We start from the raw sequence: 461373 nt of genomic DNA, 5'->3' as shown, positions 1-461373 counted from the left end.
CGGGGCCGGCTGGGCCGGGGCACCCGCGGTGGGCGCCTCCAGCGGGGGCGGCGGCGTCTGTGCGGGCGCGGGCGCGGCGGCGCGCGTGGTGATGTCGGCGGCGACGGCGGTGGGCAGCCATTCCTCGGGGCGGCGCAGCTGCGTCTGCCCGGAGGCGGCGCCGCACAGCTCGATCACCTCGGCGACGGACGGCCGGTCCGACGCCTCCTTGGACAGGCAGCGGGTCACCAACTCCCGCAGCTCGTCGGGGAGTCCGGTCAGGTCCGGCTCTTCGTGGACGATGCGGTAGAGCACACCGTGCGAGGTGCCCTCACCGAACGCGGGGGTGCCGATGGCCGCGTAGGCGGCGACCTGGCCGAGCGCGAAGACATCGGTGGCGGGGCTGATGGTGCTGCCCGCGGCCTGCTCGGGCGCCATGAAGGTGGGGGTGCCGACGGTGACGCCGCTGCTGGTCAGGGACGTGGCGTCGGCGGCGCGGGCGATACCGAAGTCGATGACACGCGGGCCGTCGGCGGCCAGCAGCACATTGGACGGCTTCAGATCGCGGTGCACGATGCCCGCGCCGTGGATGACCTGAAGCGCCTCGGCGATCCCGGCGACCAGCAGCAGCACGGTCGGCACGGGCAGCTTGCCGTGTTCGGCGACCGCCGCGGCGAGCGAGGGGCCGGGGACGTACGCGGTGGCGAGCCAGGGGCTGTGGCCTTCGGCGTCGCTGTCGATGACGGGCGCGGTGTACAGGCCCTGGACGCGCTGCGCTGACTGCACCTCCTGCTTGAAGCGGCGGCGGAACTCCGCGTCCTCGCTGAACTCGGGGCGGATCACCTTGATGGCCACCGGCCGCCCGCCGGGGGTGTAGGAGAGATAGACCTTGCCCATACCGCCGGAGCCGAGCCTGGCCGTGAGGCGATAGCCCGCGATCACCCGCGGATCGTCACCTTCCAGCGGATGGAAGATTCCGGACACGCCTGAACTGTTCACCACTACTACCGTCCCCCGGCTCAGAAATAGGCCCGCCACGTCGGCACGACGACCACAACATCCGCAACGGGGCAGAACCTTATCCGGCCAGGCGCCGCACCCTCACATCGCCGGTCGGCGAACGGCCGCCTTGTCCGAAGAGCCGCTTTCGCGACGGCTTTTGGCGTTCGAGGCGGCCCGGACTCGGCCCTGGCGCACGATGCCCAAAAATGGCCTGATGATGCGTCGGCACATACGTTCCCCCGGCCCCCCTTTGGTGTGGGCACGCAGGATCTGATGCGTATGGCGCGGCACGATGGAGCATTCTCCCTTTCAAGGAAATATCCGGCATATCACTGGATCGGAGATTGCCATGGAGCCCCACTCCGGCCCCGACACCGGCTCGAACCCCCGTCGGGTCAGCGTCGTCCAACTCATCTGCCGCGCGTACGGCCTGTCGGACGCCTCGGAAATCACGATGGAGCACATAGACCGCTATGTCGCCGAACGCCGGCAGGCCGAGGAACGGACGCACCAGCTGCGGGACCGGCTCCGGCCGCACATCCCCCGGCCACGGGCCGCCGGTGACGCGGCCTGACCCGGTCGGCCGCGCCCCAACGGGGCGCGGAGCGGGGTGCCATGAGGTAAGCAGTCCCCATGGCACCGACAACACCGGAAGACCCGCGAGAACTGCCGCACCACGCCCGGCCGGACGCCCCTGAGGGGACGCGGAGCGCCGGGCGGCCCGAGGGGAGGGTGGCCGGTCTGCTGCTCGCCGCGGGCGGCGGGCGGCGACTGGGGGGACGGCCCAAGGCGCTGCTCGACCACCGGGGACGGCCGCTGGTCGAGCACGCCGCGCGGGCCCTGCGGGACGGCGGCTGCCACCCGGTACACATCGTGCTGGGCGCGGCCGCCGCTTCCGTGCGTGAACGGGCCGAGCTGGCGGCGTACGAGCACTCGGAGAACCCGGACTGGGCCCGGGGGATGGGCACTTCGCTGCGGGCGGGACTGGCCGCACTGGCGGAGTCCGGGGCGGACGCGGTGGTGGTGTCCCTGGTGGATCAGCCGGGCATCGGCGCCGCGGCGGTGGCGCGGGTGGTGGCGGCGTACCGCGGGCGCGGCTCGCTCGTCTCCGCGGCGTACGGCGGCCGGCGGGGGCACCCGGTGCTCTTCGGCGCCGACCGCTGGGCGGACATCGCGGCGACCGCGGAGGGCGACCGCGGTGCGCGGGCCTATCTCCAGCGGCATGCGGACGTCCTCACCCTCGTCGAGTGCTCCGATGTCGCGGAGCCGTACGACATCGACACGCCGGAGGACCTTCACCGTCTGGAGTGAGAGCGGGCGCCGGCGGGCACTCGGCGGGCCGGGAGCGGGAGTAATGGAGAGTGACCGGTGTGGCACCGAGAGCCATTCGATCACCACTTCTGTCGAGCCGGAGAATCTCGACATCAACAAACCATTGAAGTTCCGCGATAAGGAAACTAGTCTCCACTGGTCAGAAGCGCCCTGAACCCCAGTCGGCGCCCGCGACCGTATCCGGGAGCCCGCGGCACCCCGTGCCGCCCGGCGTTCCTGCGGCCGCCGGGCACCGCCGCTGAATGGAGTGACAGCTCATGTCCGCACCAGCGCCGTCCCCGCTGGCCATCGCCGACGTCGATCCCGCGCACACCCCCGATCGCCAGGGAGAGGTCCTCACCGACGCCGCGCTCACCTTCGTCGCCGAGCTTCACCGCCGGTTCACCCCGCGCCGCGACGAGCTGCTGGCCCGCCGTGCCGAGCGCCGCGCCGAGATCGCCCGGACCAGCACGCTGGACTTCCTCCCGGAGACCGCGGCCGTCCGCGCCGACGACAGCTGGAAGGTCGCCGAGGCGCCCGCGGCGCTCAATGACCGCCGGGTGGAGATCACCGGTCCCACCGACCGCAAGATGACCATCAACGCGCTCAACTCGGGCGCCAAGGTCTGGCTCGCCGACTTCGAGGACGCCTCGGCGCCGACCTGGGAGAACGTCATCTCCGGGCAGCTCAACCTGATCGACGCCTACGAGCGCCGGATCGACTTCACCGATGCCGCGTCCGGCAAGTCGTACGCCCTCAAGGCCGCCGAGGAGCTCGCCACCGTCGTCATGCGGCCGCGCGGCTGGCACCTGGACGAGCGTCACCTTCAGTTCGAGGGGCGGCCGGTGCCCGGCGCCCTGGTGGACTTCGGGCTGTACTTCTTCCACAACGCCCGGCGCCTCCTGGACCTCGGCAAGGGCCCGTACTTCTACCTGCCGAAGACCGAGTCGTACCTGGAGGCCCGCCTCTGGAACGAGATCTTCGTCTTCGCCCAGGACTATGTCGGCATCCCCCAGGGCACGGTGCGCGCCACCGTCCTGATCGAGACCATCACGGCCGCGTACGAGATGGAGGAGATCCTCTACGAGCTGCGCGACCACGCCTCGGGCCTGAACGCCGGCCGCTGGGACTACCTCTTCTCCATCGTCAAGAACTTCCGTGACGGCGGCGCCAAGTTCGTCCTCCCGGACCGCAACGCGGTCACGATGACGGCGCCGTTCATGCGCGCCTACACCGAACTCCTCGTCCGCACCTGCCACAAGCGCGGGGCGCACGCGATCGGCGGGATGGCGGCCTTCATCCCCAACCGCCGCGACCCGGAGGCCAACGAGCAGGCCCTCACCAAGGTCAGGAACGACAAGGACCGGGAGGCCGGCGACGGCTTCGACGGCTCCTGGGTCGCCCACCCCGACCTGGTCCCGGTCGCCCGTGCCTCCTTCGACGCGGTACTCGGCGACCGGCCGAACCAGAAGGACCGCCTGCGCGAGGACGTCTCGGTCTCGGCCGCCGACCTCATCGCCATCGACTCCCTCGACGCCAAGCCCACCTACCAGGGCCTGATCGACGCGGTCCAGGTCGGCACCCGTTACATCGAGGCCTGGCTGCGCGGCCTGGGTGCCGTCGCCATCTTCGGCCTCATGGAGGACGCCGCGACCGCCGAGATCTCCCGCTCCCAGATCTGGCAGTGGGTCGACGCCGGGGTCGTCTTCGAGAACGGCGAGAAGGCCACCGCGGACCTGGTGCGCACGATCGCGGCGGAGCAACTGGCCGCCATCCGTGCCGAGATCGGCGCGGACGCCTTCGCCTCGGGCAAGTGGCAGCAGGCCCATGACCTGCTGCTGAAGGTGGCGCTGGACGCGGACTACGCGGAGTTCCTGACGCTGCCCGCGTACGAGCTGCTGGGCTGATCCGGCTCGGCGCACGTCCCGGCTGTGCCGCGGTTCCCCTCCGGAACCGCGGCACAGCGGCGTTTTCGCCGCCACCCCGCGGCACTGTGGGTGCCCCGGCCCGGTGTGGTGTCATGTGATCACCAAGTGGAGAGGCAGTCGGATGGATCGTCGGCCAGGAGATCAGGGTGCGCCGTCGGGCGGGCGCGGGGACGCGGGCGCGGGCCAGGAGTCGGGGACGACGGTGGCCGAGCGGCTGCGGCGGGTCCAGGGCTCCCTGTCGCCCGCGGAGCTCAAGATCGCCCGGGCGCTGATGGCGCACTACCCCGCGGCGGGCCTGGAGTCGACGTCCGGGCTGGCCGCGCGGGCGGGGGTGAGCCCGCCGACCGTGGTCCGCTTCGTCGCCCGGCTCGACTTCGACGGCTACCGGCAGTTCCAGCAGTCGCTGCGGGACGAGGTGCAGGCGCGCCGTGCCTCGCCGCTGACCCTGCGGCCGGTGGTCAGCGAGAGCTCGCCGACCTCGGAGCTGATCGAGGCGGCGGAGGAGGTCGGCCGGGGGGCGCTGGGCCAGACCTTCGCCGCGCTGCCGGAGCAGGAGTTCGACCGGGCGGTGGAGCTGATCTGTGACCCGGCGAAGCGGATCGTGAGCTTCGGCGGGCGGTTCTCCCGGCTGCTGGCCGAGTACCTGGATCTGCATCTGCGCCTGCTGCGGCCGGGCACCCAGGTGCACATACCGGCCCCCGGCCAGGACGGCGGCTTCCGGGTGGATCTCGGGCGGCGGGAGGTGTGTGTGGTCTTCGACTTCCGGCGCTATCAGCGCGACACGGTGGAGCTCGCCCGTTTGGCGCATGAGCGCGGCGCGCGGGTGGTGCTGTTCACCGATCCGTGGCTGTCGCCCGTGGCCGAGTTCGCGGATGTGGTGCTGCCGGTGCGGGTCGAGGCGCCCAGTCCGTTCGACAGCATCGTGGCGCCGGTGGCGGTGGTGGAGACGCTGGTGGCCGCGGTGCATGTGCGCCTGGGCGCGGCGGCGGAGGAGCGGATGCGGGCCGCGGAGGAGGCGTCGGGCGACCGCACCATGGAGTGAGGCCGTGAAATGAATATTTCATGCACAGCCATTGACGCGCGCCCTGGAACGTATGTTTCATGACGGGACTCGGGCTGCTGCGGACGCAGCCCCGTCTCCTCCTCGGAGCGCCCTGTGTCGAATCCCCCTCGAACACGCAAGCTGCGCTTGTGGGAAGCGCTGACCCTCTCCGTCGGTCTGATGGGGCCTACGCTCGCCATGGGCCTCAACGGGGCCGGAGTGGCAGCCACGGTCGGCAAGGCCGTCCCGCTCGTCTTCCTTCTCGGTCTCCTCGGTGTCGGCCTGGTCGCCTACGGCTTCTGGCGGCTGACCCAGCACTTCCACCAGGCCGGTTCCGTCTACGCCCTGGCCGGGGCCACCATCGGCCCGCGCGCCGGTTTCTTCGGCGGCTTCGCCCTGCTGGGCACCTATCTCGCCTTTCTCGTCTGCACCCTCGCCGCGACCGGTGTCTTCGCGCAGGCCTTCCTGCACGCGCTGGGCATCCGCTCCACCGGCCCCTGGGTGGCCGTCGCGCTCCTCGCGGCCGTCGGCGTCACCGCGCTCAACTCCCGCGACGGCCGCACCACCGCCCGCACCCTGCTGATCGTGGAAGGCATCGGCATCCTCGCCATGCTGGTGCTCGCCGCCGTCGTCATGGGGCGGGCCGCCACGGGGTCGGCGCCCCGGCACCAGAGCCTGGACCTGTCGGTGTTCACCGCCGGCGGCACCACGTACGGCGCGGTCATGACGGCCACCGTCTTCGCCTTCCTGTCCTGGGCCGGGTTCGAGGCCTGCGCGTCGCTGGGTGAGGAGACCGACGACCCCAAGCGCAACATCCCCCGCGCGCTGGCCGGCAGCGTGCTGCTGACCGGTGGCCTCTACGTCCTGATGATGTTCGCCCAGACCATCGGCTTCGGCACCGACGCCCGGGGCGTGCGCGAGTTCGGTGCGGCGGAGTCGGCCCTGTCGTCGCTCTCCGGGCAGTACATCGGCACCTGGTTCGCGCTCGTCATCGCCTTCACCGCGGTCGCCTCCGCCTTCGCCGCTGCGCTGTCCTCCTCGGCGGCGGCCGCCCGTATGGTCCAGGCACTGGCCCGGGACGGCTTCGGGCCGCGCGCCCTCGCCCGCACCCACCCCGTCACCGGTGCCCCGACCACGGCGCTGCGGGTGTGCGGCGCCGTCGCGGCGGCGCTGGCCGCGGTGATGTACGGGACCGGGGCCGGCGCCTTCGACACGTACTACTGGTACGCCACCCTCGGCGTGCTGTGCGTCCTGGTGGTGTACGCGGTCGCCGGCGTCGGGGTGATCGTCTTCACCGTCTCCGGCCGGGGCCGTATCCCCCGCTGGGAACTGGTGGTGCCGGTCGCGGGGCTGGGCTATCTGGGCTTCGTCTTCCTCCAGCAGTCGACCGGCCAGCGCGCCCCCTACACCTACTTCCCCTGGATCGCCGCAGCCTGGTGCCTGGCCGGTGTCGCGGTCGTCCTGTTCGCCCCCTCTCTCACCCGGCGCATCGGCGCCCGGCTGGCCGGCGAGCTGGTCGCCGACGCGCAGCTGCCCGCCCCGAACCGAAAGGTGCCCTCATGACCCTGGTGCGCACGAAGGGGACGGGGCCGGGACTCCTCGGTCCCGCCGCCCCTTGTCCCTCCCCCGCTCTCCGCACCGCACCCGAGGACTCCCCGATGACCGACGCCGCCACCGTCTTCGTCGCCACCTGCGATCTGGCCGGGCAGGTACGGGGGCGTGCGGTGCCCGCCGCGGACCAGGCCTCCGCACTGCGCTCCGGCACCGGATGGGTCCCGGCCGATCTCGCGATCTCCGCGTTCGGCCCGATCGCGCCCGACAACGTCTTCGGTTCACGGGGCGACCTGCGGCTGATCCCGGACCCGGCCACCGGCGTCGACATCCCGGCGGACGGGGACGCGCCCGCGCAACGGCTCTACCTCGCCGACCAGACCCTGCCCGACGGGGAACCCTGGCCCTGCTGCCCGCGCACCTTCCTCCGCAACGCGGTCGAGGAGCTGCGCGAGCGCACCGGGATCGAGGTGGTCGCCGCCATCGAGCACGAATTCGTGCTCGGCGGACTGCCGGCGAGCCCGCCGTTCTCGCTCCAGCGCTTCCGCCAGGCGGAGCCCTTCGGCTCGGACCTCGTACGGCTCCTGGAGCAGGCCGGGCTCCAGCCGGAGAACTGGCTCCCGGAATACGGGGACGGCCAGTTCGAGATCACCCTGCGCCCCGGTACCGCGATGGCCGCCGCCGACCGCGCCGTCCTCCTCAAGGAGCTGGTGCGCGACCTCGCCCGCCGTCGTGGCCTGCCGGTCAGCTTCGCGCCCCTCCTCGCACCCGACGGAGTGGGCAACGGGGTCCACCTCCATCTGAGCCTGCGGGACGCCGAGGGCCGTCCGGTCCTCTTCGACGCCGCGCGGCCGGGCCGTCTTTCGGCGCTCGGCGCCCGGTTCTCCGCCGGCATCCTGCGCCACACCCCGGCGCTGACCGCCTGGACGGCGCCGAGCCCGGTCTCCTTCCTCCGGCTCACTCCGCACCGCTGGAGCGCCGGCGGGATCTTCCTGGCCGAGCACAACCGCGAGTCGCTGCTGCGGATCTGCCCCACGACCCAGCTCGCCGGGTCCGATCCCGCCGCCCAGTTCAACCTGGAGTACCGCGCGGCGGACGCCACCGCCAATCCCTGGCTCGCCCTGGGGGTCCTGCTCCGCGCCGGGCTGGAAGGGCTGGTCCGCGACTACGACGAGCCCACGGTGTGGCCGGAGGACACCGACGCCGCGGTGCTCGACGGGGTCCCCGCCCTCCCCTCCTCCCTCGAAGAGGCCCTGCACGCACTCGAAGCGGACGAGGTCGTGCGGTCGTGGTTCGACCCGCGGCTGCTCGCCACTCATCTGTCGGTCAAGCGGTCCGAGCTCGCGCAGCTGGCCGGGCTGGACGAGGCCGCACGTATCCGGAAGGTTGCCGATGTCTACTGATGCCCTGGCGGCGGCGCTCGCGGAACTTCCCCTCGTGGACCACCATGTCCACGGCGCGCTCCGCGACGACGTCGACCGCGCCGGACTGGAGCTGATGCTCACCGAGTCCGACCGCCCGGTCCCGCCGTGGATGACCCAGTTCGACTCGCAGATCGGGTTCGCGGTGCGCCGCTGGTGCGCCCCGGTCCTCGGCCTCCCCGCGCACCCCGCGCCGGAGGCCTATCTCTCCCGGCGCCGCGAACTGGGCGCGGCCGAGGTCAACCGCCGGCTGCTCGCGGCCTCGGGCATCGACCACTACCTGCTGGAGACCGGGTACGGCGGCGCGGAGATCCTCGGCACCGACGAGATGGCCCGGGCCTCCGGACGCCCCGTCGACGAGATCGTACGGCTGGAGTCGGTGCTGGAGGACGTGGCCCGCAGCGGTGTGGCCGCGGCCGACCTGCCCGAGCGGTTCCGCGAGACCCTCGCCGCACGGACCGTGGACGCGGTCGGCCTCAAGAGCATCGTCGCCTACCGGTTCGGCTTCGACTTCGACCCCGCGCGGCCGTCCGACGACGAGGTGACCGCCGCGGCCGGGGCCTGGCTGGCCGATAGCGCGCGCACCGGAACCGTCCGGGTCAGCGACCCCGTGCTGCTGCGCTTCGTGCTGTGGTCCGGCGTCGACCGGGGGCTGCCCATCCAACTGCACGCCGGATACGGCGATCCGGACGTGGAACTGCACCGCTGCGACCCGCTGCTGCTCACCCGGTTCATCAGGAATGTGCAGCCGCACGGCGTCGACCTGATGCTGCTGCACTGCTACCCCTTCCACCGCAACGCCGGGTATCTGGCGCAGGTCTTCCCGCATGTCTTCTTCGACGTCGGGCTCGGGGTGAACTACACCGGGGTGCGCTCCGACGCCGTGGTCGCCGAATCGCTGGAGCTGGCTCCGTTCGCCAAGATCCTCTTCTCCAGCGACGCCTGGGGACCGCCCGAACTGCACCATCTGGGCGCGCTGTTGTGGCGGCGCGGCATGCTGCGGGCGATGGCGCCGTGGGTCGGCAGCGGCGAATGGGACCTCGATGAGGCGGTCCGGGTGGCCCGCATGATCGGACACGACAACGCCCGCCGGGTCTACGGTCTGGAGGGCGGCGCATGAGCAGCGATACCACCCTCACCGCCCTCGCGGCGCAGCTCGAACTGGAGCTGGACGGCGCCGTCGAGCTGCGCCATCAACTCCATGCCCGGCCCGGGCTGTCCGGCGACGAGGCCGCCACCCGCGAGCTGGTGCTCGCCGCGCTGCCCGGCGGGCACGCGGCCACGGAGGTCGCCGGCACCGGAGCCGTGGTCCGCGTGGGCGGCGGCGGTCCGGCCATCGCCGTGCGCGGGGAACTCGACGCCCTGGCGGTGCACGAGGAGACCGGGGTGCCCTGGGAGTCCCGGCACCCGGGGGTGATGCACGCCTGCGGTCATGATGTGCACCTGGCCGCGCTGGTCGCCCTCGCGCGGGCGGTGGACCGGATCGGCGGCCCGGCCCCGCTGCTCGCCGTATTGCAGCCCCGCGAGGAGACCTATCCTTCCGGCGCGCAGGACGTCACCGAGGACGGGATCCTCGACCGGGAGCAGTGCCGGGCGGCCGTCGGGGCGCATGTCCAGCCGCTGCTCGCGGCGGGCACCGTCGCCTGCACCCCCGGTGGCGTCAACGCCTCGGCGGACGAGTTCACCGTGACCGTCCGGGGCGACGGCGGCCACGCGGCCTACCCGCACCTCACCCGCGACCCGGTCGTCACCCTCGCCCATGTCGTGGTCGCCCTCCAGAGCCTGGTGAGCCGTGAGACCGATCCGATGTCCTCCGTGGTGCTGAGCGTCACCACACTCGCCGCCGGAACCGCGGCGAATGTCGTCCCCGGCTCCGCCGAGGCGGGCGGCACCCTGCGCGCGATGCGGACCGCCGACCGCGAGTTCCTCCATCAACGGCTGGTGGAGACCGCCGAGTTGGTGGCCAAGGCGTACGGCTGCACCGCGGATGTCCGGATCACCCGGGGCGAGCCGGTGCTCGACAACGACGCGGCACTGACCGCCGCGACCCAGCCGCTGCTCGCGTCCCTCGGACTGAAGGTCGCCACCGATCTGCGGTCCGCGGGCGCGGACGACTTCTCGTACTTCTCCGCGCGGATGCCCGCGCTGATGCTGTTCGTGGGGACGCACGGCGGCACCGAACAGCTGCACTCCCCGACGTTCCTGCCGCCCGACGAACGAGTGCGGGACGTCGCCCACGCCCTGCTCGCCGGCTATGTGGCCGCCGCGGAGCAGTTCATCCCACGGCCCTGACACCCGCCACGAGCGCGGCACCGCCCGCACCTTCCACATCCCCTCCCGCACCCGCACCACTCAGGAACGAGGCACCACCCATGACCACCACCGGCACCACCGGCGACCTCCCGCTCGCACCCGACGCCCGGCAGCACCTCGACCTCGCCGAGACCGCCACCGCCCGCAACTACCAGCCGCTGCCGGTGGTTCTCACCTCCGGCCAGGGCGCATGGGTGACCGATGTCGGCGGCCGCCGCTACCTGGACTGCCTGGCCGGCTACTCGGCGCTCAACTTCGGCCACGGCCACCCCCGGCTGCTGGCCGCGGCCCGGGAACAGCTCGAACGGCTCACTCTCACCAGCCGCGCCTTCCACAACGACCGGCTCGGCCCGTTCTGCCGGGACCTCGCCGAACTCGCCGGGATGGACCTGGTCCTGCCGATGAACACCGGCGCCGAGGCCGTGGAGACCGCCCTGAAGGTGGCCAGGAAGTGGGGCTACGAGGTCAAGGGCGTGCCCGCGGACCGCGCCAACATCATCGTCGCCGACGGCAACTTCCACGGGCGTACCACCACGATCGTGAGCTTCTCCTCGGACCCCGTCGCGCGGGACGGCTTCGGCCCGTTCACGCCCGGCTTCCGCTCCGTGCCCTACGGGGACGCCGACGCGCTGGCGGCCGCGGTCGACGAGCACACCGTGGCGGTGCTGCTCGAACCGATCCAGGGCGAGGCGGGCGTGGTGATCCCGCCGCAGGGGTACCTGCCGGCCGTGCGCGAGCTGTGCACCCGGGAGAACGTCCTCTTCGTGGCCGACGAGATCCAGTCCGGTCTCGGCCGCACCGGCACCACCTTCGCCTGCGAAGCGGAAGGCGTCACCCCGGATCTGTACATCCTGGGCAAGGCCCTCGGCGGTGGCATCGTGCCCGTCTCTGCCGTGGTCGGCCGTCGCGAGACCCTCGGTGTCATCCGGCCCGGCAACCACGGCTCGACCTTCGGCGGCAATCCGCTGGCCGCCGCCGTCGGACACGCCGTCGTCGAGCTGCTGCGGACCGGCGAATACCAGGCGCGGGCCACCCGGCTCGGCGAACAGCACCGCAAGCGGCTCGAAGGACTCATAGGCCACGGTGTCCGCGCTGTCCGCAGCCGCGGGCTCTGGAGCGGGATCGACATCGACCCGCAGCTGATGTCCGGGCGCGAGGCCTGCGAACGGCTCCTGGCCAGGGGCATCCTCGCCAAGGACACCCATGGCTCCACGATCCGCCTCGCCCCGCCCCTGGTCATCGCGGCCGACGAACTCGACTGGATGGCGGAGCAGCTCGCGGAGGTGCTCGCCGCGCCCAGCGCCTGAGGCGATCCGCCCGGCGGCGCTCAGCCCAGCCGACCGCCCACCGTCACCGCGGTCCGCAGCGCGGCGTTCCGCAGGCCGGGCAGCCGCCGGGCGCGGGCGCGGGCCGGACAGCGCCGTACGGCGGTGTCCGAGTCATGGCGGCACGGTACTGTGTCCGTAGTAGATTGGCACTACAAACATAGTAAAAGCGCACGATGAAGGGCGTTCGGGTGGCACGACGGCGGGATCAGGTGCTGGACGCGGGGATCCAGGTACTGGGGAGCGAGGGGGCGCGGCGGCTGACGTACCAGGCCGTCGATGCCGCGGCAGGCGTCCCGTCCGGCACCACCTCCAACTACTTCCGCAACCGGGCGGCCCTGATCGACGGCATAGTCGACCACCTCCAGGTCCTGGAGCGCCGCGACTGGGAGGACTTCGCCGCGGCCGCCCGCCCGGCCGACGCCGGCGAACTCGCCGACACCGTCACCCGGTTCCTCCAGTACGCGACCGGACCCGAGCGGGCCAGGACCGCCGCCCGCTTCGCGCTCTACCTGGAGGCCACCGCCCGGCCCGAACTCCGCCCGGCGCTCACCCGCGGCCGGGAGACCGTCATCGGCTGGGGAGCGGAGTGGCTACAGCACTTCGGCTCGCCGGACCCGCACCGGCACTGCGAGATCCTCTTCGACTACATGGACGGCGCCGCCTTCCACCAACTCGCCTTCCCCGCCGAGGACTTCGACCCGGGGCCAGGCATCCGCGAACTGCTGCGCGGGCTGCTGGACTGAACCCGCACCGCCCGCTCCGACCGGAGGACGCCATGCGCACCCGACTGAAAGGCCGGGCCGTGCCCGGAGCCACCACCGCCCGCCTCGCCCTGGGCCTCGTTCTGCTCACCGTGGCCACCGCCGGCGCCTGCACGGTCCCGCCGGATGCCCCGCCCCGTACGGCCCCGGGCCACCACGTCCGGCACACGGCGCGCGCGGCGACGGGCCTGGACGACCCGGCGAAGAAGGAGATCGCCATGCAGCTGGTCTCCAGTGCGGAGAACTCCTCCCTGGACTGGCGGGCCCAGTATCAGTACATCGAGGACATCGGTGACGGCCGGGGCTACACCGGCGGCATCATCGGCTTCACGTCCGGGACGCACGACATGCTCGAACTCGTCGAGCTCTACACCCACCGCAAGCCGGACAACGTCCTGGCCGGGTACCTCCCCGCCCTGCGTGCGGTGGACGGCGGCGACTCGCACGAGGGCCTGGACCCCGGCTTCCCCAAGGCGTGGAAGAAGGCCGCCCGGGACCCCGCGTTCCGGAAGGCCCAGAACGATGAGCGGGACCGGCTGTACTTCCGTCCCGCGGTCGAGCGGGGCAAGGCGGACGGCATCGGGGCACTGGGCCAGTTCGCGTACTACGACGCGCTCGTGGTGCACGGCGAGGGCGACGACCCGACCGGCTTCCCCGCCATCCGCAAGCGGGCCCTGGCCAAGGCCGAGCCGCCGTCCCGGGGCGGCGACGAGAAGACCTACCTCAACGCCTTCCTCGACGCCCGGGTGTGGGCGATGCGGCAGGAGGAGGCGCACAGTGACACCAGCCGGATCGACACCGCGCAGCGGGTGTTCCTGAAGGACGGCAACCTGGATCTGCACACCCCGCTGAACTGGAAGGTCTACGGGGAGCGTTACCACCTCGGCTGACCTCCCGGGCCGCCCGCACCGCCACCGGGACCGCCACATGCACCGGGCCCTCCACGTGCACCGCGCCCGACGGCCCGTAGGGAAGCGCCGGATGCCGCTCCCCTACGGGCCGTCGGGCCGCCCGGCGTCAGTGGGCGGGCGCCGCCGCGGGCGCCGGGTCGCCATGCCCCACCGCCACCGGACCGTCCGCCGTGGTCGCGTCCCCGGCATCCCCGTCCGCCGTCTTCCGGCCGAAGTGGTTGAAGGCGAGGTTGAGGGCGATGGCGACCAGACAGCCGGTGCTGATGCCGGAGTCCAGGACGACCAGCAGGTCCTTGGGGAGGTGGTGGTAGAAGTCCGGGGCGGCGATCGGGATCAGGCCGATGCCGACGGCCGCCGCGACGATCAGGGCGTTGTCCCCCTTCTCCATCGCGGCGGAGGCCAGCGTCTGGATGCCGCTGGCGGCCACCGAGCCGAAGAGCACGATGCCGGCGCCACCGAGGACCGGCAGCGGAACCAGCGAGATGACCGAGGCGGCCACCGGGCACAGGCCGAGCACGATCAGGATCAGACCGCCGGTCGCCACGACGAAGCGGCTGCGCACCTTGGTCATCGCGACCAGGCCGATGTTCTGGGCGAAGGCGCTGTTGGCGAAGCCGTTGAACAGCGGGCTGAGGGCGGTGCCGAGGGTGTCGGCCCGCAGTCCGCCCTCGATGGTGCGCTCGTCCGCCGGGCGGCCGACGATCCTGCCCAGGGCGAGCATGTCGGCGGTCGACTCGGTCATACAGACCAGCATCACGATGCACATACTGACGATCGCGGCGATGTCGAACTGCGGAGCACCGAAGTGGAACGGCGTCGGGAAGCCGACCAGTGACGCCTGGGAGAGCGCGGAGAAGTGGGTGATGCCGACGGGTATCGCGATCAGGGTGCCGGCGATCAGCCCGAGCAGGATCGCGATCTGCTGGAGGAAGCCGCGCAGCACCCGGCGCAGCACCAGCACGATCACGAAGGTCAGCGCGGCCATCCCGATATTCGTCAGCGAACCGTAGTCCGGGGCCCGGTCGTTGCCGCCCTGGGACCAGTTGAAGGCCACCGGCAGCAGCGAGACGCCGATCAGGGTGATGACGGTGCCGGTGACCACCGGCGGGAAGAACCGCACGAGCTTGGAGAAGTAGGGCGCGACGAGGAACCCCAGTACACCGGCGACGATCACCGCGCCGAAGATGACCGGGAGGGCGTCGCCGGGGCTCTGGGCCTTGCCGATGGCGACCATCGGTGTGACACCGGCGAACGAGACACCGTTGACGAACGGGAGCTTGGCGCCGACCTTCCAGAAGCCCAGGGTCTGGAGGAGGGTGGCGATCCCCGCGGTGAAGAGGCTGGCGCCCATCAGGAAGGCGGTCTCGGTGGCGCTCAGCCCGCAGGCCGGGCCCACGATCATCGGTGGGGCCACCACACCCGCGTACATCGCGGCCACATGCTGGAGGCCGCTGGTGAACATCTTGAAGGGCGGGAGGGTCTCATCGACCGGATGTTTCCGGTCCCCCTCCGACTGCTGCCCGGTCATTGCGGCCACTGCGGGCCTCCTTCGTTTTCTGCGTCGCCGGGGGCCGGCGAGGCGAGGCTGTCACGGAGGGCGTGCGATGTGGTGCGTACTGCGGGAAGTCGCCTGGTGAGCGTGGTGGGCCGGGCGCGCTTGTGACGCGTGGACGGTGGTGGCCGGGCCAACCGGCCCCGGGGGTACGGGAGTTCCCGTACCCCCGGGGGCCGGCGCTTGTGGATCCCGCTCGGATCCACAAGCCCGGCCGGGAGCCGTCCCTCCCGGCCGAGTCAGGGGTGTGCGCCGGTCGTGTGACCGCGCCGTGGGGGTCAGCCCTCGGCGGCGATCCGGGCCAGACGCTGGGCCTCCGCCCGCGCGGTGCGGGCGATGGCGTCCTCGTCGACGTTGCTGAGGTGGTTGTCCTCGACGACCGGCCGGCCGCCGACGAGGGAGAGGGTGACCGGCGCTGCGGCGCCGAAGACCAGCGCGGTGACCGGGTCGGCGATGGAGGAGTGGCCGAGGCCGTCCAGCTTCCAGAGCACCAGGTCGGCGAGCTTGCCGGCTTCCAGTGAGCCGATCTCGGCGGTCCGGCCGAGGACCTGCGCACCGCCGTAGGTGCCGAGCCGCAGCGCCTTGCGGGCGTTGAGGGCGGCCTCCTTGTGGGCGCCGAGGCGGTTGATCAGCAGCGCGTTGCGCAGCTCGGTGTGGAGTTCGCCGGACTCGTTGGAGGCGGTGCCGTCGACGCCGAGGCCGACCGGGACACCGGCCGCGAGCAGGTCCGGGACGCGGGCGATACCGGCCGCGAGGCGGGCGTTGGAGGACGGACAGTGCGCGACGCCGGTGCCGGTGCGGGCGAAGGCGGCGATGTCGGAGTCGTTCATGTGGACGCAGTGCGCCATCCACACGTCGTCACCGAGCCAGCCGGTCGACTCGAAGTAGTCGGTCGGGCCCATACCGAACAGCTCGTGGCAGAACTTCTCCTCCTCCACGGTCTCCGAGCCGTGGGTGTGCATCCGTACGCCCTTACGGCGGGCCAGCTCGGCGCCCTGCCGCATGAGTTCGGTGGAGACGGAGAACGGCGAGCAGGGCGCGGCGGCGATCTGCACCATCGAGCCGAAGGAGGCGTCGTGGTGGGTGTCGATGGCCTCCTCGGTCGCCAGCAGGGCACCCTCGGTGGTCTCGACGGCGAAGTCCGGGGGCAGCCCGCCGTCCTTCTCGCTGCGGTCCATGGAGCCGCGGGCCAGGGTGATCCGGGCGCCGATCTCCGCGGCGGCGGCGAGCTCCGCGCCGACGAGGTCGCCGGAGCCCCGGGGGAAGACATAGTGGTGGTCGGAGGCGGTGGTGACACCGCCCCTGACCATCATGCCGAGCGAGCCCTGGGTGGCCGCGGCGAGCATCGGGGCGTCGATCCGGGCCCAGGTGGGGTAGAGCGCGACCAGCCAGTTGAACAGGTTGTGGTCGGTGGCCAGGCCCCGGGTGAGCCACTGGTAGAAGTGGTGATGGGTGTTGATCAGGCCAGGGGTGACCAGATGTCCGGTGCCGTCGATCCGGCGGACCACGTTCGCCAGCCCCTCGGGGGCCTTGCCCGCGCCCAGCGACTCGATGACCTGGTCCGCGACGACCACATGGCCGGTGGCGTACTCGGTGTCGTGGGCGTCGACGGTCGCGATGGCGCAGTTCTCGATGACGAGGCGCTGCGTCGCCGCGCTGTCAGGGGATGCCGGTGCAGCCATGGTGCGGTTCCTTCTTTCGGTACTGGCGGTGGGCACGGCATGGCCCTAGGGGATTTGAGTGCCGGAGCCGGACGAGGCGGCTGACAGGACCGCTGCCCGTGGGCTGCTCCGGGTGCCGAGAGGGTGGAAGAACAGATTGCGCACGACCGCGGTCAGGGCTCCGGCGCTGATCAGAACGGGGTGGGCAGCGCGACGACGGGGGCCGGGCGCAGCCCCACCGGCGTACATGGCCGCGATGTGCTGGAGCGCGGTCGGGACGAGCCGTCTGACCACCGGCTTCTCGTCCACCGGAGGGACCGGGGACGGGGGGTGGTACGGGTCGTGCGAGTGCTGTGCCATGGGTCGTCCCCCTCAGGATGTGCGTTCCCCTCCCCGCTGCGGGGTGGGGAGGGGAACGCACGGCACGGCGTTGCGTCGGAGCCGCTCAGAGGTTCGTCAGATCCACCGGGATCTTGGGCTCGACACCGTCGCGCAGAACAGTGGCTTCGATCAGGCCGTACGGGCGGTCCGCCGCGTAGTAGACCTCATTGTCGTTCTTGAGCCCGAACGGCTCCAGATCCACCAGGAAGTGGTGCTTGTTCGGGAGCGAGAAGCGGATCTCGTCGATCTCGGAACGGTGATTGATGACGCGCGACCCCATTTGGTACAGGGTCTGCTGGAGCGAGAGGCTGTAGGTCTCCGCGAAGGCCTCCAGCATGTGCTTCCTGACCTGCTCGTACGAACGCTCCCAGTTCGGCATCCGCTGCTCGTCGTCGGTCCAGTTGAACCGCCAGCGGCCGGACACCTCGGTGGCGAGGATGCGGTCGTAGGCCTCCTTGAGGGTCGTGTACTTGTCCTTGATGTAGCCCCAGAACTCCGAGTTGGTGGAGTTCATCACCACCAGGTCCTTGAGCCCGGAGATGACCTGCCACTGCTCACCGTCGTAGGTGATCTCGGTCAGCCGGGTCTCCTGGCCCTTGCGGACGAAGGAGTGCCGGACCTCGTCGGCGCCGATGAAGCGGGAGTTGGCGTCGGAGCCGGCGATCCGCTCCCAGGCGTACTCCTCGATCCGGATGCGGGCCCGGTGGATCGGCTCCTGGCTGGTGACGAAGTGCCGGGCCAGGTGGATGCCGAACTGCTCGGCGGACTCGATCCCGTGCTCCTTGGCGAAGGCGTACACGGTGTTCTTGGTCGTGTCCGTCGGCAGGCAGTGGGCGTTGGAGCCGGAGAGGTGGACCTCTTCCAGGTCGCCGGAGAGCGACACGGAGACGTTCAGGTCCTTGATGTGGTGGGTGTCGCCGTCCCGGGTGATCTTGACGACGCGGTTTTCTGCTTTGCCGTACTGGTTCTGGCCGAGCATCACAGGGCGGGCCGGGCGGGAATCGGCAGCGCGGGCCGGGCGGGAATGGGCAGTCATGTCGGTGCTAGCTCCCTCGGTATACGGAGTAGCCGAACGGGTTGAGCAGCAGCGGTACGTGATAGTGCTCGCCCGGCTGGACGGCAAAGGTGATTGCCACCTCCGGGAAGAACGCGCCGCTGTCCCTTACGCGGGGGGCGTCCTGCTGTTCCTCGGCTTGCTGGTCTGAAGCGCGGTGCTGGTCTGAAGCGCGGTGCTGGTCTGAAGCGCGGTGCTGGTTCGAAACGAAGTACTCCTCGACGGCGAAGTCGAGGCGTACATGGGTGGTGCCGGCCGGCAGGTCCGGCAGGTCCTTGCAGCGTCCGTCCGCGTCGGTGGTGGACGCGCCGTGGGCGGTCCAGGCGCCGTCGCTGCCGGAGCGCACCGAGAGTGTGAGGGCGACGCCCTCCGCGGGGCGGCCCACGCTGGTGTCCAGGATGTGGGTGGACACCGACGTCGGTGCGGCCGTCTCGCTGCTCATGCTGCGTCTCCTTCTGCGTGCTCCGCGATACGGGTCAGACGAATGCGGTTGATCTTGCCGAGTTCGGCACGAACGATCTCTCGTTCCCGTTCCGGCGTGTTGCCGATCCGGTGCCGGACCGCGTCCCGCATCTGCTCTCCGGTGCGGCCGGAGGCGCAGATCAGGAAGACATGCCCGAACTTCTCCTGGTAGGCCAGGTTGAGTTCGAGCAGCTCCGCCTTGAGCGCGTCGGAGGCGCCCGCCATACCGCTCTGCTCGCGGTGTGAGGTCGGGTCGCCGGGCTTCGGCCGGCCGATGGGCGGGTGCCCGGCCATCGCCTCGGCCAGATCCGCCGCGGTCAGATCAGCCATGGCGGCGTCGTTCGCGGCGAACAGGGCGTCGGTGGTGGCGTAGGGGCGCCGGGCGAGTATCCGCTCGCCCCATGCCCGGCTCGCGCACACCTCGTGCAGCGTGGTACGCGCCGTGGCGTCATCCGCGGCGTTGAATCGGGTGAGCCCCGCCGGGGGCACGGGGGTGTCCCCCGTCGAGCGTGGTGAACTCGAAGACACGGGAAGCCTCCGTGGCCTGGTGGTGCTGGACAGCTCTGCTTGGCTGGAAACAGCTAAGACCCCCGGCAACAACACGTCAACACTTTGTTGAAAACTTGGCGCACAAAAGCCGCCGTCCGGTGCTGCGGGACGGCGGCTGCGGCGGCCGGGCGGGGCCGTGACCGGCTACCCTCAGTCGGCGCCCTTCGCGGCATTCTCCCTGTTCAGGTAGTTGTACACGGTGAAGCGACTCACCCCGAGCGCGCTGGCGACCGTCTCCACGCCGTGCCGGACCGAGAAGGCACCGCGGGACTCCAGAATGCGCACGACGGACTGCTTGGTCTTGCGGTCCAGCTCCGCCAGCGGCACCCCGTGCCGACGCTGGAGCTCGGCGAGGATGTGGTCGAGCGAGTCCGACAGATGCGGGAGCCGTACGGCCACCCGGTCCTGCCCCTCCCAGGTCAGGACGACGTCGTCACCCTCGGCCAGGTCCGGCGCGACCATCTGGCCACCCATCGCGTCGATCAGCGGCTTGACCGCCTGGACGAAGGGGTGGTCGGCGGGATCGGTCATGTCGCGTCCCCCTCGCCCGGGCCGGTCTCGCCGATGACATTGACCTGCAGGGACACCCGGGTGGCACCCGCTTGCAGGGATTCGCGCAGCAGCGCGGCCACCGCACCGAGCACCTGCTCGGCGCCCCCCTCGGCCGTATTGCCGAACGGCCCGACGTCCACGGCGTCCAGCTCGGCACCCGTGACGACATCCCGCGCCACCACCGCATGCGCCGGCGCCTCGTCCAGGTCGAACGGCTCCGTTGTGAACTCCACTCTCAATCGCACGCCGCTCAACCTACGCGCGGTTCGGCCCGGCCACCAGAAATTGCCGCGGGGCCCCCTTGACAGCCTCCGAGCCCGCCAGGCAGTGTTCCATTAAGTAGAAAAACAGTTCCACTATCCGGAAGGGCGCCGCCGTTATGGGTTTCCCGGACACGCGCTTCAACGTCAATCTGTCGATCCTGTTCACCGAGCTTCCGCTGCTGGAGCGGCCGGCGGCCGCGCGGGCGGCAGGCTTCACCGCCGTGGAGCTGTGGTGGCCGTGGGTGGACGCCCCGGTACCGGAGCGGGCGGAGCTGGACGCACTGCGCGACGCGCTCAACGACGCGGGGACCCGGCTCGTGGGGCTGAACTTCTACGCCGGACAGCTGCCGGGCCCGGACCGCGGCGCGCTGTCCGTTCCCGGTGAGGAGTCGGCGAGGTTCCGGGCGAATGTGCCGGTGGCGGTGGAGTTCGCCCGCTCGCTGGGCTGCACCACGTTCAACGCCCTGTACGGCAACCGCGTCGAGGGTGTGGACGCGGCCGAGCAGGACCGGCTGGCGCTGGAGAACCTCACGTACGCCGCGCGGGCCGTGGCGGAGGTGAACGGGACACTGCTGATCGAGGCGCTCAACGCGCCCGAGTCGCCGAACTGCCCGATCGTCTCGGCGCCGAAGGCGATCGAGGTCGTGGACGCGGTGAACGCGGCGACGGGCCTGGACAACGCCCGTTTCCTGATGGACCTCTACCACCTGTCGATGAACGGTGAGGACCTGGACGAGGTCATCGACCGCTACACCGCCCGGACCGCGCATGTGCAGATCGCCGACAACCCCGGCCGCGGCGCGCCCGGCACCGGTGACCTCGACCTCGCCGGCCTGCTCGACCGCCTCCTCAAGGCCGGTTACGACGGCTGGGTCGGCCTGGAGTACAAGCCCGGCGACGGCCCGAGCGCCGAGGCCTTCGGCTGGCTCCCGGCCGACCGGCGCGCGGCGCACTCCTGACACCTCGCAAGCGCTCCGAAAGAGGCACCGCATGAGCAATCTTCCCAAGGTCGCGTGGATCGGTCTGGGCATCATGGGCTCGCCCATGGCCGAGAACCTGATCAAGGCCGGTTACCCGGTGACCGGCTACACCCTGGAGGCCGACAAGCTGGAGCGGCTGGCCAAGAACGGCGGAAGCGTGGCCGGCTCGATCGCCGAGGCGGTCGCCGACGCCGACGTCATCATCACCATGGTCCCCGCCTCCCCCCAGGTCGAGGCCATCGCCTACGGACCCGACGGCATCCTGGCCCACGCCCGGCGCGGGGCCCTGCTGATCGACATGTCCTCGATCACCCCGCAGACCTCCATCGACCTCGCCCACGCCGCCGCCGACAAGGGCATCCGGGTCCTGGACGCCCCCGTCTCCGGCGGCGAAGCCGGCGCCATCGAAGCGGTCCTGTCCATCATGGCCGGCGGCGACCAGACCGACTTCGACGCCGCCCGCCCCCTCCTGGAAGCCCTCGGCAACACCATCGTGCGCTGCGGCCCGCACGGCTCCGGACAGACCGTCAAGGCCGCCAACCAGCTCATCGTCGCCGTCAACATCCAGGCCTGCGCCGAAGCCGTCGTCTTCCTGGAGAAGTCCGGCGTCGACCTGAGCGCCGCCCTCGACGTCCTGGGCGGCGGACTGGCCGGCTCCACCGTCCTGGCCCGCAAGAAGGACAACTTCACCACCCGCGACTTCCGCCCCGGCTTCCGCATCGACCTCCACCACAAGGACATGGGCATCGTCACCGACGCCGCCCGCACGGTCGGCGCCGCCCTCCCCGTCGGCAGCGTCGTCGCCCAACTCATCGCCTCCCTCCGCGCCCAGGGCGACGGCGGCCTCGACCACTCCGCCCTCCTGCGCGGCGTCGAACGCCTCTCCGGACACACCACCGGCAACTGAGTCCACGGCGGCGCAGCGGGCCCCCGCCTCGGGGGCCCTGCCCGCCGGCCCATAAGGAAGCCGTCCCCGCGCGGCTACCCGGCCCCTGGAGGCCCGGGTCTCCCTGACGCTTCCCCTCCGCTTCCGGGCGGCGGCCGCGCCGACACTTGTCCTGTCGCGCCCAGGCGTGGCCGCCGTCCGGAACACCCCTGGGCACTTCCAGGTTGTTTCAACAAACTGTTGACGTTTGGTCGGAGCGCTTCTTACGCTCCGACATGCGGAAGCCAAACTCCGCGCTCTCGTACGGAAGGTCACCATGTCGAAGCCCACGCTGACGGCGCGCTTTCTCACTACGGAGGCTGGCGCCCCCGTCGCCGACAACCAGAACTCCGCCACCGCCGGCGTCGGCGGCCCGATCGTCCTCCAGGACCAGCATCTGCTGGAGAAGCTCGCCCGCTTCAACCGCGAGCGCATCCCGGAGCGTGTGGTGCACGCCCGTGGCTCCGGGGCGTACGGCTACTTCGAGGTGACCGACGACGTCACCGGCTTCACCCACGCCGGCTTCCTCGACACCGTCGGCAAGCGGACCGAGACGTTCATCCGCTTCTCGACCGTCGCCGACAGCCTCGGCGGCCCGGACGCGGCCCGTGACCCGCGCGGCTTCGCCCTGAAGTTCTACACCGAGGAGGGCAACTACGACCTCGTCGGCAACAACACCCCGGTATTCTTCATCAAGGACCCGATCAAGTTCCCCGACTTCATCCACTCCCAGAAGCGCGACCCCTTCACGGGCAAGCAGGAGCCGGACAACGTCTGGGACTTCTGGGCGCACTCCCCCGAGGCGACCCACCAGATCACCTGGCTCATGGGCGACCGCGGCATCCCGGCCTCCTACCGCCACATGAACGGCTACGGCTCGCACACCTACCAGTGGACGAACGCCGAGGGTGAGGCCTTCTTCGTCAAGTACCACTTCAAGACCAACCAGGGCATCCGCTGCCTGGACGCCGAACAGGGCGCCGAGCTGTCCGGCACCGACCCCAACAGCCACCAGACCGATCTGCTCCAGTCCATCGAGCGCGGCGTGTACCCCTCCTGGACGCTGTATGTGCAGATCATGCCGGCGGCCGAGGCGGCCGACTACCGCTTCAACCCGTTCGACCTGACCAAGGTGTGGCCGCACAGCGACTACCCGCTTCAGCGCGTGGGCCGCCTGGTCCTGGACCGCAACCCCGACAACGTCTTCGCCGAGGTCGAGCAGTCCGCGTTCTCCCCGAACAACTTCGTGCCGGGCATCGGCCCGTCCCCGGACAAGATGCTCCAGGGCCGACTGTTCGCCTACGCCGACGCCCACCGCTACCGCCTGGGCGTCAACCACACCCAGCTGCCGGTGAACGCCCCCAAGGCGACCGAGGCCGCCAACTACGGCCGGGACGGCCTCATGGCGACCAACGGCTACGACCGGTACGCCAAGAACTACGAGCCCAACTCCTACAGCGGGCCGGTGCAGACCGGCCGGCCGCTCTCCGCCCCGCTCGCCGTCGCCGGCCACGTCGGCACCCACGAGGCGCCCGCGCACACCAAGGACGACGACTTCTTCCAGGCCGGTGAGCTCTACCGGCTGATGTCGGAGGACGAGAAGAAGCGCCTGGTGGACAACATCGCCGGCGGTCTCTCCCAGGTCAGCCGCGACGATGTGATCGAGAAGAACCTCGCCCACTTCCACGCCGCCGACCCGGACTACGGCAAGCGCGTCGAGGCCAGGGTCAACGAGCTGCGCGAGGACTGACGGGAGGTCAGTTCCTCGTGCATCCGTACCAGCGGCCCGTTGAGGGGTGGTCGCCGGTACGGAGAAGGGGAGCGAGCTCCGCGGCATACGGGAGCACGCAGTGCGGTGGCAGCGCTCGCCCGACAGGAAGGGCGAGCCCGCTCCCCCGCCGCGGAGCCCGCCTCCTCCACCCCCGGACTCCGTCCGGCGGTGCGATGTCCCGTCGCGCCCGATGGCCCGCGCTGCCGGACGGAAACCACCACAGGGCCCGGCCTCCGTACGGTCACGGACGCCGGGCCCTGTCGCGCGGCGGCGAGCCATGCACGCCGCGCCGCGCTCCCTCCGTGCGCCCTGACTCCCCGGCGTTCTCCCCCACTCCGCACTCACCGCCGCAATTCGGCCCCCGGCACCCGGCTTTGGAGGGACCATGGGGGGCAGCAGCAGATCCGACCTGTCTGCCGCCCGACCTGCCAGGAGCCGACCATGGCCGACAGCGTGCCGGTGCGGTGCCCCACGTGCCGCCGCGAGAACGCCTTCACCCCGCCCACCTTCCCGTGCGCCTGCGGGGCCCCGCTCACCATGCCCGTACTGCGCGGCGGGATTCCCGTCGAGATACTCCACCGCACCTGGCAGGCCTCCTGGGTGGAGGTGCGCTGCGAGGTCTGCGGCCGACAGGACGAGTGGCCGGCCCCGGAGTCCGGCTGCGCCTGCGGCACGGTCGTCCGGGTCCCGGTCGTCCCCGCGCCGGTCCCACCACCGCCGAATTTCCCCTCCCCCGGCCCACCGCCACCGAGGCGCGGACCGGCCCCCGCTCCTGATCCCGCTGCTGCCCCCTCTCCCCCTTCTGCTTCCGCTTCCGGGACGCCGCGCCCCGCCCTGCGCCCGGCGTTCCGCCCGGTCACCATCCGCACGGCCCGCGACTGTGTCACCGCCGCCCAGCAGTATCTGAAGTGGCTGGGTTACGCCGATGCCGCCCGGACCCAGGAGCGCACCGCCTCCGGCGTGGACCTCCGCGGTACGGGCGTGGTCGCCCAGGTCGACCCGACCACCCGCGCCACCCAGCTGCGCGAGATCGAATGCGTCTGGCTCAACGGCCTCAACGCCTCGGCCATCGCGGTCTTCTTCTCCCTCGCCGGCTATGCCCGCGACGCCCGCTCCCGCGCCGACGACCTGCACATCCCGCTGTTCGTCATGGACCTCACCGGCACCCCGCAGCCGGTCAACGACCCGGCCGACGAACTGATCAAGTACGGGGCGGCGGGGCGGTGATGCTGTCGCGCGGTGGCGCCGGGTGGCCCGGGACTCACCACCGCCGACTGAGCGGCCGGACAGGTGAGGGCCGACGGCTGGGCAGTTGGGCAGGCAAGGACCGAGGCGGCTGGGCGGCTGGGACCGATGACTGGGCGGCTCACAGCAAGCAGTACGGAAATTCGCTCGCCTCCCCCGCCCGGACCGGCGACACTGACCCCGTGCTGCTCATCCATGCCCCCTCCCTCGCCGAGCTGCCCACCCTGCGCAGCATCGAGCTCGCGTCCGGTACGGCATTCCGCGGGCTCGGCATGGCGGCGATCGCGGACGCCGAACCACCGTCCCTCGCACAGCTGACGGCGTTCCAGCGCGCGGGCCGGGCACTGGTGGCGTACGAGGAACCAGGCGAGGCGGCGGCCCCCCACTCCACCGGACAGCCACTCGGCTTTCTGCTCTGGGAGCCGGTCGACGGCTGCACCCACATCGAGCAGGTCTCGGTCCACCCGCAGCACGCCCACCGCCGCATCGGCCGGGCGCTGATCGACCGGGCGGAACGCGCGGGCGGCCCGGCCCCGCTCACCCTGACCACCTTCGCCGAGGTTCCCTGGAACGCGCCGTACTACGCCCGGCTCGGATTCCGGACCCTCACCGATACCGAACTCACCCCGGGCCTGCGGGCAATCCGCGCCCACGAGGCGGCACTGGGACTCGACCACTGGCCGAGGGTGTGCATGAGGCGAGAGGCCGGCGGGGCGGGCAGCGGAACGTGAGCGCTGCGACTGCCCGCCCCCGGGCAACGTCGCCGCTCAGGCGACCCTCCCGGACGCCGTGACCACGCGGCTCCGCATCCACGGGCCACCCCACCACATGCGCCAGCCCAGCGAGCGGACACCGAGCCCACTGACCGGCAGCTCTCCCAGGACGTCCCGGTAAAGGACCACGGAGCGCCCGATGTCCACGATCACCAGCCGTCCCCCGGGGCGCAGTACGCGTACCGCCTCGGCGAGGGCCCGGCGCCGCCCTCCCGCATCCTTGATGTTGTGGATGGCCAGGCTGGAGAGCACGACATCGAACTCGCCGTCACCGAAGGGCAGGTCCCGCAGGTCACCGGTGTGCAGCTCCACCCGGTCGTGGACCCCCTCAGCCTCCGCATTGCGCGAGGTGACGCTCCGGGCGTTGCCCGACTGGTCAACCCCACGCCACAAGTCCACGCCCACGGCCCGGCCCTCCGGAAGCCGCCGTGCGCCGGCCAGCAACACGGCCCCACGCCCGCACCCGAGATCCAGCAGCCGCTCATCGCCCCGCAGCTCCAACTCGTCCAGCAGCCCCTCCCACACCGTGAACTTTCCGCGCCGCGTGGCATGCGCGTACAGCACGAAGGCGACGGCCATCACCAGCGCGCACAGAAACGGCACCCAGGCCCACCCCATCCCAGGCCCCAAAAGCGTGCCGATCACCGCCAGGGACGACCCCACGGCTCCGCAGGCAAGGCCGAACAAGGCGTACGGGGCGTCGACGCCATATGCCCCTCGCCGTCGCTCCTGCCCTCCGTCAACTCCACTCAGCACAATGAGTCCCCCCTCAAGGATCACGACGAAATGCCAAAGTATTCCGGCGAGTTGACATCCTGCGCGATTGGCGCGCCCAATCGGCCATTCCGGTCACTGTTCCCCACAGGCCGCAGGCCGAGACCGCTCGCCGCAGGTATTGCGAACGCCCCCTCAGCCATGACAGCCCCACCGGCCATACTGGCGGAATGATCGACGCGAATGCTCTGCGGGCCGCCTGCCTGGACTTCAATGGCGCGGTCGAGGAGTTCCCCTTCCCCCGGCACCCGGACGTGTCCACCTTCAAGGTCGGCGGAAAGATCTTCGCACTCACGACCCTCACGGATGCGCCGCTCACCGTGAGCCTCAAATGCGACCCCGAACTGGCAGAACGACTGCGCGCCACACACCCCGAGGTGGTCCCCGGCTACCACCTCAACAAGCGCCACTGGAACACCGTTTCGCTGACCGGCGCCCTCCCCGACCAACTCATCCTCGACATGATCGAGGACTCCTACGACCTCGTGGTCGCTTCGCTTCCCCGCGCTCAGCGCTTGCTGCTCGACTGGCCGGGCGAGCGGCGGCCCTGACAGCCAACGCCGACGCGCACGGGCACCGTGGGGCCTCCGCTCATCAGGACTTCCAAGCTCCGTCAACAGAGAACGAGACCATCGTCCCGCCATAGCGACTGGGCCCGGCACTCCAGCAGTCAGCCAACGCATCGACAAGATGCAGGCCCCTGCCATGCGCTTCATCGGCGGCAGCCTCGCGCATGCGGACCTTCGCGGGAAACCCGGGATTGTGCACATCTACCCGCAGTGCTTCACCGACACGCCACCACTCCACGCGCACCCGCCAGGAGTCCTCCGCCTCTCCGTAGAGAACAGCGTTGGTCACCAGCTCGGAGATCATCAATACGCATTCGTCCACCGAGCAGGCCAGCTCATGCGGATCTGTGAACTTTCTGAACCAACGCCGAGCCCGCGCCACGGACTCGGGCACCGGGTACAAGGTCATGGCGCCGATGTACACGGACTCAACCCCCGACCCCTCAGGGCCTCCGATGACGTCGCTCATTCCATCCTACTCCCTACCGGTGCCGCCGCAGTCCAGACAGCGCCGCTTGGACGTAGCACGGGCGCGAGCGTCAGCCGCGGCGGCCGCCAAGGCTGAGCGGGAGCCGACCCGCTTTGGTGATTGTGGATCAGGCAACTCGGAGCAATTGGCAATATCTGTGGACCGGTTGGCTTTGCGGACGCCGTGTGCGGCCACCGCGTAGTAACGCGGTGGCCGCATGGTTCCCGCAGCCGGCCGGTTACCTCCGCTCGGGCCGCAGCAGAACCTCGCTGCCGACGGGCGTGAATCCGCAGGCGAGGAAGGCGCGCAGGGAGCGGGCGTTGCCCGGGGAAACGGCGGCGAAGACCGGTTCGCCTTCCGGGAGCAGGGAGAGGGCATCGGCGAGGAGCGACCGCCCATGCCCTCGGCCGCTGTCCTGGGTGCGGTCGAGTTCGATACTCAGCTCACGCCGCCCAGCAAGGCCGTCGGCCAGGGTGATGAGGCCACGTTCGTCACCGTAGACCTGGACGTTTGTCCGCAGCCACCGGGCATGGCGGACACGTGGATGGTCGTCTGCGTCGGTCAGCTCCGCCAGGCGCGGGCGGCCGCCGGTGCCGCGGACCGTGAGGATGGCGTCGGTGACGCCGATCCAGCCCTTGGGCCCGGCGAGGTGGCGCAGGAAGTCCGCAGAGAGCGACTCGCCGAAACCGTCTGGGCCCTGGGCGTATACGGCTTGCTCGGTCATGGCGGTGGCCACGACGGCGTGTCCGGTAAAGGCGACCGAGCATTCGAGCGCCCCGGGCAGGGGCGGCAGCACCGTCACCCGGCCGTCGACCGGCGGGAAGCGATTGTCGGCGGCGTCCATGAAGAAGGTCAGGAGCGGGTGTGATCCACGCACGGTTGGCCATCTCCGTGTTGAGGAAGTCCAGTAGCGGGTAATTGTCGCGTTCTATGGCCATCACGGGATCATTCGGGAAGGTACGCCCTTCGTGCGTCTCCCCGACACCGATCCGCAGGTCTTGAGCATTGCTCCGGTTGTTGAGGAGCCCGTCAAACCTGGGGGGTGGAGAGTGTGGTTCCACCCGTGGGTGGTGGTGCGCCCGTGGGCGCGCGGAGGAGGCTCGGCGTATGGGCTTTCTGCATTCGGCGGCCGTTGCCGTCACTGACGTCTGCGTCGTGGTCTTTCTCGTGGCCTGGCTCGTGGGGGCGGTCTACTTCGGTGCGAAGGGCGGAAGGGGCCGGCCGGGTGGGTGCGTGGGCTGCCGGGCACGCTGCCCGGACGGGTTCCGGTGATGGTGGGCGCGGGTGCGTTCTGGGTGCGGGTCGGCTGCGCTCCGCCGTCGTTCTGGCGCCATCTCCAGTACTGGCAGCCCGAGCTCGCGGTCCTGGGGGCACTGCTCGCCGTCGCCTCCACGGCGTTGTTGCTGCGGGCCCGTTGGACTCTGGGGGTGATGTGGGCCAGCGTTCCGCTGGTGCAGGAGCGGCATGAGCTGCGTACCGACGGTCCCTACGGGCTGGTTCGCCACCCCATCTACACCGGTCTCCTCGGCCTGATCGTCGGTGGCATGCTGGCGTGCGGCTTCGGTGTCTGGATCGCCTATCTGGCGGTTGCCGTCCCGTGGCTGTTGCGCCGGGTGCGGGTCGAAGACGGTCTGATGGCTGGGAAGTTCGGCGCTTCGTACGCTGCCTACGGCGCTTGCGTCCCGGCGCTGATCCCGTGGACGCGTCCCGCCCGGGTAGGTCTCCGCCGCGCCAGCGGGGAGTGTCGGTAGTGCGGGGTGGCCACGCGCGGCGGGGCGGAGGGGAGCCGGGCGGGACGCGGATACCCGGCCCCTTACGCTCGCCGACGGGCGCGCCGCCCTCGCCCGGTCGCCGGGCGCGGATTCATATCCGTACGTGCCCAAGCGTCATCACCGTACCCGCCCCAGCTCCCCCGCCAGCCGCTCGCGCAGCTCCACCTTGCGGACCTTGCCGCTGACGGTCATCGGGAAGGTGTCCAGGATCTCCAGGTAGCGGGGCACCTTGTAGTGGGCGAGGTGGGATCGGCAATAGGCGGCCAGCTCGTCGAGGGTGAGCGGGTCTTCGGGGTCGCGGAGGATGACGCAGGCGGCGATCTCCTCGCCGTACTTCTCGTCGGGGACGCCGACGACCTGGACGTCGGCGATCTTGGGGTGGGAGTAGAGGAACTCCTCGATCTCGCGCGGGTAGACGTTCTCACCGCCCCTGATGATCATGTCCTTGATGCGGCCGACGATCCGGACGTAGCCGTCGTCGTTCATCACCGCGAGATCGCCGGTGTGCATCCACCGGGCCGGGTCGATGACCTCGGCGGTGCGCTCGGGTTCCGCCCAGTAGCCGGGCATCACGCTGTAGCCGCGGGTGCGCAGTTCGCCGGGGGTGCCGCGGGGCACGGTCACCCCGCTCGCCGGATCGGCGACCTTCACTTCGATGTGCGGCAGCACCCGGCCGACGGTCGCGGTGCGGTGGGCGAGGTCGTCGTCGCGGCGGGTCTGGGTGGAGACCGGTGAGGTCTCGGTCATGCCGTAGCAGATGGAGACCTCGGTCATATGCATCTCGGCGACCACCCGCTTCATCACCTCCTCGGGGCACGGGGAGCCCGCCATGATGCCCGTACGGAGGGAGCTGAGGTCGTAGGAGGCGAAGTCGGGGTGGTTGAGCTCGGCGATGAACATGGTGGGGACGCCGTAGAGGGAGGTGCAGCGTTCGTCCTGCACGGCCTGGAGGGTGGCGGCGGCGTCGAAGGCGGGGGCCGGGATGACGATGCAGGCGCCGTGCGAGGTGGCGCCGAGGTTGCCCATGACCATGCCGAAGCAGTGGTAGAAGGGCACCGGCAGACACACCCGGTCGTGTTCGGTGTAGGCGAGGGTCTCGCCGACCCAGTAGCCGTTGTTGAGGATGTTGTGGTGGGAGAGGGTGGCGCCCTTGGGGAAGCCGGTGGTGCCCGAGGTGTACTGGATGTTGACCGGATCGTCGGCGGTCAGCTCCGCTTCGCAGGCGGTGAGCCGCTGCGGCGGGACGCCGGCACCGGCGGCCAGCAGTTCGCCCCAGGTGTCGTCGCCCAGGTAGATCACCTCGCGCAGCGCCGGGCTCTCGGCGCGTACCTGCTCGATCATCCCGCGGTAGTCGCTGGTCTTGTGGTGGGTCGCGGACACCAGGACGCCGATACCGGCCTGCCGCAGGACGTAGCCCAACTCATGGACGCGGTAGGCGGGGTTGACATTGACGAGGATCGCGCCGATCCGGGCGGTGGCGAACTGGACGAGGACCCACTCGGCGCAGTTGGGCGCCCAGATGCCGACCCGGTCGCCCTTGGTGACGCCCTTGGCGAGCAGCCCGAGCGCCACCTCGTCGACCGCGCGGCCCAGTTCGGCGTAGGTCCAGCGGCGGCCGCTCGCCACCTCGACCAGCGCCTCGCGGTCGCCGAACCGGGCGATGGTGCGGGCCAGATCGGTGCCGATGGTGTGGCCGAGCAGCGGCCGGTCGGCGGTCCCGCAGGCGTACGACAGCTCCTGCTGCTGGCTCATCGGTGGTTCTCCTCCCAGTACTCGGCGCCGCCGTCGCCCTGCGCGGTGCGCTCACGCAGCTCGATACGGCGGATCTTGCCGGAGACGGTCTTCGGCAGGTCGGCGAACTCCAGCCGCCGGATGCGCTTGTAGGGGGCCAGCACCTCGCGGGAGTGCTCGAAGATCAGCCTCGCGGTCTCCGGGCCGGGCGACCACCCGGCCGCCAGCACCACATACGCCTTGGGGACCGCCAGCCGCAGCGGGTCGGGGGCCGGCACCACGGCGGCCTCGGCGACCGCCTCGTGCTCCAGCAGGGCGCTCTCCAGCTCGAACGGGGAGATCTTGTAGTCGGACGCCTTGAAGACGTCGTCGGCGCGTCCGATGTAGGTGATCCAGCCGTCGCGGTCACGGCTGCCGATGTCGCCGGTGCGGTAGTAGCCGTCGGCCATCGCCTCCGCGGTGCGTGCCGGGTCCCCGTGATAGCCGGTCATCAGGCCGACCGGCCGGGTGGACAGGTCGAGGGCGATCTCCCCCTCGTCGCCCGGTGCGCCGCTGACCGGGTCGAGGAGGACGACGTCGAAGCCGGGGGTGGGGCGGCCCATGGAGCCCGGCTTGACGGTCTGACCAGGGGTGTTGGCCACCTGGACGGCGGTCTCGGTCTGTCCGAAGCCGTCCCGGATGGTGACGCCCCAGGACTGCCGCACCTGCTCGATGATCTCCGGGTTGAGCGGTTCACCGGCCGCGACGATCTCCCGCGGCGGCCGGCGGAGCGCGGACAGATCGGCCTGGATGAGCATCCGCCAGACGGTCGGCGGGGCGCAGAAGCTGGTGACGCGGGCCCGGTCCATCTCCGCCATCAGCCGGGCCGCGTCGAAGCGGGTGTAGTTGTGGATGAAGACGGTGGCCTCGGCGTTCCACGGCGCGAAGAGATTGGACCAGGCGTGCTTGGCCCATCCGGGCGAGGAGATGTTGAGATGCACATCGCCGGGCCGCAGACCGATCCAGTACATCGTCGCGAGATGCCCGACGGGGTACGAGGCGTGGGTGTGCTCGACGAGCTTGGGGCGGGCGGTGGTGCCGGAGGTGAAGTAGAGCATCAGGGCGTCGTCCGCCCGGGTGGGCCCGCCCGGCTCGAAGGTCTCGGGGCTGTCGTACGCCTCCTCGTACGCCAGCCAGCCGTCCGGCGCACCGCCGACCGCGATCCGGGTGTAGTCGCCCGCCACGTCGGCGAACTTCCCGGTGTCCGCGGCCCGTACGAGTACATGCCGGGCCCGGCCGCGGTCGATCCGGTCCGCGAGGTCGGCGCGGCCCAGCAGCGGGGTCGCGGGGATCACGACGGCACGCAGCTTCATCGCGGCCAGTGCGGTCTCCCACAGCTCCGCCTGGTTGCCCAGCATCACCACGATGCGGTCGCCGGCCCGTACCCCGTGGGCGGACAGCCAGTTCGCTGCCTGGTCGGAGCGGCGGCGCAGGGCGTCGAAGCTCAGCCGGGTCTCGCTGCCGTCCTCCTCGACGATGTGCAGCGCGGTGCGGTCATTGCCGTGGGCGATGGTGTCGAACCAGTCCAGCGCCCAGTTGAAGTGCTCCGGGCGGGGCCAGTGGAACGCCGCGCGGGCCGCGGCATAGTCCTCCCGGTGCCGCAGCAGCAGATCCCGTGCCGCCCGGAACTCCTCGGTGGCGGCCGGTGCGCGACCCGTCGCACCGGATTCCGTGTCCGTCATATGTCCTCCTCATTGCCGCACCGCTAGCTGCCATCGTGTAATCAGGGGCCCAGGTCTCACCACCCCCGAATGGGGGGAAGCGGAGGTTTCGGCGTGCGGCGCGAGCCGGGGGCGAACGAGACGGTGGACGTACGGGCGGCGCTGTCGCGGCTGCGGCGGGACAGCGGGCTGCCGGTGGCGTTCGGCGGTCTGCGGGCCGGTGCGGGGTGCTATCGCATCAATGAGCTGGCCGGTACGGAGACCGCGGTGCTGCGCGGCCTGGACATCGTGCGGGGCAACGGGCTGGGCGGGAAGGCCGTGGCACTGTCCCGCCCGCTCGCGGTGACCGACTACAGCGCCTCATCGGTGATCAGCCATGAGTACGACGCGGCGGTGGCCGCCGAGGGGCTGCGCTCGGTGCTCGCCGTACCGGTGATCGTCCGGCGCCGGGTGCGCGGCGTGCTGTACGGGGCGCTGCGCCGCCCGGTACGGCTCGGCGACCGCCCGCTCTCGGCGGCCATGGAGGTGGCACGGGAACTGGAGCAGGCCCTACTGCTCCAGGACGAGGCCGCACGGCTGCTGTCCGTGTCACGCCAACCCACCGCCGACGACCCGGCCCGCTGGGAAGAGGTCCGCGAGGCACACGGCGAGCTGCGCGGCCTGGCCCAGCAGGTCGGCGACCCCCTGCTGCGACAGCAGCTCCTGGCGGCATGCGGACGCCTCGTGACGGCCTCCTCCCCTCGCCCCGGCACGGACGGCCCGGCCCCCGCCCTCGCACCACGCGAACTGGACGTACTGGCCTGCGTCGCGTCCGGCGCCACCAACGCGGAGGTGGCGGAGCGCCTGGGCCTCCGCCCGGAAACCGTGAAGAGCTATCTCCGCTCCGTCATGCGGAAGCTGGGCGCCCACACCCGCCTCCAGGCGGTAATCGCGGCGCGGCGGGTGGGGGTGCTGCCGTAGGGCGGGCGGGGGGTACGTGATGGGCAGGCGCGGGCGGATCACATTATGGTCGGGCGGCCGGCAGCAACTTGCCAAGGTTCATGTCCGGCGTCACGCCACGATCAACCGGTGGACGACCGCACAACCGGCCACCATCAGAACGGCCATCACCCAGGCAGCACTGGTCCACGCCACCCCTCTTCTAACGGCGCCTACGCACTCGACCAGAGCGATCACGGAAGCCAGCAGGCCGATGCCGCCGACCACTGCCGCGGTCACATACGCCCACGTCCGGTCCCCCAGGGTGTGCAACAGCAGCAGGGCGACAGCGAGCGGGACCACCGGCCAGGCTTCGCCTCGGACGGAGTCTTTGGTCTCGGGCCGTGCGAGAGGAGAACTGTCGCTCATGTCTTCCTTGGGGCTTTGAAGGTGCGATGTCGACGAGGCAGTCTCATACGGAAGAGCGGCCGGCGGAACAGTGAATCCCGCCAGCCGCTCCTCACCTTCGGTGGTCCCGCAGCGTCCAGGCGGTCCGGCCCTCCCCCGTGAAGGCCGGCCCGCCCACCCAGCGGCTACTTGTCGGCGGTCAGGGTGCCCGCCGCGCCCCAGCTGTCGGTGGGGACTTCCTGGATCCAGACCGTCACGGTCTCGGCGGGGATGCGGTACGCGTCCACGAACGCGTCGGTGATCTGCTTGACGAGCTCCCGCTTCAGCTCGACGCTGCGCGGGCCCTGCTGCACGGTGACTGTGGGCATGGTGGAACTCCCTTGCGGAGAAAGGCCGTTGGGTAGGCGAGAACGCAGAGGTTCACGGCGCTACCCGGCCTGGGGTTCCCGGGTTTTCCCCGGGTTTCCGGTGGTTGACCGGCGTGACCTCAGTCCATCGCGAACGGCCCGTGCGACCAAGAAGCGGATCGTGCACACAGCGATCACCGATCGAGATCGAGCGCCTCGCTCCCGTCCGGCGCCGCACAGGCCCGCAGCAGCGGATCCACCCCGGCGGGCGGGTCGGTCCACCGCACCGCGAGGGAGGTGGTGAGCTCCATGCCCGGGTCGCGGAACGGGCGGAAGGCGACCCGGGGAGTGCTCAGCCGGCGGGCGTGCGAGGCATAGACGACGGTCCACAGTCCGTCCGCCGGGCCGCGGGCGCCGATCGCGGTCAGGGTGTCGTCCAACGAGCCATAGGCGGGGCCCGGTACGGGGACGAAGCCGGCGTCGTGGCAAGCGTTGACGACCAGGTCGACCAGGGCCCGGTTGTTGCGGCGCGCGGTCAGCACCAGCGGGAGGGGCCCGAGGTCGGCGAGCGCGACCGGGCCGGGTGCGGCCGCCATGGGATGCCGGGCCGGGACGACCGCCACCAGCGGGTCCTGCCACAGCGGGACGAAGCGCAGCCCGTCCCGGCCGGTGTCATCCGGCTCACCACGGAGGAACGCGGCGTCCAGCTCCCCGGCCACCACCCGGTCGAGCCGGTCCCGGGCCCGTACGGCCACCAGCTCCACCCGGGTCTCCGGGGCGAGCCGGGCCAGTGTGTCCAGCACCCGGTCCAGGTGGGCGCCCAGACCCGTGCTCGTCCCCAGGCGCAGGGTGGCACCCCGTCCGCCGGTCAGCTCGGCGACGGCGGCACGGGCCCGCTCCTCGGCGGCGAGCAGCGCCCGCGCCTCCGGCAGGAACCGCTCGCCGACAGCCGTCAGCCGCACCTGGCGGGCCGACCGGTCGAACAGCTCGGCCTTCAACTCCCGCTCCAGCCGCCGGATCTGCTGGCTCACCGCCGACTGGACGATATGCAGCCGCTCCGCCGCCCGCCCGAAATGCAGCTCCTGCGCCACCGTGACGAAGTACCGCACCTGCCGCAGCTCCACACCTCTCCCCTCACGGCCGGCCCACTCCCCCCGGGCCCGGCCGTTCCCCTCACTCCGGGCGGCACACCCCGGCCGCACAATTGCCTTGCAGCGGTACCGCCGCCCGGACATCATCCCCCCATGATCGATGCCACCGCACTCTCCGAGAAGCCGGTGCTCACCGGCCCCCGGGTCCGTCTCGCCCCGCTGTCCATACGGCATGCGGCCGCCTTCCACACCTCCTGCCAGGACCCGGAGACGCGCCGGCTGACCGGCAGCCACCATGACTTCACGCTGGAGGAGTTGCAGAGGTGGTGCGCCGGCAGCGCCGACCGCGCGGACCGTCTGGACCTCGCCATCGAGGACCGCGAGACCGGTGACTTCCTCGGCGAACTCGCCCTGAACGAGATCGATCCGCCGAACGCCCACGGCAGCTTCCGGATCGCCCTGGTCCCGGACGCCACCGACCGCGGCATCGGCAGCGAGGCGATCCGCCTGCTGCTCGACTACGCCTTCGACCGGGTGGGCCTGCACCGGGTACAGCTGGAGGTCTTCGACTACAACCCGCGCGCTCGGCGCGCCTACGAAAAGTGCGGCTTCGAGGTGGAGGGCCGCCTGCGCGAGGCCCTCTACTGGGACGGCGCATGGCACGACGTACTGGTGATGGCGGCGCTTCGGTCGCGGCGGGGCGGGGGCGCGGACATGGGCACGGACGTGGACATGGACTCGGGCACCGACACGAGGTCGGGCACGATACGGCCGTGACCAGCGAATTCTTACTTGCCCGGGCCCGGGAGCCGTGGACCGAACTGGCGGCAGAACCAGTGGAATTCCCCTCCTCTGAGGGGGCGAACGTGGTGGTCTCTCCCGGCTCGCGACTGTGTCCGCCGTGGTGGACCGGGATCGTGGTCCTCGGACGAGCCGGCGTCGTCACCGTGCCGAGCAGGCGGGCTGCCGAACTGATGGCGGGCGCCAGCACGCTGTCCCCTGAGGAGCTCGTCGACCCGGATCGCCTGCGTGCAGTGCTGCCCGTCCTCGACGTACTCGGTCCTGCGTCCCTCTGCTATCTCGACCGCGCCGACTTCCTTCCTGTGCGAGGGGGCGTCGTTGTGGAGGAGGCGGTGCACGACCACGATGGGTTGTCCGCGCTCCTGGCCGGTGCTGGTGAAGAGGACACCGACGAAAGTGGCTTGGTGGACATCACCTCTCCCGCATTCGTCCTCAGCGAGTCTGACGACGTGGTGGCCGCCGCCGGGTATCAGACGTGGCCGCGGTCGGTGGCTCACCTGAGTGTGCTGGTTGCGCCGGGGCAGCGAGGGCGGGGGCTGGCGCGGGTCGTGGCGTCTGCGGCGGTGGCGCATGCGCTTGCTGCGGGGCTGCTCCCGCAATGGCGAGCGCGGGCGAATGCGTCGAAGTGTGTGGCGCTTGCCCTGGGCTTTCAGGAGTTGGGGGCTCAGCTCAGCGTCCGCCTCGGTGAGACGGTCTCACCGGTCCTGGCCGGTGAGACCGCTGTCTGAAGTCGGCCGGCGGCGGTCACACCGCCGCCCGCAGGCCGCCCGGCCCCGCCGTGCCCTTGCTACCGCTAGCGTGCGCCGCCCGAGTGCGCTACTGCCCGACCCGGCCGTCCACGCATTCCCGCAGCAGGTCGGCGTGACCGCAGTGGCGGGCGTACTCCTCGATCCGGTGGACCCACAGCGCGCGGACAGGGTTGTTGTCGTGCCCCACCCGCGCGCCCAGATCCCGATGCTCGGCGAACGCCGCATCGGTGGCCGCCTGTTCGCGTTCGAGGTCGGCGAAGGCGCCCTCGACCACCTCCTGCTCCGCTACGGCTCCCTCGAAGTCGCCGTCGTCCGCGCCGTACAGCTTCGGTGCCGGGTCTCCCGGCACGATCCAGTTGCGCCAGTCCCGCTCCACCTCGGCGAGGTGGCGGACCAGCCCCAGCAAGGACATGGTCGACGGCGGCACCGAGCGGCGCGCCAGTTGCTCCGGGTCCAACCCGTCGCACTTCATCCGCAGGGTCAGTCGATAGCCCGACAGGTAGTCCTGCAAGGTCGCCAGCTCACCTTCCGGACTGGCGCCATCTTTCTCGCGAGGGTCCTCATCGGGGTCCGCCCACATGTCGGGGTAGACGCCGGCCTTGCTCCACCGCTCAGGTATGTCGCTCACCGTGGTCATGATTCTGAGCGGTGGTCCGACCGGCAAGCGATTTGTTGCGTCGGGCCGGTCCCCCGGCCCGCGCGCCCTGGTGCAACGACGAGCTCAGTAGTTCTCCCCGGTGAACGGCAGCCACTCGGTCGCCAACGCGGCGTCCAGGTGGCGGGCCGCGTCCGGGGTGTGTTCGGTGGCGAGGCCGGCGTGGACGAAGTGGCGCAGGGGGGTGGCGCCGAGGTAGCAGGAGGCCAACTCCCTTACGTCCAGGGAGAGGTCGGGGGCGTCGGTGGTGGGGTGCCAGGTGGCGCCGTCGGGGCCGGCGGTCAGGCGGAAGCGGCCCGCGTTGGCCGGGAGGGCGGGGTCGCACAGGTCGAGGACGAGGTCGACGGGGGCCGCCCAGGAACGGGCGGTCAGCGCGGCGCGGACGTCGACGAGCCGGAGCCACAGGGAGGGTTCCTGGCCGGTGACGCGTACCTGGTCGCGGTCGGCGGCGAGGTGCAGGAGCGGGTCATCGGCGGGGCGGGCCGGGATGCGTACCGTCGAGGTGAGGTCGATCGAGGCGAGGTACGACCACAGGGCGGCGGCCACGGGGGCGGACTCCGCTTCCAGTTCGTCGACGAGGACCGCTCCGGGGCGGTTCTCGCCCGGGCCGCGGGTGCGGTAGACGGCATAGCCGGCGGGTGTCTCGCCCGGGTCGCCCAGCGCCACCACCCGCGCCGCGCCGAAGCCGTCCCGGTCGTCGCCGCCGCGCGACCCGTCCAGGTCCAGCACATGCTCGCGCCACCACGCCGCGTCGCGGAGGAAGCGGCCGGCGCGCTGCGGCAGGGTCGCGTCGTAGCGCGGGGCGAGCACGGTGGGCGCGTCGGCCGGGTCGAGCAGCCGCAGCGGGCGGCTGTCGGGGGTGATCCGGACCGCGAGCGGGCGCGAGGAGTCGATCTCGATGCGGTACGACTCGGTGGCGGCGCCGTAGCCGAAGCGGCCGTAGATGGCGCTCTCGGACGCCCAGAGGCAGGACACCGGCCGCTCCTCGGCGGCGCAGCGGCGCCAGAGCTCGTCCAGCATCCCGGTGAGGATTCCGCGGCGCCGGTGCGTGGGCGCGACGGAGACGAAGTCCAGTGCAGCGCAGGGGAGTTGGCCGCCGGGCACGGTGAGGGTGACGCGGTGCGCGCCGGCCACCCCGCTCAGCCGTCCGTCGTCGTAGGCACCGATACGGGTGCAGGCGCGCAGGGTCCTGCGGTAGTACTCGCGGGTCTTCTCGGCGGACTTGAGATGGAAGGCGAGGTGGACCAGGTCCAGGGCCTGGTCGAGGTCGGCCTCGGGGATGTCCCGGATGGCCGTGGTCGCGCGCGCGTCGTCGTCACTGGTCACCCGGGGACGCTAACCCGGCACCCGGGGAGCTTCACCTTGTTTTTGCGGCGGGGGCGGGGCCGCCCCCAGCAGCACGCGCTCAAGTCCCCGCCGCCTCAAGCCACCGACCCGATCCGGCCCAGCGTCCGCCCCGTGTCGTGATGGATGGGCGTATGCGCGCCGGTCAGCGGGATGCCGGTGCCGCCGCGGCGGTTGGCGACGATTTCGGCGGCGATGGAGAGGGCGGTTTCCTCCGGCGTGCGGGCGCCGAGGTCGAGGCCGATGGGTGAGCGCAGGCGGTTCAGTTCGAGTTCGGTCAGGCCGACGTCCCGCAGCCGCTGCTGGCGGTCCAGGTGGGTGCGGCGCGAGCCCATCGCGCCGACGTAGGCGACCGGGAGCCGGAGCGCCCGCTCCAGCAGCGGTACGTCGAACTTGGCGTCGTGGGTCAGCACGCACAGCACCGTGCGGGAGTCGAGCTGCTGGGCGTCCAGGTAGCGGTGCGGCCAGTCGACGACGATCTCGTCGGCGTCCGGGAAGCGCGCCCTGGTGGCGAAGACGGGGCGGGCGTCGCACACCGTGACGTGGTAGTTGAGGAACTTGCCGACCCTGACCAGCGCGGCGGCGAAGTCGATGGCACCGAAGACGATCATGCGGGGCGCCGGGACCGAGGACTCGACGAGCAGGACCACGGGCTGGCCGCAGCGCGATCCGCTCCGTTGCGCGCCGTCCTCGCTCTCCGCTTCCTCGCCGGGCGCGAAGCCCGTGCCGATCTCCAGGCTGGTGGTGCGCCCGGCGTCCAGCAGGGCGCGGGTCTCCTCGATGGCGGTGTGGTCGAGGGCGGGGTGGCCGCCGAGGGTGCCGGTGTGGCTGCCGTCGGCGCGCACCAGCAGGGCGCGGCCGAGGAGTCCGGCGGGGCCCTGGACGACCCGGGCGAGCGCCGCCGCCTCTCCGGACGCGGCGGCGGCCAGCCCGGCGGCGAGCGTGGCGGCGGTGCGGTCCGCCCGCTCCCCCGCGAAGCCGCCGTCACCGGTGGTCGCGGGGGCGCTCGTGCGTATCGGCTGGACGAGGATGTCGATGATGCCGCCGCAGGTCAGGCCCACGGCGAAGGCGTCCTCGTCGCTGTAGCCGAAGCGCTCCAGGACCGGCTCACCGGTCTCCAGCGCCTGTCGGCACAGTTCGTACACCGCCCCCTCCACACATCCGCCGGAGACCGACCCGATCGCCGTGCCGTCACTGTCGACGGCCAGCGCGGCCCCGGGCTGGCGGGGCGCGCTGCCGTTGGTGGCCACCACGGTGGCCACCGCGAACTCACGGCCCTGCTCGACCCACCGGTGCAGCTCTTCGGCGATGTCCAGCATGTCGGTCTCCTAACGGACGGGGGGCAGCAGGCGGGCGGTTACTTGACGCCCAGCCACTGCTCGATCGGATGGAGCGAGAAGTAGACGGTGAAGACGGCGGTCAGCACCCACATGAAGCCGCCGACCTCGCGCCACTTGCCCTGCGCCGCCTTGATGGCGGCGTAGGAGATGACACCGGCGCCGACGCCCGCGGTGATGCTGTAGGTGAACGGCATCAGGGCCACGGTCAGGAAGACCGGGATGGACACCGAGCGGTCGCGCCAGTCCACCTGACCGGCGGCGCTCATCATCATCGAGCCGATGACGACGAGGGCGGCCGAGGCCACCTGGGCCGGGACGAGCTGGGTGAGCGGCGTGAAGAACAGGCAGGCCGCGAAGAACAGGCCGGTGATGACGGACGACAGGCCGGTCCGGGCCCCCTCGCCGACACCGCTCGCCGACTCGATGAACACGGTCTGACCGGACGAGCCGGTGATACCGCCGATGGCACCGCCCGCGCCGTCCACGAACAGCGCCTTGGACAGGCCCGGCATCCGGCCCTTGTCGTCGGCGAGCTTGGCCTCGGTGCCGACGCCGATGATGGTGGCCATGGCGTCGAAGAAGCCGGCCAGCACCAGGGTGAAGACGATCATGCCGACGCTGAGTGCGCCGATGGAGCCCCAGCCGCCGAACTCCACATGGCCGAAGAGGCCGAAGTCGGGCATCGCGACGGCACTGCCGGTCAGGTCCGGGGGCGTGCCGCCCCAGTCCTTGGCCGTCAGCCCGCCGATCCTGGTGGCGGCGATGGACAGCACGCTGCCGACGACGATGCCGATGAGGATGGCGCCGGGCACCTTGCGGGCCTGGAGCATGAAGATCAGCAGCAGCGTCACACAGAAGAACAGGACCGGCCAGCCGGCCAGCTGCCCGTTGAGGCCGAGGGTGACCGGGCCGCCCTCCCCCTTGCCCACGAAACCGGCCTTCACCAGCCCCAGCAGCGCGACGAACATCCCGATGCCCATGGTGATCGCGTGCTTGAGCGCGAGCGGGATGGCGTTCATGATCATTTCGCGCAGCCCGGTCACCACCAGCAGGCAGATGACCACGCCGTAGACCACACACATCCCCATGGCCTGCGGCCAGGTCATGTTCGGGACGACCTGGGCGGTCAGCGCGGCGGAGACGTTCAGACCGGCCGCGAGCGCCAGCGGCACCTTGCCGATGAAGCCCATCAGCAGCGTGGAGACCGCCGCGGCGAGCGCGGTCGCGGTGACCACGCCGGCATGCGCGAGGGTGTGCTTCTCCACGTCCGGTGTCGAGAGGATCAGCGGGTTGAGCAGGAGGATGTAGCACATCGCCATGAAGGTGGTGATGCCTCCGCGCACCTCTTGCGCGACCGTCGATCCTCTGTCGGATATGTGGAAGTACCGGTCGAGCCAGGAGCGGCCGGCGGGCTGACGTGAGCCGGCGCCCGCGTCTTCCGCCGTCGTCCTCGGCTCGGTGGACTGCTGGGTCATGGTGCCTTACTCCCAAGGTTCACAGGGGCACTCGCACGGGTGCGAGATTTGGGATGGATCTTCGGCTGCACGACCCGGGGGACGGCCCGAGACGAATCAGGGGTGCTGCACCGGCGGACCGGAGCAGCGACTGCGTACTGCTTCACTTCGTTACTGCGTTACTGCGTTACTGCGAGGGTCCGGTCTCCGGGCGGTGCGCGGAGGAGGACGGACAGGGACACCCCTGACACGCACCGCCCGGAGGCCGGTGTCCGGGGTCGCCCCCGGACGGCTCTCTATGTGCCGGTGAGGTGCTCGGGCCGCACCGGCGTCTTGTTGAGCTCCAGCCCGGTCGCGTTCCGGATCGCCGCGAGGACGGCCGGGGTGGACGACAGGGTGGGGGCCTCGCCGATACCGCGCAGCCCGTAGGGGGCGTGCTCGTCGGCGAGTTCGAGCACATCGACCGGGATGGTCGGCGTGTCGAGAATCGTGGGGATGAGGTAGTCCGTGAAGGACGGGTTGCGCACCTTCGCGGTCTTGGGGTCGACGATGATCTCCTCCATCACCGCCACGCCCAGGCCCTGGGTGGTACCGCCCTGGATCTGGCCGACCACGGACAGCGGGTTGAGCGCCTTGCCGACGTCCTGGGCGCAGGCCAGCTCGATGACCTTGACCAGGCCGAGTTCGGTGTCCACCTCGACGACCGCGCGGTGGGCGGCGAAGGAGTACTGGACATGGCCGTTGCCCTGGCCGGTCCGCAGGTCGAAGGGCTCGGTCGGGCGGTGCCGCCACTCCAGCTCCAGATCGACCGCCGCGTCCTCCAGGACGTCCGCCAGGGTGGCCAGCACCTCACCGCCGTCGGTGACGACCTTGCCGCCCTCCAGCAGGAGTTCGGCGGTGGCCCACGCCGGGTGGTACGTACCGAACTTGCGCCGCCCGAGTTCGAGCACCTGCTCGCGGACGTGCTCACAGGTGTTCTTGACCGCGCCGCCGGTGACGTACGTCTGACGGGAGGCGGAGGTCGAACCCGCCGAGCCCACCTGGGTGTCGGCCGGCTGGATGGTGACCTGCTGGACCCCAAGCTCCGTACGGGCGATCTGGGCGTGGACGGTGACGCCGCCCTGGCCGACCTCCGCCATCGCGGTGTGGACCGTGGCGACCGGCTCGCCGCCGACGACCTCCATCCGCACCCGGGCGGTGGAGTAGTCGTCGAAGCCCTCGGAGAAGCCGACGTTCTTGATGCCGACGGCGTAGCCGACACCGCGGACCACGCCCTCGCCATGGGTGGTGTTGGACAGGCCGCCGGGCAGTGCCCGGACATCGGCGCCCGCACCGGCCGTCAGCCACTGCTGCTCCGGCGGGAGCGGCATCGCCTTGACGCGGCGGAGGAGTTCGGCGACCGGGGCCGGGGAGTCGACCGGCTGGCCCGTGGGCATGAGCGTGCCCTGCTCCATGGCGTTGAGCTGCCGGAACTCGACCGGGTCCATGCCCAGCTTCTTGGCGACCTTGTCCATCTGCGCCTCGTAGGCGAAGCACGCCTGGACCGCGCCGAAGCCGCGCATCGCGCCGCAGGGCGGGTTGTTGGAGTAGAGCGCGATGGCCTCGATATCGACGTCCTCGACGGCATACGGGCCGACGGCGAGCGAGGAGGCGTTGCCGACCACGGCCGGGGAGGCGGACGCGTAGGCGCCGCCGTCCAGCACGATGCGGCACTTGAGGTGGGTGAGCTTGCCGTCCTTGGTGGCGCCGTGCTCGTACCAGAGCTTCGCCGGGTGCCGGTGGACATGTCCGAAGAAGGACTCGAACCGGTTGTAGACGATCTTGACGGGCTTGCCGGTGCGCAGCGCCAGCAGGCAGGCGTGGATCTGCATCGACAGGTCCTCGCGGCCGCCGAACGCGCCGCCGACGCCGGACAGCGTCATCCGCACCTTCTCCTCGGGCAGGCCGAGGACCGGGGCGATCTGGCGGAGGTCGGAGTGCAGCCACTGGGTGGCGACGTAGAGATCGACACCGCCGTCCTCGCCGGGCACCGCGAGCCCGGACTCCGGGCCGAGGAAGGCCTGGTCCTGCATGCCGAAGACATACTCGCCGGAGACGATGACATCGGCCTTCTTGGCGGCCTCGTCGGCGTCGCCGCGGATGATCGGCTGACGGTGGACGATGTTCGGGTGCGGTACGTGCCCGATGTGGTGGTCGGTGCGGTTCTCGTGGATCAGCGGGGCGCCCTCGGCGGTGGCGGAGGCCTCGTCGGTGACGACCGGCAGCTCGGCGTAGTCGATCTTGATCTTGGCAGCCGCGCGGCGCGCGGTCTCCGGGTGGTCGGCGGCGACCAGCGCCACCGGCTCCCCGTGGTGGCGCACCTTGCCGTGCGCGAGAACCGGGGTGTCCTGGATCTCCAGGCCGTAGTTCTTCACGTCGGTGGGCAGGTCGTCGTAGGTCAGAACGGAGTAGACGCCCGGGGTCGCGAGGGCCTCGGCGGTGTCGATCGACCTGATCTCGGCATGCGCGACGGTGGAGCGCAGGGTGAAACCCCAGAGCATGTCCTCGTGCCACATGTCCGAGGAGTAGGCGAATTCGCCGGTCACCTTGAGGGTGCCGTCGGGCCGCAGCGTGGACTCGCCGATACCGGCCTTGGTCTGGCCGCCCTGGGTGAGGTTGGTGGGGGTACGGCCCGGAGCGGTAGCGGCTCGTGGCGGTGTGCCGGTCATGATGCTCAGGCCCCCTGTCCGGCGGTGCGGTTTTCGCCGCGGGCGGCCGCCAGCCGGACCGCGTCGAGGATCTTCTCGTAGCCCGTGCAGCGGCACAGGTTGCCCGACAGCGCCTCCCGGATATCGGCGTCCGACGGGGAGTCGTTGCGCTCCAGCAGCTCGTCCGCGGCGACCAGCAGGCCCGGGGTGCAGAAGCCGCACTGGACCGCGCCGGCGTCGATGAACGCCTGCTGGATCGGAGCGAGTTCGGCCTGCTCGCCGGTACGGGACCCGGCGGGCCGGGCCTGCCACTGCTGGGCCTCGTCGAGGCCGGTGCCGCAGACACCGGAGGCACAGCCGCCCTCGGCGCGCTGCTTGGCGAAGTCCGCCAGACCCTCGACGGTCACCACGTCACGGCCCTCCACCTGGCCCGCGGCGACCAGACAGGAGCACACCGGCACACCGTCCAGCCGGACCGTGCAGGAACCGCACTCGCCCTGCTCACAGGCGTTCTTGGAGCCCGGCAGGCCCATCCGCTCCCGGAGGACGTACAGCAGGCTCTCGCCTTCCCAGACGTCGTCGGCCTCCTGGCGGCGGCCGTTGACGGTGAATGTCACGCGCACTGTGCGCTCCTCTCCTTGCCGCGGTAGGACTCCCAGGTCCAGCCGAGGGTGCGGCGGGCCATGATGCCGACCGCGTGCCGGCGGTACGCGGCGCTGCCGCGCACATCGTCGATCGGGTTGCAGGCGCCGGCGGCGAGCTGCGCGAACTGCTTGGCGACGGACGGCGGAATGGGGTTGCCGGACTCCCAGAAACCGCCCTCCTCCAGCGCCGCGGTGAGGAACTCCTCGGCCTCGCGGGCCCGTACGGGGGTGGGCGCGGCGGAACCGATACCGGTGCGGACCGTGCGGGTCTGCGGGTGCAGCGCGATACCGAAGGCGCACACCGCGATCACCATGGCGTTTCGGGTGCCGACCTTGGAGAACTGCTGCGGCCCGTCGGCCTTCGGCAGATGCACCGACCGGATCAGCTCGTCGGGCTCCATGGCGTTGCGCTTGACGCCCACGTAGAAGTCGTCGATCGGGATCATCCGGCGGCCGCGTACCGACTCGACCTCGACCGCACCGCCCGAGGCGAGCAGCGCGGGGTGCGCGTCGCCGGCCGGGGAGGCGGTGCCGAGGTTGCCGCCGACGCCGCCGCGGTTGCGGATCTGCGGGGAGGCGACGGTGTGCGAGGCCAGTGCCAGGCCCGGGAGTTCGGCCCGCAGGTTCTCCATGATCCGGGTGTAGGAAACGGAGGCGCCCAGTCGCACGGTCTTGTCGCCGACCTCCCACTCGCTCAGGTCACCGATGCGGTTCAGGTCGAGCAGGTACTCGGGGCGGCGATGGTCGAAGTTGATCTCGACCATCACGTCCGTGCCGCCCGCGATGGGCACAGCGGTAGGGTGCTCGGCCTTGGCGGCGAGCGCCTCCTCCCAGCTGGCGGGGCGAAGGAAGTCCATGGTTGGCCTCTTCTACGAAATCGGTCGTTCGTTACTCATGGTGAGGACGCTGCGCTCACATCGCCATGGAGCCGTTCATGTCTCGTTAACGGTTGAGCCTTAGTGAACGCGCCCCGGACCCGCCGGGTGCAGTCACCGAAACCATGAAGCGGTTGGCTGGCCACGGCACCTGTCTTGTAGATTCGAACGAAAGACGAGGCTCTGAAACCTCGCGGCATTCCACCGGCAACACCAGACAGCAAAGAACGGCGGGCGAGGTCATGCGGCTCCGCGCACTCCTGGACACCCCCTCCCTGGGCCTGCGGCTGCTGGGGGGCGAGGACGAGCTGGACCGCACCGTACGCGGCGTGATGACCACCGACCTGCGCGACCCCAGCCGCTACCTCTCCGGCGGCGAACTGGTGCTGACGGGCCTGGCCTGGCGCCGCGCCCCCGAGGACTCCGAGCGGTTCGTCCGCATCCTGGCCGCCGCCGGGGTCGCCGGGCTCGCCGCGGGCGAGGCGGAGCTGGGCTCGGTCCCGGACGACCTGGTGGCGGCCTGTGTCCAGCACCGGCTGCCGCTGTTCTCGGTCGTCGAGGACGTCTCCTTCGCCTCCATCACCGAACATGTGGTCCGCCAGGTCTCCAGCGAACGGGCCGGGGACCTCGCGGCCGTGGTGGACCGTCACCGGCGGCTGATGACGTCGGGCCCCACCGGTGGCGGCCCGGAGGTGGTCCTGGACCTGCTCGGCTCCGACCTGGATCTGCGGGCCTGGGTGCTCTCCCCCACCGGACGGCAGATCGCCGGGTCGACGCTGGCCGGCGCCGGGCCCGAGCTGTCCACCGAACTGGCCGCCCGGCTCGCGGGGGAGCATCTGGCGGCCGCCCGCAGCGGCCGCCGCGGCCCGCACCGCGTCACCCTGGAGGGCGCGGGCGGCACGTTCTCGCTGTTCCCGATCCGCCACGACGGCCGTGACCTGCGCCAGACCCTGCTCAGCGACTGGCTGCTGGCCGTCGAGGCGGACGCCGGTGACTGGCCCGAGGAGCGCCTCGACCTGCTGCACGGCGTCACCCAGCTGATCGCCGTGGAACGCGACCGGCGCGACGCGGCCCGTACGGTCCGCCGCCGGCTCGCCCAGGAAGTGCTGGAGCTCGTCCAGACCGGCGCACCGCCCGCCGAGATCGCGGCCCGGCTGCGGGTGGCGGCCCCGGTGCTGCTGCCCGGACTGGGCACCGCGCCGCACTGGCAGATCGTGGTGGCCAGGGTCGAGTGGGAGGACGGCGACGTCCCCGGCGGCCCGGTGGCCCAGAGCCTGCTGGAGGAGGTGCTGGTCGATCCGGGCACCTTCGGTCCGGAGCCCTCCGACCGGATCGCGGTGGCCCACACCGGCGACGAGGCGGTGGCACTGGTGCCGCTGCCCGTCCCGGACGAGCCCGGGGACTCCTCGGCGGCCGGTCTGCACGCCGCGGAGCTGCTCTCCGTCGTCCAGGCGCCGCTGGGCCGCGGTCTGGCGGACGACGGGCGGCTGACCGTCGGCGTGAGCGCCTCGGTGCACTCGGCCGAGGGGCTGCGCGGTGCGCTGGAGGAGGCCCGGCACGCCCGCCGGGTCGCCGCCGCCCGTCCGGGCCGGGTCTGCGCCGCCGGGCACGAGGAGCTGGCCTCGCATGTGCTGCTGCTGCCGTTCGTGCCGGACGACGTCCGCCGGGCCTTCACCGCCCGTCTCCTGGACCCGCTGCGCGACTACGACCGCAGGCACCGCGCCGAGCTGATCCCCACCCTGGAGGCGTTCCTGGACTGCGACGGCTCCTGGACCCGCTGCGCCGGCCGCCTCCACCTGCACGTCAACACGCTCCGCTACCGGGTGGGCCGGATCGAGCAGCTGACCGGCCGCGATCTGTCCCGCCTGGAGGACAAGCTCGACTTCTTCCTCGCACTGCGGATGAGCTGACGGCGGGAAGGCACTGAACGCGCCCCGGCCCCGCCCGGCCGGGGCCGGTTCACGGGCCCGACCCCGTGGGCCCCGGCTACGCCGTTCGGGGTCATCCGATCGGGCGGCATCCCGTCCGCGGCGGACGGGCGCGGGCCGGCGCAGCGCCGCAGGGCGCGCCCGATCAGCGCCGCGCCCCCTGCCGGGATCGTGCACCCAGTGATTGTGAAAACATTCACTCACCCCCTTGGCCCCACGACGGAATCCGTGCTGAGATTCGCCCACGGTCTTGCAACTTCCAGCTCAATGGCGCGCTAGGGGAGGGCAATGTGGCGGATACCGCCATGTCAGGATCCGCGGATCCCGTGGATCCCGTCAGTTCTGCGGAGCCGGTACCGCTCGCGGTACCAGGACCCGCATCCGCACCGGAGGAAGCAGCACACGGCACGGTCGAGGGGGACAGCCCCCTCGACCGTGCCGTTTGGCGACTGCGCTCCCGCGGCTGCTGGGACGACGCGGCCGCGCTGCTGGAACCACACTCCGTTCATCACGCCCCGTCGGCGCTCCGTCGCGCCGCGCTCCTGGTGGAGCGCTGCATGTTCACGGCCACCGGCTGGGCCGCGGCGGAAGACGCGCTGCGCAGCGCCGAGGCCCTGGCGAGCAGCGACGACGAGCGCGGCGGCGCGGCCTGCGAGCGGGGCCATCTCGCCTACGCCGCCACGGTCCTGGGCGTCCGCGACCGGGCCGACGAGGCGCGTTCGGCGCTCGGCCGGGCCGCCGCCCTGCTGGCGCCCGCCGCGCCCGGCCGCCCGCAGCTGGACTTCCGCCGCGGGCTGATGGCCGAGCACATCGCCGACAGCCCGGACGCGGCACGCGCCGCCTACCGCCGCGCGCACGCCGGCGCCACCGCGCACGGCGACACCCTGCTGCTGTCCTTCACCTGGCGCCACCTGGCCGGACTGGCGCTGCGTGAGGGCGAAGTGGCGGAGGCCCGGCACGGTTTCGCCGAGTCGCTGCGGATCCGCGAGGAGCTGGGCTTCCTCATCGGCACGGCACCGGCCCTGGCGGCGCTGGCCGACGCCGTCCCGGACACCGACGCACCGCGGCTGCGCGCCGAGGCCGCCCGGCTGTTCCGTCTCATGGGCGGCGTCCCCACCTGGCTCGCCGACCATCTGTCCACCGCCGCTGTCACGGCGACCTAGGGAAGCGCGGACGACGGCCGACCACACGCCGACGGCAAGTGGTTGGCCGTCGTCCGTTTGTCGCCGCCCTGCGTCTTCTCCCCGTGCCGTCAACCCCCCTTCGTCGGCCATGCGCCCTCGCGTTGCGAATGGCCGGATCTGGACGGTCCTCGCGGCGGATCGGCCGGGTCGCGGTGGTTGCCAGACGCCCCCGCGGTCGACGAGCCGGGGGAACCATGAGGTGGGACCATGGGCGGAAGCCGGGGGCAGGGGTGTTCCATCAGGCCCCACAGGCCCCGAGAATGGCCGCAAGTCGCACTGTGAGGCGGCGGCAGGGACTTGGATGCTGGTCCGGGACCAGCTGAGTCCCCACCCACTGGCACAGCCTTGACAGGAGGCCATAGATGACAGCAGGAGTGACGAATACGACCGCTGGAACGGACTGGGGCAAGGCAGATTTCGAGGCGATTTACAACTGCCCGGATCCCCGTCGGTACTTCACCACACTGAACCCCCTGGACTACCAGATTCCGCACCACGGCCAAGCGGTCTTCCGCGCCGTGGCCGAGACCCTCCAGCGGCACCGGAGCGACCGCCCACCACTGAACGTCGTCGACCTCTGCTGCTCGTACGGGGTCAACGCCGCACTGCTCAACCACCGGCTGTCCCTGTCGGACCTCTACGGCCACTACGCCGCACCCGGTGCGGGCAGGCCGACCACCCGCCAACTCCTCGAAGAAGACCGCACGTTCTTCGCCACCCGGCGGAACGACGCACCCTTCCGGATCACTGGCATCGACGCGGCGGACCGCGCGGTCGCCTATGCCCGGGCGGTCGGTCTGCTCGACCACGGATTCGCGGAGAACCTGGAACTCGACGAGCCGAGCCCGGAGCTGCGGCGGGTCCTGGCCGGCACCGACCTGATCACCGTCACCGGCGGCGTCGGCTACATCACCGCGCGCACCTTCGGTCATCTCTTCGACCATGTCTCCACGCCGCCATGGGTCGCCGCGTTCGTCCTGCGCACGGTGTCCTACCAGCCCGTCTCCGCACTGCTGGCCCGGGCCGGCCTGGTGACGGAGAAGCTCACCACCCGTACCTTCCGGCAGCGCCGGTTCGCCGACGGCGGCGAGCGGAAGGCGACGTTCGACGCGCTGGCCGACCTCGGCCTGTCCACCGCGGGCAAGGAGAGCGACGGCTTCTACCACGCCGAGCTCTATCTCTCCCGGCCCGCCGCCGATGTCGCGGCGCTGCCCATGGAGGAGCTGCTCCCCGACTGAGCGGCTCGGGAACGACACTCCCTAGTGCGGGTGCCGGGCCACCGAGACATGCTCGCGGGCGATCCGCTCGACGACCGCGTACTCCTGGGCCACCAGGGCGTCGAGCAGCGCCGTGTGCTCGGAGGCGTCGGCCAGCAGCTCGGCCGTACGCAGCCGGTAGCCGCCGGCTGGACACTGGGCGCGGCGCAGCAGATCGCCGGCGACCTCGGTGAGCCGGCGGTTGCCGGTGAGCGACATCAGGGCCACGTGGAAGGCGTGGTCGGCCTCGGCATAGCCGGCCCGGTCCCCGCTGGCGGCGGCGGCCACGCCCGCCACGGCGAGCGGGCGCAGCTCCTCCCAGCGCTCCGGGGCCAGCGCCCGCGCCAGCCGGATGATCGCGGGCACCTCCAGCATCCTGCGGACCTCGGCCAGCTCGGCGAGGTCGCGGGAGCTGCACTCGGCGACCCGGAACCCGCGGTTGGGCACGACCTCGACGGCACCTTCGGACGCGAGCTGCTGCATGGCCTCGCGGACCGGGGTCGCGGAGACGCCGTAGCGCTCGGCCAGCGCCGGAGCGGAGTAGACCTCGCCCGGGGTCAGTTCCCCGCCGGCCAGCGCATGGCGCAGTGCGGCCAGCACCTGGCCGCGGACGGAGTGCCGCCGGGGCGCGGCGGGACCGGGCTGCGCGGGCACCCACGCCCGCACGACCGAGTCCTGTTCCACTGTGCCCTGCTCCATGACGGATCCTCCTGACGTATCCCAGCACCATAGGCGGCGCGGGCCACAGTACAAATCCGTGCGCCGGTCCCGGAACCTCACCGGACTGCCGGGACTGGCGCCGATCGAACGCGGGTAGAGCTTCGGGTAAGGTAAGCCTTACCTGTCAACGATCGCGATTCGGTGGTCTCCCCCATGACTTCTGTTCTCGCCGCCCCGGCCACGGCCCCCCCCGTCGCCGAGGCCTACGCCCGGCTCACCGAGGTATTTCCCGGGCTTCGGGTGACCACCTGGCACACGGCACCGCCCAGCGGCGACGGCTGGGTCTGCGCGGCCGGACTGGCGGCCGGCGGCGAGACCCTCGATACCTTTCTCGCCTGGGACGACGCACAGATCATCCGGGACCACGGCCGCCCGGCCCGGCCGGACGTGGTCGCGAGCGTCGCGCTGCACCGCTACGCCTGGCCGGCCTGTCTGCTGATCACCGTCCCCTGGTTCCTCCACCGCCGGGTCCCGCGGCTGCCCGTCCAGGACGTCTCGATGCAGCGCGAGCCGGTCCGGATGGCGGTGCGCATCAGCGCGTTCGCCTGCCTCCCGGACGATCCGGCGGCGGCGCTGCCCGGCGCCCGGGTGGTACCGGACGAGGAGGCACTGCGCGCGGAGGTCCGGGCCGCGGTGGCCGGACATCTCGGCCCCGTCCTGGAGGGCTTCCGCACCCGGATGCGGCGCGGGTCGCGGGCGCTGTGGGGCATGGCATCCGACGAGATCGTCGAGGGCCTCTGGCACGTGGCACAGCTCCTGGGCGAGGAACCGCGAGCGGTGGCCGCACTGGAACGCCTGCTGCCCGGCGCCACCGCCCCCTACGTGGGCAGCGCGGGATTCCGCACACTGACCGGCCCCCGAGGCGAACCCCTGGCAACCCGGGACCGCGCCAGCTGCTGCATGTACTACACCCTCCGCCCCGACGACACCTGCCTCACCTGCCCGCGCACCCGCGACGAGGTCCGGGTCCAGCGCCTCACCGCTACCGCCTGACGGCCACGCACGCCGCGGTCGGATCACCCGTGCTCAGGTCGCCCCGCCGAGGGCCGCCGGCGAATCGGCGTCGTGCAGCAGCATCCGCGGCGTGCCCGAGCCGTCGGCCGGTACCCGCCAGACGTCGGCGCGGGCGCGCCCGCTGGGCAGGGCGTAGGCCACGGTGTGCCCGTCGAGCCAGGCCGCCTGGTCGTCCACGGACCGCGTCTCGGCCAGGGGCGTGACCCGGTTCGTGGCCACATCGAGGACGGAGAGCCGCCAGCCGTGGGAGGGCTGGTCGTCACGGGCCGATTTGAAGGCGATACGGGTCCCGTCGGGGGACAGCGAGGGGCACTCGACGTTCGCCCGGAGCGCGCGCAGGGTGCGGTGTGCGAGGTCGCCGCGGACCAGATAACGGTGCCCCTTGGTGGACAGGGTCGCGTAGAAGTGCCGGTCATCAGGGGCGAAGGTGACGCCCCAGATGTTGAGGTCGACGGCGGTGTAGGGCTTGCCGTGCAGGGTGACGTGCCAGTCCTCCAGCGTCGGGACGAGCCGCTGCGTACGGGTGTCGAGGATGCCGGCCCGGGTGGAGAAGCGGCCGCCGTTGTAGGAGTCACCGGCGACGAAGACCGTCCAGGCGACCATACGGCCACTGGGTGACACCCGGGCCCGGTTGGGCACCCCGACCAGCGGAAGGGTCCGCCGGACCTTCAAGTGGCGGTCCATAACGGCGAGTTGGTAGGTCTTCAGACCGCCTTCCAGGCGCAGGCACAGGGCGGTGCCGCCGGACGCGTAAACGCGGGTGCAGGAGACCGGTGAGGTGAGGCGCCGTCCCCCGGGCCGGTCGGCGCTGACGGAGATCAGATGGTCGCGGGTGCCGGGAGCCGTGCTGCGGGCGATGAGCCGCGGACCGGGGGCGACGGACACCGAGGAGGCCGCACCGGCGGCCGCGGTGGGCCGGGCGGCATGGCGGATCGCCAGCGTCGCCAGGACGGCGAGGACGACGGTGGCCACGGATACCAGGAGCACGGGGTGACGCCGGGTCATACGGTGACCTCCTCGACACGGGGACGGGCCAGGACCCCCGCGGTGAGCGCGACGGCGAGCAGTACGGCGCAGGCAGCCGCAGCGGTGGCGGGGCCGGCGCTCCACTGCGACCAGGCAGCCCCGAACGCGACGGACGAGCCGAAATAGGCCAGCGCCTGCACGGTCTGCACCAACGCCATCCCGGTGGTGCGCAGTTCGGGCGGCAGGACGGGGCCGGCGAGTGCCATGAGGACACCGTCGGTGGCGGCGTAGAAGGTGCCGTAGCAGCAGAGGGTGAGGACGGTGGCGGCCGTGCCGGACAGCGGAGAGCACAACAGCACGTAGACGGCGAAGAGCATGCCGTAGCCGCACATCAGCATGGACTTGCGGCCGATGCGGTCGGCGAGGGCCCCCAGAGGGGCGGCGAGCAGGAGGTAGACGAGATTGGTACCGACGGCGAAGAGCGGGAACCAGCCCGCGGGCACGCTCTGCCGGTGCATCAGCTGGAGGTAGACGAACCCGTCGCCGATGGTGGCGAGTCCCAGCAGGCCGGCCGCGTACACCAGCCGGCGGACGCCGCGACGGCGCAGCAGGTCACCGACGGCGCGGGGGCTGACGGTACGGGTGGTGGGCCGCGCCGCACGGTGGTCGCGGGCGAATGCCAGCAGGACGACGACGCCCAGGGCGGCGATACAGAAGCTGGTGATGAAGATCGCGTCGAAGGCGCGGGGCGAGGCCGCCCCGATGAGCGAGAGCAGGCCCAGGGCGACGAGCGGGCCGGCGAACGCGCCCGCGCTGTCCATGGCCCGGTGCAGGCCGAAGGCGCGGCCCAGCACCGTCTCGGGCACCGAGAGGGAGATCAGCGCGTCGCGCGGCGCGCTCCGCAGCCCCTTCCCGGTCCGGTCGCCGACGATGACCGCGCCGAGCGCTCCCACCGAGGACCCGGCTGCCACCAGCCCGAGTTTGGCGAGCGCCGAGATGCCGTATCCCGCGGCGGCGACCGCCTTGCGGCGCAGGGTGCGGTCGGCGACATAGCCGCCCACCAGGCGCAGCAGAGCGGTGGCGCCCGTGTAGAGCCCGTCCATCAGACCGTAGGCGGCCGGGCTCATCTGGAGGGTGAGGACGAAGTAGAGGGGTAGTACGGCGGTGACCATCTCCGCGGAGATGTCGGTGATCAGGCTGACGGCGCCCAGCGCCAGAACGTTGCGCCCGACGGCCGCGAAGGTGGGACGCGGTGCGGTGCCCGCCCCGTCCTTCGGTGCTCGGTCGATGCTGGACAGGTACACGGTCGAGGTCGCCGCCTTTCGTGCTGCTCGGTCTGCTGCAACTGGTCCCACTGGTCCATCAGGTCCATCTGTCCGTCCGGCCCGCCCGGCCCGGGGCCGCCGCCGGGTGACGACGGCGGCCCCGGGCCGGCATCAGGTCACTCCGCGGTCCAGATGTCGCTGAGAGGCGCCTTGTCCGCCGCGCCGCCGAGCGCCGGCAGCCCGTACATGTCCTCCAGCGTGCGCAGGACGCTGTAGTGGTTGATCTGCTGCTTCGACTCGTAGCCGGCCTTCACGTGCGCGCCCACGAACGAGGTGTAGATCTGGTTGACCGAGGTGAAGTTGTCCTCGTCGAAGGTCACCACCAGCAGGCTGTTGTGGGTCTTGGCCCACTGCGCGTAGCCGTCGAGGTGGTCCTTGAGCCAGGAGTCCCCGGTCCCCACCGAGCAGTCGTGCATGTCGTGGCACATGTCGGGCACCACGAACGACACCGTCGGCAGCTTGCTGTAATCCGAGGGGAAGCTGGAGTACGGCAGGTGGTGAGCGGAGTCGCGGACCGTGGGGAAGTCTGCCCAGGGGGCGTGCTTACGGCGGTAGTTGCCGCTCTTGCAGCCGGTGTAGCCGGCTTCGGGCAGGCCCTCCGAGTACGCCTTGAAGGTCTTGCCCGCGCCGATGAGCTGCTGACCGAGATTGCCCTTGGAGAAGTCGTTCGGGCAGCTGTCGTCGTCGACGCCCTGCATCGAGCCGGAGAACAGACCGATGTAGTTGGGCTGGCTGGGGTGGGTCAGGCCGAACGAGTTGGCGGACAGGGCGCCCTGCTGGGCGAGCGAGTTGAGGTAGGGCGCCGAGGAACTGCCCTTGATGGACGCGTAGTTCTTGTTCTCGAACGGCACGACCACGATGTGGTCGTACCGCGGCAGCGAGGCGTCCGCCGCCGTGGCGGAGGCGGCTGTCGTCGTGCGGCTGCCGCTGTGCTCGTCCGGTTCGGACGCGAAGGCGCTGGCGGCCACCAGTGTCAGGGCCACCGCGGCGGCCGTGGTGGCGAGGTGGGCGAAACGCATGAGGTACCTCCTGAGAGCGGGACGGAATGTGCGGTGGAGCCGTGGGGGGTGAGGGAGTGACGTATGAGCGGGGCGGTGGCCCCAGAGGGACGGCAGGCGTTACCGCACGCCCAGGCCGCCGGTGAAGAGCAGCCGGTTGGGGCTCCCGCCGCCGGCGTCGGAGACCTTGCCTTCCGTGGCGTTGTCGAGGAGTGCCTGGTGGACCTCCGCCGGGGAGGCGTCCGGGTGCGCGGAGAGGTAGAGGGCGGCGGCGCCGGTCACATGCGGTGCGGCCATCGAGGTGCCGGTAAGGCTGTGGGTGTCCGTGTCCCCTGTGTTCCAGGCCGAGACGATGCCCGTTCCCGGGGCGAAGAGGTCGGTGCAGGAGCCGTAGTTGGAGTCGGATCGGCGCCGGTCGTCGGACATGGCGTTGTTGACGACGAGGGCGGCGGCGATGTCGCCGGGAGAGTTGTTGCAGGCGTCGGCACCGTCGTTGCCCGAGGAGACGACCCAGGTGACCCCGGAGGCGATGGACTTCTTGATCGCGCTGTCCTCGCTGCTGTTCTTGCTGCCGTTGATGCTCATATTGACCACGGCGGGCCTGTGGGCGTGGGCGGTGATCCAGTCGGCGGCCGCGATGATCGACGACGACGAGCCCTTGCCGCTGCAGTTCAGCGCGCGCACGGACACCAGCTTGACCCCCTTGGCCACGCCGTAGTCCTTACCGCCGACGGTGCCGGCGACATGGGTGCCGTGACCGGCGCAGTCCTGACCGTTCTGGCCGTCGCCCACCTCATCGGCCCCGACGGACGCCCGGCCCTGGAACTGGCTGTGGGAGGTGCGGATACCGGTGTCGACGACATACGCCGTGACGTCGCTCGCCGTCGTGGCGTACGAGTAGCTCCTGTCCAGCGGCAGGGACTCCTGGTCCACCCGGTCGAGCCCCCACGACGGCGGGTTGCTCTGGACGGCGGAGGCACGGACCTCGACGTCCTGCTCCACGTAGGCGACACCGGGATCGGCCGCCACCCGGCGCGCCTGATCGGCGCTCATCGCGGCCGCATAGCCCTTGAGCACCGTCCCGTAGGTCTGCCGGACGGCGCCGCCGTGCGCCTTCACGAGGCGGTCGCTCTCGTCCTTCACCGAACGGGGGGACAGCGTATGGTCCTTGAGCACGACGATGTACCGGCCGGGGAGGGCATGGCCGGAGGTGCGGACGGTGGCAACGGGCGACGCGTCCTCCGCATAGGACACGTACCCGGCGAGCAGGGGGACCGCTGTCGAGAGGGCGACGACCGTGGCGAGCCTCGATATGCGCAGGGGCACAGCTACTCCAAGGGGGATGCGGGAGCCCGGAAATCGCGGGCACCCCTTGGTGTACCGGCTGCTCAAGGGCAGTGGTGACACAGCTGTGTCAGTGGCACAGATGCGCAACCCGCACCCGCGCCCGCTTCCCCCCGCTTCTCCCTGACTTCTCCCTGACGGGCCGGGATTCCGTCAGATCCACTCCTTACGAGCGGCGTGCAGGGCGAGTTGGAACCGGCTGGTCGCGCCGGCCAGCTGGTAGAGCCGCTCCGTGTGACGGGAGAGGGTGCGGCGGCTGATGCCCAGCAGCTGCGCGATGGTGTCGTCGGTAACTCCCGTCCCCATCAGCTCCAGGATGCGGCGCTGGACGGGACGCAGCGCGCGCGGCACCTGTGCGCTGAGGTGCATGGGGTGGCCGGACCGCCATGCCGTCTCGAACAGCCCCAGGAGCGCGGTCAGCAGGCTCGACGGTCGCACCAGAAGCAGCGCCTCATTGGATTCCGCCTCGACGGACGACATCGATACGATCGCCAGCCGCCGGTCGAAGACGGTGAGTTTGACCGGAACCGCCGACAGCACCCGGGCCTGTTCCCCCGCGGCAATACACGGCTCGATATTAACCGCATAGTAAGTACAGTTCTGCACCGCGGAGCTGGAATACACCACGCGGTACTCCACGCCCCGTTCGAGGTTTTCCACCTCTACGTCATTCGCCCCGCCGTCCGTGTGATACGGCGGGGAATCGAAGCGGACCACTTCGGACTCAACCGCTTTCTCGAACTGCCAGATACGATCCACGATCTGCGGTCCCGTCACCACTTCCACGAGATCATCGGTGGTCTGCGCACCGGTGCAGCGCCGATAGTCACGGTAGGCGTGCAGCGCGGCCAGCTGGGCCTCCCGGACCTCGGCCGACCGGATGTGCACGAGGCGGTCGAGCGCGATGCTGGGCTCCGTGGGCGACAGCGGGGCGTCGCTGTCGGCCCCACCGGCGACCACCAGCCCCAGGTCAATCAGCCGCCCGACGGCTTCCTCCACCTCCGCCAGGTCCCACCCCAGCAGCTCCCCGAGATTCCCCGCACTGCTCCGCCCGGCCTGTAACAGCGCCGAGAACACCTCGGCTTCCCGGCGGGCCACGCCGAGATCCCTGAGATATGCCGCCAAATCCCTGTCATTCACATGAACCCCCGGTGAAGTGGCTGGAATTGCTTCGGTTGACGAAGAGCCAGCACTGATGGCCATCGTGCCAGGCGGAGATCAACTGTCAAGTTTGAATGCGCAATTAATTCCAAAAACGCGCAGAAAGGATTACCTCGGCGCAGAGCGACACCGACGGAGATCCCCGAGTGCTCCAAAGCCCCTTGAACGCAACATCTTCAACGAATACCGGGGTTACGTTCGCGGTGCCGTTCCTGCTCCGTCGATGCCGGCGGGGTGCCTGTACTGTCCGGCTCACCGGCCAGAAGCTCCGGCACGCCGTCAGGGCCGCTCACCCCCCTGTGCGCCGGCATGAGCAGGCGCCACGAGCGCAGTATGCCCAGAGCCAGTCACCCATCGGACGCACGTCATGCTCGGCGAGACCACCCCACAGCACGGTACGCAGCCACGAATCAATGCTCCGCCTCGTACGCACGTCACCTGACAGAGCGGCTTCGCTCGAACACAACCGCCCTTCATCGAAGAGTAGTTCGATGTCGAGGTGGCCTCATCGCACCCCTTGGCGTCTTCTTGTTCCGAATGCCTCGGTTACCGGGGTGGGGTCCGTCAGGATGTCGCGCGAATCGCGTACCCGAGGCAAAGGGATCCCAGAATGAGAATGACCGATATATCGCTGGACTGGCTGGTTCCTGGCGCCCTGCTGCTCGTCGGTGTGTTCGCGGCCGCGGCGCTGGTGGTGCGGGGGAAGCGGGCGGCGGCGCGGTCCGGCGGTGAGGACTCCTGGGAGCGCAGCGAGGAGCGACGCCGCCGTAAGGAGACCGTCTTCGCGTCGGCCTCCTATCTGCTGCTGTTCTGCTGTGCGGCGGTCGCCGCGGCGCTGTCCTTCCACGGGCTGGTCGGCTTCGGCGTGCAGAACCTCAACCTCTCCGGGGGCTGGGAGTATCTGGTGCCGTTCGGGCTCGACGGTGCGGCGATGTTCTGTTCCGTGCTCGCCGTACGGGAGGCCAGCCACGGCGATGCGGCGCTCGGCTCCCGGATGCTGGTGTGGACGTTCGCGGGCGCCGCGGCGTGGTTCAACTGGGTGCATGCGCCGCGCGGCCTGGGGCACGCGGGCGCACCGCAGTTCTTCGCCGGGATGTCGCTGTCGGCCGCGGTGCTCTTCGACCGGGCCCTCAAGCAGACCCGCCGGGCGGCGCTGCGCGAGCAGGGCCTGGTGCCGCGGCCGCTGCCGCAGATCCGGATCGTGCGCTGGCTGCGGGCTCCTCGCGAGACCTTCGCGGCCTGGTCGCTGATGCTGCTGGAGGGCGTACGGACGCTGGACGAGGCGGTCGAGGAGGTCCGCGAGGACCGGCGGGAGAAGGAGCAGAACCGGCACCGCCGGCGCGAGCAGGGCAAGCTCGACCGGGCCCGCATCAAGGCCATCAACCGGCAGCACCGCAGCTGGGGCCTCGGCCGGGCCGGCGGCCGGCAACTGGCGGTGCCCCAGGCGGCGGCCGCGGAGGTGGCCGGCCCGGACCCCGCCATAGCCGGTACCCCGCAGCCGCTGCTCACCGGAGAGTCGCCGGTGCGCTCCCGCCCGGCTCTCAAGGCCGTGGCGGGCGCTGAGGCCGAGGGTGCCGGGGCTCCGGCCGGGGCCCCGCGGACCGTGGATCTCACTGCCGAGGACGACACCCAGACGATTCCCCGTCTGGACTCCCTCGAGGAGAAACTCGCCGAGATCGAACGGCAATTCGGCTGACCGGTGGCGGACCGCGCCGACCGACGCCCCCGCCCATGGGTCAGGCCGGTCCGCCGCCCAGCTCGAACCACACGCTCTTCCCGAGGCTCTCGGTGCGTATCCCCCATGCGTCGGCTAAGGAACGCACCAGCATCAGCCCCCTGCCGGAGGTCCCGTCGGTGGTCGGTGGGCGGGGCTCGGGGCGTCCGGGGACGAAGTCCCGGACCTCCACCCGCAGCCGGTCGCTGACCCGGGCGGTGACGACCGCGCCGCCCTCGGCATGCACCAGGGCATTGGTGACCAGCTCGCTGGTGAGCAGCGTCGCGACCTCCGCGAGCTCGCCGCCCCCCGGCACCGTCCAGCGGCTCAGCAGCTGGCGCAGCTCCCGGCGCACCTCGCCGACCGCCTTCAGATCCGCATGCCGCACCTTCCGCTCCAGCACTCGTGGCGCTCGCGCGGTGGTCCCCCCGTTCCGGCCCCCCTCGGCCGTTTCCTGCCTTCTGTCCCGTTCCTCGCGCCGCACAGGCTGACGCATTTTCTCCCCCGCCCCCAACGAACCTCGGCGCTCTGCCTCGAACAGCCTCACGGTCAGCATGCCCATCCGATCTGCCGCCATGCTTCCGCGCGCCACGTCGCAGGGGCGCCGCCCGCGCGCCGGGTGGGCCGGGCCGGGCCCCAGTGGGTATGCCTGACCCCGAGCCTGTCGCGAAACCCCGGCCGCACCCGGACACGAGGGAGCACTCCCCCGGTTGCCGCCGGGGGCAGCCCGCCCGCGCCCCGGTGCGTGGGCCGTACGAGCGTGAGGAGCCGCCGTGCACGACGACCGACTGCTGGTGGAGGGGCGCCTGGAGCGGGCGCTGGGGCAGTTCATCAGGCCCGCGCAGTACGCGGCGCGGGTGCCCCTGCGGCTGGCCGTCTGGCACGCGCCCGGAGAACCGGTGCCGGTGGACGAGGCGCTGCGGGCCACGTACGAGCCGTTCACGGTGGGCGAGCCCTGGGGGCCGCCGTGGTCCACCAGCTGGTTCCGGCTGGCGGGTGAGGTGCCGCAGGAGTGGGCGGGGCGGCGGGTGGAGGCCGTCATCGATCCCGGTTTCAGCGGCGACGGGCCCGGGTTCCAGGCCGAGGGGCTGCTCTACGACGGCGACGGGGTGCCGCTCAAGGGCATCCATCCGCGCAACCGGCACTTTCCCGTCGGCGCGCCGGTCAGCGGCGGCGAGGAGGTGCGGCTGCTGCTGGAGGCCGCCGCGAATCCGGCGGTGCTGCGGGACTTCCGCCCCACCGACCTCGGCGATGTGCGGACCGCTCCGCACCGGCCGCTGTACCGCTTCGCCTCGGCGGACCTCGCGGTGCTCGACGAGACCGTCTGGCAGCTGATCCTGGACATCGAGGTGCTGTCGGAGCTGATGTACGAACTGCCCGCCGACGGCCCGCGCCGGCACGAGATCCTGCGGGCCCTGGAGGACATGCTGGACGCGCTGGATCTGCACGACGTCGGGGGCACGGCGGCCGCGGGGCGGGCCGCGCTGGCGGACGTCCTGAGCCGTCCGGCCACCGCGAGCGCCCATCGCGTCTCGGCCACCGGGCATGCCCATATCGACTCCGCCTGGCTGTGGCCGCTGCGCGAGACCGTGCGCAAGGCGTCCCGCACCTTCGCCAACGTCACCCAACTCGCCGAAGAATACCCGGAGTTGGTGTTCGCCTGCTCGCAGGCGCAGCAGTACGCCTGGGTCAAGGAGCACCAGCCGCACATCTGGGAACGCATCAAGGAGGCCGTACGGGAGGGCAACTGGGCGCCGGTCGGCTCGATGTGGGTGGAGTCCGACGCCAATATGCCCGGCGGTGAGGCGCTGGCCCGGCAGCTGGTGCACGGCAAGCGCTTCTTCCTGGAGGAGCTGGGGGTGGAGACCGAGGAGATCTGGCTGCCGGACTCGTTCGGCTACACCGCCGCCTTCCCGCAGCTGGCCCGGCTGGCCGGGGCGAAGTGGTTTCTGACGCAGAAGCTGTCGTGGAACCAGACCGACAAGATGCCGCACCACACCTTCTGGTGGGAGGGCATCGACGGCACCCGTGTCTTCACCCACTTCCCGCCGGTCGACACCTACAACTCCCGCTTCCACGCCCGTGAACTCGCGCACGCCGCCCGCAACTTCGCCGAGAAGGGCCGCGCCACCCGCTCACTGGTCCCCTTCGGCTGGGGTGACGGCGGCGGCGGACCGACCCGCGAGATGCTGGAGCGGGCCCGCCGGCTGCGGTCCCTGGAGGGTTCACCCCGGGTCGAGATCGAGCCGCCGGCCCGGTTCTTCGAGGCCGCCCATGAGGAGTACGGGGCGGCGGCGCCGGTCTGGTCGGGTGAGCTGTACCTGGAGTTCCACCGCGGTACGTACACCTCGCAGGCGAAGACCAAACAGGGCAACCGGCGCAGTGAACATCTGCTGCGCGAGGCGGAGTTGTGGGCGGCGACGGCGGCGGTACGGGCGGGCGCCGACGCGTCGTACGCCTACCCGTACGACGCCCTCGACCGCCTCTGGAAGACCGTACTGCTGCACCAGTTCCACGACATCCTGCCGGGCTCGTCCATCGCCTGGGTCCATCGCGAGGCCCGGGCCACGTATGCGGCGGTCGAGGCGGAGCTGACCGGAATCATCGAGACGGCGCTCGGGGCGCTGGAGGGTTCCGGGCCCGTGGCGGCCGACGTGCCGACGGTGTTCAACGCCTCGCCGTACGCCCGGGACGAGATCGTCGCCCTGCCGGCGTCGGGCCCGGAATCGGGCGGGCCGGCCGCCGTCGCGGTCCATGTACCCGCGCTGGGCTCGGCGCCCGTCCGCCCGCCCGGCCCGGACTCCCCCACACCACCGCCGCCGGCCGTACGGGCGGAGACCGGCGCCGAAGGCACCCTCACCCTCGACAACGGCCTGCTGCGGGTACGCGTCGATGCCGACGGCCTGCTGACCTCCGTACGCGATCTGCACGCCGGACGGGAGGTGCTGGCACCGGGCGCCCGCGGCAATCTGCTCCAGCTGCACCCCGATCACCCCACCCAGTACGACGCCTGGGACCTCGACCGGCATTACCGCCGCCGGCACACCGATCTGACCGACGCCGAGGCCGTGGAGCTGGCCACGGCCGGGCCGCTGTCCGCGACGGTCCGGGTGACCAGGGCGTTCGGTGCGTCCCGGATCACCCAGGAGCTGACGCTGCGCGCCGGCTCACACCGTCTCGACATCACCACCGACATCGACTGGCACGAATCGGAAAAGGTCCTCAAGGCCGCCTTCCCCCTGGATGTACACGCCGAACGGTCCACCTCGGAGATCCAGTTCGGCCACGTACACCGCCCCACCCACACCAACACCAGCTGGGACGCGGCCCGTTTCGAGATCTGTGCGCACCGCTGGCTGCGGGTCGCCGAGCCGGGCTACGGCGTCGCGCTGCTCAACGACTCGACCTACGGCCATGACGTGACCCGCACCCCGCACCCCGAGGGCCTGGGCACGACGGTACGGCTGACCCTGCTGCGCGCCCCGCACAGCCCCGACCCGGAGACCGATCAGGGCCCCCACCGCTTCACCTACGCATTGCTGCCGGGCGCCGGGGTCGGGGACACGGTCGCGGAGGGCCTGGCCCTCAACCTGCCCCTCAGGACGGCCGACGCGCCGCCCGTCCCCCCGCTGATCCGCGTCGACCACCCGGCCGTCACCGTCGAGTCGGTCAAGCTCGCCGAGGACCGCAGCGGCGATGTGGTGGTGCGGTTGTACGAGTCCCACGGCGGCCGTGCCACCGGCACCGTCTCCCCCGGTTTCCCCGTGGCACACGCCACCGTGACGGACCTGTTGGAGCGTCCGCTGCACGAGGAGGAGGAAGGCCCGACGTCCGATGTGACGGTCGAGCTGCGCCCGTTCCAGATCCTGACGCTCCGGCTCCGGCCGCAGCATCCGCCTGCCGGGTGAGCCCGGGCGTTCGGTCCGGCGGCGGACCGGACATGCGGGAAGGCGCCGGACAACGCGCCGGCCGGGGCCCCGTGGAACGGGACCCCGGCCGTGTGCCGGTGAGCATGCGTGAGCGTGGAGTGCCTCCACACCGCGCGGTTCGGACCCCTATCGGCGTCAGCCGGGTCCGCGGCGCGGTGCACGCACGCTTGCAACGATCAGACGATCCAAGCGAGCGGCCTAGCGCTCGACGTCGACCAGGCCGCCACCGCCGGTGTGCACGCCACCCGACGGGCGGTGGTGCTTCTTGTTGTGGTGCTTCTTGACGTGGTGCTTCTTCTTGGCGTGCTTGATGTGGTGGTGGTGCGTGACGTGGTGGTGACGGTGCACCTCCACCCGGCGCTCGATGTGACCGTTGAGGCAGGTGTTACCGAAGGCCGGGTTCAGCAGCCCCCCGATGTTGATGGTGTTGCCGCACACATTGACCGGAATGTGGATCGGGACCTGAATCGCGTTGCCCGACACCACTCCCGGCGAATTGGCTGCGCCGCCGGCCGCGTCACTGTCTGCGAACGCTGCCGACATGCCACCCAGGCAAGTACTTGCCGCGAGAGCGGCAATAGCTGTCACCCGCGTGATCCGTGACATAACAATCTCCCGATCGCTCCAAGCGGCTCACTGCCGCTTCCTGTTACTTCCCTTCGGCGCGTACGGCCCCATCCTTAGAGAGTTTGCTAACATTTCACTCTTTTCGGGGATAAGTGTGGTTTAGAGACCGCGCAATGAGGCCAAGGACGTCGGCTGAACCCTGGGCCAGATGCGAGGAGGGGGCAGCTGAGCCCGTTCCGGCACGGCGTTCGACGTACCCTTGCGGCGTGACGCCGCACAGGACCGTCGACGCAGACATCGACGCGATGATCGAGGACCTCAGGACGCTCGTCGAGGTCGAATCCCCCTCCCGCGATCTGGACGCCTTGAGGGCGTCGGCCAAGGCTGTTGCCGCTGTCATCGAGCGCCGGCTCGGCGGGCAGGCCGTCCTCGTCGAGAGCGAAGCCGGGCCGCATGTCCACTGGTCCGGCGGCGGCGATCCGACCGTCCTGATCCTCGGTCACCACGACACGGTGTTCCCGCTCGGCACGCTGGCGCGCCGGCCGTTCACGGTCGCGGACGGGCGGGCGACCGGGCCCGGCGTCTTCGACATGCTCGGCGGGCTGGTGCAGGCGATCCATGGCGTGGCGATGATCGAGGACCGGTCGGGCGTCGAGATCCTGGTGACCGCCGACGAAGAGGTCGGCTCCCACTCCTCCCGGGCTCTCATCGAGGAGCGCGCCCTCGCCTGCGGCGCCGTACTGGTGGGTGAAGGTGCCGCGGACGGCGGGGCCCTCAAGACCGGCCGTAAGGGCTGCGGCACGTTCCATGTCGCCATCACGGGCCGGGCGTCGCACGCGGGCCTGGAACCGGCGGCCGGGGTCAATGCCCTGATCGAGGCGGCACACCAGGTGCTGGATATCGCGGCGCTCGGCCGGCCCGACATCGGCACCACCGTGACCCCGACGGTCGCCGCCGCGGGAACCCTGGACAACGTCGTGCCCGCGGAGGCGGCCGTCACCGTCGATGTCCGGGTCGAATCGGCCGGGGAGAAGGAGCGAATCGAGGCCGCCTTCGCGGCACTTGCTCCGCATCTCGACGAGGCCGAGATCGCGGTGACGGGCGCCGTCGGCCGGCCGCCGATGCCCGAGTCGGCGGCGGCCGGACTTTTCGCGGTGGCGCAGCAGCTGCTCCCCGGGATCGAAGCCGTGGCCGTCGGCGGCGGAAGCGATGGCAACTTCACGGCCGCGCTGGGGGTGCCCACCCTCGATGGCCTGGGGGCGGTCGGGGGCGGTGCCCACGCCGATCACGAGTATGTGGTGATCGACGCCATGGCCGAGCGGGCGCAGCTGATCGCCGGGCTGGTGAACGCCCTTCAGCACCCGGAGCGGAACGAGACCGTCCGCGCGCGGTGAGGGAGCGGGCGAGGCCGCGGCACCGATCGCGGGCCGGAGCTCAGCGCGCGCTGCCCATATTGCGGTCGGTGTCGGCGCCCTGGAGCATCAGGGTGGTCTCCTCGATGCGGCGGAAGCGGCCGTCGGGCGCGAAGTCGGCGAACACATAGACCTCCATGCGCACGGTCGAGTCATCCTTCTTCGTGATGTGGACGGTGTGCCGGTCGGCGTACTTGCTGCCGTCGTACAGCTCCTCGTGGACCTGGACCTGGCCCCCGGCGACGAGGGTGCGCAGGTGGGTGATGTGCTCGACGAACCCGGCGCGGTCGATCCACTCGCCGTCCGTGCGCTGGCGGTACTCGGGGGCGAAGTGGCGGTCGGCGGCCTCCTGCACGGTGATGTCGCGGGCGAAGAGCAGGTCGTTCAGGGCGGCTTCGATAAAACCGGTGCGCGTCATGGGAGTCCCCTCAATCACGGAAGAAGTGCGTGCGTTACGCACGCATCTCCTGCACTGTAGCAGCAGACGCGTGCGTTGTGCACGCTATTCTGGTGAGGTGGAGAACGAGGTAGGACATGAGATCGCAGCGGCGCTGGGCATCCTGCTCAGGCGCACCACCCGCACGCAGCTGCACCAGCAGCTCACCGAGGGCATGGGCGAGGCGGTGGACGAACTGACGTACCCGGTCCTCAGCGCACTCGCCCGGACCGGGCCTCGCAGCGCGGCCGACCTGGCGCCCGACGTCGGGGTCGACCGCTCCGGCGTCACCCGGCGTGCCTCACGACTGGAGGCCGCCGGCCTCGTCCGCCGCGAGGCCGATCCCGCCGACCGGCGCGCGCAGTTGCTCGTCCTCACCACGCAGGGCCAACGCGCGGTGGCCGAGCTGCGGGAGCGGCTGGCCGCGCACATCATGGCGAGCCTGTCCTCGTGGCCGCCGGGCGAGGCCGAGGCGTTCGCCCGTCAGCTGCGCCGTTTCACCGTGGACGGCCCGTTCGGTTAGGGCTGCGGGTCCCTGCCCCGCAAACCTTGAGGGCTGTCCTGTAGTCCGTGCGCGCACCAGGAATTACCGGACGTCCCTCAAGGCCGGGGAATGTTGCGCAAGTTGGAGCGGGCCATTTGCAGCATGCGGCCGACTCCGCCGTCCAGCACCATCTTTCCGGCCGACAGGGCGAAGCCGGAGACCATCTCGGCGCTGATCTTCGGCGGCATGGAGAGGGCGTTGGGGTCGGTGACGATGTCGACCAGGGCCGGGCCCTTGTGGCGGAAGGCGTCGCGCAGGGCGCCGCGCAGCTGCTTGGGCTTCTCGACCCGGACGCCGTGCGCCCCGGCCGCGCGGGCGATGGCCGCGAAGTCCGGGTTCTGGTTGGTGGTGCCGTACGACGGCAGACCGGAGACCAGCATCTCCAGCTCCACCATGCCCAGCGACGAGTTGTTGAACAGCACCACCTTCACCGGCAGGTCGTATTGGACCAGGGTGAGGAAGTCGCCCATCAGCATCGAGAATCCGCCGTCGCCCGACATGGAGACGACCTGCCGCCGCCGGTCGATGAACTGGGCGCCGATCGCCTGCGGGAGCGCATTGGCCATCGAGCCGTGGCTGAACGAACCGATCACCCGGCGGCGGCCGTTGGGGGTGAGGTAGCGGGCGGCCCAGACGTTGCACATACCGGTGTCGACGGTGAAGACGGCGTCGTCGGCGGCCTCTTCGTCCAGGACCGAGGCGACGTACTCGGGGTGGATCGGGGTGTGCTTCTCGACCTTGCGGGTGTAGGCCTTGACCACACCTTCGAGTGCCTCGGCGTGCTTCTTCAGCATCCGGTCGAGAAACTTGCGGTTCTCCTTCGGCCGGACCTTGGGGATCAGACCGCGCAGCGTCTCGCGGACGTCGCCCCAGACGGCCAGGTCGAGCGTGGTGCGGCGGCCCAGGTGTTCGGGCCGGACATCGACCTGGACGATCTTGACGTCATCGGGCAGGAACGCGTTGTACGGGAAGTCCGTGCCGAGCAGGATCAGCAGATCGCATTCATGGGTGGCCTCGTAGGCCGCGCCGTAGCCGAGCAGGCCGCTCATGCCCACGTCGTAGGGGTTGTCGTACTGGATCCACTCCTTGCCGCGCAGCGCATGTCCGACCGGGGACTTCACCCGCTCGGCGAACTCCATCACCTCGGCGTGCGCGCCCGCCGTGCCGCTGCCGCAGAACAGCGTGACCTTGTCGGCCTCGTCGATCATCGCGGCCAGTGCGTCGAGTTCGGTGTCTCCCGGGCGGACGGACGGGCGCGCGGTGACCAGGGCGTGTTCGATGGCGCGCTCGGGGGCCTGTTCGGCGGCGACATCGCCGGGGAGGGAGACGACCGCGACGCCGCTCTGCCCGATGGCGTGCTGGATCGCGGTCTGGAGCACCCTCGGCATCTGCTGGGTGCTGGAGATCAGCTCGCTGTAGTGGCTGCACTCGACGAACAGCCGGTCGGGGTGGGTCTCCTGAAAGAAGGTGGTGCCGATCTCGCTGGAGGGGATGTGCGAGGCCAGGGCGAGGACCGGGGCCATCGAACGGTGGGCGTCGAACAGGCCGTTGATGAGGTGCAGATTGCCGGGGCCGCAGGACCCGGCGCAGGCCGCGAGGGAGCCGGTGAGCTGCGCTTCCGCCCCGGCGGCGAAGGCGGCGGTCTCCTCGTGCCGGACCTGGATCCAGTCGATCGCGGAGTTCCGGCGGATGGCGTCCACCACCGGGTTCAGGCTGTCGCCGACGACGCCGTAGAGCCGTCGCACCCCTGCCCGCACCAGGATGTCCACGAACTGCTCGGCCACGGTCTGCTTCGCCATGTCGCTGTCGCTCCTTCGACGGGTGTGCGGCGGGTGGGTGACGGCCCGCTGACGCGGTGGGCCCCGTCCCGGGAACCTCCAGGGCCTTGTCCCATGTACCCATGGGGTGCCCGGGGCCGCCTCCGCTGCGCCGCTCCTTACCCGCCCGCGCTCCGGCTCCGCGTCTGCCCGCCGCTACGCCTCCCACACCCCGACGGCCGTACGGTCCTTCGAGTGGCCCGCCACCCGAAGTTGCGCGGCGGCCAGGAAGGCCACCAGTCCCGGAGGCTCGGCGGCGGACCACTGTCCGGCCAGCCGGGCGGCGAACGCGGGCTCCTGCTGGAGCGGCTCGGCGAGGCCGGCGCTGCACAGCAGCAGAGTGTCGCCCGGACGGGCGAAGGCCGTCCGGAAGAGGAACGGTTCGGGCCGGTCCGGGCCGTCGGCCGGTGACCGGCCGGCGGCGGAACGCGGCCGTCCGCCGGTGCCGTCCGGTCCCCCGTTCACGGTCAGGTCCGGCACCGCGGGCTCCAAGTCCTCCCAGTCGCCGTCGCGGAGCCGGAAGAGGCCGCCCGCGCCGATGCCGAAGAAGACCCGGGTACGGCAGTCCGGGTCGGCGGGCAGCAGCAGACAGCGCAGCGCGGGCGGGTACCGCTCCGCTGCGGCGTCCGGCTCGCGGGGCCGGCCGCGCAGCCTGCCGTAACTGCGGTCGGTGAGCCGCTGAAGCCCGGATTTGAGGGCGCTGCGGTGGTCCGTACGGATGTCCTCCGCCAGTCGGGTGTAACTGCGGCCGACCGCGCTGCCGATCCGGGCACAGGCCTCGTGGGCGGCGCGATGGGCGCCCTCGCCGGCGGGCCGGCCGGTGGCGACGGCGACCAGGATCAGGGCGTGCCGGCCGGCCCCGAAGCGGGCGGTGAGCAGTGCGTCGCGGCGTACGTCACCGCGGTGGCGGGCGAGGTCGCCGCGCCGGGACGCGGCGAGCAGGGTCAGCGAGCCGTACCGGGCGCCGTCCAGAGCGGTGTCCGGCACCAGTTCGTCGAGGGCGGCCGGGTCGGCTGCGGGCAGGGTGCCCAGCTCGGGTTCGGACGGCGGCGGGCGGTCGGCCGGGAGCCCGGTGGGGGCTGGTGCGGGGGTGTCGCCGGGTGTCTGAGGCGCAGATGGGGCGGCCGGGCGGGCGGGGGATGCCGGGCGGGGGCCCGTGGCCTGGAGCGGGATCGGCGCCGGCGGGGAGGGCGCGGGGCGGGCCGGGGGCGGCTGGGGTGCCGGCGCCGGGCGCCGTGGTGTGGCGACCGCCCGGAGCGCCGAGGCGACCCGGTCATCGAGGGTGTCCGGGGCGTCGGACGGCCCGGCATCGCGCACCGCGGCGCGTCCCGGTGCGTCGTCGCCGCCTCCCTCGCCGTACAACTGCCGCCACCAGTCGTCCTCCTGGCCGCACCCGGCCCCCTGCTGGTTCATGCGCCGTATTGTCCCTGCGCGGCCGCCCCCTCAACAGGGCGCGAAAGAGCGTCCACCGGGCGGTCGGGCCCTGAAGGGTGACCGGTCGGGGGGCGGTGATCAGCTCATGTCATCGGAGGGGGGTGGCTGGGGCCCGGGGGTGGGCAGGGTTGCTGGGTTGCCGGGGGCCGGCCGGGTGGTGGGGGCGACGGCCGGTGCGGCTTCGGTGCGGCGGGGACGTCCCTCGCGCTCCCCGGGCCCCGTGCCCCGGCTCCCGTACTCCGCCCGCCCGCCGGGAAGCGCTTCCGGGCCGCTTCCGGCACGCTGGGCCCATGAGAGTGTGCAGCGTACGAGCCGTCACGGGGCGTGCGCCCGCCGGGAGTGAGGCCGGCGCGTGAGTGTGTGGCAGCTGGTCGCGGCCGGTCTGGTGATGCTGCTCGGGCTGCTCGGGGTGCTGGTGCCCGGCATTCCTGGGCCGCTGATCGTCTGGGCGGGCGTCATGTGGTGGACGCTGTCCGAGAAGTCCGGGCTCGCCTGGGTGGTGCTGATGTCCGCCACCGCCGTGCTGCTGCTCAATCAGGTGGTCAAGTGGCTGCTGCCGGCCCGCGATCTGCGGGCCGTGGGCACCCCGTACCGGGCGCTGTTCCTGGCGGGGGTGGCCGGCATCGTGGGCTTCTTCGTGATCCCGGTCATCGGGGGCCTGCTGGGCTCGGTCGGCGGTCTCTACCTGCTGGAACGCATCCGGCTCGGCAGCCATGGCGACGCCTGGGCCTCGACCCGTACGGCCCTGCGCGCCATCGGGCTGAGCGTGCTGGTCGAGCTGTTCGCCTGTCTGCTGGTCGTCGGCGCCTGGACCGGGGCCGTGGTGGCGGGCTGACGCGTCACCCGGCGCGGCCGGCCAGGGCGTACGGGGGTGACTCGGGCGCCGACGGCGACTCCCCCGGCCCGGACGTCTCGCGGGGCGTGGGCATCTGGCCCGGGCCCGGCCCAGGGATCTCACCCGGCCCGGCGGCCTCGCCCGGTCCAGGAACCTCACCCGGCCACGGCATCACGCCCGTCGGCAGCAGCCCCGCGCGCCAGAGATGGTGCACGGCGTAGGCACCCCAGGGCCGCCAAGCGGCCGGGCCCGCCGAACCCGGGCCCGCCGTCCCGCCGCGCTCCGTATCCGCCTCCGCCGGCCTCCCCACGTCGGGGTCGCCCAGCGCCCGCATCCTGAGGTACGCGGCGGTGCGCGGGCCGACGCCGGGCAGGGCGGCCAGGGCGCGTTCGGCGGCGCCGCGGTCCGCGCCCGCGTCCAGCGTGAGGGTGCCGTCGGCGAGTGCGGTGCACAGGGTGCGCAGCGGCTCCGCGACCTCCGCGCCGGTCAGTTCCCCGGGTGCCGGGAAGAGATGGGTGAGCCCGCCGTCCGGCACGTCCAGCGGTGTGCCGTACGTCCGCACCAGCGCGGCGGCGCGTTCCGGTGGGCCGCCCAGCACGGTCCGGACCGCCAGTTCCCCGGGGTCGGCGGCCCCGGGTGACCGCAGGCCCGGCCGCTCGGCCACCAGCGGGCCGAGCAGCGGATCGGCGCCGAGCCGTTCGGCGACCGCGTACGGGTCGGCATCCAGGTCGAACAGCCGGCGGAGGCGCTGGACGGCCGTCGACAGATCCCGCAGGTCGGTCAGCCGCAGCCGGCACTCCAGCCAGCCGCCGCCCGTACCGCGAGCCGCCGGGCACACCAGCCCCGCCGGTGGCCGACGCCGCCGGCGCGGCCCGGCGGGCTCGTCGACCTCGGCGATACCGCTGCCATGGGTGAGCCGCAGCGTACGGCGGTAGGTGCGCCCGCCGCGGGGGCCGCGGGTCTCCTCGACCCCCGGTACCGCCCGTACCTGGAGAAAGTCGAAGATCTCGGCGGCCGCGTACGGTCCGCGGTAGGCGAGCCGGAGCGGAATGCCGGTGGGTGCGGAGCGGCTTGCGGAGCCGGATTCCGGGCCGGTCGCGGCTCCGGGACCGGCCGCGGCGGTGTGGCGGGCGGCGGCACCCCCGTTCCCGGCCGCCGCCCGCAGTTCACTGGGCGTGCCCGCGTAGATCTCCCGGATCGTGTCGTTGAACTGCCGGATGCTGGCGAAACCGGCCGCGAACGCCAGCTCGGTGACCGGCAGCGCGGTGGTCTGGAGCAGCACCCGCGCGGTGTGCGCCCGGCGGGCCCGCGCCAGCGCCACCGGGCCCGCGCCCAGCTCCGCCGTCAGCTGCCGCTGCACCTGGCGCGGGCTGTAGCCCAGCCGCCGCGCCAGCCCGCCGACGCCCTCTCGGTCGACCACGCCGTCCCCGATCAGCCGCATGGCCCGGCCGACCAGGTCGGCGCGCACATTCCACTCGGCGGACCCCGGTACGGCGTCCGGCCGGCAGCGGCGGCAGGCCCGGAACCCGGCCGCCTGCGCGGCGGCGGCCGACGGGAAGAACCGCACATTCACCCGCTTGGGAGTGACCGCGGGGCAGCTCGGCCGGCAGTAGATACCGGTCGTCACCACGGCGAAGAAGAATTCCCCGTCGAACCGCGCGTCCCGGCTGGTCACCGCTTCGTACCTGGCCTCGTCGTCCCTCACGCCCCCAGTCTGCGCCGGGCCCGAGGCGCCGGGCCGGCGGAAATCGGACGTGGCGTTGGAGGTGGGGAGGGCACCCCCGGGCGGCCCCGGCCCCGGGCGGCCCTCCCCGCCTGTCATCTCAGCGCTGCGGCCCCCGCTTCCGTTCCATCAGATGCCGGCCCAGGGCCTGCTTCTGCTTCCAGTCGCGGCGGATCTCGGCGCGCAGCCGGGCGTCCGTCTTGGCCACGATGCGCTGGTTCTCGCGCTGTAGCTTCCGGTAGCTCTCCAGCCGCCGGGCGGACAACTCACCGCATTCCACGGCCTCTTGGACGGCACAGCCCGGCTCCGACCGGTGTGCGCAGTCGTGGAAGCGGCACTCCTCGGCCAGCGCCTCGACCTCCGAGAACGTCCGGGCGAGCCCGGACTCGGCATCCCACATCCCGACGCCACGGAGCCCGGGGGTGTCGATCAGTACCCCGCCGCCGGGCAGCGCCCGCAGGTCCCGGGTGGTCGTGGTGTGCCGGCCCTTGCCGTCCCGGTCCCGGATGGCCCGGACCCGTTGCAGGCGCTCCCCGAGCAGGGCGTTGGCCAGCGTGGACTTGCCCGCACCGGACTGTCCGAGCAGTACGGACGTCCTGCCCGCGAGCACGGCGGCGAGCACATCGATCCCGTCGCCGGTCTCCGAACTGACCGCCAGCACCGGCACCCCGGGCGCGGTGGCCTCGGCGTCCTCGAGGAGATGCGCCAGAGCGGCCGGGTCCCCGGCCAGGTCGGCCTTGGTCAGCACGACCACCGGCTGCGCGCCGTCCTCATCGGTCACTGCGGAGTCGTGCAACGGCCCCGTATCCCCCGCGCCGGACATCGCCAGCGCGAGGAACCGCTCGATCCGCCCGAGGTCCAACTGGTCCGCGAGCGAGACACAGATGACGATGTGGTCGATGTTGGTGGCCAGCACCTGGCCCTCGGACCGCTTCGACGAGGTCGACCGCACGAACGCCGTCCGGCGCGGCAGCAACGCCCGTACGACGCCGTCGACATGGTCGCCGCTGCGTCCGTTCTCCAGGTCGAGCACGGCCCAGTCGCCGGTGCACGGCACCCGCATCGGGTCACGGGTCGCCACCAGCGCGGTGTCGGCCAGAACGGTCCGGATGCCGTCGCCGTCCGCCACGACGGCGTCCACCCGCCCGCGGTCCACGCGGACGATACGGCCGGGCACGAGCCCCTGCCCGGCAAAGGGGGTGAAGCTCCGCGCGAATCCGTCGTCCCAGCCATAGGGGGTCAGCGGGTGCGCAGCGGAGAATTCGAGGTCGAACAACGGGATGGCCCTTCGAGAAGGAGCGGTCCCGGCTGTGCGCGCGAGAGGCGCGCGAAGAAGTGAGGTCGAGTCAGCCGGAGACCACAGGGAGGAAGTTGATGATCTTCTGGATGCGGGCAGCGCCCTGCGCAACGACAGTCATCAGTACTCACCTCCGCGTATCTCAACAGGCCACGAGGACAGCCTCGGGCCGTCCGCTCGAACGCTGCGACTGTAGACCGGCCCCGCGCGTCGGCGCCAACCATTTTTCCGGCCCGGTTTTCTGCGGTGCGCCACGGCCGCCCGGCCGGCGCGCCCGGGTAGCCATGGCAGTCATCGCACAGCGGGATCCGGCGGCCCCTCCCCCCTCGAAGCCCGCCGTCCTCAGGCGCCCGCGACGCCGTCGATGCGCTCCCGGAGCAGATCCGCATGCCCGTTGTGGCGTGCGTACTCCTCGATCATGTGGACCAGGATCCAGCGCAGGGAAACCCTCTGGTCGCCGACGAAACCGGCCTCCCGCTCCGAGAGCGTGCCCGAATCGTCGAGCGAAGCGGTGGCGATCAGCTCACGGCTCCGGGCGACCTCCGCGCGCCAGTCGGCCAGCGCCTCGTCGATGCCGCGGTCCGGGGCGAGGGTGAACCCGTCGCCCTTCTCCGCCTCGTACACCGGCGGTATGTCCTGGCCGGCGAACACCCGCTGGAACCAGTTGCGTTCGACCTCCGCCAGATGCTGGACCAGGCCCAGCAGCGTCATGGTGGACGGGGCCACCGAGGTCAGGCGGACCTGCTGGTCGTCCAGTCCCGCGCACTTCAGCGGGAGCGTGGCACGGTGAAACTCCAACCAGCTCTCCAGCATGGCGCGTTCATCGGCGTGCGGGGGCGGAACGAGCCGCCCGTCCGGTGTCATTCCCATGCTCCACAGCCTCGCACGGACCACTGACAATCGGCGTGGAGCGGCGGCACGGACGAGCGGCCCGGCGCGACGGCGGGGGCTCCTCCGGGGGTACGGCCCGGCGGCCGCCCGGGTCACCCGGCACGCAGGGCCTTCTTGAGGATCTTGCCGGTGGGACCCTTGGGCAGTTCGGCGACGATGCGGATCTCGCGGGGATATTTGTAGGCGGCCAGCCGTTCCTTGCAGTGGGCGGTGAGGTCCTCGGCGGTGGCGGTCGTGCCCCGCTTGAGGCTGACCACGGCGACGACCTCCTCGCCGAGCCGGTCGTCGGGGCGGCCGATGACCGCGGCCTCGGCGACGGCGGGGTGGGTGTGCAGGACCTCTTCGACCTCGCGCGGATAGACGTTGTAGCCGCCCCGTATGACGAGGTCCTTCTTGCGGTCGACGATGAAGAAGTAGCCGTCCTCGTCGCGGTGTCCGAGGTCTCCGGTGTGCAGCCAGCCATCGCGCAGCGTTTCGGCGGTCTCCTCGGGGCGGCGGTAGTAGCCCTTCATGACGTTGTGGCCGCGGACGAGGATCTCGCCCACATGCTCGGGTCCCGGCGGCAGTTCGTTGCCCGATGCGTCGACGACCCGGACCTCGACGCCCCAGATCGGCTTGCCGATCGAGAGCACCTTGCGCTGCTCCGCGCTGATGTTGAAGGTCGCCGTGCTGGCCGTCTCGGAAAGCCCGTAGCCCTCCAGGATCACCACACCGGGGAACTTCTCCTCGAAGGCGCGGATCACCTCGCCGGGCATCGCCGCACCGCCGGAGACCCCGACCCGCAGGGCGCCGAGGTCCCGGGTGCCGGTGTCGGCCTGCAAGAGGGCCGCATACATGGTGGGGACGCCGGCGAAGACCGTGCAGCGGTGCCGTTCGAGGGCGTCGAGGACCGCGCCGGTCTCGAACCGCGGCACCAGGGCGAGGGTGCCGCCGTGGCGTACGGCCATATTGAGGACGCTGGAGAGGCCGAAGACATGGAAGAGCGGCAGCACGGCGAGGCTGATGTCGTCGGGACGGAACCCGAACAGCTCACCGGAGACGGTGCAGTTCATATGGAGCTGGAAGTGGGTGAGCTCGGCGCCCTTGGGGCGGCCGGTGGTGCCGCTGGTGTAGAGGAGAACGGCGGTGTCGTCGGCGCTGGTGGGCGCCATCTCGCCGGTGTCGTCGGCGGCGTACAGCTCGTCGTACGGACGGGTTCCGGCGATCCGCCGGTCGCTGCCGGGCGGGTGGACGACATAGGTCCCGACGCCGCCGGCCAGCTCCGCCCCCTTGACCGCTTCGGCCGCGAAGTCCTCGTAGGCGATGAGGAGTTCGGCTTCGGAGTCCTGGAGGTGGTAAGCGATCTCGGGGGCCTTCAGGAGAGGGTTGAGCGGGACCATGACCAGTCCCGCCTTGAGGATTCCGTAGTACGTGAAGAGGAACTGCGGCACGTTGGGCAGCTGGACGGCGACCTTGGCGCCCCGCCGGAGGCCGAGCCCCCGCAGGGTGGCCGCGACCCTGCCGGACGCCTCGTCGACCCGGTCGTAGGTGACAGTCAGGTCACCTATGTGGCACAGGGGTTTGCCGGGGTGGGAAAGACGGGACTCCCGAAGGGCGGTCGCGAGATTGAAGGTCATCCGGGCTCCTGGCGTGCGGCGGCTCGTACCACGGACTGCATCGGACGCGCCGAGCATAGAGAGCGGCTGAGCATTGCTCAATAGCGCGTACGCAGAATGCCGCGGCAGCGCCACGGGCCGATCGGCCGAGCACCTGGCGCCGCACGGCCGGGCACCTCACGGTGGAGCACAATGCTAAATATGGGTCATGACGGAAATTTTCGGGCGAGAAGGTGACGATGCACCGGCGTCACCACGCTCCCCGGGAACGCGCCCGCGCTCGCCGCTGAACGGTCCTCGCCTCGCGGGCCGGGTGTCCGTACGGCAGCTCGCCCGCGCGGTGCTGCTGGGGATCGTGGCCGTCCTGGCGCTCGCCTTCCAGGCCCCCGACGCGAGCGCCCGGCAGGGCCGTCAGCTCGCGGCCGCCGCGGCCCAGCCCGCCACCCAGGCGCCGGACACCCGTACCGCCGTACGCGCCGCCCACCCCCCGCCGCCCCGGGAAGCGGCGGCCCCGGAGCAAACGGGCGCACAGGGGGAGGACCAGTTTCCGGTGCTGCTCGGCTCCGCCGCCGGGGTGCTGCTGCTGGTGGCCGGCGGGGCGGCCCTGGTGGGGTGGCGGCTGCGGCGGCAGACCGGCGGGGTGCGTCCGGCCGAGATGCGGCAGCGGTACGACCACCATGACGCGGTGCTGCACGCCGTACGGGAGGGCGTCCTGATCCTCGGCAGTGACGGACGGCTGCTGCTGGCCAACGACGAGGCCCGGCGGCTGCTCGAACTGCCTGCGGACGCGGAACGGCGCCCGGTCGCGGACCTCGGGCTGGAACCGCAGCTGAGCGCGCTGCTCGCGTCGGGGCGGGCGGCGACCGACGAGGTGCTGCTGGCGGGCGACCGGCTGCTCGCGGTGAACGTCCGGCCGACCGCCCCGAGCGGCCGTCCCGCCGGGACCGTGGTGACGCTGCGGGACACCAGAGAGCTGCGGGCGCTGGCCGGCCGGGCGAGCGTGGCCCAGGAACGGCTGAAGCTGATCTACGACGCGGGGCTGCGGATCGGCGCCACGCTGGATGTGGGGCGGACCGCCGAGGAGCTGGCCGAGGTCGCGGTGCCCCGGTTCGCCGATGTGGTCACCGTCGAGCTGCTGGAGCCCGTGCTGCGCGGCGACGAACCGACGGTCGGGGCGAACGCCGAACTCCAGCGGATGGCGGTCAAGGGGGTCCCCGAGGAAACGGCGATCTACCGGGTCGGCGAGGTGATGCGCTATGTGTCCGGTACGCCGATGGCGACGGGCCTGGCGAGCGGCCGGCCGGTCCTCGTCGGCGACCTGTCCGCCTCGGACGCCTGGCGGCAGCAGGACCCGGACGGCACCCAGCGGGTCCTGGACTCCGGTATCCGCTCGCTGATCACCACACCGCTTCAGGCGCGCGGCGTGGTGCTGGGGCTGGCCAATTACTGGCGGTCCGGCGCCTCCGGCACCTTCGAGGAGGAGGATCTGGCCTTCGCCGAGGAGCTGACCGCACGGGCCGCGGTCGCGGTCGACAACGCCCGCCGCTACACCCGCGAGCACACCACCGCCGTCACCCTCCAGCGCAGCCTGCTGCCGCAGACCCTGCCCGAGCAGTCCGCGCTGGCCGTCGCCCACCGCTATCTGCCCGCGCACGCCGGGGTCGGCGGCGACTGGTTCGATGTGATCCCGCTGCCCGGCGCCCGGGTCGCGCTGGTCGTCGGCGATGTCGTGGGACACGGTCTGCACGCCGCCGCCACCATGGGCCGGCTGCGGACCGCGGTCCACAACTTCTCCGCCCTCGACCTGCCGCCCGACGAGCTGCTGAACCACCTGGACGAACTGGTCACGCATATCGACACGGATGAGGCGCGGGCAGCCGGCCTCGGGGCAGACACAGGCACCGGCACCGGCACCGACCCCGGCACCGGCGGCAGGGGACTCGACGGCGCGGGGACGTGGTCCGTCGGCAGTGAGGGCGACCCCGAAGGCGTGCCGGGGCGCACCGGCATCACCGGCGCGACCTGCCTGTACGCCATCTACGATCCGGTCACCGGCCGGGTCACGCTGGCCACCGCAGGGCACCCCGCCCCGGCCGTGATCGGCCCCGCCGGCTCCGTCTCGTTCCCCGAGGTGCCCGTCTCCCCGCCCCTGGGCCTGGGCAGCAGCGTGCCGGTGGAGACCGCGGAGCTGACGCTGAGCGAGGGCTCCCGGCTGGTGCTCTACACCGACGGGCTGGTCGAGAACCGGGACCGCGATATCGCCACCGGTCTGGAGCTGCTCCGTACGGCCCTGGCGGCCGGGGCGGACCGCACCCCCGAGGAGACCTGTACTGCGGTCCTCGACGCGATGCTGCCCGCCCACCCCAGCGACGACATCGCCCTCCTGGTGGCCCGCACCCAGCTGCTGGACCCCACACGGGTCGCCGAATGGGAGGTGCCCTCCGACCCGGCGGCCGTCGCCCCCGTACGGGCGGCCTGTCTGCGCATGCTGGAGTCCTGGGGCCTGGCGGCGATCGACTTCACCACCGAGCTGATCCTCAGCGAACTGATCACCAACGCCATCCGCTACGGCGCCCAGCCGATCCGGGTCCGGCTGCTGTACGACCGCGCCCTGATCTGCGAGGTCTCCGACGGCACCAGCGCCTCCCCGCATCTGCGCCGCGCCGCGACCACGGACGAGGGCGGCCGCGGCCTCTTCCTCGTCGCCCAGTTCGCGCACCGCTGGGGCACCCGCTACACACCGGGCGGCAAGGTCATCTGGACCGAACAGTCCCTCGACGGCGACCGCCCGGAGCCCGGCCCGGACGCGACCGAGGACGTCCTCGACCAGTGGGACGACGTGCCGGCGCTGTGAGGGGGAGGAGGTCCTCTGGCGGGGGTCCTGCCGGATGCAGCCCCCTCACCCCCTGGCTAAGCTCGTTGAAGGGGCCGACGACTGATCTTGGAGGCTCCCATGGTGCAGTTGCCCGAAGCGCGTGATCTGGCTCCGCGGCTGGCCGTTGGTGCGTTCATCCTGGATTCCGGGCTGACGCTGCTGCGGGCCGACCCGGCGACCGCCGAGGGCGTGCACGGGATGGCGCGGGTGGCCTATCCATTCCTGGACAAGATGCCCGCCGAGCAGTTCACCCGGCTGCTGGCGTGCTCCGAAGTCGCGGTCGGCGGTGCGCTGCTGGCACCGTTCGTCCCCACCCGGCTGGCCGGACTCGCGCTGACCGGGTTCTCCGGCGGACTGGTCGGGATGTATCTGCGAACTCCCGGGATGCGGAAGCCGGGGAGCCTGCGGCCGACCCAGAACGGCACCCCCTTGGCCAAGGACGTCTGGATGCTGGGCATCGGCCTCGGATTCCTGGGCGCGGCGAGCCGCCGACGCCGGGCCGCGGCCCGCCGATACCGTCGCGCGACCCTCTCCCGGCGCCGCAGGTGCTGGTGCCGCGGCTGAACCTTCCCGGCACGAGGCCCCGTACGAGCCCCTCGACCGTCCGGGCCGCCGGCCAGTCGCCGGTGCGCCGCCCGGTCCGCTCTCCCCCCAAACGCGGCCCGCTACTGGCGCACCAGCCACGTCGCCCGATCCACTTCCCGGTCGAGGTCCCGCAGCAGGAAGCCGAGGAGTCGTCGGCCGCCGGCGCCGATCAGGGGACGGGCGCCTGACCCGGCCGGCCCGTCAGCCGACCGACCGCCGTCGTACGGCCCGTACGGCGGTCGCGCAGCCCGCGCCCGTGGCGGCGGCGAGGAGGAGGACGAGCAGGCTCGTCCGGTCCGGGGCGTGGAAGGCCAGTTCGGAGTGCTGGTGGAGGACGAAGCCGTCGTAGAACATCCAGGACGCCAGGGCCGCGACGGGGGCCAGGGCCGGGCGGGTGCGGAGTGCCACGGCCAGCGTCAGCAGGGCGAAGAGGGCCAGTACGGCGGATGGGTGGGCGGTCGCGCCGGTCAGCAGCAGGGCGGTCACCAGCAGCGCCGCCCCGACGGCGCCGAGCGGCAGCGCGAGGTCACGGGCGAGGGTGCGGTCCGGCGGCACCCGGTGGGCCGGCTGCGGTGCCGACGGCCTGACCTGGGGGAACTGCGTGGTGCGGGGGCGGTATGGGCGGAGCGGGGGCGCCGGGCGGTGAAGGGTGGTCATGGGGAGCACCTCCTGCTGCGGCCTCGTGCGGCGGACCGGTGATGTGGTCCGGTGGATCCGCGGTGGACCCTTGCCGCCAGATTGCGCCCCCGGGACGGTCCGGGAGCGCCGTGGCGCAGTCTTTAACGCGCTGCGTACGGGCGGTGGACGCTTTCTGACACCGTCTTGACGTCAGGGGGTGAACCGGCCGATGTCGCCGGATGCGGGGTGGGCCGGGGCGACGCTCACACGGTGATGCATACTCGCTCCTCGTTGCCCGAACCGACGACCGATGATCGGCAGGACGTACCCGCATGACCAGTGTCCAGGCGGACCCCGCGCCTCCCGCCGCCCCCACCTCCCGACGGTGGCGCGGCTGGCTGCTGGACGGGCTGAGCAGTCAGGCCGCCCGCCACCCCGGGCCGCACGGCACCCCGCCGGCCGAGCACAAGGGGCACTCCTGGTGGCGGGTGATGTGCCTGACCGGTGTCGACTACTTCTCGACCCTGGGCTACCAGCCGGGCATCGCCGCGCTGGCGGCCGGGCTGCTGTCGCCGTTCGCCACGCTCGTGCTGATCGCGCTGACGCTGCTCGGCGCGCTGCCGGTGTACCGCCGGGTCGCCAAGGAGAGCCCGAACGGCGAGGGTTCGATCGCCATGCTGGAGCGGCTGCTGCCCTGGTGGGCGGGGAAGCTGCTGGTGCTGGTGCTGCTGGGGTTCGCCGCCACCGACTTCATCATCACGATGACGCTGTCGGCCGCGGACGCCTCGGCGCACGTCGTGGAGAACCCGTTCGCCCCTCCGCTGCTGCACGGCGCGAACCTGTGGATCACCCTGGTGCTGCTGGCCGCCCTGGGCGCGGTGTTCCTCAAGGGCTTCCGTGAGGCGATCGGCATAGCCGTCGGCCTGGTCGGCACCTATCTGGCGCTGAACGTCGTCGTCCTGGCCACCTCGGCCTGGCAGGTGCTGTCGCACCCGGTGGTGATCGACAACTGGTGGGGCGCCATGACCGCCGCGCACTCCTCGCCGCTGGCGATCGTCGGGGTGGCGCTGCTGGTCTTCCCCAAGCTGGCGCTGGGCATGTCCGGCTTCGAGACGGGCGTCGCCGTGATGCCGCAGGTCCAGGGCGATGCCGCGGACACCGCGGCGCACCCGGCCGGCCGGATCCGCGGCACCCGCCGGCTGCTGACCACCGCGGCGCTGGTGATGAGCGGTTTCCTGCTGCTGTCGAGCCTGGCCACCACCCTGCTCATCCCGCAGCACGAGTTCGAGGCCGGCGGCTCCGCCAACGGGCGGGCGCTGGCCTACCTGGCGCATCAGCACCTCGGCGAGGCCTTCGGCACCGTCTACGACCTCTCCACCATCGCCATCCTCTGGTTCGCCGGTGCCTCGGCGATGGCCGGACTGCTCAACCTCGTCCCGCGCTATCTGCCGCGCTACGGCATGGCCCCGGAGTGGGCGCGGGCGGTGCGCCCGCTGGTGCTGATCTTCCTGGCCATCGCCTTCGGCATCACCGTCCTGTTCAACGCCAGCGTCGATGAGCAGAGCGGTGCGTATGCGACCGGTGTGCTGGTGCTGATGCTCTCGGCGTCCTTCGCCTCCACCGTCGCCGCCCGCCACCGCCGCCACCGGGCGTCCGCCGTCGGCTTCGGCGCCATCACCGTCGTCTTCGGCTACACCCTGATCACCAATGTCATCGAGCGGCCGGACGGCCTGAAGATCGCCCTGCTGTTCATCCTGGGCATCCTGCTGACCTCGTTCGCCTCACGGGTGCACCGGGCCTTCGAACTGCGCGCCGTACAGGTCGGCTTCGACGGGACCGCGCAGCGGCTGATCGACGCCGCGCTGGCGGCCGGGCCGCTGCGGGTCATCGCCAACGAGCCCGACGAGCGGGACGAGGCGGAGTACCGGGAGAAGGAGTACAGCCAGCGCGAGGAGACCCATATCCCCGACGGGCGGCCGGTGTTGTTCCTGGAGGTCACCGTCCGGGACTCCTCGGACTTCACCACGGACCTGCACGTCCAGGGCGAGGAGCGGTACGGGGCGCAGATCCTGCGGGTGGAGGGCGCCGGTGTGGCGAACACCATCGCCGCCGTCCTGATGCAGCTGCGCGAGCACACCGGCCAGGTGCCGCACGTCTACTTCAACTGGACCGAGGGCCATCCGCTCAGCCATCTGCTGCGCTTCCTGGTCTTCGGCGACGGCGAGGTCGCGCCGGTCACCCGGGAGGTGCTCCGCCGCGCCGAGCCCGACCCGGCCCGGCGGCCCCGGGTCCACGTGGGCTGACGCCCCCGGCCGGTGCCCGGCGACGCGGGTAGGGCCCCGGCTCCGGCGCCCGCCGGCTGTGGCAGGCTGCGCACAGATGCCCGGCCGTACCGGTCGCCGGGCCGGAGAGATCGGGAACCACCGGCCATGCACACCTCTCACCCCGGGGGCCGGGCCGTCGGTCCCGCCGAGCACCGCGCCGCCGTCGCGACCGAGACCGCCGCATTCGTGGCGGCGCTGGACGGCGCGGACCTGACGGCCCCGGTGCCCGGCTGCCCGGATTGGGCGCTCCGTGACCTGGTCAAGCACACCGGGAGCGTGCAGCGCATGTTCTCCGTGCTGCTGCGCCGACTGGTCCAGGAACCGCCGCGAAGCCGGGAGGTGGAGCTGCATCTGCCGACCGCGGAGGACGGCTGGGCCGACTGGCTGTCGGCGAGCGCCGCGGAGGCCGCGGACGCCTTCGCCGGCACCGATGCGGACGCCCCGATGTGGGCGTGGGGCGCCGATCAGCACGCCCGGTTCTGGATGCGGCGGATGCTGTTCGAGACGCTGGTGCACCGCACGGACGCGGAGCGCGCGCTCGGCCGCCGGCCGGTGATCGACCCCGCGCTCGCGACGGACGGCGTGGACGAGTTCCTGACGAACCTGCCGTACGCCACGTTCTTCGCGCCCCATGTGGCCCGGCTGCGCGGCGAGGGCGAAACCCTCCGCTTCCGGTGCACCGACACGGACGGCGACTGGCTGATCCGACTGCGGCCCGACAACTTCGGAGTCGAGCCCAGGGCCGGGGAGGACACGACAGCCGCCTCCGCCGACGCCGGTGTCCAGGGCACGGCGGCGGATCTGCTGCTGCTCCTGTACGGGCGCCTGGACCGCGGCTCGGACGCCGTCGAGACCATGGGCAATGAGGAGCTACTGACGCGCTGGTTCAGCAACTCCGCGTTCTGAGGCGGGAGTTGCCGGTGCGTAGATCTCTGCGGGCCCGCAACTCCTCGCGGCGGGCCGACTGTTCTTCCCGGCCCCTCGACCGAAGCTCTCCCACAGAATGCCGGACGGTCAGTTCCGCCGGCCGAGCGCCTTCGCCCGGGTGTGGGCCCAGCCCGTCAGCAGCACTCCGACGGCGACCAGCGCCATGTGTACGGCCAGCGTGACGGTGAAACCACCACCGAGCCAGCCGAGGAATCCGGTGTCGGTGTGGTCGAAGAGCAGCCGGATCGCGCCCTGCGCGAAGGCCACCATCACGATGGCGCCGGCGATCTGAAAAATGTCGTACTTCATCGGTCCCCCAAAAAGTGCTGCCTGTACGCGCTGTCGACAGGCCCTCTGTTGCCCCTGTTCCCCTGCCCCCCTGTTCCCCGAGGGCGTTACGAACGTATCATTCGGAAAACCGTAATTGGCCGCTGAATTACTGCGTAATTCGACTTACGTCACACAATTCAGGGAATCGGGAGGGGAATCGTGCGTGCGGAAAAGGGGCGCTCGGGAGGGCCGGTGTGCCGGATGTGCCGTACGGCCCTCCCGCCGGTGGGGCGGGGCCGGCCGGCGCTCTACTGCTCGCGCAGCTGCCAGGCCAAGGCGTACCGGCGGCGCAAGCAGACGCCGGTCCCGGCGCCCGAGCGGCCGGTGGCGGAGGCACCGTCGGGCAAGCGGCTGCGGATCGCCGAGGCGCTCTGGCGGATCGCCGCCGAGCGGGGGCTGCACGCGGCGAGCCTGCGGGAGGTCGCGGCCGAGGCGGGGGTGTCGTTGCGCGCGGTCCAGTACCACTTCGGGAGCAAGCACCGGCTCCTGGTCGACGGGCTGCATCTGCTGCACGCGGAGAACGAGCGCATCGCCCGTTCCCGCATCCCGTTCGATGCCACGGAACCCCGGGGTCTGCTGCGGGCGGTGCTGGACGAATTCCTGCCCGTCGACGCTCAGCGTGCCACCGCGCTGCGGGTGTTCGCCGCGTACTACGCGCGCAGCCTGACCGACCCCGACCTCGCCAAGGTCTTTCTTCCTGCCGAGCAGCCGCTGGAGCGGCTGGTGGCGGAGCTGATCTCGGTGGCGCGGGCCGACGGGCGGACCGCGCCCGGTCTCGATCCGTGGCGCGAGGCCGATCTGCTGGTCTCCGGTGCGGTGGGGCTGGGCAGTGATGTGCTCCACGGGCGCCGCACGCTGGACGAGGTGCGCCGCACCCTGGACTATCACCTCGATCGGATCTTCGCCGGAGACCGGCGCGCGGGGCGCTGATCTCCGGCGAAGGTGACGGGCCGCCGGCCGCCGTCAGCGGGTGGCCGGCTCCGGATAGAACTCCCGTGGCCGGCCGCGGTGGTCCTTGAGCCGGCTGAGCAGGCTCGCCGGATATTCGATGAGCCAGTAACTCGCCGCCGCCACGGGCACCGCCACCAGGAACACGATGAGCAGGGCCGGCAGGAAGCCCGACTGCCCGGTGGGCAGCAGGCCGGCGTTGTGGAGCTGGAGCATGACCGGCTCGTGCCAGATGAACAGGCTGTAGCTGACGAGTCCGGCGGCGGTCAGCCAGCGGGCCGTCAACAGGCCGTGCCAGAAGGTCTGTTGACGTACGTGGAGGGTACTGAAGAGCAGCACCACCCACAGGGCCGAGGCGATCGGGTGGTAGAAGGTGAAGGTGAAGTTCTCCGGGCCGGAGTCCAGGGAGAGCGCGAACAGTCCGGCCGGCGCGAGCGCGGCCAACGGCAGTGCGGTGCGCGGCCCGAGGCGGCCCCGGTCACCGAGGGCGGCGGTCAGCACGGCCAGCCCCATCCCGGCCGCGAACCCGCCGAAGCGGGCCTGCGGGCCGAAGTACACCACCCAGTCGGTGTGCGGCACCCCGAACCGGTAGTGGGCGACGGCGATCCAGGCGAGCGGCGCGGCGTACAGGAACAGGCACCCCGCCGCGCACACCGCCACCCTGGTACGGCGCCGGCGCAGCGGACGGCAGGCACGGACCGCCAGCGGCCCGAGCGCCACCAGGACGAGGTAGAAGAGCACCTCCAGCGACAGCGACCAGGTGGGACCCAGGGTGTAGAAGATCCGCTGCCGGTCGAAGACATGGGTGAAGGTGAGGTGCTCGACCAGGTCCCGCCAGTTGCCGGGCAGGGTCGGATTGCGAGTCGCCCAGACGACCAGCACCGCCAGGAAGTACAGCGGCAGGATCCGGATCGCCCGCCGGAAGAGGAACAGCCGGGCGGGCCGGGTCGAGCCCCCGTCGAGGGCGGCCCGTGCGTACGACAGCGTCAGCAGATACGCCGACAGCACGAAGAAGAGGTCGATGACTTCGAGGGAGAGGACGGCGCCGAGGACCGGGTTGTCGACCGGCGGGTGGCTGCCCTGTGCGTCATAGCGGAAGTACTGCTGCCAGACGTGGAAGGCGACGGTGCTGAGCGCGGCGAGCCCGCGAAAGCCGTCGATGGCACTGGCCCGGCCGCGGGCCGGAGCGGTGTCCGTACGGCTCATCGGCGGGCCACCGCCTTCGCCCCGGCGGCCCGCGGGGTGACCCGCCACTGCCGGTCCCCCAGCGCCTCCTTCAGATGCGCCTGCCGGGCCACCATGTTCTTGAAGTGGCTGTAGAAGAAGGTCGAGACGAGGAGATAGGACCAGAACCAGCGGCCGCGGGAGCGGAGTTCGGGTACCGCCAGCCGCCAGGCGAAGAGTGCCTGCACCGGGCCGGCCGCCATGGTGAACAGCACCGCCAGTACGCACACCGGCACCGCCCAGTCGAGCCGGTGCAGCCCGCCGGCCTTCCAGGCCGAGTACAGCAGGATGGGCAGGATCTGGAGCGTCAGCCACGGCTGCACCTCGCGCCAGCCCAACAGGACACAGAGGCCCAGTTTCTGACGGGCCGTGAAAGCAGGCGAGCGCAGGCTGCGCCACAGATGCCGGAGCGAAACCTGGAGCCAGCCCTGTGCCCAGCGGGAGCGCTGGTTCCACAGCGCCTTCAGGGTGGTGGGCGCCAGTTCGCGGGAGATGAGGGTGCGGTCGACGGCGAACCGGGCGCCCTCGCCCAGGGCGCGCAGGGTCGAGTCGATGTCCTCGGTCAGCATCGAGCCGTGCATCCGGATCCGGGCGAGCAGATCCGTCCGCCAGAAGCCGTTCGAGCCGCCGAACACGCCGAAGCCGTACAGCCGGGTGCGGCCCGGGTGGCTGACCGCGTAGATCGCCTCGAACTCCACCGCCACCAGCTCGGCGATCCGGGAGCTCTCGCCGTTGCGGATCACGCAGTGCCCCTGGACGACGTCATGGCCGTGGGACAGCCAGTGCCAGGCGTCCCGGAACGCGTCCCGGGCCGGGTGGTGGTCGGCGTCGAAGATGCCGACGAACTCGCCACGGACCCGGGTGACCGCGGCGTTGATGTTCTGCGCCTTGGAGGTGCTGCCCGCGACCGGCAGCAGCACCAGCCGGGGGTCGCGGGCCGCGATCTCGCGGAGGGTGTCCTCGACGGGCAGCGGATGCGGCGTGTTGTACGCCAGCAGGATCTCCAGCTCGCCGGGGTAGTCGAGGCGGAGGAACGACTCGACGGTCTCGACGATGGTCGCGGCCTCGTTGGGCAGATACGCGGCGATGACGGCGCTGGCGGGCGGGTACGGCGCGCCGGGTGTCTCGGGCCGGGCGGCCGCGTCGAGGGAGAAGAGGCACTCCAGGACGATCAGCAGCGCGGACAGCACCAGTCCGGCCACCACCACCCAGTACATGGCGGAGCCGAGGTCCCAGCCCAGTGCGTACGTCTGGAGGTAGAGCACGAACGGCACCGCGACGCCGAGCAGCAGGGCCAGGACCGGGGAGAGCGCCGAAAGGGCGGGCCGGACCAGCGCGCTGAAGGACGGGCGGCGGTGGCGGTGCGGGGTGCCGCGCATCCAGGGCGCGTACCGCACCGGGCGCAGATCCCGGTGGCGGAGCGCCTCTTGGACCGCGTCCCGGGCCTGGCCGGCGGCCCGGCCGCCGTCCGCGCAGCCGGCCAGCGGCAGCCAGCCGATCGCCGGGGTGAGCCGCACGTTCTCGTCCGCGACGATGAACCGGGTACCGGCCACGGTCGCGGCGAATTTCTCCAGCCCGCGGCGGGCCGTCTCCCCGTCGACCCCGGGCAGCAGCATCAGCAGCTGGCCGTCGTCGTCCCAGCCGAGCCGGTCGCAGAAGCTGCCGAGCCGCTCCGCGACACCCGCCAGCCGCTCGGCGACCTCACGGCGTATTCGCGGTCCGAGGCGGGCCTCCAGGGCGGCCATCTCGGCCACGCCGACCACGGCGAGCACCCCGCCGTTGCGGGCGGCCTCGGGGCGCCGCAGTTCACGGTCGAGCTCGTCCAGGAAGTGCGCGTGGGAGTACAGGCCGGTGCGCGGGTCCCGCGGCAGGTTCTCGACCGGTACGGGGACGCGGCGGAGCTTGGCCTCGATACGGGCGGAGAGTTCGTCCGGGTCGGAGGCCTCCGGAACGCAGTCGTCGGCGCCGTGGCGCAGCAGGTCCGCCGCTCCGGCGGGTTCCGGGCCGGCGGTGACCATGAGCAGCGGCAGCGCCCGGCCGGCGGGGACGGTGCGGACCTCGCGGATCACGTCGAGGCCGCTGTCGCCGTCGGCGCCGGGTGCGCCCCGGTCGTCGAGGGCCACGATGGCGTCCGGGTGTGCCTGCCCCATCCGCCGGTCGACCTCGCCGGGCGGGGCGTGGCTGACCTCGTGGCCGGTGGCGCGCAGGGTCCGGGTGAGGCGCTCCAGGCGGGGCCCGGGGGCGCCGACCACCAGCACATGCCCGCCGCCGCGGGAGCGGTCGGCGGGGGTGGTGGGGGCGGCGGGGTCCGCGGCGTCGAGCAGGGCCATGGGGGAGCCCTGGGAGGTGGTGCGGTGCGAAGTGAGCACCTGGGGATGTCCTTTCGTGCAAGAAGGCATGCGAAAGCGGGCCCGGGCCGCGCCGCGTCGGCGGCAGCGGTCCGGACCTCTAGCCGACTGTCAGATGCATGACAGGTACACAGATCGCGGTCGCTCTTCGGGTCCGTCTCCCGGGGGGACGGACACGGGCGCGCGGGCGCACGGCTGCTAAGGCAGGCTCCAAGCCTCGGAACGCATGGGCGCGTTCCAGCACTGATCGCATATGTGGGGTCCCATCCTGATCGGATTGTGGGGGAGGACCGGATGTCGGGTGTGCCGTCAACGAGCCCGCGCGGCGGTGCCCGTCGACCACTTCAGCCTCGACGCAGACGGTGACACCACTCCTGCTTCTGCGTAACGCTCTGATTACGTCCCGCCGTCCGCACGGTCTCAACGCATCGCTACCGCCCGGTAAGCACCGGGGCTTCGGCTATACCCAGTAAGCGAGTTGCGTCGCGAAATCGGACAGATAGCGCACATCTCCCACCGGCGCAGGCGAGCGGCCTCGCTCGCCTTCGAGTCGCAGGGGAACTGTAGATTCGTACCTATCGACCATCTGTTAATCTGCCCGCTCCTGGATGTTCCTCCATGCCCTCTCCCCCCAAGCACCCCTCGTTCGCCGGGTGCAGCGAGGTGTCCCGTACGTGTACAGCACTCCCTTCTCCCCCGCCGAGGCCAGATCCGCGCGGGCCCGGGTGGGCCTGAGTACGGCTCAGGTCGCCCAGTCCATGACGGCATGCGGTACGCCGGTCCGCCCCGAGCTGGTCGAGGCCTGGGAGTACGGATCCCAGATGCCGACCGAGGCGCAGCTGTTCGTCCTGGCCGATGTGCTGTGGTGCCCGCCGACGACGCTGATGGGCGCCGAGCCGCGGACCCTGGCCGAGCACCGGATGGCCCGCCAGCTGAGCGTGGAGCGGCTGTCGCAGCTGATCGGGATGGACCCGGCCCTCTACTGGGCGGCCGAGTCGGCACGGCAGTGGAACGGCGACTACCGGCAGACCAAGGCGCTGGTGGAGGCGCTGGGGCTGTCGCTGCGGAAGCTGATCGGGGTGATGGGCCGGGACGAGGAGTTGTCCGGGCATCTGCGGACGGCCATCGACGGGCGCTGGAAGTCGCATGTCGGGCCGGTCGCCAAGATCACCACATTGAACAAGACGCGGGTGAGCGACGCACTGCGCACGATGCACGGGGAGTTCGCGGAGTTCTCCGAGCGCTACATGGGGCATGTGGTGGCGCGCAACGACGACTCCCGGCTCAAGGAGGTCGCGGCCGAGCGCTCGGCGTATCTGCGCCGGCTGGTGGACCACTTCTGGGAGCTGATCGGGGATGCGGGCGAGGCACCGCCGTTCAACACGGTGCCGACGTACTGAGGTAGGCCGGCGCGGGCACCGGCGAAAAGGCGGGCGGGGAGGGAACCGGACATCCGGTTCCCTCCCCGCCCGTGGCCGTTGACGGACTCAGCGGCCGGGTATCCCCCAGTCCGGTCCGCCCTGCGGGTGCTGCGGCCCCGGAGCGTGCGGCGGGCCCGGGTGGTGGTGTGCCTGCGGGGTGTACGGGGCCGCCGGAGCGGGCGCGCCGAACGGCTCGTGCGCTTCCGCCGGTTCGTCGCCCTCGATCTCGTCCCAGTCGATCTCCATGGTCTTCCGGCGGGTGAAGACGTTGAAGAAGAGGTTCAGCAGGACGGCGGTCAGGCTGCCCAGCGTGATACCGCTGTTGAGGACCGCGCGGACGTCCTCCGGCATCCGCGTGAAGAACGGCTCGACCGCGTTCGGCAGGAGCGCGGCGGCGAGACTGACCGCGAGAATCAGGGCGTTGCGCTCCTCACGCAGATCCACCTTGCCGAGGATCTGGATGCCGACCGCCGCGACCATGCCGAACATCGCGACCGCGGCACCGCCGAGCACCGGATGCGGAATGGCGGCCACCGCACTGCCCGCCTTCGGCAGCAAGCCCATGACAATCATGAAGCCGCCGGCCGCGACCACCACGAACCGGCTCATGACCTTCGACATCCGCACCAGGCCGATGTTCTCGGCAAAAGCCACGTAGGGGAAGGAGTTGAAAACTCCGCCGAGGACAGTGGCGACACCGTCGGCGCGCAGCGCATTGGCGACGGTGGCGTTGTCGACCTTTTTACCGGTGATCTCCCCGATGGCGTAGACGTCTCCGGTGGTCTCCACCATGGTGATCAGCATGACGACGACCATGGCGATGATCGGGAACAGCTCGAACTTCGGCATTCCGTAGTGAAAGGGCGTGCTGACGCCGAACCAGGCGGCATTCTTCACGCCACCGAAATCCACATCGCCGAGGAGCCAGGCGACGCCGGTGCCGGCGACCAGGCCGAGCAGTACGGCGAGACTGCTCAGGTACGACTTCCCGAACCGGACCACGAGCAGGATGAAGAGCAGGGTGCCCAGCGCGTAGGCGAGGTTCTTGGGGTCGCCGTAGCCGGGGTGGCCGATCAACTGCGCACCGCCGGCCGCGTCCTGCAGCCCCTGCGGGATCAGGGTGAGGCCGATGATGGTGAGGATCGTGCCGATGACGATCGGCGGGAAGTACTTCACCAGCTTGCTGAAGAAGGGCGCGAAGAGGAAGGTCGCTATGCCCGCGGTGATCACCGCGCCGTAGACGACGAGCAGACCGGCGGTGCCGCCGCCCGCGCCCAGCCCGATGGCGATCATCGGGGAGACCGCGGTGAAGGTGACGCCCTGGACCAGCGGCAGTCTGGCACCGATCTTCCAGACGCCGAGGGCCTGGATGATCGAGGCGACACCGCAGGTCAGCAGGTCCGCGTTGATCAGATAGACGAGCTCCGCGCGGGACAGCCCCAGGGCATTTCCGAGAATGACCGGGACGATCACCGCTCCCGCGTAGAACGCGAGGACGTGCTGGAAACCGAAGAGGGCGAGTTTGCCGACGGGGAGTACCTCGTCGACGGGATGAGCCCGCTGCTGGGAGAACTGCTCGGGGTCTTGTCGGGAGACTCGTGCCATCTCTGCCTTGCCTTCAGGAGGTAGGTGAATAAGAAGGGACCGGCCCGTCGTGTCCCGGAGGACGGACGGGCCGGCTGGGTCTTACAAAGCCGACGTTCAGCGGTGTTACCGACACCACGTAGCCCTGCACCGCACTGTGCGTCCCGGGTTCCGCAGGACTTCTTTCGACCAGCGCGGCAAATTCCGGCATTTCCATGGAATTTGCAGGTGGGACCAATCGGAGCGTTCACCCTAGTTGACCTGTGCCGTTTCTCGCGAGTAACCGGCCGTATTCGCTCGCATAAAGGGTGATCGCGCCCCGAAATACCGTTTTAGGAAGGGGACTTTGTCTGCCGCGGGCGCTCCCGCGCCGACAGGCGGAGCCCGGCGCGCGGCCGTAGCATTTTGGTATGGCTGAGCGGCAGGATGCGCCCACCGCGCCGGAACTCGTCATCGAGTCCGACGGCAGCACCCAGGTGATGAGCCCCAGCCGCGTCTACCACGTCGGACGGGACCCCGCTTGCGAACTCGTGCTGCACGACGCCCGGGTTTCCTGGCATCACGCGGTGCTGCGGACCAAGTCGGGCCACTGGACGGTGGAGGACGAGGACAGCACCAACGGCACGTTCACCGACGGCCGGCGGGTGCACGAGACCGGCGTCGGGCCGGGCACGGTGATCCGGTTCGGCAACCCCGCGGACGGTCCGTGTGCGGTGCTCTCCAAGGCGTCACCACCACCGCCGCCGCCCACCCCGTCGGCGCCCGCGGCACCGGCGCCGCCGGCGACCCGCGTCGAGCGGCCCTCCGCCGTCTCGCACCCGGCCGGCACCCGTACCTTCCGCCAACCCAGCTCCGTACGCCCGCTGCCCGCCGCCCGGACCACCCGGATCGGCCGCGCCCCCGAAAACGACCTGGTCGTCGACGACCTCTCGGTCTCCCGCCGGCACGCGGAGCTGCGGGCCGGTGCCCAGGGCTTCGAGATCGTCGACCTGGGCAGCCACAACGGCACCTACCTCAACGGCCAGCCGGTGGACCGGGCACCGATGATCCCCGGCGATATCGTCGGCATCGGCCACTCCGCGTTCGCCCTGGTCGGCGACGAACTCCAGGAGTTCATCGACACCGGTGAGGTGTCGCTGGACGTACAGGATCTCGCCGTCCGGGTCGACAACGGCCGAAAGACGCTGATGGAGCAGGTGTCCTTCCCGGTGGGCGAGAAGACGCTGCTCGCCGTGGTCGGACCCAGCGGCGCCGGCAAGTCGACGCTGCTCAACGCGCTGACCGGGCTGCGCCCCGCGGACGACGGCACGGTGCTCTACGACGGTCGTGACCTCTACCGCGACTACGCCGAGCTGCGCCAGCGCATCGGGCTCGTCCCGCAGGACGACATCCTGCATCTCCAGCTGACCGTGCGCCGGGCCCTGAGCTACGCCGCGGAGCTGCGCTTCCCCGAGGACACCGCGAAGGCCGAGCGGCAGGCGCGGGTCGACGAGGTGATGCATGAACTGGGCCTCGACCAGCGGGCGAATCAGCCGATCCACAGCCTCTCCGGCGGCCAGCGCAAGCGCGTCAGCGTGGCCCTGGAGCTGCTGACCAAGCCGTCGCTGCTCTTCCTCGACGAGCCGACCTCCGGTCTCGACCCCGGGATGGACCGCTCCGTGATGCATATGCTGCGCGGGCTGGCGGACGACGGCCGTACGGTCATCGTCGTCACCCACAGCGTGCTGAGCCTGGACGTCTGTGACCGGCTGCTGGTCCTGGCGCCGGGCGGCACCATCGCCTACTACGGACCGCCGGAGGAGGCGCTGGCCTACTTCGGGTTCCAGCAGTGGCCGGAGGCGTTCGAGGCCTTCGAGAACGACAGGGAGCGTGACTGGGCAGGGCGATTCCGCGCCTCGCCCGAGCACCGGCGCTATGTCGCCGCGGACTCCCATCAGCCCGCGCGCGCCCCCGAGGCCCCGGCGGGCCCGGTGGCCGCACCGAAGGCGCAGAGCTGGGGCAAGCAGCTGCACACGCTGGTCCGGCGCTATGCGGCGGCGCTGACCGCCGACCGGACCTTCCTGATCATCATGGTCGCGCTGCCGTTCGTGATGGGAGCGATGGCGCACGCCCTGGCCGGGTCCGCGCTCACCCAGGACTCGGCGGTCAACGCGCTGCTGATCCTGTGCGTCGGCGCGGTGCTGACCGGTGCCGCCAACGCGGTGCGGGAGCTGGTCAAGGAGCGGACCATCTATCAGCGGGAGAGAGCCGTCGGCCTGTCCCGCTCGGCGTATCTGATGTCCAAGGTGCTGGTGCTGGGCGCGATCACCATCGTCCAGGCCGTCGTGCTGACCCTGGTGGCGCTGATCGGCGTCAAGCTGAACGCACCGGGCGGCAAAGGGGTGTTGATGCCGCCGCTGATCGAAATCACCCTCGCGGTGGCGCTGTTGGCGTTCACCGCCATGATGCTCGGCCTGTTCGTTTCCGCGCTGGTGCGGAAGGAAGAGGTCACCATGCCCCTGCTGGTGCTGCTCGCGATCGTTCAGGTCGTGTTCTGCGGCGCGCTGCTGAAACTGAACGGGGTGCCGGTGCTGGAGCAGCTGGCGTGGCTGGTGCCCTCCCGGTGGGCGCTCGGGGCCATGGCGGGCACCATCGATCTGCACCACATCATGCCGCAGGGGACCGCCGACCCGCTGTTCCAGCACAAGCCGGGCACCTGGCTGCTGAACATGGGCATGATGATCGTGCTCTCCCTGCTCCTGGGATTCGTGGTCACCAAGCTGCTGCGGCGGCACGAGCCCGAGATCATGCGCAAGTAGTGCCGAGGAGCCGCCTGTGACCTCGCCGGAATTCCTCCCCAGCCATGTCGTTCCTCCGGAAGGTATGGCGAGCTGGTCGGCCCCGGACACCACCCGGCCGTCCGCACCGCTCGATCCGCTGCTGCCGGTCCAGATCATCGACCGCCGCGGCGACTGGGCGCTGGCACTGTGCTCCAACGGCTGGTCGACCTGGGTCGACGGCCGGCTGCTGCTGGCCGTCCCGCGCGAACCGCCGGCCGCCGAGCAGGGCGCCGCCCGGACCGCGGACCCCCGCCCGCTGCTGGGCGCCGCGGAGGGCGAACTGAGCCGGTACCGGAAGCTGATCGAGGAGCTGGCCGCCGGGCAGCTGGACGGCGAGTCGTTCGCCCGGCGCACCCGCGGCACCCGGCTGGGGGTCGTGGTGGACGGCGATGCGATCTGGCTCTACGACGCCCGGCACGAGCGGTGGTGCTACTGCGACGGGGTGTCGCTGGAGACGTACGCGGTGACGGCGGGGCCGTCGTCCCGGTCCGGGGAGCGGCCCGGGTCCACGCCGGGCCCGGAGACACCGGACGAGCCGGGTCCGGTGGCGGATCCGCCGGCCCCCACGGCCGCCGCCCCCGGACCGGCGCCGGACCCCGGGGCGTCGGGCCCACCGGAGGGGCCGCCCCAGGACCCCGCCGCGACCCGTGCCCTGCACCCCGGTGAGCGGCCGCCCCCGCCGCCGAACCCCGTGGGTGAGATCCGGTGAACGGCGCGGCCCCCGGCCGGCCTCATGACCGCTCCACCGCTCCCGACTCCTCCGGGCTGCGCGGGCGGCAGATCGCCGAGTATCTGCTCCAGGACGAGATCGGCCGGGGCGGGATGGCGGTGGTCTACCGCGCGGAGGACCTGCGGCTCGGCCGTACGGTGGCGGTGAAGGTGCTGGCGCCCGAGCTCGCCCGGAACGACACCTTCCGGCAGCGCTTCGCCCATGAGTCGCGGGTCGCCGCGGCGATCGACCACCCGCACATCGTGCCGGTCTTCGAGGCCGGGGAGACCGAGGGCGTGCTCTACATCGCGATGCGCTACGTCCAGGGCCGGGATCTGCGGGCGCTGCTCGACCGCGACGGGCCGCTGTCGCTGGAGACCGCCTGCCGGATCGCCCTCCAGGTGGCGTCCGCGCTGGACGCCGCCCATGCGCACGACCTCGTGCACCGGGACGTCAAACCGGGCAACATCCTCATCGCCGAGGGCACCGACAGCGACCGCCCCGAGCACGCCTATCTCACCGACTTCGGGCTGACGAAGAAGTCGCTGTCGCTGACCGGGTTCACCAGCGTCGGCCAGTTCGTCGGCACGCTGGACTATGTGGCGCCCGAGCAGATCTCCGGCCGCCCGGTGGACGGCCGCTGCGATGTCTACAGCCTGGCCTGCGTGCTGTTCGAGATGCTGACGGGGGCGCCGCCGTTCCGCCGCGACGACGACATGGCGCTGCTGTGGGCGCATCAGTACGATCCGCCGCCGGCCATGACGGAGCTGCGGCCGGATCTGCCGGAGACCGTCGACGCGGTGTTCGCGCAGTCGCTGGCCAAGGCACCGGAGAACCGCTACGAGACCTGCCGGGGTTTCGTGGCGGCACTGCGCGCGGCCGGCCGGGCCACCGTCCCCCCGACACCGGCCGGCACCCCGCAGGCGCACCCCATGACCCAGGTCGACGTCCCGGCGGACCCGGGCGGCCGGCGCAGCGCGGCACCCCCGCCACCGCCGCGCTGGGCGACACCGATGTTCCCGGGGCGGACGGGGCCCTAGGCGATGTCGCCTTGCTCCTGACGCGGGCGTGACATCTGACGACAGAAACTAGGAACGGGTGGCGGTCGCGCAGCCGTTGTCCGGGGCCGTCGTGCCGTTGCTCGTGTCGATCGGCTTGCTGCGGTCGTATGGATCGACGCGGTGGGCGTCGGCGGGCTGCTCGTCGGCTGTGCCGAAGGGCGGCACGAAGTAGCCGGTCGGGGCGGAGCAGCCGCCGTTGGTCATGTCGAGCGCGTACGAGACGAGGGACATCGTGCCCGGTTCGGTGATCACCTTGGCCGGGTCGTCCCAGTTCATCACCACCTTGCGCCGCACGATCGTACGGATGACCTCGCCGTCCCGCCCGCTGTCGGCTGCCGGGGTGACCGGGTACACGAAGGTGACGTCCGCCGTCACCTCGACCGCCCCCCGTTTCCCCTTCCGGTACGCGAGTCGACCGCGCGTCTTGACCACATCACCGACCAGCCGGGCCTGCTCCGTCCGGAAGCGGCTGAACAACAGCAGCGGGTTCGTCTCGGGCGAGGGCGCCGTCGACGACAGGGCGGTACGGAGATACTCCTGGACGTCCTTCTGGTGCGGGTTCAACAGCGCGATCGCCTTCGCGGGCCGCTCGCCGCGCAGCACGCCGGAGTCGAGCCCCGCGGCCACCAGGAAGTCCCGGCTCTGCCGCAGTGCCCGCTCGACCTGGGCGGCGTCCATCCAGCCGGTCGCCTCGGCCGGTGGCACCGTGATCCCTGCCGCTCCGTCAGCCCAGCGGACGGCAGGCGAACCCCGGAAGGGTTCAGCGAGGGTAGGGCGCAGATTCGGCTCAGCGCCGGGCGCCTCCCGCGGGGCTTGCGACTCGGCGGCCAACGACGCCCCGTCCCGCCCACCGTCGGAGCCACCGAACCAGCCGACCACCCGCTCCGGGAAGAGGCCCACGACCAGGAGGACCACGGCCGCCACCAGCCCGGTGACATACCAGCCTGTCCTGCGCCGGGGCCGGGCCGGTGTGTACGTACGCCAGCCCGCCGGCTGCCCAGAGCTCTCCCGCAGCCGCCGCTCCACCTCACGGGCGCGCGCCGACGGCTCCACGGGAGCCTCGGCCGCACCCGCCACCGATTCGCGGAGGAACCGCTCCCACTCCTCTTCCGACACGGACGACCCGTCCCGCCCCCCAGCCCCGCTCACACCGCACTCCCGTTCTCGCTCGAAGGCTCGATGCCCGATGGCTCGATGCCCGATCGCTCGATCGCCGCATGATCGCATGGACATGCCACCGGCCTGCCGGGGCGGTGGGTGAAGTGCCGGGCCACCGCGTGGTTCCGCTGCCACCGGCGCGGGCGTGACATGTGACGGCGGAACCTAGCGCCCGTCCGGCTCCCGTCCCCCGTCCGGCTCCCGCCCGCCACGCGGCTCCCGTACCTCACCCGGATGCCGTACGCCCCGCGCCAGCAGGCTGCCGAGGAAGCCGGTGACCAGCCCCCAGACGAGGCCCACACCCACCAGCCGGAGCAGCTGGGGTTCCAGGGTGACCTCGCCGCCCAGGTCGCCGCCGAGGTCGCCGACGCCGATCACGGAGAGCCCGTAGTGGGCTGAGATCCGGGTGAGCAGTCCGACGACGAACAGGGTGAGCGCCAGCGCCACGGCCATCTCGACGGCGTGCCGCCAGGCCGGCAGCCGGGCCGGGGAGCGGACCGCCGCGGTGAAGGCGGCGGCGAGCAGCACCACGGCCGCCACCGCCACCAGCAGCCAGGCCCGGCGGTCCTGTTCGGCGAGCGAGCCGAGGTCGAGGGTCCGCTGTCCGTGGGTGCGGAGCACCTGGTCGAGGGCGTGCGGCAGGGGCAGCCCCAGGGCCTTGTCGACATGCCCCACCCAGGCGCCGCCGGTGCCGATGCCCAGCGCCATCCAGGCCACGTTCGGCAGCCCGAGGAAGATGACGGCGAGGGTCTCGGACGGGCGGTCCTTGGTGATGAGCTCGACGATGCCGACGATCAGCCCGATCACGGCGTAGGCGAGCAGCGTCAGCACCATCGCGTGGGCGGGGGGCCGTACGGAGTCCTGGTAGTGCAGCAGCCGGGGCGAGAGCGGGGCGCGCCGGGAGACGAGGAAGGTCAGCGCGAGCACCGCCAGCACCCACAGCAGCCCGACGCCGAGCGTCGCGGGCACATCGGCGCGGAAGCCGACGGTGGGGGTGGCGCCCAGCTCGGATCCGATCTGCTCGGCGAGGTCGTTGCCCACCGAGATCCGGAAACTGTGCCGGGCGGCGAGCGACAGCAGCAGCAGAAGGACCAGCCAGCACACCGCCGTCCGGGCGATCCGGGCGAGCAGCTCGCGGGTGCCGGCCACCGCGCGGTGCCGCAGCGGCAGCAGGAAGACGAAGGCCAGCACCAGCGCTCCGGCGAGGGTCACCGACAGCGGGACGACGTCCAGCGCGGCATTGGCCTCGGCGATGACCCCGGCGTCGCCGGACAGCCCCACCGAGCCGCCGGCCGCGACGAGCACGGTGGCCGCGACCACGGACGGGAAGGCCCCGCCGGGGAGGTCGGTGGCGCCCGCGGCCCACAGGCCGATGGCGGCGACCACGATCATGGTGACGAGGGCCGCCACGGCCGCGCCGAGCGCTTGCGCCCAGGCCCGGACGGCGGGCGGTGCGCCATGGGCACGCACCGGGCCCGGGGAACCGGCTGACGCGGGGCCTCGCATCTGGCTCAACCTCTCTTCTGCCGGGCACGGACCGCGCTACCCACGGTCCGCCCGGGGTGGGCGCATGCGCCGACGGGCGACGGGCGAGGCGACGGAAGGTGCTTCCCGGTGCCGTGGAACACGCAATTCCGTGCATTTACCGCAGGGACGGCATGCACGCACCACCGTAAGCACCGACGTGCCGCCCCGCTTGCGGACGGCGCGACTCCCGGACACACAATGTCCTTGACCTAGACAAACCGGGCGAAATTCGCATAGCCGGATGGCCCACACGCGTCGGAAGAGGCACCCGTGACATCTCCACCGCCGCCTGACAGCCACCCGACAGGACCGCCGTCGGGTCCGCTCTCCGGTACGCCGTCCAGCCCCGGGCACGAGCCGACACAGGTGGGCTCATGGCCCGGGCAGACACCGCCGGAGGAGCCCACCCAGCCCGGCTACCGCCCGCCGCCGGGCGGCCCCGGCAAGGGTGGCGGAGGCGGCGGGGGTGGCGGAGGCGGCCGCGGCGGCGGTGCCGGCGCCGGCGGGCCCTGGTGGCGGTCCGCGCCGCGGGTCGCGATCATCGCCACCGCCGCGGTCGTGGCGGTGGTTCTGATCGTCATCTTCACCCGTCCGGGGGGCGGCACCAGTGAGGTGTTCGCCGAACCGGCCGCCTCGACCGGACAGGACCCGGTCACCAAGTCGTCGGCGAAGGAGTCCTCCCCCACCCCCTCCGCCACGCCCAAGCCGGCCGGCGGCGGCAACAGCACGTTCTCGGGTGCGACGCCCGGCCTCTACGGCGGGACCGAGAACAGCGCGAGCTGCGATGTCGAGAAGCAGATCAGCTTTCTGACCAGCGCCCCCGCGAGGAACCAGGCGTTCGCCGGCGTCCTGGGCAAACAGCCGGGGGACGTCCCGTCCTATCTGCGTACCCTGACGCCCGTTCAGCTGACCTATGACACCCGGGTCACCAACCACGGCTTCAAGGACGGCAAGGCCACCACCTTCCAGTCGGTGCTCCAGTCCGGCACCGCGGTGATGGTCGACTCGTACGGGGTGCCACGGGTGCGCTGCAAGTGCGGCAACCCGCTGACGCCGCCGGTCGAGCTCAAGGGTGATGTGAAGACGGTCGGCACCAAGTGGCCCGGATACCAGCCCTCGCACGCGGTGGTCGTCAAGCCCGCGAAGTCCAAGATCAAGGAATTCACCCTGCGCGACCCGCAGACGGGCAAGTGGTTCAAGCGCCCCGAGGGCACCACCGGCGCCGAGGACCGCACGACGTCCGCGCCGGCCGAGACCCCCAGCGGTCCCGCCTCGTCCCAGCCCCCGCCGGGCCAGTCACCGCCGCCCACACCCGGGTCCACCGAACAGCCCACCGGCGGCACCGGCAACTCTCCGACGGAGACCGGCGGCGGGACGGGGACCCCTGGCGGCCCGACCGACACGTCGAACGGCGGGACGACCACGGGGGAAACCTCCACCGGGACCGGTGAGACCACCACCGGCACCACCAACGGGGAAACGACCACCGGCACCACCAACGGGGAAACCACTACGGGCAACACCAACGGGGAAACCACCACCGGCAACACCACCGGCAACAACACCACCGGCAACAACACCACCGGTCAGTCGACCCAGGGCGGTGGCTCACCACCGTCCACCTGACACCCGGGCGGTACCGGAAAACAGACGAAGCGGCGGGCAACCGGAAGGTCGTCCGCCGCTTTTTCACGTTTCCGATATCGAACTGTGTCCTGGAAATCCGGTGCACCGAACAACCACCCGAGCAGACAGACCCTCTGCATAGACGGCGGGTCCCCAAGCAGCCTTTGACGGTCACCCCGTGACGGGGCCGGGATCCGCCGCTGCCAGCTGTTCTGCTTCGGAAGGATCCCCGTGCTCGCCGGACCACGTCGCCACTCTGCCCGGTTGATACCCGCCCTGACCGCGGCTGCCGCGCTGCTGACCGCGTGCGGCGGCGGCGCCGATGCGTCGAAGGCCGACCAGCCGGCCACCAAGGTGACCGTCACCCCGGCCACCGGAAAGACCCCGGCCAAGCTCGGCTCCCAGATATCCGTACGGGCCGACGGGGGCAAGCTCACCTCGGTCGAGGTCGAGAACGACAAGGGCGGCAAGGTCTCCGGAGAGCTCTCCGGCAACGGCGCGGCATGGAAGTCGGACGGCAAGGTCATGCCGGACACCACGTACACCGTGCGGACGAAGGCCAAGTCCGACGGGGGCAAGGAGTCCTCGGCCACCTCGAAGTTCACCACGGAGAAGGCCGGCAAGGTCAACAAGCTCACCAACACCCCGTCCGGCGGGCAGACCGTGGGCACCGGAATGCCGGTGTCGATCCTCTTCGACAACCCGATAGCCAAGGACCGGCAGGCCGAGATAGAGAAGGCGCTGAAGGTCACCACCCAGCCGAAGGTCGAGGGCTCCTGGGGCTGGGTCAAGGACTACTCCGGCAAGGACCGGATCGACTGGCGGCCCAAGGACTACTGGCCGTCCGGCACCAAGGTCTCCGTGAAGGGCGCACTGTCCGGCCTCAACTCCGGTGACGGCGGCTGGTTCGCCCGGGACTACAACTTCGGCTTCACCATCGGCGCCGACCACAAGGCCGTCATCGACGTCCCCTCGCACACCCTGACGATGTACGAGAACGGCAAGAACGTCGGCAGCATCACCGGCTCCGCGGGCTCCCCGCAGGACCCGACCCGCGGCGGGGTGCACACCGTACGCAGCAAGAACGCGGCCGAGACGATGGACTCCGCCACCATCGGCCACGGCAGCGAGTGGATGCTGGACTCCAAGTGGGTCACCCACCTCACCGCGTCCGGGACGTTCCTGCACTCCGCCCCGTGGAACAAGCAGCTCGGCCAGGTCAACAACAGCCACGGCTGCTTCGGCATGAGCACCTCGGACGCCAAGAGGGCCTATGACTTCCTGACGATCGGCTCCACGGTCGAGGTGAAGGGCACCACCAACACCAACAAGACCGATGTCGGCAACGGCCTGGAGGTCTGGCAGGAGAGCTGGCAGCAGTGGCAGCAGCGCAGCGCGCTGAACTGACCCGGCCGGCACCCCCGCGCTGAACGAAACGGACGCCGCCGCCTGACTGTTCAGGCGGCGGCGTCCGTCATAGGGGCGTCGGGTCAGCGGATCTCGCTCGCCGTACGGCGGTAGGTGGAGCGCCGGTCCTCGATCTCGGCCCAGCGGTCGCCGTAGACGTTCTCGATGATGCCCGGCTGCCGCAGGAAGTCGTGCGGGAAGCCCAGCGGCACCGCGCTGGTCCGGTCGAGCCGGTCCAGCGCGTCGGCGTCCAGGGTGACATCGACGGCGCCGAGATTGTCGCGCAGCTGGCTCTCCTTGGTGGCGGCGACGATCGGAATGATGTTGCCGGGCCGGCTGCGCAGCCATGCCAGGGCCACCTGCGCGGGGCTCCAGCCGCCCTGCTCGGCGACCTCCAGCACCGCGGTGAGGGTCTCCTCCTCGCGGTGGTCCGGGGTGCCGCCGTCGTCCACGGCGGCCAGCCGGCCGGTCTCCCCGCGGCGGTACTTGCCGGTGAGCTTGCCGGCCGCGAGCGGCGCCCAGGCCAGCACGGCCAGATCGAAGGCACGGGCCTGCGGCAGCAGTTCCCGCTCCGGCGTCCGCTCCAGCAGGTTGTAGCGCAGCTGTGAGCCCGCGAACGCGGTCCAGCCGCGCAGCTCGGCAAGGGTGTTGGCCTGCGCGATCTCCCAGGCGGGCCAGTCGGACACGCCGATGTAGAGGACCTTGCCCGAGCGCACCAGGTCATCGAGCGCCCGCATGACCTCCTCCACCGGCGTGAAGTTGTCCCGGGCGTGCACCCACAGCACATCGAGATGGTCGGTCCGCAGCCGGTCCAGGCTCGCCTCCACCGACCGGACCAGGTTCTTACGGTGGTTGCCCGCCGCGTTCACATCGCCCTTGTGGGTCGCACAGGTGTATTTGCTCGCCAGAACGAAGCGGTCCCGGCGGCCTTCCAGCAGCTCACCGAGGATCCGCTCGGAGGTGCCGCCGGTGTAGTTGTTCGCGGTGTCGATGAAGTTGCCGCCCGCGTCCGCGTAGGCGTCCAGGATCCGGCCGCTGGTGTCCTTGGCGCCGCCCGGGCCCCCGTCGTCGCCCATGGTCATGGCGCCCAGACTCAGCTCACTCACCCGCAGACCGGTCCTGCCGAACAGTGTGTAGCGCACGAGGTTCCCTTCGTTCAGCGACAGCCGTTCAGCGACAGCTGTAGGTCGTACGCCCACGCTAGGAGCTGGAGTGCACTCCAGGGCAAGCCACGGCACCGCGGGCGGGGGCGCGTGGTGGCCCCGGCGGTGGCCCATGTCACCTGCGGGAGGTCCGGTCGCGGTGTCCGATCCGGGCGGCAGCGCCTAGGGTGGCCGGTGCAACTGGTTCGCCCTGCCCGCCAGGCAGGCGCGTCGCAAGAGGGAACCCGGTGGAATTCCGGGACTGCCCCGCAGCGGTGAGTGGGAACGACCGCCGTCATACGCACTGGGCCCGGCCGGGTCTGGGAAGCGACGGCCAGTAGATGTCCGCCTTCGGCGGATGTGCCCGCGAGTCCGAAGACCTGCCAGTGCCCCCGCGCGACCGGTGCGCGGGGTGATCTCGGTGACCTCGAGGGCGGGTCGGCGGACACTCAGGCGGGCACGGCCGGCGGCAGAGCGCCGGGCCCCGCCGGGTTTGCCGTCCCTTCGCGCCCTCGACCCGTCCCGTGGTCCATGGAGACAGACTCGCGAAGGAGAGTTCCGTGACCAGCAGGTCCGCAGCCGCGGCAGCACGAGCGACCGTGCACGGCTACCCCCGTCAGGGGCCGAACCGTGAACTGAAGAAGGCCATCGAGGGCTACTGGAAGGGCCGCGTCGACGCCGACGCGCTCCGCGCCACCGCCGCCGATCTCCGCCGCGGCAATTGGCAGCAGCTCGCCGCGGCCGGCGTCCATGAGGTGCCGACCGGCGACTTCTCGTACTACGACCACGTCCTGGACACCAGCGTGATGGTCGGCGCGATCCCGGCGCGGCACCGCGCCGCGGTGGCTGTCGACGGGCTGGACGGCTATTTCGCCATGGCCCGCGGCACCCAGGACGTGGCGCCACTGGAAATGACCAAGTGGTTTGACACCAACTACCACTATCTCGTACCGGAGTTGGGGCCGGACACGGTCTTCGCCGCGGACTCCTCCGAGCAGGTCGCCCAGCTGACGGAGGCACGGGGCCTCGGGCTCGCCGCCCGGCCGGTCCTCGTCGGGCCGGTCACCTACCTCCTGCTGGCCAAGCCCGCACCCGGCGTCGCGGCCGGCTTCGATCCGCTGACACTGCTCGACCGGCTGCTGCCCGTCTACGCCGAGGTGCTCGCCGATCTGCGGGCGGCCGGCGCCCGCTGGGTGCAGCTGGACGAGCCGGCACTGGTCCAGGACCGCTCCCCCGCCGCGCTGAACGCCGCGGCCCGCGCCTACCGGGACCTCGGTACGCTCACCGACCGCCCGCAACTGCTGGTCGCCTCGTACTTCGACCGGCTGGGCGAGGCACTGCCGGTGCTGGCCAAGGCACCCGTCGAGGGCCTGGCCCTGGACTTCACCGGGCCCGCGGCCGGCAACCTCCAGGATCTCGCGGCGGTCGGCGGGCTGCCCGGCAAGCGGCTGGTCGCCGGTGTCGTCAACGGCCGCAATGTGTGGATCAACCACTACGAGCAGTCGCTGGCGACCCTGGGCACACTGCTCGGGCTGGCCGAGCAGGTCGATGTGTCGTCCTCCTGCTCGCTGCTGCACGTCCCACTGGACACCGGGGCCGAGCGGGACATCGACCCGCAGATCGTCCGCTGGCTGGCCTTCGCCCGGCAGAAGACCACGGAGATCGTGACACTGGCGCGCGGTCTGGCCCGGGGCACCGGCGCCATCGCGGCCGAACTCGCCGCCAACCGCGCGGACCTGGCCTCCCGGGCGGGCTCGACGCTCACCCATGACCCGGCGGTGCGCGCCCGCGCCGCGGCCGTCACCGACGCCGACGGCCGCCGTTCCCAGCCGTACGCCGAGCGGTCCGCCGCCCAGCGTGCGCACCTCCGGCTGCCGCTGCTGCCGACCACCACGATCGGCTCGTTCCCGCAGACCGCCGGACTGCGCACGGCGCGGGCCGATCTGCGGGCCGGACGGCTGGACACCGAGGGGTACGAGGAGCGGATCTCGGCGGAGATCCGTGAGGTGCTCGCCTTCCAGGAGAAGGCCGGGATCGACGTCCTGGTGCACGGCGAACCGGAACGCAACGACATGGTCCAGTACTTCGCCGAGCAGCTGACCGGCTACCTCGCCACCCAGCACGGCTGGGTGCAGTCCTATGGGACCCGCTATGTCCGGCCGCCGATCCTGGCCGGGGACATCTCCCGTCCCGAGCCGATGACGGTGCGCTGGACCCGCTATGCCCAGTCGCTGACCGAGCGGCCGGTCAAGGGCATGCTCACCGGCCCGGTCACCATGCTCGCCTGGTCCTTCGTCCGCGACGACCAGCCGCTGGGCGACACCGCCCGCCAGGTGGCGCTCGCGCTGCGCGACGAGGTGAACGCCCTGGAGGCGGCGGGCACCTCGGTCATCCAGGTCGATGAGCCCGCCCTGCGCGAGACGCTGCCGCTGCGCGCGGCCGGCCACGCCGCGTACCTGGCCTGGGCCACCGAGGCGTTCCGCCTCACCACCGGCGGGGTCCGTCCGGACACCCAGATCCACACCCATATGTGCTACGCGGAGTTCGGTGACATCCTCCGGGCCATCGAGGACCTCGACGCCGATGTCATCAGCCTGGAGGCGGCCCGCTCCCATATGCAGGTCGCCTCGGAGCTCGCCACGGCCGGCTATCCGCGCGAGGTGGGACCCGGGGTCTATGACATCCACTCGCCGCGCGTCCCGGACGTGACCGCGGCAACGGCCTTGCTGCGCAAGGGACTTGCCGCGATTCCCGCCGAACGGCTGTGGGTCAACCCGGACTGCGGTCTGAAGACCCGCGGCTGGCCCGAGGTGCGGGAGGCCGTGGAGAACCTGGTCACCGCGGCCCGGGAGATCCGCGGCGGTCTGCCCGGCGGAGCTTCCTGAGAGCGTGCGGGCCGAGGCCGGCACCCGTGGGGGTGCCGGTCCCGGCCCGTCGTGGGCGGCTCAGCCCGTGATGATCGCCGGGTCGCTCACGCCCGGCTCGCCGGTCTCCACATGGCCGGCGAACCGGCGCAGGAAGGCGGGGTCGGTGTCGGAGGTGACCGACAGGTCGTACCAGCGCTTGCTGGCCCGCAGGTCGATCGACTTCTTGACGGTGGCGCCCGCCCGGACCGGGTAGGTCTCGGCGGGGCCGCCGTAGGCCTGGGTGACGGTGAGATGGCAGTCGGTCTTGCCGGGGTTGGTCAGGGTCAGTTCGACGCGGCCGGCCGTCTTGTCATGGCGGGCGGTCACCTCGGGCCCGGTCTTCTTGCCGTTGCCCTTGAAGGTGCGCAGGAAGCCGTTCGGGCCGTAGACGGACAGGTCGTAGACGTCCTTGGAGTAGGACGTGTTCCAGGTGTCGGAGATCTTCTTGCCGGCCTCCGTGGTGTATGTCCAGGGGCCGTCGGTGCGGTTGCCCGCGGTGACGGTGAAGCAGGCGCCGGCCTTGTCGCCGCTCTTGAAGGTGAGGGTGAAGCGGCCGGTGGAGGGGGTCGCGGACCCGTCGACGAGCGGCTCGTACGGCAGCGGGCGGGCGGGGCGGGAGCCCGGCTCCTGCTTGGGCAGCACGGGGTTGGCCGGCGGCTTCGGCACATAGCTGTCGTGCCGCTCCTTGTCCGGCGGCTGGAAGCCGTCGGTGGCGGGCAGCGCGGCCGGCTTGGTGTTCTCCAGCCCGAAGTCGAAGGCAGAGGTCAGGTCGCCGCAGATGGCGCGCCGCCAGGGCGAGATGTTGGGCTCGTGGACGCCGAAGCGACGCTCCATGAAGCGGATGATGGAGGTGTGGTCGAAGACCTCGGAGCAGACGAAGCCGCCGGTGCTCCAGGGAGAGACGACGAGCATCGGGACGCGCTGGCCGAGGCCGTAGGGACCCGCGGAGTACTTGGCGTTGCCGCCGAAGCTGTCCAGCGCGGTGTCCACGGTCGACAGACCCTGGTCGGCGGAGGCCGGCGGGAAGGGCGGCAGGACGTGGTCGAAGTAGCCGTCGTTCTCGTCGTAGGTGATGAACAGCGCGGTCTTGCTCCACACCTCGGGGTTGGAGGTGAGCGCGTCCAGCACCTGGGAGACGTACCAGGCGCCGTAGTTCGAGGGCCAGTTGGGGTGCTCGGAGAAGGCCTCGGGGGCGGCGACCCAGGAGATCTGAGGCAGCTTGTCGGCCTTCACATCGGCCTTGAGCCGGTCGAAGTAGCCGTCGCCCTCCTTGGCGTTGGTGCCGGTGCGGGCCTTGTCGAAGAGCGGGTCGCCGGGCTTGGCGTTACGGTACTGATTGAAGAAGAGCAGTGAGTTGTCGCCGTAGTTGCCGCGGTAGGCGTCGTCGATCCAGCCCCACTTGCCGTCCGCGTCCAGGCCGTCACCGATGTCCTGGTAGAACTTCCAGGAGATCCCGGCCTTCTCCAGCCGCTCCGGGTACGTCGTCCAGTCGTACCCCTCCTCCTCGTTGCCGAGGACCGGGCCGCCACCCTTGCCGTCGTTGCCGACATGACCCGTGTACATGTAATAGCGGTTGGGGTCGGTCGCCCCGATGAACGAGCAGTGGTAAGAGTCGCAGACGGTGAAGGCATCGGCGAGCGCGTAGTGGAACGGGATGTCCTTACGCGTCAGATGGGCCATCGTCCCGGCGGTCTTCGCCGATATCCAGTTGTCGTACTTGCCGTTGTTCCAGGCCTTGTGGCCGCCCGCCCAGTCGTGGTCGAGGCCCGCGATGAACTGCATGCCGAGGTTCTCGGCGTCCGGGTGGTAGGGCAGCACCTCCTTGTCGCCGTCCGGCTGGTGCCAGACGGACTTGCCGCTCTCCAGGACGAGCGGACGCGGGTCACCGAAGCCGCGTACGCCCTTCAGCGCGCCGAAGTAGTGGTCGAAGGAACGGTTCTCCTGCATCAGGACGACAACATGCTCGATGTCGTTGATGGATCCGGAGCTCCGCTTGGCGGGGATGGCTGCGGCGCGGGCGATGCTGCTCGACAGGGCCGACGCGCCGGCGGTGGCACCGGCGATCTGGAGGAAACGCCGCCGATTCAATTCAGGCATGGTCTGGGAACCTCTTCGCGTGTGGGGGAGTTGGCGAAATGACGGGTGCTGATGTGCGGTTGTGTGAGGAGTGGTGCGAAACCACGGTCAGCAGAGTGTTCCAAGAGGAACGAGCGCCAGGGAAGGGGGGGTGTCGCAGGTGTGACACACCGCCGTACGCACGACGAACTCCCTGGTCGCGGATGTCGCACGGTCGATAGTTGAGCATTTCGGGCAAGGAGGACGTGATGGACCGGAGCAGCGAGCGGCACACGGACGGGGACCGGGCGGCCCGGCTGCCGGAGGAGGTCGCGGCCGGCAACACCGCCCAGGCCGAGGCCTGGAACGGGGACGACGGGGAGTACTGGGTCCGGCAGCGCGCGCATCAGGAGGCCCGGTACCGCCGGCTCACCCCGCGGCTGATGGCGGCGGCCGGGATCCGGGCGGACAGCCGGGTGCTGGACATCGGATGCGGCAGCGGCGGGACGAGCCTGGAGGCGGCGCGGGCCGCTGCCGAGGGAGCGGTGCTCGGGGTCGATCTGTCGGGGCCGATGCTGGCCGAGGCCCGGAAGCAGGCCGCGACGGCCGGACTCCCGCAGGCCACCTTCGCGCAAGGAGACGCTCAGGTCCACGACTTCGGGGCCGCCGCGTTCGATGCCGTGCTCAGCCGCTTCGGGGTGATGTTCTTCGCCGATCCGGAGGCCGCCTTCCGCAACATCGCCCATGCCCTGCGCCCCGGCGGCCGGCTGGCCTTCCTCTGCTGGCGGGACCTGGCGCAGAACGCCTACCTGACCGTGCCGTTCGAGGCCCTCGCCCCGTATGTGCAGCCGCCGGACTTCGGTGCCCCGGGGGAACCGGGCCCGTTCTCGCTCGCCGACACCGCCCGGATCAGGACGCTGCTGGAGGGTGCCGGATTCGACGGGATCTCGGTCGACGCGGTCGACGAGCCGATGTGGATGGGCACCGACGAGGACGATGCGGTCGCGTCGCTGACCGATACGCCGATGGTCCGCAAGATGCTGGCCGCGGCCGACGAGGAGGCGAGGGCCGGGGCGCTCGCCGCCCTCCGGCACACCATGGCCGCCCACCGGGGCCCGGACGGGGTCACGCTCGGCAGCGCCTCGTGGCTGGTGACGGCCCGGCGGCGGTGAGAACCGCGGCGCGGCCCTGAGACCGCGCGGACGGCGGTGGCCACCCCGGCTCCTCGCGGACGGGGTGGCCACCGCTGTGTTCAGCCCATCGCCGGAGCCGGCGCGGCGGCCGGGGCCAGCCGGCCCGTGCGGTGCAGTCCGTAGAGGGCGGCACTACAGGCCAGGCCCAGGACCGGGAGGGCGATCCAGGGCAGGGCGGGCAGTCCGGCGGACCGGGAGGCGTCCAGTGCGGCGCCGGTGAGCAGATTCCCGAGAGTGATGCCGATACCGCAGATGGTGTTGTAGAGCCCGTAGTGGGTCGCGACCAGGCGGTTACCGGACAGCCGGACGATGGTGTCCATCTCGAACGGGTAGGTGATCATCGTGCCGAGGGCGAGCAGCAGCGCACAGAGCGCGGGCGGGACGGCTGCGAGGGCCCAGCGGCCGGGGCCTTCGGCCGGCACCGGCAGCGCCGTGGCCGCCAGCAGCGGGACGAACGCCAGGCCCATGGTCAGCAGCCCCCGGGCGAGAGCGCGGCCCGCGGTCATCCGGGCCTTGCACCAGCGGGTCACCCTGGTCTGGCCCAGGATGGTGCTCAGCCCGGACACCGCGAACAGCCCGGCCACCGCCGCGGCGGCGAACTCCCCGTCGCCGCCCAGCCGTCGTACCTCCAGCGGCAGCGCCAGATAGACCTGGAACGACAGCACATAGGAGCCGATCATGGCTCCGGAGAACAGCAGGAACGGGCGGTTGGCCAGCACACCCCGCCACGGGGACGGCAGACCGGCCTCCCGGCGGCCGCCCCCGTCGGGTGCGGACTCGTCCCCGCGGGCCGGCAGCGCACGGATCTGCACCAGGCTCAGCAGCGCGAAGATCCCGGCCGCGACCAGGCAGGTGACCCGGAAGTTGACGCCGGTGAGCACCATCCCCACCAGCGGGCCGAGCAGGATGCCCGCCTGGTAGAAGACGTTGAACAGCGCGAACGCCTCCAGCCTCCGGTCGCCCGCCGCGGCGGCCAGATAGGCCCGGACCGCCGGGTTGAACAGCGCGCCGGCCAGTCCGGTGGCCGCGGACGCCGCCAGCAGCGCGGACAGCGAGTCCACCAGCCCGAGCGTCACGAAACCGAGCGTCCGCAGCACACAGCCGGCCACGATCAGCGGCTTGTAGCCGAACCGGTCGGCCAGTGCGCCGCCGACCAGGAACATCCCCTGCTGGCTGAAGTTACGGACCCCCAGCACCAGTCCGACCAGCCAGCTCGCCAGGCCGAGCGTCCCGGACAGATGCGCGGCCAGATACGGCATCAGCATGTAGAAGCCGAGGTTGATGGTGAACTGATTGACCATCAGCAGCCGGGCACTGCGCTCGTAGGAACGGAACTGGGTGAGCATGCCGGTCACCGGGCCTCCCCCGCACCCTGGGCGGACGCCTCCCCGAAGTGATCCGCCGCGGCCTCGCCGGGGCGGTCCGCAGCGCCGGACGGGCCGAGCGGATCGACGACCCGGGCGCACCGGCTCCAGACGGTGACCTCCCGCTCCCACAGCCGGCTCAGGGTCTGCGGCCCGTCGGCCGGCGGGGCGTCGAGCAAGTGGTGTTCGGCGCAGTACTGGTCGTCGTACACCGTGCTCAGATAGCGCTGCGGTCCGTCGGGGAAGACGGCCGCGATACGGGTGCCGGCCGGCTCGGTCCGGCTCAGCCAGCCGGCGACCAGCGCGACCGCACCGACGCTCCAGCCGCCGGTGGCGTAGTGCGAGGACGCCAGCGTGCGGCAGGCCCAGACCGCTTCGGCGGGGGCGACCCAGTGCACCTCGCTGAACTGGTCGTAGGCGACATTGCGCGGATAGATGCTCGATCCGAGCCCGCGCATCAGCCGGGGGCGGGCGGGCTGTCCGAAGATGGTCGAGCCGATGGTGTCGACGCCGACGAGCCGCAGCTGCGGGTAGAGCTGGCGCAGCACCCGGGACACCCCCGCGGAGTGGCCGCCGGTGCCCACGCTGCACACCAGGACATCGATATGGCCCAGCTGGGAAGCGAGTTCGAGGGCCAGCGGCAGATAGGCGGTGGTGTTGTCGGGGTTGTTGTACTGGTCCGGGCACCACGCGCCGGGGTGCGCCGCGAGCAGTGCGCGCACCCGGTCGCGGCGGGCCTGCTGCCAGCCGCCGGTGGGATGCGGCTCGGCGACGATCTCGACCTGGGCACCGTACGCGGTCAGCAGCCGGGTCATCGAGGATTCCAGGCCGGGGTCGGTGACCAGGCTGACGGGGTGGCCGTGGACCATGCCGGCGAGTGCCAGGCCGAGGCCGAGCGTGCCACTGGTGGATTCGATGATCCGGGCGCCCGGCCGCAATTCGCCGCGGGCACGGGCGCGTTCGACCATGTGGAGTCCGGGCCGGTCCTTGATGCCGCCCGGGTTGCGGCCTTCGAGCTTGGCCCAGAAGCCGCGGCCGGGCGGGGTGAGCGGCTCGGAGATGTGCAGGACGGGGGTGTTGCCGACCAGGCCGGGGATGCCGGAGGCAGGGGCCGGGCCGGGCGTCGGGGAGGCGGGGGCAGCGGGAGAGACGGAGCGGGCCGCCGTGGGGAGAGAGTGCATGATTCGCTCTCGTTCGGTGGTGGGGTATACGGGCGCTCATCTCGCGCCGGCCGGGGTGGCCGGACGCGACGGCGGGCTCCTATATCCGGCACCGGCAGAGGGCGGCGAGGGTGGCCCGGCCGCCGCGGGCCGGTCTGAACCGCCCGGTCCCGCGCCCCGCGGCCGGAGTCCGTCCCGCCGCGAGGCGCACGGCCCCCGCGAGGACGGCGGGCACCGCGGCGCCCCCCGCCCCGGCGGCCGGGCGGCCCTGCGGGAGATGGCCGGACGGGCCGGGCACACAGGTGGAGTCGTGGTGCCCGGCGTCCGCCCCGGCGCTCACGTGGGCGGGCACGGCGGCCACGGGGGCGGACCGGCCCGACGAGACCGCCACCGGGGCGGGCGCACGGTGATGCCCCTTGGCGCCGTCGGCACACGGGAGCACCACGGCCAGCAGCCCGGCTACCAGGAGCAGGACGGCGGGTCGGCGCCGGCATGAACGGGCGTCCCCCGGGAGGCGGGCACCGCCACGAGAGCGGGCGCCACTACGGGAGAGAGAACGGAACAGAAGGCACAACGGGACGCGGAACGGCACAGGGCCTCCGGGAGACTGCCGCCGCGCCGGAGCGGAACACGCGGGCGGGCAGGCGGCATCGGCAGGGGAGCGATCCGGAAACGGCCGGAATCTAGACCTGCTGCACCACGGAAGCCGTTGCGCTGCGCAAGGGTGGAAGGGCGGCACGGGCGCCCGCGGACGCCCCGGACCGGCCTGGTGCCGACGGCTGCCAGGCGCAGCCCGCCGAGGGAGTGGGGCACGGCAGCGCCGGGGCGGCGCCCTGCTGCGGCAGGCCCGACACACACAGCTCGTCGGAGTGGTGCTCGGGGTGCCCGGGGTGCTCCGGCTGCTCACAGTGACCGCTGTGTTCGGGGGCGAGCCAGGCACCGGAGTCCGCGGTGGCGGCTGCCGCCACCGGCACGGCGTTCACCAGATGGCCCTCGGCGCTCTCCGCGCGCGCCCCGTGGGCGACCAGCACACTGATCAGCACGGCGGCCAGCCACAGCACACGAAACGGAACCGCTGAACCGCGGTTCCGCATCCCGCTGTTGGCCGGCCCGCGGGCCGTCCTGACCGTTGCCATACCGCGATCGTAACCGTGGTGGCCGGCCGTTGCCGGTAACCCCGCGCCCTCAGGCACATATCAGTCACCGGGCGAGGCGCGACAGCGTGGGCGTCAGCACCTCGCCATGTCGTTGACCGTGCTTCGTTGACCGTGCTTCGTTGACGGTGCCTCGTTGGCGGTGTGTCAGACCAGCGACGCCTCGGACGAGACCGCCGGGGTCTCCGCGGCGGTCTCGGCGACGGCTTGCCGGACGGGCTCGACGAGCGGCTCGACCGGTACGGGCGGCGGCACCGCCGGCTGGCCCTTCGCGTCGGGCACGCTGCGCAGCGGGGTGCGGCTGGTCAGCGGCGTCTTGCGGGCCGCCTCGACCCGGCGGGTGAACCAGATGACCTTGCCGTCCGGGGTGCCGCAGGTGCCCCAACTGTCGCTCAGTGCCGCCACTCTGGAGAGCAGGCCGCCGCCCGCGCTGAGCAGTTTCGGCAGGCGCGGCCCCTGGTCGGCGACGGAGGCCGTGAGGTGCCGGCCGGTCCAGCGGAGTTCGACGACGCACGGCGCGTCCGGGCCGATATGGCGATGGACGTTGGTCAGGAGTTCCGCCACTCCCCGGCATACGGGCGGGATATGCAGCTCCAGATCCCAGTACCGCAGGTGCGCGGCCAGAATCCGCTGGATCTGCGGCACACGCTCCGCCGAAGCATGCAGTTCGACCGTGTAGTGCCGGTCGCTGGGAAGTGTCATGTCGTGGCTCCTCACCGCGAGGCTCACGCCCTTCACCTCGTTGGACCAACGAACCCCGAAACACGAAGAGTGAGCATTAATCACGTATGGGTCATTTGCCATGGTGACCCCGCATGGCGGGTTCCGCAACTGATCTTGGTTTAGCGAAGTCCGCCGGCCCGGCCCTCACCCGGCCGGTCCAACAGCCGCGGCAGAACCTTGTCCGGGGTGAGCGGGAGGTCGCGGAACCGGACTCCGGTGGCGTGCCGGACGGCGTTGGCGAGGGCCGCCGCGGTACCGACGATGCCGATCTCCCCGATGCCCTTGCTGCCCATGGGGTTGAGGTGGGGGTCCTCCTCCTCCAGCCAGTGCGCCTCGATCAGCGGCACGTCGGCGCAGGCCGGAACGTGGTACGAGGCCAGATCGCACTCGGCGAAGTCACCGAACGCGGGATCCAGCACGCTGCCCTCCATGAGCGCCATCCCCAGCCCCATGGTCATACCGCCGATGAACTGGGAGCGCGCCGTACGGGAGTTGAGGATGCGGCCGGCCGCGTAGACACCCAGCAGCCGCCGCGTCCGGACCTCTCCCGTGACGGTGTCGACCTGGACCTCGGCAAAGGTGGCGCCGAAGGCGTGCCGCGCGTACGGGGAGCCCTCGGCCGTCTCCCGGCGGGTGTCGGCGGCGGCCGTCAGCCCGTCGGCCGGGAGCGGTCCGACGTGGTCCCGCAGCCGGTGCCGCAGCGCCGTACAGGCCTTGTGGACGGCCCAGCCCCAGGACGCGGTGCCCGCGGAACCGCCGGCCAGCATCGCGGGCGGCAGATCGCTGCTGCCGATCTCGATCCGGATCCGCTCCTCGGGCACCGCCAGTACACCGGCGGCGAGCTGCGCGAGCACGGTGCGGGCGCCGGTGCCGATGTCGGTGGCGTTCACCCGGATGCGGTAACTGCCGTCGGTGGCGGCGTGCGCCTCGGCGGAGGAGGCGGCGATGTAGACCGGGTAGGTGGCGGACGCGACGCCGGTGCCCACCAGCAGATCGCCCTCGCGGCGGACTCCGGGCCGGCGGTCCCGGGGCAGCCAGCCGAAGCGCTCCGCGCCCTCCCGCAGACAGCCGACCAGATGGCGGCTGCTGAAGGCGCGGTCGCTGTCCGGCTCGGTGTCCGGCTCGTTGCGCATCCGCAGGTCGACGGGGTCGATGTCCAGGAGGACGGCGAGTTCGTCGACGGCCGACTCCAGGGCGTACATCCCGGGGGCCTCGCCCGGTGCGCGCATCCAGGAGGGCGTCGGTACGTCGAGCGGGACGACACGGTGCACGGTGCGGCTGTTCGGCGAGGTGTACATGACGCGCCCCGGGACCGCGGCCTGCTCGACGAACTCCGTGACGGTGGAGGTGTGCGTGGCGGCCTCATGGGCGAGGGCGGTGAGGACGCCGTCGTCGCCCGCGCCGAGGCGCAGCCGCTGAACGGTGGGTGCGCGGTGGCCGACGACCGCCGGCAGCTGCCGGCGCGGCAGGGACAGTTTGACCGGGTGCCCGGTGTGGCGGGCGGCCATCGCGGCCAGGACGACCTGGGGGCGGGGCGTCCCCTTGGCGCCGAAGCCGCCGCCGACGTGCTCGGAGACCACGGTGACCTCGCTCCGGTCCAGCCGGAACAGCGCGGCGAGGTCCTCGCAGACCCTGGTGGCGCCCTGGCTGGAGTCGTGGACGGTCAGATGGCCGTCGCTCCACCAGGCGGTGGAGGCGTGCGGCTCCATGGGGTGATTGTGCAGCGGCGGCACGGTGTACGTGGCGTCGAGGGTGACGGGGGCGGCAGCGAACGCCCCCTCGAAGTCGCCGCGTTCACGGGTTCCCGGATAGCCGCCGTTGGCGGTCTCCGCGTCGTACATCCGGGGGTGACCGGCGGTCAGCAGGACGTCATGCGCGGCGGTTTCGTAGCGGACACGGACGGCCCCGGCGGCGGCGCGGGCGGTTTCGAGACTGTCGGCGACGGCGAGGGCGACATACCAGCCGCGGTGCGGGACCCGGTCGTCCTGGAGGACCCACAGCGTCGGATCGGCGGCAGCCGCGAGGCGGGGCGCGTTCTCGTGCGTCAGCACCGTGTACACCCCCGGCAGGGCGAGCGCCGCCGCGGTGTCCACGGCGATCACCCGGCCGCGGGCGACGGTTGCGGGCACCGGCCAGGCGTAGGCGCAGCCCGGCGGGGTGTGTTCGGCCGCGTACCGGGCGGTGCCGGTGACCTTCTCCCGGCCTTCCCGGCGGACGAGCGGGGCGCCCAGGGGGTACGGGAGAGGGCCGAGCGGGAACGAGTCGGGGCTCATGGCGCGCGTCCTTGGATCGGGGGCTGGGGCGGAGGAGGCAGGGGCGTCCTGGTGGTCGTGGTGTGGTCAGTGGTCGTCGTCGGGGGCGGCCAGTCCGGCCAGTACGCCGACGGCCAGATTGCGGGCGAGCGTGACCTTGAAGCCGTTGTCGCGCAGCGGCCGGGCGGCGCCGAGTTCGGCGTCGGCGGCACGGGCGAAGGTGTCCTCGGTGGCGGGCGCGCCGTGCAGCACCTCTTCGGCGGCGCGGGCGCGCCACGGCCGGTGCGCGAGCCCGCCGAACGCGAGGGCGGCGTGCCGTACGGTGCCGTCCCGCACCTCCAGTACGGCGGCGACGGAGGCCAGGGCGAAGGCGTACGAGGCGCGGTCGCGGGCCTTGCGGTAGCGCGAGCGGGTACCGGGGGCGGCCGGCGGGAGCCGGACGGCGGTGATCAGTTCGCCGGGCCGGATCTCGGTGTCCCGCTCCGGGCTGTCACCGGGCAGCCGGTGGAAGTCGGTCACCGGCACGGTGCGCTCCCCGTCGGGGCCGTGCAGCAGCACCTCGGCGTCGAGGGCGGCCAGCGCCACCGCCATGTCCGACGGCTGGGTGGCGACGCAGTGGTCGGAGTGGCCCAGTACGGCGAGATCGCGGTGCACCCCCTCGCGGGCCGGGCAGCCGGTGCCGGGGGCGCGCTTGTTACAGGGCTTGGAGATGTCCTGGAAGTACAGGCACCGGGTGCGCTGCAGCAGATTGCCGCCGGTGGTCGCGATGTTCCGCAGCTGCCCCGAGGCGCCGGCCAGCAGCGCCTGCGACAGGGCCGGGTAGCGGACGCGGACGGCGGCCGCCGCGGCGAGATCGCTGTTGCGCACCAGCGCGCCGATCCGCAGTCCGCCGTCCGGCAGCTCCTCGATCCGGTCGAGCGGCAGCCGGGTGACGTCGATGAGCAGCTGCGGCGTCTCCACCCCCAGCTTCATCAGGTCGACGAGGTTGGTACCGCCGCCGAGAAAACGGGCGCCGGGCTGCCCGGCCGCGGCCCGTACGGCCTCCTCGACGCTGGTCGCCCGCAGATACCCGAACGGTTTCACTGCGCCGCCTCCCGGACCGCTTCGACGATCCGCGGATAGGCGCCGCAGCGGCACAGGTTGCCGCTCATCCGCTCGCGGATCTCGTCGTCGGTGAGCTCGACCGGGGTGGCGGGGTCCGCGGTGGGCGGGGTGACGTGGGACGGAAAGCCGGCCGCCACCTCGGCCAGCACCCCGACGGCCGAACAGATCTGGCCGGGGGTGCAGTAGCCGCACTGGAGGGCGTCCCGTTCCAGGAAGGCCTGCTGAAGAGGGTGCAGCCGCTCCCCTTCGGCGAGGCCCTCGACCGTGGTGATCTGCCGCCCGTCCTGGGCCACGGCCGGCAGCAGACAGCTGTTGGCGCGCCGCCCGTCGACGAGCACGGTGCACGCGCCGCACTGGCCGTGATCGCAGCCCTTCTTGGCACCGGTCAGACCGAGGCGTTCGCGGAGCAGGTCCAGAAGCGTGGTGCGGTGGTCCACGGTCAGCGTCTGCGTCACTCCGTTGATGTGCAGCACCAGCGAGGACTGGTGACCGTCCGCCGACGGCGCTCCGCCGGGCTCCGGCGGATGATGGTTGGGCTCCACTCGCTCATGCCTTCCGATCCGGGCCGCGGGGGCGGCTGTCGTGCACCTGGGCCATGTCCTGCGCCGTGACCGTGGTGGCCTCGTCGCCTCAGAAGCGCCTGCGACCGCTAACGGGTCTCCAGCCGCAACTCGACTTCCTTCTCCTGGTCACCGGCGGCCGTCCCGAGGACATGGACGGCGAACGCGGACTCCAGGCCCTTGCACAGCTGGTCGACCGCCCAGTAGCCGCCCTGGAGGCTGACCATGACGGGCGCGGTCAGCCGGCGCGGCTCGGCCGCGGCCTTGCGCTCACTCACGTCGAAGGTCGAGGTCCACACGGTCGAACCGGCCCCGGCCACCTCCTCGGGCACATCGTCCGCCGCCCGGTCGGAGCTGAAGGTGGTGCGCAGCGCGCTGAAGACGGCGTGCGCGTCCTGCGTCGCGCAGCTCTCCAGCTCCACCATCACCTCGGCCGATACATGTTTCGCGTGTGACGCCTGATCCGCGCTGTTCACTGTGGGGCCTTCCGTTGTGGGCCTTCCTCCGGGGGCTGAACGCTTCCAGGCTCGCCCGGCGGCCCGGTGTGTGCGACCGGAGGCACGAACGAGTGGTTTGAACGGGCGGCACCCGCATGCCACCCGATCGGGAGATTACGCTGCGTAGTCAGCGCGTGCGTTCTGTGATCGGAGCGGTCTCAGGCGCAGCGCTCGGCCCTCGCAGCAGCCATCGTCGACCCCAGCCAGAGGAGCCCTCGTTGACCAGTGCCACGATCGACCAGAAAGCCACCGGCTACACCGTCCGCCATGCGCTCTGTATGGCGCGCGCCTCCGAGCTCGCCTACAAGGACGAGCAGACCATCGAAGCCACCGCCCGGGAATGGGGCTTCGACCGGGTGCGCCACCACCACACCACGTTCCGCCCACCGTTCCCGCTGGAGGACACCCAGGCGTACACCCTCGGCGGGCACAGCATGATCATCACCAGCTTCCGGGGCACCGAGCCGGTGAAACTGCGCGACTGGCTGTCCGACGCCACCACGCCGCCGTGGCCCGGTCCCGGCGGCAGGGGCTATGTCCACTACGGCTTCGGGGAGGCGCTGGAGTCCGTCTGGCCGCAGGTCCGCGCCGCCATCGACGCCTTCCGCGACAACCGCCAGACGGTGTGGTTCACCGGCCACAGCCTCGGCGGGGCGCTGGCGATGCTGGCCGGCGCGCGGCTGCATTTCGAGGAGCCGCATGTGACGGCCAACGGTGTCTACACCTTCGGCCAGCCGCGCACCTGCGACCGGCAGCTGTCCAAGGAGTTCAACACGGCCTTCTCCGACCGCATGTACCGCTTCGTCAACAACAACGACATCGTGCCGCAGCTCCCCCCGGAGCCCGCCTTCCACCATGTCTCCGCACTGCGCTACATCGACGCAAAGGGCGCCCTCCACCACACCATGCCGCTGCTCAGCGGCCTGGTCGACCGCGCCCGGGGCCTCACCGCCGACCTGCTCGCACCCGCCTCCGACGGTGTCCGGGACCACTTCATGGCCGCGTACGTCAACGCCTTGGAGAAGAACCAGAACTGACCGGTCGGGGTGGCACGGCGGGCCCCGACGGGTGGGCAGCGGGCCGGGCGGGACCGGCCACCGCGTCCCGTCAGGACCGGCCGCCTCCCGTCCTGGCCTGCCGCCGGCCTGGCTGGACCGGCCCTCTCCCGTCCTGGGTGGCCGCCACCCCGGTCAGACCGGCTGGGTGAGGTTGACCGCGTTGCCGTCCGGTCCTGGATATGGGCGACCCGCTGCCCCCAAGGCATGTCGTTGGCCGGGCCCCGCACCGTTCCGCCGAGCGGCCCGACCCGGTCCAGAAGCGCATCGACGTCCTGGACGGCGATGCTGAGCAGGATCCGGGTCGGGGTGCCGGTCTCGACGCTTTGGTCCGTCACGATGCCCAGCTCCGAGCCGCCGACCCGCAGCCCGACGAAGAAGGCCGGGCCCTCCTCGGGCACCCGGGTGACAAAAGGTCATCCGCCGCCCTCCCCCGCCGTCAGGATGGCCATGGCGCGAGCCCGAGCCAGGCGGCCGACGGCTCTCGCCCACGGCGGAATCCAGCCACGCGCCTCCCCTCCCCGGACCGCTCGTCCCGCCCCTCCCCCGCCATCGCCGGGCCCGGCCCCACCGGTTGCCGGTCGCCCACGTATCGCCGCTGAGCTGCCGAAACGACCCCGGCGCCGCGTCCGCCGCGCCGCGCGTGCCCCCGGCCGACGGCTCGCCAGCCCTCCTCACGCCCCCGGACACGCGCCGCTGAGCCGTCCGGCCGCACATCGTTGCCACGGGCATCGACCTGGACGGATCATCCGTACGGAACGCCGTACGCACGTACGGAGGCACGGGATGACCGCACCGGGACGACGCGAGGAGACCACCGTGGAGCCAGCCACCGTCAGCGGCCACTGCGCACCGGAATTCGCCGGCGTACGGGACGCGTTCGAGCGGAACTTCAGCGAGCACGGTGATGTCGGCGCGGCGGTCGCGGTGACGGTGGACGGCGAGGCGGTGGTGGACCTGTGGGGCGGCCACGCGGACGCGGCCGGGACCCGCCCCTGGGAGCGCGACACACTGGTCAATGTCTACTCGACGTCCAAGGGAATGACCGCGCTGTGTGCCCATCTCCTCGTGGACCGGGGCGAGTTGAACCTCGATGCGCCGGTGAGCCGCTACTGGCCCGAGTTCGGGCAGGCCGGCAAGGAGGACATACCCGTGCTCTGGCTGCTCAGCCACCGGGCCGGTCTGATCGCGCCCCGCGAGCCGCTGCCCGCCGGGCACGCGTACGACTGGGACCGGGTGTGCGCCATCCTTGCGGCCACCCCGCCGTGGTGGGAGCCGGGCACCGCGCAGGGCTATCACGCGGTGACCTTCGGATATCTCGTGGGCGAGGTCGTACGGCGGATCACCGGGCAGTCCCTCGGCGCGTTCCTGCGCAGCGAGATCACCGGGCCGCTGGGGGCGCGGGTATTCATCGGCACCCCTGCCGAGGAGCATGCCCGCTGCGCCGACATGGTCGGGCAGCTGGACGAGGCGCGTCTCGCCGAGCAGTTCCCCGGTGCGCCGAAGCCGCCGTTCCGGTCGCTCGCCGACCATCCGCTGGCCATCGTGATGCTGGCACTGACCTACATCCCCACCGGCGATGTCAACAGCGCCGCCTACCGGTCGGCCGAGATCCCGGCGGGCAACGCCCATGCCGGTGCGCACGGGCTGGCCACGGTCTACGGCGCGCTGGCGGCCGGCACGCTCGTGCGGCGCGGCACCCTGGAGGCGATGCGCCGGTCGCAGAGCCGGCCGGGTGAGCGTGATCTGACGATCGATGCGCTCGCGCCGGCGGGGTACGAACACCGGTGGGGGCTGGGCTACATGCTCAACCACCAGGGCCAGGCGGGTCCCAATCCACGGGCGTTCGGACACGGTGGCGCGGGCGGCTCCTTCGCCTTCGCCGATCCGGAGAACCGGCTGTCGTACGCGTACACCATGAACAAGTACGGCGGTGGCACGACGGGCCAGGACCCGCGCAACGCCGGGCTGGTCAGGGCGGTGTACCAGGCGCTGGGACAGAACCGGAGCTGAGACCGGGCCGGGGTTTCGGGCCGGGGTTCTGTCTCTCCGCTCACGACCGGAGGGACAGACCCCAGTGGTACGAGGCCCCGGCGTCGGCAGGGTTGCTCATCGGGCCGTCGCGAGGCCGTTGAGCAGATGGCCGAGCTCTGCCGGGGCCTGGAGGTGGGCCATGTGCCCCTGACCGGGGAGTACGTGGACTTCGGTACGGGTGGCACGGGCGACGCGCTGCCGGACGTCATCGAACGACGTGCCGTAGGGGGCCGTCCCGTGGTTGCACTGGCCGACGATCAGGTCGGCACGGTCCGCCCGGCGTGCCAACTCGTGCGGTGGCGGCGCCGCGTTGAGCGCGGCGAGCTCGGCGTGCGCCGGCCTGCTCAGACGCTGCAAGTCCGCCCATCCTTGACGGTCGGCCCGCAGAGTCTCGACCTGCGCCGCGTCGAGGCCGGCGATCCGCCGGTTCACGATCTCGGCGGTGGCCTCCCAGTCCGCCTTCTCCTCGGCGGCCTTCAGGTCCGGCAGCACGTGACTGCCGAACGGCCGTATCACCGGCTCGTAGGCGATCACCTGGCGCAGTGAGCTGTCGTTGGCGGCCAACAGCGCGATCAGGCCGCCGTAGCTCCAGCCGAAGAGCGCCTGTGTGCCCGCGCACTCGTCGAGGATCAGGCCGAGGTCCTCGACCTCCGTGCGCAGCGAGTAGCCGTCGGTCAGCGGCCCCGAGGGGGTACGGCCCCGGCGGTTGACGACCGTCACCGAGGGCCAGGCGTCGACGGCGGTCGCGACATGACGCCACGCGTGTGCGTCGCTCATCGCGCCCGGGACGACGACGAGACCGGGAGCGTCCGGCTCCCCGTACACATCGGCCGTGACCCAACTGCCTCCGCCGACCGACCACTTCTTCTGATTCTGAATCGTTTGCTCCATAAAGTGATTATGGAGCAAGCGCTCTACAATGCAAGGGTGTCCCAACCAACCCGTGGACGACCACGAGCCTTCGACCGCGACCGCGCGATCCTCGACGCCGCCCGCCTCTTCTGGCGGCGCGGCTACTCCGGGACGTCGACCCGCGACCTCACCGCGGCCCTCGGACTCTCGACCTCCAGCCTCTACGCCGCCTTCGGCAGCAAGGCCGGGCTGTTCGAGGAAACGGTGCGGACCTACGCCGAGCGCTACCGGGAGATCTACCGGCAGGCCGTCACCGAGAAGGATCTCCGGACCGTCATCGACCGCCTCCTCACCGACTCGGTCGACGAGTTCACCCGGCCAAGTGACGCCCATCCAGGCTGCCTGCTCAGCAGCGCCGCGATGACCGACAGCACGCGCACACTCGACATCAGCGCCTACTACGCAGAACTGCACGGCTGGAACGAGCGGGCCCTCCTCACGCGCATCGAGCGAGCGGGGAGGGACGGGCAACTCGTCGCCGGGACCGACGCGGCGGCCCTGACCGGACTCGTGCAATCGGTCGTGCACGGATTGTCCGTGCGGGCCAACCTCGGCACGACCCGCGAGGACCTGCTGACGACGGTGCAGCTCGCCCACGAGCTGCTCTGCCGACAGCTCACCTCGCCGGCAGCCTGATCCCCTGCCCCCTGGTAACCGGCAACTGGGTTCCGTCCCTCCTGATCATGGCCGGAGAGACAGCTGCCGGGTCCCGACGCCCACATCGTGCCTGGTCACGAGCCCTGCGGCGGCTTCTGCACGGATCGGAAATCTGCACCCGCCATCCCCGTGGCCGAGCGCGATAATGGGAGGTGCGGCAGGCATCCGGTCCTGGTGGGAGCGCCGTGGCCCGGGGAAAGGGTGTGGTGATCATGGAACGGGACACCGAGACGGTTCACGAGGCGTATGCGTTCGTCTGTCTGCACTGCGGACACGGGTGGGAAGAGGAGTACGAGATCCGGCACACCACGGATCTGGCCGGCCACCGGCGCGCCGACTACTTCACCCGGGGCGTCCGTGTCGCCTCCCCGCTGACCCGCGCCGACTGCCCCTCCTGCAACCGCGGCCCGATCCGGATCCTGCGCCCCGGCCGGGTGAACTCGACCCGCCCCTACCTCGCCTGATTCCCTTCTCGATGCCCTGACGCACCGTCACCATCCGGTGTGGAGAAGGTGGTTGAGCAGGAGTGCGAGTACTGCCTGGGCGGTCAGCCATGCCCGTCGGCGGGTGGCGGGCAGCAGGGCGCAGGCGGCCGGCAGCCAGGCGGCGAACGGGAGCCAGATCCGTTCGGTCTCCGCCTTGCTCATCCCGGAGAGGTCGGCGACGAGCAGGGCGAACAGCGCGGCCAGCACGAGGACGACCAGCCGGTCGGCGGGGTCCCGCAGCGGCCCGGCGGACGGGCGGAGGCCGCGCCCGGCGGCGGGGGCGGCCGCGAGCGCGCGGCGCAGCGCGGCCACCGTCGCGGGCCCGATGATCAGGACGGTGCAGGCGAGATTGCCCCATACCCAGTACGCGTACGGGCGGACCGCGGCGGCGCCCTGGTAGTAGCGCTCGACCAGCAGGAGGTACCCCTCCCACCAGGAAAAACCGGCCACGGTGAAGGCGACGGCGACGGCTGCGGCGCCGGCCGCCACGAGGGGCAGCGGGCGGACGGTCCGGGTCAGCCACAGCACCGCGGCGGCGATCAGCGCGATCAGGGTGAGCCCGTAGGAGAGATAGCAGGTCAGGCCGAAGAGGAGCCCGGAGGCCAGGGCGGCGGCGGCCGGGATGGGGGCACCTCCCAGCGATAGCTGGGGGAGAGTGCGGCGGGTGGCGGCGAGGGCGAGCAGCGCCAGCGACCAGGCGGCGACGGCCGCGAAATAGCCGTCCGCCGAGGTGCCCACCCAGACCGCCGAAGGGACCAGGACGAGGAACGGCGCGGCCCGGCGGGCGAGCGGCTCACCGGCGAGCGCCCGCACCGTGATCAGCACCGCGGCCACGGCGGATGTGCCGACGATCAGACACCAGAGGCCGGCCCAGCCGCCCCCGCCCAGCCCGATGCGGTCCAGACCGACGAAGGTGAGCACGGCGGCCGGCGGATGCCCGGCGACATGGGCGGGCCAGTGGTCCGGCGCGTTGTTGAGGATGTGGTGGGTGAAGTCGCGCAGGGCCGGCCCGAGGTCGTCGAAACGGTCGATGACGGTCAGGTACTCGTAGGCGGTGGTGAGCCGGCCGGCTATCCCCGTCCGCCAGCCATCGATCATCGCCAGCGCCCCGGTCCAGGCCAGGGAGCCCGCCCAGCCCAGGACGACGAGGCGCCGCCAGGGCAACCGGGCGGCGAGCGGCGGCCCGTGGACGATCACGAGGACGGCGATCACGACTGCGGCGGGGGTACCGGGCCCCAGATGCGGGGACCACGAGGCGTACAGCGGGGGCCAGTTGACATGCAGGCTGCCGTTGGCGCGCTCGATGACGGTACCGACGACGGCAGCGGCCACAACGAGCAGTGCAGCGGCCGCGGCGGCCACCAGATCGAGGCGGCGCCCGGCGCGTTCTTCCGAGGTCACACGGGGGGTTGCACAGGAGGTCACGCCCGCACGCTAGGCGCCGGCGGGCGGCAACGGGCGGGTGGCGGCGGGGGCGTCATCGATCCGTCAGATTTGGCGGACGGATCGAGGGCGCGCCGGCACACCGTGTCCCGCCTTTTCCCTCAGTCGAGGCAGAACTCGTTGCCCTCGATGTCCTGCATCGGGATGCACGACTCGTTCACGCCATCGGCATGCAGTGTGCGCACGTGTACCGCGCCCAGCGCCACCAGCCGTGCGCACTCGGCCTCCAGTGCGGCCAGGCGCTCTTCACCCACGAGCCCGGTGCCGACCCGCACGTCAAGATGCACCCGATTCTTGACGACCTTGCCTTCGGGGACGCGCTGGAAGAACAGCCGCGGGCCCACACCTGAGGGATCAATGCAGGCAAACGCGGCACCCTGCTGCTCAGGCGGCAGCGAGCGGTCGAAATCGCCCCACGTGGCAAACCCCTCCGGCGGCGGCGGTACGACGTACCCCAACACCTCGCACCAGAAGCGAGCGACGCGCTCAGGTTCTGCGCAGTCAAAGGTGACTTGGAACTGCTTGATCGACGACATCGGCACACCATAGCGGCGCGTGCCGTTCGCCGAACGAGTGGCTACCTCGGGCTGATCGTGACCCTGTAGGTGGCTCCGGCCCGGCCGTGGGTGTGCACGGTGACGGTCTGGTCGTGGTCGTGCCAACTGGCCTTGCTGCCCTGGACATGGACGCGGTAGCCGCCTGGGTAGGTGTCCCTGGGCACGGTGATCCGGGTGGGGCCCTCGGCGTTTTCGCGGGTGCGGAAGGTGAGCGTGTAGGTGCGGGTGGCCGGGGCGTACGCGAAGGTGAGCGGGTCGCCCGCGACCGCCCGCGCGTACGGCTGGACGAGCAGTTGGGCGTTGGGCTTCGGGGCGCCTGTCTGGTCGAGGAAGCAGTAGCCGCCGCCCCGGCACCACTGCCACCACGTCCAGCCACTGGAGAAGCGGTCCATGGAGGCCGTCATGTCGGTGACGAACTGGCTTGCGTGCGGAACGTAGGGGTTGCCGCCCCACTCCCCCACGATCACCGGCATGCGCTGACGGGTCGGGTAGTCGCTGATCGCGGCCTCGAAGGCGGGGATGAAGGTGCCGTCGGGGTCGTAGTCGGCGCCGGTTTCCATCGCGGTCTCGTAGAAGTGCGGGGCGTAGCCGGCGTGCGGGTCGTCGATGTGGCCCAGCCGGGTCGGGACGCCGAGACCGACGATGACGGTGGGTTCGACGAATACCCACGACCTGTGGTCGACCAGGCGGATCGCCCGGGCGAGACGGTTCCACAGCTCGGTGAGCTCGGTGGCCTCGAAGCGGGCCGCGGCGGCGGGGAGGTCTTCGCCTTCGAGGAACTTCGCGAACGGCTCATTCATCAGGTCGTAGCCGAGCAACGCCGGGTGCCTGCCCAGGGCGGCGGCGACCGTCATCCACATACGGGCGTGCGCGGCGCGGAAGTCGGCGTCCTTGTACAGATGGTCGAAGGCGGTCTGTACGGAGGGCTCGAAGTATTCGGAGAACCAGTCGTCGGGTATCGGCTCGAACGGCAGCCCCTCGTCGCGGGTGGCCCAGTCGGGGACGCCGCGGGAGCCGAAGTGGGGTCCGTAGACGTCCTGGTGGGCGTCGAGGATGACCTTGATGTGGTAGCGGTCGGCCCAGTCGAGGATGCGGCGCATCTTGGTGAGGTAGCCGCGGTCGTAGTGCCCGGGGGTGGGTTCGAGGTCGTCCCAGAAGAACGCGAGGCGCGCGAGGTTGAAGCCCCGGGCGGCCATGCCTTTGAGGTCGCTCTCGTGGATGTCGGCGAACGCGTGGGTGCCTCGGCTGTTCTTGTCGGCGAGGTTGAAGCCGCGCCACTGGAGCGCGCGGCCCTGGCCGTCGGCGATGTAGGTGCGGTCACCGACCGTGACCCGGTCGGGCGTGCGGCCGGGGGCGCGGTCGGGGTGGGCCCGGGCCTGCGCGGGGAGGACGCCGAGCAGGAGGGCGGCCACGGCGAGGGCGGCGGGGGCGACGCGGGAGGTCAGGCGCATGCAGGAGACCCTTTCGAGGGGGGCTGCTCGGGCGGCGTGCTACGGGCCGGCCGGATGCTACTGGCGGGTGCGTCAAGTTCCCAGGGATGCACGGGAGTTGGCCGGAGTTGGCGGGGTTTCCGCACCGGCGCGGCCGAACGGGTTCGGCCGCGCCGGTGCAAACCCCGCCTCGAACGTCTCGCGCTCCTCACCAACCGCCACGCCGCAGCGCCACGAAGCAGCGTTCGGTGTCTGGGGACTGGGCGGTCGGGTGCGGGACGGTCCACTGTTCGATGGGGGTCCAGGGGCTGGCGGAGGCGTAGCGGAGGAGGGCGGGGGTGCCTACGCGGGCCCAGGGGAAGTGGGCGTCCGGGGGGCGGGGGGTGTGGGAGCCGTCCTCGACCCGGACCTGGACCCGTTCGTCGACGTCTGCCGGGGTGGTCTCCACGATGAGCAGTCCGTGCGGGGCGAGCAGTTCGGCGGTGCGGGTGAGGAGGGCGTGCGGGTCGCCGCCGATGCCGATGTTGCCGTCGAGGAGCAGGGCGGTGTCCCAGGCCCCCTCTCCCGGGAGGGTGTCGAAGACCGAGCGGTGCAGTGCGGTGCCGCCGATGGCGTAGGTGCGGGCCACCGCGGCCGCGCTGACGTCGATGCCGAGGGCCCGGCGGCCCTGCGCGGCGAGCGCGGCGACCAGCCGGCCGGGTCCGCAGCCGATGTCGAGGACGCTGCCCGCGCAGCGGCGCAGCGCCGACAGATCGGCGGCGTCCGGCCCCGCGCACCAGCGCTCGACCTCCAGGGGCAGCAGCCAGCCGTCACTGCGGCGCAGGAAGAGCGGGCCGCGGCCGCTGCGCAGCGCGTCGGCGTACGGGTCCGCGCCCCAGGAGACGGTGTCGCGCCGGTCGGTGGGTGTCGTGGGCGACACGGTGGTGCTCATCGTGCGGTGACCGGGGTCAGCCGGGCCAGGGTGGCGGCGAAGCGGCCGGCGGGGGCGGCGGCCGCGACGTGGTGTGCGTCGTCCGCGGTGTCGACATCGCGCAGCGGCGGCAGGTGCCGTACCCGGAGTCCGGCGGCGGTCAGCCGGGCGCGCTGGGCGGCGCCGGTGCGGTCGGTGGACATGGGTACGCCGCGCAGCAGCCGGGGGTCGGGGACGGCCAGGCCGAGCGCCCAGAAGCCGCCGTCCTCGGCCGGTCCGAACCAGGCGTCGCAGTCGTCCCAGGCACCTGACTCCAGTGCCGGGGCGAGGAGTTGCGGGGTGACCTGGGGGGTGTCCATGCCGATGAGCAGGGTCGGGCCCGTGCTGTCGGCGAAGGCCGCGGCAAGTCGCTCGTCGAGGCCGCCGGGGCACTGCGGCCGGACGTCGAAGCCGGCCGGCAGCCAGTTTCCGGGGCGGCCGTCGAGGACGACGACCCGCCGCCGGGCGGGCATGGCGCGTACGGCCTGGAGGGTGTCGTACAGCGCGGCCTCGGCCAACTGGGCGGCCTCGTCCGGGGTGTAGGGCGGGGTGAGCCGGGTCTTGACCCGGCCGGGGACCGGTTCTTTGGCGATGACCAGGAGGGTGGTGGGACCGGTCGGCGCCGCAGCGGCTGCGGGAAGGATCATCGGGCCGTCTCCTCCGTGCGGGGTGCGAACGGCGGCTGCTGGAGAACGGCGCGCATATCGCGCACCGCGTGCCAGGTGCCGCGCCAGGTGCCGGTGACCTTCGAACGGCCGGTGCGCGGCCGGTAGGGCACCGCGCGCTCCTCGACGCGCCAGCCGGCGTCGGCGGCCCGGACGACCATCTGGAGGGGGTAGCCGCTGCGGCGGTCGGTGAGGCCGAGTCCGAGCAGCGCGGTGCGCCGGGCGGCGCGCAGCGGGCCGAGGTCGTGCAGGCGGAGTCCGGTGCGGCGGCGCAGCATCCGGGCCAGTACGGCGTTGCCGGCCCGCGCGTGCGGCGGCCAGGCGCCGCGGCCCTGGGGCCGGCGGCGGCCCAGCACCAGATCGCTGGCGCCGTGCCGGACCGCGTCGACGAAGGGGGTGAGGAGAGCGGGGTCGAGGGAGGCGTCGCAGTCGCAGAAGCAGACGATGTCGGCGTCGGCGGCGAGCAGTCCGGCGTGGCAGGCGGCGCCGAAGCCGCGGCGCGGCTCGTGCACCACGGTGGCGCCGAGGCCGCGGGCTACCTCGGCGGAGCCGTCGGTGGAGCCGTTGTCGACGACGATCGCCCGCCAGCCGGCCGGGATACGGGCCAGCACCCAGGGCAGCGCGGCGGCCTCGTCGAGACAGGGCAGGACGACGTCCACCGGGGCGGGCCGGGGGACGGGGGGTGGGAAGTGGGTCACGCGTTCACCTGCGTATCAGAAGCGGAAGAGGAGAGTTCAGGGGTTCACGGGCCTGGACGGTGGCGGCCGGGAGGGCGTGCGGGTCATCCCGCCGGGGCCGCCCGCATGCCCTCGCGGGCGAACTCCGTCATCCCCGCCGCGAATCCGGTGGCCGCGCGCCAGCCGAGGTCCTCGGCGATCCGGTGCGAGGAGGCGGTGATGTGCCGTACGTCGCCGAGCCGGTACTCCCCCGTCACCACGGGCGCCGGACCACCGCACGCCGCGGCCAGGGTCCGGGCCATCTCGCCGACGGTGTGCGGTACTCCGCTGCCCGTGTTGTAGGCGGTCAGGGCGCCCGCGGGCCGGTCCGGCAAGGCTTCCAGCGCCACGACGTTGGCCGTCGCGACATCCCGGACATGGACGAAGTCCCGCCGCTGGCCGCCGTCCTCGTAGACCGTCGGCGACTCGCCTCGGGCCAGCGCGGAGCGGAAGAACGAGGCGACCCCGGCGTACGGGGTGTCGCGCGGCATCCCGGGGCCGTAGACGTTGTGGTAGCGCAGCGCGACGGCCCGGCCGCCGGTGGCGCGTGCCCAGGAGGCGGCCAGATGTTCCTGGGTGAGCTTGGTGGCCGCGTAGACGTTGCGCGGGTCGGTGGGGGCGTCCTCGCCGACCATGCCGGGCCGCAACTCGGCGCCGCAGTCCGGACAGCGGGGTTCGAACCTCCCGGCGTCCAGCTCGGCCACCGCCCGCGGACCGGGCCGCACCACCCCGTGGCGGGCACAGGAGTAGCGGCCCTCTCCGTAGACCACCATCGACCCGGCGAGGACCAGCTTCCGCACCCCGGCCGCGGCCATCGCGGCCAGCAGCACCGCCGTGCCCAGGTCGTTGCAGCCCACGTAGTCGGGCGCATCGGCGAAGTCCTTGCCGAGGCCCACCATCGCCGCCTGGTGGCAGACCGCGTGCACACCCCGCAGGGCGGCGTCGACGGCCGTCCGGTCCCGTACGTCGGCGACGATGCGCCGCTCCCCCGGGCGCGGGGGCGGGGGAGCGGGGTGCGCCGAGGGCAGCAGCGCGTCGAGGACGACGGGTTCGTGCCCGTGCGCCAGGAGCGCCTCGACGACCTGCGATCCGATGAATCCGGCGCCGCCGGTGACCAGTACACGCATGCCGGTGACGCTAGGCGCGACAGCGGGTTCCGGCCCGCTTTCGGGACGTCGTGTCATGGGTCCGTAAGATCCGCGGCCCGTCCGGCGGGGGTGCTGTCCGGCCGTGCGGGGCCACTGCGATTCGGTAACAGCACGCATTCGAGGTATTTCGGTACGGCATATGGTGCCTATGCTCAGGTCGGGGGCCGGGGGCCGCTTTCGGACATTCCGACGGCCGGCGGCCCTCTTGCCCGATCACCTCAGCTACACACCGTCGGAGAACACCTTGACCGTGGAGAAGGGGGAGCGGCGGACCGGCTCCCGTGCGCTGGCCGTGCTCCCGTACGCGGTCATGGCCGTGGTCACCACGGTCGATCTCACCGCGGGCCCGGGCGTCGGCTTTCTGCCACTGGTGTCGCTGGGCCCGGCGTTCGCGGGGCTCGTCGGCGGCTGGCGGCGGACTGCTGTGGTCGGCCTGACGGCGTCCGTGCTCTGCCTCGGTATGGGCGTCCACAGCGGGCTGTTCGAGAGCCGGCGCGGTCCGACCGCCCTGCTGTCGGTGGCCGGGGTCACGGCGGCCGGGGTGGCCGCCGCGGTGATGCGGCAGCGACGGGAGGCCGAACTGGCCAGCGTCCGCTCGATCGCCGAGGTCGCCCAGCGGGTGCTGCTGCGCCCGGTGCCGCGCGGCGCGGGCCCGCTGCGGATCGCGGTCTCGTACACCTCGGCGGTGGCCGAGGCCCGGATAGGCGGTGATCTGTACGAGGTGGTGACTTCGCCCGCCGGGGTGCGGATCATCGTCGGCGATGTGCAGGGCAAGGGCCTGGAGGCCGTGGAGAGCGCGGCGGTGGTGCTGGGGGCGTTCCGGGAGGCGGCGCACGACGAACCGGATCTGCCGGCCGTCGGCGAGCGGGTCGAACGGGCGCTGAACCGCCATCTGTCCGGCGAACGGTTCGTCACGGCCGTGCTCGCCGAGATCGGTGACGGTCCGCGGGCCACCCTGCTGAACTTCGGCCATCCGGCGCCGCTGGTCGTCCGCCCGGACGGCACGGTCGGCTTCGCCGCGCCGCCCGACCGCGCCCTGCCGCTCGGCCTGACCCTGCACGGCGCCGCCGCCCCGGTCCCCTACGAGGTGCCGTTCACCCCCGGCGACCAGCTGCTCTTCTACACCGACGGCGTCACCGAGGCCCGCGACGCGGCGGACCGCTTCTACCCCCTCGACGAACGCGCCGCGCTGCTCAAGGACCCCGACCCGGAGGCCGCGCTGCGCGCGGTGCGGGAGGACCTGGTCGAGCATGTCGAGGGACCGCTGCACGATGACGCGGCGATGCTGCTGGTCCGCTACCGGCAGAGCCGGTGAACGGCCTTCATATCAGCGGCAGCCCCGTGTAGTTCTCCGCCAGCTCCGCGGCGGCATGCGGCGAGTCGGCGATCCGGTCGAGCTGGGAGTGCTGAAGCCGGGTGTCGAACGGGCTCTGGTCCGGGGCGGTGTGCAGGGTCGTCGTCATGAAGGCCGAGAAGTGTTCGGCGCGCCAGACCCGGCGCAGACAGGTGTCGGAGTAGGCGTCGAGCAGCTCCGTGGAGCCGGTGCGGTGCAACCGGTCGAGGGCGCGGGCCAGGACGGTGACATCGGCGACGGCCAGGTTGAGGCCCTTGGCCCCGGTGGGCGGCACGATGTGCGCCGCGTCACCGGCCAGCAGGACCCGCCCGTACCGCATCGGTTCGGTGACCGAACTCCGCATCGGCAGGACGGCCTTGGCGCTGAGCGGACCGCGCGCGGGTTTCCAGGGGCCGTCGATCGCGCCGCGGGCCTCCAGTTCGTCCCAGATGCGGTCGTCGGGCCAGTCGGCCGGGTCGGTGCCGTTGGGGACCTGGAGGTAGAGCCGGCTGACGGTCGGCGTACGCATGCTGAACAGCGCGAAGCCGCGTGCGGAGTGGGCGTAGATCAGCTCGTCGTGGGAGGGCGGGGCCTCGGCGAGCACCCCGAGCCAGGAGTAGGGGTAGCTGCGGGTGTAGGTACGGCGGACGCGCTCCGGTACGGCCTCCCGGGCCACACCGTGGAAGCCGTCGCAGCCCACGACGTAGTCGCAGGTCAGGGTCTGCTCGCGGCCCTGGTGGTGGTAGCGGATGGCGGGCCGGCCGGTGTCCGCGCCCGTCACGGCGCGTGCCTGCGCCCCGAACAGCAGCGGTGGCCCGTCCGCGAGCTGGAGGGCGATCAGGTCCTTCACGACTTCCGTCTGGGCGTAGACCCGCACCCGGCGGCCGCCGGTCAGCGCGGGGAAGTCGAGGCGGTGGGCGCGCCGGTTCCAGCGCAGCTCGATGCCGTCGTGGGCCAAACCCTCCCGGTCCATCCGCTCCCCCGCCCCGCAGGCGCGGAGCACATCGACGGTGCCCTGTTCCAGGATGCCCGCGCGCTGGCGCCGTTCGACATAGGAGCGGTCGCGGCTCTCCAGGACGACGCAGTCGATTCCGGAGCGGTGCAGCAGCCGCGCGAGCAGCAGTCCGGCGGGGCCGCCGCCGATGATGCCGACCGTGGTGTGCTGGGGGTGGGTCACAGCGCCGTTCCTTCCGCGGGGTGGGGTGCGGGTGCGCCGGGGCTCGGGGCCGCGGCCGGGGAGCCGTTGTCCGGGTGTGCCGCGAGGTGGCCGAGGAGGGCGTCCCGCACCGGGGCGGGGCGTTCCACGTTGGCGAGATGGGCGGCGCCGGACAGTTCCAGCAGGCGGGCGTCCGAGATGCCGTCGGCGAGTTCGCGGGCGTGCGCGGGCGGGGTGGCCGGGTCCTCGCGGCCCGCGACGACGAGCGTGGGGGCGGTGATCCGGGCCAGAGCGGCGCGCAGATCGTAGGCGGCGAGGGCGTCACAGCAGGCCGCGTACCCGGCGGGCGTCACCGACCGGCGCACCCCCTCGACCAGCGCCTGCGCCTGCGGGGCGTCGGCGAAGGCCGGGGTGAACCAGCGGCTCGCGGCGGCGTCGGCGATCGGGCCGAGCCCCGCTTCCCGTACCAGCGCGGCCCGTTCGTGCCAGCCCGCCGGCTCGCCGAACCGGGCGGAGGAGCAGAGCAGGGCGAGCGAGGCGATCCGCTCGGGGTGGTGGGCGGCGAGCCAGGCCCCGACGGCGCCGCCGAGCGAGATCCCGGCGTAGGCGAACCGGTCGATGCCGAGGGCGTCGGCGAGGCCGAGCACCAGCCGGGCCAGGCCGGGGATGGTGGTGGGGGCGGGCCCGGCACCCAGCACCTCGGCGGGCGTGCCGCCGTGGCCGGGGAGGTCCCAGCGGATGACGCGGTGGTGCCGTGCCAGGGACGGGAGTTGGGGGTCCCAGACGGCGAGCGAGGTGCCGAGCGAGGGGCCCAGGAGGAGCGGCGGGGCGTCTTCGGGGCCGTCCTCGGTGTGGTGCGGGAGCGGGGTGACGGGCGGGTGGGTCATGCGGACTCCTGTGGGTGGTGCTCGGTGCGTTCCAGTGCACGGTCCACGAGGGCACCGGCGGAGCCCAGGTAGCCGGTGGGATCGAGGAGTTGACGCAGCCGCGACGGGGACAGGGCAGGGGCCTCGGGCAGGGCGGCCGGGGCCTCGCGCGGGGTGGCCGGGTCGCCGGGCGGGGCGGGCCGGTCCTCGTCACGGGCCGCGGGCGGTGCCTCGTGCAGCACCTCGTCCAGCGCCGCCGGGAGCGCGATGCCCCGCTCCGCGGTGCGCCGGGCCGCCGTGTCCAGGAGGCGGCGGGCCTCGGCGCGGCCGGTCAGCGCGGTGAGGGCGGCGACCAGCCGTTCGGTGACGACCAGACCGCCGGTCGCGTCGAGGTTCTGCCGCATACGGTGCGGGTGGACGCGCAGCTCCGCCGTCAGTTCGGCGGCGTCCCGGGCCGCGCCGCCGGTCAGCCGCAGGGCGTCGCGCAGCGGCTGCCATTCGGCGTGCCAGGCGCCGGCCGGGCGTTCGTCCTCGGCGGCCAGCGAGCCGTACAGCACCGCGGCGAGCCCCGGGACCTGCCGGGCGGCGGCCGCGATCAGGGTGGCGCGCACCGGGTTGGTCTTGTGCGGCATGGCGGAGGAGGAGCCGCCGCTGCCCTCGGTGAGTTCGCCGAGCTCCGTGCGGGAAAGGGTGAGGACATCGGCGGCCGCCTTGCCGAGGGCGCCCGCGGTGAAGGCCAGCGCACCGGCGAGATCGGCGACCGGGGTGCGCAGGGTGTGCCAGGGCAGGGCCGGTGCGGCGAGTCCGGTCTCGGCGGCGTAGCGGGCGAGGAGCCGGCTCCCCAGGTCGGGAGTGGGCGGCGCGCCGTCGGCCTCCGCGTAGGCATGGAAGGCCGCCAGGGTGCCGGCCGCGCCGCCCAGTTGCACCGGCAGCGCGGCCCGGACAGACGCCAGCCGGTCATGGGCGTCGAGCACCAGGCTGCGCCAGCCCGCGGCCTTGAGGCCGAAGGTGGTCGGCACCGCGTGCTGGGTGAGGGTGCGGCCCGCCAGGGGGGTGTCGCGGTGCTCGGCGGCGGTCCGGCGCAGCGCGGCGGCGGTGCGGGTGAGGTCCGGCAGCACGGTGTCCAGGGCGCGGGCGCAGACCAGCATCGTGGCGGTGTCCAGGATGTCCTGGCTGGTGGCGCCCCGGTGGACGTAGGCGGCGGCCTCGGGGTCGCGGGCGGCGACGGCGGCCGTGAGGTCGGCGACGAGCGGGACCACGGGGTTGCCGGCGGCGCGGGCGCGCAGGGCGAGGGCCCGGGGGTCGTAGCGGTGGGTTTCGGCGGCCGCGGCGGTGACGGCGGCGGCCGCCGCCTCCGGTGCGAGTCCCAGGGCGGCCTGGGCACGGGTCAGCGCGGCCTCGGCGTCGAGCAGGGCCCGCAGATATCCGGTGTCACCGGTGGCGGCGGCCACGGCGGAGCCGGCCCAGGACGGCGCGAGCAGCCCCACGTCGGCTGCTTCGTCCGGCTGTTGGGCCGCCGGGTCCGGTGCGCTCCACGGCAGGTCATCGGTAGGCAAGGAAGACCGTCTCCTCGTGTGCGCCGTCGGCCGACCGCTGCAACCGGATGTCGAAGCGGTACCGGCCGGGGCCGTCGGGGCGGGCGAGCAGGGTGTCCGCGCGCGCCGCGGGCAGCCGCGCGAGCAGCGGGTCGGTGGGCCGGTCCGCCGGGTGCTCGGGGAAGTAGACGCGGGTGAACAGGTGGTGGAGCAGGCCGCGGGCGAAGACGCACACGGCGAGGTAGGGGGCGGCGTCCGGTTGCCCGGCGGGGGCGGTGGCCGGCCGGGTGTGGACGGCATAGCGTCCGTCGGCGTCGGTGGGGACCCGGCCGAAGCCGGTGAAGTCCACCCCGTTGCGGCCGAGGACCGCACCGGTGGCCGGGTCCCGGCGCAGCGAACCGGGCGCGCCCGTACGGCCGCCGTCCGGTCCCGCCTGCCAGAACTCCAGCAGCGCGTCCGGCACCGGGGCGCCCTCCCCGTCCCGTACGCAGCCGTGCACGGTGACCGTGCCGGGGTGGCCGGCCGGGGCGACTTGCTCGCCACCGGGGAACGGGAGGGCGTAGCCGTAAAACGGGCCGATGGTCTGTGCGGGGGTCGGGGCGAGCGGCCCGGCAGGGGCGCCGGCCGGGGTGCCGGCCGGGTCGTGGCGGGTGGTGGCGCGGGGCATCAGCGGCCCTCCTCGATCCAGGTGGCGGACGGGCCGTCCAGGACCACGTCCCAGCGGTAGCCCAAGGACCTTTCGGGGACGGTCAGTTCATGATCGTAGGTGGCCACCAGGCGGGCGCGGGCCGTGGGGTCGGTGACCGAGGCGAGGATCGGGTCGTAGGGGAAGAGCGGATCGCCGGGGAAGTACATCTGGGTGATCAGCCGCTGGGTGAAGGCCGATCCGAAGAGCGAGAAGTGGATATGGGCCGGGCGCCAGGCGTTGTGGTGGTTGCGCCAGGGGTAGGCGCCGGGTTTGACGGTGGTGAACGCGTACCGGCCCGCGTCATCGGTCAGACAGCGGCCGACTCCGGTGAAGTGCGGGTCGAGCGGGGCCGGATGCTGATCCCGCTGGTGGGCGTACCGGCCGGCGGCGTTGGCCTGCCAGATCTCGACGAGCTGGCCGCGTACGGGGCGGCCGCTGCGGTCCAGGACGCGGCCGGTGACGGTGATGCGTTCGCCGAGCGGTTCGCCGGTGTGCTGCCGGGTCAGGTCGGCGTCCAGGTCGGTGACGTCCGTGACGCCGAAGGCGGGGCCGCCGAGCTCCACGGCCTCCGGGTCGGCGAGGTGGTCGATCTCCACCGGCGCACGGTGGGGGTGGCGGGCGGTGCTGCTGCGGTAGGGGGCGAAGTCCCGGGCGGGGTGGTGCGGGGCCGGTGCGCCCGCTGCCCGGTCCCGTTCGGCGGCGGTGTGCCGGGCGGCGATCTCCCGGCTGATGTCGGCCTGGGTGGGGAGCGGCGGGGCGGCGGGCGCGGGCCGGGGCGGGGGTGCGGTAACGGCCGCGGCCGCCGGGGCGGGAGCGCCGTCGGAGGGAGTGGGCGGGGTGGGCGGTGTCAGGGCCATGGGGGTATCTCCCGGCGGTGGGGGGCGGGCGGGGCGGCCGGACGGGGGCGGCGGCATTGCGGGGCGGTCGCCGTGGCACCGGGGCGGCGGGGATGCGTCGGCGGGCACTGCGACGTCCCCGGGCGGCCGGGGGGCATCAGGCGTCCTTGCCGGAGCGGTGGGGTGGTTCGTCCGCGGCGGCCGCCTTCAGGGCCCGCAGGGCGGCGAGTTCGGCGGGGGTGGGCGGGGCGGTGACGCCGATCCGGTCGGCCTCCCTGAGGTCCCAGCCGGTGGCCGCCCGGACCTGATCGGCCGTCACTCCCGGGTGCAGCTCGGTGAGGACGAGTTCCGCGGTGTCCGGGTCGGGGCGCAGGACGCCGAGGTCGGTGATGACGGCCGTCGGACCGGCGCCGGGCAGTCCGAGCGCCGCCCGGTCGCCGGGGCCGGCACCGTGGCCGAGGGTGGTCACGAAGTCCAGCGTCCCGACGAAGTTACGGCGGCTGTGCCGCAGGACCATCAGCACCTGCCCGCAGTTGGCGGCGATTTCGGGGGCGCCGCCCGCGCCGGGCAACCGTCCCTCGGGCCGGCCGGGGCCGCGGTCGACGACGGTGGTGTTGATATTGGCGAACCGGTCGACCTGCGCGGCGCCGAGGAAGCCGACATCGATCCGGCCGCCCTGGAGCCAGTAGTTGAACATCTCCGGCACCGACACCACCGAGTCCGCGGTGTCGGCCAGTTCGCCGTCCCCGATGGACAGCGGCAGCCGGGTCGGCTTGGAGCCGAGGGTGCCGGACTCGTAGACCAGCACCAGATCCGGATTGACCGTACGGCGGGCGAGGTTGGCGGCCGTACTGGGCAGCCCGATACCGACGAAGCAGGACCGCGCCCCCGCGAGCGCACGGGCGGCGTTGACCTCCATCAGCTCGTCGGGGGTGCAGTCGGGGGCGGTCGCGGGGGTGGAGTCGGGGGCATCCTCCGGGGCGGAGCCGGGGGCGCGCTCCGGGGAGGCGGCCGGAACGGCGACGGCGGCCCCGGCCCCGTCCCTGTCCCCCGCGCCCGCGTCCCCCACGGCCGCCCCCCGCGCCGAACTCCCCTCCCCCCGCACACACTCCGCCAGCCACCGCCCGAACGCCGCCCGGTCCCGTGCGATGCCGTCCCACTCCCGGTAGTAGGCGTTGTCCCGGACCGAATAGCCGGCCGCGTATGAGGGATGGGCACCGCCGGGGACGAGCGCGACCGCGTCGACGACCCAGGTGGGCAGGACGACGGAGCCGGGGCGCGGCTCCAGGGTGCCGACGATCTCCTCGACGGTGACCAGGACGCGCCGGGCGGCGAGTGCCGCCTCCTTCTGCACCCCGGTCAGGCCCCACAGCTGGACGTTGCCGGCCCGGTCGGCCTGCTGTGCGTGGATGACCGTGACATCCGGGTTGAGGGCGGCGACGGCGGCCAGTTCCTCGCCGGTGAACGGGCAGACGACGGTGGAGACCGTGGGCGTACGGGCCGGGATGTCGCTGCCGCGGTAGCCGCGGAGCACCGCGAACGGGAGCCGGGCCGCGCCCGCGGCGTAGCGGTTGGCCATCCCGGCGTGGCTGTGCTCGTCGATCTCCAGCGGGGCGGGCCAGCCGTGCTCGACCGCGTCCCGGAAGCGGTGCAGCGAACCGACGCCCGGGTTACCGCCCCAGGAGAAGACCAGCTTCCGGGCCGCGCCCGCGCCGATCAGCTGGTCGTAGACGACATCGGGGGTCATCCGGGCGAGCGTGAGGTCCTTGAGGCCCTGACGGATGATCTCGTGCGCGGCGGCGAACGGGATGAGGTGGGTGAACCCCTCCAGCGCCACGGTGTCGCCGTCATGGATCAGCTCCGCGACGGCCTCGTGCAGGGAACGGATGTCGGCCATGTCCTCACCCTCGGGTCATCCCGGGGCCTGGCCTCACGAGCCGCCCCGCAGCAGGTTGTTCGCACAGTGAACTTAAGTTCATAATGTCACCGTCCTGAGTCTGGCCCCGGCCCCCGGCCCTGTCAACGGTGCGCCGGGTACGGTTCCGACGAGATCGACGCACCAGGGAGAGGCCATGACCCACCCCGCCGCCACCGACCCGTCAGCGCCGCCGCCACCGGAGGCGGTCGGGCCGCTGATGCGCAGCCTGTCCGTGCTGCGGGAGCTGGCGACCGGCGGCGGCCGGCGGTCCGTCGGCGACCTGGTGCGCGATACCGGCCTCGCCCGCTCGACCGTGGACCGGGTACTGAGCACCCTCACCCGGCTCGGCTACGTACGGACCGAGGGCCGGGACGCGGTGCTCGCACCACGCCTGCTGGAGCTGGGCAACGCCTACCTCGCCGCCTGCGAACTCCCCGACCGGCTCGGCCCGCTCGCCGACCGGCTGGCCGATGAGCTGGACGAGTCGGTGTCGCTGGCGGTGCCGGACGGCGACGGGGTGCGCTTCGTCCACCAGGCGACCCGCCGCCGCGCCATGTCGCTGGCGTTCCGCATCGGCGATCTGCTGCCCGCCGAGCGGGGCGCGCCGGGCGCGCTGTTCGCGGACGGGTGGGACGAGGCGGACTGGCAGCGGTGGCGGGCGCGCCGGGCGGCCGATCCGACGGACGCGGGCTTCCCGGCCGTTCCGCCGCGGCGCGCCGGGGACGGGGCCGCCGGCGCCGCCTCGGCCGCGGACTTCGTGGCGCGGGTGGCCGCCGCGCGCACCGCCGGCTGGTCCCTGGACGATCAGCTCATCGAGCCGGGGCTGGTGGCCGTGGCGGTGCCCGTCCGGGACGCCGACGGCCGCCCGGTCTGTGCGCTCAGCGTCGTCAGCCACACCAGCCGGCTGAGCGCGGACGCGCTGCCCGGCGCGGTACTCCCCCGGCTGCGCGAGACGGTCTCCGCCATGGAGGACGCGCTACGGGCACCCCAGGAAGGCCCGGCCTCCGAGGCAGCCCCCGGCCCGTCCCACGCCGCCTGGATGCGCGCGTCCAAGCAGGAACTGGGCCCGGAATTCGTCGAATCGATGGCCCGCGGGCTGATCACCCTCACCGCGTTCGGCACCGGCCGCGCGGCGCTCCCGCTCACCGCCGTGGCGGAGGCCACCGGCCTGGCCCGCGCCACCGCCCGCCGCGCCCTGCTCACCCTGGAACACCTCGGCTACCTCACCACCGACGGGAAGCTCTTCCGCCCCACGCCGAAGGTGCTGGAGCTGGGCTTCGCCCACCTCGCGGGCCTCACCCTGCCCGATATCGCCCTCCCGCATCTCGCCTCGCTGGTCGAGCGGGTGCACGACTCCGCCTCGATGGCGGTCCTCGCGGGCGACGACATCCAGTACGTCGCCCGGGTCCCCACCGTGCGCATCATGAGCGTCAACATCACGCTGGGCACCCGTTTTCCGGCGTATCCGACCTCCATGGGCCGGGTGCTGCTCGCCGGCCTGCCCCCGGCCGAGCGCTCCGCCCGGCTGGCCCGCCTGCGCCCGGAGCCGCTCACCCGCCACACCGTGACCGACCCCGAACGCCTCGGCGCGCTCCTGGAAGAGGCCCACTCGGCGGGCTACGCCCTGGTCGACGAGGAGCTCGAAGAGGGCCTGCGCTCGCTCGCCGTCCCCGTCCACGACCGCACCGGCCGGGTGGTCGCCGCCGTCAACGTCTCCACCCACGCGGCCCGTCGCACCCCCGACGAGGCCCGCGAGGCCCTGCTGCCCGCGCTGCGCACCGCCGCCGCCGGCATCGAGGCGGATCTGTGGGTGGCGGGGCGGTACGCCCGGATTCCGGTGCGGTGACCGCCCCGGCCCTCCCCTACGGGGTCTCCTGAGGCAGCGTCAGGGCCGACCCCGAGTACACCGTGAGGTGGACCGGCTGGAGGTGGGTGGCCTCGACGGACGATTCCCCCGTGCCGGGGCTGCGGGCGTAGCGCGGATGGGCGCCGCCGCTGATCTGGAGGCGTATCCGGTGACCGGCGGCGAAGCGGTGGGCGGTGGCGCCCATCGCCACGGTGACCTCCGAGGGGGTCACCCCGCTCGTGCGCACCCGCATCAGCCCGTCGCAGACATTGGTGGAACGGCCCCGGGCGTCCACGTCGCAGAGGCGGGCGAAGACCTCGGCGTGGCCGGTGTCGGTGGCGATCCGCAGCCGCGCGGAGACCGGGCCGAGCACGTCGACCGGCTCGGTCAGCGGCGGACCGGTGAACGTCAGGACGTCGTCCCGCGCCTCCAGGGTGCCGTTGTCGCGGGCACCGGAAGCGCGGGAGAGCAGCGGCCCGCCCACGGACGGGGTGGGATCGGCCGGGTCGTAGCGGAAGGACGCCAACGGGCCTTCCGCCTCCGGGGATTGCCCGCTGAGCACGCCGTTCTCCCCGGCGAACCAGGCGGTGGTGGCGGCGTGCGGCGGCCAGTCGTCGAGATCCCGCCAGGCGTCCTCACCGCCGACATGGACACGTATGGGGGTGGGGCGCAGCCCGGCGGGGTCGTCGCACAGGTGCGCGCGCAGCCAGGCGAGGCTCTCGGCGAAGACCACGGGCCAGCCCTGTTGCATCGCGGAGGTGTGCGTCCAGGGGCCGACGAGCAGCGAGGACTCGCAGCCGGCCCGCCGGAGCCGGGCGAACTGCTCGAAGTTCTGGCCGGCCAGCGCGTCGTGCCACCCGGCGATCAGACAGGTGGGCACGCTCAGCCGTTGCGCCGCCTCCGCCACGGACGCACCGTCCCAGTACGGGTCGTCGGCGTCCGGGTGGGTCATCGCGCCGTCCAGCCAGGGCACTTCTCCGAGGGCGGACTCATAGGCCCGGCGCAGCGGCCGCGCGCCGGTGATCTCGCGCAGCCGGCGCTGGAGGCGCAGCGCCCGCCGCGCGAGGGGCAGCATCCCCTGGTGCTGGTAGGTCATGCCGACGCCGACGGCGAGGGCGTTCTCCAGGAGGAACCCGCCGCCCGTGTGGAAGAGGGCATGGGGGTCGTGCAGTCCGACCTGGATCACCATCGCCTTCAGCTCCGGTGGCGGGTCCAGGGCGAGCGCCCACTGGACATAGCCCAGGTAGCTGGGGCCGATCGTGCCGAGGTTTCCGGTGAACCAGGGCTGCTGCCGCAGCCAGGACACCGCGGCCTGCGCGTCGGCGGCCTCGTTGCGCCACAGGTCGAACCGGCCGCCCGACCCGGCGGTGCCGCGACAGCTCTGGAGGACCACATGGAAGCCCTGTTCGGCGAAGAGCACACCGAAGAGGGGTGACCAGGGCAGGCCCCTGCCGTAGGGCGAGCGCACGAGCAGGGTGGGGAAGTCGCCCTTCGTACGGGGGAAGTAGTGGTCCGTGCGCAGGAGGCTGCCGTCCGCGGCCGGCACCTCAAGGCCCGGTTCCCAGCCGATGTCGTGCTGTGTGGCCGGGAGTCCGCGCCAGGTCGCCCGCATCATCCGCGAGGACAGCGGCGGCTTCCCGGACGGTGCGGCCCAGTGGGACCGCGGTGCGACGTCCTGCGTGTATGGCGTCATGTCTTCCCCTCACCTATTCCCGTACGTTGCACGAGAATAGTCGACGCACCGCCGCTCCACACAACTCCGGGTGGCGGAAAGGGATATGAGGAGGCCGGCACGCCGCGCCGGGAGCGTCGGCGCACCGGGGCGCGCGGAGGTGACACGAGGCGGCGCCTCTCCTCCCGTTCAGCGCTCCATACCGGTCACCTCCGGCGCCGGTACGGTCGCCGACGGGCGGCCGAGGCGCCGGGCGAGCGGCACCGAGCCGATGGCGAGCGCACCCAGCAGACCGGCCAGCGCGAAGGCGGTGAAGCCGAGTTGACTGTTGGCGGACGCCGCGAGGACGCCGCCGAGCCAGGGGCCGACGACCGCGCCGGTGCGGCCGATGCCGGTGACCCAGCCGAGGCCGGTGGCCCGTTCGGCGGGCGGATAGACGCGATGGGTCGCCGCGTACACCATCACCTGCGCGCTGAAGAGCCAGACGCCGGTGACGGCGACGACCACATAGGTGGCACCGAGCGGCAGCCGCGCCCCGAGGAGCAGGGCGCCGGCGGCGGTCAGCAGGAACCAGAGGGCGGAGATCCTGACCGGGCCGTAGCGGTCGGCGAGGCGGCCCGCGATCAGCAGGCCGGCGATGCCGCCCGCGTTGATGATGAACAGGAAGCTGACCGAGGACGAGAGGCCGTACCCGGAGGCGCGCATCATCTGCGGCAGCCAGGTACTGACGCCGTACACCAGGAGAAGGCCGCAGAACGAGGCGAGCCACAGCAGCGGGGTGGCCAGGCGGACGCCGGGGCGGAAGAGGGCGAGGACCGAGGCGAGGCGGCCCCTGGCGCCCTGGGCCGGCGCGTCGGCGAGGACCGGAGGGGCCATGCCGTAGCGGCCGGCGACCGCCGCGGCCTCGGCGGTACGGCCCTTGGCGAGCAGCACACCGGGCGACTCCGGCAGCAGGCGCAGCAGCAGCGGGGCGGCGACGAACGCGGGCAGGGCGCCGACCCAGAACACCCAGCGCCAGCCGTGCGTGGGGGCGAGCGTCAGACCCAGGACCGTCGCGCACATGGCGCCCGCGTGGTACGAGGTCATCAGCAGGCCGGTGGCGAGGGCGGCCCGGCCGCGCGGCGCGAACTCCATCACCATCGACAGGCAGATGGGCATCAGACCGCCGAGCCCCAGACCGGCGAGGAAGCGTCCGGCGCCGAACAGGCCGGGCGTGCCGGCGAGCGCGCACGCCGCCGAACCGGCGGAGAACACCAGCACCCCGGCGACGAGGACGGGGCGGCGGCCGAGCCAGTCGGTGAGGGTGCCGGTGCCGAGCGCGCCGATCAGCATGCCGAGGGTGACCCAGCTGCCGATCGTGCCGGCCACCGCGGGGGTGAGGCCGAATCCGGGGTCGTCGAGCATATGCGGCATGACGGCCCCGTAGATGCTGACGTCCATTCCGTCGAAGAACACGGCGAGCCAGCACAGCGCCAGGACGGGCGCGACGGAACGGAAGGTGTGGCCGCGGGCGGCGGAGGGCGGGAGACCGGCGGGGGGCATGCCGATGGGAGACATGGGGACCTCGGATTCACGGATCACGGTGCGATACCAGCAGGATGTTCGCCTGGTGAACTTTCGTTCGCCGAACGGTCGGCAAGGATCATCTGCCCGGGTTCCGTGAGTGTCAATGGCTCGCGCACGGCTTCCCGTGCCGGCGCGCGCGGCGCACCGCGGCCGTATGCGGCCGGACGGGTGGCACGCCGGATCAGCCGTCGCAGCCGTCGCCGGCGCCCCGGCTCTGGTCGCCGTCCCCGCGGCCGTCACCGCGGCCGTCACCGCCCGCCCCGGCACCGTCCGCATCGCCGGTGTCCGCCGTCGCTCCGGTCTTCGCGGCCATCCGCCGGGCGATCTCCTCGCGCGCCGCGGCCGTGGCGACCGACGGCCACACCCGGTCGAGCGAGGCATTCATCGCGGCCCCGACCAGCACCGCGAAGGCGGACACCCCGATCCACAGCAGCACGGCGACCGGCGCGGCCAGCGAGCCGTAGATCGTGGGCCCCTCGACCGTCGAGGTGAGGTAGAGCCGCAGCAGGAAGCTGCCGAGCAGCCACATGCCGAGGGCGACCACCGCGCCGGGAATGTCCTCCGGCCAGGGCGAACGGACCGGTACGGAGGCGTGATAGAGGGTGGTGAGGAAGGCGACCGACAGCAGCAGGACGACCGGCCAGTACAGCGCCCGGATGACATGCTCGCTGGCCGGCAGCCAGCTCACGACGGTGTCGGGCCCGGCCACCATCAGCGGCAGCGCGACGGCGCCGACCAGCAGCGCGGCGAGGTAGAGCACGAACGCCAGCAGCCGGGTCCTGACGATGCCGCGCCGCCCGTCGAGCCCGTACATGATCGTGATGGTGTCGACGAAGACGTTCATCGCCCGGGAGCCGGACCACAGGGCGATGGCGAAGCCGAAGGAGATGACGTCCGGGCGGCGGCCGGTGAAGACATCGTTGAGCAGCGGCCGGGCGATCTCGTTCACGCCCTTGTCGGACAGCACGGTGCCCGCGCCTTCGAGGATGCGCTGCCGGACACTTTCGATGGTGTCGTGGCCGATCCAGGCGTCCGTATAGCCGAGCACACCCAGAAGACCCAGGATCAGCGGCGGCAACGACAGCAGACTCCAGAACGCGGCCTCCGCGGCCAGCCCGGTGACCCGGTACTTCATGCAGGAGTTGACGGTGTCCTTGAGCAGGAGCCAGGCCAGCCGGCGCTTGGAAACGTTGCGGTACAGCGCGCGGGCCTTGATCAGACGGCCCGCGGGCCGCTCGGTTGGTTCGTTCTCCGGCTGCACCTCCTTACCGTATCCGGCATGGCAGCCACCACTCACACGGTCACGAACCAGCCCCCGCCGCTGGTCGGCTACGACGTCTTCGCGAACGACCCGGCCCTCACCGAGGGCGTCACCCGCTACATCGCCGCCGAGCGGCTCGACGAGGTGCGCGAAGAACTGGGCACGCTGGGCAAGGCGGCCGGCTCCGCGCACGCCCAGCACTGGGCCGAACAGGCCGACCGGCATCCACCGGTGCTGCGCACCCATGACCGCTTCGGCCACCGCATCGACGAGGTGGAGTTCCACCCGGCCTGGCACCGGCTGCTCGGCCACGCCGTCACGGCCGGTCTGACCGGCGCCTGGTCCCGGCCGGACGGCCATGTCCGCCGCACCGCCGGCTTCATCGTGTGGACGCAGGCCGAGGCGGGGCACGGCTGCCCGGTGTCGATGACCCATGCGGCGGTACCCGCGCTGCGCGCCGAGCCGGAGCTGGCGGCCGAATGGGAGCCGCTGCTGACCTCCCCGGTGTACGAGCAGGAGCTGCGGCCGGTCGCCGAGAAGGGCGGCGCGCTGGCCGGGATGGCCATGACGGAGAAGCAGGGCGGCAGCGACGTACGGGCCAACACCACCCGCGCCGAGCCGCTGGCCGCACCCGGCGAGTATGTGCTGACCGGACACAAGTGGTTCTGTTCGGCGCCGATGTCGGACGCCTTCCTGGTGCTGGCCCAGGCCCCCGGAGGGCTCACCTGCTTTCTGCTGCCGCGGGTGCTGCCGGACGGCACCCGTAACGCCTTCCGCATCCAGCGGCTCAAGGACAAGCTCGGCAACCGCTCGAACGCCTCGGCGGAGGTCGAGTTCGACGGGCGGAGCTGGGCCCGCCGGGTCGGCGAGGAGGGGCGCGGGGTGGCGACGATCATCGAGATGGTCGCGGCGACCCGGCTGGACTGTGTCAGCGCGTCCGCGGCGGTGATGCGGCAGGCGGTGACCCAGGCCGTTCACCACAGCGCCCACCGGGAGGCGTTCGGCGGCCGGCTGATCGACAAGCCGCTGATGCGCAATGTGCTGGCCGATCTGGCGCTGGAGTCGGAGGCGGCGACCACGCTCGCGCTGCGGCTGGCGGCCGCGTACGACGGCGGTACCGAGCAGGACCGGCACTTTCTGCGGCTGGCGGTCCCGGCGGCGAAGTACTGGGTGACCAAGCGGTGCACGCCGATGGTGGCGGAGGCGCTGGAGTGTCTGGGCGGGAACGGCTATGTCGAGGAGTCGGGGCTGCCGCGGCTGCTGCGGGAGGCGCCGCTCAACTCGATCTGGGAGGGCGCCGGCAATGTCCAGGCGCTGGACGTCCTGCGGGCCCTGCGGCGCGAACCCGAGGCGCTGAACGCGTTCCTGACCGAGGTCGGGGCGGCGCGCGGCGCGGACCACCGGCTGGACCGGGCGATCAAGGGGATGCTCACCGAACTCGCCGACCTGGAGGGCATCGAGGCACGGGCCCGGCGGCTGGTGGAGCGGATGGCGCTGGTGCTCCAGGGGTCGCTGCTGGTGCGCCACGCACCGTCCGAGGTCTCGGACGCGTTCTGCGCCTCCCGGCTGGGCGGCGACGCGGGCGCGGCGTTCGGCACGCTGCCGCACACCCTGGATCTCGCGGCGGTGGTGGAGCGGGCCCGGCCGGTGATCGACTGCTGAGCCGCCGCCGGCCCGGCCGATGGTCGACCGCTGAGTCCCCGCCGGCCGGACCGGTGCAGCGACGCGGCGGCGGCTCCCCGTCGCTTCCGGGCCGTCGGCCCGACGGAACGACGGGGACAGGGGGTTACCGCCGCCGCGCCGGTCAGGGAGCGGTGCCGCGCCGACCCGGCACCGCTCCCCGGTCTCAGGGGCCGCCGGGGCGCTCCGGCGGGTCTGTGCCGCGCCCGCGCACCGCGGCATCGATGGCCACGACGAGATCGCCGTCCGGTGCGTCCGGCGGGAACTCCACCAGCACCCCGCGCGCCTCGTAGTAGCGCAGCACCCGGCAGGCCTCGTCGGCGCCGCTCCAGTCCGCACCGTGCAGCAGGACCACGAGGTCGGCAAAGGCCAGCGCGGGCAGCAGACCGCCGGTGCCGGCCACCCGGTCGAGGAGTTGCGGGGCGCCGTCGACGACATAGCCGTCGGCGGGCAGCCGCTGACGCCGGATCAGCAGATCGACCGCGGGCAGCCGGGGAATCCCGTAGTGCTCCGCCAGCCGGGCCGCCCGCACGATGCGGGTTCCCTCGTCGGCTCCGATCACCACGACACGCGGGGCAGCAGCCCTCATGGTGCGCCCCCTCCCCCGCACTGCCGACATCGCACGGCGGCCGATGGCATCCCGGCCCTCACCGGTGGTTCCCCGACGGGTGTCCGGCGAACCCGCGGTGGCGGGGCACCATCGGCCGCTCCGCCAAGATTCCCGGGAACGCGTCATAGGCCACAACGGTTGCAGTCCGTTGCAGTGCGCCGGTCCGGACCTGAACAATGGCCCTTCCAGGACGGCCTGGTGACGGCACGACGGGCAGCACCCGGGGACAGTGCGCAACGGAGAGCAGTGTGAGCGACAGACCGATCGACAGTGCCATCTGGTCGGCCCAGGACATCCGTGTGACCGCCCACCGCCTCGCCACGGTCCGGGAGGCCGCACTCGCGGGCGAGACACCGTCGGACGCCCCGTCGCCCCGCGCGGTCATCGGTGAGTCCTGGCGCCGGGTGCGGGTCTCGGGCGTGGACCCGGACGGGGAGCAGCAGCAAAACCCGCTGCCCGTCGCGGAGTTGGAGCACCGTCGGCAGATGTCCCGGCTGAGCCCGGTGCTGCCGGTGCTGAACGAGGGGCTGCTGGCGGCGGCCGATGCCGCGCAGCAGATCATGGTGGTCACCGACGCCGAGGGCCGGGTGCTGTGGCGGGAGGGCAGCGCGCCGGTCCGCCGGATGGCCGACCGGCTGGGCTTCGACAAGGGCGCCGACTGGCGGGAGGGCGTCGTCGGCACCAACGCCATCGGCATCGCCCTGGTCGCCCGCCGGCCGGTGCTGGTGCACTCCGCGGAGCACTTCGTCCGCAGCCACCACCAGTGGACCTGTGCCGCGGCGCCGCTCCACGACCCGCGCGACGGGCGGCTGTTGGGCACGGTGGACGTCAGCGGCCCGGCGCCCGGCTTCCACCCCACCACCCTCTCGCTGGTGTCCGCGGTCGCCCGGCTCGCCGAGGGCGAGCTGCGCACCCGTCATCACCGCACCCTGGAACGGCTGCGGTCGAGCGCGGCGCCGGTGCTGGCACGGATCGGCGGACGGGCGCTGGCCGTCGACCCGCACGGCTGGGTCGTGGGGGTGACGGGCCTGACCCCGCCGGACCGGGTGGCGCTGCCCAAGTCGCCCGAGGCCGGGCCGTTGTGGCTGCCGCGCTACGGCATGTGCACCCTGGAGCCGCTGCCCGGCGGCTGGCTGATCCGTATCGGGCAGCAGGAGCGGGACACCGGGCCCAGCCGGGTGGTGCTGGACGTCAGCGGCCGGGACGGCTCGACGGTCACCGTCAGCGGACCGGCCGGCAGCTGGTCGCACGAGCTGACCCCGCGCCATGCCGAGCTGCTGTTCGTGCTCGCCGCGCATCCGCAGGGTCGCAGCGCCGCCGAACTCGCCCGGGACCTGTTCGGCGACGACAGCCGTACGGTCACGGTGCGCGCCGAGCTGTCCCGGCTGCGCCGCCATCTCGCGAGTGTGCTGGCGCACCGGCCCTACCGTTTCGCCGACGGGGTGGAGGTGGAGCTCCGGCTGCCGCCGCAGCCCGTGCATCTGCTGCCGCAGTCGCTGGCGCCCGCGGTGGCGGCGGCGCGCCGGGGCTGAGGGAGCGGCGCGGCGGCGGTGGTTGGCGGGGCTGAAGGAGCGGCCGACCGACCGGGCGGAAAAACCGGATGCGGTGCCGTGCCGCCCTCTCGTAAGGTGACGGCGCTCTGAATCAGCTCTCCAGAAGGCCGTCGCAGAACGGGAGCAGCCCGCGCGTACCGCACGCGCGGAGCCGAACGAGCGGGCGACACGACAATCCGTGATTCCGCATGCCCGCATGCCCTTCTGGAGGACACCACCATGTCCGTAGGCCTTGGCCTTCCCATCGGCGACCCCACCCAGCTGCTGAGCTGGGCCCGGCGCGCCGAAGCCACCCCGTTCAGCACCGTCGCCCTCCTCGACCGGCTGGTGTTCGACAACCCCGAGCCGCTGATCACGCTGGCCACCCTGGCCGGCGCCACCTCCCGGATCCGGCTCCAGACCGAGGTGCTGCTCGCCCCGCTGCACCGCACGGCGCTGCTCGCCAAGCAGGCCGCCACCCTCGATCTGCTCTCCGGCTCCCGCTTCACCCTCGGCATCGGCATCGGCGGCCGCGAGGACGACTATCTGGCCGCCGGCGTCGACCTCCGCACCCGCGGCCGCCGGCTCGATACGCAGATGGCGACGCTGCGGCGCCTCTGGTCCGGTGAGCCGCTCTCCGCGGACGTCGGCCCGATCGGCCCCGCCCCGGCGCGGCCCGGCGGGCCCGAGGTGCTGTTCGGTGGGTTCGTACCCGCCGTGATGGAGCGGGTGGCCCGCTGGGGCGACGGCTTTCTCGGCGCCGCACTGCCGCCCCGCCAGATCGGCGGACTCTTCCGTCAGGTGGAGGACGCCTGGGACCGGGCCGGCCGTACGGGCCGGCCGCGGCTGCTGGCCCAGGTCAATGTCGCGCTCGGCCCGAAGCCGACCCTCGACCGCGCCCGCGCGGAGGTGCGCGCCTACTACGCCCCGCACAGCTTCGCCGACCACGTGGTGAACGGCCTGCTCACCACAGGGGCGCAGATCCGCGAGGCGGTGGCCACCTGCCGGGAGGTCGGCGCGGACGAGGTGATGCTCTATTGCTGGGCCCCGGACCCGGACCAGGTCGAGCGGCTGGCCGGTGCGGTGTTCCACGAGGAGTAGCGGGCCGTACGGGGCCGTACGGCGGGCGGCGTTCCAGGGAGCGCCCGTCCGCCGAGCGGCCCTGGGCACGGTGGAGCGGGCGCGCGGCGCGCTGCTTCGGCGCCGCCACCCGTTCGGCCGACTGTTGTCGCTGCGGGGCCGGGGGCGGACAGACCCTAGGGGGTGTGCACCGGCGTGCGTGCCGACCGCGGACCGTTCGCTGCCGGGCACGCGGCCACGGGAGGTGAGTGATGAGCCCGCCAGGCCCGCCGGAAGCGGCGCCCAGGAATCCCGCGGTGCCGCATCGGCCCCGGTGGGGCGTGCTGGCGCTGGTCGCTCTCGTCGGCCTCGGCATGGTGCGGCAGGGCCTGACCGGGGAGGCGGCGGGGCCGCCGCAGCCCGGAGCCGGTTCGGCGCTCTTCCCCGGCGACCTCCCGCCCGACGGCCCCCCACCACCGCCGCTGCCCCGTTCCGCCCCCTCCCGGGTGGCGATTCCATCGCTCGATGTATCGGCTCCGCTGGTGCCGCTGGGCCTGGACGGGAACGGCCGCATCACGGCCCCGCCGGCCGGGGACCCCGGGCTGGCGGGCTGGTACGCGAACGCCCCGACCCCGGGGGAGAACGGCACCGCCGTCCTCGTCGGCCACGTCGACAGCCGCAGCGGGCCCGCGGTCTTCTACGGGCTGGGCGCCCTGGAGAAGGGCCGGACGATCCGGGTGACCCGCGAGGACGGACGGACCGCGGTCTTCGAGGTCTACGGCATCCAGGTCTTCGACAAGCGGAAGTTCCCCTCCCGGAAGGTCTACGGCACCACCGGACGCCCCGAACTGCGGGTCCTGACCTGCGGCGGCCCCTATGCGGCGGGCTCCGGTTACGCGGGCAATGTGGTGGTCTTCGCCCGGATGACGGGATCCGGCCAGGGACACCCGCCGGGTCGGTGACCCCGGGGAGCGGGGGAGGCCCGGCGGCCCGGCCACGCCCCACGAAGTGAACCGGCGTCTCACGATCCGGGACGGTCCGCCGCCGCCGTCCGTTCGGCCCCCTCACTTCCCCCCGCCGGACCGGCGCCCGCCCCGGGCCCGGTGTGATGTCCTGGCCCCATGAGCCTCTCGGTCACCACCTGGTACCTCGAACAGACCTCGCCCGCCGACGCCTCCCCCGCCCAGGAGCCGCCGGCCGAGCAGGGCGTCCGTATCGCCCGAGCCGAGGTGCCGTCGCCCGAATTCAGCCGCTTCCTCTATACGGCGGTCGGTGGGGACATCACCTGGACCGACCGGCTGACCTGGCCGTACACCCAGTGGGCGGAGTTCCTCGGGCAGCCGGGGGTGGAGACCTGGGTGGCGTACGAGCGCGGCACGCCCGCCGGGTTCATCGAGCTGACGGGCGCGGCGGACGGCTCCGTGGAGATCAGCTACTTCGGACTCCTCCCGGCATTCCGGGGGCGCCGGATCGGCGGGTATCTGCTCGCGTATGGAATCGAGCGGGCCTGGGACCTGGCCGAACGGTGGCCGGGGCGGGCGCCGACCAAGCGGGTGTGGGTGCACACCTGCAGCCTGGACGGCCCGCATGCGATGGCCAACTACCAGCGGCGCGGCTTCCGGCTGTACGAGACCACGGTCGACGAGGAGCCCGAGACCGCTGCCCCCGGGCCCTGGCCCGGTGCGGGTCCGCTCACGACCAGCGACCCTGCCGGGGAGTGACCGACAACACACTGTCTCGCGATGCGGGACGGAGGTGTCCAAATTCTGGATAACGGTGGACTGGCCGGAGAGCGGCGTGCCAGGCTTCCGTCATGTCTCGAGCTGGAATTGCCTTGGTGAGTCGGCGGCACGTCGACCTCGGCCGCATGTCCAGCGCCATTTGTCGGGCGGGCTGAGGTCGCATCCACCAGGGCCTTCGGCCCCGGGCAGCACCCAGCAGCACCGCATTTCTCGCCGTCCCCATCGTCGCGGACGCGCCGGCACCCCTTGACCCGCAGACCTCCCCGACGCGTTGCCACGCGCCGCCTTTCGGTGTGTCCGCGCAGGTCGTCGTGGTGCCCGGCGACCGGTCCCGATCCCTTGAGCCCGCCCAGAAGGACGTACACCCATGGCCGCCTCCTCCGAAGTCCCCGCAGCTGCCACGACCCGCCGCAAGGCCGGACGCCACCGCGGTGAGGGCCAGTGGGCCGTTGGCCACTTCACGCCGCTCAACGGCAACGAGCAGTTCAAGAAGGACGATGACGGTCTCAATGTGCGGACACGCATTGAGACGATCTACTCCAAGGCCGGTTTCGACTCGATCGACCCCAACGACCTGCGCGGGCGGATGCGTTGGTGGGGGCTGTACACCCAGCGCAAGCCCGGGATCGATGGCGGCAAGACCGCGGTCCTGGAGCCCGAGGAGCTGGACGACAAGCACTTCATGCTGCGGGTGCGCATCGACGGCGGACGGCTGAGCGTGGCCCAGCTGCGCGCCATCGGCGAGGTCTCCGAGGAGTACGCCCGCGGCACCGCGGACATCACCGACCGGCAGAACATCCAGCTGCACTGGATCCGCATCGAGGACGTCCCCGCCATCTGGGAGAAGCTGGAGGCCGTCGGGCTCTCCACGACCGAGGCGTGCGGTGACTGCCCGCGCGTGATCATCGGTTCCCCGGTGGCCGGGATCGCGGCGGACGAGATCATCGACGGCACCCCGGCCGTCGACGAGATCCACGAGCGCTACATCGGCAGCAAGGAATTCTCCAACCTGCCGCGCAAGTTCAAGACCGCGATCTCCGGCTCGCCGGTGCAGGACGTGGTCCACGAGATCAACGACGTGGCCTTCGTCGGCGTCGTCCACCCCGAGCACGGCCCCGGCTTCGACCTCTGGGTCGGCGGCGGGCTGTCCACCAACCCCAAGCTCGCCCAGCGCCTGGGCACCTGGGTGCCGCTGGACGAGGTCGCGGACGTCTGGGCCGGTGTCGTCGGCATCTTCCGTGACTACGGCTACCGCCGGCTGCGCACCCGCGCCCGGCTGAAGTTCCTGATGGCCGACTGGGGCCCGGAGAAGTTCCGCCAGGTGCTGGAGGACGAGTACCTCCAGCGCAAGCTGGCCGACGGCCCCGCGCCCGAGGAGCCGGCGTCCAAGTGGCGCGACCACATCGGGGTGCACCAGCAGCAGGACGGCCGCTTCTACGTGGGCTTCGCCCCGCGCGTCGGCCGGGTCGACGGCACCACCCTCACCAAGATCGCCGAACTGGCCGCCGCGCACGGCTCGGACCGGCTGCGTACCACCGTCGAGCAGAAGATGCTCATCCTCGATGTGACGCAGGACCAGGTCGACTCGCTGGTCGCCGGGCTGGAGGCGCTGGACTTCCAGGTCACCCCCTCACCGTTCCGGCGCGGCACGATGGCCTGCACCGGCATCGAGTTCTGCAAGCTCGCGATCGTCGAGACCAAGGGCCGCGGCGCCTCGCTGATCGACGAGCTGGAGCGGCGGATGCCGGACTTCCAGGAGCCGGTCACCATCAACCTCAACGGCTGCCCGAACGCCTGCGCCCGTATCCAGGTCGCGGACATCGGTCTCAAGGGCCAGCTGGTCCTGGACGACGAGGGCAACCAGGTCGAGGGCTACCAGGTGCACCTGGGCGGCGCGCTGGGCCTGGAGGCCGGCTTCGGCCGCAAGGTCCGCGGCCTGAAGGTCACCGCCGATGAACTCCCCGACTACGTCGAGCGGGTGCTGCGCAACTTCGAGGCACAGCGCGAGGAGGGCGAGCGGTTCGCCACCTGGGCGGCCCGGGCGGAAGAGGGTGCCCTCAAGTGAGTGAGCGAGCGGCGCCGTTCTACTGCCCGTACTGCGGCGATGAGGACCTGCTGCCCTCCGAGGAAGGCCATGGAGCCTGGGAATGCCGGTCCTGCAGCCGCGCGTTCCGGCTGAAGTTCCTGGGCCTGCTGGCCCCGGGAGCCACCGGCCAGTCCCCTTCCGCTTCCGACGGAGGTACGTCGTGACCAACGCTGCCGACCTGAAGCAGCTCGCCGAGCAGGCGGGCCGTGACCTGGAGGACGCGCCCGCACTGGCGATCCTCACGTGGGCCGCCGAGACCTTCGGTCCGCGCTTCTGCGTCACCTCCTCGATGGAGGACGCGGTCGTCGCGCATCTGGCGTCGCGGGCGTTCCCCGGCGTGGACGTGGTCTTCCTCGACACCGGCTACCACTTCCCCGAGACCCTCGGGACCCGCGATGCGGTGGCCGAGGTGATGGACGTCAACCTGCTCACCCTGACCCCGGTGCAGACGGTGGCCGAGCAGGACGCCGAGTACGGCCCGAAGCTGCACGACCGCGACCCCGACCTGTGCTGCGCGCTGCGGAAGGTCAAGCCCCTCGAAGAGGGCCTGGCCGGCTACGACGCCTGGGCGACGGGGCTGCGCCGGGACGAGTCGCCGACCCGGGCGAACACCCCGGTCGTCGGCTGGGACCCGAAGCGTCAGAAGGTCAAGGTGTCGCCGATCGCCCGCTGGACGCAGGCCGACGTGGACGCGTACGTGGCCGAGCACGGGGTGCTCACCAACCCGCTGCTGACGGACGGCTACGCCTCCGTCGGCTGCGCGCCCTGCACCCGCCGGGTGCTGGAGGGCGAGGACGCCAGGGCCGGCCGCTGGGCCGGCAGCAACAAGACCGAGTGCGGGCTGCACTGATGACAGAGCATCAGGAGATATCCATGACGGGCGCCACGATCTGGCTGACCGGTCTGCCGAGCGCGGGCAAGACGACCCTCGCGCACGAGCTGGCCGGCCGGCTGCGCGGCGAGGGCCACCGGGTCGAGGTGCTCGACGGTGACGAGATCCGCGAGTTCCTGTCCGCGGGACTGGGCTTCAGCCGCGCGGACCGGCACACCAACGTCCAGCGCATCGGTTTCGTGGCCGAGCTGCTGGCGAGCAACGGCGTCAAGGCGCTGGTGCCGGTGATCGCGCCGTACACGGAGAGCCGCGAGGCGGTGCGCAAGCGCCACCAGAGCGAGGGCACCGCCTACCTGGAGGTGCATGTGGCCACGCCCGTCGAGGTGTGCTCCGAGCGGGATGTGAAGGGCCTGTACGCCAAGCAGGCGGCGGGCGAGATCTCCGGGCTCACCGGCGTGGACGACCCGTACGAGGCTCCCGAGTCGCCCGATCTGCGCCTGGAGTCGCACACCCAGACCGTGCAGGAGTCCGCGGCGGCGCTGCACACGCTGCTCACCGAAAGGGGACTGGCATGACCACCACCGCTGCCGTGACCGACGACCTCGACAACCCCTACGCGCTGTCGCACCTGGACGCGCTGGAGTCCGAGGCGGTGCACATCTTCCGTGAGGTGGCGGGGGAGTTCGAGCGGCCGGTGATCCTGTTCTCCGGTGGCAAGGACTCCATCGTCATGCTGCATCTGGCGCTGAAGGCGTTCGCGCCGGCCGCGGTGCCGTTCTCGCTGCTGCACGTCGACACCGGGCACAACTTCCCCGAGGTCCTCGACTACCGCGACCGCACGGTGGAGCGGCACGGACTGCGGCTGCACGTCGCCTCCGTACAGGACTTCATCGACCGCGGTGAGCTGCGCGAGCGCCCCGACGGCACCCGTAACCCGCTCCAGACCGTCCCGCTGCTGGACGCCATCGACAAGGGCCGCTTCGACGCGGTCTTCGGCGGCGGCCGCCGGGACGAGGAGAAGGCGCGCGCCAAGGAGCGGGTGTTCTCGCTGCGCGACGAATTCGGCGGCTGGGACCCGCGCCGGCAGCGTCCCGAGCTGTGGCAGCTCTACAACGGCAAGCACTCCCCCGGTGAGCATGTCCGGGTCTTCCCGCTGTCCAACTGGACCGAGCTGGACGTGTGGCAGTACATAGCCCGCGAGAAGATCGAGCTGCCCGCCATCTACTACGCCCACGAGCGTGAGGTCTTCGCCCGCAACGGCATGTGGCTGTCGCCCGGTGAGTGGGGCGGCCCCAAGGACGGCGAGAGCCTGGAGACCCGGCAGGTGCGCTACCGCACGGTCGGCGACATGTCCTGCACCGGCGCCGTCGACTCCGACGCGGACACCATCGAGGCCGTGATCACGGAGATCGCCGCGTCCCGGCTGACCGAGCGGGGCGCAACGAGGGCCGACGACAAGATGTCCGAGGCCGCCATGGAGGACCGCAAGCGCGAGGGGTACTTCTAACCATGAGCACGACCACGAGCGCGATCGACGCCGTTGCCGCGGGTGCCACCTCGCTGCTGCGTTTCGCCACCGCCGGATCCGTCGACGACGGCAAGTCCACCCTGGTGGGGCGGCTGCTGCACGACTCCAAGTCGGTGCTCGCCGACCAGCTGGAGGCCGTCGAGCACGCCTCCCGCAACCGCGGGCAGGAGACGCCCGACCTGGCGCTGCTGACCGACGGGCTGCGCGCCGAGCGCGAGCAGGGCATCACCATCGATGTCGCCTACCGCTACTTCGCCACCCCGCGCCGCCGCTTCATCCTGGCGGACACCCCCGGGCATGTGCAGTACACCCGCAACATGGTCACCGGCGCCTCCACCGCCGAGCTGGCCGTGGTGCTGGTCGACGCCCGCAACGGTGTCGTCGAGCAGACCCGCCGGCACGCCGCGGTGGCCGCCCTGCTGCGCGTCCCGCATGTCGTCCTGGCCGTCAACAAGATGGACCTGGTCGACTACGCCGAGCCCGTCTTCGCCGCCATCGCCGAGGAGTTCACGACCTACGCGGCCTCGCTGGGCGTCCCGGAGATCACCGCGATCCCGATCTCGGCGCTGGCCGGCGACAACGTCGTGACGCCGTCCGCCAATATGGACTGGTACGGCGGCCCGACCGTGCTGGAGCACCTGGAGACCGTCGCCGTCGTCGCCGACCCGTCGGACGACCCCGGCCGCTTCCCGGTCCAGTACGTGATCCGTCCGCAGACCGCCGAACACCCCGACTACCGCGGCTACGCGGGCCAGATCGCCTCCGGTGTGCTGCGCGTCGGCGACGCCGTCACCGTGCTGCCCTCGGGCCGGACGAGCACCATCGAGGCGATCGACGCGCTCGGCCAGGCCGTGGACGTCGCCTGGGCGCCGCAGTCGGTCACCGTCCGGCTCGCCGACGACATCGACGTCTCGCGCGGCGACCTGATCGCCCCGACGGCCATCGCGCCGGGTGTCTCGCAGGACATCGAGGCGACCGTCTGCCATGTGGCGGACCGTCCGCTGACCGTCGGCCGGCGGGTGCTGCTCAAGCACACCACCCGCACGGTCAAGGCGATCGTCAAGGACATCCCGTCCCGGCTGACCCTGGACGACCTCTCCCAGCACCCGGCGCCCGGTGAGCTGGCCGCCAACGACATCGGGCGGATCGTGCTGCGCACCGCGGAGCCGCTGGCGCTGGACGCCTACGCCGACTCCCGCCGCACCGGCTCCTTCCTGCTGATCGACCCGTCCGACGGGACGACGCTGACCGCGGGCATGGCGGGCAGCGCCTTCGCGGAGGCGGCCGAAGAGACCGCCGCGGCCGGGACGGCGGACGACGAGGGATGGGACTTCTGAGCATGCACCAGGACATGTTCGCGACCTTCGCGAAGGAGGGCGGCCGCATCGGCAGCGGCGCCCTGGGCAGCGGGCAGGGCGGAGTCGGCCGATGTGTGCGCTGACGATGCCCGGCTCCGTATCCCCCGCACCTCCCTTCCGAAGATCCACAGCTTCGCCGGGCGCGCCTTAGCGGGCGCGCACCGCCCGGCCCTCCGAGAGGACCACCTCCCGTGTCTGCCGTTCGTCACCGCCTGCTGGCGGCCGCCGTCACCGTCCCGCTCCTGGTAGGGGCGCTGGGCGCCTGCGGCTACGGCTCCCAGGCCAAGAAGGACACCGCGGCCGGGGTCGCCCCCAAGGGCCCCAGGACCGACGGGCTCGATCACCTCACGATCGGGTTCTTCGGCAACACCACCCATGCGACTCCCCTGATCGGCCTCCAGAACGGCACGTTCCAGAAGGAACTGGGCGGCACCGAGGTCAAGACCGCCCCCTTCAACGCGGGCCCCGCGGAGATCGAGGCGCTCAACTCGGGCGCCATCGACATCGGCTGGATCGGCCCCTCCCCCGCGATCAACGGCTACGCCAAGTCGCACGGCAAGAGCCTGAAGATCATTTCCGGCTCGGCCTCCGGCGGTGTCTCGCTGGTGGTCAACCCCAAGAAGGTCAAGAGCCTGGGCGACCTCAAGGGCAAGACGATCGCGACCCCGCAGCTGGGCAACACCCAGGATGTCGCGCTGCTCAACTACCTGGCCGGCAAGGGGTACAAGGTCGACCCCACCACCGGCAAGGGTGATGTCACCGTCCAGCGCACCGACAACAAGGTGACACCCACGGTCTTCCAGCAGGGCGGCATCGACGGTGCCTGGGTGCCCGAGCCCACCGCTTCCAAGCTCGTCGCCGAGGGCGGCAAGACGCTCCTGGACGAGAAGAAGCTCTGGAAGGACGGCAAGTTCGTCATCACGAACATGATCGTCTCGCAGAAATTCCTCAAGGAGCACCCGAAGGCCGTCGAGGCGGTGCTGCGGGCCTCGGTGAAGACCAACGCCTGGATCCGCTCGCACCCGGCCGAGGCGAAGAAGGCCCTCAACGACAAGCTCGCCTCCCCGAGCGTGGCCGGCAAGGCACTGCCGCAGAACGTCATCGACCCGGCGTTCAAGAACGTCGATGTCACCGATGACCCGCTGGCCGCCACCCTCCAGCAGGAGGCCGACCACGGCGTCAAGGCGGGCCTGCTCAAGAAGCCCGACCTCAAGGGCATCTACGACCTCACCCTGCTGAACAAGGTGCTCCGGTCCGAGGGCAAGAAGCCGGTCGACGACGCCGGACTCGGCAGCAAGTAGCCCCGCCCACCGCACCGCACTCCCCCAGGAGGTGACACCGATGACGACCACCACGCTCACCAAGCAGCAGCCCGCCACGGCGGACACGGGCACCACCGTGCCGTACGCGGCCCGCATCGACCATGTCTCGAAGTCGTTCGGCCGCACCGGCGCACAGCAGCATGTCCTGGACGACATCAGCATCGATGTGGCGCCCGGCGAATTCGTCTGCCTCCTGGGGGCCTCGGGCTGCGGCAAGTCCACCCTCCTCAACCTCGTGGCCGGGCTCGACGCGCCGTCCGCCGGGGCCATCGAGACACCGGGCGGCCGGCCGGCCCTGATGTTCCAGGAGCATGCGCTGTTTCCGTGGCTGACCGCGGGCCGCAACATCGAACTGGCGCTGCGGCTGCGCGGGGTGCCGCGCGCGGAGCGCCGCGAGGAGGCCGAGCGGCTGCTCGAACTCGTCCGGCTCAAGGGCGCCCACGGCAAGCGGGTGCACGAGCTGTCGGGCGGGATGCGCCAGCGGGTCGCGATGGCCCGTGCGCTCGCCCAGGACAGCCAACTGCTGCTGATGGACGAGCCGTTCGCGGCGCTCGACGCGATCACCCGGGATGTGCTGCACGACGAGCTGACCCGGATCTGGCGCGAGACGAACCTGTCGGTCCTCTTCGTCACCCACAACGTCCGCGAGGCGGTGCGGCTGGCCGAGCGGGTGGTCCTGCTGTCCTCCCGTCCGGGCCGGATCGCGCGGGAGTGGCGGGTGGACATCCCGCAGCCGCGCCGTATCGAGGACGCCGCGGTCGCCGACCTTTCCATCGAGATCACCGAACAGCTCCGTGGGGAGATCCGCCGTCATGGCCAGCACTGAGACCAAGGCCCCGGCCACCGCCGCCGAGGGGGACGGCTCCGGCGACATCGCCGGTCTGGAGGCCGGGCTCGACGCCCTGGAATCCAGGGTCGTCGACCGGCAGCCGTGGCTGCGTACCGCCGCCTCGAAGGCGTTCCCCCCGCTGGTCGCCATCGCGATCGTGCTGGCCCTGTGGCAGCTCGCCTACCACTTCGCGCTCAAGCCGCACTACCTGCTGCCGAGCCCCGTCGACGTCGGCCGCTCGCTCCAGCAGAAGTGGCTGGAGGGCACGCTGCTGAGCTTCGTGTGGACCAGCGTGTCCCGCGGCGCCCTCGGCTTTCTGGCCTCGGTGGTCCTCGGCACGGCGCTCGGTCTGATCGTCGCCCAGGTCAAGGCCGTCCGGGCCGCGATCGGGCCGATCCTGAGCGGGCTCCAGTCGCTGCCCTCGGTCGCCTGGGTCCCGGCCGCGATCATCTGGTTCGGGCTGAGCGACGCCACGATCTACACGGTGGTGCTGCTCGGCGCGGTCCCGTCCATCGCCAACGGCCTGGTGGCGGGCGTCGACCAGATCTCCCCGCTCTACCTGCGGGCGGGCCGCACCATCGGCGCCACCGGCCTCGCCGGGGTCCGGCATGTGCTGCTGCCGGCCGCGCTGCCGGGCTATATCGCCGGGCTCAAGCAGGGCTGGGCGTTCTCCTGGCGTTCCCTGATGGCCGCCGAGCTCATCGTGAACGCGCCCGATCTGGGCACCGGTCTGGGCCAGCTGCTGGAGCAGGGCCGGGAGCTCCAGGACATGTCCTGGGTGCTGTCCGCGATCCTGCTCATCCTCATCGTCGGTATCGGCATCGAGCTGCTGATCTTCGCTCCCGTCGAACGCCGGGTGCTGCGCAGCCGCGGCCTCCTGGTGAAGAGCTGACCATGGATACCCGCCCCACTCTCCTCGTCATCGCCCACGGCAGCCGCGACCCGCGGCACGCGGCGACCGTCTCCGCGCTCTGTGCGCGGGTCCGGGCGCTGCGGCCGGGGCTGCGCGTCGAGGTCGGCTATCTCGACTTCAACGCCCCCCGGGTGCCAAGGGTGCTGGAGCGCCTGTCGGCCGAGGGGGTCAGGGACGTGGTGGCGCTGCCGCTCCTGCTGACCCGGGCCTTCCACGCCAAGTCCGATATCCCGGCGGTACTGCGGGAGGCGGCCGCACGGCTGCCGCTGCTGACCATCCGTCAGGCCGAGGTGCTGGGCCCGTCGTCCCTGCTGACCGCCGCGCTGGAGCGCCGGCTGGCGGAGGCCGGGCTGCGGCCCGGTGACCGCCGCTCGACCGGGGTCGTGCTGGCCTCGGCGGGCTCTTCCGACCCGGAGGCGGGCGCAGTGCTCGCTGAAATCGCGCGGGAGTGGTGGCACACCGCTGGCTGGTGTGCCGTGCGACCTGCGTTCGCCTCCGCATCTCTGCCCCGCACCGCGGACGCCGTGCGGGCACTGCGGGCCGAGGGCGTCCGGCGGGTGGCGGTGGCGCCGTACGTCATCGCGCCCGGTTTCCTCCCGGACCGGATCGCGGCCGGTGCCCGCGAGGCCCGCGCCGACCTCCTCGCCCCCGTCCTCGGCCCGGCGCCCGAACTGGCCCGGCTGCTGGTGCGGCGCTACGACGGGGCGGTCCTGGCGCCCGCCCGAGGGGACCTGACGGCGCTGAGCGCCTGACCGGCCCCCGGGGCGCGGCGGTTCAGCGCGTGGTGCGCAGCCAGACCGTGGTCCACGGAGGCAGCTGGCCGCCGGTGACCGGCGCTGAACTCAGCAGCAGCTCAGCGGCCGGCAACGGCCGGGGCTCGTCCGACAGGTTGGCCACACACTCCCAGCCGCCCGAGCGGCGGAAGTGCAGGGTGCCCGGGTCCGTCGTCCCGTCGGCCCATTCCAGCGCCTCGTCGCCCACCAGCCGGCGGCGGGTGGCCAGCGCCGTGCGGTAGAGCTCCAGGGGTGCGGACGCCACCCCGTCCTGTGCCTCGACGGACAGCGCGCCCCAGCCCTGGGGCTGCGGCAGCCAGGAGCCGCCGCTGCCGAATCCGTACGAGCTGCCCTCGCGCCGCCACGGCAGCGGCACCCGGCAGCCGTCCCGCCCCTTCAGCGCACCGCCGCTCCGGGTCCACACCGGGTCCTGGAGGCTGTCGCGGGAGAGCTCGGCGACTTCGGGAAGGCCCAGTTCCTCGCCCTGGTAGACGTACGCCGAGCCGGGCAGCGCCAGCATCAGCAGGGTCGCGGCCAGCGCCCGGCGCAGGCCGAACTCCCGGTCCAGGACGGGCTCCTGGCCGTCGGAGAGCAGCCAGGCCTCCTCGTCGCGGTCGTCCGGGAGGCCGTAGCGGGAGGCGTGCCGGATCACATCGTGGTTGGAGAGCACCCAGGTCGCGGTGGCCCCGGCCGCCCGCGCGTCGGCGAGCGCGGTGTCGATGGAGGCGCGCAGCTCCGGCGCGTCCAGCGAGGCCCTCAGGAAGTCGAAGTTGAAGGCCTGGCCGAGCTCCTGCGGGGTGGCGTAGGCGGTGCGGCGGGAGTTGCGCACCCAGGCCTCGGCGACGGCGATCCGGGGCGGGTCGTACTCGTTGAAGACCTTGCGCCAGTCCCGGAAGATGTCGTGCACCTCGTCCCGGTCCCAGAAGGGGTGGCTGCCGTCCTCGGGCAGGTCCTCCGGCCGGTAGTTGCCGATCGTGCCGATGTCGCGGAGCGGCGCGGCCAGATCCTTCGCCAGACCGTGGGCCACATCGACCCGGAAGCCGTCGACCCCGCGGTCGGACCAGAAGCGCAGGGTCTGCCGGAAGTCCGCGCGGACCTCGGGGTTGTCCCAGTTGAAGTCGGGCTGCTCGGGGGCGAAGAGGTGCAGGTACCACCAGCCGTCCGGCAGCCGGGTCCAGGCGGGGCCGCCGAAGCAGGAGATCCAGTCGGTGGGCGGCAGTTCACCGTGCTCGCCCTTGCCCTCGCGGAAGACATAGCGCTCCCGCGCGGCGGATCCGGGCTCGGCGCGCAGCGCCTCCTGGAACCACTGGTGCTGGTGGGAGGAGTGGTTGGGCACGATGTCCACCATCACCTTGAGGCCCAGGCGGTGTGCCTCGGCCACCATGGCGTCGAAGTCGTCGAGGGTGCCCAGCCGCGGGTCGACATCGCGGTAGTCGGCGACGTCATAGCCGCCGTCGGCCAGCTCCGAGGGGTAGAAGGGGCTCAGCCAGACGGCGTCCACGCCGAGGCCGGCGAGGTAGGCCAGCCGGGAGGTGATGCCGGGGAGGTCACCGATGCCGTCGCCGTCGGAGTCGGCGAAGCTGCGCGGGTACACCTGGTAGACGACGGCCTGCCGCCACCAGTCGGTGGTGTCGCGGGCGGAGTCGAGGCGCTGAGAGGTCACGTGGAGGCCTTTCCGGGCGGTAGCGGACGCATGGGGGCAGCTCCCAGTCGTAGCTGGGGTGGGGCCCCTTCCAGCGGTAGCTGGGCGAGGGCACGGCGCTGCGCGGCGCCGGGTCGGGTGCGGCGGAGGCGGCCGGCGCGGGGGCCGGGATCATCCCTTCACCGCCCCTGAGGTCATGCCCGAGACGATCGAGCGGCGGAAGATCATGACCAGGACGCCGATCGGGACGGTGGCCGCCACGGCCCCCGCGAACAGCGTCCCGTAGGGGACCGTGTACTGGCTGGTGAACAGGGCGATCCCGACCGGGACGGTGCGGTGGCCGTCCTCACTGTTGAAGGTCAGCGCCAGCAGGAACTCCGCCCAGGTCGCGGTGAAGGTGAAGATGCCCGCGGTGAACAGCCCCGGCCGGGCCAGCGGCGCGATCACGGTCAGGACGGTGCGCAGCGGCCCCGCGCCGTCGACGGTGGCCGCCTCCTCCAGCTCACGGGGGATACCGACCAGGTAGTTGCGCATGATCCAGATGGCGAACGGCAGATTGAGCGCGACATAGGGCACGATCAGGCCCGCGTAGCTGTTCAGCAGCCCCAGTTGCCGCTCCAGCAGGAACAGCGGGACGACCAGCGCGATCGGCGGGAAGACGGACAGCATCAGCAGCGTCGTCATGATGGCGCCGCGGCCGCGCAGCGGGGTGCGGGCCAGGGCGTACCCCGCGAAGAAGGACAGCCCCAGCACGGCGACCGTGGAAACCGAGGACACCAGCACGCTGTTGAGCAGATAGCGGCCGATGCCGTTGCGGACGAACGCCTCCGCGTAGTTGCCGAGCGTCGCCGACTCCGGCACCAGGCCGGGCGGGGCGGCGCTGATCTCGCCCGGCCCCTTGAAGGACGACGCGATCATCCAGTAGAGCGGCAGGGTCGACAGCACGACCATCGCCAGACCACCGAGGTTGACGGCGTTGAGGTACCGGCGGATACCGGACGCCGGTGTACGGCGGTTCATGCCCGCCCTCCTTCGTCGGCCTGCGTCCGGAAGACCCGCAGGAAGAGCAGACAGCAGCCGATCACGATGACCGCGGAGGTGGTGGCCACCGCCGCGCCCCGGCCGATGTCGAGGTTCTGGAAGAGCGTTTTGTAGCCGAGGATCGCCAGGGATTCGGTGGCGGTTCCCGGTCCGCCCTGGGTCAGGACGAACGGCAGGTCGAAGATGCCAAAGGCCTGGAGGATACGGAAGAGGACCGCGATGGCCATGATCGGCCGCAGCTGCGGCAGGGTCACCTTCCAGAACGTCGTCCAGGCGCCGGCGCCGTCGATCTCCGCCGCCTCGTAGACATCCCCGGGGATCAGCATCAGCCCGGCGAGAACGACAATCGCGACAAAGGGCGTGGTCTTCCATACATCGACCACCACCATGGCGCCCATGGCGGAGGCGGGCTGCCCGAGGATGTCCGGCTGATGGCCGAGGATCTGCTCGAAGAGCCAGGTCAGCCCGCCGTAGGTGCCGTTGAAGAGATATCCCCACAACTGGGCGGCGACGACATTGATCAGAGCCCAGGGCAGCAGCAGGACCGCCAGCACCCAGCCGCGGGCGGCTCCCAGCCGTTCCAGTACGAGCGCCGCCGCGGTGCCGAGCACCAGCTCCAGCAGGACGGTCACCGCGGTGAAGCCGAAGGTGAAGAGGAGCGCATGGCGCCATTCCGGGCTGCTCAGCACGGCGGCGTAATGGTCGCCCGTCAGGGACAGCAGCCGGAACCCGCCGTACTCCAGGCGGACATCGGCGAAGCTGAGCACCACCGAGAAGAGCACCGGGAAGACCGTCACGGCGGCGATGGTGAGCAGCGCCGGCGAGGCGAAGAACCAGCCGGTGCGGGCCCGCTTGCGGCGGCTCACCCGGGCCGGGCCGCCGCCGCGCGGCACGGGCCCGGTACGCGGTCCGGCCGGCGGCGGGGCCGGGCTCCGGGGGACGGTCGCGGACGAGGTCACGGCATTCACAGCGCCCTGCCTTCCAGCGCGGTCCGGATGTCGGCACGGGCCGCGCGCACGGCCTGGGCGGGCGTGGCCCGGCCGCCGGTCACCGCGTTGGCCTGGGTGTAGAGCGCCTTGCTGACCTGGGGGTAGTAGGGGGTCTGCACCGGCCGGGCGACCAGGCGCAGTTCCCTGGCCCGGGTGAGCGTGGGATCGCCGACCCGGCGGGCCTCCGGCCGGGTCAGTACGTCGTCGAGTGCCGGAATCACCCCGGCGTGCTTCAGCAGGATCATCTGCGCCTCTTCTCCGGCGCAGAAGCGGGCGAAGGCGACCGCGGCCCCGAGATGCTGGGAGTTGGGATTGACGAAATTGCTCCAGCCGCCGGCACAGCTCACCCCGCGCGGACCGTCACCGTCGAAGCCGGGGCGGGGCACGACGCCGACCCGGCCGGCCACCTTGGAGACCGAGCGGTCGGCCGCGTTGCCCCAGGCGTAGGACCAGTTGCGCAGAAAGACGCCGCGGCCGCCGGTGAAGGCGTCCTGGGAGTCCGCTTCCGCGTAGGTGGTGACCGTACGGGGCGTGACACCGGTCTCGGTGAACTCCCGCATCAGCGCGAAGGCCCGCTCCGCGCCCGGTCCGCTCAGCGCCACCCGCCCCGCCCGGTCCAGTACGGGGGCCTGGGCATCGGCCAGGAACTCGGTGACATTGCAGGTCAGCGACTCCGATACGGAGGCCTGCCAGAGGAAGCCGTAGGCGGCGTCGCCGGCCCGTTGGATCCGGCGCGCCGTGCGCAGCAGCTCCTCCCAGGTGCGCGGCACCGGCAGACCGTGCTTGGCCAGCAGGTCCTTCCGGTAGAAGAGGAAGGAGTTGTCGGTGAAGAAGGGCAGCGCGTACACGGTTCCGCGGTACTCGCTGACCCGGCGCAGGGCCGCCGGATAGTCCGACCAGAAGTCCTTGGGCAGCAGCGTCTGCACGGGCAGGGCAAGGGAGTTGGCGCCGAACTGGGCCGGCCAGGTGGTGTCACCGAGGTAGACGTCGGGGGTGGGTGAGGCCCCCGCGAGCTGGGTGGTGACCGCGGCGCGATTGCCGTCGGTGGTGCTGAGGGCGTTCGATTTCCGGACCCGGAGGTGCGGATGGCGGCGTTCGAAGGCCCGGATGATCAGGTCGGCCACCACCGGGCCGTTCCGGGAGGGGATTTCGGACACCCACCAGACGAGGGTGGCCGGGGTACGCGGGACGTGGGCGGCCTGGGTCAGCAGGCTGTCCAAGGGCTTGCCCGCGCAACCGCTGGTGAGCCCGGCTCCGGCGGCGAGACCGCCCGCGAGCAGGGTTCTGCGGCGCAAGGCCATGAGTGCTCCTCACGTCTTGGCTGCCTTCGATGACAGCGCTTGCAGGCTAGAAGTGGCCTTGTCGTGAGGTCAACGGCTCGTGAACGACAGATTTCTGGTCGGGATCTTCTGGCAACGCTGTCATCGTCTTTTTGTGCTAGCGTCCCGGCATGTCCTCAGCTCAGAGCGAGGCCACGATGGCCGATGTGGCCCATCGGGCGGGGGTTTCGGTATCCACCGTTTCGCGCACGCTGCGCGGACTGTCCACGGTCTCGGACACCACACGCGCCCGCGTGGAGGCGGCGGCCCGCGAGCTCTCCTTCGCGATCACCCGCAGCGCCTCCAGTCTCGTGACCGGCCGCACCGGACGGGTCGCCGTCCTCACCCCGCACCTGGAAACGTGGTTCCTGAGCGCGGCGCTGGCCGGTATGGCGCCCGCGCTGCGCGAGGCGGGTCTCGACCTGCTGGTCTACAGCGTGGCCGATGTGCGCGAACGCGCCGATTTCTTCGACCGGTTGCCCGCCCGCCGCAACGCCGACGCACTGCTCGTGGTGAGCTTCGCGCTCACCCCCGCCGAGCGGGCCCGCCTGGACGGCCTGGGCATGCCGCTCGTCTTCGTCAGCCAGCACGCCGAGGGGCGCCCCAGTGTCTATGTGGACGACGCGGACGCCGCGCTGCGGGGCACCCGCCATCTGATCAACCTCGGGCACCGCCGGATCGCCTTCCTCCAGACATCCGACGAGACCGGCTTCGCCTGGAGCAGCAAGAACCGGCTCGCCGGGCATCTGCGGGCCCTTGCCGACGCGGGTCTGGAGCGGGACGACGCGCTCATCATGAGCGTGCCGGGCTGGAAGGGCAGCGGGATGGGCGCGGCGGTGGGGCGGCTGCTGAGCCTCCAGGACCCGCCGACCGCGCTGTTCGCCGAGACCGACGACTTCGCGTTCCGGCTGCTGGCGGCGCTGCGGGAGGCCAACGTCCCGGTCCCCGGGCGGGTTTCGGTCATGGGGTTCGACGACCATGTCATGGCCGGGGTCCTGGGCCTGACGACGCTGGCCCAGCCCGCCGCCGAGATCGGGCGCACCGCCGTGCACCTGGCCCGGTCGGTGATCGAGGACGTCGACGGCGCGCACCGGCGTCATATCGTGCTGCCGACCGAACTCGTCCCGCGCGGCAGCACGGCGCCGCCGCCCGCGGGAAGCTGACCTAACTGACCTTGCTGACCGCCGCTGACTCTTCACCGGCGTCCGCCCCTCGACTGTCATAGGACTGCACCTCTTCGGTGCACCACAGACCATTCGGGGGGAACCGATGCTGGACAAGAGTTACCTCGTGCCCTGGGGGAAGCGGGGCAGCCTGTCGACCGACACCGAGGCCGCCGTGCTGGCCGAGCTCGTCCACGAGAGCACACCGATACCGGCCGGCGTCCGGCGTGAACGGTTCGAGCGCTCCTTCGCCGCCTCGGTCGGCAGCCGGCACGCGATCTCGGTGAACAGCGGTGCGGTCGCCCTCCAGATGGCGATCCGGATGCTCGATCTGGCGCCCGGCGACGAGGTGATCGCCACCCCGCAGACCCACCGCGCCACCGTCCAGCCGCTGCTCGACCACGACGTACGGGTCAGGTTCTGCGATATCGACCCCACCACCCTCAACCTCGACCCGGCCGCGCTGGAGGCGCTGATCACCCCGCGCACCCGGGCCCTGCTGCTGGTGCACTACGGCGGCTGCCCCGCCGAGATGGACACGGTGATGGCCCTGGCCCGGCGGCACGGCTTCCTGGTGCTGGAGGACTGTGTGCATGCGCTGGGCGCCCGCTACCGCGGCCGGAGCCCCGGATCCCTGGCGGACCTCGCCACCTTCAGCCTCCGGAACGCCAAGTCGGGCACCGCGCTGGGCGAGGGCGGTCTGATCACCTGCGACCGGGACGACTGGGCGGAGCGGCTGCGCCGGCTGCGCGCCCCCGACCGGGACGCCCGGACCGCGCACCTTCAGCCGGAGCCGGCCGGGCTGGCGGGGACCTCGTACGCCATGCCCCTTCAGCGCGTCGGCGGACGGCCCGGCAGTGACGCGACGATGCCGGAGGGGGTCGCGGCACTCGGACAGGCCCAGCTCGCGGGTGTCGAGACCGCCGTGGCACGGCGGCGCGCGCTCGCCGAGCGGCTGGACGAGGTGCTCGCCCGCTACCCGTTCCTCACCCCGCAGTCGGCGCCCGCGCACAGCGTCCACTCCTACCACCTCTACACCTGCCTCGCCGACCATCAGGAGCTGCGCGACCGGCTCGTCCTGGCCCTGGACCGCAGGGGCGTGGAGATCCAGCTGCGCTACTTCCCGCAGCATCTGCTGCCGCAGTGGCGCCACCGCGGGCATCTGCGCGGCGAGTGCCCGGTCGCCGAACGCAGCTGGTTCGAGCAGCATCTCAATCTGCCCTGCCATCCAATGCTGACGCACCATCAGCAGGACTATCTCATCGAGGCGTTGGACGGGGCGCTGGCGGAGCTGAACGGCGGGGCGCCGGCCCCGGCGAGGGTGCCCGCGACGGCCTGCGGGCCCCGGTAGAGAGGGCGGGTCCGACCCGCCGGAATGCGCGAGGCCGCCGCCCCTGGTGTGGGCGGCGGCCGGTGTCAGGCCGTAAGCTCTCCGGCGCCGGGCAGCCCCGCTGACCGCTGACCGCCGGCGTGGGCATCGCCGACGACGTCGCCCACCCGAGGAACGGCATGACCGACGACACTCAGCAGCTGCACGCCTCGACCCGCGCCCAGGACGGCACCGTGCTGGCCTATCAACGGCACGGCTCCGGACGCCCGTTGGTGCTCCTCGCGGGACAGGCGAACAATCACCACTGGTGGGACGGTGTGCGCGAGGACTTCCACACCACCCACAGCACGGTCACCATGGACTACCGCGGCACCGGCGCCAGCGGAAAGCCCGGCGGGCCTTACTCCACCCAGCTGTTCGCCGGCGACCTGATCGCGGTCCTGGACGACCTGGGTGTCGAGCGGGCCGATGTGTACGGGACCTCCATGGGTGGCCGCGTCGCCCAGTGGATCGCCGCCCGCCACCCGGACCGGGTCCGCCGCCTCGTCCTCGGCTGCACCTCACCCGGCGGACCCCGGGCGCAGGAGCGCGACACCGCGGTACGGCGCGCCCTGGCCCAGGCCGATCCGGCGATGTCGCGGCAGGCCCTCCTCGACCTGATGTACTCCCCCGCCTGGCTGGCGGACCATCCCGGCCCGTACACCACGCTCGGCGACCCCGGCATGCCCCCGCACGCCCGCCGGGGGCACCTGGTCGCCAGCAACGAGCACGACGCCTGGGACGCCCTCCCCCACATCACGGCCCCCACCCTGGTGCTGCACGGCGATCAGGACCGGCTCACCCCCGCGGCCAACGCCCCGCTGCTCGCCGCCCGTATCCCCCGGGCCCGGATGCACCTCTTCACCGGCGCCCGCCACGCCTACTTCCAGGAGTGCCGCGCCCAGGCCGGCCCGCTGGTGGCGGCCTTCCTCGCCGACCCGCAGGGCCTTCCGCTCCCGGAGGCCGGCAACGGCTGAGGCCCGGCGCGTGCGGGTCCCCTGCCCCCTGCTCCCCTGCCCCCGTGCCGCCGCCGGCGGGTCCCGTCGCAGCACCACGAGCCCCCTCAGCGGAGCGACGGCCCGCCGGGACCGCTCAGAGCTCGCCCTCCACCTCAACGGCCGGCGCTTCCACGGCCGGACCGTGCCGCTGCCCCAGCAACCGCGTACGGAAGAGGTCGAGCACCTCGTCCAGTGCCGCGCGGGTCGGCTGGCCGGGCTCGTCGATGAGGTGCTCGGTCAGTACGGAGTGCGGCGCCGTCACGGCGCGCGGGTTCGCGGCGGAGTCGTCCAGTTCGACGGCGGTGAACGCCTCGCCGAGTTCGCGGCGCAGAAAGTCGAACCGGTCCCCCGGCACCAGCCGGTCCCCGCAGAACCGGAGTCCGACAACCCGCAGGCCCTCGCGCTCACAGCGCCCCCGGACGGTGGCGAGGTCCCCGGCGGAGATATCGATGCCACCGGCCCGGCTCCTGGTGAGGGCCAGCGGCAGCGACGGCTGGGACAGGACGGGGGCCAGAAGGCGCTCGTCGGCGGCCATGGCGAGCGCGAAGCCACCGGTGAGACACATACCGACGGCCCCGACGCCGGGGCCGCCGCACCGCTCGTGCTCCTGCGCGGCCAGAGCCCGCAGCCAGGTCACCACGCGGGATGATTTCCCGGTGGCCAGCACGGTGAACTCCCGGCTGACGCACACCTTCCCTATGGACGAGGCCATATAGAGTCCGGCCTTCAGCCGGCCGATGTGGGCGGGATCGGCATCCCGGCCGGGTCTTCCGAAGAGCACCGGGAGCACGGCGGTACAGCCGATCGCGGCCACCCGTTCCGCGAACTCCAGAACCTTGGGCGTGATTCCCGGTATCTCCGCCAGCACGATCACGGCGGGGCCCGTACCGCGCCGCAGAATCCGGTGCGTGGTGCCGTCATGGGTGAAGGTGCCGCGCTCGAAACCGGTCAGGTCATGGTCTGCCATGGATACCACCGCTTCGGTCAGTCGCTGCTCGGAGGCTGTTCGGTGCCGCTCCCCGGCCGGGGCACCTCGCCCACGCCCGGCGCCGTACCAGCGCGAGACTACCCGCGCACGCCGTGCGTAGCGCCCCCATCGGTGCGGCGTCTGCGCCCAACTGGCCTGCGGGCAGGGCGAAGTGACCGCCGGCATCCCACAGCACGGCCGGCGGGCTCTCCCTCGGCACGGAAGCACCCAAACCGGGCCGCTGCGACGGAAGGGTTGACCTTGACCGTGCGTCAGGGTTGGAGCCTTGGCCGCATGACGACGTGGTCACAACGGCCGCCGCGAAAGGACATCCGATGAGTGAAATGGCCGCCATCCCGCACGGCCTCCCCATGGAGCGCGATGCGGGCCCCTTCGACCCGCCCCGCCAGATCACCCGGCTGCGCGACGCACGCCCGGTCAGTCCCCTGGTCTTCCCTGACGGTCATGAGGGCTGGCTCGTCACCGGCTACGACGCGGTCCGCCAGCTCCTGGCCGACACCCGGTTCAGCTCCCGCCAGGACCTCGGCATCGTCCATGTGCCGTACGAGACCCCGGGCATACCCGCCGCCACCGAACCGTCCCCGCAGGTGCCGGGCCTGTTCGTCGCCATGGACCCGCCGGACCACACCCGGCTGCGGCGCAAGCTGACCGGCGCTTTCACCGTCAGACGCATGAAACAGCTCGAAGAGCACATCGTCGAGATCACCGAGCGGCAACTGGACGAGATGGCGCGTCTGGCCCCGCCGGTCGACCTGGTCAAGGAGTTCGCGCTGCCGGTGCCCTCGCTGGTCATCTGCGAACTGCTCGGTGTCCCTTACGAGGACCGGGAGAACTTCCAGGTCAACTCCGCCAAGTTCCTGGTCAAGGACCAGCCGCTGGACGAGAAGATGGCCGCGTACGGCGCGATGATGACGTACCTCGCCGAACTGGTCATGCGCAAACGGGCCGAACCCGGCGAAGACATCCTGTCCGACCTGGCCCGCCATGACGACCTCACCATCGAGGAACTGACCGGCATCGCCTTCCTGCTGCTGCTCGCGGGCCACGAGACCACCGCCAACATGCTGGCCCTGGGCACCTTCGCGCTCCTGGAGCACCCCGAGCAGCTGGCCGAACTCCGCGCCGCCCCGGACCTGATCCCCGATGCCGTCGAGGAACTCATGCGTTACCTGTCCGTCGCCGACATCTTCTATCGCTACGCCACGGAGGACATCGAACTCGGCGGGGAAACCATCGGCAAGGGCTCGACCGTCGTCGTGTCGCTGCTGGCCGCCAACCACGACCCGCAGCGCTTCGACCACCCCGACACCTTGGACATCCACCGCAAGGCCCGCGGACACCTCTCCTTCGGCCACGGCATCCACCAGTGCCTGGGCCAGCAACTGGCCCGTATCGAGATGCGCGCCGGATTCGACGGACTGCTGCGCCGCTTCCCGACCCTCCAGCTCGCCATCCCCGCCGACGAGGTGAAACTCAGGACCGACATGAACATCTACGGCGTCCACGAACTGCCGGTCACCTGGACGGAAACGACCCGGTAGCGGCACCGGCCGAGTGCGTCACACAGGTGGGGACCGCCTTGCGGGACCAGGTCTTAGACTCGGCCCGGCCAGGATCCCCGAAGACCGGAGGTGAACGATGCTCACGATCGGCCAGCTCGCGGCGACCGCCGGCGTGACCGTACGCGCCGTTCGCCACTACCACCACGTCGGCCTGCTGCCGGAACCCGAACGCGACCGCTCCGGCTACCGCCGCTACAGCGCGCAAGCGGCGGTGGATCTCATCCGGATCAGGACACTCGCCGAAGCCGGGGTGCCACTGGCCCGTATCGACGCGCTGCTGCACGCGCAGCCGGCCGAGTTCGCCGCGGCCGTCGACGACATCGACGCGGAATTGCAGCGCAAGATCGACCAACTCACCGAGCACCGCCGCCGGATCAACGCATTGGCCGGCGGCGAAGAGCTCGTCCTGCCTGCCGGGGTGGTCGCCAACCTGAACCGGATGCGCAGTCTCGGGGTCAGCGAACGGACGGTACGGCTCGAACGGGACGTGTGGATCCTGATGCAGGCACTGGACCCGGAGTCCATGCCGCAGGCGATAAGGGACAAGGCCGCCAGCTTCGACGACCCCGAGACGACGCGGCTGTATCTCGCCTGCGATCAGTCAGTCGACTGGGATCCGCACGATCCCCGCGTGGACCAGCTCATCGATGAGCTGGACAACTGGGAGATCGACCACGCGCGGGACAGCAGCGAGCAAGGGAACACCTCGCTGGCTTTCTCCCGGGTCATCGAGGCATCACCGGCGTGGCAACGGATCTTCGATGTGCTCGCCCACCGCGCCAAGCAGCGCCGAACTGACGGACACATCAGGGCCGAACCCTAGGCACCGGCCCGACTCCCCCTCCGTTCCGGATCTGTAACGGTCCAGCCTCAAAGAGTGACTCCGACAAGGTCTCAGAATCCTCTTGTGGTGCACTTGTTGGACGTGAGCCGGGCTCATGTGGGGGGAAGCGATGACGCATACGACGACATGCCCCGGGTGTGGCCGGGGTACCGCTCCGGGGGCCGCGTTCTGCAGCACATGCGGTGCCGCCCTGGAGGCCGGCGAGGCGACCGTGACGCTGCCGCAGCAGCAGCCCGCCGGTGCTCCACCGCCTGCCGCGAAGACGGTGCCGCTCGCGCAGCGGCCGGCCGACCGCCGCGCCACCGTCCCGCGCTGGGGCAACGGCCGGGACCTGACCAGATACCTGTGTGCGGCCGCCTACCTGGACCGCGCCTACGCCGGATCGCTCATCAAACAGGTCGCCGCCGAACCCCATCTCGGGGTGGCGGCGGCCCCGGCGTGCGATATCCCCGTGGTGCTGCGGCACGCCTATCTGGCCAACGCACGCCGGCACAGCCGGGATCTCGTGCTCGCCGTGCTGTTCGTGCTGGCCTTCGTCTTCGCGTTCGTGGCCGTCGAGGGCGGGCTCACCCTGCTGGTGCTCTTCCTGTCCTGGGTGACGGTGTTCTCCTTCGAGCTCTCCACGAAGTACGGGCGCCATCTCCAGAGCCTTCGCCCGGACCGTTTCGACCCGGCGGCCGCACCGCCGCCACTCAACAACGACATCTCGACGCGCCTGCGCCAGATCGGCGATTACGCCGACGGGAACGTCACCACGTACAGCGGCTATTCACCGTTCATCGGCTACGGGACCGAACTCGATTCATGGTCCCTGACCTTCGACGTCACCACCTCCGGCCGGCCGGAAGGCGAGCCGGAGGAATTCGATGTGACGGAGCTCTACGCCCATATCGCCGAACGGGTCGGCACGCTGGCGCTGCCCTGCCTGGAGATCGAGGAGCGGCTCTTCGTCGAGGGTTCGACCCTCCTGGGAGACACCCGCTTTCTGCCGGATCCCCTCGGCCGGCCCCTGTCCCGGATTCCGTTCGCCCAGATGGACACGCTGAAGCGGACACCCGAGGAAGGTGCCCGCCCGTATCTGGCCGTGCACTCCACCGGCTGGGGCGGCGAGTTGGTCACCTCGCTCTTTCTGCGCTTTGTGCGGTCGGACTCCAATCTCTTCGTGGAAGCTGTCCCGACGGTGCTGTTCCCGCTGCTGGACCGCTACCGGATCATCGACACCCTGATGCCCCGGCCGGCCGTGGGCGAGCTCACCAAGCTGGTCTCGGAGACCGCGGTCAGCACCTTCTTCATTCTGCTGGCCTCCCCCGTGCGCGCGATCGCGGGATTCGCCCCGGACTCCTGGATGTCCCGGCGGCGGCGCCGTCAGCACAAACTGATCACCAGGCTGCGGCGGTTCGACTACGGGGCGCGGCAGAGCGTCCGCCGGGAAGCCGCGGCCAAAAACCACCAGCGGCATTTCCAGAAGGCCGACAGCGGCATGGTCCTGAAGACGGTGGAAAAGCGGGTCCTGGACGCACTCGTCGAATTCGCCGAAGCACGCGGTATCGACGCGGGTGAGCTGATCCAGCGTCAGCAGACCATCATCAACAACGGCATCATCGCGTCCCACGGATCGCGGGTGGATTCCAGCGCGGTCGCCTCCGGCGACCGGTCCCGGACCGCGATGAACATCATCCACAAGATCCCGCTGCTCAAGTTGGACTGAAAAGCCAAGCAGAAGTGAGGAATACACATGCGCAGGAACGACGGGATCATCGCCACCGGCGGCTCGAATGTCGTCGGCAGCGCCGTGGCCAGCGGCAAGAATGCCAGGGCGGAGGTCCGGGACAGCGGGCTGACTCAGTACGGCGACGGGGCGCAGCCGCAGCCCCAGGACCTCGACACGCTGCTCACCCGGCTGATCGACGAGCTCGGCCGGTCCGAGCACCCGGAACGGGACGACCTGATCGAGGCCGCCGAGGACGCCCGCGAGGAGGCCACTTCGGAGGCACCGCGCAAGGGCAAGCTGAAGGTCTTCGCCAGGGCGCTCGTGGGCGCCGTGCCGGGTTTCACCGCCCTGGTCACGCTGGCGGTGGCGATCGAAGAGGCGATTCACGGGCTGTAGCCGGTCCGACGCGAGGGCCGGGACCGGGAACACCAGGGACAACGGGGGGAGATGACCATGCCGTCCTGCACGCACTGCGGCGCGCTCCATGAGGATGCCGCCGCGACGTTCTGTCCGAGCTGCGGTACGCCACGCGAGTCCGGGGCGCCCGCCGGCACCCGTCAGCCCGTAGGGGACACCGGGTACGGCTACGTCCGCGTGGGGCCCACCATCCTCCCGCAGTGGCTGCTGTGGGTGGTGGCGGCCCTGATCGTGGCGGGCGGGGCGACCGCCATCGTGCTCTCCTCGTCCGACGGCTCCTCGGACGGGGAAACGGTCGGCGCCCTCTCCTCGACCAGCCCCACCCCGGACCCGGCCCTCGGTTCCCCGCCCCCGACCGACCTCTACTCCACGGCGCCCACCTACACCGAGACCCTGCCGCCGACCGACCTCCCCTCGCCCACCCCGTCGGACGTCTCACCGTCCCCCGACGACGCGAGCACGGTCGTGGAGGAGTACTACCGGGACATCAACGCCGGCGACTTCTCCGCGGCCTGGGACCTCGGCGGCAAGAACATCGGGGGCTCCTCCTACTCGGAGTGGAAGTCGGGCTTCGGCACCACGTCGAGCATCGAGCTCAGCGCGGTGAACGACGGCAGTTCCGGCCAGGTCAGCGCCGTCCTCCACGCAACCCAGACCGACGGTTCGGTACGGGTGTACCAAGGCACCTACACGGTGTCCGACGGCGCGATCGTCAGCGCCGACATCTCCCAGAGGTGACCGCCGGCAGCCGTGCCGGTCACGGCGGCGCAGCGCTGCCCATCGTGCTGCTGCCCCACCCGCTCCCGCCGCAGCGGCACGACCCGCCACCGACGACCACCCCGACAGCGGAACAGGCGGCGGTCGGCCGGGCCCGGATGGCGGTGGGTCCGCCGGCGCGGCGGTGCGAGCCACGCCGCCGCCATCGCACGAGTACAACCATCCGTTGTTGGTGACGTCGAAATGGTTGTTTGATTCCGTTGTGCACCCCCGCTTTCATGTCTGGGGTCAACGTGCGGTTGCGCAGAAGCCTCGATCGCCCCGGCGGCCGGGAGGTCGCGCTTCGCCGCTGTGAGCTGAGCAATTGCCTCGTGTAGCGGCGTTCGGGTGGTCGCTTCGGCGCGTCCGCACCGCGACGGCTGTTCGCCCCGCCGCCGAGCCGGTGGTTCGGCCACGGAACGTGTCCACGCCCGCGTTCCGGGCCGGTCGGGGCTTCCCCTGTGCCCCTGGAGGTGACCCCGCTCATGCCGGATTCCTTCGTCCATCTGCACAACCACACCGAGTACTCGATGCTGGACGGCGCGCAGAAGCTGACGCCGATGTTCCGTGAGGTGGCCCGCCAGAGGATGCCGGCGATCGCCATGAGCGATCACGGCAACATGTTCGGTGCCTATGAGTTCGCGCAGGTCGCGAAGGGCTTCGAGGGCGTCAAACCGGTCATCGGCATCGAGGCGTACGTCGCGCCGTCCTCGCGTTTCGTCCGGAAGCAGGAGTTCTGGGGGCCGGGCGGCCGTCGCGCCATGAGCGAGGACGGCGAGGGCTCGAAGGATGTTTCCGGTGGTGGCCGCTTCACCCACATGACCATGTGGGCGCGGAACGTCCAGGGGCTGCGGAATCTGTTCTGGCTCAGCACCCAGGCCAGCTATGAGGGCCAGTTCCCCGCCGGCAAGCCGCGTATGGACCGGGAATTGATCGCCGAGAGGCCGGACGGCGTCATCGCCACCACCGGCTGTCCGTCGGGAGAGATCCAGACCCGGCTGCGGCTGCATCAGTACGACGAGGCCCGGGCGGCCGCGGGCGCCTACCAGGACATCTTCGGGAAGGAGAACTACTTCCTGGAGCTGATGGACCACGGCCTGGACATCGAACGTGATGTCCGCCAGGGGCTGCTGCGCCTGGCCAGGGATCTCGATATCCCGCTCCTGGCCACCAACGACGCGCACTACGTCACCGAGGACCAGGCCGACGCCCACGACAGTCTGCTGTGCATCGGCGTGGGCAAGAACAAGGACGCCCCGAACCGCTTCCGCTTCAACGGATCCGGCTACTACCTCAAGACCGCCGCGGAGATGCGCGGCCTTTTCTCCGAACTCCCGGAAGCCTGTGACAACACTCTGCTGGTCGCCGAGCGCGTCGAGTCCTACGACGAAGTTTTCGACTATGTCGACGAGATGCCGCGGTTCCCGGACGTACCCGAGGCGGAGACCCAGGAATCGTGGCTGCGCAAGGAGGTGCGCAAGGGCCTGGCCATGCGCTACGGCGACCCGGTCCCCCCACACATTCTGGAGCGCTTCGAGACCGAGATGTCGGTCATCGGCCCCATGGGCTTCAGCTCCTACTTCCTCGTCGTGGCGGATATCTGCCGCCACGCCCGGGAGAACAGGATCCCGCTCGGTCCCGGACGGGGCTCGGCGACCGGGTCGATCGTCGCCTACGCCACCCGCATCACCGAGCTGTGCCCCTTGGAACACGGTCTGCTCTTCGAACGGTTCCTGAATCCCGAGCGCATCAACCCACCGGATGTGGACCTCGACTTCGACGACCGTCAGCGGGACCGGATGGTCCGCTACGTCACCGAGAAGTACGGCGAGAAATACACCGCCATGGTGAACACCTTCGGCAAGATCAAGGCCAAGAACGCCATCAAGGACTCCTCGCGCATTCTCGGCTATCCGTTCTCCCACGGAGAACGCATCACCAAGGCGCTCCCGCCGGACCAGAACGGCAAGTCCGCTCCCCTTGCCGTCATCTTCGACTCCTCCCACCAACGGTACGGTGAGGCCGCGGAGATCCGGCAGATGTACGACAGCGAACCGGACGTGCGGCGCGTCATCGACACCGCCCGCGGGGTCGAGGGCCTGACCCGCGGCACCGGGGTGCACGCGGCCGCGGTGATCCTGTCCAAGACGACGCTCACGGACCGCATCCCCCTGCACATGCGCGCCTCGGACGGCGTGAAGATCACCGGTTTCGACTATCCGTCCTGTGAGGCCATGGGCCTGATCAAGATGGACTTCCTCGGGCTGCGGAACCTCGGCGTCATCGACCAGGCCATCGAGAACATCCGCGAGAACCGCGGCATCAGTCTGACCACGGTGGATCCCCTGGACGGGGACTCCTCCGCCACGGTCATCCCGCTGGACGACGCCACGACCTACCGGCTGCTGGCCGAGGGCAACACCTTCGGCGTCTTCCAGCTCGACGGCGGCGGTATGCGCGTACTGCTGAAGCAGATGGAACCCACCCGGTTCGAGGACATCGCCGCGGTCAACGCCCTCTACCGGCCCGGTCCGATGGCGGCCAACGCCCACACCAACTACGCCCACCGCAAGACCGGCCGCCAGGACATCACCCCCATCCACCCCGAGCTGAAGGACGCACTGGAGCCCATCCTCGGCAACACCTTCCACCTGCTCGTCTACCAGGAGCAGATCATGGCCATCGCCCGGGAGCTGGCCGGCTACACCCTCGGCGGGGCCGACCTGCTGCGCCGTGCGATGGGCAAGAAGAAGCCCGAGGTGCTGGCCGCGGAGTGGGACAAGTTCCATGCCGGCATGCGGGACAACGGCTACAGCGAGGAAGCCGTCAAGGCCTTGTGGGACGTCATGCTTCCGTTCTCCGGCTACGCGTTCAACAAGTCCCACACCGCCGGTTACGGCCTCGTCTCCTATTGGACCGCCTACCTCAAGGCCAACTACCCGGCCGAGTACATGGCGGCCCTGCTCACCTCCGTCGGCGACGACAAGGACAAGGCCGCCGTCTATCTCGCCGACGCACGCAAGAACGGCGTACGGGTCCTCCAGCCCGACGCGAACGAATCCGTCGCCGAATTCACCGCCGTCGGCGACGACGTGCGCTTCGGGCTGCGGTCGGTGCGCAACGTCGGCGACCACGTCATCGACGCGATCGTCGAAGCCCACCGAGTTCAGGGGAAGTTCACCTCCTTCGCCGACTTCCTCGACAAAGTCGACCTGCCCGCGCTGAACAAGAGAGCCGTGGAATCCCTCATCAAGGCCGGCACCTTCGACTCCCTGAACCACACCCGCAAGGGCCTCACGGCCATCCACGAGGAAGCCATCGACGCCATCACCCCGGTGAAGAAAGCAGCGAGCTTCGGACAGGACGACCTCTTCGCCGATCTGGCCGCGGAAAGCGGCGGCGAACCCGCCTTCGGACTCGACTTCCCCCTCGACGACACGGAATGGCCCCGTCGGCAACTCCTCGCCACCGAACGCGAAATGCTCGGCCTCTACGTCTCCGCCCATCCGCTGGACGGTGCCGAGCACGTGCTCTCCGGTGCACGCGACTGCTCTATCGCCGAACTGCTGGCCTCCGGCCGCAGCACGGGAGATGTGCGGCTCTCCGGCCTGATCACCGGCATCCAGCGCAAGATGACCAAACAGGGCAACGCCTGGGCCATCGTCACCCTCGCCGACCGCGACGCCGCCATGGAGGTCCTGTTCTTCCCCGCCGCCTACCAACTCGTCCAGCACGCACTGGCCGAGGACAACGTCATCTCCGTCAGGGGCAAAATCGAAGACCGGGACGGAACAGTGAATATGTTCGGCAGAGAACTCACCGTCCTCGACATCTCCTCCGCCGAGCACGGCCGCAGGCCCCCCGTTCGGCTCGCGCTCCCCGCGCACCGCATCACCGAACAGTCCGTCAAAGAGCTCCGGCGCATCCTCGCGGACCACCCTGGCGACAGCCCCGTACACCTCAGCGTCCGTGGCGCACGCAAGACCACCGTCTACGCCCTCCACGCCACGGTGGACCCCACGACCATCGCCTCCGATGTCAAAGGCACCTTCGGAGCCGACGCCTGGGAATCCCCGTGGTGAGGTCAACGCGCCCGCATACCGAGGCGCCGGACCCGATGGAGCGTTACCCCGGCCCCGGCGGGCAGGGATCATTGCTGTCATCGATATCCACTACTGCATGGGGGTACAGCAAGACGTGTCCGTCCAAGGGCAGCCAGTGATCTGTTCGTCTTCGTGTCTTTCCCGGGCGCAGCGGGCCGTTGCCGCTGCGCTCCGGCACTACACGGACGCGCCGTTGGCCCAGCCGTATTACGTGCGGGGCTGCATTCCGGACCAGGAGGAGGCGGCGGTCATCGTCGCGCTGTGGACCGGCCCTGCCGCGCGGGAAAAGCGGAACCTCTTCCTTCTCGTCCGTCTCGTGGCTGGTGGCCTGCCCGTTCCGGCGGCGGGGGTCACCGCGGGAATGATGCGGCTGGGCCGGGGAACGCACATCTTCGGCTTCGCCGGCCGCCGCTTTGACGGCAAGCCTGTGATCAACGGCAGCAAGCTGGTCGAAGGACGGCCCGCGCCATGCCTCTGCGGGGGCACCGGTGAGCCGGAGGGGCCGCGGGGCTTCTACTTCGAACGGCCGGGACAACTGAGGCAGTATCACTGAGGAGTTCGGTGACTACTGGGGCTGTCCCATCGACTTGCTGGATCAGGCCGTCGCGGTCGTCAGGACGCTACGAGACAGCTGATCTGCCGGCGATGATCAGGCCGGCGCCGAGCACGCGGCAGCCGATCGTCCTGGCTCAGCGCGGCTGGATCGCGCGCAGCATGTTCAGGCCGGCCGCGCGGCGGGCCGGCCAGATGGCGGCGAGGACGCCGATGGCCAGTGCCAGGGCGGGGAAGAGTGCCAGCCTTCCCCAGGGGAGGACCATTTCGTACTCCTGCATGGAGGAGGTGGTCAGACCGCCTCCGGCCCAGGCCAGGAAGGTGCCGGTGGCGATTCCGAGTACGGCTCCGAACAGCGAGATCACCACCGACTCCAGACGGACCATCCGCTTGACGCCGGAGCGGTCGAGGCCGATGGCGCGCAGCATCCCGAGCTCGCGGGTGCGCTCGAAGACCGACATGGCCAGGGTGTTGACGACGCCGAGCACCGCGATGACGACGGCCATGCCGAGGAGCCCGTACAGCATGTTGAGGACCGTGGTGACGGGGCCGTTGTTCTCCTGGATGAGCTGTTCCGGGCTGCGGACCTTCAGCAAGGGGTTGTCGCCGAGCGCGGCGCGGATCTTCCGTTCGAGGCCGGCGGCCTTGCCGGGTTCGGCCTTGACCAGCACTTTTTCCAGCTCCTGGGAGCCCGCGTACGGGAGGACGTCGGCCAGGGTGCCCAGTGCGTCGTCGGCGGCGCGGGTCTTGGCGTAGACGGCGACGACGGCCAGCGTCTTCCGCTGCGTCTTGCCGGTCGCGCCGGAGCCCAGCTCGGCGTCTAGGGTGTCGCCGACGCCGAGGCCGGTCCGCCGGGCGAACGCGTCCGAGACCGCGATCTTTCCGCTGCCGAGGTCGCGCAGCGAACCGGCCCGGACGTCGAGCCGCGCGGCCTTGCCGAACACCGTCGGGTCGGTGCCGGTCAGCACGGCGTACGTGCCCTGGGTGTCGAGCCCGGCGGAGGTGACGGGGGCGGCCGCGGCGACTCCGGGGATCCGGGCGATCTTGGCGGCGGTGTCCTTGTCGAGGCCGCGTACGGTGCTGTTGGTGACCTTGTAGTCGGCGGTCAGGCCCTCGGTGGCCTCCTTGGCCATGGCGCGCTGGGCGGAGTGGCCACCGACGGTCAGTCCGGTGATCAGGGCGAGCCCGATCATCAGGGCCGAGGCGGTGGCGGCCGTACGGCGCGGGTTGCGCAGCGCGTTCTCCTTGGCGAGCTTGCCGCTGACGCCGCAGAGGCGGGTGGTGACCTTGCCGGCCAGGGTGATCAGCGGCCGGGAGAGCAGCGGGGCCAGCACGATCACACCGCCGAGGGTGAGGGCGGAGCCGAGCATCGCGCACATCAGGTTCGACTCCTTGCTCGTCCTGAGCGTGGAGACGTACAGCATCACCAGCACTCCGGCCCCGGTGAGCAGGGTGCCGAGCACATTGCGGACCCTCAGGGCGCGGGCGGGCGGTGCCTGGTCGACGCTGTTGAGCGCCGTTACGGGGGCGATCTTCGCGGCCTTGCGGGACGGCAGCCAGGCGGCCAGCACGGTGACGACGACGCCGACCGCGAGTGCGGACAGCGGGGCCGCGGGCGTGATGACCAGCGGTCCGTCGGGCAGTCCGGCGCCCGTGGTGTTGAGCAGCGGGCGCAGGGCGGTGGCGATGCCGAGGCCGAGCGCGAATCCGGCGGCGGAGGCGACGAGGCCGAGGAGGGCGGCCTCGATGAGGACGGCGCGTACGACCTGGCGGCGTGAGGCGCCCACGGCCCGCATCAGCGCGATATCGCGGCTGCGCTGGGCAATGAGCATGGTGAAGGTGTTGGCGATGAGGAACGCGCCCACGAACAGCGCGATGCCGGCGAAGACCAGCAGCGTCTTGGTGAGGGACTGGGTGTTCCGGGCGATCTGGGCGGACTGTTCGACGGCCAGTTCGGCGCCGCTGAGGGCCTGGACGCCCTTCGCGGGGAGCAGCGCCCGCACCTGTTCGGTCAGCGCGTGCTCGTCCGTACCGTTCCGGGCCGCGACCGCGAGCTCGTCGAACGCGCCGGGGTGGAGGAACAGTTGCTGTGCGGTCCGGGTGTCGAAGAGCGTGAGGGTGCCGCCGGCGGTGACCCGCGGGTCGTCGGTGGAGACGACGCCGACCAGCTTCTTCGTCAGGACCGGCCCGTCGAGGGCGAAGCGGATGGTGTCACCGAGGCGGTAGCCGGCCTTCTCGGCGGTCCTGGCATCGAGGGCCAGCTCGTCCGCGGCGGCGGGGCCGCGGCCCGCCGTCAGCGGATAGTGACTGTCCTTGCCGTCCTTGCCCGGTACGTAGTTGGTGGCGAGGTGCTGCCGGACGCTGTCGGCGCTGACCGGGCGGCCGTCCTTTCCGGCCACGGTGGCCTCGCCGTGGACGGTGGGGCGTACCGAGGCGACGCCGGGCAGTTGACCGATCTTCCGGGCCAGCGCGGTGTCGAGGGCGGTGGTCCGCCGGGGGTCCCCGTTGCCTGATGTGCCGGGGGCGGGGGCTTCACCGCCGCCGGCCGTATCGGGGGCGGTGCCGGCCTCCGCCGTCCGCACGGAGACGGCCACGCCCCGGAGGCTTTCGGCGGAGGCGCTGCGGAAGGCGTGGGCGACGGTGTCGCCGAAGACGAGGGTGCCGGAGACGAACGCGACACCGAGCAGGACGGCGAGCGCGGTCATGAGCAAGCGGGCTTTGTGCGCAAGGACGTTGCGCAGGGCGGTACGCAGCATGGTCGATCCAGTCCCGGAGAGGTGCGAGGGGGCGGCGGCGGAATACGGGGCGGAGTGGCGGCCGCGTCAGGTCTTGCGTCCCTCGGCGTCGAAGTGCCGCATCCGGTCGAGGACGGCCTCGGGGGTGGGGGCGGGCAGATCGTCGGTGAGCCGCCCGTCGGCGAGGAAGACCACCCGGTCCGCGTAGGAGGCGGCCACCGGGTCATGCGTGACCATCACGACCGTCTGTCCCAGCTCGCGTACCGATGCCCGCAGGAAGTCCAGGAGTTCCGCGCCGGACCGGGAGTCGAGGTTGCCGGTCGGCTCGTCCGCGAAGATGATCTCGGGTCGTCCGGCCAGCGCGCGGGCCACGGCGACGCGTTGCTGCTGGCCGCCGGAGAGCTGCGAGGGGCGGTGCCGCAGCCGCCCGGACAGGCCGAGGGTCCCCACGATCAGCTCCAGCCACTCCTGGTCGGGCGTGCGGCCGGCGATGTCCATCGGCAGCGTGATGTTCTCCAGGGCGTTCAGCGTGGGCAGCAGGTTGAAGGACTGGAAGACGAAGCCGACCTTCTCCCGGCGGAGCCTGGTGAGCCGGCGGTCGCCCAGGCGGGACAGTTCGGTGTCGGCGATCCGGGCCGAGCCCCCGGAGAAGGAGTCGAGCCCGGCCATGCAGTGCATCAGCGTGGACTTGCCCGAGCCGGACGGTCCCATGATCGCGGTGAACCGGCCGCGCCCGAACTCCACGGAGACCGCGTCGAGGGCCACGACGCGGGTCTCGCCCGCGCCGTAGACCTTGGTCAGCTCCGTCGCGCGGGCGGCGACGCCGGACGCCCGTAGGCCGGTGGGCGGGGGTGCGGGCTGTGCCATGGGGACTCCTGGAAGGGGTGCGGGACTCCCGACCATCGTGGCCGCGGCACACCCCCCGATCCGTCGCCCTCAGGTCGGGAATACACCGCCTGTCCAAGGGCGGAGAGACGGCGGCTCCCTCGCCCGCACGGACCACGGCGCCTCTCCCCTAAGGGAGAGCCGGAGGGGCCCGGGAGTGCGAGCCGTCCGGCCCGGACCGCCCTTCAGCCCATGAGTCCGGCCTGGTGCGCCAGCAGCGCCACCTGCACCCGGCTGCCACACCCCGTCTTCCCCAGGATCGAGCCGACGTGGGTCTTGACCGTCCCCACCCCGATGCCCAGCCGGGTGCCGATCTCCAGGTTCGACAGCCCCTCGCCCAGCATCACCAGCACCTCCCGCTCCCGGTCCGTCAGCCCCACCACCCGGCGGTCGGGGACGCGGGGCGCGCCGCCGCTGAGCATCCGCCGGACGACGGTCCCGGTGACACCGGGCGAGAGCACCGCGTCCCCCGCGGCGGCCGCCCGTACCGCGCGGATCAGCTCCTGCGGTCCCTCGTCCTTGAGCAGGAAGCCGGTGGCGCCCGCCCGCAACGCCCGCAGGACGTTCTCCTCGTCGCCGAAGGTGGTGAGCATGACCACCTGCGGCGCGGGGTCCAGGGCGGCGAGCGGTTCGACGGCGGCGAGCCCGTCGAGTACGGGCATGCGGACGTCGAGGAGCACCACATCGGGCCGGGCCTCGGCGGCGAGCCGGACGGCCTCGGCACCGTTGGGCGCCTCCCCCACCACCTCGATGCCCTCGGCGTGCCGGAGGATGAGCCGGACGCCGTGCCGGACCATCTCCTCGTCGTCGGCGAGCAGCACCCGGATCGGGGAACCCGGCCCGGGGACCGCGGAGTTGGCGTGGTCAGTCATGCGTCGTGCTCCCACTATGAGGTTCGGTCACCATCGGAACGGTGAAGCGGTCGATCGCGATCAGGGTGTCGGACCGGAAGCAGTAGCGGACGATGGGCAGCCGGCCGCCCTCGGGGCGCTCGCTCGCGTACGGATACAGGCACTCGGTGGCGGCACGTGGCCGTGGCGGTTCGTGCCCCTCGGCGGCCGCGCGCGAGGACTCGTCGTCCGGTGGCACGGCCTTCTTCACCTGCTCCTTCGTCATTCCCACCCGGGGTTGTTCGGGGCTCTCGTGCGCGAGGTCATACCGTGAACGGTCCACCAGCAGGACCCCGAACAGCACCATCACACCCACCCCGGTCAGGCCGAGCAGCCCGATGACGGCACCGGCGACGCGCCGCTGGAGGGCGGAGAGCCGGCCGGCGGGCTCGTCGGCGACCGCCGGAGCGTCGGCGTCCGCTCGCACGTCCGCGGTCTCGGCGCCGGGCCCGGGGTCGGCGGGGAGGTCGGCGGCGACCGCGAAGCCGCCACCGGGCGTCCGCGCGGCCTCCAGTTCTCCGCCGAGCAGGGCCACCCGCTCCCGCAGCCCGGCCAGCCCGCGTCCGGAGCCGAGCCCCGTCGGGGCGGCGGGCCGGGTGGGCGGCACGCCGTTGCGCACCCGCACCGTCACCCGCTCGCCGGTGTGGCGTACGGCAACGGTCACATGCGCCCCGGCCGCGTACCGGTGCACATTGGTGAGCGCCTCGCGCACCACCCGGTGCACCGCCCGCCGCACCCGGGCCGGCCGGGCGTCGAGGTCCGCCCCCTCCCAGCACAGCTCGACGGGAATGCCGCCCCTGCGCGACTCCTCGACCAGCGCCTCGATGTCCGCGCGGGTGCCCGTCGCGTCGGTCAGCGCGCCGGTGCCGGTATCGCTCTCCAGCGGGCCGAGGACCCCGAGCGCCTCCCGCAGCTCCTGCATCGCGTCCCGGGTGGCCCGGCGCACCACGGCTGCCTCGTCCCGCAGTTCGGGCGCCGCCTTCTCCAGTGCCATCTCCAGCCCGCCCGCGTGCAGGGAGACCAGGCTCAGCCGGTGCCCGACCAGATCGTGCATCTCCGCGGCGATCCGCGACCGCTCGCGCATCCGGGACTCGCTCTCCGCCAGCCGCCGCGCCTCCTCGGCGGCGGCCGCCCGCTCCCGCAGCGCCCGCAGCAGCCGGCCCTGCTGACCGGCAGCGGTACCCACCAGCCCCGGCACCACGACCGTGCTGACGGCGAGCACCGCCCCCAGCGCCAGGCCGAACGGGCTGCTGCCCACCCCCAGCGCGGGCGCGCACACCGCGTCGATCAGCATCGTCAGAGCGGCCGCCCCGAGCAGCACCCCGACCCGCTGCCGAGACGTCCTCAGCTGCCGGGTCGCGGTGTAGGAGGCCACCGCGGTCAGCAGTGCCACCGAGGGCACCGCCCCCATCAGCGCCGCCAGCCCGACCACACAGGCCGCCGGAAAACGGCGCCGCATCAGCACCAGAACAATGCCGAGAACCGCCAGGCCCGCGGCCTCCCCCACCAGCCGGTCCTCGACCGCCGACTCCGCCTCGTGGACGAACAGCACCAGCGCCGCGGCCGTGACCGCCTCGACCGCCGCCCGCCACACCAGCCACCGCCCCTGCTCCCCCGGCCCCGCGAAGAGGCTTCGGGAGACGGCGGGCTCGGTCGCGGGCGGGGCACTGGAGGACATGACGACGATTATCGAGGGCTCCGCACGGGGCTTCCCTGCTTCTTGAGGGTGAGCCGCCTCTGCCCAAAGGCAGAGGCCGTGGGAAGGCAGAAACAGGTACGGGCACGGCGAAGGCCGGAGGGCGCCCCGGCGCGCCGGGCGGGTGCAGGCTGTGACCTGTTCCTCTCGCTGGGTTGCCGCTCTGGGCCGCCGGGCCGACACCTGCGCACACTGGAGGTATGCGCGGGATGACCGTCGGCGAGACGGCGGAGCGCGCGGATCTGCTCGCCGCGGCCGCCGTCGAAGCCGTCGAAGGAACCGGCGCGTACGCGGGCAGCGTCTTTCTCCGCTCCCGCGACCGCCGGTCGATCGTGCTCGCCGCGGCGTACGGGGCGCCGCCCTCCCTGCTGGGTGGCTGGCGCCTCATCCCGGTGAGCAGCCCCATCCCGCTCGCCACGGCGTACCGCTCCGGGCGCACCGTCCACCTGGCCAACGCCGAGGAGACCATGCGCCGCTATCCGCAGCTCGCGGTGGCACTGCCGTACGCCTTCGGCTCCTGCTCCGTGCCGGTGGGCGCGGCCGGGGAGACCTTCGGCGCGCTGGCGGTCGTCTGGGCGGCGACCCCCGGCAGCGAAGGGCTGTCCCGGGCCCGGCGCCGCCACGTACGGACCGTCGCCGGCCGGCTCGGGAGTGCGCTGGCCGCGCTCCGCGCCCGTACCGGCGATCCGGTGGAATGCGCCCCGGAGACGGTGCCCCTCGAGATCCCGGCGCCCTCCGCCACGGCCGTACGGGTCGGCCTGTTCGGCTGGGACCTCGGCTCCGGCACCTTCCGCGGGGACGACGAGCTCTGCGCGATCTTCGGTCTCGACCCCCGTGCCTTCGACGGTCAGGCCACCTCGCTGGCCGCCTGCCTGCACCCCGGCGATCTCGCCGCCTTCCTGTCCGCGGCCCGGGAGGCAGCCGCCAGGGGCCGCCGGATCACCGCGCGGCGCCTGCGCGTACGGGAGCGCGGGGGCGACGGCGAGGGCTACCGCACGGTCGAGCTGTGGGCCCGCGTCCTGGAGGCCGGCGACGGGCCGGCCCGCCGCCAGCTGGTGGGCGCGGTCGTCGACAGCCGGGCCGGCAGCGCGGCCGTCGCCGCGGTCGAACGGCTGCGGGACGGACTGTTCTCCCTCGCCCCCGACGGGCGGGTCACCTACGCCAACCACACCGCCCTGCGGCAGCTGGACGTGTCCGGCGACGAGCTGCTGGGGCAGGTGCTGTGGGACGCGCTGCCCTGGCTGGCCGATCCCGACGTCGAGTCCCGGCACCGGTCCGCGATGATCTCGCAGGCGCCGGCCTCCTTCCTCGCCTGCCAGGCGCCCGACCACTGGCTCGCCTTCTCGCTCCATCCGGAAGCGGACGGTGTGACCGGCCGGGTGGTGCCCCTCGGCCAGCCCCCCTCGACGTCGGCACCACCCGCCTCCGCGGCCGAACCGGCCACCGCCGCCACCCCGACGCGGCTGGGAGTGATGCACCACGTCCTCCAGCTCGGCAGCGCGCTCACCGAGGCGGTCACCACCCGCCAGGTCTGCGAAGTCGTCTCCGACCAGCTCCTTCCCGCCTTCGGAGGCCAGCAGCTGGCCATCTACGTGGTCCGCAACGGAACGATGCACCGCCTTTTCCACACCGGGCGCCACGAAGACTTCCTCGACGGGCTGGAGGGCGCACCGCTGCACGCCCGGCTGCCCGGTACGGAAGCCCTGACCGCGGGCGCTCCGCTCTTCATCGAATCGCGGCAGGAGCTCACCCGGAACTACCCGGGCGCCCCCACCGGCGAGGTGAACTCCTGGGCGTATCTGCCGCTGATCGCCTCCAGCCACCCGGTCGGCACCTGCGTGCTCGGCTTCGACAGCAACCACCGGTTCACCGAGAAGGACCGGGGCGTGCTCACCGCCCTCGCCGGGCTGATCGCCCAGGCTCTGGAACGCGCGAAGCTCTACGACTCGGAGTTCGCCATTGCCCGCGGCCTCCAGCAGGCGCTGCTGCCGCACCGGCTGCCCGTGATTCCCGGCATCCGCACCGTCGCGCGCTATCTGCCCGGCACCAGCGGGATGGACATCGGCGGCGACTGGTACGACGCCATCCCCACCGGTAAGGGGGTCGCGCTCATCATCGGCGACGTACAGGGGCACAGCATCGCCGCCGCGGCCACCATGGCCCAACTCCGCAGCGCCGTACGGGCGTTCACGGCCGTGAGCCATACGCCCGGCGAGGTGATGGCGGGCGTCAACCGCACCCTTTTCGACCTCGACCCCGGGCTGCTGGCCAGCTGCTGCTACCTCCAGGTGGCCGCCGACACCCACCACGCCCACGCCGTCACCGCCGGCCACCCCCCGCCGCTGCTCCGCCGCCCCGACGGGACGACCGAGGTCCTCGACCTCGGCATCGGCCCGCTCCTCGGGGTGGAGCGCACCAGCGCCTATCCCACCACTCCGGTCGACCTGCCGCCGGGATCCGTCCTCGCCCTGTACACGGACGGCCTGGTCGAGGAGCCCGGGGCCGATATCGACGTGGGGATCGACCGCCTCCGCTCCTCCCTGGCACATGCCCGCGCGGACTCCCTGGACGAACTTGCCGACCGGCTGCTGCACAACGCCCGGCGCTCCTCGTACCGGGCCGACGACATCGCCCTGCTGCTCACCGAGTACGGTCCCGGGGCGCCGGGCCGGGACGGCGCCCCGGGGGGCGGCCCCAAGGGCGCGCCCTAAAGCTGCCGGAGGTGATCGCGGAGGGTGCGGGCGACGTGCGCCATGACGGCGTCGGCATCGGGTTGGGTGCCGGCCGGGACGAGTGACTCGGTGAGGACGGCGACGGCGAAGGTCTGGCCGTCGGAGTGCTCGACCACACCGACTTCGTGGCGGAGGTTGAGGAGGGTGCCCGTCTTGGAGGACCAGATGGAGGCGTCCGAGCTGAAGTCCGGGGCGATGCGCTGCCGCAGCAGATTGTCCGCCATGAGGCCGCGGACGCGGCCGGCCACCTCCGAAGGGATCTCCGACGGTGTCCACAGTGCCTGGAGGAGTTCGACGTACGAGCGCGCGCTGCCGGAGTTCGCGCGGGTCACATCGAGCTGCGGCACCCGGTGGCCGCGGCCGCTGGTACCGGCCTCGATGGCCAGCGCGTAGGCGAGATGGGCCTCCGCGGCATCGAAGCGTTCCACGGGGGTCTCGCTCAGCTCGCGCGTGGTGTGCCGGACGGAGATGCCCTGAAGCCCGAACTCCCGCATGATCTGGGCTACTTGAGCAGGCGGAGTGAGGGCGAACAGCGCGTCCGCGGCCGTCCCGTCGCTCACACAGGTGCTGAGGTAGAGCAGGTCATCGATCGCGATCCGGACCGGATGACGGAAACGGCTCAGCCCGGTCGGACCGGGCGTGGTGATCCGCCCGGGTTCCACCGTGAGCATCGTCGATCCGTCGAGCTCGCCCCGCCGGATGCGTTCCAGTGTGGCCAGCGCCAGCGGGATCTTCACCAGGGAGGCGGCGGGCAGCTGGGTGTCCGGCTCGATGCCCAGCTCCTGTCCCGTATGCAGGTCCCGGACGAGAAAGCAGCCGTGCAGGCCGCCGTCGCGCAGCCGCTGACGCATCTCGCGCAGCAGTGCCTCGGTGCTCATGTCACCACCGCCCCGGGCGTCTCCACGGTCTCGTCGGCGCCCTCGTCGGCGCCGAGGCAGCGGGCGATGTCGTCCCCCAGACGCGCACGGATATGGTCCGGGTGGCCGGCCACGGCGGTGGCCAGGGCGAACCCCCGGGTGAGTGCGATCTCGCCGACGGGACGCCAGTGCAGGGCGAGTTCCCGGGCCTGTGCGGGCGAGCAGAGCAGCACATCGCGTGAGCACAGCACCTCCGCCGCGGCGGTCGTGTGGTCGGCCGCGACGACGAGCTGGGCGGGCCGCAGCCCGACGGCATCGCGCAGCCGCGTCAACGGGTCACGGATATGCGGCACATCGTCCTCCGGCTGGATCCAGATACGGCGGGGCTCGCCGAACGCGGCGCGCCCCATGCGCAGCGTCTCGACATAGAGACGCTTCCCTCCCGGATCCTGCGCGCCGGCGAGCCCGAGCGGCACCGACCAGGTCGCCTCGTCCCGCGGGACCGCGAGCAGGGCGGCACGCACCTGCTGTGAGTGCAGCAGCTCGGCCCGCTCCGCCGGTGCCGCGGCGCGGAGATCGAGGGTGACGCCGTGCCCTCGTGCGTCGGCGATGAGGCGGGCGAGACCGGCGGTGGAGCAGATGTCGGGCACCGCGAGCCGCCACGGCTTGAGCTTGGCCGTCTCCGCCTCGTGTTGCAGCACATCGGCCGCGAGCACCAGCTGTCTGGCGGCCGGCAGCATGTCCCGGCCGAAGGGCGTGAGCACGGCCCGCCGCGCCGTTCGCTCGAAAAGCCGCTCACCGAAGCGTTCCTCAAGGGCGGCGACACGACGGCTGGCCACCGACTGCGACATCCGCGCGGCGGCCGCTCCGACGGTGAAACTGCCGCGCTCGCTCACGCTGACAAACGCACGACACGCTCCCACCAGATCCACGAGCTGCACCCTATGCGATTTCGGCATGGAAACCCTCATGAGCGCATTGGACTGCATAGATGCCGGAACGCCAGGCTGATCACGGCAATCGAGGCCCGGGAACAGGGCCGCCACCCATCACTCTGCCCGTACGCCTCGCGCGCCCGGGATTCCCAAAGGATCTGACATGCCCCACACCCGAGCCCGGCGCCTGGTCATCGGCGCGCTCGCCGCCCTCACCCTCGTCCCGCTCACCGCCTGCGGCGCCCCGGCCGCCTCCTCCCCCACCACGAAGGCAGCAGACACGGACGCGGCACCGAAGTCATCCGCCCAGGCATTCAAGGACCTTGAGCGAAAATTCGATGCCCGGCTCGGCGTCTACGCGATCAACACCGGCACGGGCCGCGAGATCACCTACCACCAGGACGAACGCTTCGCCCACGCCTCCACCTTCAAGGCCCTGGCCGCCGGCGCAGTGCTGCAAAAGTACTCACTGCCCGGCATGGACAAGGTGATCACCTACTCCCGCGACGACCTGGTCCCCCACTCCCCCGTCTCCGAGAAACACGTCGACACCGGGATGACCCTGCGCGCCCTGTGTGATGCCGCCGTCCGCTACAGCGACAACACCGCCGCCAATCTGCTGTTCGACTCGATCGGCGGCCCCAAGGGACTCGACGCCGTACTGGAGAAGCTGGGCGACCACACCACCCGGATGGTCCGCCACGAGCCGGAACTCAACGACTGGTCCCCGAACGACACCAGGGACACGACCACACCCCGGGCCTTCGCCAAGGACCTGCGCTCCTTCGTCCTCGGGGACACCCTGCCCCGGCGCGAACGCGCACAGCTCGCCAAGTGGCTCCGGACCAACACCACCGGAGCGAAGCTCATCAAGGCCGGTATGCCCAAAACCTGGCTCGTCGGCGACAAGACCGGCGCCGGCAGCACCTACGGCACCCGCAACGACATCGCCGTGGTCTGGCCACCCCACGCCGCCCCCATCGTCGTAGCGATCCTGTCGAACCGCACCCAGAAGGACGCGAAGTATGACGACGCGCTGATCGCGCAGGCGGCATCGGTGGTGGCGGAGAGGGTGTCGTAGGGAGGGGCATGGCCGCGGCCGACGAGAGGAGGCCGCCGAGGCCGGCTGGCTGCGCGCTTCGACTGCCCGCTGGCGCGGCCCGCCGGCGCTGCCTGCGTCGGCGGATGGCCGGCCGCCGTGGCGGTCGGCCGGCCATCCCGGTCAGGTCTGAACTTACGCGTCCCGGTCCGCTTCCTGAGCGGCCCGCTCCAGTCGGCTGCGATACTTCTCCCACCAGGCCGAATCGCTTGACGCCATGCTGTCGTTGCCCTCGTTCATCCCCACGGCGCCGTCCATGAGTTCCCGGAGGATGTCGGCATGACCGGCGTGCCGGTGCGTATCGGCAATCACCCGCACCACAGCATGATGCAACGTCACCTCGTCCTTGCCGCTGGGCCACCACGGCACCGTGCCGATCGTGTCCAGTGCCAGCGCGTCGATCGTCGCGTCCGCGTGCGCCCACGCCCGGCGGTAGAGCTCGACGATGTACGCGCGTGACTCGTCGGCGGTGACCCACATATCGGCGTTGGTCTCGGCAGCATCTTCGAGCCAGGGCAGCGGCTCACCGGACGGCCGTCCGAAGGTGTCGCCGAGGTAACCCAGCTCCACACTGGCCACGTGTTTCACCAGTCCCAGGAGATTGGTGCCGGTCGGCGTCAGCGGGCGGCGAATGTCGTACTCCGAGAGCCCGTCGAGCTTCCACAGCAGGGCATCGCGGGCGGACTGAAGGTAGAAGCGAAGGTCAGCTTTGGGATCCGATGGGGTCATGCGGCCAGTCTGCCGCTCGTGCGATCCCTCTCCACCTCTCGCGGCGGAATCAGCTCGCTGGACGCGACCGACGAACTACCCGCGCCGGCCGGCGTCAGCCGCGCTCCGCCCGCCCGTAGACCTGCTTCGCGACATCCCCGAGCACCGGGCCGAACATGTGCGTGCCGTCCGTCATTCCATCGCCGCCGAGGCGCCGGCACTCCGTCCCGTCGGTGCGCCCTCTCATCGCTCGAGTTATCCACAGGAGGGATCCTCCGGAACCACGCCGGGCGCAACCCCCCCTACCGTCGGTGACATGCACGGAGGACTGCCGTTCATCGGCATCAGCACCATCGTCTACGGCGTGATCGGACTGCTCACCGTCGTAGTCAGCGCGATCCGTAAGACAGGGGGAGAACGACATGCACACCATCACCGTCATCGTGCCCGCACACAACGAGGAGGAGGGACTGCCGGCCACGCTGGAGTCCCTCGCATCTCAAACCGTCCCGCCTGACCGGGTCTTGGTAGTGGACGACGCATCCACGGACCGCACGGGTGAGGTGGCAGCCTCACATGGGGTGACCGTCCTGCGGCCGCCACACAATCTCGGCAGCAAGGCCAAGGCGCAGAACTACGCCCTGCCGCAATGCACCACCGACCTCGTACTGGCCGTGGACGCCGACACCGTCCTCGCGCCGGACTACATCGAGACCGTCCTGCCGGTCTTCGACGACCCCGGCGTCTCGGTCGCCGCAGGCACCGTCCGCACCCGCCACACCCGCACACTCTGGGAACGCGGGCGCTCCACCGAATATCTCTTCGGCTTCCATTGGCACCGCCCCATCCAGGCCCGCGCCAACAGCCCCATGGTCTGCTCGGGTTGCTGCTCCGTCTTCCGACGCGACGACCTGATTGCCTTCGGCGGCTTCCCGGAACGAACCATCGTCGAGGACATGGACTACACGTGGTCCCAGCAGATCGCGGGCAGACGCGCGGTCTACGTCTCCGACGCCGTCGCCCTGGCCGCCGACCCGGAAGACCTCACCTACCTCCGCAAACAGGTCTGGCGCTGGATGGCGGGCTTCTGTCAGAACGTCCGGCTCCACCTCGGGCGGCTGATCCTGCACAAACCCCTACTGGCGGTCTGGGTGCTGCTCGCCCTCCTGGAGATCCTCACCGCACCCCTGTGGTGGGCGACGCCCTTCCTCCTCACCGCAACAACCGACCAGCCACCCGCTCTGGCCTTCGCGTGGTGGGCCGGCGCCGAACTTCTCCTGACAACACCGCCACTCCTCTACGCCGCCCACCGCCGCAAACTCCCTTTCTTCACCGTCCTGTTGAACATCCCCTGCGTCTACGCGACCAAGGCCGTCAACCTCGTCTACGCCTGGAAGGCCCTCATCGTGGAACTGCTGCTGGTGCCTCTCCATCTGGCACGGGGACTCACGGTGTACGAGAAGGGCCGGGCCGACACAGCGCCGGTACGGACGGCGCTCGCAGGCGGCTGACACCGGCCGCGACGTTGATGGGCGTACGGAGTGTCCCCACCCGCCATCAGGTGGTGGCGGGAGGGGGGGCGACTCTCCGTAGAGCCGCGCGGGCCGATCGAGGAACGGAACCTTAGCTGGGAGGCATCGAGCCCCAGGACGGAGCTCGGTGCTCGGCGGAGGTGATCGGAGCGGAGGTGACACGTCCTGGCACGAAGTCCGGGCCCGCTCGACATCGGGGACTTGGTGGCGTCCCGAGGGGCTGGCTGCCTGCGCCGGAGTCACACGCCGCTCGCGGGAAGGCGGGCGTGCGGCCCCGAGGAATAGGAGGTTGGTTGTCGACGGGTCAGTCACCGGACGTCATGGCAGGTTGCTTCGGATACTTCGGACAGGTCGCGATCACGCACGCCGCCGACTGCGGGCGGCTGCCGGGAATCACCGTCGGCCGTGGTGCTGCGCGGGAGCTTGACCGCGGCCATAGCGCCGGTTGCGGCGACGGCCGCCAGGGTCAGGAGGGTGGGGCCCATCGCGGAGAGGAAGGCTTCGGCGGTCCAGTGTGGTGCGCCGGGTGAGTGGTCGCCCGTGGTGGCGGGGGCCGTGAGAGTCACCAGCACGGTGGCGGTGGCTACGCCCAGGGTCGGGCCGATGTTCATCGCGGTTTGCTGGAGGCCGCCCGCTACTCCGGCGTGAGCCGTGGGCACGTGGCGCACGATGACGGCCGTCGCCGTGACCATTACCGTGCCGAAGCCGGCGCCCAGTAGGAGGAAGCCCGCGCCGATGGCCGGTGCCGTCGAGTTCCGGTCGAGTTGGGACAGCGCGAGGATGCCGAGGGTGAGGAGAGTCATCGCCGTCACGGTCGTCCGGCGGGGGCCGTACCGGCGCTGTAGTACGGCCGAGGCCGGGGCGCTCAGCACCATCAGCACGGCCAGGGGCAGCACGCGCAGACCGCTCTCCAGCGGGTCCAGCGCGAGGACGTCCTGAAGGAAGTAGGTGCTGACGAACAGCGTGCCGAACAGGGCCGCTGACGCGGAGAGGAGGACGGCAAGGGCCGAGGCAATGGTGGTCGAACCGACCACGGAGAGGGGGACCAGCGGGCTCGCGGTGCGGCGCTCGTGCCGGATGAAGGCACCGCAGGCGAACGCGGCCGCAACTCCGCCCAGTGCGGTGACCACCGTCCAACCGGTTTCCGGAAGGGCGACGAGGGTGTGCACGAGACTCACCAGGGCCAGCGCGAGGAGACAGGCACCGGGTAGGTCGAGGCCACCTGCGGGGCGGGCGCCGCCAGTGGTGGTGGGGCCGGCGGCGGTGGGACCGGCGCCGCCGGCGGATGCCTCCCCGGGCGCGAAAGAGGAGGCGGAGGCGGAGGGAGGGATGGGGGCGGGGGCGGGGGCGGGGGCGGGGGCAAGAGCAGCCCTCCGAACAACCAACGCCAACCCCCCCATCAGACACGCCGGCACCACATTGAGGAAGAAGACCGCCCGCCATCCCCAATGCGCGACCAGCGCGCCGCCGAGAACCGGTCCGGCGGCGGCCGCCAGCCCGATGGCGCTGGTGCGCAGGGCGAGGGGCATGCCGAGTCGGTCGGGGGGATAGGTGGCGCGGAGCATGCCCAGGGTGGCGGGTTGCAGGAGGGCGCCGAAGATGCCCTGGGCCACCCGTAGTGCGATCACCCAGCCGACGCCGGGGGCCAGGCCGATGGCCGCCGAGGTGGCGCCGAAGCCCAGGATCCCGAGGGCGAAGAGCTGTTGGTGGCCGTAGCGGTCACCGAGCCGGCCGGCGAAGACCAGCAGGCTCGCCACGGCGATGAGATAGCCGGTGCTGGTCCACTGGACCTGCCCGAATGAGGCGTGCAGATCCCGTTGGAGGGCGGGTTGCGCCACGGTGAGTACGGTGCCGTCCAGGGCGACGATCACGGCCCCGGTGACACTGCCGGTGAGGACGAGGCGTTGCAGGCGTCGGGTGGTCATCGGCCGGCCGGCCCGAGGTGCGCGTCCAGGGCGGCCCGGAGCAGCGGCTCGACCTCGTCGGCTCCCGTGGCGAGTTGCAGGCTCCCCCACCTCCAGAGCTGGGCGATGCCGTGCAGATTGCTCCACAGGGCGCCCGCGACGACCGGCGGGGGCAGAACGGACTGCGGCCGTGCCCGGGAGACGAGGTCGACGAGTGTCCGGAAGAGCGGCAGGCTGGTTTCCCGGAGGCCGAGATGGTTGCTCTCCAGCAGGTCATGACGGAACATCAGCTCGAACATGCCGCGGTGGGTCAGCGCGAAGTCGAGGTAGCCGCGCCCCAGGGCCATGAGCTGGGCGCGGGGATCCGTCCGGTGGCCGTCGATGTGCGTCGCGACCTGGTCGGCCAGATCGGCGAAGCCCTGGCGGGCGATGGCGGACAGCAGGGACAGATGGGTGGGGAAGTGGCGCCGCGGGGCCCCGTGGGAGACCCCGGCCCGGCGGGCGATCTCCCGCAACGACAGGGCCTGCACGCCCTTTTCGGTCAGCAGATCGATGCCGGCCTGCACCAAACGGGCGCGCAGGCCCGCCGCGTCTTGATCACTCATAGACACTGTCTACCGCATGGCAGTAGACAGTGTCTACGCCGGAGGTCGCTTCGGCGGCCGCGGAGGGGCGTTGGAACCGTCCGAACGCAGCGCGGCGGAGCGCACAACGGCGCCGGCCGCCGCGCCCCGTGGGGGCGAGCGCGGCGGCCGGCGTGTGGAAGCTGAGGGAGTCAGGTGATTACTTGACGACCTTCAGCAGCTTGTTGGGCGTGCCCTCGCTCGGGTTCGTGATCTTGTCGGGCGTGGCGCCGTCGGTCAGGGCCTTCTCCACGTCGGCCGGCTTGGCGTCCTTGTGACCGGCCAGGTAGACCGCGGCGGCACCGACGACATGCGGGGTCGCCATGGACGTGCCGGAGATCGTCTTGGTGGCGTCGTCGCCGGTGTTCCAGTCCGAGGTGATGTCGGAGCCGGGGGCGTAAAGGTCGACCACCTTGCCGAAGTTGGAGAAGTCGGACTGCTCGTCGTCCTTGGTGCTGGAGGCCACGGTGATGGCTTCCTTCACCCGCGACGGGGAGCCCTGGCCCGCGTCGGAGGACTCGTTGCCCGCCGCGACGGCGAAGGTGACACCGGCGTCGATGGCCTTCTTCACGGCCGCGTCGAGTGCCTCGTCCGCGCCGCCACCCAGCGACATGTTGGCGACCGAGGGACCCTTGTGGTTCTTGGTGACCCAGTCGATGCCCGCGACGACCTGCTCGGTGGTGCCGGAGCCCTCACCGTCCAGGACCTTGACGCCAACGATCTTGGCCTTCTTGGCGACGCCGTGCTCGGTACCGCCGATGGTGCCCGCGACGTGCGTGCCGTGGCCGTTGTCGTCCTCGGCCTTGTCGCTGCCGTCGATGGCGTTGAAGCCGCACGACGCCCGGCCGCCGAAGTCCTTGTGCTTGATGTGGACGCCGGTGTCGATGACGTAGGCGGTGACGCCCTCACCCGCGCTGTCGGGGTAGTTGTACTTCTTGTCGCCCTTGGTGTCCGCCTGGTCGATGCGGTCCAGGCCCCACGACGGCGGGTTGGCCTGGGCGCCGTCGATGTGGAACTTCTTGTTCTGGACAACCTTGTCGACGGCCGGGTCGGCGGCGAGCTGCTTGGCCTCTTCGGTGCTCAGACCGGTCGCCGAGAAGCCGTCGATGGCGGAGGAGTACTTCCGCTTGACCTCGCCGCCGTACTTGTCGGCCAGGTCACCGCTCTCCGCGGTACGGATGCCCTTCTTCATCATGACGATGTAGCTGCCGTTCACGGCGCCCTTCGCCTCGGCTCCGTAGATCTTGCCTTCGGCGGCCGGGGACGCGCCCGCGGTGACCGCGGTGACGGCGGCGATACCAGTGGCGGCAACAGCGGCGGATATCGCCGTGACAAGCCGCTTCTTGCTGGAACGCTTGTGAGCCATTGCGAGGATTCTCCTCGTTCGTGGTGTGGGGGGAAAGCGTTGCGCAATAGCCCGAACAGACCGGAAGATCTGCGTCGGGCTGGCTCGAAACCCTGTCTGATTGATGAGTTCAATTCAAGGCCAGCTGGAGCGTGTGAGATAAGCAACAAGGGCACTGAAATGGGAAATGTTTCAGAAGTGGTCAAAGTGGCCCAGGAGTTGAACCGGAGGGACTCAACTCCGTTTACGTTCACGCAATAGAAGGTGGCGGGGCAGTGAACGGCGAGCCGGGGCGGTGGGCGATGCCGGTGACGCACGCCCCGGTGGGTGCGAGATGCAGGTCACCCAATGCGGAGTGAAGCAAGGGCAGTTGGCGCCGTACCGGCAGCTCCGGTGAGCCGCCGACAGCGGACTCGGGACCGTGCGCAGATAAAGGCCCCGCGCACACTTCGGCACCCTTCGGCACCAAAGGACTTCGCGCGCACTTCAGCGTCGATGAGCCTCCGTGTGCGCTTCAGCGCTGATAGCGGGCCAGCACCGGATTGCCGTCCTCGACCAGCCGCTTTCGCAGGGTGTCGAGGCCGATGGCACCGCTGTAGTACTCCTGGAGGCCCGGGGTGGCGATCTTGTCCTTCCATTCCGGATATCCGCGGACGGACTGGGCCGGGGCGGAACGCAGCGAGTCCGCCAGTGCGGTGCCGGTCGCCCAGTCGTATCTGGCGACCCGTAGGGCCGGATCCTTCAGCGCCTCCTGCCCCGTCGGCAGCAGCCAGTCGCCCAGGGCGAGCCGGACCATGTTCGGCGGGCTGAGGAAGAAGTCGATGAAGGCCATCGCCTCCTCCTTGTACGGGCAGTCCTCGGCGATCGACAGGGTCTGCGGGCTCACGCCCTGGTCCAGGGCGGTGCCCTTGGGGGCGGGCAGCACCGTCCAGTCGAAGCCCCTGGGCGCCTGCTGGGCGATCTGCTGACGGTAGGAGAAGCCGAGCGGCACCATCGCGTAGCGCCCGGCGAAGAAGCCGGGAAGGGTGTCGGAGCCGCCCATGCCCAGCGTCGTACGGGAGGCACTGCGGTCGACGTTGACCTGGTCATGGATGGTGCGCGGCACCCTCTGGTCGACGGCGTCGAAGCGCACCTCCACCTTGCCGTCGCGGCGGCGGTGGAAGATCTGGCCGCCCGTGGACAGGGCGAGGTTGAGGGTGGCGGAGACGGGTTCCTTCAGCGGCCAGGCGACGCCGTAGGTGCTGCCGCGGGTCAGCCGCTGGGCCGCCTCCTCGAACTCCTGCCAGGTCCAGGGGTGTTCGGGGGTGGGGATACGGACGCCGGAGCGGTGCAGCTCGGCGCGGTTGGCGATCAGCACCCGCGGTTCCTGGAGAAACGGGACGCCGTGGATGCGGCCGTCGAAGGTGCCGGTCTCCCAGCTCCGCTGCGGGATGTCGCGTTTGAGGCGCGGCGGGAGGAGGGCCGTCAGGTCGGCGAGGTCGCCGCCGTAGGCGAAGTCCGCGAGGTCGTCGGAGGCGTCGTGGATGATGTCCGGGGCCTCGCCGCCCTCGAAGGAGGTCAGCAGCTGGTCATGGACGGTGGGCCAGGCACCCTGGACGTACTGCACCCGGATGTCGGGGTGTTGCCGGTTCCATTCGGCGACCAGCTGTTTGTTGGCCTTGAGTGAGTCCTGCTGCCAGGCCAGCGACTGGAAGCGCAGGGTGATCCGCCCACCGGCCGGCCGCCGGCGACCGTCGGAACAGCCCGGCAGCAGAGCCGCGGCCGGGAGCGCGGCCGCCGCGGCGAGCAGGCCCCGCCGGGTGACACGGCGGCCGGGCGCAGGGTCGTGACGCATCAGCTCTTCACCGCCCCGGCGAGCATCCCGCCGGTGATCCGCCGCTGGATGACGGCGAAGAGCAGCAGGCTCGGGAGGGTGGCGAGGAGCGCGGCGGCGGCGAGCGGGCCGAGGTCGGCGACGCCCTCGGCCCCGAGGAAGTGGGTCAGCACGACCGGCAGTGTCTGTTTCTCCGGGGACTTGAGCAGGACCAGGGCGAAGAAGAACTCGTTCCAGGCGGTGATGAAGGCGAACAGCGCGGTGGCGACGATGCCGGGCGCGAGCAGCGGAGCGGTGACCGAGACCAGCGTACGGAGCCGGCCGGCGCCGTCCATCGCCGCCGCCTCCTCCAACTCCCGTGGTACGGACCGGACATAGCCGGTCAGCATCCAGAGGGCGAAGGGCAGCGACCACACCACATAGACCATGATCAAACCGATCCGGGAGTCCACCAGATGGAGCCCCTTCAGGATCAGGAACAGCGGGATGATCACCAGTACCAGCGGGAAGGCCTGGCTGATCACGACCCAGCCGGTGGCCGCCCGCGAGAGGCGGTTGCGGACCCGGGCCAGGACATACGCCATCGGGGTCGCCAGCAGGATGGCCAGCAGGGCGGAGACCGCCGCGGCCAGCAGGCTGTTGCCCGCGGCCGCCGCCAGCGGCTGCTGCGCGAAGGCCTGCCGGAAGTTGTCGAGGGTCGGCGCCTCGGGGATCCAGGTGGGGTGCAGGCCGGCCAGTTCCCGCGGGGGCTTGAAGGCGGTGGAGAGCAGCCAGAGGAACGGGAAGGCCAGGAAGGCGAGATAGCCGAGGAGGGCGGCGTACTGGCCGGTGCGGGTGGCGGTTCGGCGGGGAGCGAGGTGGGTGCCCTTACGGCGTGGGGTGCGGACGTTTCCCGCGTCCGGCGGGCCGCCCCCGCGGCGGCTGCCGTCGGCCCGTTCGGTGGCGTTCACCGGTCGTCGTCCCCCTTCAGTCGGCCGACCAGATAGAGGGCCAGCAGGACCGAGATCACCGCGACCATCGCCAGGCCCATCGTGGCGGCGTAGCCGAACTGCCCGTAGCGGAAGGCCTCTTCGTAGGCGAAGAGCATCGGCAGGCGGGTCCGGCCGCCGGGGCCGCCGTCGGTCAGGACGAAGACCAGGGCGAAGGAATTGAAATTCCAGATGAAGTTGAGCGCGGTGACGGCGAGGGCGATGGGCCGGAGCGCGGGCCAGGTGACGGTGCGGAAACGGCGCCAGGCGCCCGCGCCGTCCATGGAGGCGGCCTCGTGCAGTTCGCGGGGGACGTTCTGGAGACCGGCCAGCAACGTGACGGTGGTCTGTGGCATTCCGGCCCAGACGCCGACGACGATGACCGCGGGCAGCGCGGTGGCCAGCCCGCTCAGCCAGTCCCGGCCGTCGCCGGCTCCGGACAGGCCCAGGTCGCGCAGGGTCTCGTTCAGGATGCCGGCGTCCGGGTGGTAGACCAGCCGCCACATGATGCCGACGACGACCTCGGGCATCGCCCACGGGATGATCGCGAGCGCCCGGGCCAGCCAGCGCAGCCGCAGATCGAGGTGGAGCAGCAGGGCCAGGCCGAGGGCGAGGAGGAACTGCGGGACGGTGACGCCGAAGGCCCATATCAGGCCGATCCGGAACGAGTCCCAGAACAGCGAGTCCTGGAACAGATCGGAGAAGTTCAGCAGCCCCACGAAGCGGGTGGCCTGGGTCCGGCCCGACTGGGCGTCGGTGAACGCCAGCCCGATGCCGTACAGCAGCGGCCCCACGCTCAGCACCAGGATCGGCAGCAGCGCGGGCAGCACGAGGAACCAGGCACCCAGGTCGCGCCGGGGCCGGGCGGCGCGGTCCGCGGCCGGTGCGGTGGGCCGCCGGGGTGCGGTCGCCAGGGTCATGGGAGCGGCTCCGCACGACGCGGTCCGGACGGTCTGCCCCCGTATGCCCCCGCCGTTGGCACTGCTGCCATCGCTCCCCCTCTTCCCCGTCGGCCGTTCCCGGCCGCCGTCATCGTCGTGACGGCCGGCACCCCCGTCAAGGTCCCCGGCCGATTCCGGCGCGGAACCCCCCGCACCGGATGCCTTCCGGCCGGGGCCGCGGCTCCTACCTGCGACACTGGTCGCGTCCATGCACCAGGAGGCATCCCGATGACCGAACCGAGCCCCGCCCCCTTCACGGAGGAGCGCGCCCGGGACGTGCTGGCCGCGGCCGGGCACCCCGAGGCGGCCGCCGACGCCGCACTGCTCTCGCTCGGCGAGAACGCCGTCTTCGCCCTCGGCGACCACGGACCGGTCGTACGGGTGGGCCGCAGCGCCGAACTCCTGGAGCGCGCCGAGCGGGAGCTGGGCGTGGCGCAGTGGCTGGCCGCCGAGGGCGTGCCGGCCGTACGGGCCGCGGAGCCCGTGGCGACGCTGGCGGACGGACATCCCGTGACCTACTGGCAGCGGCTGCCGGAGGCCGTCCGCCCGGCCGGTCCGGACGATCTCGCCGCGCTGCTGAAGCTCGTGCACGCGCTGCCGGAGCCGCCGTTCGCGCTCCCCCGCCGCGAACTGCTCGGCGGTGTCGAGCGCTGGCTGCGGCTGGCCGGCGACGCCGTGTCGGCCTCGGACGCGGAGTATCTGCGCGGGCGGCGGGACGCTTTCGCGGCCGCCGCCACGGCCCTGGAACCGCATCTGCCCCGCGGCCCCATCCACGGCGACGCGCTGGCCCGCAATATTCATGTCGGGCCCGACGGCCCGGTGCTGGTCGACCTGGAAACGTTCTCCTCCGATCTGCGGGAACACGACTTGGTCGTGATGGCGCTCAGCCGGGACCGCTACGGCCTGACCGCCGACGCCTACGACACTTTTGTGTCCGTCTACGGCTGGGATGTCCGGGACTGGGAGGGCTGCGCCGTGTTGCGCGGGTCGCGGGAGACGGCGAGCTGCGCCTGGGTGTCCCAGCACGCGCCCGGAAACCCGGCGGCACACAAGGAGTTCCTGCGCCGGATCGCCTCACTGCGCGACAAGGACGCGACGGTGCGGTGGTATCCCTTCTGAGCGGGGCGGCCTGACGGGCCCGGCCCTTGCGGCCCGGGCGGGCGGCTCTCGCTCAGGCGCCGGCCTGGTACGGGATCAGCGGCCAGGCCGGCTCGACTATCGCCCGGGGGTCACCGGAGCGCCGCAAATACGCCTGGAACGAGGCGGCTTGTTCGGCGGCCGCCTGTTCCTGGAGGGTGTGCAGCGCACGGGGTGACGGGAGGGCGACGGCCGGGTACTTCTCCCCGATGCGCCGGGCGACGCCGGCCGCGGCCGCCGCGTCGGCGCCCGCTTCGTGTGCGCCGTCGAGCCGGACGCCGTAATGGCCGCAGAGTGCCTGGAGGGCACGCTTCCCCTTGCGGTAGCGGTCCACATGCTTGTCCAGGACGAGGGGGTCGATGACCGGTGCGGGGGCGTGCCCCAGGCGTTCGGTCAGGGTCCGCAGGCCGTGGCGGCGGCACTCGCGGTCCAGCAGCGAGAGGTCATAGCGCGCATTCATCACCACCAGCGGGATCTCCGCGCGCAAGGCATCGGCCAGCGCCTCGGTGATCTCCTCTATGGCGGTCGTCGGCGGACGCCCGTGCTCTTGGACATATGCGGTGGAAATGCCGTGAATGGCCGCTGCCTCGTCGGGAATCGGCACACCTGGATCGAGCAGCCAGGTCAGCTTGGCGGCCGGCCGGCCGTCCCCCTCCAGCCGGAGCAGGGCCGCGGTGACGATGCGGTCCTGTTCGACGTCGGTGCCTGTGGTCTCCAGATCGAAGCTGACCAGCAGCCCCTGATGCCAACTCATGCCGAAACCTCACTTCGCCCGGCCTCGCACTCGCGCGGCGCGCACCCCTCCATGACGAACCCCCGGCCCTCGGCCGGGGGAATCCCCGTGCTGCACCCGCTCATGCGGCCTCCTTCGGTGGTACTTCCCCCGTTGTTCGCCCACTCTCGCACGCACCACTGACAATCGGCCGACGGCCTGTCGCGGCAGGGGCCCCACCCGTCCCCCGCACCTCCAGGGCGTGTCCGCAAAGCCCCGTCGTCCGCCCGGAGGGCGGGACATTGCGGACACGCCCTAGGCTGACCGCCATGGACCTACGGCTGGCAGGACACGCGGCGCTGGTGACGGGCAGCAGTGCGGGCATCGGCGCCACGATCGCCGAGACGCTGGCGGACGAGGGGTGTGACGTCCTCGTCCACGGGCGGAACGCGGGGGCCGCGGCGGCCGTCGCCGAGCAGGTCGCGGCCCGTGGCGTGCGGGCCGAAGTGGTGCTCGGCGATCTGACGGAACCGGGCATCGCCGAGCAGGTCGCCCTCACCGCACGGGACTTCGGTGCCCACATCCTGGTCAACAATGCCGGTCCGTTCGCCGAGCACGACTGGGAGAGCTCCCGGCCGTCCGACTGGCGGGCCGCCTTCGAGGGGAATGTGCTGCCGACCGTGCGGGTCAGCCAGACGCTGCTGCCGTCGCTGCGCGCCCACGGCTGGGGCCGGGTGATCACCATCGGCAGCCGGGCGGTACGGACACCACTGCCCCACATGGTGACGTACTCCGCCGCCAAGGCCGCCGTGGTGAACATGACCACCAGCCTGGCCCGGCACCTCGCCGGGACCGGGGTCACCGCGAACTGTGTGAGCCCGGGGGTGATCGTCACGCCCTCCATGTACCGGATGTTCGAGGAACGGTCCGCCGAGGACGACGGCCGCCGGGGTGAACCCGAGGGCGGACCGGACGAGGCGGACCTCGTCGCGGAGTATGCGCCGAATCCGAGCGGACGGCTGGGGCGCCCGTCGGACATCGCGGCCGCGGTCGCCTACCTGGCGAGCCCGCTCGCGGACTATGTCAACGGGATCGAGCTGCGGGTCGACGGGGGGATCACGGGGACGCCGTAGTTCTCACCGGCCGCCCCTCTTCCCCACCCGGCGGCCGGTCTTCTCACCTGGCCGCCCCTGCCCCGCTTTCTCCTCCCTCTCCCCTTTCTCCCATTCCTCCGAATTACCCCCTACTCCCGTTCCCCGTTGCCCTCCCCCGCGTCTCCCATCGCCTCCTTCACCAGCACCTCCGGTGTCACGCCCGCGCCGCTCGCGTACGCCGCCTCGAACGCCGCGGCGCCCAGGCTCCGGCGTGCCGTGGCCGTGCTCCGTGCCACATCACCGCGCTCCGCGGCGGGCTGGGGTGCCCCCGCGGCGGCGCGGGCCGCGGCCGCGCACCCCAACAGCCGGGCCGCGACGGCGCACCGCCCGGTCAGGGCCGCCACGCCGGCCAGCCCCTCCAGGGCCAGCGCGACGGCGCGCCGGTCGGCGGTGGCATGGGCCGCCGCGAAGCCGTCCAGATGGTGGCGGCGGGCGGTCTCCGCGTCGCCCCGCAGTTCGGCGAGGAAGCCGAGCTCGCCCAGGACGAACGCGGTACCGGGGTCGCCGTCGCGGCCGAGGCACCACTTCAGCCAGGGCAGCAGATGCGCCTCGGCGTCGTCGAGGCGGCCCTCTCTCCGGGCGCCGAGGGCGAGTCCGCATTCGGCGAACATCTCGCCCCGCAGATGGGACTGTTCCGCGGCCAGCCGCCTGCCCCGCTCGTGGAAGTCGCGGGCGGCCGGCAGATCTCCGGTCAGCAGCGCGATCCGGCCCAGTCCGGAGAGCTTGTACGAGGCCTGGATCCAGAGGCCGAGCTCCTCGGCGATCCGCAGCCCGTCCTGGTGGAGCCGGGCCGCGCGCGCGTAGTCACCGGTGATCTCCGCGAGGGCGGCGAGCACATCGGCGGCCTGCAACTGGCCCCAGCGGTCGCCCAGTTCACGGAAGAGCGCGGCGCTCTCCTCGGCGTCGCGGAGCCGGGACCGGAGGTCCCCGCCACCGGTCCCCTGGGCGCGGCTGCTCAGCGCCGCGGCGGTGCCCCAGCGGTCGCCCAGGGCCCGGAAGGCGGCCAGCGAGTGCGCCACCCGCTCCCCCGCCACCGCCGGGTCGCCCAGGCCGACCTGGGCGAACCCCAGGAACCATTGGGCCCAGGCCCGGCCGGCCGGGTCGTCATGGGTCCCGTACTGCCGGAGCACGGCGGTGGCCTGCTCCACGGGGTCGACGTCATCGCCCGCCAGCGAGGCCATCCCGACCTGCCAGGCGGCGGCCCGCAATCGGCGCCCCTCGGCTGCCGGGTCCCCGGCGTCCGGCGACGTCTCCGGGCGCGCCCCGTACGCGGCGAGGGCCGCGGTGAGCGAGCGGCCCGCCTCCGCGAGCCGGCCGCGCAGAAACCAGTACCAGGCCAGCGCGTTGACCAGGCGCAGCGCACGGTCCGCGGCGCCGTCCCGGACCGAGCCGTCCAGGGCGTCCCGCAGGTTCGCCGTCTCCTGGTCGAGCCGCTCCAGCCAGGCGCGCTGGTCCGGCCCGTAGAGCAACGGGGCGGCGCGCTCGGCCAGTTCGGTGTAGTGGCGGTGATGGCTCCGGCGTACGGCGGTCAGCTCGCCGGCCTCGCGGAGGCGTTCGAGGCAGTAGGTGGCGACCGTTTCCAGGAGCCGGTAGCGGGGCCCGTACGGCGTGCGGGCCACCGCCACCAGGGAGCGGTCCACGAGACGGGCCAGCAGATCCAGCACCTCGTCCCGGTGCACGCCGTCGCCCGCGCAGACCGTTTCGGCGGCCTCCAGCGTGCAGCCGTCCGCGTGGACGGCGAGCCGGCGCAGCACGGCGCGTTCGGCGGCGGGCAGCAGCTCCCAGCTCCAGTCGATCATTGCGCGCAGGGTCTGCTGGCGGGGCGGGACCCCGCGCCGGCCGGTCGCCAGCAGCCGGAACCGGTCGTCCAGCCGCGCGCTCAGCTCCCGTACGCCCAGCGCCCGTACCCGGGTGGCGGCCAGCTCCAGGGCGAGCGGGATGCCGTCCAGGCGGCGGCAGATCTCCGCCACGGCGGCCGTGTCGTCGGCGTCGAGGGCGAAGCCGGGGTCGGCGGCGCTCGCGCGGGCCGTGAACAGCTCGATGGCGCCGGCCGGTTCCAGCGGCGGTACGGGCCACAGCGTCTCGCCCGTCAGGCCCAGCGATTCCTGGCTGGTCACCAGGACGCGGAGGTCCGGTGCGGCGGCGAGGAGTGCGGCGGTGACCTCCGCGGCCGCCTCGACGAGGTGCTCACAGTTGTCCAGGACGAGCAGCAGGCGCTTGCCGCGTACCGCGCCGACGAGGCGCTCGGCCACCGGTCCGGTCGAGGCGCCCTCCCGGGTGCCCAGTACGGCCAGCACCGCCTCGGCCACCTCGGCCGCGGTGCGCTTGCTCCCGGCGCCCCGCGCGGGGTCGTCCGGGCGGCTCAGCGCGGCCAGTTCGACGAGCCGGACACCGTCCGGGAAGGAGTCGGCCAGCCGGCCCGCGATCTCCAGGGCGAGGCGGGTCTTGCCCACGCCACCGGGGCCGGTGAGCGTCACCAGGCGGGTGTCCGGGAGGAGCGCCTCGATCCGGTGTACGGCGTCCTGGCGGCCGAGGAGTGCGGTGAGGGGCGTGGGGAGGTTGGTGCGGGGGCGGGGGCCGGGCGGCGGGGCGGTGGCGAGGGGCGCCGTCGCGCGGTCGTCGGAGCGGGATGCGCCGCCGTCGTGCCGTGCGCCTTCGCCGGGCGGCCGCCATGGCTCCTGGCGGAGGATCGCCTGGTACACCGCGGTAAGTTCGGGGCCGGGGTCCACGCCCAGTTCGTCGGCCAGCCGCGCCCGGATCTCGCCGTAGGCGGTGAGTGCCTCGCTCTGCCGGCCGGCCCGGTACAGGGCGGTCAGCTGGAGGGCGCGCAGCCGTTCGCGGAGCGGGTGCCGGGCCACCAGACCGGCCAGCTCGGCGGTCAGCGGGGCATGCTCGCCCAGTTCCAGGCGGGCCGCGGCCCGTTCCTCCAGGGCGGTCAGCCGCTGCTCCTCCAGGCTCTCGGCCACCGGGCGCACCAGGTCGCTGTCCGCGAAGCCGGCGAACGCGGGGCCGTGCCACAATTCCAGGGCCTCGCCGAGCAGTTCGGCCCGCTCCCGGGCCGTGGCGGCGGCGTGGGCGCGGCCGGTCAGTGCCGTGAAGCGGCCGGCGTCCAGTGCGTCGGCGGCGATGTCCAGCCGGTAGCCGGGCGGGGTCGCCGTCAGCAGGTTCCGGGCGCCGGGCTCCGCGGTGTCCAGGGCGCGGCGGAGCTGCGAGACCTTGCTCTGGAGGGAGGCCGTGGGATGGGCGGGCGGCCGCGGGCCCCAGAGGTGTGCGATGAGCCGGGCCGTGGAGACGGGGCGGCCGTGGTGCGCCAGCAGCGCGGCGAGCAGGGCGCGTACCTTCGTCTCCGGGACAGGGGCGGGGCGGCCGTCGGCGGACCGCACGTCCAGGGGGGCGAGTACACGGAAGTGCATTGCCTCACGGTAGTCGGGGGCCGGCCCGCGGTGCCGGGGGCCCCGTAGTACGGCGGCTGCCGCCCCCGTGGGTGACGGGGGCGGCGCGTCCGGTTCAGGAAACCGGCCGCGAATCCGCCCACATGCTCTCGAATTCCTCGCGGTAGGTCTCGAAGAGACCGTGGTCGCCGTCGCGGGTGTGCGGGGCGTCCTGGCGGACGACCTCCCGGCCGCCGCCGCGCAGGACGAGAACGGGGGATTCCATTCCGCGGCTCTTGCGCAGGTAGGGCTGGACCACGGCCACACCGTCGGGACCGTCGCCGTCGACGAGGTAGGCGGTGAAGCGCGGGGTCTCGTCGAAGACCTGGATCTCGAAGGCGCCGGGGTCGCGCAGCCGGGCCCGGACCCGCCGCATATGGAGGATGTTCATCTCGATGGAGCGGCTCATCTCGCCCTTCTTCAGGCCGATTTCGCGCTCCCGGCGGCGGACCGCGCTGCTGGCCGGGTTGAGGAAGAGCAGCCGGACGCGGCAGCCGGATTCGGCGAGCCGGACCAGGCGGCGGCCGGAGTAGTTCTGGACGAGGAGGTTGAGGCCTATGCCGACGGCGTCGAGCCGGCGGGCGTCGCCGAAGAGGTCCTCGGCGGGGAGCTGGCGCTGGAGCCGCACCCGGTCGGAGTGCACCCCGATGACATCGGCGTAGCGGTCGCCGACCAGGTCCTCCACCGCGTCGATCGGCAGCCGTCCGGAGATCCGGGTGCCGACGCCGGAGCCGAGGATGTCCAGGAGACGGGCGGAGGCGCGCTCGGCCTGGGCGAGGACCGTCTCGGACAGGGCGCGGTTGCGGGAGACGATGTTGCGGGCGACCTCCAGTTCGTCGAGGGCCAGCTCGACATCGCGGCGGTCGTCGAAGTAGGGCTCGAAGCAGGGCCAGTGCTGGACCATCAGTTCGCGGAGTTGCGGCAGGGTCAGAAAGCTGACGATGTTGTCGTCGGCGGGGTCGAGGAGGTAGCCCTTGCGGCGGCTGACCTCGCGGACGGCGACCGCGCGCTGCACCCACTCCTGACCGGCGGGGCCGGCCGCGGCGATGACCCATTCGTCGCCGTGCACCGGTTCGTAGATGGGCCGCAGGACGGCGGCGACGACGGCCCGCAGCCGTTGCTCGACGAGATTCAGCCAGATGTAGGCGCGGCCGGCCCGGCGGGCGCGGGTACGCACCTCGCTCCAGGCGTCGGCGCCCCAGTCCAGCTCAGCGCCGATCTCCAGCGGTCGTGCCAGGGACACCGCGCCGGGCGGTGCGTCGACGGAGCCGCCTTCATGGCCCTCATGACTCTCGTCACCAGGGGGCAACTCCAGCCCGCCGCTCACCTGCCACCGCCTTCCGAACCCCCGTGCCAACGATCAAGGCAGACTACTGCGGTGCGGGAGGCGGTGCAGCAGGATGGATCGAGTCGGTTATCAACTCCCCTTATCCATAGTGCCCGTTGTGCCCGGACAGCGGGGGCGGAGTGAGCGGATTCATAGCCGTGACATCGCGTGGGACCAGCTGGAAGCCCTGCCAGTGCACGGGCATCGGCTCCTGGTCCTCGTCCCTGGCGATGTGGTGGAACCCGATGTTGACCCACGCGATGGGGTGTTTCAGCGGCTGGCCGTTGACCCAGGTGTCGACGCTCTTGCCGGCCCGGGCTCCGCAGTTGGCCAGGTTGTTGCTGGCGAACTGCTCACATTTGTTGTACTCGGTGAAATAGACGTCATGTGTGGTGTAACTGCGCCCGCTGTATTTGGTGGTCGGCCCGGGGACGATCTCGTAGGAGCGGGGGTGGCCGTCCTTGTTGCGGCCCGCGCCCACCATCCGCCACCAGCGCAGCGGACCGGCGTCGCCGGCCAGCTCCTTGGTGACCGGCGTGCGGGTGGTGCGGATGGTGGGGGTGCGGCCCCCGGACCGGACGGTGGTGGCGGAGTCGAACTGCTCGACCTTGTTGGCGGCGGAGCCGCCCAGGCCGAAGTTGAGCCGCCAGAAGACATTGTGGCTGTGGCTGGTGGCGTAGTCCTTGGCCCCCTTGCCGAGCGGGGCGCCCCGGCCGTCCCCGGCGTCGTAGTCGCCGGGTGAGAGGGTGCCGGTGGCGCCGACCTGCACGGTCATGGCGCCGTCGCCGGAGAACCGCCATTCGCTGATGTATTCGTACCAGCCGACCTTGTTGACGGTGTAGAGCAGCAGGTCCTTGCCCTGGAGCTGGTAGATCTTGGCGCGCTCACCGGGGTAAGGGCCCATGCGGTAGGCGTGACCGCGGGCGCGGGTGGTGGCGCACAGGCCGCTGACGTCGGGGTGCGCGGGGTCATAGGCGCCGGGTACCCGGACGGTCTTGAGGGTGCCGCCGGGGCATTCGGCGGGGTCGAGCTTCTGGAGGCCCTGGGCGAAGCCCTGGCCGGTGAGGTCGTCGAATTCGTTCCGGCCGTCGTCGTAGGGGACGTGGATCTGGGCGAGCTTGGCGGTGGTGAGCACCTTGACCGGGGTGCGTTCGCCCTTGGGCTGGTAGGAGACGTCGTCCAGGACGAGCCCGGCGTTGCCCTCGTAGTGCCAGCACATGCGCCAGACGGTGCCGCCGTCCAACGTCTGGGTGATGCGGTGGGCGGCGCCGCAGTTGGGGGTGGGCGCGGGTGCGGCGGGGGCCCCGGGGGCGGCCTGGGCGGCCGGGCCGGTCGTCAGGGCGGCCGTGGCGAGCAGCAGGGGGACGGCGGCGAGGACCGCGGCGCGTCGGTGCGGGCGGCGGGTGGCAGGGGTGCGTCTTCCGGGCAAGGCGGGCTCCGGTGAGGTGGAGTGCGGTCGGTGGCGGCGGTCAGCCGAGACGGGCGACGGTGCGGGCACTGAGGTCGATCACGAAGCGGCGGGTGTCGATCCACCGGCCGTTCTTGACCTTGATGAAGAGGCGGATGCAGCGGTGTTCCCCGCAGTCGCCGAGGGCGCCCGGCGCGTCGCCTTCGGCGCGGCCGCGGTAGACGAAGCCGGTGACGGAGAGCGGGTCGGGCCCGGTGAGGTCGTGCCCGGTGGCGTCGCGGTAGTCCTGGCGGAGCCCGGAGCCCAGCGGGGCGGCGATCAGCAGCCGGGCCGCCTCGACGGCCTCGGCATGGCTGGGCGGCGGCTGGACACCGTGCTGGGTGTCCGTCGACTCGACCTTCGAGGTCGTGAGGTTGACGGTCTTGGTGAGGTAGCTGTCGCTCTTGTAGTCGTAGAAGGAGACCAGCGCCCGGCGCGGCGGGTCGGCGAGCCCGGTCTCCGCGGGGGTGAGTTCGGCCAGGTCGGTGGTGAGGCGTTCGGGCCCGGGCCGTCCGGTGACGTCGGCGGCGGCGCCGCGCCGGGTGGGCGCCAGCGCCAGATCCTGGGCGCGGCGGAGTTCGTCGTCGGTGAGCGGGTCCCGCCCCCGGCCGCGCTGCCCCTCCGCGGGGGCTTTCTCCACGACGCCGGGTGGCGGCGGCCCCTGGTCGCGTCCCGGGGCGGCCGCGGCGGGCCGGCTCCGGGGGTCCGTACCGCCGGTGGCGCCGGCGTCGGACGGCAAGGTGATCGCGACCATGGCGGCCGTGCCGGTCAGGGCGACGGCGGCGCCCGCGACGGCTTTGCCCAGGTGGCGGTGCATCAGATGGCGCACGGTTCCCCCCTGCTGTCACATCCTCGTGACACGCATGTCGGCTCCCCCGGTCGGTCCTCCGATAGGACCACCTGTAGGGCGACCTGTAGGACGATGCGACATCGCGACCGGTTGCCACCATTCAGCGGAGATCTCGCGAAAAAGCCTTTGTGTACGAAAAGTTGCGACAGATGAGGGGAAGGATTTCGCACCGTTCCGCGGATGTGTGTCGTGGAGTCGCCGCAGCGCCCGAGAAGAAAGTGGAAGAGTCTACCCATGCAGGTCTGGCCGGGACAGATGTATCCGCTGGGTGCCACCTATGACGGGGCGGGCACCAACTTCGCGGTGTTCTCCGAAGCCGCGAAGCGCATCGAACTGTGTCTGCTGCACGACGACGGTTCGGAGACCGCCGTCGAGCTGCGCGAGAGCGACGCCAATGTGCGGCACGCGTATCTTCCGGGGGTGATGCCGGGGCAGCGTTACGGCTTCCGGGCGCACGGTCCGTACGAGCCGGAGCGGGGGCAGCGCTGCAATTCGGCGAAGCTGCTGCTCGACCCGTACGCCCGCGCCATGAGCGGCCGGATCGACTGGAACGAGGCCGTCTACGGCTACCACTTCGGGCGGCCTGAGGTGCGCAACGACCTGGACTCGGCGCCGCACACCATGGCGTCGGTCGTGGTCAATCCGTACTTCGACTGGGGTGACGACCGCCCGCCGCGCACCGCGTATCACGAGACGGTGCTCTACGAGGCCCATGTGAAGGGCCTGACGATGCGCCATCCGGAGCTCCCCGAGGAGCTGCGCGGCACCTATGCCGCGCTGGCGCATCCGGCGGTCATCGACCACCTCACCAAGCTCGGGGTGACCGCGCTGGAGCTGATGCCGGTGCACCAGTTCGTCCAGGACCACCGGCTGGTGGACGCGGGGCTGACGAACTACTGGGGCTACAACACCATCGGCTTCTTCGCCCCGCACAACGCCTATGCGTCCTGGGGCGACCGCGGGCAGCAGGTGCTGGAGTTCAAGACGGCGGTGCGGGCGCTGCACCAGGCCGGGATCGAGGTGATCCTCGATGTGGTCTACAACCACACCGCCGAGGGCAGCCATCTGGGCCCGACGCTGTCGTTCCGGGGCCTGGACAACGCCTCCTACTACCGGCTGTCGGACGACAGGCAGTACTACATGGACACCACGGGCACCGGGAATTCGCTGCTGATGCGCAGCCCGCATGTGCTCCAGCTGGTGATGGACTCGCTGCGCTACTGGGTGCAGGAAATGCGGGTGGACGGCTTCCGCTTCGATCTGGCGGCGACGCTGGCCCGCCAGTTCCACGAGGTGGACCGGCTGTCGTCGTTCTTCGATCTGGTGCACCAGGACCCGGTCGTCAGCCAGGTGAAGCTGATCGCCGAGCCGTGGGACGTCGGTGAGGGCGGCTACCAGGTGGGGAACTTCCCGCCGCTGTGGACCGAGTGGAACGGGAAGTACCGGGACACCGTGCGGGACCTGTGGCGGGGCGAACCGCGCACCCTGGCGGAGTTCGGCTCCCGGCTGACGGGCTCGTCGGACCTCTACCAGGAGGACGGGCGGCGGCCGCTGGCCTCGGTGAACTTCGTGACCTGCCATGACGGCTTCACGCTGCACGATCTGGTCGCGTACAACGAGAAGCACAACGAGGCCAACGGCGAGGACAACCGGGACGGTGAGCGTTTCAACCGGTCTTGGAACTGCGGTGCCGAGGGGCCGACCGACGATCCCGGGGTGCGGCGGCTGCGGGCGCGGCAGATGCGCAACTTCCTGGCCACGCTGATGCTGTCGCAGGGCGTGCCGATGCTCAGCCACGGCGACGAGTTCGGGCGCAGCCAGGACGGCAACAACAACGCCTACTGCCAGGACAACGAGCTGTCGTGGGTGCGCTGGCCGGAGCGGGGGCGGGGCGCGGGCGCCGGGGAGCCCGACGACGCGGACGGGCCGGACGAGGCGGACGGTTCGGACGAGGCGGCGGACGCGGACGCGGAGCAGCTGGCGCTGCTGGCGTTCGTGCGGCAGATGGTGTGGCTGCGGCGGGACCATCCGGTGTTCCGGCGCCGGCGGTTCTTCCAGGGCCACCCGGCGGAGGGCGCCCATGACGAGCTGTCCGACATCGCCTGGTTCACGGCGGGCGGCGAGGAGATGGGGCCGCGCGACTGGCAGTCGGTGCATGCCAAGGCGCTGACGGTGTTCCTCAACGGCAGCTCGATCTCCGAGCCGGGCCCCCGGGGCGAGCCGGTCACCGACGACTCGTTCCTGCTGATGTTCAACGCCCACGACCAGGAGAAGGAGTTCAGGGTTCCCGAGCACCTCGGCCGGCAGTGGCAGGTCGTGGTGGACACCGACCGGCCGCAGGCGGTGGCGGACGGCGGCGGCGCCAAGGTGAAGGCCGGCGACCGGCTGACGCTCATCGGACGGAGCCTGCTGGTGCTCCAGCGGCCGGCCTGACCGCGGCGGCCGGGCGGTCCGTGGCCCGGGTGGTCAGGGCCAGGCCGAGGATCAGGACGGCGGCGCCGACGGCCACCGCGAAGGCGGCGGACGGGCCGTAGGCCTCGGCGAGCCGGCCGGAGGCGGCCAGGGACAGTGCCTGGCCGCCGACCACCGCGCTGGTCAGGAAGGCCATCGATTCGGCGAGCCGGGCGGCCGGCACCAGCCGTTCGGTGAGACCGAACAGCGTGATCAGATGCGGGGCGAAGGCCGCGCCGAGGACCACGACGGCCAGGTAGAGCGCCCCCAGGGACCGTACGAACAACAGCGGCACGGACAGCGCGGTCAGCGCCACGGCGGCCGCCCGCCAGCGGACCGGCAGCCCGATCCGGGCGGGCACCGCCGCCAGCGAGAGCCCGGCGACCGCGCTCATCACGCCCATCGCGGCATAGACCAGCCCGGCCTGGGCGGGCCGGTGCAGGTCCGCGGTGAGTGCCGTGATGCCGGACTGGCAGGCACCGAAGAGGGCGCCCTGCAACGCCATCGAGGCGCGCATGGCGTGCACCGCACGGGGCATCCGGGCGCGGGCGGGCCGGGCGGCGGGGCGCCGGCCGCGGGGGCGGTCCGGATCGGGCCCGGCACCGGCGCCCGTGGGCCGCAGCGCCTCGCCCGTGGGCCGCAGCGCCTCGCCCGTGGGCCGCAGCGCCTCGCCCGTGGGCCGTAGCGCCGCGGCCGTGGGATGCAGTGCGAACGCCGAGCCGCAGACCGCGAGCAGCAGCGCGGCCAGAGCGAGCGCCACGGCCGGGTGGGCCACCGTGGCGGACAGCCCCACCAGCGCCGGACCGAGTACGAACGACACCCGTCCAGGGTGCCTTCGAAGGACAGCGCGGTGTGGACCAGGCGGTCGTCCCGAGGAAGGAGACGACGGGCAGCAGCGGCCCGCCCAGCGCGAGCACCCGGCGGAAAGCGGCGGTGGCAGCGGTCATCGCCCGACGCTAACCGGCGGCCCGCCGCGCGCCCCATGGACCGGACCTACGAAGGGCCCGGACCCCGGAGCCCACTCCGTCGGAGGAAACAACGACACCCATGCGGGAGGGAGATGACACAACGGGCCGCCAGCGGGGTACGGGTGTTCCCATGACGCAGCCCTCAAGTCCGTCGCCGACCGCCACCTACCGGCTGCAACTACAGCCGGACTTCCCGTTCGCCGCCGCCGAGCGGGCCGTCCCGCATCTGGCCGCGCTCGGCATCTCCCATCTGCACCTCTCTCCGGTGCTGGAGGCGGTGCCGGGCTCCACACACGGCTACGACGTGGTCGACCACACGGCCGTACGGGCCGAGCTGGGCGGCGAGACCGGGCTGCGGGCGCTGGCGGCGACGGCCCGCGCGCACGGCCTCGGGCTCGTCGTCGACCTGGTGCCGAACCATATGGCGGTGCCGGAGCCGATGTCGCTGAACGGGCCGCTGTGGCAGGTGCTGCGGGACGGCCCGGCGTCCCCGTACGCGCGCTGGTTCGACATCGACTGGGGCGCGGCGCACGGCGGACGGCTGCTGCTGCCGGTGCTCGGCGGCCGGATCGGCGAGGAGCGGCGGCACTTCCGCGTCGAGGGCGAGGTGCTGCGCTACCACGGGCATGCCTTCCCGCTGCGCCCCGGGACCGAGAAGCTGCCGCCGGACCGCCTCCTGGAGGCCCAGTGGTACCGCCTCGCCTGGTGGCGGCTGGCCCGCAGCGAGCTGAACTACCGCCGCTTCTTCACCATTTCGGAGCTGATCGGGGTGCGCGTCGAGGACCCCGAGGTGTTCGAGGCGACCCATGGCACGGTGCTGCGGCTGATGGCTGAGGGCGTCATCGACGGGCTGCGCATCGACCACCCGGACGGTCTGGCGGACCCCGGCGGCTATCTGGCCCGGCTGCACGAGCGGACCGGCGGCCGCTGGACGGTGGTGGAGAAGATCCTCACCGGCGACGAGCGTCTCCCGGACAGCTGGGCCTGTGCGGGCACCACCGGCTACGACGCCCTGCGGCACATCGACGGGCTGTTCGTCTGCCCCCAGGGCGCCGGACGGCTGTTCTCCCACTACCGGGACTTCGTCACCCCGCTGGCCGACGAGGGCGGCGACTGGGAGGAGACGGTGCGCCGGGCCGCGTACGAGGTCGTCACCCACGATCTGGCCACCGAGATCGAACGGCTGGTGCGGACCGCGGCGCGGATCAGCGCCCGCGCCCCCGGGCCGGGCGACCATGCGACCTGGGCGCTGCGGCACGCCCTTCGTGAGCTGCTGGTGCGGCTGCCGGTCTACCGCCCCTATGCCGCGGATCCGACACGGGCCGATCAGGACGCGGCCATGCTGGACGCGGCGGCGGCGCAGGCGCGTACCGCCTTCCGGGTGCCCGAGGAGGCGCGGGCGGTCGATCTGATCCGCGATCTGGCGCTCGGCCTGCTGACCGACCCCCCGGAGCACGACGGCACGGACTGCGCCGACTTCACCGCGCGGTTCGCGCAGACCGCGTCCGCGCTGCACGCCAAATCCGTGGAGGACACCGCCTTCTACCGCTATCCGGTGCTGCTGTCGGCGTGCGAGGTCGGCGGGGGTCCGGGGGAGCCGGCGCTCGCCCCGGAGGTGTTCCATGCGTACTGCGCCCGGCTCCAGCGGGACCGCCCGGCGTCCGGCACCGTGCTCTCCACCCACGACACCAAGCGCAGCGCCGATGTACGGGCGCGGATCGCGGTGCTGTCGGAGTGCCCGGACCGGTGGCGGGATGTGCTCGGGGCGATGGGCGACGACGCGGTGTGCGGCCGCACGGCGAGCGCGGTGGACGGGTTCGGCCCGGCGGACCCGATGGTGTCGTGGCTGGCCTGGCAGACCGCGTTCGGCCTGGGTGCGGCCGGTGACGGCGAGGCGGCGGAGCGGGTGGCGCCCGCGGTGCTCAAGGCCGCGCGGGAGGCCGGGCTGCGCACCTCGTGGACGGAGCGGAGCGCGGGCTACGAGGACGCCGTCGAGGAGTTCGTCCGTAACGGGCCCTGTGGTCCCGCGGCCGCCCCGCTCGCCGCGCTGGACGGGGAGCTCGCCCCGTTCGTCCGCGCGAATGTGCTGGGCGCGACGCTGCTCCAGCTCACCATGCCGGGCGTCCCCGACCTCTATCAGGGCACCGAGCTCGGCTATGCCGCGCTGGTCGACCCGGACAACCGGCGGCCGGCCCGTTTTCGCCCCGAGCTGCTCACCGCGCTGGACGCCGGGAGCCCGCCGGGGGATCTGTCCGGTGAGAAGCTCCGGCTGACCGCCGCGGCGCTGCGGCTGCGGCGCGAGCATCCGCAGTGGTTCGGCGCGGCGGCCTCGTACGAGCCGGTGTACGGGGAGGGCCCGGCGGCCGAGCACTGTGTGGCGTTCTGCCGCGGCGGGCGGGTGCTGACGGTGGTGACCCGGCTGTCGCTGCGGCTGGTGGAGACCGGCGGCTGGTGGGACACCCTGCTGCGGCTGCCGTCGGAGGGCCCCTGGCGCGAGCTGCTGACCGGGCGCGAGCTGCCGGGCGGCGCGGTGGTGGGGCTGAGCGACCTGCTGGCGGAGTCACCGGTGGCGCTGTTCGTCCGCGAGTGACACGAGTGACGTGGCGTCAGTTCGTCGCGTCCGGCTGCCCCTCCCCGCAGCCCACCGTGCGCAGCAGCTCCGTGAACTCCGCGGCCGCGCCGGTCGGTTCGACCCGGGAGAAGACGGTGATGTCGCGGTGCCAGGGCGGGTCGGTGGGCACGACCGCACAGTCGAGGCCGCGGAGTTCATGGGCGGCGGTCAGCAGCACGCCGACGCCCGCCGAGGCCATCCGGACGGCCGTGGAGCTGTGCTGGGTGCGGACGGCGGTCCGCGGGGTGAAGCCGGCCCGTTCACACTCCCGGTCCAGCCAGCGCCGCCCGTCGACGACCGGCTCCAGGCTGCACCGCACCCACGGGCGGTCCGCCAGCTCTGCGAGGCGGACCGACTCCCGGGCGGCGAGCGGGTCACCGTGCGGGACGACCAGCACCATCCGCTCCTGGCCCACGACGGTGACCGGTCCCGGCCAGTCCTTGGGGCGCGGCCCGAGCGCCAGATCCGCGACACCGCGGGCCATCTGATCGTCCAACTCCTCGGTGGTGGCGTACTCATGGAGCACCAGACGGACGCCCGGACGGGCGCGGGCCCAGCGGGCACAGACCTCCGGGAGCACGCCGACCGCCTGGGCGTGCACCGTCGCGATATGCAGTTCGCCGCTTTCCGCACCGCCCGCCGCGAGGGCGGCGCGGCGGGCCTGCCGGGCGCTGCGGACGGCGAGCTGGGCGTGCGGGAAGTAGGCCCGGCCCATCGCGGTCAGCCGTACCCCGCGCGGCATCCGCTCCAGCAGCGGGCCGCCGACCGTCCGCTCCAGCGCCTTGATCTGGTGCGACAGCGCGGACTGGGTGACATGCAGCGCCTCGGCGGCGCGGGTGAAGGACTCCTGCTCCACGACCGCGACGAGGTACTCCATCTGCCGCAGACTCATGCCCGCCCCTCCCGATGCCCCAGGGCCTGCCGTGCGGGAAGCCCCGCCTCATGAAGGTTCTTCATCACCTCCATGGAAACATTGCCTTGGACTCATCACCGCAGGTGGGCGGAGTCTGAACGCATGAGTGAGACAGACCCGAACACGACGGACGTCATCGTCATCGGCGGCGGCACCGGCGGCTACAGCACCGCCCTGCGCGCCGCGTCCCTGGGGCTGCGGGTGGTGCTGGCCGAACGCGAGCTGATCGGCGGCACCTGTCTGCACCGCGGCTGCATCCCCAGCAAGGCCATGCTGCACGCGGCCGAGTTGGTGGACGGCATCGCGGAGGCCCGCGAACGGTGGGGCGTCAAGGCCACCGTCGACTCCCTGGACTGGCCGGCCCTGGTGGCCACCCGCGACACCATCGTCGCCCGCAACCACCAGGGGGTGGCCGGGCACTTGCGGACGGCGGGGGTGCGGGTCCTCAAGGGCACCGCGCGGCTGACCGGGCCCCGTACGGTCCACGTCGAGGACGCCGGGGAGTTCACCGCGCGGCGCGGCATCGTGCTGGCCACCGGCTCCCGGCCGAAGATGCTGCCGGGCCTGGCCGCGGACGGCCGACGGGTGGTGACCAGCGACGACGCACTGTTCGCGGCCGGACTTCCGGCGTCCGTCCTCGTTTTGGGCGGCGGGGCGATCGGCGTCGAGTACGCGTCCTTCCACCGCTCCATGGGGGCCGAGGTCACCCTCGCCGAGGCGGCCGGGCGGCTGCTTCCGATGGAGGACGAGGACGTGGGCCGCCATCTGGCGCGCGGACTGAAGAAGCGCGGTATCGCGGTCCGTACGGGCTCGGCGCTCACCGGTACCGAGCTGCTGCCGGACGGGGTGCGGGCCACCGTGCGCACCCCGAAGGGCGAGGAGCTGGTGATCGAGGCCGAGCGGCTGCTGGTCGCGGTGGGGCGGGCCCCGGTGACGGACGGGCTGGATCTGGCGGCAGCCGGGCTGGCGGCGGACGGGCGGGGGTTCGTCGCCCCGGCGGACTGGTCACGGCTGGAGACCGCCGTCCCGGGCATCCATGTGGTCGGCGATCTGCTGCCGCCGCCGTCCCCGGGCCTGGCCCATGCGTCCTTCGCGGAGGGCCTGTTGGTGGCCGAGACGCTGGCGGGCCTGCCGTCGCGGGCGGTGGACTACGCGGCCGTGCCACGGGTGACGTACTCCTCGCCGCAGACCGCGTCGGTCGGCCGGACCGAGGCCGAGGCCCGCGCCGGCGGCCTGGACATCAAGGTGAACACCATGCCGCTGGCCGCCACCGCCAAGGGCATGGTGCACGGCCAGGGCGGCATGGTGAAGGTGATCGCGGCGGCGGACGGTGCGGGCGGCGAGGCCACTGGCACGGTGCTCGGCGTCCATCTCGTCGGGCCACATGTCTCGGAGATGATCGCGGAGAGCCAGCTGATCGTGGGCTGGGACGCCGAACCGGCCGATGTCGCCCAGCACATCCACGCCCATCCGACGCTGTCGGAGGCGGTCGGCGAGGCGTTTCTGACGCTGGCGGGGCGGGGGCTGCACCAGCACTGAGCGGGCCTGTGTCGAGCGGCCGTGCGGGGTCGGCGAGGCCTGCCACGAGATCGCCCGGCGCGGCCACACCGGGCCCTGGGCCACGGTCGGACTGCGGGTCGAGCCGGGCGCCCGGCACTCCGGCCCGGTCTTCGCCTATGAGACCGAACTGGGCGCCCTGCCGCACGGCTTCCACCAGGCCATCGAGGAGACGGTGCACGCGACCCTGCGGCACGGACCGCGCGGTCTGGCGGTGACGGACTGCCGCGTGGTGCTGACCCGGTCCGGTTTCGTCGGCCCGCTCAGCACCGCCGGGGACTTCCGTACGGTCACTCCCCGGGTGCTGCGGCGCGCCCTGGAGCGGGCCGGCACCGGGTGTACGAGCCGTATCACGCCTTCGAGGCGGACATCCCGCCCGCCGCGCTGGCGCCGGTCACCGCCCGTCTCGCGGCGCTGGGCGCCGAGTTCGCGGAGACCACCGGCGGCCGGCACTCCTGGCTGGTCAGCGGCGTCCTCCCGGCACGCCATGTCCAGGAGTTCCAGGGGCTGTTGCCCGGACTGACGCACGGCGAGGGGGTGTGGACGTCCGCACCCTCGGGCGACCGTCCGGTGCGGGGGAACGCGGCACCGCGGCAGGGCGGGCCCCGGTGAGGCGGCGGCTGCCGGGCGGGAGCGGGCCGGGGCAGCCCGCGCGGCCCGGTCCCTCCGACGCGCTCAGCGCTCCGTCAGGACGTAATCCACCTGGCCGAACCTGATGTGGTCCCCGGGGCCGACCGGCACCTCGCCCACCACCCGGCGGCCGTTGACGCAGGTGCCGTTGGTGGAGCCGAGGTCGCGCAGCAGCCAGCCCTTGCCGGCGCTGCGGAGTTCGGCGTGCGCACGGGAGACCGTCTCGTGGTTGAGACGCAGACCGGAACCGGGAGCCCGCCCTATGAGCAGCGGGAGCGGGCCCGGCTCGGGCAGCAGCAGCTTCGGCAGCCGCTCCGTACGCCAGGCGCGGCGCACCCGGAGGTGGAAGGCGGACACCCGTCCCACCATCCGCAGCACCACGCCCTGGACTGCGCCATGGCTCGCCAAGTCAGCGGTGACCAGGTCGAGTTCGGACTGCTGTTGAGCGGTCAGGACGAGTTCCAGGCGCCGCAGGAAGGTGTCCTGGGACAACCGTCCCTGCGCCGCGCCGTCACGCAGCAGATCGAGGGCACGTTCCCGGTCGGCGTCCGACGGCCGCGCCGGACGTGCAGGGAACTCGAGCGAAGTCATACCGGGATTCTCCGGCGACCACGAGCCGCTGTCCAGGCGATGTGGCTGCGCAGAGCGCTGCGGCCGGGCCCGCGGCTCGCCGGAACGGCCCAGCGGATGGCGTGATGTGGCTCCGCAGCGCCACGTCGGACTGTCGGGCGGCGCGGCGGCGTGCTTTCGTCGGGGGCCGGGACCGAACGAAGGAGGACGGCCGTGCTGTTCGAGGTGTGGGCGCCACAGGCCGGGCGGGTCGCTCTCCAGTGGGCGGGGAACCGGGCGGGCGAGCCGCCGGTCCCGATGGAGCGCGACGCCGCCCGCGCGGGCTGGTGGCGGGCCGAGGCACCGGCCCGGGACGGGGACCGGTACGCCTTCCGGCTGGACGGCGGGCCGCCGCTGCCCGATCCACGGGCCGCCCGGCTGCCGGAGGGCCCCGGCGGGCCCGCCGCGGTCGTCGAACACGACCGGTTCGGCTGGCGGCATCCCTGGCCGGGCCGCCCGCTGCCCGGCGCGGTCCTCTACGAACTGCACATCGGGACCTACACCCCCGAGGGCACCTTCGACGCCGCCGCCGCGCGGCTGCGGCACCTCGCCGACCTGGGCATCACCCATGTCTCCCTGATGCCGGTCTGCCCGTTCCCCGGCACCCATGGGTGGGGCTACGACGGAGTCGCGCCCTGGGCTGTGCACGAACCGTACGGCGGGCCGGACGGGCTCAAACGGTTCGTGGACACGGCGCACGAGCACGGACTGGGGGTCGTGCTCGACGTGGTGCACAACCACCTCGGCCCCTCCGGCAACCCTCTCCCGGCGTTCGGGCCGTACTTCACCGACACCCATCAGACCCCGTGGGGCGCGGCGGTCAATCTCGACGCCCCCGGTTCCGACGAGGTGCGCGCCTACTTCCTCAGCAGTGCGCTCTCCTGGCTGCGCGACTACCGGCTCGACGGACTGCGGCTGGACGCCGTGCACGCCCTGCACGACGACCGCTCCCCGCACTTCCTGGCCGCACTGTCCGCCGCCGTCGACGCACTGGCCGGGCGGCTGCGGCGCCCGCTGTTCCTGGTCGCCGAGTCCGATCTCAACGATCCGCGCACCACCGCGCCCCGGGCGGACGGCGGACAGGGGCTGCACGCCCAGTGGAACGACGACTTCCATCACGCCCTGCACACCGCGCTCACCGGCGAATCCCAGGGCTATTACGCCGACTTCGCGCGGGCCCCGCTCGCCGCCCTCGCCAAGACGCTGACCGGCGGCTTCTTCCACGACGGTACGTACTCCGCCTTCCGCGGGCGGCGGCACGGCGCACCGCTCGATCTGCGGGTCACGCCCGCGTACCGGCTGCTGGCCTACGCCCAGACGCACGACCAGATCGGCAACCGCGCGCTCGGCGACCGGCTCGCCGCCGGCCTCTCCCCCGGCCTGCTCGCCTGCGCCGCCACCCTGGTGCTGTGTGCGCCGTTCACCCCGATGCTGTTCATGGGCGAGGAGTGGGGCGCGACCACCCCGTGGCAGTACTTCACCGATCACCAGGATCCGGAGCTGGCGGAGGCCGTACGGGAGGGGCGGCGGCGCGAGTTCACCGCGCACGAGTGGGCCGGTGACGCCGGGGACTGGCCCGACCCGCAGGACCCGGCGACCCGCGACCGCTGCGTCCTGGACTGGACCGAACCGGCCCGGGAGCCGCACACCGCACTGCTGGCCTGGCATCGCACCCTGCTGACGCTCCGCCATGAGCTGCCCCCGCTGACCGACCCCGACCCGCGGCACACCGCCGTCCACTACGACGAGGCGGCCCGCTGGCTCCTGCTGCGGCGCGGTCCGCTACGGGTGGCGGTCAATCTCGCGCCGGACACCACGGCCGCCATCCCCGTGGGCGACGGCGGCGCCGGGCTCCAGGCCCTGGCCGGCTGGCCCGGCGCCCGGCTCCCCGACACGGACGGGGTGCTGCGGCTCCCTCCGGAATCGGCGGTGGTGCTGGGGCCCTAAGCGGCGCTCAGTGCGAGAACTCCGAGACGAACGCCGCGCAGAAGGCCTCCAGATCGGCCGGCTTCCGGCTGGTGATCAGGGTGTTCGGTCCGGCGGTGCAGATCTTGACCTGCTCGTCGACCCAGGTGCCGCCCGCGTTCCGGATGTCGGTCCGCAGGCTCGGCCAGGAGGTCAGGGTGCGGCCACGCACCACATCGGCCTCGATCAGCGTCCACGGCGCATGGCAGATCGCGGCCACCGGCCGTCCGGCGTCGAAGAAGGACTTGATGAACGCCACGGCCCGCCGGTCCAGCCGCAGGGCGTCCGGGTTGGCGACCCCGCCGGGCAGCACCAGTCCGTCGAAGTCCGCCGCGGTCGCCTCGTCCACCGTCAGATCGACGGGGAAGGTGTCCGCCTTGTCCAGGTGGTGGAACGCCTGCACCTTGCCCGCGTGGGTGGAGACCAGCGTCGGGCCGCCGCCCGCGTCGGTCACCGCCTGCCACGGCCGGGTCAGCTCGACCTCTTCGGTGCCCTCGGGAGCCACCAGAAACGCCGCCTGCATACCGAGCTCACGTCCCTTCGTCGGGTCGCGAAGCGGGGAGGGTTCCCCGCTTCCCCACACCCTCGACCATAACGGCCCACCGGGCCCGCGCTCATCCGCGGGACGGGCGTGGATTCCGGCCCCGGACGGCGCTCCGCACAGCTGCCGCCGCCGGTCGGCCGCGCCGTCCCCCGGCCGCCCGAACCCGCAGGTCACGCGGGTCAGGCGAGCGCCCGAGTGTCCATCGCGGGGCCCGCTGCTGGACACTGTGGCTATGCCCCTGCATATCTCCGATCTGCTGGCCCGGCCCGATCTCCGGCTGTCGGTCACCTACGACGTGCCGCCGCCGCTGCTGGCCCGCACGATCGAAGCGGCGACGGTCTCGGATCTGCCGGCGCCGGGAAAGTGGCTCCAGGGCGGCGAACTCCTCATGACCATCGGCCTGTTGCTGCCGCGGGAGCCGGCCGCCTGCCGGGCGTACGTGCGGGACGTGGCCGAGGGCGGGGCGGCCTGTCTGGCGCTCGGTCTGGGGCAGGGGCTGCCGTACCAGGAGGCGCCGGAGCCGCTGGTGACCGCGGCCGGGGAGGCCGGGCTGCCGCTGCTGACGGTGCCGGACGGGGTGCCGTTCATCGCCGTCACCAAGGCGGTCTTCGAGGCCCGGGCCGAGGAGCAGCGTGAACGGCTCCAGCGGGCGTTCGCGACCCAGCGGCGGCTGACGGCCGCGGCGACCGGCGACGGGCTGCGGCCGATGCTGGCGGAGTGGACGGCCGCCACCGGGGTCGGCGCGGCGGTGTTCGACCCGCTGGGGCGGCTGCTCGCGGCGGGTGAGCGGGCGCAGCGGACGCCGCCGGCACCGGCCCGGGACCTGATCGAACGGGTCGCCGCGCGCGGACTGCGCGGCAGCGCGTCCAGCACGGCCGCCGGGCAGCAGCTGGAGGTGCAGCCGCTGGGGGCGCGCCGGCTGCGGGGGCTGCTGCTGCTCACCGGCCGCCCGGACGACGCCGCCCGTTCGGTCGTGCCCGGACTGGTCTCGCTGCTCTCCTTGGAGCTGGAGCGGCGTCACCTGCGCGATGAGCCGGAGCGCCGCCGCAGGTCGGCACTGCTGTCCGAGCTGCTGGCGGCGGAGGACCCGGCCGCCGGGCGGGCCCGGGACATGCTGCGGTCGGTGGGGCTGACGGCCGAGCGGGTGCGGGGCGTCGTGGTGGCGGCGGGGGGTGGCGCGGGCGATCGTGGGGCCTCCGCCGCGCCGGGGGCCGGGGCCGGGGCTCCGGACGGCGCCGCGCAGGAGATGGCCGCCGATCTGGCGCTGGCGATGCCCGGTGGCCTGGTCAGGGTGGTGGACGGGGCGCCGGGCACGGTCATCGAGGCGGTGGTCGGCGAGGATCTGGACATCCGCGATGTGCTCGCCCGCTTCGCCCCGGGCTGCCCGGCCGGTATCGGCCCGGCCACCGCCCCCGAAGCGGTACGGGTGTCCGTGCGCCAGGCGACCGGGCTGCTCGCCGTCAGCCGGTCGAGCGGCGAGCCCGCGGAGGCCCGGCAGAGCCAGGCCAGCCGGCTGCTGCTCGACCTGGGCGACCGCCGTACGCTGCACGGCTACGCCGACACCGTGCTCGGCCCGCTCGATCTCGCGGACAACGGCGAGGAGTTGACCGCCACCCTCGCTGCCTGGCTGGAGACCGGCGGCGCCTGGGATGCCACCAGCCGGCGCCTCGGCGTCCACCGGCACACCGTCCGCAACCGCCTCGACAAGGCCATGGACCTCACCGGCCGCCGCCTCGACGACCCCGACGACCGTTTCGACCTCTGGCTGGCCACCCGCATCCGCCGCGGCGACACCGCCACCGGCACCGACGGCCGGCCGGCCGCACCGCCGCCAGGACGGTGACGCAGGGCACGGCCGTCCGGTCCGCGCTTCACTCTCGCGCCCGCACCGTCTTTACTTCGAAGATGACCTACGAGATCCGCACCCCCACACCCGGCGCCGCCGGGCCCGCCGCCGGTTCCCCGCACGGCGGCGGCCGCGGCAGATTGGTGGCCGTCAGCGATCTGCACGTCCGCTACAAGGAGAACCGCGACATCGTCGAGGGGTTAAGACCCGAGTCCGAGGACGACTGGCTGCTGGTCGCCGGTGACGTCGGGGAGTTCGTCTCCGACATCCGCTGGGCGCTGTCACTGCTCAGCAGCCGGTTCGCCCAGGTGGTGTGGGTGCCCGGCAATCACGAGCTGTGGACCCCGGCCCAGGACCCGGTGCAGCTGCGCGGCGTGGAACGCTACGAGCATCTGGTGGACATCTGCCGGGAGTTGGGCGTGCTCACTCCCGAGGACCCGTATCCGGTGTGGGAAGGCGCCGGCGGTCCGGTCGTCATCGCACCGCTGTTCCTCCTCTACGACTACACCTTCCGACAGCCGGGGACGACGTCCAAGAAGGAGGCGCTCGCCCGGGCCGAGAAGGCCGGAGTGGTCTGCACCGACGAGCACTTCCTGCATCCGGACCCGTATCCGACCCGCGAGGCGTGGTGCCGGGCGCGGGTGGCCGAAACCGAGGCCCGGCTCGCCGCCGTTCCGGAGGAGCTGCCCACCGTGCTCGTCAACCACTGGCCGGTGGTGCGCGAGCCCACCCGGCCTCTGTGGTACCCGGACTTCGCGCTGTGGTGCGGTACGGAGTCGACCGCGGACTGGCCGCGCCGGTTCCGTGCCGCCGCGGTCGTGTACGGCCATCTCCACATCCCGCGGCTGCTGACGCTGGACGGCGTACCGCACCAGGAGGTCTCGCTCGGCTATCCGCGGGAGTGGCAGCGCCGGGCCGCCGCGCCGGGCCGCCCGGTCCAGATCCTGCCCGTGCCCGCCACGGTCGCCTCCGGCACCCCCGGGAGCCCCGCATGATCGAGAAACTGCTGCCGGCCCCGGTCCGGACCGCCGAGACCTTCGATGACGCGCCGCTGTCCGAGATGTTCCCCGAGGAGTGGGCGCAGGTGGCCAACGCCGTGCCCAAGCGGCAGCGGGAGTTCGGCACCGTACGCGGCTGCGCCCGCCGGGCCCTGGCCGAGCTGGGCTTCGCCCCCGCGCCCCTGCTGCCCGGCCCCCACCGGGAGCCCCAGTGGCCGGACGGCGTCGTCGGCGCCATGACGCACTGCGCCGGCTACCGCGCCGTGGCGGTGGCCCGCGCGGGAGAGGTACGGACCATCGGCCTGGACGCGGAGCCCAATCTGCCGCTGAACGACCCCGGGGTGCTCGACCTCGTCACCCTCCCCGAGGAGCGCGACCAGATCCGCCGGCTGGCCGCGCTCCAGCCCGAAGTCTGCTGGGACCGCCTGGTGTTCAGCGCGAAGGAGAGCGTCTACAAGGCGTGGTTCCCCCTCACCCGCCGCTGGCTCGACTTCGAGGAGGCGCTGCTCACCTTCGACCCGACGAACGCCACCTTCACCGCGCAACTGCTCGTCCCCGGGCCCGTGGTCGACGGCAGGGAACTCACCGAATTCAGCGGCCGGTGGCTCGTCGGTTCGGGGCTGGTGGTGACGGCGATCGTGGAAATGGTGTGACGGGACGGCCGCGGGGAGTGGTGGCGGGAGCCCCCGCGGCCCGTCCGGTTGTCAAATGACGCACCGGCCGCCGGGCATCCGTCCTCCTTGGGGTATTTTTCATGGCCCGTCAGGACGTTGAAGGGTCATCAGCCCACTCATGCAAGAGCACTGCGACACCACCGGTGGGACCGCGCCCTCCGACACCGAGCTGGTCCGGCGTATCCGTGCGGCGGCCGAGCCCGGTGGCCGACTGTCAGCCGGCCCGTATGGCGGCCCGGTTCCGGACGGCGCGGCCGGGACGGGCGAGGAAGCCCTCAACGAGTTCCACCGCCGGCACTACGCCGCCGTACTGGCCTACGCCCGCAGCTGCTGCCGGTCCTCCCAGGCGGCAGCCGATCTGACGAAGGAAGCCATCAACGGCGTCCTGCACTCCCCCGGCCCGGAAGAGACTTCCGACGCGGCCTGGCGGGACAGCCTGCTGGCGGCGGTACGCCACACCGCCGCCGCCTGGCACCAGCACTCCCGGAACACCGAGCTGCGCGACGACTTCGCGTCCTGGCTGGCCGCCCAGCCGGGGGAAGGCCCCGGCCCCGCGGACGGGTGGGCGACCACGGCCGGGGACGGGCGGCCGGCCGGCGCCGGCGGCGGGCCCACGGCCGGTATGAGCTTCTCGGGGACGGTCCCGTCCGCCGCGCCGGACAAGCCCCGGCGGACGCGGTTCTCACCGGCGCGGATCACCGTGCTCGCGGTCGCCGTGGCCGTCCTGGCCGGTGTCGCGATAGCCGCCGGCCCGCTGTTCGGCCCGGCGCGGCACGATACCGAGGCCGGCGGCACCACACCGTCCGGACACACCTCGGCGCCCGCTCCGGGCCACTCGCCGAACCCCTCCCCCAAGGGCTCGCCGAGCGCGTCCCGTTCGGCGTCCGGCTCCCCGGACCCCACCCGCAGCGCGGCCTCGAAGCATCCGAAGCCGCAGCACCCGTCGCCGAAGAAGCCGTCGCCCACAAAGTCGCGCCCAGGCCACAAGAACAAGCCGCCGGCCCACACCACATCGCTGACCGCCCGGCAGTGGATCGCCAGCAGCGACAGCTTCGCGCCCACGCGGGTGAACAGCAGCATCGACGGCCATCCCCTCACCATCCAGGGAGCCACCTACCCGCAGGGGCTGGGCGCCCACGCCGAAAGCCAGCTCCTCTACAACCTCGGCGGCTCCTGCTCCGCCCTCACCGTGGATGTGGGCCTCGATGACGAGGTGGGCGCGAACGGCTCCGTGGTCTTCCAGGTCTACCGGGACACCACCTTGGTCGCCGACAGCGGGCTGATGACCGTCGACCAGCCCGCCAAGCGCCTCACCGCGGACCTCTCCGGCGGCAGCCAGCTGCGGCTCGTGGTCAACGATGGCGGCAACGGCAACAACTCCGACCACGCCGACTGGGGCGACCCTCAGCTCACCTGCCGCTGATCCGGACGGCGGCGGTCCGGCGGCCGGATGGCGGCCGGATCAGGACGGCCCGCCCGTGGACCGCTGGGGGCAGGACCGGGACGGGAGAGGTGCGGGAGCGCGGCCAGCGGTGCGCGGATGCGCCCGGGTTAGCGGTCCAAAAGGTTGGCTGGATAAGCTCGTCAACGGTTGTAGCAGGTGTAGCGAGTGCGAAGGCCGCTTTCGGCGTGCGCGAAGGGCCCTCCGGGCTCGAAGGGGGATCCCATGACCGAGATCGGCCGCGCCCGGCAGGTGTCTCGGCCGGGCGCTCCCGGGACAGCACGGTGACACCCAGGGGTTGAGGGCTTGTCAGCGCCTCTGGAACGCTGACACAAACAGAAAATGGACGTGAACCGGCAGTCGATGATGCCGGTTGGTGAACGGGGGCACGTGATGGGCGACGGTTTCAAGACCAATCCGGAGATGCTCAAGACCGAGGGGAAGAACTTCTCCGAGATCGGCAGGGATTTCTACCAGGCGACCACCAGGCTGAAGAACGGCCTGGCCGCGCAGGGTGACGGTGGAGGCGGCGGAGGCGGAGCGCCGAAGGAGACGACGGTCTCAAGTGTCGCGCAGGACGCCTGGAAGGGCCTGACGACCCTGAGCGACAAGGAAGGCACCCCACCGTGGGGTGACGACGAGCTCGGCGAGAAGTTCGGCGTGGTCTACGAAGGCCTGCGCGACGGCATGACGGACTCGATGGAGCACCTTGCCACCAAGCTCAACGAAATCGGCAAGGCGTTGGGGCGGATGGCGAAGAACCATGCGGAGAACGAGGACTTCAACGACGCTCTGATCAAGGAGCACAAGCCGGAGAACCAGTTCGGCGGCGAGGTGCGGATCCTGAAGCCCGCGAGCAAGTGACAGCCAACTGGCTCGCTTCACCTCCGAGTTCCCTCGCATGACCACGCCTGACCCACAGCCGCCGCCCCTTCTCTGACAGGAGAGAGTCCGTGTCGCATCCCGACGCGCCCCAACCGGTACAGCCCGTCCCCGCCACTGCCGAAGAGGCACTGGCTGCCGCTCGCACCCGGTTCGAAGTACTGGACCTGGAAGGAAACCCGGCGCCGTTGTACGTGGTGGAGTTCGACATCGGCTTCCTCATCCACGCCGTCATGCCCCCACCGCCGCCCGGCACTCAGGCGCCGTTGGGTGGCAGTCACATGGTGATCTCCAAAAGCGACGGAGCCGTCACCTATGTCCCCAACTTTCCGCCGGACTCCGCGATCGAGCTGTACCGCAGCCTGCGCCGGTCCAATAGCTAGGGCTGCCGCCTGAGCAGCAGAGAAGCAGGGCCCTTCCGCCAACGGTGAGGCGGAGGGGGTCGGTCGGCTCACAGGGCCGGGACGACACGAATTACATGGGCGACAACGGGGGTTCTTCGTCATGGCTTTGATGCTGCCGAACGCACTTGAGTGGGTTCTCGAGATGTGTGGCTTCGAATGGCCCACAGGCAACGAAGACAAGATGATGGAGTGCGCCAATACCTGGCGCCAGTTCGCCGCTGATGTGGAGAGCCTCCAGGCCCGTGGCGTAAGTGCCGCCGGCAACGTCCTCGCCGAGAACGCCGGCGACTCCATCGAGGGCTTCAACAAGACCTGGGAGAAGTTCGGCGGCAGCTCGGGCTACTTCGACGACGCCCGCCAGGGCGCCGAGCTGATCGCCATCTGCATGGACGCCGCGGCGATGCTCATCATCGGGCTGAAAGTGGCGGTGATCGCCCAGTTGATCATCCTGGCGATCGAGATCATCGCGGCCCAGGCCGCCGCTCCCTTCACCCTGGGTCTGTCCGAGCTCGGCGCGATGGGCGCGGCCGCCGCCACGCGGATGATCCTGCGCAAACTCCTCAAGGAGATAGCCCAACAAATCTTGCAGGCGGTGTTGGAGACCGCCAAGGAACCCTTTGTCTCCGCTCTGGAAGCCATGGTCTCCGACGTGGTCGCCCAGACCGTCGAGCAGAACTTCGGCAAGCAGTCGGGCTACGACCTGGGCCGCACCGCCAAGAAGGGTTACGAAGAGGGCAAGGATGCCCTGAAGAACTCCGGCTCCACCTTCGGCGAGTCCCTGCGCGACGGTGCCGGCTCCCGCGCGGGGCATGGCGCCCGCCACGGGCTCACCAACAGCGGACACGACGGCGGCGGCGATGGCGACGGCGCATCGGACTCCGGCAACGACAGCACGTCGGACTCCAACGATTCGTCGTCAGCCAGCAACTCATCGTCCAGCGACAGCAGTTCGTCCGGCAATTCCCCCAGCTCCGCACATTCGTCGAACTCGCCGAGCTCGTCCAACTCGTCGTCGAACGACAGCAGTTCGTCGAGCAACTCCCCGAGTTCCAGTAGTTCGCCGAGTTCCAGCAGCGGCGACTCCGGGCGCAGGGCACCGGATATCGGCGGTCCGTCGTCCTCGTCTCCGTCGAGCGGTTCGGACAGCTCTTCGTCGAGCCCGTCCTCGTCGTCCGATGGCCCGTCGGCTTCGAGTTCGCCCTCGTCTTCCTCAAGTACGCCGTCCCACAGCAGCACGGACAGCACCGGCAGCCCGGACTCGTCGGACCCCTCGTCGCCCTCGTCCTCACCAAGCCGTGGCTCCGACGCACCCAGCCCCTTCGACGTGGGCACCCAGGCATACAACGACAGCATCAGTCGTCCTGGGGGCGACGAATCGTCCACTCCTGACTCGTCTCCGGACTCGCCCACGCCGTCCGCCACGACGAGGCCGGACGCCGAGGGCGGTCCGGCCCCCGACACCACCCCTGACTCCGCCCGTCCGGACAGCACACCGGACGCCCCGCCGAGCACCGCACCGGGCAACGAACCGTCGATGCCCGCCAACTCCTCACCCATCGAGGCCCCGGGCACCACGCCGGATGCCGATGGCTCCTCGGCGCCGGACACCACTCCGGACAGCGCTCGCCCGAGCCGCCCGGAAGGCGTCGACGTCCAGACCCCGGAGCAGGGCGCGTCGATGCCGGACCCGCGCAACACCGAGCCCGCGCCCATGCCGTCCCCGCCGCCGGAGGCAGACGGCCCCGAGGCCGCGCCGGCCCCGGCTCCCGACCACTCCCGCCCCGAACCGGGCGTGCACCAGGTCGACCGCGACGCGGTCACCACCATGCCCGCACCGGCCCAGGGCCCCATGCCGGGCGACTCCCACGACGGCAACAACGACAACCAGAACCAGGGCAGCGGCCGGGTGTCCATGCCGAGCGGCGCCATGCCCGGCAACACGCCCACCGCACACCCCAGCCCTGGTCAGGGCCACGCGCCGACACCGTCGACACCGACCCCGCATGACCCGGACGACGAAAACGTCGGCCTCATGAGCACCACCGCCACGGCGGCGCCCCCGACCCCCGGTACACAGCACGGTGAGGCGGGCATCCCGCAGCAGGCGGCCCCGTCGTCCGGGACGCCCTCAACGTCGACCCCGGGTGCCATGCCACCACCGGCGGCCGGCCCCATCCCGACGCAGGCGCCGGCGGCAGGCAACCCCACGACGACACGGCGGGCCACCACGCCCAGCGCCACGACGCCGCGTACGGAACAGCCGAGCACCAGGCCCACCACGCCGTCGCGGGACACTCAGCAGAACCGTCCCGCATCGCCGCCGCGCACCGAGACGCCGCACAGCGGGACACCGAGCCGCCCGACCACGCAGCCGCGCACTGACACGCCGCGTACCGAAACGCCCAGCCGCCCCACCACACCACCACGCACTGACACGCCGCGCACCGAGACGCCTGGGCACCCGACCACGCCGCCCCGCGGCGAGCAGCCGACGAACCGTCCGACGGACCAGCAGTCACCGGCCGAGTCCCCCACTTCCGCGCCGAACGACCAGGGGATGCCGGCACCGAACCCTCAACAGCCGGACAGTCAGCAGCCGGACGCCGCCCACCAGACGCCCGATCAGAACCAGCCCCTCGCTGACGACAGCGCGCCCGAGCAGCCCACGGCGCCTCTGCCTCCGCCCCAGGCAGACAACCTTTCGGACATCCGTGACGGCCTGAACGTCCCGTTCGAAGGCCTGACCACACCCGACCCCGCCCATCAGCAGGATCTTGAGAACGCCCACCCGAGGAACCCCGACGGCACCCCGCAGGTGTACGCGGACCCGCGGCAGGGAAACTGGGCCGGTCTGCAGAACGACGGCGGCGTGGGGGTGCCCGGCCGGTCCAACAACTGCGCCGACTGCACCCGCTCGTTCCTCGAGACATGGTTCGGCCGCCCGACGGTGTCCGCCCCGCGCACCCTGGACCTCAATGCGGACGGCAGCCTGAACACCTATTCCGCGGAGCGCGACTCGGTCGACAACCAGGCGCGTTGGGCCGGCGCACCCAGCACGTTCGCGGGCAAGGACCATCCCAACCCGTACGCACGTATCGCCTACGAGCTGTCGCAGGCCGGGCACGGCTCGGCAGCCGTGATCGGCGTCAACTGGCCCGGCGGTGGCGGCCATGCCTTCGCCGCTGTCAACCACAACGGTCAGGTCCTGTTCGTCGACGCGCAAACAGGCGTCGTCAGCGAGACTCCGATTCACCTGGGCGCCCAAGAGGTCTTCTACACCCCACTGGACGCCAATCGGAATCCGATCACGCCGTACTTCCTGACCCCGTCGACGCCTCAACCGTCCACCCAGAACGCGAACGACAGCAGCACCGACACCGCATCACCGTCGACGACCCCGGAATCCTCCACCACGCCGGAGACGACACCGGCCCCCGAAACGACGCCGACCCCGGAGACGACGTCACCGCAGAACGAGAACACCTCTGCGGACACGCACACCACCCCGGACACGCACCCCACGCAGGCGTCCAACAACCCGGATCGGGTATCCGAGCCCGCCCCGGACACGGACTCCACCACGGACCGGGACTCGGAAGCGACCCAGGACTCGGACGCGACGGACCAGGACAGTCCGCAGCCCGACAACGCGCAGGGCACGGAGGACACGCAGGACAACCAGGAATCCCAAGACCCTCAGGATTCCCAGGACACCCACGACACCCACGACACCCAGAACCCTCAAGACACCGACCAGCAATCGGAGTCGAGGGAACCGGTCTTCCCGTCCACCGCCACGCGCCCCTCCGGTCCGCCGGATGGTTACGACGACCCCACCGACGCCGACCACCGCGCGCAGCAGGAGGGCTTCCCGCGCAACGAGGACGGCTCGTTCCAGCAGGCCCCTGACCCGCGCGAGGGCACCTGGGTCGACGACATCCGCGGTCAGAACCCCGACGAGTCCGGTCGCGACGTCAACTGCCCCGACGGATCACTGGCGTTCGTCGAGTCGTACGCGGGCAACCCCACGGTCGCCGCCCGTCGCAGCCCGAATGGGGACGGCACCCCCGCCGACACTCCCGAGCCCAACGGCCGTGACCGTATCGAAAGCGCCCTGGGCGCCGAGTTCGATGACTTCGGCGACGGCCGCGACGCGTACAACAACCTGGAGACCACCCTCCTCAACGAGGGCCACGGCTCACAGGCCGTGATCATCACCCAGAACACCGACGGCCGTGCCCACGCCTGGAACGTGGTCAACCACAACGGCCAGATCGTCTACGCCGACCCGCAGACGGGCCAGAGCAGCACCACCCCGCTCCACAGCGGCAACAACGGCGTCTTCGCGATCCCGCTGGACGCCAACCGTCGCCCCGTCGACACCACCACCCGGCCCACCACGCAACACCAGAGCCAGACCACACCTGCCGATACCGACCACACAGCGCCCCAGCGCCCGGCCGGTTCGCCCCCTGAGTCCAACGACCCCAGCGCGGAAGCCACTCGCGAGCGGCGCAACCAGAGCCTTCCCGACCCGGAAGGACGGACCGATTCGCAGGCGAACCTTCCTCCGGACAAGGCACAGGGCGACCTTCGAGACGCGCACGACGTCCATCGGATCGGTCTGGACCCGGTCCGGGCACAGATGCAGCAGTGGGCCCAGCCGCAAGGCGACCCGCCCCAGGTGCGAGTGCCCTTGGCCGACGTACTGCGGGAATCCATCGATCGCCGCCAGGCGCACGCGGTGTCGGCGCAGCGCGTGCGGGAAGCCCGGCAGGACTACGACAAGGCGATCAAGGAAGTCACCGACGCCAAGGCAGAGCGGACCAGGGCGGCGACCGCGGAGCGGAAAGCCAAGACCGACGCCGCGAAGCAGGCGGCGCAGGCCAAGCGGACGGCGGCGGATCAGCGGCTCGCCCATGCCCAGCAGGCTCTCCCTCAGGCTGAGGCCGCCCACAAGGCAGCGATGACGGCGCACCGGAATGTTCCGATGCCGTCGACAAACTTCACCGACAGCGATCTTCGGAAGCATCTCGATCCCACGTGGTCGCAGATGAACGACGGCCAGCGGTACGCCGCGATCGCCACTCTGGCCCGCATCAGTCAGTCCTTCCATGCCAACAACGCCGTTGGCATGAGCCCTGACCGGGCCGCGAACAACGACGCGTACGGCGACGGAAAGTTCCACGAATCAGCGGCTGCCTGGCGACGTGAACTCGCATCGCACCCGGACGGGACGGTCCTTCGGGATGTGGAGGACCTCAAGCGGCTGCTAGAGGAGACGGAGCGCAATGCGCCCGACCTCTCCGGCAAGAATTACGCGGTCGTGGAAGTTGTCGACCCGGACACCAAGGAAAGTCACTACATCGTCGATTCGTCGGTTCCCCCTGCCGTGGACGGCGCCAATCCGCGGCACTCCGAGTCCCACATCCTCAATTGGATCGACCAGCTCAACGAGAATCGGGCAGCTCAGGAGCAGGCCAAGGTCGAGGTCAAGGGCCTCTACACCGAACGTGAGCCTTGTGGCCTGCCCACCACCGAATCCGGTCATCCCACCGGCCACGCCAACTGCTCCAAGGCGATCAACGATTCCCAGGCGATGAACGGTGTTCCCGTCTACTACAGCACGACCTATCGAGCGGACCCGGAACTCAAGAAGCTGAAGGCGGCCGAGCCGGGCAGGCTGCGGGACGAGGAAGGCAAGACCGATTCGCAAATCAGGACTGCGCTCGGCAGGTACCGCACGCCGAACCAGCACATCCAAGACGCGGAGATCAAGCAGCACCTGAAATTCGTCAACGAATTGGCCCAGGCACTGGCGAACCAGGGCCAGAACACACCGCAGGCCCCCACGCCCGACCAGAACACACCGCCCACCCAGGCACCTCAGTCGGGCCCATCCCATCCCACGGACCCCCACCGCACACCCCCGTCGGACCCGGCCGGCACAGACCGCAGGCCCCCCGCCGGCCCCGCAGGCACGGACCGCAGGCCCCCGGCGGACCCGGCCGGCACGCCGACCACCCCTCCGACCGACAGCGAGGGCACACCTTCGGGGCGCCTCGCGAGCGTCAACTCCCCGGTGGACAACGGGACTGCGGGCAACGGAACCTCCGCACCGGCGGACTCGCAGCGCTCAAACCGCGACGTTCCGCAGACGGACACCGGACTCGCGGGCGTGGGAGAGCCCCCGCGCCCCACTACCGGCGCCACGGGGGCGAGCGAGCAGGCCGGCGCCCCGAACCCGTCCGACGGCGAGCCTCGCGAGGGCTCCCCCGCCTCGGACAGCCAGCCGGAAAAGCGTGGCCGGTTCAAGCAGATCTGGCAGTCCATGACCGGGTCAGGCCCGGTCGAGCCCACCGAGATCACCACTGAGGTGGACCAGCCGCGCTTCGGCAACCACAAGAAGCTGCCGGAGTTCCAGCCCGACGTTTACGGCACTCCGCTGGACCGTCCCGACGGGACGCGCGTGCCGCTGTTCGACGGTCCTCCGTCGCGTGAGCAGACGCAGCAGGGTGCCATCGGCGACTGCGGCATCATCGCCACCCTGGGCGCCCTCGCGAGCAGGTACCCGGATCTTCTCCAGGACATGATCCGGGAGACGGAGGACGGCAACTATGAGGTCCGCTTCCACGAGGTCGCGCGCAACAACTACGGCAACCAGGCTCCGACCGGGCGCATCCTGACCGTGCGGGTCACTCCCGACGTGCCCGTGTACAGCGACTTCCCCAACACCACCGCCTACGCCGACGCCAACGGGGTGGGTGTGGCCTGGCCGGCGATCATGGAGAAGGCCATCGCGGGCCTGGACCAGTTCTGGGACGACAAGAAGCGCGAGCACCAGTCGCAGTTGCCCCGCAACAGGGACTTCGACGACAACCTGCTGACGGGCTACTCCCGTATCGGCCAGGGCTCCACATCCGGCGACCGTGCCGAGCTGCTCGCCCAGCTCACCGGACGTACGTCGGAGAACCACGATTTCCCGACGAACTACGACATGAACGGCCGCAGCCCGGAAAAGCAACTCCTGGCCCACCTGCGGGAACTCACGGAAAGCGGCAGACCGGTCGTTATCGGCACCCAACCGAGAGGCACGGGCGTGGAGAACAAGATGGAGAAGGGCCTCCTGAGTTCCCACGCCTACGAGATCGTCTCGGTCGACGACAAGGGCCTGATTCAGTTGCGCAATCCGCACAACGAGGACGATCCCCAGCCGCTGACCATCAAGGAATTCATGAAATACTGCAGCAACCAGTACGCGTCTCTGGAGGATGAGAAGTGAGTAGTGCCGACACGATTGGCCTCTGGCACGGGATTCAGCGAAATACCGGGAACGCGAGCTTCGCAGTGAACGATATCTACAGAGAGCCCGACGCCTCGGTCAGGGTTCTGCTCAGGGTCGTCGCCACCGAAGTGCAGCATCACACCCTCCGCATTGGTGAGACCTTCCCCGTGCGCGACGAGACATGGAAACTCGCCGAATTGACGGGTTGGCCGAGCGACGAGGACTGGACCGTGGTGCTGCGCCGCGTCACGCCTGCCCCGGCCTGATACCGCCACCGCCCGCTTCTGGGCCACACCGCCGGCCCGGAGCACGCGACAGCAATGGCCCAGTCCCTTCGCACGCGGCCACACCTAGGGTCGACGAGTCATCGCGCAACTGAGGAGGGGCACCGTGCCCGAGCCAACCACCGACACCCCCGGAATCCCGGAGGAAGAGATCGCCGGTCGCGTCGGCGCATGGTGGCGTGCGGGTGGGCGCGGTGGCCAAGTGGCCTTTCTTGTCGCTGCGGACGGCCATGACGCGTCGGCCGTCATGCGGGAGACGCACGAGCACGTGCCCGGCAGTGTGGTCGTCGACGCCACCGGTCTCACTGCCGAGCAGGTCATGCAGCAGGCCCTTAAAGCGCTCGGAGTCGATCTGTCCGCGGACAAGCGGGACGACTGGCGTTTCGCGCTCGGCTCGTGGCCCGAGGAGCGGTTGCTGCTGGTCGTCAACGCCCATCGTGCCGGGCCGACACGGCGGTCGTACGAGCCCGAGCGGCTGGTGACCCAGACTCTTCCGTGGCTGGCACGTGGCCAATTGGCCGTAGTGGCCCATGTGGTTCCCGAGTTGCTTCCGGCCCGCGTTGATCCCAGGGCGGTGTTTCGGCTGTCCGCGACGGCCATCGAACCTCGGCCGGCGGCAACAGCGTCCGTTGCCGTGCGGGCGTTGGCACTGGCCGAGCCCCGCTTGGTACCGCTTCCCGTCTGGGCCCAACTTGTCGCCGGGCTGAGCGGTGAAGCGGCATCCGAAGACGAACTCACCGCATTCGCGAGGGAAGAGCCCGGAATTGTTCGGCTCGGACCTCTCGGGGTTTCCTTTGTCGACGAGAACCTGGCCGAGACCTTGCGTCGGGAGATCGACTCTGCCGAACCCTCTCGTGTCCATAGGCATGTGGTTGCTTGGCTGATGGACTCGGCTCCGGGTTTTCGCCACCCAGAGGGGTGGGCCAGGCACGGTGCCGTCGGCCTGTATGCCGCCACCGGGCTCGCCATGCACGCCGTACAGGCGGGAATGTACGACGAAGTCCTTCAGGACGGACGTGTCATCGCCAATCTGCCGCAAACGGCGCTCATGGACGCGGCACGAAGCATCACCTTCCTCATCCCCGGAAACACAGCCGCCGCCGACGCGCTTCATCTGTGGGGGTGGGGAGTCACGCCACAGCACCAGACGGAGTGGGCCGCGTGGCTGCACTTGATGGCCTTCTCGCGCGGGGATCACGCATTCGCGTCGGGTGTGGCCTCCTCAGGCGTTGCACTGCCCTGGCGAGTCAAATGGGCACATTGGCGCCCGCCGGGTGGATATCACGCACGCTTTCTCCGGGCCGGAAAGTTCGCCGCGACGGCGGAAGTGCGATGGCGGGGACGAGCCGCCATCGCCGGTTTGCAGCGGCGGACGGAGGACGGGGAACAGCAGTCGTATGTCTCGATCCGGGACGCGGAAACGGGAGACCGTGTCGCAGAGCCTTGGGAAAACGCCGAGATTCCGGAGGAGAATCGTGCGGATCTCGCCTGGCCCGACTCACCCGGGGACGACTCCGCATCACCTGAGCGTGTTCAGGAGTTGTTCGCCTCGTCGTCCCCCCGCCGAAGGGACAGCGCTTTTGTGCTGCCCTGCGAGCCACTGGCCGTACATGAAGTCGTCGTCTTTGGCGGCGATTTGGGACTGATCGCCCTTCAGCCCGCGCGGGGCGTGGACATCTCCGATTTCGGCGCGCGGCAGCAGCCTCTGAGCGATAGTTACGCGGACGCGGGCCTGAGCAGTCCGCTCGATGCGCCGGCTCCGGGTCGCGAGGACCTCATCGATCTGTTCGGCGAGGACGACATCTTTCCCATCGAGGCCGAGGATCTCCCGGATGGCCTCACCCACGGGGCGACGCGCGAACTTCTCCTGGAGTTCGGGCTGCCGTACATGTGGGACGAAGGAGGCATGGGGATCTTCCCCTGCGGGGACTGGGAGTCCGACGTTCTCGACGAACTCCCCTGCTGGCCCGAAGGGATCGAGCCCGTTGCCGAAACCGGTCCCTTTTTCCAGATCGGCAAGTGGATGGGCGCCAAGCTCGTCATCGACGGCCCCACCGGACACATCCTGCGCGTCCCGACCGGGCCCGACGAGGAGTATCTCGCCGCTCTTCCCGCCGCGCACAGCCTCGACAACTTCCTCACCATGGTGGTGCTGTGGGTCACAGGGCTGCGCACCCGGAGCATTCTGCCCCCGGTCGCCGAACGGGGGCAGCTCCCGTACTGGGTCCTCGGGGAGCTGGAAGATGTCGAGGAGCAGGGCGGCAACCAGCCCGCCTGGGCATACGTACTCCACAACGAGTGACGTCGATCAGCCGGAGAGGCGGGCGACAAGACGCCTCAGCCCCTCCTGGCAGTTGACCCCCGTCTGGAGCGCCTTCCAGGCCTGGGCAACCTGCAACTCGGACAGGTCGGGGAAGGTCTCATCGATCCGTGTACGCAGATCCGGCATGGGCCTGGTGCCGATCAGGTCCTCGGGGCCCATCGTGGCCATCAGCCCTTCGATCGCTGGGCGGTCGGCCTCGGTCGGAAGGTCGGCCAGGACCAGCGCCACCACGTCCACGGCCGCGAACTCCCGTGCCGCCGCCTCGTCCTTGAACAGCTCGTCGACGACCCCGCCGATGTGCACGAAGGGGGCGAGCACGCGCACGAGCCCGTTCAGGTCGGGGCCTGCGCGCAGGCGTTCGCGCTGGCGGTCCCGCCAGGCGCGCAGCACCTCACGGCCCAGGGGTGTGCGGCAGATGCCCGGGGTGCTGCGCCAGCTGTTGCGTTCCGCGTCCCGGTGCGGGCGATAGTGACGGTGGTAGGACACCCCCGCCTCCGGCAACCCTTCCAGCTCGAGTTCGGCGTGAAGCGCGCTGCGCAGCTCGCGGGCGAAGCGGGGGTCGGCGAGCAGCCGGCTCAGGTGCGGGCGCCGGTTCACGACCATGTGGGCGGCGCCCGGGCTGCCCAGTTTCGGCGGCGGGTCGGCCAACGGCACCCCGTGTGCGAGGAGTTCGTCCGCCAGGTCGAGCGGGATGGGAGCCCGCCTGCGGCCGGGCGCGGGATACGGCAGGCGCACCGGAACAGCGTCGGCGGCCAGGCGTGGGGCGAGGCGCACCGCCAGGTCGTACAGCTCGTCACTGCGCACCCGCGACGTCGGTTCGCTCGCGAGGAAGTCGTGCAGCAGACGGGCGGCCTCACCGGCGGGGAGTCCCGGGTGCTCGCCCGTCAACAGGGCCAGGGCGCCGCTGCGTCGGAGCAGCGACAGCCAGTCCTCCGTACCGTTCGCGTCGTCAGGGATCAGCCGCAGTACGTCGTGCACCGTCTCCGGGCGTCGCTCGACCAGCAGCTCCAGGGCCTTCCCCTTCAGGGCGTCGGCCCAGAACTTGTCCGTGTCGCCCGCGCACAGCCCGGTCCTCGGCACGATGTCCGCGAGCAGTGCGGCCACTTCGGACTCGGGATTCGCTCCCGCCGCCCGGGCCACCTTGCGCAGATCCGCGGCCATGCCCGGATACAGGTCGTGGGGCGTGTGTACGCGTCGCACCAGTACGTCGCGGAAGCGCCGGAGCTGGTCCGGCGAGACCACTGCGCCACGGGGAGCCAGCTCCTTGGCACGCGCGCGTACCGCCCCGGTCGCCAGCGCTCCATGGTCAGCGAAGGTGGCGTATCGCGCGTCAAGCCATCGCTCGTCGGGCTTGGTGTGCTGCTCACGCTCGGCGTTCCTGGCGCGTGTGAAGTACCCGGTGGCGTGCTCCTGGTGCTTTCCGCCCGCCTTCAGGCACATGTCGGCGAGTTCGTCGAGGACGGCGGGGAGGAACCTGGGTGCCGTCGCGGCCAGGTGCGCCAAGTCGCCGTCCAAGAGGGACTTGTAGAGAGTCGGGCTTCCCCAGAGGCTCCAGCCGAAGGCGTAGACCGCCTCCAGGGCCTCCTGCTCCCGGCCGGGGTGCGCCGCCATCAGCCGCTCGGGAAACGTGGGTTCGGTGTCTCCGGGAACCCGGATGCCGGTGGCGAAGGTGTCCGTGAGCGCCCAGTCCTCCTGCGATGCCACAAACGCATCCCAGTGGCGTGCGAAGGAGGCCCTCAGGAGAAGCGTCATGGTGTGGTCGTCGGGGTGGACGTACGTCCGCGCGATCAGCGCCGCCTCGTCGGCATCCGGCGCGGGCGGCGGGTCTGCCACCGGCTCGACACCGGCGTCGTCGAATGCCTCGCGCCATACGGGGTCGGACTCGGCGAGAGCCATGGGCACGCGCGTACCTGCGGTGGCCCAGGCTTCGGCCTGCACACGCGCCTGCCTGCGGTGCCCGGTCAGCGCCCGCCGCAGCCGGTACAGCCGGCGTACGCCTTCGCTGTCCGCGAGCCAGTCGGGTATCTGCTGAAGCTTCTTGCCGCGTGGATTGCGGTAGATGACCTGGAAGCCGTCGTCCAACTCGGCGGTGTAACCGTCCACTTCGTAGCGCCGGCCCATGTTCCGGTACTCCTCCCCCGTCTTGGCTGTCTCGGCCGTCCTTGCCGTCCGATTAGGCGCGTCCGTTACGTACTCTCAGGCCGGGGCAGCCGCGACGCGGCGCAGCACCACGGTCCAGTCGTCCTCGCTCGGCCAACCCGTCAACTCTGCGAGCCGCCACGTCTCATCGCCCACCGGGAAGGTCTCACCCAGGCGGAGGGTGTGACGCTGCACTTCGGTGGCGACGGTCACGAGCAGGGCCCTGACCGATGCGTCGGAATCCCTGTTGATGTCCTGCACCGAGAATCTGGCGCTCTCGGTACGTCGCTGAATCCCGTGCCAGAGAGCAATGATGTCGCGACTACTCACTTCTCGTCCTCCAAAGACCTCGCATGCGTACCTACGCGAAGAGGCGTGGCGCATTGTCGGCAACGCGCCACGCCACCAAGGCGATGGGGGTCGGTCAGAACAACCCGTGCCACATCTGCTCGACGATCACCGACCACCAGTTCCTCGGGTCGTCCAGGGCCGATGCGTCGATGGCGACGAGCTGCTCCTGGAAGTCGGCGACGGCCTTGCCCGCCATGACCGGGTCGAGCGCGATCATCTCCTCGCGTGTGGTGTCCAGGAGCGCGAGGGAGCGGGCGAACGCGGACACGGAGGCGTTGACACGGCGGCCCGCGCCGGTTTCCGGAGTGACGGCCCAGAGCTGGCCGACCGGCTCACCCTCCAGATCGGACCCCGTGCACTGGACGGTGATCAGAGCGATCCCGTCGGTGCCGATCCTGACGTGGCCCTCCAGGAACGCGAGGGTGTCGGCGCTCGCCTGGGAGCCGACCTCGCGCAGGTGCGCGGCGGCATTGCCGAACAGGCCGGCCGGAAGCTCCGCCTCCGGGCTGTCGGCCGTGAAGAAGAACGGGACGACGGTCGGAAGCCCGGCCCATGTCAGCGTGGCCTTGGCGGCCTCGGGGAGCGGGGTGCCCGCCACGTCGTCGGCGTCGTAGCGATGTACGTCGTCGGCGCCGAAGGCCTCCGTCAGCTCGCGGCCCAGGGCAGCATCGCTGAGCGGCTCGGCCGGCTCGACGTCGGTCGGCACCGGCGCCCGGTGCGGCCGGGGCGGCGGCTGCTGTCCCGCGATCTGGTGCACCTTCTCGACGTGCTGGATCAGCCCGGTGATCGCCTGGGCGCGCTCCTCGCCCCGCACTCCGTACTCATGCGTGCAGGAGAACCGGGCGTTGGGGAAGCGACGGCCGAGCAGCATGCCCGGGTACCCGCCGGGGAGCAGGCTGGAGCTGAGGTCGGTGTGGATCGCGACCACGTTCTTCGCGGGGACGCCGAGGTCTTCGACCTCCACCAGAGCCTGGTACTCGGAGTGCGGCTCTCCGGGGGCGGAGTTCTTGACGAGGCTGGTCTCCTCGCCGGTGCTCGGGTCGACATAGGTGAGGACCGTGGTGTTGCCGGGGCCGGTGACCGGCGGCTGCGCGGGCGGCGCGGTCTCCTGACCGTCACCGTGCTCTTGCTGATACCTCCGCACGACCTCCTCGACCGGCACGGACGGCCAGGTGCTCAGCTCGCCAGTGCGGCGGTCGACCACACCGCAGGAGTGGCCGATCGTGGCCGGCGGCCGGCGCTTGCCCGTGACCGGGTCACGCTCGATCGGCGGGGCCACGGCCCACACCACCCAGCCCAGGTCGAACTCCTGCATCCGCACCTCACGGCGCTCCTGTCCCTCGGGGTTGAGCCACCCCTCGGCGGTCGCGAGCGCCTGCTCCTGGCTGATCACGGGAACTCCCTTTGAGTCTTCGGGTGGACGGGGCCGGTGCGGCCGGGGTCGATGCCCGGCACGCTCCGCGGTCCTCGTCCGAGTGGGCCTGGGTGCAGGCGGTCTGATGCGGGCGCCTTCGAAAGGCTTCGGGCCTTTGAGGCTTTGAGGCTAACGGTCTGCGGTGGGTGGGTGTCAGGCGGTCGGGTGGGCATCGGGCCCGGGGGCTTGTGGAGCCTGTGCGGCTGCCGGCTGGGGCTCGGGGGCCTGTGCGGGCTCGGGCTCGGCTGCCCGGGGGGCGAGTACGGAGCGCCGGGCGGTCGTGGCGTAGGGCTGCGCCGGTCGGAGCCGCAACGCCTTCACACCGCTCGCCGTGGCCACGAGGAGGATGCCGTCGAGGGAAAGGTCGGTTCCCGTGAAGGGCGTGGCGGAGATCAGGGCCGTGACGATCTTCTCAGCGCCCTTCTGCTCGCCGCGACGCCAGACGCGTACATAGTCGGCGCCGCGGCTGAACCCGAGCGGCCCCGTGGCGCGCTCGTCATCCGAGGGGCGCAGGATCCGGGTCGGGTCGGCATCGAGGACGGAGCCGGTGGCGAGGTCCTGCACCAGCAGGGCCGGGGCCTTGGGATCGTCGGCCTTCAACGGGCTTGAACCCGGGGTGCCTTGAGGCACCGTGCTCACGGCGACCGCGAGCGGGGCCGCCTCCGCGGCGCTGTCCGACGCGGCCGCGGACGGCGGCAGTGTGCCGACGGTCACGGCGTCGGCCCCGGCGACCGGCACGCTCCACAGGGTGTGCCAGGGAAGCTCGGGCACCATGCGGCGCAACACCGCCGCGTACTCCGGCAGTCCGTCTTCGACGAACGCGGTCTCCAGGAGCGCCGCTCGAAGGGTGGCGGGTGCCTGGGTGCGGGTGAGCAGCGGGGCCGTACGCAGATATGTGCGCGCCGGCGCGCCCAACTGCTCCGGGGGTACGGCCTCCACCGCGGCGCGCAACCGCACCGGATCGGCGTGGGCGAACAGGCCGGGGTCGGTGAGGAGCCGGGGGAGCAAACCGGCCTCCAGGGTGTGTCCCGCGATGTCATCGCGCACGTACGCCCCTGCCTTCGCCCAGTCCTGATCGGGTACGGCCTCCAGCAACTCCATGGCGATACGCGCCTGAGCACCCGGAACATCCGCAATGCCGGCCCGAACGGCCTCGCCGATGCCCGGGTGCGGCAATCCAAGGAGCGTCCGTTCGCCCTCGGGGATGCCTTCGCCGGCCCTCTCGATGGGACGGATGAAGGGGGCGGCGAGCAGCATGCCCCGCGCCATGTCCTCGCTCATGTCCCGTGCGGCGACGGCGGAGGCGAGCGGGGTCAGCAGGTGCACGGGCAGTCCGTCGCCCTCGGCAAGGGCGAGGGGCGCGAGGATCTGCCGCAGGGTGCGGGGGTGGATGTCGAGTCGCTCGGCGTGCAGATCGAGCACTTCGCCGACACTGCCGGGCAGTTGGCTCGCATCCGCCGGGTCGAACCCCTCCGGGTGCATCAGGATCGACTGCACGGCGAGATGCACGGTCAGGCGGCTGCCCGCGCCGTCTCCCGCGCGCCGGGCGATCACCTCGGCGAGCGCGCGCCGAGCGTCGGGCTCGGTCGTGAACGGCAGCTCCGGGGCGCCGAATTGGGGATGGAGCAGCGCCTCGGCCTGTCGCACAAGCCCTTCGGGGTCGGCCCACTCGGGTGCGTCGAGGTCGATGATCCGGGCCACGCCGGGCGGCAGGCCCTCGGCGAGCTCGACGGCGAACTCCCGGGGCACGTCGGCGAGAAGGCGTAGGGACTCGACGGCGGCGAGGGGCTTCAGCACGTCCCGCACCACATGCGCGGGCTCACCCGTCCCCCGCACCGGACCGGCCCGGTCCACATCCGGCACCACGATCGTCACCGGCCGCCCGGACAACGGGAGTTGACCGAGTTCGGGGAAGATGTCGGCGGTGCGGGTCGCGGACAACTCGTAGTGATCGGCGAGCAGCCACAGGGTCTGCGATGCCGTCAGCCCGGCGACGCTCGGCACCGCGGGTGCGGGCAAGTCCGGAGGCACGGTCGCCGGATCGAGCGCGTCCAGCGCGAGCCCCTTGCGGTACTCCGGGTCGCAGAGCATCAGAAACCCCGTGAGCAGCCGCGAACACCCGGTGCCCGGACTTCCGGTCAGGATGACCACCCGCGGCGTACCCGGCCGCTCCGTCCGCCACGCGGTGAGCGCGCGCAGCGCGGCATTGCGCCCCCCGATGTAGGGGTGCGGCTCATGGGTCCTGGTCCGGTCTGGGGCCTGGGTCGGGCTGGTCATTGTCTCCCCGTTGTCCTGTCCGTCCGGCACCGTCAAGTCGTGTTGACCGTACGCCGTTCATCCTAGGGGCGTCGTACGAGGTGGAAGGTGCGCCGGCGGCCTCACGGGTGCCTGCGATCACTCCGTGAAACAACCGCCCCAAGGCAAACCGATGCCCGCACAAGGCTCCCTTGGCGGGCTCCCTGTGCGGGCATCCTCCGGTCCGGCAACAGCCGGTTGCGCGTCAGTCCTCGTCAGCCGTCAGCCGCAGCGAGATCGAGTTGATGCAGTACCGCTGGTCGGTGGGGGTGGGGTAGCCCTCGCCCTCGAAGACGTGCCCGAGGTGCGAGCCGCAGCGGGCGCACCGTACTTCGGTCCGCACCATGCCGTGGGAGTTGTCGGGGATGAGCTCCACGGCGTCGGAGTCGCGGGCGTCGTAGAAGGACGGCCAGCCGCAGTGGCTCTCGAACTTGGTGTCGGAGCGGAAGAGCTCGGCACCGCAGGCGCGGCAGGAGTACACGCCCTCGGTCTTGGTGTCGGTGTATTCGCCGACGAAGGCGGGCTCGGTGCCGGCCTGGCGGAGCACCTGGTACTCCGCGGGGCTCAGCTCGGCGCGCCACTGCTCGTCGGGCTTGTCGATCTCGTACGGCATCAGGGTCCTCCTCAGCTCAGCTGCCCAGGCGGGACAGGATGGCGGGGCCGAGGTCGGTCACATCGCCCGCGCCCATGGTGAGAACAAGGTCACCGGGCTTCGCCATTCCGGCGATGACCTCCGGGACGGCGGCCTGGTCGTGCTCGGGGGTGACATCGGCGCCCGCGGCGCGCGCGGCGTCGATGATCAGGGCGCTGGTGATGCCGGGGATCGGGTCCTCACGGGCCGGGTAGATGTCCAGCACGACGGAGGCGTCGGCGAGGGCGAGCGCCTGGCCCATCTCCGTGCCCAGCTCCTGGGTGCGGGAGAAGAGATGCGGCTGGAAGACGACCAGTACCCGGGCGCCCTCGGCGGCGCCGCGGATCGCCTCCAGGTCGGCGGTCATCTCCGTGGGGTGGTGCGCGTAGGAGTCGATGACCTGGACGCCGGCCGCCTCGCCCTTGAGCTGGAGGCGGCGCTTGACGCCGGTGTACTTGCCGAGCGCGGAGGCGAGGTTGTGCGGCGCGAGACCCAGGGCGACGCCGGCGGCCAGCGCGGCGACCGCGTTGTGGGCGTAGTGCCGGCCGGGGACGGAGACCGTGAAGGTGAGGATCTTGCCGCTGGTCAGGGTGACGGTGACATCGCTGGTCAGGCCGCGGGGGTTGACCTTGAGGATGCGGACGTCGGCGTCCTCGGACTCGCCGTAGGTGACGACCTCGATGTCGTAGCGGCCGGAGATCCGCTCGGTCAGCTCGCGGGCGCCGGGCTGGTCGGCGGCGATGACCAGGGTGCCGCCGGGGCGGATGCGGCCGACGAAGGTCTCGAAGGACTCGTAGATCTCGTCCATCGAGGCGTAGTTGGCGTGGTGGTCCAGCTCCACGTTGAGGATGATGGCGACCTCGGGCGCGTACTTGTGGAAGCTGCGGTCGCTCTCGTCGGCCTCGGCGACGAAGATCTCGCCGGTGCCGTGCTCGGCGTTGGATCCCGGGGCGTCGAGGTCGCCGCCGATGGCGTAGGACGGCTTGAGGCCGAGGGCGCCGAGGGAGACGGCGAGCATGGAGGTCGTCGTCGTCTTGCCGTGGGTGCCCGCCACCGCGATGGGGCGCAGGCCGTCCATGAGGGAGGCGAGGGCGTCGGAGCGGTGCACGACGGGGATGCCGCGCTCATGGGCGGCGGCCAGCTCGGGGTTGTCGGGGCGGATCGCGGAGGAGACGACGACGCTGGTGGCGTCCTCGGCGAGATGCCCGGCGGCGTGGCCGATGTGGACCGTGGCGCCGAGGGCGCGCAGGGCCTGGGCGGTCGCGGAATCCTTGGCGTCGCTGCCCGCCACGTGGGCGCCGCGCTGCGCAAGGATCTTGGCGATGCCCGACATACCGGCTCCGCCGATGCCGATGAAGTGCGGCCGGTCCATCGAGGCTGGGATGGCGGGTGCCATGGTGCGTCTCCCTGATCGTCGATCATCGCGAGCGGTGTGCTGCCGTTCGGTCGTGCTGTCGATGATTCTCGCACCCGGCACCGACAGAACCGGTCCGCGGACCCCGGCCGGGTGTCCGCTCCGGCGCCGGGACCGGTGGTCAGCGGCGGATCAGGCCCTGTGCGGTGGCGGCGGCGACCGCGGACGTACGGGAGTCCACGCCCAGCTTGGAGTAAATATGGACGAGGTGGGACTTGACGGTCGCCTGGCTGAGGAAGAGCTGTTTGCTGATCGCCGCGTTCGACAGGCCGTCGGCGACGAGCTGGAGGACCTCGGTCTCACGGCGGGAGAGCGCGGTGGCGGGGGTGCGCATCCGGTCCATGAGGCGCAGCGCGACGGTGGGGGCGAGGGCCGACTTCCCGGCGGCGGCGGTGCGTACCGCGGCGGCCAGCTCCTCCGGCGGGGCGTCCTTGAGGAGGTAGCCGGTGGCGCCGGCCTCGATGGCGGCGAGGATGTCGGCGTCGGTGTCGAAGGTGGTCAGGACGAGGACGCGCGGGGCGCCGGGGGCGGCGGCGATCGCGGCGGTGGCCTGTGAGCCGAGCATCCGGCCGCCGAACTGGAGGTCCATGAGGACCACGTCGACATCGAGCCGTGCGGCCAGACCGACGGCCTGCTCGGCGGTCGGTACGTCGGCGACGATCTCGAAGTCCTCCTCGGTCTCCAGGACGGCGCGCAGCCCGGCGCGGACCACGGGATGGTCGTCGGCGAGCAGCAGCCGGATGCGCCGGGGACGTGCGGGAGAGGCCGGGGGCTCCGGGGTGTCCGTGGCGGTCATGAGGCGGCCTCCGGTGCGGCGCCGGGCGCGGGCGCGGGGCAGGGCAGGGTGACGGCGACCGCCGTGCCCTCTCCCGGGGCGGACTCGACGACGAGGGTGCCCTGGAGGGCGCGAGCCCGGGCGCGCATCGCGGCGAGGCCGAAGCCGGTGCCGGGGACCGCGGCGGAGCCGGGGGCGGGCACCTCGGCGGGGACGAACCCGGTGCCGTCGTCGACGATGTCCAGCGCGACCTCGGTGTCCATGTAGCTGAGGGTCAGCTCGACGCGGCCCGCGGCGGCGTGCCGGACGGTGTTGGCGAGCGCGGACTGGGCGATGCGCAGCAGCGCCGCCTCGTACGGGGTGGGCAGGGCGGTGGGCGCGCCGGAGACCTGGCAGTGCACGGCGAGACCGGAGGCGCGGGCCGTGGTGGCGCAGACCCGTTCCAGGGCGGCGGGCAGCGACCCGGCCTCCAGGTCGGGCGGGCTGAGCGCGCGCACGAAGCGGCGTGCCTCTGCGAGGTTGTCGACGGCGGCGGTACGGGCCTGCCGGACGTGGCCGAGGGCGCTGCCGGGCCGCTCCGGCAGGGCGCGCTCGGCGGCCCGCAGCAGCAGCTGGATGCTGGACAGGCCCTGCGCGAGGGTGTCGTGGATCTCGCGGGCCAGCCGTTCGCGTTCGGCGAGCACACCGGCGGCGTGTTCGGCGTCGGCCAGTTCGCCGCGGGTCGCGGTGAGCTCCTCGATGAGGCGGCGGCGCTGTTCGCTCTCCCGGTAGAGGGCTTCGTACCCGAGGACGACGGCGACCGCGACGGCGGCACCCAGGGCCGGGCCGAGCACCGTACCGACGCTGAGGGTGTGGGTGTGCCAGCCGAATCCGGCGATGGCGGCGAGGGTGGTGGCCGCGACCGCGGGCAGGGCCCAGCGCCGGGGCAGCAGATGCAGCTGGACGAAGAACAGCGGGAAGGCCACCCAGACGCCGTCCGGGGTGAGGGCCAGCAGGACCAGCCAGACCAGGCCCAGGGCGGCGAGCCAGAGGGCGGCGGCGCCGGTGGAGGTGCGCAGCCGGGGCAGCCGGGGGCCGGTGACGTAGAGCGCGCACAGCGCCGCCGCGGCGGCGAGCACGGCGGGAGCGTCCGGGGTGCGGTCGGCCACCGCCCGTACGGCGGCGAGCGCGAGCAGCGCGGCCACCATCAGATGCAGGCAGCTGCGCAGGGCCCGCAGGACGGGGGTGAGGGAGTGAGCGGTCACGGCTTCTTCGGTCACGGCCCCTTCAGGCTAAGGGCCCCGTTCACCCGCGGCATCAACCAAAGGATTGACCGCGCAACGCACCTTTCGGCGCCGGCGGACCCCTCCCCGGCGCGATGCCGCGGCCCCGTCCGGGAGGCGACGGTGGGGACCAGCCGCCGGGCAGTCGGGTCCGGCGCCCCGAGCCGAAGAGGGCAGACCGTGTTCGTCGCCTGGAGAGACCTGAGATACGCCAAGGGGCGGTTCGCCCTGATGGGCACCGTCATCGTGCTGATCACGGTGCTGGTGGGTCTGCTGTCGGGCCTGACGGCGGGCCTGGGCCGGGAGAACACCTCGGCGGTCACCGGACTGCCGGCCGACCATCTGGTGTTCTCGGCGCCCGCCGGCGGCAGCAAGCTCGCTTTCACCGATTCGCGGCTGCCGGAGCGGACCGTGCGGGCCTGGGCGCGGGTGCCGGGCGTACGGCTTGCCGAGCCGCTGGGCATCACGACGACCCGGGCCGAGGCGGGCGGCCGGACCGCCGCGGTGTCGGCGTTCGGGGTGCGGCCCGGGTCCCGGCCGGCGCCGGAGCGGGTCGCCGACGGTGCGGTGGTGCTGTCCGGGAAGGCCGCCGCGTCGCTCGGGCTGCGGGCCGGCGGGCGGCTGACGCTGGGCGGGCGGACCTTCGAGGTCGCGGCGGTGTCGGGGACGGCGATGTACAGCCACACCCCGGTGGTGTGGACGTCGCTGGGCGACTGGCAACGGCTCGCGGGCGGCTCCGGACCGGCCGCGCACGACAAGGGCCCCGGCGGCGGCCCTGCCGGGGCAACGGTGCTCGCCCTCTCCACCACCGGGTCGGCCGGTCTGGCCGCCGCCGACCGGGAGCTGGGCACGAAGACCGTCACCACCGACGACGCCGTACGGGCCATCGGCTCCTTCACCGCCGAGAACGGTTCGCTCCAGCTGATGCGCGGCTTTCTGTTCGCCATCTCCGCGCTGGTCATCGGCGCGTTCTTCACGGTGTGGACGATCCAGCGCAGCGGCGATGTCGCGGTGCTGAAGGCGCTGGGCGCCTCGACCGGCGCACTGCTGCGGGACGCGCTCTGCCAGGCCGTCGTGCTGCTGGTGGCCGGGACCGCGCTGGGTACCGGCCTGGCGGCGGCGGTGGGCGCGGCGCTGGGCGGCACCGTGCCGTTCGTACTCGATCCGCCGACGGTGCTGGTCCCGGCCCTGATCATGATCGCGCTGGGCGCCGCCGGTGCCGCGCTCGCCATCCGCCGCGTCACCTCCGTCGACCCGCTGACCGCCCTGGGAAGTGTCCGATGAGCCTCGAACTGACCGATGTCACCCTCACCTACCCCGACGGCGACGCCCGGCTGACCGCGCTGGACCGGGTCTCGCTGACCGTGCCCGCCGGCGGTCTGACGGCGGTGATCGGGCCGTCCGGATCCGGGAAGTCCAGCCTGCTCGCGGTCGCCGCGACACTGATCCGCCCGGACCGCGGACGGGTGGTGATCGACGGCACCGACACGGCGGGACGCGGCCGCGCGGAGCTGACGGCGCTGCGCCGCACCACCATCGGCACGGTCTTCCAGCAGCCGAACCTGCTGCCGTCACTGACGGCCGCCGAACAGCTCCAGGTGATGGCCCATCTGGACGGCCGTCCGCCCCGTGCGGCGCGCTCCCGGGCGCGGGAACTGCTGGCGGCGGTCGGCCTGGCGGAGCTGGCGGACCGGCGGCCGCATCAGCTGTCCGGCGGCCAGCGGCAGCGGGTCAACATCGCCCGGGCGCTGATGAACGAACCCGCGGTGCTGCTGGTGGACGAGCCGACCAGCGCCCTGGACCACGAGCGGGGCGCCGCGGTGCTCGCGCTGCTGCGCACCCTCACCAAGGAGCGCGCCACGGCAACGGTGCTGGTCACCCACGACCCGGCGCATCTGGACGCGGCGGACGAGGTCGCCGAGGTACGGGACGGCCGGCTCCGCCCGCACCGCGGCATCCGCCGCTGATCTCCCGCCGCGCGGGCCGATCCCCGGCGTACAGGAGCCGGACCTCCACGAGGTCCGGCTCCGCGCCGACCGCCCCTCAGCCGCCCGCGGTGTCCTGAGGCTGGTCGTCCGCCGCGTGCGAGAAGAGCTTGAGCACCGGGACGCCGACCTTGTGGCGGGCGCGGGAGGCCCAGTCGCGGTGGAAGAACTCCTCGACGAAGTGCGGGGTGGTCAGCACGATCACCTCGTCCGCGCCGGTCTCGTCGACGATGGACCGCAGCAGGTCCAGCGGTTTGTCCTCGACCACCTGCCCGACGGCCTCCGAACCGGCGTCGCGCAGCGACTGGAGGGTGTGCGCCAGGGCCAGCGCGGCGGGGGCCTCGGCCTGGTTGCCGCCCGGCTCCTCGGCCTCCCGTACGGCGTCGTCGAACTCGCCGAGGGCGACGTCGTCGATGGCCCGCAGCAGTACGTCCTGCTTGCCCCGCGGCTGCATGAGCACGACGAACGAGATCCGGTCATCGCCGTGCAGGGTGGTCACAAACTCCACGTCGGCGGGCGTCAGAGGCTTCTCGATCATCAATACGCTCGTGAACACGACGGACGCCCTTCTTCTCTTCGGGGCGCCGCATGGCACGGAGCCCGACAGACACCATCCTGCCCCGTCACCACACGGGACCTGTTGGCTTTTAGTGTGCCCAACGGAAGCTAAGCGGAACAGGCTGTTCCGCTGATTGTCAGGACCGACGGTAGCGAGTGAACAGGAACCCGGCCTCTTCCAACACCGACGCCAGGGCGAACCGCTCCGGCACCGCGACGGCCGGACCGTTCATGATCCTCGCCGCGTCACCCAGGGCGACCACCGGCGCCAGCGACAGACACATCTCGTCCAGCGCGCCGGCCGCCACCAGCTGCCCCAGCAGCCGCGGCCCGCCCTCCGTCAGCAGCCGGTGATGCCCCCGCCCGGCCAGCACCCCGGCCACCCGGGCCGGATCCACCCCCAGCCCCTCCCCGGCGAACAGCACCTCGGCGCCCGCCGCACGGGCCTCGGCCACCCGGTCCGCCGGCGCCGCCGCACCGGTCAGCACCACGGTGGGCACCAGCGGCTCGGTGAACAGGGGCAGGGTGAAGTCCAGCCCGAGCCCGGCGGTCACCACGGCGATGGCCGGGGCCGGACCCTGGCCGGCGGCGGCCCGGCGGGCGGCGAACGCCTCCCGGGCGCGGCCCGGCCGGTAGCCCTCCTGCCGCACCGTCTCCGCCCCCACCACCACGGCGTCCGCGAGCCCCCGCAGCACCCCGAAGATCCGCATGTCGGCCGCGCCGGACAGCGGCTGTGAGCGGCCGTCGTGATGGGCCGCGCCGTCCAGGGAGGACACCATGTTCGCCCGCAGCCAGCCGGTGCGCCCGGAGCGCGCCGGGTCGTCCGCCGCCGGGTACGCATAGGCCTCGGCCAGCTCGTCCAGCGTCCACTCGCGGTCGGTGGGATCGGTCGTCGCCGCCCCACTGCCGTCGAGGTCAGAGGCCGTTACGGGAGGGGCGGGGAGCGGGAACAGGCGTCGCATGGCGGCAGTGTGACATGCCTCGCTCACCGGACCGGCGGGTACCGCGCACGCGATAGGCTGGACGGCTGTGTCGCCTTCCCAGCCCTCCGCCCCGCAGACCGACCCGACCGCCGGACCGCCGGCCGGCGGTGACGACGCGGTGCCCGCCGCCCTCACCGCCCGCGCCCCGCACGTCCCGGCCGACCGCCTGGTCGCCGAGATGGTGCCGCCGCCGCGCTTCCAGGGCGCCCGCTTCGACACCTACATCCCGGACCCGAAGCAGCCCAGCCAGGCCGAGGCCGTACAGGTCCTGAGCGACTTCGCGGACGGTATCGACGCCGGGCGGGCGGGCGCGGGCAAGCGGCGCTGGTTCGCCAGGAAGCCGGCGGCCCCCCAGGGCCCGCGCGGGGTCTATCTGGACGGCGGCTACGGCGTCGGCAAGACCCATCTGCTCGCCTCCCTGTGGCACGCCACCCCCGCCCCGGCCGAGCGCAAGGCCTTCGGCACCTTCGTCGAGCTGACCAACCTCGTCGGCGCGCTCGGCTTCCAGCAGACCGTCAAGACGCTCGGCGAGCACAAGCTGCTGTGCATCGACGAGTTCGAGCTCGACGACCCCGGTGACACGGTCCTGGTCTCCACCCTGCTCGGCAAACTGGTGGACGCCGGAGTGGCGCTGGCCGCCACCTCCAACACCCTCCCCGGCAAGCTCGGCGAGGGCCGGTTCGCCGCCGCCGACTTCCTGCGCGAGATCCAGGGGCTGAGCGCCCAGTTCCGTCCGCTGCGCATCGACGGCGAGGACTACCGCCACCGCGGTCTGCCCGAGGCGCCCGCCCCGTACGACGACGAGACCGTCACGCGCACCGCCTACCGCACCCCCGGCGCCTCGCTCGACGACTTCCCCTCCCTGCTGGACCATCTGTCCAAGGTGCACCCCAGCCGCTACGGCGCCATGTGCGACGGCATCGAGGCGGTCTGCCTCACCGACGTCCAGGCGGTGCCCGACCAGTCCACGGCGCTGCGGCTGGTCGTCCTCGCGGACCGGCTCTACGACCGTGAGGTGCCGGTGGTGACCTCCGGCAAGGCCTTCGGCGAGCTCTTCAGCGACGAGATGCTGCGCGGCGGCTACCGCAAGAAGTATTTCCGGGCGATCTCCCGGCTGACGGCGCTGGCGCGCGACGCGGGCTCCCTGGTGACCGACGCGCGGTAGGCGGAACGGCGGCCACACCCGGTTGGTGCCCGCCGGGCTGGTTCCCGGCGGCCCGGCCGCGTGGTACACACGAGCGGGTCACGTCACCTGTCCGCCAACAGGGAGTTGCCCATGTCCGCGACACGACGTCAGATCCTGGCACGCACCGGTGCGCTGGGGGCGGGAATCGCCTTCTCCGGAAGCCTCACGGAGCTCTTCACGGGAACCGCGACCGCCCAGAGCATGGGACAGCGCGGCTACGGCCCGCTGGTGCCGGACCCGGACGGTCTGCTCGACCTCCCCCGGGGCTTCCGCTACCGGGTCCTGTCCCGGGAGGGCGACCCGCTGCACTCGGGAGAGGGCAAGGTCCCCAGCAACTGTGACGGGATGTCGGCCTTCCCCGGCCGCAGCGGCGGCACCCACCTGGTCCGCAACCACGAGAACCGTACGAACTCCCGTCAGGCCGTCCCCCGGGTCCGTGATCTGACGTACGACCCCGGTGGCGAGGGCGGCTGTACGGCCCTCGCACTCGACCGGGACAACAAGGTGCTCTCCGAGCGGGTTGCCATCGCCGGCACCTCCACCAACTGCGCGGGCGGCCCCACCCCCTGGAACACCTGGCTGACCTGCGAGGAGACCGAACGCCGGGCCGGTGAGGAGAACTACACCAAGGACCACGGCTTCATCTTCGAGGTCGACCCCTACGACCCGCGGCGCACCGGAGCCGTCCCGCTGACCGCGATGGGCCGCTTCCAGCACGAGGCGATCGCCGTGGACCCCGGCACCGGCATCGTCTACGAGACCGAGGACGCCTTCGAGAAGCCGTTCGGCCTCTTCTACCGCTTTCTGCCCGAGAAGCCGAGGGGCGGCCGCGGTTCGCTCCGGGCCGGCGGCCGCCTCCAGGCGCTGCGCGTCCCCGGGGTGCCCGACCTCTCCACCATCCAGCGGCCCGGCACCACCTTCGACCACGTCACCTGGGTCGATGTGCCCGACCCGCTGGCCCGTCAGACCCCGATCCGCTTCCAGGACTTCGGCCCCCAGGGCATCACCCACGCCCAGAAGCTGGAGGGCTGCTACTGGGGCGGCTCCTGCGTCTACTTCATCTCCAGCTTCGCCCACCGCGCGGACGGCTCGGCGGCCGACCACTACGGACAGGTGTGGAAGTACGACCCGAAGAAGCGGCGGCTCACCCAGGTCGTCGTCTTCGGCCCGGACACCGACCTCCAACTGCCCGGCGAATCCCCCGACAACATCTGCCTCGCGCCCAGCGGCGGCCTGATGGTCTGCGAGGACGGCGAGGGCGCCCAGCACGTCTTCGGCCTCACCCGGCGCGGCGAGGTCTACCCGATGGCCCGCGGCCGGCAGAACATCGGCACCCCGCAGAAACCGGAGTGGGGCGAGTTCGCCGGCGTGACGTTCTCGCCCGGCCACCGCACGATGTACGTCAACTGCTACACGCCGGGGACGACATTCGCGGTTACGGGGCCTTGGCATCACTGACGCTGTGCCGGGGTCCTGGTACCAGTGACGCTGCGGCGGGGCCCGGGCTCCGCTGACGTTGCGGCGGGGTCCACTCCCCCCACCCCCGAACCCACCCCCGCCCCCTCCCCCGAAGGGGGAGGGGGGGAGGGGGCGGGGGAGAGCCGGCGCCCCCTCCACGGGGCTTCCCTTCAGCCCCGCCGTGAGCTGACGGCGCACGCGGCCGCCGTGGCGGCGGCCGTGATGAGGCCGGTGACGGCGAGGGGCAGCCACGGGGTGCTGATCGTTCCGTGGACGGAGCCGGTGACCAGGCCCGATACGGCGGCGTTGGCGGGCGAGGCGCCCAGCACCAACAGCAGCAGGGCGGCGAGCAGACCCGTCGGGATGCTCCAGCCGGTGCTGCGCAGCACCGGCCAGTTGCTCAGCGCGCCGATGGCGATGCCCATGAGCAGACACACCAGCGCGGCGAGCAGCCCGGCGAACGCCGCGGGCGGGACCGGAACGGCCACCCGAAGGTCGGTGGAGCGCGGGTCCGACAGCAGCACGACCACGGCCGTGCCGACCAGTGCCAGTAGCAGCCCGGTGACGGCCGCGGTCAGTACACAGGCGAGGTGCACCCGGCCGGGCCCGGCGGCGGCCGCGGCGCAATTCCGGGCGGCCGACGGCTCGTTGGTGACACAGACCCGGGTCAGCCATACGCCGGCCGGCAGCAGCCCGCCGGCGGCGTAGCCGAACGCGTCGAGGATCGGCTCGCCGCTCTGGACGCCGATGGCCAGCCAGGCGGCGTAGAGGATCACCGGCGGCAGCCAGCGGTGCGAGCCGACGAGCAGGGCCGTCTGATAGCGGAGGAGAGCGATCACGGGAGCGGCGCCTCATGGGGTGCGGGGGAATCGTCGGTGGCAGGCAGGGCGGCGGCGTGCGGCAGCGGGACCGCGGTGACCGAGCGGATGTGCCAGGGCGGACGGGCGGTGAGCAGCGCGCGCAGCAGGGCGTCGGAGTGGGCGGCCGGCACCGTCAGCCGGGTCGTCCCGTCCGGTCCGGGCGCGATCTCCGGCCCACCGGGCAGCTGCGGCGTTCCGGCGTCCGGCAGACTCCCCGCTGCGCCCTCGGCCTCGATGAGCACCTGGGGGCCGGCCGCGGCCGTCGCAGCCGCCGCCGGGCCGCTCTCCTCGTGGGTCAGCAGCCGTCCGTCCGCGACCCGGTAGCGGGCGTCGGCGGCACCCGCCAGCCGCTGCGGGTCGTGGTCGACGAACACGACGGTGCCGCCGTCCGCGACCCGTTCGGCGACCGCCCGGTCGAGCACCTCACGCGCGCCGCCGTCCAGACCGGTCCAGGCCTCGTCCAGGACCAGCAGGTCGGGCTCGGCGAGCAGTGCCTGGGCGACCGCGACCTTCTGGCTCGTCCCCTTGGACAGCTCGGCCAGCCGGGTCCGCGCATGTCCGGCCGCCCCGAAGCGTTCCAGCCACTCGGTGCCGCGGCGGGTCGCTTCAGGTCCGGGAAGACCGTGGATGCGGCCGAGGTGGGTGAGGTAGCCGACGGCGGTGAAGGGGAGGGAGACCGGGAAGCGTTCGGGCACATAGGCGGTGCGCGGGCGGCCGGTGATCCGGCCGGTGCTGGGCCGGTCGATCCCGGCGAGCAGCCGCAGCAGGGTGGACTTCCCACTGCCGTTGGTCCCCTCGACGCGCACCAGCGCACGCGCGGGCACGTCGAGGTCCACGTCCCGCAGTACCCAGGGACCGCGCACCCCGTACCGCCGCCCCACCCCGTCCAGCCTCATACGTACCGGCACCTCCGCTGCCTGTCGGCGGCCCCGCCGCTCCAGACCCCCGACGGTAGCCAAAGCGGCCGCCCGGTGCCTGCCCGGGGGCGGGTTCAGCGCCGGACCGTACGCACCCCAACCGCGCGCCGGACGAACGGAGTTGGCCCTCACCGTGGCCCGGCGAGGGCCGGGGAGCCGGCTACGGGCCGGATACGGGCCGGGGGCGCTGTCGGTGGCGGCTGGCAGACTGGGCGGGTGACCAGCACCGAGACCGCCGAACCGGCCGGCAACAGCGCCGACAGCCCCTTCGCGCACGCAGAGACCGACCGGGACGCCGCGCCGCAGTTCGTGCTTCCGCTCGTCGTACGGATCGAGCGGGAGGCCCCGCCGGCGCGTACGGACGCGCTGGAGACGGCCGCGCGGGCGGTGCTGGTGCTGCTGTCGGACGAGCGGTCGGCCGGGGACGGCGAGTGGGCCACGGCGGTGCGGGACTGGCAGGACGCCCGGATCCGGAAGGTGGTGCGGCGGGCGCGCCGCGCCGAGTGGCGGCGGGCGGCGGCGCTGCCGGGCATCACGGTCACCGGCCGCGAGGCCGAGGTGCGGGTCTTCCCGCCGGTACCGCTGGACGGCTGGCCGAAGGACCTGGCGCGCCTCCAGGTCTCGGGCACCGAGCTGGACGATCCGCAGCCGCCCGGGGCGCCCGCCGACGGGCCGGTGCTGTGGTTCAACCCCGCGCTGGAGATGTCGGCGGGCAAGGAGATGGCGCAGGCCGGGCACGGCGCGCAGTTGGCCTGGTGGGAGCTGTCCGAGGCGGAGCGGGCGGCCTGGCGCGCGGCCGGGTTCCCGCTGTCGGTGCGGTCCGCCGCGGGCGCGGAGTGGGACGCGCTCACCCGCAGTGGTCTGCCCGTGGTGCGGGACGCGGGGTTCACGGAGATCGCGCCGGGTTCCTGCACGGTCGTGGCCGACCACCCCGCGCTGCGGAGGGCCCTGTCGGCCGAGGGGGACGGTCGCTTCTGACCTCTCTCCCGCGCGTACGACGGCCGTAGGTGATCATCGCGTCCCGAGGCGATACGGGAGCGGCATGGGCGTGCGGTGCCCGCCCGCGGTTCCCCGCGGGGAGGACCACGCCCGCCCCGTCCCTCACACCGGCAGGGAAGGTTCCGCCTCATAGGCCCGGTGCAGCTGCTTCAGGAAGAGCGGGGCGTCCGGCAGCGGGACCGAACCGATGCGGTGGACCGGGACTCCCGGGGTCCAGGAGTTCATGACGACCGCTCCGGCCAGCGCGGGCAGGTCGTCGAGGGAGATTTCCTCGGTGCGCTGGGGGACACCGAGGTGTTCCAGTTGGCGGCGGATGATGCCCATCATCGTGCCGGTCAGCATGTCGGCGGCAGGCCACACCACGCCGTTGCCGTCCCAGAAGGCCAGGTTCCAAATGGTCGCCTCGCTCAGCCGGCCCCGCCGGTCGACGAAGGCCGCATCGTCACATCCCTGTTCGACGGCCTGGCGGAGGCGATACGTCTTGGCCACCTCGCCGACATGTTTCACGGCCGGGAGTTCCCGTTCGTGCTCGACCGCCGCCAGGGCCAGCGGTCCCTCGGGGCCGGTTGCCGGCGGTGCCGTACGGACCAGCAGCTCAGGCTCCACATCAGGCCCGGCCACGGTGAACTCGCCTGCCGGGGAGTAGACCGTGGCGATCAGCGAGAGGTCGGCCGGGCCGGCCCGCAGCGCCGACCGCAGGTAGGTACGGACTTGGTCGTCGGGCAGTGCCCGCCCGAACATCTCCAGGGAGGCGGACCGCAGCCGCTCCAGGTGGAGGTCGAGGCCCCGGACCCGGCCGTCCCGGACCTGTAGGGCGGTGAAGTGGGCGTAGCCCGCGAAGGCGAGGGGCGTCAGCTCCTCGGCAGTCGCCGCCCGGCCGTTACGTTGAACTACGAAAGACATCCTGCATCACTCCAGCTTCAGCCAGTCATCAGGCAGGCACCTGTGCGGAATACCCGTCCGGTGGACGAAGTTAGGGCTTGACATCGATGCGAAGGTCAATCACGAAGCTCAGATGCGACGGGCGGGGCACCATGCTGATCGGGGAGTTGTCCCGGCGTACCGGGGTCAAGGCACGACTGCTGCGGTACTACGAGGCGCAGGGCCTCCTGGACGTCAGGCGCGAGCAGAACGGCTACCGGGACTACGACGAGGACTCCGTCGTCACCGTGCGGCGCGTACGCGCCCTGCTGGACGCGGGCCTGTCCACCGAAGTGATCCGTTCGGTGCTGCCCTGCGTCCGGGGGGAGGCGCAGGAAGCACCGGAGTTCGACTGGTGCGCCGACCTGCGGGCCGTCCTCCAAGGTGAGATGACGGCCATGGACGAGCAGATGGCCACCCTTCGACGCACCCGCGGCACTCTCGCCGGGTACTTGGCGCAGTCGCCCGTCGGTCCGACCCGTGGGGCGCTGTCGCGCACGGACTGAGAGGAAGCTCAAATCAACCTCTGAACTCGGCCGGTGCAGGGTTCGGCCGGGCCCCACGCGGCATGAGTACGACACCACGGAGCAAGAGGGGGAGCCATGGAGCGCCTGGGTACGGGAATCGGCTGGCGGCCGGAAATCGCCGCGGAGATCGCGGAGCTGCCGGGGGTGGACTGGGTCGAGGTGGTCGCGGAGAACATCTGCCCGGGCCATCTGCCGTACGCCCTGGAGGAGTTGCGTGAGCGCGGCACGACCGTGATCCCGCACGGGGTCTCGCTCGGCCTCGGGGGCGCCGACCGTCCGGGCCCCGGCCGGCTGACCGCACTCGCCGAGCGTGCCGAGGCACTCGGCGCACCGCTGGTCACCGAGCACATCGCCTTCGTCCGGGCGGGCGGGCCGCTGACCGCCTCGCCCCGTATGGAAGCCGGGCATCTGCTGCCGGTACCGCGGACCCGGGACGCGCTGGACGTGCTGTGCGAGAACGTACGGATCGCCCAGGACGCCCTGCCGGTGCCGCTGGCGCTGGAGAACATCGCCGCCCTCATCAACTGGCCGGGCGAGGAGCTGACCGAGGGGCAGTTCCTGGCCGAGCTCGTGGAGCGGACCGGGGTGCGGCTGCTGATCGATGTCGCCAACCTCCACACGAACCACATCAACCGGGGCGAGGACCCGCGGACCGCCCTCGACGAGCTGCCACTGGACGCCCTCGCCTATGTCCATGTCGCGGGCGGGGTGGAGCGCGACGGGGTGTGGCACGACAGCCACGCCCACCCGGTGCCCCGGCCCGTCCTGGACGTACTCGCCGCGCTGTGTGACCGGACCACCCCGCCCGGGGTGCTGCTGGAGCGGGACGACGACTTCCCCGAAGGCGGGGAACTGGCCGGTGAACTCGATGCGATACGCACCGTGCTGAAGGAGGCCCGCCATGACCGGGCGGCTTGAGGTGGCGCCGGACACCGCGCCGGCAGTGGAGGCCGGAGTGCCGGACAGCCCCACCGACACCCATGCCGCCCGCCAGCGGCTGGCCCTGGCGCAGACCGCGCTGCTGTCCGCGCTGGTCGCCGGGACGCCCGCCCCCGAGGGCTTCGACCACGCCCGGCTGCGGGTACAGAGCCGGGCGCTGGCCGCCAAGCGGGCCGATGTGGTCGCCAAGGTCGCGCCCGAACTGCCGGAGATCCTCGGCGCCGGCTACCGGGCCGCCTTCGCGGACCATGCCCGGAACCGGCCCATGAGCGGCGGCTACCGCCAGGACGCCCTGGACTTCGCGGCGTATCTGCTGGCCCAGGGCCGGCCCGAAGACCCGGTCGCGCGGCGGGAGTTGACCCGCTGGTGGCGGGAGCGCGCGGGTCCGAAGCCGCTGTCCGCGCGGCCCGCGGCCCGGCTGGCGCGCGCCCTGCGGCGCTGCTGGCGACGGGGGTGACCGCGATGACCTACCCCCAGGCGGTGTACGCGGGGATCGCCGTCTCGTCGCTGCTGCTGATCGTCGGCACCGTATCGGTGCGGCTGCGCACCCCGTCCGTCCGGCGGACCGATGCCCTGGCCCATGACGTGTGGGAGATGGCGTTCCTGGCCGGCGGCCCCGGGCGGGTGGTGGACGCCGCGCTCGCCGGGATGCACGAGGACGGCCGGCTGGCCGTGGGCGGCCCCGGTGTGGTGACCGTGCGCCAGGCGCTCGCCCGGGACGCCGTCGAGGCGGCGGTGCTGGACGCGATCGCCCGGACGCCCGGCGGGGCGCTCGCCGCGCTGCGGGCCACGGCGATGCGCAGCCCGGCGGTGCAGGGCGTCGGCGACGGGCTGGCGGCCCGCGGGCTGCTGCGCCGGCCGCAGCTCGGCCGGGGCTGGCGCCGGTGGGCGGGCGTCCAGATGACGGCGTGCGGGGTGCTCTTCTTCGTGGGTGTGCTGCTCTCGGTCGCCGGGTCCGGTGGGGGCGACGGGTTCGCGGTGCCGCCGGTCGTCACGACCGCGCCCGCGCTGATCGGCGGTCTGATCGTGGCATCGGTGTGCCGGAAGGTGTTCACCCGGCGGATCACGAAGGCGGGGTCGTTCGCCCTGCACACCGCGAAGGTGGCGCAGGCACAAGCGGGCGGGGGCGGCGTCTGGCAGCCCGCCGGGCTGGTGGTGGCGCTCGGCGGTACGGCGCTGATCGCGGACGAGCTGCTGCGGCAGCAGTTCGAGGAGGCGCAGCGGGCCGCGGCGGGCAGCGGCTCCGCGTCGTCCGGCAGCTCCGCGTCCGATGCCTCCGGGGGCGGCTCGGGGAGCGACGGTGGCTCCTGGTGCGGCTCGTCCGGCGGTGGGTCCGGGTGCGGCAGCGGCGGCTCGTCGTGCGGCGGCGGGTCGGGCTGCGGGGGCGGCTCGTCGTGCGGGGGCGGGTCGGGCTGTGGCGGTGGAGGCTGCGGGGGCGGCTGAACCCGGCGGACACCTGCCCGCATGCTGAGAAACCTTGTGGCGGTCGTTGCGGCACCTCGCATAAAAACTCCGACATGTGGCTGCTCTTCTTCCTCGTCGCCTGTTCGGCGGCGGTGCTGTCCTGTGCGCTGCTCTGCCGTGCGGCGGTCGCCGCGGCCCGCGCCACCCCCGGGCCGGCCCCGCGGTCGGCTCCCGAGACCGTCCCGGAGGCCGCCGCGCGCCGCGGCCCCGGCCTGACCCTGTACGAAATGGCCTACCTGGCGGGCGGCCCGCACCGGCTCGCCGACGTGGTGCTGGTGCTGATGGCCCAGCAGCGGCGGCTGCTGCTCGCCGACACCGGCTGGGCCACCGTCGTCGACCCGGTCGGCAAGGACCCCGTCGAGCGCGCCGCCCTCACCGCGATCGGCCCCGACGGGCAGCGCCGCATACCGGCGATACGGGACGCCCTGGTCGGCGACGACGCGGTGCGGCAGGTGGCCGACCGGCTGGTGACCGACGGGCTGGCGGTGCCGGCCGCGGTCCGTCCGGGCGTCGGCAGCGCCGTCCGCCTGGTGCAGGGCGCCGCTCTGCTGGTGCTGCTGTCCGCCGCCGCGTCCTACTGGATGGCACCGGCCGGCACGGACACCGGGCTGCTGCTGGCCTGGTTCTCGCTGCCGCTGGTCCTCACCCTCGGGACCTGGGCCGTGGCCCGCTTCGAGCTCCACCCGTACAGCGACTGGGCCACCACCGCCGGCGAGCGGCAACTGCCCGGCGTGGGCCACTCCCCCGCCGCCCCTGCCACGCCCGCCTCCCTCGTCACTCTTGCCCTACGAGGCCCCGCCGCCCTCACCGATCCCGCCTTGCGCGCCGCGCTCCACTCTTCCGGGGCATAGCCTCCGACACCGGCACCAGGTGCTTTACAACGACAATCGCCGCCCCAACTATCCCTTTTGTATGCACACACGAAGGGACGGCCAGTGAGAGCACTTGCGTTGTACGGCACCATCGGGTCGCTGCTGGTGACCGCCCTCGCCACTGCCCCGGCAGGCGGCGCCACGGGGGCCGCCGCCGCGCCACCCGCACCCGCTCCGCACCGCATCGAATTCGGCCGCTGCGCCGCGGTGGAGCATCTGCCGTCGACCGTCGAGTGCGGCCGACTCACCGTTCCTCTCGACTACGCGCGCCCCGACGGCAAGAAGATCCACCTCACCGTCAGCCGGATCCGCGCCACGGCGCGCGGCGAACGGCAGGGCGCGCTGGTCTTCAACCCCGGCGGCCCCGGCGCGTCCAGCATGGAGTTCCCGCTCTACGGGGCGCTGCCCAAGTGGCGCAAGGTGGCCCGTGCCTATGACTTCGTGGGCTACGCGCCACGGGGTGTGGGCCGCTCCGCGCCGCTGTCGTGCCAGAACCCCAAGGAGTTCGCCAAGGCGCCCACCGACAGCCGGATGCACCCCGATGCCGCCTTCAAGAGCCGGAAGCGGGCGGAGGCCAGGGCGTACGCCCGCGGCTGTGTCCGCCGGGCCGGCGCGGACCTGCCGTACTACAACTCCGTCAACAACGCCCGCGACCTGGACATGCTGCGGGCCGCGCTCGGCGAGAAGAAGCTGACGTTCATGGGCGCCTCGTACGGGACGTACTTCGGTGCGGTCTACGCGACGCTGTTCCCCGGCCACGTACGGCGGATGATCTTCGACAGTGTGGTCAATCCCGCGCCCCACAAGATCTGGTACCGGAACAACCTCGACCAGGACATCGCCTTCGAGCGCCGCTGGGGCGACTGGCTGGGCTGGGTCGCCCGGCACAACGACCGGTACCACCTGGGCACCACCAAGAAGGCGGTGCAGCAGGCCTACAACAAGGCCGCGGGCAAGCTGCGCCGCACACCGCTCAACGGGAAGATCGGCCCCGGCCAGCTCCAGTCGGCGTTCCTGAAGACCGGCTACAACGACGCCTTCTGGCCGATGCGCGCCGAGGCGCTCGCGGGGTACCTGCACGGCAACCCCAAGCCGCTGATCGCCCAGGCCCTGCCCCGGGACACCGGCGTCGCCGCCGACGAGAACAGCAACGCCGTCTACACGGCCGTGGAGTGCAATGACGCGCCCTGGCCGCACGACTGGCGGACCTGGAACCGGGACAACACGGAGATCGCCCGGATCGCCCCGTTCGAGACCTGGGACAACGCCTGGATGAATCTGCCGTGCGCCTACTGGCCCGACCGGCCGGCGTCGGCCGCGGCCGAGCTCGATGACGCGGTGCGCCGCGCGGACCATCCCGCCGCCGGGCGGGACCTGGCCGATGTCGCCGGGCATGTGGCCAGGACCCAGGTCGATGAAGCGCTCCATGGGCGGCGTGGTCCGCTCGATGTCCATACGGAGCCCGGTGCGCTGCCGCCGGTGCTGCTGCTGGCGGCCGAGCGGGACGCGGCGACGCCGTACCGGGGGGCGCTGGAGCTCCAGCGCCGGCTGCCCGGCTCCTCGCTGGTCACCGAGAACGGCGCGGGCACCCACGGCGTCGCGTTCAACGACAACGCCTGTGTGAACAGGTACGCCGAGGCGTATCTGCTGCACGGGAGGATCCCGGCGCACAAGGTCTACTGCGCCCCGCGCGCGGAGCCGCTGCCGGGCCAGCAGGCGACCCGGGCCCAGCACGCCCTGCCCGGGAAGTAGCCGCCCCCGCACAGCGCCGCGGGCCGTCCCTGAGGGGGCGGCCCGCGGTGCGGTGTCCGGGGACCTGGGCCGGCTGCGCCCGGCCGGACCCGCGCGTCCGGTTACGCCAGACCCGCGACCAGCTCGGCGACCGGCTTGCGCCGCCCCGTGTAGAACGGGATCTCCTCGCGGACGTGCATCCGCGCCTCGGAGCCGCGCAGATGACGCATCAGGTCGACGATGCGGTAGAGCTCATCGGCCTCGAAGGCCAGCACCCACTCGTAGTCGCCGAGCGAGAAGGACGGCACGGTGTTGGCGCGCACGTCCGGGAAGCCGCGGGCCATCTTGCCGTGGTCGGCCAGCATCCGGCGGCGGTCCTCGTCGGGGAGGAGGTACCACTCGTAGGAGCGCACGAAGGGGTAGACGCTCACATAGGCGCGCGGCTGCTCGTCGGCGAGGAAGGCCGGGATGTGCGACTTGTTGAACTCGGCGGGGCGGTGCAGCGCCATGTTCGACCACACCGGCTCCAGCGCACGGCCCAGACGGGTCCGGCGGAAGAGGTTGTACGCCTCCTGGAGGGCGTCCGAGCTCTCCGAGTGCCACCAGATCATCAGGTCCGCGTCGGCCCGCAGACCGGACACGTCGTAGGTGCCGCGCACCACCACGTCCTTGGCCGCGAGCTGCGCGAACAGCTCCTCGACCTCGTCGGCGTAGCCGCTGCGGTCCTCCGGGAGGACGTCGCGCAGCTTGAACACGGACCAGAGGGTGTAGCGGATGACCTCGTTGAGGTCCTTGGCCTTCTTGCCGGCGTGCGGCACCTTCTCGGGCGCCGCGGGGGTCTGCGGCGCGGAAGCGGGAGTGGAAGCGTCTGTCATGTGGTCCATTCTCACTCGGCGGGGACGGCGTCCGGCGTCAGGGTGCCGAGCAGCTCGTCCGCGGCGCGGCGCGCCGAGCCGATGCAGGCCGGGATGCCGACGCCGTCGTAGACCGCGCCGCACACCCGCAGCGCACCCGGCATCCGGGCGAGGGCCGCGCGGATCCCGGCGACCCGCTCCAGATGGCCGACGGCGTACTGGGGCAGTCCGCCCTCCCACCGGGTGACCGTGCTCGCCACCGGGCGGGCGGTCAGGCCGACCGCCGCGCCGAGGTCGGCGAGCGAGAGACCGACCAGTTCGGAGTCGTCGCGCTGGAGGTCGGCGGTGTCCTGGTACCTGCCGAGGGAGGTGCGCAGCACGAAGAGGTCGGGGTCGGCGGCGCCGATCCAGCCCCATTTGTGGCTGGCGAAGGTCGAGGCCTTGATGCGGTGGCCGTCGACGGGCGGTACGAGGAAGCCGCTGCCGCCGGGCACCCGGTCCAGGTCGGCGCGGCGGAAGGCCATGGTGACCAGCGCCATCGAGGCGTAGTCGACGGTGTCCAGCGCGGCGGCCGCGTCGGGGCACTCGGTGCGCAGCAGGCCCGCCGCGGCGCCCGCGGGCGTGGCCATGACGACCGCGTCGGCCGTGATCGTCCGGTCGCCCAGGCGGATGGACCAGCCGTCGCCCCCGGACCAGTGGAGGTCCTGGACGGGGGTCCCGAGGTGGATCTCGCCGCCGGCCCGGCGGACGGCCTCGGCGACGGCGGACGGCAGCGTCCCGATCCCGCCGTCGATGCCCATGAAGACCGGTGGGGTCCGGTCCGGCCCGCCCGGAGGTGCGGTGGCGGCGGCGCGCGCCTGGATGCCCCGTACGCCCTCGATCAGGGAGCGCTGCGAACGGGCGGCCTCGAAGAGCTGCGGGACGGCGGCGCGCATCGAGATGCGGTAGGCGTCGCCCGCGTAGACACCGCCGAGCAGCGGCTCGACGAGCCGGTCGACGACCTCCCGGCCGAGCCGGGCGGCCACATACGCGCCGACCGCGACATCCTCGCCGGCCTCGGTCCGCGCCAGCGTCTCGTCCTCGGCGATCCGCGCCATCCCCTCCGGCGAGATCACCCCGGAGGCGGCGAGCAGACCGAGATCGCCGGGGACGCCCATGACATGCCCCTTGGGCATCGGGCGCAGCGCACCGCGGGTCCACAGCGACGCGCTGGCCGTGGCGGGCGGCTGAAGACGGTCGCCGAGCCCGACCTCGCGCGCGAGGTCCACCGCCTCCGGGCGCCTGGCCAGCATCGATTCGGCGCCGAGATCGACCGGGACGCCCGCGATCGCACCGGCGCGCAGCTTCCCGCCGAGCCGGCCGGACGCCTCCAGGACGGTCACCCGGGCGCCGCCTTCGAGCAAACGGTGCGCGGCCGCCAGCCCGGAGATGCCTCCACCGATGACGACGGCATGACCGGGCTCGCGGCCCGTACGGGTGTGCGCTGCGCTCATGCCTCCACTCTCTCAGAGCCCACCGACACGACCGCGACCGGATCGCGATCCGCGGACGGCAACCCCGGTGGGCCGCGGCCCGTCGAAGGGCCAACAACGGCACGCCACTTCAAGGGGGACGTCATGCGGGAAGCGGTGCGGGCGACGACCGGCCGACGTCGTTCGGGGACGCGCTGTCGGCTGGCACGCCTTTCTGACGGCCGTGCGGTGGGTGCTGGTGGCGGTCGGCGCGGTGCTGCCCTTCGCGGTGGCCGCGGGCCTGGTGTACGCGCTGTGGCGGCTGGTCCGCGACCGGCTGCCTGGGACGCGGCGCCGGCGGCGGACGGCCGGCGGGCCCGCCCCGCAGCCGGCGGACGGGCGGCGGACGCGCCCGGAGCCGCCGCGCCGGCCGAGGGGTCCGGGACGGCGGCGGAAGGTGACCGGGAGCCCCGTTGACAGCGGGCGGCGACGGGCAAAGACTCGTGGTCGGCGGGCGATCTTCGTACCGCCGCACCGATGCCGAGCCGGGACAGCGAGGACAGCGCCTGATGACCGACCCACGCGTACGGGATGTCTACATCGTCGATGCCGTACGGACCCCCGGCGGCAAGTACGGCGGCGCGCTGGCCGGGGTACGGCCCGACGACCTCGCCGCCCATGTGCTCAAGGCCCTGGTGGACCGCACTCCGGACCTCGATCCGGCGCGGATCGACGACGTCTGCTTCGGCGATGCGAACGGCGCGGGCGAGGACAACCGCAATGTGGCGCGGATGGCGGTGCTGCTGGCCGGGCTGCCGGTGACCGTCCCCGGCGTGACCGTGAACCGGCTGTGCGGGTCGGGCCTGGAGGCGGTCATCCAGGCGGCCCGCGCCATCGCGCACGGCGATGCGCATATCGCGGTGGCGGGCGGTGTGGAGTCGATGAGCCGGGCGCCCTATGTGCTGCGCAAGCCCGAACGCGCCTACCCGGCGGGCCATCAGGAGATGTTCTCCTCGACGCTGGGCTGGCGGATGGTCAATCCGCGGATGCAGCCGGAGTGGACGGTCGCGCTGGGCGAGGGCGCCGAGCTGATCGCCGACCAGCACGGCATCACCCGCGAACAGCAGGACGTGTTCGCGCTGGCCAGCCACCAGAAGGCGGTGCGCGCCTGGCAGGAGGGTGCCTACGACGCCGAGGTAGTGCCGCTGCCGGATGTGGACCTGGTGCGCGACGAGGCGATCCGGGAGGCGTCCTCCCTGACGTCGCTGTCCAAGCTGAAGCCGGTGTTCCGTCCGGCCGGCGGCACGGTCACCGCCGGGAACTCCTCGCCGCTCAACGACGGTGCGGCCGCGCTGCTGCTGGTCGACGAGGAGGGGCTGCGGGCCACGGGGCGGGAGCCGCTGGCCCGTATCCGCGCGAGCGCGGTGACCGGCGTCGAGCCGCAGCTGTTCGGCCTGGGCCCGGTGGAGGCGGTACGGCGTGCGCTGGAGCGGTCCGGGCGCGGCTTCGACGACGTGGCCACCTTCGAGCTCAACGAGGCGTTCGCGGCCCAGGCGTTGGGCTGTATCGGGCAGTGGCCGGAGCTGGACCCCGCGGTGGTGAACCCGCGCGGCGGCGCGATCGCCATCGGCCACCCGCTGGGCGCGTCCGGCGCCCGTCTGGCGGGCTCGGTCGCCCACCAACTCGCCGCCCTGGGCTCGGGTACCGGGCTCGCCGCACTGTGCATCGGCGTGGGCCAGGGGCTCGCACTGGTCCTGGAGCGCTGAGCCTCCGCCCCGGCGGGCCGGACGACCGGTCCGCCGCGCGGCGCGGGCCCGGCCGGCCCCCGCGGACACCGAGCGGGCCGTAACGTAGCGAACCGGGCAGGCACCTCCAGGACACGGAGCCTGCGGCGCCCCACACGGCACCGCACTCACACGACGCAGCACCCACACCACAGAACACCACACGGCGAAGGGGCACCCGGCATGGCGACGGAGCGGCTGGTGGTCGTCGGGGGCGATGCGGCGGGGATGGCCGCGGCATCGCAGGCACGCCGGCTGCGCAAGCCCGACGAGCTGGCGATCACCGCCTTCGAGCGCGGCCACTTCACCTCGTACTCCGCCTGCGGCATCCCGTACTGGGTGGGCGGCGACGTCGACGGCCCGGACGCGCTGATCGCCCGTACGGCCGAGGAGCACCGCGCCCGGGACATCGATCTGCGGATGCGTACCGAGGTCACCGAACTCGACCTGGACCGCGGCCGGGTGCGTACCCGGGAGCTGGACAACGGCGGCCGGGAGTCATGGACCGGCTTCGACAAGCTGGTGCTGGCGACCGGCGCGCGGCCGCGCCGCCCCGGTCTGCCGGGGATCGACGCGCCGGGGGTGCACGGTGTGCAGACCCTCGACGACGGCCAGGCCCTGCTGGACACCCTCGACGCGTCGTCCGGCCGCCGGGCGGTCGTCGTGGGTGCGGGCTACATCGGCGTGGAGATGGCCGAGGCGCTGATCCGTCGCGGCTATGAGGTCACCGTCCTGGAGCAGAGCGCCCAGCCGATGTCCACCCTGGACCCGGACATGGGCGCGCTCGTCCATGAGGCGATGTGCGGGATGGGCATCGAGACGGTGTGCGGGACGACCGTCACGGGTGTGCTGACGGATACGGCCGGACGGGCCCGCGCGGTCACCACCGAGGACGGCGAGTACCCGGCGGATGTGGTCGTGCTGGGCCTGGGCGTCCGCCCCGAGACCACGCTCGCCGCCGCGGCCGGACTGCCGCTGGGCGAGTCCGGCGGGCTGCTCACCGATCTCGCGATGCGGGTCCGCGGCCAGGACCACATCTGGGCGGGCGGCGACTGTGTGGAGGTGCTGGACCTGGTCTCCGGGCGCACCCGCCATATCGCGCTGGGCACCCACGCCAACAAGCACGGGCAGGTCATCGGAGCCAATGTGGGCGGCGGCTATGCCACCTTCCCCGGTGTCGTCGGCACGGCCGTCAGCAAGGTCTGCGATCTGGAGATCGCCCGGACGGGGCTGCTGGAGCGGGAGGCGCTGGCCGCCGGACTGCGTTTCGTCACGGCGACCGTCGAGGCCACCAACCGCGCCGGCTACTACCCCGGCGCCCGCCCGATGCACGTCAAGATGCTCGCCGAGCGCCGGACGGGCCGGTTGCTGGGGGTGCAGATCGTCGGCCGCGAGGGCGCCGGCAAGCGGGTGGACATCGCGGCGGTCGCGCTCACGGCCGGTATGACGGTGGAGCGGATGACCGCCCTCGACCTCGGCTACGCCCCGCCGTTCTCCCCGGTCTGGGACCCCGTCCTGGTGGCGGCCCGCAAGGCGGCCGGAGCCGTACGGGCCGCCGGGGCCTGACGCCGCGGTACGGCGCCCGCCCGCCCCGGTTCAGTCGTCGTCCTCGCCGTACCCGTCCTCAGCGGCCTCGTCCCAGGTGTCACACCACTCCAGCCACTCCTCGGCGAGCGGCGCCAGGTTCCGGGGACAGGCCCAGGCGTCCGGCTCCCGCGCGCCCTCCGGGGCGGCGAAGCTCTCCGGGGCGCAGAGGTGGGCGAGGTGCTCACCGGCCTCGCCGGGCAGACCGGCCCCCGCTCCCGGGTGTGCGTCCCCGTGCGGGCACGTCTCCGGCAGCGCTGCGACGGCGCTCTCCAGAACGGGGCGAAGCTCGCGGTAGACGGACGGCGGCGGGTCCGGGTAGGCGAGGTCCAGGCTGTGACACACGGTCAGGAACAGCATGAGCCGCTCGTGGGCGGTGCCGGAGCCGCCCACGAAGCGGCGGGCAGCCCACAGCCCGAGGTCCTCGGTCCGCTCCTCGCCCCCGGCGGCACCGCGCAGCACTCCCGCCAGCCGCGCCGCGTCCCACGTCCCGTCGGGGCGCAGGCAGTCCGCGTCCAGGTACGCCGTCCGGCGCTCGCCGAAGAACCGGTCGCGGGCCGCGGTGAGATGGCCGAGGGTGTCGCGGGCGAGCGCCTCCAGATGGGCGCGGCAGGTCCAGGCGGCGGGCGGGGCGTCCTCGATGCCGTCCTCGTAGCTCCGCTGGAGCAGGGCACGGCCGCCCGGGGTGAGGAGGTGGTAGCCGGTGCCGGCGTCGGTGTCCGGGTCGCCGGAGAGCTCGGGGTGGACGCCGTCGCCGTGGGAACAGGTCGCGCCCGCCAGCTCCCGCAGGGCGTCTTCCAGCGTCCCGATCATGTCGTCGAGCACCCAGCGCGGCCTGATCGTCCCGGACGCGGCTGCCCAGCATCCGGCGCGGAGCAGGGCGAGGTGCCCGGCGAGGGCTCCCGTGGTGGGGTGCGCGGGGAGACCGGCACCGGCGGAGATCTCGTACGCGGGCTCGACGCCGCCGCGCGGATAGCCGTGCAGGACCGACGCGAGGTCCTCGATGCAGTCCTCGTGGTGCTGCGGAATGTGCTCGGGGATGCCCTGCGGGGAGCCGGGGGCGATGATCTCGGCGGCGATCCGCGCGAACACCGCGACGGCGTGCGGGCAGCGGTACTCCTCCTTGGTGCCCGGCTCCTGCCACGCCGGATCCGCCTCGGTCGGCGTGCCGTTGCCGAGGAGCACCACGTCCGGGGCGCTGCCGGCCAACTGGAGCTCGTCGAAATCGAGCTGCTCCAGGGCGCTTTCGTAGGGGTGGCTGCGGTGGTCGCAGGGCGGGCCGTCCAGGGCGCCGGCCGCCGTCCGCAGCACCTCCGCGACCTGCCCGGCCGTCGTGTCATCCGCCCTCGTGGCGAGGTAGCGGGTCATCGAGAGCAACCCGTAGACCCACTCGGCGGCGTGCTCGCCGCCCGGGTCGGCGGCGAGCCGGCGCGCACAGTCGAGGACGACCGGATCGGCCGTCCCGGCCGTGGAGCGGTGGTCGACCAGCTGCCAGGCGGCGGCGAGGTCGGCTGTCGGGGCGTCGGCGGAGGCATGCATGATCTTGACGACGCCTTGGCGGCGGGAGTGGTTCCGCTAAGGGGTGTCTTCTCGATCAGTCCGGCCTGATCGGGAAGACGCCCCTAGCGCGCCGTCTGCGTGTGGACGTACTCGACCAGGCGGGTCAGCGCGTCCGGGTCGGTGGTCGGCAGGACGCCGTGGCCGAGGTTGAAGATGTGGCCCTCAAGGCCGGCGGCGGCGTCGAGGACCTCACGGGCCTTGGTTTCGACGGCCTCGCGGGGGGCGAAGAGCACGGCCGGGTCGATGTTGCCCTGGAGCGCCTTGCCGGGGCCGACGCGGCGGGCCGCCTCGTCCAGCGGGACCCGCCAGTCGACGCCGACGACGTCCGCGCCCGCCTCGCCCAGCAGGCCGAGGAGTTCACCGGTGCCGACACCGAAGTGGATCCGCGGCACGCCCAGGCCCTCGACGGCCCGGAAGACCTTGGCGGAGGCCGGCATCACGGAGCGGCGGTAGTCGGCCGGCGAGAGCGCGCCGACCCAGGAGTCGAAGAGCTGCACCGCGCTCGCCCCGGCCGCGATCTGGACCTGGAGGAAGGTGGCGGTGATGTCGGCGAGCCGGTCCAGGAGGTCGGCCCACAGCTGCGGGTCGCCGTACATGAGGGCCTTGGTGCGCTCGTGATTGCGCGACGGGCCGCCCTCGACGAGGTAGCTGGCGAGCGTGAAGGGCGCACCGGCGAAGCCGATCAGCGGGGTGCCGCCCAGCTCGCGGACGAGCATGCCGATGGCCTCGGTGACGTACGGGACGTCGCCGGCTTCCAGGGGGCGCAGCTGCTCAAGGTCGGCGCGGGTGCGGATCGGGTTCTCGACGACCGGGCCGATGCCGGGCTTGATGTCGAGGTCGATGCCGATGGCCTTGAGGGGGACGACGATGTCGCTGAAGTAGATGGCGGCGTCGACGTTGTGGCGGCGCACGGGCTGAAGGGTGATCTCGGTGACCAGCTCGGGCCGCATGCACGAGTCGAGCATCGCGATGCCCTCGCGGACCTTGCGGTATTCGGGGAGTGAGCGCCCCGCCTGGCGCATGAACCACACCGGGGTGTGCGGCACCGGCTCCCGTCGGCATGCCTTGAGGAAAGCCGAGTGTTCCGTACCGGTCTGCTGCTGGCCCGCGGGGCTGAGGTTGGCGCTCACGCCCCAAATCTTCGCACGACGGCGTGCCCGCCGATCGGGGCAGGTGGCCGATATCTCCGCATGCGCCCGGGGGCGCCTCCGAATGGGCGACGCGCGCACCGGGTGTCCTCCCCGTATGCGGGCCCGGTTCCGCCTAATCTTCCGGGCATGGCTGCGGCTCACGAACACCTCGCGGACAGCGCGGACGAGGCCCCGATCCCCTTCCGTCAGGCGGTCGAGGCGCTCCGCGCGGCACGGCTGCGGCCGGAGATCGAGATCGATCCGACACCCGCACCGAAACGGCTCGCCCCGTTCGCGTACGCGCTGGAGGCGGCGGTCGTCGAGCGCGGCGCGGGTCCGGACGGCGAGGACCGGGATCTGGCGGACGGCCGGCTGGTGGTGCTGCACAACCCGGCCGGGGACGAGACCTGGCACGGCACGTTCCGGGTGGTGACGCTGGCGCGGGCGGAGCTGGAGCCGGAGATGGGCGCTGATCCGCTGCTGCCGGAGGTGTCCTGGTCGTGGCTCACGGGGGCGCTGGACGCGCGCGGGGTGCACTACGGCGCACCGAGCGGGACGGTCACCCGGGCCGGCTCGTACTACTTCGGCGGGCTCGCGGCGCGTGAGCCCGCGACCCAGATCGAGATCCGGGCGTCCTGGACGCCGGCCGAGGGTCCCGGCGGGGTGCCGGATCTGGCGGCGCATCTGTCGGCGTGGTGCGATCTGCTGTGCCAGGTCGCGGGCCTGCCGCCGGCCCCGCTCGATATGACGACGCGCGGCGGGATCGTCCCGCTGCCGCAGCGCCGCGGCGCCCAGCCCCGCTGAATTCCACGCTCCCCGGACCGGGCCGGCGGTGTTCGCACACCGCCGGCCCGGTTCTCGTTCCGGCGCCCGCCCGCCCCGCCGCCTCCCCCTGGCGAGTTCCGGTGACGAGGCCCGGTGATGACGTCCGGGCGGCATCGCGTACGGCTTTGATCATCTCGGTGCGCACCGGGTGCTCACCCTGATCGATCATGCATCCGATTTGCCCGAATTGCCCCTAACTAAATCGTGATCAAAGTCTAAAGTCCCGCCGGATTGCTGCCGAAGAGGTCAGTGACCCTTCAAACACGGATCATTCCGGCTCCCCCAAGCCGGGCGTCCGTCCCCCGCCACTCCCCCCAGGAGGCCCGGTGTCTGTTCTTCTCGAGCAACCTTCGAGCCTGGTCGCCTACCGCCCGAACAAGCCGACGGCCATGGTCGTCGTGGCCGACCCTCGCGTGCGCTCCACCGTCACCCGCCACCTGTGGGCTCTCGGAGTGCGCGACGTGATCGAGGCGTCGTCGATCGCGGAGGCTCGTCCCCGCGTCGGCAATCCGCGCGACATCTGCGTTGCCGACGTCCACCTGCCCGACGGCTCCGGCCTCACGCTGCTGTCCGAGACCCGGGCGGCGGGGTGGCCCAACGGCCTCGCGCTGTCCGCGGCCGACGACATCGGGGCCGTACGCAACGCCCTGGCCGGCGGCGTCAAGGGCTATGTCGTCACCGGCACCCGTACCAACCTGGGCCTCCCCGGACGCCCCGGCGCCTCGCCGATCGGCGCCAACGCGGCCCGTATGCAGCGCCGTCCCCCGGGCGCCCCCGGCCACCCGGGCGGCTACCGGGAGCTGTCGGGGCGTGAGGTCGAGGTGTTGCGGCTGGTGGCGGAGGGCCAGTCCAACAAGGCCATCGGCGTTTCGATGGGGCTGTCGGCGCTGACCGTCAAGAGCCATCTCGCCCGTATTGCCCGCAAGCTCGGCACCGGCGACCGGGCCGGAATGGTGGCCGTCGCCTTGCGTACCGGCATCATTCACTGACCGTCCACACGACCGGCTCGCCCGTCGAGGGAACGTTCCCTCGACGGGCGACGTGCATACACAGATACCCTTGACTGGTGACCGACGCCCAAAAGACCGCAGCAGACACGACACTGCGAGCAACCGGAGACTCGCCTCCGGACCCCCGACCGGCGCCGGTCCCTCTCCTGGAGCCCCGCGAGGGCATCCCCCCGGTGACCGCCACGGACGAGGCACTCGCCGAGGTCGTGGCCGCCTTCGCGGCCGGTACGGGCCCGGTGGCCGTCGACGCCGAGCGGGCCTCCGGCTACCGCTACGGCCAGCGCGCCTACCTCGTACAGCTGCGCCGCCAGGGCGCCGGCAGTGTGCTGGTCGACCCGGTCGGCTGCCCCGACCTGTCGGCGCTGGGGGAGGCGATCGGCGACGCCGAGTGGGTGCTGCACGCCGCCACCCAGGACCTGCCGTGTCTGCGTGACATAGGGATGGTTCCCACCCGGCTGTTCGACACCGAGCTGGCCGGACGGCTGGCCGGCTTCGCCCGGGTCGGCCTGGGCGCCATGGTCGAGAACGTCCTCGGCTTCGCCCTGGAGAAGGGCCACTCCGCCGTCGACTGGTCCACCCGGCCGCTGCCCGAGCCCTGGCTGCGCTATGCCGCGCTCGATGTCGAGCTGCTGGTGGATCTGCGGGACGCGCTGGAGGAGGAGCTGACGCAGCAGGGGAAGCTGGAGTGGGCCCGGCAGGAGTTCGCGGCGATCGCCGCCGCTCCCCCGCCGCCGCCCCGCAAGGATCCCTGGCGCCGTACGTCCGGCATGCACAAGGTCCGCCGGCGCCGCCAGATGGCGGTCGTACGGGAGCTGTGGACGGCCCGTGACCAGGTCGCCCAGCGGCGCGACGTCTCGCCCGGGAAGGTGCTCGGGGACGCCGCGATCGTGGAGGCGGCGCTGAGCCTGCCGCCGAACAGTCACGCGCTCGCGGGGCTGCCCGGCTTCGGACACCGCATGGGCCGCCGGCAGCTGGAGCAGTGGCAGGCCGCCGTGGACCGCGCCCGGGCGCTGCCCGAGAGCGAGCTGCCGCAGCCCGGCCAGCCGCTCAACGGCCCGCCGCCGCCCCGCGCGTGGGCCGACAAGGACCCGGTCGCCGCGGCCCGGCTGTCGGCCGCCCGTGCGGCGGTCACCGCGCTCGCCGAGGAGCTGAATCTCCCGCAGGAGAACTTGATCACACCGGACACGGTGCGCCGGCTGTGCTGGGAGCCGCCGGCCGAGCCGACCCGGGAAGCGGTCGCCGAGGTGCTGTCCGGCCACGGCGCGCGCGCCTGGCAGATCGAGCAGGTCGCGCCGATCCTCACCGAGGCACTGCTGACGGACGCCGGCTGACGCGGCTGCCCCGGGCGGCGAAGCACTCGGCCCGGGGCAGGTGGGGACGGTCGCTCAGTCCTGATCGACGTGCATCCACAGGACCTTGCGGTTGGTCGCGTCGATCTCGTACGTGGTCTCGTTCCAGTCGTCGGTGGTCACCACGCCCACCGTCCACGCCACGGTGTCGTTGCCGTGGTCGGCGTCGCCGAGCTCGATGGTGGTGACGGTGCCCTTCGTCTTCTCGGTGGCCGTCTGCGCGGCCTGCTGGGCCGTGACGGTGGCCTTGCCCAGCCGGGCGGCCAGCTCCTGTTTGTCGTCGGGGTCGTCCGACTGGGGTTGCGGCTTCTGAGCCTTGCCGGAGACCGCGTCGACGCGCACCGCGTATGCCGTCCCGTCGGTCGTCGCCACCACGGTGTCCCAATAGGGGCTGCTGGGCGTCCCCTTGAGCTCCGCGGCGATCGCCTCCGAGGACGGGACGGCCGCGATCGCGGCCTTCAGCGCCTGCCCGTAGTCCACCTTGGCCGTGGGAACCAGGGCCTTGCGCTGGGCCTGGTCCGCGTTGAGCGAGGCGGCGGTGGCGGGCACCGCCCGCGAGGGGGCCGCGCTCTTCTGGGGACTTGCCGTGTCGCTGCCGCTGCTGCCGCAGCCCGACAGCAGCGCGCCCGCGGCGGCGACGGCACAGACCAGTCCGATCGTGCGCGGGCCCGCCGGACGCCCGCGCCGGATCACGACACCACTCCTCTTCATATCCATATGGGCACTTTAGGTGTGTGATGGGGTGAATTGCCCCAAGACTCGACAGCATTCAGCCCATTTCGATCACCGGTTTCCGCCGGTTGCGGCGCGGCCGCCCGGCAGCCGGGGCGTCCGTCGGGTGTGACCTTCAACGCTCCGGGCGGTGGGGGTGTGCAGCTTGGTTACCCGTAAGTAGCATGTCGGTGTGAAGCGCCCCGCGGGGCGCCCCGCAGCAGCAGTGCCATCCCGCACCTGGAGGAGAGCCAACGTGCCTCGTACCGCTAGGGACGTCGTCTTCGTCGACGGCGTCCGCACCCCGTTCGGCAAGGCGGGCCCGAAGGGCATCTACCACGAGACCCGCGCCGACGATCTCGTCGTGAAGGCCATCCGGGAGCTGCTGCGCCGCAACCCGGCCCTGGACCCCGCGAAGATCGACGAGGTCGCCATCGCCGCGACCACCCAGATCGGTGACCAGGGTCTGACCATCGGCCGCACGGCCGGCATCCTGGCGGGCCTCCCGCAGTCCGTGCCCGGCTACTCCATCGACCGCATGTGCGCCGGCGCGCTGACCGCCGTCACGGCGACCGCCGGCTCCATCGCCTTCGGTGCGTACGACGCCGTCATCGCCGGTGGTGTCGAGCACATGGGCCGCCACCCCATGGGTGAGGGCGTCGACCCGAACCCGCGGTTCGTGAGCGAGAAGCTCGTCGACCAGTCGGCCCTGTTCATGGGCATGACGGCGGAGAACCTCCACGACCGCTATCCGCACATCACCAAGCAGCGCGCCGACGAGTACGCCGTGCGCTCGCAGGAGAAGGCGGCGAAGGCGTACGCGAACGGGAAGATCCAGCAGGACCTGGTCCCGATCTCGGTGCGCAACACCAACGCGGAGGTCGGCGAGACGGGCTGGGGCCTGGTCACCGCCGACGAGCCGATGCGTCCGGGGACGACCCTGGAGAACCTCGCGGGCCTGAAGACGCCGTTCCGTACGCACGGCCGCGTCACCGCGGGTAACGCCGCCGGTCTCAACGACGGCGCCACCGCCTCGGTCATCGCCTCCGAGGACTTCGCCCGGGAGCACAACCTCCCGGTCAAGATGCGCCTGGTCTCCTACGCCTTCGTCGGTGTCGAGCCCGAGGTCATGGGCTACGGCCCGATCCCGGCCACCGAGAAGGCGCTCGCGAAGGCGGGCCTGGGCATCGAGGACATCAACCTCTTCGAGATCAACGAGGCGTTCGCCGTGCAGGTGCTCGCCTTCCTCGACCACTACGGCATCGCCGACGACGACGCGCGCGTCAACCAGTACGGCGGCGCCATCGCCTTCGGCCACCCGCTGGCCTCCTCCGGTGTGCGGCTGATGACGCAGCTGGCCCGCCAGTTCGAGGAGCAGCCGGAGGTCCGCTACGGCCTGACCACCATGTGCGTCGGCTTCGGCATGGGCGCGACGGTCATCTGGGAGAACCCGCACCACAAGGACGCCGGAGGCGACAAGTGAGCACCACCACCACCGCCGAGCTCCTCAAGGGCGCGGCCGAGCTGTTCCCCGACGAGGTCGTGACGTCGGCGCACGTACGCCACCTCGATCTCCCCTACGGCGCGGGCAAGTTCGCGCTGATCACGCTCGACAACGGCTTCGACCACACCAAGCCGACCACCTTCGGTCCGGGCTCGCTGGCGAACCTCAACGCCGCGATCGACCAGGTCGAGAAGGAGGCCGCGGACGGCGACATCGTCGGCGTCGGCGTCACCGGCAAGCCGTTCATCTTCGCCGTCGGCGCCGACCTCAAGGGCGTCGAGCTGCTGAAGAAGCACGAGGACGCGCTGGCCATCGGCAAGGGCGGCCACGAGGTCTTCAAGCGGCTGTCGAAGCTGGCCGTGCCGACCTTCGCGTACTACAACGGTGCCGCGATGGGCGGTGGCGTCGAGGTCGGTCTGCACTGCTCCTACCGCACCGTCTCCAAGGCCCTCCCGGCCTTCTCGCTGCCCGAGGTCTTCCTCGGTCTCGTCCCGGGCTGGGGCGGCTGTGCGCTGCTGCCGAACCTCATCGGCGCGGACAAGGCCGTCTCGGTCATCATCGAGAACTCGCTCAACCAGAACAAGCAGCTCAAGGGCCAGCAGGTCTTCGACCTCGGCATCGCGGACGCGATCTTCGAGGGCGCGGACTTCCTGGAGCAGTCGCTGATCTGGACCGCGAACGTCCTCAAGGGCGAGGTGACGGTCGAGCGCCCCGAGATCGACCGCGGTGAGGGCTGGGACCAGGCCGTCGCCAAGGGCAAGTTCATCGCCGACGGCAAGGTGCACGGCGCCGCCCCGGCCGCCTACCGCGCGCTGGACATCATCGCGGCTGCCAAGGACGGCGACCTCCAGGCCGGTTTCGACGCCGAGGACCAGGCCCTGGCGGACCTGATCATGGGCGGCGAACTCCGCGCCGGGATCTACTCGTTCAACCTGGTGCAGAAGCGCGCCAAGCGTCCCGCCGGTGCGCCGGACAAGAACCTGGCGCGCCCGGTCAGCAAGGTCGGTGTCGTCGGCGCCGGTCTGATGGCCTCGCAGCTGGCCCTGCTGTTCCTGCGCCGCCTCGAGGTGCCGGTCGTGCTGACCGACATCGACCAGGAGCGCGTCGACAAGGGTGTGGGCTACGTCCACGCCGAGATCGACAAGCTGCTCGGCAAGGGCCGCATCAACCAGGACAAGGCCAACCGCCTCAAGGCCCTGGTCTCCGGTGTCCTGGACAAGGCCGAGGGCTTCTCCGACGCCGACTTCATCATCGAGGCGGTCTTCGAGGAGATCGGCGTCAAGCAGACGGTGTTCGCGGAGGTGGAGGCCGTCGCCCCGGCGCACGCGATCCTCGCCACCAACACCTCCTCGCTGTCGGTCACCGAGATGGCGTCGAAGCTGAAGCACCCCGAGCGGGTCGTCGGCTTCCACTTCTTCAACCCGGTCGCGATCCTGCCGCTGCTGGAGATCGTCCGCGGTGAGAAGACCGATGACGCCTCGCTGGCCACGGCGTTCGGTGTCGCCAAGAAGCTGAAGAAGACCGCGGTCCTGGTGAAGGACGCCCCGGCGTTCGTCGTCAACCGCATCCTGACCCGCTTCATGGGCGAGATCCAGAACGTCATCGACGAGGGCACCCCGGTCGAGACCGCCGAGAAGGCCATCGAGCCGCTCGGTCTGCCGATGTCGCCGCTGGTGCTGCTGGAGCTGGTCGGCCCGGCGATCGGTCTGCACGTCTCCGAGACGCTCAACCGCGCCTTCCCGGACCGCTTCACGGTCTCCCCGAACCTCAAGGCCGTCGTGGAGGCCGGCAAGCGCGGCTTCTACGTCTACGACTCCGGCAAGCCGGAGCTGGACCCCGAGGTCGCCGCGCTGCTCAAGCAGGGCGACTCGGTGCTGACGGAGCAGCAGGTCCGCGACCGCGTCCTGGACGCCGTCGCGCAGGAGATCAGCCTGATGCTGGACGAGGGCGTGGTGGCCGAGGCGCAGGACATCGACCTGTGCCTGATCACCGGCGCCGGCTGGCCCTTCCACCTGGGCGGCATCACGCCGTACCTGGACCGCGCGGGCGTCTCCGAGCGGGTGCGGGGCAAGAAGTTCCTGGCCCCGGGCATCGCGAGCGTGCCCGCCTAAGGGTGCACAGCTGACAGCGAAGGCGCGGGCCGGCTCGGCGGAGCCGGCCCGCGCTTTCCTGTGCCCGGGCCCGGTGGCGGCCCGGCATGGGAGGGTGGCGCCATGGATTCCTTGGTCATTGTCGATGCCGCGAATGTCGTCGGCTCGGTGCCCGACGGCTGGTGGCGGGACCGGCACGGCGCGGCGGAGCGGCTGCGCGACGCGCTGCCCGGCTACGCGACCGAAGGGCTGCCGGGGCTGGTGCCGCCGCCCCTGGAGCTGGTCCTGGTGGTCGAGGGCGCGGCGCGCGGCGTGGAGTCCGTCGAGGGTGTCCGAGTGGTAGCGGCCACCGGCAGCGGCGACGACCGGATCGTGCAACTGGTCGCGGACGAGGCCGCCGACCGCGACTGCCTGGTGGTCACCGCCGACCGCGAACTACGCGACCGGGTCCAGGCACTGGGCGCCCGGGTAACGGGCCCACGAGCGGTGTGGGGGCGGGGGCGCGGCGCGAGCCCGGCCTGATCCGAACGACACTCCCTTCAGGCCGACGAGGACACCGTCCGGGATGTGATCCACCGCTTCAACGAGATCGGCCTGGCCTGCCTGGACCCTCGGTGGGCGGGAGGCCGTCCCCGCCTACTCAGACGGCGCACCGATCTACGTGATCACAGACAACCTGTCCGCCGACAAGGGCACCGACATCCGCTGCTGGGGGGCGGACGCCCCCTCAACACCGCAGCCTGATCAACCGCGAACCGCAGCCCCGGAGCGCCGAACGGGGCAAGTTCAGGAGAAAGACGGCGCCGGAGAAGGATGACTTAGGAGTCGGACGGCTCGATCTCCCCCGCGAAGACGATGACCTGGTCGATGAGGCTCCGCCGCAGATGGACGACGTCCGTTCCCGCCAGGCGGGGGCCTCCATCCGGCGTGGTGAAGACCCACTGGTACCGGGCCCACTCGCCAGGCATGTCTACCGCTGAGCAGCGCACCATCGTACCGGTCCCTGCCGGGTGGCGCCTGATGTCCAGCACAAACCGCTCGACCGCCTCGATCCCGTCGCTGCGACCCAATGGCCCCCAGAAGACCACGTCTGAGGTCAGGGCCTGGGAGAGCAGGGCAGTCACATAGCTGTCGTCCGAGGCGTTGAACGCGGAGATGAACGTGTCGATTGCGGAGCGCGCGGTCTCTTCCTGCATGCCCCAGTAATACCAGGCGTTTCGCGGGCGCTCGTCCCGTGAGCCGCCTTCCGATCACAGTGAACCATCCCGGTCACAGCACTAGGTGGCCAACCAGGTCAAGGTGCTCGACTCACCCACTCGCCGCACCACCCGGCCGAGCTCGTCTCCGGCAGGTGAGGCCGCCCGGCCCCGTAGGCCACGGCGGGCGCGGCATACGGGGCCGGGCGGAGGGACCAGGAGGGTGCGGCCGTCACTCCTTGGCGGGTTGGCGGTTGCGGAGGCCGAGGCGGCTGTGTGAGCGCCCGTACAGGAAGTAGATGACGAAGCCGAGCACCATCCAGATGGCGAACCGGACCCAGGTCTCGGCGGGCAGATTGAGCATCAGCCACACCGAGGCGGCCACCGAGAGCACCGGCACCAGCGGCACCAGCGGGGTGCGGAAGGAGCGGGGCAGATCGGGCCGGGAGCGGCGGAGCAGGATGACGCCGACGGCGACCACGACGAAGGCGAACAGGGTGCCGATATTGACCAGTTCGGCGAGTTCGTCGATCGAGGTGAAGCCTGCGACGACGGCGACGACGGCGCCCAGCGCGATGGTCGAGCGGTAGGGCGTGCCGAACCGCGGGTGGGACCGCGAGAAGGCCCGCGGCAGCAGCCCGTCCCGGCTCATCGCGAAGAACACCCGGCTCTGGCCGAGCAGCAGAATCATGCTGACGGAGGTCAGGCCGACGGCGGCACCGAAGCTGATCACGCCCGCGAAGAAGGGGTGTCCGAGGTCCTTGAAGGCATCGGCGAGCGGGGCGTCGGTGGAGAGCTTGCTGTACTTCTGCATCCCGGTCACGACGATCGACACGGCCACGTAGAGGAGCGTGCAGATGGCCAGTGAGCCGAGGATGCCGCGCGGCACATCGCGCTGCGGATTGCGGGTCTCCTCGGCGGCGGTGGCCACGATGTCGAAGCCGATGAAGGCGAAGAAGACCACGGCCGCCGCGGCGAAGATGCCCATCGTCCCGAAGGTGGCCGGGGCGAGGCCGAACATCAGCTGGGAGAGCGGGGCGCCCAGTCCGCTGCTGGCTTCACCGGTCTCGCTGGGCGGGATGAACGGTGTGTAGTTGGCGCCGTTGATGAAGAAGGCACCGGCGACGATGACCAGCAGGACGACGGTGACCTTGATCCCGACGACCACCGCCGTCACCCGCGAGGACAGCTTCATCCCGAACACCAGAATGGCGGTCAGCAGCAGCACGAGGAGGAAGGCGAGCAGATCGAAGCCGAACCGCCCCTCATGGGTACCGGACAGCGCGGCGGGCAGATGCAGCCCGGCGGAGTCCAGCAGGGAGCGCACATAGCCGGACCAGCCGACCGCGACCACCGCACAGCCCAGGGCGAGTTCCAGGATCAGGTCCCAGCCGATGATCCAGGCGGGCAGCTCCCCCAGTGAGGCGTACGAGAAGGTGTAGGCCGATCCGGCGACCGGCACGGTGGAGGCGAACTCCGCGTAACACAGCGCCGCCAGCGCGCAGACCACGCCCGCGACGACGAAGGACAGCGCGACGGCGGGCCCGGCCTGTTCCTTGGCGATTTTTCCGGTGAGGACGAAAATGCCGGTGCCGATGACGACACCGACACCGAAGACGGTCAGATCGAGCGCCGACAGGGACTTCTTGAGCGCGTGCTCCGGCTCCTCGGTATCCCGGATCGACTGTTCTACAGTCTTCGTCCGGAACAGACCGCGATTGCGGCGTGAATCGTGTGGTGTGCCGTGCTGTGTGCTCATGGGCGAACCTCCGCCTGGACGACCCTCGCAACTCTCCTGAACTGACCGAGTCTCCGCAATGTCGGGAAACAGTCAGCTTCGGCGGGCCTCCGGACGGAGGGGATTCACCCGATGGGGTGCGGCCGTACGTATGCCGATGGGCCGGGCGGAACATCCATACGGATGACCGGCCCGGCCCATCGTGCCGTCGGCGGAATCAGTCGCGGGTGGCCTCGGCCGGCTCGGCCGCACCCTTGGCGCGGGCGCCCTCGGCGGCGTCCGCGGTGTCGTCGGCGGAGGCTTCCCCGGTCGGCCGCAGAGCGGGCTGGGGCAGTCCGTCGATCTTCGAGACCAGGCCGGTGACCTGGCGGGCGATGTCCGGCGCGGTGAGCCCGATCTCCGCCATGACCTCCTTGCGGGAGGCGTGGTCGAGGAACTGCTCGGGGATGCCGAAGTCGCGCAGCGGCACGTCCACACCCGCGTCGCGCAGCGCCTGGGAGACGGCCGAACCGACGCCGCCGGAACGGACGTTGTCCTCGACGGTGACCACGACCCGGTGCTTGGCGGCCAGCCCCGGCAGCGCCGCGTCGACCGGCTTGACCCAGCGGGGGTCGACGACGGTGGTCGAGATGCCCTGCTTGTCCAGCAGGTCGGCGATCTCCAGGCACATCGGTGCGAGCGCGCCGACGGACACCAGGAGGACATCGGGCCGGGTGACGCCCTCGGCGGGCTCCCGCAGCACGTCCATGCCGCCGATCCGTCCGACGGCCTCCACGGCGGGGCCTACGGCGCCCTTGGAGTAGCGCACCACGGTGGGCGCGTCATCGACCTCGACGGCCTCCCGCAGCTGGGCGCGGACCTGGTCGGCGTCGCGCGGTGCGGCGATCCGCAGGCCGGGTACGACCTGAAGGATCGACATGTCCCACATGCCGTTGTGCGAGGCGCCGTCGGTACCGGTGACACCGGCCCGGTCCAGCACGAAGGTGACGCCGCACTTGTGCAGCGCGACATCCATCAGCACCTGGTCGAAGGCGCGGTTGAGGAAGGTGGCGTAGACGGCGAAGACCGGGTGCAGACCGCCGGTGGCCATGCCCGCGGCGGAGACCGCCGCGTGCTGCTCGGCGATGCCGACGTCGTAGACGCGGTCGGGGAAGGCCTTGGCGAACTTGTCCAGGCCGACGGGCTGGAGCATGGCCGCCGTGATGGCGACGATGTCCTTGCGCTCCTTGCCGAGTTCGACCATCTCGTCGCCGAAGACGGACGTCCAGTCCTTGCCGCCCGAGGAGATGGGCAGGCCGGTGTCGGGGTGGATCTTGCCGACGGCGTGGAAGCGGTCCGCCTCGTCCTGGAGGGCGGGCTGGTAGCCGCGGCCCTTCTCGGTGAGGCAGTGGACGATGACCGGGCCGCCGAAGCGCTTGGCGCGCGTCAGGGCGGATTCCAGCGCCTCGATGTCGTGGCCGTCGATCGGGCCGACGTACTTCAGGCCCAGGTCCTCGAACATGCCCTGCGGGGCGATGAAGTCCTTCAGGCCCTTCTTGGCGCCGTGCAGGGTCTCGTAGAGCGGCTTGCCGACGACGGGCGTGCGCTCCAGCAGGTCCTTGCCGCGGGCCAGGAAGCGCTCGTAGCCGTCCGTGGTGCGCAGCGTCGCCAGATGGTTGGCGAGGCCGCCGATGGTCGGGGCGTAGGAGCGCTCGTTGTCGTTGACGACGATGACGAGCGGGCGGTCCTTGGCGGCGGCGATGTTGTTCAGCGCCTCCCAGGCCATGCCGCCGGTCAGCGCACCGTCACCGATGACCGCGGCGACCCGGTTGTCGCAGCCGCGTACCTCGTTGGCCTTCGCGATGCCCTCGGCCCAGCCCAGCACCGTGGAGGCGTGGCTGTTCTCGATGACGTCGTGCTCGGACTCGGCACGGGAGGGGTAGCCCGACAGGCCGCCCTTCGCCTTGAGCTTGGAGAAGTCCTGACGGCCGGTGAGCAGCTTGTGGACGTAGGACTGGTGCCCGGTGTCGAAGAGGACCTTGTCCTTCGGGGAGTCGAAGACACGGTGCAGGGCGATGGTCAGCTCGACCACGCCGAGGTTGGGGCCGAGGTGTCCGCCAGTCTTGGACACCTCATCGACGAGGAAGGTACGGATCTCCCCCGCCAGCTGCTCGAGCTGCTCCGAGCTCAGTCGGTCCAGATCGCGCGGTCCCTTGATACGGGAAAGCAGCGCCCTCCCGTCGCCCGCCACCACCCCGGCCGGACTCGCCTTGCGCGGCACCTCCTGCACCCCTGCCTCCTTGCTGCTTGCTGCCTGCTGCCGTGGATCGAGCTTGCCGATCAGATGAGTCTAATGTCGCGCCCGCCGCGCCGACGCCCGGGCCTTGCGATGTATGTCACTCGGGTGAACCCGGGTTTCGGCGCACCGCACGGCATACGTCACCGCGCGCGGAACGGCCCCCACCGGATGATGCCCGGTGGGGGCCGGTGCCGTCGGACGGGGACCGCGGTCAGGTACGTCCGGCCGTTTTCTGCGTCCGGCGGGAGACCGAGTCGATCACCACGGCGGCGAGCAGCACCGCGCCGGTGATCATGTACTGGATCTCACTGGCCATGCCGAGCAGGTTCAGGCCCTGCTGGATCGACTGGATGACCAGCATGCCCAGCAGCGCGGACCAGATCTTGCCGCGGCCGCCGAAGAGGCTGGTGCCGCCGATGACGGCCGCCGCGATGACGTTCATCAGGGTGTTGCCGGAGCCCAGGTTCTTGGTGGCGCCACCGGAGAGGCTGGCGATGAACAGTCCGCCGAAGGCCGCCAGCATGCCGGACACCGCGAAGACGCTGATCCGGATCTTGTTGACATTGATACCGGCGCGGCGGGCCGCCTCGGCGTTGCCGCCGACCGCGAAGATCTGCCGTCCATAGGTGGTACGGCGCACCACGAAGTCGGCGATGACCAGGACCGCGAGGAACAGCACCAGGGCCAGCGGCAGACCGCGGGCGCCGGCCGGCTCGTTCAGGACATAGGCGACGACGAAGGCGAGCACCGCGACCACGCCGGTGCGCAGCAGGATCTCGCTGAGCGGCCGGGACGGCAGCGCGGCGGCCCGGCGGCGCTTGCTGTCCAGCAGCAGCGATCCGGCGTAGGCGAGCACCGCGACCAGGGCGAGACCGTAGGCGGCGCCCTTGTCCTCGAAGTAGTAGCCGGTGAGGTTCTCCACGACACTGCCGCTCGGCGTGTTGATGGAACCTTCCTTGCCCATCATCCAGATCTGGAGACCGCTCCAGCCGAGGAAACCGGCCAGGGTGACGACGAAGGCCGGCACTCCGATCTTGGCGAAAAAGAACCCGTGCAGGGCGCCGATCGCCACACCGGTCGCGATGGCGATCAGCACCGCGACCCAGTCATTGACGCCGTTGGTGACGCTGAGTACGGCCCACACGGCCGCGCCGACGCCCGCCACCGAGCCGACGGACAGGTCGATCTCGCCGAGCAGCAGCACGAAGACGATGCCGACGGCCATGATGCCGAGGCCCGAGGTGTAGACGCCGATGTTGGCGAGGCTGTCCGCGGACAGGAAGCTGCTGTTCTTCAGCTGGAAGACGACCGCGATGACGAACAGGCCGATGATGACCGGCAGCGAGCCCAGCTCACCGCCGCGCACCCGGCGCTTGAAGTCGTTGAGGTAGCCGGCGAAGCCCTGCTCGCGGACGAGCAGCCGGGGGTCGACGGCGGCCGCCTGGACGGCGTCCGCGGCCGGGGTGTCCGCGGCCGGGGCGTCCGTCTCCGGGGTGTCCGCAGCCGGGGCGTCCGTGGCGGGGGCCTCCGTGGTCTCCGCGTCCTCCGCCGCCCCGGGCTCGGTCGCCGCCGGCTCCTTGGTCAGGTCACTCATGCCCCGACCTCCTTCTTCACCTGGTCCGTGCGCGCCTTGCGGCGGGTCACGGCGTTGTCCGAGGCGCCGGTGATGGCGGCGATGATCTCTTCGTGGGAGGTGCCCTCGACGTCGAAGACACCGTTGTTGCGGCCCAGCCGCAGCACCGCGACCCGGTCCGCGACGGCCTGCACATCGGCCATGTTGTGGCTGATGAGGATCACGCCCAGACCGCGCTCCCGCAGCCGCTCGACGAGGTCGAGGACCTGCGCGGTCTGCTCGACACCGAGCGCGGCGGTGGGCTCGTCCAGGATGACGACCTTCGGGTCGCCGATCAGTGCCCGGGCGATGGCGACGACCTGCCGCTGACCACCGGAGAGCGCCGCGACCGGGATCCGGACGCTGGGGATCCGGATGGACAGGGTGTCCAGCAGCTCCTTGGCCCGCTTCTCCATGGCGATCTCGTCGAGGACGCCGACGGTGCGGGTCTCGTTGCCGAGGAAGAGGTTGGCGACGACATCGAGGTTGTCGCAGAGCGCGAGGTCCTGGTAGACGGTGGCGACGCCGAGTTCCTGGGCGTCGTGCGGCTTGTTGATGCGGACCGTCGCGCCCTGCCATTCGATGGCGCCGTCGTCGACCGGGTGAACGCCCGAGATGGTCTTGACGAGGGTGGACTTGCCGGCGCCGTTGTCGCCGACGAGGGCGACCACCTCACCGGGGTGGATCTCCAGGGTGACGTCCGTGAGTGCCTGGACGGCGCCGAACCGCTTGGAGATTCCGCGCAACGCCAGCACAGGCGTAGCGGACACGTGAATCATCTCCTTCGCCGCCGTCACAACGGCGGGGATGGTGGTGCGTGGAGCGGGGGGCTTACGGGGGACGGTCCGGCGTCCGCGCCCGGGGCGGGGCGGCGCGGGTACGGGCCGGTAGGGGTAGGGGCCGGTCTCGCGGGCCGGTCGGGGTACGGACCGGTGGGGTGCGGGCCGGTCGGGGTAGGGACCGGTCGGAGTGCGGACCGGTGGGGATACGGCCGGTCCGGGGCCGCGGGCGGTGCCGCGCGGCCCCGTCTGACCGGGAGCCTGGGGCCGTGGGGCCCGGGGCCGGGGCCGAGGGCCGTGGGACCGGGGCCGGGGAGTCGGCGCCGGACGGCCCGGGGCCGGGGCCCGGGGCCTTTTACTTGATGCCGGCCGTCTCGCAGGCCTTCTTGGCGTCGCCGGTGCAGATCTGGCTCGCCTTGTAGACCTTGTCCTTGAGGATCGTGGACGCGATGTTGTCCTTGGTCACGATCTGCGCGTCGTACAGCTTGGCCGGGATGTCCTTGACCTCGCCGCTGAGGCTGTCGACCTTGGTGTCCGTCAGGGAGTCGATCTTCTCGCCCTTGAGCAGCTTGACGGCGATCTCGGCCGTGGAGTCGGCCTGCGGCTTGATCTGCTTGTAAATGGTGAAGGCCTGGTCACCCTTGAGGATCCGCTGGAGACCCGCGAGCTCGGCGTCCTGGCCGCCGACCGGGACGTCCACGCCCTTCTGCTTGAGCGCGGTGATGATGCCGCCGGCCATGCCGTCGTTGCCGGAGTAGACGCCCTGGAAGCCGTCCTTGCCGAGCGAGTCAAGGGCGGCGCTCATCTTCTTGTTGGCCTCGTCAGGCGACCAGTCGGGGATGTCCTGCTCGTACGCGACCTTCTTGACCTGCTTGTCGAGGACGCTGTGGGCGCCCTTCTTGAAGAACGGCATGTTCGGGTCGGTCGGCGAACCGTTGATCATGACGACATTGCTGTCCTTGGCCTTGTCGCCGAGCGCCTTGACCAGCGCCTGGCCCTGGAGGCGGCCGATCTTCTCGTTGTCGTAGGACACGTAGGCGGAGATGTTGCCCTCGGCCAGCCGGTCGTAGGCGACGACCTTCACGCCCTTCTTGGCGGCCTGGTTCACCCAGGACTTGGTCGCCTTGTAGTCGACGGGGTCCAGGATGATCACCTTCACGCCCTGGGTGATCAGCGCGTCGAACTGCTTCTTCTGGTTCTCGGTGTCCTGCGAGGCGTTGTTGTACTGCACCTTGCAGTCGCTGCACAGCGCGTGGATCTTCGACTCCATGAGCGGGCGGTCGAAGGTCTCGTAGCGGGTGGTCTTGTTCTCCGGAAGCAGCAGACCGATGGTCTTGTTGTCGCCGCCGCCCGACTTGGCGCCGTCACCGGCCTTGCCGCAGGCGGCCACGGAGAGCGCCATCGAGACGGCGGCAGTGCCTATGACGACGCGACGCGTCCAAACATTCATGGGGGTGCCTCCCTGACGAGGCCGCGTCGTTGCGGCCGAGGTGGCTGGAAGTCAACTCGGCCGCCAGCCGACCGTCAAGGAGTAAATCCTTAACGAGATGACAACGGTGCCATGCGTTAGCTGCGTGAACTCAGCGCGCTCACGCCAGGGCAGGTGCGTCCGCCGGCTGCACCCCGTCGAGCAGGGTCGAATCGCCCATCTCGCTCAGCACCAGCGCCAGCGCGCCGAGCACCTCCGCGCGGCCGCCGAGCGTGCCGGGGACGATCCCCAACTGCCGTGCCGCGCTGGGGATCGCGTACCGCGACACCGACTCACGGATCGGCGCGAGCACCAGCTCACCGGCCTCGGCAAGATCCCCGCCGAGCACCACTCGGCTGGGATTGAGCAGATTGCACAGATTCGCCACACCACTGCCGATATAGCGCCCTACGTCCGCGATGACCCGGCGGCAGCCCGGGTCGCCGTCGCGGGCCAGCTGGACCACCCGCGCCATGGTCAGATCGGGCCCGTGGCTCGGCTGAAGCAGCGGGAGGACGTACCGGGCCGCGGTGAAGGTCTCCAGGCAGCCGCGGTTGCCGCAGCGGCACACCGGACCGGCCTCGTCCAGCGTGATGTGCCCGATCTCGCCCGCCGTACCGCCCGGCCCGCGGTAGATCTGCCCGCTGATCACCAGCCCGGCGCCGACACCGCTGGCGACCTTGATGTACGCCAGGTCGGCGGCCCCGCGGCCGCCGCCCCACACCAGCTCGCCCAGGGCGCCGAGGTTGGCGTCGTTGTCGACGTGGACGGGCACCCCGAGGCGCCCGGAGAGTTCCTGTCCGGGGTTCGTGCCCGTCCAGCCCGGCAGGATCGCCGTGGAGCCGAGCGTCCCGGATTCGACGTCGATCGGCCCCGGCACGCCGAGGCCGACGCCGACGACCTTGCCGGCGTCGATCCCGGTGGCCGCGATCAGCCGGTTGACCAGCTGTTCCGCCCGGTCGAAGCCCTCGGCGGCGGAGGCGTCCACATCGATCGGCTCGGCCTCCTCGGCGAGCACCTGGTGGGCGAGGTTGCCGACCGCCACCCGCAGATGGGAATGCCCGAAATCGACCCCTACGACGATGCCCGCATCGCCGGAGAGCGAGACACTGCGCGCCCGCCGCCCGCCCGCCGAGGTCGGCGTCACCTCGACGGTCCCGCCGTCCTTCAACTCGCGAACGATGTTGGAAACGGTGGCCGCGGACAGCCCCGTGCTCCGGGCGATCTCCGCCTGCGTGAGTGAGCCCGCCATACGCACCGCGCGTACGACCCGCTCCAGATTGGCCCGGTGCAGTGAGGACTGCGACCCTGGAGTCTCCATCGACTCATCCACTCCCGTCTGGGGCCGGGGGCGCCTCCCAGCGGCAGCTGGGGAGGCACGACGACCGCCCGCCGACCGCACCCACGTCTTCGGGGGGCGGCCATCGATTCAACATGTGAACTCTAAGCAGAACGCCAGCCGGGAAGTCTCGTCAAGGCGTTGAGCCCGGCATGATCGGAAAGCGGCTGATCCGGGCACCCATGAAGGCGGCCCCGCCGCCGCGGAGCCGCCCCGGGAGGCGTGCCGGAGGGCACGCCAAGGTGGCGCGAATCTTTCGCCGGACCGCCGGACCGCCTGCCTCTGAAGCGGCGCCCGGCCCGCCCCCCCCTACTTCAGTGCGCCGGCCGTCAGACCGGCCACCACCTGCCGCTGGAAGATGATGTACGCGGCGAGCACCGGCAGCATCGCGATCGTCAGCCCGGCGAACAGACCGGACCAGTCCCCCTTGTAGCCCTGACTCACCGCCAGGGCCACCAGACCCTGCGTCAGCATCTTCTTGTCCGGCTCACCGACGTTGAGCACCGTCGGCAGCAGATACTGATTCCACTGGCCGAGGAAGTTGAAGATGCCGACGCTGATCAGGCCGGGCTTGGCCATCGGCAGCATCACCTGGAAGAAGGTGCGGGTGTGCGAGGCGCCGTCGATGAGCGCCGCCTCGGCCACCGACGTGGGCAGCGTTCTGAAGAACCCGCTGAGGAAGAAGACCGTGAACGGCAGCGAGTAGGCGATATAGACCAGGATCAGCCCGTGGTACGTGTCCAGCAGCGCCATGTTCTTCATGACGAAGAACAGCGGGACCAGCGCCAGGATGACCGGGAAGCCCATCCCTCCCACGAACAGGAAGTACAGAAAGCGGTTGCCGGGGAAGTCGAAGCGGGCCAGGACATACGCCGCCATCGAACCCAGCAGCATCGTGCCGATCAGCGAACCGCCCACGACGATCAGCGAGTTGAGGAAGTACTGGCCCATGTTCGCCTTGTCCCAGGCGCGCGACCAGTTCTCGAAGTGCAGGACCGACGGCAGCCCCCAGGGTGAGCCGAAGATCTCGCTGTCGTCCTTGAAGGAGCTCACCACCGCCCACAGCAGCGGCATGGTGACCAACAGGCCCCAGATCACCAGGACTCCGTGCGAGAAGACATTGAGGACCTTGCCCTCACTGCTTCCGCCACCGTGGCCGTCCTTGTGCGCCTGGCCGCCGCGCGGGCCGGGCAGCCGCGCCGCGTCCGGAGCCGGTGTGTGCTCCTTCGTCACCCCCGGGAGGTCCGCGGGGTCGGTCTGCGCACTCATCAGAACTCCAGTCGCTCGCGCCGGCCCAGCCGCATGACGACGGCCGAGAAGACGAGGGTCACGATCAGCAGGGAAACCCCGATCGCGGTCGCATATCCGGCCTGACCGTCCCGGAAGGTCTTCTGGTACACGTACAGCGGGAGGACCTCGGTCGAATAGTCGGGGCCGCCCGGACCGACGCTCATGATCTGCACGAAGGCGAAGGCCGATACGTCCAGGGCGAGAATGCCCATATAGATCCAGCCGGTCTGAACGGTGTCCCACAGCAGCGGCAGGGTGATCCGGAAGAAGGTGTTGAAGCGGTTCGCACCGTCCAGCAGCGCGGCCTCGTAGAAATCCTTCGGAATGGAGCTCATACCGGCGGAGAAGAGCACGACATAGAAGCCGACATTGGCCCACACCATCGCCGCCATCACACACCACAGCGCGATCTGCGGATCCCCCAGCCAGTCCGGCTGCACACCGTCGAGCCCGATCGCGTCGAAGAAGGCGTTGAGCGCGCCGCTCTCCGGGTTGTAGGCGAACTGGAACAGCAGCGCGACGATCGGGACCGACAGCACCTGCGGGAAGAAGTAGAGGATCTTATAGGCGCCCGAGCCGCGCACCCCGCCGATGACCGCCTTCTTCCGGCGGCGGCCACCGACGTTGAGCATGAAAGCGAAGAAGAGCCCGAGCGAGAGCGTCACCACCGGCAGAAGCAGCAACAACGTCACGCTGTTGCCCACGGCGGACCAGAAGACCTCGTCCTGGAAGAGCCGCGCATAGTTGTCGAAGCCGACCATCTTCATGTCCGGACTCAGTCCGGTCCAGTCCGTCAAGGAGTAGTAGATGGCCTGCACAAAGGGCGAGATCACGAAGATCGCGTAAATCGCCAGCGGGAGGACCAAGAATCCCGCGATGAAACGGTACTTACCGTGTTTCATGACTACCGATCCCGTTCTCTGCCTGCGCGGGCCGCCGCCGGTACCGCATCGAACGTCGCGGTCAGCGCTTGTACTTCTTCACGCTGGAATCGTCGCGGGTGTCGTCCGCATACTTCTGGATCTTCTTGATGGCCTCGTCGGGAGTCAGCCGGCCGGCCATCATCTCGCCCAGCGCACCGACGCCGATCCGCTCCTTCTGGAGCGCCACATACCAGTCCTGCAACCGCGGATTGACGATGTTCTGCCCGGCCTTCTCCAGCGCCACCTGCGCCGATGCCAGGCCCGGCGGGAGCTTCAGCCCCTCGGTGCCGCCGTTGAGCGAGGTGAGCGAGGAGACCTGCCGGATGAAATTCTGCGCGGACTTCTTGCTGAGCATGATGCGCAGCAGTTCCATACCGCCCTCGGCGTTACGCGCCTTCCTCGGCACGATGTACGGCTCGCCGCCGGAGGCCCAGATGGTGCCGTAGGGCATCTTGTCGGAGTCCGACAGGCTGGACGGGGCGCCGACCGCGAGATCGAACTGCGGGTTCTGCGCGATCTGCTTGGCCGACTCGTTCTCCACCCAGGAACCGTTCGGGATGAACAGCGCCTTACCCTCGGCCCACGCCTTCTGCGACTGGAGGTGGTCCAGGCCGGGCGAGCCCTTGAGGACATAGCCCTTCTTGTAGAGCTCGTAGTAGGCGTCGAAGGCCGCCTTGACCGCCGGGTCCTTCCAGGCGTTCGGCTCCAGATTGTCGATCTTCCGCAGAACCTCCGCACCACCGATCTTGGCGATGAACGGATAGAGGCTGAAGGGAAGGTAGTACGGGTACTTGCCCGGGTACGTCCAGCCCGCGACGCCCTTCTTCTTGGCCTTGGCGCACAGGGCCAGCATCTCGTCCCAGGTTTCCGGGTACTCCGCGTCCAGCTTCTTCAGATTGCCCTTGGAGTACCAGACGCCATAGACCGTGTACGCGTAGTAAAGGATCCAGGTTTCCTTGCCGCCGAACTGGCCCATTTCGACGACACCGGGGCGCAGGGTGTCCCGCACCTTCTTGTTCGGGTCATCGACGGACGGGGCGTCCAGCAGCGTCGAGAGGTCGGTCAGCTGGTCCTTGGCGACCAGCGTGCCGAAGTCCATTTGTTCCGCACCGGAGTTGTCGACCAGGTCTGGGGGATTTCCGCCGTTGAAGCGCGGCTGAAGCGTCGACTGGATCTTCTGGGTCGACGAGAGCTTCACCTTGCCATCGGCCTTCGGGAAGGCCTTGAGGTACTCGCTCTGCGCGTCCTTGGCGTACTTGTCACCGAATCCGCCGTCGAAGATGACGACATCGAGGCCGGCCGTCTCATTGACCGCGAGCGGATTCTTGGCGGACTTCTTGCCCTTTTCGACCTTGTTATCGCTGTCGCTGCCGCCGCCGGCGCACGCCGACAGCACTCCCATGGCCGGTACGGCGACGATCCCCAGGGCCGCGGCTCGCTTGACCAGATCACGACGGTTGAATGCTGAGGTGGATCCCATGCTCAAGTCCTCGCCTTCTTCAGGACTCAGGCGGTGTACCGGAGCCACCCCGGCACCGCGGGTCAGATGAAGCTGAGTTGTACGGGATGTGCACCGGGCGTGCTAGAGAAATGCGGGGCAGTCATGCGTTCCCGCCTTCCCCCCGGATCCACGGCCTTCGTCGTACGGCCGGTCGGACGCCGACAGGTATAGTCCACTTCCGGTCGCAGGGGCAAGATCGAATGCAGGGTTGGACGGCAGTCTTTCCCTAGTTGAGACCTCCCCGGTATGCGGGGATTCGCCCGGCCGTCCCCCGCCGCCCGACCGGCGGCACGACCGGCGGCACGACCGGCGCACCGATCGCAGCGGCACCCTTGACACCAAAGTCCCCACGCACCTTACTTATCTCTGTTTATCTCGGCGCCATGTAACTGACAACGATGTCAATCTCGTTGAGAGGGCTCGCGTGCGGCTCAGACACCGGCACAGTCCACTGCGGGGGATCGCCCGCCCCGCCGCCCTCGCGGCGGCCGCTCTGCTCGTCATCACCGCGCCCGGCCCGGCCCAGGCCGCGCCAGCCCAACCGCCCCGAGGGGCAACGGAGTTCCACTCCTCCTTCGAATCCGGCGAACCGCAGCCGGACTGGACCGACACCGTCGAGACCGGCCCCGACGGAAAGCCCCGGACCTCCGGCGTCAGCCCGGAGACCACCCCGGCGACACCCGGGATGAACACCGGGACCGACACCGGCCCCCGCGACTCCCCCACCGCCAAGGCCCACGCCGGCTTCACCGGAGGGCACGCACTGCGCTACGCCGGCACCCACACCGCCGCCGGCCGCGGCTACTCGTACAACAAGATTTTCGACGTCAACCTGCCGGTCACCGCGGCCACTTCGCTCTCCTACAAGATCTTCCCGGAGATGGCGAAGAGCGACCCGGTCTACCCGGCGACCCATACCGCCGTCGATCTGGCCTTCACCGACGGTACGTACCTCAGCGAACTGTCCGCCGTCGATCAGCACGGCGCACCGCTGACGCCCCAAGGCCAGGCCGCCGCCAAGACGCTCTACGCCAATCAGTGGAACAACCGGGAAGCGCGGATCGGCGCGGTCGCCGCAGGCAAGACCGTCGACCGGATCCTGGTCGGCTATGACGCGCCGGCGGCACCACGGACGGCGCCGGCCTTCCGCGGCTGGATCGATGACCTCACCCTCGCGCCCAAGGCCCCGGACAAACCGCTCGCCCACTACTCCGACTACGCCGTCACCACCCGCGGCACGCTCTCCAGCGGCAGTTTCTCGCGCGGCAACACCTTCCCCGCCACCGCCGTTCCCAACGGCTTCAACTTCTGGACCCCGGTCACCAACGCGGGCTCGGCGGACTGGCTCTACGAGTACGCGCGGAAGAACAACGCCGACAATCTCCCCACCCTCCAGGCGTTCAGCGCCAGCCATGAGCCGAGCCCGTGGATGGGCGACCGGCAGACCTTCCAGGTCATGCCGTCCGCCGCGGCCGGCACCCCGGACGCCTCGCGTACCGGCCGGGCGCTGCCCTTCCACCACGACAACGAGACCGCCAGGCCGCACTACTACGGCGTGACCTTCGACAACGGCCTCAAGACGGAGATCACACCCACCGACCATGCCGCGCTGATGCGCTTCACCTTCCCCGGCGACCGGGCGAGCCTGATCTTCGACAACGTCAACAGCAAGGGCGGGCTGAGCCTGGACACCGAACGCGGGATCGTCACCGGCTTCTCGGACGTCAAGAGCGGACTGTCCGTCGGCGCCACCCGGCTGTTCGTCTACGCCGCCTTCGACGCCCCGGTCACCGGCGGCGGCCGGCTCGAAGGCGGGGCCGGGAAGGACGTCACCGGCTACCTCCGCTTCAAGCCCGGGGCGGACCGCACCGTGACGATGCGGATCGCGACCTCGCTCATCAGCGTGGAGCAGGCGAAGGCGAATCTGACCCGGGAGATCCCCGACGGCGCGTCCTTCGCCGGCGTCAAGGACCGGGCGCAGTCGCAGTGGGACGACCTGCTGGGCCGTATCGAGGTCGAGGGCGCGAACCGTGATCAGCTCAGCACGCTCTACTCCAACCTCTACCGGCTTTACCTCTACCCCAACTCCGGCTTCGAGCAGGTCGGTGCGCGCAGTCGCTACGCCAGCCCGTTCTCGCCGCAGGTCGGCCAGGACACCCCGACCCGCACCGGCTCGAAGATCGTCGACGGTGAGGTGTACGTCAACAACGGCTTCTGGGACACCTACCGGACCACCTGGCCCGCCTATTCGCTGCTCACCCCGAAACGCGCGGGGAGAATGGTCGACGGCTTCGTTCAGCAGTACAAGGACGGCGGCTGGATCTCCCGCTGGTCCTCGCCCGGTTATGCGGACCTGATGACCGGGACGAGTTCCGATGTGGCGTTCGCCGATGCCTATGTCAAGGGGGTGGATTTCGATGCCGAGGCGGCCTATGCCGCGGCCGTCAAGAACGCCACCGTCGCCCCGCCGCACCCCGGGGTCGGCCGTAAGGGCATGACCACCGCGCCCTTCCTCGGCTATACGAGCACCGATACCCGCGAAGGCATGTCCTGGGCACTGGAGGGCTACCTCAACGACTTCGGTATCGCCCGTATGGGCAAGGCGCTGTACGAGAAGACCAAAAAGCCCCGCTACAAGGAAGAATCGGCCTATTTCCTGAGCCGCGCCCAGAACTACGTCAAGCTCTTCGACCGCCGGGTCGGCTTCTTCCAGGGCAAGGACGCCAGGGGCGACTGGCGGCTGCCGCCGGGCAGCTTCGACCCCCGGGTCTGGGGCCATGACTACACCGAGACCAACGCCTGGACCTTCGCCTTCACCGCGCCGCAGGACACCCGGGGGCTGGCCAACCTCTACGGCGGCCGCACCGCCCTGGGCAAGAAACTGGATGCGTACTTCTCCACGCCGGAGACCGCGTCCAAGGAATTCGCCGGCTCCTACGGCCAGGTCATCCATGAAATGACCGAGGCCCGCGACACCCGTATGGGCATGTACGGGCACAGCAATCAGCCCTCGCATCACATCGCCTATGTCTATGACGCGGCAGGGCAGCCCTGGAAGACGCAGGAAAAGGTCCGCGAGGCGATGTCCCGGCTCTACCTCGGCAGCGAGATCGGCCAGGGGTACCCGGGCGACGAGGACAACGGGGAGATGTCCGCGTGGTACGTCTTCAGCTCGCTCGGCTTCTATCCGCTGGTGATGGGCCAGGGCGAATACGCGGTGGGCTCCCCGCTCTTCACCAAGGCCACGGTCCATCTGGAGAACGGCCGCGATCTCACCGTGAACGCCCCGCGCAACAACGCGCGCAATGTCTATGTCCAGGGCCTCCGGGTGAACGGCAGACCCTGGAATTCCACCGCCCTGCCGCACCAACTCCTCGCCCGCGGCGGCACCCTGGACTTCGCCATGGGCGACCGGCCCTCCGCCTGGGGCACCGGAGCGCACGCCGCCCCCACCTCGATCACCAAGGACAGCCACGTCCCCGCCCCGCCTCAGGACGTCACCGCCCCCGACGGCGGCCCGCTCGTCGACAACACCTCCGACACCGCGGCCGAACTGACCGACGCCCCAGTGGACCTCACCCGGCCCACGCAGGTCACGTCCTACACCCTCACCTCAGCGGACCACGCCACGGCCCCGGCCGGCTGGACGCTGGAGGGCTCCCCGGACGGAAAGCGGTGGACGCGGCTGGACCACCGCGACGCCGAGTCCTTCACCTGGGACCGGCAGACGCGGGTGTTCGGCATCGCCCGGCCGGGCAGCTACCGGCACTACCGGCTGGTGCCCGACGGCCCGGGCACCCTCGCCGAGATCGAGCTGCTCAGGACGCCATGAACCCCGTTGCCCCTTGGCAACTACGAGGAGCTCCGGCAGCTACCGCCTGATCCGCTGAGACCGGGCACGGCAAAGGGACGGGCCGCACCCCCTCGACCGAGGGAGTGCGGCCCGTCCTGATACCGCGGGGGCTTGCTTGCGGCTGTGTTTACTTCCGGATGAGCGAGCGCAGCACGTACTGCATGATGCCGCCGTTGCGGTAGTAGTCCGCCTCGCCGGGGGTGTCGATGCGGACGACCGCGTCGAACTCGACGCCGCTGTCCGTGCTCACCTTGACGGTGCGGGGGGTGGTGCCGTCGTTCAGCTCGGTCACGCCGGTGACCGCGAAGGTCTCCTCGCCGGTCAGGCCCAGGGACTCGGCGGTCTGGCCCTCGGGGAACTGGAGCGGCAGGACGCCCATGCCGATGAGGTTCGAGCGGTGGATGCGCTCGTAGGACTCGGCGACGACGGCCTTGACGCCGAGCAGCGCGGTGCCCTTGGCGGCCCAGTCGCGGGACGAGCCGGAGCCGTACTCCTTGCCGGCCAGGATGACCAGCGGGGTGCCGGCGGCCTGGTAGTTCTGCGAGGCGTCGTAGATGAACGACACCGGACCGCCGTCCTGCGTGAAGTCGCGGGTGTAGCCGCCCTCGGTGCCCGGCGCGATCTGGTTGCGCAGGCGGATGTTGGCGAAGGTGCCGCGGATCATGACCTCGTGGTTACCACGGCGCGAGCCGTAGGAGTTGAAGTCACGACGCTCGACGCCGTGCTCGGTGAGGTACTGACCGGCCGGGGTGTCGGCCTTGATCGCACCGGCCGGGGAGATGTGGTCGGTGGTGACCGAGTCGCCCAGCTTCGCCAGCACCCGGGCGCCGGCGATGTCGGAGACCGGGGTGGTCTCCATCGTCATGCCCTCGAAGTACGGGGGCTTGCGCACGTAGGTGGACTGCGGGTCCCACTCGAAGGTGTTGCCGGTCGGGATCGACAGCGCCTGCCACTGGGCGTCACCCGCGAAGACGTCCTGGTAGGACTTGTTGAACATGTCCTCGCCGATGGCGTTGGCCACCACGTCGTTGACCTCGGCCTCGGACGGCCAGATGTCCTTGAGGTAGACCGGGTTGCCCTCGGTGTCGGTGCCCAGCGCGTCCTCGGTGATGTTCACCTTCATGGAACCCGCGAGGGCGTACGCGACGACCAGCGGCGGGGACGCCAGGTAGTTCATCTTGACGTCGGGGTTGATCCGGCCCTCGAAGTTCCGGTTGCCGGAGAGCACCGAGGTGACGGCGAGGTCGTGGTCGTTGACGGCCTTGGAGACCTCCTCCGGCAGCGGGCCGGAGTTGCCGATGCAGGTGGTGCAGCCGTAGCCGACGAGGTTGAAACCGACCTTGTCGAGGTACGGGGTGAGCCCGGCCTTGTCGAAGTAGTCGGTGACGACCTTAGAGCCCGGGGCGAGGGTGGTCTTGACCCACGGCTTGCGGGTCAGGCCCTTCTCCACGGCCTTCTTCGCGACGAGCGCGGCGGCGACCATGACGTACGGGTTCGAGGTGTTGGTGCAGGAGGTGATGGCCGCGACCGTCACCGCACCGTGGTCGATCTCGTAGGTCGAGCCGTCGGGGGCGGTGACCGTGGTCGGGCGGCTCGGGACACCGTTGGCGGCGGCCGGGGAGTCGGAGGCCGGGAAGGACTCCTCGCCCGCCTCGTCCGCGTCCGAGACGTAGTTGAGGACATCGCGCTCGAACTGCGTGGCGGCCTGGGCCAGGACGATGCGGTCCTGCGGGCGCTTCGGGCCGGCGATCGACGGGACGACCGTCGACAGGTCCAGCTCCAGCTTCTCGGAGAAGTCGGGCTCGGCGGCCGGGTCGAGCCAGAGGCCCTGCTCCTTGGCGTACGCCTCGACGAGCGCGACCTGCTTGGCGTCGCGGCCGGTCAGACGCAGGTAGTTCAGGGTCTCGTCGTCGATCGGGAAGATCGCGGCGGTGGAGCCGAACTCCGGCGACATGTTGCCGATGGTGGCGCGGTTGGCCAGCGAGGTGGCGGCGACGCCCTCACCGTAGAACTCGACGAACTTGCCGACGACACCGTGCTTGCGCAGCATCTCGGTGATGGTCAGCACGAGGTCGGTGGCGGTGGTGCCGGGCTTCAGCTCACCGGTCAGCTTGAAGCCGACGACGCGCGGGATGAGCATGGAGACCGGCTGGCCGAGCATCGCGGCCTCGGCCTCGATGCCGCCGACGCCCCAGCCCAGCACACCGAGGCCGTTGACCATGGTGGTGTGCGAGTCGGTGCCGACGAGGGTGTCGGGGTACGCCTGGCCGTTGCGCACCATGACGGTGCGGGCCAGGTGCTCGATGTTCACCTGGTGGACGATGCCGGTGCCCGGGGGGACGACCTTGAACTCGTCGAAGGCGGTCTGGCCCCAGCGCAGGAACTGGTAGCGCTCCTTGTTGCGGCCGTACTCCAGCTCGACGTTCTGGCCGAAGGCGTCCTTCGTGCCGAACTTGTCGGCGATGACGGAGTGGTCGATGACCAGCTCGGCCGGCGCCAGCGGGTTGATCTTGTCGGCGTCGCCGCCGAGCTCCTTCACGGCCTCACGCATGGTGGCGAGGTCCACGACACAGGGCACGCCGGTGAAGTCCTGCATGATCACGCGGGCCGGCGTGAACTGGATCTCCTGGCTGGGCTGGGCCTGCGAGTCCCAGCCGCCGAGCGCCCGGATGTGGTCGGCGGTGATGTTCGCGCCGTCCTCGGTACGGAGCAGGTTCTCCAGCAGCACCTTCAGGCTGTAGGGAAGGCGCGCGGCGCCTTCGACCTTGTCCAGCCGGAAGATCTCGTACGACTCGTCGCCCACCTGCAGCGTGCTGCGGGCGTCGAAGCTGTTCGCCGACACGACAGTCTCCTTCATGCATGAATTCGCGCGTACCACCGCAATGCTGCCGTCACAGCTCCTCGACCATCCGCTAAGGTATGCCTAAGTTAGGCACGCCTTACTGGCGCGGCAGCGGTACGCCTCTCTGGCAGATATCTCGATGTCGAGATAACTCTAATACATCGCCGCGTCGCGGTCATGCCCCGACCGGGGTGCACTGCGCCCTCAGCATGCGATCGTGGTCACTGAAGGCCGGTGACCACCGGGTTCGTGCCACCGCGGGTGGAGTGACCGGAAATGGTCGGGGCCAGGAGTCGCCCACCGGCAGTGCAGGTGCCCGCCGTCGTCGGGCTGCGCGCCGCCCCGCGAGCGGAAAGCCGCAGGTCAGGCGCTCATGTCACATCCTGCCGGGCTGGGCCGTCGTACGTGTGCAAGCACCGACCGGCAAAAAGGAGAGCATCATGAACGCCCGTTTGGACGCCTTCAGCAGCCCGACCATCGGCAAGGTCTTCAAGCACATCGTCGCGGCAGGCAAGATCCTGGAGGACTCGACGCTGCCGACCGCGACGCAGGAGCTGGTGCGGCTCCGGGCCAGCCAGATCAACGGGTGCGGTTTCTGCACCGATATGCACACCAAGGACGCGGCGGCCGCCGGTGAGACCTCGGTCCGGCTCAACCTGGTCGCGGCCTGGCGGGAAGCCACGGTCTTCACCGAGGCCGAGCGGGCCGCGCTGGAGCTCGCAGAGCAGGGCACCCGCCTCGCGGACGCGGCCGGCGGGGTCACGGACGAGGCCTGGGCGAACGCCGCCAAGCACTACGACGAGGAGCAGCTCGCCGCCCTGGTGTGCGCGATCGCCCTCATCAACGCCTTCAACCGGGCGAACGTCATGGTCCAGCAGCCGGCCGGCGACTACCAGCCCGGGCAGTTCGGGTAACGGCGACTGCCAGGCCGGCCGGGCCGGACAGCCAGGAACGGCCGGCCGGGACTGCGGGTCCCGCCGGGTCAGGCTTCGCTGCTCACAGGGGGCCGAGGACCGGGTCGACGCCGGTCAGGGCGCAGCTGGCGGTCCACAGGCGCGCGGCGGTGCCGGCGTCGGCCAGGTGGTCCCAGAGGGGCTCGGTCACGGGCCTGCCGCGCAGCCCGAACACCCGGGGCCCCCACAGCTGCCCGCCGCGCACGTCCGGGTCGAGCACCGCCCGTACGGCGGGCCACGCACCGGCTTCCTTGCCCTGGACGACCAGGCCGAGCGGCAGCCCGCGCAGCCGCTCGGCCGTCGTCCGGACCCGGACCTGCGGGCGGGAAGGGGTGAGCGAGTCGAGCGCGCCGCCGGGATGGACGACCACGCTCAGCGTCGCCCGGCCCGCGGCGCGCAGCCGGCGGTCGAGCTCGACGCCGAAGAGCATCTGTGCCAGCTTCGAGCGCCCATAGGTGCGCTTGGGCCGGTAATCGTGGGCGCTCTGGAGATCATCGAGATCCAGGCGTTCGGACTTGGCCGCGAAGCTGCCGGTGGTGACGATCCGGCTCCCGGGCGTGGCTGCGAGCAGGGGGGCCAGCCACCCGGTCAGGGCGAAGTGCCCCAGGTGGTTGGTCGCGAACATCAGCTCATGACCGTCCCTGGTCTCCCGGCGCGGCGGATCGTCGAGCGCCACACCGGCGTTGTGGACGACCGCGTCGAGGCGGTCCAGGTCGAGCGCGGCCACCGACGTCTGGAGCGAGGCCGGATCGGCCAGGTCCAGCCGCAGGTGCCGCACCTCGGCACCGGGTACACGGGCACGGATCGACGCGGTCGCGGCGTCGGCCTTCGCCGGATCGCGGCTGCCGAGCACGACCGTGGCCCCGGTGCCGGCGAGCTGCTCGGCGACGAAATACCCGATGCCGGCGTTGCCGCCGGTGACCAGGAAGCTCTTGCCCTCGGCGGACGGGAGCCGGTGCACGTCCCACCCCTGGGTCTTTTCTGCGGCGGGCATCGTGGATCGCTCACTCATCTCGGGTTCCTCACTCCACTGATCGCGGGTTCCGGGTGGTTCCTCGCGGGTTCCGCACTCTCGGGCTGATCCGGTGGCGGTGGCCGGGACCGCACCCTCCTCACCGGTGCCGTCCGTCCTGCCACACGGTCCCAACGGACACCGACATCCCGCCGACAGCGCGCTGTCCGCTGTCGACGGACGGCCGACACGACACGCAGCTCCGCGCCGGGCGGGCGGCTCCGCCACCCCTCCCCCGAACTCCTCGTGTCACATTCGGCCCGTGACCTCCGTCAGTACGGTGACGGAGCTCGACGGGGAGGAATGAGACCCATGAACGACCACGAGTGGCTGGCCGAACGCTTCGAGGAGAACCGCGGCCGGCTGCGGGCCGTGGCCTATCGCATGCTCGGCTCGCTGAGCGAGGCGGACGACGCCGTCCAGGAGGCGTGGCTGCGGCTGAGCCGGACCGGCGGGGACGAGGTGCAGAACCTCGGCGGCTGGCTGACCACGGTCGTCGGGCGGGTGTGCCTGGACCAGCTGCGGATGCGCAAGGCACGGCGGGAGGACTCCCTGGAGGTGCATGTCCCCGAGCCCGTCGTGAGCCGTCCGGACACCGTCGACCCGGAACAGGAGGCGCTGCTGGCCGACTCGGTCGGACTCGCGCTGCTCGTCGTCCTGGAAACCCTCACCCCCGCCGAACGGCTGGCGTTCGTCCTGCACGACATGTTTGCGGTGCCCTTCGACGAGGTCGCCCCGCTCGTCGACCGCACCCCCGCCGCCGCGCGCCAGCTCGCCAGCCGCGCCCGCCGCCGGGTCCAGGGCGCCCCGGCGCCGGACACCGATCTCGCGCGCCAGCAGGAGGTGGTCGATGCCTTCCTGGCCGCCTCGCGCGGCGGCGACTTCGAGGGGCTGCTCGCGGTCCTCGACCCGGATGTGGTGCTGCGCGCCGACGCCGGTAGTGCGCCCGACGGACTGTCGAAGCTGGTCCGCGGAGCACGCGCGGTCGTCGAGCAGGCGCTCACCTTCTCCCGGTTCGCCCCGTTCGCGCGCCCGGCGCTGGTCAACGGCACCCCGGGCCTGGTCACGGCGCAAGGCGGGCAGCCGCTGGCCGTCATGGGCTTCACCCTCGCCCACGGGAAGATCGTCGAGATCAATATCCTCGCCGACCTCGCGCGGCTGAGCCGGCTGGATCTGTCCATCCTCGACGACTGACGGAACGGGCCGGGGCGGAGGAGGCGGGGGCGGCCGGGTCAGCAGCCGGGGACCGGACCGCCCTTCGCCAGCGCGCGCAGGGCCTGCACCGCGCTCTTGAGGGTGGTGACGGGGACCAGCCGCAGTCCCTTCGGGGCGGGCTGCACCTGTGCGCACTCCGCCTTCGGCACGAGGAAGACGCTCGCCCCGTCGCGGCGGGCCGCCTGGGTCTTGAGCGGCGCTCCGCCGACCGCGCCCACCCTTCCGTCGGCGTCGATCGTGCCCGTACCGGCGATGGTGCGGCCGCCGGTGAGCTCACCGCCGCTGCCGTCACCGGCCAGCTTGTCGACGATGCCGAGCGAGAACATCAGCCCGGCGCTCGGCCCGCCCACATCGTCGAGCCGCAGCCGCACCTTCACCCGGTCCGGGTCCCGGTGCAGAAAACGGAGCGCGGCCGTGGTCGCGGCCCGCTGCGAGGACTTCATGTCCGCGACGTTGTGCTGCGCGATCTCCTCCTCGGACCCGCCGGAGGGAAAGACCGCATCCAGCGGCAGCACCGCCCGGTCCGTACGGAACCACCCCTCGATCACCTCCCCCACCCGGATATCCGCCGTGGGCGCGGTCGCCTGGATCGCCACCATCCGCAACTCCCCGGAGGTCTTGCGCACGGTGGCGCCGCTCGTCGAGATGACCTCCCCGCCGCCGTGCCTACCCAGCACGTCCGTGGTCTGCCCCGGCCGCGCCACGGAGTACGGCAACGGCGCGAACCCCGCGACGGCCAGCAGCACCACGACGGGCACCGCGCCGACCGCGACGGCACGGGGGCGCGAAAGGGCACGGGGGCGGGCCGGGGACCCGGGGCGGGAGGAGGGTAGCTGTGGGGTCACAACGCAAATTTAGGGCAGGGGGATTGTCCGGTTCAGGCGGGCCGGTGGGGGTGGGTGGGTGACAGGGTTGAGGGGCGGTGTCGGGGCGGTGTGGGGGTGGGCGGCCGGCGTACTTCGCGGGTGCGGGGGCCAGTTCGTGTCGGGGTGGGGAACGGGCGTCGTGCAGCTGTTTCTCCTGGAGCCACAGTTCCGGGTCCTCCAGAGTCGGCCGCCAGTAGTCCCGCAGCGACAGAGGGCGCCCCGCGCACCGCATGTTCTCGGCCGCCGTGCGGGATTGCCACACGCGGACGGACTTCCGGCTCCTACGCTGACGCCGTGACGGCCACTCCGGAACCCGCGCCCCCACACCCGTCCCCGCCCGCCGCCACCACCGCCCCACCACCTGCTGCCCCACCACCTGCCGATCCGCCTCTCTGGCGCGACCGACGGTTCGTGCTGCTGGCCGCCGCCCGCACCATCTCGGTCCTCGGGAACGGCTTCGCCCGGGTGGCGCTGTCCTTCGCGGTACTGGCGCTGCCGGGGGCGGGACCCGGGCAGCTGTCGCTGGTGATGGCCTGTCAGGCGGTGCCGCAGCTGGTGTTCATCCTGGCCGGAGGGGTGATCGCGGACCGGATGTCGCGCTCCCGGCTGATGATCGTCACCGATCTCGTCGGCGCCGCCGCGTACGCCGGACTCGCCGCCATGGTGCTGACCGGGCACGCCCCTCTGTGGGCGCTCTGCGCCCTCGCGGCGCTGGCGGGCACGGCCACCGCGCTGTTCTCCCCCGCGATGGACGGCGTCATTCCGCTGCTCGTCCCCGCCACGCGGCTACAGCGGGCGAACGGGCTGCTGCGGGTCGGTATGAACAGCTCGATGCTGCTGGGGCTCGCGCTGTCCGGTGTGGCCGTCGCCGTCGTCGGCGCGGGCTGGGCCCTGGCGCTCAATGCCGCGTCATTCGTGGTGAGCGCGCTGCTGATCCGCGGCCTCCGGCTGCCCGCGCGGGCCCGTACGGCGTCGTCGGGGTGGGCCGATCTGCGGGACGGCTGGCGGGAGTTCGCCGGGCGGCAGTGGCTGTGGGTGGTCGTCGCGCAGTACTCGGTCGTGGTCGCCGCGCTCAACGCCAACGCCGGAGTGCTGGGGCCGCTGATGGCCCAGAACGGGCTGGGCGGGGCACGGTCCTGGTCGCTGATCGTCGCCGCGCAGGCACTGGGCACCGTCACCGGCGCCGGACTGGCCGCCCGCCTCCGGGTACGCCGGCCGGTGCTGACCGCCGTATTGGCCACCTTCCCGCTGGCCCTCCCGATCGCGCTGCTCGCGGTGCGGGCACCGGTGCCGTGGATCGCGCTCGCCATGTTCTTCTCGGGCATCGCCGCCGACATCTTCGGTGTGCTCTGGGCGACGACCATCCAGCGGGAGGTCCCGGAGGCGGCCCTGTCCCGCGTCAGCTCGTACGACTGGTTCGGCTCACTGGCCTTCGCACCGCTCGGCCTGCTGATCGCCGGACCGGTCGCGGCACGCATCGGCGTCGGCCACGCCCTCGCCGGCTGCGCCGCTCTGATCGTCCTCGCCTCGGCCGCGGCCCTGCTCTCCCCTCAGGTACGCGGCATCCGCGCACCGGAACCGTCCCCGACGGACGACGAACGGAGCGAGCGCAAGGCGGGCAAGCAGCCGCACTGAAGTCGCGGTACGGACACACCAGGAAGGGGCGCGGGGAACGGCGCGACCAGCCACAACACAGCCGCAGACACGCAACGACCCCTCGCCCCCGCAGAGGACTTGGCGCAGCCCTCAGCCGTGACGCCGCCCCCGCCCCGTCAACTCACCGCCCCGCGAGCCCCACCCGTACCACCGTCACGATCTCCTCGTCCGAGAGCCCCAGCCGGCGGGCCTCGGCGATCAGCCGCTCGGCGGTTTCCCCGAGGCGGGCGCGGGCGGGCGCGGCGGCGCCGATGACCACCGCACCGCGCCCCCGGCGGAGTTCGATCAGCCCCTCCTCCTTGAGGCGCTGATAGCCGCGCAGCACGGTATGGACGTTCACGCCGAGGGACGCGGCGAGCTCACGGGCGGCCGGCAGCCGCTCCCCGGTGTTCACCGTGCCGTCGGCGATGGCACCGCGGACCGAGGCCGCGATCTGGTCGCCGAGCGGGACGGACGACCCGGGGTCGACCCGGAAGAGCACCTCAGCCTCCTTACCGCGAACGGGCGCGGTCGGTGTACGTATTGAGCAGTGCGGCGGCGGTCGCGGCATCATCGACCGTCACCACGAACTCCCTGCCGTTGGTCAGCCGTACCACGATGCCCTCCCCCGAGCGCAGCACGAAGCCGCTGCGGCCGGCCCGGATGCGGTAGCCCCAGCCGCCGAACTCGGCGAAGCAGGCGATGTGCCGGCTGCCGGCCTCCTCGATGCGGTCCAGGGGTATGCGCCGGAAACGGCAACGCGAGGACAGCAGTGCCGGCGCGAGGGTCAGCCCGCGCCGGTCCACGGTCACCCGTACCGAGGCCAGCGGCAGGGACACGGCAGCGCCGAACAGCAGGCCCGCGCTCGCGATCCAGTCGGCGAAGAGGCCGATGAGGAGCCCGCCGACGAGCAGCAGCCCGCCCAGTACGGCCAGCGGCGGCGAGCCGATGGTGCGCGACCAGCCGGCCGTTGCGGCGGCGGGAAGGTCGAGCCGGGACACCGCCCCGCGCGGCCGCCGGGGCGCGGCGGGTGCCGCGCCGACGAGCAGCCGCCCCAGCGCCCCGGCGCACAGCGCCACGGCCAGGCTGAGGTACACCTCCCACTGCGGCACCCGAATGGCCGACACATCGGCCGCGTCGGCGTTGCTGAGCAGCGTCACACAGACGACGTAACCGGTTGAGCCGGCGAGGGCGTAGCCGCCGGCGATCACCCACGGCACCTCGGGGGCGTCCGGCCGCACCTGGACGAAGAACCCGACCACAGCACCGAGAAGGAGGAACAGGGCAAGGGACTCGGTCAGAAAGCCCTGCACCGAGGTGAAGCCGTCGGCCTGGCCGCTGTACCGGAAATGGGTGGCGAGCGGATCGGGCAGCCGGCCGGACACCGCCGCGTAGATGCCGGCGAACGCCACGGTCACGGCAAGGAAGGGACCGGCGACAACGGCGGTCCGCAGCCTGCCGGTCAAAGGCGGGACAGAACGCAGCACACTTCTCATAACTCCCCCTCTACCTCCCCTTCAATTGTTCGCATAGTAGTAGAACTACTCGACACGCCGCAATGAAGCATCCATCTCATATCTGAGATACGGTCACCCCATGGCAGACGACTACCTCGTACGCATCGGCAGGCTCATCCGTGACGCCCGACAGCACCGTGGCTGGACACAGACGCAGCTTGCGGAGGCTCTGGGCACCAGCCAGAGTGCCGTCAACCGCATCGAACGCGGGAATCAGAACATCAGCCTTGAGATGATCGCTCGTATCGGCGAGGCTCTCGACAGTGAAATCGTCTCGCTCGGCTATGCCGGGCCGATGCATCTGCGGGTGGTCGGCGGACGCCGGCTCTCCGGCAGTATCGACGTGAAGACGAGCAAGAACGCCTGTGTGGCGCTGCTGTGCGCCACACTGCTCAACGCGGGCCGCACAACTCTTCGCCGGGTGGCCCGTATTGAGGAGGTCTACCGCATCCTCGAAGTGCTGGGCAGCATCGGCGTACGGACCCGGTGGATCAACGGCGGCAACGACCTGGAGATCATCCCGCCCGCGGAGCTCGACCTCGACTCGATGGACACCGAGGCCGCCCGCCGCACCCGCAGCGTCATCATGTTCCTCGGCCCGCTGCTGCACCGGATGGACCACTTCAAGCTGCCGTACGCGGGCGGTTGCGATCTCGGCACCCGGACCGTGACCCCGCACATGACCGCACTGCGCCACTTCGGCCTGGAAATCACCGCGACCGACGGCACCTACATCGCCGAGGTGGACCGCACCGTCGCCCCCAAGCGCGCGATCGTACTGACCGAACGCGGCGACACCGTCACCGAGAACGCGCTGCTGGCCGCCGCCCGCCACGACGGCGTCACGGTCATCCGCAACGCCTCCTCCAACTACATGGTCCAGGACCTGTGTTTCTTCCTGGAGGAGCTGGGCGTCCGGGTCGACGGCATCGGCACCACCACGCTCACCGTCCACGGTGCCGCACACATCGAACGCGATGTGGACTTCGCCCCGTCCGAGGACCCGGTCGAGGCAATGAGCCTCCTGGCGGCGGCAGTTGTCACCGAGTCCGAGCTGACCATCCGCCGGGTCCCGGTCGAGTTCCTGGAGATCGAACTGGCCGTCCTGGAAGAGATGGGCCTGGACCACGAACGCAGCCCGGAGTACGCCGCCGACAACGGCCGCACCCGGCTCATCGACCTGACGGTCCGCCCCTCCAAGCTCCAGGCCCCGCTCGACAAGATCCACCCGATGCCGTTCCCGGGCCTCAACATTGACAACGTCCCCTTCTTCGCGGCCATCGCGGCCAGCGCCCAGGGCCAGACCCTCATCCACGACTGGGTCTACGACAACCGCGCGATCTACCTGACCGACCTCAACCGCCTCGGCGCCCAGGTCAAACTCCTCGACCCGCACCGCGTCCTGGTGGACGGCACCACCCGCTGGCGCTCCGCAGAAATGATGTGCCCCCCGGCCCTGCGCCCCGCCGTAGTCGTCCTCCTGGCCATGATGGCCGCCGAGGGCACCTCCGTACTCCGCAACGTCTATGTCATCAACCGCGGTTACGAGGACCTGGCGGAACGCCTCAACTCCATCGGGGCGCAGATCGAGATCTTCCGGGACATCTAAGGGGCGGGTGCCGCCGCGCCCTTTCTGACCTGCGTGAATACGGGCCAGGAGGGGGTGCGGCGGCATGTCGGCAGATTCCACCGTGTATTGCTGACCGGGCTGGTCAACGCCGTGCTCGGGAGTGTTGTTGCCGCCCTTGAGGTCGTAGACCGTGCCGCCCGCGTACTCCTCGGCCCGCCCGACAGGCCAGGTACCGTCGGCGCCGGACGGGTCATCAAACATCCGTCAACTGACGTACGCCTGCGCCTCGCATGCACTGCGTCGGGGGCGACAACTCCGCTCCGCTGCCGGCAGCCCGGTCGAGATCCGTAAGCCCCCGCCCTGCTCGCCGCGCCAAGAGGCGCCCCGGCCACCACGAGGCCACTCACCCTCGCGGTTGGCTTCCATCCTGTGGCCCTGGTGGGCCGTCGGGCCGGTCACCCGTCAGAGCGGCGACTCCGGGGTCAGTACCACGAACTCCGCACCCGAAGGGTCGTTGCAGACCGCGAGGCGGCCGACGCCCTCGGCGTTTTCGGGGCCCATCGACAGGGTGCCGCCGTTGCCGGTTGCCAGGCCGACGGTGGCGTCGCAGTCCTGGCAGCCGAAGACCGGGTGCCAGTACGGCTTTCCGCCGGGGCCGAGCAGGTCGGCGGGGACGCCCATGAGGCCGCCGTGCATCCGTTCCTCGCTGCAACCGGCGGGGGTGAGCAGGGTGTAGGTGCCACCGCCGCCGGGGAGCGGCATGTCCTGGGTGCTCCAGCCGAAGACGGACTTGTAGAAGGTCTGCGCGGCGGCGGGATCGGTGGTGTAGAGCTCGGTCCAGACCAGGGTGCCCGGACCGTCCGCGGCCTCGACGCCCGGGTACCTGGCCGGTTCCCAGACGGCGAAGTCCGCGCCCTGCGGGTCCGTGAGCTGGGCGAACCGCCCGTCTTCCGTACCGACCCCGGCAGGCGGTACACGGACCGAGCCGCCCGCCCGTTCCACCGCCTGGACCGAGGCGTCCGCGTCGGGGGTGTGGAAGTAGAGCGTCCAGGCGGAGCGGGCGCCGGCCTCGGTGAGCGGGCCGACCGCGCCGACGGCCTTGCCGTCCAGCCGGAAGAGGGTGTATCCGCCCGCGTCCTGGCCGCCGTGCGGTTCGGCTTGCCAGCCGAAGACGGCCCGGTAGAAGGCCGTTGCGGCCTCGACATCCGGGGCGCCGAGGTCGAGCCAGCACGGGGAGCCGGGAACGAAGTCAGTAGTGATCATGGCGATTCCCTTCGCGGATCCTCTCTGCTGTCAGCCTGACATCCGGCACCGGCGCTCGCCCGTCGGCCGGAATTCGGCGTCCGTGCCCGCGCTTGCTAGCCTGACGCGCGCTCGTCAAGAACGCTCGGCGAGCGCATCACCAATCGAATGCGCGTATAGGTACGCGCTCAAGGCGGCCGTCCAAGGGGGCGGCCGCCACCACGGGGGAGAAATAGCTATGCAGTTTCGCCATGTCCGCGCAGTTGCCGCATGTGCACTGGTGGTCGTCGCGCTGACCGGGGCCCGGCATTCGCACGGCGGCGGCTGCGGCAGCAGCCACAGCTCCAGCTCCAGTTCCGGTTCCGGTTCCAGCGGTGGCTACAGCAGCAGCGACGGCGGCTACAGCAGCTCCGGGAGCACCACCAGCAGCGGCACCACCACGGGCGGTTCGCCGACCGCCGGCTCCACCACGCCGCCCGAGTCGGACATCCGGATCACCGACTGCCAGGTCGACAGCGCGGCCGGGACGCTGAGCGCCAAGCTGAGCGTGACCAACGGCAACTCGCAGGGCACCGCGACCTACAACGGCACCGTGCAGTTCACCGACGAGACCGGCGCCACCTTCGGCTCGGCGCAGATTTCCGTCAGCGGGGTGCCCGCCGGCCAGACCCGGCCCGCCTCGGTCTCCGGCACCTTCCTCAAGGGCCCCGGCGGCCAGGGGCCGAGCTCGGGCAAGTGCAAGCTGGGCCAGGTCTGGAAGGCGAACAGCTGACGCGCCCAACGGGCCGACGCGGTCGCGGACTTCAGGTCCGCGACCGGTACAGCTCCTTGGCGATGATCGAGCGCTGCACCTCCGTGGCGCCCTCGTAGATGCGCGGCGCCCGGACCTCGCGGTAGAGGTGCTCCAGCAGATGGCCGCGGCGCAGCGCGCGGGCGCCGTGGATCTGCACGGCGGCATCGACGACGTATTGCGCGGTCTCCGTCGCCAGTAGCTTGGCCATGGCCGAGCGCCGGGCGAGGTCCGGGGCCCCGGTGTCGTACGCGGAGGCCGCCGCGTAGACCAGGAGGCGGGCGGACTCGACCCGGGTGGCCATCTCGGCGAGCTGGTGGCCGACGGACTGGAGGTCCTTGAGGGGGCCGCCGAACGCGGTGCGGGTGCTCGCATGCGCCAGCGCGGCGTCCAGCGCGGCCTGCGCCATACCGACCGCGAAGGCGCCGACGCTCGGCCGGAAGAGATTCAGCGTGGCCATCGCGACGGCGAATCCGCCGTCCACCTCGCCCAGCACATCCGCCCTGGTCACCGGCGTGCCGTCGAACACCAGCGTGCCGATCGGATGCGGGCTGAGCATGTCCAGGTGCTCGCCGGTCAGGCCTGGGCGGTCGGCGGGGACGAGGAAGGCGGTGACCCCGCGTGCCCCCGCCGCGCCGCCCGTACGGGCGAAGACGGTGGCGAAGTCGGCCTCGGGGGCGTTGGAGATCCAGCACTTCTCGCCGGTGAGCCGCCAGCCGTCCACGCCGTCCGGCTCGGCGGCCAGGGACAGCGCGGCGGCGTCCGAGCCCGCGCCCGGCTCGCTCAGCGCGAAGGCCGCGACCGCCCGGCCGGCGGCCACCTCCGGCAGCCAGCGGGCCCGCTGGTCCGCGGTCCCGGACTGCACCACCGGATAGGCCCCCAGGCCCTGGAGTGCCAGCGCGGTCTCCGCCTCCGTGCACTCCTGGGCGAGGGATTCCCGCAGCAGACACAGGTCCAGGGCGCGCAGCGCGCCGTCGGCGGGGAACAGACGGCGCAGCAGGCCCAGTTCACCGAGGGCGGCGATCAGCGGGCGGTTGACCCGGCCCTCCTCGCCCTTCTCGGCCAGCGGACTCAGCCGTTCGGCGGTCAGCGCGCGCAATTCGGCGCACCATTCCTGCTCGTCCGGTCCCAGCGCGAATACGGTCACGAGGCGGCTCCCTGGTAGCGGTCCTCTATCGCGGTCTGTTGACTGCCGTCACGAACACGTTACGCTGACGACGGATCCGAACGGCAGTCCCCGACCGCGGAACGCGCAGCAAACCGAGCAGTCCCCGACCGGTTCCCACACCGGCCTCCACCGTCTTCCATTCCGCCCCCGGCCGCCCGTCGGCCCCACGCCCTAGGGTCTGTCGTTTGGATCAGGCCGGATCAGGGAGCGGGGTCTGGTACGTGCAGCTGCAAGGCGGAGGAGGGAGTCGACGCGGAGCGGGTGGGGTCTCCCCTGCTCGAGCGAAGTCGAGAGCTTGGGGAAGAGTGACGACAACGCGGTTGGGGGTCCCCCCGCGCCGTTCAGGCGTGGGGGAGTGCGTACCAGACCCCGCGAGCCCGGCCTGATCCGAACGACAGACCCTAGGGGGCACCCGTCATGGAGCTACGGTCCTCGGCCCATACCGACACCTTCGCGCGCGACCGGCTGCCGCCCCACGACCAGTGGCCGCACCTCACCGATCTGGGCTATCCCAACCGGCTGAACTGCGGCGCCGAGCTGCTGGACGGCACCATCGCCCGGCTCGGTGCCGACCGGCCCGCGGTGCGCGACGCGAGCGGCCCGGTCTGGACGTACGGTCAGCTGCGCGCCCAGGTGGACGCCATCGCCCATGCGCTCACCGACCGGCTGGGAGTGCGGCCGGGCAACCGCGTCCTGCTGCGCGGCCCCACCACGCCCTGGCTGGCCGCCTGCTGGCTCGCCGTGATGAAAGCGGGGGCGGTCGCGGTGACGGTGCTGGCCGCCCAGCGCCCCGACGAGCTCGCCACGATCTGTGCGATCGCGCAGGTCCGGTTCGCGCTGTGCGAGGCACGGGTCGTCGACGATCTCGCCAAGGCCGAGGTCCCGGGGCTGCGGATCACCACGTTCGGCGGGGACGGTCCGGACGATCTGCGGCAGCTCGCCCGGCCGGGCGGCGCCCCCTACCCGGCCGTGGCGACCTCCGCCGACGATGTCGCGCTGATCGCCTTCACCTCGGGCACCACCGGGCGCCCCAAGGGCTGTATGCACTTCCACCGCGATGTGCTCGCCATCGCGGACACCTTCTCGGCGCAGGTGCTGCGCCCGGAGCCGGACGATGTGTTCGCCGGCAGTCCGCCGCTCGGTTTCACCTTCGGCCTCGGCGGACTGGTCATCTTCCCGCTGCGGGCGGGCGCGTCGGCCTTTCTCGCCGACTGGGGCGGGCCGAGGCAGCTGCTCGGCGATATCGCGGCACACCGGATCTCGGTGCTGTTCACCGCGCCGACCGCCTATCGCGCGATGCTGCCCGAGCTCGCCGGGCACGATGTGTCCTCGCTGCGCCGGTGCGTGTCGGCCGGGGAGAATCTGCCGGCCGCGACCTGGCAGGCCTGGCACGAGGCGACCGGGCTGCGGATCATCAACGGGATCGGCGCCACCGAGCTGCTGCACATCTTCATCGCGGCCGCCGACGACGCGATCCGCCCCGGGATGACGGGACTGCCGGTCCCCGGCTTCCAGGCGCGGGTGGTGGGCCCGGACGGGGCACCGCTGCCGGACGGCGCGCCGGGGCTGCTGGCGGTTCGCGGGCCGACCGGCTGCCGCTATCTCGCGGACACCCGGCAGACGGAGTACGTACGGGACGGGTGGAACCTCACCGGCGACACCTATGTCCGCGAGCCCGACGGCTACTTCCGCTATGTGGCCCGCGCGGACGACATGATCATCTCGGCCGGGTACAACATCGCGGGCCCCGAGGTGGAGGACGCGCTGCTGCGGCACCCCGATGTGACCGAGGCGGCGGTGGTCGGCCGGCCCGACGAGGACCGCGGACAGGTGGTCGTCGCCCATGTCGTGCTGCGGGACGGCGTCCCCCGGGCCGACGAGACCGTCGCCGCGCTGCGCGCCTTCACCAAGACCCGCATCGCGCCCTACAAATGCCCGCGCGAGATCGTCTTCCACACCTCGCTGCCGCGCACCCCGACCGGCAAGCTCCAGCGTTTCCGGCTGCGGGAACCCGATCTAGAGTGACCCGGTGAACGACCCGCACACGCAGCGCACCCCACGGTCCCTGATCGTCACGTTCTACGGCGCCTACGGACGTGGCGAGCCCGGCGCCCCGGGCGGCCCGGCCGCCCCGGTGCCGGTGGCCGCCCTGATCCGGCTGCTCGGTGCGCTCGGGGTCGATCCGCCGTCGGTGCGCTCCGCGGTCTCCCGGCTCAAGCGGCGGGAGCTGCTGACCCCCGCCCGGACAGCCACCGGCGCCGCCGCGTACGGGCTGTCCGACGCGGCCCGCCAGCTGCTGGACGACGGCGACCGCCGGATCTTCGGCCGGCCGGCCGCGCGGCTGTCCGACGGCTGGGTACTGGCCGTCTTCTCCGTCCCCGAGGAGGAGCGGCACAAGCGCCATCTGCTGCGCTCCCGGCTGGCCCGGCTCGGCTTCGGCACCGCCGCGCCGGGTGTGTGGATCGCCCCCGCACAGCTCTACGAGGAGACCCGGCACACCCTGGAGCGGCTGCAACTGGACCCGTACGTCGACCTGTTCACCGGTACGCACGCCGGCTTCGCCCCCACGGCCGACGCGGTCGCCCGCTGGTGGGACCTGGACGCCATCGCCGCCCAGCACCGCGCCTTCCTCGACGCGCAGGAGCCGGTCCTCCAGCGCTGGTCGCGGCGCCGCTCGGTGCCCCCCGAAGCGGCCTACCGCGACTATCTGCTGGCACTGGACGCCTGGCGCCGGCTGCCGTACGCGGATCCCGGACTGCCCTCTCCCCTCCTGCCTGAGGACTGGCCGGGCGGCCGCGCGGCGGACGTGTTCGGCCGGCTGCACGCCAAACTCCGGGACGCCGGGGCCCCCTACGCGCACGAGGCGATGACCGGGGCGTAGCGGCCCCGCGCACCGGCCTCAGCGGCGCCGCGGCTGGGCCCCCACCTTGACGCCCGAGCGCGGCCGGGCGGCGGCGATCACGGAGACCACGTCCTTGAAGGAGCCGCACATCCGGGTGCCGGCGACCCCGGCGAGCTCGCCGAACGTGCCGACCCCGTAGGTCACCGCGACCGGCTCCATGCGCGCGGTGACCGCCATCCTCATGTCCCCCACCGTGTCCCCCACATACGCGCTCTGCCAGGCCGCGACACCGAGCCGGCCGGCCGCCCGCAGCACCATCTCCGGGTGCGGTTTGCCGCGCCGGACCATGTCCTGGCCGATGACCGGGCCGACCAGGTCGCGGATGCCCATGACGTCGAGCAGCGCCTCCGCGCTGCGGGTGGTCTTGGACGTGGCGACGGCCAGCTCGACCCCGTGGGCGCGCAGTGCGGACAGCCCCGCGGTCACGCCCGGGAAGAGCAGCTGCGGCCCCAGGCACAGCACTTCGTAGGCGAACAGTTCGCGGTAGCGGGAGATCGCCGCCTGCACCCGGCTGTCGTCCTCAGGCCTGCCCAGCAGCCGGCCGAAGGCGGGGCCGGGAGGCTTGCCGATCGCGGCGGCCGCCTGCCGTGCGGTCACCGAACATCCCTGCTCCGAAGCCACCTTGATCAGCAGTTTGCTGATCGCGGGGAGGGTGTTGGCGAGGGTTCCGTCCAGGTCGAAGACGGCGGCCCGGATCGTCTCACCTCCGGCGCCCCGTACACCTCTTACGGGACGTTCGCCGACTTCCGTTGCTACGCGCATGGCTGGAGACCTTTCCGGATTGCGATGGGGGGTGCAGGGGCTCGGGTGACGTTGCTGGCTCGGCTGATGGGGCGGCCTGCGGTCGATGACTGGTTTCGGCAGCGGCGGTCTCGCCATGGCGCACCGCCGTCCGGGGCGGCACGCAACCGTCGAGGCGGCGCATCGGAAGGGAACGTCCCGTTTACCGCCTTCGGAGATTTAAAAACCGCCTGCGCTGTTTGTCAATGCATCCCCGTGTCCCCTGACGGGTCGACAACACCCCTTTGCGCAGCCAGACTGGGAGCGCATGCCCCCCGGGAGGCGCCGAGCGCCGGATCGAGCGAAAGATCGTCACCTTCGCGTCAGAGCCCGCTAGTTCCGGCCAATCCGGTGAAGCATATCGAACCGCATGGTTGGTTTTCTATGTAGACTGCAATGAGCTCGCAGCCGTACTAGAGACGGGACGGACACCGTGCCCACCCAGCATCGCGCCATCCAGAGCCGCCAGGCACTCATCCGCTCGGCCGCAGAGACCTTCCTGGAGAAGGGGGTTCCCGCAGCGGGCATGGTCGAGATCAGCCGGCGGGCCCGGCTGAGCAAGGGAGCGCTCTACTTCCACTTCACGTCGAAGGACGACCTCACGCTCGCGGTACGGGACGCGGCGCTGGAGGCCCTACAGGAGCTCGAGGACACCTTCACCCGCTCGACGCAGCCACTGACCATCGCCGTACGGGACTTCACCACCGCGCTGTTCGGCCGGGTGGAGTCGGACGCGGTGCTCCGCGCCGGCTTGCAGCTGCGGCCGGAGACCGCGCCGGGGCTCGGTATCTACGCCCTGGAGCAGCGCTGGTATGCGCTGTTTCTCGACAAAGCGGTGACCTGTGGGACCGGCGGGCCGGCCGGGCCGCATGCGACGGACACCGAACCGCGGCGTACGGCCCAGCTGTTGACCTCGATCGTGGTCGGTCTGCTGCATCTGGGCAGTGAGGACGGGACGTGGTGGGACCACGAGGGCATCGTCGACCTGTGGGCGCTGCTGCCGGCCGCACCGGGCCGGATCCCGGCCGCCGTCCCGGCTCCGGCGCAGCTTCCGGCGGCCGGCTGACCCCGGCCCGCCCCGTTCCGCATGCCCCGGCCTCACAACTCGACCAGCACGGCCCCGATATGACGACCCTGCGTCAGTTCGCGCAGCGCCTGCGGCGCCTGCTCGATACCCTTCAGAAGGGCATGCGGGAAGACCAGCGTGCCCTCCCGCAGGCCCTGGCCGAACTCCTTCGTCCACTCCTGCGGCAGGTCCGGATGGGCATACAGCCCGAACCCGCGCAGGGTCACCCGCCGGGTGATGATCAGCCCCGGGTCCAGCTCCACCGGGGCAATTTCGCCGCGGTCCCCGCCCAACTGGCTGGAGAGCGCGCCGACCAGCACGAACCGCGCATCGGGGCGGGCCACCGCGAGCGCCGCCGTCAGCTGTTCGCCGCCCACGGTGTCCAGCAGCACATCGATACCGCCCGGCGCGGCCCGCCGCAGCTGCCGCTCGATCGGCCCGGCACCGCGCACGACCGTGTCGTCGTAGCCCAGCTCGGCGCGCAGCCGCGCGGCCTTGCGCTCCGAGCCGGTGCTGCCGACCACCCGCCCGGCTCCCAGCCGCCGCGCGAGCTGCCCGGCCATGCTGCCCACGCCGCCCGCCGCACCACTGATGAACACGGTGTCCCCCGGCCTGACCTCGGCGGCCCGGCGCAAGGCACCCCAGGCGGTCGCGCCCTGCGACAGATGCGCGGCGGCGGTCGGCAGCGCGTCCGGGCCGAGGCTCCGTACGCGCGACTCGTCGACCACCGCGAACTCCCGCCATCCGCAGGGGTGATGAACCAGTTCGCCGGGGGTGAAGCCGCCTCCGGGCGCCGCCACCACCTCGCCGACCGCCGCTCCCCACAGCGCCTTGCCCGGTACGAATGAGGGCATCGGCAGCCGGATTCCGGTCATCTGCGACCGCATCACCGCGGTCACCGCCATCACGCGGTTGCGCACCAGCACCTCCCCCGCGCGCGGCTCGGGCACGGGGACCTCGGCGATCGTGAAGTGGCGTGCCGTCAGCTCGCCTTCGACCTGGGAGGCGAGCCGGACCTCGCGGTGCACGGCGGGTATGGCGGGGACGACGGTGGGGGACATCGGACAGCTCCTCGCGCTCGTGGCACTCGATGGCGCCGCCCCCGAGGACGGCACCGGTTCACGTCAGAGAGGCCCGCCTCCGGACCGGGCGCAAATTCAATACCGCATGGTTGGCTTCTTTATGATGCGGAAATAGACTGCGCGGCCACGGGCAGCGGGTCGCACTCAGGCACAACAACTCCAAGAGAGCATACGGAGGATGATCGGTGGTCAAGCAGGAACGCGCAGTGCGCACCCGACGCGCCGTCCTCGAAGCAGCGGCTCATGTCATCGGCACCCGCGGGTACCAGGCCGCCACGATGGCCGAGATCATCCAGCGCGCCGGGGTCACCAAGGGAGCGGTGTACTTCCACTTCACGTCCAAGGACGCACTGGCCCGCGCGGTCATAACGGAGCAGACCGATCCGTTTCTGCCACAAGTCAGTGAGTCCCGGCTCCAGGACGCGATCGACTTCACCCACCAGGTGGCACTGGCCCTGCGGAGCGACCCGTTGCTCCAGGCCGGCACGCGGATCGCGGTGGAGACGACCTTCAGCGAGGATCCGCTGGTGCCGTACCAGGCGTGGACCGACATCATCACCACGATGTTCACCGAGGCCCGGGACAACGGGGAATTACTGCCCGGTGTGGCACCGGACCGGGCGGCCGAGTTCTTCGTCGCCGCGTACATGGGCGTGCAGTTGTTCTCGCGCGCCGCGACCAACCGCGCCGATCTCCCGGAGCGGGTCACGGCCCTGTGGAAGCACACGCTTCCGGGTCTCGCGTCGCCCGGTGCGCTGAGTCATCTGGATCCGCACGGCCGCTGCGTCACCATCCCGGTCTGACGCCCCGGGCCACCGCCCGGGCGGAGCTGACGGCTCCGCCCCGGCTCTGGAAAACAAACCACATGGTCCGTATCTTAGTGTGTTTGGGCCATGACCAAGCCTCAGCCCGTCAGGGCGCTGAGAGCCGCACCACAGAAAGGAACCACCTATGGCCAGCGCCACGCTCACGCCGTACTTGCGCGATCAGCGCCACGAAGTCGGAGGCGAGTCCGCCGACGGAATCCGACCGTCGTCGCTCACCACGACCGTGCCGCGTGAGTATGTCCACCGCAACGCGTTGTCCGAGGTGTTCCTGACGAACTGGCGGCAAGGCGGCGCGGACACCTGGGTGGTCAGCGCCCAGTGGCCGCGCGCCCACACCTTCTACGGGCCGCTCCACGGGATGCACGACCCGATCCTGCTGATAGAGACGGTGCGGCAGGCCGGGATATTACTGAGCCATGTCGCGCACCGGGTGCCGCTCGACCACCCGATCATCTGGCAGCGGGTCCGCTACGACCTCGCGCCGCAGGCACTGCGCACCGCGCAGCACCCCGCCGAGATCGAACTGCACATCACCGACCGCGACATGGTCCACCGTGGCAAGCGGCTGGTCAGCGCCCTCCAGGAGTTCCAGATCCGGTGCGACGGCGCCGAGCTGGCCTCCGCGACGCTCGACTACTCCTGTCACAGCCCGGCCGTCTACCGACGGCTGCGCGGCGAATACGGCGATCTGGCGCTCGCCAACTCCCGGACACTTCCGCTGCCCGAGGCCGTGAGCCCGCAGCTGGTCGCCCGGGAACACGACCGCGATGTGGTGCTCTCCCCCACCGACCGCCCCGACCGCTGGCAACTGCGGGTGGACACCTCGCACCCGGTTCTCTTCGACCACCCCGTGGACCACGCCCCCGGCATGCTGATGGTCGAGGCCGCCCGGCAGGCCGCGCAGGCCGCCACGCCCGGCGTCACGCTGCCGGTCTCGATGGAGTGCTCCTTCTCGCGCTACGCCGAACTCGACGCGCCGACCTGGGTGCAGGCGCGCACCACCGGCCGGGGCGACGACGACCGCCACCAGGTCGAGGTCGCCGTCGAACAGCACGGCCAGCCGGTCGTCTCGGCGCAGGTCAGCTGCGTACCGACGCCCTGACCGGCCCGCCGGTCCGCTGACTGCGTGCTCCGCCGGCCCGCCCGGCCCGCCGACGTCCTTCCGGACCGGCCCCGCCATCGGCCCCGCCCCGCTGCCCGTGCCTCCCCGTCACCGCAGCGTGAGGCGGGGCTTCGGCGCGTCCAGGCGTCCGGTGGGCGGAGTGCGGCTGCCCGCCTGGTAGGGCAGCGGCCAGGGCGCGCCAGGACCCGCGTAGCCCTGCTCGGCGGCGGCGTGCAGGGTCCAGTGCGGGTCGTACAGATGCGGTCTGGCCAGCGCGCACAGGTCCGTACGTCCGGCCAGTACCAGGGAGTTGACGTCGTCCCAGGAGGAGATGGCGCCGACCGCGATGACCGGCACGCCGAGGGCGTTGCGGATGCGGTCGGCGAACGGGGTCTGGTAGGAGCGGCCGAAGTCGGGGCGCTCGTCGGGCACCACCTGCCCGGTGGACACATCGATGGCGTCGGCGCCGTGGGCGGCGAAGGCCTGCGCCATCGCCACCGCGTCCGCCGCGGTGGTGCCGCCATCCGCCCAGTCGGTCGCGGAGATCCGGACCGTCATCGGGCGTCCGGCCGGCCAGACGGCACGGACCGCGTCGAAGACCTCCAGCGGGAAGCGCAGCCGGCCGGTGAGATCGCCGCCGTAGGCGTCGGTGCGGTGGTTGGTGAGCGGGGAAAGGAAGCCGGAGAGCAGATAGCCGTGGGCGCAGTGGAGTTCGAGCAGGTCGAAGCCGGCCCGGGCGGCGGACTCGGCAGCGCGGACGAACTGCTCACGGAGGGTGGCGAGTTCGGGTTCGGTCAGGGCGTGCGGGGTCTGGTTGACGCCCGGGCGGTAGGGCAGCGCCGAGGGCGCCACGAGGGGCCAGTTGCCCTCCGGGAGCGGCTGGTCGATGCCGTCCCACATCAGCCGGGTGGAGCCCTTGCGGCCGGAGTGGCCGAGCTGGACGCCGATGGCGGTGCCGGGGGCGGAGGTGTGCACGAAGTCGGTGACCCGGCGCCAGGCCGTCTCGTGCTCCGGCGCGTACAGCCCCGTACAGCCCGGCGTGATCCGCCCCTCGGGGCTGACGCACACCATCTCCGTCATCACCAGTCCGGCCCCGCCCAGCGCGCGGGCGCCGAGGTGGACGAGGTGGAAGTCGCCGGGGGTGCCGTTGTTGTCCGCGGCGGAGTACATGTCCATCGGGGAGACCACGACGCGGTTGCGCAGGGTCAGCTCACCCAGCCGGAACGGCAGGAACATCGGGGGGGTGCCGGGCGGGGTGCCCGCCTCGTCCTCGACGGCCGCGACGAATCCGGGGTCGCGGAGCCGCAGATTGTCATGGGTGACGCGGCGGCTGCGGGTGAGGAGGTTGAAGGCGAACTGGTGCGGTGGCTGGTCGAGATAGGTGGCCAGCTCCTCGAACCAGGCGAGGCTCGCGCGGGCCGCACGCTGGGTGGAGGCGACGACGGGGCGGCGCTCCTCCTCGTACGCGGCCAGCGCGCGGGCCGTGTCGGGCTGCTCCTCAAGACAGGCCGCCAGCGCCAGGGCGTCCTCGACGGCGAGCTTGGTGCCGGAGCCGATGGAGAAGTGCGCGGTGTGCGCGGCATCGCCGAGCAGCACGGTGTTGCCGTGTGACCAGCGGTCGTTGACGACCGTACGGAAGGCGGTCCAGCTGGAGTTGTTGCCGCGCAGCGGCCGGCCGCGCAGGGCGTCGGTGAAGACCTTGGCGCACCACTCGGCCGACTCGCGCTCGTCGCAGCGGTCGAGCCCGGCCGACCGCCAGACCTCCTCGCGCATCTCGACGATGACCGTGCTGGCGCCGTCCGCCGGGCCCTCCGGCCGGTCGAAGGGGTAGGCGTGGAGCTGGACGACGCCGTGCTCGGTCTCCGCGATCTCGAAGCGGAAGGAGTCGAAGGCGAAGTCGGCGGCGAGCCAGATGTAGCGGCAGTGGTGGGTGGTCAGCCGCGGGCGGAAGGCGTCGGCGTGCGCGGTGCGGGTGGCGCTGTGCACTCCGTCGGCGGCGATCACCAGGTCGTAGGCACGGGCCAGTTCGGCGGCGGGCGGGGCCTCGGTGCGGAAACGCAGCTCGATGCCGAGGTCGCGGCAGCGCCGGTGGAGCACGGCCAGCAGCCGGCGCCGGCCGAGCGCCGCGAAGCCGTGTCCGCCGGAGGTCAGGGTGCGGCCCCGGTGGACGATGTCGATGTCGTCCCAGCGGACGAACTCCGCCTGGAGGGCGCGGTAGACCTCCGGGTCGGCGTGCTCGATGCCGCCGAGGGTCTCGTCGGAGAGCACGACGCCGAAGCCGAAGGTGTCCTCGGGTGCGTTGCGCTCCCATACGGTGATCTCACGGGCGGGGTCGAGGCGCTTGAGCAGCACCGCGGCGTACAGTCCGCCCGGCCCGCCGCCGATGACGGCGACCCGCATGGCTATTTCCCCTGCCACTTGGGGGCCCGCTTCTCCGTGAAGGCGGCGTGGAATTCCGCGTAGTCGTCGCTGTTCATCAGCAGCGCCTGGGTGGCGGCGTCCATCTCCACGGCGGCGGCCAGCGGCATATCGAGCTCGGCGGTGAGCAGCGCCTTGGTCTGGGCGTGTGCCATCGCGGGCCCCTCGGCGAGCCGCTTGGCGAGCGCCGCGGCCGCCTCGTCGGCCCGGCCCTCCTCGGCCAGCTCGCTGATCAGACCGAGGCGTTCGGCCTCCGGTGCGCGGACGGTGTCGCCGAGCATCAGCAGCCGGGTGGCATGGCCGAGGCCGATGACGCGGGGCAGGAGATAGGCCGCGCCCATGTCACCGCCGGACAGTCCGACCCGGGTGAAGAGGAAGGCGAACCGGGCGGACGGGTCGGCGACCCGAAAGTCCGCGGCCAGCGCGAGCACCGCGCCCGCACCCGCCGCGACCCCGTGCACCGCCGCGATCACCGGGAACGGGCACTCCCGCACCGCCCGGACGACCTGCCCGGTCATCCGGTTGAAGTCCAGCAGCTGCGCGGTGTCCATGCCCAGGGTGGCGCCGATGATCTCCTCGACATCGCCGCCGGAGCAGAATCCGCGCCCCTCGCCCGCGAGCACCAGGGCGCGTACGGAACGCTCCCTGGACAGCTCGGCGAGCAGGTCGCGGAGGTCGGCGTAGGCCTCGAAGGTGAGCGCGTTGAGCTTGTCCGGGCGCGCCAGGGTGACGGTGGCGACCCCGTCCTGCCGCGTCACGCGAAGGTGCTGCCAGGTCTCGGTACTGCGGGCGGATCCTGCGAACGGGCTCATCGGGCTGCCTGCCCCCTTTGGCCGGGTCGGCCGGTGGATGCTGTTCCGGATGCCTCTCGAAGTTATCACCCCTTCATGACTGTCGTCATGAAAACGCGATACGACACGGGGCGACGACGGCATCCCGCCACCCGCCGCGGCCGTCGGGGTGAACGGCCGAAGGTCCCGGCCACCGCATGACGTAGGTCATCCGATCCCCGGCCGCTCGCCCCTGATTCCCCGCAGCCGCGCTTCCTACGGTGGAGAGGCCCGATCCGGTCTCAGGCCGCCGACCCGGCCCTTCACGAACGGACGAACCGCGCATGCTGGCACCGCCCACCCCTGCGACCTGGCGCATCGCGCTGCCGCGCGGCGCGACCGCCGTCCCCATCGCCCGTGCGATGGTCCGGACCGCCATGCAGGATCTCCGGGTGACGGCCGACCGGACCACCGCTCAGCTCCTGACCGCGGAGCTGGTCACCAACGCGCTCAAGCACACCTGCGGCGCCGCCCCCATCGAGCTGGTGGTGGAACAGCGGCCGACGGGCTGCCGGATCGAGGTACACGACGACAGCCCACTGCTCGTGGAGGGCCTGGGCGATCCGGTCCCGCTGGGGGAGCCGGGGGTGATGGTGGTGGGGGCACCGGGTGGCGGCGCGGCGGGGAGGCCGCCGGGCGGTCCGTTGGGCGGGCCGTCAGCCGGCCGGGCGCCGGACGGCCAGGTCCCGATGCAGCGGGGGGAGGAGGCCGGGCGGTCCGGAGACGGCGCCGGGACGGGCGTTGGTGGGGACGAGGGACCGGACGAGGGCGGCGGGCAGCCGGAAGCCGATCGCGACGCCTACGCCGACGGCTCCCCGGACTCCCGTTCCGCGGACGACGCCGACACTGATGCCGACGCCGACGCTGACGCCACTGCCGAGAACGGCACCGACACCGGCCCCTACCCCGACGCCCCCTCCCCGGCCCCGCGTGGTCTGCTGCTGATCCGGTCCCTCAGCGCGGCCTCCGGCTGTCGTCCGACGCCGCGCGGCAAGGCCGTCTGGTTCACCCTTCCCGAGGTGCGGCGCCGACGCTGACGGCGGCCGCGTCAGCACCGGTCGCGTCGGCGTCGGCCGCATCGGCGTCGGCCGCCGGGCCCTGCGCCCCCGTCGCGAGCCGCGAGCGACGGCGCCCGTAGCACGCGTAGACCAGCGCACCGGCCACCAGGAACCCGGCGAACTGGAGCCAGGTCGCCGGACCGGTGCCGTAGATCAGGTAGAGGCAGAAGGCGATGCCGAGCACCGGGCTGACCGGGAAGAGCGGGACGCGGAAGCGGCGCGGCAGATCGGGGCGGTTGCGGCGGAGCATGATCACGCTGAGGTTGACCACCGCCATGACCGCCAGCGTCCCGATGGTCGACAGGTTCATCACCGCGTCCAACGGGACGACCGCGGCCGGCACCGCGAAGACGGCCGTGACGATCCAGGTGTTGGCGACGGGCGTGGACGTCCGGGGCGAGACCCGCTCGAAGATCCGCGGGACCAGCCCGTCCCGCGCCATCGACATCAGGATGCGGGTCTGGCCGTACATGACCGCGAGAACGACCGAGGCGATGGCGACGACGGCGCCGAACGCGATCACCCCGCCGCCGAGCGTCGAGTGGGTGACGTGGTTGACGATCAGCGACAGTGCTGCGGGCCGGCCGCCGACCTGGCCGGCGGAGAGCGCGCCGATGGCGGAGAGCGCGACCAGGCAGTACAGGACGGTGACCACACCGATGCAGACCATGATCGCGACGGGGATGTTCCGCCGCGGGTCCCTGGCCTCCTCACCGGCCGTGGTGATCGCGTCGAAGCCGATGTACGAGAAGAACGCGAGCGAGGCACCGGAGGTGATGCCGGCGACGCCCTCAGGGGCGAACGGTGACAGGTTGCCGGCCTGGAAGGCGCTGAAGCCGATCACGCAGAACAGGACCAGGATCGCGAGCTTCAGCACGGCCATCGCGGCGGTCGCGCGGGCGCTCTCCCGGATGCCGCGGACGAGCAGCAGCGCGGCGAGCAGCATCACGACGACGGCCGGGATGTTGACGATGCCGCCGTCGCCGGGGGGCTGGGAGAGCGCGGCTGGCAGCTGCCAGCCGGTCAGGCTGCCGAGCAGCTCATTGAGGTACTGGCCCCAGCCGACGGCGACCGCCGAGACCGAGATGCCGTATTCGAGCAGCAGGCACCAGCCGACGAGGAAGGCGAGGCGCTCGCCGAGGGTGGCGTAGGCGTAGGAGTAGGCGCTGCCGGACACCGGTATCGCGCCGCCCAGCTCCGCGAAGGAGAAGGCGGTGAAGACGCAGGTGACGGCCGCCAGGACGAAGGACACGAGGACGGCGGGACCGGCCTCGGCGACGGTGTCGGACAGGCCGACGAAGATACCGGTGCCGACGATGGCGCCGATGCCGAAGCAGATGAGCTGGAAGAGCCCCATGCTGCGCCGGAGGCCGTTGCCTTCGAGGTCCGCGCCCGATTCGGCGATGAGGAGGTCGGGCGATTTGATGCGCAGTCCGGACGGACGCAGGAAGGGCGGGCGCACGGTGTGGTTCTCTCTCTGGTGGTGCGACGCGCGTGGCGGGGGTGGGGCCACACACGGAGCGGGGTCCGGACCGGTGGGTCCGAACCCCGCGAGCGGATCGATGGTAACCGCCGAAACCGTATGATCGCCCGTTTGCGTGTATGGCTATGCGGTGGGCTGTTTTGTGCGGTGCGCGCCCGCGCGGGCCCTACCGGGCGAGCGTGGCGACCAACACCGCCTTGATGGTGTGCATCCGGTTCTCCGCCTCGTCGAAGACGACCGAGTGCGCGGACTCGAAGACCTCGTCGGTGACCTCCAGCGACGACAGTCCGTGCCGGGCGTGGATCTCCCGGCCGACCGCGGTGCCCAGGTCGTGGTACGCGGGCAGGCAGTGCAGGAACTTCACGTCCGGCTTGCCGGTGGCACGCAGCACGTCCATGGTCACCGCGTACGGGACGAGCAGCGCGATCCGCTCGTCCCAGACCTCCTTGGGTTCGCCCATGGAGACCCAGACGTCGGTCGTCACGAAGTCCGCGCCGCGCACGCCCTCGGCCACGTCCTCGGTGAGCGTGATGCGGGCGCCGGAGGCGTCGGCCAGCCGCTGCGCCTCGGCGATGACCGTCTCCTCGGGCCACAGCTTCTCGGGCGCCACGATCCGTACGTCCATGCCGAGCAGGGCGCCGGTGACGAGGTAGGAGTTGCCCATGTTGTTCCGGGCGTCGCCGAGGTAGGCGAAGGCGGTCTCCGTCAGGGGGCGGCCCCGGCCGTGCTCGACCATCGTCAGCACGTCGGCGAGCATCTGGGTCGGGTGCCAGTCATCGGTCAGCCCGTTGAAGACCGGCACCCCGGCGTGGGCGGCCAGTTCCTCGACGTCGGACTGCCGGCTGCCGCGGAACTCGATACCGTCGAACATCCGGCCCAGGACCCGGGCGGTGTCCTTCACCGACTCCTTGTGCCCGATCTGCGAGCCGGACGGGTCCAGATAGGTGGTGGAGGCACCCTGGTCCGCGGCGGCGACCTCGAAGGAGCAGCGGGTCCGGGTCGAGGTCTTCTCGAAGATCAGGGCGATGTTCTTACCCTGGAGACGAGGGACCTCGGTGCCGGCGCGCTTGGCCGCTTTCAGCTCGGCCGCCAGGTCGATCAGTCGGCGGAATTCCTCGGCGCTGAAGTCCAGCTCCTTGAGGAAGTGGCGGCCCGTGAGGTCTATCGCCATGGGTGGGCTCCTGGGTTCGCGGCGGTCGGGACGGACTCGGACCCTGGAATTATATACGCACGCACGCATCCCTATACGGGCTGGCGGCTGCCGTACGGGTCCGGCCCCTCCTCCCGGGCGGAGTACCCGGCACGCTCAGGCTGCCCCCGACACCGCGTCCCTCGCCACCGGACAGCTCATACAGCGCGGCCCGCCGCGGCCGCGCCCCAGCTCGCTCCCCGGGATCGTGATCACCTCGATGCCGCGCTTGCGGAGGAAGGTGTTCGTGGTGACGTTCCGCTCGTACGCCACCACCACGCCCGGCTCCACCGCCAGCACATTGCAGCCGTCGTCCCACTGCTCCCGCTCGGCGGAGTGCACGTCCTGGGTCGCGGTCAGCACCCGGATGTCCGCCAGCCCCAGCGAGGCCGCTATGGCGCGGTGCATATGCTCCGGCGGATGGTCGGTGACCTTGAGGTCCTGATCCCCCGAGCCCGGCTCGATGGTGTACGAGCGGAGCATCCCCAGGCCCTCGTACTGGGTGAAGGTATCTCCGTCGATCATCGTCATCACGGTATCCAGATGCATGAACGCCCGGCGCTTCGGCATATCCAGGGCCACGATCGTGCGCGCCGAACCCGCCGCGAACAGCCCCCGCGCCAGCAGCTCGACGGCCTGGGGCGTGGTCCGTTCGCTCATCCCGATCAGTACCGCGCCACTGCCCATCACCAGGACGTCGCCGCCCTCGATCGTCGAGGGGTAATCCGCCTGCCCCTCCGACCAGACGTGGAAGTCCCCGCCGCGGAAGAGCGGATGGTGCCGGTAGATCGCCTCGTAGTGCACGGTCTCGCGCTGCCGGGCGGGCCAGCGCATCGAGTTGATCGACACCCCGTTGTAGATCCAGGCGGAGGTGTCGCGGGTGAAGAGGTGGTTGGGCAGCGGGCCCAGCAGGAAGTCGTCCAGGTCCATCACATGGAAGCGGACGGAGGTCGGCTCGGCGTGCCGCTCCAGGAACTCCCGTTTGGTCATGCCGCCTACCAGCGCCTCGACGAGTTCCGGCACGGGCAGTTCGTCGAAGGCGGCCCGCAAATGGTCGGTGGCCAGCGGCCCGTATTCCTTCTCGTCGAAGACGCGGTCGAGGACGAGCCGCCGCGCCTCGGGGATCTGGAGGCTCTCGGCCAGCAGATCCCCGAAGAGGTGCACCTCCACCCCCCGGTCCCGGAGCACATCCGCGAAACCGTCGTGCTCGGCCCGCGCCCGGCGCACCCACAGGACGTCATCGAAGAGCAAGGCGTCCTTGTTCGAGGGCGTGAGCCGCTTCAGCTCCAGATCGGGGCGGTGCAGGATGACCCGGCGCAGCCGCCCGGCCTCGGAGTCGACTTGGAATCCCATCCACCCATCTTGGCCGCTCGGACGGCTCTGCGGAGGGAGTCGGGCGATGTCGGTCCGGTCAGGCCCGGGAGTTGCGCGAAAGCACCGGCAGTCACGTGGGCCCCAGGAGTGTTCCCGGGCCTGCGGCTCGTGCCCGGCCACCCGCTCTCCGCCGCCACGGCATCCAGGCGGTCTGCGACGGGCCGGGAGGGGAAGGAACTCTCCCTCCCTCCCCTCCAGTCCGCCTACAGCCGCGGGTCCACCGGCTCCGACTCCAGGGCGAGCACCGCGAAGACCGCCTCATGGATCCGCCACAGCGGTTCGCCGTCCGCCATCCGGTCGAGCGCCTCCAGGCCGAGCGCGTACTCCCGCAGGGCCAGCGAGCGCTTGTGGCCCAGGTGCCGGACGCGCAGCCGCCGGAGGTTCTCCGGACGGGTGTACTCCGGCCCGTAGATGATCCGCAGGTACTCGCGGCCACGGCACTTGACGCCCGGCTGGACGAGCCGGCCGTCGGCCTGCCGGATCAGCGCCTGCACCGGCTTGACCACCATGCCCTCGCCGCCGGCCGCGGTCAGCTCCTGCCACCAGGCGATACCGGCGGCGACCGAGGTCTCGTCCCCGGTATCCACCAGGATCCGCCGGGTCGTGGCGAGCAGCCCCGGCAGGTCCGTGGCGCCGCCGGCCCTCCCGCTGTCCCGGGCCGCCACCGCGCCCTCGGCCGCGATCAGCCGGTCGAGCAGGGCGAGCTGCTCGGTGTGCGCCAGTCCGGCGAGGCTGCGGCCCCGCACCGCGAGGATCTGGAACGGTGCGAGCCGCACACCGTCCAGCTCCCCGAGCCCGGCGCCGCCGCCCGGCACCTGCGGCTCCTCGTCGTCCGCCGCTGTCGCCCCGACGCGCCAGCAGTAGCGCCGGTACGCCTCGGTGAACGCGGCCGCGTCCGCCGCCCGGTCCTGCTGCCGGCCGCGCAGCGGTGCCACCTCGACCCCGCGGGCGGCCGCCGCGTCCAGCGCACCGAGCACGCCCGGGAACGCCGCCCCGGACGCCGCGCCCACCGCCGCGTACTGCTTGCGCAGCAGACCGGTCGCCTTCAGGGACCAGGGCATCAGCTCGGCGTCCAGCAGCAGCCAGTCGGTCTCCAGCTCGTCCCACAGACCGGCCTCCTCGGCGCAGTCCCGGACCCGCCGCAGCAGGCGCTCGGTCACCTCCGGGTCGTCGAAGAACGGCCGGCCGGTACGGGTGTACAGGGCGCCCGAGACCCCCTTGGGCACGCCGATGGGGGTACCTCCCATGCCGTTAGGGCCATGGGGGAGTTCACCGGCCACGGTCTCGTCACGGCACACCAGCGCCACCGCACGGGACCCCATGTGCTTCTCCTCGCACACCACTTCCCGTACGCCGTCGGCCCGGTAGCCGGCGAACGCCTCCGCGGGGTGCTCCAGGTACCCCTCCTCCGACGAGGTCGCGCAGGGCGCCATCGTCGGCGGGAGGTACGGCAGCAGCCGCGGGTCGATCGCGAAACGGCTCATCACCTCCAGCGCGGCCGCGGCGTTCTCCTCCTTGACCGCGAGGCGGCCCATGTACCGGGTCTCCACGATCCGCCGCCCGGCCACATCGTTCAGATCGAGCGGACGGCCGTCCGCCCCGCCGGGCGCCTCCGACGCCAGCGGCTTCGTGGGCTCGTACCAGACCCGCTCGGCCGGTACGTCCACCAGCTCGCGCTCCGGCCACCGCAGCGCGGTCATCGCCCCGCCGAAGACACAGCCGGTGTCCAGGCAGAGGGTGTTGTTGAGCCAGGTGGCGCGCGGGGTGGGGGTGTGGCCGTAGACGACGGCGGCGCGGCCGCGGTAGTCCTCGGCCCAGGGGTAGCGCACCGGCAGGCCGAACTCGTCGGTCTCGCCGGTCGTGTCCCCGTACAGCGCGAAGGAGCGCACCCGCCCCGAGGTCCGGCCGTGGTATTTCTCCGGCAGCCCGGCGTGGCACACCACGAGGCCGCCACCGTCCAGGACGTAGTGGCTGACCAGGCCGCGGATGAACTCCGCGACCTCGGTACGGAAGGCCGCGTCCTCCTTCTCCAGCTGCTCGACGGTCTCGGCGAGCCCATGGGTGTGCTGGACCTTGCTGCCCTTGAGGTAGCGGCCGAGCTTGTTCTCGTGGTTGCCCGGCACACACAGCGCATGCCCGGCCCCGACCATGCCCATCACCAGTCGCAGCACGCCGGGGCTGTCCGGCCCGCGGTCGACGAGGTCACCGACGAAGACCGCCGTACGGCCCTGGGGGTGTACCGCGTCCACCGGCCGGCCGAGCGCGTCGCGCACCAGCGCATAGCCCAGCCTGCCGAGCAGGGTCTCCAGCTCGGAACGGCAGCCGTGGATGTCCCCGATGATGTCGAACGGACCGGTGAGATGGCGCAGATCGTTGAACCGCCGCTCCGTGACGACCTCGGCCGACTCCACCTCCTCCGGGCCGCGCAGGATGTGCACCTTGCGGAAGCCCTCCCGCTCCAAGTGGCGCAGGGAACGGCGGAGTTCACGCTGGTGGCGCTGGATGACCCGGCGGGGCAGCCCGGCCCGGTCGGCGCGCGCCGCATTGCGTGCGGCGCAGACCTGCTCGGGCATGTCCAGCACGATCGCCACCGGGAGGACGTCATGCTCCCGGGCCAGCCGCACCAGCTGGGTACGCGCCTCGGACTGCACATTGGTGGCGTCCACGACCGTCAGCCGCCCGGCGGCCAGCCGCTTGCCCGCGATGAAGTGCAGGACGTCGAAGGCGTCACCGCTGGCGCTCTGGTCGTTCTCGTCGTCGCTGACCAGCCCCCGGCAGAAGTCGGAGGAGAGGACCTCGGTCGGCCGGAAGTGCCGGGCGGCGAAGGTGGACTTGCCGGAGCCGGTGGCTCCGATCAGCACCACGAGGGAGAGGTCGGGCACGGCGAGCGTACGCGGCGCCCGCTCGGTCCGGGGCTGCGACGGCGGCTCCCCGCTCCCCTGCCGGGGACCGCTGTCCTGCGCGCTCCCGCTCTCCTGCTGGCCCTCGTGCGGGTGCTCGTTCTTCTCGCCGTACCCGGTACGGTCGTCGTCCGTCATGCCGCGACCTCCTTCCCCCTCATCGAAGCACTGCTGACACCTTCAGGCGCCCGGTCTTCCCGGACGCTCCCGCTGCCTTCGGACTGCCGGTCCTCCCGGCTGCCGCCCTCGGGGCCGCGGTCTGCCCTGCTGTTCCCACTGCCTTCAGGGTCTCGGCCTTGCCGGCTGTTCCCACTGCCTTCAGGGTCTCGGCCTTGCCGGCTGTTCCCACTGCCTTCCGGGCCGCTGCTGTCGTCACCGGCCCTGCGGAAGTGCGCGAGCTGGGTGGGCGGGCCGACCTCGGGGTCGTCCGGGCCCACCGGGCCGAAGCTCACCTCGTAGCCGTGCCGGGCGGCGACCTCGCGCGCCCACTGCCGGAACTCCTCCCGGGTCCACTCGAAGCGGTGGTCCGCATGCCGCACCCGGCCGGCCGGCAGCGACTCCCAGCGCACGTTGTACTCGACGTTCGGCGTCGTCACCACGACCGTGCGCGGCCTGGCCGACCCGAACACCGCGTACTCCAGCGCCGGCAGCCGCGCCGGATCGACATGCTCGACGACCTCGCTGAGCACCGCCGCGTCATACCCCTTCAGCCGGCCGTCGGTGTACGCCAGCGACCCCTGTACGAGCCGTACGCGTTCCGACTGCCGCTCGGACATCCGGTCCAGCCGCAGCCGGCGGCGCGCCTCGTGCAGCGCCCGCATCGACACATCCACGCCGACGATCTCGGTGAACTGCCTCTCCTGGAGCAGCGCACCGACCAGCTGGCCCTGCCCGCAGCCCAGGTCCAGCACCCGCGCCGCCCGGGCAGAGCGCAGGACCGCGAGGATCGCCTCCCGCCGCCGGACGGCGAGCGGCACCGGCTTCTCCTCGGTGTCCGCCTCCTCGTCCACGGCGTTGTCGAGCTCCTCCGCGGCCACATCGTCCGACTCGGCCAGCCGCTCCAGTTCCAGCCGCTCCATGGCCTGGCGCGTCAGCGACCAGCGCCGCGCGAGATAGCGGCCGACGATCACCCGCTGCTCCGGATGGCCCTCCAGCCAGCCCTCGCCGGCCCGCAGCAGCTTGTCGACCTCGTCGGGCGCGACCCAGTAGTGCTTGGCGTCGTCCAGCACCGGCAGCAGCACATACAGATGCCGCAGCGCCTCGGCCAGCCGGCACTCCCCTTCCAGCACGAGCCGTACATAGCGCGAGTCGCCCCACTCCGGGAACGTCTCGTCCAGCGGTACCGGCTCGGCCCGCACCGTCCAGCCCAGCGGCCGGAACAGCTTGTCCACCAGCTCCGGGCCACCCCGGGCGGGCAGCACCGGCACCTCGATACGCAACGGCAGCGCCTGCGCCGCCAGCTCGGGCCGTGCCGTGCACTGCCCCTTCATCGCGCTGGCGAAGACGGTCCGCAGCGCCACCGCCAACAGCGAGGAGGCCGCGTACGGACGGTCGTTCACATACTGGCCCAGCGCCGAATCCGGCGCGCCGCCCCGGCCCTTGCCGCGGCTCTTGCGCACCAGGGCGATGGGATCGACCTCCAGCAGCAGTGCGGCGGTGCACCGTTGTGCGTCGGCCTCCGGATAGAAGACATGCGCGGTGCCCTGCGACGTCGAGAACCGCTGCGCCTTGTCGGGATGCTTGTGCAGCAGAAAGCCGAGGTCGGTCGCGGGACGGTCGGCGCTGCCGGTGGTGGTTATCGTCAGGAACACGCGTCCGAGTATTGCCGCAAGACAGCCCGGGTCCCACCGGTTTTCCGCAACAGCGCCGCCCTGCCCGGCGTCAGCCCAACTGCGACTGCACCTGCGTCGAGATCAGCTCCAAGTGGTCCAGATCGTCCAGGTCCAGCATCTGTAGGTAGACACGGGACGCGCCGATCGCGGCATAGCGGCCGATCTTGTCGACGACCTCGGCGGGCGAGCCCGCCAGGCCGTTGGCTTTCAGCTCGTCCACCTCGCGCCCGATGGCCGCGGCCCGTCGCGCCACCTCGGCATCGTCCCTCCCGACGCAGGCCACGAGGGCGTTGGAGTACACCAGCTCATCGCCCTTCCGCCCGGCGGCTTCGGCGGCCGCCCGCACCCGTCCGAACTGGCGCGCACTGTCTTCGAGCGAAGCGAAGGGGATATTGAACTCATCGGCGTACTGCGCCGCCAGCCGCGGTGTACGCGTCGCACCGTGGCCGCCGACCAGCACCGGCACCTTGCCCTGGGCGGGCTTGGGCAGCGCGGGCGAATTCTCCAGCTGGTAGTAGGTCCCGTCGTAGCTGAACTCCTCTCCTGTTGCGGTGGCCCACAGGCCGGTGATGATCGCCAGCTGCTCTTCCAGCCGTCCGAACTTCTCCTTGGGGAACGGAATGCCGTACGCCTTGTGCTCCTCCTCGAACCAGCCCGCCCCGAGGCCCAGTTCGACCCGGCCGCCCGACATCTGGTCGACCTGGGCGACCTGGATGGCGAGCACACCCGGCAGCCGGAAGGTGCCGGCCGTCATGAGCGTGCCGAGACGGATGCGCCGGGTCTCACGAGCGAGACCGGCCAGCGTGATCCAGGCATCGGTCGGGCCGGGCAGGCCGTCGGCATCGCCCATCCGGAGATAGTGGTCCGAGCGGAAGAACGCATCGAAACCAAGATCCTCAGTAGCTTTGGCGACCTTCAGCAGAGTCTCGTAGGACGCGCCCTGCTGCGGCTCGGTGAAGATTCGTAGGTCCATACCTCCATCCTGCACTCCGCACGACACCCCAACCGTCGGCGAGCGTTTCGGCGCAGCGGGTCGGACTGGGTATGGGTGCGTGGGGGGATGGGGGGATGGACACGGCCGGCGGTGGGCGGGGCCTGCCCATGAATGGCGCGAGACATGCGACGGGGCGAGCGCAGGGGTTGGTGCGGTCGTGCGGCGCTGTGGTGCTCAGGCGGGGTTCCGGTCGCGCACCTCCAGTTTCTCCAGTATTCCGGCCACGCGGTCTCTCGATTCATCGACCGTGTCCATCGCCTCGACGCAGGTCCAGTACATCCCCTCCTCGTCCGCCAGCAGCACCACCGCCACCAGCGCTTCGCACACCTCTCGCAGCAGGAGGCACAGGCCGGTTAAAGCCGCCTTGGCATCCCGCACCTCGGACAGCTGAGCCGCCCGCAGCCCACCGGTGAACGACGCCGGGCACAGCAGTCCCCCGCTGAACCGCCCGCCTGCGTCGCCCAATCCCCGGGCCCTGGACCGCACTTCGTACGGCCCGAATATCGCGAGATGGCTGCCGACCGCCTCCGCCAAGGCCTGCGCCTGCCATGCCTCGACGATCACTCCCTGAACCGTGTTCGCCTCTGCCAGCCCGCGTCGACTGGCCACGATGATCCGCACCGCGTCCATCCGCTCCCCTCCTTTCCCCTTCATTCGCATGCACCCTGCACTCTTTCCACTACCCAGAGTGAATGCGAACACCCAAAAAAGCCAGGGGAATTCGCAAATCTGTGGACAAGCAAGGCGATGTGGAAAGATCCATGACTCCGGAGAGTGACAAGCGGCTGTCGTACCCCCGCTCCCTCCCCTTCCGCCCCAGCGCCCCCACCCCTCACACCACCGGCACAAGCCACGCGAAACCGCCGAAGCGAACACGGACCGGACCACCGGGCGAACAGCACACGGCACCACGGACAACACACCAGGGGCGGGGCCGGCGTTCACACCCCGCCGGCCCCGCCCCTGCGCCCCCGCGCTCCTCGCTCCCCCGTGTCCTCCGCTCCGTCCCCCGCCCTACTCCTCGCCCTCCCGCGGCCGGTCCGGGCGCGCCGAGCGGACCGCCGGGAAGCGCGACTCATTGCGCTCGATCTTCGCGGCGAGCGCCGCCAGGGCGTCGATCCCCAGCGCCTCGCAGAACTGGAGCAGATACGCCAGCACGTCCGCGACCTCGTCCTCGACCCGGCCGGCCTTCCCCGGGTTCGCCATCACCTTCGCCGACTCCTCCGGCGTCAACCACTGGAAGATCTCGACGAGTTCCGCGGCCTCGACGCTGAGCGCCGCGGCCAGGTTCTTGGGCGTGTGGTACTGCTGCCAGTCCCGCGCGGCCGCGAATTCGGCCAGCCGTCGCTGCAGCGCATGAAGATCCTCGCTCATACCCCTAGGTGTAGCACCTGGACGCCGGGCAGCCCCTCGGCGACCGAGGGATCCCGCACCGTCCCCAGCAGCCGCACATGCCCGCGGTCGGTCATCCGCAGGGCCAGCGACACCAGCTCACGCGCCTGCCTGGGGTCCATACAGCGGTCCATCCCGTCGGCCATCACCGTCATCTGCTGATGAGCGGACGGCACCTCCCCCACCGGATCCATGGCCAGCACCTCCGGCCCGGTGAGCAGCACCAGCGCCAGGGCGAGAAACCGCAGCTCACCGTCGCCGAGCTGCTCGACGGGCAGCTCGCCGAGCTCCCCCCGGTCGAGGACCGCCCGCACGCCCGCTACCCCGGCCCGTGGCCCCGCGGTGCCCACCGGCCAGGCCGGCACAGCGGCGCCGGCGGGCGATTCCCCCGTACCGCCCGCCTGCCGCGGCACCGCACGCAGCCCCTCGACGGGACCGGCGCAGGCCTCCCGTACCGCCGCGACCAGCACCGCATGCCGTCGTGCACACTCCTGGCTCGTCCGCTCCAGCACCGCGGGCAGGTTGTCGCAGGACGACCGCAGCCGCCCCTCGGCCCGCGCGCCCTCCGTATCGCGGCTCCAGCCGCCCGCCTCACCACTACTGCCCTTACGCTTCCGCGGCCCTCCGGCCCCGGCAGCCCCGCCCGGCTTCCCCGGCCCGCCCCGCAAGCCCGCCTCCCGGCCACTCCGCCGCACCCCGGCTCCATGTCCGGCACCACCGGCCGCGCCGGCCGTACCGGCCCCATCGGCACCGTCCGCACCACATGCACCGTCCGGCCCGGCTCCCCCCGTACCGCCCGTCCCCGCGCCCCGCATGACCTCCGGCTGCGGGTCGCACACGAACGCCGACCGCAGCGCGACCACGACCTGTTCGGCCGCCGCGAGGACCAGGCGCTGCCCCGCCGTCTTGCCCGCGACGCGCAACGGCAGGAGCGAGGTGCCGAGCCGGTCGTCGGGCAACGGGGCACGGGTCACCGGAGTCGCCCCCGCGGTGTGCCAGGCCGCCTGGACGGTGGGGCGGTCCGGGTCGGTGAGCGCGGTGGTCAGCAGGGTCTCTCCGCCACCGGTCAACCGCTCCCCGACGATGCGGAGTTCGGGCTCGGCCTGGACGGCGAGATCGAGGCTGACGGGGCCGGCCGGACCGTCGACCGTGCAGCCGATCCGGAACCCCCGCCGCCCCTGTGCGTCGGGGCGCGCCAGGGCCGGCACACACGCCGCCGGGCTGCCCGCCACCTCCCGCACGGCCCGCGCCAGCGACTCACCACTGCCGAGCCGGGCGAGGATCTCGTACGCCTGAAGCGCACTGGACTTGCCGCTTCCGCTCTCACCGCTCAGCAGCGTCAGCCGGGTGAGCGGCAGGGTGAGGCCGCGATGGGTTTTGAAGGCGGACAGCCGTAATTCGGTCACCGCCGGCCGCACAGTCTCGGTATTCATGCCGGGACGCTATGCAGCACCCCGACCGGAGAACCGTTACGCCCAACAGCTCTTCCTACGAATGGGGGACGCCCCCGAGTGCCGTTTCCGCGACCTCGGTGCCAACGGGGGCCAGCAGAAAGACATTGGTGTCGACGCGGTGCATCCCGCTGCCGAGCCCGAAGACGACTCCGCTGGAGAAGTCCAGGATGCGCTTGGCGACGTCGGTGTCGGCGCTGCTGAGGTCCAGCAGGACGGGGATCTGCGCCATCAAGTACTCGGCGACCTCACGGGCGTCCGCGAAGGTCTGGACGCGGATGACGATGAACCGCCGCAGCTGCTCCGCCGGCTCCTCCTCGGGGAGGGCACGGTGGTCGGGCCAGGAAGGCCATCCGCTGCTGCTGCGGAGCGGGACGACCTCGGCGAGCCCTTCCCACTGCTCGTCGGTGGCATCGGGGCCGTTCACCGAATCACCTCACCCAGGGGAGCGCTGGCTGTCTGCGGTATCTGCATCGCACAATTCTAGGGATAGACGTACAAAGCCCGGCGGACGCGACACACGCCGCGTCGCGTCCGGTTCCATCCTGCACCATGGCCGCTGACCTGTGCTGACATCCTCGGCAGATATCCTGCGTCGAGATTCTGTGTGCCCGTTCATCCCCCTTGTCACGGAGGTCCGTTCTGTCGTGAGCTCTGAGCCTCCCGGCCGTCGGCCGCGTGGACTGCGCGGCCTGCGCAAACCCGCGAAGAAGCGGCCCGCGGGACCGCCGCCCGCCGAGACCGCGGCCGGTTCCGCCACGCCGGAACCGCCGGCCGAAACCCCCAGCAGCATCATCACCGCGGCCCTCTACCGTGACGGACACCGCGTCAGTACCCATGACACGCTCGCCGACGCCTTCCGGCAGCAGCGCGCCACCTCCGACACCCTCGCCTGGATCGGCCTGCACCGCCCCACCTCCGCCGAACTGGTCACCCTGGCAACGGAGTTCGACCTCCATCCGCTCGCCATCGAAGACGCCCTGGAGGCGCACCAGCGGCCCAAGCTGGAGCGCTACGGCGGCACCCTCTTCGTCGTTCTGCGCGCCGCGCGCTACCTCGACGACCCCGAGGAGGTCGACTTCGGCGAGCTGCATGTCTTCGTCGGCCGGGACTTCGTGATCACCGTGCGGCACGGCGGCGCCCCCGACCTGTCGGCCGTACGCCAGCGCATGGAGGACACCCCCGAACTCCTCAAACGCGGCCCCGAAGCCGTCCTCTACGCGATCCTCGACGCGGTCGTGGACGGCTACGCACCGGTCGTCGACGGTGTCCAGACCGATATCGACGAAATCGAGACCGAGGTCTTCGGCGGCGACCCCCGGGTTTCCCGCCGTATCTATGAACTCTCCCGTGAGGTGGTCGAGTTCCAGCGCGCCACCCGCCCGCTGAACGGCATGCTGGAGAGCCTGACCGCGGGCTTCGAGAAGTACGCCATCGACGAGGAACTGCGCCGCTATCTGCGCGATGTGGCCGACCACGTCCTGCACACCACGGAGCGGGTGGACGGCTTCCGGCAAGCCCTTCAGGACATCCTCACCGTCAACGCGACCCTGGTGAACCAGCAGCAGAACGCCGAGATGCGCGCTCTGGCCGAGGCCGGTTTCGAGCAGAACGAGGAGGTCAAGAAGATCTCGGCATGGGCGGCGATCCTCTTCGCGCCGACCCTGGTCGGGACGATCTACGGCATGAACTTCGACCAGATGCCGGAGCTGCACTGGGTCTTCGGCTACCCCTTCGCCCTCGTCCTGATGGCGGTCGTCTGCACCAGCTTGTACCTCATCTTCAAACGGCGCCGCTGGCTCTGACCAACGACTGCCGGGGGCGGCAGCCGGGCGGGAACCCCGGAGCGGGGCTCAGGGCCGTCAGCGCGGGGCCAGACCGGTCCGGTAGGCGATGATCACGAGCTGGGCGCGGTCCCGGGCGCCGAGTTTGGCCATCGCGCGGTTCACATGGGTTTTGGCGGTGAGCGGGGTGACGAAGAGCCGCTCGGCGATCTCGTCGTTGGACAGACCCGTGGCGACCAGGGTGACGACCTCGTGTTCCCGCGGGGTGAGTGTGGCCAGTGACGGCGGCGTGTGCGGGCCGGGTGGTGCGGGCTGCGCCAGGAAGCGGTTGATCAGGGCCTTGGTCGCGGTCGGCGAGAGCAGGGAGTCGCCGGCCGCCACCACCCTGATGGCGTCCAGCAGTTCATCGGGGTTGATGCCCTTGCCGAGGAATCCGCTGGCGCCGGCGCGAAGAGCCTCGGCGACGTATTCGTCGTTCTCGAAGGTGGTCAGTACCAGGATCCGGACGCCCGCGAGGTCCTCGTCCCCGGTGATGAGCCGGGTGGCGGCGAGCCCGTCGAGGTCGGGCATCCGGATGTCCATGAGGACCAGGTCGACGCGGTGGCTGCGGGCCCTTTCGACCGCCTCACGTCCCGTGGAGGCTTCGGCGACCACGTCCATGTCGGCGGCGGAGTCGATGAGTATGCGGAAGGTGCCGCGCAGGAGGGCCTGGTCGTCGGCGAGCAGGACACGGATGGTCAAGGTCAGCCCTTTCGGCGGGTGCGGAGCGGTAGTTCGGCGTGGATGCGGAAGCCTCCGGTGGGGCGCGGTCCGGCGGTGAGGGTGCCGCCGGCGGCCCGGGCCCGCTCGTGCATCCCGATCATTCCGTGACCGGTGCCGCTACCCGGGGCTGCTGCGGTGGCCGGGGTGGCGGGTCGGTTGCCGCTCCTGGTCTTCGGGGAGCCAGGGCCGTCGTCCTCGACGGTTATCCGCAGGGCATCGGTGCGGTAGTGCAGCTGGACCTGCGCGGAGACCGGGCCGACGTGCTTGCGGGTGTTGGTCAGGGCTTCCTGGATGATCCGGTAGGCCGTCATATCGGTGACCGGCGGCAACTCCTGCGGCTGTCCGGTCCGTTCGAGGGTGAGGGCGAGACCGGAGTGGCGGAAGGAGCCCAGCAGAGCGTCGAGGCCGGCGAGGCCGGGTGCGGGTTCGTGGGGCGCGGCCGGGTCGTCGCCGTATCGGAGCAGCCCTACGGTGGCGCGGAGCTCGTCCAGTGCCGCCCGGCTGGTGTCCCGGATCCGTTCCAGTGCCTGGTAGGCGTGTTCGGGGTCGGCGCGCATCAGATGGTGGGCGACGCCTGCCTGGGCGTTGACCAGGGTGATGTGGTGGGCGAGGACGTCGTGGAGCTCCCGGGCGATGCGGAGGCGTTCCTCGGTGACGCGGCGGTGGGCCTCTTCCTCTCTGGTGCGTTCGGCCCGTTCGGCCCGCTCCAGGGCGGAGGTGAGCAGTTGCCGGCGGCTGCGGACGGCGTCGCCGCTGGCCACCGCGAGGCCCAGCCCGGCGATCAGGGACAGGTGTTCCCAGAGGTTCTCCAGAGCGGGGCGGGAGATCAGCGAGGTGGCGACGAGTACGCCGATCGCCGCTGCGCGCACGCGCCAGGTGGTACGCCGGCCGGTGTGCATCGTCATCGAGTAGAGCGCGACCGCGGTGGCGACGGGCGACGACCCCGAGTACGAGAGGACGAGGATCTGGGCGATGTTCACGGCCGTGGTCGCCGCGACCACCGGCACCGGCCGGCGGCTGCGGGCCACCAGGGGCGCACACGCCAGTGCCAGGCCGGTGAGGAACGAGGCGACCGAGGTCCGGTGGTAGTAGGCGGAGCCTGCCGCCACCGGGGCGGCCAGGACGAAGCAGCTGACCGCGAGGGCCAGGTCCCCCCGCCACGGCCGGGCCCGTAGCGACTGCCTGAGCCGGTCGATCATCTGCACTCCTTCACCGTACGCAGCGCCCCGGACCAGCCATGACGCGCATCCGCCCGGCACCGCCCCCGGGCTCGATGGACGAACCGGGGACGACGCCCGGCCCGACCCGGGTCACGCCCGGTCAGGGCCGGGACGGCGCGCGACGCACCCGCCTCCTGCGGATCGTCCATGACCGTGCACAGGACGCCCGGTGCCGGTCGTCATCAGGTGGCTGCCACCGTCATCTCCTCCTGCGCCAGCAGCTTCTGTAGCTGGTCCTTCTCGGCGTGCAGGCGCTCCAGCAGCACGGCCCGCTGTTCCTCGGAGAGCGAGCCGGTCGAGCGGGTCGTGAGACGCGAGGCGTCGCTCCACTCGCGCAGGCCGCGGTCCGCGGACCACCGCAGCATCAGATCATCGATGTGTGCGGCGGCACGGAGCCAGTCCAGGGCGGTGCTGGGGTGGGGCGCGGGGGTGCACATCCGGTTCTTCTCGGCGTCGTCCTCATATGCGGCCTCGACGTGGGCGGCGAATGCGGCGCTGAACACCTGCTGGCACGGGACCAGCGCCTGCAAGGTGATGCCGGAGCCACTGAACACCGGCACCGTCGGCCGCGGTTCGAGGCCATCGGCGGTGCAGTCGATGTAGAGGGTTCCGGGGCGGGCGGGGACGGTCGTCCCGTCGAGTTCCACCGTGTCGGCGCCGATGCGCCGGACCCTGCCGTGGCGGACGACATCGGGAATCCGCCGGAGCTGTGCCAGTTCGGACCGGGTGACCGTCGCGCAGCGGAACGCCGTCGGTGTGACGTCCGACGACAGCCTGAGCAGGGAGCCGTTGGCTTCCAGCCGCTGAAAGAGCTCGTCGATCGTGTCGGATTCGAGCACCGCCCGCACCCGGGCGCTGAGCGATTCGGCCCGGACCGCGGCGAACTCCGGGCCGGGCTGGATCTGCGCACGGTCGAGCAGCCAGGCGTCGCGCGGCATGATCCAGGTGAGGTCCGCCGGGTCGACGCCGTGCCGCAGCAGCCAGAGGCAGGCGTCGATGCCCGTCTTTCCCGCGCCCACCACGGTGTAGTGCGAGGACGCGGCCTCCAGGGACGGCAGCTCGTTGGGAGTGATCAGCCGGACCCCGGGACCCACGTCGTACCTCGGCGGGCACATCGCCGGAACCGTGACGTTCATATAGGTGGCGTCCACGGTCCGCCGGCGCACCCGTATGCCGAACTCGGCACCGCTGACGACGGAGTGACACCGCTGGACATCCGGTCGCGCCGGATCCGGGCCGTCGTGGACGGACATGGGGAAGTACGAGACACGACCGGTCGGCAGGAGGGTCTTGTGCATCACCTGGTCGAAATAGGTGAGGATTTCATCGGCCGATGCCAGCTCGTGAAGTCCCGCGTTCCCGCCGTGCCGGTCCACTTCGCCGGTTCCCAATTCGCGGGAATTGACGCCGTAGAACGCGGACGGCTGATGCAGGCGCACGTAGGGGTAGGCCACGGTCCAGTGGCCGCCGGGCCGGCCGTAGCGGTCGACGAGGGCCACCGTCGCGTCCGTCTCGGCCACCAGAGTGTCGGCGAAGGCCATGCCCATCGCGCCGGCCCCGACGATCAGGTAGTCGACCTCTAGCATTTCCGGCTCTGACACCGTATTCCTTCTCTCGTGTGGGTGTGGAACTCGCACCTGCGCCGGCGCGCAGCGGCGCCTTCGCCGCCCTTCACCGGGCGTCGAAATGCGAAAGAGTTCTGTTCAAAAGGCTTCGAAGGGGGCGCCGTCTCCGCCGGATTCCGCTCCGCGCCCGCCCGTGCGGTACGCGACGACAGCAGTCCCGTGTCGGTCCCGGGGCGGAATGCTCTCCCAGTACAACCGCGCCGATGACGCACCGCACGCCGCGAACCAATAGACCGCGACATTGTCCAGCAGCCGCTGACGGGACACCGCGTTCTCCGGATGCCCGCCACAGTCGGTCCAGCCCTGGAACTTCTCCACGATCCAGGCGAGCTGCCCCGCCGGATCCGCCGGCCGGTGAGCCCGCGTTCCACCACCGAACCGGGCCAGCCATGCGTGATCAGCAAGGGCCACGCATCCGCACGCGGGGAGCGGACATGAAGGAAATGGATTCCCAGCCCGTCGATCACGGTGCGCCACTGGCCGCGTCCATTGAGTTCGGCCTCAAGCCGGCGCCAGTCGTACTCCTCGCGCCAATAGCGGCACAACTCCTCGACGTAGGAACGCGGAATCCCCTGTGCCCAGCCCCCGGCCGTCTCGGCCTCCGGCAGCCGGACACGACGCAAACGGTCGCGCGCATCCGCCAGCTCTTCGTCGGGCACGGCGAGCTCGAACGGCACCACGGCGTCGGAATCCACCACAATGAGCCTTCCCCCGCATCGCCGACAGTGCGGCGATGCGTCAATTGCGTTCCTGCATTACCCAGGGCCGCAGGTGCTCATCCCGCCGGACTGCGGCACCGTCCACCCTGCCGTCGCGCCCCGACACTGTCATCGTGCGCCCGCAGACTCTTGACCTGCCACGAACGCAGTACGAGGGCTGCCGCGCGTACCACGGACGCAGACGCCACCTACGCAGCCTCGACGGGGATCCGGCCATGGCGGCGCCCGGCGCGGGGAGTTCGCTCACTCGCTGCGGGCACGGCCGGCGAGCAAGGCGGCCAGCAGGCACGGGGCGAGCAGCAGGCCGAAGGCGGCGGAGTAGGCGGCGGAGTCGGTGGTGCCGGCGCCCCGGCAGGCGTTGAGCACGACGGCGGAGAGGCCCAGCACCGTGATCTGGCCCAGATTCTGGGTGGTCTGCATCGCGCTGCCGGCGTAGCCCTGCCGGCCGGGCGGGCTGTGGGTGAGCGACAGCACGGTGAGGGAGGGGACGTACATGCCCATGCCGACGGCCGCGACGACCATGGCCGAGGCGGCGGTGTACGCCGGGGTCAGGGGCAGTGTCCCGGCGACCGCGAGGGCGACCGCCAGCGCCTGCACGAGTGCCCCGGCCACGACCAGACGGTGGCGGGGGCAGTGCTCCAGCAGGCGGCCCTGCACCCAGGAGGAGCCGGCCCAGGCCACCGCGGCACCGGTGAACGCCAGGCCGATCACCACGGGAGGCGCGTTCCGGTCGGTGACCAGCAGCAGCGGCACATAGGCCTCCAGCGTGAAGAACACTCCGGAGCCCAGGCCGCGCAGCAGGACCGTGACCGGCAGACCGCGCGCGGCACACCAGGTACCCCGCGGCAGCAGCCGTGACGCGAAGGCCCCCAGCAGGGCGAATCCGGCCATCGCGCACAGCAGATGGCGCAGATCGCGGCCCGAGACGCCGTACTGCCCCAACGCCGCGCCCAGGCTCACCGCTGTCGCGACGGTCAGCGCGAGGCGCGGCGCCGGCTCGTCTCCCGAAGGCGCCGGCGGGGCCGCCCCGAATCGGCCGCGCAGCAGGGCCACCACGATCAGGGCGGGCAGCACGGTGAGCGCGGCCAGCCCGAGGAACACCGCGCGCCAGGACCACCACTCGGTCACCAGCCCCGCCAGTGGGGGACCGACCAGCGACGGGACGATCCAGCAGGCGCTCATCAACGCCAGAACGCGCGGCCGCAAGCGGTCGGGGTAGACCTGTCCGATGGCGGTGTTGACCGACACCGCGATCATCCCGCCCGCCAGCCCGTCCAGGAAGCGCCCGGCCGCCAGCTGCCAGACCGAGGCGGCGGCGCCCGAGACCAGCAAGGTGACGACCGCCAGCACCATGCCCGCCGCCATCGGACGCTGCGCCCCGGCACGGTCCGCCCAATGACCGCCCACCACCCCGCCGAGCAGGCTCGCGGCCACGAAGCAGCCGGCCACCAGCGGGTAGAGCGCCACCCCGTCCACGTCCCGGGCCGCCGTGGGCAGCACGGGGACCACGGCCAGCGCGGCGAACCCGGTCAGGAACATCACCGCGGCGAAACAGGAGGTGGCGGCAGCGTACGCCCCGGAGAACAAGCCTCCTGTGGTCCCGGAGGGCGCCGGTGGATGGCCAGCCGCGGTCGGCTCCTCCTGGGAGGCCGCCGCGGTCGGATTCCCGGACGCTGCCGCGGTCGGTTCCCCGGACGACGCCGCGCCCCTCGATGAGCGCTCCGAGCCGTCAGTCACAGGCGGGCAAGCTACTCGGGTGCGCGAGGGGGTGCCACCCGTTTTCCGGTCGTCAGGCAGCGGCCCCGCAGGTCATCAGACGTGCCTGCGGGTGATCAGGTCGGCGAGCGCGGCGAGCGCGGGGGTGCTGTCCGGAGTGACACCGGCGGTGGCCAGGCTGGTGACCGCCGCGGCCCGCTGTCGCTCGGCCTCCTCCTGGGCCCAGCGCCTGCCGCCGGCTTCCTCGATCAGCTGGGCGGCCGTGCGGAGCTCGGCGTCGTCCAGGGGCTCCGTACGGTGGTAGAGCGCGGCGAGCCGCTCGCCGGCCGGGGTGCCGCTGGACAGGGCCGCGACGACGGGCAGGCTCTTCTTCCGCGAGCGGAGGTCCGAGCCGACTGGCTTGCCGGTGACGGTGGTGTCGCCCCAGATGCCCAGCAGGTCGTCGACGAGCTGGAAGGCGAGCCCGAGGTGCCGTCCGAATTGCCGCAGGGCGTCGACCCGTTCGGTCCCGGCACGCGCCGCGAGTGCGCCGAGCGCGCAGGCCGCGGCGAGCAGCGACGCCGTCTTGCCGGCCGCCATCTCCAGGCATTCGGCCAGGCCGACGTCCGCCCGGGTCTCGAAGGTGAGATCGGCGCCCTGGCCGGCGACCAGTGCGAGCAGGGCCCCGGAGAGTTCCCGCACCGCCTCCGGGCCTCCCTGGGGGAATCGGTGGGCGAGGGTGTCGACAGCGACGGCCAGGAGGGCGTCACCCGCCAGGATCGCCTGTGTGGAGCCGAACAGCGACCATGCCGTACTACGGCCCCGGCGCAGCAGATCGCCGTCCATGAGGTCGTCGTGCAGCACCGAGAAGTTGTGGACGAGTTCCACCGCCGCGGCGGGGGCCACCGCCTCCACGGCCGGCGCCCCGACCGCCTGGGCCGCGGCCAGCACCAGGGCCGCGCGTACGCCCTTTCCGCCCTCGCCGTTCACCGGCCGGCCGCACTCGTCCGACCAGCCGAAGTGGTAGGCGGCCACCGAGCGGACCGGTTCGGCGAGACGGTCCACGGCTTTGCGGAGTTCGGGTTCGGTCAGCTCCCGGGCCGTTTTGAGGAGGTGCCAGGCATCGGGGGCGGAATTCCCGGGGACGGCCTTTCCGGGGCCGGCAGAGCCGGGCTGTGCGAGTGCCGGTCTCTCCCCTGTCGTGGTCACTGGTCCACCTTCATGAGACTCGCCTCCAGGTACTCATCCGGCCGTATTTCCTCGTCGCCTTCCACGGGGCGATAGCGCTTGGTGCTCCTGGACCAGTCGAGATTTCCTCGCATCCAGGTCCGCATGCCCGCGAGACCGGGGACGAGTACCGCGTGGTGCTCGGGGCGGGCCGCCAGGAGTTCCCGCTCCTTTTCGAGGAACAGCATGGTCTCGGTCGAGGTGGCGGCGCAGACGTGGTCCAGTGCCCCGGGTGTGTCCAGTCCCCGGTGGTGCTCGACGATATGGACGAGATTGTGGACCTCGCCCAGTGCGCGCTCCTTTGCGAGCGAGTACACGTCGTTGGTCCAGCACACGACGTTGCACGCGGCGTCGAGAGCGGCCCGGAACTGCGCATCGGCATAGAGGGAATCGGGGATATCGATGCGCTCGACGATGTCGATGAGGTCCATACAGACATAGATCGCACCGGTGTGCCGGCGCATTTCGATATAGGTCTCCTCGTCCGGCACCGTTCCCGCGACCCGGTTCCCGGCCTCCCAGGTGGCGGCCACGGTGAGGCAGTCGTCCAGGTGCTGGACGAACCGGCGGCGCCAATTCGCGGTGGCGTGCGGTGCCGTACGCAGCCACAGATCGGCGAGCGCGGAGACCGCCACCGGGCCGTCCCGGTCGGCCGCGGCCGCCGCCCCGTGATCCGGGCTCTCCAGGACCGCCCGCATTCCGTCCACGATGTCCCGTGCCTGTTCGGGGCTGCGTCCGATGCTTCCGTCGTCCAGCTGGTCGTCGACGAGAAAGAGCCAGGCGAACCAGTCCGCCATGAGATTCAGCTGGGTGGCGTCGGCGGTGGGATACACCATTGCCGCGAACCAGCCGAAGTCGGCTTTCGCAAAGCGCTTTCTGGCGGCTTCCCGCTCTATCAGCCCGATACGCCGTGTCCAGTCCGTCAGATGCTCACGGGCCTGGGCGACATACGGGCTGATCCGGTAGGGAAAGGGGTGGAAAATGTCCGGCACGGGTGCCTCCGCTGTTTTCGCTGGTGCCGCGGTCCGCGCACCCTGTCTGGTGTTCCGGTTCATCCGCGGGGCTCCGGCCGCAAGTGCACTCCGCCCTTGGGGTGCAGGGTGATCAGGGCCTCCGGGTGCACCTCGGCGGCGCCTTCGGGCATGACCAGCCGGTGGTGCCGGGCCACGGTGGCCAGCACGAGGGTGAGTTCGGTCAGCGCGAAGTGCTTGCCGATACAGATGCGGTGGCCGCTGCCGAACGGTATGTAGACGTGCTTGGGGCGCCGGGCGACCTGCTCGGGGGTGAAACGCTCGGGTACGAAACGTTCGGGGTCTTCCCAGAAGTCCGGATGCCGGTGCAGGAAATAGCTGTTGATGAGGACATTGGTGCCGGCTGGCATCCGATAGCCGTCGATCTCGTCCTCTTCCCGCGCCCGGCGCATGAACTGATACGCCGGGGAATAGATGCGCAGCGTCTCTTCGACGACCATGCGGGTGTACACCAGCTTCGGCAGATCCTCGAAGGCCGGGACCCGGCCGCCCAGCACCTCGTCGACCTCGGCATGCAGCCGCTCCTCGACCTCGGGATGCCGGGCCAGCAGATAGAACGCCCACGAGAGGGTGTTGGTGGTCGTTTCGTAGGCGCCGATGCAGATGTTCAGGACCTCGTGGTGCAGTTGCTCCAGGTCCATTCCCTTGCCGTCCTCCTCGTCCACGGAGTGCAGCAGAAGAGTCAGCAGATCGGTTTCCTCGCCCGTGGCGACCTCGTCGTTCAGCCGCTTCTTGATGAAGCCGGAGACGAAGGCGTCCATACCGTTGATCGCCCGGCGCAGCCGCCGGTGGCTGGGCGTCGGGACGCTGAGCGGAGGGAACGGGAAGCGGAAGAAGGCGCCGAGGATACTGTTCGCCTCGCCGAAGGCCCGCTCGAAAGCCTGGGCCGCGGCCCCCACATCGGCACTGAAGAGTGACCGGTTCACGATCCGGAGCGCCAACTGACCTATTTCGTCAGTGATGTCGAGGGTGTCACCGGCGGCGGTGCGGGATTCCCAGCGCTCCAGCATCTGCACGGTCTCGTCCGTCATGTTGCGGGCGAACGCGCTGACCGTGCGCGGGGTGAAATGCGGGGCCATCATGCGGCGCTGGCGCCGCCACAGTGCCATATCGGCATTGGCGATCAGGCCGTTGCGCAGGACCGGACGGACCACCTTGAAAATGGCGGCGTCCTTGTCGTACTGCTCGCCCTTGTCGACCAGGATGTGCCGGATGTGGTCCGGGTGGTTGACCATGACCATGGGCAGGCCGAGCGGGCGGAACCGGAAGATGTCGCCGTGCCGCGCCAGCCCGTCGCCGAGAAAGGCGAGCTGGTCGCGTTTGAAGGCCAGCGTTCCGCCGATACCGTCCCGTGCCGTGACCGTGGGAATCTCTCTGAGCGAAGGCGTCCGGCGCGCGGCACGGGTACGCGGAGTCAGGGGCATTCATGACCTCTTTGCGATGCGTCAGCGACGGTGCAGCCGGAGGTGTATGCCGCCCTTGGGATGCAAGGTGATCAGCGGCGCGAAACCCACGGGGGCCTGGCCCTCCGGCCGGGTGATGTGGAAGGCCTGGGCGAGCATGGCCGTGATGATGTGCAGTTCGGTCAGCGCGAAATGCTTGCCGAGGCAGTGGCGGGGCCCGCTTCCGAACGGCTGATAGACGTGACGTGGCCGCCGGGCGATTTCTTCCGGGGTGAACCGCTCGGGATCGAACCGGGCCGGGTCCGGCCAGAAATCGGGGTGCCGGTGGAAGGTGAAGAGATTCAGATAGACATCGGTTCCCCGGGGAATCCGGTACCCGCCGATGACATCGTCGTCGACGGCGTGCCGCATGGTCTGCCACGCCGGGGTGAACAGGCGCAGTGTCTCGTCGATCACCATGCGGGTGTAGGTCAGACGGGGCAGATCGTCGAGAGTGGGTACGCGTCCGTCCAGCACGCTGTCCACCTCGTCGTGCACCCGGCGCTGGATATCCGGGTACGCGGCGAGCTGGTAGAAGATCCAGGAGATGGAATTGCTGGAGGTTTCATATCCGGCAATGATCATGGCCAGGATCTCATTGGCCAACTGCTCATGGGTGAGCCCGGTTCCGGTCTCCTCGTCCATCGCATTGAGCAGCAGCGTGAACAGATCGGGCTTCTCGCTCTCCCGGGCCAGGCGCGCATCGATGAGATACGCAATGAAGCCGTCCATCTCCCGGATCAACTGCCGGAGCCGGTTCCGGGACGGCGAGTACCAGGACAGCGGCGGGAAGGGGAACCGGAAGAAATCCCCCGCGATGGCGTTCACTTCCAGGAAGTCCCGCTCGAAGCGCCGGCCGCGGTCATCCGCGTCGACACCGAACAGCGCGCGCAGCACGATCCGCAGCGCGAGATTGGCGATTTCGGTCGTCACCTCGACCACCGCGCCTCGGCCGGCCGGCTCTTCCCACTGGCGCAACAGGTCGCCGGTCAGATCGCTGATGTTCGTGGTGAAGTCGGCGACGCTGGAACGGCTGAAGGAGGGCTGCATGATCCGGCGGTGCCGACGCCATGGCTCGCCGCCCTTGTTCGCGATGAGCCCCTCGCGCAGCACTGTCCGGGTGGCGCGATAGAGGAAGTTGTCCTTGTCGTAGTTCTGGTGGTTGTCGACCAGGACGTGCTGGAGATAGTCGGGGTGATTGACCATCACTGTGGGCAGACCACCCAGGCGCATATGGAAGATATCGCCATGGGTCCGCACCGAGCGCACCAGGAACGCCAGTTGGTCGCGCCGCATTTCCGCAAGCCCCACGAGATTCTCGCGCAGGCTCAGTCGCGGCACGGGCTGTGGCGGGTTTTTTCCTTCGGGCGAGTCTAATCGGGCAGAAACAGTGGACACGGAAGATCCTTGGAAGTCAGGAGCTGGTGCCGAACTCTCTGAAGGCTAGCCGTCCAAGATTTTGTTTCGTTATCGATCGGCTTCCGAAATCCGCAGGCCGCGGCAGGCTCTCCGACCGTCCGAGTCGCCGCGGGGAAACCGCTCATGACTCACCGGATCAGACCCTACGATGCCGCCATGACAGTCCTCATTGTTGCCACCGGCACCCAGGGCGACCTCTCACCCTTCCTCGGCCTGGCCACCCGGCTGAGGGCGGCCGGACACCCCGTTGCCCTCGCCACCTACGAGGCATTCGCCGAACAAGTCCGCCGGAACAACTGTGAATTCCGTCCGTTGCCGGGCGACCCCCGCGCCCTGGGCGTCGCCGAACAGGGCCGGCTGAAAAAGGCCGGAATCGGCGACTCACTCCGCGCAGGTGTGTGGCTGAAGAAGATACGCCGGCACCTGGAAGAGCTCGGTGACGGTTTGATTGCCGCCGCCGAGAAGGACACCGACCTGCTCTTGTGCAGCGGCCTGACCATGTTTCACAGCTACCACTTGGCGAAGGCACTGGGAATTCCCAGCCTGGGACTGGGACTTCAGCCGCTGCACCCCACCGGGGACTTCCCACCACCGATCGGCATACCGTCCCTGGGTGCCTGGGCCAATCGCTCCCTGGGGAAGCTGATGTTCGCCACCGGGCTCACCCCCTGGTCGAGCTCGCCGGAATTCTGCAAGAAAATCGGGGTGCCCCCGATGACCACCGCGGAGACCTTCCGCCGTACGACCGAGGAGCGCTGGCCCGTCCACTACGGCTTCAGCCCGACCGTGGTCCGCCGCCCCGCCGACTGGCGCCCCGGGGTGGAGGTGGTCGGCTTCTGGTGGCCGCCCGAGCAGCCCGCCTGGCAACCCTCCCAGGAGCTACGGGACTTCCTCGACGACGGCCCCGCCCCCGTACGCATCGGCCTGGGCAGCGTGGGCGACCCGCGCGACGCGGAACGGATCGGCGAGCTGGTCGTCGACGCCCTGCGCCGGGCACGGGTACGGGGCGTCGTCCAGACCGGCTGGGCCGGACTGGACGCCAGGGACGACGCCGTCCTCACGATCGGCGACGCGCCGCACGACTGGCTGTTCCCGCGGATGGCCGCCGTGGTGCACCACATGGGTGCCGGCACGACCGGCGCGGGCCTGCGCGCAGGAGTACCCGCGGTGGGGCTGCCGGCCTTCGGGGACGCCCCCTTCTGGGCTCGCCGCGTCGTGGCGCTGGGCGCCGGCCCCGGTTTCCTACCGCTCGGCACCCTGCACGCCGGCCGCCTCGCCGAACTGATCCGCACGGCCGTCGACCGGCCACAGTACGCACAACGCAGCCGTCTGCTGGCGGCCGAGCTCGCCGAGGAGGACGGCGCCGGACGCACCGTCGAGGCGGTGGACCGACTGCTCAACTCCGGCCGGGGGATGTCGTAGGGAGCACGGGGGACGGTGTCACCGGGCCAGCCGCCCCAGGAGCGACGAGGCGGCGGCGATGCCGAGTGCGGCGGCGGCCACCAGGACGGTGTAGTCGAGGGCCAGGTGGGCGTGGGTGCCCAGGAGGAGGCCGCGGAGGGCGTCGACCTGGTAGCTGAGGGGGTTGATCAGGCTGACCACCTGGAGCCAGCCGGGCATGATCGCCACCGGGTATAGGGCGTTGGAGGCGAAGAAGAGCGGCATGGTGATGGCCTGGCCGATGCCCATCAGCCGGTCCCGGGTGAGCACGATCCCGGCGATCGTCATGGACAGGCAGGAGAAGAAGGCCGAGCCGAGGACCACGGCGACGGCAACGGCGAGCAGCCGGAGGGGGTTCCAGGTCATGGCCACACCGAGCAGGGCGGCGATGAGGATCACCACCACGGCCTGGATGAGCGCCTTCACCCCGGCGGCGAAGGCCTTGCCGGCGATCAGCGCGGACCGCGGGGTCGGGGTGACCAGCAGTTTGGTGAGGATGCCGGCATCCCGTTCCCAGATGATCATGATGCCGTAGAAGATCGCGATGAACATGGCGGACTGGGCGATGATGCCGGGCGCCAGATAGTCGATGTACGGGGTGCCGCCGGTCGGGATGGCCTTGAGGCGGGTGAAGGTCTCGCCGAAGACCAGGAGCCACAGGGCGGGCTGGACGGCGCGGGTGTAGAGCTCGGTGCGGTCGTGGCGCAGCTTTTGCAGTTCGACCACGCACATCGCGATGACGCGGGCGGTCAGCACCCGCCAGCCGGTGCGGGCGCGCGGCGGGACCAGCAGCAGGTCCAGCCGGCCGGCGCCGGTGGCGGTGTCAGCCGACCCGGTTGGCGGTGCGGCGGGTGCTTCGGACATCGCGGAAGTCTCCTGACTGCTCGTCGAGACCGCTGCCGGCGACGTCCCGGAAGACGTCCTCCAAGGTCGGCGCGGTGTCGGACGGGCGCGATGGGGCCGACGACGGAGAGGAGGAGGTGGCGGGGGCGGCAGGGGTGGAGGGTGAGGCTGCCGGGGCGGCCGGGGTGGCGGTGTCCGGGGCGTCGGCCGGGGTATGCGGCGCCGACTGCCGGGCGGCCGAGGTCAGGGCGGCGCGGCGGCGGGCACGCAGGGCGGAGCGCAGCTCGTCGGGAGTGCCGAGGGCGCGGATCCGGCCCCGGTGCATCAGGGCGAGACGGTCGCAGTACTGGTCGGCCTCGTCCATGTAGTGCGTGGTCACCAGGACGGTCATGCCGGTGGCGGCCCGTACGGCGTTGATGTGTTCCCAGACGCTGGTACGGGCGATCGGGTCGAGGCCGATCGTCGGCTCGTCGAGCATCAGCAGCCGGGGCGCGCTGACCAGGGCCTGGGCGAGTTCGAGGCGGCGGATCATGCCGCCGGAGTACGTCTTGGCGAGCCGGCCGGCCGCTTCGGTGAGGCCGACCGCCGCCAGCGCCTGGGCGACGCGGGCGGCGCGCTCGCGGCGGGAGACGTCGAAGACCCGGGCGAACAGCGCGACGTTCTCCCGGCCGGTCAGCCCGGCGTCCGCGGACAGCTGCTGCGGGACGTACCCCAGCAGCCGGCGCACCGCCATCCGCTCCTTCGCCGCGTCATGCCCGAAGACCCGCACCATGCCGGCCGGGACGGGCAGGAGGGTGGTGATACAGCGGATCGCGGTGGTCTTGCCCGCGCCGTTCGGGCCGAGCAGGCCGAAGACCTCGCCGGTGCGGACGGAGAGGTCGACGCCGTCCACGGCCTTGGTCTCGCCGAACGCGTAGCGCAGCGCGTGGCAGGTCACGGCGTCGGGGAGGGGCGCGTGCGGACCGGGGGCGCCGGGAGCGGGCGCGGCCGGGGTGTGCGGTGGCCCGTCCGGCGCCGCCGGTCCGGTGAACCGTCCCCGCCCTCGCTCGTCGTCAGTGGTCATGGGCCCTCCGGATCAGCCGGGACACCGGCCCGTCCCTCGTCGGGCGGGTCGGGAACCCCCTGCGGGCATGTTCCGATTTTAGGTCCGAGGGGGCGGCGGGGGCCGGAACGCGCGCGGGGCGGGGTATCGAACGGCCCATGCGGGTGGCCGGGCGGTCACCGCCGCCACGACGGTCCCGCCGGTCGCCCCCGCTGCGACGGCCCCGCCGCCCCACCGGTTTCGCCGCGAACCAGCAGCCCGGCCCGCGAGAGCTCAGATCCCCTCCGGAGGAGGAGACGGCGGCGTCGGCGCTCCGCGGCCGGCGCGATCTCCGGGTGGGCCCGGACCACCGCCGTGGGAGGGGCGGCCTGCGCGGATATCGCGCCCGGAAGAACGGCGTCCCGGCGCGCGCCCGGATCCCGACGCCGCCCCCGGCCCGCCCAACTCCCGTACCGGACAACGCCCTTGACAGCAACTTGTGGTGGGAGAAGCCTGTTTGTTTCGGCAGTTGCCGGATGTCGGGGGATACCGGGGGAATCGGGGGACTCATGGTGAGGTACACGTCTGCGCACATGACGGGCGGGGCAGCGGCGGGAGCGGGCTGGACAGCGGCCCACCGACGCCGCCGTACGGGCCGGGCCGGCGCGCTCGGTGCGGCGGCCCTCGCACTGGCGCTGCCGCTGGCGGCCTGTTCGGCGGGCGGGGGAAGCGAGGCTCCGACGGGCGGATCGAGCAGCTCGGCGGCCGGTCCGGCGCCGTCCCCCAGCCAAGCGCCGACCGTCGATCCCGCCGCCTACCGTCATGCGCTGACCGGCGCCCTCCGGCCGCTCGACAGCGCACTGCGCACGGTCGACGGTGCGCGCGAGGGCGGTGCACTGGACAAGGCGCTGGACAGCGCCGCGGGCAAGGCCGAGACCGCCGCCGAGGCCCTGGAGACGGTCGCCGCACCGGACAACGCCCGCTCGGGCACCAGCCAACTCGCCACCGCGCTGCGGGCCTTGGGGCAGGATCTGCGCAGTGCCCGCGGCAGCGGCGGCCGCTGCGCCAGCTCACCCCGCGTGGAACTCGACACGGCGCACGGCCCGCAGAGCGTCAAGGAGGCCGCCCGCGCGCTCAAGGCCCTCGGCTATGACACCTCGCTGCGGCTGCCGCGTACGGAGCGGGCCCGGCACCGGCGGCTGGCGAACGGCACCTTCGTGCGCGACGGCAGCCGGGGCGGGCTGGGCCGGCTGACCGTCAACAACGGCACCAGCTCCGATGCGGTGGTGACGCTGACCCGCGGCACCCGCACGGCGTTCTCCCTGTACGTCCGCAAGGGCGCGAAGGCGACCGTCCGCAGCGTCAACAGCGGTGCGTACACCGTGTACTTCACCACCGGCGAGGACTGGAACGGCGGGAAGCGTTCCTTCACCCGCGGATGCAGCTTCGAGAAGTTCGACGACAAGGCGAACTTCCGGACGGTGCGGGTGTCCGGCGGGACGCAGTACACGGTGCTGACCTTCACCCTGAACAAGGTGTTCGGCGGCAACGCTTCCACGAGCACGGTGCCGCCGGGCGCCTTCCCCTCGTAGCGACGGCCGGTGCGCCCGAGCGGCTCGGTAGGGTGACGTCACGTGGGCGACAGCACGATATGGACTCTGGCAATCGCGGCGGTGACCGGCGGCACGGCGGTGCTCGCCAGTTGGGTCACCAGCCGCGGCAGCGCGCGGGCCGCCAGGATCCAGGCCGAGACCGCCGCGCGCTCGCAGCGTGCCGAGCGGCTGCGGGAGAGCCGCCGCACCGCCTATCTGGATCTGATCGAACAGACCCACCGGATGGGCGAGTTGTTCTGGGAGATCTCCACCGTGCTGCGGCTCCCCCGCTCCGAGTCCCGTGCCTCCACACTCGGCGAGCTCCAGGACCGGGAGGTCGCCGAGTACGCGAGGATCCGCCGCTGCGCCCGGGTCGTCGAACTGGAGGGCCCGCAGTCGGCCGCCGCCGCGGCCCTCGCCCTCCAGAAGGCCACCCGCCCGTTCTACGCCGCCCTCAGCGCGGACCTGGCCGGCGACCCCGACGGCCAGGACTCCTTCGACGCCGCCTACCGCCCGTACTGGAAAGCCCTGGAGGAGTTCGTGGACGCGGCGCGGGACGCCCACCAGACGGACTGACGCAGACCGCCACGGCACCGAGCCGACCGCCCGCCGAAGCGGTCATGGAGGCGGTCGGGGAGAGGGGAGAAGGCGCCGTTGTGGTCGCGGGCCTCGATCACACCGCCCGTGCACAGAAGAAGGACATCGCCGGGGATGAAGGGATCAGGCCGTCAGCGGCATGTCCCCTGCCCCGGCATTAGGATGCGGGCATGGCAGACCCGGACCCCTCCACCCCTCCCGCGCGGGATCCGGAGCTCGGCTTCCCGCCGCCCGGCGAGGTGCTGCACCGGCTTCGTACGCAGCGGGGGATGTCGCTTCGCCAAGTGGCCGCGGAGTGCGGGCTGTCGGTGTCCTTCCTGGCGGGTCTGGAGCGCGGCGAGACGGATATCGCGCTGGAGCGGCTCGGCCGTCTGGCGAAGGTGTTCGACCACGATGTCGGCTCGTTCCTGGGGTTCTCCCGGGGGCGGGCCACTCCCTCGCTCTTCCCCCGGGAGGAGCAGGAGACCCTGAACCGGGCGCCGGGTGTCGTCTACCGGGTGCTGCGGTCCCCCGAGCTCGGATACCAGGTGGTCACGGGGGACTTCGCCCCGCGCAGCGGCCTCACCGAGGACCTTCAGCACGAGGGCTCCGATCTCATCATGGCGACGCGGGGCACGCTGGTGGCCCGGTACAACGGCCGGGACCATGAGCTGCGCGCCGGGGACTGCATCCAGTGGTCGGCCGGTCATCCGCACACCTTCCGCAATGACACCGACGAGCCGGCCCAGATGGTCGCCGTACTCTTCTCCAGCCTCTACTGAGCCCTTCCGCCCTCCTCCAACTGCCCTGCGGACCATGGCCCGTGGGGCTTTTTGCTGCCCGGGCCCCCAGACCTCCCGTCCGGGCGTGGCCATGACCACCACGCCGACCTCAGAGAGCGGAAAACCGTCGCAGTGAACGATATTTTGCTCTAGCGTGCATTTTACCGAACACGGTCGAGCAGAGGGAGCGCCAGCAGTGACCAGTCCAAGCCCACCCCTGGGAAGTGAGGAGCGGCCCGCACCCAGCGCTGTGCCGGCCCCTGCCGCACGGCCCGCGGGGCGCCTCGCCGAACTGCCCGCCCGGGTGGCCCTCGTGGTCGTCTGGAGTTCGGGATTCCTCTCCGGCACGCTCGGCCTGCGGTACGCGGCGCCCTACACCTTCGCGGCATTACGCTTCGCCCTCGCCGGACTGGTGCTGCTGGCCGTCGCCGGCATCCGCCGCCAACGGCTGCCCCGCGGGCGCCGGCTGCTGCATCTGGCCGTCGCCGGAGTGCTCGTCCAGGCGGTGCAGTTCTCCAGCATCTACGCGGGCATGGACCTCGGCGTGCCGTCCGGCCTCGCGGCCCTGATCATCGCCCTCTATCCGCTGACCGCCTCGCTGCTGGCGGTGCCGCTGCTCCACGAGCGGGTCTCGGCGGGCCAGTTGCTGGGGCTCGTCCTCGGGCTCGGCGGGGTGGCACTGGCGGTCGCCGAGGGGATCGAGCTGTCCCTCAACTGCCTGCCGGGACTGGGCTTTCTCGCGCTGGGGCTGCTGGGCATCTCCGCCGGCACCGTCTACCAGAAGCGGTTCTGCGGGCAGATGGACCCGGTGAGCGGCAATGCCGTACAGCTGCTGGCCGCCTCGCTGGTGGTGCTGGTGCCCGCGCTGCTCGCCGAGGGCTGGGACGTGCATTTCACCGCCGCGTACTGGCCGGTGCTGCTGTGGAGCGCGCTGGTCAACTCGATCGTCGGCGTCGGCCTGCTCTACCGCCTCCTCCAGCGCCATGGCACGAGCCAGGTCAGCAGCCTGTTCCAGCTGGTCCCGATGAGCACGGCGGGGCTCGGCGCGCTGCTGCTCGGACAGCGGCTCGGGCCGCTCACCCTCGCCGGGCTCGTGCTCGCCACCGCAGGCACCCTCCTCACCCACCGCGTCCGCCGCTGAACGACCGGAGGCTCCTATGAACCAGCTCATGGACACCGGCCGGCGCGCCCCGGCCGCCGCTCCCCCGGCCGCGGCCCGGCTGCGCCGGGCGATCACCCTGTTCTTCGCCCTCGACGGCTTCGTGTTCGCGGGCTGGGTGGTCCGCATCCCCGCCATCAAGGAACAGATCCACGCCTCGGCGGGCGCACTCGGACTGGCCCTGCTCGGAGTGTCGGTGGGATCGGTCGCCACGATGCTGCTCACCGGCAAGCTGTGCCGCCGCTACGGCAACCATCCGGTGACGGTGGTGACGGCGGCCCTGCTGTCGCTGTCGGTCGCCCTGCCCGCGCTGACTCATTCCGCCCTTCAGCTCGGCCTCGTCCTGCTGCTGTTCGGCGCCGCATACGGGGGCCTCAATGTCGCCTTCAACGCGGCCGCCGTGGACCTGGCCGAGGCGGTCCGGCGCCCGATCCTCCCGTCATTCCACGCGGCATTCAGCGCGGGCGGACTGGCAGGCGCGGGACTCGGCGGGCTCCTCGCCCCGCATCTGAGCCCGCTGTGGCACCTGTTGCTCCTGGCCGCGACCGGGCTCGTCGTCACCGCGTACGCGGGCCACGTGCTGCTGCGGACACCCCGGCCGGCCACCGGCCATGGCGCACACCACGACGGGGAAGACGCGATACCGGTGCGCGGCCGTGTACCGGTGCGCCGGACCCGGCTGCTCGTGACGGTCTACGGGCTGATCACCCTGTGCACGGCGTACGGCGAGGGCGCGCTGGCCGACTGGGGTTCGCTCCATCTCTCCGCTGACCTGCACACCGGGCCGGGTGCGGCAGCGGCCGGATACGCGGTGTTCGCGCTGATGATGACGCTCTCCCGGATGTCCGGTACCTGGCTCCTGGAACGGCTGGGCGACACCCCCGTCCTGGTGGCCGGCGGTCTCCTCGCGGCGGCGGGGATGCTGGTGGCGGCGCTGAGCCCGCAGCTGTGGCCGGTGTACCTGGGCTACGCGCTGACCGGGCTGGGCCTGGCCAACGTCTTCCCGGCCGCGATCGGCGGCGCCGGCGCCCTCGCCGGCGCCCAGGGCGTCGCGGTCGCCTCGACCCTGGGCTACTCCGGCATCCTGCTCGGCCCGCCGTCGATCGGCTTCCTCACCGAGGCGTACGGACTGCCGAGGGCGCTGACCACCATCGCCGCGCTGGCCGCGGTGGCGGCCCTGCTCGGCCGGCTGGTCCGGCGCCGGCGGCAGGCACCGTACTGACCACGCGACGCCCGCCCCTGGTGCCCCGCGGTGGCGGCCGTACCGCCACCGCGGGTGCCGCAAGGGCAGGGAACGGATCGGTGAACGCGTCGGCTCAGCCGGTCTCGGCCACCGGTTCGGCCGCCGTCCGGTCCCGCGCCGGCGCCGGCCGGGCGAAGGCCAGGAGGGCGGCCACGGCCACGGCGACGGCCATCACCCCGGCGGTCGCCCGGGAGGTGCCCGTGAACAGGCTGCCGGCGACACCGGTGAAGAGCGTCACCAACAGCGCCCGCCCGCTCATGTTCAGCGAGGCCGCCGCTCCCTGGAGCTCCGGGTGGATCCCCATGGAGCGGCCGAAGATCACCGGGTAGACCGCGGCGAAACCGGCGCAGAAGAGGGCGAGCGGGCCGGTGGTCGCCCACGGTCCCTGGCCCCACACCAGGAACAGTGCGGTACCGACGACGGCGGCAGCGATACCGCAGACCACCGTGCGCTCCGGTCCGCCCAGCACGCCGATGATCTTCGAGGCCAGCAGACTGGTCACCGAGAACGACGCCACGATGATCAGCAGATGGCCGGCGAAGCCGACCGTGGACAGGCCGAAGGTGCCGGTGTAGAGGAACGAACTGGCCGCGATGAACACCATGTAGGCGGCGAACAGCAGACTGGGCACCAGGGACGCCGCGAGGAATTCCTTGCTGGTCAGCAGCTTCCGGAAGCCGGCCGCGACCTGCCGCACACCGACCTTCACCGGCGCGCCACCGGTCTCCGGCAGGAAGAACGCCATCAGCAGCAGCGACACCAGCGTGATACCGAAGACCGTCGCGTAGTTGCCGCGCCAGCCGAGCGTCCGGTTGACGATGCCGCCGAGGGCGGGTGCGGCGGTCATGAACGCGGACATCGCGGCGTTGGTGAGCCCCAGCATCTGGAACAGCCGGGTGCCCTGGTAGACGTCACCGATGATGACGAACACGAGGACCACGGACGTACTCGCTCCGATGCCCTGGACGAACCGGGACGCCAGCAGAAATCCGAGGTGTGGCGCGACCGTGCAGCCCAGCGCACCGGCCAGCATGAGGGTGTTTCCGGCCAGCATCACTGTGCGGCGGCCGAAGCGGTCCGACAAGGGGCCGTGGACGAGGGCGCCCAGGCAGTAGCCGAAGAAGTTGCAGGTGATCGTCAGCTGCACCGCGGAGGCGGAGGCTCCGAAGTCATGGGCGATGTCCGGGAAGCTGGGCACGGACATATCGAGCTCCATGATGGTGCCGATGAGCGTCACCACGAGCAGGGCAGGCAGATATCTCTTTGTGGTCATGGCCTCATGAGGAAAGGTCCGAAAGGAAAAGGGCAGGCATACGGAGCCGAGCCGTGCCGTGAGGGCATGGCTCAGCTCCGGGGCGTGACCTGTCTTCGGACCAGGGGCCACCACGTGGCGTGGGCGTTACGGGGCCTGCGGCTCGCCCGCTCACCACCCACGGATAACGCCGGCTGCACCCCGTCTCCCCTTCCGCGCCTCAAGGCTGTCGTCGCGCCATGCTAAAGCAGGGCCCTTCGACTGCCCAGGCATTTTTGACCTGCGCGGGAGCCGCGGCCGTCGTGGCGGTAGGGGTGCCGGTGGAGACGCACACCCGAGGCTGCCGCGCCGGATCAACGGGCCCCGTACTCCCCTGCACCGCCCGCGGCGGGTCTCAGCGTTCGGTGAGCATTCCGGCGCGGAGCTTCGACAGGGTGCGGGTGAGCAGCCGGGAGACATGCATCTGGGAGACGCCGAGCTGTTCGCCGATCTGCGACTGGGTCATCTCCTGGCCGAAGCGCAGCTCGATGAGGCGCCGTTCCCGTGCGTCGAGGGTGTCGAGCAGCGGCCCCAGCACCTGGTAGTCCTCGACGGCCTCCAGCGCCGGGTCGTTCTCCCCCAGCACGTCGACGAGGGTGCGGCGCTGCTCCGACGGGTCGGGGTCGGCGGGGGTGTCGAGCGAACCGGCGGTGTAGCCGTTGGCGGCGACGATGCCCTCGATGACCTCGTCCTCCGACAGCTCCAGATGGGCGGCCAGTTCGCGGACGGTGGGGTCACGGTCGAGCTTGGCGGCGAGGTGCTCCTTGGCCTTGGCCAGGTCGCTGCGCAGCTCCTGGAGGCGGCGGGGCACATGGACGGCCCAGCCGGTGTCACGGAAGAACCGCTTGATCTCGCCCAGGATGTAGGGGACGGCAAAGGTGGAGAACTCCACCTCACGCGTGAGGTCGAACCGGTCGATGGCCTTGATCAGACCGATGGTGCCCACCTGGATGACGTCTTCCATGTCGTCGCCGCGATTGCGGTAGCGGCGGGCGACATAGCGCACCATCGACATATTCATCTCGATGAGGGTGTTCCGCGCGTACTGGTACTCGTGTGTGCCCTCTTCGAGGACCTGAAGCCGTTCGAAGAACTGCTTGGACAAGTCCCTGGCGTCCCGAGGTGCCACCTTCTGCGGTTGCGGCACCTCCGGCAGTGCAAACGCCGGGGTGATCTGTCGCTGCTCGGTCGTGGTCTCGCTCACGATGGTGGTCATCTCGCCCTCCCGCGCGCCCGGCACCTGCGGACGCTTCAGCGGCGCGCCTACCCCGATCTCTCCAGGGCATGCCTACGAACCGGAAGCGGATGCAACCGCGCTCCGTCCGACGGCAGTTGTGAGATGCGTGTGAGACCGGTGAGGCCACTTTCCGTAGCAGGAACCTCATATGCCCCAGAGCCCGCGCACGGTAACTGATTTCCGGGGCAATCAGCGTCTGAGGGACAGCGGTTGCCCGGCTTTTATCCGAAGAAACGTTGTGTGTGACTCGAATGTGCGGGCACACGATGTCTCGGAGGTTGATAACTATGGTTCCCCTGCTTCTCGTGCTCCTTCTCGGGCTGCTGCTTTTCGGTGCCGGATTCGCTTTGAAGGCACTCTGGTATGTCGCGGTGGCCGTACTCATCATCTGGGCGCTCGGATTTGTGCTGCGGTCCGCGGGCGCCGGCGGCAAGCGCGGCCGGTGGTACCGCTGGTAGCCGCCGCAGCCCGGAAATCCGGGGTGGGCCGGACAACACGGTGTTGTCCGGCCCACCCCGATTTCCTGTGTCCACTGACGCATCATCACCCGGACCGGGGAAACACGAGAAGTACGGCCCGGGGCGCGCGCTGTTCCCGCAGGGGACTCACCTCCATCGCAGTACGCGCTCCGGGTCGGCATGAGTTCCCGTACATGTCGCCGAGTCGCTGGGCAGCGCAATCCGCGGGCACGAGAGAAATGCCGCCGGCGGAAGGACCGCCATGAGTGCCGGCGAAAAGGCCAAAGCTGCCTTCAAGGAATGACCGGGCACCGCCCGGCGCACGGGAGGGGCCACCGCTTTCCTGCGGTGGCCCCTCCCCTTTTTCCGGCCGCGTGCCCCGTTGCCTCCTGGGGCACCACCTCACGGGGCCGCCGGTTCACCGGTCGACATGGTGCTGGAGCACGTCACAGGTGTACTGGAACTCCTCCATCAGCCGCGCGGCCTCGATGACCAGCACTCCATACGGGCGGCCCGGATCCGCGAGCGGCAGCTCACCCCGCTCCGCCTCCTCGGCCAGCCGCCGGCGGTAGTCCTGTGCCTCGTCGGCCAGTTGGCACAGCTCGGGCGCCTGGTCGCCGAGCCGGTCCTCGTCGAGGTCCGCGAAGACGCGGGTGATCCGGGAGAGGGCTTCCAGGAAATCGGCGTAGCTCGCCAGGAAGTCGCCGTGACGGTGGCGGTCCTCGTCCGCGCTCCATCGGTCCAGGCTCCGGGTCAGGGCAGCGACCTGGCCCAGGGTGCGCTCCAGCGCTTCCAGCACCGCGGCATAGCCCTCGAAGCCGGTGTGCGGGCGGCCGCGGCGGACGAGCCGGCGCGGGTTGTAGTGGAGGCTCTCCCGCGCCATCCGCAGTCCCGTGCGGGCCTGTGCGACCAGTTCCCCGGTCTGTTCGGCGCGCGACCGCCACCGCCCGGTGCTCTCCTCGTCGAGTCCGCCCGCACGCAGCACCGGGTAGATGTCGCTCACCAGGTCGCACAGGGCGTGGGCCAGCGTGCGGATGCCGTATTCGGCGCTGCGGTAGCGCAGCGGCGGCAGCACGGTGACGTTCACCAGGACGCCGACCCCGCAGCCGATGAGGACCAGCAGGATGATCTGCCCCAGCTGGGTGCTCGCGTCGAGGGTCGAGGTGGCGGACACATAGGTGGAGAAGGCGAAGAACGCCGCGGTGGCCACCTGGGAGCCCTGTGAGCCGAGCGCCGGCCACCGGCCGATGGTGAGCGCGACCGCCGCCACCAGGGCGAACGTCAGTACCTCGGGCCCGACGAGAAAGCCCAGGGCGGCCTGTACGGCCACGCCCGCCACCACCGCGCCCACGTAGCGCGAGGACTGAAGCAGCGACTGGTAGACGGTCACCTGCATGATGAGCACCGCGGAGAACGGGGCGAACGCGGGCGACTGCGCGTGCAGCAGGTGGTAGGAGATCACCCAGGCGATCGTCGACGCCAAGGTGCCCTTGGCGATGAGGAGCACCGTGGTGCGCTCATGGCCCTCGGACCCCAGCGCCCGCCCCCACCACTGCCGGACGCGCGCCATCCGGCCCGGCCGTGCCGGTCGCATCCGCCGCTCGCTGACTTCTCCGGCCATGCCGTCCCTTCGCCTGGTGCCCCATCCGCACCTCAGCGGATCTTGCGGTGCCCGGTACCCGGTACCCGGTCACGGGGGAACCATCCATGGCCGTGCCGCGCGGACGCCGGAAGCGGGCCCGGCGGGGTCACTTGTGGCCGAGCATGCCCGTGCGCAGCTGCTGGATGATGCGGGTGAGCAGTCGGGAGACATGCATCTGGGAGATACCGAGCACCGCGCCGATCTGCGCCTGGGTCATCTCCCGGTCGAAGCGCAGATGAACGATGAGCCGGTCGCGTTCGTTGAGCTGTCGCAGCAGCGAGGCCAGGGCGTACCGGTCCTCGACGTGCTCCGTGGCGGGGTCGGTGGTGCCGAGAATGTCGGCGAAGACGGGACCGCCGCCGCCCGGTGCCGTCGACTCACTGTCGCCGGAGAGGTGCAGCGAGACGGCCGTGTGGCCGTTGCCGGCCACAATGCCCTCGATGATCTCCTCTTCGGTGAGCTCCAGATGCCCGGCCAGCTCCTTGACGGTGGGTTCCCGGTCCAGAGAGGTGGACAGCTGCTCCATGGCCTGGGCCAGGTCGATGCGGAGTTCCTGGAGACGGCGCGGGACGTGGACGGCCCAGCTGGTGTCGCGGAAGAACCGCTTGATCTCCCCGAGAATATGGGGAATGGCGAAGGCCGCGAACTCCGTTCGGCGGGACAGGTCGAACCGGTCGATGGCCTTGATGAGGCCGATGGTGCCGACCTGGACGATGTCCTCCATCTGGTCCCGGTGACTTCTGTACCGCGAGGCCACATAGCGCACCAGCGACAAGTTCATCTCGACGAGCGTATTGCGGGCGTACTGATACTCGGCAGTGCCCTCGTCGAGCTCCGCGAGCCGCTCGAAGAACAGCGGCGACAGTGCCTTGGCGTCCTGGGGAGCCACCTTCCCGGCATCCTCGACGCACGGAAGCGTGGTGGAATATCTTCCGGCCCGTGGTGACGGCCCGTCATAGGGCCCCGGCAGTTGTGTGTCACATACGTCCTCGAAAACCGTGTTCATGCTCCACCTCCGGGATTCAGGTCGTTGAGCAGGCCTGTTGCCCGGTGCCGGGTTCCTTATGCGTAACGGTGGAACAATCACCCCGCTGAGTGGCGCAGCCGGTGGACCGGAGAGGTCGGTCCGCGGAATTCTGAATCATTCATGAGAAATTCGACCGCCGTCGCGCCGCACTCCGGACGAGAACGAGGGCGCCGGTGTGCGGCTGCACTTCGCCCACCTGCGACGGGGGCCATACGAGGGACGGTCTTTGGGCCGGCCGAACAAGAGACTGTCTAGAACCTGTGCGCGAAAAGCATGGCATGCTGTCGCACATGTACGTTCATACACCGGCTGTGGTGAACCATGCTGTCGAGGACGAGGTCTTTGTCGTCCGCGTCAGCGGGTCCCTCGATCACGACAGCGCCCCTCTCCTGGAAGAGGCCTGCGCGCTGGCGGAGGATTCCGGCGCTCCACGTACCGTCGTCGATCTGTCGCTCACCGACTTCGCCGACTCCACGGTGCTGCATGTCCTGCTCGCCGCCCAGCGTGCCCACCACCGGCAGCAGCGCACGCTGATCGTCGCCGGCCCGTTCCACGAGGTCGTCCGCCGGCTCTTCGATGTCACCGGCACCGCCAGATACTTCACGCTGGCCGACGACATGCTCGGCGCCCTGAGCTCCTGAGGGCCCGCGCCCTGGTCGCCCGCCCCGGGCGGAGCCCCCGGCGGGGACGCGCCCACCGTCGCGCGGCACCGGGGAGCGCCGCCGCCGACCGCTGTGATCAGGCCAATCACGCCGGAAGCGGCGCGCGTCAGTCGGTCTTCCTGTCCTGCGGAATGCGTTCCAGCAGCCCCCGCAGATCGTCGGCGTGCTCTTCCTCCTGCGCCAGCAGGTCTTCGAATACGCGGCGCGTGGTCGGGTCGCCGTCACCGAGCCACTTCGCGATTTCCGTGTACGAGGCGATGGCCACCCGTTCGGCCACCAGGTCTTCCTTGATCATGTCCACCAGGTCGTCACTGTCGTCGTAATCGGCGTGCGCCCGCTGCGTCAGGGTTTCCGGGTTGAAGTCGGGCCGGCCGCCGAGCTGGACGATGCGCTGTGCCACCTTGTCCGCGTGTTCCTGCTCCTGCGCGGCATGTTCCAGAAACTCTGCGGCGACCGGCTCCGAATAGAGACCGGAAGCGGTGTAGTAGTGCCGCTTGTACCGCAGGGTGCACACGATTTCCGTGGCCAGCGCCTCGTTCAGCACCTGAAGGACGCGCTCCAGATCGGCTCCGTACGCTTCGGTGACCGGTCCCTTTTCCATCTCGCGGCGGGCACGCTCGCGGAGGGTGGTGATGTCGGTGAGAAAGTCAGCCACGGTCTTCCTGCCCTTCAGTTCTCCTGGGGTGGACAGCGCTTCGCTCCGGAATGTGTGCCCGTCGGCACCGCCGGTCAGTATGCCCCGCAATCGGGCCGGCAACGGACACCATTCCGTCGGCAGTGTGGCGTTTCGGCTCAGCCCATGAAGTCGTCCAGGCTGGTGGCCGCGCTGATCAGCGCGAGATGAGTGAAGGCCTGAGGGAAATTCCCCAGGTGTTCGCCGGTCAGCCCTATCTGCTCCGCGTACAGACCGAGGTGATTGGCGTAGGTGAACATCTTCTCCAGCGCCACCCGGGCCGCTTCGATCTGGCCGGTACGGGCGAGCGCCTCGACCCACCAGAACGAGCAGATCGAGAAGGTCCCCTCCGTTCCGTCCAGACCGTCGGGGGAAACTTCCGGGTCGTAGCGGAAGACCAGGCTGTCCGTGACGAGGTTCTCGCCGATGGCCCGCACGGTGGAGCGGAATCGCGGATCGTCCGGGGACAGGAACTTGACCATCGGCATCACCAGGAGCGAGGCGTCCAGAATGCATTCCGGTGGCTGCCCCGCGTCGCCGCTGAGGCGTTGGACAAAGGTCTGTTCCCGGGCGTTCCAGCCCTGCTCCATGATCTGGTGGTAGATCTTGTCGCGCTCCGACATCCAGCGCCCCAGATCACCCGGCAGACCACGCTGCCGGGCCATGCGGATCATGCGCTCCACCGCCACCCAGCACATCAACCGCGAATAGGTGTGGCGCTGTTGACCGGCACGGGTCTCCCATATCCCCGCATCGGGGCTGTCCCAGTGCTCCAGAAGCCAGTCGAGAATGGCGCACAGATCCATCCAGCTGTCGTGGGAAATGCCGCCACCGTACTTGTTGAACAGATAGACGGAGTCGAAGAGTTCGCCATAGATGTCGAGCTGGAGCTGGCCGGCGGCACCGTTTCCCACCCGGACCGGGGCGGATCCGCGGTAGCCCGCCCAGTGGTCGAGGACATGCTCGGGGAGTTCGGCGTCACCGTCGATGGAATACAGCACCCGTAGCGGGCCGTGCTCACCGTCCTGCACCCCGCGCAGACACGAGGTCAGCCAGCTGATGAAGGCCTGTGCCTCGCGGGTGAAGCCCAGGCGCAGCAGTGCGTGCAGGGAGAAGGCCGCATCGCGGATCCAGACATAGCGATAGTCCCAGTTCCGTTCACCGCCGAGCTGTTCGGGAAGCCCGAGGGTCGGTGCGGCGACGATGGCTCCGGTGGGCTCGTGGGTGAGGAGTTTCAGGGTCAGTGCGGAACGGTGCACCATTTCGCGCCAGCGGCCGGTGTAGGTGGACTGGCTCAGCCATTGGCGCCAGAACCGTACGGTGGACCGGAAGAGTTCCTCGGCGGCTCGGGTATCGACCAGGTCGACGGCCGGTTCGGCGCGGGAGGGCCGGTTGGTCTCCAGCACGAACAGTGCGGACTGGCCCTCCGCCAGGTCGAATTCTCCGCCGGCGTCCTGGCCTTCGACCCGGAGGGTCACATTTGCCTGGAGTGAGATATCCAGCGCGTCACTGGTGAAACGCACACCGTGCGGCTGGGTTTCCACCTTGTGCGGATCCCGGCCGTAATTCATCCGCGGGGCGACGACGGTACGGATACGCGAACTGCCCCGTACGCTGACCACCCGCCGCACCAGCCGTTGCCGGTGACGGGGGTCGCCCTCCTCCCGTATCGGCATGAAATCCTGGATCTCGACAATGCCGTTCTCGGTCAGCATTCGCGTCATGAGAATGTTGGTATCGGGAAAGTAGTACTGCTGGCGCTTGGCGATGTCCTCGACGGGGCTGATCTGCCAGTGTCCGCCGTTCCCGGCATCGAGCAGTGACCCGAAAATGCTGGGCGAATCGAACCGCGGGGCACAGAACCAGGCGATCCGGCCATCGGTCCCGACCAGCGCCGCGGTCCGCAGATCACCGATCAGACCGTGTTCGGCGATGGGCAGATATCCCACGCCGTCTGCCTCATCGACCGCCTCACCGGCCGAGGTCTTTTGACGGTCATTCATAGGCCACGTCCCCTTACGCCCTCTCCTGCCGTTCGCCGCCCGCTCGTGCGCCTCGGCCGAGCCGTCCGTACGCCCCTGCCCACGCTCCCCCGGCACCCACGCATCGCTCGACGTCAGCCCGTGCGCGCCGCCCCGCCCCTGGTCGGGAAAGCCGTTGAACTCGCGTATGCCCCGGCAAGGCACGTTCATGAGCCGGTCGCCGGTGGGCAGCCGGGTGGCGATCGAGCTCGACAGCGCGACGGCCTGCGGACCGGTCTGGTGCAGATGGGCGATCAGATGAGGCGCGGGCACCTGGGCGCCGAGGAAATCCACCTGCCAGCCGCGCAGCCGCAGCACCTCGGCGAGGAGGCGGGCGGGCAGCGCATGCCACTCACCGTCGACGCAGGCCACCGTGATGCGGCCTTGTTCCGCCCTGGCCGGGGGCGGCCGGTGGTACGCGAGGGCCGCGATGACCCGGTCGTTGATGGCGGTCGCGGCGTGCTCCTGCGCCACCGTCATCTTGTTCGCCGCCCAGTGCTCACCGACCCGGTGCTGGACCGGCGCGATGATGTCGAGCAGCACGTCCTCCGGCGGAACACCGGCGTCCACCGCGTCGAACACCCGGCGGACGGCGGCGTGCTCATCCACCGTCACCACGGCGTCCCACAGGTCGTCGACGTAGGCGGCCAGGCTCTCCGTCATCGCCACAGGCGAAGTGGTCATGACGCCCGCCTACCCGGCAGCCGTCCGACCATGGACCCCGAACGACCACGGCGGGCCGGAACGGCCCCCACCCCTGCCTCCCGCCAGTCAGCGGTCTTCGGCACATCCCCCGTAGAAGTAATGGCTCTCAAGCCGGGTACCCGCCCCGGGTGTGGCCGTCCACCGCGCTGAGGTGCGCATGGCGGGGCGCGGTGATGGCGACCACGGCCATGTCGTCATGCCGGCCGGCCCCCACCCACTGGGCAGCGAGCATCCGGATCCGCTCCACGACCGCTTCGGCCGGCAGGCCCGCACACTCGCTCAGTGCGGACCGCAGACGTGCCTCGCCGAAGAGCTCATCGCCCAGCGGCCCGCCCATCGCCTCGGTGATCCCGTCGGTGTACAGCAGACAGGACTCCCCGGGCGCGAGATCGAGCGTGGCCGTCGTGGAGGTCACCTCCGGCAGCGCGCCTACGAGGGAACCGCGGGTGGCGGCTTCCTCCACCCGGCCGTCGGCGCGGACGACCAGCGGCGCGGGTGTCCGGCACTGGTCACCCGCAGCCGGACGGTGCCGCCCCGCCGCGCGACCGAGGCGAGGACCAGGGTGGCGAACCGGGTGTGGTCGGAATCGAGCAGCGCGCCGTTGAGCAGCCGCACCACCCGCCCGTCCGGGCCGCAGAAGCTCATCGCCGGCCACCGTCCGGAGGGCGGGGCGACCACGACGGCGGCATCCGCCAGATACCGCGTGGCGAGCCGGGCCGTGACGTCCATGCACCGGTCGACATTCAGGGAGGCGAGAAGCTCCGTCGACGCCTGGGCGAGAAACCCGGTGCGCTCACGCTCGGCACGCAGGGCGTCCTCCGCCGCCCGGCGGGCGGTGTCATCCACCAGCCACCACACCACATCGCCGCTCTCCGTACGACGCGGACGGGCCTCGAAGCTCCGCGCTCCGACGGGCCCGCGCGCCGCCTCCCCGCCGTCGGGCCGCAGGGAGTCAGTGAGCAGGCCTGATGGGGAGTGGGACCGGTTTCGGGTGGGGGGAGACAGCCCGCGACTCACACCATCAGGAACAGCACCAACAACCTCAAAGGGGCAATATCACGCGAATGGTCTTGCCGGTCACGGTCGCGGTGATCTCGACGCTGCGCGCCAGCCGTTGTATCAGGGGCCAGCCGTAGCCACCCGTGGCGCCAGGGTCACGACCGGGGGTTTGCGGGGAGGCGGCAGCGGGGCAGTGCGCGCTGCCGTCCTCGACCGCCACTTCCAAACACCCCTCGACGACCCGCGCGGTGAACCCGGTGAGCCCGCCCCCGTGCCGTTGGGCATTGGTGACCAGCTCCGTGGTCACCAAGAGGGCATCGACAAGGGCCAGGTCATCGACCGGGCTGCCTATCTTGTGCAGCAGGTCGTGCACAAAGTTGCGCGCCTCGGCTGCTCTTACAGGTACTCCCTGCATCACACCATTCCACCCCAATGCCCCCGAGCCGTCGCAGCGACGCCGCCACGCTCACCCACCCTCCGGGCAGGCATTGCCGGCCGGGGCACTTCCTTCTCGCACGGCAGGACGGCAATACTCTCAGGCCCCCGCACGGGCGGATCAGCGGGTGAACACTCAGCGGGTGGGTGGGGCTGGTGGGCCTGCCGCGCACGGCGCACGGGCATTCACTGCCTCGTCGAACCTGGTCGGCGAGTCGACTAGTCGGCCGCGCCGTCGAACCGGAGAGGGACGGTCACCGTAATGGCCTTGCCGTCGCCCGTGGGAACAATCACCACGCAGGACGTGAGTTTCTGGATCATCGGCCACCCATATCCACCGACCCCATACTTTTCCCGTCCGATGGCCGTGGCGGGATGCCGAGGACTGCGATCGGCAACGGTCACTTCCAGCAGACCGCCCGCGATGCGGGCAGAGAATCCGGCGACTCCACCACCATGCCTCTGGGCATTGGTAACCAATTCCGAGGTGACCAGCAGGGCGTCGATCGCGGAGAGTTCATCGACCTGCGGGCGATGCGCGTGCAGCAGCTCATGAACGCGGTCCCGCGCGTCCGCCGCTTTGTTCACCGGGGTCTGCTGCGTGTCCGTCACACCTCTCACCTCACGCCCGATCGACCACAACACCTGGAGCTCACCCACCGCCCCCTGCGAGGGCCACGCAAAAGGCTACTTCGACGAGAAGGTCCTTTGACGGCTTCCCCCGGACCGCGCAGTTCACGCAACACTCTCCACGCCCCCGCACCAAGACCCCGACACGCCCCCTGACCTCACCACCAACGCTCCGCAGCAGAGCCGGCCGCACGGACTCCGGTGAAGGACGTCACAGAAACGCCACCACCCAGCGCGCCGACCGCCCACGCCATACGCCACGACGCCGGAGCGCACGGGCCGGGGGCAGACAGGGCGGAGCCGCCCCGCCTTGAGCGGCAGCCATCCCGACCGGCCCCGCGCAACACCCCTCACACCAGAGGAAATCCACCGAAATAGACTCCGACCTGGTGCAGATAATCCGCACTGTTCTCGTGCCCGGCACTCTCGAAATCGGGCGCACCCTTGATCTCGTCCTTGGTGCGACCCACGTAGACCTTCTTCTCCTGCTGGTCGATGCCGGTCACGATGCCGGCCGGCAGCACCACACGCCGCCCGAGAATCCACCGGCCGGTGTCCACGACGAGGTGCGCAGAATCCACGTCATCGGAATGCTTGTCGACCTTGCCGATGCTCCCGTCGACAGCTTCGACACCGAACCCTTCAAGGACCGTGCCCGCCCGGTACCCGGAATCGGAAAGGTATCCCCAGACATTGCCACTCATACGCCATCCCTTCTCTACGCGACACAAGACCAGGCCCCGTCCAGCCGCTACTCCCCACAAACAGACCCAGCCACGGAACCTCCACTCCCCCGATCAACCCGACAGCCCTCTGCTGCCCCGCCCCCCACCCCCAAAACAGCACCCACCACATGCCCCCCTCCCACCCCGAACCCATTACCGGGCGCCGATAACCCACCCCGCCGCCGGTCTAGTCAGGAATGCATCGGCCTCGACGGGCAGGATTTCTTCCCGTCCACCACGCCAATAGCGGACTCGACGCACCACCGAGTTCACCGACTCGGACCTCAGGTCGTAGAAGAACTGGCGGGCCCAGGACATCCGCCCTACGCCGTCTCACCGAGGGCACCGCTACCCGGCCGGGCACTGACCCCCACGGGTAGCCGATGTCACACCCTCGCCGACCCACGATGCCCGCCGCCCATTCGGCTCCCGAGACGCAGGCGACGAAGACGACCCCTTGGGCTCATTTGCCCAGTTTTGCCCTATCTCTTCACTCCGCACCGTCACACCACCCTTACGCCGGCATGACCCTGGCGCCCACCGCGGCATCCGCCGCAAAGCAGGACCGTCTGAACGATCAAAATATGGGGGCGCTAGCATATGAGCACCGCCTAGCTCGAAAGATAAGCCTGTGACTGCTGTCAATGACGACTCGTTCACCAACTGGAAGAACCGCGAGGAGATCGCGGAGTCGATGATCCCGATCATCGGGAAGCTGCACCGGGAGCAGGACGTCACGGTCCTGCTGCACAGCCGCTCCCTGGTGAACAAGTCGGTGGTCAGCATCCTCAAGACCCACCGTTTCGCCCGGCAGATCGCCGGTGCGGAGCTCTCGGTCACCGAGACGATGCCCTTCCTCCAGGCCCTCACGACGCTCGACCTCGGCCCCTCCCAGATCGATCTCGGCATGCTCGCCGCGACGTACAAGAAGGACGACCGCGGTCTGTCGGTGGAGGAGTTCACCGCCGAGGCCGTCGCCGGCGCCACGGGTGACAACAAGATCGAGCGCCGCGAGCCGCGCGATGTCGTGCTCTACGGCTTCGGCCGCATCGGCCGCCTCGTCGCCCGCCTGCTCATCGAGAAGGCCGGTGGCCTGCGGCTGCGCGCCATCGTCGTCCGCGGCGGCGGCGACCAGGACATCGTCAAGCGCGCCTCGCTGCTGCGCCGTGACTCCATCCACGGCCAGTTCCAGGGCACGATCACCGTTGACGAGGCGAACAGCAAGATCATCGCCAACGGCAACGAGATCAAGGTGATCTACTCCAACGACCCGACGTCGGTGGACTACACGGCGTACGGCATCAACAACGCCATCCTCATCGACAACACCGGCAAGTGGCGCGACCGCGAGGGCCTGTCGAAGCACCTGCGCCCCGGCATCGACAAGGTCGTCCTGACCGCCCCGGGCAAGGGCGACGTCCCCAACGTCGTCCACGGCGTCAACCACGACATGATCAAGCCCGACGAGCAGATCCTGTCCTGCGCGTCCTGCACCACCAACGCGATCGTCCCGCCGCTGAAGGCGATGGCGGACGAGTACGGCGTCCTGCGCGGTCACGTGGAGACCATCCACTCGTTCACCAACGACCAGAACCTGCTGGACAACTACCACAGCTCCGACCGCCGCGGCCGCTCCGCGCCGCTCAACATGGTGATCACCGAGACCGGTGCCGCCTCCGCCGTCGCCAAGGCGCTGCCCGACCTCGATGCGACGATCACCGGCAGCTCGATCCGCGTCCCGGTGCCGGACGTCTCGATCGCGATCCTCAGCCTTCAGCTCGGTCGCGAGACCACCCGCGCGGAGGTCCTCGACTACCTCCGCGACGTCTCGCTGACCTCCCCGCTCAAGCGCCAGATCGACTTCACCACGGCCCCCGACGCGGTCTCCAGCGACTTCATCGGCTCCCGCCACGCCTCGATCGTCGACGCCGGCCCCACCAAGGTCGAGGGCGACAACGCCATCCTCTACCTCTGGTACGACAACGAGTTCGGCTACTCCTGCCAGGTCATCCGCGTCGTCCAGCACGTCTCCGGGGTGGAGTACCCGACTTACCCGGCACCGGCGGTCTGATCGCAGCGAGCTTCCGTGCCGTCCGAGCCACCGCCCCGGGTGCGGGGCGGTGGGGCGCGGGCGTTGCGAACGGTAGCGCCCAGCTAGCCGGGTGGTAGTCGGCAGCCCTCCAGCGCGGGTCGGTGCGGTGTCCCCTTAGCCAGACTGGCCGGGGCCGCGACCGGTAGACGAAAACATTGACCAGGAGGCGGAGCCAGGGGGAAACCCCCGGCTCCGCCTCCGGTGTTTCCGGGCCAGGATCGCGAAGCACGAGGCCTCGTGTTGAGCGTCGCAGTCCGCGGCTTACCGGCGCCACCGAAGCCGCCGCCCGTTGCACGCATTGGACCGTGAAGCAGAGGGCCCGAACTCGGCCCGCCCATCGCGGGTTCGACCCGGAGTGTTCACATGTCCGGATGGTCTGGCAGGGGCGAGGCGGTGACGACATCGTCGAGGATCTGCTCCCGCGCCGAAATGACCATCCTGTTGAGCGCGCTGGCCACGGAGAGGATCTCACCGGATCTGGCAGAGTTGCTGATCTGGTCGGACGACTCATCGAGGTGGGTCATCACCTCCCGCATGAGCCGCTGAGCTTCAGGCGTGGTGGGCAGCGCGTCAGCTTTGATCAGGTTGAGCATCGTCTCTAATGCCGTGGCCAGCTCGCGGACCGCTGCACGCATCTCGGATTCGTCGGAATTCATGCCGCATACGATCGCGGATCGGATGCGAATCTGCCACGCCGCAGACTTCGGCTGGAGGACAGCCGGGCAGCGACAGGGCGAGCGTCTTCGTGTGGCCGGCCCATGACGATGTCCGTGGTGAGCCGAGCTTCTCGAGCCGACCCGCGATCGGGTATGGCTTGCGCTTCGACGGGGGCTTCGAGTGACGCGGCGATGCGCCCCGCCATCCGCTCCAGGAGCACAACGGGTTTCACGTGGTGCGTCATACGGGGCCGTCGCATGGGAATTCGCCACCGCAGGCGTCCTCGAGGGAAGGAATCGTCCAACTCCGCGCTCTGACTGGAGACTCCGGACTCGCCCGCCACGCTGACTCGTGGTCGAGCTCGATGCCCTGGTTCAAGGGGTCGAGCCGGGGTGTCGGCAACGGTGGAGAGGAACCCCGATGACTGCTGAGCGTGTGCTTGTGCCGTCTCCCGCAACGGCGTACCGAGGGCGGTGGCCGGCGCTCACCGCCCTGCTGCTCGGCGAGGCGATGAATCTGTTGGACGCCACGATCGTGCAGGTCGCGGGTCCAAGGCCTTGGGCAGCATCGGCCCCGTGATGGGTCTTGCCGCTGTCTGCGGTCCGGTGCTCGGCGGTGTCATGACCCATGCCGACCTGTTCGGCTCGTCGTGGCGTGCGGTGTTCCTCGTCAACATCCCCGTGTCCCTGGTCGTGCCGGCCCTCAGCCCCAAACTGCTGGAAGACCGCGCCCCTAGGCGGCCCACTCTCGATCTGACCGGCACGCTGTTGGCCACGATCGGCGTCGGGCTCATCGCCTGTCCCCTGATCGGTGCCGCACCGCCGCCAGTCCGGGTGGAGTTGGGGGCCATCGTGGCCGGGCTCATCGTGATGGTGGTGTTCGGGCTGCATCAGCGCCATGTCGCCGTAGGCGGCCGCAGCCCGCTGGTGGAGCCGAGCTTGTTCGCGCATCGGGGTTTTCCGGCGGCCCTGGTGATGTCGACGTCCTTCTTCGCGGTGACGAACGGTCTGATGGTGGTCATCGTGCTGCACCTTCAGCTGGGGCTCGGCACTGATGTGCTCAACTCGGGCCGCACGCTTGCTCCATGGTCGGTGGGCCTGGCAGTGGCGTCGTGGGTGGCCGGCGCCATCTGGTCCGACGCTACGGGCACCACGTGATGTCCCTGGGCCCCGCTGTACTGGTAGCCGGAGGAGCACTGGCCGCCCTCGCCGTCTACCACGCGGCCGATCCCACGGCCTACCCCGAGCCGCCGCTGATCGTGCTGGGTGTCGTCGGCCTGGGGGCCGGGCTCTTCAGCCCCGTCTTCTTCACCCTCGCCCTGAAGCCGCTGCGGCCGCAGGAGATCGGGTCGGCTGCCGGACTGCTGAACGCCTTCGAGCAGTTGGGAGCCACACTCGGGGTCGCCATCCTGGGCAGCGTCTACCTCAACAGGGCCGGAGCCCCGCGCTGATCGCGCCACATTCCCGTACGGCCTGGGAAGCTTCGGCACCTCCGTCGGGGCCGGACGGCAGCCTTCCTCGTTCTTGGACGCGAAGCGGTAAGGGAGTTGGCGCGGTGGGGCGCATTCGCCCCCGCACCCCGCAAGGTGAAAAGTGAGCGGGTGTGCCCCGGCGCCCGGAAAGGTATTTATGCCTTTCCATTTCGGGCGCCGCATTCCCTTCGCCCGCTCGGTTCAAGCCTCGGAGAAACGTTACTGCTGCGTGCGGATTTAAGTACTTCACTATGGGCGCATCACCTGCATATTGGTCTCATCGGGTGTGGGCCAATGGAGGTATGTTCTCAACGAACACGCATGGGTGGATAGTGAAAGGCCTCCACCGGGTTCGGAGCCCTTGGTGTGAGCAGGAAATGGAGGTCGCAGATGACCATAGAGGAATGGCTCAAAACTAATGTCACCACCGACACGAGGGCGCTCGGGTGGTACAGCGGGCCGGAGTGCGAGGACCGTATCGTCCGAGCCTATCGCGAGCTGTTGAGTGGCTATGAGATCGACACCTCGACGATCCTCAAAACCACCTGCCTGGTGGACGGCGAGCACACCGGCGTGGTGCGTATCCAGGAGAACAACTTCTTCTCGATCTGCGCCCACCACTTCCTGCCGTTTTTCGGGAAGGTCAACATCTCCTACGTGCCCGGTGACCGCATCCTCGGACTCGGTAAATTCCCCCGTCTGGTACAGGCGTTCAGCCGGCGCTTCCAGATTCAGGAGTACCTCGTCAAGGACATCGCTGAAGAGATCATGTCCTCCGGCGGCGCACAAGCCGTGCGCGTCACCTCCCGCAGTCGCCACCTCTGCATGTGCAGTCGTGGTCCGTCCGACCAGACCGTCACCACCGATACCTCTTATGTGGCAGGCGATCAGGAGTTGATGGCCAAGTTCGGCCTGGACGACTGATGCGGACTCGCGTGGCGGGAGGTGTGCTCACTGATCCCTCCCGCCACGCGGCCCCGGTCAGCCCGTCCCTCGACGGCCGACCGCGCGGGACCACGCGCCGGCCGGCACAAGGAGAATCCGTGCGCGTCAGGAAGAGACGCAGTCAGCGCCGCGCTTCGGCGTCGCCCTGGACGTACGCGCTGGCGACCTGGCTCGCCGGTGTGCTGGCGGCAGTCGGCCTGGGTGCCGTCGCGCCGGTGGGGTCCGCGCTGCGTGCGTCGCTCGGCCTGTCGGACGGTGCGCTCGCATGGGCCACCTCGAGTATCACGGCGGTGAGCGCGGCTCTCGGCATCCCGGCGGGATGGTGGGTCCGCCGCTTCGGCGCCCAACGGGCCCTTTCCTGGGGCCTTTCCGTGATGTCGGTGGCCGCTGTCGGCAGTGCGGCCGCCGGATCCTGGGGGCTGCTGCTGGGGGCACGTATCGCTGAAGGGGTCGGCTACCTGCTGGTGTTCGTGGCGGGTCCGGTCGTTCTCACCCGCATCGCTCAGGGCGGCACCCGGTCGGCAGCGCTCGCGTTGTGGGGCACCTGCGTCCCTACGGGGCTTGCCATCGCCGCGGTCACGGGCGGGGCCCTGGAATCCGTGTGGACCTGGAACCAGTGGCTGGCCCTCACCGCACTCGGGCCGCTGATCATGGCCGGAGTGCTCACGGCCGTTCTGCCTCGGCTGCCGAGGGCGGCGGTCCCGTGCGCTCACCGCGAAGCCGGCGCCTGGAACGGGGCGTTGCGGCTCGGTGTGGCGTACGGCAGCCTGTCGCTGGTCGGCGTCGCCGTGGTGATGGTGCTGCCGGCTTTTCTCCTGGAGCAGCGGCAGGCCACGCCGACGGTCACCGGTGCCGTGGTGGCGGTCGTCTGTCTGGGCAGCGCGGTCGGTGGGCTCGCCGCCAGTTGGCTGCTGCGGCGTGGCACGGCCTTCTCCGCACTGGTGCCGCTGGGTGCGTTGATGCCGATCGCCTGCCTCCCCGCGTTCTCGGCCGAATTCCCCCTCGCGGTCAGCGGCGGAGCGGCCACACTTGTCCTTGTCGTGGACGGACTGCTGATCTCGGCGGTCTTCGCCGCCGTTCCCGCCTCGGTGAGCCGTGCTGCGGATGTCGATGTCGCCAATGGCATCCTCAACCAGCTGGGCAGTGTGGGGATTCTGCTGGGGCCACCCGTCTTCGGGCTGGTCATCGCTGCCGCGGGGTGGGGCACCGTCGCTGCCCTGGTCCTGGTCTTCGGCGGACTGGGGGCGGCCCTGCTGCTGACGGCGGCGCGCACGTCCGCGGCCGGTTCGGCGGCCGACCTGTCCCGGCCGCCCGCCGCGCCGGGTGGCAGAGAGCGGCGGAATGGGGCGGGCCCCTTGGCGAAGGCGGCGGATGTCAGCAAGCGCCAGCGCATGCGTCCCTGAACGAGCCACGGACATGTGGCGTGCCCGACTGCCTTACCAGCTGATGGCAGTCCTTCGTCCAGGAAGGGGCGCAGGGTGAGAATCGACTTCCCGCTGGTGCGGGACAACACCTTTCGCGAGTACTGCCTGTACTGCCGTGCCGAGGCGATCACTTGGATCGTCGTGGACGGAAGAAAACGCTGCACCTGCGCTGGGTGCGGCCGCGAGGCGGAGCGAGCCCTCGTCATTGATCCGCGTATCTCCTGGTGGACCGATGCGGACGGCGAGTACTGGCACGAGAGTGCCGGGGTATTCGTACGCGACCGGGGTGCGAGGTTTCTGTTCTTCCAGCGAACCGCTTTCCCTTACCGGTTGACCGTGCCTGCGGGGCACGTCGAGAGCGGGGAGGAACCCCGGTGCGCGGCCGCGCGGGAGCTCTGGGAGGAAGTAGGAATCCGGGGCGCGGAGGGGGAGCTCCGGCTCGTCGCGGACGAGTATTTGCGGGGAGATGTGTGCAGAAGGGGTTCCGATGCGCATCGTTGGCATGCCTTTCTGCTGGAGGTCGATGAGCACCGGGAAGCCGGAGCCCAGGGGGAGGTGACCGTGAATGAGGAGGGCGAGGCACCCGTCTGGCTCACGCTCGACCAAGCCCGTTCCGGCCGGCCGACGTTCGCGGTGGAGCGCATCATCGAGCAGTATTCCGAGAGGCTGCTGGCCGCTGTTCCGCGTACTACTGAATAACGGAAGCGGGGCCCTCCGGAGGACGTTTCTCGGGCGGGACATCTTCCTCGTAAGCCGCCGCGGGGGGGACCAGCAGCCGTCTCAGCCCGAGCAGGTGGCGGCCTTGCCCGGCAGCTTCCCGCCGACCAGATATCGGTCGACGGCACGGTCGGTGCAGGTGGAGGGGGGCTCCGCGGCGTACGCCGCATGTCCCTGGCCCTTGCGTACGAGGAGCGAGCTGTGGTCCAACTGCCGGTGCACCGCCCGGGCGTTCGCCAGTGGAGTGAGCTGATCGTCGGTGTACGACACCAGCAGCACCGGTGCCGCGCCCGCTGCCTTGACCGGCTCGGCCGCGCCGGTGGGGGCGATCGGCCAGGTCGCGCAGTCGATCATCTGCCAGGCGTAGGAACGGCCGAAGAGCGGCGACTGCTTGGCGAACGCGTCGGCGGTGGCGAGCATCTGCTTCGGGGGCTTCGGCGCGGACGGGGAGTCCAGGCACAGCACCGCCGACATGCTCATCGACTCGTTCTCCTCGGTGCGCTCCTCCTGCGGCGTCGGCTCCTGGTCACCGCTCCCGCCGCCCGCCTCGGCGTCCAGACGGTCGAAGGCGGTCACGTCCCCGTGCAGGGCGGCCACCAGCGCCGTGGTCAGTCGCTGCCAGCTCACGTCGCCTGACACGGCCATTCCCAGGTACAGAGACAAGTCGCCGCCGGTGAATTCCTCGCCGCCGGCCCCGTGCAGCGGCTTCCGGTCCAGTTCCTCGGCGAACGTGGTGAGCCTCCGCAGAATCTCCTCGGCGCCGGCTCCCAGCCGGTCATCGCCGCGCGCGGCGAGGTCGTGGGCGTACCGGCGCACCGCGTCATCGGAGGTCTTGAGGTCGAGCCGGGCGACCTGCCGCAGGTCGGCGGCGGGATTCACGACACCGTCGAGCACCATCCGGCCCACCTTCCCGGGGAACAGCTTCATGTACTGCTGGCCTATGAAGGTGCCGTAGGAGACACCCGTGTAATTCAGCTTGGCGTCGCCCAGCACCGTACGCAGCACATCGAGGTCGCGCGCGACACTCACGCTGTCCATGTGCGCGAGAACGGGGCCGCTCGCCTTTTGGCAGGCGCGGGCACGCCGGGTCGCGTCGGCGAAGGTCTTCTCCGCCTCCGATGCGGTACGCGGCGGGTTCTCGGGTTCCTCAGCCACGCCGTCGGGGCACTTGATCTGCCCGGACCCGGCAATGCCTCGCGGGTCGAAGCCGACCAGGTCGTAACGGGCCCGAGCCTGTTCCCCGGCCTGCCAGTTTCCATTGGCCACGTCGGCCGCGCCGCCCGCTCCCGGCCCACCGGGGTTGAAGAACAGCGAGCCCAGCCGACGACTGTGATCCTTGGCCTGCACCCGCGAGACCCGCAGTGCGACGGTCTTCCCGTCCGGGGCGGCGTAGTCGACCGGCACCTTCACCCAGCCGCACTGCGCGCCGGGCACGGCCTTGGGGGTGACGTCCGCGCCACAGGCCGTCCACCGGACCGTCTGCTGCGTGAAGCGCGCGGGCAGCGCCCGTACGGACGCGTCCCTGCCCTTGGCGTCGTCGGGCCGGGATGCCGCGGCGCCACCGGCACCGCAGACCGTCACCACCGCCGTGGTGACGGCCAGCAAACCGGCAGACAAGGCCATGGATGGGCGGGGGATGGGCATCGGCGCTCTCGCTCTCTCGCTCGTCGCCCGCACAGGATGCGCACAGGCGCCGCCGGGCCGCTGTAGGGCCCGTCACAGTTGGGGCGAAATTACGCATTGTCGGCGGACGGTCGCTTTTCACCCTCGGGTGGGGGGACGTCACGGATGGCGAGGTCGCGGAGGGTGAAGTCGCGGAGGGTGAATGGCGGGGAGGGTGAATGGCGGGAGGCTGCGTTGCCGTCGACCGCGTGGGCGCGGACGCGCGGACGCCGTTCCGTAGCAACAGGAGCGGGGGCTTCGAGGTGAGCGCCGCCCGGAACACGGTCGGTGAGGAGAGGCAACCGCTGGGTCATCACCGCATGTGATCACCTACAAGCGGGCGATGAATGCGCCGATGTGGGAGGCGATCTGGTCGGGCACCTCCAGGGGCGACAGGTGGCCGGTGCCGCTGAGCTCGGCGAGGGTGGCGGTGGGGATCAGGGGGAGCAGGTGTGCGCGCAGGATCTGGGGCGGGTCGACCTTGTCGTCGCTCCCGGCCAGCACCAGTACGGGAACGCTGATCGCGCCGACCCGGTCCGCGAGATCCTCGACCAGGGCCTGCCGCGGCCACGCCATACGGGCCGCCTCGCCCGCCCGGGAGCTGTCCTCGTGGACCTGTCGGCGGGCCTCAGGGGACAGCTCGCCGTGGGTCAGCACCAGGTCGATGCTTCGGCCGATGGCGTCGTCGTTGTCGTAGGCGTGCGCCAATGCCTCCTGGAACTCGTGCGTCACACCCACCGGAGCCGGTGGGGCGGGTGCGACGAGCACCACGCCCTTCAGTCCGGCGGGGCGGCGGGAGGCGAATGTCTGGGCCACCTTGCCGCCCATGGAATGGCCCACCACGACGTACTCGTCATAGCCGAGCTGGCCGATGACCCGCTCGGTGTCGTCGGCGAGTTGCTCCATGCCGTAAGGGCCGGGCACCTCGGTCGACTCGCCCCAGCCGCGGTGGTCGTACACGACGAACGTCTGCGCCGGGCGGAGGCGCTCGATGACCGGCCGCCAGGTGCGGTGGGAACCTCCCCAGTAGTGGAGGAAGACCAGGGCGGGGCCGTCGCCTTCGCGGACATGGCCGTAGACCCGCCCGCCGTTCACGTGGAAGTACCGGCCGGTCGGGGTGTGGGTGGTCACGGAGGTCAGATGTCCTTGCCTGGACCGGCGCGGGGCCGCTCTGCCGCGGGCGCTGCCGGTGTGAGCCCCGGCGGTGGGGCCGCGCTGCTCATGACTCGATCGTCGTCCGGCTGTTTTTGATCAACCACGGGTTCGAATGCCGGCATGCGCAACTTTCGGGACACGTCCGCGCGGGCGGTCGTTCGTCGCTCCCACACCGGCGCAGCCCGCGTCGGCTGATCCAACGCCCCCTCAGCTGAGTCCGCTTGGCGCCCCGCCTGCCACGGGGCAACACCGTGCCCGCCCCCGCGCACCCTGCCCGGATCCGGACTGGCAAGAAAGTTACGGCCGTAACATTGCAGCCATGGATCCTCACCGCGTCGCGGTCCTGGTGCTGCCCCGTGTGCTCCCCGTCGACCTGGGCATCCCGACGCAGATCTTCAACCCACGGCCCCACACCCCGTACGAACTCACGGTGTGCGGCGGAGCCCGTGGCAGCGTCACCACCAGCACCGGCTTCACGGTCGGCGTCAGAGCCGGGCTGCCGGCCCTGGCCCGGGCGGACACCATCATCGTGCCCGGCTACTGGGAGTATCAGCGGCCACCGGCGCCCGAGGTCACGGCGGCCCTGAAACGCGCCTTCCGCCGAGGCGCCCGCATCGTCTCCATCTGCACCGGCGCCTTCGCGCTCGCCGCTGCGGGGCTGCTCAACGGCCGTACGGTCACCACGCATTGGGCCAGCGCCGACGAGCTCGAAGAGAGCTATCCCCAGGTCCGGGTCGACCGCAGCGTCCTCTACATCGACGACGATCCCCTGCTGACCTCCGCGGGCGTGACCGCCGGCATCGACCTGTGCCTCCACCTCGTCCGCAAGGACCTCGGTGCCGCCGTCGCCAACGACATCGCCCGCGAACTGGTCGCCGCGCCGCATCGCGACGGCGGCCAGGCCCAGTACATCGCCCAGTCCCTGCCCGAGCCCACCGCGCATACCCTCGCCGACACCCGCGAGTGGGCCGTGCGGCACCTTGCCGAAGCCCTCACGCTCGACGTTCTCGCCCGGCACGCACGCGTCTCCACCCGCACCCTGGTGCGCATGTGGCGCCAGGAGACCGGCAGCACCCCCCACCAGTGGCTGCTGAGCGCCCGCGTCCACCACGCCCGTGAACTCCTGGAAGTCACCGACCTCGGCATCGAGCAGATCGCCGACCGATGCGGCCTCGGCACCGGCACCAACCTCCGCGCCCGCTTCCGCAATGCGCTGGGCACCACACCCTCCGCGTACCGCCGGACCTTCCAGCAGACGCGCGCGGACTGACCGCAGCCCCCGTGCGTCAGCGTGGCGAACCCCGGCCGCCACCGTTGAAGCGGCCGAGAGGTGATCAGTGCCCCGAAGCGCGACGATGGGGGCGGAGACCCATGTATGCAACACCGGGGACGCCGGCGCGGAAGGGCGATCGACCGGGGACGCGATGCCTACCGGGGACGGGAGGCCTATGGAGCAGGGCGCCAGTGCGGCGCGGACCGTCATCCTGACCGTGGACGACGACCCGGGCGTGTCACGTGCTGTCGCCCGCGATCTGCGGCGTCGCTACGGCGAGTTGTACCGCATCGCCCGCGCCGAGTCCGGCGAGCATGTCGCTTCCGCGGTGGGAGCGGGCGCCATGGAGGCGGTCGGCCGGCGGGAACAGCTCCTGGCTCTCGGATCGCTGTCCGCGGGACTGACCCATGAGCTGAACAACCCGGCCTCGGCGGCCGTGCGAGCCACCTCCGCGCTCCGCGAGCGGGTAGCCGGGATGCGCCACAAGCCCGGCATCATCGCGGCACACCCGTACCGGCGCGACACCCTGGAGACGCTCGTCAACATCCAGGAACGCACGGCCGAGCGCGTGGCCAAGGCCACCGCCCTGAGCCCGCTGGAAACCGCGGACCGGCAAACACCAGGGGGACCTGCGGTTCGATTCCGTCCCCGGCGACACCCGCTTCCAGGTGCGCCGTCCGCCGGCCCCCACCGACCCCCGTTCCCCCCAGGAGGCGTCATGACTTCCCCGCACGGAATCGACCCCTCGGCCGCTCCCAGCGGGACCGGCTGCGCGGAGTGCGAGGCCGGTGGCGGCTGGTGGTTCCATCTGCGGCGCTGCGCACAGTGCGGCCACATCGGTTGTTGCGACGACTCACCCGCCAAGCACGCGACGGCCCATGCCCGGGACACCGGGCACCCGGTGATCCGCAGCTTCGAACCGGGCGAGACCTGGTTCTACGACTACGACACCTCGGACGTGTACGCCTCGGGCCCGCCCCTGGCCCCCCCGGAGAGCCACCCGGCCGACCAGCCCACCCCCGGCCCCGCGGGCCGCGTCCCGGCGGACTGGGCCGAGCGTCTGGGATAGGCGGGGACAGGCACACCACTCCCCCGTCCGGCACGCCGCCGACCTGGGCCGGACGCCGCCACCGACCGGCCCGCACCGTCGCGTTGGCGGCATTCCGGAGCGGCACTTAGCGTGAAGGGGACGGCGGTTCTTACCCGATCAGGGAGCCCACGCGGCCGGACCGCCCTCGACGTGGAGGGCCAGGAGATCCGGGAGATGCGGGAGATCCGGGAGGTCGGGTGGACTCTTTCTCGTTCCTGCTCGTGGCCGTGATCCTCACGGCCCTTGCCTTCGACTTCACCAACGGATTCCACGACACCGCCAACTCGATGGCCACCTCCATCGCCACCGGCGCGCTGAGCCCCCGGGTCGCCGTCGCCGTCGCGGGGGTGCTCAATCTGGCGGGAGCCTTCCTCTCCACGGAAGTGGCCAAGACGATCTCGGGCGGCATCGTCGAGGACAGCCAGGTCTCGCTGGTGATGATCTTCGCCGGGCTGATCGGGGCGATCCTGTGGAATCTGGTCACCTGGCTCCTCGGGCTGCCGTCCAGCTCGTCCCACGCCCTGTTCGGCGGGCTGATCGGCGCGGTGTGGGTGGGGGCCGGGGGTTCCGCGGTGCGCTTCGGCGCGATCATCGAGAAGATCGTGATCCCGGCGGTGGCCTCGCCCATGGTGGCCTGTGTGGTGGCGCTGCTGGCCACCTACCTCGCCTATGTGATCACCCGGAGGGCCGCCCGCCGCGCCGTCGGAAAGGGCTTTCGCGCGGGTCAGATCGGGTCGGCGTCCCTGGTGGCACTGGCCCACGGCACCAATGACGCCCAGAAGACGATGGGCGTCATCACCCTCGCGCTCATCTCGACCGGGGCACTCAGCCATGGCGCGGGGCCGCCCTGGTGGGTGGTGCTGAGCGCGGGCCTGGCGATCTCGCTGGGCACGTACGCGGGCGGCTGGCGGATCATCCGGACCATGGGCAAGGGGCTCACCGACATCCAGTCCCCCCAGGGCTTCGCCGCCGAGACCAGCGCCACCGCGGTGATCCTCGCCTCGTCCCACATGGGGTTCCCGCTGTCGACCACCCAGGTGTGCACCGGCAGCATCCTCGGCGCGGGGCTGGGCCGCAGGCTGGCACATGTGCGCTGGGGAGTCGCCGGGCGGATCGCGGTGTCCTGGCTGCTGACGCTGCCGGCCGCGGCCGCCGTGGGAGGCGTGGCGGCGTGGGTGGCCGATCAGGGCGACCTGGGGGTGGCCCTGGTGGCGGTCGTCGCCCTCGCCGCCGCGGCGGCCTTCTACATGCTCTCGCGCCGCCGCCCGGTGAGCCCGGAGAACGTCAACGAGGCGCCGGCACCCGAACCGCCCGCCACCGTCAAACCGGCCGCCTGAGCCGGCCCCGCCGGCCCGGCCGCCGTCCAGGAAGGGGAGAACGGGATGGACATCAACTGGGGCACACTCGCCGGGGTCTTCGCCATCAGCCTGGGGGTCACCGCCGTGGTGGTCGTGATGTTCTCCCTGGGCCTGGCCGCCTGGGCCCGCGCCGGCCACGGGGAGCCCACCTCCCACCCGCCCGGAGTCCGACACCAGAAGGCGGCAACAGCCATCGCCCTGCTCTGCTTCGCCTCCTGCCTCGCGGTCGCGGCCTACGGGATCGGCCTGATCGTTACGGGGTGACGCGGGCCGGGCCTGGGACTGCCGGGGGATGGGACGCGTCGGGGGAGGCGAGCCCCGCGGCGGGTCTTCTACCGCGTTTCCGCAGACCGCAAGGGCGCCAGTACCGTCGGCAAGCCGTCCGAGGGCTGGTCCCGTATGGCGCCCAGTAGGGGGTTCGCAGCTCCCGGCGTTGCTCGCTTCTGAAGCGGTCGTCGAGGCAAAGGCTCTCTTGGAGCGGTTGCCTCCAGGGGGCTACCCCTACGATGCTCCGGCCGCTGCCTGGACCGTGTTCGGGCCTGCTGCCCGGATGGCCCCGGTGGATCGTGGACGCGCACGCTGAACACGTCCGGATCTCCGAGGGAAGGAACTCTCCGTGCCCAGTGTGAAGTCGGTGCGTCGCCGCGCGGCGCGCACCGCTGCCGTCGGCGCTCTCGCCGTCGCGGCCTGCGCCACCCTGATGACCGGCAGCGCCGGAGCGATCGTCAACGGGACCGATTCCACCGAGCGCTACCCGTTCATGGCGACGATCCCGGAGTCAGCCCCGGATCAGGGGCTGTACGACGGTACTTGCGGGGCGTCGCTGATCGATCCGCAGTGGGTACTGACGGCGGCTCACTGCGTGCAGGGCGACGGCCTTGAGCTCGACGGCACCGTCCGGATCGGCAGCCGGCACCGGAAGTCCGGGGGCACCGTCCGGGCCATCGAGCGGACCATCGTCCACCCCGGCTATGTGAACGGCGACGGGAAGGCCGCGAACAAGGCTGACATCGCGCTGGTCCGCCTCGACCGCCCGGTAGCCGAGAAGCCCATCCGTATCGCGGACCGCGCCGGACCGCCAGGCACCCCGACCCTGATCCTGGGTTTCGGCACCACCCTCGACACCGAGCTGAAGTTCGCCGAGCGGTTGCAGCAGCTCAATGCCCGCACGGCTGCCGCCGCCGAGTGCGCCCCCAACTACGCGGACCGGACCCGGCTGTGCACGACCAGCCGCGTACCCAAGGCCATGGCGTGCTTCGGGGACTCCGGCGGACCACAACTCCAGAAGGACAGCCACGGGCGTTGGGAACTGCTGGGAGCCACATCGGGCCCCGGAACCCCCGGCGTCGTCTGCTCCGCCGGCCCCGGCCTCTACACCAACGTGCCCACCTACACGGACTGGATCCACAAGACCATCAAGCGCAACACCTGATCAGTGACAGCCGCCGGCCGTACGGGGGCCGTCGCTGATGCGGCGGCCCGGAGAGAACCCGGGCGACGGGCTCACGCCGGGGCTCCTTCTGCCGCTCGGCTGAGCACGTGGGCGAGGGGGAAGGCGCCAGGCGGGGGCGGCCTGAAGCGTGAAGGGCGCCTCGCCACGGCCGACTTCGACACCACCATGGCGCGCGCTCCCCCTCCGCCGCCCACGGTCCGGCCCCACCCCTCATCCCCCACGCCGCGACAGCAAAGGCCGACCAGTTTGAGGCAACGCACGCTTCCTCGAGTACCAGGGGCAAAGGGGCACACCCAGAGGGCCAAGAGGGTCTGGGCGGCCGTATTGCGGGCCGCAGCGCACCTCAGGAGGAGCGCTCGGTGCCGTCAGCCGCGGTGGCGGGGCGGTGCTGCGCCGGGGCGACCGGCGGTCTCGCGTTCCGCTCTGATTTCCCGGCGCTGTTCGTCCAGGTACTGGGAGCTTTCGCGTTCCGCTGCAAGGCGTTCGCTCTCCGACATCGCATCCCAGCGCTGCTGGAAGGTTTCGAAGCGAACTTCGAGGGACTCGCTCCGGGGCAGGCCGTCGATGGCTTCACGGATGCCACGCCGACCCGACATGACGTCCCTGGCCATCGCGGCCAACGGATCGCGGCCATCCCCTCGCGCAAGATTCTTCAGCATTTTCCGCAGCATACGGGCCCTGGCCTCATCCTTGGCCAGCCCCATGAATTCGGCGTCGCCGACTTCACGCTCATTTTGGCTTGACTGCATTCTTCCCCGATTTCCCTGTCTCGATTTTCGGTGTCACCCGGAGGTGCTTGCACTGCCACCAGGGCAAAGCGTCAGACCACCGGACTGTCGTATGCTTTACCGGGCAAGGGGAATTTGATCGCCTTGTTCTCGATAGAGGAACTGATGCCGCTGACGAGCGCCACCGATCCATTGATTGCGGTCTGGAGTTCACTGATGACCGTGGTCAGCTTGGACCACATGTTGATCATGGCGATGACCTCTCCGGCGATCGCACCCGCGGCGATCGCCGGACCGAACAAAGTGAAACTCGTCGAGGCGCCAGCCAGCGCAGTCAGTCCGACGATCGCCGCAGTATCCAGAATCCCCTGGAGCAGGTCGCCGCACGCCTCAGCGGCATTCCAGACCGCTTCCGTGGTCTTCTCGTAGTTCTCCTTCAGATCAACGAAGGAGTCCTTCATTTCTGCGATGTCCTTCGAGAGCGTCTCGAAGTAGATGTACGCGGCGTCTGCGGCGTTGCCATTCCAGGACTTATCCAGTGCTGTATTTCCGGCCTTGATGTTCTCCGCGAGGTCCTCGCAGAAGTCACCCATCGCCTTCCACGCCTTAGCGCACTGCGCATACTCTGCCCAGTCGCCAGCGATCAGCTTCTTCGCCTCGTCAACCGGGTTGAATTCAAAGGCGATCTCCACCCCTTGCTGATCACCCAGGAAGGACTCAACACATCGCCGAAGGACAGGAGGTCCTTAACCACCCCACCTTCCGGCTCCTCCTTGTCGTCATCCACTTTTGGCGCCACCAGACGACTGGTTGGTTTTGCTACGTCCGCAAATCCCATGTCAATCTCCTCCCGAGCCGAGCCTGTTCCGGATTAACGCTTGGAAGCCGGGTAGGTGGCATCCATTTTGGTAGCTTCGCCTCGGTCAGTAGAGTCGTAATGCTTTGCAGAGCTAAGCAGTTCGGCAGATGATGCGCCGAGAATCTTGTGCAGAACCTTGAGGGTGTTTTGCACGCGGTTCACCACATCCTCGTGGCCGCCACTCCACAGCTGAGCCACCGTGGAGATGGGGCCGACATCCGAGGCGAGCATCTCGCATGACTTCTTTACATAATCCCGTGATTCCTCGACGTCATCCGCGGCTCGCTTCACCTGCTTTCCGAAACCGGTCAGATCGTCTGGATCCACCGAAAAGCTCACCCTGCCCCCATTCGTAACTTTGACGCGCCTGTTGCGCGCTGATACCGTACTCTAGTGAAAATTTTCAGCGATGACGGCAGCAATCTTCCATCGCTTGAACTTGGCGGTGAGACAAGCGACCCCACTGACCAATACATCCAGCGTCAGGTGCGGGGCTGGGCACTGCTCCCCCTCTTTTTCGCGATCCTCCTCCCCTGGCTCTGGGTGTACTTCGCGTTCACTTATGACCTCCGGAAGGACCTCCCCTTCCTCGCCCTCGTGGTGACGCACGCCGGGCTGGCGCTCATCTGGATTGGACGCCGCAGCTCACGCCGACTGCTCACCTGGGCGGGCGTTGGCTGCTATCCACTCGCTGTCGCCCTGTGTCTGCTGTTGCAGAACGTTCTCTAGCGGTCTGCGGCACAGCTCCCTCTCCGCCGTCCCGGGCCCTGGCCACCCAGCCGTCCAGGGGGGATCAAGTCCTTCCTAGCAGGCACTCAGGGCGGTCAACCCCGGGGACGACGAGTGCCGTGGGCAATGCATGTCGCCAGCACCACGGGAACGCGGGATCGAAAGAGCCCTTCAAGTCCACAAGGCGCGGCCGAGCGCAGCACGCTCCCCCTATTGCAGCCGTTGCAGCCTCATAGTGACTGCTAGGCACTTCCTGAGAGTGACTCACAAAGGCGCAATAGGGGGCAGAGTGGCCAGGGTTCGGCCGTGCCGGGGTCGCCAGGCGCCGTCCCCGAGCGCCGTCTCCGGGTGACGCGTTCACCCGGCCGGTCTCCGTGCGCGAGTTCGAAGGCCGCGGCCGCGCGGACGGTGCATCGCCCGCAAACCCATCGAATCCAGCGAACGGCCCGGACGCCGAAGGCGGGTCATCGACGCACCGTCTCCTGACTGACCGAAGGCCACAGACCCACCACAGCTACCAGCCCCACCCCCGGACCCACCTGGCCTTTCCCGGCCTCGCCGCCCCCTCCCCCGCTACAAGCAACTCAACCCGCCACCACACAGACCCCCGCCCAAGGCCCTGCGTTACACCTCCGCGACGGCCTCCAACGGGCTCAGGGCGGCGGCCCGGTGGGCCGGGATGGTGGCGGCCAGGGCGCCGATCGTGAGGGAGAGCAGGCACACGAGGAGCAGCGTTCCCCAGGGGAGTGCGAGGGAGTACTGGGGCATCGCGCCGTTGGCCAGTGAGCCGACTGCCCAAGCGCCGAACAGGCCGCCCGTCAGGCCGAGGAGTGTGCCGAACGCGGCGACGGTCACCGCCTCCAGGCGGATCATCCGCCGGATGCCGGAGCGGTCCATGCCGAGGGCGCGCAGGGCGCCGATCTCCCGGGTGCGTTCGGCGACCGATATGGCCAGGGTGTTCATGATGCCGAGCGCGGCGATGACGATGCCGATGGCGAGCATCCCGTACATCAGGGTCAGCAGGTTGCCCATGGCGCCGGCGGCCTCGTGGACGAACTGCTCGCGGTCCTGCACCTTCAGCAGCGGGCTGTTGCCCACGGCGGTGCGCAGCCGGTCCTCGGTGGTCTTCGAGACCGCGCCGCCGTCGGTGCGGACGAGGATGCGCTGGACGGAGCCGGGCAGGTAGCTGTCGTGCGCGACCTCGGTACGGGCGCCGAGCGCGTCGTGGGCGACGGGGTTGTCCTTGTAGACGCCCACGACGGTGTACTTCCTGGACTCCTGGTTCCGGCCGAGGGCGGCGTTGAGGTGGCCGCCCGTGGTCACGCCGTTTGCCCGGGCGAGGGTGCTGGAGACGGCGATCCGGCCCGGCCCGAGATCCTTGGCGGAGCCGCTGACGAAGTCGAGCTTCATGACGTCGTCCACGGTGTGGGGGTCGACACCGGAGATCTCCCGGACACCGCCGCCGGTGAACAGGGTGGAGTCCGTGACGGCGCTCGCGGTCCGCACCCCGGAGGTGTCGGCCACCCGCCGTACGGCGGCCGGGTCGACACCGGTCATGGGCGGGGAGCTGATCACGTAGTCGGCGCCGAGGCCGGCCGCGGCCTGGCGGTCGAGGGCCTGCCCGGTGGAGTTGCCGATGACGGCGAGGCCGGCGACCAGTGCGGTGCTGATCAGCAGGGTGGCGGCGGTGGCGGCGGTGCGCCTGGGGTCGCGGAGCGCGTTCTGCTGTGCGAGGTGGCCGGTGATGCCGAAGCGGCTGGTCAGCCGTCCGGTCAGCCGGATCATCGGGGAGGCGAGGAGCGGTGCGAGGACGATCAGGGCGGCGACGAGGAGGGCGCAGCCGAACATCGCGTTCTGGAGGTTCTTCTCCGAGGCGTCCTTCGCCCCCGAGAGCGACACCAGCACACCGGCGCCGAGGACGAGGAGAGCAAGGCCCGCCACGCCGCGGATCCGGGACCGCTTGGCGGAGGGCGGTTGGTCCGTCGTGCGCATCGCCTCGACGGGCGCGACCTTCGCGGCCCTGCGGGACGGCAGCCACGCGGCGAGCACGGTGACGCCCACGCCCACGCCGAGCGCCGCCACGACCGGGCGCGGGCCGATCACCAGAGGGCCTTGGGGCAGCGTGTTCCCGTCGGTGCTCAGGATGCCGGGCAGCACCGCGGCGATGCCGAGGCCGAGCAGGAAGCCGGCCGCCGAGGCGACGAGGCCGACCACAAGGGCCTCCAGGAGCACGGAGCGGGACACCTGGCGGCGCGTGGCGCCGATCGCCCGCAGCAGCGCGATCTCACGGGTACGCCGCGACACGAGCATGGTGAAGGTGTTGATGATGAGGAAGGAGCCGATGAACAGCGAGACCCCGGCGAAGACCAGCGGCAGCTTCTCGTAGCCCCGGGTCAGGGTGTCGACGTAGAGGGCCTGTTGGGCGGCCTGGGCAGCGCCGGTGGTGGCCTCGGCCCGGTCGGCCGGGAGCATGCCGGCGACCCGGCGGGAGAGCGCGGACTGGTCGGTGCCGGGGGCGGCGGACAGATCGATCCCGGTGTAGTGGCCCGGGGACGCGAACAGCTTCTGGGCGGTCGCCTTGTCGAACAGGGCGAGGGTGCCGCCGGCGGTCACCCGGGTGTCCTCGGTGGTGACGATGCCGACGAGCCGCTTGGTCATGACGGGGCCGTCGGTGGCCAGCGTGATCGTGTCGCCGAGGCGGAAGTGGCCGGCGGCGGCGGTGCCACGGTCCACGGCGAGTTCGCCGCTGTGCGTCGGGGCACGGCCCTCGGCCAGCGGGTAGCGGCTGTCCTTGCCGTCCTTGCCCGGTACGTAGCCGGCGGCCGGATTGGCCCCCGGATCGACCCGCAGCGGGGTGCCGTCCGCCGTGTTCAGGGCGGCCGAACCGTCGGCCGACGGGCGCACGGCGGCGACACCGGGTACGGCGGCCAGTTTCCGTGCGAGCGCGTCGTCGAGCGCGCTGGTCTGCTGGTGTGCGGCGGCCCCCGGTGGGGGTTCTTTCGCGGTCACGCTGACCGCGATGTCGGCGAAGCTCTTCGACGCGGCGGCGCGGTGGGCCTCGGCGGAGGAGTCCGCGAAGACCAGGGTGCCGCTGACGAACGCGACGCCCAGGCAGACGGCAAGGAGAGTCATGATCTGGCGGGCCTTGTGCGCCAGGAGGTTGCGCAGGGCTGTTTTCAGCATGGGGAGCTTTCGAGGCGTGGGCTCGGCGGAGGCGAGCGGGCGGCGGGTTCGGTCCTGGGCGAGGCGGGTTCAGCTGGGGTGTGAGACAGCGCCCAGGCTCTTCATCAGGCCCAGGACCCGGTCCGGGGTGACGTGTGTCATCTCGTCGACCAGGCGGCCGTCGGAGAGGAAGACGACGCGGTCGGCGTAGCCGGCGGCGACCGGGTCGTGGGTGACCATGACCACGGTCTGGCCCAGCTCGCGCACCGACTCGCGCAGGAAGCCGAGGACTTCGGCCCCGGCGCGGGAGTCGAGGTTTCCGGTGGGCTCGTCGCCGAAGATGATCGCGGGGCGGGAGGCCAGGGCGCGGGCGACCGCGACGCGCTGCTGCTGCCCGCCGGACAGCTGCGCGGGCCGGTGACCGAGGCGCTGGGAGAGTCCGACCATGGCGACCACGCGGTCCAGCCACTGCTGGTCGGGGCGGCGTCCGGCGATGGTCAGCGGCAGCGTGATGTTCTCCAGCGCGGTCAGCGTCGGCAGCAGGTTGAACGCCTGAAAGATGAAGCCGATCCGGTCGCGGCGCAGCGCGGTGAGCTGCCGGTCACCCAGCGTGCTCAGTTCGGTGGTGCCGACGCGCACGGAGCCGGAGCTGGGCGAGTCGAGCCCGGCGGCGCAGTGCATCAGCGTGGACTTGCCGCAGCCGGAAGGACCCATGATCGCGGTGAACTCACCCTCCCGGAAGTCGATGCTGACATGGTCCAGGGCTACGACACGGGTGTCGCCGCTGCCGTAGACCTTCGACAGGTCGAAGGTGGCGGCGGCGATCCCGGGCGCCCCGTGCTGCGCGCGCGAGGCGAGGGGGGTGGCGGACATGCGGGGACTCCTCTTCGGGTGCGGAAGGGTGCACTGCGAAGGGTGTCCGGGGAACGTATCGGGGCCTGAGCCACTGTGTATCGGCGACCGCGCTGCTTTGTAGCAGTTCTGTAGGGCGCGGGGAGCCTGGTGGCCGGGCGGGCAGACGCGTCCGTGGTGGCCGAGGTGGCGGGGGGCAGCCGCGTCCGTGCCAGGCGATCATGCCCGAAGCTGCGGGCCGCGCACAGGGCCTCCCGGCCCGGCCCCTATGCCGACGCGGCGGTTCCGCAGGAGCCGGAGGGTCGGAGCGGCAGGCGCAGGGTGGCGACGGCGCCGCCGTCCGAGGCGTTGTCCAGATGCAGCTCGGCGCCGAGGAGCCGGGCCTGGCCCAGGGCGATGGTCAGGCCCAGGCCGTGGCCCGTGCCGCGCTCCGTCGCACCCGTCTGGAACCGGCGGGGCCCGTGGAGCAGCACGTCTGCCGGAAAGCCGGAGCCGTGGTCGCGCACGACGACCGTACGCCCCTCGACGGTGACCTCCACCGGGGGCCCGCCGTGCCGGTGGGCGTTGACGACGAGGTTGCTGACGATCCGCTCCAGGCGGCGCGGGTCGGTCTCCACGGTCCGATCGGCTTCCGTCCCGGCAACGGTGACCTCGGTGCGGAGACCGGTGCGTGCCACGGCCTCGGAGACGACGGGGCCGAGCGGCACCCGGGCAGGGACCGGCTGCTCGGCCCCCGCGTCCAGTCGGGAGATCTCCAGCAGGTCCTCCACCAGGCCGCGCAGATCCCGCACCCGGGCCCGCAGCAGATCCTCCGTCTCACCGGCCGGCAGCAGGTCGGCGGCGGCCAGCAGACCGCCGACGGGGGTGCGCAGCTCATGGGCCACGTCCGCGGTGAACTGCCGCTCGGTGCGTAGCAGTTGGCCGAGAGTGTCGGCCATATGATCGACGGTGGCGGCGATCTCGGCCACCTCGTCACGGCCCTTGGTGGGCCCGGTGCGGGCGTCCAGATCCCCGGCGGAGATCCGGCCTGCGGTCTCGGATACCCCCCGCAGCCTGCGGGCGAGCAACCCGGCCCCGTAGACCGCCAGCGGCACGGCCACCGCGAGCGCGAGCAGCGAGGCCACCACCATGGTCACGTCGAGTTGGCGCAGCGTATACAGCTCCGAACTCATGTTGACCTGCACCGCCAGCACCCGGCTGCCCGGGCCGTCGACCCGCTGGGCGGCCCAGACGCTGGGGCCCATATTCCCCTCGACGCGTCCGTCGTAAGCCGTATGCCGCTCGCCGTCGACGGGGTGCCGCAGCACGAGGGGCAGCTCGGCCGGATCCAGCTCGGCTCCGTTCGCGAGGGTTTTGGTACGCCGGTAGGTGTCCATGGCCGAGTACAGCCCGTTGAACGCCTGAGCTGCGGCCCGGTCGCGGATGTCCCGCGCGGTCCACAGATGCACCAGCACCCCCACCGTCGCCACGACCAGGCAGGCCGTGACCGCGGCCAGCGCGGCGATCTTCCAGCGCAGGGACGACAGGTCCGGCCGCAGCCGTCGGAACACCCGCACCGCCCTCAGCGCCTGAGCTTGTAGCCGAAGCCGCGGACCGTCTCGATCCGTTCCCGCCCCAGCTTCCGGCGCAGCCGCTGCACACACAGATCCACCACCCGGCTGTCGCCGTCCCAGCCGTACTCCCAGACATTGCGCAGCAGGGTGTGCCGCTCCAGCACGACGCCCGGGTGAGCGGCGAACTCCAGCAGCAGCTTCAGCTCGGTCGGGGTCAGCGCCACCGTGCTCCCGGAGACGAACACCTCCATGCCGGCGGTGTCGATACGCAGGTCCCCGAACTCCAGCACCGCCCCCTCCGGCGGCCCCTCGTCCGCGGCCCGCCCAGGTCCCGGGGCGGGCGCGTAGGTCGCCCGCCGCAGCAGCGAGCGGATGCGCGCCACCAGCACGTACGTGTCCACGGGCTTGACCACGTAGTCGTCCGCCCCGGCCTCCAGACCGGCGACGACATCGAGCCCGTCGCCGCGCGCGGACATCATCAACACGGGCACCAAGCTGCTCTCCCGGACTCTGCGGCACAGCCCGATCCCGTCCAGACCGGGCAGCATCACGTCCAGGATCAGCAGGTCGAAGCTTTCTTCGCGGAAGAGCTCAAGGCCCGTAAGGCCGTCGGCCGCGGCCTTCACCTCATAGCCGTAACGCTCCAAGGCGACGGTGAAGGACCGTCGCATCAGGTCGTCATCCTCCACCAGCAACACACGGACAGGTCGCGAAGAGGCCCCGGCCGGGGCGGACGAGGACACGAGCGGCTACTCCTGTTCGGACGATTCAGGCGAGGCATCAGTCCCGTATGTACGCACGCTCAGCCCATGGACGCACGCGCAGCCGACGACCTGAAGGAAAGGGTAAGGCAGACACCGGGCCCGGCAACCGCGTCGCACAACGGACACGCATCGCCCCCACCGCATCCTTCCTCCACGAGCGCCCAGGCGTGTGCTGGCCGGGCGAGTCGCTTCACGACGCGTCACCGACCGGCGGGCCGTCAGAAGTCGTACGGCTTCTTGGTGCTCCAGTTCAGTACGTCGGCCTCGTTCCAGCTGAACTGCGGCTTCTCACCCTTGATGGCGACGGAATAAGAGGGGCCGTTGTGACCGTCCGCGCCGCGCAGCGCGAGGGCGAACGACTGCGCCGTGTGGTTCTTCGAGCCGTAGTCGAAGAGGTTCACCGCGCTGTATGCCGTGCCGCCGGGCTGGAGGGTGATGTGCTGGCCGCCGCCCGCGTTGTCCTTCTTCGAGTGCGGCAGTGCGGCACCGTCAACGCCGTCGCCGAGCTTCACGGCCGGGTACGAGGTGACCCAGCACGGCTTGGTGCCCTTGTTCGAGGCGGTGACCAGCAAGTGGTCGCCCTGCTGCCCGGCGAGCTGATGCACCGCGGTCAGCAGCATCTCGTCGCCACGGCACTGCTGGGCACCGGCCGTCGTGCCCTTGCCCGCGGCCCCGCCCGTCCCGCCCGAGGCGGTCGTCGAGCGTGCGCCCTCCTTGGTGTCACCGCCCGGGTTCGCCTGCTCCGCCCCGCCCTTGCCGCCCCCGTTGGACGCGGACTGACTCTGCGCGCTACCGGCGGCGTTGTCACCACCCGCCGCCTTCGAGTCAGCGTCGGCGCCGCCGCAGGCGGTCAGGCCCAGCGCCAGCGCGGCGGTGACGGCGGCCAGAGTGGCGGTACGAATCCGGGAAGTACGCATGATCGGGTTCCCCCTGTGTTTCGTGCGGGAGTTGTTTCGTAGGCCTTCCCGCGGTGTGAACACCACTCTTCCCTCCGCCACTGACGTTCCGTTAACGCCTCACTCACGTCCCGTAAACAGACCGGGAGGCGGAGTCCATCCGGATGTACGACGAGATCTCCCACCAGCTCGCCTCCGTCACCCACCGGCCCCCGCAGGGCGATCCGCCGCCTCCGCAGAAACCCGTTGGCAAGCCGCGGCGACCACTGCTAATTTCCCCAAGGCCGTGCGAGAGAACGAGGAGGTGTTACCCGTGAACGCAGTATCGACATGGGTGCTCCCCTCCGGGGTCACGGTCGGGCGATAGGTCGTCCGGGAGCGCCGTTCAAGAGCACTCCCGAAAGGCACGACCATGCAATTCACTTCCGAACGGCGCCTCGACGACGGCGTCCTCGAACGCGAATTCACCCTCGGCGAGATCCCCGGCACCCTGTGGACGCCTGGATCCGCACCGGCTCCGCTGATCCTGATGGCCCACAACAACGGCCTGCCCAAGGGGCAACCGCGGCTGGTGGCCCGGGCCCGGCACTCCGCGGCACACGGCTACGCGGTGGCCACCATCGACGCCGCCGGGTGCGGTGAACGGCCCCGTTCCGCCGCCGACGAGCAGGCCCGCGCCGACCTCCGCCGGGCGATGCAGGCCGGCGAGCCGGTCGACGAGATCTTCGAGTCCTTCATCGGCCCGCTGGTCGAAAAGGCGGTCCCGGAATGGCGGACCACCCTGGACGCCCTCCTTTCGCTGCCCGAAATCGGCGGCCCGGTCGGATACTCGGGGTGGACCGCCGTCGGCATTCGGCTGGCGGTGGTCGAGCCGCGCATCGCGGCCGCCGGTTTCTTCGCCGGGGGTTACGTGCCTCGCGCCCAGCGCGAGGAGGCCCGACAGGTCACCATTCCGCTGCTTTTCCTGCTCCAGTGGGACGACGAAGGGAACCCCCGGCAACGGGCCCTGGACCTGTTCGACGCCTTCGGCAGCAAGGAGAAAACGCTGCACGCCAATATGGGCGGACACGTCGGCACCCCGTGGTTCGAGGTGGAGGACGGGAACCGGTTCTTCGGCCGGCACCTGAAGTGAGGCCGGGCCGTCAGGCCGACACCAGACGGTAGGCGGTGCCGGCCAGGATGCCGCACATCGAGGACAGGTCCCGGCCCTCCTCGATGGCGGTGGCCGGCAGACGCCCAACCGCCCCGATCGCGGCGGTACCGGCCATCGGCGGCACCGGCCGGTCGGGGCGGTGGAAGGGGGAGAACGGACCCAGAACACAGAAAAGCCCCGCACCATACGGTGCGGGGCTTTCCCAGAAAAATTGTTCGGCGGCGTCCTACTCTCCCACAGGGTCCCCCCTGCAGTACCATCGGCGCTGAAAGGCTTAGCTTCCGGGTTCGGAATGTAACCGGGCGTTTCCCTAACGCAATGACCACCGAAACACTATGAAGATATCAACCCGGCATACTGCATTTAATTAAATACAGTCAGGTCGTTACTTCAGAACCTACACAGTGGACGCGAGCAACTGAGGACAAGCCCTCGGCCTATTAGTACCAGTCAACTCCACCCGTTACCGGGCTTCCATATCTGGCCTATCAACCCAGTCGTCTACTGGGAGCCTTAACCCCTCAAAGGGGGTGGGAGTACTCATCTCGAAGCAGGCTTCCCGCTTAGATGCTTTCAGCGGTTATCCTTTCCGAACGTAGCCAACCAGCCATGCCCTTGGCAGGACAACTGGCACACCAGAGGTTCGTCCGTCCCGGTCCTCTCGTACTAGGGACAGCCCTTCTCAATACTCCTACGCGCACAGCGGATAGGGACCGAACTGTCTCACGACGTTCTAAACCCAGCTCGCGTACCGCTTTAATGGGCGAACAGCCCAACCCTTGGGACCGACTCCAGCCCCAGGATGCGACGAGCCGACATCGAGGTGCCAAACCATCCCGTCGATATGGACTCTTGGGGAAGATCAGCCTGTTATCCCCGGGGTACCTTTTATCCGTTGAGCGACGGCGCTTCCACAAGCCACCGCCGGATCACTAGTCCCTACTTTCGTACCTGCTCGACCCGTCAGTCTCACAGTCAAGCTCCCTTGTGCACTTACACTCAACACCTGATTGCCAACCAGGCTGAGGGAACCTTTGGGCGCCTCCGTTACTCTTTAGGAGGCAACCGCCCCAGTTAAACTACCCACCAGACACTGTCCCTGATCCGGATCACGGACCCAGGTTAGACATCCAGCACGACCAGAGTGGTATTTCAACAATGACTCCACAACCACTGGCGTGGCCGCTTCAAAGTCTCCCACCTATCCTACACAAGCCGAACCGAACACCAATATCAAGCTATAGTAAAGGTCCCGGGGTCTTTCCGTCCTGCTGCGCGAAACGAGCATCTTTACTCGTAATGCAATTTCACCGGGCCTATGGTTGAGACAGTCGAGAAGTCGTTACGCCATTCGTGCAGGTCGGAACTTACCCGACAAGGAATTTCGCTACCTTAGGATGGTTATAGTTACCACCGCCGTTTACTGGCGCTTAAGTTCTCAGCTTCGCCACACCGAAATGTGACTAACCGGTCCCCTTAACGTTCCAGCACCGGGCAGGCGTCAGTCCGTATACATCGCCTTACGGCTTCGCACGGACCTGTGTTTTTAGTAAACAGTCGCTTCTCGCTGGTCTCTGCGGCCACCACCAGCTCAGAGTGCAAGACTCATCACCTGCAATGGCCCCCCTTCTCCCGAAGTTACGGGGGCATTTTGCCGAGTTCCTTAACCATAGTTCACCCGAACGCCTCGGTATTCTCTACCTGACCACCTGAGTCGGTTTAGGGTACGGGCCGCCATGAAACTCGCTAGAGGCTTTTCTCGACAGCATAGGATCATCCACTTCACCACAATCGGCTCGGCATCAGGTCTCAGGCTTCATGCTGTCCGGATTTACCTGGACAGCGCCCTACACCCTTACCCCGGGACAACCACCGCCCGGGCTGGACTACCTTCCTGCGTCACCCCATCGCTTACCTACTACCACCTTGGATCGGCGGCTCCACCACGTCCCTTTGTCCGAAGACTCCAGGCCGGCTTCACGGCCTTAGCATTAATGGATTCGATATTGGGCGTTTCAAAGCGGGTACCGGAATATCAACCGGTTGTCCATCGACTACGCCTGTCGGCCTCGCCTTAGGTCCCGACTTACCCTGGGCAGATCAGCTTGACCCAGGAACCCTTAGTCAATCGGCGCACACGTTTCCCACGTGTGTATCGCTACTCATGCCTGCATTCTCACTCGTGAACCGTCCACAACTCGTTTCCACGGCTGCTTCACCCGGCACACGACGCTCCCCTACCCATCACAGCCTCCGTTAGGAGTATTGCTGCAATGACATGACTTCGGCGGTGTGCTTGAGCCCCGCTACATTGTCGGCGCGGAATCACTTGACCAGTGAGCTATTACGCACTCTTTCAAGGATGGCTGCTTCTAAGCCAACCTCCTGGTTGTCTCTGCGACTCCACATCCTTTCCCACTTAGCACACGCTTAGGGGCCTTAGTCGATGCTCTGGGCTGTTTCCCTCTCGACCATGGAGCTTATCCCCCACAGTCTCACTGCCGCGCTCTCACTTACCGGCATTCGGAGTTTGGCTAAGGTCAGTAACCCGGTAGGGCCCATCGCCTATCCAGTGCTCTACCTCCGGCAAGAAACACACGACGCTGCACCTAAATGCATTTCGGGGAGAACCAGCTATCACGGAGTTTGATTGGCCTTTCACCCCTAACCACAGGTCATCCCCCAGGTTTTCAACCCTGGTGGGTTCGGTCCTCCACGAAGTCTTACCTCCGCTTCAACCTGCCCATGGCTAGATCACTCCGCTTCGGGTCTTGGGCACGCTACTCAACGCCCTATTCGGACTCGCTTTCGCTACGGCTTCCCCACACGGGTTAACCTCGCAACATACCGCAAACTCGCAGGCTCATTCTTCAAAAGGCACGCAGTCACGACGTTGAATCCGAAGACTCAACGCGACGCTCCCACGGCTTGTAGGCACACGGTTTCAGGTACTATTTCACTCCGCTCCCGCGGTACTTTTCACCATTCCCTCACGGTACTATCCGCTATCGGTCACCAGGGAATATTTAGGCTTAACGGGTGGTCCCGCCAGATTCACACGGGATTTCTCGGGCCCCGTGCTACTTGGGTGTCTCTCAAACGAGCCGCTAATGTTTCAGCTACGGGGGTCTTACCCTCTACGCCGGACCTTTCGCATGTCCTTCGCCTACATCAACGGTTTCTGACTCGTCTCACAGCCGGCAGACTGTGAAAGAGAGATCCCACAACCCCAACCACGCAACCCCTGCCGGGTATCACACGTGACTGGTTTGGCCTCATCCGGTTTCGCTCGCCACTACTCCCGGAATCACGGTTGTTTTCTCTTCCTGCGGGTACTGAGATGTTTCACTTCCCCGCGTTCCCTCCACACTGCCTATGTGTTCAGCAGCGGGTGACAGCCCATGACGACTGCCGGGTTTCCCCATTCGGACACCCCCGGATCAAAGCTTGGTTGACAGCTCCCCGGGGCCTATCGTGGCCTCCCACGTCCTTCATCGGTTCCTGGTGCCAAGGCATCCACCGTGCGCCCTTAAAAACTTGGCCACAGATGCTCGCGTCCACTGTGCAGTTCTCAAGCAACGACCAGCCACCCGTCACAACCCGCCGAAGCGGACCTTTACCGGGGCCGGCATCGCGAAGGTCCAGACTCAACGGTCCGTACCCTCAGATACCCAACAACGTGCCCGACCCACTTCACTCGTCCCCACGTTCCACGCCGAAGCAGTACTAGTGACAACCAATCAAGTGTGCCGAATAGTCAACGTTCCACCCATGAGCAACCAGCATCAGACATTCGCTGATGTACTGGCCTCTGACCAACCAGAGGTCGGTAAGAAGTGCTCCTTAGAAAGGAGGTGATCCAGCCGCACCTTCCGGTACGGCTACCTTGTTACGACTTCGTCCCAATCGCCAGTCCCACCTTCGACGATTCCCTCCCACAAGGGGTTGGGCCACCGGCTTCGGGTGTTACCGACTTTCGTGACGTGACGGGCGGTGTGTACAAGGCCCGGGAACGTATTCACCGCAGCAATGCTGATCTGCGATTACTAGCAACTCCGACTTCATGGGGTCGAGTTGCAGACCCCAATCCGAACTGAGACCGGCTTTTTGAGATTCGCTCCACCTCGCGGTATCGCAGCTCATTGTACCGGCCATTGTAGCACGTGTGCAGCCCAAGACATAAGGGGCATGATGACTTGACGTCGTCCCCACCTTCCTCCGAGTTGACCCCGGCAGTCTCCTGTGAGTCCCCATCACCCCGAAGGGCATGCTGGCAACACAGAACAAGGGTTGCGCTCGTTGCGGGACTTAACCCAACATCTCACGACACGAGCTGACGACAGCCATGCACCACCTGTACACCGACCACAAGGGGGCGCCTGTCTCCAGACGTTTCCGGTGTATGTCAAGCCTTGGTAAGGTTCTTCGCGTTGCGTCGAATTAAGCCACATGCTCCGCTGCTTGTGCGGGCCCCCGTCAATTCCTTTGAGTTTTAGCCTTGCGGCCGTACTCCCCAGGCGGGGAACTTAATGCGTTAGCTGCGGCACGGACGACGTGGAATGTCGCCCACACCTAGTTCCCAACGTTTACGGCGTGGACTACCAGGGTATCTAATCCTGTTCGCTCCCCACGCTTTCGCTCCTCAGCGTCAGTATCGGCCCAGAGATCCGCCTTCGCCACCGGTGTTCCTCCTGATATCTGCGCATTTCACCGCTACACCAGGAATTCCGATCTCCCCTACCGAACTCTAGCCTGCCCGTATCGAATGCAGACCCGGGGTTAAGCCCCGGGCTTTCACATCCGACGTGACAAGCCGCCTACGAGCTCTTTACGCCCAATAATTCCGGACAACGCTTGCGCCCTACGTATTACCGCGGCTGCTGGCACGTAGTTAGCCGGCGCTTCTTCTGCAGGTACCGTCACTCTCGCTTCTTCCCTGCTGAAAGAGGTTTACAACCCGAAGGCCGTCATCCCTCACGCGGCGTCGCTGCATCAGGCTTTCGCCCATTGTGCAATATTCCCCACTGCTGCCTCCCGTAGGAGTCTGGGCCGTGTCTCAGTCCCAGTGTGGCCGGTCGCCCTCTCAGGCCGGCTACCCGTCGTCGCCTTGGTAGGCCATCACCCCACCAACAAGCTGATAGGCCGCGGGCTCATCCTTCACCGCCGGAGCTTTCCACCACCAGACCATGCGGTCGGTAGTCGTATCCGGTATTAGACCCCGTTTCCAGGGCTTGTCCCAGAGTGAAGGGCAGATTGCCCACGTGTTACTCACCCGTTCGCCACTAATCCCCTCCCGAAAGAGGTTCATCGTTCGACTTGCATGTGTTAAGCACGCCGCCAGCGTTCGTCCTGAGCCAGGATCAAACTCTCCGTGAATGTTTACCCGTAATCGGGTGAAACACACACGAGAGCGGAACGACCAGACGGAATAGGTCCGGTCGTTCACAGCGTCCTCGCTGTGTGTGCCATCCGCACCACATGGGCGCCGATGGACTTTTCAAAGGAACCTCATCCTCCGGAAGTGTTTCCGGTGGACGGGGTATCAACATATCTGGCGTTGACTTTTGGCACGCTGTTGAGTTCTCAAGGAACGGACGCTTCCTTTGTGCCTGTCTCACCAGGCTCTCCGGGCGCTTCCCTTCGGTCTTGCGTTTCCGACTCTATCAGATCCTTGCGGGCCCGATTTTCGCCGGTGCGTTTCCGCCTTTCGGCTTCTTCGCGTTTCCAACCTTACCAGATCCGTTTCCGTCTCCGGCGCCCTGTTGGAGCGGGCCCGGCCGTTTGGCTTTCGCTTTGGGCCTTTCCGACTCTAGCAGATCCGATTTTCGGTCCGTTGCCGGTCCGAATTCGTTTCCGAATCCCCGTCGGAGGGGGTTACGCCGCGGTCCGGCAATTTGCGTTGCCGTGCCTTTCGGCGTGACCACTACTTTAGCGGAATTCCTCGTTGACGCATAATCACGTCGCGGTTCGAATTTCGGCATGCCGAAATCGTTCCCAGTGAGGGGCCGTGCAGTAGTGGTGCGCCGCGAAGCGGCGGGATGGCTGCCCCGGGCCTGTCGGCTCCGTGGCAACTCGAAGAACTTACACGATCCTATGGGTGCGGCACGACTTGGGGATACGTCCGCGGTGGTTCGAGCTATCCCGGACCGCTAGGTTGCCGGAACCCCTGGTCACTGAGGCACCTATAACCGGACGGCGGAACTACGTCGACCCACGCCTCGCGGCGCGCTTCACGGGGACGGCTGTTGGCGGCGCCCTGCCGGGTTTTCGCGAAGCCAGACCCCCGGGAAGCGGACCATCCACCGTGCGTGACCTGCAAATCAGCGATGGGACGAACCATCGGAGCGGGCGTCAGATGAGCGTCACGAGCCTCAAGACATCGCCTGTAACGCCCACACGTCAAATGAGCGTCAGCGGCCACGCGTGGCGCTCTGACCTCCGGCCCACCGCGACGTCAGAGTCCACAATCGGGCAGAGCCCCCCACAGACACAGATTGGTGGCCGAATCCGGCGCTGGTGCACGATGGCGCCCTGGCTACAGAACCGCTTCCAGAAGAAACCGACTCGGCCTGCCGGACCACGACACATAGAGCCCGTCCCGGGCCCTGGTGCAAGCCACGAACAACAGACAACGTTCCGCCAGCAGGTCGGTCTCGTGCTGCAGACGGTCGACGTCCGCCGGCGTCACCGCTTTGGGGAACGGCAGGGCTCCGTCGTGCACCCCGATGACAGCGACGCACCGGTATTCGAGACCCTTGAAGGCGTGCATGGTGCCGATATTGACGGCGTCTGCAGCGACCTCCGTGTCCCCACGCAGGCGGACGGCAGGGACACCGGCGGCCGTAAGAGCTTCGGCCGCCTGCTCACAGGTCTTGTTGAAACGAGCGCTCACACCGATGTCAGCGGACGGAATGCCGCTGTCCAGCCAGCTGCGCACCCTCGTGACCAGTGCATCCAGCTCTGCGCTCTGGGACTGAGCCGCATAGGTCTCCGGCCCTTGGCCGTGCAACGCCGAGCGGTAGCCAAGCAGCGTTTCATGACGGCTGTCGTCCGCCAGCTCCTCGAACGGGCGACCGTGAAGAAGAGCGGTGGACCAGCTGAGGATCTCGTGCGTGGAGCGGTAGTTCTTGCGCATCTTCGTCGAGCGGCCGGTGACTTTGATCCCGATGGTCTTCAGTGACACCTTCGTGTCATAGATGCGCTGGTGCGGGTCTCCTGCGATGAACAAGTCGTCGGGCCGGCCGGGGGCGGCGGCCCGCAACAGCCGCCATTGCGCGGGATGCAGGTCCTGGGCCTCGTCGACGACGATGTGCCGGTAGCGCGGGCCGGACCCGTCCAGCAGGTCCGCCGCCTCGGCACAGGTCCCGAGGTACGTGCGCAGACCGTCCGCGGCGAGGCGGCCGGTGAACTCCTCCACGGTGCGCCACAACAAGGGACGAACGCGGACGGGCAAGGCGCTCCCCCGCCCCTTCCGCTCGGCGGCCTCGTACTCCTCGCAGGTACGCAGGTTCTGCGCCAGGATGACGTGCTTGTACTCCTGGGCAAGGAACTGGGCGGTGCCGGTGAACCCGGTGGCGTGAGCGGCCTGCTCCCAACGGCCCTGCTCCTCGTCGCCGCGCAGTGGCCGGCGCGAGGTCGAGACGACACGGCCCGCGAACGCATCAACGGTCATGATGTCGACCCGGTCGCGCAGCGTCTCGTCCTCGACGAGGTCGGCGAGTCCGGAGCGAAGTGCGGCGACGAGCGCGTTGGTGTACGTGGTCAGCAGGATTCGGTCGCCGTCGCGCAGGTGTCGCAGCAGATGGCGTACGCGGTGCAACGCAACCACGGTTTTGCCGGTGCCGGGCCCTCCGGTGACCTGGGCCGGTCCGGAGTACGAGGCCCGGTACGCCACCTTCTGCTGGGAGGGGTGCAGGAAGACGCGCCAGGCGGCGAAGGGCTTGTCGAGGATGTCGCGGAGCTCGTCGGAGGCGCTGACGAGGGCGATCCGGGTACGGGAGCGTTGGATGGCGGTCTCGTAGTCGGTGGTATCGACCGGCTCGGCAGTCCGGTCGGCCAGGTTGACGGCGACCACGTCGCGCCACACGTCCTCCACGGTGAATCCGGCGGCCAGATACTCCAGTACCTCCCGCTGGTCCTGTGGGAAGAACGGCGCGAACACCTCCAGCTGCTCCGGCGTCGTCAGGACGCGGGCCTGGCGGAGAGTGGTGCCGTCGACCCCGAGTGCTGACAGGTCACCGTCGGAGAACTTGGCGAACAGTCGCTCCTCACGGGCGGGCGCGATGCGTTCGTAGGCCGGGGTGAGTTCGTCGAGCATGGCAATGTCGCGGATCTCGACGGCCTGAGTGACCGTGTTGATGCTCGCCTTCTGCTTGACCGCCCAGGCGATGGCCTTGTCGTGCGGCATCACCCTCAGCAGGACGTAGGTGTCCCCGCTTTCGGGAGCCAGGACGACACCACGGGTGCCCTGGTCGATGCGGATGGTTCGAATGTGAGGATCACGGGCCCGCTTGAGGGACTCCAGCTTCAACCCCGGGTCCTTGAACAACTGCTCCAGGGTGAGGTCTTGGAATTTCTCCCAGGCGTCGAAGACACCTTGTTTCACCGACCCCTGGAGCTTGCCGAGCTGAGCGCAGAAGGCGATGTCGAAGGCGAGTCGGGGCATGGCGAGCGGTTCTCCTCAAGCGGTTCCAAGGGGCACCGCGGCCGCGCCCCGTCGGGCATTCGTCAGTCGCGTGGTGCGTGCGCCGGCTCCTCCTCGTCCGGCTCTTCCAGTTCGCCGAGGACCCGCCAGGCGAGATCGGCGAGGGTTTCGCCGGTTTCGGTGACCCACCGGGCGGTTCCCTGGTTGGCCACAGGCCGCTTTTCCCATTCGGCGAGTTCCCACATCCGCGTGATCAGGCCGGACGGTGAGTACTGCTTACCGTCGGCGGCCCAGAGGATCGGCTTGGTGCGGTGCCGGGTCCAGCTGGCCCGGCCCCGCTTGTCGTCCTGGGCCAACCAGCCCTTCAGAGCCTCGGCCTCGAGCGGATAGGCGGTGGACAGGACGAGCGAGGCACCCTCGTCGAGTACCCCCTTGTCGACGAGGACGTGCACCGCGTTGGGGCGGCGGGGTTTGCGCTGTGCGGGAACCCGGCGGTACTTGTCCTGTGCGGCCAGGCTCTCCGGGTCTGCAGCGGCGCGCAGTACGCGGCCGGCGACCTCACGGCAGCGGGCGATGTCCGCACACACGGCCCGGATCTGCGAACGTTCGCCGTAGAGCTCGTCGATCGCCCCGGCAACCGCGGGCAGGAGCTCCTTGACCAGAGCGGGCACCTGCTGCCCAGCAGCAGTCGCCCACTCCTGCTTCGGGTCCGGCTCGTCGATCGACTCGGTATCGAGGCGACGGAAGACGAGATGGGTGAGCAGATAAAGGCCGTGCTCGGTGAGCGCGGCGCCCCGGCCCTCGTACCCCGAACGCACGGCATGCAGCGTACGGCGGACCTCCCGGAGTATCTGCACCGAGTTCCAGAGGAGATAGGCGCTGGGTTGCGGTCGGAACAGCACGTCGTAGATGCCCTGGGAGCCGCGTTCCCACAGCACATCCAGGGTGGTCGCCATCCTCGCCGCGTACTGGCTGTCGGGGTGGGCGCAGGCCATCGCACACGCCGCTTCGACCACGGAACAGCCGGTGTCCTCGGTCGGATCCAGTTCACTGCGGCGGACGCTGTATTCCAGACCGAGTTCGGCCCGCATGTCCTCCAAAATGGCAGCCTGCACCGGGTCCAGGGCAATGAAGTCCCGTGCCTCCACCCGGTTCTGGCGGTTGGTGGCCTGGGTGGTCCGCTTGGCGAAGTCCTCGGCCTTGCCCGTGACGATGATCCGGACGCCCACCTGGGCATCCGCCGCCGCGTCATCCGCGGCTACGGCCTCGGCCACCGACCGCACCGTCTGCGCGCCGTTCACGACGCTGGCGTTGTGCAGGGTCAGGGTGATCGGGCGGGCCTGAGGATTCCGGATGGCCTGATGCACCTTTTCCACCGACTCGCACAGGACGGTGACGCCGTTGTTGTAGTACCAGAAACTGGCGGGCTCTTCGGTGAGGGTGCTGATCAGTTCGTTGTTGATCGGCGTTCGGCCGAGCGGATTGCGGATGTTCAGGTTGAACAGGTTCGCGCCGTGCTCCATCCATCGGGCCACCTGCTCGGCCTCGATCACACCTTGGTACGACTCGTACGGGAGGCTGATCGTGAACCACGGAAACAGGTCGGCCGTCAGCTCGACAGGGTTGGGTGCCAGGTCCTTCCGTACGGATTCCCAGACCTCGGGTCCCAGGATGATCCGGTGGCCCAAAACCTTTCCGTGGCGGTTGAACTCCTTCTCGCCGTCGATCAGCGCGTGACGGAAGCCCTCACTCACCTCGTCGGCCCGCATCAGCACGACGACCTGGGTGATCTTGGTCGGTCCCTTCGCCATGACAGCCTTGGCGTACTCGGCAAGCTGCCTGCCGCGCGGGTTGAACGCGGCGAAGTCCTCGTCGTCGATCAGCCGCAGCCCCGCGAGCAGCTCCCAGACGGTCTCCCGCTCGCCCTTGGCTTTGCCGTCCTTGCTCCATTTGGCCTGGACGAGATAGACGTGCGGGTCCGGCCCATCCACCACCGCAATGGCGTCGATGCCCTTGTCGGCGATGCCGTCGATCACCGTGAGCGCCGCTTCCTGCGGGCTGAAACCGGTGACGATCCGGACGGCTTGGGCGGTCAGGGCGCGCGAGAGCATGCGCTTCTCAAGGTCGTCATCCGTCTTCCCGGCCAGGTCACTCCCGTCGATGAGACCCGACTCCAGGTAGACGGTTTTCAAGGCTTGTTTCACCTGACGGACCTGCAGGATCACCTCCTGCTTGTCCCTCCCGGCGTGCGCAGTGGTCATGGCTTCCCGCCCTCCCCGGGCCGTCGGTTGTGCTGTGGAACGACCGGCCCCGGTCAAGATCGTCCCACGGGCGCCGCGTGCTGCGCGGTGCCTTTCAGGAAGCCGACCCGTCGAGGTCCAGCCGGATCAGCGCCAGCGCCTCCGCGATCTCGGCGGTCATCTCGTCGTCCGGCCTGTAGACCACGCACAGGTCCTCGTGCAGCGGCTCCAGGATGTGCCAGGCGTCGGCCGCCCGCCCCTGGGCGAGCATCAACATCCCGATGTCGCGGCGCAGTTCGACGGCTTCTTCGCTGACGTCGCCGTCGACGGAGCGCACGACGCCGAGAATGCCCTGCAACGCGGCGAGAGCCTCCGTGACCTGGCCCAGTTCGGCGCGGCAGCGCGCGGCCTGGGCCCGGCAGGCGCGGGCGTGTTCGCTGGTGGGGCCGTGGATGCGGCCGTAGGCGTCGGCGAGCGCGTCGAACTCGGGCAGTGCGGCGCGGTAGTCCCCGCCCAGCAGTCGGATCGCGGCCCGCTGGGTCCGCAGCTCCAGGACCTGCCGGCTCTCGGAGCCGAGCGCGCGGGCGGCCGGTTCGATGATCTCGCCGAGCACCTCGGCCGCCTGTGCGAACCGCTCCTCTTCGAGGAGGGCGTCCGAGTGCGCGTACGCCTCCTTGATCTCCTCCCGGAACGCGCCCGGCACGGCGGCGGGAGCAGGGGGTGCGGGCGGCTGCCCGTCCGTGCCGGGGACGCGCGGCCCGGCCTGGGCTCGGGAGCGCGGCGCGTACGGGTTCCGGAAGAGCCCGGTCGGGTCGGGTACGCCGGTCGGTCCGGCCCCGGCCGGTGCGGGTGCCGCGCCGGGCGGTGGCAGGAAGGGGCGCAGCCGCTCGTACACGTCCTGGATATCGGCGGGCCGCGATTCCGGCGCCTTGCGCAGCAGGAGGAGGACGAGTTCCTCCAGTGCGGGCGGGACGTCCGCCCGCAGCTCGCGCAGCGGGGTGGGGTCGGCGTTGACGTGCTGATACATGAGCACGTACTCGCTGTCCGCACTGAACAGGAGCTGCCCACTGAGCAGTTCGTGCAGGATGCAGCCGAGCGCGTACAGATCGGTCTGCGGGGTGATCCGCCCGCCGCGCACCTGCTCCGGCGACATGTACTGGTAGGTCCCGATCGGCGTACCGGTGGCGGTCAGCTTGGTCACGTCGGTCCGCAGGATCGCCGCGATCCCGAAGTCGAGGACCTTCACCGTCCCGTCGCGGGCGACGAGGATGTTGCCGGGTTTGAGGTCGCGGTGGATCGCCGGCACCACATGGGCGTGCGAGAGGACGGTCGCCACCTGGGCGGCGACCGCTGCCGCCCAGGCCACCGGGAGGGGACGGCCGGGTTGGACGTACGCGGACAGCGGCACCCCGTCGACCAGTTCCATGACGAGGAACAACCGCTCCAGCGAGTCGTCGAGCACCGCGTCGTACACCTGCGGCACACCCGCGTGCTGGATCCGGGCGGTGATCCGCGCCTCGCGCCGGAACCGCTTCGCGAACTCCTCGGCGAGCTGCGGTGAGCTGATGGCCTGCTGCCGGATCAGCTTCACGGCCACGGGCCGGTCGAGCACGGCGTCATAGCCACGCCACACATCCCCCATGCCGCCGTGACTGAGCTCCTCCAGGAGTTCGTAACGTCCGGCGATCTTCTGCTGCGGCACCTTGCCCGCCCCCGTCGCGTCTTTGCGCCGGCACGCGTACACGGTGGTGGCGTCGGCCGGCTCGACATGGCCGAGAACAAGTCTTGCGGGCGGGACGATCTTCCGTCCATAAAGTGCGCGGAGTTCGGCAGTTATGGCTGAGATACGCCCCCCACCGCACCAGCGCGCGGCCGGTCGTACTCGGCCCACACGGTCTTACCGGGTGCACCGCCGGCACGAGGGAACCAGCCCCAGCGGTCGGCGAGGCACTCGACGAGCAGCAGGCCGCGTCCACTGGCGCGGTCGAGCGCCGGAGGGCCTGCCGTCGGCTCCGGGAGCCGTTCGCCGCGGGTGTCGGTGACCTCCACGCGTACGGTCTCGGCGTGGGCGGTGAGCCGCAGGAGGAAGTCCCGGCCGGGCACGCGCCCGTGGCGAACGGCGTTCGCGGCGAGCTCGGCAACAAGCAGGGCGAGCGTGTCATGCGCCTCGGTGGCGTAAGGGATACCCCAGGCGTGCAGACGCTCGGCGCAGAGGCAACGGGCAAGGCGGGCGCCCCGCGGAGTGGAGCTGAACCTCATCTCGAAATGGTGGCTGGGGTGGCTGAGTTGCGCGGTCTGGGTGTCGCCCACGGGGTTGTTCGTCATGTCTCCACGGTGGGGCGTGGTGGCGTAGCGTGACCATGGGTGACGCGCCGTCGCCATACTCTTGTACGCGGCGGCAGGCGCGCTGTACGTGGCGGGAGAGGCGGCGGCGATGGAGTACGAGGACCAGGGCGAGCGGGAACCGGTGGGGCAGCGCCCGGAGGACGAACCCGGTTCGGGTGTCGTGATGGCGTTCGGGCGCCAGTTGAAGTTACTGCGGGTGCGGGCGGGACTCGAACGGGCGGAGTTCGGGAAGCTGGTGGGGTACGCGGCCCAGTCGATCGCCTCGTTCGAACAGGGGCGGCGTATTCCACCGCCGCGGTTCATCGACCAGGCGGACGAGGTGCTGGGCGCGGGAGGTGTGCTGATCGCGTTGAAGGAGGAGGTGGCACGGGCGCAGTATCCGGCGTTCTTCCGGGATGCGGCGCGGCTGGAGGCGACAGCGCAAGCCCTGTGCGTGTATGCAGCCCTTGCGATCCCCGGCCTGCTCCAGACAGAGGACTACGCACGCGCGGTGTTTCGGATGCAGCGCCCCTTGCTTGACGATGCGGTCATTGAACAACGCTTGGAATCACGTCTCGCGCGGCAGGAGATCTTCGAGCGGCGCCCGGCGCCACTTCTGAGCTTCATCATCGAGGAGGTGGTCCTTCGCAAGCCGATCGGCGGCAGGGCAGTACTGCGCGGCCAGCTGCAACAAGTCCTCCTGGTCGGCCAGCGTCGGAACGTTGAGATCCAGGTGATGCCGACGGACCGAGAGGACCATGCCGCGCTGGACGGGCCGTTCAACCTGATCGATGCCGCAACCGGGCAGCGGATCGCCTACACCGAGGTCCAGAACGACAGCCGCCTCCACACAGGGACGACAAAGATCCGTGAACTGGAATCCCGCTATGGCATCCTGCGCTCACAAGCCCTGACTCCGAGCGAGTCACTGGCCTTCGTCGAGAAACTGCTGGGAGAGGGATGACCGTGCAGCACTTCGTGCCCACCGTGCCTGAGTCGGCCTGGTTCAAGAGCAGTTACAGCGGCGGCGGTGGCGGCGAGTGCGTCGAGGTGGCCGCCACTGCCGACTCCATGCACGTACGGGACTCCAAAAGGCGACTCGAAGGGCCCGTACTGACCGTAGGGCGCGAGGCGTGGGCCGGGTTCATCGAGCTGGCTTCCGGTCCGCAGGCGTAGCACTGAACGGGCGGGGCCCGCGTACACCTCAGTGGCGTACGCGGGCCCCGCCTCCGTCTCAGCCCTCGTCGTCCACGCCCGCCTCACGGCGGATCATGCGCCATGCCGCGCGGCGTGCGCTGCGGTCGAGGTTGGACTTGAAGCTCCGGTCGGCGCCGAAGTACTGGCGGCCCATGCCGGCGATGGTGTCGATGTGGTCGGCCATCTTGTCGGCGAAGACCTTGTCGAAGACCTTGCCGAAGTTGTCCTCGTCGTTGACGAGGGCCGCGGCCTTCACCTTGACGTCGGCCTTGGCCTCGTTGAACGGCTTGGCAAGATCTTCCTCGGTGAAGTCCGTGCCGAACTTGGCGTTGAACTTCTCGATCAGCTCCGACAGGAGCGACTTCTCCGGCTCCTTGGCGCCGCCCGTGCCCTCACCGAACCCCTGCATGAGGGCCGGGCCTTCGGCCGTCAGCGACACGTCGTGTTCGCCGGTCTTCTCCACCCGCAGGTGGCTGAGGTCCACGTCGCCTATGTCCACGCCTCCGTCGGTGCGGCCCCGCAGCCGGGTGAGGAGGTAGCGGCCGTAGAGGTGCAGTCGCTCCAGGTCGGCGTCCCGGTAGGGCACGATCTGAGCGAGGAAGCCGTACTTGCGTACATAGTCGTGCAGGTCGGCGCGGAAGTCCTCTGCCGTCTGGACGTGGTCCTCGTCCTCGTCGTCATCTCGCAGTGCCTCGTAACGCGCGACGGCCGGGGAGAGGATGCGGTACAGCTCGGCGTGCAGCTTCTCCCACCGGGCCTGCGACCCGGCGGCCTTCTGCTTCGCCTCGAAGAAGGCGGTGGCGAACTCGTCCATGTCCGCTTCCGAGATGATCGGCGCGGACATGACCCGGCTCTGCGCGGTGTAGAGGAGATTGGGGTCCGAGGGGAGGGTCTGCGCTTCCTCGAAGTACGGGCGGAAGGCGTCCTTGATGTCCTCGGCCTCATTGGCGAAGTCCAGGACGGCAAGGTCGGCCTGTGCCTTGCGCTCAGCGGTACGGTTCAGCCGGGAGAGGGTCTGCACGGCGGAGATGCCGGTCAGCTTCTTGTTGACGTACATCGTGGTCAACAGCGGCTGGTCGAAACCGGTCTGGTACTTCTCGGCCACCACCAGGATCTTGTACTCCTGCTTGCCCTTCGCCCCGGCCTTCACGGCCTTGTCGTCGGCACGGGTGTAGCCGAACGCCTTCGGGAGCGCGCTCTCGGCGAGCCCGCCGTTCTCCTTCGGCTCGGTGGTCTCCTCGCCGTCGATGGTGAGCGAGCCGGAGAATGCGACCAGGACGCCGAGGTCGGGGAACTTGGTGTCGTAGTCCCGGTCCTTGATGTAGCTCTTGATGGCCCGCGCCATCTGGGCGGCGGACTGGCGGGACGCGGTCACGACCATCGCCTTGGCGCGTCCGCCGAGACGTCCGCGGGTGTGACTGACGAAGTGCTCGACGATCACCTGGGCGTGCTGGGAGACGGTCGAGTCGTGAGTGAGGGCGTGCCGGGCGAGAAGCGGGTTCGCCTTGGAGGGGTCGACTTCCTTCTCGTCGGGGTTCTTGTTCACCAGCTTCCAGTACGTGTTGTACGTGACGTAGTTGCGCAGGGGGTCGAGGATGAAGCCTTCCTCGATGGCCTGGCGCATGGAGTACGTGTGGAAGGGCCGGTAGGTGGTCTTGCCGTCGATCTGCTCGGGGGTGCCGAAGAGTTCGAGGGTCTTGGCCTTGGGGGTGGCAGTGAAGGCGAAGTAGGAGAGGTTGGCCGCCTTGGACCGGTCTTCCGCCTTCTTCATCAGCTGCTCGGTGACGGTAAGGGTGGTCGCACCAGGGTCCTCCGAGTCCGAGTCGAGGCCGAGGTCCCGCAGGGCCGCGCGGACGGCCGTGGCGGCGTCGCCGGACTGGGAGGAGTGGGCCTCGTCGAGGATGATCGCGAAGGTGGTGCCCTTGATCTCCGTCGGGTTGCGCTGGATGTAGTCGAGCAACGCCGGGAACGAGTGCAGGGTGACGGTGACGATCTTGCCGGTGTCGCGGGAGAGGGCGCGGGCGAGCTGCTCGCTCTTGGCGCCGCTCTTCTCGTCGATCTTCACGACCAGACCGTCGGTCTGCGAGAAGCTGCCGACGGTCTCGCGGAGCTGGGCGTCCAGGTTCCGGCGGTCGGTGATGACAATGACCTTGTCGAAGACGGGTTCGCCGGGCTTGATGAGACCCGCGGCCAGCGCCTTGGTGTCGAGGGCGCGCGGGTCGGTGTCCGCGTGGAGGTCGGAGAGACGGTGGGCGAGCCAACCGATGGTGTTCGACTTGCCCGAGCCGGCCGAAGCCATGATCAGGTAGTCCTGCCCGGCGCCGTGGGTTGCGGCGTGGGCGGTCAGCTTCTTGACCGCGTCCCACTGGTGGAAGCGCGGGAAGATCGTCCTCTTCTCGGTCTTGGTCTTCTGCTGATGGACGAACCGCTGGAGCAGGTCGAGCCAGTTTTCCCGCTCCCAGACCTGCTCCCAGAGGTACGAGGTGGCGTACTGGCCGAAGGCGGTGGGGGCGGGGTTACCGGCGCCACCCGGTTCACCGGGCCCCTTGGAACCGGTGTTGAAGGGAAGGAAGCGCGTATTCTTCCCCTTCAGCTCGGTGGCGACGAAGACCACGTCCGGGTCGACGGCGAAGTTCGCGATGACGCGGCGCGTGAAGATCAACTCGGTCGGGTCGCGGTCCGTGCGGTACTGCTCCTTGGCCTGCTCGGCGCCCTGACCGGTGAGAGGGTTCTTCAACTCCGCGGTGGCGATCGGGATGCCGTTGAGGAAGAGCGTCAGGTCGAGCTCGTTGCCCCAGTCGGCTTGCTTGGTGGCGTAGCGGAGTTCGCGAACAACGGTGAGGCGGTTGGCGCGATAGCCCTTGAGTACGGAGTCATCGGGCACGAGGTTGGGCTTGAAGTAGGCGAGGCGGATGCGGACACCGCGGTCCTTGACGCCGTTACGAAGGACGTGCAGCAGGCCGTCATCACCGATGGCCTTGTCGAGGCGCCTGGCGAAGCCGCGCTCAGCCTCGTCGGCGTTGCCGTAGACGGTGCAGAGCTCGTACCACTCATCGTGCTGGGAGTTCTTGATGAACTCGAACAGCTCGTTGGTGTCGAGCCCGAGATCAGCCGTGTAGTCCTGGGGCCGCGCCTCGCGCCACCCGTGCTCGGGCTCGGGCTCGGGCGCGGTCATGGCGGCAACTATCGCGGAGCCGAAAGCGGACTCGTTGTGGATGGGGCTCATACAGTGACTCCGTCCGTTACGTTGCGTCCGCTGGCGGTGGATACGTCGAACTGGCCGGTTACGGCGGCGGTGATTAGAGCTTGGCGACGTTCTTTCAAGAGCTCGACCTGGCGTCGCACCTTGTCCGTGAGAACGTCGATCCGCGCGTTTTGGTTTCGAATGGTCTCGACAATCTGACCCTGCTCCGTCAACGACGGCAGAGGGATGCGCAGCATCTGAAGATCAGGTACATAGATCGTCTTGTGCGTAGAACCCATGGCCAGCCGTCCCAGCAAGTCAGCACGCATGGCCCGAAGACACCAAAGCAGGTAATACGGGTTGAGTCGTGGACCACAAGCCCACGTAACGAAGTCCTGACTCGTAGCCATGTCTGTCCCCATGACTCCGGAGTAGCCGGCGGAGGCGGTTCGACAGAGAAATACCGTGCCCTTCCGATGCAGTTCTGCGGCAGAATTAGAAAGCCCCAACTTGCTGATTCTTTCGCGCGTCTCGTACAGGTCCTCAACGCGGTCATCTCGAACCTGCTTCACCTCACCGGTGGTAATCCACGGGATAGTGCATTCCACCCACCACTCCGGGCGAGACCGGCTTGGCGTGTGACCGCTGCCCATCCGAGCCAGAAGCCCAACACGTACCTCCTGCCACGACTCTGGGACCGACTTCAGCCAGGCGAGGGTGGACTCACGGCGCCTGACATACTCGCCACCCGAAACGGCGTACTGCACTCCTGCCGCACGCCGCTCGGCAAGACGGTCAACGACACGCAACTCCGCGTCTACCAAACCATCGATGCGGGAGGTCTCGGCGTCGAGAAAGTCAGCGATGCGGCGCTGCTCCTCGAGTGGAGGCAGAGAAACCGACAGGTTGCCGATCTCGCTCGCACTGATCGCTGGGTAACTTACCCCCGTTGATCTAGCAACGATTCCATCAATGAAAGGCTGCGACCTGCAGTAGAAGGCCAAGTACCTGCCATGAATATTCCGCTCGGCCTCAAGCACGGCGAAGCCGGTCGAGAAAACCAGCGGCTCCATCCGGGCTGGAACGGTTCCGATTGCCTGCAGGTATGTGCGAACTGTCGAGACCAAGACCGAGCCAGCCGGTGCGATCCGTCGGGCACGGGACGGTGCCGAGGCGAAGACAGTGTCTTCTTCCGGCACTGTGATATTACCGAGACTATCAACAGCAGAAATATCAACGTATCGGAATCTGAAGTCCGGATTGGTATCCTCTGGCAACGTGGTGCGGTTGATCCGCGCGACGTCCTTGATTCGATACGTGGTCACTCCGTCACCTCGCCCAACAGAGCTTGAATCTCCGCCTCCACAGCCTTCAACTCCGCGTCGATCTCCGCCAACGGCCGCGGCGGCTTGTACACATAAAAGTGCCGCGTGAACGGAATCTCGTAGCCAATCTTCGTCTTCGTGTGGTCGATCCACGCGTCCGGTACGTGCGGCAGCACCTCCCGCTTCAGGTACTCCTCAACGTCCTCCCCCAACGGCACGTTCTCGTAGTCCCGCAACTCCGCGTCCGGCTCCGGCGCACCCTTCACGAGCTGCACCTCACCCTCCGGATCCCGGACGCCCACCGTGTCCCGTACCGCCTTCGCGAACGGCGCACCCGTCGGCCAGAGCAACCCGGCCCCCACCACCGCGTCCTTCAGCGCGATCAGCGCCTCGGACTTCGTCGCCCACGACGAGCCCAGCAGCGTACGCACCGCGCCAACGAAGGCGTCCGCATCCGCCAGCTTCTGCACCGGCTTCGCCGCCGTCAGCGCAGCCAGCGTCTCCTCGGTGACCTCGAAGCGCAGCTTCAGCGGCCGCTCGACCGTGATGCGCTGGTAGCCGAACGCCTCGTTGTCGAAGACCTTGACCTTGCCGTGGAACGGGTGGTCAGGGTCCGCTGCCGCGCCAATCGCTTCCTCGTACAGCCGTGTCACGTCCGCGATGTGCTGCTTGCCGAGTTCCTTGCGCTTGTCGCCGAGCGACTTGCGCATCTTCTGGAACTGGTCGCGCGCGTCCAACAGCACGACCTTCCCCTTGTGGTCCGCGGATTTGCGGTTCGTCAGGATCCAGAAGTACGTGGAAATACCGGTGTTGTAGAAGAGCTGGTCCGGGAGGGCGACGATTGCCTCCAGCCAGTCGTTCTCCAGGATCCACCGACGGATCTCGGACTCACCCGAGCCGGCCGCACCCGTGAACAAGGGCGAGCCGTTGAAGACGATCGCGATGCGGGAGCCACCCCGCCCCTTGACGTCCACCGGCTTCATCTTCGAGATCATGTGCTGGAGGAAGAGCAGCGAGCCGTCGTTGATGCGCGGCAGGCCCGCGGCGAAGCGGCCGGCCTCGCCCATGTGGTTGTGCTCGTACTCGACCGCTTCCTTGACCTTCTTCCACTCCACGCCGAACGGCGGGTTGGCCAGGAGGTAGTCAAACTCCTCGCGCTTGTGACCGTCGTCGGAGAAGGAGTTGCCGTAGGCGATGTTCTCCGGGTCCTGGCCCTTGATCATCAGGTCGGAACGGCAGATCGCCCACGACTCGGGGTTGAGTTCCTGCCCGTACACCTCCACCGTGGCGTCGTCGTTGTACGCCTTGATGTGTTCCTCGGCCGCGCTGAGCATGCCGCCCGTGCCGCAGGCCGGGTCCATCACCGTGCGGACCACGCCGGGCAGACTGAGCGCGTCGCCGTCGGGCGCGATCAGCAGGTTGACCATCAGCTGGATGACCTCGCGCGGGGTGAAATGTTCACCCGCCGTCTCGTTGGACTGTTCCGCGAACCGACGGATCAACTCCTCGAAGATGTAGCCCATGTTGTGGTTGGACACGTTCTCGGGGTGCAGGTCGAGGTCGGTGAACTTGCCGATGACCTTGTAGAGCAGGTCGGCGCCGGCCAGCTTCTTGATCTGCTGGGTGAACTCGTACTTGTCGAGGACCTCGCGGGCGTTGTCGGAGAAGCCCGCCACATAGATCTGGAGGAGCTGCGCCGCGTTCTGCGGGTCGGCGGCGATCTTCTTCAGGGTGAGATCGCTCTTGTTGTAGAAGGAGTGTCCCGAGGCGCGGCGCAGGAAGTGGTCCGTGTCCATGTCCTGGCCCTCGAAGCGGGCGACCTCCTCGGCGACCTTCTGACGGGTCGGCTCCAGGACGCATTCCAGCCGGCGCAGGACGGTGAACGGCAGGATGACCTTGCCGTAGTCGGACTGCTTGTAGTCGCCGCGCAGGAGGTCGGCGACGGACCAGGCGTGATTCGCCAGTTCCGTGTGCTTACTGCTGTTCAAGGGGTTCCCCGGTTTCCTTCCGTGCCGTTCCGCGCATCGAGTGCGGGTGCGGACAAGTGTGGTCCATGGACGAGCGCTCAGGTGGCGGATCAGGACGAATCAGCGGTCGACGAGCCCGGGCGGGGCGGCGGCGGAATCAGCGCGCCACCCGTGAGGCCGTCCGTCAGCAGGCCGGCCGCCTCCTCCGCGAGCCGCGCCGCCTTCCGGGCCTCGGCGCGCAGGGTGTGTACGTGCCGGAACGCCTCGCCGTAGCGGCGCTGTTCTTCGAGGGGCATGAGGGGGATGCGCAGGCGCCCCGGCGCGATGTGCAGCACCGTGCTGCCGGTCGACGCGCCCGCGATGTTGTCTTCGGAGTCGAGGAATCCGGCCAGGAACCAGGGGTCCAGGCGGGTGGGGTCGGGGCGGAGGAGGTGGACGTTCGGGCCGAGGAGCGCGCCGGCGTCCGGCTCGTCCGCGACGCGGACCATCGGACCGGTGCCGCCCGCGACCGCCCGTACGAGGACGTCGCCCGCGGCGATGACAGGTGCGGCCTCGGCACGCAGCTCGGCCGGATCGCCCGACGGGGCCGAGCCCCTGGCGATGTCGGTCCCCGTAAGAACGGAGGTGGCAGGGGAGGACGCGGCTCCGCCGTCGGCTCGCGGTGTCTTCGGGGCCGGCACCGTACGCAGCAGGGTCAGCGCGCCGCCCCGTGCGAGATCCGACGCGGTCGCCGTACGCCACTCCTTGACCGAGGAACCCGCCGCGCCCCAGCCGGTGGGGCCCGCGGCTCGCACGAGGGACTGGGCTGCCTCGGTCAGCTCACGGCGCCCGGTGTCCGCGCGGGCAGCCAGTTCGGCGGGGTCGATATCCGTGCGTGAGCTGCGGACCTGGCGGGCGGGGGTGAGGTCGACGACGTCATCGAGGAGATCGACAACGGGCACGGCGCGGGCAACGGCGGGTTCGCCGGTGAAGGCGTCCGGGGCCGTGGCGAAGGCTTCCCAGTGGGTGAGCGTCCGTGCGCTGAGAGCGGTCCAGTTCAGGGGGTTGCGCGCGGAGCCGGTGCGGGTCGCGACCGCCGGGCGGCCGGGCTCGCTGCCCGCGGCGGTCCCCTCGGCTGCGCCGGCCGTGTCGATGAACAGCACAGACTTTCGTTCCGCGCCGCCCGGTTCCGGTCGCTGCAGCACCCAGAGCTGCAACCCCACGTGCAGCGGCGGGGCGGCCCCGGCCGGCAGTGCGACCACGGCCCGTACAGCGCCGCTGCGCAGCAGCTCCGCCCGGACCCGGCGCCCTGAGGCGCGAGTAGCGGTGGCGGGCGGGAGGATCAGCGCCGCCCAGCCGCCCGGGTTGAGGTGGGCAAGTGCGTGCTGGATCCAGGCGAGTTCCGATTCTGCGCGCGCGGGGACGCCGTACGCCCAGCGCGGGTCGTAGGCCAGTTCGTCGTGGCCCCAGTCGCGGTCACCGTAGGGCGGATTGCACAGCACCGCATCGACCGTGAGACCGGGGAACGCGTCGGCACGCAGGCTGTCGCCGTCCCGGACGGTGATCTCTGCATGGGGGGTCTCCAGCAGCAGGCCGACCGCGCTGCGCTGTGCCTGGACGGCAAGGGTGTCCTGACCGTAGAGCTCGGTCGCGCCGTGCCGGGCCGCGGCCTCCAGCAAAGTGCCACTTCCGCATGCCGGGTCCAGGACCCTGCCGACAGAGCGCGGGAGCAACCGGACGGCCAAATCCGCCAGCTGGGCCGGAGTCCGGTAGGTGCCGCTCGCGGCGCTGTCCTCCAGTTCCCGTTCCGCGAGCACGCCGAGCGCGGCCTGGCCCCCCTCGCCACGTACGCAGCGCAGCAGGGCGCGCAGGGCCGCGCCGTCCGCGGGCGTGAAGCGGATGGTGTCCGCGCCCGGGACCGTGTCCGCGAGCGCCTTCGCCTCGGCTGTGGCACGAGCGGCGAGGTCGCCGTCCGAGAGCTCCGTGAAGGTGGTCAAGTCGTCGGGGGCGTGACGCGAGGCTGCGAGGACGAGCGGCAGTAGCGCGGTTCCGGCGGCGGCTCCCCCTCGTGCGTGCAGACGCAGGGCCGTGCGGAACTCCTCCCGCGGGCCGGCGGTCGTCGTGTGGCCCCGCGCGGCCAGCCATGCCTGTACCGCCTCCAGGTCGTAGAGCGGGCTGCTTTCGGTGCCGCCGGACGGAGACGGGAAGTCGTCGTGCCTCCGCCGCCAGTTGCTGACGGTGGCGCGCGTGACCCCGGCGATGCGCGAAATCTCGGCGGCCGTCACCTGGGCGGCGGATGACTGCGGCATGGCGGGATGAGCCTCTCGGTGGCGGTGAACTGTTAACACCTTACAGCGGACGTCAAATCGCGCAAGCTGATTGACACTGCTTTCACGGTCATGCTTCTCTATTAACGCTTCCACTCGAAGCGAAGACCGTCACTTTCTGGAGGGGGACCCAGCCATGCACCTCACGATGCCCACGACCGTCATCGAGGGCACACAGCTCACCGTGATGCCGTTCCGCCCCGATGTGGTGATCGGAACGATGGGGCTGCCGACACTGCTCCAGCTCGTCCCGTCGCCGCGGACCGAGGAGGACACGCGTGCCCTGAAGTACGCGTCCGGCACCCTGCGCCGGCACGCCGAGGTACGCGCCCTTGTTCAGCGCATGCTGAAGTCGACCCAGAAGGGCCGCAACGTCACCTCGTACGCCGCGTACATCGCGTCCGGAGTCAACGGCGAGTACGGCTCGGGCTGGTCCACTCCCCCTATCACGCTGTGGCTGGACGGGCAGCCGGGTGCGGTGAGCGACGAACTGATCCCGGGCAGCGGAATTCGCACGGTCACCGTGCTGCCCGGCTCCCCCGTCGTCGCCATCGACGGCGAGACCCAGGTCACGGCCTGGCACGAGCTCTACGACAGCCCGGAACGCTTCGGCATCACATACGAGAAGCTCACCACCGTGCGGCTGCCCTACGAGCTGTACTTCGGGCTCACGGTCGAGTCCGCGCGGCAGATCTTCTACGACCGCAACGTCGAGGGCGTACCGGTGGCCAAGAACCTGGCGATGTCGATGGACCAGCGGGACATCGGCACCCAACTCGCCCACCGGATCGGCGAGTCGGTGAAGGTCGAGCACGAGGGAAGGATCATCCCATTCGGCAAGCTGGTGCAGGGGCGCAAGCGCCAGCTGACGAAGAGCGACCCGGAACTGATCACGCTTTCCGCGCTGCGCGTTCTCGTGATCACCGCGCTGCACGGGCGGGCCGGACTGGCGCTGACGTCCTCCACTCTGCACGACGACAGGCTGCCGCAGGGGGTGGACGCGGAGCAGGCCGGGCAGAGGCTGGTGCCGCTGCTGTCACGGCTCGTCACGCGCCTCTATCCGCATCTCGCGGCGCGTACGGCCGTGTCCGCACCCGCGGTACTGGCGGGTATCGGCATCGCCGCCCACCAGACGACCGGCTGGGCCACCTCTGGGAGCGCGTTGACCGAGGAGGAGCTGTTCGCGCTCCTGGAGCCGGTGCGGTGGGAACGCGAAGCAACGTACTGGGACGGCGTGGCAGCCAGTGCCAACGCCTCCGGTGCGCTCAACTTCGGTGGTGGCGCCAAGAATTCGGGCGGTCGCGTCGCGGACGCGTTGCTGCACCCCGACACCGAGTACGGGCGCCGGATCCGGGGCTGGTAGCCAGGCGCTTGGCTGCCGAACTGCCCTGAGGCCAGGCTGCGTTGGGCCGACATCAGGCAAAGAGTGCCGGAGTTAGGATGCCCGTGCTCGTCGATCAAGGAGGCGCCCGTGGGGAGCATGGAGAGGCCCGAACTGCTGCCGGACTGCGAGGTACCAGCCCGCCGGAGGCAACCTGACCATTTCGTCGAGACCTGTCTGACTCGCCTCGCCGACGACTCGCTCGCCGACAACTGGCGCACCAGCAGCCTGAAGGCATGCTCGATCCGCGGCGGTTCGGCGATGGCAGCGGCATCGTTCGTAGTAGGCGCCGACGGCCCTTGGCATCACGACCTGCAACGCATCGCCCGGGAGTCGAGGGTCGGCTTCGAGCGACCGGACTTCACCTACACCGAGTACACGGTCGGACTCTGCTATGTCGCGGGGACGAAGGGCGTCCCCGCCGGCCTGCGTCATCGGGCAGCGGACGACCTGGTACACCGCGCAGACGAAGCGGGTTATGCGGAGGCTCGAAGCCTCCTACCCAAAAACGGCTGGGGCTGGCTCGCGGACGCCGTGCGCGAGGGGTGGGCCGTATGGACCGCACACCTCTTTATCGCCGACGAGACCGCCGCTCTCACCACCCGCCTGAAGGTCGGCCTGGCACTCGCCGAACACGATCACCCCGCCGGATATGTACCCGACTCCCTCGAACGACTTGTCGCCCATCCGCAGGCTCCGAGTGCGGACCGTCTGGCTCTGGCGGCCGCCGTGGCCCGACGCGCCCCTAAAGACGGCGTGGCCCTGCTCCGGAGTCTCGCTTCGGATCCCCTCGCCCAGGCAGGGCACCGCATGCAAGCCATCAGCCTGCTCGAGGGGATCGACCTGGTTGAGGCCGAGAAGATGCGCGCTCTGCAGACGCGCCTGCCGTCGGGCCGGACAGCGCGCGGTCAGCACCGAGAGGCTGCCAAGCAGGCTGAGCGTGAATCCGCCGCTCGGAGGGATCGCGAGACTCCGGAAGCCATGGTGGTGCGGCTCGAGTCGACGATCGAAGAAATCCTGGACGACCTGATCAGCCGCGGCTCGGCGGATTGGTTGGGTGACCAGCTGGACAACCACATCGCGGAGACCGACCGGGAAGGCGTCGCCCAGGACATCGCCGATATCTGTGGCGTGGCCCGCGCCGAGAACCTCTCATCCAGTCTCGACCTCCTGGAGGTCCTCACCCGGATCAGGTACGGCGACGACACGAGCCCGAGTCCGCATTCCGGCCTCGACGCTGTGGGCGACGAGGAAATCCCTCGGTTGGCTCGGGAGGAACTGGAGAAGTATGTGCAGCAGGAGGGGGAACGAGCCTGGCGCCGTTGGCAGGACCTCATAGGGAAGCACGGCTGGAACGAGGACCGGCTCGAAGAGCTCGACGACATGTCGATCGAGGTGAACCAGGATCTGGCCGACGCGGTCCGCCAGAAAGCCGGCGATCACCTGCGCAAGCTACAGCAGCACTTGGTCTGGGAGCTGTGGCCCGACTTGACGAGTGCCGCGAGCGAACGTGACTACGCCAGAGCTCGTGGACATGCGGCAAGCGCGCGTCTCCTCGCGGACGAGGCCGAGCGCGCCGAAGATCTGTGGAGGGAGGCGACTGTCCACTCCTTTTCCTTCGACCCGCTGACCTTGTCCTGGCCTCGTGATCTCTGGCTGGTCTTCGAGGAATGGCAGAGTGCCAGGCGCTGAAAGGACCGGGAGGAATCCTTCGCGCCACATGCCATGCGGTCGCCCAGACCTTCGGCAACCAACGCACTGCTTGCCGGGTTCCGTGCGATCCGATCGCCGGGCAGACGTACGAAAGCCCCCGTCCGCGGGGAGACCTTCTTGAGCCTGGTCACCCAGAGCAAGTTGAATCGACGACGAACGTCCCCCGCCCGCGGTCTTACGCCGACGCGGGCACCTCCGATTCCACACCTGGGCCGTGGCCATGACAATCGCCGCACGATCGGAGTGCACGGAGTGCCATCTGACAGGCCATCACATCGAGCGTCACTCGGCGCCAGGGATCCGGAGAGGAAGGCTGGCACCACGGTCGGCCCATTCGCCTCTTGGCGATAAATCGCAGGTCAGCGGCCCTTGTCGGCCCTCTCCAGCACCACCACACACTCCACATGATGCGTCATCGGAAACAAATCAAACGCCCGCATCCGCCGCGGCGCATAGCCCGCCTCCGCGAAGTACTTGAGGTCGCGGGCGAGGGCGGCCGGGTCGCAGGCCACGTAGGCGATGCGGCGGGGGGTGAGGGAGGCGAGGTGGGTGACGGTGGCTTTGCCGGCGCCGGCGCGGGGTGGGTCGAGGACGATGAGGTCGACGTCGGTGATGCCGGTGCGGGGCAGGATCTGGTCGACCTTGCCGTGTTCGATGCGGACGCGGTCGAGGTCCTGGAGGTTGTGACGGGCGTCCTCGACGGCGCGCTTGCCGGATTCGATGCCGAGGACCGCGCCCTTGTCGCCGACGCGTTCGGCGAGGGCGCCGGCGAAGAGGCCGACGCCGCAGTACAGGTCGAGGGCCATGTCGCCCTTCTTGGGCATCAGGCCCCGCATGACGGCGTCGACCAGGAGGTCGGCGGCCTTCGGGTGGACCTGCCAGAAGCCGCCGTTGCCGACCCGCCAGGTGCGGTCGGCGGCCCGTTCGCGGACGAAGGGGCGGCCGTGGACGCGGTGCACGCCGCCGTCCTTCTCCCCCACCCGCATGACCGAGACCGGCTTGTCGAGTTCGACGATCGGGAGGCGGCCGCCGGGGCGGGGGGTGAGGATGACCTGGCGGTCGTGGGAGCCGGTGGCCGCGATCGCCTCAACGGTGGCGATCTGCGGCCACTCCCGCTTCTCGATGCCGAGTTCGGTGACTCCCGGGGCGGCGATCATGCAGTGGGTGACCGGCTCGATGTCGTGGGAGCGGTGCTTGCGCAGGCCCGCGTGACCGTCGGCGTCCACCGCGTACTGGACGCGGGTGCGCCAGGCCGGCACCTCGCCCTTGGCGACCTTGTCACCGGGGGCGGGCTCGACGGTGCCGTCCCAGCCCGCGTCCTCGGGGGAGAGCCCGGCCAGGCGCTGGAGCTGTTCGGCGATCACCGCGGACTTCAGGCGGCGCTGGGCGCCGGGGGCGGCGTGCTGCCAGTCGCAGCCGCCGCAGCGGCCGGGGCCGGAGAAGGGGCAGGGGGCCTCGACCCGGTCCTTGGAGGGCTCCAGGATCGAGACGGCGTCGGTGCGCAGGAAGCGGGCGCCCTCCTCGCCGTCGGTGACGCGGGCGATGACGCGCTCGCCGGGCAGCGCATGCCGTACGAAGAGGACCTGGCCCTCGTCGGTGCGGGCGATGCAGTGGCCGCCGTGGGCGACCGGGCCGACCTCGACCTCGTACTCCTCGCCGACCAGCGACTTCTTGGGTTCTGCCTGCATGGCGGGAGGGCTCCTGAGGTGGGTGGTGAGCGGGGACGGGGGCCGGCCTCCGGAGGGAGGCCAGCCGTCAAGTCTACGTCCCGTGGGCCGTGCCCCGGCCCGGCGCGGACGACCACCACCGGGGCACGGCGGAAAGCCCGCGCTACTTCTTGGTGGCGGCCTTCTCCTTCTTCGGCTGGGCCACCGGGCCACGGCGGACCGCACCCGGAGCGTTCCACTCCGCGCGCTTGCGGGCGCGCAGCTTGGCGGCCTCGGAGGAGTCCAGCTGCCAGGGCACCGAGGTGACCATGACGCCGGGGGTGAAGAGGAGACGGCCCTTGAGGCGCAGGGCGGACTGGTTGTGGAGCAGGTGCTCGTACCAGTGGCCGACGACGTACTCCGGGATGTAGACGGAGACGGCGTCGCGCGGGCTCTGGCGGCGCAGCGACTTGACGTAGTCGATGATCGGCCGGGTGATCTCGCGGTACGGGGAGGCCAGGACCTTCAGCGGCACCTCGATGCCGCGGCGCTCCCACTCCTCCCGCAGGGCCCTGGTGTCGGCCTGGTCCACGTCCACGCTGACCGCTTCGAGGCTGTCGGAGCGCATCAGCTTGGCGTAGTTCAGGGCGCGCAGGGTGGGCTTGTGCACCTTGGAGACCAGGACGAGGGAGTGCACCCGGGAGGGGCGGACCACATCGTCGTCGGGGGTGTCCTCGGCGGCGATCTCGTCGGCGACCCGGTCGTAGTGGCGGCGGATCGCGGACATCGTCACAAAGAAGATGACCATGCCGAGCAGCGCGACCCAGGCGCCGTGGGTGAACTTGGTCAGGAGGACGACCACGAGCACCAGGCCGGTGAAGAAGGCACCGAAGGCGTTGATGGCGCGCGAGCGGTGCATACGGCGGCGCTTGGCCGGGTCCTTCTCGGTGATCAGATGGCGGTTCCAGTGCCGGACCATGCCGATCTGGCTGAGCGTGAAGGAGACGAACACGCCGACGATGTAGAGCTGGATGAGCCGGGTGGAGTCCGCGCCGTAGAGGTAGACGAGGATCGCGGCGGCGCCGGCCAGCAGGACGATGCCGTTGGAGAACGCCAGACGGTCACCGCGGGTGTGCAGCTGGCGCGGCAGATAGCGGTCCTGGGCGAGGATCGAGCCGAGCAGCGGGAAGCCGTTGTAGGCGGTGTTGGCGGCCAGGAACAGCACCAGGGCGGTGGCGGCGGCGAGGATGATGAAGAGGAAGCTGCCCTTGCCGAAGACCGCCTCGGCGACCTGCGAGATGACCGGGTTCTGGGTGTAGCCGGAGCCGATCGGCTTGCCGTGGAGGAGCAGGTCGGTGGCCGGGTTCTCGGCCATCCTGACGTTGGTGGCCATGGCCAGGCCGATGATGCCGCAGAACATGGTGACGGCCAGGCCGCCCATGAGGGCGAGGGTGGTCGCCGCGTTCTTGGACTTCGGCTTGCGGAAGGCGGGGACGCCGTTGGAGATCGCCTCGACGCCGGTGAGCGCCGCACAGCCGGAGGAGAAGGCGCGCAGGAGAAGGAAGATGAGCGCGAAGCCGGCCAGCCCGCCCTGTTCGGCGTGGATGGTGTAGTCGGCGGTGGGGGCCTTCATGGTGTCGCCCATGACGACGCCGCGGATCACACCCCAGGCGATCATGATGAAGACGCCGGCCACGAAGACATAGGTCGGGATCGCGAAGAGCTTGCCCGACTCCTTGACGCCGCGCAGGTTCATCAGCGTCAGCAGCACGATGATGGCGACCGCGCACAGGGTTTTGTGCTCGACGACGAACGGGATCGCGGAGCCCAGGTTCTCCACTCCGGAGGAGATGGAGACCGCGACGGTCAGCACATAGTCGACGAGCAGCGCGCTGGCGACGGTGAGACCGGCCTTGGGGCCGAGGTTGGTGTTGGCGACCTCGTAGTCGCCGCCACCGCTCGGGTAGGCGTGCACGTTCTGCCGGTACGACGCGACGACGGTGAACATCAGCACCACGACCGCGACCGCGATCCAGGGGCTGAAGCTGTACGCAGACACACCCGCGATGGACAGGACGAGCAGCACCTCGCCCGGCGCATACGCCACGGAGGACAGCGGGTCGGAGGCGAAGACGGGGAGTGCGATGCGCTTGGGAAGCAGGGTTTCCCCGAGCTTGTCGCTGCGCAGTGCGCGCCCGATCAAGATCCGTTTGGGCACGTCGGTCAGTTTGGACACGCAGAGGATGCTAAGCCTTCGTCAAGGCCCGCGCCCACCCGCTGCCCGCACGGTCTGCGCGCCGGAGGAGCGGAGCGGGGCGCATCCGGCCTGCTGAGGGGGCGCGCCACGGCCCCGTCTCCACAGGATCCGCACGTCATATGCACGTCACGGCCCCCTCTAGGACGCCTTCGTGGCATTCGTCACGGAGTGGCGGTGCTGTCACTGGGTGCGATGGCGGAGTCACGGTGGGGAGGCGAGGCGGGGGCAACGGGGTAGGCGGGCCGGACAGGCGTGGCGGTGGGGCGGGCGGCCGGCGCCACGGGCTCCGTCCGCGGCACGGTCCCGTACGGCGGGCTCCGGCACCGCAGCCGTACTACGGTGCGCGGTCGCCCGCCCCCTCGTGGTCACCCCTGCCGGGCCCCGCTCTGCCGGGCCGCCGCCGGCTGCCGGTTCCGGGCGTGCAGCTCGCCCAGCCCCTGCCGGGTGGCGACCAGCAGCACCCGGTCCTGCGGCCGCAGGACATAGTCGTCGCCGAGTTCGTGCACCAGCTGCGCCGGTGTGCGCTCCTCGGCCGGCGGGGGTGCGGGGGCGGTGCCCGCGGTGTCCGGCTCCGCGTCGTCGGGGGTGGAGGTGTCGACCGCCAGCACCCGCAGCCGCCCCGGCCGCAGCACCTCGGCGACCGTACGGCCCTCCAGCGCGGCATGGCCCCGTACCTCGAACCGGGCGATCAGCAGCACCCGGCGCTCGACCGGGATGGCCCCGAGAATCTGGCGCCCCATCATCGCGCCGGCGAAGGCGGGCGCGGCCAGGTAGGTGACGCTCCGGCTGCGGGTCAGCGCCCCTGGATGGGCGGCGCGCAGGGTGCGGTAGACGGCGGTGGCGAACCGGTCGTCGAACAGCCGCAGCGTCACCCGGAGCCGGGGGCTGACCGAGCGGGCATAGAGGGAGGCCTCCAGATTCGTGGTGTCCTCACTGGTCAGGGCTAGCAGGGTGGCCGCTCGGTCGATCATCGCGGCCTCCAGGACACCTTCCTGGGTGACGTCCCCCAGGACGGTCGGCACCCGCAGCCGGCGGGCCAGGGCGATGCCCCGGGCCTCCGGGTCGCCCTCGATGCAGACCACGGGGATGCCCATCTCGTGCAGCCGCGCCAGTACCCGGGTGCCGACCTTGCCGAGGCCCAGCAGCACCACATGGCCCGACAGCCCGCGCGGCGGACGGCGCAGTGCCGAGGCGCTGCGGAAGGTGCCGAGCCCCTCGAACGCCGCCGCGACCAGCACCGGCAGCAGCAACAGCCCGGTCAGCCCGGACAGCAGCTGGAGCACCTTGCGGGGCGCCGGATCGTTGATGGCCGGGTCGTTGATCGCGAAGAGATCCAGCAGCGAGAGGTAGACGGCGTGCACCGGGTCCTCGCCCATGGTCAGGGAGGACGCGACGGCCAGCGCCAGCACCGCACCGACGACCCCGGCCAGGGACCAGCGCAGCCGCCGGGAGAAGAGGGACGCGAGCGGTGCGCCCCGGCCACGGAGCCATCGGCGCCGTATGGGCCGGCCGGTATAGGAGACGGTCTCCAGGACGACGGTGCCGCAGCCGGCGGCGGCCGCCGTCGCGGCATCGTCCGGCAGGAGTACGGGCCCCTCGTCGCCCGCCGCCGAACCGGTCGCGCCCGCCGGGTCGTTGGCGGACGCGGACAGCAGCGCCAGGGTGCACAGTCCGGGCTCACCGGGCCGCCCGGGTGGCACCGGCGCACGCTCCACGGCCCGCAGCAGCAGCCCGTCCGCCTCGATGACCCTGCTGGTACCGGCGACCGCGGCGCCCGCCAGCGCGGGGGCCACGGTGTCGGCGTCGGACAGCACCGTCGTGGACGCGTCGGCGCCCTCCGCGTCCCCGGCGTCCTCCGAACCCAGCGCGGCGACCGCCGCCGCCTGATCGAGCAACTCCTCCAGATGCTGGCCGAGTTTGCGGTTGTAGAGCCGGATGACCAGCCGCAGCCGGGGGTTGAGCCGGCGGGCGCGCAGCGCGGCATGGATGTTGAGCTCATCGTCGTCGTAGACCAGGGCCAGCGCGCCCGCCCCGGCGATACCGGCCTCGGTCAGCGCCGCGTCGTCCGGCTGCGCCGCCTCCAGGATCCGTAACGTCTCCTCCGCCGGCTCCGCCCCGTCCCCGGCCGCCTCGGACGACAACGGCGCGGGACGCACCATCGCCGCCGACACCCGGCCCAGCAGCGCGCCGGCCCGGCCCAGCGCGCGGGCCGGCGGCGGAATACGGGGGCGCTGTGGTTCCCGGGCGGAGGGGACGACGAGCGTCACCCGTTCGCCGTAGACGTCCTGGAGGTCGGCGGCCAGTCGATGGGCCAGCGCATCGTCGCCGCAGACCACCATGTGCGAGGTGGAGGGGCCCTGTTGGGGCTGAAGAGGCAGGTTGGGCACACCTCGTAGCGTGCCTTACGGGCCCGGGGCGGCGCAGCCCGGCACGGGAGGCCATGGCACCGGCGGTGCGGATCCACTGGAGACCGCGGCCCACCGCGCCCCCTACCGGAACCGCCATTACGGCTACGGTTGTACCGGACCACGGTGCGCCCGGCGCTCCCGCTGCCGCACCCGGTCTGTCGCGAGCCGTGGCTCCGTGTCGCCGGTACTGGGAGAAGAAAGTAGTGAGCAGGGTGTTTGTGCAGGTCAGAGCGCTAGTACAGGGCACGGGGTAATCAGCATGCACATCGTCATCATGGGGTGCGGGCGGGTGGGCTCCGCGCTCGCGCAGACCCTGGAGAGCCAGGGTCACACCATCGCGGTGGTCGACCAGGACCCGACCGCGTTCCGCCGCCTGGGCTCGTCCTTCGGCGGCCGCCGGGTGACCGGCGTCGGCTTCGACCAGGACACCCTGCGCGAGGCCGGCATCGAGGAGGCGGGCGCCTTCGCGGCCGTCTCCAGCGGTGACAACTCGAACATCATCGCCGCCCGGGTGGCCCGCGAGATGTTCGGTGTCGAGAATGTCGCGGCCCGTATTTACGACCCGCGCCGCGCCGAGGTCTACCAGCGCCTGGGTATCCCCACCGTCGCGACCGTCCGCTGGACGGCCGACCAGATGCTGCGCCGGCTGCTGCCGTCGGGCGCCGAGCCGCTGTGGCGCGACCCGAGCGGCGGCGTCCAGCTCGCCGAGGTGCACACCGCCGCCTCCTGGGTGGGGCACAAGATCAGCACCCTCCAGGAGGAGACCGGCGTCCGCGTCGCCTTCCTCACCCGACTGGGTGAGGCGATGCTGCCGACCTCACAGACGGTGCTGCAAGAAGGCGATCTGGTGCACGTGATGATGCGCACCGACGAGGTCGAGAAGGTCGAAGCGGCATTCGCCACGGGTCCTGAGGGGGCGCACGCATGAGGGTCGCCATCGCAGGCGCAGGCGCAGTGGGCCGTTCCATCGCGGGCGAGCTCTTGGAGAACGGCCACGAGATCCTGCTCATCGACAAGGCGCCGACCGCCATCTCGGTCGAGCGGGTGCCGCTGGCGGAGTGGCTGCTGGCCGACGCCTGTGAGATCACCTCGCTCGACGAGGCGGCGCTCCAGCGCTGCAATGTCGTGATCGCGGCGACCGGCGACGACAAGGTCAACCTGGTCGTCTCGCTGCTCGCCAAGACCGAGTACGGGGTGCCGCGGGTGGTCGCGCGGGTCAACAACCCGAAGAACGAGTGGCTGTTCAACGAGTCCTGGGGCGTCGATGTCGCGGTCTCCACACCGCGTCTGATGTCGGCCCTGGTCGAGGAGGCGGTGAGCGTCGGCGATCTCGTACGGCTGCTGCGCTTCAGCCACGGTGACGCCAACCTCGTCGAGCTGACGCTGCCCCCGGAGGCCGCGCTGGCCGGCACCCGGGTCGGCGATGTCGAGTGGCCCGAGGACACCTCCCTGGTCACGATCATCCGCGGGACGCGGGTGCTCACGCCCAATAAGGAGGACGCGCTGGAGGCCGGCGACGAGCTGCTGTTCGTGGCGGCGCAGTCGCGCGAGGAGCAGCTGGAGGACCTGCTGTCGGTGCGGCGCGAGGACGCGTAGCGCCCGGCGGAGGCCGGAAGACGCCGGGGCCCGGGAACCGATCGGTTCCCGGGCCCCGGCGTTTGTGTATCGCGTCAGCGGCGGTGGCGGCCGCCCTGCGGCGGGTCGGACTGCGGCTCGGCCGCGACCTCCTGCACGAGGCCCCTGCTGAGGTCGTCGGCGACCCGGTCCAGCGTCTCGCGCTCGGCGCGGCGCCGCTCCTCGGCCTCCTCCTCGGCCTTCTCCTTCGCCTCCATCTCCGCGAAGACATCGATCGGCGCGGGCGCCTTCGCCAGGAAGACCCAGGTGAGATAGACCGCGAGCAGGAACGGCGGGATCTTCAGCGCGATCAGTATCCAGCCGAGCTGGGTGGTGTCCGCCCACCAGTACAGCGGGAAGAGGATCGCGCACTTGGCGAGCAGGATCAGTCCCCAGGCCCAGCTGGCCTTCGCGTACGCCTTCTTCCGGCCCGGGTTGCGGGTGCGCCAGGAGAGGTTCTCCTTGAACACCGGCCCCAGGATCAGCCCGATCAGCGGGACGCCCGCGAGCGTGGTGATCATGTAGGCGAGGGCCAGGCCGAGGGTGTAGAGCATGCCCGGCAGGTAGAAGTCCTTGGCATTGCCGGTCATCATCGCGAAGACCACACCGAAGGCCACGCCGAAGACGCCGCTGAAGGCGTGCTTGACGGTGTCCTTGCGGATGAGGCGGAGGACCCCCAGCACCAGCGAGACGGCCAGCGCGGCGATCGCCGAGACGTGCAGGTCCTTGTTGATCGTGAAGATCGTCACGAACAGCAGGCCGGGGACCACGGTCTCCACCATGCCGCGGACCCCGCCGAACGCCTCGAACAGCGCCGCCTCGGTCACCTGCCTGCCGTCGGCGGCTCCTTCGGTGCCCGGGTCGGGCGAGGCGGGTGAGGAACCTGCGGAGGGGTCCGTATCGGCATGCGCGTCAGTGGTCGGTCGGTCGTGAGACGTCACCGGCTACTCCTGTCCGAGCGGTCGGAGTTCGTACTTCGGATTGAAGAGCACCCGGCGTCCGTGGCTCAGGGAGACCCGGCCCGAGGCGATGAGCTTGCGGCCCGGCTCTATCCCGGCGATGGAGCGGCGGCCGAGCCACACCACGTCGAGCGCCGCGGAGCCGTCGAACAGCTCCGCCTCGAGCGCGGGCACACCGGCGCGCGGGCGCAGCGTGACATGCCGCAGGGTGCCGGTGACCTTCACTATCTGCCGGTCGTCACAGTCGCAGATACGGGTGCATCCCGCGTCCTGCGCGTCCTGTTGCAGCTCGGCGGACTGCAACTCCTCCTCGGAGGAGGACAGCCTGTCGAGCAGCCGGCGGAAACGGCCTGCCGGCTTCTCGGGTCGGGTCCCAGCACTCATGGGCCCAGCGTACCGGTGGCCGGGGACCGGGATCACGGCCCGCACGCGGAGTCCGTACCGACCGCACAAAGCCGCGTCCGGCCGCCGGGCGCTACTGCTCGAACCGGTAGCCCATCCCCGGCTCCGTGATGAAGTGCTTCGGATGCGAGGGGTCGCTCTCCAGCTTGCGGCGGAGCTGGGCCATGTACACCCGCAGATAGTTGGTCTCGGTCCCGTACGAGGGCCCCCAGACCTCCTGGAGCAGCTGTTTCTGGCTGACCAGCCGGCCCGCGTTGCGGACCAGGACCTCCAGCAGATGCCACTCGGTGGGGGTCAGCCGGATGTCCCGGCCGCCGCGGTTGACCTTCTTCGCGGCGAGATCGACGGAGAAACCTTCCGTCTCCACGATCACCTCGTCATCGGCCGGCCCGGTCGGCTCCGCCCGGCGCACCGCCGCCCGCAGCCGGGCCAGCAGCTCGTCCATGCCGAACGGCTTGGTGACGTAATCGTCGGCGCCGGCGTCCAGCGCCTCCACCTTCTCGTCGGAGGTCTGCCGGGCGGACAGCACCAGGATCGGTACCCGCGTCCAGCCCCGCAGCCCCTTGATCACCTCGACGCCGTCCATATCTGGCAGACCGAGGTCGAGGACGATGACATCGGGGTGGCGGGCGGCGGCGAGTTTGAGGGCGGTGGCCCCGTCGGGGGCGGCGTCGACCTCGTACTTGCGCGCCTTCAGGTTGATCACGAGGGCGCGCACGATCTGCGGCTCGTCATCAACCACAAGCACCCGGTTCACTGGCGTTCTCCTCGTGGTGTCGTCTCCCGGCGGGGCGGGCCCGCCGGGCGTGGGATGCGGGGGATCCGTGCGGGCCGGCTCATGTCGTGGCCTGGGCCGGAAGATCGGGCCTGGCCGGCGGGCGGCCGGCCGCGGCCCGGAGGGTCAGGACCATGGTCATCCCGCCTCCGGGGGTGTCCTCGGCGGCGAGCGTGCCGCCCATCGCCTCCGCGAAACCGCGCGCCACGGCCAGCCCCAGGCCCACCCCGGCACCGCGCGGCGCGTCACCGTAGCGCTGGAAGGGCTCGAAGATCCGGTCCTTGGCGCTGTCCGGCACCCCCGGCCCGCGGTCGGCGATACGCAGCTCCACCCGCTCACCGAGCGCACTGGCCGAGACCAGCACCGCCGCCCCGTCCGGGCTGTACTTCACGGCGTTCTCGACGAGATTGGCGACCGAACGTTCCAGCAGCCCCGGATCGACGGCGACGATCGGCAGCTCCTCGGGGATGTCGAGGCTGACGCTGCCCTCCGGCACACCGCCGAGCGCCATCGGCACCACCTCGTCGAGGTCGATCTCCCGGATCAGCGGGGTGACCGTGCCGGTCTGGAGCCGGGACATGTCCAGAAGATTGCCCACGAGATGGTCCAGCCGGTCGGCGCCCGCCTCGATGCCGGCCAGCAGCTCCGCCTCGTCCTCCGGGGACCAGGCGACATCGTCGGAGCGCAGGGAGGTGACGGAGGCCTTGATGCTCGCCAGCGGGGTCCGCAGGTCATGGCTGACGGCGGCCAGCAGCGCCGTCCTGATGCGGTTGCCCTCGGCCAGCTCCCGGGCCCGCTCCGCCTCGCCCACCAGCCGCTGCCGGTCCAGGACCACGGCGGCCTGGGCGGCGAACGCGGCCAGCACCCGGCGGTCCTCGGCGGGCAGCACCCGACCGGTCAGCGCCAGCGCCATGTGGTCGCCCACGGGCATGTCGACATCGGCGTCCTCGGGGCGCAGCAGCGGCGTGCCGTGGTCCGTACCGGCCCGGCCCGCGCAGGTCCACGGTTCGACATCGCCGGCCCGCTCCAGCAGCGCCACCGTCTCCATCCCGAAGGTCTCGCGCACCCGCTCCAGCAGCGCGTCCAGGGTCGTCTCACCGCGCAGCACACTGCCCGCCAGGAAGGACAGGATCTCCGACTCGGCGCGCAGCCTGGCGGCCTGGTGGGTGCGGCGGGCGGCGAGGTCCACCACGGAGGCGACCGAGACGGCCACCGCGAAGAAGATCACGATGGCGACGAGGTTCTTGGGATCGCTGACCGTGAGGGTGTGGGTGGGCGGTGTGAAGTAGAAGTTCAGCAGCAGCGAGCCGACCGCGGCCGACGCCAGCGCCGGCAGCTGCCCGCCGAGCAGCGCCGCGACGACCGTCAGGAACAGGAAGAGCAGGACGTCGTTGGCCAGGCCGGGACCGTTCGCGATGCTGGTCAGCAGCAGCGAGAGCAGCACCGGGCCGACCACACCGACGAGCCAGCCGGCGATGATCCGGGCCCGCCCCAGCCGCGCACCGCGTGCCACCGGCAGCCCCCGGCCCTTGGCGACCTCGTCATGGGTGACGATGTGCACATCGAGATCGGGCCCGGAGTCCCGGGCGACCGTCGCGCCCACCCCCGGCCCGAAGATGTACTGCCAGGCCTTGCGGCGACTGGAGCCCAGCACGATCTGGGTGGCGTTGACGCCCCGCGCGAACTCCAGCAGCGCGCTCGGTATGTCGTCGCCGATGACGTGGTGAAACGTCCCGCCGAGGTCCTCCACCAGGGTGCGCTGGACGGCGAGTTCCTTGGGCGAGGCCGAGGTCAGCCCGTCACTGCGCGCTATATAGACGGCGAGCACCTCACTGCCCGAGCCCTTGGCCGCCATCCGGGCCGCGCGACGGATCAGCGTGCGCCCCTCCGGCCCGCCGGTCAGCCCGACGACGATCCGCTCACGGGCCTGCCAGGTGGAACGGATCGAATGCTCCGCGCGGTACTCCTGGAGATACTCGTCCACCCGGTCGGCGACCCACAGCAGCGCCAGCTCGCGCAGCGCCGTGAGGTTGCCCGGCCGGAAGTAGTTCGACAGGGCGGCGTCCACCTTGTCGGGCTGGTAGATGTTGCCGTGCGCCATCCGCCGGCGGATCGCCTGGGGCGACATATCGACAAGCTCGATCTGATCCGCCCGGCGGACGATCTCATCCGGCACGGTCTCGCGCTGCCGCACACCCGTTATCGACTCGACGACATCACCGAGCGACTCCAGATGCTGGATGTTCACCGTCGAGATCACGTGGATCCCCGCTTCCAGCAGCTCCTCGACGTCCTGCCAGCGCTTGCCGTTGCGCGAACCAGGCACGTTGGTGTGCGCCAGCTCGTCGACCAGCGCCACGGCCGGCCGCCGCGCCAGCACCGCGTCCACGTCCATTTCAGTGAACACCGTGTCGCGGTACTCCAGCTCCCGGCGCTGAATCTGCTCCAGCCCGTGCAGCATGACCTCCGTACGGGGCCTGCCATGGTGCTCCACGAACGCCACAACGGCATCCGTCCCCCGCTCCACACGCCGGTGCGCCTCGGACAGCATCGCGTACGTCTTGCCGACGCCCGGTGCCGCGCCCAGATAGATCCGTAGCTTGCCGCGTGCCATGGCCTCATTGTCTTACGTGAAAGCCGCCCCCACCGGGCTGAACCTCCCGCGACCCTACCGACCGAACAAGGGCACAAAGGGTGCAGTTGGGGGGTGGGGGGTGGGTTTTGACGGGACTCTGATGGGGGTGGGGTGGTGCGGCTGTGGGGGGGGAGCGGTGACCTGGGGACGAGGGCACGTCGAGTGCCAGCGATCGGGGTGGCGCCCCCCGCGATCAGGCAGGGCTGCCAGCTGACAGGGCCCGACGGTGCGGCCGGCCCGGCGGACCGTCGGCCCGTTGACCCGATAGGCCGGTTCGGCCGGAGTGCCGCCCGTCCTGCCTCATACGGGCGGGCGCCGCGCGAAGAGGTACGCGACGCCCACCGTGACGTCCGGCTGAGGGGCCGGACCCCCGGGCGGCGCCCACCACGCACCGCCGTACGACGGCTGCCCGGCGGCGCGAAGCGCCCGGTCATGCCCCCATGACACCGGCCGGGGCAGAGGCACACCAGCCCAACACGCCTTCCCTTACGCATCACTGACGCCGAACGGCCGGCGGCAAGGCATGAACCATGGCGGAAAAATGCCGTCGCCCGGCCTCCGGCCGACTGCGACGATGCCCCCATGACCGAGGCACATCTGACGACGCCCCGCATGACCGACGTACGCATCGCCCACACCGCCGATCTGGACGTCACCACCCTCAAGGCCGCCCGCGCCCTCCTCTACGACGTCTTCGACGACATGACCGCCGAGGACTGGGAACACTCACTCGGCGGGCTGCACGCCCTGATCCACGAGGACGGCGAACTGATCGGGCATGCGAGCGTCGTGCAACGACGACTGCTGCACGGGGGCCGGGCGCTGCGCTGCGGATATGTGGAGGGCGTCGGCGTACGCGCGGACCGGCGCGGCCGCGGCCATGGCGCGGCCCTGATGGACGCCCTGGAGCGGGTGGTGCACAGCGGTTACGACCTGGGCGCGCTCGGCGCCGCCGACGAGGCCGCGACGTTCTACGCGGCCCGCGGCTGGCAGCGGTGGCGCGGCCGCTCCTGGGCACTCACCCCGGACGGCATCCAGCGCACCGCCGACGAGGACGGCTGCATCTACGTCCTGCCGGCCGCGGCCACCCCACTCGACCTCGACTCCGACCTCACCTGCGACTGGCGTGACGGCGACGTCTGGTGAGGCAGGAGAGAGACGGGAGAGGGCGGGCGGAAGCAACCCCCTCCATACGCCCACCACCGCACCGGCCGGCTCAGCCACAGCAGCCGACTCAGCCACACCGCCCAGCTCAGCCACCCGCCCGGCTCAGCCACGCAGCCAGCTCAAGCCCCCGCCCGGCTCAGCCGAGCCCCCGCCAGATCCCCCGGCCCTCAGCCCTCCCGCACCCTCAACACCAACTCCCTCAGCCCGACGTTCAGCTCCAGAACATTCACCCGCGGCTCCCCCAGGAATCCGAGGTCGCGCCCGTCGGTGTGCTTCTCGACCAGCTTCTCCACCCTGCCAGCGGGGAGGTGGTTCCGCCGGGCGACCGTGGCGGTCTGTAGTTGGGCGTAGGCCGGGGAGATGTGCGGGTCGAGGCCGGAGCCGGAGGAGGTGACGGCGTCCGCCGGGACCTTCGACTCGGGGACTTGGTACGTGGTGGAAACCCAGTGCCTGCGTTCCTGCACCGCCTTGATGAGGTCGGTGTTGGTGGCGCCCAGGTTGGAGGCGCCGGAGACCTGGAGGTCGTACCGGGTGTTGACGCCGTTGGCCTGGTTGCTGCCCAGTCCCGCCGAGGGGCGCGGCTGGAAGTACCTCAGGTCGGGGACCGGCTCGCCGTCCTTGTTCTGGCCCTTGTCGTAGCGCTGGCCGATCAGTGATGAGCCGACGACCTTGCCGTGGGAGCGCACCTCGGACCCGTTGGCCTGATCGGGGAACGCCGCCTGCGCCACCCCGGTGACCACCAGCGGGTAGAGGACGCCGCAGACCAACGTCAGTACGAGCAGGGCGCGCAGGCCCGCCCCGATCAACCGGGCGGTGTTGCGTACGGAGTTGTTCACGGCGGTCACCCGATTCCGGGGAGGAGAGAGAGGAGCAGGTCGATGAGTTTGATGCCGATGAAGGGGGCGATCAGGCCGCCGAGTCCGTAGACCGCCAGGTTGCGTCGCAGCATCTTGTCGGCGCTTACGGGGCGGTACTGAACGCCCTTGAGGGCGAGCGGTACCAGCGCGACGATGATCAGCGCGTTGAAGATGATCGCCGCGAGGATCGCGGAGTTGGGGCTCGACAGCCGCATGATGTTGAGGGTGTCCAGGCCCGGATAGGCCACCGCGAACATCGCCGGGATGATCGCGAAGTACTTCGCGACGTCGTTGGCGATGGAGAAGGTCGTCAGTGCGCCCCGGGTGATCAGCAGTTGCTTGCCGATCTCGACGATCTCGATCAGCTTGGTGGGATTGGAGTCCAGGTCCACCATGTTCCCGGCCTCCTTGGCGGCCGACGTACCGGTGTTCATGGCCACCCCGACGTCCGCCTGCGCCAGCGCGGGTGCGTCGTTGGTGCCGTCGCCGGTCATCGCGACCAGCTTGCCGCCGGCCTGCTCGCGCTTGATGAGCGCCATCTTGTCCTCGGGCGTGGCCTCCGCAAGGAAGTCGTCCACGCCCGCCTCGTCGGCGATGGCCTTGGCCGTCAGCGGGTTGTCACCCGTGATCATGACGGTCTTGATGCCCATCCGGCGCAGCTCGACGAAGCGTTCGCGCATCCCGTCCTTGACGACGTCCTTGAGGTGGATGACTCCCAGGACGCGGGGGCCGCTCTCGTCCTCCAGGGCGACCAGCAACGGGGTGCCGCCGGCCTGCGAAATGGTGTCGGTGAGCTGCTGGGCGTCGGCGGCGACCGTGCCGCCGCGCTCCTCGACCCATGCGATGACCGACCCGGACGCGCCCTTGCGGACCTTGCGCCCGTCGACGTCCACCCCCGACATCCGGGTCTGGGCGGTGAACGGCACCCACTCTGCGTCCGTCAGCTCGCCCTGGTGGCGCTCGCGGAGGCCGTACTTCTCCTTGGCGAGGACGACGATGGAGCGGCCCTCGGGTGTCTCGTCGGCCAGAGAGGACAGCTGGGCCGCGTCCGCGACCTCGGCCTCGGTGGTGCCGTGGACGGGGACGAACTCGGCGGCCTGGCGATTGCCGAGGGTGATGGTGCCGGTCTTGTCGAGCAACAATGTCGATACATCGCCTGCGGCTTCGACGGCGCGGCCGGACATCGCGAGGACGTTGCGCTGCACCAGGCGGTCCATGCCGGCGATGCCGATGGCCGAGAGCAGGGCGCCGATCGTCGTCGGGATCAGACAGACCAGCAGGGCGAGCAGCACGATCATGGGCTGTTCGGCGCCCGCGTAGATCGCGAACGGCTGGAGGGTGACCACCGCCAGCAGGAAGACGATGGTGAGCGACGCGAGCAGGATGTTCAGCGCGATCTCGTTGGGCGTCTTCTGCCGTGCGGCGCCCTCGACGAGGTTGATCATCCGGTCGATGAAGGTCTCGCCGGGCCTCGTCGTGATCTTGATGACGATGCGGTCGGAGAGCACCTTCGTACCACCGGTGACGGCCGAGCGGTCGCCGCCGGACTCGCGGATGACCGGGGCCGATTCGCCGGTGATCGCGGATTCGTCGACGGAGGCGACGCCTTCGACGACATCGCCGTCACCCGGGATGATGTCACCGGCCTCGCACACCACCAGGTCGCCGATGCGCAGTGCGGTACCGGGGACCTGTTCCTCACTGCCGCCGTTCAGCCGCCGGGCAACGGTGTCGGTCTTGGCCTTGCGCAGGGTGTCGGCCTGCGCCTTGCCGCGGCCCTCGGCGACCGCCTCCGCCAGGTTGGCGAAGATGACGGTCAGCCACAGCCAGACGGCGATCGCCCAGCCGAACCCGTCCGACGGGGACATACAGGCGAAGACCGTGGTCAGCACGGAGCCGACCTCGACCACGAACATCACGGGGGACTTGACCATCACCCGCGGGTCGAGCTTGCGGAGGGCGTCCGGGAAGGACTTGAGCAGCAGCTTGGGGTCGAAGAGGCCGCCGCCCACCCGGCCGCCGCCGGGCTGGTGCCCGCTGGGGACGTCCTGGTGCGGAGCGCGCGTCGGTGTGGCGGTGGACATGGAGCCGGGCTCCTCCGGTTTCACGGGGGCGGTCATGACAGACCCTCCGCCAGCGGCCCGAGGGCCAGCGCCGGGAAGTACGTCAGACCGGTGATGATCAGGATCGTGCCGACGAGCAGCCCCGCGAAGAGCGGCTTCTCGGTACGGAGGGTGCCCGCGGTCTCCGGGACCGGCTGCTGCTCGGCGAGCGAGCCGGCCAGGGCGAGCACGAACACCATCGGCAGGAAGCGGCCGAGCAGCATCGCCAGACCGATCGTGGTGTTGTACCAGGGGGTGTTGGCGTTGAGGCCGCCGAACGCGGAGCCGTTGTTGTTGGCGCCGGAGGTGAAGGCGTACAGCACTTCGGAGAAGCCGTGCGAACCGGCGCCCAGCGCCTTGGTGTTGAGCATCGAGCCCAGTGCGTCCGGCAGCACCATGGAGGCGGCGGTGAAGCCGAGCACCAGCGTCGGGGTGATGAGGATGTAGCAGGCGGCCAGCTTGATCTCGCGGGTGCCGATCTTCTTGCCGAGGTACTCGGGTGTCCGGCCCACCATCAGACCGGCGATGAACACGGCGATGATCGCCATCACGAGCATGCCGTAGAGGCCGGAGCCGACACCGCCGGGGGCGATCTCGCCCAGCATCATGCCGAGCAGCTGGATGCCGCCGCCGAAGGCCGTGAACGAGGAGTGGAAGGAGTCGACCGCACCGGTGGAGGTGAGGGTGGTGGCCACCGAGAAGATCGCGGAGGAGCCGACGCCGAAGCGGTTCTCCTTGCCTTCCATGGCGGCGCCCGCGGCCTCCAGGGCCGGGCCGCCGTGCGCGAACTCGGTCCACATCATCAGCGCCGTGAAGCCGAGCCAGATGACGCCCATCGTGGCGAGCACGGCGTAGCCCTGCTTCACGTTCCCGACGAGCTTGCCGAAGGTGCGGGTCAGCGCGAAGGGGATGACGAGGATCAGGAAGATCTCGAAGAGGTTGGTGAAGGCGGTGGGGTTCTCGAAGGGGTGGGCGGAGTTGGCGTTGAAGTAGCCGCCCCCGTTGGTGCCCAGTTCCTTGATGACCTCCTGGGAGGCGACCGCACCACCGTTGGTCTGCTGGGAGCCGCCCATGAACTGGCCGACCTCGTGGATGCCGGAGAAGTTCTGGAGGGTGCCGCAGGCGACCAGGACGAGCGCGCCGATCACGGCGATCGGGACGAGGACCCGTACGGTGCCGCGGACCAGGTCGGCCCAGAAGTTGCCGAGTTCGCCCGTCCGCATGCGGGCGAAGCCGCGGACGAGGGCGATGGCGACGGCCATTCCGGTGGCGGCGGACACGAAGTTCTGCACCGCGAGGCCGGCGGTCTGTACGACGTGGCCCATGGCCTGCTCGCCGCTGTAGGACTGCCAGTTGGTGTTGGCGACGAAGGAGGCCGCGGTGTTGAACGCCTGGTCCGGGCTGATCGACGCGAAGCCGAGGGACAGCGGCATCCCGCCCTGGAGGCGCTGGAGCAGGTAGAGGAAGAGCACGCCCACCGCGGAGAACGCCAGGACGCTGCGCAGGTAGGCCGGCCAGCGCATCTGGACGTCCGCATTGGCGCCGATGCAGCGGTAGATGATCTTCTCGGCACGGAGGTGCCTGGGGGAGCTGTAGACGGCGGCCATGTAGTCGCCGAGGGGACGGTAGGCCAGGGCCAGCGCCGCGACGAGCGCGGTCAGCTGGAGCACGCCTGCGAGGACGGGGCTCATCTGGCCCGCCGCGGCAGCAGCAGTCGACACCTCAGAACCTCTCCGGGAAGACGAGGGCGAGGACCAGATAGCCGAGCAGGGCGACGGCCACGATCAGGCCGACGATGTTTTCGGCGGTCACAGCTTCGCCACCCCCTTGGCGACGAGGGCCACCAGCGCGAAGACCGCAATCGTGACGACGACGAAGGCCACGTCGGCCATCGTGTGCTCCTAGAGGGACGGGGCGGACAGGACCCCTAGAGCAAAGCGCCGTTCCCGCCCCGTATGACCGCTGTTGACGCCTCCCTTACGGCCATTAGCGCTCCGTTGACGACTTTCTTACGCATCACGACCTGACCTGCACAAACGGAGGGGCCCGCACCCCCCATCGGGGAGTACGGGCCCTTGTGACCGTCATGTTCCGGCCGTCACCGGGCGCCTGCGCGCCGCCCGGCCGCCGGGTGGTGTCAGCGGATCTCGGTGATCTCCGGTCCGCGCTCCAGACGCTCCACACCGCCGCCGAAGCGCGACTGCTCGACCTGATCCTGCTGCACACCGTCCGGCACCATCTGGGCGTCGTCCGGCAGCTTCAGGACGATCGGGTCGCGGGGCGCCATCGGCGCATCGCCGCGGACGATCACGGTGTCCCGGAAGATGTGCTCCAGCACGCCCGCGGCCTGCGGCTGCACCGCGCCCTGGCCGGAGATCACACCCCGCAGGAACCACCGGGGGCCGTCGACGCCGATGAAGCGCACGACCTGCACCCCATTGGTGCCGTCCGGCAGCTGTACCGGTACCTGGGCACGCAGCTCCCAGCCCAGCGGGCCCTCGACCTCGTCGATGACCCCGCCCTGCTGGGTGATGCCGGCGGCGATCTCCTCGCGGACCTCGCCCCAGATCCCCTCGTTCTTGGGGGCGGCGAAGGCCTGTAGCTGTACCGCGCTGTCCTGAAGCACCACGGTCGCGGCGACGATGGCGTCACCGGCGACCTCCACCCGGAGTTCCATGCCCTCGACACCGGGCACGAACAGCCCGCCGAGGTCCACCCGGCCCTCGCCGGGCTCGGAGACCTCCGACGCGTCCCAGGGACCGTCGGGACGCGGCGCGGGCGGAAGGCTGAGCCGCTGCTGCTCCGCCTCGTCCTCGTCGGCGTCGCTCACCGCTCGCTCGTCGGCGAGCCTGGTGTCCTTGGCCGACTCTTCAGGAGCCTCGTTCTTCTTGCGACGTCCGAACACGTCACTGTCCTTCCCGGTCGGCACCGACCGATGCGTATTCATTCCCGCCCGTGGAGCCGTCCACCGCCGCATGACCGCCGGTGGAACCGAATCCCCCCTCGGCCCGCGCCGAGCCGGGAAGTTCCGCCACCTCGTGGAAGCGCACCTTCTCGACCTGCTGGACGACCAGTTGGGCAATCCGGTCGAATCGTTCGAACCGCACGCGCTCGCGCGGGTCCAGATTGACCACGATCACCTTGATCTCTCCACGGTACCCGGCATCCACCGTCCCGGGGGCATTCACCAGCGCCAGTCCGCACCGCGCGGCCAGCCCCGACCGCGGGTGCACAAAGGCCGCGTAGCCGTCGGGCAGCGCGATCGACACCCCGGTGGGCAGCACGGTGCGCTCCCCCGGCGCCAGCTCGGCGGCCTCGGTGGTCACCAGATCCACGCCCGCGTCGCCGGGATGCCCGTACGACGGAACGGGCACGTCCGGGTCCAGCCGGCGCAGCAGCACATCCACCGGATTCCGTACCTGACTCACGGGTTCACCTCGAAGGCACGCGCTCGTTTGACCTGGTCCGGGTCGGACATCGCCGCCTGGATCTCCTCGGTCCTGCCGTTGTCGATGAAGTGGTCGACCTTCACCTCGATGAAGACGGCTTCGGCACGCACCGCGACCGGGCCGTCCGGGCCGCCTATACGCCCCACGGCCGTCGAATAGATCTTTCGGCGGTGTACGGCGGTGACCCGCGCGTCGAGGTGCAGCACGGTGCCCAGGGGGACCGGACGTACGAAGTCGGTCTCCAGGCGGCCGGTCACCGCGATCACCCGCAGCAGCCAGTTCAGCGAGCCGAGCGTCTCGTCCAGCGCGGTGGCCAGCACGCCGCCGTGCGCCAGACCGGGCGCACCCTGGTGGGCCTCCTTGACGGTGAACTCGGCGGTCACGCTCACGCCGTCGCCGGCCCGCGCCTCCAGGTGCAGACCGTGAGGCTGGCCGGTGCCGCAGCCGAAGCACCGGTCGTAGTGCGCGCCGAGGAGTTCTCCGGGTGCCGGCGCCTCGGCATGCCGGACCGGAGCGACGGCGTCCGTCGGTGGCGTCAGCCGCGCCCTGGGTTCGTCAGTTCCACTCACGAGTGCAGACCCTACCCGCGCGCGTAGCGGGCCCGCGCCGCCGTGCCAAGCTGGAGCCATGCAGTCGTACGAAGAACGTCTCACCGCGCCCCGGTCCTGGTGGGTGATCGCCGCGCTGATCGGCGTCGCCTGTGCCCTGATGCTGCTGCCCCTGGGGACGCTCCCGATGCTCGGCGGGCTGATCGGCGGCGCGGCGCTGGCCGCGGTGGGCGTGAGCGGGTACGGCTCGGCGCGGATCCGGGTGGTGGGCGGCGCGCTGATCGCCGGCGACGCGAAGATCCCGGCGACGGCGCTGGGCGAGGCACAGGTGCTGGACGCGGACGCGGCGCTGGCGTGGCGTACGCACAAGGCCGACGCCCGGGCGTTCATGCTGCTGCGCGGCTATATCCGTACCGCGGTGCGGGTGGAGATCACCGACCCGCAGGACCCGACGCCGTACGCCTATCTCTCGACGCGGGAGCCGGAGCGTCTGGTGGCGGCGCTGGCGGCCGTACGCGGCTGACCTGCGGCTTCCCGGCCCGATTCAGTCACCCGGCGGTGGCAGGGGCCTGCCGGGCCCCTCGCCGTCCGTACGGGCGGCCGGGGCGGAGTCGGGGAGGGCGTCCCAGGGGACCTGTTTCGTGCGCAGATCCTTACGGACCTTGTCCGCGAGCTTCCGGGTGTCCCTGCGATTCATGAACGCGCCGACGGAGGCGCCGATCATGAACGGGATGAGGTTCGGGAGATTGCGCAGCGTGCGCTTCATGATCTGCTGGCGCAGTTCGCGCCGCATCTGCATGCCGAGGGCGAAGTTCAGCGAGGTCGGTTTCGCGATGTCGATGCCCCGCTCCTCGGTCCAGGACATCAGATAGGCCATTCCCCGCTGCCGGAAGTTGCCCGCCGGCCGCAGGCCGTAGACCTCGTGCAGCTCGGCGATCAGCTTGATCTCGACCGAGGCGACGCCGGTGACCTCGGCGGCCAGCTCGGCCGGCATGGCGGGCGGTACGGGCAGCATCGCTGCCGCCCCGACGCCCGCTCCGACCGTGGCGGTGCCCTTGCAGGCGCCCGCGACGAGCTTGTCGGCCAGGTCCTCGGGGGTCAGTCCGGGGAACTGGGCGCGCAGGGTGGCGAGGTCGCGGACCGGGATCCGCGGGGCGAGGTCGATGATCCGGTCGGCGATCACGGCGAGCCCTGCCCGCACCCTGCCGCCGGCACCGCGACCGAGCAAGGCCGCGAGCGAGGCCGTGCGGCCTCGCTCCTTCAGTGCACCGGTCGTCCGCTCCGCGGGGAGGGCGGTCGGGTCGGCGGGCACGGGCGCTGTTTCGTTGCGTGATCGTGCGCCGGCCGCCGGTCCCTCGGCGCCCTTGGGTCCCTTACGGAACGGGTTCACGCCTGCCACGGCGCAGACCGTTCTCAGGCCGCGCAGTCGCGGCAGATCGGGTTGCCGTTCTTATCCTCCGCGGCCAGCTGGCTGCGGTGGTGGACCAGGAAGCAGCTCATGCAGGTGAACTCGTCCTGCTGCTTGGGCAGCACGCGCACTGCGAGCTCTTCGTTGGAAAGGTCCGCGCCCGGCAGCTCCAGGCCCTCGGCCTGCTCGAACTCGTCGACGTCGACGGCCGAGGCGGACTTGTCGTTCCGCCGCGACTTCAGCTCTTCAATGCTGTCCTCGTTGAGATCGTCGTCGGTCTTGCGTGGGGTGTCGTAATCCGTAGCCATTTTCGCTCTCCCCCTCTGGGTGTCTGCGGTGTCTCAGCGCTCGTAACGCGTGAGAGGCCGGACTTGTGCCCGACCTGAGGCGGAGATTTTGCCTCACATCAAGGTCTGTTACTCAATCGACACCCAACCGCACCCCTGAAGAGGTGATCGGTTTGGATGGCGATCAGGACCGTACACGGTCCGAAAGTCGCACCTCGCGCAGCCCACCACCTGTACTTCCCGTGATCTGACCCCCCGGAAACCCGGACTTCCCCGGCATTCCGACGGGTATTTTGATCACGGAGCGTAGATGGCTGGAATTTCGCGCCTGTGAGGGATCACACACGCAAAGACCGGCAGGCGGACCGGTTCAATTCCGCGCAAAGCGAACTCGGGGCGAAGGATCCACGCCGACCCCCCTTCTCGTCAAACCGGGAGGCGAGGCGGCATACGGCCGCGAGACGAGCGATCGTACGCACAGATGTCCGATGCCTGCCCACGGGGGCGTACAGGGGCTCCAGCGGGCGTACAACCACGCTCCGGCCTGCGTCAGAGTGGCAGGACGACCCGCATGATCAGCCCGCCGCCCTCCCGCGGCTGCGCGGTGATGCTCCCGTCGTGGGCCCGCACCACCGACCGCACGATCGACAACCCCAGACCCACACCCTTGTCACTGCCCGTGCGCTCGGTCCGCAGCCGCCGGAACGGCTCAAAAAGATTCTCCACCTCATACGCCGGCACCACCGGCCCCGTATTGGCCACCACCAACACCGCACACCCCGGCTGCGGCTCGGTCACCACCTCCACCCAACCCCCCTCCGGCACGTTGTACCGCACCGCGTTCTGCACCAAATTCAACGCAATCCGCTCCAACAACACCCCATTACCCTGCACAAACACCTGCTGCCGCGCCCCACGCAGCTCCACCCCCTTGGCATGCGCCTCCTCCCGCGTCTGATCCACCGCCTGCGCCGCCACCTCCGACACATCCACCGGCTTCTTGTCCACCACCCGGTTCTCACTCCGCGCCAGCAGCAACAACCCCTCCACCAACTGCTCACTGCGCTCATTCGTCGCCAACAGCGTCTTCCCCAACTGCGCCAGCTCCGGCGACGCCGCCGGATCCGCCAGCTGCACCTCCAACAACGTCCGATTGATCGCCAACGGCGTCCGCAACTCATGCGACGCATTCGCCACAAACCGCCGCTGCGACTCAAACGCCCGGTCCAACCGGTCCAGCATCTGATCGAACGTGTCCGCCAACTCCTTCAGCTCATCATCCGGACCCCCCAACTCGATCCGACGATGCAAATCCGAACCCGCCACCCGCTGCGCCGTCCGCGTGATCCGCCCCAACGGCGACAACACCCGCCCCGCCATCGCATAACCAAAAGCGAACGCCACCACCGTCAGACCGAGCAGGGCCAGCAGGGAGCGGTTGAGGAGGCTGTTGAGGGCCACCGCCCGCTGATGCTGAAGACAGCTGTTGACGGCCTCCTGGAGCAGTTGCCCGGACGTCTGGGTGGGCAGGTCACAGATGTCGCTGGTCGACTCGAATTTGCCGCCGAGGATCTTCAGCGGCAGCGCGCTGCCGTCGTGCAGCGCGTCCGCGGCCAGCATGTAGATGATCGTCAGCAGCACGATGCCGGCCATCAGGAACATGCCGCCGTACAGCAGCGTCAGCCGTATCCGGATGGTGGGGCGCAGCCACGGGAAGGGCCGGACATTGACCGGCCGGGGGTCCCAGGTGGGCTTGGGCGGAGCGGCCGGCGGGGGGCCGGCCGTCTTGGAGAACGAGGGCAGGGAAGGCATCGCCAGTCAGATCCGATATCCCGAGCCGGGGACGGTGACGATCACCGCGGGCTCGCCGAGCTTGCGCCGCAGGGTCATGACCGTGACCCGGACGACGTTGGTGAACGGGTCGGTGTTCTCGTCCCAGGCCTTCTCCAGGAGCTGCTCGGCCGAGACGACCGTGCCCTCGCTGCGCATCAGGACCTCCAGCACCGCGAACTCCTTCGGTGCGAGCTGGACCTCCTTGCCGTCGCGGAAGACCTCGCGCCGGTTGGGGTCGAGCTTGATCCCGGCCCGTTCCAGGACGGGCGGCAGCGCGACGGTCGTACGGCGCCCCAGGGCGCGCACCCGCGCGGTCAGCTCAGTGAAGGCGAACGGCTTCGGAAGGTAGTCGTCCGCTCCGATCTCCAGGCCCTCGACGCGGTCGCTGACGTCGCCGGAGGCGGTGAGCATCAGGACGCGGGTGGGCATCCCCAGCTCGACGATCTTGCGGCAGACGTCATCGCCGTGGACGACCGGGAGGTCGCGGTCGAGGACGACGACGTCGTAGTCGTTCACCGCGATCCGTTCCAGAGCGGCAGCGCCGTCGTAGACCACGTCGACCGCCATGGCCTCCCGGCGTAGTCCGGTGGCCACCGCATCGGCGAGCAGCTGCTCGTCCTCGACGACGAGAACACGCACGTCGCTAGTCCTTCCTCAGGGCCCTTACGGGCAGGTACAACACTGTCTGAAAGCTCTTCCATCCTGCCCCGAAGAGCCGTAAACCGGCGGTAAGAGGGGGGCAGGGTGGCCGGCGGGCGGGGCCGGGGGCCCGACGGGCAGGATTCCTGGGCGGGTTGAGGTTTCCCTGAGGTGGCGGGTGGGGAGGACGACTGCACACCCGCGATCACGCCCTGTTTCTTCGGCTACTTGCCATGGACTGCTCCATCGCAGGGATCACGCCGTGATCGACCCACCCGTCGGCACACCCCCGTGCCCACCGACCCACGACGAGGGGGCGCACATGGACGCTTTCACCGCAGGCATTTTGCAGCGCATACAGAGCACCGAAGCGGATCTGGACCGGGCCCGCGCTGCGGGCGATGACTTCCTCGCCGAGGTCGAGCAGGCAGAACTTGAGGATCTTCAGCGACTGGCGACCGAGCACGGTGTGCGCCTTGGAGCGGTCAGCGCCTGACCGCTCCACCGCGCATGACGACAGCGCCCCGGCATCCAGGGGATGGTGCCGGGGCGCTGTCATGCCCGGACGGGCGTCCGCTCAGTCGTGCCAGGCGCCGAGCTCGTCCAGCAGCGGCTGGAGCTGCGCGAAGAGCTCCGGGGAGGCCGCAAGGGTCAGCTCCAGGGCCGCCTGCCGGCCGGGGCGGCCACCGGTGAGCGCACCGGCCTCGCGGGCGATCAGGGCGCCGGCGGCCAGGTCCCAGGGGTTCAGGCCGCGCTCGTAGTAGGCGTCGAGCCGGCCGCAGGCCACATCGCACAGGTCGATCGCGGCCGAGCCGCCGCGCCGGATGTCACGGACCTGCGGCAGCAGCGTGCGCAGCACCTCGGCCTGGGCGGCCCGGCGCTCGGCGACGTAGGAGAAGCCGGTGCCGAGCAGTGCCTGGGAGAGCGGCGGGGCGGGCCGGTGCCGGATGCGCTCGCCGTTGTTGAACGCGCCACGACCCAGAACGGCCTGGTAGGTCTCACCGCGCATCGGGGCCGCGACGACCCCGACGACCACCTCGCCGTCCTTCTCCGCCGCGATGGACACCGACCAGGACGGCAGGCCGTAGAGGTAGTTCACGGTGCCGTCGACGGGGTCGATGACCCAGCGGACGCCGCTGGTGCCGTCGGTGCTGGCGCCCTCCTCCCCCAGGAAGCCGTCGTCGGGGCGGCGCTCCCCGATGAAGCCGGTGATCAGCTTCTCGGAGGCGATGTCCATCTCGGTGACGACGTCGATGGGGCTGGACTTGGTGGCGGCCACGCCCAGGTCGGCGGGCCGGCCGTCGACCAGCAGCGTCCCCGCGCGGCGGGCGGCCTCCAGGGCGATGTCGAGCAGTTCGTCGTAGAGCGCCGCGGTCTGCGCCGGGTCGGTCTGCGGGGCGTCGGGGTGCTGCTGATCGGGCACGATGCTCCTTGCTCGGACGAACGGTGGTCGGGCGGGCGGACGGGCTTACGCGGGGGCCTCGGCGACCGGGCCCCGCCAGTCGGCGCCGGCCGCCGCCGGGCGCGCTGCGCGTGCGGGGCAGCAGCCGACCGGGCACAGGTCGTGGCTCGCGCCGAGGGCGCCCAGGGCGCAGCGCTCCGGGGTGTCGCCCCGTTCGGTGGCCGCGCGCTCCAGGAGGAGGTCGCGGACGGCCGCGGCGAACCGGGGGTCGGCGCCCACGGTGGCCGACCGGGCGACCGGCAGTCCCAGTTCGGCGGCCTTGGCGGTGGCCTCGGTGTCGAGGTCGTACTTGACCTCCATGTGGTCGGAGACGAACCCGATGGGGGCCATGACGACGGCCGGGACGCCCGCGGCGTGCTGCTCCTCCAGGTGGTCGCAGATGTCCGGCTCCAGCCAGGGGATGTGCGGGGCGCCGCTGCGGGACTGGTAGACGAGCCGCCAGGGGTGCTCCACCCCGGTCTCCGCACGGACGGCGTCCGCGATCATCCGCGCCACGTCCAGGTGCTGGGCGACATAAGCGCCGCCCTCGCCGTCCCGGGTGTGGTCGCCGGGGGTGCCGGAGGTGTCGGCGGCGGCGGTGGGGATGGAGTGCGTGGTGAAGGCGAGGTGGGCGCCGTCCCGCACGTCCTGGGGCAGTCCGGCGAGGGACGCCAGCACCCCGTCGATCATGGGGCGGAGGAAGCCGGGGTGGTTGAAGTAGTGCCGCAGTTTGTCGACCTGCGGCACCGGCAGGCCCTCGGCGCGCAGGGCGGCGAGCGCGTCGGCGAGGTTCTCGCGGTACTGCCGGCAGCCCGAGTACGAGGCGTAGGCGCTGGTCGCCAGGACGGCGATGCGGCGGTGGCCGTCCTGGACCATCGTGCGCAGGGTGTCGGTCAGATAGGGCGCCCAGTTGCGGTTGCCCCAGTAGACGGGGAGGTCCAGGCCGTGTGCGGCGAAGTCGCTGCGCAGCGCGTCCAGCAGCTCCCGGTTCTGGGCGTTGATCGGGCTGACGCCATCGAACAGGAAGTAGTGCCGGCCCACCTCCTTGAGACGCTCACGGGGGATGCCGCGGCCGCGGGTGACGTTCTCCAGGAACGGGACGACGTCGTCGGGGCCTTCGGGGCCGCCGAACGACAGCAGCAGCAGGGCGTCATAGGGGCGGGGATCACGCTGTTCGGGCATGCCATCGATCCTGCCACCCTTCCCACGGGGGCGAGGGGCAGGCCCCGGTGCGGACCGGGCACACCGGCGGCCCCGGGGCGCCCCGAAAACCGGAGGCGGCCGGTGGTTCACCGCCCGTAAGCTGTATCGGCTACAGACATCCCTTACCGATCTTCGGTCCTCACCGGCGGAGCACCCTCGTTGCCCAGTCCCTACCGCGCCATTTTCGGCCGCCCCGGCACCAAGTCGTTCTCCGCCGCCGGACTGCTGGGCCGGATGCCCCTGTCGATGATGGGCATCGGCATCGTCACGATGGTCTCCCAGCTCACCGGCCGCTACGGCCTGGCGGGCGCGCTCTCCGCGACCCTCGCACTGTCCGCCGCGGTCCTCGGCCCGCAGATCTCCCGGCTGGTGGACCGGCACGGGCAGAGCCGGGTGCTGCGCCCGGCCACCCTGGTCTCGATCGCCGCGGTCGCCGGGCTGCTGCTGAGCGCGCAGCAGCGCTGGGCGGACTGGCTGCTGTTCGTCTTCGCGGGCTGTGCGGGGTGCGTGCCGAGCGTCGGCTCGATGATCCGGGCGCGCTGGGCGGAGATCTACCGGGGCTCCCCGCGCGAGCTGCACACCGCGTACTCCTGGGAGTCGATCGTCGACGAGGCCTGCTTCATCTTCGGGCCGATCCTGTCCATCGGCTTGTCCACCGCGTGGTTCCCGGAGGCCGGGCCGCTGCTGGCCGCCGTCTTCCTGGCCGCCGGGGTGTGCTGGCTGACGGCGCAGCGGGCGACGGAGCCGGTGCCGCATCCGCGGGAGCAGCACACCAAGGGGTCGGCGCTGCGCTCACGGGGGCTTCAGGTGCTGGTGGTGACGTTTGTGGCGACCGGCGCGATCTTCGGGGCGATCGATGTGGTGACCGTGGCGTTCGCCGAGGAGGTCGGGCACAAGGCCGCGGCCAGTCTGGTGCTGGCGGTCTACGCGCTGGGCTCCTGTCTGGCCGGTGCCGTTTTCGGGCTGCTGCACCTCAAGGGGCATGCGTCCCGGCGGTGGGTGGTGGGCGTCTGCGCGATGGCGGTGAGCATGGTGCCGCTGCAACTGGTCGGTTCCCTGCCGCTGCTGGCCGTCGCGCTGTTCGTCGCGGGGCTGTCCATCGCCCCGACGATGGTGACCACGATGGCGCTGATCCAGGAGCACGTCCCGCGGTCGAAGCTGACCGAGGGCATGACCTGGACCAGCACCGGCCTGGCGGTGGGCGTCGCGCTGGGGTCGTCGGCGGCCGGCTGGGTGGTGGATGCCGCGGGTGCCGCCCGGGGCTATCTGGTGCCGGGGGCCGCCGGGCTGCTCGCCGCGCTGGTGGCGTTCGCCGGCTACCGCCGGCTGCGTCCGCAGCCCACCTCTCCGCTGGGAGGCCCGGCCGTGGCCGGCGGGCTGCCCGGAAATGACGGACCGGTCGCGGAGCGGCAGGATGAGGAGCGCGTCGCGTAGGGGCGGTCCGGCGGAGCTCGCCGAACCGGCCGTTCCGGAGGTGCTCGGCCGGGCCCGGCCGTTACGGCGACGCTCGGACCGGACTGGCCCGTTCCGGCCCACGGTGGTCAACGGCCCCCGCCCGCTTGCTCGTTACCGGCGGTACGACATGTCCGGTAGCCGGACGGTTCCAGCCGGTTTCCCGCCCCTGTGATTCCCGTCACCCCGCCCGGATGCCGTGTCGGTGACTGACATCATGCGCTCACACCAACGGCGGCCGCACGCGGCCGGCCCGCGCGCAGGGAGGGGACGTCACCATGGCAGTCAGCAACGCCGTCGGCGGCTCGGGAGGGCGGGGGCCGACCACCGGGCCCTGGCGCAACTGGGCGGGCAATGTCACCGCCCGCCCCACCCGGAGCGTGGCCCCGGCGAGCACCGAAGAGCTCGCGGCCGCGATCCGCACCGCCGCCGTGGACGGGCTGACGGTCAAGGCGGCCGGTACCGGCCACTCCTTCACGCCGGTGGCCGCCACCGACGGACTGCTGATCCGCCCCGAGCGGCTGACCGGGATCCGTACGGTCGACCGCGAGGCCGGGACGGTGACGGTGGCGGCCGGTACACCGCTCAAGCACCTCAACGCGACGCTGGCCGCCCACGGGCTGTCGCTGACCAACATGGGCGACATCATGGAACAGACCGTCTCCGGGGCGGCCGCCACCGGTACCCATGGGACGGGCCGCGACTCGGCGTCGGTCGCCGCCCAGATCACCGCACTCGAACTGGTCACCGCCGACGGCTCGGTCCTGGCCTGTTCCGCCGACGAGAACCAAGAGGTGTTCACCGCGGCGCGGCTGGGTCTGGGCGCGCTCGGTGTGATCAGCGAGCTCACCTTCGCGGTGGAACCGGAGTTCCTGCTGACCGCCCGCGAGGAGCCGATGCCCTTCGACGAGGTGACCGGCCGGTTCGACGAGCTGGTCGCCGAGAACGAGCACTTCGAGTTCTACTGGTTCCCGCACACCGGCAGCTGCAACACCAAGCGCAACAACCGCAGCCAGGGCCCGGCGGCGCCCCCCGGGAAGGTCAGCGGCTGGATCGAGGACGAGCTGCTGTCCAACGGGGTCTTCCAGCTCGCCTGTACGGTCGGCCGGGCGGTCCCGGCCGCCATACCGGGCATCGCCAAGATCTCCAGCCGCGCGCTGTCGGCCCGTACGTACACCGACATCCCCTACAAGGTGTTCACCTCGCCACGGCGGGTGCGGTTCCTGGAGATGGAGTACGCACTGCCCCGCGCCGCCGCGGTCGCGGCGCTGGGCGAGCTGAAGGCCCTGATGGAGCGCTCCGACTTCAAGGTCAGCTTTCCGGTCGAGGTGCGCACCGCGCCGGCCGACGACCTTCCGCTGTCCACCGCTTCGGGCCGGGACACCGTGTACGTCGCCGTGCACATGTACCGGGGGACGCCGCACCAGGCGTACTTCGCGGCCGCCGAGCGGATCATGACGGCGCACGAGGGGCGCCCGCACTGGGGGAAGCTCCACACCCGCGACGCCGCGTATCTCGCCGACGTCTATCCGCGGTTCGGCGAGTTCACCGCGCTCCGCGACCGGCTGGACCCGGAGCGCCGGTTCGCCAACCCGTATCTGCGGCGGGTCCTGGGGGACTGACCGGCGACGACGGCCGCGCCCCGGCACCCGTAAGGGGCACCGGGGCGCGGCCGTCGTGGGTCCACCCGACCGGGCGGTCCGTCCGCGGGACGGAGCGCCGGGGTCAGGAGGCACCGGGGTCAGGAGGCGCCAGGCTCCGGGGCCTGGGGGTCGGACTCCTGCTGATGCCGGCCTCCCTGGTCCCCGCCACCGGTTGAACCGTCGCCGCTGCCGGCGCCACCGTCGTCGGCGGACCCGCTCGGGGACGGGTTCGGGGACGACGGGTTGCCGGGGTCCGGCGACGTCTTGTCGCCGTCGGACGGGCTCGGGGCCGGCGACGGGGAGTCGCCGTCCGTTCCCTTGCCGGTGCCGTCGTCCTGCGACGTGCCCCGGTCCGGGCCGGGCTCACCGCTGTTGCCGTGGTGCTTGCCCTTCTCCGGAGAACCGGGGTCGGGCGACTGCGGTGTACCGGGCTGCTGCCGGCTTCCTCCCCCGGGCTGGGTGAGGTGGCTCAGCGTGGTGCCCTTCTCGCCGCTCGGCGTCTGCCCGGTGATCAGCTCGGTGCCGGTGACCGCCCCCATGGCGAGCACGAAGACCGCGAGCGCACCGAGCGCCGGCCGCTTCCAGCCGCGCAGACGGGTGCCGTACGTTGCGGTGCTGAGCTCCTCGGGCGGTCCGGCGGGGTGCCGCGCGGGCCGGCCGGCCGGGTGGGCGGGTGCCCGGCCCGGGGCCATGGTCCGCTCGTCGAGGCGCGGCACCAGCTGCGTCCGGTCGGCGGGCCGCTCCGGGCCCGCGCCGTCCTCCGTACGCGGGGCGCCGATCCCGCCGTGGCCGGCGGGCCGCAGCATCCGCGTCGGGTCGTCCGACAGCTGATCCGGGTGGGCGCTCGCGGGGTCACGGCGACGGGCCTGCTCGGCCCGCGGGATCAGCTGGGTACGAGCCGTGTCGCGCCCGGGTGTCCTGGCGGCGACGGAGGTGACCTGGTCCTCCGTGCCCTGCTTGTCGAAGGTCGGCAGCACCATCGTGGAGCCGGCCTGCCGAGCGTGCGGTGCGGTGGATCGATTGCGGGTGGAGGAGAAGCGGCGTGGCTTCGGCCGCGTGGTGACCGTCGCCTCCTTGATCTGTTCGCCGGTGCGCCGGAACAGGTGGTGGAATATCGTGCCCCCGGTCGTGGCCACGACACTGACCAGACCCGCGCCGATGATGGTTCCGTAGACGCCGAGCCGGCCCGCGAGGTACGCGGCGACGGCCGCAGCGAGCGCGCTGCCGGCAACCTGAGCGACGCTCAGGTCTATCCGCTTCTCCTTCTTCTTCGTGTCGGTTTCGGTTTCTTCGTCCATCTCCAACCTTTGATAGCCCCTTCGATCCATCTTGCATGGAGAAGTGACCATTCGGCGGAGCCATTAGTTCCGATTTTGGGGAATCTGTGAAACTCGCCACCTGAGCCCCAGGTAGAGAGGTCGACAAGACGACCGAACACCCTTGCCCGCCCAGAAGTTCGGCGGCGCGGCGGTCCACCTAAGTGGTCCAAATGGAGTACTGTGGCGAGCCCTGGCCCCGGTTCCCGTCCGGCTGCCCGGAACCCGCGGGAGGGGCCCTGAAGGCGGCACTCGCCCGGGGCGCCGCCGCTCGGCACGGGTGCACGGCGACAGGCAAGGGACACGGTCACTGAGCGTGGCGAACAGGTAACCGTGTCATAACGGCGTTTCAGGGCCAAGCCCCGACACGCCGGGCAACTCGGCAATGTTGTGGCAGGCTGCACCCGGGCAGGCCACACTCGACTAGCGGAAGCAGCGACGCACGTGACGTCGGCAGGCACCACCCGGGAGGTCCCCATGCCCGAACTGCGTGTCGTGGCCGTCTCCAACGACGGCACACGGCTGGTGCTCAAAGCTGCGGACAGCACCGAGTACACGCTTCCGATCGACGAACGGCTGCGCGCCGCCGTCCGCAACGACCGTGCGCGGCTGGGCCAGATCGAGATCGAGGTCGAGAGCCATCTGCGCCCACGGGACATCCAGGCGCGTATAAGAGCAGGTGCCTCCGCGGAAGAGGTCGCCCAGCTCGCCGGCATCCCCGTCGACCGGGTGCGCCGCTTCGAGGGACCGGTCCTCGCCGAGCGTGCGTTCATGGCCGAGCGGGCCCGTAAGACCCCGGTACGGCGCCCCGGCGAGAACACCGGCCCACAGCTCGGTGAGGCGGTCGCGGAGCGGCTGCTGCTGCGCGGCGCCGACAAGGAGAGCGTCCAGTGGGACTCCTGGCGCCGGGACGACGGCACCTGGGAGGTGCTGCTGGTCTACCGCGTCGCGACCGAACCGCACTCGGCGAGCTGGACCTACGACCCGCCGCGGCGGCTCGTCCAGGCCGTGGACGACGAGGCGCGGGCGCTGATCGGCGAGAGCGACGACACGCCCGAGCCGAGCTTCCCGTTCGTGCCGCGGATCGCGCGGCTGCCGCGCGACCGGCCGCTGGACCGCGCCCTGGACCGGCAGACGTCCGAGCGTGGCGAGCGCGCGGCGCAGCCCGGCGGTGAGGACGACGAGCCGCGGGTCGTGGAGGAGGCCACCGGTGAGCGGGAGCGGGATTCGCTGACCAGCCTGCTGGAGGCGGTGCCGAGCTTCCGTGGCGACATGGTCGTACCGGAGAGCGCGAAGTCGCCGCAGAGCGATGAGGAGTCCGAGGCCGAGGTCGAGGAGCCGCCCGCCCCGGCGGCGAGTGCGGGCGCGGGTTCCGCGTACGCCGATGTGCTGATGCCGCGCGCGGTGGCCGGGCATCGCGACCGGCTGACCGGGACGACGGACCGGCAGGCCGAGGCGGACGGCGTTCGCCCCGGGCGCCGTGCCGCGGTACCCAGTTGGGACGAGATCGTCTTCGGCACCCGGCGCAAGAAGCCGGAGTAACGGGACCGCCGTCCCCCAACGCGCCACCTCGTCCGCCCGTCCCGGTTTCCGGGGCGGGCGGACGGGCGTACTACGGGGCCCCGCGGGGGCTCAGCCGGGCTGCGGGCCGGTGGCGACCGGACGGGACGAGTCGGCCGACCACTCGCTCCAGGAGCCGACGTACAGCGCGGCCGGGATACCCGCGACCGCGAGGGCCAGCACCTGATGTGCCGCGGAGACCCCGGAACCGCAGTAGACGCCGACCTCGGCGTCCGCGGTGACACCCAGCGACGCGAACCGCTTGGCCAGGTCCGCGGCGTCACGGAAGACGGTGTCACCCTCGACGACGTTCTCGGTGGTCGGCGCGGACACGGCGCCCGGGATGTGGCCGGCGACCCGGTCGATGGGCTCGACCTCGCCGCGGTAGCGCTCGGCGGCCCGGGCGTCCAGCAGGATGCCGCGGCGGGCCACGCCGGCCGCGTCGTCCGCCGTGAGCAGCGGCAGCGCGCCGGGCAGCGGCGTGAAGTCACCGGCCGGCGGGGCCGGTTGCTCGGTGCTCAGGACGCCGCCGGCCGCCTGCCAGGCGGCGAGACCGCCGTCCAGCACCCGCACCTCGGGGTGACCGGTCCAGCGCAGCAGCCACCAGGCACGGGCGGCCGCCCAGCCCTGGCCGCCGTCGTAGACGACCACGGGGCGGTCCGCGCGGACCCCGGCGGCCCGCATGGCCTCGGCGAAGGCATCGAGGTCGGGCAGCGGGTGACGGCCGGCCGGACCGGGGGGTGAGGCCAGTTCACTGTCGAGGTCGACATAGACCGCGCCGGGTACGTGGCCGGCCGCGTACTCGGGGCGGCCGGGCGGTCCGCCGAGCTGATAGCGGACGTCCAGAAGCACCGGAGGAGTGGGCCGCGCCAACTCGCTCGCGAGTTCGGTAGCGGTGATGATGGCATTCATAGGACTCATCCTTGCGTAGCGACAACTACGTACAGAAGGTGGGTGCCCACCCTCCGTATGGCGCAGTTACACCCTGCCGTAACTCCGCTGAAACGGCTGGGGAACCCTAAAAAGGGCATTCTCCCTCGCGAACGTGTCATGGACGGCGCGGCCGGGGCGCACACGAGGTCACCGGGTGCGAGCATCTGCACGGGACCCGCGCCCGTACCGCACATGGTCAGCACCCGACGCTCCGAGGAGAGAGTGACAATGACGACCGAGGCAGCGACCCGGCGGATGCCCGGCGCGCCCTGCTGGGTGAGCCTCCTGGCCCACAGCCTGCCCGTGACGCAGGAGTTCTACGGTGCGCTGTTCGGCTGGGAGTTCCGCCCGGGACCGCAGCATTTCGGTCCGTACTCCCGGGCCTTCCTCGACGGCCGGGAAGTCGCCGGGGTCGGCGAACTGGCGCCCGACCGCCATCTCCCGGTCTCCTGGACCACGTATCTGGCCAGCGACGACGCGGATGTGACCGCCGAACAGATCCGTTCCTGCGGTGGGACGGTGGGTGTCGGACCGCTGGACGCGGACGACGACACGGGGCGGATGGCGATCGCTTCCGACCCGCAGGGGGCGATCTTCGGCGTCTGGCAGGGCAGGTCGATGATGGGCACCGCGTTCACCGGCGAGCCGGGCACCGCGGTGTGGAACGAGCTGGTCACCCGGGACACCGCCGCCGTCGGGCCGTTCTACGAGCATGTCTTCGGTTTCGAGGCGGAGCCCCTGTCCCCGGACGACTCCGCCGGTTTCGACTATCTGACGCTGCATCTGAAGGACCATCCGGTGGCCGGCATCCACGGGGTGGGCAGCGCCCTGCCACGCGACCGGGGCTCCCACTGGATGACGTACTTCGCCGTCTCCGATACGGACGCGGCGATGCGCCGGGTGACCGAACTGGGCGGGCATGTGCTGGACGGCGCCCGGGACTCCGCGCACGGCAGGCTGGCGACCGTCTCGGACAGCGAGGGCGCCGTCTTCACGCTCATCCAGCAGCGCTGAGGGCCCGTCACCTCATCTGCGGAGGCCGGCCGTCGGGGCCGCTACCTCGCGTTGTCGACCGGCAGGACGTCCGGGGAGAGCGCGACCGCGCGGGCGGACGCCGAGGTCTGGCGGCGGCGGTGGTGACGCCGGCACAGCACCTCGTAGCCCACCTCGGCCGGCGGGCCGTCCGCGTCGCC

Annotated in this window: 369 protein-coding genes, 3 rRNA genes, 11 pseudogenes and 1 riboswitch (2 of these 384 cut by a window edge); of the genes and pseudogenes, 161 read left to right on the top strand and 222 right to left on the bottom strand. The window is 71.2% G+C overall.

Features of this window, described 5'->3' with window-relative positions; all coding sequences use genetic code 11:
• Positions 1-963, bottom strand: the 5' portion of a protein-coding gene (locus CP981_RS30800; protein ID WP_244329860.1) for a serine/threonine-protein kinase. Its footprint begins 876 nt before the window's first position; 963 of the gene's 1839 nt are visible here — the first part of the coding sequence; the start codon lies at positions 961-963; its stop codon lies beyond the left edge, outside the window.
• Positions 964-1330: 367 nt separating this feature from the next.
• On the opposite strand from CP981_RS30800, the gene CP981_RS30795 reads away from it, so the two are divergent.
• From CP981_RS30795 to CP981_RS30745, 11 genes are all read left to right on the top strand, one after another.
• Positions 1331-1555, top strand: coding sequence for a hypothetical protein (locus CP981_RS30795; protein WP_085927856.1), 225 nt, complete (start codon positions 1331-1333; stop codon positions 1553-1555).
• Positions 1556-1713: 158 nt separating this feature from the next.
• Positions 1714-2292, top strand: a complete 579-nt coding sequence (locus CP981_RS30790) for a nucleotidyltransferase family protein (RefSeq protein ID WP_085927857.1) — start codon at positions 1714-1716, stop codon at positions 2290-2292.
• 278 nt (positions 2293-2570) lie between these two features.
• A complete protein-coding gene (gene aceB, locus CP981_RS30785; protein ID WP_085927858.1) occupies positions 2571-4199 on the top strand; it encodes a malate synthase A in 1629 nt (542 codons plus the stop codon).
• Between the two features lie 142 nt (positions 4200-4341).
• Entirely contained in the window at positions 4342-5262 is a 921-nt protein-coding gene (locus CP981_RS30780) for a MurR/RpiR family transcriptional regulator (RefSeq protein WP_244329859.1), read from the top strand.
• A gap of 114 nt (positions 5263-5376) precedes the next feature.
• The gene (locus CP981_RS30775; protein ID WP_085927860.1) at positions 5377-6825 is read left to right on the top strand and encodes an APC family permease; all 1449 of its coding nucleotides are present in this window, start codon (positions 5377-5379) and stop codon (positions 6823-6825) included.
• A gap of 95 nt (positions 6826-6920) precedes the next feature.
• Positions 6921-8216, top strand: coding sequence for a glutamine synthetase family protein (locus tag CP981_RS30770; RefSeq protein ID WP_167536169.1), 1296 nt, complete (start codon positions 6921-6923; stop codon positions 8214-8216).
• A complete protein-coding gene (locus CP981_RS30765) occupies positions 8206-9354 on the top strand; it encodes an amidohydrolase family protein (protein ID WP_085927862.1) in 1149 nt (382 codons plus the stop codon). Before CP981_RS30770 ends, CP981_RS30765 begins: the two co-directional genes overlap by 11 nt.
• Positions 9351-10526, top strand: a complete 1176-nt coding sequence (locus CP981_RS30760) for a M20 metallopeptidase family protein (protein ID WP_085927863.1) — start codon at positions 9351-9353, stop codon at positions 10524-10526. The genes CP981_RS30765 and CP981_RS30760 overlap by 4 nt, the downstream gene beginning before the upstream one ends.
• An 80-nt stretch (positions 10527-10606) precedes the next feature.
• Complete coding sequence (rocD, locus tag CP981_RS30755) at positions 10607-11854, top strand: ornithine--oxo-acid transaminase (protein ID WP_085927864.1); 1248 nt, start codon at positions 10607-10609, stop codon at positions 11852-11854.
• 209 nt (positions 11855-12063) lie between these two features.
• The gene (locus CP981_RS30750; protein ID WP_085927865.1) at positions 12064-12618 is read left to right on the top strand and encodes a TetR/AcrR family transcriptional regulator; all 555 of its coding nucleotides are present in this window, start codon (positions 12064-12066) and stop codon (positions 12616-12618) included.
• A gap of 32 nt (positions 12619-12650) precedes the next feature.
• Entirely contained in the window at positions 12651-13526 is an 876-nt protein-coding gene (locus CP981_RS30745) for a chitosanase (protein ID WP_085927866.1), read from the top strand.
• A gap of 127 nt (positions 13527-13653) precedes the next feature.
• Here CP981_RS30745 and CP981_RS30740 read toward each other — a convergent pair whose 3' ends face one another.
• From CP981_RS30740 to CP981_RS30705, 8 genes are all read right to left on the bottom strand, one after another.
• Complete coding sequence (locus tag CP981_RS30740) at positions 13654-15075, bottom strand: nucleobase:cation symporter-2 family protein (RefSeq protein WP_085927867.1); 1422 nt, start codon at positions 15073-15075, stop codon at positions 13654-13656.
• Positions 15076-15377: 302 nt separating this feature from the next.
• Positions 15378-16781, bottom strand: coding sequence for an 8-oxoguanine deaminase (locus tag CP981_RS30735; RefSeq protein WP_085927868.1), 1404 nt, complete (start codon positions 16779-16781; stop codon positions 15378-15380).
• 45 nt (positions 16782-16826) lie between these two features.
• Entirely contained in the window at positions 16827-17120 is a 294-nt protein-coding gene (locus CP981_RS30730) for a hypothetical protein (RefSeq protein WP_085927869.1), read from the bottom strand.
• An 85-nt stretch (positions 17121-17205) separates the two neighbouring features.
• Positions 17206-18177 (bottom strand): factor-independent urate hydroxylase, encoded by a 972-nt coding sequence (pucL, locus tag CP981_RS30725; protein WP_085927870.1) that lies wholly within the window; start codon positions 18175-18177, stop codon positions 17206-17208.
• A gap of 7 nt (positions 18178-18184) precedes the next feature.
• Positions 18185-18637 (bottom strand): hydroxyisourate hydrolase, encoded by a 453-nt coding sequence (locus CP981_RS30720; protein WP_085927871.1) that lies wholly within the window; start codon positions 18635-18637, stop codon positions 18185-18187.
• Positions 18634-19146, bottom strand: coding sequence for a 2-oxo-4-hydroxy-4-carboxy-5-ureidoimidazoline decarboxylase (gene uraD, locus CP981_RS30715; protein WP_208853091.1), 513 nt, complete (start codon positions 19144-19146; stop codon positions 18634-18636). Before uraD ends, CP981_RS30720 begins: the two co-directional genes overlap by 4 nt.
• Before the next feature lie 210 nt (positions 19147-19356).
• Positions 19357-19737, bottom strand: coding sequence for a helix-turn-helix domain-containing protein (locus tag CP981_RS30710; protein WP_085927873.1), 381 nt, complete (start codon positions 19735-19737; stop codon positions 19357-19359).
• A complete protein-coding gene (locus CP981_RS30705) occupies positions 19734-20003 on the bottom strand; it encodes a YkoF family thiamine-binding protein (RefSeq protein WP_085927874.1) in 270 nt (89 codons plus the stop codon). Before CP981_RS30705 ends, CP981_RS30710 begins: the two co-directional genes overlap by 4 nt.
• Positions 20004-20137: 134 nt before the next feature.
• Between CP981_RS30705 and CP981_RS30700 the strand changes: the two genes are divergently transcribed.
• The 5 genes from CP981_RS30700 to CP981_RS30680 all read left to right on the top strand — a co-directional run bounded on the left by CP981_RS30700 (position 20138) and on the right by CP981_RS30680 (position 25673).
• A complete protein-coding gene (locus tag CP981_RS30700; RefSeq protein ID WP_085927875.1) occupies positions 20138-20980 on the top strand; it encodes a TIM barrel protein in 843 nt (280 codons plus the stop codon).
• A gap of 31 nt (positions 20981-21011) precedes the next feature.
• Positions 21012-21908 carry a 2-hydroxy-3-oxopropionate reductase gene (locus CP981_RS30695; RefSeq protein ID WP_150522376.1) on the top strand — a complete coding sequence of 299 codons (897 nt, stop codon included), beginning with the start codon at positions 21012-21014 and terminating at the stop codon, positions 21906-21908.
• A gap of 310 nt (positions 21909-22218) precedes the next feature.
• Positions 22219-23676 (top strand): catalase, encoded by a 1458-nt coding sequence (locus tag CP981_RS30690; RefSeq protein WP_085923931.1) that lies wholly within the window; start codon positions 22219-22221, stop codon positions 23674-23676.
• Positions 23677-24138: 462 nt separating this feature from the next.
• Entirely contained in the window at positions 24139-24924 is a 786-nt protein-coding gene (locus CP981_RS30685; RefSeq protein WP_085923912.1) for a hypothetical protein, read from the top strand.
• A 203-nt stretch (positions 24925-25127) separates the two neighbouring features.
• Entirely contained in the window at positions 25128-25673 is a 546-nt protein-coding gene (locus CP981_RS30680) for a GNAT family N-acetyltransferase (protein WP_085923930.1), read from the top strand.
• A gap of 36 nt (positions 25674-25709) precedes the next feature.
• On the opposite strand, the gene CP981_RS30675 is transcribed toward CP981_RS30680, so the two are convergent.
• Positions 25710-26318 (bottom strand): class I SAM-dependent methyltransferase, encoded by a 609-nt coding sequence (locus tag CP981_RS30675; RefSeq protein WP_244329858.1) that lies wholly within the window; start codon positions 26316-26318, stop codon positions 25710-25712.
• A gap of 341 nt (positions 26319-26659) precedes the next feature.
• On the opposite strand from CP981_RS30675, the gene CP981_RS30670 reads away from it, so the two are divergent.
• Positions 26660-27040, top strand: coding sequence for an MmcQ/YjbR family DNA-binding protein (locus CP981_RS30670; RefSeq protein WP_085923911.1), 381 nt, complete (start codon positions 26660-26662; stop codon positions 27038-27040).
• Between the two features lie 43 nt (positions 27041-27083).
• On the opposite strand, the gene CP981_RS30665 is transcribed toward CP981_RS30670, so the two are convergent.
• Both CP981_RS30665 and CP981_RS30660 read right to left on the bottom strand, forming a co-directional pair.
• Complete coding sequence (locus tag CP981_RS30665) at positions 27084-27527, bottom strand: ATP-binding protein (RefSeq protein ID WP_085923910.1); 444 nt, start codon at positions 27525-27527, stop codon at positions 27084-27086.
• A gap of 238 nt (positions 27528-27765) precedes the next feature.
• Entirely contained in the window at positions 27766-28404 is a 639-nt protein-coding gene (locus CP981_RS30660) for a hypothetical protein (protein ID WP_085923909.1), read from the bottom strand.
• Between the two features lie 352 nt (positions 28405-28756).
• Between CP981_RS30660 and CP981_RS30655 the strand changes: the two genes are divergently transcribed.
• Positions 28757-29278, top strand: coding sequence for a methyltransferase family protein (locus tag CP981_RS30655; RefSeq protein ID WP_244329857.1), 522 nt, complete (start codon positions 28757-28759; stop codon positions 29276-29278).
• A gap of 138 nt (positions 29279-29416) precedes the next feature.
• Here the strand turns inward: CP981_RS30655 and CP981_RS30650 are convergent, their stop codons facing one another.
• Positions 29417-31051 carry an AMP-binding protein gene (locus tag CP981_RS30650; protein ID WP_085923908.1) on the bottom strand — a complete coding sequence of 545 codons (1635 nt, stop codon included), beginning with the start codon at positions 31049-31051 and terminating at the stop codon, positions 29417-29419.
• Complete coding sequence (locus CP981_RS30645; RefSeq protein ID WP_085923907.1) at positions 31048-32751, bottom strand: AMP-binding protein; 1704 nt, start codon at positions 32749-32751, stop codon at positions 31048-31050. Before CP981_RS30645 ends, CP981_RS30650 begins: the two co-directional genes overlap by 4 nt.
• Positions 32752-32820: 69 nt before the next feature.
• Here CP981_RS30645 and CP981_RS30640 point away from each other — a divergent pair, with 69 nt between their 5' ends.
• Positions 32821-33690 (top strand): helix-turn-helix domain-containing protein, encoded by an 870-nt coding sequence (locus tag CP981_RS30640; RefSeq protein WP_085923906.1) that lies wholly within the window; start codon positions 32821-32823, stop codon positions 33688-33690.
• 90 nt (positions 33691-33780) lie between these two features.
• On the opposite strand, the gene CP981_RS30635 is transcribed toward CP981_RS30640, so the two are convergent.
• The 3 genes from CP981_RS30635 to CP981_RS30625 all read right to left on the bottom strand — a co-directional run bounded on the left by CP981_RS30635 (position 33781) and on the right by CP981_RS30625 (position 35527).
• Entirely contained in the window at positions 33781-34077 is a 297-nt protein-coding gene (locus tag CP981_RS30635) for a hypothetical protein (RefSeq protein ID WP_085923905.1), read from the bottom strand.
• Between the two features lie 164 nt (positions 34078-34241).
• Positions 34242-34472 (bottom strand): 4-oxalocrotonate tautomerase DmpI, encoded by a 231-nt coding sequence (gene dmpI, locus CP981_RS30630; protein ID WP_280117071.1) that lies wholly within the window; start codon positions 34470-34472, stop codon positions 34242-34244.
• A gap of 125 nt (positions 34473-34597) precedes the next feature.
• On the bottom strand, positions 34598-35527 hold the full coding sequence (locus tag CP981_RS30625) for a LysR family transcriptional regulator (RefSeq protein ID WP_085923904.1): 930 nt from the start codon (positions 35525-35527) through the stop codon (positions 34598-34600).
• A 120-nt stretch (positions 35528-35647) separates the two neighbouring features.
• Here CP981_RS30625 and CP981_RS30620 point away from each other — a divergent pair, with 120 nt between their 5' ends.
• Together CP981_RS30620 and CP981_RS30615 are read left to right on the top strand one after the other, a co-directional pair.
• Positions 35648-36271 (top strand): GNAT family N-acetyltransferase, encoded by a 624-nt coding sequence (locus CP981_RS30620; protein ID WP_085923903.1) that lies wholly within the window; start codon positions 35648-35650, stop codon positions 36269-36271.
• A complete protein-coding gene (locus CP981_RS30615; RefSeq protein WP_085923902.1) occupies positions 36268-37023 on the top strand; it encodes a GNAT family N-acetyltransferase in 756 nt (251 codons plus the stop codon). The genes CP981_RS30620 and CP981_RS30615 overlap by 4 nt, the downstream gene beginning before the upstream one ends.
• A gap of 88 nt (positions 37024-37111) precedes the next feature.
• On the opposite strand, the gene CP981_RS30610 is transcribed toward CP981_RS30615, so the two are convergent.
• The 7 genes from CP981_RS30610 to CP981_RS30580 form a co-directional block, all read right to left on the bottom strand.
• The gene (locus CP981_RS30610; protein ID WP_085923901.1) at positions 37112-37681 is read right to left on the bottom strand and encodes a DinB family protein; all 570 of its coding nucleotides are present in this window, start codon (positions 37679-37681) and stop codon (positions 37112-37114) included.
• Positions 37682-37765: 84 nt separating this feature from the next.
• Positions 37766-39025: a GNAT family N-acetyltransferase gene (locus tag CP981_RS30605; protein ID WP_208853000.1), complete on the bottom strand. Its 1260-nt coding sequence runs from the start codon at positions 39023-39025 to the stop codon at positions 37766-37768.
• Between the two features lie 95 nt (positions 39026-39120).
• Positions 39121-40362: an XdhC family protein gene (locus tag CP981_RS30600; RefSeq protein WP_085923900.1), complete on the bottom strand. Its 1242-nt coding sequence runs from the start codon at positions 40360-40362 to the stop codon at positions 39121-39123.
• Between the two features lie 38 nt (positions 40363-40400).
• Positions 40401-41858 carry an NCS2 family permease gene (locus tag CP981_RS30595; RefSeq protein ID WP_085923899.1) on the bottom strand — a complete coding sequence of 486 codons (1458 nt, stop codon included), beginning with the start codon at positions 41856-41858 and terminating at the stop codon, positions 40401-40403.
• 275 nt (positions 41859-42133) lie between these two features.
• Positions 42134-44545: a xanthine dehydrogenase family protein molybdopterin-binding subunit gene (locus CP981_RS30590; RefSeq protein ID WP_085923898.1), complete on the bottom strand. Its 2412-nt coding sequence runs from the start codon at positions 44543-44545 to the stop codon at positions 42134-42136.
• 5 nt (positions 44546-44550) lie between these two features.
• Complete coding sequence (locus CP981_RS30585) at positions 44551-45147, bottom strand: (2Fe-2S)-binding protein (RefSeq protein WP_085923897.1); 597 nt, start codon at positions 45145-45147, stop codon at positions 44551-44553.
• Positions 45138-46025, bottom strand: a complete 888-nt coding sequence (locus CP981_RS30580; protein ID WP_085923896.1) for an FAD binding domain-containing protein — start codon at positions 46023-46025, stop codon at positions 45138-45140. Before CP981_RS30580 ends, CP981_RS30585 begins: the two co-directional genes overlap by 10 nt.
• A gap of 260 nt (positions 46026-46285) precedes the next feature.
• Between CP981_RS30580 and CP981_RS30575 the strand changes: the two genes are divergently transcribed.
• From CP981_RS30575 to CP981_RS30565, 3 genes are all read left to right on the top strand, one after another.
• Positions 46286-47953: a PucR family transcriptional regulator gene (locus CP981_RS30575; protein WP_085923895.1), complete on the top strand. Its 1668-nt coding sequence runs from the start codon at positions 46286-46288 to the stop codon at positions 47951-47953.
• Positions 47954-48276: 323 nt separating this feature from the next.
• Positions 48277-49134: a hypothetical protein gene (locus CP981_RS30570; RefSeq protein ID WP_244329856.1), complete on the top strand. Its 858-nt coding sequence runs from the start codon at positions 48277-48279 to the stop codon at positions 49132-49134.
• Positions 49135-49517: 383 nt separating this feature from the next.
• Positions 49518-50393, top strand: coding sequence for a hypothetical protein (locus tag CP981_RS30565; protein WP_244329855.1), 876 nt, complete (start codon positions 49518-49520; stop codon positions 50391-50393).
• Positions 50394-50414: 21 nt separating this feature from the next.
• On the opposite strand, the gene CP981_RS30560 is transcribed toward CP981_RS30565, so the two are convergent.
• Complete coding sequence (locus tag CP981_RS30560) at positions 50415-51110, bottom strand: GntR family transcriptional regulator (RefSeq protein ID WP_085923893.1); 696 nt, start codon at positions 51108-51110, stop codon at positions 50415-50417.
• A gap of 174 nt (positions 51111-51284) precedes the next feature.
• On the opposite strand from CP981_RS30560, the gene CP981_RS30555 reads away from it, so the two are divergent.
• The gene (locus CP981_RS30555) at positions 51285-52124 is read left to right on the top strand and encodes a (2Fe-2S)-binding protein (RefSeq protein ID WP_085923892.1); all 840 of its coding nucleotides are present in this window, start codon (positions 51285-51287) and stop codon (positions 52122-52124) included.
• Positions 52125-52157: 33 nt separating this feature from the next.
• Here CP981_RS30555 and CP981_RS30550 read toward each other — a convergent pair whose 3' ends face one another.
• The 5 genes from CP981_RS30550 to CP981_RS30530 form a co-directional block, all read right to left on the bottom strand.
• Positions 52158-53150 carry a TolB-like translocation protein gene (locus CP981_RS30550; RefSeq protein WP_085923891.1) on the bottom strand — a complete coding sequence of 331 codons (993 nt, stop codon included), beginning with the start codon at positions 53148-53150 and terminating at the stop codon, positions 52158-52160.
• Positions 53147-54415 (bottom strand): MFS transporter, encoded by a 1269-nt coding sequence (locus tag CP981_RS30545; protein ID WP_085923890.1) that lies wholly within the window; start codon positions 54413-54415, stop codon positions 53147-53149. Before CP981_RS30545 ends, CP981_RS30550 begins: the two co-directional genes overlap by 4 nt.
• A 137-nt stretch (positions 54416-54552) precedes the next feature.
• Positions 54553-55455 (bottom strand): alkaline phosphatase family protein, encoded by a 903-nt coding sequence (locus CP981_RS30540; RefSeq protein ID WP_085923889.1) that lies wholly within the window; start codon positions 55453-55455, stop codon positions 54553-54555.
• Between the two features lie 99 nt (positions 55456-55554).
• Positions 55555-56760, bottom strand: a complete 1206-nt coding sequence (locus CP981_RS30535; protein ID WP_244329854.1) for a S8 family peptidase — start codon at positions 56758-56760, stop codon at positions 55555-55557.
• 171 nt (positions 56761-56931) lie between these two features.
• Positions 56932-57903 (bottom strand): LuxR C-terminal-related transcriptional regulator, encoded by a 972-nt coding sequence (locus CP981_RS30530; protein WP_244329853.1) that lies wholly within the window; start codon positions 57901-57903, stop codon positions 56932-56934.
• Between the two features lie 646 nt (positions 57904-58549).
• On the opposite strand from CP981_RS30530, the gene CP981_RS30525 reads away from it, so the two are divergent.
• A complete protein-coding gene (locus CP981_RS30525) occupies positions 58550-59635 on the top strand; it encodes a DUF2637 domain-containing protein (RefSeq protein ID WP_085923887.1) in 1086 nt (361 codons plus the stop codon).
• A gap of 40 nt (positions 59636-59675) precedes the next feature.
• Here the strand turns inward: CP981_RS30525 and CP981_RS30520 are convergent, their stop codons facing one another.
• Positions 59676-60041: an ATP-binding protein gene (locus CP981_RS30520; RefSeq protein WP_356948489.1), complete on the bottom strand. Its 366-nt coding sequence runs from the start codon at positions 60039-60041 to the stop codon at positions 59676-59678.
• Between the two features lie 385 nt (positions 60042-60426).
• Between CP981_RS30520 and CP981_RS30515 the strand changes: the two genes are divergently transcribed.
• Positions 60427-63561, top strand: coding sequence for an alpha-mannosidase (locus tag CP981_RS30515; protein WP_085923886.1), 3135 nt, complete (start codon positions 60427-60429; stop codon positions 63559-63561).
• A 390-nt stretch (positions 63562-63951) separates the two neighbouring features.
• Here the strand turns inward: CP981_RS30515 and CP981_RS38900 are convergent.
• A pseudogene (locus CP981_RS38900) lies at positions 63952-64188 on the bottom strand (chaplin); the annotation flags it as partial.
• 266 nt (positions 64189-64454) lie between these two features.
• Between CP981_RS38900 and CP981_RS30505 the strand changes: the two are divergent.
• Positions 64455-65543, top strand: a complete 1089-nt coding sequence (locus tag CP981_RS30505; RefSeq protein ID WP_085923884.1) for a M20 family metallopeptidase — start codon at positions 64455-64457, stop codon at positions 65541-65543.
• A 40-nt stretch (positions 65544-65583) separates the two neighbouring features.
• Here the strand turns inward: CP981_RS30505 and CP981_RS30500 are convergent, their stop codons facing one another.
• Positions 65584-65979, bottom strand: a complete 396-nt coding sequence (locus CP981_RS30500) for a nuclear transport factor 2 family protein (protein ID WP_085923883.1) — start codon at positions 65977-65979, stop codon at positions 65584-65586.
• A gap of 97 nt (positions 65980-66076) precedes the next feature.
• Between CP981_RS30500 and CP981_RS30495 the strand changes: the two genes are divergently transcribed.
• Positions 66077-66520: a MarR family winged helix-turn-helix transcriptional regulator gene (locus CP981_RS30495; protein WP_085923882.1), complete on the top strand. Its 444-nt coding sequence runs from the start codon at positions 66077-66079 to the stop codon at positions 66518-66520.
• A 77-nt stretch (positions 66521-66597) separates the two neighbouring features.
• Here the strand turns inward: CP981_RS30495 and CP981_RS30490 are convergent, their stop codons facing one another.
• Together CP981_RS30490 and CP981_RS30485 are read right to left on the bottom strand one after the other, a co-directional pair.
• The gene (locus tag CP981_RS30490; protein WP_085923881.1) at positions 66598-68340 is read right to left on the bottom strand and encodes a pyruvate dehydrogenase; all 1743 of its coding nucleotides are present in this window, start codon (positions 68338-68340) and stop codon (positions 66598-66600) included.
• A gap of 174 nt (positions 68341-68514) precedes the next feature.
• A complete protein-coding gene (locus CP981_RS30485) occupies positions 68515-69771 on the bottom strand; it encodes a protein phosphatase 2C domain-containing protein (RefSeq protein WP_085923880.1) in 1257 nt (418 codons plus the stop codon).
• A 373-nt stretch (positions 69772-70144) separates the two neighbouring features.
• Here CP981_RS30485 and CP981_RS30480 point away from each other — a divergent pair, with 373 nt between their 5' ends.
• The gene (locus CP981_RS30480) at positions 70145-70627 is read left to right on the top strand and encodes a DUF456 domain-containing protein (RefSeq protein ID WP_190838577.1); all 483 of its coding nucleotides are present in this window, start codon (positions 70145-70147) and stop codon (positions 70625-70627) included.
• A gap of 4 nt (positions 70628-70631) precedes the next feature.
• Here CP981_RS30480 and CP981_RS30475 read toward each other — a convergent pair whose 3' ends face one another.
• From CP981_RS30475 to CP981_RS30460, 4 genes are all read right to left on the bottom strand, one after another.
• Positions 70632-72332 (bottom strand): DNA-3-methyladenine glycosylase 2 family protein, encoded by a 1701-nt coding sequence (locus CP981_RS30475; RefSeq protein WP_085923879.1) that lies wholly within the window; start codon positions 72330-72332, stop codon positions 70632-70634.
• Positions 72333-72450: 118 nt separating this feature from the next.
• Positions 72451-73626 (bottom strand): ribosome small subunit-dependent GTPase A, encoded by a 1176-nt coding sequence (rsgA, locus tag CP981_RS30470; RefSeq protein ID WP_085923878.1) that lies wholly within the window; start codon positions 73624-73626, stop codon positions 72451-72453.
• A 363-nt stretch (positions 73627-73989) separates the two neighbouring features.
• Complete coding sequence (locus CP981_RS30465) at positions 73990-74517, bottom strand: DinB family protein (RefSeq protein ID WP_085923877.1); 528 nt, start codon at positions 74515-74517, stop codon at positions 73990-73992.
• Positions 74518-74630: 113 nt separating this feature from the next.
• Positions 74631-76154 (bottom strand): long-chain-fatty-acid--CoA ligase, encoded by a 1524-nt coding sequence (locus tag CP981_RS30460; protein ID WP_085923876.1) that lies wholly within the window; start codon positions 76152-76154, stop codon positions 74631-74633.
• Between the two features lie 187 nt (positions 76155-76341).
• Here CP981_RS30460 and CP981_RS30455 point away from each other — a divergent pair, with 187 nt between their 5' ends.
• On the top strand, positions 76342-78987 hold the full coding sequence (locus CP981_RS30455) for a SpoIIE family protein phosphatase/ATP-binding protein (protein ID WP_085923875.1): 2646 nt from the start codon (positions 76342-76344) through the stop codon (positions 78985-78987).
• A gap of 99 nt (positions 78988-79086) precedes the next feature.
• Positions 79087-79572 (top strand): hypothetical protein, encoded by a 486-nt coding sequence (locus CP981_RS30450; protein WP_085923874.1) that lies wholly within the window; start codon positions 79087-79089, stop codon positions 79570-79572.
• Between the two features lie 222 nt (positions 79573-79794).
• Here the strand turns inward: CP981_RS30450 and CP981_RS30445 are convergent, their stop codons facing one another.
• On the bottom strand, positions 79795-80250 hold the full coding sequence (locus CP981_RS30445) for a DUF4118 domain-containing protein (protein ID WP_244329852.1): 456 nt from the start codon (positions 80248-80250) through the stop codon (positions 79795-79797).
• Positions 80251-80543: 293 nt separating this feature from the next.
• Between CP981_RS30445 and CP981_RS30440 the strand changes: the two genes are divergently transcribed.
• Positions 80544-82514, top strand: coding sequence for an APC family permease (locus tag CP981_RS30440; protein WP_208852998.1), 1971 nt, complete (start codon positions 80544-80546; stop codon positions 82512-82514).
• A gap of 126 nt (positions 82515-82640) precedes the next feature.
• Positions 82641-83441, top strand: coding sequence for a maleylpyruvate isomerase family mycothiol-dependent enzyme (locus CP981_RS30435; RefSeq protein WP_085923873.1), 801 nt, complete (start codon positions 82641-82643; stop codon positions 83439-83441).
• Positions 83442-83549: 108 nt separating this feature from the next.
• Here CP981_RS30435 and CP981_RS30430 read toward each other — a convergent pair whose 3' ends face one another.
• Positions 83550-83771, bottom strand: coding sequence for a hypothetical protein (locus tag CP981_RS30430; RefSeq protein ID WP_085923872.1), 222 nt, complete (start codon positions 83769-83771; stop codon positions 83550-83552).
• A gap of 180 nt (positions 83772-83951) precedes the next feature.
• On the opposite strand from CP981_RS30430, the gene CP981_RS30425 reads away from it, so the two are divergent.
• Positions 83952-84722 (top strand): TetR/AcrR family transcriptional regulator, encoded by a 771-nt coding sequence (locus CP981_RS30425; RefSeq protein ID WP_244329851.1) that lies wholly within the window; start codon positions 83952-83954, stop codon positions 84720-84722.
• Positions 84723-84755: 33 nt separating this feature from the next.
• Here the strand turns inward: CP981_RS30425 and CP981_RS30420 are convergent, their stop codons facing one another.
• Positions 84756-85946 carry an acyltransferase family protein gene (locus tag CP981_RS30420; RefSeq protein WP_244329850.1) on the bottom strand — a complete coding sequence of 397 codons (1191 nt, stop codon included), beginning with the start codon at positions 85944-85946 and terminating at the stop codon, positions 84756-84758.
• Positions 85943-88333, bottom strand: a complete 2391-nt coding sequence (locus CP981_RS30415) for a glycosyltransferase (RefSeq protein WP_085923869.1) — start codon at positions 88331-88333, stop codon at positions 85943-85945. Before CP981_RS30415 ends, CP981_RS30420 begins: the two co-directional genes overlap by 4 nt.
• 653 nt (positions 88334-88986) lie before the next feature.
• On the opposite strand from CP981_RS30415, the gene CP981_RS30410 reads away from it, so the two are divergent.
• Positions 88987-89712, top strand: coding sequence for a transcriptional regulator (locus CP981_RS30410; protein WP_244329849.1), 726 nt, complete (start codon positions 88987-88989; stop codon positions 89710-89712).
• A gap of 87 nt (positions 89713-89799) precedes the next feature.
• Here the strand turns inward: CP981_RS30410 and CP981_RS30405 are convergent, their stop codons facing one another.
• Positions 89800-91338: a nucleobase:cation symporter-2 family protein gene (locus CP981_RS30405; protein ID WP_085923867.1), complete on the bottom strand. Its 1539-nt coding sequence runs from the start codon at positions 91336-91338 to the stop codon at positions 89800-89802.
• Positions 91339-91727: 389 nt separating this feature from the next.
• On the opposite strand from CP981_RS30405, the gene CP981_RS30400 reads away from it, so the two are divergent.
• Genes CP981_RS30400 through CP981_RS30390 form a run of 3 tightly spaced genes read left to right on the top strand, consistent with a single transcriptional unit; the run spans position 91728 to position 95885 of the window.
• Positions 91728-94115, top strand: coding sequence for an ABC transporter ATP-binding protein/permease (locus CP981_RS30400; protein WP_085923866.1), 2388 nt, complete (start codon positions 91728-91730; stop codon positions 94113-94115).
• A gap of 16 nt (positions 94116-94131) precedes the next feature.
• Positions 94132-94845, top strand: coding sequence for a hypothetical protein (locus CP981_RS30395; RefSeq protein WP_085923865.1), 714 nt, complete (start codon positions 94132-94134; stop codon positions 94843-94845).
• Entirely contained in the window at positions 94842-95885 is a 1044-nt protein-coding gene (locus tag CP981_RS30390; protein ID WP_085923864.1) for a serine/threonine-protein kinase, read from the top strand. The genes CP981_RS30395 and CP981_RS30390 overlap by 4 nt, the downstream gene beginning before the upstream one ends.
• Positions 95886-95933: 48 nt before the next feature.
• Here the strand turns inward: CP981_RS30390 and CP981_RS30385 are convergent, their stop codons facing one another.
• Positions 95934-97022: a hypothetical protein gene (locus CP981_RS30385; protein ID WP_085923863.1), complete on the bottom strand. Its 1089-nt coding sequence runs from the start codon at positions 97020-97022 to the stop codon at positions 95934-95936.
• Between the two features lie 207 nt (positions 97023-97229).
• Positions 97230-98570: a streptophobe family protein gene (locus tag CP981_RS30380; RefSeq protein WP_425282174.1), complete on the bottom strand. Its 1341-nt coding sequence runs from the start codon at positions 98568-98570 to the stop codon at positions 97230-97232.
• Between the two features lie 387 nt (positions 98571-98957).
• Here CP981_RS30380 and CP981_RS30375 point away from each other — a divergent pair, with 387 nt between their 5' ends.
• Entirely contained in the window at positions 98958-100217 is a 1260-nt protein-coding gene (locus CP981_RS30375) for a DUF6777 domain-containing protein (RefSeq protein WP_085923861.1), read from the top strand.
• 264 nt (positions 100218-100481) lie between these two features.
• Entirely contained in the window at positions 100482-101624 is a 1143-nt protein-coding gene (locus CP981_RS30370) for a L,D-transpeptidase (protein ID WP_085923860.1), read from the top strand.
• Positions 101625-101707: 83 nt separating this feature from the next.
• Here CP981_RS30370 and CP981_RS30365 read toward each other — a convergent pair whose 3' ends face one another.
• On the bottom strand, positions 101708-102766 hold the full coding sequence (locus CP981_RS30365; RefSeq protein ID WP_085923859.1) for an aldo/keto reductase: 1059 nt from the start codon (positions 102764-102766) through the stop codon (positions 101708-101710).
• 200 nt (positions 102767-102966) lie between these two features.
• Positions 102967-103154: riboswitch (cobalamin riboswitch) on the top strand.
• Positions 103155-103326: 172 nt separating this feature from the next.
• Here CP981_RS30365 and metE point away from each other — a divergent pair.
• On the top strand, positions 103327-105651 hold the full coding sequence (gene metE, locus CP981_RS30360; protein WP_085923858.1) for a 5-methyltetrahydropteroyltriglutamate--homocysteine S-methyltransferase: 2325 nt from the start codon (positions 103327-103329) through the stop codon (positions 105649-105651).
• A gap of 60 nt (positions 105652-105711) precedes the next feature.
• Here metE and CP981_RS30355 read toward each other — a convergent pair whose 3' ends face one another.
• Positions 105712-107769, bottom strand: a complete 2058-nt coding sequence (locus CP981_RS30355; RefSeq protein ID WP_085923857.1) for a phosphocholine-specific phospholipase C — start codon at positions 107767-107769, stop codon at positions 105712-105714.
• A 227-nt stretch (positions 107770-107996) separates the two neighbouring features.
• Here CP981_RS30355 and CP981_RS30350 point away from each other — a divergent pair, with 227 nt between their 5' ends.
• Positions 107997-108899: a class I SAM-dependent methyltransferase gene (locus CP981_RS30350; protein WP_085923856.1), complete on the top strand. Its 903-nt coding sequence runs from the start codon at positions 107997-107999 to the stop codon at positions 108897-108899.
• Between the two features lie 80 nt (positions 108900-108979).
• Here the strand turns inward: CP981_RS30350 and CP981_RS30345 are convergent, their stop codons facing one another.
• The 8 genes from CP981_RS30345 to CP981_RS30310 form a co-directional block, all read right to left on the bottom strand.
• Positions 108980-110266 (bottom strand): MFS transporter, encoded by a 1287-nt coding sequence (locus CP981_RS30345; protein WP_425282223.1) that lies wholly within the window; start codon positions 110264-110266, stop codon positions 108980-108982.
• A 5-nt stretch (positions 110267-110271) separates the two neighbouring features.
• Entirely contained in the window at positions 110272-111465 is a 1194-nt protein-coding gene (locus tag CP981_RS30340; protein ID WP_244329848.1) for a PLP-dependent cysteine synthase family protein, read from the bottom strand.
• Between the two features lie 662 nt (positions 111466-112127).
• Positions 112128-112580, bottom strand: a complete 453-nt coding sequence (locus CP981_RS30335; RefSeq protein ID WP_143658847.1) for a hypothetical protein — start codon at positions 112578-112580, stop codon at positions 112128-112130.
• A gap of 165 nt (positions 112581-112745) precedes the next feature.
• The gene (locus CP981_RS30330) at positions 112746-113300 is read right to left on the bottom strand and encodes an ATP-binding protein (RefSeq protein ID WP_085923852.1); all 555 of its coding nucleotides are present in this window, start codon (positions 113298-113300) and stop codon (positions 112746-112748) included.
• Positions 113301-113440: 140 nt separating this feature from the next.
• Positions 113441-115594: a xanthine dehydrogenase family protein molybdopterin-binding subunit gene (locus CP981_RS30325; protein WP_085923851.1), complete on the bottom strand. Its 2154-nt coding sequence runs from the start codon at positions 115592-115594 to the stop codon at positions 113441-113443.
• A gap of 66 nt (positions 115595-115660) precedes the next feature.
• On the bottom strand, positions 115661-116656 hold the full coding sequence (locus CP981_RS30320; protein ID WP_085923850.1) for an FAD binding domain-containing protein: 996 nt from the start codon (positions 116654-116656) through the stop codon (positions 115661-115663).
• Positions 116653-117219 (bottom strand): (2Fe-2S)-binding protein, encoded by a 567-nt coding sequence (locus CP981_RS30315; protein WP_085923849.1) that lies wholly within the window; start codon positions 117217-117219, stop codon positions 116653-116655. Before CP981_RS30315 ends, CP981_RS30320 begins: the two co-directional genes overlap by 4 nt.
• A 107-nt stretch (positions 117220-117326) precedes the next feature.
• Positions 117327-117713, bottom strand: a complete 387-nt coding sequence (locus CP981_RS30310) for a hypothetical protein (RefSeq protein WP_085923848.1) — start codon at positions 117711-117713, stop codon at positions 117327-117329.
• 239 nt (positions 117714-117952) lie between these two features.
• Here CP981_RS30310 and CP981_RS30305 point away from each other — a divergent pair, with 239 nt between their 5' ends.
• The gene (locus CP981_RS30305) at positions 117953-118771 is read left to right on the top strand and encodes a lipase family protein (RefSeq protein WP_085923847.1); all 819 of its coding nucleotides are present in this window, start codon (positions 117953-117955) and stop codon (positions 118769-118771) included.
• A 153-nt stretch (positions 118772-118924) separates the two neighbouring features.
• Here the strand turns inward: CP981_RS30305 and CP981_RS38895 are convergent.
• Positions 118925-119196, bottom strand: a pseudogene (locus CP981_RS38895) (VOC family protein); the annotation flags it as partial.
• 412 nt (positions 119197-119608) lie between these two features.
• Here CP981_RS38895 and CP981_RS30295 point away from each other — a divergent pair.
• Positions 119609-120802, top strand: a complete 1194-nt coding sequence (locus CP981_RS30295; protein ID WP_085923921.1) for a serine hydrolase domain-containing protein — start codon at positions 119609-119611, stop codon at positions 120800-120802.
• A 96-nt stretch (positions 120803-120898) separates the two neighbouring features.
• On the opposite strand, the gene CP981_RS30290 is transcribed toward CP981_RS30295, so the two are convergent.
• Complete coding sequence (locus CP981_RS30290; RefSeq protein ID WP_085923846.1) at positions 120899-121714, bottom strand: alpha/beta fold hydrolase; 816 nt, start codon at positions 121712-121714, stop codon at positions 120899-120901.
• A 36-nt stretch (positions 121715-121750) separates the two neighbouring features.
• Between CP981_RS30290 and CP981_RS30285 the strand changes: the two genes are divergently transcribed.
• On the top strand, positions 121751-122371 hold the full coding sequence (locus CP981_RS30285) for a TetR/AcrR family transcriptional regulator (RefSeq protein WP_085923845.1): 621 nt from the start codon (positions 121751-121753) through the stop codon (positions 122369-122371).
• Between the two features lie 233 nt (positions 122372-122604).
• Complete coding sequence (locus tag CP981_RS30280) at positions 122605-122856, top strand: hypothetical protein (RefSeq protein WP_042160019.1); 252 nt, start codon at positions 122605-122607, stop codon at positions 122854-122856.
• A 27-nt stretch (positions 122857-122883) separates the two neighbouring features.
• Here the strand turns inward: CP981_RS30280 and CP981_RS30275 are convergent, their stop codons facing one another.
• The 7 genes from CP981_RS30275 to CP981_RS30245 form a co-directional block, all read right to left on the bottom strand.
• A complete protein-coding gene (locus tag CP981_RS30275) occupies positions 122884-124302 on the bottom strand; it encodes a hypothetical protein (protein WP_244329847.1) in 1419 nt (472 codons plus the stop codon).
• A gap of 119 nt (positions 124303-124421) precedes the next feature.
• The gene (locus CP981_RS30270) at positions 124422-124856 is read right to left on the bottom strand and encodes a VOC family protein (protein WP_085923844.1); all 435 of its coding nucleotides are present in this window, start codon (positions 124854-124856) and stop codon (positions 124422-124424) included.
• Between the two features lie 41 nt (positions 124857-124897).
• Positions 124898-126328, bottom strand: a complete 1431-nt coding sequence (locus CP981_RS30265) for a cellulase family glycosylhydrolase (RefSeq protein WP_085923843.1) — start codon at positions 126326-126328, stop codon at positions 124898-124900.
• A 187-nt stretch (positions 126329-126515) separates the two neighbouring features.
• Positions 126516-127238 (bottom strand): class I SAM-dependent methyltransferase, encoded by a 723-nt coding sequence (locus tag CP981_RS30260; RefSeq protein ID WP_085923842.1) that lies wholly within the window; start codon positions 127236-127238, stop codon positions 126516-126518.
• The gene (locus tag CP981_RS30255) at positions 127235-127903 is read right to left on the bottom strand and encodes a TIGR04282 family arsenosugar biosynthesis glycosyltransferase (protein ID WP_085923841.1); all 669 of its coding nucleotides are present in this window, start codon (positions 127901-127903) and stop codon (positions 127235-127237) included. Before CP981_RS30255 ends, CP981_RS30260 begins: the two co-directional genes overlap by 4 nt.
• Positions 127900-128619, bottom strand: coding sequence for a glycosyltransferase family 2 protein (locus CP981_RS30250; RefSeq protein WP_085923840.1), 720 nt, complete (start codon positions 128617-128619; stop codon positions 127900-127902). Before CP981_RS30250 ends, CP981_RS30255 begins: the two co-directional genes overlap by 4 nt.
• 83 nt (positions 128620-128702) lie before the next feature.
• A complete protein-coding gene (locus CP981_RS30245; RefSeq protein WP_085923839.1) occupies positions 128703-129764 on the bottom strand; it encodes an NAD-dependent epimerase/dehydratase family protein in 1062 nt (353 codons plus the stop codon).
• A 331-nt stretch (positions 129765-130095) separates the two neighbouring features.
• On the opposite strand from CP981_RS30245, the gene CP981_RS30240 reads away from it, so the two are divergent.
• Positions 130096-131100 carry a PP2C family protein-serine/threonine phosphatase gene (locus CP981_RS30240; RefSeq protein ID WP_085923920.1) on the top strand — a complete coding sequence of 335 codons (1005 nt, stop codon included), beginning with the start codon at positions 130096-130098 and terminating at the stop codon, positions 131098-131100.
• A gap of 7 nt (positions 131101-131107) precedes the next feature.
• On the opposite strand, the gene CP981_RS30235 is transcribed toward CP981_RS30240, so the two are convergent.
• The 7 genes and pseudogenes from CP981_RS30235 to CP981_RS30205 form a co-directional block, all read right to left on the bottom strand.
• Entirely contained in the window at positions 131108-132295 is a 1188-nt protein-coding gene (locus tag CP981_RS30235; RefSeq protein WP_085923838.1) for a 4-hydroxybenzoate 3-monooxygenase, read from the bottom strand.
• Positions 132292-133161 carry a 3-oxoadipate enol-lactonase gene (gene pcaD, locus CP981_RS30230; protein ID WP_085923837.1) on the bottom strand — a complete coding sequence of 290 codons (870 nt, stop codon included), beginning with the start codon at positions 133159-133161 and terminating at the stop codon, positions 132292-132294. Before pcaD ends, CP981_RS30235 begins: the two co-directional genes overlap by 4 nt.
• Positions 133158-134696, bottom strand: coding sequence for a 3-carboxy-cis,cis-muconate cycloisomerase (gene pcaB / locus CP981_RS30225; RefSeq protein ID WP_244329846.1), 1539 nt, complete (start codon positions 134694-134696; stop codon positions 133158-133160). Before pcaB ends, pcaD begins: the two co-directional genes overlap by 4 nt.
• A complete protein-coding gene (gene pcaG, locus CP981_RS30220) occupies positions 134683-135342 on the bottom strand; it encodes a protocatechuate 3,4-dioxygenase subunit alpha (RefSeq protein ID WP_085923835.1) in 660 nt (219 codons plus the stop codon). The genes pcaB and pcaG overlap by 14 nt, the downstream gene beginning before the upstream one ends.
• Entirely contained in the window at positions 135342-136220 is an 879-nt protein-coding gene (pcaH, locus tag CP981_RS30215) for a protocatechuate 3,4-dioxygenase subunit beta (protein ID WP_244329845.1), read from the bottom strand. Before pcaH ends, pcaG begins: the two co-directional genes overlap by 1 nt.
• A gap of 136 nt (positions 136221-136356) precedes the next feature.
• A complete protein-coding gene (locus CP981_RS30210; protein ID WP_085923918.1) occupies positions 136357-137118 on the bottom strand; it encodes a CoA-transferase subunit beta in 762 nt (253 codons plus the stop codon).
• A 177-nt stretch (positions 137119-137295) separates the two neighbouring features.
• Positions 137296-138096: pseudogene (locus CP981_RS30205) on the bottom strand (CoA transferase subunit A); the annotation flags it as partial.
• A gap of 175 nt (positions 138097-138271) precedes the next feature.
• On the opposite strand from CP981_RS30205, the gene CP981_RS30200 reads away from it, so the two are divergent.
• Positions 138272-139963 (top strand): IclR family transcriptional regulator domain-containing protein, encoded by a 1692-nt coding sequence (locus tag CP981_RS30200; protein ID WP_085923834.1) that lies wholly within the window; start codon positions 138272-138274, stop codon positions 139961-139963.
• Positions 139964-139979: 16 nt separating this feature from the next.
• Here CP981_RS30200 and CP981_RS30195 read toward each other — a convergent pair whose 3' ends face one another.
• From CP981_RS30195 to CP981_RS30185, 3 genes are all read right to left on the bottom strand, one after another.
• Positions 139980-141656, bottom strand: coding sequence for a CocE/NonD family hydrolase (locus CP981_RS30195; protein ID WP_085923833.1), 1677 nt, complete (start codon positions 141654-141656; stop codon positions 139980-139982).
• A gap of 168 nt (positions 141657-141824) precedes the next feature.
• Positions 141825-143192: an MFS transporter gene (locus CP981_RS30190; RefSeq protein WP_085923832.1), complete on the bottom strand. Its 1368-nt coding sequence runs from the start codon at positions 143190-143192 to the stop codon at positions 141825-141827.
• 190 nt (positions 143193-143382) lie between these two features.
• The gene (locus CP981_RS30185) at positions 143383-144462 is read right to left on the bottom strand and encodes a YihY/virulence factor BrkB family protein (protein ID WP_085923831.1); all 1080 of its coding nucleotides are present in this window, start codon (positions 144460-144462) and stop codon (positions 143383-143385) included.
• An 18-nt stretch (positions 144463-144480) separates the two neighbouring features.
• On the opposite strand from CP981_RS30185, the gene CP981_RS30180 reads away from it, so the two are divergent.
• Entirely contained in the window at positions 144481-146124 is a 1644-nt protein-coding gene (locus tag CP981_RS30180) for an acyl-CoA dehydrogenase family protein (protein ID WP_085923830.1), read from the top strand.
• Positions 146125-146308: 184 nt separating this feature from the next.
• Here CP981_RS30180 and CP981_RS30175 read toward each other — a convergent pair whose 3' ends face one another.
• The gene (locus CP981_RS30175) at positions 146309-146731 is read right to left on the bottom strand and encodes a hypothetical protein (RefSeq protein ID WP_085923829.1); all 423 of its coding nucleotides are present in this window, start codon (positions 146729-146731) and stop codon (positions 146309-146311) included.
• Between the two features lie 269 nt (positions 146732-147000).
• Between CP981_RS30175 and CP981_RS30170 the strand changes: the two genes are divergently transcribed.
• From CP981_RS30170 to CP981_RS30100, 15 genes are all read left to right on the top strand, one after another.
• Entirely contained in the window at positions 147001-148284 is a 1284-nt protein-coding gene (locus CP981_RS30170; protein ID WP_085923828.1) for a GAF domain-containing protein, read from the top strand.
• A gap of 240 nt (positions 148285-148524) precedes the next feature.
• Positions 148525-149385, top strand: coding sequence for an LLM class flavin-dependent oxidoreductase (locus CP981_RS30165; RefSeq protein ID WP_085923827.1), 861 nt, complete (start codon positions 148525-148527; stop codon positions 149383-149385).
• Positions 149386-149615: 230 nt separating this feature from the next.
• On the top strand, positions 149616-150305 hold the full coding sequence (locus CP981_RS30160; protein WP_425282173.1) for a class F sortase: 690 nt from the start codon (positions 149616-149618) through the stop codon (positions 150303-150305).
• Positions 150306-150464: 159 nt separating this feature from the next.
• Positions 150465-151064 (top strand): GNAT family N-acetyltransferase, encoded by a 600-nt coding sequence (locus tag CP981_RS30155; RefSeq protein ID WP_085923825.1) that lies wholly within the window; start codon positions 150465-150467, stop codon positions 151062-151064.
• 92 nt (positions 151065-151156) lie between these two features.
• On the top strand, positions 151157-151240 hold the full coding sequence (locus CP981_RS39585) for a putative leader peptide (RefSeq protein ID WP_350257049.1): 84 nt from the start codon (positions 151157-151159) through the stop codon (positions 151238-151240).
• Between the two features lie 212 nt (positions 151241-151452).
• Positions 151453-153150: a nitrite/sulfite reductase gene (locus tag CP981_RS30150; RefSeq protein ID WP_085923824.1), complete on the top strand. Its 1698-nt coding sequence runs from the start codon at positions 151453-151455 to the stop codon at positions 153148-153150.
• On the top strand, positions 153147-153335 hold the full coding sequence (locus tag CP981_RS30145) for a hypothetical protein (protein WP_085923823.1): 189 nt from the start codon (positions 153147-153149) through the stop codon (positions 153333-153335). Before CP981_RS30150 ends, CP981_RS30145 begins: the two co-directional genes overlap by 4 nt.
• Positions 153332-154021: a phosphoadenylyl-sulfate reductase gene (locus CP981_RS30140; RefSeq protein WP_085923822.1), complete on the top strand. Its 690-nt coding sequence runs from the start codon at positions 153332-153334 to the stop codon at positions 154019-154021. The genes CP981_RS30145 and CP981_RS30140 overlap by 4 nt, the downstream gene beginning before the upstream one ends.
• A 23-nt stretch (positions 154022-154044) precedes the next feature.
• On the top strand, positions 154045-154578 hold the full coding sequence (gene cysC / locus CP981_RS30135) for an adenylyl-sulfate kinase (protein ID WP_085923821.1): 534 nt from the start codon (positions 154045-154047) through the stop codon (positions 154576-154578).
• On the top strand, positions 154575-155510 hold the full coding sequence (gene cysD / locus CP981_RS30130; RefSeq protein ID WP_085923820.1) for a sulfate adenylyltransferase subunit CysD: 936 nt from the start codon (positions 154575-154577) through the stop codon (positions 155508-155510). The genes cysC and cysD overlap by 4 nt, the downstream gene beginning before the upstream one ends.
• A gap of 2 nt (positions 155511-155512) precedes the next feature.
• Entirely contained in the window at positions 155513-156868 is a 1356-nt protein-coding gene (locus CP981_RS30125; RefSeq protein WP_085923819.1) for a sulfate adenylyltransferase subunit 1, read from the top strand.
• A gap of 212 nt (positions 156869-157080) precedes the next feature.
• Positions 157081-158190 carry an aliphatic sulfonate ABC transporter substrate-binding protein gene (locus CP981_RS30115; RefSeq protein WP_085923818.1) on the top strand — a complete coding sequence of 370 codons (1110 nt, stop codon included), beginning with the start codon at positions 157081-157083 and terminating at the stop codon, positions 158188-158190.
• Positions 158191-158230: 40 nt separating this feature from the next.
• Positions 158231-159037: an ABC transporter ATP-binding protein gene (locus CP981_RS30110; protein WP_190838686.1), complete on the top strand. Its 807-nt coding sequence runs from the start codon at positions 158231-158233 to the stop codon at positions 159035-159037.
• Positions 159024-159932, top strand: a complete 909-nt coding sequence (locus CP981_RS30105) for an ABC transporter permease (protein ID WP_085923816.1) — start codon at positions 159024-159026, stop codon at positions 159930-159932. Before CP981_RS30110 ends, CP981_RS30105 begins: the two co-directional genes overlap by 14 nt.
• A 2-nt stretch (positions 159933-159934) precedes the next feature.
• Entirely contained in the window at positions 159935-160705 is a 771-nt protein-coding gene (locus CP981_RS30100) for a sirohydrochlorin chelatase (RefSeq protein ID WP_085923815.1), read from the top strand.
• Between the two features lie 22 nt (positions 160706-160727).
• Here CP981_RS30100 and CP981_RS30095 read toward each other — a convergent pair whose 3' ends face one another.
• The 4 genes from CP981_RS30095 to CP981_RS30080 all read right to left on the bottom strand — a co-directional run bounded on the left by CP981_RS30095 (position 160728) and on the right by CP981_RS30080 (position 165699).
• Positions 160728-162389, bottom strand: a complete 1662-nt coding sequence (locus CP981_RS30095) for a glycoside hydrolase family 13 protein (protein ID WP_107429516.1) — start codon at positions 162387-162389, stop codon at positions 160728-160730.
• A gap of 150 nt (positions 162390-162539) precedes the next feature.
• Complete coding sequence (locus CP981_RS30090; protein WP_085923814.1) at positions 162540-163388, bottom strand: carbohydrate ABC transporter permease; 849 nt, start codon at positions 163386-163388, stop codon at positions 162540-162542.
• Positions 163385-164377 (bottom strand): carbohydrate ABC transporter permease, encoded by a 993-nt coding sequence (locus CP981_RS30085; RefSeq protein WP_208852996.1) that lies wholly within the window; start codon positions 164375-164377, stop codon positions 163385-163387. Before CP981_RS30085 ends, CP981_RS30090 begins: the two co-directional genes overlap by 4 nt.
• Positions 164374-165699 (bottom strand): extracellular solute-binding protein, encoded by a 1326-nt coding sequence (locus CP981_RS30080; protein ID WP_085923813.1) that lies wholly within the window; start codon positions 165697-165699, stop codon positions 164374-164376. The genes CP981_RS30085 and CP981_RS30080 overlap by 4 nt, the downstream gene beginning before the upstream one ends.
• Positions 165700-165848: 149 nt before the next feature.
• Between CP981_RS30080 and CP981_RS30075 the strand changes: the two genes are divergently transcribed.
• From CP981_RS30075 to CP981_RS30065, 3 genes are all read left to right on the top strand, one after another.
• A complete protein-coding gene (locus tag CP981_RS30075; RefSeq protein WP_229893985.1) occupies positions 165849-166880 on the top strand; it encodes a LacI family DNA-binding transcriptional regulator in 1032 nt (343 codons plus the stop codon).
• A gap of 106 nt (positions 166881-166986) precedes the next feature.
• Positions 166987-168231 carry a DegT/DnrJ/EryC1/StrS family aminotransferase gene (locus CP981_RS30070; protein WP_085923811.1) on the top strand — a complete coding sequence of 415 codons (1245 nt, stop codon included), beginning with the start codon at positions 166987-166989 and terminating at the stop codon, positions 168229-168231.
• Positions 168232-168389: 158 nt separating this feature from the next.
• Positions 168390-169226 (top strand): alpha/beta fold hydrolase, encoded by an 837-nt coding sequence (locus CP981_RS30065; RefSeq protein ID WP_085923915.1) that lies wholly within the window; start codon positions 168390-168392, stop codon positions 169224-169226.
• Between the two features lie 115 nt (positions 169227-169341).
• Here CP981_RS30065 and CP981_RS30060 read toward each other — a convergent pair whose 3' ends face one another.
• Positions 169342-170214: a dienelactone hydrolase family protein gene (locus CP981_RS30060; protein WP_085923810.1), complete on the bottom strand. Its 873-nt coding sequence runs from the start codon at positions 170212-170214 to the stop codon at positions 169342-169344.
• Between the two features lie 335 nt (positions 170215-170549).
• Here CP981_RS30060 and CP981_RS30055 point away from each other — a divergent pair, with 335 nt between their 5' ends.
• The 7 genes from CP981_RS30055 (at position 170550) to CP981_RS30025 (ending at position 180181) form a co-directional block, all read left to right on the top strand.
• On the top strand, positions 170550-171776 hold the full coding sequence (locus tag CP981_RS30055; RefSeq protein WP_085923809.1) for a cytochrome P450: 1227 nt from the start codon (positions 170550-170552) through the stop codon (positions 171774-171776).
• Between the two features lie 97 nt (positions 171777-171873).
• Positions 171874-172620, top strand: coding sequence for a MerR family transcriptional regulator (locus CP981_RS30050; protein ID WP_085923808.1), 747 nt, complete (start codon positions 171874-171876; stop codon positions 172618-172620).
• 232 nt (positions 172621-172852) lie between these two features.
• Positions 172853-174349 (top strand): zinc ribbon domain-containing protein, encoded by a 1497-nt coding sequence (locus CP981_RS30045; RefSeq protein WP_244329844.1) that lies wholly within the window; start codon positions 172853-172855, stop codon positions 174347-174349.
• Between the two features lie 27 nt (positions 174350-174376).
• Positions 174377-174748, top strand: a complete 372-nt coding sequence (locus CP981_RS30040) for a hypothetical protein (RefSeq protein ID WP_085923807.1) — start codon at positions 174377-174379, stop codon at positions 174746-174748.
• A gap of 57 nt (positions 174749-174805) precedes the next feature.
• Complete coding sequence (locus CP981_RS30035; RefSeq protein WP_085923913.1) at positions 174806-175507, top strand: zinc ribbon domain-containing protein; 702 nt, start codon at positions 174806-174808, stop codon at positions 175505-175507.
• 503 nt (positions 175508-176010) lie between these two features.
• Positions 176011-179607 (top strand): DNA polymerase III subunit alpha, encoded by a 3597-nt coding sequence (gene dnaE, locus CP981_RS30030; RefSeq protein ID WP_085923806.1) that lies wholly within the window; start codon positions 176011-176013, stop codon positions 179605-179607.
• A 214-nt stretch (positions 179608-179821) separates the two neighbouring features.
• Positions 179822-180181 (top strand): hypothetical protein, encoded by a 360-nt coding sequence (locus CP981_RS30025; protein ID WP_244329843.1) that lies wholly within the window; start codon positions 179822-179824, stop codon positions 180179-180181.
• 136 nt (positions 180182-180317) lie between these two features.
• Here the strand turns inward: CP981_RS30025 and CP981_RS30020 are convergent, their stop codons facing one another.
• The 4 genes from CP981_RS30020 to CP981_RS30005 all read right to left on the bottom strand — a co-directional run bounded on the left by CP981_RS30020 (position 180318) and on the right by CP981_RS30005 (position 186368).
• Entirely contained in the window at positions 180318-182936 is a 2619-nt protein-coding gene (locus CP981_RS30020) for an ABC transporter permease (protein ID WP_085923804.1), read from the bottom strand.
• A gap of 66 nt (positions 182937-183002) precedes the next feature.
• Positions 183003-183782: an ABC transporter ATP-binding protein gene (locus CP981_RS30015; protein ID WP_085923803.1), complete on the bottom strand. Its 780-nt coding sequence runs from the start codon at positions 183780-183782 to the stop codon at positions 183003-183005.
• Between the two features lie 203 nt (positions 183783-183985).
• Positions 183986-184672: a response regulator gene (locus tag CP981_RS30010; RefSeq protein ID WP_085923802.1), complete on the bottom strand. Its 687-nt coding sequence runs from the start codon at positions 184670-184672 to the stop codon at positions 183986-183988.
• Complete coding sequence (locus tag CP981_RS30005; RefSeq protein ID WP_085923801.1) at positions 184665-186368, bottom strand: sensor histidine kinase; 1704 nt, start codon at positions 186366-186368, stop codon at positions 184665-184667. Before CP981_RS30005 ends, CP981_RS30010 begins: the two co-directional genes overlap by 8 nt.
• Before the next feature lie 218 nt (positions 186369-186586).
• Between CP981_RS30005 and CP981_RS30000 the strand changes: the two genes are divergently transcribed.
• Positions 186587-189097 carry a SpoIIE family protein phosphatase gene (locus tag CP981_RS30000; RefSeq protein WP_244329842.1) on the top strand — a complete coding sequence of 837 codons (2511 nt, stop codon included), beginning with the start codon at positions 186587-186589 and terminating at the stop codon, positions 189095-189097.
• Here CP981_RS30000 and CP981_RS29995 read toward each other — a convergent pair.
• Together CP981_RS29995 and CP981_RS29990 are read right to left on the bottom strand one after the other, a co-directional pair.
• Entirely contained in the window at positions 189094-189996 is a 903-nt protein-coding gene (locus CP981_RS29995; protein ID WP_085923799.1) for a serine hydrolase, read from the bottom strand. The two genes, CP981_RS30000 and CP981_RS29995, sit on opposite strands and share 4 nt — an antisense overlap.
• On the bottom strand, positions 189993-190934 hold the full coding sequence (locus tag CP981_RS29990; RefSeq protein WP_244329841.1) for a LysR family transcriptional regulator: 942 nt from the start codon (positions 190932-190934) through the stop codon (positions 189993-189995). Before CP981_RS29990 ends, CP981_RS29995 begins: the two co-directional genes overlap by 4 nt.
• Before the next feature lie 139 nt (positions 190935-191073).
• Between CP981_RS29990 and bla the strand changes: the two genes are divergently transcribed.
• Entirely contained in the window at positions 191074-191991 is a 918-nt protein-coding gene (bla, locus tag CP981_RS29985) for a class A beta-lactamase (protein WP_085923797.1), read from the top strand.
• 153 nt (positions 191992-192144) lie between these two features.
• Here bla and CP981_RS29980 read toward each other — a convergent pair whose 3' ends face one another.
• Both CP981_RS29980 and CP981_RS39270 read right to left on the bottom strand, forming a co-directional pair.
• Positions 192145-192738 carry a DinB family protein gene (locus CP981_RS29980; RefSeq protein ID WP_085923796.1) on the bottom strand — a complete coding sequence of 198 codons (594 nt, stop codon included), beginning with the start codon at positions 192736-192738 and terminating at the stop codon, positions 192145-192147.
• Between the two features lie 94 nt (positions 192739-192832).
• Positions 192833-192964 (bottom strand): hypothetical protein, encoded by a 132-nt coding sequence (locus CP981_RS39270; protein ID WP_280117042.1) that lies wholly within the window; start codon positions 192962-192964, stop codon positions 192833-192835.
• A gap of 175 nt (positions 192965-193139) precedes the next feature.
• On the opposite strand from CP981_RS39270, the gene CP981_RS29975 reads away from it, so the two are divergent.
• Positions 193140-194228, top strand: a complete 1089-nt coding sequence (locus tag CP981_RS29975; RefSeq protein WP_085923795.1) for a glycosyltransferase family 2 protein — start codon at positions 193140-193142, stop codon at positions 194226-194228.
• A gap of 329 nt (positions 194229-194557) precedes the next feature.
• On the opposite strand, the gene CP981_RS29970 is transcribed toward CP981_RS29975, so the two are convergent.
• The 6 genes from CP981_RS29970 to CP981_RS29945 all read right to left on the bottom strand — a co-directional run bounded on the left by CP981_RS29970 (position 194558) and on the right by CP981_RS29945 (position 201822).
• The gene (locus tag CP981_RS29970; RefSeq protein WP_150522375.1) at positions 194558-196174 is read right to left on the bottom strand and encodes an MFS transporter; all 1617 of its coding nucleotides are present in this window, start codon (positions 196172-196174) and stop codon (positions 194558-194560) included.
• Positions 196171-196758, bottom strand: a complete 588-nt coding sequence (locus tag CP981_RS29965) for a TetR/AcrR family transcriptional regulator (protein WP_085927112.1) — start codon at positions 196756-196758, stop codon at positions 196171-196173. The genes CP981_RS29970 and CP981_RS29965 overlap by 4 nt, the downstream gene beginning before the upstream one ends.
• A 178-nt stretch (positions 196759-196936) precedes the next feature.
• Positions 196937-198142 (bottom strand): S8 family peptidase, encoded by a 1206-nt coding sequence (locus CP981_RS29960; protein WP_085927113.1) that lies wholly within the window; start codon positions 198140-198142, stop codon positions 196937-196939.
• A 493-nt stretch (positions 198143-198635) separates the two neighbouring features.
• Entirely contained in the window at positions 198636-199955 is a 1320-nt protein-coding gene (locus tag CP981_RS29955) for an ABC transporter substrate-binding protein (protein ID WP_107429576.1), read from the bottom strand.
• Positions 199955-200725, bottom strand: coding sequence for a carbohydrate ABC transporter permease (locus tag CP981_RS29950; RefSeq protein WP_085927147.1), 771 nt, complete (start codon positions 200723-200725; stop codon positions 199955-199957). The genes CP981_RS29955 and CP981_RS29950 overlap by 1 nt, the downstream gene beginning before the upstream one ends.
• 155 nt (positions 200726-200880) lie before the next feature.
• Positions 200881-201822, bottom strand: coding sequence for a carbohydrate ABC transporter permease (locus CP981_RS29945; protein ID WP_085927114.1), 942 nt, complete (start codon positions 201820-201822; stop codon positions 200881-200883).
• Between the two features lie 249 nt (positions 201823-202071).
• Here CP981_RS29945 and CP981_RS29940 point away from each other — a divergent pair, with 249 nt between their 5' ends.
• Positions 202072-202962 (top strand): aminoglycoside phosphotransferase family protein, encoded by an 891-nt coding sequence (locus CP981_RS29940; protein ID WP_085927115.1) that lies wholly within the window; start codon positions 202072-202074, stop codon positions 202960-202962.
• Between the two features lie 52 nt (positions 202963-203014).
• On the opposite strand, the gene CP981_RS29935 is transcribed toward CP981_RS29940, so the two are convergent.
• A complete protein-coding gene (locus CP981_RS29935; protein WP_085927116.1) occupies positions 203015-203734 on the bottom strand; it encodes an exonuclease domain-containing protein in 720 nt (239 codons plus the stop codon).
• Positions 203735-204021: 287 nt separating this feature from the next.
• Here CP981_RS29935 and CP981_RS29930 point away from each other — a divergent pair, with 287 nt between their 5' ends.
• Positions 204022-204825 (top strand): SDR family NAD(P)-dependent oxidoreductase, encoded by an 804-nt coding sequence (locus CP981_RS29930; protein WP_085927117.1) that lies wholly within the window; start codon positions 204022-204024, stop codon positions 204823-204825.
• Positions 204826-204935: 110 nt separating this feature from the next.
• On the opposite strand, the gene CP981_RS29925 is transcribed toward CP981_RS29930, so the two are convergent.
• The 4 genes from CP981_RS29925 to CP981_RS29910 all read right to left on the bottom strand — a co-directional run bounded on the left by CP981_RS29925 (position 204936) and on the right by CP981_RS29910 (position 211880).
• Positions 204936-208259, bottom strand: coding sequence for an AfsR/SARP family transcriptional regulator (locus CP981_RS29925; protein ID WP_085927118.1), 3324 nt, complete (start codon positions 208257-208259; stop codon positions 204936-204938).
• Between the two features lie 94 nt (positions 208260-208353).
• Positions 208354-209604 carry an SAV2148 family HEPN domain-containing protein gene (locus CP981_RS29920; RefSeq protein WP_085927119.1) on the bottom strand — a complete coding sequence of 417 codons (1251 nt, stop codon included), beginning with the start codon at positions 209602-209604 and terminating at the stop codon, positions 208354-208356.
• A 100-nt stretch (positions 209605-209704) separates the two neighbouring features.
• Complete coding sequence (locus CP981_RS29915) at positions 209705-211033, bottom strand: copper amine oxidase (protein WP_107429577.1); 1329 nt, start codon at positions 211031-211033, stop codon at positions 209705-209707.
• A gap of 40 nt (positions 211034-211073) precedes the next feature.
• Positions 211074-211880: a YML083C domain-containing protein gene (locus CP981_RS29910; protein ID WP_085927120.1), complete on the bottom strand. Its 807-nt coding sequence runs from the start codon at positions 211878-211880 to the stop codon at positions 211074-211076.
• A gap of 255 nt (positions 211881-212135) precedes the next feature.
• Here CP981_RS29910 and glgX point away from each other — a divergent pair, with 255 nt between their 5' ends.
• Positions 212136-214334: a glycogen debranching protein GlgX gene (glgX, locus tag CP981_RS29905; RefSeq protein WP_085927121.1), complete on the top strand. Its 2199-nt coding sequence runs from the start codon at positions 212136-212138 to the stop codon at positions 214332-214334.
• Here glgX and CP981_RS29900 read toward each other — a convergent pair.
• Positions 214294-215273: pseudogene (locus CP981_RS29900) on the bottom strand (MFS transporter); the annotation flags it as partial. The gene glgX and the pseudogene CP981_RS29900 sit on opposite strands and share 41 nt — an antisense overlap.
• A gap of 177 nt (positions 215274-215450) precedes the next feature.
• Between CP981_RS29900 and treY the strand changes: the two are divergent.
• Positions 215451-217910, top strand: a complete 2460-nt coding sequence (treY, locus tag CP981_RS29895) for a malto-oligosyltrehalose synthase (protein ID WP_085927122.1) — start codon at positions 215451-215453, stop codon at positions 217908-217910.
• A gap of 16 nt (positions 217911-217926) precedes the next feature.
• Here the strand turns inward: treY and CP981_RS29890 are convergent, their stop codons facing one another.
• Positions 217927-218823: a LysR family transcriptional regulator gene (locus tag CP981_RS29890; protein WP_085927123.1), complete on the bottom strand. Its 897-nt coding sequence runs from the start codon at positions 218821-218823 to the stop codon at positions 217927-217929.
• A 123-nt stretch (positions 218824-218946) separates the two neighbouring features.
• On the opposite strand from CP981_RS29890, the gene lpdA reads away from it, so the two are divergent.
• Both lpdA and CP981_RS29880 read left to right on the top strand, forming a co-directional pair.
• On the top strand, positions 218947-220383 hold the full coding sequence (gene lpdA / locus CP981_RS29885) for a dihydrolipoyl dehydrogenase (RefSeq protein ID WP_085927124.1): 1437 nt from the start codon (positions 218947-218949) through the stop codon (positions 220381-220383).
• Positions 220384-220393: 10 nt separating this feature from the next.
• A pseudogene (locus CP981_RS29880) lies at positions 220394-221013 on the top strand (GTP-binding protein); the annotation flags it as partial.
• 63 nt (positions 221014-221076) lie between these two features.
• On the opposite strand, the gene CP981_RS29875 reads toward CP981_RS29880, so the two are convergent.
• The gene (locus CP981_RS29875; protein WP_085927125.1) at positions 221077-221622 is read right to left on the bottom strand and encodes a DUF1707 and FHA domain-containing protein; all 546 of its coding nucleotides are present in this window, start codon (positions 221620-221622) and stop codon (positions 221077-221079) included.
• Positions 221623-221814: 192 nt separating this feature from the next.
• On the opposite strand from CP981_RS29875, the gene treZ reads away from it, so the two are divergent.
• Positions 221815-223587, top strand: coding sequence for a malto-oligosyltrehalose trehalohydrolase (gene treZ / locus CP981_RS29870; RefSeq protein WP_085927126.1), 1773 nt, complete (start codon positions 221815-221817; stop codon positions 223585-223587).
• Positions 223588-223594: 7 nt separating this feature from the next.
• Here treZ and CP981_RS29865 read toward each other — a convergent pair whose 3' ends face one another.
• A complete protein-coding gene (locus CP981_RS29865; RefSeq protein ID WP_085927127.1) occupies positions 223595-224128 on the bottom strand; it encodes a type 1 glutamine amidotransferase domain-containing protein in 534 nt (177 codons plus the stop codon).
• A gap of 253 nt (positions 224129-224381) precedes the next feature.
• On the opposite strand from CP981_RS29865, the gene CP981_RS29860 reads away from it, so the two are divergent.
• The 9 genes from CP981_RS29860 (at position 224382) to CP981_RS29820 (ending at position 240265) form a co-directional block, all read left to right on the top strand.
• A complete protein-coding gene (locus CP981_RS29860) occupies positions 224382-225992 on the top strand; it encodes a PucR family transcriptional regulator (protein WP_085927128.1) in 1611 nt (536 codons plus the stop codon).
• A gap of 62 nt (positions 225993-226054) precedes the next feature.
• Positions 226055-226990 (top strand): metallophosphoesterase family protein, encoded by a 936-nt coding sequence (locus CP981_RS29855; protein WP_085927149.1) that lies wholly within the window; start codon positions 226055-226057, stop codon positions 226988-226990.
• Positions 226987-227646, top strand: a complete 660-nt coding sequence (locus CP981_RS29850) for a 4'-phosphopantetheinyl transferase family protein (RefSeq protein ID WP_085927129.1) — start codon at positions 226987-226989, stop codon at positions 227644-227646. Before CP981_RS29855 ends, CP981_RS29850 begins: the two co-directional genes overlap by 4 nt.
• Positions 227647-227785: 139 nt before the next feature.
• Positions 227786-229090: an NPCBM/NEW2 domain-containing protein gene (locus tag CP981_RS29845; RefSeq protein WP_085927130.1), complete on the top strand. Its 1305-nt coding sequence runs from the start codon at positions 227786-227788 to the stop codon at positions 229088-229090.
• Positions 229091-229450: 360 nt separating this feature from the next.
• Positions 229451-229972, top strand: a complete 522-nt coding sequence (locus CP981_RS29840; RefSeq protein ID WP_244329840.1) for a hypothetical protein — start codon at positions 229451-229453, stop codon at positions 229970-229972.
• An 89-nt stretch (positions 229973-230061) separates the two neighbouring features.
• On the top strand, positions 230062-230373 hold the full coding sequence (locus tag CP981_RS29835) for a hypothetical protein (protein ID WP_244329839.1): 312 nt from the start codon (positions 230062-230064) through the stop codon (positions 230371-230373).
• Between the two features lie 121 nt (positions 230374-230494).
• Complete coding sequence (locus tag CP981_RS29830; RefSeq protein WP_085927131.1) at positions 230495-237676, top strand: toxin glutamine deamidase domain-containing protein; 7182 nt, start codon at positions 230495-230497, stop codon at positions 237674-237676.
• On the top strand, positions 237673-237945 hold the full coding sequence (locus CP981_RS29825) for a DUF6406 domain-containing protein (protein ID WP_085927132.1): 273 nt from the start codon (positions 237673-237675) through the stop codon (positions 237943-237945). Before CP981_RS29830 ends, CP981_RS29825 begins: the two co-directional genes overlap by 4 nt.
• A 124-nt stretch (positions 237946-238069) precedes the next feature.
• Positions 238070-240265, top strand: a complete 2196-nt coding sequence (locus tag CP981_RS29820; RefSeq protein WP_085927133.1) for an SUKH-4 family immunity protein — start codon at positions 238070-238072, stop codon at positions 240263-240265.
• 6 nt (positions 240266-240271) lie between these two features.
• On the opposite strand, the gene CP981_RS29815 is transcribed toward CP981_RS29820, so the two are convergent.
• The 8 genes from CP981_RS29815 to CP981_RS29780 all read right to left on the bottom strand — a co-directional run bounded on the left by CP981_RS29815 (position 240272) and on the right by CP981_RS29780 (position 250564).
• A complete protein-coding gene (locus CP981_RS29815; protein WP_085927134.1) occupies positions 240272-242407 on the bottom strand; it encodes a hypothetical protein in 2136 nt (711 codons plus the stop codon).
• A gap of 75 nt (positions 242408-242482) precedes the next feature.
• Positions 242483-242755 carry a DUF6406 domain-containing protein gene (locus CP981_RS29810; RefSeq protein ID WP_085927135.1) on the bottom strand — a complete coding sequence of 91 codons (273 nt, stop codon included), beginning with the start codon at positions 242753-242755 and terminating at the stop codon, positions 242483-242485.
• A gap of 94 nt (positions 242756-242849) precedes the next feature.
• Positions 242850-244169 carry an SUKH-4 family immunity protein gene (locus tag CP981_RS29805; RefSeq protein WP_085927136.1) on the bottom strand — a complete coding sequence of 440 codons (1320 nt, stop codon included), beginning with the start codon at positions 244167-244169 and terminating at the stop codon, positions 242850-242852.
• A 174-nt stretch (positions 244170-244343) separates the two neighbouring features.
• Positions 244344-246467: an ATP-binding protein gene (locus CP981_RS29800; RefSeq protein WP_208852995.1), complete on the bottom strand. Its 2124-nt coding sequence runs from the start codon at positions 246465-246467 to the stop codon at positions 244344-244346.
• Between the two features lie 223 nt (positions 246468-246690).
• Positions 246691-247098, bottom strand: a complete 408-nt coding sequence (gene msrB, locus CP981_RS29795; protein ID WP_085927137.1) for a peptide-methionine (R)-S-oxide reductase MsrB — start codon at positions 247096-247098, stop codon at positions 246691-246693.
• Between the two features lie 16 nt (positions 247099-247114).
• Positions 247115-248512, bottom strand: coding sequence for a UDP-N-acetylmuramate--L-alanine ligase (gene murC / locus CP981_RS29790; RefSeq protein WP_085927138.1), 1398 nt, complete (start codon positions 248510-248512; stop codon positions 247115-247117).
• Between the two features lie 139 nt (positions 248513-248651).
• Positions 248652-249326: a response regulator gene (locus tag CP981_RS29785; RefSeq protein ID WP_085927139.1), complete on the bottom strand. Its 675-nt coding sequence runs from the start codon at positions 249324-249326 to the stop codon at positions 248652-248654.
• Complete coding sequence (locus CP981_RS29780) at positions 249323-250564, bottom strand: sensor histidine kinase (protein ID WP_085927140.1); 1242 nt, start codon at positions 250562-250564, stop codon at positions 249323-249325. Before CP981_RS29780 ends, CP981_RS29785 begins: the two co-directional genes overlap by 4 nt.
• 183 nt (positions 250565-250747) lie before the next feature.
• Between CP981_RS29780 and CP981_RS29775 the strand changes: the two genes are divergently transcribed.
• On the top strand, positions 250748-251851 hold the full coding sequence (locus CP981_RS29775; RefSeq protein WP_085927141.1) for an ABC transporter permease: 1104 nt from the start codon (positions 250748-250750) through the stop codon (positions 251849-251851).
• Positions 251848-252534: an ABC transporter ATP-binding protein gene (locus CP981_RS29770; RefSeq protein WP_085927142.1), complete on the top strand. Its 687-nt coding sequence runs from the start codon at positions 251848-251850 to the stop codon at positions 252532-252534. The genes CP981_RS29775 and CP981_RS29770 overlap by 4 nt, the downstream gene beginning before the upstream one ends.
• Before the next feature lie 76 nt (positions 252535-252610).
• Here the strand turns inward: CP981_RS29770 and CP981_RS29765 are convergent, their stop codons facing one another.
• Together CP981_RS29765 and CP981_RS29760 are read right to left on the bottom strand one after the other, a co-directional pair.
• On the bottom strand, positions 252611-253090 hold the full coding sequence (locus tag CP981_RS29765; protein WP_085927143.1) for an indole-3-glycerol phosphate synthase: 480 nt from the start codon (positions 253088-253090) through the stop codon (positions 252611-252613).
• Between the two features lie 157 nt (positions 253091-253247).
• Positions 253248-254072, bottom strand: coding sequence for a pyrimidine reductase family protein (locus tag CP981_RS29760; protein ID WP_085927144.1), 825 nt, complete (start codon positions 254070-254072; stop codon positions 253248-253250).
• A gap of 67 nt (positions 254073-254139) precedes the next feature.
• Between CP981_RS29760 and zapE the strand changes: the two genes are divergently transcribed.
• Both zapE and CP981_RS29750 read left to right on the top strand, forming a co-directional pair.
• Positions 254140-255258 carry a cell division protein ZapE gene (gene zapE / locus CP981_RS29755; RefSeq protein WP_190143432.1) on the top strand — a complete coding sequence of 373 codons (1119 nt, stop codon included), beginning with the start codon at positions 254140-254142 and terminating at the stop codon, positions 255256-255258.
• 111 nt (positions 255259-255369) lie between these two features.
• Positions 255370-256737 (top strand): alkaline phosphatase PhoX, encoded by a 1368-nt coding sequence (locus tag CP981_RS29750; RefSeq protein WP_085927145.1) that lies wholly within the window; start codon positions 255370-255372, stop codon positions 256735-256737.
• A 170-nt stretch (positions 256738-256907) separates the two neighbouring features.
• On the opposite strand, the gene CP981_RS37915 is transcribed toward CP981_RS29750, so the two are convergent.
• On the bottom strand, positions 256908-257576 hold the full coding sequence (locus CP981_RS37915) for an ABC transporter (RefSeq protein ID WP_167536166.1): 669 nt from the start codon (positions 257574-257576) through the stop codon (positions 256908-256910).
• The gene (locus CP981_RS37910) at positions 257573-258493 is read right to left on the bottom strand and encodes an ATP-binding cassette domain-containing protein (RefSeq protein ID WP_167536165.1); all 921 of its coding nucleotides are present in this window, start codon (positions 258491-258493) and stop codon (positions 257573-257575) included. The genes CP981_RS37915 and CP981_RS37910 overlap by 4 nt, the downstream gene beginning before the upstream one ends.
• 237 nt (positions 258494-258730) lie before the next feature.
• On the opposite strand from CP981_RS37910, the gene CP981_RS29740 reads away from it, so the two are divergent.
• Positions 258731-259492, top strand: coding sequence for a peptidyl-tRNA hydrolase (locus CP981_RS29740; protein WP_085927684.1), 762 nt, complete (start codon positions 258731-258733; stop codon positions 259490-259492).
• Between the two features lie 123 nt (positions 259493-259615).
• On the opposite strand, the gene CP981_RS29735 is transcribed toward CP981_RS29740, so the two are convergent.
• Entirely contained in the window at positions 259616-260416 is an 801-nt protein-coding gene (locus CP981_RS29735) for an aminotransferase class IV family protein (protein WP_085927685.1), read from the bottom strand.
• Between the two features lie 131 nt (positions 260417-260547).
• Between CP981_RS29735 and CP981_RS29730 the strand changes: the two genes are divergently transcribed.
• From CP981_RS29730 to CP981_RS29710, 5 genes and pseudogenes are all read left to right on the top strand, one after another.
• On the top strand, positions 260548-260940 hold the full coding sequence (locus tag CP981_RS29730; protein WP_085927686.1) for a MerR family transcriptional regulator: 393 nt from the start codon (positions 260548-260550) through the stop codon (positions 260938-260940).
• Between the two features lie 96 nt (positions 260941-261036).
• Positions 261037-262357, top strand: a pseudogene (locus tag CP981_RS29725) (MbnB/TglH/ChrH family RiPP precursor modification enzyme).
• Positions 262358-262362: 5 nt separating this feature from the next.
• Complete coding sequence (locus tag CP981_RS29720; RefSeq protein ID WP_085927712.1) at positions 262363-263343, top strand: TIGR04222 domain-containing membrane protein; 981 nt, start codon at positions 262363-262365, stop codon at positions 263341-263343.
• Between the two features lie 74 nt (positions 263344-263417).
• Positions 263418-264215: a TIGR04222 domain-containing membrane protein gene (locus CP981_RS29715; RefSeq protein ID WP_085927687.1), complete on the top strand. Its 798-nt coding sequence runs from the start codon at positions 263418-263420 to the stop codon at positions 264213-264215.
• An 84-nt stretch (positions 264216-264299) separates the two neighbouring features.
• Complete coding sequence (locus tag CP981_RS29710) at positions 264300-265988, top strand: alpha/beta hydrolase (protein WP_244329838.1); 1689 nt, start codon at positions 264300-264302, stop codon at positions 265986-265988.
• A gap of 101 nt (positions 265989-266089) precedes the next feature.
• Here the strand turns inward: CP981_RS29710 and hemQ are convergent, their stop codons facing one another.
• Both hemQ and hemG read right to left on the bottom strand, forming a co-directional pair.
• Positions 266090-266851 (bottom strand): hydrogen peroxide-dependent heme synthase, encoded by a 762-nt coding sequence (gene hemQ / locus CP981_RS29705; RefSeq protein ID WP_370682770.1) that lies wholly within the window; start codon positions 266849-266851, stop codon positions 266090-266092.
• A gap of 2 nt (positions 266852-266853) precedes the next feature.
• Positions 266854-268314, bottom strand: a complete 1461-nt coding sequence (gene hemG / locus CP981_RS29700; protein ID WP_085927689.1) for a protoporphyrinogen oxidase — start codon at positions 268312-268314, stop codon at positions 266854-266856.
• Positions 268315-268841: 527 nt separating this feature from the next.
• On the opposite strand from hemG, the gene CP981_RS29695 reads away from it, so the two are divergent.
• On the top strand, positions 268842-270038 hold the full coding sequence (locus CP981_RS29695) for a thiolase family protein (protein WP_085927690.1): 1197 nt from the start codon (positions 268842-268844) through the stop codon (positions 270036-270038).
• Positions 270039-270239: 201 nt separating this feature from the next.
• Entirely contained in the window at positions 270240-271622 is a 1383-nt protein-coding gene (locus CP981_RS29690) for an FAD-dependent oxidoreductase (protein WP_085927691.1), read from the top strand.
• A 30-nt stretch (positions 271623-271652) separates the two neighbouring features.
• Here CP981_RS29690 and CP981_RS29685 read toward each other — a convergent pair whose 3' ends face one another.
• The gene (locus CP981_RS29685; protein WP_085927692.1) at positions 271653-273179 is read right to left on the bottom strand and encodes a hypothetical protein; all 1527 of its coding nucleotides are present in this window, start codon (positions 273177-273179) and stop codon (positions 271653-271655) included.
• 83 nt (positions 273180-273262) lie between these two features.
• Entirely contained in the window at positions 273263-274330 is a 1068-nt protein-coding gene (gene hemE / locus CP981_RS29680) for a uroporphyrinogen decarboxylase (RefSeq protein WP_085927693.1), read from the bottom strand.
• A gap of 147 nt (positions 274331-274477) precedes the next feature.
• Between hemE and CP981_RS29675 the strand changes: the two genes are divergently transcribed.
• From CP981_RS29675 to CP981_RS29665, 3 genes are all read left to right on the top strand, one after another.
• Positions 274478-275134, top strand: coding sequence for a DUF3000 domain-containing protein (locus CP981_RS29675; protein WP_085927694.1), 657 nt, complete (start codon positions 274478-274480; stop codon positions 275132-275134).
• Positions 275135-275481: 347 nt separating this feature from the next.
• Positions 275482-276144 carry a response regulator transcription factor gene (locus tag CP981_RS29670; protein WP_018088879.1) on the top strand — a complete coding sequence of 221 codons (663 nt, stop codon included), beginning with the start codon at positions 275482-275484 and terminating at the stop codon, positions 276142-276144.
• Positions 276145-276221: 77 nt separating this feature from the next.
• Positions 276222-277496, top strand: a complete 1275-nt coding sequence (locus CP981_RS29665) for an HRDC domain-containing protein (protein ID WP_085927695.1) — start codon at positions 276222-276224, stop codon at positions 277494-277496.
• Positions 277497-277550: 54 nt separating this feature from the next.
• Here the strand turns inward: CP981_RS29665 and CP981_RS29660 are convergent, their stop codons facing one another.
• The gene (locus tag CP981_RS29660) at positions 277551-278231 is read right to left on the bottom strand and encodes a PepSY domain-containing protein (protein ID WP_244329837.1); all 681 of its coding nucleotides are present in this window, start codon (positions 278229-278231) and stop codon (positions 277551-277553) included.
• A gap of 250 nt (positions 278232-278481) precedes the next feature.
• Between CP981_RS29660 and CP981_RS29655 the strand changes: the two genes are divergently transcribed.
• From CP981_RS29655 to CP981_RS29640, 4 genes and pseudogenes are all read left to right on the top strand, one after another.
• Positions 278482-279708 carry a thiolase family protein gene (locus CP981_RS29655; RefSeq protein WP_085927697.1) on the top strand — a complete coding sequence of 409 codons (1227 nt, stop codon included), beginning with the start codon at positions 278482-278484 and terminating at the stop codon, positions 279706-279708.
• Positions 279705-281840 carry a 3-hydroxyacyl-CoA dehydrogenase NAD-binding domain-containing protein gene (locus tag CP981_RS29650; protein ID WP_085927698.1) on the top strand — a complete coding sequence of 712 codons (2136 nt, stop codon included), beginning with the start codon at positions 279705-279707 and terminating at the stop codon, positions 281838-281840. Before CP981_RS29655 ends, CP981_RS29650 begins: the two co-directional genes overlap by 4 nt.
• 102 nt (positions 281841-281942) lie before the next feature.
• The gene (locus tag CP981_RS29645) at positions 281943-282341 is read left to right on the top strand and encodes an NYN domain-containing protein (protein ID WP_085927699.1); all 399 of its coding nucleotides are present in this window, start codon (positions 281943-281945) and stop codon (positions 282339-282341) included.
• A 15-nt stretch (positions 282342-282356) separates the two neighbouring features.
• Positions 282357-282461 (top strand): annotated as a pseudogene (locus CP981_RS29640) (helix-turn-helix domain-containing protein); the annotation flags it as partial.
• Between the two features lie 176 nt (positions 282462-282637).
• Here the strand turns inward: CP981_RS29640 and CP981_RS29635 are convergent.
• From CP981_RS29635 to ngcE, 10 genes are all read right to left on the bottom strand, one after another.
• Positions 282638-283015: a nuclear transport factor 2 family protein gene (locus CP981_RS29635; RefSeq protein ID WP_085927700.1), complete on the bottom strand. Its 378-nt coding sequence runs from the start codon at positions 283013-283015 to the stop codon at positions 282638-282640.
• A gap of 232 nt (positions 283016-283247) precedes the next feature.
• Positions 283248-284774: an amino acid permease gene (locus CP981_RS29630; RefSeq protein WP_085927701.1), complete on the bottom strand. Its 1527-nt coding sequence runs from the start codon at positions 284772-284774 to the stop codon at positions 283248-283250.
• A gap of 196 nt (positions 284775-284970) precedes the next feature.
• The gene (gene dxs, locus CP981_RS29625; protein WP_208853089.1) at positions 284971-286962 is read right to left on the bottom strand and encodes a 1-deoxy-D-xylulose-5-phosphate synthase; all 1992 of its coding nucleotides are present in this window, start codon (positions 286960-286962) and stop codon (positions 284971-284973) included.
• 280 nt (positions 286963-287242) lie between these two features.
• The gene (locus CP981_RS29620) at positions 287243-288625 is read right to left on the bottom strand and encodes a sugar ABC transporter permease (protein ID WP_085927702.1); all 1383 of its coding nucleotides are present in this window, start codon (positions 288623-288625) and stop codon (positions 287243-287245) included.
• Positions 288622-289422 (bottom strand): ATP-binding cassette domain-containing protein, encoded by an 801-nt coding sequence (locus CP981_RS29615; protein ID WP_078886026.1) that lies wholly within the window; start codon positions 289420-289422, stop codon positions 288622-288624. Before CP981_RS29615 ends, CP981_RS29620 begins: the two co-directional genes overlap by 4 nt.
• 355 nt (positions 289423-289777) lie before the next feature.
• Positions 289778-290872, bottom strand: coding sequence for a substrate-binding domain-containing protein (locus CP981_RS29610; RefSeq protein ID WP_229893912.1), 1095 nt, complete (start codon positions 290870-290872; stop codon positions 289778-289780).
• Between the two features lie 139 nt (positions 290873-291011).
• Positions 291012-292211 (bottom strand): ROK family transcriptional regulator, encoded by a 1200-nt coding sequence (locus CP981_RS29605; RefSeq protein ID WP_085927704.1) that lies wholly within the window; start codon positions 292209-292211, stop codon positions 291012-291014.
• A gap of 327 nt (positions 292212-292538) precedes the next feature.
• A complete protein-coding gene (locus tag CP981_RS29600; RefSeq protein ID WP_107429593.1) occupies positions 292539-293498 on the bottom strand; it encodes a carbohydrate ABC transporter permease in 960 nt (319 codons plus the stop codon).
• A complete protein-coding gene (locus CP981_RS29595; protein ID WP_085927705.1) occupies positions 293498-294421 on the bottom strand; it encodes a carbohydrate ABC transporter permease in 924 nt (307 codons plus the stop codon). The genes CP981_RS29600 and CP981_RS29595 overlap by 1 nt, the downstream gene beginning before the upstream one ends.
• A 61-nt stretch (positions 294422-294482) precedes the next feature.
• A complete protein-coding gene (gene ngcE, locus CP981_RS29590) occupies positions 294483-295922 on the bottom strand; it encodes an N-acetylglucosamine/diacetylchitobiose ABC transporter substrate-binding protein (protein WP_085927706.1) in 1440 nt (479 codons plus the stop codon).
• A gap of 445 nt (positions 295923-296367) precedes the next feature.
• Between ngcE and CP981_RS29585 the strand changes: the two genes are divergently transcribed.
• Positions 296368-299775 carry a GH92 family glycosyl hydrolase gene (locus CP981_RS29585; protein WP_107429594.1) on the top strand — a complete coding sequence of 1136 codons (3408 nt, stop codon included), beginning with the start codon at positions 296368-296370 and terminating at the stop codon, positions 299773-299775.
• 148 nt (positions 299776-299923) lie between these two features.
• Here CP981_RS29585 and acnA read toward each other — a convergent pair whose 3' ends face one another.
• Positions 299924-302638 (bottom strand): aconitate hydratase AcnA, encoded by a 2715-nt coding sequence (acnA, locus tag CP981_RS29580; protein WP_085927707.1) that lies wholly within the window; start codon positions 302636-302638, stop codon positions 299924-299926.
• Between the two features lie 440 nt (positions 302639-303078).
• On the opposite strand from acnA, the gene CP981_RS29575 reads away from it, so the two are divergent.
• Positions 303079-303552: a carboxymuconolactone decarboxylase family protein gene (locus CP981_RS29575; RefSeq protein ID WP_085927708.1), complete on the top strand. Its 474-nt coding sequence runs from the start codon at positions 303079-303081 to the stop codon at positions 303550-303552.
• Between the two features lie 82 nt (positions 303553-303634).
• Here the strand turns inward: CP981_RS29575 and CP981_RS29570 are convergent, their stop codons facing one another.
• On the bottom strand, positions 303635-304585 hold the full coding sequence (locus CP981_RS29570; protein ID WP_085927709.1) for an SDR family NAD(P)-dependent oxidoreductase: 951 nt from the start codon (positions 304583-304585) through the stop codon (positions 303635-303637).
• 330 nt (positions 304586-304915) lie between these two features.
• Here CP981_RS29570 and CP981_RS29565 point away from each other — a divergent pair, with 330 nt between their 5' ends.
• Positions 304916-305797: a sigma-70 family RNA polymerase sigma factor gene (locus CP981_RS29565; RefSeq protein ID WP_085927710.1), complete on the top strand. Its 882-nt coding sequence runs from the start codon at positions 304916-304918 to the stop codon at positions 305795-305797.
• A 38-nt stretch (positions 305798-305835) separates the two neighbouring features.
• On the opposite strand, the gene CP981_RS29560 is transcribed toward CP981_RS29565, so the two are convergent.
• A complete protein-coding gene (locus CP981_RS29560; RefSeq protein ID WP_085927711.1) occupies positions 305836-306663 on the bottom strand; it encodes a S16 family serine protease in 828 nt (275 codons plus the stop codon).
• A gap of 315 nt (positions 306664-306978) precedes the next feature.
• On the opposite strand from CP981_RS29560, the gene CP981_RS29555 reads away from it, so the two are divergent.
• Entirely contained in the window at positions 306979-308319 is a 1341-nt protein-coding gene (locus CP981_RS29555) for an MFS transporter (protein ID WP_244329836.1), read from the top strand.
• Positions 308320-308461: 142 nt separating this feature from the next.
• Here CP981_RS29555 and CP981_RS29550 read toward each other — a convergent pair whose 3' ends face one another.
• A complete protein-coding gene (locus CP981_RS29550; RefSeq protein WP_085926137.1) occupies positions 308462-308821 on the bottom strand; it encodes a GntR family transcriptional regulator in 360 nt (119 codons plus the stop codon).
• A gap of 10 nt (positions 308822-308831) precedes the next feature.
• Positions 308832-309785 carry a DUF1648 domain-containing protein gene (locus tag CP981_RS29545; RefSeq protein WP_244329835.1) on the bottom strand — a complete coding sequence of 318 codons (954 nt, stop codon included), beginning with the start codon at positions 309783-309785 and terminating at the stop codon, positions 308832-308834.
• 130 nt (positions 309786-309915) lie between these two features.
• Between CP981_RS29545 and CP981_RS29540 the strand changes: the two genes are divergently transcribed.
• A complete protein-coding gene (locus tag CP981_RS29540; RefSeq protein WP_085926135.1) occupies positions 309916-311445 on the top strand; it encodes a helix-turn-helix domain-containing protein in 1530 nt (509 codons plus the stop codon).
• 423 nt (positions 311446-311868) lie between these two features.
• Here CP981_RS29540 and CP981_RS29535 read toward each other — a convergent pair whose 3' ends face one another.
• Positions 311869-312669: a VOC family protein gene (locus CP981_RS29535; protein ID WP_085926134.1), complete on the bottom strand. Its 801-nt coding sequence runs from the start codon at positions 312667-312669 to the stop codon at positions 311869-311871.
• A 217-nt stretch (positions 312670-312886) separates the two neighbouring features.
• On the opposite strand from CP981_RS29535, the gene CP981_RS38220 reads away from it, so the two are divergent.
• Complete coding sequence (locus CP981_RS38220) at positions 312887-313420, top strand: hypothetical protein (RefSeq protein ID WP_143658949.1); 534 nt, start codon at positions 312887-312889, stop codon at positions 313418-313420.
• A 31-nt stretch (positions 313421-313451) separates the two neighbouring features.
• On the opposite strand, the gene CP981_RS29525 is transcribed toward CP981_RS38220, so the two are convergent.
• Positions 313452-314585 (bottom strand): acyl-CoA dehydrogenase family protein, encoded by a 1134-nt coding sequence (locus CP981_RS29525; protein ID WP_085926132.1) that lies wholly within the window; start codon positions 314583-314585, stop codon positions 313452-313454.
• A gap of 438 nt (positions 314586-315023) precedes the next feature.
• Between CP981_RS29525 and CP981_RS29515 the strand changes: the two genes are divergently transcribed.
• The gene (locus CP981_RS29515; RefSeq protein ID WP_085926131.1) at positions 315024-316631 is read left to right on the top strand and encodes an AMP-binding protein; all 1608 of its coding nucleotides are present in this window, start codon (positions 315024-315026) and stop codon (positions 316629-316631) included.
• 4 nt (positions 316632-316635) lie between these two features.
• The gene (locus tag CP981_RS29510) at positions 316636-317487 is read left to right on the top strand and encodes a PaaX family transcriptional regulator (protein ID WP_085926130.1); all 852 of its coding nucleotides are present in this window, start codon (positions 316636-316638) and stop codon (positions 317485-317487) included.
• Positions 317488-317505: 18 nt separating this feature from the next.
• Here CP981_RS29510 and CP981_RS29505 read toward each other — a convergent pair whose 3' ends face one another.
• The gene (locus CP981_RS29505) at positions 317506-318270 is read right to left on the bottom strand and encodes an HAD family hydrolase (RefSeq protein WP_085926129.1); all 765 of its coding nucleotides are present in this window, start codon (positions 318268-318270) and stop codon (positions 317506-317508) included.
• 451 nt (positions 318271-318721) lie between these two features.
• On the opposite strand from CP981_RS29505, the gene CP981_RS29500 reads away from it, so the two are divergent.
• Positions 318722-319354, top strand: coding sequence for a TetR/AcrR family transcriptional regulator (locus CP981_RS29500; RefSeq protein WP_085926128.1), 633 nt, complete (start codon positions 318722-318724; stop codon positions 319352-319354).
• A 32-nt stretch (positions 319355-319386) separates the two neighbouring features.
• Here the strand turns inward: CP981_RS29500 and CP981_RS29495 are convergent, their stop codons facing one another.
• Positions 319387-320415: an MDR family NADP-dependent oxidoreductase gene (locus CP981_RS29495; RefSeq protein WP_085926127.1), complete on the bottom strand. Its 1029-nt coding sequence runs from the start codon at positions 320413-320415 to the stop codon at positions 319387-319389.
• 227 nt (positions 320416-320642) lie between these two features.
• Between CP981_RS29495 and CP981_RS29490 the strand changes: the two genes are divergently transcribed.
• A complete protein-coding gene (locus tag CP981_RS29490; RefSeq protein WP_229893916.1) occupies positions 320643-321239 on the top strand; it encodes a ScbR family autoregulator-binding transcription factor in 597 nt (198 codons plus the stop codon).
• Positions 321240-321387: 148 nt separating this feature from the next.
• The gene (locus CP981_RS29485; protein WP_085926125.1) at positions 321388-322365 is read left to right on the top strand and encodes a ScbA/BarX family gamma-butyrolactone biosynthesis protein; all 978 of its coding nucleotides are present in this window, start codon (positions 321388-321390) and stop codon (positions 322363-322365) included.
• 108 nt (positions 322366-322473) lie between these two features.
• Here the strand turns inward: CP981_RS29485 and CP981_RS29480 are convergent, their stop codons facing one another.
• On the bottom strand, positions 322474-324765 hold the full coding sequence (locus CP981_RS29480) for a bifunctional salicylyl-CoA 5-hydroxylase/oxidoreductase (RefSeq protein ID WP_085926124.1): 2292 nt from the start codon (positions 324763-324765) through the stop codon (positions 322474-322476).
• Positions 324766-324767: 2 nt separating this feature from the next.
• Positions 324768-325595, bottom strand: a complete 828-nt coding sequence (locus CP981_RS29475; protein ID WP_085926123.1) for an enoyl-CoA hydratase family protein — start codon at positions 325593-325595, stop codon at positions 324768-324770.
• Between the two features lie 302 nt (positions 325596-325897).
• Between CP981_RS29475 and CP981_RS39580 the strand changes: the two genes are divergently transcribed.
• Positions 325898-326650 (top strand): ATP-binding protein, encoded by a 753-nt coding sequence (locus tag CP981_RS39580; RefSeq protein WP_085926122.1) that lies wholly within the window; start codon positions 325898-325900, stop codon positions 326648-326650.
• Here CP981_RS39580 and CP981_RS29465 read toward each other — a convergent pair.
• The 10 genes from CP981_RS29465 to CP981_RS29420 all read right to left on the bottom strand — a co-directional run bounded on the left by CP981_RS29465 (position 326619) and on the right by CP981_RS29420 (position 339713).
• Positions 326619-328118, bottom strand: a complete 1500-nt coding sequence (locus CP981_RS29465; protein WP_085926149.1) for an amino acid permease — start codon at positions 328116-328118, stop codon at positions 326619-326621. The genes CP981_RS39580 and CP981_RS29465 overlap by 32 nt on opposite strands.
• Positions 328119-328320: 202 nt before the next feature.
• Positions 328321-329325: an ornithine carbamoyltransferase gene (gene argF, locus CP981_RS29460; protein ID WP_085926121.1), complete on the bottom strand. Its 1005-nt coding sequence runs from the start codon at positions 329323-329325 to the stop codon at positions 328321-328323.
• 135 nt (positions 329326-329460) lie between these two features.
• The gene (locus tag CP981_RS29455) at positions 329461-330696 is read right to left on the bottom strand and encodes an arginine deiminase (protein WP_085926120.1); all 1236 of its coding nucleotides are present in this window, start codon (positions 330694-330696) and stop codon (positions 329461-329463) included.
• 224 nt (positions 330697-330920) lie between these two features.
• Positions 330921-333755 carry a polynucleotide kinase-phosphatase gene (locus tag CP981_RS29450; RefSeq protein WP_244329834.1) on the bottom strand — a complete coding sequence of 945 codons (2835 nt, stop codon included), beginning with the start codon at positions 333753-333755 and terminating at the stop codon, positions 330921-330923.
• Positions 333752-335428 (bottom strand): 3' terminal RNA ribose 2'-O-methyltransferase Hen1, encoded by a 1677-nt coding sequence (locus tag CP981_RS29445; protein ID WP_244329833.1) that lies wholly within the window; start codon positions 335426-335428, stop codon positions 333752-333754. The genes CP981_RS29450 and CP981_RS29445 overlap by 4 nt, the downstream gene beginning before the upstream one ends.
• Positions 335429-335498: 70 nt before the next feature.
• A complete protein-coding gene (locus CP981_RS29440) occupies positions 335499-336422 on the bottom strand; it encodes an LLM class F420-dependent oxidoreductase (RefSeq protein WP_085926119.1) in 924 nt (307 codons plus the stop codon).
• A gap of 195 nt (positions 336423-336617) precedes the next feature.
• Positions 336618-337073 carry a DUF6099 family protein gene (locus tag CP981_RS29435; RefSeq protein ID WP_085926118.1) on the bottom strand — a complete coding sequence of 152 codons (456 nt, stop codon included), beginning with the start codon at positions 337071-337073 and terminating at the stop codon, positions 336618-336620.
• Positions 337074-337457: 384 nt separating this feature from the next.
• Positions 337458-337817 (bottom strand): nucleotide pyrophosphohydrolase, encoded by a 360-nt coding sequence (locus tag CP981_RS29430; protein WP_085926117.1) that lies wholly within the window; start codon positions 337815-337817, stop codon positions 337458-337460.
• Positions 337814-339268 carry a P-loop NTPase family protein gene (locus CP981_RS29425; RefSeq protein ID WP_085926116.1) on the bottom strand — a complete coding sequence of 485 codons (1455 nt, stop codon included), beginning with the start codon at positions 339266-339268 and terminating at the stop codon, positions 337814-337816. Before CP981_RS29425 ends, CP981_RS29430 begins: the two co-directional genes overlap by 4 nt.
• Before the next feature lie 55 nt (positions 339269-339323).
• Positions 339324-339713 carry a cell division protein SepF gene (locus tag CP981_RS29420; protein ID WP_085926115.1) on the bottom strand — a complete coding sequence of 130 codons (390 nt, stop codon included), beginning with the start codon at positions 339711-339713 and terminating at the stop codon, positions 339324-339326.
• A gap of 220 nt (positions 339714-339933) precedes the next feature.
• Here CP981_RS29420 and CP981_RS29415 point away from each other — a divergent pair, with 220 nt between their 5' ends.
• Positions 339934-341091: a magnesium and cobalt transport protein CorA gene (locus CP981_RS29415; RefSeq protein WP_208852993.1), complete on the top strand. Its 1158-nt coding sequence runs from the start codon at positions 339934-339936 to the stop codon at positions 341089-341091.
• Between the two features lie 57 nt (positions 341092-341148).
• Here the strand turns inward: CP981_RS29415 and CP981_RS29410 are convergent, their stop codons facing one another.
• The 10 genes and pseudogenes from CP981_RS29410 to CP981_RS29370 all read right to left on the bottom strand — a co-directional run bounded on the left by CP981_RS29410 (position 341149) and on the right by CP981_RS29370 (position 352132).
• The gene (locus tag CP981_RS29410; RefSeq protein WP_085926114.1) at positions 341149-341811 is read right to left on the bottom strand and encodes a response regulator transcription factor; all 663 of its coding nucleotides are present in this window, start codon (positions 341809-341811) and stop codon (positions 341149-341151) included.
• 2 nt (positions 341812-341813) lie between these two features.
• Positions 341814-343031, bottom strand: coding sequence for a sensor histidine kinase (locus CP981_RS29405; RefSeq protein ID WP_085926113.1), 1218 nt, complete (start codon positions 343029-343031; stop codon positions 341814-341816).
• A gap of 203 nt (positions 343032-343234) precedes the next feature.
• Positions 343235-344653, bottom strand: coding sequence for an NAD(P)-binding protein (locus CP981_RS29400; protein WP_244329832.1), 1419 nt, complete (start codon positions 344651-344653; stop codon positions 343235-343237).
• 102 nt (positions 344654-344755) lie between these two features.
• Positions 344756-345088: a hypothetical protein gene (locus tag CP981_RS38885; protein ID WP_244330117.1), complete on the bottom strand. Its 333-nt coding sequence runs from the start codon at positions 345086-345088 to the stop codon at positions 344756-344758.
• Positions 345089-345102: 14 nt separating this feature from the next.
• A pseudogene (locus CP981_RS38880) lies at positions 345103-345336 on the bottom strand (epoxide hydrolase N-terminal domain-containing protein); the annotation flags it as partial.
• 303 nt (positions 345337-345639) lie between these two features.
• Complete coding sequence (locus CP981_RS29390; RefSeq protein WP_208853088.1) at positions 345640-346935, bottom strand: MFS transporter; 1296 nt, start codon at positions 346933-346935, stop codon at positions 345640-345642.
• A gap of 273 nt (positions 346936-347208) precedes the next feature.
• Positions 347209-348300 (bottom strand): polyprenyl synthetase family protein, encoded by a 1092-nt coding sequence (locus tag CP981_RS29385; protein ID WP_085926111.1) that lies wholly within the window; start codon positions 348298-348300, stop codon positions 347209-347211.
• Complete coding sequence (locus CP981_RS29380) at positions 348297-349310, bottom strand: terpene synthase family protein (protein WP_085926110.1); 1014 nt, start codon at positions 349308-349310, stop codon at positions 348297-348299. The genes CP981_RS29385 and CP981_RS29380 overlap by 4 nt, the downstream gene beginning before the upstream one ends.
• A gap of 59 nt (positions 349311-349369) precedes the next feature.
• The gene (locus CP981_RS29375) at positions 349370-350773 is read right to left on the bottom strand and encodes a cytochrome P450 (protein ID WP_085926109.1); all 1404 of its coding nucleotides are present in this window, start codon (positions 350771-350773) and stop codon (positions 349370-349372) included.
• A gap of 21 nt (positions 350774-350794) precedes the next feature.
• Positions 350795-352132, bottom strand: a complete 1338-nt coding sequence (locus tag CP981_RS29370) for a cytochrome P450 (protein ID WP_158092665.1) — start codon at positions 352130-352132, stop codon at positions 350795-350797.
• 234 nt (positions 352133-352366) lie between these two features.
• Here CP981_RS29370 and CP981_RS29365 point away from each other — a divergent pair, with 234 nt between their 5' ends.
• A complete protein-coding gene (locus CP981_RS29365; protein WP_085926146.1) occupies positions 352367-353632 on the top strand; it encodes a glycosyltransferase in 1266 nt (421 codons plus the stop codon).
• 18 nt (positions 353633-353650) lie between these two features.
• Here CP981_RS29365 and CP981_RS29360 read toward each other — a convergent pair whose 3' ends face one another.
• Both CP981_RS29360 and CP981_RS29355 read right to left on the bottom strand, forming a co-directional pair.
• Positions 353651-354514: an ABC transporter permease gene (locus CP981_RS29360; RefSeq protein WP_085926107.1), complete on the bottom strand. Its 864-nt coding sequence runs from the start codon at positions 354512-354514 to the stop codon at positions 353651-353653.
• A complete protein-coding gene (locus CP981_RS29355) occupies positions 354474-355556 on the bottom strand; it encodes an ATP-binding cassette domain-containing protein (RefSeq protein ID WP_085926106.1) in 1083 nt (360 codons plus the stop codon). Before CP981_RS29355 ends, CP981_RS29360 begins: the two co-directional genes overlap by 41 nt.
• A 551-nt stretch (positions 355557-356107) precedes the next feature.
• Between CP981_RS29355 and CP981_RS29350 the strand changes: the two genes are divergently transcribed.
• The 5 genes from CP981_RS29350 to CP981_RS29325 all read left to right on the top strand — a co-directional run bounded on the left by CP981_RS29350 (position 356108) and on the right by CP981_RS29325 (position 360845).
• On the top strand, positions 356108-357106 hold the full coding sequence (locus CP981_RS29350; RefSeq protein ID WP_085926105.1) for a hypothetical protein: 999 nt from the start codon (positions 356108-356110) through the stop codon (positions 357104-357106).
• Positions 357107-357148: 42 nt separating this feature from the next.
• The gene (locus CP981_RS29345; RefSeq protein WP_085926104.1) at positions 357149-357682 is read left to right on the top strand and encodes a hypothetical protein; all 534 of its coding nucleotides are present in this window, start codon (positions 357149-357151) and stop codon (positions 357680-357682) included.
• Between the two features lie 191 nt (positions 357683-357873).
• On the top strand, positions 357874-358464 hold the full coding sequence (locus CP981_RS29335) for a helix-turn-helix domain-containing protein (protein ID WP_085926103.1): 591 nt from the start codon (positions 357874-357876) through the stop codon (positions 358462-358464).
• Positions 358465-358660: 196 nt separating this feature from the next.
• Positions 358661-359605 carry a DMT family transporter gene (locus CP981_RS29330; RefSeq protein ID WP_244329831.1) on the top strand — a complete coding sequence of 315 codons (945 nt, stop codon included), beginning with the start codon at positions 358661-358663 and terminating at the stop codon, positions 359603-359605.
• A 16-nt stretch (positions 359606-359621) separates the two neighbouring features.
• Positions 359622-360845: an MFS transporter gene (locus CP981_RS29325; protein ID WP_085926101.1), complete on the top strand. Its 1224-nt coding sequence runs from the start codon at positions 359622-359624 to the stop codon at positions 360843-360845.
• A gap of 94 nt (positions 360846-360939) precedes the next feature.
• Here CP981_RS29325 and CP981_RS29320 read toward each other — a convergent pair whose 3' ends face one another.
• Positions 360940-362139, bottom strand: a complete 1200-nt coding sequence (locus CP981_RS29320) for an MFS transporter (RefSeq protein WP_244329830.1) — start codon at positions 362137-362139, stop codon at positions 360940-360942.
• 373 nt (positions 362140-362512) lie between these two features.
• Positions 362513-363373 (bottom strand): RNA polymerase sigma factor SigF, encoded by an 861-nt coding sequence (locus tag CP981_RS29315; RefSeq protein ID WP_085926144.1) that lies wholly within the window; start codon positions 363371-363373, stop codon positions 362513-362515.
• Positions 363374-363681: 308 nt separating this feature from the next.
• On the opposite strand from CP981_RS29315, the gene CP981_RS29310 reads away from it, so the two are divergent.
• Positions 363682-363852, top strand: a complete 171-nt coding sequence (locus tag CP981_RS29310) for a hydrophobic protein (protein ID WP_085926100.1) — start codon at positions 363682-363684, stop codon at positions 363850-363852.
• 418 nt (positions 363853-364270) lie between these two features.
• On the opposite strand, the gene CP981_RS29305 is transcribed toward CP981_RS29310, so the two are convergent.
• Positions 364271-365473: an FUSC family protein gene (locus CP981_RS29305; RefSeq protein ID WP_244329829.1), complete on the bottom strand. Its 1203-nt coding sequence runs from the start codon at positions 365471-365473 to the stop codon at positions 364271-364273.
• Positions 365474-365600: 127 nt separating this feature from the next.
• The gene (locus CP981_RS29300; RefSeq protein WP_085926099.1) at positions 365601-366500 is read right to left on the bottom strand and encodes a SigB/SigF/SigG family RNA polymerase sigma factor; all 900 of its coding nucleotides are present in this window, start codon (positions 366498-366500) and stop codon (positions 365601-365603) included.
• A 335-nt stretch (positions 366501-366835) separates the two neighbouring features.
• On the opposite strand from CP981_RS29300, the gene CP981_RS29295 reads away from it, so the two are divergent.
• On the top strand, positions 366836-367162 hold the full coding sequence (locus CP981_RS29295) for an STAS domain-containing protein (RefSeq protein ID WP_244329828.1): 327 nt from the start codon (positions 366836-366838) through the stop codon (positions 367160-367162).
• A 127-nt stretch (positions 367163-367289) separates the two neighbouring features.
• Here CP981_RS29295 and CP981_RS29290 read toward each other — a convergent pair whose 3' ends face one another.
• The 7 genes and pseudogenes from CP981_RS29290 to CP981_RS29265 all read right to left on the bottom strand — a co-directional run bounded on the left by CP981_RS29290 (position 367290) and on the right by CP981_RS29265 (position 373350).
• On the bottom strand, positions 367290-367838 hold the full coding sequence (locus CP981_RS29290) for a ferritin-like domain-containing protein (RefSeq protein ID WP_085926142.1): 549 nt from the start codon (positions 367836-367838) through the stop codon (positions 367290-367292).
• Positions 367839-367975: 137 nt separating this feature from the next.
• The gene (locus tag CP981_RS29285; RefSeq protein WP_167536256.1) at positions 367976-369859 is read right to left on the bottom strand and encodes a glycoside hydrolase family 15 protein; all 1884 of its coding nucleotides are present in this window, start codon (positions 369857-369859) and stop codon (positions 367976-367978) included.
• A gap of 198 nt (positions 369860-370057) precedes the next feature.
• Positions 370058-370540: pseudogene (locus CP981_RS38870) on the bottom strand (cobalamin B12-binding domain-containing protein); the annotation flags it as partial.
• 148 nt (positions 370541-370688) lie between these two features.
• Positions 370689-371509 (bottom strand): annotated as a pseudogene (locus CP981_RS29280) (PP2C family protein-serine/threonine phosphatase); the annotation flags it as partial.
• 115 nt (positions 371510-371624) lie between these two features.
• The gene (locus CP981_RS29275) at positions 371625-371996 is read right to left on the bottom strand and encodes an ATP-binding protein (protein WP_085926096.1); all 372 of its coding nucleotides are present in this window, start codon (positions 371994-371996) and stop codon (positions 371625-371627) included.
• A 239-nt stretch (positions 371997-372235) separates the two neighbouring features.
• Positions 372236-372628 carry an ATP-binding protein gene (locus tag CP981_RS29270; RefSeq protein ID WP_244329826.1) on the bottom strand — a complete coding sequence of 131 codons (393 nt, stop codon included), beginning with the start codon at positions 372626-372628 and terminating at the stop codon, positions 372236-372238.
• Positions 372629-372996: 368 nt separating this feature from the next.
• Complete coding sequence (locus CP981_RS29265) at positions 372997-373350, bottom strand: PRC domain containing protein (RefSeq protein WP_085926095.1); 354 nt, start codon at positions 373348-373350, stop codon at positions 372997-372999.
• 652 nt (positions 373351-374002) lie between these two features.
• On the opposite strand from CP981_RS29265, the gene CP981_RS29260 reads away from it, so the two are divergent.
• On the top strand, positions 374003-375442 hold the full coding sequence (locus tag CP981_RS29260; protein ID WP_085926094.1) for a glyceraldehyde-3-phosphate dehydrogenase: 1440 nt from the start codon (positions 374003-374005) through the stop codon (positions 375440-375442).
• A 380-nt stretch (positions 375443-375822) separates the two neighbouring features.
• On the opposite strand, the gene CP981_RS29255 is transcribed toward CP981_RS29260, so the two are convergent.
• Positions 375823-376119 carry a hypothetical protein gene (locus CP981_RS29255; protein WP_085926093.1) on the bottom strand — a complete coding sequence of 99 codons (297 nt, stop codon included), beginning with the start codon at positions 376117-376119 and terminating at the stop codon, positions 375823-375825.
• Between the two features lie 576 nt (positions 376120-376695).
• Here CP981_RS29255 and CP981_RS29250 point away from each other — a divergent pair.
• From CP981_RS29250 to CP981_RS29235, 5 genes are all read left to right on the top strand, one after another.
• Entirely contained in the window at positions 376696-377277 is a 582-nt protein-coding gene (locus CP981_RS29250; RefSeq protein WP_341873690.1) for an MFS transporter, read from the top strand.
• The gene (locus tag CP981_RS38865; RefSeq protein ID WP_244329825.1) at positions 377274-377570 is read left to right on the top strand and encodes a hypothetical protein; all 297 of its coding nucleotides are present in this window, start codon (positions 377274-377276) and stop codon (positions 377568-377570) included. Before CP981_RS29250 ends, CP981_RS38865 begins: the two co-directional genes overlap by 4 nt.
• Positions 377571-377981: 411 nt before the next feature.
• A complete protein-coding gene (gene folE, locus CP981_RS29245; protein WP_085926092.1) occupies positions 377982-378515 on the top strand; it encodes a GTP cyclohydrolase I in 534 nt (177 codons plus the stop codon).
• Between the two features lie 119 nt (positions 378516-378634).
• Entirely contained in the window at positions 378635-379939 is a 1305-nt protein-coding gene (locus CP981_RS29240) for an MFS transporter (protein WP_244329824.1), read from the top strand.
• A 75-nt stretch (positions 379940-380014) separates the two neighbouring features.
• Positions 380015-380659, top strand: a complete 645-nt coding sequence (locus CP981_RS29235) for an NUDIX hydrolase (protein WP_085926090.1) — start codon at positions 380015-380017, stop codon at positions 380657-380659.
• Between the two features lie 81 nt (positions 380660-380740).
• On the opposite strand, the gene CP981_RS29230 is transcribed toward CP981_RS29235, so the two are convergent.
• Entirely contained in the window at positions 380741-382300 is a 1560-nt protein-coding gene (locus CP981_RS29230) for an alpha/beta hydrolase (protein ID WP_143658947.1), read from the bottom strand.
• Between the two features lie 369 nt (positions 382301-382669).
• Positions 382670-383470 (bottom strand): alpha/beta fold hydrolase, encoded by an 801-nt coding sequence (locus tag CP981_RS29225; protein ID WP_085926088.1) that lies wholly within the window; start codon positions 383468-383470, stop codon positions 382670-382672.
• Positions 383471-383813: 343 nt separating this feature from the next.
• Between CP981_RS29225 and CP981_RS29220 the strand changes: the two genes are divergently transcribed.
• From CP981_RS29220 to CP981_RS29195, 6 genes and pseudogenes are all read left to right on the top strand, one after another.
• Complete coding sequence (locus tag CP981_RS29220) at positions 383814-384764, top strand: GlxA family transcriptional regulator (RefSeq protein ID WP_085926087.1); 951 nt, start codon at positions 383814-383816, stop codon at positions 384762-384764.
• A gap of 352 nt (positions 384765-385116) precedes the next feature.
• Positions 385117-385383: pseudogene (locus CP981_RS29215) on the top strand (histidine kinase); the annotation flags it as partial.
• 102 nt (positions 385384-385485) lie between these two features.
• On the top strand, positions 385486-385836 hold the full coding sequence (locus tag CP981_RS29210) for a UBP-type zinc finger domain-containing protein (RefSeq protein ID WP_085926140.1): 351 nt from the start codon (positions 385486-385488) through the stop codon (positions 385834-385836).
• A gap of 218 nt (positions 385837-386054) precedes the next feature.
• Complete coding sequence (locus CP981_RS29205) at positions 386055-387194, top strand: inorganic phosphate transporter (protein ID WP_085926086.1); 1140 nt, start codon at positions 386055-386057, stop codon at positions 387192-387194.
• A 45-nt stretch (positions 387195-387239) separates the two neighbouring features.
• Positions 387240-387479 carry a hypothetical protein gene (locus tag CP981_RS29200; protein ID WP_085926085.1) on the top strand — a complete coding sequence of 80 codons (240 nt, stop codon included), beginning with the start codon at positions 387240-387242 and terminating at the stop codon, positions 387477-387479.
• Positions 387480-387831: 352 nt separating this feature from the next.
• Positions 387832-388647, top strand: a complete 816-nt coding sequence (locus CP981_RS29195; protein WP_244329823.1) for a S1 family peptidase — start codon at positions 387832-387834, stop codon at positions 388645-388647.
• A gap of 386 nt (positions 388648-389033) precedes the next feature.
• Here CP981_RS29195 and CP981_RS29190 read toward each other — a convergent pair whose 3' ends face one another.
• From CP981_RS29190 to CP981_RS29180, 3 genes are all read right to left on the bottom strand, one after another.
• Positions 389034-389417: a hypothetical protein gene (locus CP981_RS29190; protein WP_085926084.1), complete on the bottom strand. Its 384-nt coding sequence runs from the start codon at positions 389415-389417 to the stop codon at positions 389034-389036.
• Between the two features lie 71 nt (positions 389418-389488).
• Complete coding sequence (locus tag CP981_RS29185; protein WP_085926083.1) at positions 389489-390088, bottom strand: hypothetical protein; 600 nt, start codon at positions 390086-390088, stop codon at positions 389489-389491.
• A gap of 179 nt (positions 390089-390267) precedes the next feature.
• Complete coding sequence (locus CP981_RS29180; protein ID WP_167536163.1) at positions 390268-390582, bottom strand: hypothetical protein; 315 nt, start codon at positions 390580-390582, stop codon at positions 390268-390270.
• 66 nt (positions 390583-390648) lie between these two features.
• On the opposite strand from CP981_RS29180, the gene CP981_RS29175 reads away from it, so the two are divergent.
• On the top strand, positions 390649-390984 hold the full coding sequence (locus CP981_RS29175; RefSeq protein WP_143658944.1) for a hypothetical protein: 336 nt from the start codon (positions 390649-390651) through the stop codon (positions 390982-390984).
• A 624-nt stretch (positions 390985-391608) separates the two neighbouring features.
• On the opposite strand, the gene CP981_RS29170 is transcribed toward CP981_RS29175, so the two are convergent.
• From CP981_RS29170 to CP981_RS29150, 5 genes are all read right to left on the bottom strand, one after another.
• Complete coding sequence (locus CP981_RS29170) at positions 391609-394167, bottom strand: ABC transporter permease (RefSeq protein ID WP_085926081.1); 2559 nt, start codon at positions 394165-394167, stop codon at positions 391609-391611.
• 69 nt (positions 394168-394236) lie between these two features.
• Positions 394237-395019: an ABC transporter ATP-binding protein gene (locus tag CP981_RS29165; protein WP_085926080.1), complete on the bottom strand. Its 783-nt coding sequence runs from the start codon at positions 395017-395019 to the stop codon at positions 394237-394239.
• Between the two features lie 245 nt (positions 395020-395264).
• Complete coding sequence (locus CP981_RS29160; protein ID WP_085926138.1) at positions 395265-396548, bottom strand: sensor histidine kinase; 1284 nt, start codon at positions 396546-396548, stop codon at positions 395265-395267.
• Between the two features lie 11 nt (positions 396549-396559).
• The gene (cseB, locus tag CP981_RS29155; protein WP_085926079.1) at positions 396560-397249 is read right to left on the bottom strand and encodes a two-component system response regulator CseB; all 690 of its coding nucleotides are present in this window, start codon (positions 397247-397249) and stop codon (positions 396560-396562) included.
• A gap of 284 nt (positions 397250-397533) precedes the next feature.
• A complete protein-coding gene (locus CP981_RS29150; protein ID WP_085926078.1) occupies positions 397534-398232 on the bottom strand; it encodes a DUF4232 domain-containing protein in 699 nt (232 codons plus the stop codon).
• A 391-nt stretch (positions 398233-398623) separates the two neighbouring features.
• On the opposite strand from CP981_RS29150, the gene CP981_RS29140 reads away from it, so the two are divergent.
• Complete coding sequence (locus CP981_RS29140; protein WP_085926076.1) at positions 398624-399343, top strand: dienelactone hydrolase family protein; 720 nt, start codon at positions 398624-398626, stop codon at positions 399341-399343.
• A 10-nt stretch (positions 399344-399353) separates the two neighbouring features.
• Here CP981_RS29140 and CP981_RS39265 read toward each other — a convergent pair whose 3' ends face one another.
• The 8 genes from CP981_RS39265 to CP981_RS29100 form a co-directional block, all read right to left on the bottom strand.
• Complete coding sequence (locus CP981_RS39265) at positions 399354-399479, bottom strand: hypothetical protein (protein WP_280117041.1); 126 nt, start codon at positions 399477-399479, stop codon at positions 399354-399356.
• A gap of 98 nt (positions 399480-399577) precedes the next feature.
• Positions 399578-399694: ribosomal RNA gene (gene rrf, locus CP981_RS29135) — 5S ribosomal RNA — on the bottom strand.
• Between the two features lie 90 nt (positions 399695-399784).
• A 23S ribosomal RNA gene (locus CP981_RS29130) occupies positions 399785-402907 on the bottom strand.
• A 304-nt stretch (positions 402908-403211) separates the two neighbouring features.
• Positions 403212-404740: ribosomal RNA gene (locus CP981_RS29125) — 16S ribosomal RNA — on the bottom strand.
• Together the 16S, 23S and 5S rRNA genes form the textbook arrangement of a ribosomal RNA operon.
• A 1159-nt stretch (positions 404741-405899) precedes the next feature.
• The gene (locus CP981_RS29115; RefSeq protein WP_085928274.1) at positions 405900-408029 is read right to left on the bottom strand and encodes a UvrD-helicase domain-containing protein; all 2130 of its coding nucleotides are present in this window, start codon (positions 408027-408029) and stop codon (positions 405900-405902) included.
• A gap of 62 nt (positions 408030-408091) precedes the next feature.
• Positions 408092-410269, bottom strand: coding sequence for an AIPR family protein (locus CP981_RS29110; RefSeq protein WP_085928275.1), 2178 nt, complete (start codon positions 410267-410269; stop codon positions 408092-408094).
• A gap of 94 nt (positions 410270-410363) precedes the next feature.
• A complete protein-coding gene (locus CP981_RS29105; RefSeq protein ID WP_085928287.1) occupies positions 410364-411950 on the bottom strand; it encodes a serine/threonine-protein kinase in 1587 nt (528 codons plus the stop codon).
• Between the two features lie 131 nt (positions 411951-412081).
• Positions 412082-412573, bottom strand: coding sequence for an ATP-binding protein (locus tag CP981_RS29100; RefSeq protein ID WP_244329821.1), 492 nt, complete (start codon positions 412571-412573; stop codon positions 412082-412084).
• 109 nt (positions 412574-412682) lie between these two features.
• On the opposite strand from CP981_RS29100, the gene CP981_RS29095 reads away from it, so the two are divergent.
• Both CP981_RS29095 and CP981_RS29090 read left to right on the top strand, forming a co-directional pair.
• Positions 412683-413537, top strand: coding sequence for a helix-turn-helix domain-containing protein (locus CP981_RS29095; RefSeq protein ID WP_085928276.1), 855 nt, complete (start codon positions 412683-412685; stop codon positions 413535-413537).
• Positions 413534-413749, top strand: a complete 216-nt coding sequence (locus CP981_RS29090; RefSeq protein ID WP_085928277.1) for a DUF397 domain-containing protein — start codon at positions 413534-413536, stop codon at positions 413747-413749. Before CP981_RS29095 ends, CP981_RS29090 begins: the two co-directional genes overlap by 4 nt.
• 58 nt (positions 413750-413807) lie before the next feature.
• Here CP981_RS29090 and CP981_RS29085 read toward each other — a convergent pair whose 3' ends face one another.
• The 4 genes from CP981_RS29085 to CP981_RS29070 all read right to left on the bottom strand — a co-directional run bounded on the left by CP981_RS29085 (position 413808) and on the right by CP981_RS29070 (position 422534).
• A complete protein-coding gene (locus CP981_RS29085) occupies positions 413808-416996 on the bottom strand; it encodes a type I restriction endonuclease subunit R (RefSeq protein ID WP_085928278.1) in 3189 nt (1062 codons plus the stop codon).
• Positions 416993-418279, bottom strand: coding sequence for a restriction endonuclease subunit S (locus CP981_RS29080; protein ID WP_143659068.1), 1287 nt, complete (start codon positions 418277-418279; stop codon positions 416993-416995). Before CP981_RS29080 ends, CP981_RS29085 begins: the two co-directional genes overlap by 4 nt.
• Positions 418276-420267 carry a type I restriction-modification system subunit M gene (locus tag CP981_RS29075; RefSeq protein ID WP_085928279.1) on the bottom strand — a complete coding sequence of 664 codons (1992 nt, stop codon included), beginning with the start codon at positions 420265-420267 and terminating at the stop codon, positions 418276-418278. The genes CP981_RS29080 and CP981_RS29075 overlap by 4 nt, the downstream gene beginning before the upstream one ends.
• Before the next feature lie 89 nt (positions 420268-420356).
• Entirely contained in the window at positions 420357-422534 is a 2178-nt protein-coding gene (locus tag CP981_RS29070; RefSeq protein WP_208852992.1) for an N-6 DNA methylase, read from the bottom strand.
• Positions 422535-422688: 154 nt separating this feature from the next.
• On the opposite strand from CP981_RS29070, the gene CP981_RS29065 reads away from it, so the two are divergent.
• Positions 422689-423915, top strand: a complete 1227-nt coding sequence (locus CP981_RS29065) for a ParB N-terminal domain-containing protein (RefSeq protein ID WP_107429607.1) — start codon at positions 422689-422691, stop codon at positions 423913-423915.
• A gap of 108 nt (positions 423916-424023) precedes the next feature.
• Entirely contained in the window at positions 424024-425625 is a 1602-nt protein-coding gene (locus tag CP981_RS29060) for a hypothetical protein (RefSeq protein WP_085928280.1), read from the top strand.
• Positions 425626-426005: 380 nt separating this feature from the next.
• Here CP981_RS29060 and CP981_RS29055 read toward each other — a convergent pair whose 3' ends face one another.
• The 3 genes from CP981_RS29055 to CP981_RS29045 all read right to left on the bottom strand — a co-directional run bounded on the left by CP981_RS29055 (position 426006) and on the right by CP981_RS29045 (position 431888).
• Positions 426006-427334: a class I SAM-dependent RNA methyltransferase gene (locus CP981_RS29055; protein WP_085928281.1), complete on the bottom strand. Its 1329-nt coding sequence runs from the start codon at positions 427332-427334 to the stop codon at positions 426006-426008.
• 142 nt (positions 427335-427476) lie between these two features.
• Entirely contained in the window at positions 427477-429528 is a 2052-nt protein-coding gene (locus CP981_RS29050) for an APC family permease (RefSeq protein ID WP_085928282.1), read from the bottom strand.
• 386 nt (positions 429529-429914) lie between these two features.
• Entirely contained in the window at positions 429915-431888 is a 1974-nt protein-coding gene (locus CP981_RS29045; protein WP_085928283.1) for a potassium channel protein, read from the bottom strand.
• A gap of 328 nt (positions 431889-432216) precedes the next feature.
• On the opposite strand from CP981_RS29045, the gene CP981_RS29040 reads away from it, so the two are divergent.
• Both CP981_RS29040 and CP981_RS29035 read left to right on the top strand, forming a co-directional pair.
• A complete protein-coding gene (locus CP981_RS29040) occupies positions 432217-432885 on the top strand; it encodes a potassium channel family protein (RefSeq protein WP_018093582.1) in 669 nt (222 codons plus the stop codon).
• Positions 432882-433553: a potassium channel family protein gene (locus tag CP981_RS29035; protein ID WP_030088864.1), complete on the top strand. Its 672-nt coding sequence runs from the start codon at positions 432882-432884 to the stop codon at positions 433551-433553. The genes CP981_RS29040 and CP981_RS29035 overlap by 4 nt, the downstream gene beginning before the upstream one ends.
• Positions 433554-433627: 74 nt before the next feature.
• Here the strand turns inward: CP981_RS29035 and CP981_RS29030 are convergent, their stop codons facing one another.
• The 4 genes from CP981_RS29030 to CP981_RS29015 form a co-directional block, all read right to left on the bottom strand.
• Positions 433628-434512 (bottom strand): DUF3159 domain-containing protein, encoded by an 885-nt coding sequence (locus CP981_RS29030; RefSeq protein ID WP_085928284.1) that lies wholly within the window; start codon positions 434510-434512, stop codon positions 433628-433630.
• A gap of 3 nt (positions 434513-434515) precedes the next feature.
• A complete protein-coding gene (locus CP981_RS29025) occupies positions 434516-434914 on the bottom strand; it encodes an OB-fold nucleic acid binding domain-containing protein (protein ID WP_085928285.1) in 399 nt (132 codons plus the stop codon).
• A gap of 91 nt (positions 434915-435005) precedes the next feature.
• The gene (locus tag CP981_RS29020; RefSeq protein ID WP_042159739.1) at positions 435006-435689 is read right to left on the bottom strand and encodes a response regulator; all 684 of its coding nucleotides are present in this window, start codon (positions 435687-435689) and stop codon (positions 435006-435008) included.
• A 79-nt stretch (positions 435690-435768) separates the two neighbouring features.
• On the bottom strand, positions 435769-438321 hold the full coding sequence (locus CP981_RS29015) for a sensor histidine kinase (protein ID WP_085928286.1): 2553 nt from the start codon (positions 438319-438321) through the stop codon (positions 435769-435771).
• Between the two features lie 603 nt (positions 438322-438924).
• On the opposite strand from CP981_RS29015, the gene CP981_RS29010 reads away from it, so the two are divergent.
• Positions 438925-439488 (top strand): GNAT family N-acetyltransferase, encoded by a 564-nt coding sequence (locus CP981_RS29010; protein WP_085928658.1) that lies wholly within the window; start codon positions 438925-438927, stop codon positions 439486-439488.
• Positions 439489-439676: 188 nt separating this feature from the next.
• On the opposite strand, the gene kdpC is transcribed toward CP981_RS29010, so the two are convergent.
• The 7 genes from kdpC to CP981_RS28975 all read right to left on the bottom strand — a co-directional run bounded on the left by kdpC (position 439677) and on the right by CP981_RS28975 (position 446486).
• Positions 439677-440354, bottom strand: coding sequence for a potassium-transporting ATPase subunit KdpC (gene kdpC / locus CP981_RS29005; RefSeq protein WP_085928657.1), 678 nt, complete (start codon positions 440352-440354; stop codon positions 439677-439679).
• Positions 440351-442450 (bottom strand): potassium-transporting ATPase subunit KdpB, encoded by a 2100-nt coding sequence (gene kdpB / locus CP981_RS29000; RefSeq protein WP_085928660.1) that lies wholly within the window; start codon positions 442448-442450, stop codon positions 440351-440353. The genes kdpC and kdpB overlap by 4 nt, the downstream gene beginning before the upstream one ends.
• A 32-nt stretch (positions 442451-442482) precedes the next feature.
• Positions 442483-444159, bottom strand: a complete 1677-nt coding sequence (kdpA, locus tag CP981_RS28995; protein ID WP_085928656.1) for a potassium-transporting ATPase subunit KdpA — start codon at positions 444157-444159, stop codon at positions 442483-442485.
• A 31-nt stretch (positions 444160-444190) separates the two neighbouring features.
• Positions 444191-444280: a K(+)-transporting ATPase subunit F gene (kdpF, locus tag CP981_RS28990; RefSeq protein WP_055544543.1), complete on the bottom strand. Its 90-nt coding sequence runs from the start codon at positions 444278-444280 to the stop codon at positions 444191-444193.
• Positions 444281-444605: 325 nt separating this feature from the next.
• A complete protein-coding gene (locus tag CP981_RS28985) occupies positions 444606-445373 on the bottom strand; it encodes a DUF3710 domain-containing protein (protein WP_085928659.1) in 768 nt (255 codons plus the stop codon).
• 1 nt (position 445374) lies between these two features.
• Positions 445375-445896, bottom strand: coding sequence for a dUTP diphosphatase (gene dut, locus CP981_RS28980; RefSeq protein ID WP_085928655.1), 522 nt, complete (start codon positions 445894-445896; stop codon positions 445375-445377).
• The gene (locus tag CP981_RS28975) at positions 445893-446486 is read right to left on the bottom strand and encodes a PaaI family thioesterase (protein ID WP_085928654.1); all 594 of its coding nucleotides are present in this window, start codon (positions 446484-446486) and stop codon (positions 445893-445895) included. The genes dut and CP981_RS28975 overlap by 4 nt, the downstream gene beginning before the upstream one ends.
• 58 nt (positions 446487-446544) lie before the next feature.
• Between CP981_RS28975 and CP981_RS28970 the strand changes: the two genes are divergently transcribed.
• Positions 446545-446988: a DUF3093 domain-containing protein gene (locus CP981_RS28970; RefSeq protein ID WP_085928653.1), complete on the top strand. Its 444-nt coding sequence runs from the start codon at positions 446545-446547 to the stop codon at positions 446986-446988.
• A 21-nt stretch (positions 446989-447009) separates the two neighbouring features.
• Here the strand turns inward: CP981_RS28970 and CP981_RS28965 are convergent, their stop codons facing one another.
• From CP981_RS28965 to CP981_RS28950, 4 genes are all read right to left on the bottom strand, one after another.
• Positions 447010-447864: a hypothetical protein gene (locus CP981_RS28965; RefSeq protein ID WP_425282172.1), complete on the bottom strand. Its 855-nt coding sequence runs from the start codon at positions 447862-447864 to the stop codon at positions 447010-447012.
• A gap of 14 nt (positions 447865-447878) precedes the next feature.
• Positions 447879-448181, bottom strand: coding sequence for a DUF4193 domain-containing protein (locus CP981_RS28960; RefSeq protein ID WP_016575747.1), 303 nt, complete (start codon positions 448179-448181; stop codon positions 447879-447881).
• Positions 448182-448709: 528 nt separating this feature from the next.
• Entirely contained in the window at positions 448710-449972 is a 1263-nt protein-coding gene (locus CP981_RS28955) for a sensor histidine kinase (RefSeq protein WP_150522374.1), read from the bottom strand.
• 6 nt (positions 449973-449978) lie between these two features.
• Positions 449979-450632, bottom strand: coding sequence for a response regulator transcription factor (locus tag CP981_RS28950; RefSeq protein ID WP_006602630.1), 654 nt, complete (start codon positions 450630-450632; stop codon positions 449979-449981).
• 322 nt (positions 450633-450954) lie between these two features.
• Here CP981_RS28950 and CP981_RS37895 point away from each other — a divergent pair, with 322 nt between their 5' ends.
• Positions 450955-451128, top strand: coding sequence for a hypothetical protein (locus tag CP981_RS37895; protein WP_167536161.1), 174 nt, complete (start codon positions 450955-450957; stop codon positions 451126-451128).
• A gap of 81 nt (positions 451129-451209) precedes the next feature.
• Here the strand turns inward: CP981_RS37895 and CP981_RS28945 are convergent, their stop codons facing one another.
• Complete coding sequence (locus CP981_RS28945) at positions 451210-452055, bottom strand: inositol monophosphatase family protein (RefSeq protein ID WP_085928621.1); 846 nt, start codon at positions 452053-452055, stop codon at positions 451210-451212.
• Positions 452056-452100: 45 nt separating this feature from the next.
• Positions 452101-453255 carry a ferrochelatase gene (locus CP981_RS28940; protein WP_085928620.1) on the bottom strand — a complete coding sequence of 385 codons (1155 nt, stop codon included), beginning with the start codon at positions 453253-453255 and terminating at the stop codon, positions 452101-452103.
• A 180-nt stretch (positions 453256-453435) separates the two neighbouring features.
• Here CP981_RS28940 and CP981_RS28935 point away from each other — a divergent pair, with 180 nt between their 5' ends.
• Both CP981_RS28935 and CP981_RS28925 read left to right on the top strand, forming a co-directional pair.
• Positions 453436-454710, top strand: coding sequence for an MFS transporter (locus CP981_RS28935; RefSeq protein ID WP_085928619.1), 1275 nt, complete (start codon positions 453436-453438; stop codon positions 454708-454710).
• 296 nt (positions 454711-455006) lie between these two features.
• On the top strand, positions 455007-456350 hold the full coding sequence (locus tag CP981_RS28925) for a D-arabinono-1,4-lactone oxidase (protein WP_085928618.1): 1344 nt from the start codon (positions 455007-455009) through the stop codon (positions 456348-456350).
• A gap of 119 nt (positions 456351-456469) precedes the next feature.
• Here the strand turns inward: CP981_RS28925 and CP981_RS28920 are convergent, their stop codons facing one another.
• Complete coding sequence (locus CP981_RS28920; RefSeq protein ID WP_085928617.1) at positions 456470-457669, bottom strand: hypothetical protein; 1200 nt, start codon at positions 457667-457669, stop codon at positions 456470-456472.
• A 495-nt stretch (positions 457670-458164) separates the two neighbouring features.
• On the opposite strand from CP981_RS28920, the gene sepH reads away from it, so the two are divergent.
• Positions 458165-459229 carry a septation protein SepH gene (gene sepH / locus CP981_RS28915; protein ID WP_085928616.1) on the top strand — a complete coding sequence of 355 codons (1065 nt, stop codon included), beginning with the start codon at positions 458165-458167 and terminating at the stop codon, positions 459227-459229.
• Between the two features lie 90 nt (positions 459230-459319).
• Here the strand turns inward: sepH and CP981_RS28910 are convergent, their stop codons facing one another.
• Complete coding sequence (locus tag CP981_RS28910) at positions 459320-460159, bottom strand: sulfurtransferase (RefSeq protein WP_085928615.1); 840 nt, start codon at positions 460157-460159, stop codon at positions 459320-459322.
• 249 nt (positions 460160-460408) lie between these two features.
• Here CP981_RS28910 and CP981_RS28905 point away from each other — a divergent pair, with 249 nt between their 5' ends.
• Positions 460409-461194 (top strand): VOC family protein, encoded by a 786-nt coding sequence (locus CP981_RS28905; RefSeq protein ID WP_085928614.1) that lies wholly within the window; start codon positions 460409-460411, stop codon positions 461192-461194.
• A 41-nt stretch (positions 461195-461235) separates the two neighbouring features.
• Here CP981_RS28905 and CP981_RS28900 read toward each other — a convergent pair whose 3' ends face one another.
• Positions 461236-461373, bottom strand: partial view of a thymidine kinase gene (locus tag CP981_RS28900; RefSeq protein WP_085928613.1) — the end only. The gene runs 528 nt beyond the window's last position; only the last 138 of its 666 coding nucleotides appear in the window; the start codon falls outside the window, past its right edge; it ends in the stop codon at positions 461236-461238.

It is taken from the genome of Streptomyces platensis, assembly GCF_008704855.1.
Classification (GTDB): Bacteria; Actinomycetota; Actinomycetes; order Streptomycetales; family Streptomycetaceae; genus Streptomyces; species Streptomyces platensis.
The sequence above is the reverse complement of the archived record's forward strand: the minus strand, read 5'-3'. Positions and strand labels throughout refer to the sequence as shown.

Excerpts from the sequence above, each read along its gene's own strand:
- CP981_RS30565 (WP_244329855.1), top strand. The coding sequence starts at position 49,518 with ATGACAGCAGGAGTGACGAATACGACCGCTGGAACGGACTGGGGCAAG.
- aceB (WP_085927858.1), top strand. The coding sequence starts at position 2,571 with ATGTCCGCACCAGCGCCGTCCCCGCTGGCCATCGCCGACGTCGATCCC.
- CP981_RS30340 (WP_244329848.1), bottom strand. The coding sequence starts at position 111,465 with ATGCACTCTCTCCCCACGGCGGCCCGCTCCGTCTCTCCCGCTGCCCCC.
- ngcE (WP_085927706.1), bottom strand. The coding sequence starts at position 295,922 with ATGGGATCCACCTCAGCATTCAACCGTCGTGATCTGGTCAAGCGAGCC.
- CP981_RS30455 (WP_085923875.1), top strand. The coding sequence starts at position 76,342 with ATGACGGAAATTTTCGGGCGAGAAGGTGACGATGCACCGGCGTCACCA.
- CP981_RS30640 (WP_085923906.1), top strand. The coding sequence starts at position 32,821 with ATGGGGGGAAGCGGAGGTTTCGGCGTGCGGCGCGAGCCGGGGGCGAAC.
- CP981_RS30795 (WP_085927856.1), top strand. The coding sequence starts at position 1,331 with ATGGAGCCCCACTCCGGCCCCGACACCGGCTCGAACCCCCGTCGGGTC.
- CP981_RS29965 (WP_085927112.1), bottom strand. The coding sequence starts at position 196,758 with ATGAGTGATCAAGACGCGGCGGGCCTGCGCGCCCGTTTGGTGCAGGCC.
- kdpB (WP_085928660.1), bottom strand. The coding sequence starts at position 442,450 with ATGTCCACCGCCACACCGACGCGCGCTCCGCACCAGGACGTCCCCAGC.
- CP981_RS30720 (WP_085927871.1), bottom strand. The coding sequence starts at position 18,637 with ATGAGCAGCGAGACGGCCGCACCGACGTCGGTGTCCACCCACATCCTG.
- CP981_RS30175 (WP_085923829.1), bottom strand. The coding sequence starts at position 146,731 with ATGAGGGCTGCTGCCCCGCGTGTCGTGGTGATCGGAGCCGACGAGGGA.
- CP981_RS30590 (WP_085923898.1), bottom strand. The coding sequence starts at position 44,545 with ATGACCGGCACACCGCCACGAGCCGCTACCGCTCCGGGCCGTACCCCC.
- CP981_RS29960 (WP_085927113.1), bottom strand. The coding sequence starts at position 198,142 with ATGGCTCACAAGCGTTCCAGCAAGAAGCGGCTTGTCACGGCGATATCC.
- CP981_RS39580 (WP_085926122.1), top strand. The coding sequence starts at position 325,898 with ATGCTGGCACCGCCCACCCCTGCGACCTGGCGCATCGCGCTGCCGCGC.
- CP981_RS29720 (WP_085927712.1), top strand. The coding sequence starts at position 262,363 with ATGACCTACCCCCAGGCGGTGTACGCGGGGATCGCCGTCTCGTCGCTG.
- CP981_RS30525 (WP_085923887.1), top strand. The coding sequence starts at position 58,550 with ATGAGAATGACCGATATATCGCTGGACTGGCTGGTTCCTGGCGCCCTG.
- CP981_RS29140 (WP_085926076.1), top strand. The coding sequence starts at position 398,624 with ATGCAATTCACTTCCGAACGGCGCCTCGACGACGGCGTCCTCGAACGC.
- CP981_RS29730 (WP_085927686.1), top strand. The coding sequence starts at position 260,548 with ATGCTGATCGGGGAGTTGTCCCGGCGTACCGGGGTCAAGGCACGACTG.
- CP981_RS29645 (WP_085927699.1), top strand. The coding sequence starts at position 281,943 with ATGGATTCCTTGGTCATTGTCGATGCCGCGAATGTCGTCGGCTCGGTG.
- CP981_RS30445 (WP_244329852.1), bottom strand. The coding sequence starts at position 80,250 with ATGACCACCCTTCACCGCCCGGCGCCCCCGCTCCGCCCATACCGCCCC.
- CP981_RS29675 (WP_085927694.1), top strand. The coding sequence starts at position 274,478 with ATGGCTGCGGCTCACGAACACCTCGCGGACAGCGCGGACGAGGCCCCG.
- CP981_RS29220 (WP_085926087.1), top strand. The coding sequence starts at position 383,814 with ATGGATCCTCACCGCGTCGCGGTCCTGGTGCTGCCCCGTGTGCTCCCC.
- CP981_RS29425 (WP_085926116.1), bottom strand. The coding sequence starts at position 339,268 with ATGAATACCGAGACTGTGCGGCCGGCGGTGACCGAATTACGGCTGTCC.
- CP981_RS29610 (WP_229893912.1), bottom strand. The coding sequence starts at position 290,872 with ATGAATGTTTGGACGCGTCGCGTCGTCATAGGCACTGCCGCCGTCTCG.
- CP981_RS29535 (WP_085926134.1), bottom strand. The coding sequence starts at position 312,669 with ATGATCACTACTGACTTCGTTCCCGGCTCCCCGTGCTGGCTCGACCTC.
- CP981_RS29065 (WP_107429607.1), top strand. The coding sequence starts at position 422,689 with ATGCACCTCACGATGCCCACGACCGTCATCGAGGGCACACAGCTCACC.
- CP981_RS29995 (WP_085923799.1), bottom strand. The coding sequence starts at position 189,996 with ATGAGCACCGAGGCACTGCTGCGCGAGATGCGTCAGCGGCTGCGCGAC.
- CP981_RS29150 (WP_085926078.1), bottom strand. The coding sequence starts at position 398,232 with ATGCGTACTTCCCGGATTCGTACCGCCACTCTGGCCGCCGTCACCGCC.
- CP981_RS29845 (WP_085927130.1), top strand. The coding sequence starts at position 227,786 with ATGCAAGAGCACTGCGACACCACCGGTGGGACCGCGCCCTCCGACACC.
- CP981_RS29015 (WP_085928286.1), bottom strand. The coding sequence starts at position 438,321 with ATGGCACGCGGCAAGCTACGGATCTATCTGGGCGCGGCACCGGGCGTC.
- CP981_RS29890 (WP_085927123.1), bottom strand. The coding sequence starts at position 218,823 with ATGAGTCTGCGGCAGATGGAGTACCTCGTCGCGGTCGTGGAGCAGGAG.
- pucL (WP_085927870.1), bottom strand. The coding sequence starts at position 18,177 with ATGACTGCCCATTCCCGCCCGGCCCGCGCTGCCGATTCCCGCCCGGCC.
- cysC (WP_085923821.1), top strand. The coding sequence starts at position 154,045 with ATGACGGGCGCCACGATCTGGCTGACCGGTCTGCCGAGCGCGGGCAAG.
- CP981_RS29085 (WP_085928278.1), bottom strand. The coding sequence starts at position 416,996 with ATGAGCCCCATCCACAACGAGTCCGCTTTCGGCTCCGCGATAGTTGCC.
- CP981_RS30575 (WP_085923895.1), top strand. The coding sequence starts at position 46,286 with ATGCGGCTCCGCGCACTCCTGGACACCCCCTCCCTGGGCCTGCGGCTG.
- CP981_RS29265 (WP_085926095.1), bottom strand. The coding sequence starts at position 373,350 with ATGAGTGGCAATGTCTGGGGATACCTTTCCGATTCCGGGTACCGGGCG.
- CP981_RS30060 (WP_085923810.1), bottom strand. The coding sequence starts at position 170,214 with ATGGCAGACCATGACCTGACCGGTTTCGAGCGCGGCACCTTCACCCAT.
- CP981_RS29480 (WP_085926124.1), bottom strand. The coding sequence starts at position 324,765 with ATGCGGGTCGCCGTCATCGGCGGCGGGCCGGGCGGACTGTACGCCGCG.
- CP981_RS30580 (WP_085923896.1), bottom strand. The coding sequence starts at position 46,025 with ATGGACTTCCTTCGCCCCGCCAGCTGGGAGGAGGCGCTCGCCGCCAAG.
- CP981_RS30505 (WP_085923884.1), top strand. The coding sequence starts at position 64,455 with ATGATCGAGGACCTCAGGACGCTCGTCGAGGTCGAATCCCCCTCCCGC.
- CP981_RS30020 (WP_085923804.1), bottom strand. The coding sequence starts at position 182,936 with ATGCTGCGTACCGCCCTGCGCAACGTCCTTGCGCACAAAGCCCGCTTG.
- CP981_RS29300 (WP_085926099.1), bottom strand. The coding sequence starts at position 366,500 with ATGAACACGGTTTTCGAGGACGTATGTGACACACAACTGCCGGGGCCC.
- CP981_RS30700 (WP_085927875.1), top strand. The coding sequence starts at position 20,138 with ATGGGTTTCCCGGACACGCGCTTCAACGTCAATCTGTCGATCCTGTTC.
- argF (WP_085926121.1), bottom strand. The coding sequence starts at position 329,325 with ATGGCGATAGACCTCACGGGCCGCCACTTCCTCAAGGAGCTGGACTTC.
- CP981_RS29455 (WP_085926120.1), bottom strand. The coding sequence starts at position 330,696 with ATGGGATTCCAAGTCGACTCCGAGGCCGGGCGGCTGCGCCGGGTCATC.
- CP981_RS29695 (WP_085927690.1), top strand. The coding sequence starts at position 268,842 with ATGACCGACCCACGCGTACGGGATGTCTACATCGTCGATGCCGTACGG.
- CP981_RS30280 (WP_042160019.1), top strand. The coding sequence starts at position 122,605 with ATGGAACGGGACACCGAGACGGTTCACGAGGCGTATGCGTTCGTCTGT.
- CP981_RS30240 (WP_085923920.1), top strand. The coding sequence starts at position 130,096 with ATGGCCGTGGTCACCACGGTCGATCTCACCGCGGGCCCGGGCGTCGGC.
- CP981_RS30555 (WP_085923892.1), top strand. The coding sequence starts at position 51,285 with ATGACTTCTGTTCTCGCCGCCCCGGCCACGGCCCCCCCCGTCGCCGAG.
- CP981_RS30035 (WP_085923913.1), top strand. The coding sequence starts at position 174,806 with ATGCCGTCCTGCACGCACTGCGGCGCGCTCCATGAGGATGCCGCCGCG.
- CP981_RS29970 (WP_150522375.1), bottom strand. The coding sequence starts at position 196,174 with ATGACCACCCGACGCCTGCAACGCCTCGTCCTCACCGGCAGTGTCACC.
- CP981_RS29540 (WP_085926135.1), top strand. The coding sequence starts at position 309,916 with ATGGCAGACGACTACCTCGTACGCATCGGCAGGCTCATCCGTGACGCC.
- CP981_RS30670 (WP_085923911.1), top strand. The coding sequence starts at position 26,660 with ATGATCGACGCGAATGCTCTGCGGGCCGCCTGCCTGGACTTCAATGGC.
- CP981_RS29355 (WP_085926106.1), bottom strand. The coding sequence starts at position 355,556 with ATGACCACTGACGACGAGCGAGGGCGGGGACGGTTCACCGGACCGGCG.
- CP981_RS30450 (WP_085923874.1), top strand. The coding sequence starts at position 79,087 with ATGGTGCAGTTGCCCGAAGCGCGTGATCTGGCTCCGCGGCTGGCCGTT.
- CP981_RS39270 (WP_280117042.1), bottom strand. The coding sequence starts at position 192,964 with ATGAGAGGGCGCACCGACGGGACGGAGTGCCGGCGCCTCGGCGGCGAT.
- CP981_RS29955 (WP_107429576.1), bottom strand. The coding sequence starts at position 199,955 with ATGCGTCACGACCCTGCGCCCGGCCGCCGTGTCACCCGGCGGGGCCTG.
- CP981_RS29815 (WP_085927134.1), bottom strand. The coding sequence starts at position 242,407 with ATGGGCCGGCGCTACGAAGTGGACGGTTACACCGCCGAGTTGGACGAC.
- CP981_RS30000 (WP_244329842.1), top strand. The coding sequence starts at position 186,587 with ATGCGCGGGATGACCGTCGGCGAGACGGCGGAGCGCGCGGATCTGCTC.
- CP981_RS30695 (WP_150522376.1), top strand. The coding sequence starts at position 21,012 with ATGAGCAATCTTCCCAAGGTCGCGTGGATCGGTCTGGGCATCATGGGC.
- CP981_RS29690 (WP_085927691.1), top strand. The coding sequence starts at position 270,240 with ATGGCGACGGAGCGGCTGGTGGTCGTCGGGGGCGATGCGGCGGGGATG.
- CP981_RS30260 (WP_085923842.1), bottom strand. The coding sequence starts at position 127,238 with ATGAGCACCACCGTGTCGCCCACGACACCCACCGACCGGCGCGACACC.
- CP981_RS29040 (WP_018093582.1), top strand. The coding sequence starts at position 432,217 with ATGCACATCGTCATCATGGGGTGCGGGCGGGTGGGCTCCGCGCTCGCG.
- CP981_RS29255 (WP_085926093.1), bottom strand. The coding sequence starts at position 376,119 with ATGAATTCCGACGAATCCGAGATGCGTGCAGCGGTCCGCGAGCTGGCC.
- CP981_RS29980 (WP_085923796.1), bottom strand. The coding sequence starts at position 192,738 with ATGACCCCATCGGATCCCAAAGCTGACCTTCGCTTCTACCTTCAGTCC.
- CP981_RS29055 (WP_085928281.1), bottom strand. The coding sequence starts at position 427,334 with ATGCAGGCAGAACCCAAGAAGTCGCTGGTCGGCGAGGAGTACGAGGTC.
- CP981_RS39265 (WP_280117041.1), bottom strand. The coding sequence starts at position 399,479 with ATGGCCGGTACCGCCGCGATCGGGGCGGTTGGGCGTCTGCCGGCCACC.
- CP981_RS28955 (WP_150522374.1), bottom strand. The coding sequence starts at position 449,972 with ATGCCTTCCCTGCCCTCGTTCTCCAAGACGGCCGGCCCCCCGCCGGCC.
- CP981_RS28925 (WP_085928618.1), top strand. The coding sequence starts at position 455,007 with ATGGCAGTCAGCAACGCCGTCGGCGGCTCGGGAGGGCGGGGGCCGACC.
- CP981_RS29840 (WP_244329840.1), top strand. The coding sequence starts at position 229,451 with ATGGACGTGAACCGGCAGTCGATGATGCCGGTTGGTGAACGGGGGCAC.
- CP981_RS29930 (WP_085927117.1), top strand. The coding sequence starts at position 204,022 with ATGGACCTACGGCTGGCAGGACACGCGGCGCTGGTGACGGGCAGCAGT.
- CP981_RS29350 (WP_085926105.1), top strand. The coding sequence starts at position 356,108 with ATGACGGGCGGGGCAGCGGCGGGAGCGGGCTGGACAGCGGCCCACCGA.
- CP981_RS29505 (WP_085926129.1), bottom strand. The coding sequence starts at position 318,270 with ATGCGCGTAGCAACGGAAGTCGGCGAACGTCCCGTAAGAGGTGTACGG.
- CP981_RS30600 (WP_085923900.1), bottom strand. The coding sequence starts at position 40,362 with ATGCTGGACATCGCCGAAGAGCTGCACCGGTGGGTCGAGCAGGGCCGT.
- CP981_RS29575 (WP_085927708.1), top strand. The coding sequence starts at position 303,079 with ATGAACGCCCGTTTGGACGCCTTCAGCAGCCCGACCATCGGCAAGGTC.
- CP981_RS29320 (WP_244329830.1), bottom strand. The coding sequence starts at position 362,139 with ATGACCACAAAGAGATATCTGCCTGCCCTGCTCGTGGTGACGCTCATC.
- CP981_RS30645 (WP_085923907.1), bottom strand. The coding sequence starts at position 32,751 with ATGACGGACACGGAATCCGGTGCGACGGGTCGCGCACCGGCCGCCACC.
- CP981_RS30635 (WP_085923905.1), bottom strand. The coding sequence starts at position 34,077 with ATGAGCGACAGTTCTCCTCTCGCACGGCCCGAGACCAAAGACTCCGTC.
- CP981_RS29770 (WP_085927142.1), top strand. The coding sequence starts at position 251,848 with ATGAGCCTCGAACTGACCGATGTCACCCTCACCTACCCCGACGGCGAC.
- CP981_RS28970 (WP_085928653.1), top strand. The coding sequence starts at position 446,545 with ATGCAGTCGTACGAAGAACGTCTCACCGCGCCCCGGTCCTGGTGGGTG.
- CP981_RS29090 (WP_085928277.1), top strand. The coding sequence starts at position 413,534 with ATGACCGTGCAGCACTTCGTGCCCACCGTGCCTGAGTCGGCCTGGTTC.
- CP981_RS29100 (WP_244329821.1), bottom strand. The coding sequence starts at position 412,573 with ATGACGAACAACCCCGTGGGCGACACCCAGACCGCGCAACTCAGCCAC.
- CP981_RS29435 (WP_085926118.1), bottom strand. The coding sequence starts at position 337,073 with ATGGACGCGGTGCGGATCATCGTGGCCAGTCGACGCGGGCTGGCAGAG.
- CP981_RS30665 (WP_085923910.1), bottom strand. The coding sequence starts at position 27,527 with ATGAGCGACGTCATCGGAGGCCCTGAGGGGTCGGGGGTTGAGTCCGTG.
- CP981_RS37895 (WP_167536161.1), top strand. The coding sequence starts at position 450,955 with ATGGACGCTTTCACCGCAGGCATTTTGCAGCGCATACAGAGCACCGAA.
- CP981_RS29715 (WP_085927687.1), top strand. The coding sequence starts at position 263,418 with ATGTGGCTGCTCTTCTTCCTCGTCGCCTGTTCGGCGGCGGTGCTGTCC.
- CP981_RS29630 (WP_085927701.1), bottom strand. The coding sequence starts at position 284,774 with ATGAGCACACAGCACGGCACACCACACGATTCACGCCGCAATCGCGGT.
- CP981_RS30770 (WP_167536169.1), top strand. The coding sequence starts at position 6,921 with ATGACCGACGCCGCCACCGTCTTCGTCGCCACCTGCGATCTGGCCGGG.
- CP981_RS29325 (WP_085926101.1), top strand. The coding sequence starts at position 359,622 with ATGAACCAGCTCATGGACACCGGCCGGCGCGCCCCGGCCGCCGCTCCC.
- CP981_RS30075 (WP_229893985.1), top strand. The coding sequence starts at position 165,849 with ATGTCCTCAGCTCAGAGCGAGGCCACGATGGCCGATGTGGCCCATCGG.
- CP981_RS29070 (WP_208852992.1), bottom strand. The coding sequence starts at position 422,534 with ATGCCGCAGTCATCCGCCGCCCAGGTGACGGCCGCCGAGATTTCGCGC.
- CP981_RS29865 (WP_085927127.1), bottom strand. The coding sequence starts at position 224,128 with ATGCAGGCGGCGTTTCTGGTGGCTCCCGAGGGCACCGAAGAGGTCGAG.
- CP981_RS30355 (WP_085923857.1), bottom strand. The coding sequence starts at position 107,769 with ATGCCTGAATTGAATCGGCGGCGTTTCCTCCAGATCGCCGGTGCCACC.
- CP981_RS29605 (WP_085927704.1), bottom strand. The coding sequence starts at position 292,211 with ATGGAGACTCCAGGGTCGCAGTCCTCACTGCACCGGGCCAATCTGGAG.
- CP981_RS30440 (WP_208852998.1), top strand. The coding sequence starts at position 80,544 with ATGACCAGTGTCCAGGCGGACCCCGCGCCTCCCGCCGCCCCCACCTCC.
- CP981_RS29990 (WP_244329841.1), bottom strand. The coding sequence starts at position 190,934 with ATGCCGAAATCGCATAGGGTGCAGCTCGTGGATCTGGTGGGAGCGTGT.
- CP981_RS30595 (WP_085923899.1), bottom strand. The coding sequence starts at position 41,858 with ATGACCCAGCAGTCCACCGAGCCGAGGACGACGGCGGAAGACGCGGGC.
- CP981_RS30485 (WP_085923880.1), bottom strand. The coding sequence starts at position 69,771 with ATGAACCAGCAGGGGGCCGGGTGCGGCCAGGAGGACGACTGGTGGCGG.
- CP981_RS39585 (WP_350257049.1), top strand. The coding sequence starts at position 151,157 with ATGTCTCGAGCTGGAATTGCCTTGGTGAGTCGGCGGCACGTCGACCTC.
- CP981_RS29305 (WP_244329829.1), bottom strand. The coding sequence starts at position 365,473 with ATGGCCGGAGAAGTCAGCGAGCGGCGGATGCGACCGGCACGGCCGGGC.
- CP981_RS29830 (WP_085927131.1), top strand. The coding sequence starts at position 230,495 with ATGGCTTTGATGCTGCCGAACGCACTTGAGTGGGTTCTCGAGATGTGT.
- CP981_RS29620 (WP_085927702.1), bottom strand. The coding sequence starts at position 288,625 with ATGAGTGACCTGACCAAGGAGCCGGCGGCGACCGAGCCCGGGGCGGCG.
- CP981_RS29035 (WP_030088864.1), top strand. The coding sequence starts at position 432,882 with ATGAGGGTCGCCATCGCAGGCGCAGGCGCAGTGGGCCGTTCCATCGCG.
- CP981_RS29750 (WP_085927145.1), top strand. The coding sequence starts at position 255,370 with ATGTCCGCGACACGACGTCAGATCCTGGCACGCACCGGTGCGCTGGGG.
- CP981_RS30210 (WP_085923918.1), bottom strand. The coding sequence starts at position 137,118 with ATGGAGGTCAACGCCGCCCGTGCGCTCGCGGGGGCGCGGTCCTGCTTC.
- CP981_RS30190 (WP_085923832.1), bottom strand. The coding sequence starts at position 143,192 with ATGTCTCCCATCGGCATGCCCCCCGCCGGTCTCCCGCCCTCCGCCGCC.
- CP981_RS29570 (WP_085927709.1), bottom strand. The coding sequence starts at position 304,585 with ATGCCCGCCGCAGAAAAGACCCAGGGGTGGGACGTGCACCGGCTCCCG.
- CP981_RS29945 (WP_085927114.1), bottom strand. The coding sequence starts at position 201,822 with ATGACCCTGGCGACCGCACCCCGGCGGCCCACCGCACCGGCCGCGGAC.
- CP981_RS30765 (WP_085927862.1), top strand. The coding sequence starts at position 8,206 with ATGTCTACTGATGCCCTGGCGGCGGCGCTCGCGGAACTTCCCCTCGTG.
- CP981_RS29025 (WP_085928285.1), bottom strand. The coding sequence starts at position 434,914 with ATGAGTGCTGGGACCCGACCCGAGAAGCCGGCAGGCCGTTTCCGCCGG.
- CP981_RS29200 (WP_085926085.1), top strand. The coding sequence starts at position 387,240 with ATGGACATCAACTGGGGCACACTCGCCGGGGTCTTCGCCATCAGCCTG.
- CP981_RS29110 (WP_085928275.1), bottom strand. The coding sequence starts at position 410,269 with ATGACCACTGCGCACGCCGGGAGGGACAAGCAGGAGGTGATCCTGCAG.
- CP981_RS30735 (WP_085927868.1), bottom strand. The coding sequence starts at position 16,781 with ATGGCTGCACCGGCATCCCCTGACAGCGCGGCGACGCAGCGCCTCGTC.
- CP981_RS30150 (WP_085923824.1), top strand. The coding sequence starts at position 151,453 with ATGGCCGCCTCCTCCGAAGTCCCCGCAGCTGCCACGACCCGCCGCAAG.
- CP981_RS30350 (WP_085923856.1), top strand. The coding sequence starts at position 107,997 with ATGGACCGGAGCAGCGAGCGGCACACGGACGGGGACCGGGCGGCCCGG.
- CP981_RS29850 (WP_085927129.1), top strand. The coding sequence starts at position 226,987 with ATGATCGAGAAACTGCTGCCGGCCCCGGTCCGGACCGCCGAGACCTTC.
- CP981_RS30780 (WP_244329859.1), top strand. The coding sequence starts at position 4,342 with ATGGATCGTCGGCCAGGAGATCAGGGTGCGCCGTCGGGCGGGCGCGGG.
- CP981_RS30435 (WP_085923873.1), top strand. The coding sequence starts at position 82,641 with ATGCACACCTCTCACCCCGGGGGCCGGGCCGTCGGTCCCGCCGAGCAC.
- CP981_RS30155 (WP_085923825.1), top strand. The coding sequence starts at position 150,465 with ATGAGCCTCTCGGTCACCACCTGGTACCTCGAACAGACCTCGCCCGCC.
- CP981_RS29765 (WP_085927143.1), bottom strand. The coding sequence starts at position 253,090 with ATGATCGAGAAGCCTCTGACGCCCGCCGACGTGGAGTTTGTGACCACC.
- CP981_RS29115 (WP_085928274.1), bottom strand. The coding sequence starts at position 408,029 with ATGCCCCGACTCGCCTTCGACATCGCCTTCTGCGCTCAGCTCGGCAAG.
- CP981_RS29925 (WP_085927118.1), bottom strand. The coding sequence starts at position 208,259 with ATGCACTTCCGTGTACTCGCCCCCCTGGACGTGCGGTCCGCCGACGGC.
- CP981_RS30005 (WP_085923801.1), bottom strand. The coding sequence starts at position 186,368 with ATGTCCTCCAGTGCCCCGCCCGCGACCGAGCCCGCCGTCTCCCGAAGC.
- CP981_RS30050 (WP_085923808.1), top strand. The coding sequence starts at position 171,874 with ATGCTCACGATCGGCCAGCTCGCGGCGACCGCCGGCGTGACCGTACGC.
- CP981_RS30760 (WP_085927863.1), top strand. The coding sequence starts at position 9,351 with ATGAGCAGCGATACCACCCTCACCGCCCTCGCGGCGCAGCTCGAACTG.
- CP981_RS30065 (WP_085923915.1), top strand. The coding sequence starts at position 168,390 with ATGACCGACGACACTCAGCAGCTGCACGCCTCGACCCGCGCCCAGGAC.
- rocD (WP_085927864.1), top strand. The coding sequence starts at position 10,607 with ATGACCACCACCGGCACCACCGGCGACCTCCCGCTCGCACCCGACGCC.
- CP981_RS29045 (WP_085928283.1), bottom strand. The coding sequence starts at position 431,888 with ATGGTGGTCTGCGGCGACGATGCGCTGGCCCATCGACTGGCCGCCGAC.
- CP981_RS29515 (WP_085926131.1), top strand. The coding sequence starts at position 315,024 with ATGGAGCTACGGTCCTCGGCCCATACCGACACCTTCGCGCGCGACCGG.
- CP981_RS29375 (WP_085926109.1), bottom strand. The coding sequence starts at position 350,773 with ATGCCCCTGACTCCGCGTACCCGTGCCGCGCGCCGGACGCCTTCGCTC.
- CP981_RS30070 (WP_085923811.1), top strand. The coding sequence starts at position 166,987 with ATGCTGGACAAGAGTTACCTCGTGCCCTGGGGGAAGCGGGGCAGCCTG.
- CP981_RS30015 (WP_085923803.1), bottom strand. The coding sequence starts at position 183,782 with ATGGCACAGCCCGCACCCCCGCCCACCGGCCTACGGGCGTCCGGCGTC.
- CP981_RS30430 (WP_085923872.1), bottom strand. The coding sequence starts at position 83,771 with ATGAAGTACGACATTTTTCAGATCGCCGGCGCCATCGTGATGGTGGCC.
- CP981_RS30195 (WP_085923833.1), bottom strand. The coding sequence starts at position 141,656 with ATGACGCCATACACGCAGGACGTCGCACCGCGGTCCCACTGGGCCGCA.
- CP981_RS30740 (WP_085927867.1), bottom strand. The coding sequence starts at position 15,075 with ATGACCGGGCAGCAGTCGGAGGGGGACCGGAAACATCCGGTCGATGAG.
- CP981_RS29440 (WP_085926119.1), bottom strand. The coding sequence starts at position 336,422 with ATGGACCTACGAATCTTCACCGAGCCGCAGCAGGGCGCGTCCTACGAG.
- CP981_RS30080 (WP_085923813.1), bottom strand. The coding sequence starts at position 165,699 with ATGGCCTTGCGCCGCAGAACCCTGCTCGCGGGCGGTCTCGCCGCCGGA.
- CP981_RS28920 (WP_085928617.1), bottom strand. The coding sequence starts at position 457,669 with ATGGACGAAGAAACCGAAACCGACACGAAGAAGAAGGAGAAGCGGATA.
- pcaH (WP_244329845.1), bottom strand. The coding sequence starts at position 136,220 with ATGGCCCTGACACCGCCCACCCCGCCCACTCCCTCCGACGGCGCTCCC.
- CP981_RS30490 (WP_085923881.1), bottom strand. The coding sequence starts at position 68,340 with ATGGCGAAGCAGACCGTGGCCGAGCAGTTCGTGGACATCCTGGTGCGG.
- CP981_RS30550 (WP_085923891.1), bottom strand. The coding sequence starts at position 53,150 with ATGACCCGGCGTCACCCCGTGCTCCTGGTATCCGTGGCCACCGTCGTC.
- CP981_RS28905 (WP_085928614.1), top strand. The coding sequence starts at position 460,409 with ATGACGACCGAGGCAGCGACCCGGCGGATGCCCGGCGCGCCCTGCTGG.
- CP981_RS29685 (WP_085927692.1), bottom strand. The coding sequence starts at position 273,179 with ATGCATGCCTCCGCCGACGCCCCGACAGCCGACCTCGCCGCCGCCTGG.
- CP981_RS30265 (WP_085923843.1), bottom strand. The coding sequence starts at position 126,328 with ATGCGCCTGACCTCCCGCGTCGCCCCCGCCGCCCTCGCCGTGGCCGCC.
- CP981_RS29855 (WP_085927149.1), top strand. The coding sequence starts at position 226,055 with ATGACCTACGAGATCCGCACCCCCACACCCGGCGCCGCCGGGCCCGCC.
- CP981_RS28910 (WP_085928615.1), bottom strand. The coding sequence starts at position 460,159 with ATGAATGCCATCATCACCGCTACCGAACTCGCGAGCGAGTTGGCGCGG.
- CP981_RS30465 (WP_085923877.1), bottom strand. The coding sequence starts at position 74,517 with ATGGGAATGACACCGGACGGGCGGCTCGTTCCGCCCCCGCACGCCGAT.
- CP981_RS30010 (WP_085923802.1), bottom strand. The coding sequence starts at position 184,672 with ATGACTGACCACGCCAACTCCGCGGTCCCCGGGCCGGGTTCCCCGATC.
- CP981_RS30100 (WP_085923815.1), top strand. The coding sequence starts at position 159,935 with ATGGATACCCGCCCCACTCTCCTCGTCATCGCCCACGGCAGCCGCGAC.
- CP981_RS29595 (WP_085927705.1), bottom strand. The coding sequence starts at position 294,421 with ATGAAACACGGTAAGTACCGTTTCATCGCGGGATTCTTGGTCCTCCCG.
- murC (WP_085927138.1), bottom strand. The coding sequence starts at position 248,512 with ATGGCACCCGCCATCCCAGCCTCGATGGACCGGCCGCACTTCATCGGC.
- CP981_RS30245 (WP_085923839.1), bottom strand. The coding sequence starts at position 129,764 with ATGCGTGTACTGGTCACCGGCGGCGCCGGATTCATCGGATCGCAGGTC.
- CP981_RS30745 (WP_085927866.1), top strand. The coding sequence starts at position 12,651 with ATGCGCACCCGACTGAAAGGCCGGGCCGTGCCCGGAGCCACCACCGCC.
- CP981_RS30335 (WP_143658847.1), bottom strand. The coding sequence starts at position 112,580 with ATGGCAACGGTCAGGACGGCCCGCGGGCCGGCCAACAGCGGGATGCGG.
- CP981_RS30330 (WP_085923852.1), bottom strand. The coding sequence starts at position 113,300 with ATGACACTTCCCAGCGACCGGCACTACACGGTCGAACTGCATGCTTCG.
- bla (WP_085923797.1), top strand. The coding sequence starts at position 191,074 with ATGCCCCACACCCGAGCCCGGCGCCTGGTCATCGGCGCGCTCGCCGCC.
- CP981_RS29285 (WP_167536256.1), bottom strand. The coding sequence starts at position 369,859 with ATGAATGACCGTCAAAAGACCTCGGCCGGTGAGGCGGTCGATGAGGCA.
- CP981_RS30540 (WP_085923889.1), bottom strand. The coding sequence starts at position 55,455 with ATGCGTTTCGCCCACCTCGCCACCACGGCCGCCGCGGTGGCCCTGACA.
- CP981_RS29165 (WP_085926080.1), bottom strand. The coding sequence starts at position 395,019 with ATGTCCGCCACCCCCCTCGCCTCGCGCGCGCAGCACGGGGCGCCCGGG.
- CP981_RS30200 (WP_085923834.1), top strand. The coding sequence starts at position 138,272 with ATGACCCACCCCGCCGCCACCGACCCGTCAGCGCCGCCGCCACCGGAG.
- CP981_RS30560 (WP_085923893.1), bottom strand. The coding sequence starts at position 51,110 with ATGGAGCAGGGCACAGTGGAACAGGACTCGGTCGTGCGGGCGTGGGTG.
- CP981_RS29360 (WP_085926107.1), bottom strand. The coding sequence starts at position 354,514 with ATGTCCGAAGCACCCGCCGCACCGCCAACCGGGTCGGCTGACACCGCC.
- CP981_RS30325 (WP_085923851.1), bottom strand. The coding sequence starts at position 115,594 with ATGAGCCCCGACTCGTTCCCGCTCGGCCCTCTCCCGTACCCCCTGGGC.
- CP981_RS29450 (WP_244329834.1), bottom strand. The coding sequence starts at position 333,755 with ATGACGGACGACGACCGTACCGGGTACGGCGAGAAGAACGAGCACCCG.
- CP981_RS30730 (WP_085927869.1), bottom strand. The coding sequence starts at position 17,120 with ATGGCACAGCACTCGCACGACCCGTACCACCCCCCGTCCCCGGTCCCT.
- CP981_RS37910 (WP_167536165.1), bottom strand. The coding sequence starts at position 258,493 with ATGAGGCTGGACGGGGTGGGGCGGCGGTACGGGGTGCGCGGTCCCTGG.
- CP981_RS29475 (WP_085926123.1), bottom strand. The coding sequence starts at position 325,595 with ATGAGCCCGTTCGCAGGATCCGCCCGCAGTACCGAGACCTGGCAGCAC.
- CP981_RS30290 (WP_085923846.1), bottom strand. The coding sequence starts at position 121,714 with ATGGAGCAAACGATTCAGAATCAGAAGAAGTGGTCGGTCGGCGGAGGC.
- CP981_RS29310 (WP_085926100.1), top strand. The coding sequence starts at position 363,682 with ATGGTTCCCCTGCTTCTCGTGCTCCTTCTCGGGCTGCTGCTTTTCGGT.
- CP981_RS29975 (WP_085923795.1), top strand. The coding sequence starts at position 193,140 with ATGCACACCATCACCGTCATCGTGCCCGCACACAACGAGGAGGAGGGA.
- cysD (WP_085923820.1), top strand. The coding sequence starts at position 154,575 with ATGACCACCACCGCTGCCGTGACCGACGACCTCGACAACCCCTACGCG.
- CP981_RS29660 (WP_244329837.1), bottom strand. The coding sequence starts at position 278,231 with ATGGATATGAAGAGGAGTGGTGTCGTGATCCGGCGCGGGCGTCCGGCG.
- sepH (WP_085928616.1), top strand. The coding sequence starts at position 458,165 with ATGCCCGAACTGCGTGTCGTGGCCGTCTCCAACGACGGCACACGGCTG.
- dnaE (WP_085923806.1), top strand. The coding sequence starts at position 176,011 with ATGCCGGATTCCTTCGTCCATCTGCACAACCACACCGAGTACTCGATG.
- CP981_RS30405 (WP_085923867.1), bottom strand. The coding sequence starts at position 91,338 with ATGGCACGAGTCTCCCGACAAGACCCCGAGCAGTTCTCCCAGCAGCGG.
- CP981_RS30270 (WP_085923844.1), bottom strand. The coding sequence starts at position 124,856 with ATGTCGTCGATCAAGCAGTTCCAAGTCACCTTTGACTGCGCAGAACCT.
- CP981_RS28960 (WP_016575747.1), bottom strand. The coding sequence starts at position 448,181 with ATGGCTACGGATTACGACACCCCACGCAAGACCGACGACGATCTCAAC.
- pcaG (WP_085923835.1), bottom strand. The coding sequence starts at position 135,342 with ATGCCCCGCGCCACCACCCGCCACGACCCGGCCGGCACCCCGGCCGGC.
- CP981_RS29095 (WP_085928276.1), top strand. The coding sequence starts at position 412,683 with ATGGAGTACGAGGACCAGGGCGAGCGGGAACCGGTGGGGCAGCGCCCG.
- CP981_RS30125 (WP_085923819.1), top strand. The coding sequence starts at position 155,513 with ATGAGCACGACCACGAGCGCGATCGACGCCGTTGCCGCGGGTGCCACC.
- CP981_RS29485 (WP_085926125.1), top strand. The coding sequence starts at position 321,388 with ATGGCCAGCGCCACGCTCACGCCGTACTTGCGCGATCAGCGCCACGAA.
- CP981_RS30055 (WP_085923809.1), top strand. The coding sequence starts at position 170,550 with ATGAGTGAAATGGCCGCCATCCCGCACGGCCTCCCCATGGAGCGCGAT.
- CP981_RS29210 (WP_085926140.1), top strand. The coding sequence starts at position 385,486 with ATGACTTCCCCGCACGGAATCGACCCCTCGGCCGCTCCCAGCGGGACC.
- msrB (WP_085927137.1), bottom strand. The coding sequence starts at position 247,098 with ATGCCGTACGAGATCGACAAGCCCGACGAGCAGTGGCGCGCCGAGCTG.
- CP981_RS29230 (WP_143658947.1), bottom strand. The coding sequence starts at position 382,300 with ATGGCCTTGTCTGCCGGTTTGCTGGCCGTCACCACGGCGGTGGTGACG.
- CP981_RS29875 (WP_085927125.1), bottom strand. The coding sequence starts at position 221,622 with ATGACTTCGCTCGAGTTCCCTGCACGTCCGGCGCGGCCGTCGGACGCC.
- glgX (WP_085927121.1), top strand. The coding sequence starts at position 212,136 with ATGCAGGTCTGGCCGGGACAGATGTATCCGCTGGGTGCCACCTATGAC.
- CP981_RS29615 (WP_078886026.1), bottom strand. The coding sequence starts at position 289,422 with ATGATTCACGTGTCCGCTACGCCTGTGCTGGCGTTGCGCGGAATCTCC.
- pcaD (WP_085923837.1), bottom strand. The coding sequence starts at position 133,161 with ATGACCCACCCGCCCGTCACCCCGCTCCCGCACCACACCGAGGACGGC.
- CP981_RS29430 (WP_085926117.1), bottom strand. The coding sequence starts at position 337,817 with ATGAGCGAGGATCTTCATGCGCTGCAGCGACGGCTGGCCGAATTCGCG.
- CP981_RS29170 (WP_085926081.1), bottom strand. The coding sequence starts at position 394,167 with ATGCTGAAAACAGCCCTGCGCAACCTCCTGGCGCACAAGGCCCGCCAG.
- CP981_RS38220 (WP_143658949.1), top strand. The coding sequence starts at position 312,887 with ATGCAGTTTCGCCATGTCCGCGCAGTTGCCGCATGTGCACTGGTGGTC.
- CP981_RS29635 (WP_085927700.1), bottom strand. The coding sequence starts at position 283,015 with ATGCAGGAAGAGACCGCGCGCTCCGCAATCGACACGTTCATCTCCGCG.
- lpdA (WP_085927124.1), top strand. The coding sequence starts at position 218,947 with ATGAGTGAGACAGACCCGAACACGACGGACGTCATCGTCATCGGCGGC.
- CP981_RS30710 (WP_085927873.1), bottom strand. The coding sequence starts at position 19,737 with ATGACCGATCCCGCCGACCACCCCTTCGTCCAGGCGGTCAAGCCGCTG.
- CP981_RS30180 (WP_085923830.1), top strand. The coding sequence starts at position 144,481 with ATGGCAGCCACCACTCACACGGTCACGAACCAGCCCCCGCCGCTGGTC.
- CP981_RS29600 (WP_107429593.1), bottom strand. The coding sequence starts at position 293,498 with ATGAGTGCGCAGACCGACCCCGCGGACCTCCCGGGGGTGACGAAGGAG.
- CP981_RS29735 (WP_085927685.1), bottom strand. The coding sequence starts at position 260,416 with ATGTCTTTCGTAGTTCAACGTAACGGCCGGGCGGCGACTGCCGAGGAG.
- CP981_RS29860 (WP_085927128.1), top strand. The coding sequence starts at position 224,382 with ATGCCCCTGCATATCTCCGATCTGCTGGCCCGGCCCGATCTCCGGCTG.
- CP981_RS29935 (WP_085927116.1), bottom strand. The coding sequence starts at position 203,734 with ATGAGTTGGCATCAGGGGCTGCTGGTCAGCTTCGATCTGGAGACCACA.
- CP981_RS29785 (WP_085927139.1), bottom strand. The coding sequence starts at position 249,326 with ATGACCGCCACGGACACCCCGGAGCCCCCGGCCTCTCCCGCACGTCCC.
- CP981_RS29010 (WP_085928658.1), top strand. The coding sequence starts at position 438,925 with ATGACCGAGGCACATCTGACGACGCCCCGCATGACCGACGTACGCATC.
- CP981_RS30570 (WP_244329856.1), top strand. The coding sequence starts at position 48,277 with ATGTCAGGATCCGCGGATCCCGTGGATCCCGTCAGTTCTGCGGAGCCG.
- CP981_RS29940 (WP_085927115.1), top strand. The coding sequence starts at position 202,072 with ATGACCGAACCGAGCCCCGCCCCCTTCACGGAGGAGCGCGCCCGGGAC.
- CP981_RS30460 (WP_085923876.1), bottom strand. The coding sequence starts at position 76,154 with ATGACCTTCAATCTCGCGACCGCCCTTCGGGAGTCCCGTCTTTCCCAC.
- CP981_RS30400 (WP_085923866.1), top strand. The coding sequence starts at position 91,728 with ATGGCTGAGCGGCAGGATGCGCCCACCGCGCCGGAACTCGTCATCGAG.
- folE (WP_085926092.1), top strand. The coding sequence starts at position 377,982 with ATGACCATAGAGGAATGGCTCAAAACTAATGTCACCACCGACACGAGG.
- CP981_RS30160 (WP_425282173.1), top strand. The coding sequence starts at position 149,616 with ATGAGCCCGCCAGGCCCGCCGGAAGCGGCGCCCAGGAATCCCGCGGTG.
- CP981_RS29405 (WP_085926113.1), bottom strand. The coding sequence starts at position 343,031 with ATGATCGACCGGCTCAGGCAGTCGCTACGGGCCCGGCCGTGGCGGGGG.
- CP981_RS29365 (WP_085926146.1), top strand. The coding sequence starts at position 352,367 with ATGACAGTCCTCATTGTTGCCACCGGCACCCAGGGCGACCTCTCACCC.
- CP981_RS30165 (WP_085923827.1), top strand. The coding sequence starts at position 148,525 with ATGTCCGTAGGCCTTGGCCTTCCCATCGGCGACCCCACCCAGCTGCTG.
- CP981_RS30105 (WP_085923816.1), top strand. The coding sequence starts at position 159,024 with ATGGCCAGCACTGAGACCAAGGCCCCGGCCACCGCCGCCGAGGGGGAC.
- CP981_RS29275 (WP_085926096.1), bottom strand. The coding sequence starts at position 371,996 with ATGCAGGGAGTACCTGTAAGAGCAGCCGAGGCGCGCAACTTTGTGCAC.
- CP981_RS30620 (WP_085923903.1), top strand. The coding sequence starts at position 35,648 with ATGATCGATGCCACCGCACTCTCCGAGAAGCCGGTGCTCACCGGCCCC.
- CP981_RS30380 (WP_425282174.1), bottom strand. The coding sequence starts at position 98,570 with ATGCGAGGCCCCGCGTCAGCCGGTTCCCCGGGCCCGGTGCGTGCCCAT.
- treY (WP_085927122.1), top strand. The coding sequence starts at position 215,451 with ATGACGCAGCCCTCAAGTCCGTCGCCGACCGCCACCTACCGGCTGCAA.
- CP981_RS30040 (WP_085923807.1), top strand. The coding sequence starts at position 174,377 with ATGCGCAGGAACGACGGGATCATCGCCACCGGCGGCTCGAATGTCGTC.
- hemQ (WP_370682770.1), bottom strand. The coding sequence starts at position 266,851 with ATGGACCACATGACAGACGCTTCCACTCCCGCTTCCGCGCCGCAGACC.
- CP981_RS30685 (WP_085923912.1), top strand. The coding sequence starts at position 24,139 with ATGGCCGACAGCGTGCCGGTGCGGTGCCCCACGTGCCGCCGCGAGAAC.
- CP981_RS29315 (WP_085926144.1), bottom strand. The coding sequence starts at position 363,373 with ATGACCACCATCGTGAGCGAGACCACGACCGAGCAGCGACAGATCACC.
- CP981_RS29800 (WP_208852995.1), bottom strand. The coding sequence starts at position 246,467 with ATGACCAGCCCGACCCAGGCCCCAGACCGGACCAGGACCCATGAGCCG.
- CP981_RS29390 (WP_208853088.1), bottom strand. The coding sequence starts at position 346,935 with ATGTTCCTGACCGGGTTCGCCGCGCTGGCCGTGGTCCCCGTGCTGCCC.
- CP981_RS29495 (WP_085926127.1), bottom strand. The coding sequence starts at position 320,415 with ATGTCCCCCACCGTCGTCCCCGCCATACCCGCCGTGCACCGCGAGGTC.
- CP981_RS29760 (WP_085927144.1), bottom strand. The coding sequence starts at position 254,072 with ATGCGACGCCTGTTCCCGCTCCCCGCCCCTCCCGTAACGGCCTCTGAC.
- kdpA (WP_085928656.1), bottom strand. The coding sequence starts at position 444,159 with ATGAGCCCCGTCCTCGCAGGCGTGCTCCAGCTGACCGCGCTCGTCGCG.
- CP981_RS30610 (WP_085923901.1), bottom strand. The coding sequence starts at position 37,681 with ATGACCACGGTGAGCGACATACCTGAGCGGTGGAGCAAGGCCGGCGTC.
- CP981_RS29190 (WP_085926084.1), bottom strand. The coding sequence starts at position 389,417 with ATGCAGTCAAGCCAAAATGAGCGTGAAGTCGGCGACGCCGAATTCATG.
- CP981_RS30090 (WP_085923814.1), bottom strand. The coding sequence starts at position 163,388 with ATGAACCGCCGTACACCGGCGTCCGGTATCCGCCGGTACCTCAACGCC.
- CP981_RS29335 (WP_085926103.1), top strand. The coding sequence starts at position 357,874 with ATGGCAGACCCGGACCCCTCCACCCCTCCCGCGCGGGATCCGGAGCTC.
- hemG (WP_085927689.1), bottom strand. The coding sequence starts at position 268,314 with ATGAGCGCAGCGCACACCCGTACGGGCCGCGAGCCCGGTCATGCCGTC.
- CP981_RS30110 (WP_190838686.1), top strand. The coding sequence starts at position 158,231 with ATGACGACCACCACGCTCACCAAGCAGCAGCCCGCCACGGCGGACACG.
- CP981_RS29565 (WP_085927710.1), top strand. The coding sequence starts at position 304,916 with ATGAACGACCACGAGTGGCTGGCCGAACGCTTCGAGGAGAACCGCGGC.
- CP981_RS28940 (WP_085928620.1), bottom strand. The coding sequence starts at position 453,255 with ATGCCCGAACAGCGTGATCCCCGCCCCTATGACGCCCTGCTGCTGCTG.
- CP981_RS30345 (WP_425282223.1), bottom strand. The coding sequence starts at position 110,266 with ATGCTCACCCAGTTCCGTTCCTACGAGCGCAGTGCCCGGCTGCTGATG.
- CP981_RS30500 (WP_085923883.1), bottom strand. The coding sequence starts at position 65,979 with ATGACGCGCACCGGTTTTATCGAAGCCGCCCTGAACGACCTGCTCTTC.
- CP981_RS30255 (WP_085923841.1), bottom strand. The coding sequence starts at position 127,903 with ATGATCCTTCCCGCAGCCGCTGCGGCGCCGACCGGTCCCACCACCCTC.
- CP981_RS30650 (WP_085923908.1), bottom strand. The coding sequence starts at position 31,051 with ATGAGCCAGCAGCAGGAGCTGTCGTACGCCTGCGGGACCGCCGACCGG.
- CP981_RS30420 (WP_244329850.1), bottom strand. The coding sequence starts at position 85,946 with ATGAGCCGTACGGACACCGCTCCGGCCCGCGGCCGGGCCAGTGCCATC.